Genomic DNA, 407,019 nt, shown 5'->3' on the forward strand with positions numbered 1-407,019 from the left:
TGGCGGAGCTTGCGGTCGCCATGATCGAGCAGCCACTACACGCCGACAAGGATGCCGACCTGCAAGGCGAGGAACGCCCTGTCGCCCTTTGTGCCGACGAATCCTGCCATGATCGCAGTTCCCTGCCAGGGCTGGTCGGTCGCTACGACATGGTCAACATCAAGCTGGACAAGACCGGGGGCCTGACCGAGGCCCTGGCGCTCAAGGCCGAGGCGGAGCGGCTCGGGTTCCAGGTCATGGTCGGCTGCATGCTGGGCACGTCACTCGCCATGGCGCCCGCCATCCTTCCGGCCCAGGGTGCGGAGATCGTCGATCTGGACGGTCCGCTGCTGCTGGCTGAAGACCGTGATACGCCACTGCGCTTCGAAGGCAGCCTGCTCCACCCGCCCCCGGCTGCCCTATGGGGTTGAGGGCAATTGGGGGGCCGCAAGGCTACTGCATCTGACGGCGGTTGTACTCGACTTCCGCCTCGTCCAGCACCAAGCCCACGAAAATGGTGAAGTCATCGCCCCTTTGGTCGGAGCGGGTTGGAATGCGAAGGGTAAGTTCGTCGTTCAGGAGAATGGACGTCTGATTGCCCTGGAACTCAGCGGTGGCCTGGTAGCCCTCACGCAGCAGGACCTCCGGCGGCCCCTGCTCCTGCTGTTCTCCCACGGCGATAAAATAGGCGACATTGGCGCGGTTGTCCTGATTGGCCGGACCGCGTGCGGCGGAAATCTGCACCAGAAGTTCAGTCAGGATCGTTCCCTCATCCTCCTCGTAGATGCAGCCGTAGCGCACATCCTCGATGCGGGCGGTGAAGTCCACGTCGGTCAGATCACGCCCGTCACCCAGGAAATGGGTCTGCTCCATGGCATCATCGAGGCCCACCAGTCCCGGGCAAGAACGCACAACGTCGGGTCCGTCATTGCTGCTGCAGGCCGCAAGCAGGAAGGGCAGCGCCAAAAGGGCAAGACGGGTCGGGGCCTTGGAGATCGCATGCATGGGTCAGCTTCTTTCCGCTCGCAGCTTGGTATGGGTTCCATCGCAAAAAGGTCGATCGGCCGTGGACTTGCAGCCGCAGAGCCAGACCTCCCCTTCCCTATCGCACTTCCAGGCGAGCGGCTCCAGCCCCGTATCCCGGTGCGAGCCATCGCAAAGGGGTTGCTTCCTGGAGCGTCCACAGACGCACCAGTAGTAGGTGCGCCCCGCCTTGGCAGCGAGGCGATAGGGACCAAATTGTGCTGGAACGGGCTTGCCCATCCGCTCCTTCCTTTCCGCTGCGGCCTGTATTAGGGTCGCACGCGACCCGATGGGCACTCTAGGCAAGCCCGTTGTGCGGCGCAATGCGCCTCCATGCGCGACCGCTCGCATGGATGGTCGTTGCGGATAGTCGGAGAATAATTCTGCATGGTTGTCACGCCACTCACCCTGGTTCTCGCCAACCCGCGCGGCTTTTGCGCCGGGGTGGAACGGGCGATCGAGATCGTCGAGCGCGCCCTCGACAAGTACGGGTCGCCGGTATACGTGCGACATGAGATTGTGCACAACCGGTTCGTTGTCGACCGCCTGCGGGCCAAGGGCGCCGTGTTCGTCGACGAGCTGGAGGCAGTGCCTGACGATCGCCCGGTGATCTTCTCGGCGCATGGCGTTCCGAAACAGGTGCCGGCCGAGGCCCAGCGCCGCGATCTCTTCTTTCTCGACGCCACTTGCCCCCTTGTGAGCAAGGTGCACCGCGAGGCCGAGCGCCACCACCGGGAAGGACGGGAAATCCTGCTGATCGGCCACCGCGGCCATCCGGAGGTGATCGGGACCATGGGACAGCTGCCCCAGGGCGCCATTCGCCTGGTGGAAACGACGAGTGATGCTGAAGCGCTCGCGGTCGCCGACCCCGATCGCCTTGCCTATGTGACGCAGACAACCCTCTCCGTCGATGATACGGCTTCGATCGTCGCAACCCTGCAGCGGCGCTTTCCCGCCATTGTCGGGCCGGCAAAGCAGGACATCTGCTACGCCACCACCAATCGCCAGGATGCGGTCAAACGCATCGCCGCGCGCTGCCAGGTGGTGCTTGTCGTGGGTGCACCGAATTCCTCCAACTCCAAGCGCCTGGTCGAGGTGGCTGAGCGGGCCGGCTGCCGTTTCGCGGCCCTGGTTGAACGCGCTGCCGACATCCCGTGGGACGCAATCCGCGCCGACGACACGGTGGGGCTGACAGCCGGTGCCTCCGCACCGGAGGCCCTGGTCGAGGAGGTCATCGACGCCTTCCGCGCGCGCTACGACGTCTCTCTCGTTGACGGCGTGGGCCCGCGCGAGGATATCCACTTCAAGCTCCCGCGTGCGCTCACCGATTCGGACGCCGCCTGAACACGCCTCTCGGATCAGTCAGACCCCCTTCATGGCCGTATACACGGAAGTCCCCCCCGAGGAGCTGGAAGAGTTCCTCACCTGCTACGGCCTCGGCCCGGCACTAACCTTCAAGGGCATCGCGGAGGGGGTCGAGAACTCCAATTTCCTCCTGGAGACGCCGCAAGGCCGCTACATTCTCACGCTTTACGAGAAGCGCGTGGCACGGGACGACCTGCCGTTCTTCCTCGGCTTGATGGAGCATCTGGCCTCGCGCGGCATCGCCTGCCCCACCCCGCTTCACGCCAAGGATGGCGCGATTCTGCACCAACTGGCAGGGCGGCCGGCCGCGATGGTGACCTTCCTCGAGGGTCTCTGGCCCCGGCGCATTCATCCCTTTCATTGCCAGGAGCTCGGGACTCACGTCGCCCGGCTCCATCTGGCCGGTCGCGATTTTGCGCTGTCGCGCCCCAACAACCTGTCGGTGGCCGGCTGGCGCCCACTTTACGACGCCTGCCGCGAGCGTGCGGACGAGGTGGCGCCCGGCCTCGCCAAGGAACTGGGCGATGAACTGGCGTTCCTGGAAGCGCACTGGCCACGCGACCTGCCAGCCGGTGTCATTCACGCCGACCTCTTCCCGGACAATGTCTTCTTTCGCGAAGAGAAGCTGACGGGCCTGATCGACTTCTATTTCGCCTGCAACGATTTCTACGCCTACGATCTGGCGATCTGCCTGAATGCCTGGTGCTTCGAGCCTGATGGCGCGTTCAACGTAACCAAGGCGCGCCTGCTGCTGGCCGCCTACCGGGCTGTACGCCCCTACTCCACTGCAGAACTGGACGCGCTGCCGTTGCTGGCCCGCGGGGCCTCGCTGCGCTTTCACCTGACCCGCCTCTACGACTGGCTGAACCACCCGGAAGGCGCCTTCGTGCAGCCCAAGGATCCGCGCGAATACCTGGATAAGCTGCGCTTTCATCAGCAGGTGCGCGGCCCCGGCGCCTACGGTCTGGATTGATGGCCGAGACGGACCTGATCGAAGCCTTCACCGATGGCGCCTGCAGCGGCAACCCCGGTCCCGGCGGCTGGGGGGCCGTGCTGCGCTGGCGCGGGAATGAGAAAGAACTCTCTGGTGGCGAGGCCGATACGACCAACAATCGCATGGAGATGATGGCCGCGATTGCCGCACTGGAAGCCCTGAAGCGGCCCAGCCGGATCGCCATCACCACCGACAGCGTCTACCTGCGCGACGGCATCATGAAATGGGTTGCGGGTTGGCAGCGCAATGGCTGGAAAACGGCCGCAAAGAAGCCGGTCAAGAATCGCGATCTCTGGGAGCGGCTTGTCACTGCCGCTGAACCCCACCAAGTGGAATGGCATTGGGTCAAAGGCCATGCCGGCCACCCCGAAAACGAAAGGGCCGACGCACTGGCCCGCTCAGCCATGCCCGAGAGGGAATAGGTCGCCAGTCTTGTTTCGTTGGTCGGTCGGTGCCTGCCTTACCATCAGGAGGGAATCGCGTGCGCAACAGCGTAATGGAAGCGAAACCAGAGTCCGGTGCCGACGAGACACCGCTCTTCGTCGATCTTGCACTCTTTGACGGCATAGTGCTGAGGCGGGTGATCGCCTACGCCATCGACGTCCTGCTGCTCGCCGTGCTGGGCGGCGTCGCAGCCCTGCTCCTGGGATTCCTCGGACTCCTTACCTTCGGGCTGATCTCGCCTCTCAGCGTCTTTCTTCTGGCGCTCCTGCCGGTGCTTTATCACGCAGGGCTGATGACGGCCTATGGCGGCACGCCGGGCATGTCGATCTGCGACCTGACAGTGCGCAGCGTACTCGACGGTCGGCCACCGGAAGCCTTGCAGGCCACGATAATGACGGTACTCTTTTTCCTCAGCGTCGCGGCCACCGGGTGGCTCATCCTGATCGTGGCGCTCTTCAATCAACGGCGGCGGACCATGCACGACTACTTCTCCGGCACCATTGTCCTGCGCCGAAGCCGGCTCGACACGGAAGCGGGCCTTTAGGGCTTAGCGAGGGGTTCATGCCGCACGATCCCTCCACTCCCCCCAGCCATCCGCCTTCTGGGTCGGGGCTCGTCCCTCCAGGGCAGAGCATCGACCGGCCGCAGTTCTTTCTGCTGACCACGGAAGGGCCTTGCCCCTATCTCCCGGACCGGACCGAGCGCAAGCTGATCACCGAACTGCACGGTCCGAAAGCCGGCAGTCAGCACGGTCGACTGTCACGTGCCGGATTCCGGCGCAGTCATCGTTTCGCCTACCGCCCGGCCTGCCGCGGCTGCGATGCCTGCGTTGCGGTGCGCATCGCAGCGGACCGTTTCACACCCTCGAGGTCGCAACAGCGCATACTCCGCCGCAACCGGGATCTCTCGGTGCATATCGCACCGGCCCAGGCCACGCCGGAGCAGTACCGCCTTTTCGAGCTGTACCTGCTGTCCCGCCACTCCGACGGCGAGATGGCCGGCATGTCAGCCGAAGATTATCGGGCAATGGTCGAGGACAGTGCTGTGGCCAGCAGCCTCGTCAGCTTCCGCGATTCCCAGGGAGTCCTGGTGGCGGTCTGTCTCGTGGACTGGCTGGATGACGGCGCCTCTGCGGTCTACAGCTTCTTCGAACCCGCACAGCATCGCCGCAGCCTGGGGAGTCACTGCATCCTCTGGCTGGTGGAGGCGTGCCGGGAGCGCAATCTGCCCTACCTCTATCTCGGCTATTGGATCGCCGGCGCGCCCAAGATGGATTACAAGGCCCGCTTCGACGCCCTGGAAGGCCTCACCCCACGCGGCTGGGAGCGATTCGACACGCCTGGTTGAAGGCAAATTCGCTTTCGTCGCAAAGTCGCATTCGCTATCAATACCTTCGTCTTCGCCAAGACCCTGATCATCGAAGGGTCGGAATCGGCCTGATCTTGCCGATGGCAGTTCGCAGCAACAGGCTCGACCCCGGCACCGGGTCGAGGGGGAAGGGCGAGTGCATCTATTACGGCTTCTGGTGAGCGGCATCGACTGGATCAACGAGTGGGTTGGCCGGGGCACTGCCTGGTTGATGCTGGCCCTGGTTCTCGTGGCCTTTGTTGTCGTGGTGCTTCGCTATGTCTTCGCCCTTGGCTGGGTCTGGATGCAGGAATCCTTCGTCTGGCTGCATGGCGCGGTCTTCATGCTGGGCGCCGGCTACACCCTGCTCCACAATGGGCATGTTCGGGTCGACATCTTCTATCGCACGGCATCCCAGCGCTTCAAAGCCTGGGTGGACATTTTCGGTGCGCTCTTCCTGCTCGCGCCCATGATGCTTGTGGTGCTCTACTACAGTGAAGGTTTCGTCATGCGCTCCTGGGGTCGGCTCGAAGGCTCCAGCGAAGCCGGTGGCCTGCCCGGTCTCTTCCTGCTCAAAACCATCATTCCGATTTTCTGCATCCTGATGCTTCTGCAAGGTCTCTCCCTGCTCGGTCGCTCCATTCTCGTGCTCTGCGGCGACCAGCGCTACGCCCCGCCAGAAGAAAACAGCGAGGCTCTCTGACCCATGGATCCTGCCCTGCTCGGTGAGGTCCTGAGCCTCCTGATGTTTGCGACCGCCTGCGTTCTGCTGCTTCTGGGTTTCCCGGTTGCCTTCACGCTCGGCGGGACCGCCCTGCTCTTCTTCGGCATTGGCTACGGGGTCGATCTCGTCCGTCTCGCCGATCTGGGAGCCCTGCCGAACCGCTACTTCGGCGTGATGACCAACTACGTCCTGGTCGCCGTGCCTCTGTTCGTCTTCATGGGGGTGATGCTGGAGCGCTCGCGTATCGCTGAAGCGCTGCTAGAAACCATGGGCATGCTCTTCGGTCGTTTGCGCGGGGGCCTTGGTGTTTCAGTGGTCCTGGTGGGCATGCTGCTCGCCGCCTCCACCGGCATTGTCGGTGCGACGGTCATCACCATGGGGCTGCTCAGCCTGCCGGTGATGATCAACAACGGCTATGACAAGCGTCTCGCCACGGGCGCAATCTGCGCCTCCGGCACGCTGGGCCAGATCATCCCGCCCTCTATCGTACTCGTGTTGCTCGGCGACATCCTGCAGGGTGCGGCGCAGCAGGCGCGCAACACCCTGATGGCCCAGGGCGTCTATGACGTCGTCGTCCCACCGGTGAATGTCCTGGACCTCTTTGCCGGCGCGCTGCTGCCCGGCCTGATGCTGGTCGGCCTCTACATCACCTGGATCCTGATCAAGGCGGCGATCCACCCGCAAAGTGCGCCGCCCATCGAGATAGACGTGGATCGGCGCGAACTGCGCCGGCGTCTGCTGCGTGTCTTGATGCCACCTGCAGTGCTGATCCTGGCCGTTCTCGGCTCCATCCTGGTCGGCGCTGCGCCGCCGACCGAAGCCGCTGCCGTCGGCGCCATCGGCGCCACGCTCCTGGCCGGGCTTGCCATTGCGGAAAAGGAAGGCCGCTCGCCCAAGCCGATCTATTGGACCGGCATCGCCATCATCGTCATCGTGTTGGCCCGCATCTTCCTCAATCTGAACTTCCAGCGCAGCGAAGTGTCAATCACCACCTACATCAGCGTCGCCGTGGTCACGGTCGCGGTGGCGGTTCTGGCGTACGGCGTCGGCTTCGCGCTGCTTCGCACCTGGCGCAACGGCATTCTGCGCGAAGTCATGCGCTCGTCGATGCAGATTTCCGTGATGGTCTTCGTCATTCTGCTCGGCGCGTCGATCTTCAGCCTGGTGTTCCGTTCGCTCGGCGGCGAAAAGATCGTCCACGATGTGCTTTCGTCCCTGCCCGGCGGTGCATTCGGCGCCATGCTGGCCGTGATGGCGCTGATGTTCTTCCTGGGCTTCTTCCTCGACTACATCGAGATCATCTTCGTCGTGGTCCCCATCGTGGGGCCAATCCTGTTGATCATGGGCATCGACCCCATCTGGCTCGGCGTCATGATGTCGATCAATCTGCAGATGAGCTTTCTTACCCCGCCCTTTGGCTTCGCGCTGTTCTATCTGCGAGGCGTGGCGCCGCCCAGCGTCAGTACGATGGACATCTACCGGGGCATCATCCCCTTCGTCTTCATCCAGCTTCTGGGCCTTACCCTGCTCTGGCAGTTTCCGGAAATCGCCACCTGGCTGCCCTCGGTGGTGCGATAAAGCAGCACCAACGCACGCCCGTAGGCGAATGCAAGCGATCCAGGTCCGATAACCACCAAGAAGAAACCCCTCTCCCAGCAAGGGAGAGGGGCTTTTCCTGTTGAACAGCTGCAACAAGCAGCTGCATCGGTGGTGCTGAGGTTCAGCCTTCGGACGGCTGCGAGAACTGGTAGTCCAGGGCGCGGGCCTGCATGAAGGCGCTCTCGGCGACATTGGCCCAGGGCATGGCCTTGGCGCGGAAGGTCAGCATGGAGTCATAGACCCGGCGGGACAGCGGATCGGCGTCGGCCAACCCGTCCAGCACGTCGCGGCTCAACTCCGCCAGACCGATGAGCGTCTCGTCGCTGAAGCGACGCAATTGCACGTCGTGCTCATTGACCATCTCGGCCAGGGCGTCGTTGTTGTTCGCCTGGAACTCCGAATAGACGTAGAGGTTGGCGTGGCCGTTCGCCGCCTCGAAGATTGCCTTCTCGGTATCCGTGAAGCTGTTCCAGACATCCAGGTTGATGAAGTTGTCGAGGATCGGCCCCGGCTCCTGCCAGCCCGGATAGTAGTAGAGCCAGCCGCTGCGGTGCATACCGAGCGCAAGGTCATTGTAGGGCGACACCCAGTCGGCAGCGTCCAGTGAACCGGAGGCCATGGCTGGCCCGATTTCGCCGCCCGGCAAGTTCACCACAGCCGCACCGGCCGCGGCCGCGACCTCGCCACCCAGGCCCGGCAGGCGGAAACGCAGACCCCGATAGTCCTCGAGGCTGTTCATCTCCTTGCTGTACCAGCCCGCCATCTGGGTACCGGTGCTGCCGGAGAGGAAGAACTTGCAGTTCATCTGGGAATAGGCCTCGTCGGCGAGTGCCTGTCCGCCGCCGAACTTCATCCAGGCCGTCATCTCCACTGCAGTGAGACCGAAAGGCACACCGGCAATGAACTCGGTGGAAGGCACCTTGCCCTTCCAGTAGTAGGGCGCGCCATGCCCCATATCGATGGTGCCGGACTCGACCGCATCGATGGTCTCGAACGGCGGCACGATCTCACCGCCACCGAAGACCTCGATCTCGATCGCACCGTCGGAGAGCTTGTTCACCGTCTCCGCGAGGAAGTTGGCGCCGGTGCCCAGACCCGGAAAGTTCTTCGGCCAGGTGGTCTGCATGCGAAGCCGCTTCACGCCCTGCGCGATCGCCGGCTTCGGCAGGCTGGACGCGGCGACAAGACCCGTGGCAGCGCCGCCCAGAGCCGCCCCGGTCAGAAACTTACGTCGGTTCATTTGCACTCCCTTTCATTGCTTATGCTCCTCGCGGGCTGCGCGCGATTCGCTGACCGCACGCGGTCCGTTCGACCCTACTATACGCAAAAGTAGCATGCTGCAATTTTCCCAGCGCCGCGGGCTCAGGCCGCTGCCTCCTCACCGTAGCTTGGCGCGTCGGCTCGGCCTAAGGCCGCCTCAATCGCCAGCGACATCGCCAGCAACTTCATCTCGTCACCGGCGGGGCACATGAGTTGGAAGCCGATCGGCAGTTGGTCCGCGCGCCGCGGCAGCGGGATTGTCGTGGCGCAGAGCTGCAGGTAGTTCCCGGGCTGCGTGTTGCGTGTCATGCTGAGCGCGAAAGCCAGCCCGGTGGCCGGATCTGCGAGGTCCGCAACCGGCAAGGCCGCCGAAGCCGTTGTGGGGCTGACCCAGCCATCAAGCCCATTGAATCGTGTGGCGGCCCTTCTGATGCTCTGCGCGCGCCGGTTCTCCAGCGCAAGAAGATCCACCGCATTCGCTTCCATAGCGCTTTCGATACGCAGCGCGATCACCGGATCGATAAGATGCCTGTTGGCCTGAAAACGCTCACGCCCAAGGCTGGCAAGCAGGCTGACCGGCAGGGAAACAGGAAAATACTGTTCCCGCTCCGGCGCCTCCGGGATCTCCACGCCTTCAAAGACCGCACCGCGTTCGCCGAGCTTGCTCAGAGCCGTCTCCGTGGCCTCGGCAACCTCAGGGGCCAGTTCGTCAAAGAAGTAGTTCGCCGGCCGTCCAAGCTTCAGTGCTCCCAGACGTGCCGGCTCGGGAAGCCGACAAAGCGACTCCGGCAGAGCGAGGGCACAGTTGATGGCGGCAAAGGCTACCGCCGCATCCTGTGCCGAGCGGGTGAGTAAACCCAGGGTGTCCAGATGCGGCGCCAGCGCCAGGCACCCTTCGTTCGGCCAGGTGCCGAATGTCGTTTTCAGTCCGAAGACCCCGTTGAGAGCCGCCGGCACCCTCACTGAACCGCCGGTGTCGGACCCGATCGCAAAGGCACAGAGACCGGCAGCAGCTGCGACGCCCGAGCCCGAACTGGATCCGCCCGGCAGGCGGTGAGTCTCCCTGTCCCAGGCGTTCCAAGGCGTGCCCCGGCCGTCGGAAACCCCGGTGATGCCCAAGGCGAACTCGACCATCACGGTCTTGCCCAGAATGACACAGCCGGCCCGCTTCAGTGCGCGCACGAAAGGACCTTCCTTCTGGCCGGTCAGGTCCTGCAGTTCCATCCGCGAGCCGCCCGTGGTCGGCATCCCATCCACCACCATCAGATCCTTGACGGCGATTGGCACGCCCATGAGCGGCCCTAGGTCCACACCCGCTTCCCGCAAGTGATCCATGGCCCGCGCCGTCTTCAACGCCTGGTTTTCAGCCACATACTCATAGGCGCCCAGTTTTCGATCGAGGACAGCGATACGCCCGAGGTAAGCGCGCGTCACCTCCTCCGAGGTAATCTCGCCGCGGCGAAAGGTCTCGGCAAAGCCCGTAAGTCCAAGTGGCAGAATGGGATCCGTTGGCAGCCCCTTCATAGAACACCCTTTCAAATGACTTTAGTTGCAGTAGCTTGACAGACTGTGACGGCTCTGTTTGTCTTTTTTTCACTCCTAATCTTCTGAAGAACAAGGATAGACTGACCCTAGGAAAAACTGGTTGCAACATCAGCACTCGAATGGTCACGCAGGGAGGTAATCCGGTGAAAAAAATGATATTTGCAGCGCTTGCTGCTCCTCTGGCGGGTCTTGCCCTACCGGCAGCCGCGCAGGTCGAGATCGGTGTAGTGAATAGCCTTTCCGGAAACTTCTCCACTTTTGGAGAGCGTTATCGCACCGGCATGGAGGTGGCGCTCGAGGAGATCAATGCCAACGGCGGCATCAACGGCGAGGAATTGCAGCTAATCGTGCAGGATGACCGCTCCGAGGCGCAGAGCGCGTTGGCCGCGGTCGAGGGCCTCGAGAACCGGGATGTTCCACTGATAATCGGGTCCTACGCCTCCTCGATCACCGGTCCGATGGCTCAACTGATGAGTCGCCAAGAAATCCCCCTGATCGTACTGGGCAGCGCCGATAACTCGATCACCAAGCCCGGCTCGCCTTGGGTTTTCCGCGCCAAGCACAACTCCACCATCGTGGCCCAAACCTATTTTGATTACTTCGACTATCTACGTGACCAGCATGGCGAGGACGAGCTACAGACTGTCGCCATGCTCTACGGCAATGCTGCCTGGCCGGTTTCGCTCGCCGAAACCGGGGTTGAGTTGGCGGAAGAGCGCGGATACGAGGTGCTGGACGAGCAATCCTACGACCAGGGTACCAGCGATTTCCGTCCGATCCTGAACAATTTCCGTTCCATGGAGCCGGATATCCTCTACGTGGTCGCCTACGCTGAGGACGGCGTGGCCATTACACGGCAGATGCGTGAAGTCGGACTCAACGCCAAGGTGATCGCGATAGACACCGCCGCGGCGCTGCCCAACTTTGTCGAACAAGTGGACGATTCCGCAGACTACGTGGCCACGGTAGTGAGCTGGAGCAAGGACGTTCAGTATCCGGGTGTGGAGGACCTAACCGACCGACTGCGCGAGGCTGCTGGTTCGGAACCTTCCTTCTATGAGGCTGAGGGTTATCTCGCTCTAATGGTCGCGGCCGATGCGCTGCGCCGCGCCGAGTCCCTGGATCGTGAAGCAGTCCGCGAGGCTCTGAAGGCCACCGATTTCGAGACGGCGGTAACAACGGTCACCTTCGATGATTTTGACGGTTTCCAGAACCAGAACCCCATCCGCAGTCTGATACTGCAGATTCAGGAAGGCGAACACGTTACCGTCTTCCCCGAAGACCTAGCCGCCGAAAGCCCGCTCTACCCGGCCCCGTCCTGGGACGAACGGTAAGGGTGACGTTTTTCCCCCCTTAGGCGAGGCTCTTGCCGCGCCAGGGGGGGAAACGTGTCTAGAAAAGCGGAGCGATGGCTGATCTGGTATCACTTCTGCAGAACCTATCGAACGGCGTCCTGATCGGCGGCGTCTACGCCATGATCGGCGTTGGCCTGACGCTGATCTTCGGCGTCATGCGGACCATCAACTTCGCCCACGGCGATTTCGTGGTCCTGGGCATGTACATCGCCTTCGCCTTCAACATGATGTTGGGCTGGGACCCCTACCTGTCGCTGCTGGTGGCAATGCCTGCCGGCTTCCTGTTCGGGCTGCTGATCGAAAGAGTGATCCTGGCGCCGATCGTGGACCAGCCCCACGAAACTTCTCTCCTGGCAACACTGGGCATCTCACTGATCATCGGCAACACGCTGCTACTCACATTCGGCGGCGAGTCCAAGTCGGTGCATGTCAGCTACGCTTCGATGACTCTCCCCCTCGGCAGCGTCCGCCTCTCGCTCATTCTGCTGCTGGCCGGCGTGGTGACGGGGATCGTAATCGGCACGCTCTATTATCTACTGCACCGAACGGAGTTCGGGCGCGCCATTCGCGCAACTGCTGAGAATCGCTTGGGGGCGGAACTGGTCGGTATCAACACGCGCCGGATCCAGGGAGCTGTCTTTGGGCTGGGGACAATGCTGGCCGTAACGGCGGGCGTCGCCCTCATTCCGCTGTTGTTTGCGACGCCTACCGCGACCGGTCCCATCCTCACGCTCAAGGCTTTCGTGGTCATCGTTCTGGGCGGTCTCGGGCGGGTTGGCGCCGCGGTCGCCGGAGGGCTGCTGCTGGGCGTGGTTGAGGTAATGGGTGCCGCCTACATCTCCTCCTCCTACCGTGATGCTTACGGCCTGCTCGTGTTCCTGATCATTCTGCTGTTCAAGCCAGAAGGGCTGTTTGGACGCTCGGTGAAACGCGTATGATTCGACACCTGATCGGACTGCTGGTGCTATTGGGAGCCGGCCTGGTTTATCCCTCGGTCCTGCCCGGCGCGCTGACCGTGGGGATCACCATCCTGCTCTTCGCCGGCTGGGCCACGGCTTGGGACCTCCTGGGTGGATGGGCCGGGCAAGTAAGCCTTGGGCACGCTGCCTTCGTCGGGATCGGCGCATACTTCGTCGCCATCGGTGCCACCGACTACGCGCTTGCGCCCTGGTGGTCAGTCCTGCTCGCAATCGGCGCAGCCATGGCGTTGGCCTTCATCTGGGGCGGCCTGACCTTTCGCCTGCACGGCCCCTACTTCACCCTGTCTACCATTGCGATTGCCGAGGTTCTGCGACTGATCGCGATCAATGAGAAGTGGCTGACGGGCGGTGCGACCGGCGTCTTCATCGCCACCCTGCCCTCACCCTTCGGCATCGACCTCTTCGCGCGCGAAACGCAGTACTACCTTGCGCTCGCCTTTGCGTTGGGTGTGCTGGCAACGGTCATCGGGATCTCCCGCAGCCGCTTCGGTTACCAGCTCCGAGCCGTGCGTGAGGACGAAAGCGCCGCCATGGCGGCGGGGATCGACCCGACGCGGACAAAACTGAAGGCGTTCATTCTCTCCAGCGGTCTGACGGCGATCGGCGGTGGCATCTACGGCATGATGCTGTCCTTCCTGGAGCCGCACATCCTTTTCTTCCTGCTGCTGTCCGTGCAGATCGCCCTCACCGCCATCATCGGCGGTCGCGGCACGATCTGGGGGCCGCTCGTGGGCGCCGTTCTGATCGTCAGTGCCGGCGAGATCTTCCGCACGACCTTTGCCGAAGCCAACCTCTTGATTTACGGCGTGCTCATCCTCCTGGTGATCCTCTTCCTGCCCAGCGGCATCATCGGTGAGGTCAACCGCCGCCTCGTACGGAGTCGCTATGCCAGACGCGCTCAAGGCTGAGGGAATAACGGTCCGCTTCGGTGGCGTGGTGGCGGTCGACGACGTCTCCCTGTCCCTCAAGCCGAAGGAAATCCTGGGCCTGATCGGCCCGAACGGGGCGGGCAAGACAACGCTGTTCAATGCCGTTACCGGCTTTGTACCCATGGAAGCCGGTCGCATCACCTTCTTCGGCGAGGATGTCACCGCCGATCCCCCCTTCCGTCGTGCGGCGCGCGGCATGGGACGCACTTTTCAGACGGAACGGCCTTTCGAAGAGCTGACGGTGCTGGAGAACGTGCTGGTTGCGGCCTTCCTGAAGCAGCCGCGCCGGCGCGAGGCCGAGGCGCACGCCATGGCCATGCTGGAGCGCGTCGGCCTGGCCGACCGCAGCGAGCAGCCTGCCCTGGACCTGAACCTTGCGCGGCGCCGCCGCCTCGAACTGGCGAAGGCGCTGGCACTGCAGCCGCGGGTCCTGTTTCTCGACGAGGTGATGGCGGGGCTCAACCCGCCTGCCCTGCGGGAAATGATCGGACTGGTCCGGACCTTGAGCGACGAGGGCTTGGCGATCTTGATGGTGGAGCACATCATGGAGGCGATCATCGAGCTGTCCCACCACGTCATCGTACTGGCGAACGGCCGGAAGATCTCCGAGGGTACGCCCCAGGAGGTCACCAGCGACCCGCAGGTCATCGAAGCCTATCTGGGGACCGATTGATGCCGCAGCCGATCCTGAGCGTCGAGAAGGTCGACTTGGGCTATGGCAACCTCACGGTCGTCTTCGACTTGTCCCTGCATGTCGATCAAGGGGAGCTGGTGGGGCTGGTCGGCGGCAATGGCAGCGGCAAATCGACCGTGCTACGTGCCATCTCCGGCATGATCCGGCCCAGGAGCGGACGCATTCTCTTCGATGGGGAAGAGGTCTCGGGGGCCAAGCCGCACCAGATGGCGGAGCGCGGCCTCGCTCACGTTCCCATGGGCCGCCAACTCTTTCCCAACATGAGCGTGCTCGAGAACCTGATGCTGGGCGCCTACCTGCCCAAAGCCAGGGCCAAGCGCGATGCCCAACTGGAGCATGTCTACAGCCTCTTCCCGGACTTGGCTGCGCATGCGAAGGCGCCGGCGGGCGCACTGTCCGGCGGTCAGCAGCAGATGGTGGCCATCGGCCGGGCCCTGATGCTAGGCCCCAAGATGCTGATCATGGACGAGCCCAGTCTCGGGCTGTCGCCGATCCTCGTGAAGGAGGTCATGGGATCCATCCGACGCGTGGCGCAGACCGGCCTGCCGATCCTGCTCGTGGAACAGAACGTAAAGCAGGTCCTGGCGGTCAGCGACCGAGCCTACGTGCTGGAGAATGGCCGACAGGTGCTCGACGGCCCCGCCGCGGAGCTGCAGGGCCACCCGATGATCAAGAAGGCTTACCTGGGGCTGTAGCGGAAGGCGGAGGCAGGGTTGCGCCCTGCTGCGGAGATGGGCGTTTTCTTTATGCGCTCGATGGTGACGCACTCGACTGCGATCTTTCTGATCACGCCGCAGACCCAGGTGGCTGCCCTCTCCGAAGGACCGTGGCGCGACCAAGCACGCGGCGGCCTTCTCGGTCTGCGTCATGGCCACCCTGATCGGCGCGCTGGTGCTGGTGCCGCTGGGGATACGGCCGGCGGGCCGAGGGATGAGGCTGCTGCGGTAGAGGGGACTGCATGCTAAGCGCAGCGGCTGATTTGCGCCCCAAGTCGGTCGTTCCGAATCAAACTTCAGCGCACTAAAAGCCGCCATTGTTTGTTTTTAATGCTGGTGATGTGCACTATTCAAAGCAGACCGTATCGACCAGTGTTGGGATTGCCCGTGAACACTGTCAGAGCCACCTGCTCTTTGATGCGCTCGGGCGGATGCTGGTTCTCAATGATGATGACTTGGCTCTCCTGACCGTGGTGCTCGATGAGGTAGTCGTAAAAGCGCTCTTTCAGGTCAGTACCTCTTAGAGCGATTTCTTCGTCACCTTCAGGTTTGAAGTAGGCGAGCAATGGGGAGTCGAGAACAACGAAACCAGGATGGGATAGCCCGTTCAACTGGCAGTATTCCAGTAAAGCGATACTAACTGCAGCATGAGTAATCGCTCGAAGGCCTTTACCGCGGCTCGATCTTGGTTTTCCATCGATAACGAAATCGGACGATTCCTTGTCGTAATGCACATGGCATTGGCCGGGGAAATGCCACTCCTTCAATATCCCGGAGACCTTTGAGGAGAACGCGTGTGCAACGGACTCTGGTATACCGGTCGTCACTTCCGAACTTGGGGACCCAAGATCGTCGTCTTCTTCCAGAACGCCAGTCCTTCTGGCGACGAGCTTGTCGTATCTCGCAAACAGATCAGCAGCCTTCTGGCTACTTGAGCGCTCCTCTATGAGCGCCGAGAAGGAAGCCCGAGCTTCGGTAACGTCAGGCCCAACGGAGTACTGGATTTCTTCATTCAGCGCATCGTACTCGGCTTCAACGCTCTTCAAAAACTCCCCGAGTTCTTCGGATTCGGCCTTCAAATCCGAGACAGTCGAGCCAAGTTCCGCCTGAAGGCGCTCAATCTTTTCGATTTCGGCTTTTGACGCCGCGACGACGGCCTCGGCATCACCGTCGCATGTCTCGTCGAGGTGCTGCGCGTCAGGGTCTGCGCCGCAAAGAGGACAAGCCACCTGCTCGACGTGGGCAAACATCGAGCCGCTCTCTTGAATGGCCGTCAGTCTCTTGAGATCGACATCATAGTGGTCGGCAAGCAACCTGAAGCGGGCGAGAAGATCGCTGATTTCATCCAGCCTGTCCAAAGTTTCCTGATTTTTCTCGAATAGTTCTCGGCGTTTACCTACAAGCTCGTCGAGGGCTTTCTGTGAAGCAGAAAGCTCTTTGCGTCGGGATTCAATTGAGCGTTCCAGCCTTTCGAGTTGCTCTTCCAGCTCTTCCCTATCTTCGCCGAGGTCTTCGATCTCTGTCTGTAGGTCAGAGAGAAGGTCCTCAATAAGTGCGATTTGGCGGGTATTGTCGCGAGACTGACCGGGGTCAGGCACAACTGAAGAGTCGTCGATACCAGTCAAAAGCAGTTTGATCGTGGCGATCTCGGAGGTCTTGGTCGTGTACTGACCGCTCCAGAAGGGCGAGCCGGTCTGCTGGATTTCGCCTTCTTGGACGATGACGAGCCGCGCAAGGTTCCTGAAGCTCAGGCTCTGGGTTGTACCTTTGGCCTTGCTCTTGAGGATACGCTTTCCGAGGAGCCCAATCTTGTCGAGGAGATACCCTGACAGGTTGTCTTTTTTATCGTGCGCGTGGTTCTGTTTGAGCGTTGTGGGCTTGGCCTCATCGCCTTCGCTCAGATCAAACAGCTGAAAACTACCGCCTGACGTCGAGCGCTGCAATTTGAACTCTTCGTCTCCGATTACCGCCAGGCAAAGTCTGAGTTGATCATACTTTGCTCGTTCCGGAATCTCCTCCAGAAAAGAACCGCCCAACATGAAGTCGATCGAGTCGGCCAGAAACGATTTTCCTGTATCGGAAGCACCGCAAATCACATTGACGCCCGACTCGAAATCCAGCTTCGCCGCGGCCGTCGGACCGCGGAAGCGGATGCTTCGAAGTTGGAGATAGCTATCGCTCATGCGCCATCTCCAAGCTGCTGGACGGACTGGAACTGGCTAGCCCAGCGCGCGAAGAACTGATGTGTGAATCGGCGCACCTCATCCGTCGGCATGTCGGCGAAGCAATGCACGGCCCATACAGCGCGCTCTTTCAGGTTTACAGAATATTCGTCGCTCAAGGAGGCGATGAAGGGAGCGGCGGTCTCACCGGCTATGTAGGTGAACCCTTCTTGTGCAGGTAATCTTCGAACGAGGGCACGGCTCATCATCAAAATCAGGCCCTTTTCAATCAGGCCACGGCGAACAAGCAGCTCCCCGGCACGAAGGGGCAATGGGGCATGTAGGCTTTCCGGGCCTCCAGCGTCACCTGAGTGCACCACCAGATAGTCCATCTCAACCAAACGCTGAAGATCGAACGCCGCGGGAAAGGCGGCATGCAAGATCGCCAGCGACCGGACGCCGGTCTCCAGCGGGCTGTTGAATGGTGTAGGTCTGTGATCGCTATCCATCGTCCGGCACCCACGTCAATCGATCTTCGTTGGCTAACTGATGACAGATTCCCTGGCAGTCCTGCTTCTTGGTCACAGACGAGAGTGGGTTTGCCATGAGTGAGAGCGCTGCTGCCTGCGTAAGCGTTGCGCGCATCCTTTCCAGCCCGTCCTGATGATGTGACTCGCAGATATCGATGACCCCATGGCAAACCTCATCTTGTAGCGCCGCGAATGTTCCCTCTGGCACGGTGTCACGCGCGAAATTGCGCAGCGACTCGGCATGGTAGAAGCGCTCTCGTTGTCTAAGGAAGTCGCGCTTTATCGGAAAATGGGCGTCGAGTGCAACCGGGTCGTTCATGGGTATCCCCAACTGATCACCATAGGCGTCAAGGAGCTGTCTAATGTAACGGCTTTCTGTTTCCGCAGGGGTCGCTGGCGGCTTGTCTGGGTCCGGACGTGGCGGCAATCCTCCACCGAACCGGATGGCGTGATAGCCAGTCGTGCTATGGCCCTCGATGAGTTCGACATGAGACTTTGAGGTAAAGGTGCTGAAGTCAAAAGCCTCGAAGTAAGTTTCGAGAGCGCCAGTAAGGGGAATCTCTTGGGTCGAAGTGATCCCCTTCTCGCAGTGCTTTGCCCAGTGTTCACGCGCCTTGGCCTTCAGCGTATCTGGTTTGTTGAGAAGTTGTTCGAGGGACGTACCGATACCCTGCGAGGCCACGAAAAAGTGCTGCCTTGACGGGCGATACTCCCTTTTGAACGAGTAGTAGACGACCTTCCCTATCTCCGCCCAGACGTCGCTAGGACGCAGGGGATGATCATAGCGCTTGCATTGGTAGTTGTCCCAAACGCCCTGAAAACCACCCTCGGACGTAAACCCCGCAATATCGACACCAAGATCGCCCGATGCACCGAAACGCCTGACTTTGGCGTATGCACCCGACAGGCTCGTCGACCACTCTTCGATGAAGTCTTCCCAGTCGTCGGGACTGAAGGTGCGGATGCGCATGACCTTGGGGATCGGCACACCGCTGCTCACATGCTCCGGCGATGCCGAGCATGTTGCAGGTTTGGGCTTAATCTCCTTGAGTTCGTCGTCCCTAATCAAGCGCTTTGCTCTTTGATTTTAGATGGACCACTGTCTTCGGCCCCGCGAGTAGATTGAACATCAATTTCTTTGGCCATAATCTTCTCGAATACCGCGTTCTTGGTGGCGGAAAGGAGTCTTAGTCCTTCTGTCGCGGCGGGCAGAAGCAACCTCTTTGCATTTCCCAGAGGTCTCTACCACAAGTGCAGCCTGTAGACCGCCCCAGCCTGCTGGCACTTTTTTTCAAACAACAATTGAGGCCAGAGACGAAATCGCGATAGTATGAGCGAAGGTCAGCTTCTCGCCTTCCGCCTCGGAAAGCTGCCATTCCCCTTCCAGCCCCCGTGCCACCTAACGCTGGTGCTGTGCCGATCCTGGCCTCGACTAGGCGAAACCACTGGCGCCCGCGCCCGCCGTCGAGCAGAATCAGCCCGTCCGGGCGGCAGCCGTCCTCGGCGCCACCGTTCCGGCAGAAGACGACCTCGGTGTAGCAGTCGAGAGCGGCGCGGCTGCCGATCCGCTGGCCGAGCTGGCCCAGCATCAGCTTCGCGAATGGCGGCACGGCGAGCAGCGTCGCCAGCAGGATCGAGGCGGCACGCGCCTCACGGTTGCTGTCGGCCGCGACCGGGATCAGCCGTGCCTGCTCGCCCCCTTCCAAGAACGACGGCCTGTCCATGTTCCTTCCTCCCCTTGCGGCCAGTCTCGCGGCGCGGGTGGAGGATCGCAACCATAAAAGGATATAACTCGCGGTGACGGTCCGTTCAGCGGGTTGGCCTTGCCTCCTTGCCTGCAAAGCACCTTAACCGCCAGCACGACTGCCCGTCCGTTTGGAGGCCGGCAGCCTGCGCTGCCAGGCACAGGCTGCCAGGAAGTCGCTCTACCCCCCGAAGCGGTTCCCGGCCGGAAAGCCGCGGGGCGCCATGCGGCCGGCGCTGGCCCGTCGGCCCAGCCATTCGCTGAGATCGCTTTCCGTGCGAGTCCGTCCGCCCGCTGCGGCCCATGACAAGCCGTCCGCCAGGCGCAGGCCTCGTGCATCGGACAGGCCACCGTCCTTGTAGCGCTGCAGCATCACGCCGCGTCCGCGCGCCATTTCCGGCAGCTCGGTCATGGGGAACACCAGCAGCTTGCGGTTCTCACCCACCACGGCCACGTGATCGTCCTCGGGCGTCAGGCGGCGGCAGACGGCCGCCTCGCCGCCCTTGCCGGGATTGAGCACCTGCTTGCCGTTCTTGGTCTGGGCCAGCACATCGTCCTCGGCGACCACGAAGCCCCGGCCATCGCTGGAGGCCAGCAGCAGCCGGGCGCCAGGGCTGTGCACCAGCAGCGCGACCACATCCTGATCGTTGGGCAGATCGACCATCAAGCGCACGGGCTCGCCGAAACCGCGCCCGCCGGGCAGCTTGTCGGCCGGCAGCGTGTAGAAGCGCCCGTTGGTGGCAAAGAGCAGGATCTTGTCGGTGGTCTGGGCCTTCAGAGCGAAGCGGCCGCGGTCCCCGTCCTTGTGCTTGGCGTCGGAAACGTCGTCGTGGTGGCCCTTCAGCGCCCGAATCCAGCCCTTCTCGGACAGCAACACCGTGATGGGTTCGCGCTCGATCACGGCCTCCAGGGGCACGACGACCTCGGCCGGCGGCTCTGAGAGCTGCGTGCGGCGACGGCCCAAGGCGGTCTCGGGGCCGAACTCCTCGCGCAGCGTTTCCATCTCCTGGCGCAACACCCGAAGGCGGCGCGGCTCATCGGCCAGCAGGGCTTTCAGATCCTCCTGCTCCTCGCTGAGACGGGTGTGCTCCCGGCGCAGCTCCATCTCCTCCAGCTTGCGCAACGAGCGCAGACGCATGTTGAGGATAGCCTCGGCCTGCGCATCGTTGAGCTCGAAGGCCTGCATCAACTCGGCCTTGGGCTCGTCCTCCTCCCGGATGATGCGAATGACCTCGTCGAGATTGAGAAAGGCGACGATGTAGCCTTCGAGCACTTCCAGCCGGCGACCAATCTGCTCCAGGCGATTGCGGGTGCGCCGCAGCAAGACCTCGTGACGGTGATCGAGATAGGCACGCAGGACCGTCGGCAGGCTCATGACGCGGGGGGTGTTGTCCGCGTCCAGCACGTTCATGTTGAGCGGAATCCGCACTTCCAGATCGCTCTGCCGGAAGAGGGACTCCATCAGCACGGCGGGATCGACATTGCGGCTGCGCGGCTCCAGCACCAGGCGCACCTCATCGGTCGACTCGTCACGCACGTCGCCCAGAAGCACGAGCTTGCGGGCAAGCAGCAGATCAGCAATCCGTTCCACCAGGCGCGACTTTGCCACCTGATAGGGAACCTCGGTGACGATGATCTGGTACTGCCCACCCTTCAGCTGTTCGACCTCCCAGCGCGCGCGCAGCCGGAACGAACCGCGGCCGGTGCTGTAGGCCTCCAGCATCGAGGCCCGGGGTTCGACCAGTTCCCCGCCGGTGGGGAAATCGGGGCCCGGCATGTGCTGCAGCAGGGTGGCCGTTTCGCTCTCCGGGTGGTCAATCAGATGGATCAGCGCGTTGCTAATCTCCGCGACATTGTGCGGGGGAATGGCCGTGGCCATGCCCACGGCAATACCTTGCGAGCCGTTGGCCAGCAGATTCGGGAAGGCGGCCGGCAACACAACCGGTTCTTCCGCCTCGCCGTCATAGGTCGACCGGAAGTCGATGGTGTCCTCGTCGATGCCTTGCAGCAACCGGGACGCAACGGCGGTCAGGCGCGCCTCCGTGTAACGCATGGCAGCCGCGTTATCGCCATCGATGTTGCCGAAGTTGCCCTGGCCGTCGATCAGGGGGTAGCGAAGCGAAAAGTCCTGCGCCAGGCGCACCAGCGCATCGTAGATCGACTGGTCCCCGTGCGGATGGAACTTACCGATTACGTCACCGACGACGCGGGCGGCCTTCTTGTACGGACCGCCCGGATCGAGTCGGAGTTGGCGCATCGCAAAGAGCAGCCGCCGATGAACCGGCTTCAAGCCGTCCCGTACATCCGGCAGGGAACGGGACATGATGGTGGAAAGGGCATAGGCGAGATAACGATCCGAGAGCGCCTCGACGAGACGCACTTCCCGCACACTTCCGGTTTCCGAGGGCGCTTGCGAACTCATGGATTCCCCTTCGCTGTTCGCGAGATACAGTAGGAGTCGGGCCCGGCCTTCACAAGCCGTTGTGCTCGGAACCCTCGGGTGGTTGCTGCTCGAAACGCCTTGCCAGGCGCTCTCTGGCCGCGGGCAAGGGCCGATCCTGAGGATGAAAGACGTGCTTCTCCAGGAAATGCGCCGTGAGGTGCAGGCCCTGGGCCACCTCCAGCGGCCCACCGCCTCCACGCCCGATGAGGAATCCGGGCAGCGGCAACAGCCGCTCCTTGTAAGGCTCCCCGGCGGCCAGGGAGACTGCCCTGCCCGTGCGCGGTGAAACGTAGGCCAATTGGTTATTGTCGCCGCCCGCGGCACACTGCGCGAGGTCAAGACCGAAACCCAGCGCCCGCAGCATCAGCACTTCCCACTGCACATAGCTCTCGGCCCAAGCACTGTCGCGCAAGGCCGCGAGCAGCGCGGCAAAGCCGTCAAAGGCGCCCGGCTGGGCTTCGCGTTCCGGCAAGGCCGCTTCCGCTATGGCTGCAGCGGAGGAGAGCGCATCCAGGCGCGACGCGTCGGCGAGAAAGTGCGCAGCATGCGCCTCGGTGAGTTCCAGCGTCAGCGTGCCAAGGTGATCGGCGAGGCGCGCCCGCCAGGAAGCTGCCACGCCATTACCCGGCTGCAGTACGGGGCGTTGGCGCCTGCCCTGCCCTCCCGGCAACAGCCCAGCGTGGCGCCCGTGCTCACGGGTGAGAAGCTGTACCACGGCGGCCGTTTCGCCATGCGGCCGGGCAGCCAGCACAAAGGCTTCATCGCGCCATTCAATCACGTTGATCGCCCATCACACATCCGGTCTAGGAGCGATAGTCGAGGCCCCAGTCGCGGTAGCGTTCCGGATCCTCCACCCAGCGCTCGCGCACCTTCACGAACAGGAAGAGGTGCACCCGGGTTTCCAGCATCTCCTCCAGCTCCTTCTGAGCCAGTTCGCGGATCTTCCGGATAGTGGCGCCTTTCGCACCGATGGCCATGCGCTTGTGCGCTTCGCGCTGCACGTAGATCGTCTGGGTGATCTTCACCGAGCCATCGCGGAAACTCTCCCAGGCTTCGGTCTCCACCGTGAGCGAATAGGGCAGTTCGTCGTGAAGATGGAGGAAGAGCTTTTCCCGGGTGATCTCGGCAGCAAGCAGGCGCTGCGGCAGATCGGAGATCTCGTCTTCCGGATAGAGCCAGGGACCTTCCGGCGCCTGGGCGGCCAGCCAGTTTAGAAGGTCATCAACCCCGTCGCCGGTGAGTGCCGAGATCATGAACACACGCTCAAAGGGATAGGCTGCGTTCAGGTTCTGTGCGAGAGCGAGCAGCGACTCCCGGCGCACATCATCGACCTTGTTGATCGCCAGCACCACGCGCTTGCATTTGCGCTTGGCCAGTCCCTCCAGAATCAACGAAACCTGTTCGTCGTCGGCGGGCTTGCGCGCATCGTGCAGCACCACCACGAGGTCGGCATCCTCCGTGGCATCCCAGGCAGCCGCCACCATCGCCCGCTCCAGGCGCCGCTTCGGCGAGACGAAGATGCCGGGCGTATCGACAAAGACGAGTTGCGTGTCCCCTTGCAGCGCAATGCCGCGGACCCGCGTGCGCGTCGTCTGAACTTTGTGCGTGACGATGGAAACCTTCGCGCCCACGGCCTGGTTTATCAGCGTGGACTTCCCGGCGTTGGGCGGCCCGGCCAGGGCCACCACGGCGCAGCGCGTGGTCATGCTTCCGGCTCCTCCGACCCGCGCAAGCCCTCGAGCATTTCACCCGCTGCAGCCTGCTCGGCGGCCCGCTTGGAACGGCCGCTGCCTTCGGCCGTCTCCTGCCCGTCAATAGAAACTCGCACGGAAAAGACGGGCTCATGGGCCGATCCGCTCCGTCCCACCTCACGATAGTTCGGCAAGGGCAGGCCGCGGCCCTGGGCCCATTCCTGCAGCGCCGTCTTGTTGTCCTGAGGGGGCTTGAGATCAGCCTCCAGCAATGGCTGCCAGAACCGCTCCACAAGTGGGCGTACGGGGGCCAGTCCACCGTCCAGATAAAGCGCACCCAGCAAGGCTTCACAGCTGTCGGCCAGGATCGCTGGATTGTCGCGACCACCGCTGTCAGCGACGCTGGATGAAAGTCGCAAATGGGACCCCAGGTTCAGCGAATGAGCCACTTGCGCCAACGTATCCTCGCGAACCAGCGCAGCATAGCGCTTGGCAAGCGCCCCCTCGGGTTCAGCAACAAAGCGGCGATAGAGCATGTCAGCCACCAGCAATCCCAGCACCCGGTCCCCCAGGAACTCAAGGCGCTCGTAGGAGCGATCACCGTCAGTACTGGCGTGAGTCAAGGCCTCCACCAGCAAGTCCGGCTCCCGAAAGTGGTGACCAAGCCCCTGGGAGAAGGTCAGCAGATCCTCGGGCAGCGGCTCGGCCGCGCGCTTGCGTCTGCTTCCGGCGGGGCGTGGCTTATTCAATGCGATCGAAGATCCGACTGAAACGAATGGAGGTCGGCCAGTTCCAGACTTCCCAGAACCGTGCACTGCCGTCATGGGAGAAGAAGACCACTTCGGCCCGACCGATCAAGTTCTCGAAGGGAACGAAGCCCACCTGCGAGGAACGACTGTCCTGACTGCTGTCGCGATTGTCGCCCATGGCGAAGTAGTGACCGGACGGCACCTCGAACACGCGCGTGTTGTCAAAGGGCATCGAATCACCACGTTCCCAGATACGGTGGCTGACGCCGTTGGGCAGCGTTTCGATGTACTCCGTCACACGCACGGGAAAGCCCCCCGTGGCGGAAATGACCGTTTCCCCGACACGCTGACGGTCCACCGCGGAGCCGTTAATGTGCAGGAGGCCGTCCACCACCTGGATGCGGTCGCCGGGCAGCCCGACGATACGCTTGATATAGTCCGTGGAGTTGTCAGTCGGCAGCTTGAAGACCGCGACATCGCCACGCTCCGGTGCATCGCCCAGGAAACGGCCATTTATGATCGGCAAGTTCCAGGGCAGAGAGTAGCGGCTGTAGCCGTAGGAATACTTGGAGACGAAGAGATAATCGCCCACGAGCAGGGTGGGCAGCATGGATCCAGAGGGGATGGAGAAGGGCTCATAGGCAAAGGTGCGCAGCACAATGGCAATGAGGACCGCATAGACCACCGTGCGGATGGTCTCGCCAATCCCGCCGCCTTCACTCTTCTTTTCCGACATAGTGGAATCCATGATGTCCTCATTCGGCCGCGCGCCTTCAGGGCCACGGCGGGTATAGCCCCTGCAAGGGGAATTTGAAACCGCAGAGTGTCGAACTCACGTGCAGCAGTCTAAGTTCGCGGTTCGCCCCGTCGCCGGAAGCGCGAGACCTTCGCGCGCCGCTTGCTGCGCAACAGGCGCAACCGACGCGCGCGCTGATAGCCGCTGACAAGTCTTTGCACGGCAAAGAACACACCGAACCACACCACAATGGCCGTCGGCAACGAACCGACGAGCATGGGAAAGAAGACCTCGTTCGGATTGTCGAAGATGTAGCGCATCGAAAGATGCTGCGGCAGGGTCTCGATCTCCCGGGCATGACCGACCAGCCAGCGCCCGAAGGCAAAGGTCCAGGCCCAGATGAAAGGGAAGGTCCAGGGATTGCCGATCGCGGTTCCCAAGGCCGAGGCCAGGACGTTGCCCCGGACCAGCATCGCCAAAAGCGCACCGCCGAAGAAATGCATGCCGATGAGCGGCGTGAAGGAGATGGCCGCGCCGCAGGCAAACCCGGCCGCGATGCGATAGGGCGTGGCCGGCAGACGGCTGAGACGATGCGCGGCGTAGCGCGCGCTGCGCCGCCAGCCCGGCCTCGGCCAGACGGCGGCCTTCAGTCGGTGCAGGAGCGGCTGCTTGTTCCGACGCTTGAATAGCATGACATTCGCAGGTGCAGGGACAAGGGGACCAGGATCGTACAGACGGTGACGCTACAGCACTGACCTGAATGAACTGACACGCCGGTGCTCAACCTCTTGCCCGCTCGACCGATGAGATCACCGGCATGGCCCGAAGCGCGGCCATCACGTTGGTGAGGTGACGCACGTCGGCAATCTCGAGATCGATGAGCATCTCGAAGAAGTCGAGCGAGCGGTGCGTGATCTTCAAGTTGGTGATATTGCCTGAGTTCTTGCCGATCACCGTCGACAGAGCACCAAGACTGCCTGGTTCGTTGGAAACCACGAGGTGCAGGCGGCCGGTGAAGGGTTCGTCGCTGTGGCTGCGTTCCCAGCCGAGATCGACCCAGCGCTCCGGCGTGTCCTGGAAGGACTGCAGGGTTTCGCAGTCGATGGTGTGGACTGTCACGCCTTTGCCCGTGGTCACGATCCCGACGATCCGGTCGCCCGGCAGGGGATGGCAGCAGTGCGCGAAGTGCACGGCCATGCCCGGGATCAGGCCCTTGATCGGCACAGCGTGATTGCCGCCCTTGGCCCGGCGCGCCTTGGCGATCGGGACAATCTTGTTGGAGGCCTTGTCCTGATCCTTGACCCCAGGGAACACCGAGACCAGCACTTCGCGGGCCGTGACGTTGCCCTGCCCCACCCCGACGTAGACGTCAGCGACACTGTCGGCCTTCAACTTCTTCAGGACGCCGGCGACGCCCTTGTCGGTCAGGTCATAGCCTTCCTGGCGAAATGCGCGGTCCACGAGCTGGCGACCGAGATCGTGAAACTGTTCGCGCTGTTCCTGTCGGATAAACCGCCGGATCGCCGCCTTCGCCTTTCCGGTGACGACGAAGTTTTCCCAATCCGGCGACGGGCGCTGTGCCTTGGAACTTACGACCTCCACCTGATCACCGTTCTGCAGCATCGTGCGCACAGGCACCATGCGGCCGTTGACCCGGCAGCCCACGCAGGCGTTGCCGACCTCAGAGTGAACGGCATAGGCGAAGTCGATGGGCGTGGCCCCACGGGGCAGCGCGATCAGGTCACCCTTCGGCGTGAAGCAGAAGACCTGATCCTGATACATCTCAAGCTTGGTGTGCTCGAGGAACTCATCGGGATTGGAGGCATGCTCAAGAATATCCAGGAGGGCCCGGATCCAGCGGAACTGCCGACCCTCCATCGGCTGCTCATGGTCTGCGGGACCCTGCTTGTAACGCCAATGGGCCGCCACGCCGAACTCGGCGATCTCGTGCATCGCCTGGGTACGGATCTGCACCTCAATGCGCTGCTTCAGGGGGCCGATAAGCCCGGTGTGGAGTGATTGGTATGCGTTCAGCTTGGGGGTGGAGAGATAGTCCTTGAAGCGGCCGGGCACCACGGGATAGCGCGAGTGCAGCACGCCCAGCGCCTGGTAGCAGTTCGTCAGATCGCGCACGACGATGCGAAAGGCCATGATATCCGCCAACTGCTCGAAGCCGACGTTGCGGTGCTGCATCTTGCGCCAGATCGAGTAGGGCGACTTGATGCGGCCGGACACCCAACCCTCGATCCCCTCCTCGGCCAGGGCGCGGGTTAGTTCGTCGATAACCTTCTGGGTGACGTCGCCGCCACGATTGCTGAGAAAATCCAGGCGCGCGACGATGGAGTTTCGGGCATCCGGGTTGAGCTCGGCGAACGCGAGGTCCTCGAGTTCATTCTTGAAGCGCTCCAGGCCGATGCGCGCGGCCAAGGGCGCATAGATCTCCATGGTCTCGCGGGCGATGCGCTTGCGTTTGTCCTCGGACTTGACGAAGTGCAGCGTGCGCATGTTGTGCAGCCGGTCGGCAAGCTTGACCAGCAGAACACGGATGTCTTCCGACATCGCCAGGACGAGCTTGCGGAAGTTCTCCGCCTGCTTGCTGCGCTCCGATTGCAGCTCCAGACGGCCCAACTTGGTGACGCCATCCACAAGGCGCGCAATCTCGCCGCCGAACAGTCTCTCGATGTCTTCCAGGGTGCCATCGGTGTCTTCAACGACATCATGCAACAGCGCAGTGATGATCGATTCACCATCGAGCTTCAGCTCGGTGAGAATGCCAGCCACTTCGATGGGGTGGGAAAAGTAGGGGTCGCCCGATGCGCGCTTCTGGCTGCCGTGCATCTTCATCGCGTAGACATACGCGCGGTTCAGCCCGTCTTCGTCCGCTCCGGGATCGTATGACTTGACGCGCTCAACCAGTTCGAATTGCCGCAGCATTCACCACTTAGTCCCGGATCAACCATTCACCTTTACGGGTCAGCAAGGACACCGACCGATACGGCCGCAATTGAGGATTTAAGCATGCGCCCACTGTCTGCCAAGCGGCAAGCCAGCAAGACACCATGCTCGGAAAGAAAAAACGGCGCCGGGAGGCGCCGTTTTGAATTACTCTTCTGTTTCGCCGGCCTGAACGGCACGCTCGTACTCGGCTTCGATGCTTTTGCCTGTCGCACCACCAAGCACGCCCTCCTCGGCGAGGCCCGCGCTGAGCAGAGCCGTTTCCGAGAGATCGTCCTCTTCCGGCTCGTCGACCTCAACGTGGCGCTGCAGGCCGGAAATGAGGGACTGTTCGAGCGCCTCGCGATCGATCGTCTCTTCAGCGATCTCGCGCAGGGCCACGACGGGGTTCTTGTCGTTGTCCCGATCCAGCGTCAGAGGAGCACCTGAGGAGATCTCACGCGCACGCTGGGCTGCGAGCATGACGAGGTCAAAACGATTGGGAACCTGAAGAATGCAGTCTTCGACCGTGACGCGCGCCATGGTGTCTACTCCGGTACCGGGCTGAAAATTTGGGGCGATCGCTTGCGCTAGTTATAGGCGCGCTGCGCGGCCCATTCAAGGGCAGCAGCAAGCACCTCTGCGGCCGTCCACTGTCGTCTACCCGGGCTGCGCTGCGCGGCGTACCACGATCTTGCCCAGGATCATACGCCGGCTGGTGACGGCATCCCTGTCCATGTAACCCTGCCGCATATGGCGGTGCCCGCTTCCGGGCCGATAAGCCGAGCGGCCATGCAGCAGGCGATAGTTGTCCATCACCAGCATGTCCCCCGGCTGCAGCTTGAAGCGCAGCTGGAAGGCCGCGTCGTTGACGATGTCGGTAAAAGCGCGCCGCGCCCGGTAATAATGTTCCAGCACCTCCGGCGCCAAGGCGTCGATACAGTCCGTGCGATTGGACAGGCGCACCTGCTTGAGCCGCCCTGCAGCATCCAGTTCGATCAGGGGGCCTTCGCTTTCCAGCACGGTGTCTTCGTCGACATAGCGGAACTTCGGGCGGGTGCGGGTCAGGGTGTCAAAACCCTCCGGATCACGCTCGCGCAAGGCCAAGGCAGCGGCGAAGCCGTCCGTGATGGTGGAGTCACCTCCCTCGGCGTTGTTTACCAGACAGTGAAGCAAGACGTAGCCTGGCACCGGCTCGCGATAGGGATTGTCTGCATGGGCCTCGAGCGCGCGCGGCGTCATGGTGAGATCAAAGGCCTGCGGCAGTGCTTTGACATCGGCAAGTCGCCCCCAGTTGGTCTCGCGCAAAGGGCCGATGAGCCTGGCAAAGCCTTCGATCCCCTCCATCTCGACCGGAAGGCCGCGCACCAATAGAAAGCCGAAACGATGCAGGGACTGCAACGCTTCGAGCAGTGCCGCCGGATTCTGCTCGAGCACCGCAAGCTCGGCTTCCGAGCGGGGGTCATCGGCGACGCGCCAGTCCTGTTGCCCCGGCGCAAGCAAGGCGCCCTCGGCGTTGTCCCCCAGAAGCGCTGCGCGTAGGTCTGCCGCCGCGTAGCGAGTTCGATGCCCATCGCTGAAGGTGAGATCCAAGGCATCCCCCTGGTCCACATGCACCGATGAGACAGTCAGGTCGAGTGGCAGAGTCCAGGCATCAAGCAGCCGTTGGCCGGTGATCGGATCGCGCGTGTCAGCGTCCGGAGCCTGTTCCCGCAGCCACATCGGATGGAGCCGCTGCTCCGCGCCATCGCTCCACGTCAGTGCAACCACGCCGTTGCTGTTCTCCGCACGCGCGATCCGGGTTTGCTGCGCAAGACTCATGCTTGGTGTCCTCCAGCTTGATGACGCGCGGACGCTATCCCAAGTCCGCGCGCCCTCTTAGCGAAAACAGACTGAATCCGGCTGTATCGGTCAAGACATCGCGGCGGTTCGGCAGAGGATGGGCCGCAATCCAACACACGCTCGGCCCAGCACAGGCTCGCAAAGGAGATCCTGCCATGAACCGCGATGTCATTGTGACCTGCGCCGTCACCGGCGCAGGCGATACCGTCGACAAGCATCCCTCCATTCCCGTCACTCCCAAGCAGATCGCCGAGGCCTGCCTGGAAGCCGCGGAAGCCGGCGCCGCCATCACTCACATCCATGTTCGAGACCCGCAGACCGGCAAGGGCAGTCGCGACACGGCCCTTTACGCCGAAGTGGTGGAGCGGGTGCGCGAACGCAACAGCGACGTCATCCTCAACCTGACTGCCGGCATGGGCGGCGATCTGGTGGTGGACGACGACAATCCTGCCGTCCCCGGTGAAGGCAGTGATCTCGTTAACGCCAAGACCCGCCTGCTGCACATCGAGGCACTCAAGCCCGAAATCTGCACGCTGGACTGCGGCTCCATGAACTTCGGCGACGGCAATGCCGTGGTGCTCCAGACACCCAACGTGCTGCGCCACATGGCGCGGCGCGTGCAGGAATTGGGGGTCAAGCCGGAGATGGAGGTCTTCGACACCGGTCACCTCTGGTTCGCGAAGCAGTTGGTTGCCGAAGGCCAGATCGACGCGCCGCCGATGTTCCAGCTCTGCCTCGGCATTCCCTGGGGTGCGCCGGCGGATACTGCCAGCATGGCGCACATGGCGCAGCAGCTTCCTTCCGGCGCCGTCTGGGCCGGCTTCGGCATCAGCCGCATGCAGATGCCCATGGTGGCGCAGGCCGTCCTGCTCGGCGGTCATGTGCGCGTCGGACTCGAGGACAACCTCTACCTTGAGAGGGGCATGCATGCGAGCAATGGCACCTTGGTCGAGAAAGCCGTGCGCATCATCGGTGACCTGGGTGCGAAGGTCTGCACCCCGGCCGAGGCGCGGTCCAAACTCGGCCTGGCCGCCAAGTGACAGGGACCATCATGCAAGACCCGAAAAACATCTCCCGCGTCGCCTGTGTTGGCACCGGTGTCATCGGCGGCGGCTGGACTGCCCATTTTCTGGCCCGGGGCTACGACGTGCTGGCCTGGGACCCCGGGGCCCAGGCGGAAGCTGCGCTGAAGCGCCTGATCGAGACCGCTTGGCCCGCACTGGAAAGTCTTGGTCTGGCCGAGGGCGCATCGCCGGACCGGCTGCGCTTCACATCCAGCTTGCAGGAAGCCGTCAGCGATGTCGCCTTCGTCCAGGAAAGCGGCCCGGAACGCCTGGACCTGAAGCGCAAGCTCCTCGCCGACCTGGCAGCGGCCACGGGCGAGGAAACGGTCATTGCCTCCTCCACCTCCGGCTACTCCATGACCGACATGGCGGCGGAGGCCGAGGACGCTTCACGCCTTGTCGTCGGCCACCCCTTCAACCCGCCCTATCTCATTCCCCTGGTGGAAGTTGTGGGCGGCAAACGCACGGCCGGCTGGACCGTGGACCAGGCTTGCGCCTTCTATGAAGTGGCCAGCAAGTCGGTCATCCGCATGGAGCGCGAGCTTCCGGGCTTCATTGGCAACCGCCTGCAGGACGCCATCTGGCGTGAGGCGTTGCACATGGTGGCCGAGGGCGAAGCAACCGTGGAGCAGATCGACCAGGCGATCGTCGATGGCCCAGGATTGCGCTGGGCGCTCATGGGGCCCTGCCTCACCTTTCACCTCGCGGGCGGTGAAGGCGGCATGGCGCACATGCTCGACCACTTCGGACCCGCCCTCAAGGAACCCTGGACCCGCCTGGAGGCCCCGGACCTCACCAGGGAGCTGCGCGATGCCATGGTCGAGGGCTGCGAGCGCGAAGCCGGCGAGCGCAACATCGCCGATCTGGTCCGCGAACGTGATCGGGGCCTGATCGCCATCCTCAAGGCACTTCGCGAGAGCAACACCGGGGGCGCCAGGCGATGAGCGTACTGCGTCTGCATAGCGACGTCGTCCGGCCGCAGATGATCGACTACAACGGCCACCTGAACGAGGGGTGGTACGTCATCCTTTTCTGTGCGGCCACAGATGCGCTCTATGACCACGCCGGGGCTGACGCAACCTGGCGCGCCGAAAGCGGCTGTTCGCTCTACACCCTGGAAGCCCACGTTCGCTATCTGCGGGAGGTGCCGGTCGATACCGAGATCACCATCGCTACCCACGTCCTCGGTCTCGATCACAAGCGCATTCACTTTGCCCATGAGATGGAGCGCGACGGCGAGATCGTGGCCACGGAAGAGATCCTGGCCATGTGCGTCGATACGCATGTGGGGCGCAGCACGGTGATGAGCGACAGACTGCAGGCACGCTTCCGCGCGCTTTGCACGGCAGAGGCGCCAGACTATGTTGGCCGCCGAATCGCCCTGCCGGGAGCACGCGCACGCTGACGCCGCCACCCGCCAGGGGATCAGACCGGATCGCTTCGCGAAGCCGATCTGAGACGTGAATCGGCTCGAGGGTCGGGAGGACGACGGTGCTGACGGAACGCAACCGCGAAACGCCGCAGCGTGTCGGCTTCCTGCTTGTCCCTGGCTTTTCCATGCTTTGCCTCGTTTCGGCCATCGAGCCCCTACGGGTGGCCAATCAGCGTGGGGGCGGTCACCTCTATTCCTGGCACTTCTTCTCGGCAGATGGAGAGCCGGTCCAGGCCAGCAACGGCATGGCTATCGTGGCCGAAGCGCCAATTGCCGAAGTCGGTCCGCTGCCTGTGGTCATCACCGTGGCGGGATTCGATGTCGACGGCCATGCCGATCCGCGGATAGCCGCATGGCTGCGCCATGAATCAGTCCGCGGCGCGGACCTGGGCGCCCTGGACACCGGTCCCTTTCTCCTCGCACGCGCCGGACTGCTCGGCGGTTATCGGGTGACCCTGCATTGGGAGGCCCTGCCGGCCTTTCGCGAGGCCTTTCCCGACATCGACGCTCGCGAAACCCTGTTCGAGATCGATCGCAATCGTTTCACCTGTTCTGGTGGCACCGCGGCGCTCGACCTGATGCTCCATCTCATCTCGCTCGGCCACGGCGCGGAACTCGCACACCGAGTTAGCGAGCAGTTCATCCACGACCAGATCCGCGCGCCGGAGGAGCAGCAGCGCATGCCGGCCGACCGGCGGGTCGGGGCCCGCAGCGAGCGACTGGCAGACGTCCTGGAAACCATGGAAGACAACATGGAGGAGCCGCTGTCGCTGGACGACCTGGCCTCCCAGGCGGGCCTGTCCAAGCGCCAGCTCTCGCGCCTCTTTCGCAATCATGTCGGCGCCCCACCGCTGCGGCATTATCTCAACTTGAGGCTGGATCGCGCGCAGCAGCTCTTGCAGCAGACCCGCATGCCGGTCTTCGAGGTCGGCCTGGCCTGTGGCTTCAGCTCCGCACCTTATTTCAGCCGCGCCTACCATGCCCGCTTCGGGCACCCACCGGTGCAGGAGCGCCGCGACGACCGACCGCGCCAGACACCCTTCGGCCCGGCCTGAAGGCCAAAAACGCCGGTGGCGCGGAGCTGTGGCGCAGAGCTGAAGCCGCGAGGTGACGTGAGAGTCTGCTATCTGCTATTCTGAACGCATGGAAGACTTCAGCGACGCCCAGATCGACCGCTATGCACGCCACCTCGTGCTGCCGGAAATCGGCGAAGCCGGGCAGCGCCGCCTGATACAGGCCCGGGTGCTGGTGGTCGGCGCCGGCGGCCTAGGCTCGCCGCTGTTGCTCTATCTGGCCGCCGCAGGCGTGGGGTATCTGGGGATCATAGATCACGACACCGTCGATCTCTCCAACCTGCAACGACAGGTCCTGCACAGCACCGACGACGTGGGGCGCCTCAAGGTGGAAAGCGCACGCGCACATCTCCGCGCCCTCAACCCCGAGGTCGAGGTGGTGGTGCATCCGGAGCGCCTTACGCCGGACAATGCCTTGGACTTGATTGCTGACTACGACATCGTGGCCGACGGCAGCGACAACTTCGCCACCCGCTTTCTCGTTGCCGATGCCTGCCACCTGGCCCGCCGCACTCTGGTCTCTGCTGCCATGATGCGCTTTGAAGGCCAGCTTTCAGTCTACCGCTCTCATCTCGGCCACGGCGTCGACGGTACCGAGAATCCCTGCTGGCGCTGCGTCTATCCCGAGCAGCCAGACAGCAACTTCAAGGCCTCCTGCGCCGACGTGGGCGTCCTTGCCAGCCTGCCGGGCGTACTGGGCACCCTCCAGGCGACGGAGGTGGTGAAGGAGATCGTGGGGTTCGGTCGTTCCCTTGCCGGCCGCCTTCTGCTCTATGAGGGATTGGAGGGCCGCTTTTCCGAACTGCGGATCAAGGCAGACACCCATTGCCCGCTCTGCAGCGAGGAAGCACGAATCACTTCCATCCACGCCGATACCTACCGCGACACTGCGGCCTCTTACGCTGCGGAGTGACATGCCGGTCACAGGACGAGCAGCGCAGGTGTCCCGGGCGTCCCGATTGCGCAGGCGAAACGTCTCGACGCCCAATTGCCGGACCCGGCGGATCATGATCGCATGACCGCGTGGCTGCTCGCATCCGCCCTCGGCCTCGCTACGCTGTCCTTGGCGGCAGTGCTGCTGCGGACCAGGCGTCACGAACGCCAGGCCAATGCGCAGCGGGAGAGCCTGCAACGCGAGCTGAGCAGCCTGCGAGAAACTCTCGCGGTCGAGCGGGAAGCACAACAGCGCGCCAGCAAAGTCGGCGACCGGCTTGCGGCGCTGGTTGACCACGTGCCCCGCCCAGTCTGGACCCGGGATACCCAGGGCCGACTTACCTACTGCAACGCCGCCTACGCCGCCGCGCTCGAAGCGGAGCGTGAGCGCGTGATCGCCGACAACGTGCCTCTGGTGGAAACGCCCGATCGTGCAAGCGTTCAGGCCCTGATCGAGCAGGCGCTATCAGGCGAAGCTGCCCAGAGTGAACGCTTCCACATCGTCACCGACGGCCAACGTCGCTATTGGGAACTGACGGAGGTGCCGCTCGCGACCGGCGAGCTCATTGGCTATGTCCGAGACCTGACCGAGTGGGAGGAGACCGACAAGAACCTGCGCCGCCACCTGGAAGCGCAGCAGAGCATCCTGGAGAGCATCGGCATTGGCATCGCCATTCTCGACTCCGATATGCACCTGAGCTTCTTCAACCGCGCCTATGCCGCCATCTGGCAGTTCGATGAGGAGTTCCTGTCGGAGGGGCCACACGTCAACCAGATGCTCGAATGGCTGCGCGAACACCAGCGCCTGCCGGAACAGGTCAATTTCTCAGCCTGGCGACAGCAGCGCGTGCGCAAGCTGGAAATGCTGGTCGAGCCCGAAGAAGAGGCCCATCATTTGCCGAGTGGTCGCACGCTGCGCGCCACCTTGCACCCCCACCCCTTTGGCGGCGTGGTGCAGGTCTACGAGGATGTCACCGACCGACTGGAACTGGAGCGGACCTACAACACGCTCCTGGCTGTCCAGCGCGCGACACTGGACAGCCTCCACGAGGGCGTTGCCGTCTACGGTCCCGACGGGCGCCTGCGCTTGAGCAACCCCGCATTCGCCCGGATCTGGAACCTTCCCCTGCCCTGGCTGGACGAGCAGCCTCACGTTCGCGAGATGGTGGCTCGCTGCAGAGGCTTCTTCGATGTGTCGGACGAGGCCTGGCTGGATCTCATGGAGAAGATCGTCACTGTTACGACAGAGGCCCAAACCCGGGCCGGCCGGATGGAGCGAAGCGACGGCTCGGTCATCGAGTGGCGCCAGACTCCCTTGCCCGACGGCAATTGCGTACTGGGCTACGTGGACGTGACCGACAGTGTCCACGCCAAGCAGGCGCTGGTCGAACGCAACGAGGCCCTGGAGACGGCCGACAGGCTGAAGAGCGAGTTCATCGCCAACATCTCCTATGAGCTGCGCACACCGCTCAATGCCATCGTCGGCTTTGCCGAAATGCTGCAGCAGAACTACTTCGGCGAGCTGAACGAACGGCAACAGGAGTACGCCGGCGCCATCATCAACTCCTCGCAACAGCTGATGGCGCTGATTAACGACGTACTCGACCTTGCCTCCATCGAGGCCGGCTACATGGAAATCGAGACCAGCGAGGTGGATTTGTGCCAACTGGTCACCAGCGTGGAGAAGCTGTGGCGCGACAGGGCCCGGACCCGCAATCTGGCGCTGACGGTGTCCTGTCCCGACGAGATCGGCACGCTGCAAGGCGATGAGCGCCGTATCAGCCAAGTGCTGTTCAACCTGCTGTCCAATGCCTTCCGGTTCACGCCGGATCGCGGGGCCATCGAGGTCGCTGTTGAGCGCAAGCCCGACGAAGTGATCCTCACCGTCAAGGACAACGGAATTGGCATTCCCGAAGATGAGCGCGCGGGCATTCTGGGTCGGGAGGACTATGGGCGCTTTTCCCGCACGCAACGGCGTCGGACAGGTGCCGGCATGGGGCTGGTGCTGGCACGCTCTCTCATCGAACTGCATGGCGGCCACCTGGAGCTGGAGTCGGCGCCCAAGAAGGGAACGACAGCACGCTGTCACCTGCCTTCGACGCTGCCCGCAACCCACAGGTGACGCCCGGCAGGGCAGTCTTCCTGTCTCATCCTGGGCATTTTCAGGCCCAAAGCATGGAAATCACTGGAAAAAGGGCCCGTTCTCGGCCCGGCCAAGGTTGCAGTTCCCTGACAGGCCCATTACCTTCAAATCGCTAGCTGCATGGATTCGTTGAGAAACAAGGGCAACTTCCGATGCAACGCTATTGGGTGATCGGCGGTGAGTACAAGGACACCTCTTTCCAGGCCGTCGCCGCCGGTCGCGAGGAGTGGTTTGGTCCCTTCGACAGCTTCGAGCAGGCCAAGAAGGAATGGGCACGCCTTGCCTGGTCCACAGTCGACCACGCAACGACACGCTACCGCATCGAGGCGATGGATCCTGACGAATCGCCCCCCTGCACCGACTGATGCACTTCCCATGCTGAGTGTCAGCGTCACTCAATGAGTTGGCCACTGCCTGCCGAGCCGGCCGATCGCTTGGCTCTGGCATTCGGTTATCCCTACGCCGTTCCCGAGGAGAGCTACCTACTGCGCAACGGCCGCGCGGTTGCGCTCCCGGCCAACACCAATTTCGCCGGGCGCATAGCAGTGCTGGCGCACGGCTCCAACCGCTCTCCCGAACAACTGGCGCGAAAGTTCCCGAACGGCGAAATCCCCGTAACCCATGGCACGCTGCGCGATCATACGGTGGTCTATGCGGCCTGCCTGACACGCTACGGCGCCTGCCCGTCGCTGCTGCACCACCTGCCGGGCGCGAGCGCGCGGCTGTCGATCACCTGGCTGACCCCACAGCAACTGCAGTTCATGCATCGCACCGAGGGCGCCTATGGCTTTGGCCGCTTGCACGCGGATTTCGAGGTGGAGGCCGGTGTTCAACCGCAGGAACTTCACCTCTATCACGGGCGGCCAGGATGCCTGACCATCGGCGCCGACGCCGTGGCGCTGCACGCCATCACCCAGGATGCTGGCCACTTGCCAACGCTGTCGCAGCGCGACGCCTTGACACACATCCACGGGATCTGGGGTAGCGGTGACAGCCTGGAAAGTTTCGTGCTCGCGATGATAGATGCTACAGACGAACGCCATCGTTTGCGCGCCCGACTTGAGGGCAGCGCCGTAAGCAATCCGCTGCCAGGCTTTCAAGGGCTCGTGCCGGAAGCGCTGGATTGAGCATTACCATTGCCGGCTGCCTTTGGAGCCGGTTCAGACTGGGAGTCGTTTCATGCCCTTGAAGGTCGCGCGCCGGGGACAGGTCCCACCATTCATCGTCATGGATGTGCTGCGCGCCGCGAACGAGAAGGCCGCAGCCGGCGAACGCGTTCTCCACCTTGAGGTCGGCCAGCCCGGAACGCCGGCGCCCGCGGGTGTGCGTGCTGCGGCCGTGCGCGCTCTGGAGGGGCAGAACCTCGGCTACACCGACGCCTTTGGCATTACGCCCCTGCGCGAAGCCATCGCCCGCCACTGCGAAAGCAGCTATGGCGTCCAGGTCTCGCCCGCGCGCGTTGCCACGACCGTCGGCTCCTCCGGCGGCTTCCTGCTCTCGTTCCTCGCCGCCTTCGAAGCCGGGGACCGGGTGGCTCTGGCGGCGCCAGGCTACCCCGCCTATCGCAACATCCTCGAAGCCCTGGGTATCGAGGCTGTGCTCCTGGAAACCGAACTGGAGCACCGCTTCCAGCCGACACCCGAATTGCTCGATTCAGCCGGCCCACTGGATGGCCTGATCATTGCCAGCCCCTCGAACCCCACCGGCACCATGCTCGGCCGGGAGGAAATGGCGGCGCTGGTGCAGTGGTGCGAGACGCATGAGGTGCGCTTGATATCCGATGAGATCTACCACGGCATCACCTTCGGAGAGCGGGCGGTCTCGGCCCTGGAGTTCACCGACCAGGCCGTGGTGGTGAACTCCTTCTCCAAGTACTTCTCCATGACAGGCTGGCGGCTCGGCTGGCTGATTCTGCCCGAGGATCTGCTCCGCTCGGTTGAATGCCTGGCGCAGAACCTCTTCATTTCGCCCCCCAGCCTGTCGCAGGCTGCGGCGGTAGCCGCCTTCGAGTGCCACGCAGAGCTGCAGGAGCACCTAGCCGGCTATGCGCGCAAACGCGCACTCTTGCTGGAAGAACTGCCGAAAGCCGGCTTCGGCAAACTCGCGCCGGCCGATGGGGCCTTCTATCTCTACGCGGACGTTGGGCACCTGACCGGAGACTCGGAAGCCCTGTGCCGGCAACTGCTGGACGACACCGGCGTCGCGCTGACGCCCGGCACCGACTTCGATCCGATTCGCGGCAAGCACTACCTCCGCTTCTCCTTTGCGGCCGCTGAGGAGGACATCGCCGAGGCAGCGCGGCGATTGATTGCCTGGCACGAGCAGCGGCAGGGGTAGTCCTCTGGCGCCCGGACCTCAGGCCGGCCCGAACTCCAGCATCCGCGGTGGATGATTCACCGATTCCAGGAAACGCAGCAGGTCGCCCGGCGAGAGCGCGACCGTCATGTCGTTGGTCAGGGGATGCACGTTTACCGGATCGTGCGCCAGCAACGCCGAGTCTATGGCCAGTTCCACCTGCCCCGAAGTGTCGTTTATCACCGCCAGCGGCGTCACTGCACCCGGCAGCACACCGAGATAGCGCATCAGGCGTTCGGGCTTGCCGAAGGAGAGCCGGCCGGCACCCAGCTGCTCGCCCAGTGCCTTCAGATCGACTTCGCGATCCTCCAGGCAGGTGACCAGCCACATGGCGCCCTTCTTGTTGCGCAGGAAGAGGTTCTTGGTATGGCCGCCCGGCATCTCGCCACGGAGTTCCTTGGACTGCTCCACGGTGAAAAGCGGCGGATGCGTTACCGCGCGGTGGGCGATGCCCAGGCCGTCGAAACGGGCCAGGAGCGCTTGCGGGGAGCAGGGCGAAGAGCCGTCCTCCAGCCGCTGATTCATATCGGGAATGTCGTGCATGGTGCGCGAACGATAGCCAAGCGAGGAAATGCGATAAAGGGCCTTGCATCCTGCGGAAGGAAAAGCTATTCACCCTCCGCCCGCAGGGATGTGGGCCATACCCGACGCGGGCGTAGCTCAGGGGTAGAGCACAACCTTGCCAAGGTTGGGGTCGTGAGTTCGAATCTCATCGCCCGCTCCAATTTTAACAAGGGCTTGGCGTTACGGCGTCAGGCCCTTGTTGCTTTTTGGGGACATCCCCTCGGCGCCTGCCCGGACCTTTCCAGCGGACTTCTGTCGCGAGCACTGGAGTGCTACAAGGCAGCCACAGCGCCCTCCCCTTTCGCCTCGCGCTGACAGACAAGGACCTCCCCCGTGAACCGCCCCTGCGTTGCCATTCGCTCCCCCGGCATCTGGAAGCTGCGACGGGACGTGGAAACGCTGACCGGTTTGGAAGCGCGCCGTTACCGCTTGAACCCGCCGGCCGAGGCTGAATGCCTGGTCGGCTGGGGGCACCGGCCGAGCGCGGCTCCGGTGCGCCGTCATGCTAAGGCCAAGGGCCTGCCCTATCTGCGCCTGGAAGACGGTTTCCTGCGCTCGATCAGACCGGGCGCCGGCGTCGATCCCGCCCTTGGATTCGTTCTCGATCGCCAGGGAATCTATTATGACGCCCGCCAGCCAAGCGATCTGGAAGCGCTGCTGCAGGACGGTGGCTGGGAAGGTCCCGAGCTCCTCCGCCGAGCGCGCGACGGTATGGCGCTGCTGCGGCGCCTGCGGCTGTCGAAGTACAACGACGGCATCGAACGCAGCGCGGAGGAACTCGACCTCACCGACAAGCGCCGACGTGTGCTGGTGATCGATCAAACGGCCGGGGACATATCCATTCCCGGCGCCCTCGCCGAAGCCTCCGACTTCACCGCCATGCTGGAGGCTGCGCTGGCCGAGAATCCGGACGCCGAGGTGGTGGTAAAGGGGCACCCCGAGGTCGCGCGCGGCCTCAAGCGCGGCTATCTGCCGGACGCAGGCAGCCAATCCGGCGTGCGGCTCCTCAGCGAATCGATCAATCCCTGGTCCCTGCTCGACCGAGTGGATCGCGTCTACACCGTCAGCAGCGGGCTCGGCTTCGAGGCGCTTTGCGCCGGCCTGCCGGTCACCTGTTTCGGCATACCCTTCTATGCCGGCTGGGGGGCGACCGACGATCGCAAGCACTGTGCCCGGCGCACACGTCCCCGCAGCACCGAAGAGATCTTCGCTGCGGCCTACCTGCTGTATAGTCGCTATCTCGACCCCTGGGACCGCAAGCCGGTGCCCTTCGAGGAGGCAGCGGAAGCGCTGGCCTTCCTGCGCGACATCTACTGGGAGAACAAACGTCCTGCGGTGCTGGTCGGCTTCACCCGCTGGAAGCGCAAGACCGTGGCCGCCTTTCTGCGCGGTGACACAGCGCCCCGCTTCGAAAAGCAGCCTGCCACTGCGGTGCGAATGGCGCAGGAAAGGGACGCACGCCTTCTGGTCTGGAACACCCGCTGTCCGCCGGACCTGCGTGAGACAGCCGCACACGCGGGGGTCCCATTGATTAACGTGGAGGACGGCTTCCTGCGCTCCGTGGGGCTAGGCGCAGCCCTCAACCCCGCGGCCTCGCTCGTGTTCGATGATCAGGGCATCTACTACGATCCCACGCAACCGAGCCGTCTCGAGCAGCTCGCGGAAACGACGGACTTTTGCCCGGAATTGCGCGCCCGGGCCGAAGCCCTGCGCCAAACCATCGTGGAGCGCGCAGTCAGCAAGTACAACGTCGGCCGGCGCAGCGCCGAGCCGCTGTTTCCGCCGGATCGCAAGGCCGTTTTCGTTCCGGGTCAGGTCGAGGACGACCAGTCCGTCCAACTCGGCGCACCGGAGTGTGGTGGCAATCTCGGGCTCCTGCGTCGTGCGCGGGGACGCAACCCCGACGCCTTCATCCTCTACAAGCCGCATCCCGATGTGGAAGCCGGTTATCGTCAGGGCGCGCTGGAAGACCGCGAGGTTTGCGAGCACGCCGACAGCATCGTGCGCGACGTGGCCTTGCCGGAGGTGCTGGCGCAGTGCGATGCCGTGGAGACCATGACCTCGCTCGTGGGCTTCGAGGCTTTGCTGCGCGACAAGCAGGTGACGGTGCACGGCCGGCCCTTCTATGCTGGTTGGGGGCTCACGGAGGACCTGCTGGTCACGCCCCGGCGCCGCAGGCGGCTGACGCTCGACGAGCTCGTGGCGGTGGCCTTGATTCTCTACCCGCGCTACCTTGACCCGGTGTCCTCGCTGCCCTGCCCGCCCGAACTGGTCGTGACCCGTCTTGCGGAAGGCCGCGGCGGCAAGCCGCCCCGACGCATCATCTGGCCGATCAGGGAAGCCGTCTGGCACCTGATGGCCAGCGGCCGCCGGCTGTGGAACCGGCGCCTGCAGAGGGAAGGCTGATGGCCACCGCGCTCGTCGCGCTGCTCGTGCTCTACGCAGTGGGCCTCTACCTGGAGCGTGGCGTGGCCCCGCGCCCGGCCCGCTGGCGGCGTCCGCCGATCGCCTACCTCACCTTCCTCACCGTGGGCTTGGCTTGGTATGCCTTGCTGCTGGGAGCGACAGGGCGACCGCTGCTGGCGCTGCTGATCTCACTGGCCGGTGCTTACGCCTTGCAGGTCGTCAGCAACGCCAAGTATGCGCTGCTGCGCGAACCGCTTGTCTTTTCCGACTTCGCACTGATACCCCAGATCCTGCGCCACCCCCGACTCTACTATGTTGAGCTGCTGCAGCGATTGCGCACCTGGTTGCTGATCGCACCAGTGATTGCTCTCCTGCTGCTCTGGCTGTGGCTCGAGCCGGTTATACTGCCGGCCTGGGAGCGCCTTGGCCTGATCGCGGCGGCTCCTGCGCTTCTGGCGCTGCCGCCCTACCTGCCGGGGCTGGGGCCGGCATTGCGACGCGCCGCCGCCCGCCATCTGCCAATCCCGGAGCCCGAAGCGGCTGCGGAGCGTCTGGGCCTGGCCGCCTTCCTGCTGCTCTCGTTCCTGCGCTGGCTGGACACGCGTCCGCCGCAGGTCGCCGAACCCTTGCCGCTTCCGGCCATTGCCGGGCGGAACCCAGCGCCGCTGGTGGTGGCTGTGCAGAGCGAATCCTTTCTCGACCTGCGCCGCCTACGCGATGATGCACCCGCCTTGCCCAACCTCGCCCGGGCACAGCAGAGGGCCTTGGCATGGGGGCCCCTCGGTGTGCCGGCGATTGGCGCCTATACCATGCGCACCGAATACGCATTCCTCAGCGCGACGGCGAATCGGGCCATGGGTTTCGACGGTCTCGATCCCTATCTGCGCGCGGATCGCTACCCGCTGCCCTGCCTGCCCCGGCTGCTCTCACAGGCAGGTTGGGAGACGCTGTTCCTCCATCCCCACGCCGCGCACTTCTTTCGCCGCCACAAGGTCATGCCGGCCCTCGGGTTCCGCCGCATGGTGACCGAGGAGGCCTTCCCCGATGTGGAGCGCATCGGCCCCTATGTCTCCGATGCCGCGCTGACCACGGAGCTCTTGCGCCAGATGGAGGAAGCGACGGACCCGGCCTTCATCTTCACGGTCACCATGGAGAACCATGGTCCCTGGCGGCCCGGGCGACTGCCTGGGCTCGAACAGGAGGCAGAGATCTACGGGCAGCACCTGGTTCACGCCGACGCCATGCTGGGCCGTGTGCTCGATGCCCTGGATGGACTGGACCGCCCCTGGGCGCTCTGTTTCTTCGGCGACCATCCGCCGATCCTGCGCTCCATCGGCGACCCTGCGCCGGACCACCGCAGCGACTATGTGCTGCTGACCTCGGCGAATCCCCCGGCAGACGGCCCGCGAGAACTGGATGCCGCCGAGTTGGGCACCCTGCTGCGCCAGCGCATCGCCGCGATGACTTGAACCGCCTGCCGGGCGGTGCGGTGGATCAGCCACCGTGGAAGAAGTCGTGGATCTTCTTGGCCACGGTGCCCGAGATTCCCTCCACCGCTTCGAGATCGGCGCGACCGGCCCGCTCCACCGCCCTGGCGGAGCCGAAGTGCAGCAGCAAAGCCTTCTTGCGCGCCGGGCCGATGCCAGGAATCTCATCCAGACTGCTCTTGAGCCGCGCCTTGCTGCGACCGGCGCGATGGGTGCCGATGGCGAAGCGGTGGGCCTCGTCGCGCAGGCGCTGAATATAGTGCAGCAGGGGATCGGAGGGCTGTAGCAGGATCGGCGGCTGCTCCGGCAGAAATATCCGCTCGCGCCCCGCATCGCGTTCCGGCCCCTTGGCGACACCGGCCACCGCCAGATCCTCTATCCCGAGCTCGGCAAAGACCTCCAGCGCCGCATTGAGCTGCCCGCGCCCGCCGTCCACCAGCACCAAGTCCGGCCAGCCGCCTTCGCTGCGTTCCGGGTCCTCCTTCTGCGCCCGGGTAAAGCGCCGGCTCAGCACTTCGCGCATCATCGCGTAGTCATCGTTGCTCCCCGCTGGGGCCTGGTCGCTCGATGCCACATCGCTCGGGGTGTGACCGCGGATGGCAAAGCGGCGATAGGCATTCTTACGAAAGCCCTCCGGGCCGGCGACGATCATGGCACCATAGGGATTGCTGCCCTGGATGTGGCTGTTGTCGTAGACTTCGATCCGGCTCGGTGCTTGTTCCAGCCCCAGCAGATCGGCCAGTTCCTGGAGGCGCTTGGCCTGGGCGCTGGTCTCGGCAAGGCGACGCGCCAGCGCTTCCTCGGCATTGCGCTCGGCCACCTCGACCAGCTTGCGCTTGGCGCCGCGCTTGGGCACCGCCAGGTCCACGCGATGCTCGGCCGCCAGGGCCAACGCCTCGGCCACCAGCGCCTGCTCCTCGATCTCCCCGTTCAGCAGCACCAGCCGGGGCACGGGCTTGTTGTCGTAGAACTGCGCGACGAAAGCGGCGAGGACCTCCTCCTGGGTCATGGCCTTGTCGTGGCTGGGAAAGTACGCGCGATTGCCGTAGTTGCGGCCAGCACGGAAGAAGAAGACCTGCACGCAGGTTTGCCCGCCCATCTGCCGGGCGGCAATCACGTCGGCATCCTCGACACCCTCGATGTTGATGTCCTGGTGGGCCTGGACGTGGGTCAGGGCCCGGATACGGTCGCGGTAGCGCGCTGCCTGCTCGAAATCGAGCTGCTCGGCCGCCTCTTGCATGGCGGCCGCCAGTTCGCCCTGTATGCCCTGGCTACGGCCGGTCAGGAACGCCCGAGCCTCGACCACGAGCTTGTTGTAGTCGGCCTCCGAGATGCGCCCGACGCAGGGCGCCGAGCAGCGCTTGATCTGGTAGAGCAGGCACGGCCGGGTGCGGTTATTGAAGACGCTGTCGGAGCAGGAGCGCAGCAGGAAGGCCTTCTCCAGGGCGGTCAGGGTGCGGTTGACCGCGCCTGCGGACGCAAAGGGCCCGTAGTAGCTCCCGGGCTCGTTCTGACTGCCCCGGTGCTTGCGGATGCGCGGGAAGTCATGGTCGCTGCCGATCAGGATGTAGGGGAAGGACTTGTCGTCGCGCAGCAGCACATTGTAGCGCGGCATGAAGCGCTTGATGAGGTTGCTTTCCAGCAACAGCGCTTCCACCTCGCTGTTGGTGGCCACGACCTCCAGCGCGGTGGTTTCGGCCACCATACGCTGCAGGCGACGCGGCAGCTTGTTCACCTGGGTGTAGGAGGTGACGCGCTTCTTCAGGCTCTTGGCCTTGCCGACGTAGAGCACCTCGCCGCGACGGTCGAGCATGCGATAGACGCCGGGCCCGCCCGGCAGAGTCCGCACCGCCCGAGTCAGTACGGCCACCCCCTGAGCAAGGCCTTTGGCATCCCCCTCATCTGGAGATTCGGCTTCAAAGCGGGCCGGCTCCTCGCCCAGGGCGTGGAGTCGCATTTCGCCCGGAGTCTGAAAGGCCGCCAGCTCCTTGAGCGACTCCGGTGCGCGCTTGCCGCCCGCTGTCGGATCGGCTGCTTTATCGGATCGACGCTTGGTGGTCACACCCCGCCCCTATTGCACGCCCAGAATGGATAAAATGTGACGCATCCGTCGTAACCCCCCGTGATTCCGAAGAGATAACCCCCTTTCCACGATTCCTGTGGATAAGGTTGTGCATAGCGTGTTGCCTCCACGCTTTCCCCCTAGAGGAATCAAGCCTTTCGAAGGATTGCCTAAAAAACGGGCACATCTGTAACATACTGAAATCGTGCATGTTTTTATTCGTCAACTCTCTCTTTGCTCCCGCTCCCCAGAATCAGAGCGCCGGCGAGATTCGCTGAAGCGCGACTCTCGGCCATGTGCACAACTTTCGTCGACTCTCGCGCTGTCAAGGACTGTTCTGCCCGGCCAAAGGGGATTGCGCCCATCCGAGATGCTGGCCGCCGTCAAGCGCAATCATCTGTCCTGTAACCGAGGGTGCGACCAGGAAGTATCGCAGGGTCGCGCGCATCTCATCCAGCGACGGCGCCCTGCGCAGGGGCAGGGTTGCGACCTGCCTGGCAAACTGCTCCTCGCTCTGGTTCGGCGCCGGGAGAGTGAAGCCCGGACCGATCCCGTTCACCCGGATTCGCGGTGCCAGTGCCAGCGCCAATGTCCGGGTGAGGGTCCACAGTCCCGACTTGGCCAAGGTGTAGCTCATGAAATGCGGCGTAAGGCTCCACACTCGCTCATCGAGCAGGTTCACGATCAGACCCTGTCGCTCGGCGGGCAGCTGTCCTGCCAGGGCTTGAGCCAGCACGAAGGGCGCTCTCATGCCGATCTCCAGGTGGAGGTCCCAATTCTCCCGCGTCACACTGTTCCACTCGTCGCGCTCGAAGGCCGAGGCATTGTTGACCAGCACGCCGAGCGGCCCGACTTTGCGTCTCGCGGCTTCGGCCAAGCCAACCACCTCTTCCTCACGGGTCAGATCAGCCTGGAGCAGTGCGCCGCTGCCTCCGGCTTCCTCGATGAGCGCCAAGGTCTCCTCCGCGTCAGCACGCGAGTGGCCGTAGTGCACGCCGACGCGAAAGCCGGCGGCCGCAAGTTCCAGCGCCAAAGCCCGACCAATCCGCCGCCCAGCTCCCGTAACCAGCGCGCCGCCGGCATAGCCGCCTGCGACAGTATCAGTCATTGTCCGGCTCGAAGGACAGCGCCGCCGAGTTGATGCAGAAGCGCAGTCCCGTCGGCTGCGGGCCATCTTCGAAGACATGCCCCTGGTGCGCTCCGCATTCCGCGCAGTGCACCTCGGTGCGCACCATGCCGATGCTCTGGTCGGTCTTGCTCGCCACGGCATTCTCATCCAGGGGCTGCCAGAAGGACGGCCAGCCGCTGCCGCTGTCATACTTGTGTTCGCTGGAGTAGGCGGGCGCGCCGCAAACCACGCAATGGAAAGTGCCTTTGCGCTTTTCATCCACGAGGGCGCCGGTGAAGGGGCGCTCGGTCGCCTCCTGTTGCGTCACCCGGTACTGTTCGCGCGTCAGGTGGTCGGTGCCGTGAAAGCGACGGCCTTCGTTCTGGCTCATGATGCAGGTCTCCGTTTAAGGTTCAGGGTATCAATATCGGAACCCGGGGCGGCCACGTACACCCCCGGGGGGACCGAAGTGCCTCGAGGGCCACTCATACCGGGAGGGATCCAATGCGCCTGCTAGCCATACTCGCCACCCTATCGCTCACCAGCGTCGCCCAGGCGGCAGATCCGGAAGCCGGGCAGCAGTTGGCGCGCGATGCCTGTGCCTTCTGCCATGTGGTGGAGGATGGAGGCCGCGGCAGCGACGCAGTCCCGAGCTTTGCCGCCATCGCCCGCGAGGCCGGGGACGACATCGAGGCTCTACGCAGTTTCTCAGTGGCACCCCATCCACAGATGCCTCAGTTCGCCGACCTCAGCGAAGTGCAGGTGGACAACCTCATCGCCTACATGCGCAGTCTCGCCCAGTAGGGACAAGGACGCGGCCTGACGGATGTGCCGTCATGGGAACCCAGCCCTGTCACCATCCCGGCGCTTGGTGCAGAATGGCGCCATGACGAGCCTTCACACCAGCGGCAAATCCGCGCTGACAAGCCTGCCCAACCTACTCACCCTCGGACGCATAGCAGCGATTCCCCTGGTGGTGGCGCTGCTGTTTCTCGACGGCGCCTTTGCGCGATGGGCTGCCCTGGCGCTCTACGCGGTGGCCGGACTGACGGACTGGTTCGACGGCAAGCTGGCCCGCGATCGCGGCGAGGTCTCTCCCTTGGGCCGCTTTCTCGACCCGATCGCCGACAAGCTGCTGGTGGCTGCCATCATCATCATGCTCGTGGCCACGGGCGAGATCGCGGGACTGCATGTCATTGCCGTCCTGCTCATCTTGAGCCGCGAACTCCTTGTGTCCGGGCTGCGGGAGTTTCTCGCCGAACTGCAGGTCCCGCTCCCGGTCAGTCGGCTCGCGAAATGGAAGACCGGGATCCAGATGGTCGCTCTGGCGCTGCTGCTGATCGCACCGGCAGTGCCCGCGGCCATCGGCCTGCTGGGGCTTGCCCTGCTGTGGCTGGCAACGCTGCTGACTTTGATCACGGGCTGGGACTATCTCAGCCGGGGCCTGCAGCACATGCTGCCTCGCTGAGGTCGGAACAGGCTCGGTTGCGACGGGAAGTCAGTAAAGCCGTTCGACGGTGAAATCGACCGCCTGCAGCAAGGCATCACGTATCTTGTCGTCGGGAAAGAGGCTGAGCGCGCTGTGCGCTTCCGTGGCAAAGCGGCGGGCCCGCTCCTTGGATTGCTCCAGCGCCCCATGCCGGTGCAGCAGTGCGAGCGCCTGTTCCAGGTCGCCCTCGCCCTGCTCTCCCTCTTCCAGGCAGCAGCGCCAGAAGGCCTTCTCCGCCGCGTCGCCGGCCTCGAACGCCAGGATCACCGGAAGGGTCAGCTTGCCTTCGCGGAAGTCGTCGCCCAGTGCCTTGCCGCGCCCAGCCGCTTCCTGACTGTAGTCCAGCACGTCATCCACCACCTGAAAGGCCATGCCCAGTGCCTCGCCGTAGCGGCGCAAGGCTTCCACCTCATGCTCAGGCCGCTCGGCAATCAGGGCGCCCACCTGCGCGGAGGCGGCAAAGAGCACCGCAGTCTTGGCGCGGATCACGTCGAGGTAGGCCGCTTCGTCGGTCTCGGTGTCGTGCGCGGTCATCAACTGATGCACCTCGCCTTCCGCCAGCGTCGCGGAGGTGTCGGCCAGCAGCTTGAGGACCGGGAGCGAACCGTCGGCCACCATCAACTGGAAGGCCCGGCTGAACAGGAAATCGCCCACCAGGACGCTGGCCTGATTGCCGAACAGCGCCTTGGCCGTTTCCCGGCCGCGCCGCAGGTCACTTTCGTCCACGACATCATCGTGCAGCAGTGTTGCCGTGTGGATGAACTCGACAGCCGCTGCCAGGCCGAGGGGGCGATCATTCTCGACACCGACAAGGCGAGCGCTGGCCAGCACCAACAGCGGGCGCAATCGCTTGCCGCCGGCCGCGATGATGTGTTCCGCCACCTGGGGAATCAGCGGAACCGAGGACTGCATGTGTTCGAGGATCAGGGCGTTGACGCGCTTGAGATCCGCACCCGCCAAATCCTGCAGCGGCTGCAGACTGGCGGCCTGCCGCTTCCCGGAATCGAGCGTTCGTGCTGCGTCGACCATCCGCCACCTTCGTTGGTTGCCTTGCGGTGCAACATCCCGCAGATTGCCTTGCGCTGCGCACAATAGGTCGGAGGGACCATCGGTCAAGCGCAAGCCGCCGGAGCAAGACGTGAAAGAACTGTTGCGGACCAATGATCTCGTAAAGCTCTCCTGGCTGGAAGCGCTGCTGAATGATGCCGACATTCCCTGTCTCGTTCTCGACCAGCACGCATCGGTACTGGAAGGCTCCGCCGTCGCCATTTCTCGCCGCATGATGGTCGATGATGATGACTTCGAACGTGCCCGCCGGCTGATCGAAGAAGCGGAGTCCAGCCTGGGGCGCGAGGGCTGATGGCTGACTGTGCAACAGAGGCCGCCCGGGAAAGCCGTCTCCTCGGCGGGCGCTTGCGGCTGCTGCAGCCAGACGCCGGCTACCGTGTCGCCATCGACCCTGTGTTGCTCGCCGCTGCCGTACCGGCGCAGCCCGGTCAAAGCCTGCTCGAACTCGGCTGCGGCAGCGGCGCGGCCTCGCTTTGCCTGCTGGCGCGCGTGGGCGGGGCGCAAGTCACAGGCCTCGAGCTCAACAGTGAAATGGCGACCCTGGCGCGTCGCAGTGCCGAGATGAACGCGCTGCCGCTCTCAGTGGTGGAGGGCGATCTGCTGCGGCTGCCAGACCAGGTTGCCGGACGCTACGATCAGGTTTTCATGAATCCGCCCTACCTTGCCGCCGGTGCGGCTTCACCATCGAGCCAACCAACCCGTGCGGCTGCAAATCTTGAGGGCGCAGCCCGCCTCAGTCATTGGATTGATGCAGCACTGTCGCGCCTGCCCCGAGGCGGGCGCCTGACCCTCATTCACCGCGCCGACCGGATCGACGAGATTCTTGCGCTGCTCCATGGCCGCGCCGGTGACCTCGCCGTCCTGCCACTGCGGGCTTACGCCGATCGCCCGGCCAAGCGGGTGATCGTCACGGGACGCAAGGACAAGGGCAAGCCACTGACACTGCTGCCTGATTTCATCCTTCATGACGACGGCGGCTGCTACAGTCCCGCTGCACAGAAGGTACTTCGCCAGGGCGAAGCCATCGACCTCCTCACCCCGGCGCAACGATCAAGCCTCTGAAAAAGGCTTTGCCTGCGGCAAGACGACTTCCGATACTGCTGGCGAACGAGAGCAGAGAAATCAACCGAGTGGAGCCTTCATGGAGTCTGTCTCGGAGGCGGCAATCGAGGCCCGTCGCCTCACCAAGATTTTCGACGGCCCCGGCGGCGAAGTCCGTGCCCTGGACAACGTCGATCTCATCATCCGCAAGAACGAGTTCTTCACGCTGCTTGGCCCCTCTGGCTGCGGCAAAACCACCCTGTTGCGCCTGGTGGCCGGCTTCGAGCAGCCCAGTGGCGGAGAACTCCTCATGGACGGCGAAGCGATCGCGGAACGGCCACCGCACCGCCGGCCGGTGAACACCGTCTTCCAGTCCTACGCACTCTTCCCGCACATGACCGTGGCGGAGAATGTGGGGTTCGGGTTGGAGATGATGGGACGGCCGCGCGAGGAAATCGGCCAGCGCGTTGAGCGCATGCTGGCGCTGGTCAAGCTCGAAGGCATGGGCCTGCGCCGCCCGAATCAGCTTTCCGGCGGCCAGCAACAGCGTGTCGCCCTGGCCCGCGCCCTGGCCAATCAGCCGAAGGTGCTCCTGCTCGACGAGCCGCTGTCGGCGCTGGACTTCAAGCTGCGCAAGGAGATGCAGATCGAGCTCAAGCGCCTCCAGAGCGAAACCGGCATCACCTTCGTCTTCGTGACCCACGATCAGGAAGAAGCGCTCACCATGTCCGACCGGATCGCGGTGATGAGCGACGGCAATGTGCTCCAGATCGGCAGTCCAACGGAGATCTACGAGCACCCCACCAGCCGCTTCGTGGCCGATTTCATCGGCGAGACCAACCTGCTCACTGGCCGCTTGAGCGAACGCATGGCTTCGTCGCTGCGCTTCGAACTGGATTCCGGCGGCCTGCTCGAAGGGCAGGAGGACGGCGGCAATGAGACCGGCGCGCGGGTCACCCTGGCCGTTCGTCCCGAGCGAGCCGAGATCAGCCGCGAGGGTTCCGGCCTGCCGGCGCGCATCGAACAGATCGTCTACTTCGGCACCGACACGCACTACCACCTGCGCCTCGATGACCAGACCCCCTTCGTGGTCCGGCACCAGAACCGAGCCGGGGCGACGAGCCGCTACAGCCGGGGTGAGGAGGTACGGGTGACCATCTCCCCGGATGCCGTCAGGGTGCTGCAGGACTGATGCTGGAAGGATTGGGTCGAAACCGCTTTCTGCGCCGAGGCGTGCTGCTGGGCCCGGCGCTCTTCGTCATCGGCTTCTTCATGATCCTGCCGCTGTTCCTGATGGCATACGTGTCGATCCTGGAACGCGGTCTGGCCGGCGGGGTGCAATGGGGCCAGCACACCGTGGAAGCCTACGTGCGCTTCCTCTTCGAACGCGACCTGATGGACAACCTGGTGGTCAACATCGACTACCTGCGAATCTTCGGTCGTTCCTTCGCTCTGGCCTTTGGCACGATGATCGTGGCGCTGGCGATCGGCCTGCCCACTGCCTTCTACATGGCGCTGCAGCCGGCACGCTGGCGCAACCTCTTGATCTTTTTGGTCACGATCCCCTTCTGGACCAACCTGCTGGTGCGCAACTACGCCTGGATCCTGCTGCTTCGCGACAGCGGTCTGGTGAACAGCGGTCTCCTCTGGCTGGGGTTGACGGACGAGCCGGTGCGGCTGCTCTACACGCCCTTCGCCGTGGGCGTCGGCCTGACCTACTCCTTCCTGCCCTTCATGATCCTGCCGATCTACGCCAGCCTGGAGAAGCTGGACCTGCGCCTGGTCGAAGCCGCCTACGATCTCGGGGCCAACAAGTGGAAGGCTTTGACGCGCATCGTCCTGCCGCTTGCTCTGCCGGGCATTGCAGCGGGCAGCATCCTGGTCTTCATCCCTGCCCTGGGGGCCTATGTCACACCGGAACTTCTCGGCGGTTCGCGGCAGTTGATGATCGGCAACTTGATTCAAGGGCAGTTCGGCGCGGCGCGCAACTGGCCCTTCGGTGCGGCGCTGGCCTTCGTGCTCCTCGCCATCGTGCTCTGTTCGATGATGCTCTACCTGATGCGCTTCCGCCGCGCGCCGGGTCAGGGCTGAGGAGGGGGCATGCTCAAACGTGGTTCCAATCCGCTCTGGCGCTTCCCCGGCGTCGCGCCCACGGCGCTGATCGTCTTCGCGTACCTCTATCTGCCGATCTTCATTCTCATCGCCTACTCCTTCAACGAGAACCGACTGGCGACGATCTGGACCGGCTTCACCTTCGATTGGTACGGGGTGGTCCTGAACAATCCGGACATCATGCGCGCCGCGCGCAATTCCCTGATCGTCGCCAGCAGCGCCACCTTCATGGCGACACTGTCGGCTATCATTGCCGGGCTGTGCATGACCCGCGACAGTTTCCGCGGGCAGCAGGGTGTGACAGCCGTCATGGCACTCCCACTGATCGTGCCGGAGATCGTGACCGCCGTTGCCACGCTGCTGTTCTTCGTGATCATCGGCATGAAGCTGGGCCTGATGACTGTGATCATCGCCCATACGGTCTTCTGCATCCCCTTTGCCTACCTTCCGATCCGCGCAAGGCTACAGGGGATGGACCCACGCCTGGAGGAAGCAGCTGCTGACCTTTACGCTGACCCCTGGCGGACCTTCCGGCGGGTGACCCTGCCGCTGCTCTGGCCCGGTATCCTGTCGGGCGCGATGCTCGCCTTCATCATTTCGCTGGATACCTTCGTCATCACTTACTTCGTCGCCGGGGCCGGGGCGACGACGCTGCCGGTCTACATATTCGGCATGATCCGCATCGGCATCACGCCCGAGGTCAACGCGGTCTCCGCCTTGATGCTTCTGGTCTCGATTACCTTCGTGACGCTCTCGTTCCTGATCGGCCGCATCCAGCGTTGACGGCCGCCGAGGCTCGGGAAAAGATCGTCCCAAGCCCAACCACAAACACCCGCAACAGGGAGAAGGATGAAACACATGAACCGCAAAGCGATTCTTTCCGCCGGCATCGCCGCCGGCCTCTTCGCCGGCCTCGGCCAGTCTGCCGCGGCGGACGAGCTCTTCCTCTACAACTGGTCGAACTACTTCCCGCCGGAACTGCTGGAGAAGTTCGAAAGCGACACCGGCATCTCGGTCACTCTCGATGTCTATGACTCGAACGAGACCATGCTGGCTCGCCTGCAGGCCGGCGCCGCCGGCTACGATATCGTGGTGCCTTCGGACTACATGATGGAAATCATGATCGAGGAAGGCCTGGCCGAGCGCATCGACGCGGGCGAGATGGAAAACTTCGCCAATGTCATGGAACCGCACAACAGCCCGCGCCAGGATCCCGAGCGCGCCTACTCTGCGCCCTATCTCTGGGGCACCACCGGCTTCACCTATGACTCCGAGCGTGTCGGCGAGCTTGAGGAAAGCTGGAAGGAGTTCTTCGAGCCCCGCGAGGAGCTGAGCGGTCAGATCGCTGTCCTCAATGACGAGGTCGAGGCCTACAACGCCGCCGCCTACTACGCCGGCGTCTCCAAGTGCACGGAGGACCCGGCCGAGGCGCAGCAGATCCTCGACGTCCTCCAGGCCCAGGCCCCGCACGTGGCCATGTATCAATCCGACGGAACCATCGATCGCATGGCCTCGGGCGAGATGATCATGCACATGCAGTGGAACGGCGCGGCCCATCGTTCCAAGCAGGAACGCGACAGCCTGGTCTATGTCTACCCGGAGGAAGGTCTCTCCTTCTGGAACGACAACTTCATGGTCCCGGCCGGGGCGCCGAACCTCGATAACGCCAAGACTTTCATCAACTGGATGATGGCGCCGGAGAACATCGCCGTCGCATCCAACTACACCGGCTACATGAACGCCGTTCGTGGCTCGTCGGAGTACATGGACGAAGCGCTGGTGGCAGACCCGGCGGTGAACATGCCGGAAGAGTACGCCGACCGTCTCCGTCCCACCGAGGACTGCTCGGTGGACGCTCGGGAACTGCGCAACCGGGTGTGGACCCGCCTGCGCAGCTAAACCGGGATTGCGCGCTGAAGGCCGGGCGCCCCTTGCGCCCGGCCTTCTTATTGCCACCCTATTGTGGTGTGAGAGCGAACCCATGACTGGCCAGAGTGTGTGGGGCCAGCAAGCAAGGATCAGCCATGGTCGACGAACGCCCGGATAGATTTCGCATCGCCCTTTGGGCGACCAACATCGGCCGGCCGGTCAACGGAATCGACGGCTGGGCCGCTGGCGTGGAGGCGCGACTGGCCGAGGCAGCAGCGGCTGGCGCCGACATCCTGGTCATGCCGGAGTACGCCGCAGAGCAATGGCTCTCCTTCGCGCCGCCTGGCCTCGCTCCGTCACAGGAAATCCCCTGGATGGCCGAGCAGTCGGCCCAGGCGCTCAAGGCAATCAGGGACCTTCCGGCTCGATACGGAATGGCACTGCTGGCCGGCACGATGCCCGTTCCGGCCGAAGCCGCAGGAACGAACCCGCCCTGGCTCAACCGGGCCTGGCTGCTGTTGCCGGACGGTCGCTGCATCGCCCAGGACAAGCTCTGCCTCACCCCGGCCGAGAAGGATCCCGAGAGCTGGAACCTTTCCACCGGCACCCGCTTGCGTCTGGTGTCCTGGAAGGGCGTACGCATTGCCGTGGTCATTTGTCTCGACGTGGAACTGCCGGCCCTGGCGGCGCAGCTGGCGCCTTCCCGCCCCGACATCATTCTGGTGCCCTCTCAGACGGGACGCCTGGCGGGCTACCATCGGGTCTTCAGCTGTGCCAAGGCCCGGGCCGTCGAGTTACAGGCGGCCGTCGCGGTCTGTGGCACCATCGGCGCCGCCGCCTATGGCGAGGACCGCAGCGGCACCGTGTCGGGCTGCAGCCTTTTCCTGCCCTGCGAAGAGCGACTGGGCAGCCACGGACGCGCCGCCGAGATAGCGCCCATCGCCGATCATGACGGCCCCGGCCCGCTGCTGCTCGCCGACGTACCGCTCGCGGCGCTCGATGCGCTGCGCGGTGGCGACGCCGAGGTCTGGCCGGGTGCCTGGGACGCGTCCGGGATCACCATCGAGGAGGACGCCGCCTGATGCTCACCGTTTACAGCGACGATCACCGCTTGCAAGACGGCAAGGCCGAGTTAGTGGATGGCAAGCTTCAACCCTGTTTCGAGATGCCGCGACGCGCCGACATGGTGCTGGACCGGGTGAAGACCGTCGGCCTGGGCGAAGTGGTCGAGCCCAAAAATTTCGGCAAGGATCCGATCCTGCGCGTGCATGCCGAGAACTTCGTCACCTTCCTGGAAACCGCCTGGGATGATTGGGCGGCGCTGGGACGTTCCCATGACGCGCTGCCGCTCAACTGGTCGGTGCGCGGTATGCAGAATCGCGAACCGGAAGTGATCGACGGCAAGCTCTCCTACTTCTCCTTCGACGCCGGCACCCCTGTCACCGCCGGCACCTGGCGTGCGGCAACCGCCTCGGTCAATGTCGCGCTCACCGGACTGGAAGCGGTGCTGGGCGGTGCTAGAAGCGCCTTCTCACTGTGCCGGCCACCGGGCCACCATGCGGCTGCCGACTACTACGGCGGCTATTGCTTCCTGAACAACGCCGCCATCGCCGCCCAGGCCTGGCGCGACCGCGGCGCCGAGCGGGTCGCCATCCTTGATGTGGATTACCATCACGGGAACGGCACCCAGTCGATCTTCTACGAGCGTGACGACGTGTTCTTCACTTCGATCCACGGCGATCCCCGCCAGGAGTTTCCCTATTTTCTGGGCTATGCCGACGAAACTGGCAGTGGACCCGGCGAAGGCGCCAATGCCAACTTTCCCCTGCGATGGGGCAGCGGTTTCGATATCTGGTCCGAGGCGCTGGACCAGGCCTGCAAGGCCATCACCGCGCAGGGTGCCGACGCCCTGGTCATCTCGCTTGGCGTCGATACCTTCAAGGAGGATCCCATTTCCCAGTTCCGGCTCGAAAGCGAAGACTACCTCCGCATCGGCGAGCGCATCGCGAAGCTCGGCCTGCCGACCCTATTTGTCATGGAAGGCGGCTATGCCGTTGAAGCCATCGGAATTAATGCCGTCAATGTGCTGACCGCCTTCGAGCAGGTGGCCTGAGCCCATGAGTCTTGGCCTCCGTAAGACACTGGGGATGGTTCTGCCCATCCCTGCCCTGCGCAACCCGCCGCCGGTTGTCTCGCTGGTCCGCTTGAGCGGTGTGATCGGCCATGCCGGCCCGCTGCGCACCGGACTGACCCTGGAAAGCCTGCGCGAGCCGCTGGATCGGGCCTTTGCTCCCAAGCGCCTGGATGCCGTGGCGCTGGCGATCAATTCCCCGGGCGGTTCGCCGGTGCAATCCGCGCTGATCGCCGAGCGCATCCGGGAACTGGCCGACGAGAAGAAGGTGCGGGTGCTGGCCTATATCGAGGATGTCGGCGCCTCCGGCGGATACTGGCTGGCCAGCGCCGCCGACGAGATTCTCGTCGACAGCAGCTCCGTGGTCGGATCCATCGGCGTCGTGTCGGCCGGTTTCGGTTTTCCGGCTCTGCTCGAGCGCCTGGGGGTCGAGCGGCGGGTGGAGACCGCTGGCGAGCGGAAAGCCATGCTGGACCCGTTCCAGCCGCGCGATGAAGCCGAGGTGGAACGCTTGCGCGGCCTCCTGGCCGAGTTGCACGAAAACTTCAAGGAGCAGGTTCGCAACCGCCGCAAGGGCCGGCTGAAGGCGGACGAGCAGGAACTGTTCAGCGGCGAGTTCTGGACCGGCCGCAAGGCGGTTGAACTCGGCCTCGCCGATGGTTTGGCGCATCTGCACAGCGACCTGCGCCAGCGCTATGGTAAGAAGATCGTGCTGCGACGGACCCAACGGCCCCGCCGCTGGTTCTCCTGGCGAACAGCTGCCACGGGCATACCAAATGACTGGGCCGATGCGCTCCTGTCGGCGGCGGAAGAACGGGCGCTGTGGGCCCGTTACGGACTTTGATTCACGCCACTGAAACTTGCGGGAGGTTAGCATGAAAGCGGTACGCTATATCGAGACCGGTCGGCCGCCGGAGATCGTGGACCTGCCGCAACCGACCCCGGGACCGGGTGAAGTTCTGCTGCGGGTCGCCGGCGCCGGCGTTTGCCACTCGGATCTGCACGTCCTCGACCACGGGATCGGCATTCCCGCCCCCTTCACGCTCGGGCACGAGAACACCGGGTGGGTTGTGGGACTGGGAGCCGGAGCCGCGAGCGTCAAGGAGGGTGATGCGGTCGCCGTCTACGGGCCCTGGGGCTGCGGCACCTGCCGTACCTGCCAGACCTCGGCAGAAAACTACTGCGAGCATCACGCCAGCATCCCGTACTACGGCGGCGGTCTCGGCAAGGATGGCGGCATGGCGGAGTACATGATCGTCCCCTCGCCCCGCCTTCTGGTTCCTCTCGCGGGACTCGATCCCATCAAGGCCGCGCCGCTGAGCGACGCTGCACTGACGCCCTATCACGCCATCAAGTCCAGCCTGCCGCTGCTCTCACCCGACGCAACGGTTCTGGTACTTGGCATCGGCGGGCTGGGGCACATGGCCGTTCAGATCCTGCAGGCGCTCAGCCCTGCACGCCTCATTGCCGGCGATATCGACGAGGCCAAGCTCGAGCACGCGCGCAAACTGGGTGTCGAGCACTGCATCAACACGGGTGACTTCGATGCGGCCAAGGAAGAGATCCGGGCAATCGCCGGTCCACGCGGTGTCGCAGTGGCCTTCGATGTGGTCGGCGCCCAGGGCACAATGGACCTCTGCTCCGCCGTGGTGGGGCGGGCCAGCCGTATCTGCATTATCGGTCTTGCCGGGGGAACCTTTGCCTACGCGGCCAACCGTCCACCCTACGGCTGCGAGGTCACTGTCCCCTATTGGGGGTCGCGCACCGAACTGATGGAAGTGATCGCCCTGGCAAACGCGGGGCACATCCATGCCGAGGTGGAGGCCTTCCCACTGGAAGAAGCGCCCAGCGTCTACGAGCGGCTGCGCGAAGGTCGCATCCGCGGTCGCGCGGTGCTGCAGCCCTGACAGCAATGCAAGAAACCGGAGAGCGGTCCCTGCTCTCCGGTTTTCTCTGGTTTGCGTCTTGCCTGGAAGGCGATCAGCTGCCGGTGGGACGTACCACCATGCAGTCCATGCCGTGCTGGCTCAGGCTCTGACAGGCCGTGCGCGCCTGGGTCTCCAACAGCCCGGTCAGCCGAGCGCGATAGAGCTTCTGGTTGCTCACCAGCACTTCGGTGACAGCAACCCGGGCCTCGGCGAACTCTTGGGCCAGTCGGGATGCCGCTGTCGACGCCAGGGATTGAGCCTGATCGGCGACCTTGAAGGCTCCGACCTGAACGCCCCATCCCTCCTCCTGCACCGCGCCAGCCGTGCTGGCCGCCTGAGCCGAGCTGACCAGCATGCCGCCCACATCGCGCGGCTCGTCACTCTCGGCGTGGGCAAGCGCATCGGAAACCGTGACCTGACCCGGCCGCGGGTTGGGAACGGGTGGAACCGGTCGTGCCTTGGCCAGCGCGAGTTGGTTGGCGCGATTGAAACCGCGGTCGAGCAAATCGGCCATGTGCGAATCGCGCGTTTGAGCCGAACGCCCGCCCATGACCACCGCCACGATCCGCCGACCATCACGCAGGGCCGAAGTCGCGACGTTGAAGCCGGAGGCGCGGATATAGCCGGTCTTCAGGCCGTCGGCCCCATTGTAATTGCGCAGCAGGCGGTTGTGTCCGGTATGCGTCTGTCCGCGGAAGGTGAACTTCTGACCCGAGAAATAATGGTAATGCTGCGGAAAATCGCGCATCAGCCGTACAGCCAGCTTCACCATGTCGCGCGCGGTGGTCACTTGACCGCTGTCCGGCAATCCCGAGGCATTCTTGAAGTTCGTGGACGTCAGGCCAAGTTCGCGGGCCCGCTGGGTCATCTTCTGACCGAACGCGCTCTCGCTTCCGGCCAGTGCTTCCCCCACCACGGCTGCGACATCGTTCGCAGAGCGCACCACTAAGGGGAGGATAGCCTCTTTCACGGCAATCGTGTCGCCTGCCCGAAGCCCCAGTTTGGACGGCGGCTTGCCGGCCGCAAAAGCGGACACGTTCAGGCGTTGATCCATGGTGATCTCACCGCGCTCCAATGCCTCGAAAAGCATGTAGAGCGTCATCATCTTGGTCAGTGATGCTGGATAACGCCGCGCATCCGCATTGGACGCGTGCAGGACTTCCCCCGTCGCATAGTCTATGACGATGGAGGCGTAGCGAGGATTGGCTTGCGCCGTCGTCGGTGCCGCGACCGCCAGCAGTACAGGCAGCAGGAACAGCAACGCGAAGAGTCTGCCAATTCGGCCATTTAAAGCGGGAAACATGAGCTACCCCCCGAATTTCCCGGTCTAACTAGAAGCAATATCAGAAAGAATCTAGCCAATGAATGAGTCGCTGTCCAGCCTTCGCGCTACGGTTGGCGCATGTTATTGCACAGGGCCATGAGCGGAATCTTCGAAAAAGACGCCCCCCGCCCTCTCGCCGACCGACTGCGCCCCCGCACTTTGGATGAGGTGGTGGGGCAGGCGCATCTGCTCGGACCCAGCGGTCCGATCGGTCGCATGGTGGCACAGCGGCGACTGGCCTCCATGATTCTCTGGGGACCGCCGGGCTGCGGCAAGACCACGATCGCCCGCCTGTTGGCCGAGGCCACGGATCTTGCGTTCGAACCGCTTTCTGCGGTCTTTTCGGGCGTGGCAGACCTGCGCAAGGTGTTCGATCGGGCCCGCCAGCGCAGGCAGGACGGTCAGGGTACGCTGCTCTTCGTCGATGAGGTGCACCGTTTCAACAAGGCTCAGCAGGACGGCTTTCTGCCCTACGTCGAGGACGGCACGGTCGTCCTGATCGGGGCGACCACGGAAAACCCCTCCTTCGAGCTCAACGCCGCACTGCTCTCGCGCTGCCAGGTGATGGTGCTGCATCGCCTCGACGAAGCAGCCCTGAAAGAACTGCTCGAGCGAGCGGAACAGGAGAGCGGCCGGACCCTGCCCCTGAACGAGGATGCGCGCAGCGCCCTGCTGGCCATGGCCGACGGCGACGGACGCTACCTCCTCAATCTCGCAGAGGAACTCTTCCAGGTTCCGGACTCCGCGGAACCACTGGATCCGCGCGGATTGACCGATGTGGTTCACCGCCGGGCTCCCGTCTACGACAAGAGCGGCGAGGAGCACTACAATCTCATCTCAGCCCTGCACAAATCCTTGCGCGGCTCCGACAGCGACGCGGCGCTCTACTGGCTGGCGCGGATGCTGATTGGCGGCGAAGACCCGCACTACATCGCCCGGCGCTTGCTGCGATTCGCCATCGAGGACGTCGGCCTGGCAGAACCGCAGGCAGTGACGCAGGCCCTGGCAGCCTGGCAGACCTATGAGCGTCTCGGATCGCCTGAAGGCGATCTCGCCCTGGCGCAGCTCGTCGTCTTCCTCGGCACAGCCCCGAAATCCAATGCCGCGTACCTGGCGCACAAGCGCAGCCTGCGCGCCGCCAAGGCAACCGGCTCGTTGATGCCGCCCAAGCACATCCTCAACGCACCCACCCGCATGATGCAGGAGTTGGGCTACGGCAAGGATTACGCCTATGACCATGATGCGCCGGACGCCTTCTCCGGTCAGGACTACTTTCCCGAGGACATGGCGCGGGAGACTTTCTATCGCCCGGTGGCACGCGGGTTCGAGCGAGAAATCGCCAAGCGGCTGGAATACTGGGACAAACTGCGACGTCAACGGAGCGAGCAGAAAGGCTGATATCAGCCTTGCGCTCCCCGCGAAGCCGTTATGCGAAGCTGCAGCTTGCACCTTCCGGTTCGCGGCTTAGGCTCCCGCGTTATGGAGTGAGAGCCCTGCCTGCCGGCGCGGCTCCTACAACGGTCCAGGGAACTGCCGCCACAGATGGCCGAACACAACATACCCGACCGCCACGCCGTGGCTCTGCTCACCGTCGACCTGCAGCGCGATTTCGCCTGCCAGGGTTCGCCAGTCCAGGCTTCAGGCGTGTCCGGAACCCTTCCCCAGATCCTGAACATCGTGAATGCTTTTCGCAGCCACGATCTGCCAATCTTCCACGCGGTGCGCCTCTATCGGCCGGATGGCTCGAACGTGGATCTTTGCCGTCGTTCGGCTGTGGAGGAGGGTCTGCGCGTCCTGATGCCCGGCACCTCCGGCGCGGAACTGATCGAGGCCGCCAAACCGGACCCCGAGGTCAGGCTGGAGGCGGATGCGCTGCTTGACGGCGAGTTCCAGAAGCTGCGCCACAACGAGTTCGTGTTCTACAAGTCCCGTTGGAGCGCATTCTTCCGCACCGAGCTGGAGAAGCGCCTGACAGATCTCGGGATCACCACGCTCGTCGTCTGTGGCTTCAATTTTCCCACCGGCGGACGCGCGACGATCTATGATGCCGGCGCCCGGGATTTTCGCGTGATCGTTGGTGCCGACGCGCTCTGCGACGCCAGTGAAGAGGGCCTGCGCGAACTGGGGCGCCTCGGCGTCTATCAAATGAGCGGCGAATCGGTGCTCGAGTGGTTGAGTGGCAACCGGCGGCCCAGCGCAGCCTGATCCGCTTGCCGCCCGGCACCCTGCCTGCAGCCGAAGGGCGCACATGATCGAGACTCGAGTCATCACGCCCGAAGAAGCCGATCAGCGCCTGGATCGCTGGTTCCGCAAGGCCTATCCGCAGATCACTCACGGCCGCCTGGAGAAGCTGCTGCGCACCGGCCAAGTGCGCGTCGACGGCAAGCGCGCGAAGGGCAACCTTCGCCTGTCGGCCGGCCAGGAAATCCGCATTCCGCCCTTGGGCGAAAGTGCCGCGGCACCCGCCCCCTCGACCGCCCGCCCCCAGCCGTCCGAACAGGAAGCCGAGGCGCTGCGCGCGCGTGTGCTCTACCGCGACGACTGGGTGATCGCGATCGACAAGCCCGCCGGCCTGGCCGTTCAGGGCGGGAGCAACACCCGGCACCATCTCGACGGTCTGTTGGACGCCCTTATCTTCGATGGCAGGGAGCGCCCCCGCCTCGTCCACCGCCTGGATCGCGACACGGCGGGCGTCCTGCTCCTGGCGCGCACGACGGAAGCCGCCCGGCGGCTTGGCGCCACCTTCAAGAGCGACGCTCCCTGCAAGATCTATTGGGCTCTGGTCGCGGGCCTTCCCGAAAAGCCGCGGGGCATGCTCAACCTGCCGCTGGGCAAGCTGCCGGGCCCGAAGGGCGAGAAGATGTCCAGCGAAGCGCCGGATGCCAAACCCGCCACCACACGCTGGTCCACCGTGGCCAAGCGAGGCCAGGCCGCTTGGCTTGCCTTGCGCCCGCTGACCGGGCGCACCCACCAACTGCGTGCGCATTGCGAAGCCATGGGCCACCCGATCCTGGGAGACGGCAAGTACGGCGGCCGCAAGGCCTTCCCGGCTCAGCTCGAACTGCCGAAGCAACTCTTCCTCTTCGCACGCGAGATCGCGCTGCCGCACCCGGAGGATGGCATGACCCTGCGCGTGCAGGCGCCGCTGCCGCCCCACTTCCAGACCGCCTTCACAGCCCTCGGCTTCAATCCGGATGACGCAGCAGCAGAGCAGGCCGCTGACTGGCTGACGGAAAAGCAGTAAAGGCTACGGCGTGGCCCCCGCCGGCCCCTACTCTTCCACGAAGGTCAGGAGCACACCGTTCGCCTCGGCCGCAGGCAGCCGTACCTCGCCATCCACTTCATCAAAGTCCACGCCACGGGACTGAAGAAGTTCGCGGCACCGTGCGAGATCGGCCACCGCCACGGTGAACCCGAGCGGTCCGCCCTCGAACCCGGCGGGCAGGCGCGCGCCAAAGCGGCCCGCCGCCGCAGCGGGTGTCACGAGTTCCAGGGTCAGTTCGCCCGCCCGCATCGTCAGGCTGTCTCCAGCGCGCTGGACCTGCTCGTCGCCAAACCAGGCCACGCCGGCCCGCTCGGCGGCCTCGAGATCCTCGGCCACTGCCAGGAAGCCGGTGATCGCCCGGGCACCGTTGGCATGCTCCATCCAGGGTGCCTGCCACACCATCTCCGGCGTCAGGTGCTGGGACGCGAAGGCCAGAAAGCCGGGCCGCGAGGCGGGGTCGAAATGCATCAGGCGAAAGCGCGGCCGCAGCTCGCCGTCGGGATGCTCGATGATCCGCGCCAGGTCCTTGGGCCCATCCACGGTGAGGCCCCGGCGGCGGAGTTCGGCCACGTCGCCGTCGATATCGCTGCTACGATAGGCGCCGGCCAACAGGCCCTCACTCCGCTCCTCCAGGAAGCGGTCGAGATTGTTGGTGAACTGCGAGGGATCGACGATGCCCAGCAGCTCGACATAGTCATTCTGGAACATCAGGCAGTAGTTGGCAGTGCCCCAGCCAATATGGCGCCCGCGCGGGCAGGCGGTGAAGCCCAGTCTTTCCCAGTTGATCCGCCCCGCTTCCAAGTCGCCCACACCCACCAGGACGTGATCGAAGGCCGTGATTACCGGCTTCATGCTTTCGAATCCTTCAATACGCGCCCGGCAACCGCATCCAGGCGTTCAACGTAGTCCGCATCCCGCGCTTCGGGATCGGTGATCAAGGCCGTGTCGAGCACCCTGTCGCAGCCCTGCTCGCAGGGCGTCCCGCGCTCTGCCAGCAAAGGCACCAGGGCCTTGATCAGGCCCCGCGCCTTCTCGGCATTGTTCATGAGCACCTGAACCACCTGCTCCACCGTCACATGGTCATGGTCGGGGTGCCAGCAGTCGTAGTCCGTGACCATCGAAACGGAGGCGTAGCAGATTTCGGCCTCACGGGCGAGCTTGGCCTCGGGCATGTTGGTCATGCCGATCACATCGCAGCCCCAGGAGCGATAAAGCTCGGACTCCGCCATCGTTGAGAATTGCGGCCCCTCCATGGCCAGGTAGGTGCCGCCGCGCTGGTGGTCGATATTCTGCTGCCCGGCCGCCTCTGCCAGACGATCCAGCAGCCGGCCGCAGACCGGGTGTGCCATGGAGACGTGCCCGACCACACCGGCGCCGAAGAAGGTCTTCTCCCGCGCAAAGGTGCGGTCGATGAACTGGTCCACGAGCACGAACTTGCCGGGCGGCAGGTTCTCTTTCAGCGATCCCACCGCACTGACGGAAAGGATGTCCGTCACCTCGGCCCGCTTCAGAGCGTCGATGTTGGCGCGATAGTTGACATGCGTGGGGGAGAGGCGATGGCCCCGGCCGTGCCGCGGCAGGAACACGAGGGGCTGCCCGTCCAGTTCACCGAACAGCAAAGCATCGGAAGGCTCGCCAAAGGGAGACTTGACCGTCTCCCACCGCTTGCCGCTCAAGCCGTCGATGTCGTACAGCCCGCTGCCGCCGATGATGCCGATCACCGGCTGAACCGCCTGTGCCATGTCTCGCCCCCGGATACTCAGTAAAGGAGCGGCATCATAGTGCAGTTATACGGCGGTCTGAATGCCCGTTTTATTGAAAAGGCGGGTGTTTAGGCCGGGGCGCCCGAAGGTGCCTCGGGCCCGGGATCGGCAGATGCCTCGGCGCCCGCGCCTGCATCTTCCGCAGAGCCACGGCGACGGCGGCGCGGCAGGCGCGAAATCAGGTCTTCCGCCCGGCGCAGATTGCGGTCCAGGGCTGCCATGGTCTTCGCCATGTCCTCGCTGTCATCCTTAAGCCACACCCGCAGCGTGGCCAGCCAGATGGCCGAGACGCCCTTGATGCGCAAAATGCCACGCCAGCCCTCGGGAGAGATCCCGGCGGCGGTCAGCATCCAGGCCATGGACCGCCCCAACTGCGGCAGTGCCGAGAGGCTGTCCGTCGGCTGGCAGCTGTAGCAGGCCAGGATGGAACTCAGCGCGGCACGATGGGGCTGCATGGCTTCGAAGCGGCGCATCAGCACCTCGAAGAGTTGATCGCGCGGCGATTCCTCGGCGATCTCGGCGCTCATGTCGTCCTCACCCAGCACCTCCGCATCGATGCGACGGGAAAAGGCGGCAAGGATCTCACTGCGGCTGCCGAATTCCTCATAGATCTGGCGCAGCGGCAGCTCCGAGGCTGCCGCGATGTCGGGCAGCCGCACCTCGGACCAGGGCCGTTCGGCCGCCAGTTGCAGCGTCGCGTCGATGATCCGGTCTCGATTGCTCTTCTGCGGGCGTCTCGCGGCCATGCTCAGCCTCCTCGCTCGTATCCCAAGTGTTACCCCGAGGAAGTGGGGTCGCCAGCGCCCGAATCCAACGCCCTATCGGTCGAAGTCACGCGCGACGCAGCTCGACGAAGGGCGCCCCGGTAATCGCCGCCAACTCGTCCGGGGTCAGACGGAACACCGTGTTGGGCGTTCCCGCCGCGGCCCAGATTTCCTCGAAGGCTTGCAGATCAGAATCAAGAAAGGTCACCGGGGGTTCCACATGGGCGACCGGCGGCACGCCGCCGATGGCAAAGCCGGTGCGTTCGCGCACGAAGGCAGCATCGGCGCGGCCGATTTCCTCTCCCAGCAAAGCGGCAATTCGGCTCTCGTCCGCCTGATTGGCACCGCTGACCACCGCGAGTACCGGGCGGTCGCTGGTGCGGGCACGGAAGATCAGCGACTTGGCGATCTGTGCCACCTCGCAGCCGATCGCGGCGGCAGCATCCTGGGCCGTGCGCGTGCCGGCGGGGAAGGCGCGAACCTCCAGGGAAAGTCCTTTGGCGGCCAGCGCCTCCTGCACCCGGCCGGCCGCCGGCTTCAGGTCCGCTGCCGGCTCAATCCCCGCCTCGCTCACGATGCCAGCTCACGACTGCGTCGGGCCGCAGCCGCGATGGCCCTCGTCATCAAGGGCTGCAGGCCGTCCTCGGCCATCAGGACGTTCAAGGCTTCCAACGTCGTCCCCGCGGGACTGGTCACGTTCTGGCGCAGGGTTTCGGGCTCGTCGCTCGAGCGATGCACCAGCTCGCCGGCGCCGGCGACGGTCACGCGGGCAAGCCGGCGCGCAAGCTCACGCGGCAAGCCTGCATCCTCACCAGCCTTGGCGAGGCACTCAATCAAGAGAAACACATAAGCCGGCCCGCCGCCGGACAGGGCCGTGACCGCATCGAGCTGGCCTTCCTCTTCCGCCCAGGCAACTTCGCCCACCGCGGAAAGCAGATCGGCCGCGGCCTGTGACTGCCGCTCATCCACGCCCTCTCCTGCCACCAGAACCGTCATGCCGCGGCCGACGGCCGCTGGCGTGTTGGGCATGGCGCGCACGATGCGGGCTTCCTGGCCCAGCTTGATGCGGAACCAGTCGATGGTCTTGCCGGCGGCAACCGAGACATAAAGGGTTCGCGGAGCAGCGAGGGCGACCACTGCCGGCAGCGCCTCCTCCATCATCTGCGGCTTCACAGCCAGGAGAACCACCGCCGGCCGCAGGTCGGCGGGCAGGCTGCTGGCATCCTTGTGGTGCGTCACTCCGCGGGCGACGAAATCGGCGACCGCGTCCGCGCTCGGTTCGATCACGTGCACCTGCGTCGGCGACACACCCTGCTCGAGCCAGCCCGCGAGCAGCGCCCCGCCCATCTTGCCGCAGCCGAGCAGCAACAGCTCTCCATCGAGGGAAATCATACCTTCAAGCCTCTCCCACCGTTTCCATCAGCGCGGCGCTCAGCGCGTCACGCACACTCTGGCCGCCCCATATCACCATCTGCAATGCCGGATAAAGCCGCTCGCATTCCTCGAGCGCGGTATCCACCAGATCCTCGATCTGCTCCACGCTGGCACCCGGCGTCCCGCGCAAGGGAATGGTGTGGCGGAACATCACCAGTTCCTCCTCCACGCCGTAGTCGAAGTGCCCCAGCCAGAGCCGCTCGTTCATTAAGCCAAGCAGTTCGTAGACGGCGGCGCGGCGCGCCGCAGGTACCTTGCTGTCGATCTGGCAGGAGAGGTACATGGCACCCAGCTCAGCCTGCCAGACCGCGCAGATGGGATAGTCGCCCCACCTGCCGGTCAGCTGCACCACCAGTTCGCAGTCGCTGGAACGATCATGGATCAGGTCATTGGCGGCAGCCAACTCCTCAAAGAGGTCCAAGGGATTGTTGGAAAGGGGGGCATCCCCAGCGAGAAGACTCATGTCAGCCTCCCGAAGTGCCGCGTGATGCGGCGAATGTTGGCACGTGCAGTCCTCGGACGCTCCGCTCGGACGCGAAATATCGAGGTACGGCTCTGTACGCGCTACCAGATGTAGCGTGCCAAATTGGATTCCTGAGCGCAACGCTTCTGTTGGGCCACCCTGTGCAAACGAAAACCGATTGGCTGTGCTGTCGAAAGACCTACGCCTCGCTAGGCGAGGATTTGTCCTTTGATCCGGAGCGAGCCTTGGGCTTCGAAACGGCTTCGCCTTCCAGCGCTTCCAGGCGGGCCTCCAGCGCGGCCAGCCGGTCGGCCATGACTTCCTGCTCTTCGCGCGCTTTCGCCGCCATGGCCTGCACCGCCTCGAACTCCTCGCGCGGAACCAGATCCATGTCGGCCAGAATCCGTTCCAGCTGCGCGCGCACCCGAGCCTCGACCTCGCCGCGCACGCCGCTGGCGGCTCCGACGGCACCGGAAAAGACTCGGGCGAAATCGTCGAAAATGGGATTGCGCGTTTGCATGATAGACCTCTCAGACCTGGGGCACGACCGGCGTCGTTGGCGCAAACTAGGCCGGCACGGCCTTTAACCGCAAGCAGGGAGGTTCTATAACGCGCCGGCACACTGGCGGAGCCTGTAATGATCGATCTCCCGACCCTGGCCGCGCTGGCCTTCCCCCAGTTCGATCCCGTCGCCATTGAGCTGGGACCGCTGGCAATCCGCTGGTACGCCCTGGCCTATGTGGTCGGACTGGTGGCAGCCTGGCTGTACTGCCGCAAGCTGACCGACAGCACGCCGGCGAAGATTTCCCGCCAGGACTTCGACGACTTCCTGCTCTGGGCGACCCTCGGTGTGGTCCTCGGCGGGCGGCTGGGCTATGTGCTCTTCTACAATTTCGATTACTACGCAGCTCACCCGATCGAGGCGCTCTACGTCTGGCAAGGCGGCATGGCCTTCCACGGTGGCCTCCTGGGTGTGGTGGTTGCGATGGTGCTCTTTGCGCGATCGCGTGGCATTCCTCTGCTGGCGTTGAGCGATATCGTGTCCTGCGCCGCACCAATCGGCCTGTTCCTGGGACGCATCGCGAACTTCATCAATGGCGAACTCTACGGGCGAGTGACCGACGTCCCCTGGGGCGTGATCTTTCCCTACGCCGGCCCGGAGCCCCGCCACCCCAGCCAGCTCTACCAGGCCGGGCTGGAGGGACTGCTGCTCTTCCTGCTGCTCCTGGCCGCCGTGCTGCTTGGCGCACAGCGCCGCTTCGGCATGCTCTCGGGGCTGTTCCTGATCGGCTACGGCACGGCCCGGATCATCGGCGAGCTCTTCCGCGAGCCCGACGCTCACATCGGTTTCCTGCTTGCCGGCACCACCATGGGCCAGTGGCTGTCGGTGCCGATGGTGCTGGCCGGCGTGGCGCTGCTGATCTTTGCGCGTCGCCGCGCCCAGGCTTGAGGCAAACGTGAGCGGGTCGGCAGCCTTCGAAACGATTGCGCGTCACATCCGCGCCGAAGGGCCCATGAGCCTGGCCGACTACATGACGCTCGCCCTCACCCACCCGCAGGTGGGCTACTACGCCACCCGCGATCCCTTCGGCGCCGCCGGCGATTTCACCACCGCTCCGGAGATCAGCCAGGTCTTCGGTGAGCTGCTGGGCCTCTGGTGCGCCGAGCGTTGGCAGGCGATGGGCGAACCCTCGCGTATCATGCTGGTGGAACTGGGACCCGGTCGCGGGACATTGATGGCCGACGCCCTGCGCGCCGCCGCCCTCCTGCCCGCCTTTCGCGCAGCCATCGACGTACACCTGATCGAGAACAGCCTGACGCTGCGGGAGGCGCAAGCGCGCAGCCTCGCCCCCACGCAGGTGACTTGGCACGACACGCTCTCCGAATTGCCGGAAGGACCGCTGCTGCTGATCGCCAACGAGTTCTTCGACGCCTTGCCCATCCGGCAATTCCAGCGGACTGCCGCAGGCTGGGCGGAACGACGCATCGGCCTCAACCCCGAAGGCGATGCGCTGTGCTGGGGACTGGGCGCGCCCCTGCCCGCCATGTCCGAGCTTCCACGGGAAGCGCCCGAAGGCACCATCCTGGAGCTCTGTCCGGTTGCCCGGACGATCGCGTCGGACCTCGCCCGCCGGGTGGGCGAGCATGGCGGGGCGGTCCTGATCATCGACTACGGCTACACAGGCGGCTCCGCAGGCGACAGTCTGCAGGCGCTGCGTCGCCATCGCCCGGTCGACCCGCTCGCCTGCCCCGGAGACGCCGACATCACCGCGCATGTGGACTTCCAGGCGATCACTCAGGCCGCAGCAGTTTCCGGGGCGGAGGTCCACGGCCCTGTCGAGCAGGGCACCTTCCTGCGCGCCCTGGGCATCCGTGAGCGCAGCGAAGTTCTCGCCGCCCAAGCCAACGCAGCGCAGCGGCGCAATCTGCTGGCGGCGCTGGAGCGCCTGACCTCCTCGGCGCACATGGGTTCGCTCTTCAATGCCTTGGCGTTCACGCCGAGAGCGGCGCCCGTCCCGGCCGGGTTTCCCCAGGCACAGGAGATGCAGGCATGAGACGCACCCAAGGCGACACTATGCCGCAAGGCGCAAGCGCGCTAGGTTTTCTGCCATGCTGACCATCGGACCCTTCAATGCCGTCGCCGGCCTGCGCCACGCCTTCTTCACACGGGAAGGTGGGGTGAGCCAGGGGATTTACGACTCCCTCAACTGCGGGCCGGGCAGCAAGGACAACCCCGATCATGTGGCGGAGAACCGCCGGCGCGCCGCTGCAGCGCTCGGCCTGGAACCCGACCGTCTGCTCACCTGCTACCAGGTCCATTCGCCGAACGTGGTCACGGTGGAGGAACCCTGGAACGCGGCGGAGCGGCCGGAAGCGGACGGCCTGGTGACCGCCACGCCGGGACTGGCGCTCGGCATCCTCACCGCCGACTGCGCGCCGGTGCTCCTCGCCGATGCCCAGGCCGGTGTCATCGGCGCCGCCCACGCTGGTTGGAAAGGCGCGGTGGGCGGCGTTCTCGAAGCCACGGTTGACGCAATGGAAGCCCTCGGCGCCCGGCGCGACGCCATCATCGCCGGCATCGGCCCCTGCATTGCGCAGCGCTCCTACGAGGTCGGCCCCGATTTCCCGGCACCCTTCCTGGCTCAGGGGGAGGAAAACCGGGACCTTTTTCGTCCCGGGGCCGGCGACCGGCTGCATTTCGATCTCAAGGACTATGTTGCCCGCCGTCTCCACCGTGCCGGCTTGCGCCAGGTTCAGCCCCTGCCTTGCGATACCTGCAGCGAGGAAGAGCGCTTCTTCAGCTATCGCCGCGCCTGCCTGCGTGGCGAGCCGGATTACGGCCGCCAGTTATCGGCCATCGCCCTGACCACCTGACCCGATCACCCAGCCAGAATCGAGGATCCTGCAGCATGCCCCTGCACTTCAGCTCCGAAGAGTTTGCCGAGCGTCGACGTCGCTGCTGCGCGGCCATGGCTGACGAAGGGCTGGATGGCCTGCTGATCTTTCGCCAGGAGTCGATGTACTGGCTCACCGGCTACGACACCTTCGGCTACGTCTGGTTCCAGTGCCTGTTCCTGCGTGCCGATGGCGAACTGGTGCTGCTGACCCGCGCCCCCGACCTGCGCCAGGCGCAGCAGACCTCCTGCATTCCGGACATTCGCATCTGGGTCGACCTGCCCGATGCGGAGCCGGCAGGCGACCTGTGCGCGATTCTCGACGAGAAGGGAATGCAGGGAAAGCGCCTTGGCGTGGAGTACGAGAGCTATGGGCTCAACGGCCGCAACGCGAAGCGGCTCGATGCCGTCCTGTCCGACTTCGCCAGCCTGGACGACGCCTCCTTCCTCATCAGCCGCCTGCGCGTCGTGAAGAGCCCGGCCGAGATCAAGTACGCGCAAAAGGCCGGCGCCCTCACCGATGCAGCCTACGAGGCCGCCCTGGCCGAGGCCGGTCCCGGCGCCTTCGAAGGCGACATCCTGGCCGCCATGCACAGCGCCATCTTTCGCCGCGGCGGCGATGACCCTTCCAACGAGTTCGTCATCGGCTCGGGCCAGCAGGCCTTGCTGTGCCGCTATCACAGCGGACGCCGCCACCTGGACGCCAACGATCAGCTCACCCTGGAATGGGCCGGCACCTACCGCCATTATCACGCAGCGGCCATGAACACCTTCGTTATCGGCGAGGTGCCGCCGCGGCAGGAGGAGATGCACGCCGTGGCGCGGGACGCCCTGCTGGCGGTCGAAGCCGAGCTGCGTCCAGGTCGCACGGCCGGCGAGGCTTTCGACGCACACAGCCGCGTGCTCGATGCCGCCAGCTACAGGCAGCACCGCATGAACGCCTGCGGCTACAGCCAGGGCACCACCTTCGCGCCGAACTGGATGGACTGGCCGATGCTCTATCACGCCAACCCGGTGGAGTTGCAGCCCGGCATGACCTTCTTCGTGCACATCATCATCTTCGACAGCGAGCGCGGCCTCGCCATGACTCTGGGCCGCAGCAGCCTGATCGGAGACACCGGTGCGGAACCGCTATCGCACATGCCCTTGGATCTTGTGCGCCTTTGAGCGATCAAGGCTTGGTCATGCTGCACCGCAAAACCTGGGAGGCCATGTCGCGTGCCCTACATGATCATTTTTCTCTTCGCGCTCTTGCTGGGGGTGCTGGCCACCTGCGTCATGGCGTGAAAAGCCACCTGCTGGCCAGTCTGGTGCTGATTGCCGTGACGCTGACCGCCTGCGGCCCTGTGCCTCGTCCCTTTCACCAGGAAGACAAGGTCTCGATCGACCTGCGCGCGCCTTCGACCCGCACACCCGTGAGAGTGAGCGCCCCCGAGGGCGATCCACCCGGCGATCCCCGGCGCTTCGCCTTGCACTTCGCCGAGCAACTCCTCGATCGGGGAATCGCGGCAGAGCCCGACTGGTTCAGCCTGAGCGGCGCACCGCCCCTGGAGATTCGGCGCATGACAGGCACCGCCAGCGTGGGCGCCGCCAATGACGGCAACGAGCGCGTGGAACTGGCCTGGCGACTCTTGTCGCCGGATGGCCAAGAGACTCCGCTTGCTCCGACCCAGTTGCTGCTGCCGGCCGGTGCCTGGGAAAGCGGCGACGAGGACGGCCTTGCCGATGCCGCAGAGATCAGCGCTGCCTCCGTTGCGCGTGCCCTTGGCGCGATGCCCGGTCTCGAACGCTTGCCGGACGCAGCGCAAAGCCAGCGCCTGGTGTTGCTGCCGATCGAGGGCGCTCCCGGCGACGGCGCGGAGAGCCTGGAACGCGCCATCCTGCGCGCGCTGGGCGAACGCGACGTGCCCCTGGCCGCTCTGCCGGAGGAGCAGGATCTGCTGCTCTGGTGCGAGGTGGTTGTCGGAGAGCCGCGCGGCCCCTGGCAGTTCGTGGAGATCCGCTGGCGACTGGAGCGCGCGGCGGACTTCAGCGAGATCGGGACCGTGACCCAGGAGAATCGTGTGCCAGTGAACAGCCTGGTCGGCCCCTGGCGCGACGCGGCCGTCCACATCGCCGAGGCAGCCGCCGACGGCATCACCGATCTGCTACTCCAGGCCGGCCTGAGTGCGCCGGATCAACCCTGAGCGAAGGTCCCAGGCAGCGGAAACGACTTGGCAGGACTCCTGCTTTGTGATTCACCTGTGCGCAGCGACGTGGGGAGACAATGAGTAACAGCAACCTGGCCCTGATCCTGCGCCATCCGGCGCTCAAGGAATTGTACCGCAAGTGGATGGCGCTGTGCGGGGACGGCGAATTCCCGCTGGCCACCGACCTTGACCCCGCCAGCCTGCGTCCCTGGCTGGACCACTTGGTCTTGATCCGTATCGAAAACGGGGACTTCGTCTACGGCTACTACAGCCCGAGCTACGCCGAGACCTTCGACGGCGACCGGGTCGGCCAATCCATCGACGCGCTTCCGGACCCGCAGCGCGCCCTGCTGCGCAAGGAGTACGAGCAGGTGCGTGAAGACCGCCTGCCGGTCAGCCGCACCTATACGGCATCCTTCGGTGCGGAGGAGCAGACCTGGGAACGCCTTGTCTTACCGTTCTTCGCGCCGGACGGCGAGGTCATCAAACTTCTGGTTGCAGCGTATAGGTTGGAAGCATGAGCGACAGCCGGCCCGTTTCCCTCTTCGGCACCGCCCGCGACGACTCCTCGACCGCAGGCGCGAGCGCCGAGGAGTTCAATCTCTGGTGCGCCATGAACGACCGCCCCTTGCGACTGCGCCTGCATCGCTGGGGACCGGAAGATGCGGAATGGTGCCTTGAGTCCGAACCGGGCACATCCGCCGCAGCCGCCATCTACGGCACCGGCAGTGACCAGGAAGCGGTGGCGGTCGCCGTGGCCTATGGCTTCATCGCCGGCATCGAGTGGTCCGAAGTGCAGCTTGCCGAACGGGACGCCGATGCCGTTGGCGATCCGGACGTCTCCACGACGAGCAGTGACTCGAGCGTGCCCGAAGCCGAAGCGACGCAGTCAGAGGACGGCAAGGCAGAAGATTCGGAAACGGTGCACGAGGCGCAGGCCTCTGCCCAATCGGTCGATCCTTCGGCTGACGCGACACCGGGTGTAACCGCCGGTGAGACTGGCGATGACGAGGCGCAAGTCTTCGAACTGCCGGAGGCAAAACTGCTTGGCAGTCCCGGCGATGACGAGGCGCTTGAAACCGACGAGAACGACCTGGCTGAAAAGACGCGCAAGCTGGAAACGGTGCTGAAGAACTTCCGGGTGCGCGGCGAGATCATGGAGGTGCGCCCGGGCCCCTGCGTGACGCTCTTCGAGCTGGAGCCGGTGCCGGGCACCAAGTCCTCCACGGTGATCAACCTGGCCGACGACATCGCACGCTCCATGGCTGCCATAACGGCACGCATTGCCCTGGTGCCGGGCCGCAGCGTCATCGGCATCGAACTGCCCAACGATCAGCGGGAAACGGTCTATCTCAGCGAAATCTTCGAGAGCGAGGCCTACCGCGATTCCAAGGCCCGGCTGCCGCTGGCCCTGGGCAAGAACATCGGCGGCGAGCCTGTGGTGGTGGATCTGGCGCGCATGCCGCACCTGCTGATCGCCGGCACCACCGGGTCCGGCAAGTCGGTCGGCATCAATGCGATGATCCTCTCCCTGCTCTACCGGCTGACGCCCGAGCAGGTGCGCCTGATCCTGGTCGACCCGAAGATGCTAGAGCTCTCGGTCTACGACCACATTCCCCATCTCCTGACGCCAGTGGTGACCGACCCGCACAAGGCGGTGGCGGCGCTGAAGTGGACGGTGCGGGAGATGGAGAACCGCTATCGCGCCATGTCGCTGCTCGGTGTGCGCAACATCGAGGGCTACAACGCCAAGGTCGCCGAGCTGGCCGAGCGGCAGGAGAAGGTGACCCGCCGCGTCCAGGTGGGCTACGACCGCGAGAAGCAGGAGCCGGTCTTCGAGGACCGCATCGTCGAGCTGCAGAATCTGCCTTTCATCGTCGTCGTGGTCGACGAGATGGCCGATCTCATGCTGGTGGCCGGCAAGGAGATCGAGACTCTCATCCAGCGTCTGGCCCAGATGGCGCGCGCCGCCGGCATTCACCTGATCATGGCGACGCAGCGGCCATCGGTCGACGTGATCACCGGCACCATCAAGGCCAACTTCCCGACCCGCATCTCCTTCATGGTGACCAGCAAGATCGACAGCCGAACGATCCTCGGCGAATCCGGTGCCGAACAGCTGCTGGGCCAGGGCGACATGCTCTTCATGGCCGCCGGCGGACGCATCAGCCGCGTGCACGGCCCCTTCGTCTCCGACCAGGAGGTGGAAGACGTGGTGGCCCACCTGCGCGCCCAGGGCGAGCCGGATTACGTCTACGCGGTCACCGAAGAGGAGGAGGAAGAGGAGGCGGTTCCCGCCCCCGGCGCCTCGGGCGAGGAGACCGGCAGCGACGAGGGGGAGGAAGGCGATCTCTACACCCAGGCTCTGGCTCTCATTCTGCGCGAGAACAAGGTGTCGGTGAGCTTCGTACAGCGCCACCTCCAGATCGGCTACAACCGGGCCGCCCGCTTGGTGGAACGCATGGAGCAGGAGGGCGTGGTGAGCCCCCCGAACCACGTGGGCAAGCGAGAGATCCTGGTTTCAGCACGAACCGTCTTTGCCAACCGCCAGGGCTGAAACAAGGCGCAGTCTCTATTCTTACAGAGCTGACAAATCTATCCTTGAAACGCGCTGTAAAATAAGCCATTTCCGGCGCTCACCCGAAAGCAAGCGGCTGGCTGGGTTCATCTACTGGTCCGGAGGGGGATGCGATGAAGCATTCGATGACCCTTTCCGAATTGGGGATGGGCTTGGACCTGCATACGGCAGGCACCCTAACCAAAGAGGAAAACACCATCACCGACGTTGGCAATGGTCCGACGCCGGTGAATACCAGGGGTGCGGCTTACGGCGGCACCACTGTACCGAACGACGATCGGCTCGATCATTTCGTCGAAAAGGACGGCCTGCGGTTCGCCGGCACGCACCTGATCGTCGATCTTTGGGATGCCACGAGACTCGACGACCTGAAGCACGTCGAGGACACCCTGAAACGGGCAACAGAGGTGGCGGGTGCCACGCTGCTGAACGTAGATTTGCATCATTTCACACCGAATGGCGGCGTTTCCGGCGTTGCGGTGCTGGCCGAGAGTCACATCTCGATCCACACCTGGCCGGAATGCGGCTACGCGGCCATCGACCTCTTCATGTGCGGCGCAGCCGAGCCGCACAAGGCCATCGCGGTGTTCCGGGAGGCCTTTGGTCCGGCACGCGTCAATGTCGGCGAACACAAGCGCGGTATCGTCGAATGATGCAGTATCTGGAAACTCTGCACGGTCCCTATGGTCAATACTTCGCGGTAGAGCGTGAGCTCTACCGCGACAAGACCGAGTATCAGGATCTGGTGATCTTCGAGAACCGGATCTTCGGCAAGGTCCTCGCCCTGGACGGCGCCGTGCAGACGACGACGGCCGATAATCACGCCTATCACGAGATGCTCCTGCACCCGCCCCTGCTCGCCCACGGGCAGGCCAAGCGGGTGCTGATCATCGGCGGTGGCGACGGCGGCAGCCTGCGGGAAGCGGTAAAGCACCCGATCGAGCGGGCGGTGATGGTGGAGATCGATCCGGCAGTGATCGAGCTCTCCCAGCGCTACCTGCCCGAGCTTTCGGCTGGTGCCTTCAACAACCGGAAGTCCGAAGTGGTGATTGCCGACGGGTGCCGCTATGTGGCGGAGACCGAGGAGCGCTTCGATGTCATCGTGGTGGACTCCACCGATCCCATCGGCCCCGGGGCGGTGCTGTTCACCAGCGACTTCTATCGCGACTGCAAGCGCTGCCTGACGCCCGGCGGTGTGCTGGTCACACAGCATGGCGTGCCGCGCCTGCAGCCCGATGAGGTGACCGATGGCTATCGCAAGCTGTCCGCGCTCTTTACCGACGCAACCTTTTATCTGACCGTGGTGCCGACCTATACCGGCGGTGCCATGACCCTGGGCTGGGCCAGCGACGATCCGGCCCTGCGCCAGTTGCCTCTGGCCACGCTGGAAGAACGCTTTTCGGCATTGGACGGCGAAACCCGCTACTACAATCCGGCGGTCCACCAGGCGGCCTTCGCCCTGCCGCCCGAGGTCCAACGCCTGCTTCGACGCAGCTGACAGGCCAGCCACCAGGCGTCAATGTCAATCGGGCCTCTCACCTTCACCGGTGAGAGGCCCGAAGTCTTTTCTGCCCCTACCCGCGCATGCGGCGGCCGTCTGGGTCGTAGGGCGACGGTACAATCACCTTTGCCGGGCGCTCTTCGCCCACAATGTGGGTGCTCAAGGTCGTTCCGGGCTTGCTTACACCCCGCTCGACCAAGGCCATCGCCAGGCTCTTGTCCAGGCTGTGCCCATAGCCGCCGGAGGTGATGAAGCCCACCCGCCGGCCTTCGTGCCAGACCGGCTCATAGCCCGAGGCATCGGCCGTGCTGGCATCGACTTCGAGCGTGACCAGGCAGGTTTCGGCCCCGCGCTCCTTCTCGGCCAAGGCAGCCTCGCGACCAACGAAGTCTCCCTTGTCGAAGGCGACCCAGCGATCCATTCCGGTCATGCCCGCGGTGTAGCCCTGGGTGAACTCCCGCGACCAGATGCCGAAGCTCTTCTCCAGCCGGAGAGCGTTCATGGCTTGGAATCCGAACTCGACAAGGCCGTGGCCTTCTCCGGCCGCCTTCAGCGTTTCGCGCAGGGAGATGTGCTCGACCGCCGGACAGTGCAGTTCGTAGCCGAGTTCACCGGTCACGGACAGGCGTGCCGCCTGCACACGGGTGAGACCCACATCCAGCGTCCGGCAGGCCATGAAGCCGATGGCCTCGTGGCTCACATCCTGGTGGGTAACCTTCTGCAGCACATTGCGGGCATCCGGCCCCGTCAGTGCAAACCCCACCACGGCATCGGAGATGTCCTGCACATCCACACCCTCGCTCAGATGCTGCTCGAACCAGCGCATATGCCATTCGCGCAGGTAATAGGATCCCAGTATCCACCAGCGGCCGTCGCCCCAGTTGAAGACCGTAAGATCGCCCTTCAGTCGGCCGTCATGGCCCAGCATCGGCGCCAGGCGCGCCCGCCCAGGTGCCGGAAGGCGACAGGCCAGAATGTGATCGAGCCAGACCTCGGCCTGGGGGCCGCTCACCTCGTAGCGGGAGAAGGCAGAGATATCGAGCAGGCCGACGCCGCTGCGCACCGCCTCGCATTCCCGTTGCACCAGATCGAAGGCGTTGGAGCGCCGCAGGGTCGGCTTCTCCTCGAAGCCTTCGGGCGCGAAGTAGATCGGCACCTCGAGGCCCCAGGTGCAGCCCCAACGGGCCCCATCCTGGTTCATGGCATCATAGGCGGGCGCCTTGCGCAGCGGCCGGCCCGCCGGCAGCTGCTCGTTGGGGTAGGTCATCACGAAGCGCCGGGAGTAGAACTGCCCCGTGGTCTGGCGGATATACTCCTTGTTGGACGCGAAATCGCCGTAGCGGGCGATGTCCATGCCGAAAATGTCGCCTTCCGGCTCGCCCTCTACCATCCACTCGGCGAGCGCCTTGCCGACGCCGCCGCCTTGCAGGAAGCCGGCCATCACGCCGCAGGCCAGCCAATAGTTGGGCACCCGGCGCACCGGCCCCACCAGGGGGTTGCCGTCCGGGGAGAAGGTGAAGGCGCCGTTCACCCAGCGCTTGATCCCGACATTCTCCAGGCAGGGATAGCGGCGGAAACCGGTGGCCAGCTCGTCTTCGATCCGATCGATGTTCTCCTGGATCAGCTCGATGCCGTAATCCCAGGGTGCCCCGTCCATGTTCCAGTGTTGGTAGTTGCGCTCGTAGATGCCCAGAAGCATGCCCTTCTGCTCCTGGCGCATGTAGGTGAAGCCCTCGAGATCCACGATCATGGGCAGCTTGCGGTCGAGCGCCTCCACCTCCGGGATGTTCTCGGTGACGAGGTAGTGATGCTCCAACGGACTGACCGGCAGTTCGAGGCCGACCATCCGGCCCACCTGCTTGGCCCAGAGGCCGCCGGCATTCACCACATGCTCGGCCTGGATCGTCCCCTGCTCGGTCACCACGTCCCAGCTCAGATCCGGGCGCTGGTTGAGTTCCAGAACCCGGTTGTGCTCGATGACTGTTGCCCCGCGCTTGCGGGCCGCCCGGGCATAGGCATGCACCACGCCTGACGGATCGATGTAGCCTTCGCGTTCGGCGTAGAGGCCACCCAGAATCCCGTCCGTCGAGATCAGTGGGCAGGCCTCCTTGACCTCCTCAGGACCGACGAGCCGGACATCCTCGATGCCCATGGTCTGGAAGGTGCGATAGGCCGACTGCAGCCATTCCCAGCGCGCCGGATCGGCCGCAATCGAGATGCCGCCGGTCATGTGCATGCCGGTGTCGACCTCCGATTCGGCGCCGATCTCCTGGAGCAGGTCGATGGTGTAGGACTGCAGGGCCGCGATGTTCGGATCGGCATTCAGGGCATGGAATCCACCGGCCGCATGCCAGCTCGAGCCGGCCGTCAGGACCGAGCGCTCGACGAGCGCCACGTCTTTCCATCCCAGCTTTGTCAGATGATAAAGGACCGAGGCACCGACCACTCCGCCCCCGATCACCACCACCCTGTATTGTGACTGCATGGCCGCTACTCCCATTGGATCGACTGTTGCGAACAGCCTAATCGGCTTGACGCGAAGGCGTCTAGACAGAAGTGTACAGACGTTGCGAAAACTCCAACACGGAAACCCCAGGAACGGTCAAAGCCGAAACCATGCCCAACCATCCCGATAGCGGCCCCGGCCGCTCCACCAGAGAAGAATGGCTGCGCGCGGCGGTGGACCTGATCGTGGCGGGTGGCGTCGATCGGGTGAAGGTGCAGGTAATCGCGCGGCAACTGGGCGTGTCCCGCTCCAGCTTTTACTGGTTCTTCAAGAGCCGGCAGGACCTGCTCGACCAGCTCCTGGCCCATTGGCAGGCGACCAACACCGCCGCCATCCTCGAGCGTGCAGGACGCGAGGCCGATACACCCTGCCGCAGCGTGCTCAATGTCTTCGAATGCTGGGTGAAGGAAACGCTTTTCGACCCCCGCCTGGACATCGCAGTGCGCGACTGGGCCCGCAAGTCGGAGAAGGCACGCCAGGCCGTGGATGCCGGTGACGAGGAGCGCATGCGGGCACTCACCGCGATGTTCCGTCGTCACGGCTATGCGGAAGACGAGGCCTTCATTCGTGCGCGCGTGCTCTACTACATGCAGATCGGCTACTACTCGCTGGACATCCAGGAGCCCATGGAAACGCGCATGGCCTACATCGCCAACTACCTGCGCGTATTCACGGGGCTCGAGCCGACGGACGCCGAAATCGCCGACTTCCAGGCTTTCCTTCGGGACGGAAGCCGCTCAGGCGCTCAATAGAATCCCAGCCAGCGCGGAAAGGACAGCGACAGCGCCGGCCAGAAGGTGGTGACCAGCATCACCGGCATGGCAACGATCCCCAGCAGTAGCAGGACGGGCCCCACCGTCTTATGGATCGGCACCTTGCTGATCCGACAGGCCATGTAGAGGATCGGGGCCACCGGCGGCGAGTTCGCCCCAATGACCACGGAGCAGCCCACGATGGCCGCATAGTGCAGCGGCTCCACGCCAACTGCAGTGACCACCGGCATGAACAGCGGCGCGATGACGACCGTGACCGAGACGTCGTCCATCAGGGCGCCTGTGACGATTAACACCGCATTGACCAGCAGCAGCGTCCCGATGGGGCCCAGCGAGAGCGAGAGCATGGTCTCGGTCAGCTCCTGCGGCACCCGCTCGAAAGCGAGAATGCGGCTGATCATGAAGGAGAACAGCAGGATCAGGATGATCGTGCCCGTGGTCTCCGCGGCCGCGATGATGCTCTTGCCGAAGCGCCCCCAGGTCAGGTCCCGATAGATGAAGGCGCCGATGAAGAGCGAGGCAGCCACGGCAACCGCAGCGGCTTCCGTCGGCGTGAAGACGCCGCCGTAGATGCCGCCCAGGATGATGAAGGGCAGCACAAGGGCGGGAAGCGCCGACAGAACTGCTTTGCCGCGCTGTCCCTTCGCCACCGCCTCGCCCGGAATCTCCTCGAACAGGCGCCCGGCGCAAAAGCGGTTGAAGAGGATGAGGCCGATCATCAGCAGAAGCGCAGGGCCGATGGTCGCGGCGAAAGCCGCGGCGACCGATTGCCGGGTCACCACGGCAAAAAGGATCATGGTGATGGAGGGCGGAATGAGGATGCCCAGCAGAGAGGACACGCCCAGCAGCGCGGAGGTATAGCCGCGCGGGTAGCCCCGCTTCTCCAACGGATCGACCATGATGGTCCCGATGGAGGCAACGGCGGCTGTGGCGGTTCCCGCAATCGCCCCGAAGATACCGGAGCTCAGCACGAGCGAGGCGCCCATGCCGCCCCGTCGCCCACCAACCAGGACGTCGATGAAGCGGATGATGCGTGTCGCGAGTCCGCCCGACTGCATCAGGTAACCCGTTAGCACGAAGAGCGGCAGCGCCAGGAGAACGATGGAGTTCAGCGACCGGAAACCCTGCAGCAGCAGGGTGCTGAGGTTGCTGTCATAGATGTAGACCAGATAGGCCAGGGTACCGGCGAAGGCCCAGGCCACGGGCACGCCGATGCCCATGAGCAGGATCAGGAGACCGATTGCGAGCAGGCCTTCCATCAGGCTTCTGGCCCTCCCAGCCGACGCAGGTCTCCGATTCCCAGCACGAGATCGCGCAGCGCATAGGCAAAGCAGCCCAGGGCCGCTGCGACGATGGCCAGTTGCGGGATCCAGAGGGGAATGTGCAGGGTGACCGTGGTTTGCGGCCGCTGCAGCCCCCAGGAGACCATCTCGTAACTCCAGTAAATGAAGAAGCCGCACACCACCGTGGTGATCGATGCCACCACAATGCGCTGGATGATGCGGCTGCGTTCGCTGCGCAGGCGGGTCGACAGATAGGTTACGGTCAGATGCTCGCTGCGCCGCGAGGCAATGAGGGCGCCGCTCATGTAGAGGAAGATCGACGCCATCAGGCTGAGGTCATGCGCTGCTGCGAAGTTCCATCCGAAAACGTAGCGAGCCAGAACCAGCAACAGCAGGAAGCCGGCCAGCGAAATGCTGCAAAGAATCGCCACGGCGCTTAGCACCGTGGCGATAGCTCTATCGATCTTGCTTAACACGTCACCTCAGTCGGTCAGGATCGCAGAGGTCAGAGCGGGCTGGCGTTGGCCCGCACCACGTCCATGATCTCTGCACCCACCTGGTCTTCCATCAGCGGCCAGACCTTCTCGCGCACCACCTCGGCCAGGGCCTTGATGGTCTCCTCGTCGGGCTCAATGTACTCCATGCCGGATTCTTCGGCGAGCGAGGCGTAGTGTGCGTCGATCTCGCGGCCGTTGACGAAGTGATCTTCCATCACCTTGACCGCGGCCTCTTGAACGACCTGCTTGTGCTCGTCGCTCAGGTTCTCGAAGGAGTCCAGGTTCATGGAGATCATGCCGGTGACGAAGGACTGCTTGGTGCGCACGTAGTAGTCCAGCGTGTCGCGGAAATACTCGTAGTCCCAGTAGATGACGTTGGCCGCATCGCCGTCGACCACGCCGGTCTCGATGGAGGTGAAGACCTCGCTCCAGTCGATGGAGGCCGTCTGGTAGCCCATGGCTTCGAGCGTCTCGGCCTGCGGGAACATCGGCGGCACGCGGACCTTGAGATCACCCGCATCCTCGACCGAGAGGGCATACTTGCCCCGGGTCGCCACGCCGTTGAAGCCTTCCGGCCAGGCACCGAAGAATTTGAGGCCGACGTCCTGATAGATGCCGTCCAGCATGCCGTTGATCCAGCCACCGGGCTTGTAGGCTTCGAGCGCCTCTTCCCAGGTGAAGACCATGTAAGGCGTGTAGATGACACCGATGCGCCGGTCGTAGGCGGTGATCGGCCAGTTGATCATCAGGTCGACGTCGCCGGCCACGTGCAGGTCGAAGACCTCCTGCTGGCTGCCGAGCTCGTTCTGATAGAAAATATCAACCTCGATCTCGCCGTCAGTGCCCTCCTCGATCAGTTCGGCCCACTGCTCCATGGAGGCTGCGGTCGGCGAACCGGGTGCACCGGAATCGGTGGCAAGCTTGAAGGTGATAGCGGATGCCGAGCCCGTCCCGAGCGCTAGGACCGCCGCGGCAGTGAACGCCAGCGTGGATAGTGATTTGATCATTTTCTGCTGCTCCCCTCTGTCATCGTGCAAGGCTGTGACTTGATTTGCCTGTTTCATGGACATTAGTGTCCAGTGATCGGCGATGTCAACGAGTTGCAACGAACGGGGCTGAGCCTTGGCGAAGGACTATTCGACACTGCGTCTGCTCCGAGAGGGGCTGCGTGGGCACACTGGCTGGCAGCCTGCCTGGCGGGATGCCGAGCCCAAGGGTGACTACGACGCGCTGGTCATCGGTGGCGGCGGACACGGGCTGGCCACGGCCTACTACCTGGCCAAAAACCATGGCCTGAAGCGCATCGCGCTGGTGGAGAAGGGCTGGCTCGGCGGTGGCAACACCGGTCGCAATACGACGGCCATTCGCTCCAATTACTTCTACCCGGAAAGCGTGGCGCTCTATGATTTTGCGCTGAAGCTCTACGAGGGCCTGTCGCGCGACCTCAACTACAACATCATGTTCTCGCAGCGCGGTCTGGCCGTGGTGGCCCACTCCGAAGCCGAGATGGAGATGGCCGCCCGGATCGTGAACGCCATGCAGATCAACGGCACCGACGCCGAACTGCTGACGCGGGAGCAGGTGCTGGAGAAGGCGCCGCTGCTCAATCAGAGCGATCGGGCCCGTTTTCCCATCTACGGCGGCATCTGGCAGGGCCGCGCGGGCACGGCACGCCATGACGCGGTCGCCTGGGGCTACGCGCGCGGCGCCAGCACCCTTGGCGTCGACATCATCCAGAACTGCGAAGTGTCCGGCTTTCTCGTGGAAAATGGCCGCTGCGTCGGAGTCGAGACCAGCCGCGGCACCATCCGCGCCGGGGTCACCGGCATGGCCGTTGCCGGGCACTCCGGCGTGCTGGCCGGCCTCGCTGGCTTCCGCTTGCCGATCCGTTCCTTTGCGCTGCAAGCCATGGTCTCGGAACCTGTTAAGCCCTGCCTGGACACCGTATTGCTCTACATGGGAACCGGCACCTATCTCAGCCAGTCCGACAAGGGCGAGCTTGTGATCGGCGGCGGACTCGACCGCGTGGTCTCCTACGGCCAGCGCGGCAATCCGCCGCTGCAGGAGCAGGTGATTTCCGGCATGCTGGAGATGTTCCCGTCCTTCGGTCAGCTCAAGCTGCTGCGGCAATGGGCCGGCATCGTGGACGTCGTGCCCGACTCCTCACCGATCATCGGTCCCACCCCCCTGCCCGGCCTCTTCATCAATGGCGGCTGGGGCACCGGCGGCTTCAAGGCCATACCGGCGGGCGGCTGGCTGCTGGCCCACTTGATGGCCACCGGCGAGCATCATGAGATCAGCCGCCCCTTCGACCTCTCCCGTTTCACCACCGGGCGCCTGATCGACGAGGCGGCCGGTTCGGCCATCGCCCACTGATCGGCTCCCAGGAGGCTTTCCATGCAGCGCTTTCCCTGCCCCTTCTGCGGGCTTCGGGACGAAACCGAGTTCCACTACGGGGGCGAAGCCGGCAACGACAGGCCCGAACCGGCCGCAGAAGTGAGCGACGCCGGTTGGGCCGAGTACCTTCACTTCGAGACCAACCCGAAGGGACGCTCGCGCGAGATCTGGGTGCATCTCAGCTGCGGCGAGTTCTTCCTAATGGAGCGCGACACGGTCACGCATGAGGTCTTCGCCAGTGAGAGCCTGCGGAGGGCTGCGCCATGACCGCCCCCAGCCCCAGCAAGCAGGGCGCAACTGCTTCGGATGCATTGACCTTCACCTTCGACGGGCGCCCGCTTGTCGGCCGGCATGGCGACACGGTTGCCTCGGCCCTGCTCGCCAATGGCATCTTTACCATCGGGCGCAGCTTCAAGTACCACCGCCCCCGCGGCTTCTGGAGCGCCGGTGCTGACGAACCCAACGGCCTTTTCGACATCTGCCACCAGGGACGGCACCATCCCAACGCCCGGGCCACTCTCGTGCCGCTCGAGGCGGGGATGGAGCTACGTTCGGTCAACACCCGCCCCAATGCGGAAAGCGATCGCCTCGGCCTGCTGGACCGGCTGGGTGGGTTCCTTCCGGCCGGCTTCTACTACAAGACTTTCCTCTGGCCCGACTGGCACGTCTACGAGCCTCGGATCCGCGCCATGGCAGGCCTGGGCCGTCTCGACCCCGCCTTCGAGCCACCGGCGGACTGCCCCCAGCGCTCGCGCCATTGCGATCTGCTGATCATCGGCGCCGGTCCGGCAGGACTGGCAGCAGCCCGCGCCGCCGCAACCGCCGGCCGGCGTGTGCTTCTCGTCGAGCAGCAGCGCCAGGTCGGCGGCAGCCTCCTGCATCGCCCGGGCCGGATCGAGGGCCTCGAAGGACCCGACTGGGTCGCCGCCACGCTGGAGCAGGTGACGGACCAGGGCGGAGAGCTCCTGACTGGCACGACCGCCTACGGTCTCTATGACCACAACCTGGTTTGTCTCTGGGAACAGCGGCAAGGGCGCCCGGATCGTCTCTGGCGCGTTCGCCCGAGGGAGATCATCCTGGCCACCGGCGCCAGCGAACGTCCGCTGGTTTTCGAGAACAACGACCGCCCGGGCATTCTCTCGGCTGACGCAGCGCTGCACTACCTGCGCCGCCATGGGGTGCGCCTGGGCGAGCGGGTGGTGATCGCAACCAACAACGACAGCGTCTGGCCGGTCGCCACGGCGCTTCGCGAGGCGGGCGCCAAGGTCACCATCGCCGATAGTCGCGCATGCTCCTCGCTTCCGGCACCGGAGGGCGTGGACCTGCAGAACGACGCGCCCGTCACCTCAGTCCAGGGGCGCAAGCGCGCCGAGGCCGTCGTCGTGAAGGGCCGTAGCCTCGACGCCGATGCCGTACTGGTCTCCGGCGGCTTCACGCCCAACGTGCATCTCTTCTGCCAGGCCAAGGGGCGGCTGCAGTATGACGAAGCACGGCTCGCCTTCCGACCGGGCCAGGCTGTCGCGGGCCTGCAGGTGGTCGGCGCAGCCAACGGCGCCTTCCTGCTGGGCGATGCGCTCCAGGAAGGACATCAGAGCAGTGGCGGCAAGGAAGATGCGCCGCGAGTCGAGGGCGCCATGGAGCAGTTCAGCATCGAAGCCGCTTGGCCCGATCCCAAGTTGGCCGGGCGGCAGTGGATCGACTTCCAGAATGACGTGACGCTGAAGGATGTGGCACTGGCCGCGCAGGAGAACTTCCGCTCGGTCGAGCATCTCAAGCGCTACACCACGCTCGGCATGGCGACCGACCAGGGCAAGACTTCGAACATGAACGGCCTGGCTGCCATGGCAGTCGTCACCGGCAGGTCGATCCCCGAGGTCGGCACCACCACCTACCGCCCGCCCTATGTGCCGGTGCCCTTCACGGTGATCGCCGGGCGACGCCGCGGCGAGCTCTTCTCGCCGGTACGCCGCCTCGTCCTGGAGAACGCCCACCGGCAGGCCGGTGCCGCTTTCCGCGAATACGGTTCCTGGCTGCGCCCGGCCTTCTATGGTGTCGGCACGCCGGAAGAGGCGATCCATCGCGAGGCGCACCAGGCCCGCAAGACGGTGGGGCTCTTCGACGGCTCACCGCTCGGCAAGATCGAGGTCATGGGCCCCCAGGCTGCGGCCCTGCTGGACTTCAATTCCTACAATCGCCTATCGACCCTGAAGCCCGGCCGCATCCGCTATGGCTTTATGCTGACCGAAAGCGGCGTGGTCTACGACGACGGCGTGGTGCTGCGAGTGAGCGATGATCACTTCGTCGTCTCCTGCTCCTCCGGTCACGTACCGGGCGTGATGATGCGGCTGGAGGAGTGGCGGCAGGACCGCTTCGACCCGAGCCAGGTCGTGGTGCACAACTCGACGGCCCAGTGGTCGACGCTGACCGCCACCGGCCCGCAGGCCCGGGCACTGGTCGAGGCTCTCCAACTTGGCGTCGATCTCAGCGACAGCGCCCTGCCGCACATGGCCTTCGCTCAGGGGCGCTTCGGGCAATGGCCAGTGCGTGTGGCGCGGGTCAGCTTCACCGGCGATCGCTCCTACGAGCTCTCCCTGCCCGCAGCCGGTGCCCTGACGCTCTGGCAGCGCATGCTGGTGGAGGGACAAAAGCGCGATGCGACACTGCTCGGCTCCGAAGCGTTGATGATCCTGCGGGCCGAGAAAGGCTACATCGTCGCCGGCAAGGACACAGACGGCTACACCATGCCCATGGACCTTGGCCTCAGCGGCCCGCGCGACAAGCGTCAGGACGAGTACTTGGGCAAACGCGCCCTCTTCACCCCTGAGGCCACCAAGCCGAATCGGCCCGCACTCGTCGGGCTTCAAGTGGAGGGGCCGGAGCCGCTGCCCACCGGCGCCCACGCCGTCGAGGGGAGCGGCAACGCACGGCGCTCCTTGGGCTTCGTGACCTCCAGCTACTGGAGCCCCACCCTCGGTCGCCCCATTGCGCTGGCACTCATCGAGGCAGGCCGCGCGCGCCTGCAGCAGGAGATCGAGATCTATCACCTCGGCCAGCAGCGCCGGGCGCAGGTGGTGGAGCCTTGCGCTTTCGATCCCGAAGGAGCGCGCCTCAATGCGTGATTTCGCTCAGAAGTGGACCGTCTTTCCAGAGTGGAACGAGGCGCAGTTGGTGCGCCCCGGCTGGAGCGCGCGGGTCGTGCCTGGCCTTTCCCAAACCTTGGTCAGCGGCGCATTGGACAAGGCCTGGGCGCAGCTCAGCCCGCAAAGCGCAGAAGTCGGGCTTTGGGAGGTTGCACCCGATGACGGTCCCTACCGTGCGCGTATCGCCCGCGATCGCGCCCTGCTCGTCACCCCTCAGGCAATCGCGTTTGAGCCCGGCTGGCACGCTGAAGGTTGGGCGGCCACGGTGGCGGACAATGCCTACGCCGTTCTGGAGCTTGAAGGGAACGATGCGGAAGCCTTGGTGAGTGAAGCGACCAGCGCCGACCTGCACAACGGGAGTCCCTCGGCCGCAACGCTTTTCGCCGGGCTGCAGGGCGTTCTGCTCTATCGCACGGCGGAGGCCAGGGTGCGACTGCACGTGGAATCTGGCTATCTTCCCTATCTGTGGCGCTGGCTGGAGACGCGCCCGGAATAAAGCAGTCCAAGCACAACGTGAGGAGGATGGGCATGCGCCTGGGAATCATCGGTGCCACCGGCTGGCTCGGCAGTGCCCTGGGCAGGGGCGTGCTCAACAGCGGTCTTGTGAAGCCGCAGAATCTCGTGCTGCTGAACCGCAGCGGGCGGCGCCCTGACTACCTGGGCTTCAGCCAGCCGCACTGGGCCAGCGATTCGGCGGACCTCGTGGCTCGCACAGACGTGATCGTGCTCTCCGTCCGGCCCGAGGACTATGCCGGGCTCGGGCTCCGCGCCGAAGGCCGGTTGGTGCTTTCCTTCCTGGCCGGTACACCGCTCGAGGTGCTCGCGGCCAGCGGAGCCCGCGTGGTGCGCTCGGCCCCGAACGGCGCTGCGGATCGCGGGCAGTCCTACACCCCCTGGATCCCCGGACCGGATGTGACGCAAGAGCACCGGGCCATCGTTCGCGAACTCCTGGCCACCGTGGGCCGCGAGGACGAGGTGGAAGATGAAGCGCAGATCGACTACCTCACCGCGCTCTCCGGCTCCGGGGCCGCCTACCCGGCCTTGATGGCTGCTGCCATGCTCGTGGACGCGCGCAAAGCCGGTCTGTCTGAGGGAGTCGCGCAGCGCGCGGTGGAAGCCGCGGTCTGCGACGGCGGCGAAACCCTGCGCGGCCACATCGCGGAGGCGGAAGAGATCGTCGCCCTCTACCGCAGTTACCGAGGCACCACGGCCGCCGGACTGGACGCCGCTGAAGGCGCCGGTTTCTCCAAGGCCCTTGCCGAAGCCCTGGGTGCCGCGACCGACAAGGCGCGCGCCATCAGCGAAGCGGCAAAGAAGGGATAGCTTCCAAAGCGCGTGCTCATTGCCTCATTGGGTGGCCACAGAAGCGAAACGAAAGGACAGATAGCGTCCCGCGCTGTGATGCGCTAAAAGGCCCAACTCGTGACGATAGCGAACACTCGACCGGTTACGAGCAGCGGTCTCAAACGTGAGCGGCGATGTTTCAGAAGAACCTTCCGGGCACGGCGGCAGCCGAAGGTCGATCGACGCAGGCTTCCGGACCTCAAGAAGCCGGCACACGCATCTCTATCGCCTGGACGGCCCAAGCCGATGGCCGAATCAACTATATCAGTCCGAACTTTCGCGAGATAACCGGCCAAACCGCGCCAGGACATAACGCAGAATCCTGGCTCGAGACCCTGCACCCCGAAGACCGGGAACGTGCCGAGCGGGGTTGGCAGGAGGCCGTGGCCAGCCGCCAGATCTACGCGGATGAATTCCGCCTGCAGGTCGGAGCCCTCGGCCGCCACCGCCGCTTTCTCTTCACAGCCCACCCGGTAAGGGATGTCGAGGGCAAGCTGACCCATTGGCACGGCAGCGCCATCGACATCCAGCAGGACGAGCATCGGCAATCATCCGCGCCAATGCGGCCGGGAGGTTCCGATAAGGTTCCGAACACCGGAGATCGCAGCGAGCAGCTCGATGCCTTTCTGGACGCCATTCCGGCACCGATCTGGGCCGCGGACGCCGACGGTCGCGTCTACTATGCCAATGGCATCCTCTTCGAATGGCTGGGCTACCCGCGCGAGGAGTTCGACCCGCGCCACTGGCTCTCCCTGGTTCACGCAGATGACCACCCGAACGTCGAGCGCGACACGCGAGATGCCGTGCAAGCAGGCGAGAACTTTGCCGTGGAGATGCGCCTGCGTCATGGCGACGGCAGCTATCGCTGGTACGTCGACACAGGTGCCCCGCTCAAGGACGAGAGGGGCCGGGTCCTCAAGTACTACGGCACCCTCACCGACATCGACCGTCTGAAGGCCGCCAGCGAAGCGCTGCGCGACAGCGAGGCGCGACAGCGTGCGATCATAGACAACGAACCGGAATGCGTGAAACTCGTCGCCGCCGACGGCACGCTGCTCGATATGAACCCGGCAGGCTTGCGGCTTATCGAGGCGAACAGCCGCGAAGACGTTATCGGAACCCTCGACCGGTGTCTCATCCACCCGCAGGATCGTGAGCGCTACAAGGCACTGCATCGCAAGGCCATGAACGGCCACACCGGTCAGGCATCCTTCCGGATGATCGGCCTGAAGGGCACGACACGCTGGATGTCCTCCCATGCCACGCCAATGTATGACGCCAACGGGCATATCTATGCAGTCCTGAGCGTTGCCCGCGACGTAACCGAGCAGCGCCATTTTGCCGAGCTCCGGGAGCTGGAAGCCACTGTTCTAGATGCCGTCAGCGCGGGATTGCCCCTGTCGGCGATCCTCGAGACCCTGACCGAAACCGTTGACCGGCTGCAGCCCGGGGTTCGTTCCTCGGTGCAACTGGTCGACGGCGGCCACCTTCACCACGGGGCCGGGCCTCATCTGCCTGAAGCCTTCAATCGCGCGGTCGACGGACTCCCTGTCCGCGAAGGCGCCGGATCCTGCGGGACCGCCGCGGCACGCCGTCGTCAGGTCGTGGTCGGGGACACCCAGGCCAGCCCTCTGTGGCGGGACTATCGAGAGATCGCCAAAGCGCACAATCTCGCGGCCTGCTGGTCGACACCGGTGCTGGATTCCGACGGCGAGGTGCTTGCGACCTTCGCCATGTACTACGACCACAACACGCGGCCGACCCCGTCGGAACAGGGCTTCATCGCGCGCATCGGCCAGTTTCTCCGGGTGGCCATCGAGCGCACGCGCCAGCATCAACAGCTCCGGGAGAGCGAGGCGAACTTGCGCTCGGTCTACGATCTGGTTCCCGTTTCGATCTGGGAAGAGGATTGGAGTGGCCCGATCGCCATCATCAAGCGCTTGCGCGCCCAAGGGATCAGCGACGTGGGCGCGGCCCTGCTCAACGACGAGGCCCTGATGGAGGAGGCTCTGTCGGGCACGAAAATTCTCAATGTAAACGCAACAGCCGTATCCATGTTCGGTGCCTATGATCGCATGCACCTCATGGAATCATTTGGCAAAGTGTTCGCCGGCGAGGTGACGCGCAAAGCCGCAATCAAGGCCTTCGACGCTCTTGCCCGCGGCGCCCGGCATTTTGAGGCCGAGAACAGGCTGCACGATATCTCGGGCCGCCCCTTCGATGTCCTGGCCCGCTTCTCCCTACCCGACATCGAGAGGGGCGACACCCGCGCGCTGGTCACCGAAATGGACATCACGGAGCGCAAGTACGCCGACGATCGCTTTCGCGTCATTGCCCAGGCCACGAGCGACGTGGTCTGGGATCGGGAATTGCCCAGCGGGAAAGTCTGGTACAGCGACGGACTGCGCAGCGTCTTCGGCTATCCGCCCGAGGCCCTCGGCGAGAGCCCCGAGCTTTGGACAGAACTGATTCATCCCGAGGATCGGGGACGGGTTCTGGCTGCGGCGCACGAGGCCTTCGCCGGAGGCAAACCTTATCGGGAGTCCTACCGCGTGGCGCGGGCCGACGGCAGTTGGGCCCATGTTCGGGACCAGGGATTCCTTTTGCACGACGCATCCGGAAAGCCGGTGCGCATGATCGGCAGCGTCGTCGATATCTCGGAACAGCATAAGCTCGAGGAGCAACTACGCGAGGCCCAGCGCCTCGATGCCATCGGTCACCTCACCGGCGGGATTGCCCATGATTTCAACAACCTGTTGACCGTCATTCTAGGCAATGCCGAGCTGCTCAGCGAAAGCCTCGCCGACAATCCGGACCTGGCCCGCCTGGCGGACATGACCGGTTCCGCCGCCCTGAAAGGCGCGGAATTGACGGCGCGCCTGCTCGCCTTCGCCCGCAAGCAGCCGCTCAATCCCAAGGCCGTCGACGTCAATGCCCTGGTTCAGGGGCTGGAGGAGATGTTGCGCCGCACGCTCGGCGAGACGATCGAGTTCCAGGTGCTGCCGGCCGAGGATGACCCGGCGGCCCTGGTCGACGCACCGCAACTGGAGAGCGCGCTGCTCAACCTTTGCATCAATGCGCGCGACGCCATGCCGAACGGCGGCAAACTGACCATCGCAACGCAGCGCCGGAGCGTCGAAACGGAGGACCGTCAGCAGCAGGGCCCCAAGCTGGGGACCTACGTGCTGCTGACGATCTCCGACACGGGAACGGGCATGGACGAGCCCACCCGGCTGCGCGCCTTCGAGCCCTTTTTCACCACAAAGGATGTGGGCGAAGGCAGCGGCCTGGGGCTTTCGATGGTCTATGGCTTCGCCAAGCAGTCCAGGGGACATGTCGCACTCGAGTCCAGGCTCGGCCGCGGCACGCGCGTGCGCCTCTATCTGCCGGCCGCCGAGGCCATGGAAACGGAGGAGGCCGAAAGCGCAGACTCCAGTGTCGAAAGCAGCGCGAAAGGGAAGCGCATTCTGCTGGTCGAGGACGACACCCTGGTCCGGCGCCACGTGGAGCGCCAGCTCACCGGCCTGGGCTACCTCGTGACCGGCGCCGCCAATGGACCGGCGGCGCTTGACATCATCCGCAGCGGGGCATCCTTCGATCTGCTGTTTACCGACATGGTGATGCCGGGCGGGATGAGCGGAGACGATCTGGTACGGGCAGCGCGTGAACACCTGCCCCAGCTTCCCGTGCTCTTGACCACCGGCTACTCCGAGGAGGCCATGTCGCGGGCCGAAGACTGCGATCTGGCCATGCTGCCCAAACCCTATCGCCTGCAGGAGTTGGTGGCCAAACTGAACGAAGTGCTTTCAGGCGCCTAGGCCGGATCGGTCCAAAACCAGCGAGATAGTATAGATTCACGCGTTCCACTTGGATCGCCAAGCGATCCCAATTGAACGCGATCTGCACCAAGCCCGGGATCACTCTGCCCGCGCCTGGGCGACCTCCCCGGTCCAGCCGCCGCCCATGGCCTTGAAGAGGGTGGTGGTGGCATTCAGCCGGTCACGCTGCGCTTCCGTCACCGCCAGTTCCGCTTCCAGCAGCGCGCGCTGCGCATCCAGCACCTCGATGAAACCGACAAAGCCTTCCCGATAGCGCAGCTCGGCCAGCCGTAAGGTTTCCTGCAGCGCCTCCACCTGCCGCTGCAGCATTTCCATGCGCTCGCCCGTGGTATCGTAGGTGATCAGGGCGTCGCGCACTTCACGGAAAGCGGTGCGCAGGGTGATGCGGTACTGCGTTTCCGCCTGCTCACGCCGGGCTTCTGCAGATTCGACACGCGCCTGCCCCCGACCGAAATCGAATATCGGGCCCAACAGACCGGCGCCCACACCGCGTGTCGCGGACGCAGCAGTGAAGAGGTCGCCGACGCTGATGGCGGCCGTGCCCAGGAAAGCCGAAAGATTGAGTTGCGGAAAGCGCTCGGCCTCGGCAACCCCGATGAGGGCATTGTTGGCCACAAGGCCGGCCTCCGCCGCCCGAATATCCGGCCGTCGGCGCAGGAGCTCGGACGGCACGACTGCCGGCACGCCTTCCGGCCGCGCAATGCCATTCAGGCTACCCTCGCCAAAGTTCAGATTGTCGAACAGCTCCGCCGGCGTCATGCCCACCAGCGTGGCCAGCGCGCTTTCCAGAAGCAGCACCTGCTCTCGCTGCGCCGGCAAGCGGGCGCGCGTTGCCTGCAGTTCCGACTCCGCCTGGCGCAAGGTCAGCGAGTCGGTCTCGCCGTCGCGGTAGCGCATGTCCTCGAGCGCGTAGGTGCGCTCGCGCGCCTCCAACGCCCGCTCGACAATGCGCAACTGCTGCTGCGCCGCTCGAAGGTTGAAGTAGGTGGCGACCACGTCGGCCACGACGTTGAGCCGTACCGCATCCCGGCTGAAGATCGACTCATCGAGCAGCGCCGCAGCCGCTTCCTCCTCACGAGCGAGCCGACCCCAGAAGTCGATCTCATACCCGAGCGACGCGGACAGGGAGTAGAAGTTCTCCGGACCGCCGTCGATCGGGGTCCGGGAGGTCGCTTCCGACTGACGCTCGCGCGCGGCCCGTGTCTGCCCCTCGAGCGTCGGTAAACGCTCGGCCCGGGCCAGTCCCAGTTGGGCCCGCGCCTCCTGCAGGCGCTGGACCTGCAAGCGGATATCCAGGTTGTCATCGAGCGCGCGCGCCACCAGAGCATCGAGCTGCGGCTCCTCGAAGCGCGTCCACCACTGGGTCCAGTCCTGCCGCTCCTCACTGGTGAGCAGCAGATGCGCAGGCCAGGCGTCCGGCACCTCGACCGCTGGCGGCTCATAGTCGGGGCCCATCGCGCAGGCCCCGAGGGCGAACAGCACAAGCGCCAGGGCTGCACCGCGGCCAAGGCAACGATCAACCATGGTCAGCCGCCTTGCTGCTCTCGCTCGAATCCACCCGCTTGCTCCCCCTGCGCAACCCATCGAGCAGCTTATAGAATAGCGGCACGAAAAGCAGGGCCAAGGAACTCGCGGCGAGCATGCCGCCGACGGAAACGGTGCCGATTTCCTGACGGCTGGCGGCCCCGGCACCCGTGGCCAGCATCAGCGGCAGCGTGCCGATGATGAAGGTCAGCGCCGTCATCATGATCGCACGGAAGCGTTGTCGCGCTGCGGTGCTGGCGGCTTCGGTTGCGCTGAGCCCCTGGCGTCGGTTCTGCGCAGCGAACTCGACGATCAGGATGGCGTTCTTCGCCGCCAGTCCGATCAGCACCAGCAGCCCGACCTGGAAGTAGACGTCGTTGGGGAACCCCCGCAGCATCAAGGCTATGACCGCGCCGAACACGGCAAAGGGAACGGCCGTCACCACGGCCAGCGGCAAGGTCCAGCGTTCGTACTGGGCGGCGAGGATCAGGAAGACCATCAGCAGACCGAGGCCGAAGGCAGCCCCGCCCGCACCGGCTGCAGCATCGAGCTGGAAGGCTTCGCCGATCCAGCCGATCAGGCTGTTGCTGTCCAGGACCTGGGCGGCAACCTCCTCCATCACCACCTTGGCCTCGCCGCTGGTATGACCAGGCGCCGGATCGGCCAGCAGCTTGGCGGCCGGGAAGACGTTGAAGCGGTTGTTTATGTCGGCGCCGGCAGTGCGTTCCAGGGTCACCAGGGAGCTGAGCGGCAGCATGTCGCCGTAGGAGGAGCGCACGAAGACGCGCCGCAGGTCTTCCGGCTTGCTGCGAAACTCACCCTCGGACTGCAGATTGACCTGCCAGTTCCGTCCGGACAGCGTGAAATCGTTGACGTAGAGCGAGCCGAAGGTGCTCTGCATGGCATCAAAGATCTCGTTGATCGGCACGCCGAGCGCCTTGGCTTTCTCCCGATCAACCTCCGCGGCAAAGCGGGGGATGCCGGTGTTGAGCGTGGTCCGGACATTGATCAGTTCCGGCCGCTCGTTGGCTGCGGCGACCAGGCGCTGGGCGATGGCCTCGATCTCGGCGGTTGTCGCGCCGCCGCGCACCTGCAGATAGCCTTCCACGCCGCCGGTGAGCGAAAGGCCCATGATCGGCGGTGGAATGAAGGAGATGACATTGGCCTCCTGGATGTCCGCGCCCAGGCCCATGATGCGCCCGGCCATGGAGGCCGCATCCTGGCCTGGCCCCTCGCGCTCACTCCAGTCAGACAGATTGGCAAAGCCCACCCCGGCATTGGTCCGCAGCGATCCAGCGATAATGTCCCAGCCAGCGAAGGCCGTGAAATCCTGGATCTCGTCCATTTCCAAGAGGCGACCGGCGACCTCGTCTCGCACGACCTCAGTGCGGGACAGGGCGGATACCGGCGGCAATTCCACCATCACCAGGGCCACGCCCTGGTCTTCCTGTGGCACCAGTCCGTAAGGCAGACGCTCGAGCATCCACAGAGTCGAGCCGACAACGGCAGCAAAGAGCAGGCAGCCAATGATCGCATGACGCAGCAAACGGTCGACCACCCAGCCGAAACCGGCCGTCAGACGGTGGAACCCCGCATTGAACCAGCGAAACGGCAAGGCCGGTCGCTTGGGCTGCCGATTCAGCAGCAGGGCGCACATGGCCGGCGTCAAAGTAACGGCGACAATCCCGGATACGACCACGGAGACAGCAATGGTCACCGCGAACTGACGATAGAGCTCACCCGTGAGACCACCCAGGAAGGCCACCGGCGCGAAGACCGCGACGAGCACCAGGGTGGAGGAGACAACTGCGCCCGCCACCTGGTCCATGGTGACCACGGCCGCATCGCGCGCATTGATGCCCCGCTCGCGCATCAAGCGATCGACGTTCTCCAGCACGATAATGGCGTTATCCACCACGATGCCGATTGCCAGCACCAGGCCGAAGAGTGTCAGCAGGTTGACCGAGAAACCCAGCACGAGCATGCCGGCAAAGGTGCCGATCAAAGAGACCGGGATGGCCGCCACGGGAATCAAGGTTGCCCGGAAATTCTGCAGGAAGAGGTAGGTGACCAACACCACCAGCGCCACGGCGAGCAGCAGCGTCACGAAGACTTCCCGGATCGAGATTTCCACGAACTCGGTGGTATCGTAGGGCACTGCATAGCTTATGCCCTCTGGAAAACGCCCGGCCATCTCCTCCAGGGCGTCATGCACCGCACCCGCCGTATCCAGGGCGTTGGCGCCCGGCTGCAGGAAGATGCCCAGTGGCACCGCCGACTGACCGTTGTAGGTGGCGGAGAAGGCGTAATCCTGCGCCCCCAGTTCGGCACGGGCCACATCGCCCAGGCGCAGGGTGCTGCCATCCTGGTCGGAGCGCAGAATGATGTTCTCGAACTCCTTTGCGTCGGCCAGCTGACCGCTGGTGGTCACCGCGAAGGTGAAGGCTTGGCCTTCCGGCGAAGGCTCGGCCCCCAGTCGCCCGGCCGCAAACTGCGCGTTCTGTTCCCGGATCGCGGCCGCGACCTCGCTGGGCGTCAAGTCGTACTGCGCCAGCTTGTCCGGCCGCAGCCAGACACGCATGGAGTAGTCCTGCGCGCCAAAGAGTGAGGCATCGCCCACGCCGGGAATGCGCACCAGCTCATCCAGAATGTTCAGCAGGGCATAGTTGCTGATGAACAGCGGGTCGTAGGTCCCGTCCGGTGAATAGAGTACCGGCACCATGAGAATGTTGGTGGAGCGTGCCTCGACCCGTACGCCCTGATCTCGCACCTGCTGCGGCAGGCGCGACATGGCAGCCTGCACGCGGTTGTTCACGTTGATCGCTGCTTGATCGGGATCGGTGCCGATGTCGAAGGAAACGGTCACCTGGATGCTTCCGGCGTCGGTGCTGCTGGACTCCAGGTAGATCATGTTGTCGACGCCGTTGATCTCCTGCTCCAGCGGCGCCGCAACAGTCTCTGACAGGGTATCGGCACTGGCACCGGGATAGCTGGCCTGGACCACCACCTGGGGCGGCACCACGTCGGGATACTGCTCCACCGGCAGATTGCGCAGCGCAGCGACACCGGCCAGGACGATGATGATCGAGATGACCGCCGAAAAGATGGGACGGTCGATGAAGAAGCGGAACATCAGCCGGCCTCCCCGGCATTCGCATCGCTGTCTGCTTCATCGGCAGCGCCCGGGTCGCTTGCCTCTTCGGGGGTCACCGGCGCACCGTCCTGCAAGGCCACCTGGCCGTTGATCACCACGCGGTCGCCTGCGTCCAAGCCGAACAGGACCACCCGGCCGTCAGCCACCAGGGGACCAAGCTCGACGGTGCGCGAACGCGCGGTATCCTCCTCGTCGACCACAAAGACCTGAGGCCCTTGCAGTCCTTGGCCGACCGCCGCTTCCGGCACCACGATCACGTCATCGAGCGTGTGCAGCAGCATGCGAACGCGCACGAACTGACCCGGAGCAACCTCGCCCTCGGAATTGTCGAACACGGCACGGGCCAGAACGGTGCCGGTGTTGGGATCCACCGTGCTGGCGGTGAAGTCGATCTCGCCCATCCGGTGGTATTCGCTGCCGTCGGGCAAGAGCAATCGAGCCTCACGCCGATACTGCTCCCCGTTGCCGTTGGACATGGCCTGCAGGGCCGTATGCTGCAGGTCCGCATCGCTTTCAGGCAGGGCAAAGCGAACATGCACCGGGTTCCGCTGCACAATCTCGGTCAGCAGGGTGCCCCGGCTTACCAGTGTCCCCTCGGACTGCGCCTCCAGGCTGGTCACGCCGGCGATGGGCGCTTCCACCTGGGTGTAGCCCAGTTCCAGTTCAGCCCGTTGCAAGCCGGCATCGGCAGCAGCCAGGGCTGCCTTGGCGACCTCCAGGCGGGCGCGTGACATGTCGCGTTCGCGCTCGCTGATGGCATTGCGATCGAAGAGCCGTGCTATGCGCTGCCAGTCGCTTTCCGCCTGACGCAGATCGGCCTGAGCGGTTTCGCGCTCCGCTTGCGCTGCGAGCACCGCAACTTCGAAGGGCTTGGGATCGATCCGGAAGAGCGCCTTGCCCTGCGCCACCACCGAACCTTCATCGTAGAGGCGCTCTTCCAGAATGCCGTCTACCCGTGCACGCACCTCCACCTGGCGCGAGGCACGCACCCGGCCGGCATAGTCGGAGTACACGTCGGCCGAGGTCGGCTCGACCGAGAGGACGGTCACGCTCGGCGGCGGCCCTTGGGGCGGACCTCCGGCTCCCGAGTCTTCACCCGGCCCACCCGCATCACAGGCTGCAAGCCCCAGCACCAGGCCAATTGCGGCAAGCGGCAGGAGCCTGCCCCGGCGACCGAGCCGCGGCGAAAAGGGAAGATGAGCCGGCATGTTTCAACTCTCCGAGCGATGGCCGTGCCACGGCGGGCCGGCAAGACACTATGACTTGATGGGCGGAAGCGCGAAGCCTGCGGTCGGGCCCAAGGACAGCACTCGCAGAATCCGTCTGCCTGTGCGCAACCCAGTAACCCATAGCAAACCTGCCCCTGCTTGCGAGGCGCCCCTTGCAGGGTTATATACATTCATGAACGTTTGTAAACAAGAAGGGCTGGTCGTGCTTTGTCATTCCGGACCCGGCCGCACCCAGCTGCCCCAGGCACGTGGGATCTCTGAGCCGTGAGACGAACCAAAGCCGAAGCACAGGCAACGCGCGAGGCGATCTGCGCGGCCGCACTGGACGCTTTTTATGAGCGCGGTGTCGCCTGCACAACCCTGGAGCAGATCGCCCTGGCCGCCGGCGTCACCCGCGGCGCAATCTATCACCATTTCCGCAACAAGGCGGAGCTCTTCGAAGCGATCCACCAGCAGGCCGTCCTGCCCATGCAGGACGTGGCCAACGCCATCTTCGCCGATGATGGGCCGAATGCCCTGCAGCGTTTGGAACGCTTCTGCGTGAAATCGCTGCTGCGTCTGCATGAGGACGCAGAGGTTCGCCGACGCTTTGCGGTCGTTCTATTGAAGTGCGAAGCCACACCCGATACCGAAGCCCTGCTCGCCCGCATGCAGGCCGCAAAGGAAGAAAGCACCCAGCGCCTGGCCGCCTTCTTTACCCGCAAACTGCAGCGAGGCGTCCTGCCGCCCGAGTCCGATCCACGCCTGCTGGCCCTTGGCCTGCACGATTACATGACCGGCCTTTTTACTGGCTATCTGCGTTCACCCGGCAGCTATCGCATGCCGGAAGATGCGCACAACCTGGTTCGGCACTACTTCGCTCCGCTTCGGGCATAGCGCCGAAGGCTGCTTCACTACAGAGTGAGACCCAAGAGGACGGCATTGCCTTCGCTGAAGTGCAGGCTCGGGTGCGGGACGATGGGGCGACGGTCCAGTTCGCGATAGTTGCGCCGCCGATAGAACGCCATGGCCCGCTCATTGCCCTCGAAACAGATGAGGGACATGCGGCCCAGCCGGCGAGCCGTCTCCGAGTCCTCGGCTGCGTCCATCAAGGCCGCCCCTACGCCCTGGCTCCGGTATGGCTCGTAAATCGCCAAGCCTGAGACGTACAGCGACCCGGGATCCTCCAACTCTGAATAGGGTTGCAGTACCGGGTCCTCCTCGACCTCACCCGGTTCACGTGGCGGCATCTCGAAAGCGTGAAGCATGCCCAGCACCTCCCCGCCGCGTTCAGCGATCAGGCAGTTCTCATAGGAGAAGGGCACACCGCTGCGGGCGTAACGTGCCCTGCCCACCTCTTCCAGCGCCTGACCGGGCTGTGCCATCGCGCTCCAGATGTAGCCGGCGATGCCATCGGACGAGATCAGGAACAGCTCGGCAATGGCACCAGCATCTTCCTGAACTGCCGGACGAATCTCGCATGCACTGTACTGAACGGCACCATGCTCAACCATAACTGAAACTCCATTGCCTATGCCGTAACGAGACAGGCACGTCCGATCGCCTCGATGTGGCGGTGATCGGTGCCGCAGCAGCCGCCGAGCACTGTGAGCTGCGGGAAGCGTCGGCAGAGCCCGGCATAGTCCTGCCCCAACTCGAGCGGATCGCCGGCATCCAGATCTTCCGCCTGGTCCAGTTCCGCGTGGCTGCGCTTGGAGGCGTTGCAGCGCAGGCCTCGGACCCGCTCCATCCAGAGCGCGTCTTCCAATGCGCCCGCGAAGTGGCTGGGATGAGCACAGTTGACCATGTAGTAGACCGGCCCCGCTTGCGTTGCTGCATCCACTGCCGCAATGGCTTCGCCCAGGCTCTCTCCGGTGGGCAGACGGCCATCGGTTTCCGTGGTGAAGGAAATTGCGACTGGCATGCCCTCCGCTTGGGCGGCCCGGACCAGCCCGATCGCTTCGGGCGTGTTGGTCATGGTGATCGCCGTGGCCATGTCGGCCCCGCTGTCGGCAAAGACCCGCATCTGGTGAGCGTGGTAGGCTTGGGCCTCTTCAGGCGTCATAACCTGACCGGGATCGTAGCCATCGCCGCGCGGCCCCAAACACCCGCTTACCACCATGGGCGAGGTGTCGTTCTCCAGTTCATTGCGCAGATCGAGCAGCATTTCGATTGCCTGTCGATTGGCTTCGTCCAAGTCTTCCGGCGAATAGCCCAACTTCTCGGCCCAGTCGGGGCTGGCCCGCCAGGTGGCGCTTTCCAGAATGAAGCCGGCTTTCTTGTCCAAGGCGATTTCCGCGTGCTGTCGGAAATAGCGGCGCAGCGTCTCACGCCCGGCCTCGTCGCGCAGCAGAGTGAAGGCTGCGAAGTACGCCAAGTCCAATCCGTCGTGAAAGATCAGTGTGGTCTCGAGGCCCGCGTCCGTCAGAAAGGGTACGCTCTGCATTTGCGGCAGCTCTGCTCGGTACTTTGCCATAGTCGCTCTCCCTGCATTCGCAAAAGGGGTGAGCGAACGAGCTTGCGAGACTCGCACCTTTCGTCCGCTGACGCCCTGTTCGTGGGTGTGAAGGCGGCGGACTATAGGCAGAGTTCATACGATGTTGCGGATCATAAAAGGGGGTTAACAAGAGCGCGAATGTGGTAGCGGCTATGCCTGTTCTCCCAGCGACTTCGGCATGGACAAGCAAGAAAAGCTCGGAATAGCTGTTGGGAAACTGTTCACGCGAAAGGCGCCGGCAAGTCCATGTTGAGTGATCCCCTCCTCCAGCCCTACCGCTTGAAGCATCTGACGCTGCGCAACCGCCTCATGGCGACGGCCCACGAACCGGCCTATTCCGAGGATGGCCTGCCGAAGGATCGCTATCGCCTCTATCATCTGGAGCGGGCCAAGGGCGGCATCGCGCTCACCATGACCGCCGGTTCCGCCGTGGTCTCGCCCGACTCTCCCGAGGCTTTCGGCAATCTGCTCGCCTACAAGGACGAGATCGTTCCCTGGTTGCGCCGCCTGGCGGACGACTGCCACGAGGCCGGCGCCGCGGTGATGATCCAGATCACGCACCTGGGCCGCCGCACCGCCTGGAACCAGGGGCACTGGCTGCCAATCCTGGCCCCCTCGCCCATCCGCGAGCCGGCACACCGCTCCTTTCCCAAGGAGGCAGAGGACTGGGACATCGAGCGCATCCTTCGCGACTATGCCGCCGCCGCACAGCGCATGCAGGAAGCCGGCCTCGACGGTATCGAGATCGAGGCATACGGGCACTTCATGGACGGTTTCTGGTCGCCGGCAACCAATCGACGCCAGGATGACTATGGTGGCAGCCTCGACAATCGACTACGCTTCACCCATCAGGTGCTTGAAGCCGTGCGTGCTGCCGTGGGACCGGAGTTCATCGTTGGGCTGCGCCTTGTCGCCGATGAGGACTGGCGCAAGGGTCTGAGCCGACAAGAGGGCGTTGAGATCGCCCAGCGCCTGGTGGCCGGCGGCCGCATCGACTTCCTCAACGTCATCCGCGGGCGCATCGACACCGAGGCGGGCTTGGCGCGTGTCATTCCCATCCACGGCACACCCGCCGCACCACACCTGGACTTTGCCGGCGAGGTCAGGGCAGCGACCCGCTTCCCGGTCTTCCACGCCGCGCGCATCAACGACGTGGCCACGGCCCGCCATGCCATCGCCGAAGGCAAACTGGACATGGTGGGCATGACCCGCGCCCACATCGCCGATCCGCACATCGCCCGCAAAGTCGCAGAGGGGCGAGAGCAGGAGATCCGCCCCTGCGTCGGCGCGACCTACTGCCTGGATCGCATTTACGAAGGGCGCGAGGCCCTGTGCATCCACAATGCTGCCACCGGCCGCGAGGCCAGCATGCCCCATGTCATCCGCCCCAGCGACGGCGCGAAGCGCAAGGTGGTGGTGGTCGGTGCCGGGCCGGCCGGTTTGGAGGCGGCCCGTGTCGCCGGAGAGCGCGGTCACGCAGTCGTGGTGATGGAGGCTGCGGACCAGGCAGGCGGACAGGTGCGCCTGGCCGCCCGCAACCGGCGCCGCAGCGAGTTGATCGGCATCATCGACTGGCGCCTTGAACGCTGCGCGGCTGCCGGGGTGGAAATGCGCTACAACCTGCTGGCCGAGGCCACCGACGTGCTGGCAGAGGACCCGGATGTTGTCATCGTGGCCACCGGCGGCCTGCCCAACAGCGAGATTTTCGAGGCCGGCAATGATCTGGTGGTGTCGAGCTGGGATATCCTCTCCGGGGACGTCAAACCGGGCGCAGATGTACTGCTGTTCGACGACAATGGTGCCCATCCGGGCCTACAGACTGCCGAGGCGATTATCGACGCCGGTGCGCGCCTGGAACTCGTCACGCCCGAACGCTACTTCGCGCCGGAAATCGGCGGCGTGAACCACGCCCACTATGCCGCGGTCTTCCAGCGCCGGGGCGTGCGCATCACCATCGCCCGGCGCCTGCTATCGGTCACCCGCGAGGGCAACCGACTCTCAGCCCGCCTCGGCAGTGACTACGGGGAGGATATCGAGGACACCCGGCAGGTCGATCAGGTGGTGGTCGAGCATGGCACCCTGCCCCTGGATGAGCTCTACTTCGTACTCAAGCCAGCCTCCAGCAATCTTGGAGCCGTCGACTACCAGGCCCTGATCGCCGGGCGGCCACAGGAGGAGGTCCGCAACCCTGACGGCCGTTTCAAGCTCTACCGCATCGGGGATGCCGTGGCGTCCCGCAACATCCACGCCGCGATCTACGACGCGTTGCGTCTGGCCAAGGATTTCTGAGACCGTTCAGCCCTTCGGCGCGTACTTGGCCAGAATGCGCTGCAAGGTACGGCGATGCATGCGAAGCTGCCGCGCGGTCTCCGACACATTGCGATCGCACTGCTCGTAAACGCGCTGAATGTGCTCCCAGCGCACGCGATCCACTGTCATGGGCTGCTCCGGGGGCGGCGGCAGGGAGCCTTCCTCGGCCAGCAGAGCTGCCTCGATCTGGTCGGCATCGGCGGGCTTTGGCAGATAGTCGGTTGCCCCCACCTTCACCGCAGCAACCGCCGTGGCGATGTTGCCGTAGCCGGTCAGCACGATGATGCGCGCGTCGCTCTTCAGGTCGCGCAGCGCCTGCACCACATCGAGGCCGCTGCCATCGCCCAATCGGAGATCGACGACGGCGTATTCCGGCGGGCTTCGGCGGGCGCTATCCACGCCCTGCTCTACCGAAAGCGCCACGTCGACGGCGAAGCCACGTCGTTCCATGGCGCGGGCGAGGCGCTGGGCGAAACGCTCGTCATCATCGACGATCAGCAGTCGGCGGCCTTCCGGGGGGCGCTGGTCGGCATTCAGGCTCATGTGTCTTCACTCCTGACTTTAAGATGTGACAGCGGCAGATGGATGACAACCTCCGCCCCACCGGCCGAGCAATTGGCAAAGGACACGTTGGCGCCGGCATGAGCCAGGAGATTGCGTGCTATGAAGATGCCGAGGCCCATGTGCGCATCGGTCTGTGTGTCCCGACCGCGGTCCCGGCGCGGTGACTGTTCGACATTGGCCGAACTGGTTGCAATCCCAGCGCTGCGGCGGCCGCGGCTGCCGGTGGACACATAGGGCTCGCCCAACTCGCCGAGCACGGCCTCGTCGAAGCCCGGCCCATCGTCGCGAATCGTGATGTGCGCCTGCACGTCGTTCCAGGCGATCTCGACCGTCACCTCGCTGCGCGCAAACTGCAGTGCATTCTGCAACAGCGTGCCCAGTCCATGGAGCAGTTCCGGCAGACGTGGCACGTTTGGCTGGGCTTCCTGCGGGCCCTCGAACTGCAGCCGCAGTGCTATTCCGGGATGGGCATGCGGCTGAGCCGCCGCTTCCACCAGGGCCGACAGCGGGAGGCGATGGTAGGGCGTGTCCTCGTCTTCGTCCGGACGGTTGGCCAGTTCGGCCAGGATGCGCCGGCACCGCTCGGCCTCACTGCGCAACAAGGCCGTGTCCTCGCGCAAAGGATGCTCCGGGGGCAAATTCTCCGGCAGTTCGTGTTCCAACTCACGCGCCACCACGGCGATGGTTGCCAGCGGACTGCCAAGTTCATGGGCCGCCGCCGCGGCCAGGCCGCCCAAGGCCGACAGGCGCTGCTCACGTGCCAGAGCCAGTTGCGTGGCTCCCAAGGCATCGGCCATGCGGCGGGCTTCCAGGGCCAGCGAGGAGACATAGGCGGCAATGAAGACCACCGCCAGAATAAGGGAGACCAGAATCCCGGCCACATAGAGCTGCGGCACCTCCAGCCCGGCCCCGCCCCAGGGCAGCGGCAGGCGCAGGACCGCAAGCGCGGCAATGCCCGCCACCGCAAGCACGGACAGCAGGATCGTGCTGCGCCGCGACAGCGTCGCCGCGGAAACCACCACCGGCGCCAGGATCAGAACGGAAAAGGGATTCTGCAGACCACCGGTCAGGCCCAACAGCACCAGAAGCTGCAGAAGATCGCAGGCGAGATAGACTCGCGCCGCGCTGTCCCGCAGCCAGATCGCGCCGCGGTGCCGCAAAGCGGTCACGAGATTGAGCAAGGCCAGGGTCCCGATGGTCGCTGCCACCGGCACCAGCGGCACATCGAAATCCAGCCCGGCCTGTACCGCCACCACGGCCACCAACTGGCCCAACACCGCGATCCAGCGAATGAAGATCAGAGTGCGCAGGCGCAACCGGCTGCCCGGGTAGATCAGCGGCAGGGGCGCCGGAGCGGTGGAAGCGGTGACCCGGGGTTCCATGACGTCACTATCTCGCCCGGACTCCCGGTCCTGGCAAGCCTTCGCTTTCTCTCCGCCTTCAGCCGTAGCGCAGCAGGCGCGGGCCTTCGCGGCGCAGCCAGGTCCGCGCCTCACGAACGTGCGGCGACAGGACGCCGTTGAGACGCCAGAACGCAGGGGAATGATCCATGTGCACCAAATGGGCCACTTCGTGGGCCACCACATACTCCAGGACCGACCGTGGCGCGAAGATCAGCCGCCAGGAGAAACTGAGATTGCCGGTCGAAGAACAGCTCCCCCAGCGGCTGACTGTATCGCGCACCGACACACGGCGCAGGGGTCGGGCACCCTCCGGCAAAGCCTCGGCCAGTTCGCGGGCGTGTGCAGTCATGTGACTCCGCGCTTCACGGCGCAGGTGATCGTGCAAGCGTCGCGACAGATGCTCCGCCTGGCCGCTCACATAGAAGGTTCCCTCTTCCCGCCAGACGCCGCCCCTGGCCCGAGGCACATGCCGGATCTCATGAAGGTCACCCAGGAAAGGAACTTGGGACCCGCTCCCGAAGGGAACGCGCGGCGGCAGGTGGGACAGCCGCGCGCGTACCCACTGCTCCTGACGCCGGGCAAAGCCCAGTGCCTCCTCAGGCTTCACGCCAGGCGGCAAGGTCAGCACCAGGGTGCCCTCCGCCGGCGCCAAGCGCAGCGTGATGCGTCGGGCGCGAGCGGAGCGGCGAAGGCGCAATGGCACCTCAGTGTCCCCCAGTGTGAGGATAGTGCTTTCGCTTTCTTCCAAGACTCTCACCCCGGATCGCGCGGACCGCCGTTGTCCGGGTCCTCATCCTTCTGGTCCCGATGTCCCTTCTCGGCGGCCCGGTCCATCTCGAAACCAAGGTGATCCAGAGCCTGAACGAGGCGCAGAACCACACGCGCGAGGCGCCCGATCTCGTCACGCCGATCGATCAGGGGCGTGATGCTCGCCGTGTTGAAGCGTCCGCTTTCCAGCCGGTCGGCGACGGCCGCCAGCCGTCCGATCGGGCGAGCGACCTGACCGGTGAGAACAGCCGCCGCAATCAACCCCAGCACCACGGAGAGCGCCAAAGCGAGGCTGGCGAAGAGCAACTCGTAGCGGTTGCCGATCGACAAGACTTCCTTCGGGAGACCAACGCCCAACACAAAGCGCGAGTCCCCGCTGCTGTCCACCAAGGGTGCGAAAACATAGAAGGCCTCGGGCAGCGTGATCACATGCAACACAGGTTGCCGTACAACCCTCTCGAAGGGTGCGGCTCCCAGAACGGCAAAAGCGCCCTCCTCTTCCAGGCCCGGCGGGGTCACCTCGGTCAGCGGCTCCGAGTGCTGATTCGTAACGGTAACGGAAAGCAGGCGTCCCGTGTCCATGATCTCCTGCGCGCGCTGTCTCAGCAGTTCGATGCCTTCCGGCCCCTCGCCGGCCTCAAAGGGGGCGAAGGCAATGGCATGGGTGATAAGCCGCGCGATGCTGGTTGCCTCGTGATGCGCCTCGGCTTCCGCCTGCCGCTCACTCACCAGCATGTAGGCGCCGATGGCGCTGGCAGCAGCCGCCAGGGCAATGCTGGTCCCCATAATCCAGAGACGTAGAAAAAGATTCAAAGCCGTGGGTCTCGCGACGTCGCAGCAAAAATTCGACTAATCATTGATCGGTCACGCCGCTCGACGGTTGAACATAGGCATGGGCCGGCTTGCGGGTTAATCTTGGAGACAAGAGTCGTTGACCGCAAGCAAAAGGGGCTAGGGCCATCGCCACTGTCAGTCCGGTTCGCCGCCCGAGAACCCTGATCTATGCGCGCCGCGACGTTCCACCGGCTGCCACGCTGGCGGTGCTCGCCCTTCAGCATGCCGCCCTCGTGGCGATCTTCCTGATCGTCGCCGTGACGGTTGCACGCATCGCGGGTCTTGATGCGGAATCGGGGCGGAACTTCCTCGCACTGACCATGGTCGCCGGAGGAGTGGGCGCGATCCTGCAGGCGCTGGCTTGGCGCGGCATGGGTTCCGGTTATCTCGTGCCTCCGACCACCACGACCATCTTTCTGCCGGCAGCAGGCAGCGCCCTGGCGGCGGGTGGGCTCCCGCTGCTGTTTGGCATGATGGTCTACAGTGGCCTGGTGACCGCGGCCCTGTCGCGCGTCATCCATCGCCTGCGCCCCATCTTTCCTGCCGAAATCGCCGGCTTCGTGGTGCTGATGGTGGGGCTCAGCGTGGTGGTCCTGGCCATGCGTAACTTTCTGGGGGTCGGCCTGCCCCACGGGGATGCAAGCAGCAGCGTCCTTGTCGCCGGCTTCGCCCTCACCTGCATGGTCGCGCTGAATATCTGGGGATCGGCGCAGTTGCGGCTTTACAGCTCTCTGCTGGGGGTGGCCATAGGCTGCATTGTCGCTTTGGCCTGGGGCAGTTTCGGGCATCGCGAACTGGCCGCGGTCGGCGAGGCACCCTGGGTGGCCCTGCCGCGCCCCTTTACCATGGGCCTGGACTTTGATGCCGCCCTGCTTGTGCCTTTTACCATTGCTGCGCTGGCCATCGCACTCAATGCGCTGGGTGCGATAACCGCGGCCCAGAAAGTGGAGGATGCCGACTGGAAGCGTCCTGAGATGGGCTCACTTGGCCGCGGCATCATGGCCGATGGCACCACCAACGTGGTTGCGGGCCTGCTCGGCGGCTTCGGACAGGCTTCGACTTCGGGCGCTGTCGGACTTTCGGAAGCAACCGGCGCCAACAGCCGCGTGATTGCCTTCGTGCTCGGCGGCCTGCTGATCCTCGTTGCCTTCCTGCCGAAGATCGGCGCCTTTCTCTTGGCCATGCCCGCGCCGGTGGTCGGCGCCGCGCTGACCTTCTCCGGCTGCTTCCTCATCACCTCGGCGATACAGATGATTGCCTCGCGCATGCTGGATGCGCGCAAGACCTTTGTGCTGGGAATCGCGTTTTCGCTGGGTGTGGCGGCCTTCGTTTTCCCGGAGCACTTCGAGGGCGCGCCCGACTGGCTGCAGCCCTGGGTGGGTTCACCGCTATCGATCTCGGTGGCAACAGCCGTACTACTGAACCTCATTTTCCGGTTCGGCGTCTTTCAGCGCAATGCCATCACCCTGGACAGCCACAGCATCGATCAACGGCAACTTGCCGAGTTCATTGCCGGCCAGGGAGCACTCTGGGGTGCGCCCCAGGATCTCGTCTATCGGACCGAGTTCATGACCATCGAGGCCATCGACGCCCTGGTGGACCATGGGCTGGTGCAGGATGCGGTGAGGGTCAGCCCGCAACAACCGCCGGTCTCGATCCCCGGCGGGCTGATCGGCCTGTCGACCCGCTTCGACGAGTTCAGCCTGCAGGTCACCATCACCTATCGCGGCATCCTGTTGGAACCGAGCGACAAGCGCCCCAGTTCCGAAGAGGTGCTCGAAGAGGATGGTCAGCTTCGGCTCGCCCGCTACATGGTCGGCCGCGCCGCTGACCGCGCCAAGGCCGAACGCCAGGGTGACCTCTGCGTCCTGACGCTCACGCTCAACAACTGATGCGTTACCTTTCCGGTTGCCGTGAGCACGCGGCTCTGAAACCATAATCTGGAAAGAGTGGCCGCCCGGATGCGCGACCGGGCCACTGCCGCCCCAGCGCGCCTCCCGGCCTGCGGCTCGGCAACGAGTCCCGTGACGTAGAGGCACGAGCACAAAGGGGAGGAAAACATGGCCGATCAGGTTCCCACCACACGTTGCGCCGTCCTTGCAGGTCCCTACACCTCCGGCAAGACCAGTCTGCTGGAAGCGATTCTGTTCGCCGCCGGGGCCGTGCCTCGGAAGAGCAAGGTCGGTGAAGGCGCGAGCTTCGGAGATACGTCCCCGGAAGCACGCGCACGCCAGATGAGCACCGAGCCAAACCTGGCGCACTTCGACTATCTTGGCGAACCCTGGGCCGTGGTCGACTGCCCCGGCTCGGTGGAGCTGGCGCAGGACGCCATGAATGCGCTGATGATCGCCGACATTGCCGTGGTCGTGGCCGAAGCCGAACCGGACAAGGCGGTTACGCTGTCGCCCCTGCTGAAGTTTCTCGACGACCGTCAGATTCCGCATCTCATCTTCGTCAACAAGATGGACCGGGCCTCTGCACGCATTCGGGACCTGCTGGCGGCGCTGCAAGCCGTCTCCAGCCGGCCGCTGCTGCTCCGCCAGGTGCCGATCCGCGAAGGTGATTCCGTCGTAGGCTTCGTGGACCTGGTGAGCGAGCGCGCCTGGCGCTATCAGCCCAACCAGCCCTCGGCGTTGATCGAGATGCCGGAAGCCGTGCGCGAACGCGAAAGCGAAGCCCGCCGGGAGATGATGGAGAGTCTGGCGGATTTCGACGATGCGCTGCTGGAGCAGCTGCTCGAAGACAAGGAACCGCCGCCGGACGCCCTCTATCAGGAAATCGCCAAGGATCTACAAAACGATCTCATCGTGCCGGTGCTGCTCGGCGCCGCGGAAAGCGACCATGGCGTGCGACGCCTGCTCAAGGCCCTGCGGCACGAGGCCCCGAGTCATGAGCGCGCCGCCGAGCGGCTCGGTGTTCCCGCCGCAAGCAATGGCGGTTTCGTGGCCAGCGTTTTCAAGACCTTCCACCTCCCCCATACCGGAAAGGTAAGTGCGGCCCGGCTCTGGCATGGCTCGATCAAGGAGAACGTCAGCATAGGCGGCGAGCGCCTCTCCGGCCTTGTGCGTCTTAAGGGTGGCAGCCAGGAAAAGCTTTCCGAAGCCGCGCCCGGCGACCTGCTGGGTCTGGCGCGCATGGACAAGCTGAGCACCGGCGATCTGGTGACGGAGAAGGGCCTGTTTGCGGCAGAACTGCACTGGCCCGAGCCCCTGACGCCAGTCTACAGCCTCGCACTGCAGCCGGAAAACCGTCAGGACGAAGTCAAACTGACCGCATCGCTCACGCGTCTTTGCGAAGAAGACCCATCACTCAGCTTTCGCCATGACCCGGACACGCACGAACTGCTCCTGTCCGGTCAGGGTGAAATTCACCTGCAAATCGCCGTCGAGCGCCTGCGCAACCGCTTCAATGTCGCGGTCGTAACCCAGCCGCCGACTCCGGCCTACAAGGAGACGATCCGAAAGGGCACCGACCAGCATGCGCGCTTCAAGCGCCAGACCGGTGGTCACGGGCAGTTCGCCGACATCAAAGTGAGGATCGACCCCCTGCCCCGCGGGGAAGGTTTCCGCTTTCATGACAAGGTCGTGGGCGGCGCCGTGCCGCGCAATTACATCCCCGCCGTGGAAGCCGGCATCAAGGAATACCTCAGCCGAGGGCCGCTGGGCTTTCCGGTGGTCGACCTGGAGGTCACATTGCTGGATGGGCAGCACCACGCCGTCGACAGTTCAGACATGGCTTTCAAAACCGCTGGCCGCCAAGCCATGAGCGAAGCATTGCCGGCCTGCGACCCGGTGCTGCTGGAGCCGATCTGCAAGGTCTCGATCTTCGTGCCGCAGGAGCAGACCAATCGCGTCCATGGCCTGATTTCGGGGCGGCGGGGACAGATCCTCGGCTTCGACGCGCGGCCCGGCTGGCAGGGCTGGGACGAGGTGCAAGCCCACATGCCGCAAGCGGAACTGCGCGATCTGATCATCGAACTGCGATCGCTGACCCTCGGCGTCGGCTCATACAGCGCCGAATTCCACCATCTGCAGGAACTGCACGGGCGCGAAGCCGACAAGGTGGTCGAAGCCGGCCGTCAATCGACCGCTTGACGCCAGAGCGCCGATCACCGGCTTGAGCAACGCGTCCTCAGGCGGACAGCCAACAATGGTGGCTGTCCGCCTGGGGTACGCAACGCAATCTCAGGACTGCGGCTCTTCGTCGGCGGACTCGTCTCTAGCGGTCTCGTCGGGGCCTTTGGCAGCACCCGGCGCCGGACCGCCCTTTGCGACGGCGACACGCGCCGGCCGCAGCAGGCGTTCGTGCAGCACGTAGCCGATCTCGAACACCTGGGCGACGGTGCCCGAGGGCTTGCTGGGATCCTGCACCTCCATCATGGCCTCGTGGCGGTGGGGGTCCAGCTTCTCACCCAGAGGATCGACCCGCGCGACGCCATGCTTGGCCAGCGTGTCCAGCAACGCCTTTTCGGTCATCTCCACGCCCACGAGCAGCCCCTTGAGGCGCTCGTCAGACTCGGCGGCCTCTGCCGGCACCGACTCAACGGCGCGATGCAGGTTGTCGGCGACGGGGAGCAGATCCTTGGCCAGGGGGGCCGCCGCATAGCGCAGCGTCTCCTCGCGTTCGCGCTTGGCCCGGTTGCGCACGTTCTCGGTCTCAGCCAGAGCGCGCAGCAACTGGTCCTTCAACTCGGCAACCTCCTGGCGCAGACCATCGGCTTCAGCCTTCAGGACGGTGAACGGATCGTCGCTGTCCAGACCCTCTCCTTCCGAAGGCGCGGCAGCGTCCGATTCAGGAAAATCGAGCACCTCGGCGCTGGCATCCGCGGCCTCGTCCTTCGTGTCGTCTCGCGGGGCATCCTTGCCGCCCGGTGGCGTGCTTTGCGTGACCATGGATCCTTTCCACTACTCTACTGTTGGGAGATGCCGCTCATCCAAGCAGGCGGCCGATCACCTTGGCGGTGTAATCGACCATAGGGATGATGCGGGCATAGTCGATGCGAGTCGGGCCAATGACGCCAATCGCACCGACAATCTGCTGTTGCTGATTGTAGTAGGGCGCAATCACCGTTGAACAACCGGTCAATCCGAAGAGCTCGTTCTCCGTGCCGATGAAGATCTGTACTCCCTCGGCGCGCTCGGTCAGGGAGAGCATGCGCAGCAGGGCTTCCTTCTGCTCCAGCGCCGCAAAGAGATGCCGGATGCGCTCCAGGTCTTCAATGGCCTGCACATCGGACAGCAGCTGAGCCTGCCCCCGCACGATGAGCGCCGCCCCGCGCTCCCCTCCGGCCCAGGTGGCCAGGCCGGCCTGAACCACGCGGCCGGTCAACTCATCGAGCTGGGCGCGATGACTGCGGATCTCATCGGCAATGTCCTTCTGGGTATCGCCTAAAGAACAACCCTTCAGCCTGTGCGACAGGAAATTTCCGGCCTCGACCAGGGACGAGGGCGGCAAACCCATGGGCACATCGACGATGCGGTTTTCGACATTGCCCGATTCCGTGACCAGCACGACAAGCGCCCGACCCGGCCCGAGCGCCACGAACTCGATGTGCTTGAGCGGCTCGTCCTGCTTGGGGGCCATCACCAAGCCGGCGCAACGCGAGAGGTCGGACAGCAGGCGTGTGGCCTCTTCCAGGACCTCCGGCACGGAGCGCCCGAAGGCTGCGCACTGTCCTTCGATCAACTCCTGTTCGTCCCGGCCGAGATTGCCGCGTTCCAGAAGTCCGTCCACGTACAGCCGCAATCCCTGATCGGTCGGCAGACGGCCAGCCGAGGTGTGCGGCGCCATCAGCAGCCCCAGATCCTCCAGGTCGGCCATTACGTTGCGGATGGTGGCCGGCGACAGGTCCAGGCCCATTTTGCGCGCAAGTGTGCGCGAGCCGACCGGCGCGCCGGTTTCCACATAGGCGTCGACGATCGTCCGCAGAATGTCGCGCGAACGTGCGTTGAGCACGCTGCTCAGGGAGGGGTGAAGCGGTTCGCTCATGCGTAGGCCAAGCCGAGTAGGGACCTCATTCAGGAAATTCTAGTACGGAAAGGCATTTAGTCCACAGTGACGGTGCTTTCAACGGGCCGAGCCGAGAAGCCGGCCTTGCCGTGCTGGACGCGACGCCAAGCCCGCATTAGGGTCCGGCCCTCCAAACATGTCCAGGAGTGGTCCCATGCCTGCGAGCGGGCGTCCCAGCGGCCGTGCGGCCGATGCCTTGCGCACCATCGATTTTCAGATCGACGTCAACAAGTATGCCGAGGGCTCCTGCCTCATCTCCTTCGGCGACACCCGCGTGCTTTGCACCGCGAGCATCGAGCAGTCGGTGCCGGGCTGGCTGCGCAACAGCGGCCGCGGCTGGGTCACGGCCGAGTACGGCATGCTGCCGCGGGCGACCGACACCCGCACCGACCGCGAGGCCGCACGCGGCAAGCAGAGCGGGCGCACTCAGGAAATTCAGCGTCTCGTCGGCCGCTCGCTTCGGGCAGTGACCGATCTGAAGGGCTTCGGGGAACGCCAGATTCGCATCGACTGCGATGTGCTGCAGGCCGATGGCGGCACGCGCACCGCGGCGATCACGGGCAGCTACGTCGCGCTTCACATGGCGTTTGAGCATATGCGCCGCCTGGGTGCCGTCACACGCATTCCGCTGCTGGAGCCGGTGGCAGCCATTTCCTGCGGCCTGTACCAAGGCACGCCGGTGCTCGACTTGGACTATGCGGAAGACTCCCAGGCCGAAGCCGACGCCAACTTCGTCATTACGGGTTCGGGGCAGTTGGTGGAGGTGCAGGCCACCGCGGAGAAGACTGCTTTCCGGCGCCAGGAGCTCGACGCCTTGCTGGATCTGGCCGAGAAGGGCGTGAGCGAACTTGTCACGCTGCAGCGCGAGGTGCTGGGCCTCTCCGATTAGACTTGAAGCCAGGGCCCGAACAGGCGACATGCTCAGCCATGAAACGTGACATTCCCGGGCGCAAGCTGGTGATCGCCAGCCATAACCCCGGCAAGGTGCGGGAGATTGCCGATCTCCTTGCGCCCTTCGATCTGGAAGTGACATCCGCCGCCGACTTCGGGCTGCCTGAACCGGAGGAAACCGGCACGACCTTTGCGGCCAATGCCGAGCTCAAGGCCCGTGCTTCGGCCAAAGGCACGGGATTGACCGCACTGGCCGATGACAGCGGTCTGGCCGTCCGGGCGCTGGGCGGGGCGCCGGGCATCTACTCTGCGCGCTGGGCCGGCCCGGACAAGGATTTCACGGTCGCCATGGAGCGGGTGGAGCGCGAGCTCGGCGACAATCCCGATCGCGGCGCCGCCTTCGTCTGCGCCCTGGCGCTGGCCTGGCCCGACGGTGCAACCGAGGTCTTCGAGGGACGGATCGAAGGAACGCTGACCTGGCCGCCGCGCGGCACCCGCGGTTTTGGCTACGATCCCATCTTCCTGCCCGAAGGTGACGAGCGCACCTTCGCGGAATTGGAGCCGGCGGAAAAGCACGCGATCAGCCATCGCGCCCGCGCCTTCGCCCAACTCGTCGACCGCCTGCGCGCAGGCTGACCCATGGCGCAGGCTGCCCCCGATCCCGGGTTCGCGCTCTATGTCCACTGGCCCTTCTGCCTGGCCAAGTGCCCCTACTGCGACTTCAACAGCCATGTCCGGGCCAAGGTGGATCAGCAGCGCTGGCGCCGCGCACTGCTGGCGGAACTGGACCACTTCGGACGGCGTACCGCGGGACGCAAGCTGACCTCTGTCTTCTTCGGCGGCGGCACACCCTCGCTCATGGCGCCCGAGACAGTGGCGGCAATCCTCGAGCGGCTGCAGAGCTATTGGCTGCTGGAACCGGCTCTGGAAGTCACTTTGGAAGCGAACCCAACGTCCGCGGAAGCTGAGCGCTTTGCCGGCTTTGCCGCGGCCGGCGTCAACCGGCTGTCCATCGGAGTGCAAGCCTTGGACAACGCCGCCCTCGCCTTCCTCGGCCGCCAGCACTCCTTCGAAGAAGCCCTGCAGGCCGTTGCCCTGGCGCGACAGAGCGTGCCGCGCTTTTCCTTCGACCTGATTTACGGTCTGGCCGGGCAGACACAGCAGGCCTGGCGCGAAGCACTGGCGCGCGCGCTGGACGAAGGGCCGGAGCATCTCTCGCTCTATCAGCTCACCATCGAGCCGGGCACCCAGTTCCACGCGGCGGCCCGCCGGGGTGAACTGCCGCTCCTGGACGAGGACCGACAGGCGACGCTTTTCGAGCAGACAGCCGAGATTCTCGGTGAAGCGGGGCTGCCCGCCTACGAGATCTCCAACCACGCCCGTCCGGGCGCCGAAAGCCGGCACAATCTGACCTACTGGCGCTACGGCGACTACGTGGGGATCGGACCGGGCGCCCACGGCCGCCTCACCTCGGCGCAGGGCAAGTACGCACTGCGCCAGCACCGGGCACCCGAAGCCTGGCTGCAGCGGGTCGAAGCCCTGGGCCACGCCACGCGGCAAGAAGCCCGCCTGAGCACGGACGAGCGGCTGGCGGAACTGGTCATGATGGGGCTGCGCCTCACCGAAGGCATCCCACGGGAGGCCTTCATGCGGGAGTTCGCTGCAGAGCCTGAAACGCTCTTCGCGCCCGACCGCCTGGCTGCGGCACGGGACGCCGGCTATTTGGAGGTCGATGCGAGGAGCATGCGTTGCAGCGCGGAAGGCAGATTGCGCCTCAATGCGCTCCTACCCTGGCTGCTGGACGGCACCGCCTGACGCTCCCCACCCCCGGGTTTTCCCTAAGGGAAATACCTCATACCGTCTTTCGCGGCATCTGCGCTAAGCAAGGCTGAGTGACGGTCGTCGGCCGCCTGCCTCGGATGACGCTTTGCGATGCCCATTGATATTCCAGATCGCTGGACCCTTTACGTGCTCGAGAGCGACGAAGCCGTTCGGGAGTCGATCTGTGCCCTGGCGGCGAGTAATGGGTGGCAGTATCGGGCCTTCGAGACGGCTCGGGCCTTCAGCGAAGCCAAGCCCGGCATTACCGCTGCCTGCCTGTTGATGGACTGGGATCTGCCGGACACCCAGCCGGCTGTCTTCTTTCGCGTTCTGCGCGAAAGTGAGCCCAAACTCCCGGTTGTGGTCATGACCGCACGGGACGACGGGCCGACCCTGGCACGCATCCGGCGCGCCGGTTCCGACGCCGTCCTGCCTCGCCCTTTCAGCTTTTCCGAACTGTCCGGCGCGGTGGCCAAGGCCTTCGCCACCGACAAGGCCACCTTGCGCTGACATAGGGCTACGAACCGCCGGTCACTTCCGGCGCAGCAGCATCGGCGCATAGAGCGCCACGAAGAGCCCGAATCCCCCGATCCAGGCCAGCGCCGACGCGGCCAGCAGCGTGATCTCCAGCCCTGACAACGCCGGGGCAATCACCCGCATCGCCGCAGCGATGGTCACCAGCAGATAGCAAAGGCTGGTGCCTGCATCCGCTTTCAGCTCCCGGCCGCTGTGGCCGAGACTGGCCCGGGTCATGACGGCAAGGATCATCGTGCCCGCCGCCCCCGCTGCCAGCGCGTGCATTCCGCCGCGCAAGGCGGGTATGCCGGTCAGGATTTCGGCCCCCAACAGCAGCAGGCCCAGCGCTAACCAGAAGTAGCCAAGGTGCAGGACAGTCACCAGTGGCTCGGCCAAGGTCGCCAGTCCGCACCAGCGCGCCAGCCGCAAGAAATGCACCACCCCTGCCAGGGCCAGGAGGACGCCCACATAGGGCGCCTGAGGCAGCACCGTCCAGTTCAGCAACGCTACCAGCAACACAAGCAGCGCAGCACGATCCCATGGCCCAAACGGTGTGGGCAGCGTCGCCGCCTTGCGCTTGGCGAGCCAGTTGCGGGTGAAGCTGGGGATGATCCGACCGCCGATGAGCGCGATCAGCATCAACAACACTGCCAGCCCCAGTCGCCCGCCGAAGCCATAAGGCAGCCAGGTGACATGGTCCTGGAGATGCACGGCGGCGTTGCCGAACGCCAGGACCAGGACCGCCAAGGCCGGCGGCAGATTGCGCCAATTCTTTCCCGCGACAACTTCGCGCAGGATCATGACGAACAGGACGCTCAGGAAGGCCATGTCGACGACCATGGCAAGCAGCCATCCGCTCCAGCCCGACAGCAGGCAGAACACCCGGCCCGCCGCCCAAAGTCCCACCAGGCCGGCGAGGGGCGCGCCGGCGATGGGCAGGCGCCCGGTCCAGTTCGGCACGGCCGTCAGAAGAAACCCGGCCACGGCAGCCGCCCCGAAACCATAGATCGCCTCGTGCAGGTGCCAGGTCATGGGATCGAAGGCAGTCGGCAGCGTCATGTGGCCGAGATAGGCCGGAATCCACAGCCCGACGGCAACCGCCGCCCAGATCCCGGCCAGCAGGAAAAAGGGGCGAAAGCCCGCCTGCAGCAGCGGCAGGGAACGGGCGGCCCGAGCCCGGGCCTCGACGGCGGGTTGCGCCTTGGCACCTACGGCCATGACAAAGCTCCTTGCAGGGGATCGACCCCAAAAACGAAAGGATGGAGGAAAAGCACCAGGAGATAGGCCGTCACTGCCGCCAGGGGCCAGCGCCAGCCGATCTCGGACCGGGGCCAATGCTGGCGGCCGGCGAGGATCGCCAGCCCCGGCAACAGGCTGGTGTCGGAGAGAAACTGCGCGGCTTCCGGCGTTGCCGCCCGGCGCAGCACACCTTCGTTCTTGATCATGGCCCAGAGCGCAATGGCCGCCATGGCACCGAAGAGGATCACGCGCGCCGAATCGCCGGTGGAGAGGATGTGCAGCGTGGCCCAGAGCAGAAGCCCCAGGGAGCCGGGGAAACGACAGAGGCGGTAAATCCCCCGCGGCGGGGGCGGCTGGCGCAGGTCACCGAAGGGCGTTGCCAGCCGCCCCGCGATCAGCAGGAAGGCCAGCGGCATCAGCAACACTGCCAGAAAACGCAGCTCCGGCGGTGGCCAGAACAGCATGACGATGCTGTCCACCCGCCAGTAGGTCCAGGCGATGAAGCCCAGCGTGGCCAGGCTCACCAGGGAATGCAGCACCATGAAGCCCGGCCGCCCCAGGCGGACAATCAGGCTTTCCCGCAACCCCGGCGCCGAGGGGATGGCATGGCCGAGCACCAGTAGCACCGCCGCCAGCAGATGAAGAGATGCACTCATGTTCGAAGCAATGGCTCCTACTGCACCAGCGGGCTGTCTGCAGCCTCCAGGGCGAAACCCTCGATCCGCGCCTGTCCGGCGAGGATCTGGATGTACTGCCGTACCGCACGTTGCCAGGACTGCTGGCGCAGGTAGTCGGCAATGCGCTCACGCACCGACTCGTAGGGAAGCGTCTCGCCCAGGGCACGCTGATCCAGCCGCAGCAGATGATAGCCGTAGCGACTGGGCACCGGCTCTGGGGCAATTTGTCCCGGCTCCAAGGCGTAGAAGAATGTTTCCAGTTCGCTGCAGGTCTGGCCGCGCGCTACCTGACCCAGGCTGCCCCCCTGGTCGCGCGAGGAGCAGTCGGACAACTCCTTGGCCAGACCGGAGAAGCGCTCAGGATGCCCCTTGAGCAGTTCCAGCGCCGCCGCGGCCCGCGTGCGCGCCTCGTGGCGATTCTCCTCGTCCTCCGGCGCGGCTGCGAAGAGAATGTGCGCTGCCTCGAAGAGGTCTGGGCTGCGAAAGCGCCGCTTGTTGGCCACGTAGTAGCGTCGGCAGTTCTCTTCGCTCAGCTCCGGCAGCGCGATCTCCTGCTCCAGCAATGCCCGGATCAGCGCCTCCTCCTTGGCTTCCCCGGGAATGCTGTCGGACGGCTCCACTTTCAGGCGCCAGGCTTCCTGAAGCAGAAGCTCACGGACCACCAGCGCCCGTGCCGCCTCGCTGCGGGCGGTCTCGAGCGTCGGAGCCGGATGATGCTGAACCTCCGCGGCCAGAGCGGATTCGGGAATGCTGCGATCATTCACCTGTATCATGGAGTCCTCCCTCATTCCGCGGCCTGGGGCCGCTTGCTGCGCACAATCTGGTAACCACGGCGCCCGAGGTACCAGATGGGTGCGCTCCAGATGTGGACCAGACGGGTGAAGGGGAAGACGAGGAAGAGCGTCAGCCCCAGGAAGAGATGCGCCTTGAAGATGGGATGCGCGTCCAGCACGAGGTCGGCCACGCTCGGCCGGAAGGTCACGATGCCCTGCGCCCAGGCCATGAAGCGCAGCATCTCCGAGCCATCCAGGTGGCCCAGCGAGAGGGGAATGGTCAGCATCCCGAGTGTCAGCTGCGCGTAGAGCAACAGCAGGATACCGATGTCCGCAGTGCTGCTGGTGGAGCGGATGCGCGGGTCCGCCAGACGCCGGTGGATCAGCATGGTGAGGCCGACAAAGCAGGCAATCCCGGCAACGCCGCCCAGGATGATCGCGAGCAACTGCTTGGCAGTGTAGCCGATGCCGAAGAAGGCGTAGATCGTCGAGGGCACCAGCAGGCCGAAGAGGTGGCCGACGAAGATGACCAGAATGCCGACATGGAAGAGGTTACTGCCCCAGCGCAGCTGGCGCCGCCGCAGGAGCTGGCTCGATCCTGCTTTCCAGGAATACTGTTCCCGGTCGAAGCGGATCAGGCTCCCGAGCAGGAAGATGGTGAGGGCAATGTAGGGGTAGTAGCCGAAGAAGAAGGAGTTGATGTAGGCGTACATTGGTCCTCTCCTGTCAGGAGCGCGCCGGCGGCGGCGCCATCCGGGCGAGCAGGTCGCGGGTCTGCGGGCAGCCGGCATTGGGGTCGGGGCCGAAGGTCACGGCCGTTTCCTCCCAGGCCCGGTCCAGCGCCTCGCGGTCTTCCGGGTCCGTATCGGGTTCCTGCAACAGCGCCGTGAGGGCCTCATCGTCGGGCTTTCCCGCGGCGAGACCCAGCAGCGTGCCGAAGACACCGGCGTAGCAGCTCTCTCGCTTCAGCAGCCGCCGATGCAGGGCGTCCACCACATGCGCCGGCTCGGCCAGCAACTCGGCCGCCTCGCGGGGCGGCAGCAGGGAGAGAAACTCGAGGAAGAGCGGCAGGTAGTCGGGCAGTTCACGGTCGCTCACCTCCAGGCCGTGTTCGGCATAGAGTTCGCCCAGGTTCACCATGGCCTGCCCGCGGTCGCGGGACTCGCCATGGACATGCTCGAAGAGGTGCAGCGAGAGGCTGCGGCTGCGGTCGAACAGCAAGACGTATCGTTCCTGCAGATCGAGCAGTTCCTTGCTTTCGAGATCCGTCAGCAGCGGCTCCAGCGCTTGCCGGTCGCGGGAGGAGACCAGCCCCTCCCCTGCCAGAACGGCCCGCATCTCCCCCACGCCGGCCACCATCTCCGCGTTCGGATAGGACAGCAGCCGCGACAGCACGCGATAGGTCAGCATGGTTCAGGCCTCCAGGGGTGTCTTGTGGGGTTTGTCGCGCGGCGTGCCGAAAAGGTTCGTCTTGCTCGACCCGCTGGAGCAGCCATTGCCGAAGCTGAAGCCGCAGGAACCACGCAGATCGTAGGCATCCTCCGTCACCTCCCGATGGCTCGTGGGGATGACGAAGCGGTCCTCGTAGTTCGCGATCGCCATGATGTGATACATCTCCTCGATCTGCGCGACCGAGAGGCCGACCTTTTCGGCAAAGCTGGCGTCCTCCACCCCCTCGACGGTCTTGGCCCGCATGGTGGCGCGCATGGCCAGCATGCGTTCCAGCGCCAGGGCCACCGGGGCCTCCTTGCCGGCCGTCAGCATGTTGGCGAGGTACTTGAGCGGGATGCGCAGGCTGCGCACGTCCGGCATGCCGCCATCCAGACCCATGGCGCCCGCCTCGGCCGCCGACTGGATCGGCGAGAGCGGCGGGACGTACCAGACCATGGGCAGGGTGCGGTATTCCGGATGCAGCGGGAAGGCGACCTTCCAGTCCATCGCCATCTTCCACACCGGCGACTTCTTCGCCGCCTCCAGCCAGGCGTCCGGCACGCCGTCCGCCCGAGCCTTGGCCTGGATTTCCGGGTCGTGCGGGTCGAGGAAGATCGAGAGCTGCGCCTCGTAGAGGTCCTGCTCGTCCGGCGCGTTGGCCGCCTCCTCGATGCGGTCGGCATCGTAAAGCAGCACGCCGAGATAGCGGATGCGCCCGACACAGGTCTCGGAACAGACCGTGGGCTGCCCCACCTCGATGCGCGGGTAGCAGAAGGTGCACTTCTCGGACTTACCCGAAGACCAGTTGTAGTAGATCTTCTTGTAGGGGCAGCCCGAGACGCACATGCGCCAGCCGCGGCACTTGTCCTGGTCGATCAGGACGATGCCGTCCTCCTCGCGCTTGTAGATCGCGCCCGAGGGACAAGCCGCCACGCAGGTCGGGTTGAGGCAGTGTTCGCAGAGCCGGGGCAGGTACATCATGAAGGTGTTCTCGAACTGCCCGTAGATGTCCTTCTGCACCCCTTCGAAGTTCACGTCCTTGGAGCGCTTGGAGAACTCGCCGCCCAGGATCTCCTCCCAGTTCGGACCCCACTCTATCTTGTCCATCCGCTCGCCGCTGATCAGCGAGCGGGGCCGCGCCGTCGGCGGGGCTTCCATCTCCGGCGCGTTGTGGAGATGCTCATAGTCGAAGGTGAAGGGCTCGTAGTAGTCGTCGATCTCCGGCAGGTCCGGGTTGGCGAAGATTTTCGAGAGCAGGCGCCACTTGCCGCCCATGCGGGGCTGCAGCTTTCCGGAGCGGGTGCGGATCCAGCCGCCGTTCCACTTCTTCTGGTTCTCCCACTCCTTGGGGTAGCCGATGCCGGGCTTGGTCTCGACGTTGTTGAACCAGGCGTATTCAACGCCTTCCCGCGAGGTCCAGACGTTCTTGCAGGTCACCGAACAGGTGTGACAGCCGATGCACTTGTCGAGGTTCAGGACCATGCCGATTTGCGCGCGAATCTTCATTACTCGGCCGCCTCCTTTGCGGATCCGGTGGCAGTCTGGGACGAGGTCTCCTCGGAGGTGGCTGCAGGCCGGTCGAGCCAGTCCACCTTGTTCATCTTGCGCACGATGACAAACTCATCACGGTTGGCGCCCACGGTGCCGTAGTAGTTGAAGCCGTAGGAAAGCTGGGCGTAGCCGCCGATCATGTGCGTGGGCTTGGTCACGGTGCGGGTCACGGAGTTGTGAATGCCGCCACGCGTCCCGGTGATTTCCGAGCCCGGCACATTCACGATCTTCTCCTGGGCGTGGTACATCAGCACCAGGCCCGGCTTGACCCGCTGGGACACCACGGCCCGGGCCACCAGCGCCCCGTTGGCGTTGTAGGCCTCGATCCAGTCGTTGTCCTCGATGCCCGCCGTCCTGGCGTCGTCCTCGCTGATCCAGATGATCGGGCCACCGCGCGAGAGCGTCAGCATGAGCAGGTTGTCGGTGTAGGTGCTGTGGATGCCCCACTTCTGGTGCGGCGTGATGAAGTTCAGCACCACCTGGGGATTGCCGTTGCCCTTCTGGTCGATCACCGGCGCGACGGTGCGGGTATCGATCGGCGGCTTGTAGACGCAGAGCGCCTCCCCGAAGGCCCGCATCCAGAGGTGATCCTGGTAGAGCTGCTGCCGACCGGTGAGCGTGCGCCAGGGGATCAGCTCGTGGACGTTGGTGTAGCCGGCGTTGTAGCTGACCTTTTCGCTTTCCAGGCCCGACCAGATCGGCGAGGAGATGATCTTGCGCGGCTGCGCCTGGACGTCGCGGAAGCGGATCTTCTCGTCTTCCTTGTGGACTGCCAGATGCTGGTGGTTGCGGCCAGTGAACTTGCCCAGGGACTCCCAGGCCTTGACGGCAACCTCACCATTGGTTTCCGGCGCCAGGGTCAGGATCACTTCGGCAGCATCGATGTCGGTTTCGATGCGCGGCATGCCCTTGGTCGGGCCCTCTTCGGTCACGGCGCCGTTCAGGCGGGCCAAAAAGTCGACTTCCTGGCCGGTCTTCCAGGCCATGCCCTTGCCGCCGTTGCCGATCTCGCCCATGAGCGGGCCCAGGGCGGTGAAGCGCTTGTAGACGTTGGGATAATCCCGCTCAATCACGGCCATGCCCGGCATGGTCTTGCCGGGCACGGCGTCGATCTCGCCCTTCTTCCAGTCCTTCACGTCCAGCGGCTGCGCCAACTCGCCGGGGCTGTCGTGCTGGATCGGCGTGAGAACCAGGTCCTTCTCCTTGCCCAGCACCTCCGGCGCCACGGCGGAGAAGGCCCGCGCGATGCCCTTGTAGATTTCCCAGTCGTTGCGGCTTTCCCAGACCGGATCCACCGCGCCCGAGAGCGGATGGATGAAGGGGTGCATGTCCGAGGTGTTGAGGTCGTTCTTCTCGTACCAGGTGGCCGTGGGCAGCACGATGTCCGAGTAGAGGCAGGTCGTCGACATGCGGAAGTCCAGCGTGACCAGCAGGTCGAGCTTTCCTTCCGGCGCCTCTTCGTGCCAGACGACCTCCTTGGGCTTCTGGCCGCCGGTTTCGCCCAGGTCCTTGCCCTGCACGCCGTGGGTCGTGCCCAGCAGGTGCTTGAGGAAGTACTCGTGCCCCTTGCCACTGGAGCCCAACAGGTTGGAGCGCCAGACGAAGAGATTGCGCGGCCAGTTCTCCGGCGCGTCCGGATCCTGGCAGGAGAATTCCAGCCGGCCCGCCTTCATCTCCTCGACGGCATAGTCCCTGGGGTCCTTGCCGGCCTGCTCTGCCGCCTTGACCACCTCCAGCGGATTGGTGCGCATCTGCGGCGCCGAGGGCAGCCAGCCCATGCGCTCCGAGCGCGCATTGAAGTCGATCAGGCTGCCATCCCAGTCCCCCTTCGGCGCGGTGGGCGACAGGATCGAGGCCACCGGCAGCGTCTCGTAACGCCACTGGTCGCTGTGTGCGTACCAGTAGGAGGTTGAGTTCATCTGCCGCGGCGGCCGGGCCCAGTCGAGGGCAAAGGCCAGGGGCAGCCAGCCGGTCTGCGGGCGCAGCTTCTCCTGCCCCACGTAGTGCGCCCAGCCACCGCCCGACTGGCCGACGCAGCCGCACATCACCAAGAGATTGATGATGGAGCGGTAGATCATATCCATGTGGTACCAGTGGTTCAGGCCCGCACCGAGGATGACCATGGAGCGCCCTTCGGTCTTGTCGGCGTTCTGTGCGAACTCCCGGGCGGTCGCGATCACCTGGGCCCGCGGCACGCCGGTGATCTTCTCCTGCCAGGCCGGGGTGTATGGCACATCCTCATCGAAGGATTTCGCGACGTGGGCACCACCCAGGCCGCGGTCGAGGCCATAGTTGGCGCAGAACAGATCGAAGACCGTGGCCACCTTCACCGGGCCTTCCGGCAAATCCAGTTCACGGATGGGTACATTGCGCTCGAGGACGTCCGGATGCTCGCTGTGCTGGAAGTGCTCATGCGGCGTGCCGCCGAAGTAGGGGAAGGCCACCGGCAGCACGTCATCGCGGGCATCCAGCAGCGACAGCCGCAGGCGCACCTCATCGCGCCCACTGGCCCGCTCCTCGAGGTTCCAGCGCCCCTGCTCGCCCCAGCGGAAGCCGATGGAGCCATTGGGCACCACGATCTCGCCGCTGCGCTCATCGACGGCCAGGGTCTTCCATTCCGGATTGTTCGTTTCGCCCAGACCGTCCGCAAAATCGCTGGCGCGCAGCTGGCGCTCAGGCACCCAGCGCCCGTCCTGCTTCACGAGTCGCACAAGGAAGGGCATATCGGAATAACGGCGGCAGTAGTCCTGGAAGTAGTCCGAATGCTTGTCGAGATGAAACTCCCGCAGGATCACGTGGCCCATGGCCAGGCCCAGGGCGGCATCGGTGCCCTGTTTCGGCGAGATCCACAGGTCGGCGAACTTGGAGGCTTCCGAGTAGTCGGGTGTGATGACCACCGACTTGGCGCCCTTGTAGCGCGCCTCGGTGTAGAAGTGGGCGTCCGGCGTGCGCGTCTGCGGCACGTTCGAGCCCCAGATCAGCAGAAAGCCGGCGTTGTACCAGTCGGCACTCTCGGGCACGTCAGTCTGCTCACCCCAGGTCTGCGGGCTGGAGGGCGGCAGGTCGCAGTACCAGTCGTAGAAGCTCAGGCAGGTGCCGCCGAGCAGCGAGAGGTAACGCGTGCCCGCGGCGTAGGAGATCATCGACATGGCCGGGATCGGCGAGAAGCCCGCGACGCGGTCGGGGCCGTAGCGGCGGATCGTGTAGGCATTCGCAGCAGCGACAATCTCTTCCACTTCGGCCCAATCAACGCGAACAAAACCGCCCTGCCCGCGCACCCGGGTGTAGCGTTCGCGTTTTTCGGGATCCTCGACGATCGCTGCCCAGGCAGCCACCGGCGTGTTCACCTCGCGCGCCTCGCGCCAGAGCTGAATCAGGCGCTTGCGCACCATGGGATACTTCAGGCGGTTGCCTGAATAGAGGTACCAGGAGTAGCTGGCACCACGCGAGCAACCGCGCGGCTCATGGTTCGGCATGTCGGGGCGGGTGCGCGGATAGTCGGTCTGCTGCGTCTCCCAGGTGACGATCCCGCCCTTCACGTAGATCTTCCAGGAGCAGGAGCCGGTGCAGTTCACGCCGTGGGTCGAGCGTACCGTCTTGTCGTGCTGCCAGCGGCGACGATAGGACTCCTCCCAGCCCCGATCCTCGTTGGTCACGATGCCGTGCCCTTCGGAGAAGTCGCCGACGGTCTTACGGAAGAAGTTGAGGCGGTCGAGAAAGTGACTCATCGGGGTACTCCACTCCTCAGCAGGGGGCTTCCGCGCCCTTGCGGGCGTAGAACCACCAGTTGATGACAAGGCAGGCGGTGTAGAAAATCGCGGCCCAGTAGAAGAAGGCATTGGGCGTGCCGAAGAAGCTGACCGAGAGCCCCAGCATCATGCCGGCGGCAAAGGGCCCGTAGGCGGCCACGGCGCTGGTCCAGCCGATCACGCCGGCCGCTTGGCGCGGCGTGAAGAGCATCGGCATCTGCTTGAAGGTCGAGGCATTGCCGATGCCGGAGAAGAAGAAGACCCCCAGCATGAAGGCCACGAACCAGGGGAACTGGTCCAACGAGGTGGGGCTGGTGAAGAAGGTGACAGCCAGGACACAGATGATTAGCCCGATCGCCGAAACCTGCGTGACCTTGGCACCGCCCAAGCGGTCCGAGATCGGGCCGGCCACGACCCGCATGACCGAACCCACCAGGGGGCCGAGGAAGGCCCAGGCCAGGGGGTCCGGTGCATTCTCAAAGTCGCCGTAGAGCTGGCGGATCAGCAGCGGGAAGGTGGCGGAGAACCCCGAGAAGGTGCCGAAGGTCATGATATAGAGGATGGTCATCAGCAAGCCGTGCTTGAGCTTGAAGATGTCCAGCTGCTCCCGGAAGTTCGCCCGCACCGGGACCGAGCGCAGCAGGAACCAGGAGGCAAGACCGAAGGCCAGGATGAAGGGGACATAGACCAGGGCGGCGTTCTGCAGCCAGAGTTCGCGCTCGGCGCCCGTTGCCACCTGCGGACCGCCGGCCAGGGTTCCGACCAGCGCGAAACCGATGATCCACGGCGTGACGAACTGCACGATGGACACGCCGAAGTTCCCGATACCGGCCTGGACAGCCAAGGCCGTGCCCTGCAGCCGCTTCGGGAAGAAGAGGCTGGTCGAGGGCATGAAGGAGGAGAAGTTGCCGCCGCCCAACCCGGCCAGGAAGGCCAGGCCCAGCAACACCCAGTAGGGCGTCTCGGGGTTCTGCACCGCAAAGAACCAGCCGATGACCGGCAGCAGCAGCAGGAATGTTGAGACGGTGACCACATGGCGGGTGCCGTAGATCGGCACCAGGAAGGTGTGGAGGATGCGCAGCGTGCCACCGGCCAGCCCCGGCATGGCGGTCAGCCAGAAGAGCTGGCTGCCCGTCAGATCAAAGCCGATGTTGGGCAGGCGCACGACCAGGGCGCTGACCATGAACCAGACCACGAAGGCCATGGTCAGGTTGGCGGTGGTGATGGAGAGCGTGCGCCAGGCCAGCGTCCTGCCCTGACTGTCCCAGAATGCCGGATCTTCAGGCTCCCACCGTTTCAGCCAGGTGGAGCCTTGGCGGTCGGGCTGCAGGCTTTCGCTCGACATGCTTTCGGGTTCCTTCCCAGACAGGACCGTCAAGCCGCGCCCTTCCGGGGCGCAGCAGGGGGTTGATGTTCGGGGGGTTGATGTTCTGGGCGATGGATTTCCAGCATCTCGGGGAGCTGGGGCAGCTCCTTACGACCGGGCGCGGCGGCGCGCTCCATGCGCAGGATGGCGAGGTGCATCCAGATGAAGGCCACGGCGACCAGCAGGAAGAGCAGCATGAAGCAGCTCGTCCAGACGCCGATCATGTCATTCAGGGCACCGAAGGTGATGGGAAGAATGAAGCCACCCAGGCCACCGATCATGCCGACGACCCCACCAACGGAGCCCACGTGCTCCGGGTAGTAGACCGGGATGTGCTTGTAGACAGCCGCTTTGCCCAGCGACATGAAGAAGCCGAGGATGAAGACCAGGATGGTGAAGGGAAGAACCCCCATCTCGATGGTGAAGGCGATCGGCCCATCGATCCCGTGCACCACATAGTCGGTGGAGGGATAGGAGAGCAGGAAGGTCGCGACGGCCGACACGCCGAAGGTCCAGTACATCACCGCCCGGGCACCGATGCGGTCCGACAGCCAACCGCCGAACGCCCGAAACACACTGGCCGGGATCGAATAGGCAGCACCCAGCATGCCGGCTGCGGTTATCGGCAAGCCGTAGGCGCCCACGAAATAGCGCGGCAGCCAGAGCGCCAGGGCCACGAAGGCACCAAAGACGAAAAAGTAGTAGAGCGCGAAGCGCCAGACCTGCAGCTTCTTGAGCGGTGCGAGCTGCTGGCCGATGGACTGTGGCTTGGCGCCGCTGCGCCGCCGCTCCTCCAGGGCAGGATCGTCCTCGGTGGTGAACCAGAACACGATGGCCATCACCAGCAGCGCGGCCGCCCAGACCACTGCAACCGCCTGCCAGCCGTAGGCCACCATCACGAAGGGAGCCAGAAACTTGGTGACGGCGGAACCGACGTTGCCCATACCGAAGATGCCGAGGGCCGTGCCCTGCTTTTCCTTCGGGTACCACTTGGAGACATAGGCGACACCGACCGAGAAGGAGCCGCCGGCGAGCCCGACACCCAGCGCGGCGATCAGGAAGGTTTGGTATGTGGTGGCCCAGGACAGGAGAAAGGTGGCGATCGCCGCGGCAATCATGACGATGGTGTAAACCAGCCGACCACCGTACTGATCCGCCCAGATCCCGAGAATCAGCCGCACCAGCGAACCGGTGAGAATGGGCGTGCCCACCAGCAGGCCGAACTCCGTTTCGGAGAGTCCGAGCTCCTCCTTGATCTGCACACCAATGATTGAAAAGATCGTCCAGACGGCAAAACAGACCGTGAATGCCACGGTGCTCAGCGACAGGATTCGCGATGGCGTCGCTGTACCGCTGCTCGACATCGTTGGCATCTCGCCCTCTCCGGCAATGCTCGACACTTGTTGTGACGTTGGAAAAGGACGCTATTCGGAATGCCGCTCGCCTTGATTGATCCAGCGCAAAGTAGTGATCTGAAACCCGCACTTTTTGGATAGAGGTATTAAAGATACCCTATTCATTCCTCCCAGTTTTATCTGATCGCAAAGAAGGACATGATGAATATCATTCTGTATTGTGATATATCTCACAATTACCCGATCCTGCCGGCGAGCGAACAGGAGTAAGCGCCGTGCCGCTACGCGAGAGCGACATCGAGAGTCTGCAGCAGATTCCGCTCTTCTCCGGGCTGGAAATCCCGGATCTCAAGTCCCTGACGGCAGGAGCGCTGCTCCAACGCTTCCCGGTCCGCACCCGTCTGTTCGATTCGGGCACGCAGCCGGACTTCCTGCACATCCTGCTCGACGGCAGCGTGCAGCTCTCCGCCACCGAGTCGGAGAGCGACCGAGAGGTGGTCATTGAGATCGTGACCCCGCCGGACTGCTTCATTCTCGCCGCCGCCCTGACCGATACGCCCTACCTGATGAGCGCAACGGTACAGGAGCCGGCGCGCCTGCTGCTGCTGCCCGCCTCTGAACTCCGCCGCGACATCGCCGCTCATCCCGAACTGGCATTGACGCTGCTCGCCTCCCTGGCCGGACAGTTCCGCCGCATGGTTCGGCAGGTGAAGAACCTGAAGCTGCGCACCACGGTGCAGCGCGTCGGCTGCTTCCTGCTCAGCCTGGCCGAGACCGGGGATGCTGGCGAACTGGGTGCTGCGGAAATGACCGTCCAACTGCCTTACGACAAGCAGGTCATTGCCTCGCAACTGGGCATGACGCGCGAAAGCCTGTCCCGGGCGCTGGCAACACTGCGCGACCTGGGCGTGGAAACGCAGAACGACCGGATCCTGCTGAAGGATCCGGTCGCCCTGGCCGCCTATTGCCACCCCGACCGCCTGATCGACGGGGTGGAGAAGGAGTTGCGGGTGCCCCGCTGAGCGCTACCAGCGCTGCTGCCCCTACACGCGCTCCAGCAAGAGCGCGATGCCCTGGCCGACGCCGATGCACATGGTGCAGAGCGCCAGGCGCGCGTCGTGGCTCGACAGCTCTTCCGTCGCCGTCAGAGCGAGGCGCGCCCCCGACATGCCCAGAGGATGCCCCAGCGCAATGGCGCCGCCGTTGGGGTTCACCTGTGGCGCGTCGTCGGGCAGTCCGAGCTGACGCAGCACTGCCAGCGCCTGGGCGGCGAAGGCCTCGTTCAGTTCGATGACATCCATGTCCGCGATGGCATGGCCGCTGCGGGCCAGCAGCTTTTGTGTCGCCGGCACCGGCCCGATTCCCATGATGCGCGGCGCAACGCCGGCGCTGGTGCAGGCAACCACGCGGGCGCGCGGGGTGAGGCCATAGCGCTCCACGGCCGCTTCCGAGGCCACAATCAGCGCCGCCGCCCCGTCGTTCACGCCCGAAGCATTGCCGGCGGTCACCGTCCCCTCCTGGCGGAAGGGCGTGGAGAGCGACGCCAGCTTCTCCAACGTGGTCGCCCGCGGGTGCTCGTCCTGCTCGACAACGAGCGGATCGCCGCGCCGTTGCGGGATGGTGACCGGCAGGATCTCGCGAGCGAGCCGGCCGGACTGTTGTGCCGCGGCCGCCCGCTCCTGGGAGCGCAGGGCGAAGGCGTCCTGATCCGCGCGCGCAATATCAAACTCGGCCGCCACGTTCTCCGCCGTCTCGGGCATGGAGTCCGTGCCATAGAGCTTGTGCATCTGCTTGTTGATGAAGCGCCAGCCGATGGTGGTGTCGAAGACCTCGGCCTTGCGCGAAAAGGCGCTGTCGGCTTTGCCCATCACGAAGGGCGCCCGGCTCATGGACTCCACGCCACCGGCCAGGACCAGATCGGCTTCGCCGGTGCGGATGGCCCGGGCAGCCTGCCCCAGCGCTTCAAGACCGGAGCCGCACAGCCGGTTCACCGTCGCCCCCGGCACCGCCTCCGGCAGCCCGGCCAACAGCGCGGCCATGCGCGCCACGTTGCGGTTATCCTCACCGGCCTGGTTGGCACAGCCCATGATCACGTCATCGACCTGGCTCCAATCGACGCCCTCGTTGCGCCCCATAAGGCCACGCAGGACACCGGCCAAGAGATCGTCCGGTCGCACGGAGGCGAGCGCTCCGCCGTAGCGACCGATGGGGGTGCGCAGTGCGTCGCAGACAAAAGCTTCCTTGCTCACGTCACTCGTTCCTTTCTCTTTTTTCCGTCGACAGCGGTTCAGACGCTGGGCCTGTAACCGGTGGGCAGATGGAGTGCCGCCCGGCGCCGCAGCCACAGCGAGGGGCGATAGCGGTCGTCGCCGGTCAGGGCCTGCATGCGCTCGAGAATGGTGAAGACCCGACGGCACCCGAGGTGCTCCACGATCTCCAGCGGCCCCTTGGGATAGTTGAGACCCAGCTTCATGGCGGTGTCGATGTCCTCCGGCGGTGCCAGGCCGATCTGAGCCATTTCGCAGCCGAGATTGCCGACCATGGAAAGAATCCGCTGGGCCACGAAGCCCAGGGAATCGGCGATGGCCGTCACCTTACGCGTCTGGCCGAGTAGGTCGATCACCGCTTGGCGCACCTCGGGATCGACGTTCGGTGCGCCCATCAGAGTGATCCGGGTGGATACATCGGGCAGCAGGTCGATGGCGATCAGCCGCGTCGGGTCGATGCCGCTGCGTCGGGCCAACTCCGTACAGTCCTCGCCCACCGGGGCAGCCAGGATCGGGCTGCTGCCGTCGTCCTCCTCCAGGAGGTCGACCCCCAGTTCCCCGGCGAAGGCGCGCAGATGCTCATCAGCCTCGAAAAGGACCAGCTTGCGCGCCGGCTTGTCCCCGACGGCAGCATCGGCACTGGGCACCTCCGGCTTGCCGTCACGGTAGACGTAGTGCCCGTGATTCGTCTTGCGCCCCAGGCGTCCCGACTCAAAGAGCGAACGATGCAGCGTAGTAGAACGCAGTCGCGGGTCGTGGAAGAAGGACTCGTGCACCAGACGGGTGACCGGGAAGTTCACGTCCATGCCGGTCAGGTCCATCAACTCGAAGGGCCCCATGCGAAAGCCGAAGCCGTCTCGCATGATGGCATCGACCTGGGCCGGCGTGGCCACGCCCTCCTGCACCACGGCCAGGCCCTCGGTGGTATAGGCGCGCCCGCCGAGGTTCACGAGGAAGCCCGGCGAATCCGGCACCTCCACCGGCGTGCGTCCCAGCCGGGATCCCAGGCCGCGCAGAGCTTCCACCACCGCTGTGGCGCTGTCGGGACCGCGAATGACCTCGACCAGTCGCATCACCGGAACGGGGTTGAAGAAGTGCAGGCCGGCAACGCGTTCGCGCCGCTCACACACCCGGGCAATGGCCCCGATGGGGAGCGACGAAGTGTTGGAAGCGAGCACACAGTCCGCGGCGACGATGCCTTCCAGTTCCCGGAACAGGCCGCGCTTGATCTCCAGATCCTCGATGATCGCCTCGATCACCACCTGCCGATCCGCAAAATCCTGCAGGCTGTCGCCCAAGCGCAGGCAGGCCTTGGCTGCAGCCACCTCTTCGGCACTCGCCTTGCCGTTGGTCACACGCTTGTCGAGGCGGGCAAAAACCGCGTCGCGGGTCTTGGCGGCAGCCTCGGCGTTCTGATCACAGAGAATGACCTCCACACCGGCGGAGATGGCGACCTGGGCGATGCCGCCTCCCATCGCGCCGGCCCCGACGATGCCCAAACGAAGATCGGCGGCTGCTGGATCGAACATGGCTTCCTTTCCGTGAACCTGACTAGAGGATGTTCTGAGGGGCGCAGAGAACCCGCAAGCAGGCCTTCGGTCAAACAAAAGCAGCCACCTGCCCGCCCCATCACGAAACTGCGGTTCAGCCCCGTGGATAATGCAATCCTGCTCCCGCCTTCCGCCAGTTGTGCCCCAGGGAGCAGCGGGGTAACGCTGCTGCCAGTATCAAGAAGTCTGTCGTCGAGTGGGAGGGGTATGGCGTGAGCGCAAAGGTCGTCGGGGACCACTTGGAGCCCAACGAGGGGATGGACAGCCCCTATGCCTGGTGGCGACTGTTGGTATCGCTGCTCATCGCAATGGTCGGAGGCATTGGCCTCTGGTCCACGGTCGTCGTGCTGCCCACCATCGAGACCGAGTTCAACATCGACCGCGGCGACGCCTCCCTGCCCTACACGGCCACCATGATCGGTTTCGCCATCGGTGGCCTCTTTTTCGGTCGCATGGCCGATCGCCACGGCATCGTCCGGCCGCTGCTGTTTGGTGCCGTCATGCTGAGCGGCGGCTACATCGCCATCTCACAGGTCACGGCCTACTGGCAGTTCGTGGCGATCCAGGCCGTCATGGTCGGCATGCTCGGCAGCGCCGCCTCCTTCGGTCCGCTGATCGCCGATGTGACCCACTGGTTTCTCAAACGCCGGGGAATCGCCACAGCGGTCGTCGCCAGCGGCAGTTACCTTTCCGGCACCATCTGGCCGCCAATTCTGAGCTACATCACCGAGGCCTATGGCTGGCGCGAAGCGCATCTGGTCATTGGGGTGGTCAGCCTCGTCATCATGCTGCCGCTTATCATGCTGATGCGTCGGCCCACGCCGATCCACGCGGGGCCGAAAGCCGTCAGCACCCGTCCGCCGGTCCGCGCGCCCCTTCCTGCGCCCGTCCTGCAGGCTCTGCTGGTCTTCGCCGGCATCGCCTGCTGCGTGGCCATGGCCATGCCTCAGGTCCACATCGTGGCCTACTGCGGTGACCTGGGCCATGGGGCGGTGCGCGGGGCAGAAATGCTGTCCCTGATGCTCGCCATGGGCATCGTCAGTCGGCTGATCTCCGGGGTGATCGCCGACCGCATCGGCGGTCTGGGAACGCTCATTCTGGGATCCACCCTGCAGTGCCTGGCGCTGATCCTCTACATCCCCTTCGACGGCCTGACCTCGCTCTATATCGTCTCGGCGCTCTTCGGCCTGGCGCAGGGCGGCATCGTGCCGAGCTATGCGCTGATCGTGCGGGAATACTTCCCGGCCAAGGAAGCCGGAGCTCGGGTGAGCCTCGTACTCATGGCCACCATTATCGGCATGGCGCTGGGCGGCTGGCTCTCCGGTGCCATCTACGACTGGACCGGCTCCTATCAGGTCGCCTTCCTGAACGGCATCGCCTGGAACATGGTCAACTTCGGCATCGCCTTCTTCCTTCTCCTCCACCGCTTGAAGGCCGACATTCCCATAAGCGCCCGCGGGTAAGAGCCGCGGGCGCGATCCGGTCAGTTCGTGGCGCTGCGGTCCTGGATATCGTCCAGGGGATAAATCGGGCGACGAACCTTGGTGAAGTTGAGCTGGCTGTAGTCGGAGGTGCAAACGCCCACGCCCGCGCATTCGATTATGTCCCGGGCGATATGCTTCAACCCCGCGCGCCAATGAATGCGGCTCTTCAGCATGATGTAGCGTTTTTGCATCGGATCGATGCCGAGGCTGAGCAGCACGTTGATGTCATGAGGCTCCACGTGGCGGGAGATGATGACGATCTCCACGCGGCCGGTATCCAGAACCACAGCGGTGCCCATGTCCATGGCGACGCCCGCGTACATCGGCCCCTTGTTACGATAGCGACCCTCCGAGATGGTCTTGACCCGGCCCGTCACTTCGAGGGGCTTGCTGTCAACAGGAATGCTCGGCATTGGCAACTTGCCGCCAATGCACAGCGTCACGCACTCGCCAATGCCCGCAGCCACGGCCTGCTGCACCGCTTCCGGATCAAAGATCGCGAAGGCTGCCACATCCTCCAACTCCTGCCGAAGGATTTCTGCCAGAACGGCAGTGGTATCCATGGTACCGCCCGAAGCTGCATTGTCGTAGTGATCAAGCAGGATGACGGGACCCTGCGTCACATCCTTCGGCAAGTCCTTGGCGCGCCCGACAGACGCAGCCAGGGGCTCCGGGTGGTAGACGAAGGCCGCCCGTTCTTGCCAGGCACTGTCCAGCAGTTCATCGCGCAACCGCTCGGCCAAGGCGCGATCATTATCCGTCACCACCACCACGGAAAGGCCGGCGTCACGAATGTCAGCATGAGGAAAGCCCACGAAAAGGCTGACGGCCAGCACGCCGGGAAGGCTTTCCATCTCTTGCGCGCGAGCCTGCAGCATCCCGTTGGGATGGTCGTCGGTGCCCTGACGCATCACGTGGGGCAGCATGGGGTTGTTGCCCCACGCCTGAAGCGGCTGTACTTCGCCGCGAATCTTCGCCACCAGTGCTCTCGCCGCCCGCTGCCCAGTTTCGAACATGTCGATGTGCGGATAGGTCTGGTACCCGGCGACGACGTCGCTGTTGGCCACGATGGCATCATAGATGTTGGAGTGCATGTCGAGGCCGACAGCGATGGGGGTCGTGGGGGCAAGCGCTCGCACACGCGCGAGCAGGCCGCCCTCCCCGTCCTCCAGGCTTTCCGTCACCATGGCGCCGTGCAGATCGAGGAGAATGCCGTCCCAGCCGCCTCGTTCGACCGCATCGCAGATTGCGTCGGTCATGATGCGGTAGGCCTCGTCATCCACCGGCCCGCTGGGCCAGGCCTCGGCGGCAATGGCAACATCGATCTCCGCGCTACACTCTTCGGCCTCCGCCATGAAGCCGCCCATAACCGTACCGGTGCCGCGATAGGCGTCGATCGCCTCCTGGCCGCGCAGGGGCTGATCCCCCCGCCGGGCGAAACGCTCAATTTTGGTCTCCACCGGCGAAAAGGTGTTGGTCTCGTGCTTCATCATGGCCAGGAGCAGGCGCATGGCGGGCTATCTCCCTTGGTTTCTGGAGGTGTGGAGCGGTGCTCAGGCTGCTTGCAGGCGGCGCTCAACGATCCGCGCCATGATGGAAGCGCCAATCGGCAGAATGCCGTCATCCACGAAGAAGCCTGGGTTGTGCAGCGGCACGTTCCCGCCATGACCGACACGGCAATAGGCGCCGGGCACCACCTTCAGCATGTCGGCAAAATCCTCACTGCCGGTCGCATACTGGTCGGTTTCCAGCGCATTCTCGGCACCCACGACATCGGCCGCGGCTTCCAGATAGGCTTGGCCGAGGTCCGGGTCGTTCATGAGCACATCGAAGATGTTACGCAGGTCCACCTCGATCTTGACTCCATAGGCCGTCTCCATGCCCCCACAAAGCTCATGGATGCGCTGGTGGGTCATCTCACAAGCTTCGTCCGAAAAGTAGCGGATCGTGCCAGAAATCGTCGCCGTGTTGGGCACCACATTATAAGCTGAGCCTGAGTGGATCTGCGTCACCGACAGGACCAACGGCACGGCGGGCGCGCGATTGCGGCTGACGATGGTCTGAAGCTGTTGCACCATCGCCGTCGCCACGATGATAGGGTCCTGGCCCTGGTGCGGCATGGCGGCATGGGCACCGGTCCCCTTGACGGTGAGGTCGAAGAATGTTGCCCCTGCCATGGCGGCCCCGGGCTTCAGCCGAACCTGACCCACCGGACTCGTTGGATCGTTGTGCATTCCGTAAATCTCGTCGCAGGGAAAGCGCTCGAAAAGTCCCTCTGCCAGCATCCGCCGAGCACCACCGAGGCCTTCCTCCGCGGGCTGAAAAATAAGATGCACCTTGCCGGCAAAATCGCGCGTTTCGGAAAGGTAGCGCGCCGCGCCCAGCAGGATCGCCGTATGGCTGTCATGCCCGCAGGCGTGCATCTTGCCCTCATGCTTGGAGGCATAAGGAAGGTCCGTTGCCTCCTGAATGGGCAGGGCATCCATGTCGGCGCGCAGGCCTATCGCCCGATTGCCGGGATGCTTTCCCTGGATGACACCGACGACCCCAGTGCCCCCGATCCCCCTGTGCACCTCGTCGACGCCCCAGGCTTCCAGCTTGTCCGCCACCAGGTTGGCTGTCCGCGTTTCCTCAAAGCCCAGCTCGGGGTGGGCGTGAATGTCATGGCGAACGGCACTCAGCTCGTCAGCGAATTCCTGTATTCTGGGCAAAACAGGCATCTCGTTTTCCTCTCTTCATGGCGCCGCCGCATCAGCCGGCCGCTTCTAACAGTCTTCTGCTCCCCGGGGTGGGCGAAGGCGTCCCGGTGAAGGGCCGCACGGCATACGCCGTCGGCCGCGGGCGTCAGCGCCTTTCTGGCCCTTCTCAACTCAAGCCGATTGGAGTTCACGAAAGTTGGCAAAATCCCAGCCCCGTCCCGGCGCCGCGTCGGTCAGGGCGCGGGTGTAGGAGTGACGCGGGTTGGCGAGGACGTCGCCGGCGGGGCCATACTCGACAATCTTGCCATTCTGCATCACCAGGATGTCGTCGCAAATCTGCGCCGCCACCCGCAGGTCATGAGTGATGAAGAGAATCGCGACTCCGAGCTTCTCTTGGATGTCCGCCAGGAGTTCGAGCACCTGCGCCTGAATGGAAACATCCAGCGCCGAGACCGCTTCGTCGGCCACCAGAACGTCGGGCTTCATCGCAACCGCGCGCGCGATGGCGATACGCTGGCGCTGCCCCCCAGAAAACTGGTGCGGATAGCGGCCGAGCGCTTCGCGGGGCAGGCCGACCAGTTCCATCAGGTCACCCGCCTGCTTCATGGCCTCTTGCCGCGACGCGCCATAATTCACCGGACCTTCGACAAGGCTGCGCCCGACCTTCCAGCGTGGATTGAGTGAGCGGAAGGGGTCCTGGAAAACAATCTGGATATGGCGACGATGCGGCCGCAGTGCCTGGCGGGATAGCTGCGCGATCTCGCTGCCGGCGACAACGATCTGCCCGTCCGTCGGCTCGATAAGACGCATCACACAGCGCGCCACCGTGGATTTTCCGGAACCGCTTTCACCAACGATGCCCAAGGTTCGGCCCCGGGTAATGGCGAAGCTGACATCCTCCGCTGCGAGCGTCCCTTCGCCCCGCCGGAAAAAGCCGCGCCCACCATAGACCTTTCGCAGCTTCTGCACCTGTAGGACCTTTTCACCCTGGGTCTCTGGCTCACTTTGGGTCTCTGGGCGCTCTTGCCGCGGTATCAGGCTGGGGACCGCCTTCAGCAGTTTACGGGTGTAGTCCTCGCGCGGCTGCCGCAGGAGCTGTTCGACCGGCGCCTGCTCCACCACCTGACCGTCCTTCATCACGTGCACCGAGTCTGCTATCTCGGCAACCACTCCCATGTCGTGGGTGATGAAGAGCACCGCCGTGTCCTGCTTTTCTTGCAACTCGGCAATCAGCTTCAGGATCTGCCCCTGGGTTGTGACGTCGAGCGCGGTCGTTGGCTCATCGGCGATCAACAGTTCGGGCTCCAAGATCAAGGCCATCGCGATCATGATGCGCTGGCGTTGTCCTCCGGAAAGCTGGTGGGGATAGGAGGCATAGACACGCCGCACATCCGGCAGGTGCACCTGCTCCATGATGGCCAGAACGCGCTCCTGGCGCGCTTTCTGCGGCAGGTCGCCATGGACTTTCAGCACTTCCTCGATTTGGTCGCCAACCCGCATCACCGGATTCAGCGCCGTCATCGGCTCCTGAAAAATCATGGCCATGTTGCGGGCGCGCGCCGCACGCATCTCCTTCTGCGTTAGCTCCAGAAGATTGCGGCCGCTCAGCGTGATGCCGCCGCCCGTCACACGCAGCGCATCCTTTGGCAGAAGGCCCATCACTGCCAGCGAAGTCACCGATTTTCCGGAGCCGCTCTCCCCCACCAGACAGGCAGTTTCCCTGGCGCGAATTTGGAGGCTGACCTGGTTCAGGATAGGCGCCACCTGAGGTTGGTTGGGCAAGCGGACTGAGAGGTCGCGCACATCCAGAACGACCTTGTTATTCGAGAAGTCGCGAGACTTGAACCGCATGGATCAGGCCTCCCGCTTCTTCAGGCGCGGATCCAGCAGATCGCGGGCCGTATCGCCGATCAGGTTGATCGAAAGGATACACAGCGAAAGCATAAGGCCAGGCCAAAAGATCAGGCCGGGGTTGAGCTGAAAGTAGGTTCGTCCCTCAGCCATGATGTTGCCCCAGGTGGGGATCTCGGTACTCACGCCGGCGCCCAGGAAGGACAGGATGGCTTCGATCAGGATCGCCGATGCACAGATGTAGGTCCCCTGAACGATCAGCGGCGCCATGGTGTTGGGCATGAGATGCTGGATCAGAATCTTGGGCATGCTCGAACCCAGCGCTGTTGCGGCCTCCACATAAGGTTCCTCGCGTGCGCTGAGGACCACGGAACGCACGAGGCGTACCACCCGCGGAATCTCTGGGATTGTGATGGCAATGATGACGGAGCCGATGCTGGCGCCGCTGAGCGCGACCAGCGCAATCGCCAGCAGAATGGCCGGGATCGCCATGAGGCTGTCCATGACACGCATGATGATGGCGTCCGCTGTGCGGAAGAAGCCAGCGATCAGACCTATGATGAGTCCGAGCGCGACGCTCACGAGCGCCGCCCCCACGCCGATCAGCAGCGAAACCCGACCACCGTAGAAAACCCGGCTGAACATGTCCCGTCCATAAGGGTCGGTCCCCAGCAGATACTCCGACGAGGGCGGCTGCAGGCGTTTGGTTGCCTCCATCGCCAGCGGATCGTGGGTCACGAAGAGCGGCGCCAGCAGCGTAGCCAGCACAATGGCAAGCAGGAGCAGTCCAGCAATAATCGGGGCAGCGCCCAGGCGCCAACGGCGCGGCAGAGACAGAGCGCCCAGCAGCCAGTGCGACGAAGAAGCAGGTTGTACCGCCTTGTCCATCAGTAGCGGATCCTCGGGTCGATAAGACTGTAGGACAGGTCGATCAGAAGATTGACGAGCACGTAGATTCCGGCGGTCAGAAGAATCATCGCCTGAATGACCGGATAGTCGCGCGCCAAGATGGCATCGACCGTCAGCCTCCCGATTCCGGGTATGTTGAAGACGCTTTCAGTGACCACCACCCCGCCGATGAGCAAGGCAAAGCCGATGCCGATAATGGTCATGATTGGCACGGCGGCGTTGCGCAGCGCGTGGCGAAAGAGAACGTCACGCTCCGACACGCCCTTGGCCCGGGCAGTGCGGATATAGTCCTCGTTCAAGACCTCCAGCATGCTCGCGCGTGTCATGCGGGCGATCAACGCGATGTAGATTGTCGCCAAGGTCAGGGCCGGCAGGATTGCTCGCTGAAAAAAGCCCAGGAGATCTTCACTCGGAGCCGTATAGCCCTGCACTGGAAGCCATCGCAGTTGCAGGGAGAAGATGCTGATAAAGATATAGCCGATGACGAAGACGGGGATCGAAAACCCCAGCACGGAAAAAGTCATGACCAGGTAGTCGGCCCAGGTCCGGTGCTTCCAGGCGGCGATCACCCCCATCGGGACCGCCAGCATGACCGAGATGAAGATGGTCAAAAGAGCGATGTTGATGGTCGGATCGATGCGCCGCTCGATCATCGCCCAGACGTCGGTGCGCGAAATCAACGACGTGCCCAGGTCGCCCTGGAGCAGTTGTCCCATCCAGGTGATGAACTGGACATGGAGAGGGTCGTTGAGACCCAGTTCCGTGCGGATGCGATCGATCTGAGCCGGGGTGGCCGCATCTCCCGCAAGGATGGCCGCTGGATCGCCAGGGGAGAGACGCAGCATCAAGAAAACGATGACCGCGACGATCAGCAATACGGGTAGGATCGCCAGAATGCGCCGGATGATATAGCCAAGCATCAGGAAAGAATTTCCTCAAGAACGTCAAGCTTGAGCGGCAAGAGGCGGCCGGCATTGCTGCCGGCCGCCCGTGCACATGCCTCAGTCTTCTTTCTTGACGTTCCAGAAGACCGGGACTGGAGCGGGAATGATCCCGCTGATGTTGGTGCCAGTGGCCTGCGGGAAGAAGTACTGGCCAAGCGGCACATAGAGCACCTCATCCAGGGCATGCGCCTGGATCTTGCTCGCCACTTCCGCCTGCTCCTCCGGGCTGGCGGCCGCGACGTAGTCCGCCCGCAGCGCCTCGACCGCCTCGTCCTCTGGCCAGCCAAACCAGCCGTCATCACCACGACCGTTCAACATCACGTTGATCAGCGGGTCCGCGACTTCAGGCAGCATCCAGTTGGTGAAGAAGATGTTCCAGCCGCCCTCGGACGGCGGGTCCATGCTGGCGCGGCGCGTGACCACGCTCTGCCAGTCCATCGGTTGCAAATCGACCACGAAGCCGGCGTTCCGCAGGGCCTGCGCCGCAACCACAGGCTGATCGTTCAGCGTGACCACGTCCGTTGGCGCCATCAGCACGACCGGCGTTCCGTCATAGCCCGCCTCCTCCAAAAGCTGGGCTGCCGCTTCCGGGTCGCCGCCGCTGGTCAAAGTCTCGGAGCCTGTCTCGTCGGCCAGCGGGGTGCCGCAACCGAAGATGGCGCCACAGAGTTCATAGTACTCGGGGTTGCCGACCATGGTGGCCAGCACGTCTTCCTGGCTTAGAGCCAGCAGTGCCGCCTGGCGCATCTGCTTATCGTCGAAGGGCGGGTGCTTGAAGTTCATGCGCCCCATGGTCTGATAGCCAAGAGGGTCACGCCGCTCGACAACCACATCCGGGTTGCTCTCGACCATCGGCAGTAGATCCACCTGGACCTGCTCGATATAGTCAATCTCACCGGCGCCAAGCGCGTTGATGGCGGTCTGCTGGTCCGCCATGTTCACCCAGACTACGCGATCGACATAGACGTGCTTGCCGCCTGCCATCCAACTGGGCTCTTCATCGCGCGGCACATAGTCATCGAAGCGCTCATAAACCACACGCTGCCCGGGATCGAACTCATCTTCAACGAAGACGAAGGGACCGGAGCCGATATGCTCCTCGATCGGGGTATCCGCCGACGTCTCTGCCACGCGCTTGGGCATGATAAAGGGAGGCAGCGCCGACTGCTTGGAGATAACGGAAATCAGCGGCTCGAAGGGCTCGGAGAGAGTCCAGGTCAGGGTCTTCTCATCAGTCGCCTCAAGGCTCTCAGTCACATCGAAGATAAGCTGGCCACCGGAATCCCGCTTGCCCCACCGCTTGAGCGAAGCCACGGCGTCTTCGGCGGTCACCGCTTCACCATCGTGGAACACCAAGCCATCGCGCAGGGTGAAAGTATAAGAGAGGCCATCATCGGAGACCTCCCAATCGGCCATCTGTGGCTGCGGCTCGAAGTTCTCGTCTTGCGCCAAGAGAACGTCGTAGATCATGTATGCATGATTGCGGGTGATATGCGCCGTGGTGATGACAGGATCGAGAACCCGCAGCCCGGAGTGCATGACGCCGGTGATGGTCTGCGCCCCCGAAACAGCCGGTGTGAGCAGCGTTGCAGCCAACAAGGCACCGGCAGCGATACTACCGCGCCGCAACAACCTGCTCTTCAGGTTCAAGGCTTCAGTCATCCATATACCTCCTTCGGTTCATGTATTTTAGGCTGCTTTCCCGCAGCTTTCAGGCGGCAGCACACCGTCTAAGCCGACCGTGGAAGGAGCCTGCCATGCCACTTCCCGCAAAGCAAATAACTCTGGAAGCAGGGCGGTATGAGGAAGGATGGCTGCCAAGTACGCAGCGCGATCCACGGTGCACACCGGAGGCTTACTTTCTGGAAAATGCAAATCCCCCTCAGGCGTAAGCGCCCTGCGGGTAGGCTCTACGATCAAGCGATCATCGCACGCAGCCGCTCCAGTGGGTCCGCCTCGCCGGCTGGCTTGTCCCAGCGGATGCGGGCGATGCGGGGGAAGCGCAGGGCGATGCCTGACTTGTGTCGGCTGGAGGGCTGGACCGCATCGAAGGCCACTTCCAGAACCAGACCCGGCTCGACAGCGCGCACGGGACCGAAGCGGTCCACCGTGTGGTCACGCACCCACTTGTCGAGGCGCGCGAGCTCCGCATCGGTGAAGCCGCTGTAGGCTTTGCCGATGGGCACCAGCGTTCCCGCCTCGGTCCAGGCGCCGAAGGTGTAGTCCGAGAAAAGGGAACTGCGCCGCCCGTGACCGCGCTGCGCGTACATGAGCACCGCATCTACCGTCAGCGCATCGCGCTTGAACTTGTACCAGTGGCCCTTCGGCCGGCCGGCCAGATATGGGCTGGCCGCCCGTTTCAGCATCAGACCCTCGACGCCGCTCGCACGAGCCTCCCGGCGCAGGCGCCTGAGCTCCGCGTAGTCCTCCACGACCACCAGCTCCGAGAGGTCCATACGTCCCGGCTGATGTCGGGCATACCAGGCTTCCAGCCGTGCCCGCCGTTCGGAAAAGGTCAGGGGCCGCAGGTCTTCCCCGGCATCGATCAGCAGGTCGTAGAGCCGAAGATGCGCCGGATGCGACCGCTGCAGCTTGGCCGTCGGGGCCTTACGCCCCAGGCGTGTCTGCAGCTCGTTGAAGGGCGCCGGCGCGCCCTCGCGCGCCACCAGGAGTTCCCCGTCGAGCACGGCATCGAAGCCAATATCCTGCAGCAAGTCAGGGAAAGCGGGCCCGATATCCTCGCCGGTGCGACTGAAGAGGCGGCACTCGCCCTTGTGCGCCACCAACTGCGCGCGGATGCCGTCCCACTTCCACTCGGCCTGGAACTCTTCCAGAGGAAGCCCGTCGAGCTCTGCTTCCTCCAGCGGATGGGCCAGCATCAAGGGCCGAAACAGCGCCGCCTCGGCCACCTCCGGCTGGGGTGCGCGGCCTTCGAGCCAGGCGAAGAGGTCGCGATAGGGCGGGCGCAGGCCGTGCCAGAGTTCCTCGATCGCACCCGCATCCTGCCCGCCGAAGTTCGCCAAGGCCGTCTTCGCGAGCCGCTCGGACACGCCAACGCGCAAGCCGCCAGTGATGAGTTTGAGCAGCGCCCAGCGTCCGGTGGGATCGAGCGCATCCAGCCAGCCGGCAAGCAGCGCCGGCACGTCCGTGCGTCCAGCCTCCTGCAGCGTCTCCACCACTTCCGCCAGACCCGGCTCGCGGTTTGCACCCCGGCGTTCGGGCCAGAGCAGGGCTGCGGATTCCGCCAGATCGCCCACAAAGTCGTAGGACCAGCGGAAGAGAACGGGATCGCAGCGCTCCTCGATCAAGGCCCGGATCATGGCCGGCTTGGCGCCCCGGAAGGTCAGCCCGCCGGTCAGTGCCGCCAGGGCCCAGCCCCGATCCGGGTCGGGCACCCGGGCGAAGTAATCGCCGATGAGGCGCAGCTTGATGCTGCGACGCGGCGTGAAGACCAGCCGGTCCAACAGCTCGGCGAAGTCCCTCATGGCAGAGCGTCCTGCTCCTCCTCGCCGCGACCGATCAGGGAGAGTGCCCGCGCCCGCATCCCCTCGCCCCGGGCCCAGTGGATCAAGGCCTCCTCGCTGCCATGCGTCACCCAGACCTCCGGTGCGCTAACCTCGCGCAGGGTCTGCGTCAGCTCATCCCAGTCTGCATGGTCCGAGATCACCAGCGGCAGCTCCGCGCCACGCTGGCGCGCCCTCTGCCGCACGCGCATCCAACCGGATGCCATGGCGGTGAGGGGATCAGCGAAGCGCCGCAGCCAGCGGTCCGAGAGTGCCGAGGGCGGCGCCACGACGATCTCGCCCGCCAAGTCTCCGTCCGTTCGGGTGGCAGAGCACAGGGGCCCGAGGGCCACACCCTGTTCCTCGTACAGTTGGCAGAGCGGCTCCAGCGCGCCGTGCAGATAGACCGGGCGCTCCCAGCCCGCGCGGCGCAGCAGAGCCAGGAGCCGTTGAGCCTTGCCCAGGGAATAGGCACCGACCAGATGCGTGCGCTCGGGAAACAATGCTACCGAATGCAGCAGGCGGCGTATCTCCTCGTCGGCCGGAGGATGTCGGAACACCGGCAGCGCGAAGGTGGCTTCGGTCACAAAGACGTCGCAGGGCACCACCTCGAAGGCGGCGCAGGTGGGATCGGGCTGGCGCTTATAGTCGCCCGAAACCACCACACGCCAGCCACCCCACTCGATCACGACCTGAGCGGACCCAAGCACATGGCCCGCGGGCACGAGCCTGACAGTGACCGGCCCGATCCGCAGAGGCTCATGATAGGCCAGCGATTGAAGGGATGCTCCGGCGCGTTCCCCGTAGCGGGCCCGCATGATGGCGAGGGTCTGCGGGGTGGCAATCACCGCGGCGTGACCAGGGCGAGCGTGGTCGGCGTGGCCATGGGTCACCACGGCACGCGGCACTGCACGGTGTGGGTCGATGTAGAAATCCCCGGGCCGGCAGTAGAGCCCACCTGGGGTGACCTGGAGCCAGTTTTCCGGATGAGCTTCGCGGCGCATGAGCCATCAGATAGGCAGTGACGACCTTTGTCACCATAGCCTGAGAAGCTTCGGCTTGCCTTCCGCCCAGGGAAGCGGCCAAGCTGCGCGTCCCGACGCCGTCATGCACAGGAGGCTCCATGGGCACCCCCTTCGAACTGCACCCCGATCTGGCCCGGGACGGCGTGGAGGTGGGGCACTTGCGCCTGTCGCGGCTGCTGCTGATGAAGGAATCGCGCTGGCCCTGGCTGGTCCTGGTACCCGAACGGGCCGAGATGCGCGATCTGCACGACCTGGAGCCGCTCGACCAGTACCGGGTCTGCGACGAAATCACCGCCTGTTCAGAGGTGCTCAAGCGGCTCTACGCCGCGCAGAAGATCAACGTGGCGGCGCTCGGCAACATGACGCCACAGTTGCACATCCATGTCATCGCACGCTTTTCCGAGGATCCGGCCTGGCCCAAGCCCATCTGGGGCGCGCTGCCGATGCAGCCCTATCCCTCGGCTGCACTGGAGGCCCGCGTGCATGAACTGCGCCAGGCCCTGAACCTATGAGCCGGCTGCTGCGCATCGGCGAGGAGGTCCAGGCGGCGCTTGCCGAAGGGCGCCCCGTGGTGGCCCTGGAATCCACGGTCATCGCCCATGGCCTGCCCTGGCCGGACAGCCTCGAGGCCACGCAGGAGATGCTCGAGGCCGTGCGCAGCGCCGGCGCCGTCCCGGCGGTGGTGGGCGTGACCGCCGGCCGCCTCGTGGTGGGACTGGACGAAGCGGTTATCGAGCGCTTCGCCAAACACGGCCGGCAGGTGATCAAGGTCAGCCGCCGCGATCTGGCGCGCGCCCTCACCGAGGGCTGTGACGGGGCAACCACCGTGGCCAGCACCATGATCGCAGCCGAGATGGCCGGCATCCGGATCTTCGGCACCGGCGGGATCGGCGGGGTGCATCGCAGTGCTGAGGGCCAGGGCGACAGCTTCGATGTCTCGGCCGATCTCTACGAACTCGGACGCACGCCGGTCTGCGTGGTCTCCTCCGGCGCCAAGTCGATCCTCGACCTGCCGCGCACACTGGAAGTGCTGGAAAGCCTCGGCACGCCCGTTATCGGCTATGGCACCGACAGCTTTCCGACCTTCTACTCCCGCGACGCCACCCTGCCCATCACCACGCGGGTCGATTCGGCCGAGCAGTCCGCCGCCCTGCTCCACGCCCATTGGGAACTGGGCCTGGGCGGGGTGCTTCTGGCCAACCCGGTGCCGGAAAGCGCAGCACTGCCCACGCAGACGGTGGAAGCCTGGTTGGAGGAGGCGCTTGCGGCGGCCCAGGCAGAAGGCGTGGCCGGGCCGCAGGTGACACCCTTCCTGCTGGCACACCTGCATCGACGCAGTGAGGGTCAGACTCTCAAAGCCAATCGTGCTTTGTTGATCGACAATGCCCGGGTGGCAGCGCAGGTGGCTGCCAGCTACAGCCAACTCTCCTAGAGCCGGTCTGAGGCGCCCGCTCAGCGCATGGAGATGGCAGGTGACCTGTCCGACGGCAGAGGCACGCAGGTCGCGCCTGACGGAGCGTCTGCCTGGCAATTCTGCCAGGCAAGCAACAGGCTCTCCACGTCGGGGGAGAGGTCAGCTATGGGCGGGCCGGCCATCTCACGCACCAATTTGAGGCGCATGGCGCGGCCGAAGTCCTCATAGTTCACTGCACTCAGCACGAAGGCACCCGGTCCGCCGACGACATTGTCACGGTAATAGAGGTCGAGTCCCGGTTCCTCGTTGAGGATTGCCAGACCATTGACCGTCACCCCGGCGGCCATGGCCTCCTCGCGGCCGGATCGCGAGGCGATGCCCTGGTTGGTGCGGCCGTCACCGGACACATCGATCACCTGGCGCATGCCCTGATAGGGCGCGCTGGCCAGCAGTCGCGTGGCGAAGCGCAAGACGTTGCCGATGGCTGTGCTGCCGCCATCCACATAGCGCGGCGCCGCCTCGACCGCGGCCGCAAAGGCACTGGCCGAAGCCGAGTCGTAGATCAATGTCCAGTCGACGGCCACGACCTGTTCGCCCTGGCTGCCCCACTGCACCAGCACGACCGCCATCCCGCGATCGCCCACGCCACTGATCGCACCCTGCACTTCGGGATCGCTAAAGGCGTCGGCTATGCCGTTCATCTGCAGATTGAATTCATAGGCATTGACCGAGGAAGAGGCATCCACCGCCAGGACGAGCGCCAGATCCACGGGGGCCTGCGCGCGCAGCGAGCCTGGGAGGCTCACGCTGAGCAGGAGAAGCAGGAGAAGGGCGCGCAACGCGGTCATGGGCCCAGTATAGCCGCAAGCCGCGTTTGCAGCAGTCGATTTCGGATAAGGGGAATTGGCATCCCGGAAAGCAACCTGGAGATCACCGAGCCAGCGCGGCGTCATCCACGATGAGCTGCACCGCCTCCGCTCCGGTCCAGGCATCGGCGCGCAGCTTCCCGGCCAGATGCACCAGCCGGCCCTCGGCACCCCGGCGCAGGGCTTCACCGAGCGGGCTCTCGAAGGCACGGAACGCAATGGCCTTCATTCGGCCGCCGTCCTCGCCCTGGGCTATCATCCGCAGATGGTTGCCTTCGGCCCCGACCGGATCGGCCTTGACTAGGCGCAGGTTCGGCAGGGCCCAGCGCGGCTCGGGGTTGGCGGTTCCGAAGGGCGCCAGGCGTTCGAGCGCCTGCAGCAGCCCATGGTGCGCGCCGCGTGGCGCCAGCGCGCCGTCGAACCCCAGGGCCGGGCGGTAGGCGATGCGGATCAGTTCCTCGCCCAGGCGTTCCTCCAGAAAGGCACGCAGGGCGGGAATAGCGTCGTTCGCCACCGTCAGGCCCGCCGCCATGGCATGGCCGCCGCCATTGACCAGCAGCCCCGCCTGGCGCGCCGCGATGACCGCCGCACCGAGATCAAGCCCCGGCACCGAGCGACCGGAGCCCTTCGCCAGGCCGTCGTCCTGCATGGCCAGCACCAGGGCGGGCAGGCTGTAGCGTTCCTTTAGCCGGCTGGCGACAATGCCGATCACGCCCGGGTGCCAGCCCACGCCTGCTGCGAACACCACCCCTTGCGGCGGAGGCGCGGATTCCACCTGTTCGACCGCTTGCGCCAGAACTTCCGTTTCGATCTGGCGACGATCACGATTCCAGCCGTCCAGCTTCGCAGCGATGGCCTCCGCCTCCCCCCGATCTTCAGTGGCGAGCAGCCTGGCGCCCAGCGCAGCCTCCCCCACCCGGCCGCCAGCATTCACCCGCGGCCCCAACAAGAATCCCAGGTGATAGGCGCCGGGGCGTTCATCCAAGCCCGCCACGTCGCCAAGCGCGCGCAGGCCGGGATTGCGCCGGCTGGCCATGATCTTGAGACCCTGGGAAACCAGGGCACGATTGAGACCGGTCAGCGGCACCACATCGCAGACCGTGCCCAGTGCGACGATATCCAGCCACTGCAGGAGGTTCGGTTCCGTCCGTCCGTTGCCGTACCAGCCGGCCTGTCGCAACGCCCGGTTCACTGCCACCACCAGCAGGAAAGCCACGCCCACGGCAGCGAGATGGCCCAGGCCACTGTCGTCGTCGAGACGGTTCGGATTGACCACGGCCACAGCCGGCGGCAGCGTCGGCTCGGCGGCATGGTGGTCGACCACGATCACCTCCAGCCCGGCGTCCCTGGCAGCGGCAAGGGGATCATGGGCGGAGATGCCGCAGTCCACCGTTATGACGAGGTCGACGCCCTCTTCCTTAAGCTGCAGCAGCGCCGCGCTGTTGGGCCCATAGCCCTCGCGCAGGCGGTCGGGCACGTAGATGCGCGGCTCGACCCCGGCCGAACGGAAGAAGCGATGCAGCACAGCGGCCGAGGTGGCACCGTCCACGTCGTAGTCACCGAAGACCGCAATGCGCTCACCATTGCGGATCGCAGAAGCCAGCCGATCAGCCGCCACCTCCATGCCCTTGAGACAGGAAGGATCCGGCAGCTGATAACGCAGGCTCGGCTCCAGAAAGAGCTCCGTCGCCTCTTCCGTCACGCCGCGTGCCACCAGAGCACGCGCAACCGGCTCCGGCAGGCGCAGCCGCTGGGCCAGGCCCAGGGCCGCGCGCTCATCCCGGGAGCGCAACTCCCAGCGTTTGCCCGTCAGCGAGCGTTCGACATCCAGAAAGCAGGGACGCCGTTCACCAGCCGACGGGTCGAGCGTCAGACTCACAGATTGCCTATCTGATCGTACCAGGTCTTGCGCGTGAAGTTGTGCTCCGTCTCCACCATCCGCACCGTGCCGGAACGCGAGCGCATGACCAGGGAGTGGGTCAGCGCACCACCCGCGAAGCGGCGCACACCGCGCAGCATCGAGCCATCGGTCACGCCGGTGCAGGCGAACATCACGTCTTCGCCGCTGGCCAGGTCGTCCAGAAGGTACTTGCGGTCGAAGTCGGTGATGCCGGCCGCGCGTGCCCGGCCCCGCTCATCATCATTGCGGAAGGTCAGGCGACCCTGGAACTGCCCGCCGATGGCACAGAGCGCAGCGGCCGCCAGCACACCTTCCGGTGCGCCGCCGCTGCCCATGTAGAGGTCGACGCCGCTATTCTCCCGGCTGGTGGCAATGACTGCAGACACGTCACCATCGCCGATCAGCATGATGCGCGCACCCGCCGCCCGCACCTTGGCGATCAGGTCCTCATGGCGCGGCCGGTCGAGGATGCAGACCACCAGGTCCTCCACATCCATCTTCTTCGCCTTGGCCAGTTCCTTGAGGTTCTCCTCCGGGGTGGCATCGAGATCGACCACACCTTCCGGCATCCCCCCGCCCACGGCGATCTTGTCCATGTAGACGTCCGGCGCATGAAGGAAGCCTCCCTCCCCCGCCAGCGCGATGACCGCGAGGGCGTTCGGGCCGCCCTTCGCCGTGATTGTGGTCCCCTCAAGCGGGTCCAATGCAATGTCCACCTTGGGACCGCCGCTGCCGACGCGCTCGCCGATGTAGAGCATCGGCGCCTCGTCACGCTCGCCCTCACCGATGACCACCGTGCCGTCGATGGTCAGGCTGTTCAGACCGGCGCGCATGGCTGTGACCGCTGCCTGGTCGGCCGCCTTCTCGTCGCCACGCCCCATCAGGCGCGCTGAAGCCAAGGCCGCCAGTTCCGTTGCGCGCACGACTTCCAGGGCAAGGTTGCGATCCAGGGTACTCACTGTTCTTTCCTCCAACTCTCGTTCTTGATCTCGGGCGTAATCTTTGGCGTCACGGTTGTTCGATGCGAATCATGCGCGGGGTTTCCAGGCAGCTCTTGAGCGCCTCGATCCGGGCCAGGGCTTTGGCCATCTGCGCCTCTCCGGTCTCGTGCGTGACGATGACAACGGGCACCGCCTCGCCCGGCGCCCGGCCGCGCTGCAGCATGGCCTCCACCGAAATATCCTCATCGCGCAGGGCCGCCGCTACATCGGCGATGACACCCGGACGGTCGACCACAAGCAGGCGCAGATAGTAGGCGCCACGATGGTCTGCCATCGGCAAGGTGGGCAAGCTCTCCAGCGCCGTTGCCGCAATTCCGAAGGTCGGCAACTGGGCCCCGCGGGCGATGTCCAGCAGGTCCGCCGCAACGGCCGAGGCGGTGGGACGTTCCCCGGCACCAGCGCCTTCAATCATGATCCGCCCGACGAAATCGCCCTCGGCATGGACGGCGTTGAAGACGCCTTCGACGCTGGCGATGGGGGCGCTCTTCGGCACCATGCAGGGATGGACGCGCTGTTCGATCGCGCCATTGCGACGCTGGGCGATGCCCAGCAGCTTGATGCGAAAGCCCAACTCCTCGGCGTAGGCGATGTCGATGGCACTGACGCGGCGGATGCCTTCTACCTGGATCGCATCGAAATCGACCTCGCAGCCGAATGCCAGGGCAGTGATGATCGCCAGCTTGTGCGCCGCGTCCACACCATCCACGTCGAAGCTGGGATCGGCCTCGGCGTAGCCCAGCTTCTGCGCCTCATCCAGCACCTCGCCGAACTCGCGGCCACTCTCGCGCATGGTGGTGAGGATGTAGTTGCAGGTGCCGTTGAGGATGCCTTGCACCCGGGTGATCCGGTTGCCCGCCAGCCCCTCACGCAAGGTCTTGATCGCAGGGATGCCGCCGGCGACCGCGCCCTCGTAGGCCAGGGTGACGCCCTTCTCCTCGGCGATCCGCGCAAGGGCTGTGCCATGATGGGCGATCAGGGCCTTGTTGGCGGTGACCACGTGTTTGCCGGCCTTCAGTGCCGTTGCCACCACCTCGTGCGCCACGCCTTCCGAACCGCCGATCAGTTCCACCACCACATCGAGTTCGGAATCCTTGGCGAGCGATACCGGATCCTCGTACCAGCGCGCGCCTTCCAGGCTGAGCCCTCTGTCCTTGCGGCGATCGCGCGCCGAAACGGCTGACACCAGCAGCGAGCGGCCGCAGCGCTGCGCCAGCAGGCTTCCATTGGCTTCGATGAGGCGACACAAGCCACCCCCGACCGTTCCCAATCCTGCCACGCCGATCTTCATCGCACCTGTCACCACAGCATCCTCATCTGCAAGCACTTCACGTCCCGGCAGGGATAGCGCGTCTCGCGGTCCGGCGAAAGCAATAGCGGCACGATGAAGGAAGCTTGGGACGCGCCCTCAATACTCACATGCCGCCCGCCATGGTGGGGTCGACGTGACATCATTCTGCAGCGGAGGCCGTCGTCCCGGCTCAAGGCTCAGAAGAGGTAGATTTCCACCCGCTGATTGGCGATCTCGCCGCTGGGCATGGATTCCTGGTAGAGCTGCGCGTCGGCGCCCATCGCCTGGGCAAAAAGCGCGCCCGGCGCCACACCGGCATCGCGCAGGGCTCGCGCAACAGCATCGGCACGACGCTGGGATATGTCGTAGTGCAACTCCAACTGCCGCTCCCTCGCCATCTGGGCCGTACGGGCCGAGGCATGCCCCACCACGAGCAGGTTCGCACCCCGCTCCCGCTGCAGGCGGGCCACATCGTCCAGTATGGAGCGATCGCGGGAATCGAGCGCGTCGGAGTCGCGGGCGAACTGGATGACGGCCGCCAGTTCTGCTCCCTCGCGCTGGACGCCGCTTGGACGCTCTGCCTGCTGGCTTGCCTGGCCGCTACCGCTGCCGGTCAGGTCGGTCCCACCGTTCGCTGCTATCTGGCGGCCCTGGGCGCGCGCGCGATCCTCGCGCAGTTCCTGCAGGAGCCTTTCACGCTCTTCCGGAGGCGTCACCGCCGGCGCCTGGGTGGGCACGGAGGTCAGGGGTGGCGCGGTTTCCTCAGCCACCGCCGACTCGTCCACGGCGATGCGCTGCGGGCGGGCCTCCTCCGCCCCGAAGAGTCCACCGGAACAGCCGGTGAGGAGCAGCGCGCCCAGAAGGATGCCGCAAGCCCTTTGCATCATGCCACTTCTGAGCACGCTCCCAAGCGGTCCGGCCTCTGCCACGGGCGGCGTGACACTGCGGAACTTCCCTAAGGCCATCTTCATCTCCGTGTTGCCCTGCCAACTTCTTACGGCATGGCCGGGGGTGAGGGAAGGCAACGAACCGGCGTTCTCAAGCCCCTGCACGCAGGCGAGGGTGTCAAATGCCGGCTGCCAAAATGCTAACGCCCCTGCGAACGGACGGTTGCAGCCGCGATTTCACTGCTCATATCGAGTGGACTGGTGTTGAATGGCTACTCGCCATCGGAGCATAAGGAAGGGCCAATGGCCGAGCAACAGGGCACGAACGAGGGACAAGGCCACCTGCCGGACCCGGTCGCCACCGCAAAAACCATGGCCGAAATTGCCGAGCGCAGCCAAAAGATCGTGAGCGCGTTCCTGCAGCGGCAGGCGACGCAGCCGAACGAACCTCCCGCAGCCGACCCTCTGAACATCGGCAACGCCTTCATGGAGATGACGGCGCGCATGATGGCCGACCCGGTGCGGCTCATGCAGGCCCAGGCCAGCCTGTGGCAGGACTACATGCGGCTGTGGCAGTCCACGACCTTGCGGATGATGGGTCAGGAAACGGACCCCGTGGCGGCGCCGGAGCGTGGCGACCGTCGGTTCAAAGATCCGGCCTGGGAGGACAATCAGCTCTTCGACTTCATCAAGCAGTCCTATCTGCTCACGGCCCGCTGGATGCAGGCCCAGGTGCAGGAGGTCGAAGGTCTCGATGCCAAATCCGCCCAGAAGGTGGACTTCTATACCCGGCAGTTCGTAGACGCCCTGGCACCCAGCAATTTCCTGATGACCAACCCCGAAGTGCTGCGGGCCACGGTGGAGTCCCACGGTGAGAACCTGCTGGAAGGCTTGCAGAACCTGCTGGACGACCTGGAGCGCGGCAAGGGCGAGCTGGCGATCTCCATGACCGATCACGAGGCCTTCACTGTCGGCGAAAACATAGCGGTAAGCCCCGGCAAGGTCGTCTTCCAGAATGACCTCTTCCAATTGATCCAGTACACACCCTCGACGGAAAAGGTCTACAAGCGGCCGCTGCTGATCGCGCCGCCCTGGATCAACAAGTTCTATATCCTCGACCTTCGCGAGAAGAATTCCTTCGTGAAGTGGGCCGTGGAGCAGGGCCACACCACCTTCGTCATCTCCTGGGTGAACCCCGATGAGCGTCTCGCCGAGAAGTCTTTCGAGGACTATATGGTCGAGGGTCTCTTCGCCGCCATCGACGCCGTCGAGCAGGCAACGGGGGAGCCGGAGATCAATCTCATCGGCTATTGCCTGGGCGGCACCTTGATGGCCGCCGCGCTGGCCTATCTCCACGCCAAGCCCGCGGACAAGCCCGGTCCGGACATCAAGCGGATCAAGAGCGCGACCTTCTTCACCGCGCTGACCGACTTCACCGATTCCGGCGAATTGGGAGTCTTCATCGACGAAGAGCAGTTGCAGGCGCTGGAAAAGCGCATGGAGGAGAAGGGTTATCTCGAAGGCTCGGCCATGGCGAAGACCTTCAACATGCTGCGGGCCAACGACCTGATCTGGTCCTTCGTGGTGAACAACTATCTGTTGGGCAAGGACCCCTTCCCCTTCGACCTGCTGTACTGGAACAGCGATTCCACCCGCATGCCCGCGGCCATGCATTCATTCTATCTGCGCAGGATGTACCAGGAGAACCTGCTGGCGCAGCCTGACGGTCTCTCATTGCTCGGCGTGCCCATCGACCTGCGCCGCATCAAGACGCCGATTTTCATGCTCTCCACCCGCGAGGATCACATCGCCCCCTGGAAATCGACCTATGCGTTGACGCAGATGGTCTCGGGGCCGAAGCGCTTCGTGCTCGCGGCCTCGGGTCATATTGCCGGCGTGGTCAATCCGCCAGCCGCGGAAAAGTACAGCCACTGGATCAACAACCGCTGCCCCAAGACGCCTGAGGATTGGCTCGCCCAGGCAAAGGAAGAGCCCGGCTCCTGGTGGCCGCTCTGGGGCACCTGGGTCGGGAGCAAGGGCGGCGCCAAGGTGCCAGCGCGGCAGCCCGGCGACGGCAAGCTCACGCCGATCGAGGATGCGCCCGGTTCCTATGTGAAAGTACGTGCGAACTGACGGAACCTCCTGCCATGCGGCCCACCCAACCCCGTCGCCTGCCTCGATTGGCGCTTCTGCTGCCCCTTCTGCTCGTACATGCGGGGGGCACGGCAGCCGCTCAGGACACCCCCGCCCCTCCGGAGCCTGAGGTGTTTCATCAGTTCGTCGCCATCGGCAGCCTGCTCTGCACCGAGGCGCCGGCGCGGGATTGCCTGGATCACGGCTGGCAATTTGCCGACGTGAACGGCGACGGCAAGCTTGACCTCGCGGAGCTTCAGGCCGTGCGCAGCGGTTTCCTCGACTGGTCCGCTGGCATGGATGACAGCCTCTCCGGACGACAGAAAACCGTCCTGCATCTCTCGCGCGGCCTGGCCCGCACCGCGCCGCTCTCCAGCGTCTTTGCACTCTATGACAGCGACGGCGACGGCCGTCTCAGCCGAGAAGAACTCACGGCCGATGTACAACTGGACGAGCGCCCCATGGCACAGGTACTGATGGACCGCGAGGCGACGGACTGGGACGCCATTCGTGCCCGCCTTGGCCGCGCAGCAATGCTGCTGCAGTTGCTCGGGGCCCCCGAGTAAAGCGGTCTCACCATCAGCGATGCTCCGACCGGCGGCGCCTCCCTTTCGCCATGGAGCCATTGGACCTTGAGCTCCATGTCACTTCAGGACAGCGATATTTCCCGGCTGATTGCCGGCGATAGGAGCGCTTGGGACGCCTTCGTGCGCGATGCCGCCCCGGTGGTGCTGGCTGCTGCGCGCCGCACCCTCGAGCGGGCCGGTCGCACGAACGAAGCAGACGATGTGGTGCAACAGGTGTTCGAGAAGTTGGTGCGCGACGACTTCCGGCTGCTGCGCACCTACGACCCCGGCCGCGCGCAGCTCTCAACCTGGCTCTCGGTGGTGACCAATTCCGCCGCCCTGGACCACCTTCGCCGTCTGAAACGCGCACCGGAGCCCAGGGAAATTCTGCCGGAAGACGGCGAGACCACCCCTCCCGCGGCGGACCCCCTGCCCATTCCCCGCAACCTGCTCACGCCGCGGCAGGCTGCGATCATGGCGTTACTCTACGAACGTGAAATGGATGTTTCCGAGATCGCGCGCCTTCTCGCCATTACCGAGCAGACCGTGCGCTCGGCCCATCACAAGGCCCTGACCCGGCTGCGGACCTATTTTTCCGAAGAGTTTCCGGAACTGGGCGGGGATGCCAAGGCCCGACAGGCGCGTATCACCGGCATGTGAGCAGGAGTAGAACGGGTATGTCGACCGGAGCAGGATTGCCACCGCCCAAGGATGCCGGTGCCGCCTGGAGCGCCGTGGCGCAGGCCTTGCGCCATAGCAGGCCCATCAGCGAGCCCGATGCCAACCTCCTGGCGGCCTGGCTGGAAGGCCGGCTGGAGGAAAGCGAGGTCGCACCGGTGGAGAGCTGGATTGCCGCCAATCCGCTCGAAGCCAGTACGCGCCTTGCCGAGCTGCGCGAGAGTCTGGCCGAAGCACCGCCGAACGTGCCGCAGAAGCTGCTGTTGCGTCTGCGCGCGCTGCGACCGCAGCGGAAGCAAACACAGCAGCCGATGCAGTCGTTCTGGCGCCGCATGCCGCAGGTGGCGGCGGTGGCGGCAACGCTCGCACTCGGGCTCTTCGGCGCCTACGGCAGCTATGAGATGGGGCTTCGCGGCAGCCTGCCGGCCCTGGAGCAGGAACGGCAGTTTGCACAAGCAAGCCTGCCTGAGTTCCTGCCGCCGGAAGACGAGTTTTTCTTCGATTGAGTTGAGTGCGATCCCGCTCCCTCACCTGCCCTGAGCCAAAGGCCCCTTTTTCCGATGAACCGCAAACTTCCCTGGCTGCTCCTGGTCCTCTCCCTGCTCGTGAATGCCGGCTTCCTCTTCGGCGTGCTGCAAGCCCAACAGCAGGCGGAGCAAATGTCCCATACGGCCACGAACGAGACCGTGCAGGCGGCCGAACAGCTCGACCTAAATGCCGAACAGGAAGCTGCGCTGGACGCGGTGCGCGATGCCTTGCGCGCGCGCATCGAGCGGGACCGCAACGACGAACGTCGCGATGCCCGTCAAAGCGAGGTGCTGGAAGCCCTGGTGCGCGACAGCTACGACCGCAGCGGCATGCGCGCCATCCTGCGGGAGGACAGCGATGCCCGCCTGGAGCGCTGGCTCGACATGGGCGAGGAGGTTCACGGCTTCCTGCAGATACTCACCCCGGAGCAGCGGCAGCGCTTCCAGCAACTGGCCGAATCTGAGCGCGGCTTCCTGCGCGCCCTGCTCTTCGCTCGCAATGGCAGCGAAAACAGCAACGACAACGGCAACAGCCGCGATTGACCTTCGCTTTGCCGCGTGCATAACGTCGCCCTCCCCCGTAATCCCGACGCTGGAGTGTGCGCGATCATGACGAGCGATAGAGAGCTGGCATTGGCGGCCAAGGCCTGGCCGTTCGAGGAAGCGCGCAAGCTCCTGGCTCGCTTGGGGGACAAAGCGCCAAGGAAGGGCTATGTGCTCTTCGAGACCGGCTATGGCCCGTCCGGCCTGCCCCACATCGGCACCTTCGGCGAAGTGGTCCGCACCACCATGGTGCGCCGCGCCTTCGAGACACTGTCGGACATCCCCACCCGGCTGTTCTGCTTCTCCGACGACATGGACGGCCTGCGCAAGGTGCCGGACAATGTGCCGAACCAGGAGATGCTGCGTTCCCACTTAGGCAAGCCGCTGACGAAGATCCCCGACCCCTTCGGCGAGCACGAGTCCTTCGGGCATCACAACAACGCCCGCCTGCGTCACTTCCTGGACTCCTTCGGCTTCGAGTACGAGTTCCAGTCCTCCACCGACTGGTACTTTTCCGGCCGTTTCGACGAGACCCTGCTCAAGGTCCTGGAGAACTACGACGCCATCATGGAGGTCATGCTGCCGACCCTCGGCTCCGAGCGGCAGCAGAGCTACAGCCCATTCCTGCCGATCTCTCCCCAGACTGGTGAGGTGCTCCAGGTGCCGATCCTGGAGCGCAATGCCCAAGCAGGGACGATTGTCTTCGAGGATGTGGACGGCACGCGCACCGAGCTGCCGATAACCGGCGGGAACTGCAAGCTGCAGTGGAAGCCCGATTGGGGCATGCGTTGGGCGGCGCTGGGCGTCGACTACGAAATGAGCGGCAAGGACCTCATCCCCTCGGTGCAGCTTGCCTCGCGCATCTGCCGCATCCTGGGCGCGCCGCCCCCCGAGGGCTTCAACTACGAGCTCTTCCTCGACGACCAGGGCCAGAAGATCTCCAAGTCCAAGGGCAACGGCCTGTCGGTCGACGAGTGGCTCGCCTATGCGCCACCGGAAAGCCTTTCGCTCTTCATGTTCCAGAAGCCGCGCACCGCAAAGCGGCTCTACTTCGATGTGATCCCGCGCACGGTCGACGACTATCTCACCTTCCTGGGCAAGTACCCGCAGGAAGAGGCGGCCAAGCAGCTTGAGAACCCGGTCTGGCACATTCACGAAGGCCAGCCGCCTGCCCAGGTGCCGCCACTCACCTTCTCGCTGCTGCTGAACCTCGTGGGCACGGTCAACGCCGACGAGCCCGCGGTGATCTGGGGCTACATCAGCCGCTACGCACCCGGCGCCAGTGCAGAAAGCGAGCCGCTGCTGGACCGGCTCGTAGGCTACGCCATCGCCTACTACCGCGACTTCGTGAAGCCCACCAAGCGCTACCGCGCGCCGGACGAGATGGAACGGGTCGCGCTCTCCGACCTGCTCCAGAGCCTTGAGGACTTGCCGGCCGATGCCGATGCGGAAACCATCCAGAATCAGGTCTACGAGGTGGGCAAGCGCCACCCCTTCCCCGGCCTGCGCGACTGGTTCAAGTCCTGTTACGAGATCCTGCTGGGCCAGGAACAGGGCCCGCGCCTGGGCTCCTTCTTCGCCCTCTATGGCTTGGAAAACGCGATAGACCTGATCCGGGGCAGCCTGGTAGAGGAACAGGAAACCCCGTCACAGTAACCCGCTTCATCACCCCCATCTCGTAGATGCGGTCAGCGGAAATAGAAATCCTCCGCAATGACCCTTTCGCTGGGCGAGCAACGGGCCCACTGGCTGTGTCCTGCGCCATCCACCCCTCCCGCCTACACTTCACGATGCCATGGCGGAGCCGCCAAACATCGTCGCGCGCCGCAAATCACCTCATAGAGCACACTTTTCCGGACAAATAGCGGTATGGTTGGCCGCAGGCGCTGCTACAGGCCCCGTGCCCGCCTCAGCGCCGCGCGGTCGGCCTCGAAATCGGCGAAGCGGGCTTCGAGGCGCCATTGCAGGCGCGCCTTGTGATTGCCCTCTAGGAAAGCGCCACAGGCCGCGTCCGTTGCGGCACCGCCCAGGGGCACGGCGGCGCAAGCCTCGACCGGGGTGAAGGCGACGGGATCGGCCCAGAGGCTCTCGCCCTCGACAAAGGCGTGGAGCACGGCGTTGCGCGAGAGCGCGACCAGGTCGGCGTAGCTTAAGTCGTAGGTCTCCACGGCGCGGCGGTACTCGTGGGTCAGGTCGCCGCGGCTGAGCCCCTCGTCGTCGGTGGAAAGGGTCAGGGGGACGCCGTACGCGCGATAGGTTTCGAAGGGATGCTCCGCGCCCTCCACTTCCAGGATCTGGGCGTTGCTGGTGAGGTTGATCTCCACCGCGATACGATCCTCCGCCATCTGCATCAGGAGCCGTTCGGCGTCGCGCTCATGGGCGATGGAGACGCCGTGGCCGATGCGCGTCGCGCCGGCAACCTCGATGGCCTGGCGCATGTGGCTGCGCAGGTGGCGCGGATGCACCAAGCCCAGCTTCAGCTCGCCAGCGTGCAGAGCCACGGGTGCCTGGCCGCGGAGCGCCGCCAGCTGGCCCAGCTGGCGCATCTGCGTCTCGTAGGTGGTCAGCGTGACGTGGTCGTCCTCCGGCGCGACCAGGTTCAGCCCGACGATCCGCGGATCGGCCTCGATCAGCAGGTAGGCGAGGAGGGACTGGGCGTAGACCTGCTCGGGCGGGAACGTCCGGATCACCTGCGCCAGGTAGCGGACCTCAACCTCACAGGCCGGTGCAGCGGACTGCGGGCAGCCGAAGCGATCCGCCAGAGTGGCCTCCATGCGGTCCAGCCGGGCCGAGCCGCGCGGCACCAGCTCCTCGATGCCGGCAGCCAAAAGCGCCTCATAGAGGGCATCGAAGTCGGGCTGCGGCCCGATCTGGCGGGCCAGAGCGCGCGCGGAGCCCATTTCCGGCGAGAGCATCAATTCAAGGTAGCCGACCTCTTGCTCGGCGGCGTGCCAGACCGCCTCCGCCAGCATGTCGCCGTCGCGACCCGCCTCGTCGAAGCGGAAGAAGCTGCGGAAGAACTGCTCGTGGCCCGAGGCGGCAGTGTGTCCGGGAACGAAGTTGCGCATCGACCAGGCGTCGATCAGCGCATCGCGCGAGATCAACCCGTCCGACAGGGCCGCCGCCAGCGTGGGACGCCCGGAGCGCGCATCGCAGGGCGGGCCTACGGCAGAGAGGCTTTCCAGATCGAAGCAGACGCCGTCGGCCAGGCCCCAGTCGATGAAGTCTTCGGCGTAGATGGCACCGGAGAGGTGATTGTGCAGGTCGCCGCCCTTGGGGAAGGCCTGCAGGAACATGCGCAGTTCCACCGGCGAGCCCTTGACCCGCTCGAACTCCGTCGCCGCGACGGAAGCGCTCTGCGGTCCGAGGGCGGACGACGACGCTCCCGTCCCCGCACAGCCCGCCAATACGCCCAGCCCGGCGGCCAGCAGCGCCGCCCCAAGCAAGCCTCGCATCGACCGTCCCTCCCCCGCCAAGCGACCCCAGTCAGTATCGCCGGGAGGTGCGGCCTTCGCAAGAGCAGTGCCCGCCCGCGAGCCGGCTCAGACCTGCTTCACCTTCGGCTCGCGCTCCCAATGGCGCAGCTTGCGGCAGGCCATGATAAAGGCCGAAGTGTCCCCCGTGGTGTTGAGCGGCAGGCACCCGTCGTCCAGTTCCTGCGCGACACCAGCCTTCTCCAGCAGCGGCATGGCGTCGGCGCCATAGCCGATGAACTTGCAGTGGGCGAAGGCATCGCTCACGAAATCGCGCGCCGTGGCCTCGGAAGCCAGCAGCTTTGCGCCGGCGGCCGAGGGCAGGACGACCACCGCATCGAAGACCACCGAAGGCCCGCCGTCGATTTTCTCGTCCGCTTCGATCCAGGTGCCGTTGCTCGCTTCCACCCCACCGATGCGCGGGGCGACGAACTTCAGCATCGCGCCTTCCTGCTCGCAGGCGTCCTTGAGCGCAGCCACCAGATCGGCATCGACCCCATCGGTCACCAGGGCGCCGACCTTGCGTCCGTGAAAACTGCCCGGCCCATTGAGCAGGATGCTGAGTGCGGGAGAGGCAGGCAGGTTCTGAAGCGGCGGGCTGGCGGGATCGGCAGCGGGAGGCATCTCCTGTAGCCGCAGCCCGTCGGCCACCGCCTTTGCCAGATCCTCATGCACATTGCGCAGGTGTGACACCATACGCGCCCGGATCTTCGGTGTTTCCACCTTGCTCAGTTCAAAGACATAGGCCTGGACGATGTGGCGTTGCTCCACTTCCGTCTGGCTGATGTAGAACTGCCGCGCCTGGCTGTAGTGATCGGCGAACCGCTCCGGACGCACCCGCCGCTTGGGGCCGGCTTCCTCGGAAGGCCAGGTGTGGAAGCCGACATCCGGCGCCTCACGCGGCCCGGGACCGCCGTCCTCCTGGCCCCAGGAATTGGGCTCGTAGTTCACGCGCCCCGTCGGATTGACGAAGGTCATGTGCCCGTCCTGCTGCAGCGTGTGGAAGGGGCACTTGGGCGCATTGACGGGCAGATGGGTGAAGTTCGGACTGCCCAGGCGCTTCAGCTGGGTATCGAGATAGGAGAAGTTGCGGCCCTGCAGCAGCGGATCGTTGCTGAAATCGATGCCGGGGACGATGTTCTGGGTGCAGAAGGCCACCTGCTCGGTCTCGGCAAAGAAGTTGTCGACGCAGCGGTCCAGCACCAGCCGCCCCACCCGCCGCACCGGCACCTCCTCCTCGGGGATGATCTTGGTGGCATCGAGAATGTCGAAGTCGAATCGCTCCGCGAAGTCATCGTCGAAGAGCTGCAGCCCCAGTTCCCACTCGGGATAGTCGCCGGCCTTGATGGCGTCCCAAAGGTCCCGGCGATGGAAATCGGGATCGGCGCCGTTGATCTTCAAGGCTTCGTTCCAGACCACCGACTGCATGCCAAACTTTGGCTTCCAATGGAACTTCACGAAGGTGGACTCGCCGGCCGCGTTGACGAAGCGGAAGCTGTGAACACCGAAGCCTTCCATGAAGCGGAAGGAACGGGGAATGGCCCGGTCCGACATGATCCAAAGGGTCATGGCGGTGCTTTCGGGCGAGAGCGAGACGAAGTCCCAGAAGTTGTCGTGCGCCGACTGCGCCTGCGGAAAGCCGCGATCCGGCTCCTGTTTTACGGCGTGAATGATATCCGGGAACTTGATCGCATCCTGAATGAAGAAGATCGGGATGTTGTTGCCGACCAGATCCCAGTTGCCCTCCTTGGTGTAGAGCTTGACCGCGAAGCCGCGCACGTCCCGGGCAAGGTCGAATGAGCCCTTGTTCCCCGCCACGGTGGAGAAGCGCACGAAGGCCGGGGTCCGCTCGCCGGGGCGCTGGAAAAGGTCGGCCTTGGTGATGTCCGCAAGCGATTCATAGGGCTCGAAGAAGCCGTGCGCACCGAAGCCGCGGGCGTGGACCACCCGCTCAGGGATGCGCTCATGGTCGAAGTGGAAGATCTTCTCCCGGAAATGAAAGTCCTCCAGGGCGACCGGTCCCCTTGTGCCGACTTTCAGCGAGTTCTGGTCATCGCCAACCGGAATCCCCTGCTGGGTGGTGAGCACCGGTGCCTCGCCGCCGGCCACCTGGTGCGTTTCGCCACCTTCGCCGCGATTGACCGTCTGTTCGTGATAGCGCGCGCTGTCGTGCTTACCGCTATAGGGCTCGCCGCTCATGTCCTTGCTCCTTCCGCCAGGCAGGGTGCGGCGCCAGACCAGAGCCGCATCACGACTGACGAAACGAGGAGGGCCGGCAAGGGTTCCGGCAAGCGCCTCAGGGGTGTACCGATCGGTCAGCTATCGCGTCATTCGACGTCGGCTGGCAGCCCCACGCTGTCCAAGGCCGCGCTCTGACGGGCGGCGAGTTTGTTGACATCGAAATCGGCAATAAGATCATGAAATAAGCGGTACCAGTTGATCTCGGCATTCAAGTGCATGAAGACCGATCCCAGTCCCACCGCAGCACGGTCCATGAGTACGAACTCCCGCGGCGGCTTCACACCGCCCAGACGGCGCAGCTCCTTATGCACGCGGCTTGCGGTCTGCGCGCCTTGAGCGCCGCCTGAGCCTTCCATGATGGGCTGGCTGCGATCCTGCAACAGCGGCCCGTAGATGAATCGCGCCCAGATGTTGAGGGCGTCCACCAGTTCCGCGTTGTCCCCGGCCTGCTCGAACCCCCAGGTGCGATAGGCATGGATCGCCAGCTCGCGATCATCGTCCCTGATGGCCTTGTAGAGGTCGATCACGCCTTCGACGAAGCTCGGCTTGAAGATGCGAATACAGCCAAAATCCAACAGGTTAACTGAGGCATCCTCATTCACGGTGTAATTGCCCAGATGTGGATCACCGTGGATGACGCCATAGTAGTAGAAAGGCGTGTACCAGGCGCGGAACATGTTGTAGGCGACCTGATTGCGCAGCTCCTGGTCGGGATGCGCTGCGATGTAATCCAGCAGCCGCTGGCCCTCGAGCCAGGTCATGGTGAGCAGCCGCGGCGTGGTGAGCTCCATGACCGGCTCGGGCACATGGACTTTCGGCTCTTCCGCCAGCAAGTGACGGTAGAGCAGCATGGAGCGCGCCTCGCGCTCATAGTCGAGTTCCTCCTTCAGGCGCGCCGTCAGCTCCTTGTAGATGTCGGAGGTATCGATCGCGGAATCGTACTGACGATAGGCGGCAAAGGCCCAGCGCAGTTGCTGCACGTCGGCTGCCACGGCCGAAGCCATGTCCGGGTACTGAAGTTTGCAGGCCAACTTGCGGCCGCCCTGCTCCGCGCGGTGAACCTGCCCAAGTGAGGCCGCTGCAGCCGCCTCGCGCTCGAAGCTGTCGAAGCGCTTCTCCCACCCCGGCCCCAGTTCCGTACGCATGCGTCGGCGCACGAAGGGCCAGCCCATCGGCGGTGCGTTGGACTGCAGCTGCCGCAGTTCCTCGGCGTACTCCCGCGGCAGGGCGTCGGGAATTGTGGCGAGGATCTGCGCTGCCTTCATCAGCGGACCCTTGAGACCGCCGAGCGCCGCTTTCAACTCCGAGGAATGACGGCCGCGGTCGATCTTCCGGCCGAAGACGCGCGCGCCGGCCAACTGCGCCGCCAAAACCCCGACTTCGCTTCCCACTTTCGCATAGCGGCGCAAGCGTCCGCTGAAGCGGGCACTTTCGTCATCAAAACCCTTTTCGTTGTCGAGATCGCTCATGGAGGTCCTTTAAGGGAAGGTTGCAGGTGCCATGGCGGGCAACAGCGCCCACGTCGACGGGCCCGGGCGGCCGGTCAGCGCTCCATGGCTTCCAGTTCGTCGATCATGCTCTCCACCACGCCCAGGCCCTTGCGCCAGAAGGCCGGGTCGGAGGCGTCGAGGCCGAAGGGTGCGAGGAGTTCCTTGTGCCGCTTGCTTCCGCCCGCGGCGAGAAGCTCGAGGTAGCGCTGGGCGAAGCCCTCATGCGCCTGCTCGTAAACAGCATAGAGGGAGTTCACCAGACAGTCGCCAAAGGCGTAGGCGTAAACGTAGAAGGGCACATGCACGAAGTGCGGCACGTAAGCCCAGTAGATGGCGTAGCTCTCATCCAGGGTGAAGGCCGGGCCGAGTGCCTCCGTCTGGGTTTCCATCCAGTGCCGACCCAGGTCTTCCGGCAGCAACTCGCCCTGGCGCCGGGCGTCATGCACCCGCTCCTCGAAGCGGTGGAAGGCGATCTGCCGCACGACGGTGTTCAGCATGTCCTCCACCTTGCCGGCCAGCATGGCCTTGCGCCTGGCCGGATCCTCGGTCTTGGCCAGCAGCGCCCGGAAGGTCAGCATCTCCCCGAACACGCTGGCCGTTTCCGCCAAGGTCAGCGGCGTGTTGGACAGGAGATGCCCCTGGCGTTCGCCGGCAAGCACCTGGTGCACGCCATGGCCCAGTTCATGCGCCAGGGTCATGACGTCGCGCACCCGCCCCTGATAATTCAGCAGGAGATAGGGATGGGCCGAGGGGACGGTAGGATGCGCGAAGGCTCCTGGCGCCTTACCGGAGCGCGGCGGCGCGTCGATCCAGTCGTTGTCGAAGAAGCGCTGCCCCACGGCCGCCAGGTCCGGTGAGAAGGCGGCATAGGCATCCAGCACCGTCTGGCGCGCCTCGTCCCATGGAATACGTCGGTCGTCGCTTTCGGGCAGCGGCGCGTTGCGGTCCCAGAAGGACAACTTGTCGAGGCCGAGCCAGCGCGCCTTCAGAGTATAGTAGCGATGGGACAGGCGCGGGTAGGACTCCGCCACCGCCGTGACCAGCGCATCGACCACCTCGTCCTCGACGAGATTTGCCAGATTGCGCGAGGACACCGGCCGCGGGAAGTCGCGCCAGCCGTCCTCGATTGCCTTGTCCTTGGCCAGGGTGTTGGTGATCAGAGAGAACAGGCGCTCCTGCCCCTTCAGCCCGGCGCCGAAGGCCAGGCCCGCGCGTTGGCGCAGATCACGGTCGCGCGACGTGAGCTTGTCGAGGATTTCCGTTTCCGAGAGCTGCGCTCCGTCCAGATCAAAACGCATTGCACTCATCGTTTCGTCAAACAGACGGGTCCAGGCGGCGCGCCCCGTTACATGCTTCTCATGCAGCACCCGCTCCACCGCATCCTCCAACTGGTGCGGACGCCAGGCGCGCTGATCGCGCAGCCAGGGAGCCCAGCGCGCCAGCGCCGGATCGGCAAGCTTGTCCTGCAGTGCCTTCTCATCAATGCGGTTCAGCTCCAGCGCAAAGAACAGCAGGTGCGTGGAAATACCCGTCACACGCTCCTGAATCGCCTGATAGAAGCGCCCATTCTCCGCCCGGCTCATATCGCCGGCATAGGTCAGATGCGCATAGGATGCGATGCGCCCCAGCTGCTCCTGGATGCGCTCATACTCTAAGATGGCCGTCGCCAGGGCGGCACCGTCACTGTCGCTCAGCCGCCCCTGCCATTGCGCCTCGAACGTCCGGGCCGCGCCCTCTGCCTCTGTGAGGTCGCGCTCCAGTTCCGGAGAGTCCGTCGCCGGGTAGAGATCGTTCAGATCCCACTCGGGCAAGGGTCCAAGTTCTGCTTCGGGCGTGCTCTCTGACTGTGCGACGTCGCTCATGGTGCTCCGCTTATCGTGGCTTGGTGGCAGGGACTTTGGCATATAGTCGCAGGGCCAAAGCGAACCAAGGGTGGATGCCCTGCGGCGCACCCTGCGCCAACAAGGCGCGGGGAGAAAGGGAGGACATGGACTACAAGAACGCAGCCAACCTGCCCGCTGTCTTTTTTGAACAGGCAGAACGCCTCGATAGCCGCCCCTTTCTCTGGGCGAAACGCGAAGGCCGATATCAGCCTCGGACCTGGGCAGAGGTCGCTGCGGAGGTGCGCCGGGTGGCGGCCGGCCTCTCGACGGTTGGCGTCAAGGCCGGCGACCGGGTGCTGCTTGTCTCGGAGAACCGGCCGGAATGGTTCATCGCAGACTTCGCCATCATGGCGCTGGGCGCCATCACGGTGCCCGCCTACACCACCAATCGTGCGAGCGACCACCGGCATATCCTGGCGGATTCCGGCGCCTGCTGTGCCATCGTTTCCACTGCGCAACTGGCCGTCCCGCTATGCGAAGCCCTCCCGGATGCGCCGGACTGCCGGCATCTGGTCACCATCGAGGAAGCGGCAGCACTGGACGGCCCCTGGAGCAATCATGCCTGGGGCGAGCTGGCCGGACCTGAGGAGGCCACGGCGGAAATCGTAAAAGCCGCATCCAATATCGCCCGGCATGAGCTGGCCTGCATCATCTACACCTCGGGCACGGGCGGTGCGCCCAAAGGGGTGATGCTCAGCCATGGCAACATCCTGGCCAACTGCCTTTCGGCCTACGACCTGCTCGACGAGTACGGCATCGGCGAGGAAATATTCCTGTCCTTCCTCCCGCTGTCCCACTCCTACGAGCACACCGCGGGCCACATCTTCCCGGTCACAATCGGCGCCCAGATCTACTATGCCGAAGGTGTGGAAACGCTGCTGACCAACCTGGCCGAAGCGCGGCCCACGATCATGACCGCGGTGCCCCGGCTCTATGAGGCCATGTACCAGCGCATTCACCGCGGTCTACGCAAGGAACCCGCTTTCAAGCAGCGTCTCTTCGCCGCCGCCGAGCGCATTGGGCGCAAGCGCTATACGGACCCGAACAGCCTCACGCTCTGGGAAAGAGTTTTCGACCTCGCCCTGGAGCGTCTGGTGCGCGACAAGGTGCGGCAGCGTTTCGGTGGCCGCTTGAAAGCAATGATCTCCGGCGGCGCTCCCCTCAACCCGGAGATCGGCCTGTTCTTTCATGCCCTTGGCCTGCGCATCCTTCAAGGCTACGGCCAGACCGAAGCTTCCCCAGTGGTCAGCGCCAACCGCCCCTTCAAGATCAAGATGCACAGCGTTGGCCCACCGCTGAAGGGGGTCGAGGTCGCATTGGGCGAGGATGGGGAAATCCTGGTGCGCGGAGAACTGGTCATGCAGGGCTACTGGCACGACCAGGCCGCCACGCAGGCCACACTGCGCGACGGTTGGCTGCACACCGGGGATATCGGCAGCATCGACGCCGACGGCTACATATCCATCACCGATCGAAAGAAGGACATCATCGTCCTGTCAGGCGGTGACAATATCTCTCCGGCCCGCGTCGAGGGGAAGCTGTCGCTGCAGCCCGAGATCGGACAAGTCATGGTGATGGGCGATCGGCGGCCCCATCTCGTCGCCCTCATCATCCCCGACGAAACCTGGCTCCAGGAATGGGCGCGCAGCAATGGCAAGCGGGGCGACCTGGAGGCGTTGTTCGATGACCCGTCGCTGCGTAAATCCATTTCCGAAGCTGTGGAGCGGGTCAACGGCGAGGTGTCGAACATGGAGAAGGTGCGCCGCTTCCTGATCGCCCCGGAACCGCTCTCGGTCGAGAACGGCATGATCACGCCCACACTCAAGGTGCGGCGCCACGTCGTGCGCGCTGCCTTCAGCGAAAAACTCGAGGCTTTGTACGAGCGAAAATAGTGCTGCTTCACTGTCTCCTTCAGATGACTTGCGAACTTGGTTGAACCACATTGGCAAACTCACGTTCGCGCCAGGCGAGAGTCGGTGACCCACTTGTCACAGCGCTTTCATATCTTGGTAAACTTGCTCTATCATTCTTCCCCAGGGGCCGGGCTTTGGGGGATCGGACGATACGCTCGACTACTCAGCCGGGTTCTGAGCGTTTATCGCCTTAACAAAACGGGGAGACATTCATGTCCAGTCATCGCAGGGGCGGGCTTTTCCGCTCGCTGATCGCCGGAACGGCCATTGCCGCCGTCGCCGGAATCGCAGCGGCACAGGCCGACTCCATCACCGTCTACACCTCCTATGAAGAAGACGAGCTGGCCGCCTTCCTCAACCGTATGGAAGAAGATCTGCCCGATCTGGAAGTCAACGTTCTGCGCCTGTCCACCGGTGATCTGCATGCCCGCATCCTGGCCGAGGCCGGCAATCCCCAGCACGATGTGATCTGGGGCTGGGCTGTCACCTCCATGGTCGATCCGCGCATCCAGGACATGCTGGAGCCCTACGAGCCCGCGAACATCGACCGCGTGCCCGAGCGCTTCCGCGATCCCGACGGGCGCTGGTTCGCCGTGACCGGCTACATGGGCGCTTTCTGCGTCAACAACATGGTCCTGGAAGACAAGGGCCTGCCCATGCCCAGCTCCTGGGAAGACCTGCTGGATCCGGTCTACGAGGGCGAGATCGTCATGCCGAACCCGGCCAGCTCGGGCACCGGCTACCTGCAGATCGCGTCCCTGCTGCAGATGAAGGGCGAGGAAGAAGGCTGGGAGTTCCTGCGCGCCCTCGACAAGAACATGGCGCAGTACATCAAGAGCGGCTCGCGCCCCTGTAACGTCGCCAGCCAGGGCGAGTACGCCATCGGCGCCTCCTTCGCCCTGCGTGCCATCAAGAACATCAACGAGGGCTATCCCATCACCATGGTGCTCCCCTCCGAGGGCGCGGGCAACGAACTGGAAGCCCACGGCCTGATGGCGAGTTCCGATAACAAGGACGCCGCCAAGCGCTTCCTCGACTGGACACTGAGCGACGCGGCCGTGGACGAATACTACGACTGGAAGGAGATCGTGACGGTCTCGGGCGGCAGCATCCCGCAGAACTTCCTGGACGCCGGCTTGCCGGAAGACATCGGCGCGGTGATGTACGACATGGATTTCGCCTGGTCGGCGGAAAACCGTGATCGCATCCTGGAGCAGTGGCAGGCCGAGTTCGAGTCCGAGTAAGGCTCGATACCACCGTTCGTTCCGCAGCCCGGGTGGAGGCCACAGCGCCTCCACCCGCTGCTTGCTTGAACCGTGAGCAAGCCGGCCGAGCGGCCACTCGATCCTCCCAGCAGCAGAGCGTCCCTACCTTCTTCCTGGAGCCCCCTTATGTCCCTGCGCATTCGCGAGGTCGTGAAGCGATTCGGCAATCTGACCGCGCTCGACGGCGTTTCTCTCGACATCGATGCCGGTGAGTTCGTCTGTTTCCTGGGCCCCTCGGGCTGCGGCAAGACCACGCTGCTGCGTGTCGTTGCCGGATTGGAGCAGGCCGATGGCGGCGAGGTGTTGCTGGACGACCGCGATCTCATCGCGGTGCCGGCCCGTCTGCGCAACTTCGGGGTGGTTTTCCAGTCCTACTCCCTCTTTCCCAACATGACGGCGGCCCGCAACGTGGCCTACGGCCTCGAATGCCGGCGCTGGCCGAGAAACCGCATTGCCGAACGGGTGGACGAGATGCTGCGCGTGGTTGAGCTTGCCGACCAGGCGCAGAAGTATCCGCCGCAGATGTCCGGCGGTCAGCAGCAGCGCATCGCCCTGGCCCGTGCCCTGGCGCCCGATCCGTCGCTGCTCCTCCTCGACGAGCCGCTCTCGGCGCTGGATGCGAAGGTGCGCGAGGATCTGCGCCTGGAGATCCGGGCGCTGCAGCAGCGCCTTGGCATCACCACCATCATGGTCACCCATGACCAGGAAGAGGCGCTGACCATGGCCGACCGCGTCGTCGTCATGCGCTCCGGGCGCATCGAGCAGGTCGGCTCTGCCCATGAACTCTACCAGAAGCCCGAGACGCGTTTCGTCGCCGAGTTCATCGGCCGCATGAATGTCCTGCCCGTGGACGGCCCCGTGGACGGCAGTGCGGACGCCCTGCGCTTCGCCGGACACCCGCTGCAACTGGAAAGCCCCACATCCGGCCGCACTCCGGCCGTGCTCGGACTGCGCCCCGAAGAGATCCGACTGTCCAGCGCCACCGGCACCGGGACTCCCAACAGCCTTCCGGTGTGCGTGCGACAGATGATCTTTCTCGGCAACATCACCCACCTCGTTCTGGAAGTGAACGCCGACACCCCGCCGCTGGTTGCCGAAGTCCACGCCGGCAATGGCCCGCCCTTGACCGAGGGGACAGTGCTGCAGGCCGAACTCCCGGCCGCCGCATTGCGGGTGCTGGAATGGCGGTGAGTGCAGCCACGGCCAGCGCGGGCGCTGCCAGGAAACCCAATCACGACCGCAAACCGATGATCGTGGCCAGCCTCCTCGTCGGCGTGCCATTGCTGCTGTTCATCGTCTATCCCCTGGCCTTCATTCTCGGCCGCAGCTTCTCGACGCCGGAGGGATTCGGGCTCGACAACTACCTGTCGATGCTCACGACCTCCCGTTTCCAGGGCATTCTCTACAACTCCTTCGAGGTCACGCTGGTCTCCACGGCCTTTGCCGTGATCATGGCCTATGCCTTCGCCTACGCCGTGCAGCGCACCCTCATGCCGGGCAAGAACCTGCTGCGCATCGTCGCGCTCGTTCCCCTCTTCGCCCCCTCCCTGGTGCAGGCTCAGGGCCTTGTTCTGCTCTTCGGCCGCAACGGCCTGATCAACCGCACCTTCGGCACGGAAATCGAAATCTACGGCTATTGGGGGATCGTCATTTCGATGGTCCTCTATGTCTTTCCCTACGCCTTCCTGATCCTCTCAACCGCGTTGGCCGTGACCGATTCGCGACTCTACGAGTCCGCCAAGATGCTGGGTGCGGGCCCCTGGCGCACCTTCCGGACCGTGACCCTGCCGTCCACCAAGTACGGCCTGGCCGCATCGGTCTTCGTTTGCTTCACCCTGGTCATCACCGATTTCGGCAACCCCATGGTGATTGGCGCGAACTACAACGTGCTCGCAACCGAGGTCTACAACCAGGTGATCGGTCAGGCGAACTTCGAACGTGGCACGGTGATCGGCATGGTGCTGCTGGTTCCCGCCGCCGTGGCAGCCATCCTGGAAAAGTACATCAGCCGGCGGCAGTACTCCCTGGTCTCCGACCAGTCCCGCCCCTTGGTCATCGTGCCGGACCGGATGCGCGATCTCACCTTTGCCGGCATCTCGGCCGTTATCGCCCTGATGATCCTCTCGATCGTTGCCGTGGTGATCTTCGCCAGCTTCGTGCACCTCTGGCCCTACAACATGAGCATGTCGCTGCGGCACTATGCCTTCGACGTGCAGAACGGCATCGAACCGCTGTGGAACTCGATCTACATCTCGCTCATGGCGGCCGGCGTTGGCGTCGTGGTGGTGACGGCCTCGGCCTACGTGATCGAGAAGTTCAAGTCGCCGGTCACGCGGCCGCTCTACTTCCTCTCGATCCTGCCGGCGGCGGTGCCAGGTATGGTCTTGGGCCTGGGCTACATCCTGGCCTTCAACAACCCGTCGAACCCCGTCTATCTGATCTACGGCACGCTCATCATCATCGCGATTGCCAACGTCTATTACTACCACGCACAAGGCTTTCTGATCGCTTCCACCTCGATGAAGCAGATCAGCAGCACCTTCGACGAAGCCTCGGCCACCTTGGGCGGCACGCGCATCCAGACACTGCGCAAGGTCACCTTGCCGCTCATCGCGCCGACCCTGATCGGTGTGGCCGTGTTCTTCTTCATGCGCTCCATGGTCACGCTGTCGGCCGTGATCTTCCTGATCACGCCACAGACCCAGGTCGCCGCCGTTTCGGTGCTGCTGCTGGAGGATCGCGGGGCCACGAACCAGGCCGCGGCTTTTTCGGTCTGCATCATGGCAACCGTCGTCGGCGCCCTGTTGCTGGTGCGCCTGCTGCTGCGCCTTGTCGGCATGAAGGACGTGAGCCTGATCCGCTAAACTCTTGCTTCGGGAGGCCTCTTCGCCCTGCACCTCTCGGAAAGCGCTTGTCGCCCGGACGGCGGCTCCACTACCCTTGCGGCTGAATTTGCCCGGGATTCCGGGGAACGCGGTCGCACCCCTGCGGGTTGATGCAGGGATCGGGGCAAGAGCGATAGGGAGATGAGCATGCATCGGCCTGCCGGATGGGAACGACGCGCCAAGGGAATGGCACTGCCATTTCTGGCGCTTTCCGGCATGCTGGTGTTGAGCGCCTGTGAAACGCTCCAGAGCGCGCCGAACGATCAAGCCGACAGCGCGCAACCGATGGGCCAAGGCTTGCCGCCGGCGCTGCAGGCGGCACGGCTTCTGCCCCCTCCAAGCGACGCACCTCGCTCCCGCCTTTTGATCGAACCCGGGAGCAGCAGCGGTCAGCAGAGGCCCGAAGCACGCGCCACCGGCGAGCGGCAGCCGCCGACACCCGCCGCCCCACCGCCGCGCAGGGAGGAGCCCAGCGCCACCGCTTCGGCACCTGCGCCCCGCAGCGCCGCGGCTGCTGGCGCCGCACCCCCTGAGCAGGACGCCGCCCTGCCCCCGGTGCCTCCCACACGACCACGAGGCTTGCTGCCGGAAGCGGCAGAGACACAAACCGCCACGGAAGTACCAGACTCATCGCAAACGCCGAGCGAGCCCGCAGCGCCAAGCGAACCGACCGCCGAACCGGCGCGTGATGTGGGTAAGCCCGAGGAGCAGCCTTCCGAACCCACAGAGGCCCCGGCTCAGCCCACGCCCGAACCGCGGGCGCGGCCGGAGCAGGACGCACCAACGCAGGATCAGCAGGAAGAGCCACCCGCCGAGCAGGCTGACACCGAAGGTACCGCTGCGCCGGCGGTCAGTGCGCAACCCAGCGAGCCAGAGGAACAGGAGATCGATCTCGAGGTCTTCGAGGAAGAGGAACGCCCTGTTCAGCAGGCCGCACTGCCCTCGCCTGCTCTCGCCGAAGGGGTGCGGCTGGAGTTCGACAGCGGCTCTTCCGATCTCACCCAGCCGATGGAGGATCGCCTGCTGTCGCTCGCGCAACAACTGCGCGAAGAGGAAAGCCAGCGCATGCGCCTGGAGGCATATGCAGCAGACTACGACCAAGACATGAGCGGCGCACGGCGCCTGTCACTTTCCAGGGCACTGGCCGTGCGCGCCTTCCTGCTCGACCAGGGCATCCGCTCCACCCGGATGGACGTGCGCGCCATCGGGCGCAGCGCAAGCGGTCAGCCGGCCGACCGCGTCGACATTCTGCCTGCAGAGCGTTGAAAAACGGAAGAATCTGCGTGCAACGGATGGATCGGCAATTTCCTCAAGGGGACAACTGCACTAGGCTGCGCTTGCGCCGATCGATTAACAGAACAGTCTAAGCAATGACGCGTCCCCAAATTTACCTCATCCGCATGGGCATCTTTCTCGCCCTTGTGCTGGCCGCCGGCGCTGCGCTCTACCCGCAGTTGGCGGATGCCTTCTTCGCCAATGCGGTCCTGAACGGGATGATCCTCGGGGTCCTCGTTCTGGGAATAATCTACTCCTTTCGGCAGGTGTTCCTGCTGCGGCGAGAGATTGCGTTCCTTGAACAGTTGAAGCGCGAAAGCAGCGGTGGGCTGATCTTTCCCGGTCAGATGACCCAGCTCGACGCGCCGCGCCTGCTCGGCCCAATGGCGCGCATGCTGCGCGAGCGCAAGGGACGCATCACCCTTTCGGCCATGGCGATGCGCACGCTGCAGGACGGCATCCGCCTGCGGATCGACGAAAGCCACGACATCTCCCGCTATCTGATCGGTCTGCTGATCTTCCTTGGCCTTCTGGGCACCTTCTGGGGCTTGGTGGAGACGGTGGATGCCGTGGGCGAGACGATCGGTGCGCTGTCTCTCGGCGATGGCGACGCTGCTGCCCTGTTCGGGGACCTGCAGCGCGGTCTGCAGCGCCCCCTGGGCGGCATGGGCACGGCATTTTCCTCGTCGCTTTTCGGTCTCGCCGGCTCACTTGTCCTGGGCTTCCTCGAACTGCAGTCGGGCCAGGCCCACAACCGCTTCATGAACGAGATGGAGGAATGGCTCTCGGGCATGACCCGGATCGGCGGCAGCAGCTTCGGCGGCGGCGAAGGCGAGGCCTCGGTGCCGGCCTACCTGCAGGCGCTGTTGGAGCAGACGGCCGACAGTCTTGAGAACCTCCAGAATACCATTCAGCGCGGCGAGGAGGACAAGCAGACCGCAAATCGCAACCTCGCCACCCTGACCGAGCGCCTGACGCTGCTCACCGATCAAATGCGCACGGAACAGGAGGTCTTGCGCAAGCTGGCGGAAACCCATGCCGCGATCAGACCCCTGCTCGCACAGCTTTCCGAGGCGCAGATGTCGAACGGCGGGATGGACGATGCCACCCGCGACCACATCCGCAACATCGACATGCACCTGAGCCGCATGGCAAGCGAGATGCGCGGCGGCCGAGAACAGACTGTGGAACAGATCCGCGGCGAGATACGTCTACTGGCGCGCACCATCGCCGCGTTGGCGGAAGAAGGCTGAGGCCGGACCCAGCACCCCATGTATTCGCTCAACCGCACCGGTCGTACACGCTCCACCAACATCTGGCCCGGCTTCGTCGACGGGCTGGCGACGCTGTTGCTGGTGGTGATTTTCGTGCTGATGGTCTTCGTGATCGCGCAGTACTACCTTTCCGTTGCGCTGAGCGGGCGTGACGAGCGCCTGGCCCGGCTCGACCAGCAGATCGCTGAGCTTAGCGAACTCCTGGCCCTGGAGCGCGAAACCACCAGCGAACTGCGCAGCACGCTCGACAGCCTCACCAGCGAACTGCAGGATTCCATGGCCCTGCGCGAAACGCTGGTGCAGGAACTGGCGCGGGTTGAGGATCAGCGTGACTCCCTGGCATCCCAGCTTACCGCCCTGTCGGAGGAACACGAGTCCGTGGAGGAAGAGCTGCTCGCGGTCACGGAAAGTCGCGAGCAACTGCGCCAGGACCTGATGCTTGCCGAAAATCGGGGCGACAGCCTCGACCAGGCGCTGCTCGAGGCCGAGGACACCATCGAAGCCGATCGCGAAACCATTCAGGTTCAGCTGGCCGAACTGGCGCTGCTGCGTGATCTGCGCAACGAGCTCAAGCAGCAGGTGGCTGATCGGGAGAACGACCTGCGGGCCACCGAGGCCCTGCTGGCCGAAAGCCGTGCCGCGCTCGAGGACTTGGAGCAGCAGGTGGCCGAACGCGAAGCGCTTCTGGCCAGCACCCGCGAAGAGCTGGAGCGCAGCGAAACCGACCTGTCGGAGACCCGCGCAGCGCTAGCGGAAAGCGAGGACCTCGCGGCCCGGCAATCCGAGGAAATTGCGGCCCAGGCGGAGGCTCTGGAAGCCCGTGCAGATGAGATCCAGCTGACCCGCACCACTCTGGAGCGGCTGGAGGAGATGCTGGCTGCGCGAGAGGTCATGCTGGCCGAGCGGGAAGAAAGCCTCGAGGCCCGCACACAAGAGCTGGCCTTGAGCGAGGAAACACTCTCCCGGGTGCGCGAACAGATCGCCGAGCGCGACCGGCGGATCGACGAGTTGGAAGCGCAACTGGCGCAGATGGACGAAAGCGAACGCGAGCGACTGGACGAGCTTCGAACATTGCGCGCGGCCCGCGACGCCCTGATGCAACGCCTGCAGGACCGCGGAAGCCAACTCCAGGCGGAGTCCGAACTGGCGAGCGAGGCTCAGCAGCGCGTCGAACTGCTCAACAGCCAGATCGCCGCCTTGCGCCGGCAGCTTGCCGCCCTGCAAAGCGCTCTGGAGGCCACCGAAGAACGCGAGCGCGAGCAGCAGGTGCAGATCGCGGATCTCGGGCGCCGGCTCAACATGGCCCTGGCCAGCCGTGTGCAGGAACTGGCGCGCTATCGCTCAGAGTTCTTCGGGCGACTGCGGGAAATTTTGGGTGACGACAATCCGAACGTCCGCATCGTCGGCGATCGCTTCGTCTTCCAGGCCGAAGTGCTCTTCCCCAGCGGCTCGGACTCCCTGCAGGCCGAGGGACGCGCGCAGATCCGGCAACTGGCGAGCCTGCTGCGTGACATCGCCGAACAGATTCCCGACGACATTGATTGGGTTCTGCGCGTCGATGGCCACACCGACCGTCGCCCGATCTCGACTCCGCTCTTCCCCTCAAACTGGGAGCTGTCGAGCGCCCGAGCCATCTCGGTCGTGCGGCTCTTGATTCAGGAGGAGATCCCGCCCAACCGGCTGGTGGCCGCCGGTTTCGGCGAGTACCAGCCGCTCGACCCGAGCGACAGCGACACAGCCTTTCAACGCAATCGGCGCATCGAGCTCAAGCTGACCGAGCGCTGACCAGAAGCCAGGGGGGTGCCATCCATGATCCTGATCCGCCGCTGCAAGGCGACTCTCGTGGCCGGCATCGCGCTCTTCTTCACCCTGGTCGCCTTCGGCAACATCACCGACTACGGCAGCAACTTCGCCTTCGTGCAGCATGTGCTCTCGATGGACACGATCTTCCCGGATTCCGCCCTCTCCTGGCGGGCGCTCACCAGTCCGGCGATCCATCATGCGGCCTATGGCTTCATCATCGCCTGGCAGGCCGTGACCGCCCTGCTCTGCTGGTATGGCGCGTACCGCCTTTGGGAGGCCAGCGATGATCGCGTTGCCTTCGCCCAGGCTCGGCCCGCAGCGGTTCTCGGCCTCACCGCGGGATTCCTGCTCTATGCCGTAGGCTTCATGACCATCGGCGGGGAATGGTTCGCTATGTGGCAGTCCGAAACCTGGAACGGCCAGAGCGCCGCCGCGCGCTTCCTGCTGATGATCGGGGTCGTGCTCATCGCCCTGATTACCCGCGAAGAGGCCTGATCGCATGATCAGCCTGGGCTGCGGCGTACCACCACCAACGCAACACCCAGGACGGCAACGGCCATGCCAGCCAGGGCCAGCGGGCCCATCCGGTCGCCGAAGAGCAGCCAGGCGGAGGTCGCCGTTGCCGGGGGCACGAGATAGAAGAGGCTGGCGGTGCGCGCCGCCTCGCCCAGTCGGATCAGCAGCATCAGCAGGCTGACCGCCCCCAGTGACAGCACCAAGGTCAGCCAACCCAGCGCGAAGAGGAAGTCGCCTGTCCACTGGATCTCATTGCTCTCAAAGGCAAAGGCGACCGCGCCAGTGACCAGGCCCGCTGCCGCGTACTGGACCAGGGCACCGCTCCAGAGGTGGACCTGGCCGCAAAAGCGCTTCTGATAGACCACGCCCAGCGTCATACCCAGCAGGGCGCCCAGCGAAAAAACGATGGCCCAGAGGTCGAAGCCCTCAAAAACGCTGCCGCTGTCCGCCGGCGCCAACTTCTCCGCCAGCACCAGCGTCACCCCCATCAGGCCGAGCAGTAGGCCAAGCACCTGACGCAGGGTCACCCTTTCGCCCAGCAGAGGCCCGACAAGCACGGCGGTCAGGAGCGGTTGCAGGCTGACGATCAGCGCCGAGTAGGCGGCCGGCAAGCCCCGCGCCATGCCGCCGAAGGCACCGCCGAGATAGACCGCGTGGACCAGGAGGCCGACCACAGCGATGTGTAGGATCTGGGTTTTGGATTCGAATTGAAGTGCCCGAAAGACCAACAGCAGCGGCAAGAGCAGCGCCACGGTGAGCGCGAAACGCAGGGTCAGAAAGGTGAAGGGCTCGGCATAAGGCAGTCCCCAGATCGCGCCGATGAAGCCCGTCGACCACAGCAGCACGAAGACCGCCGGCATGCAGAAGAGAAGAGCGCGCTGAAGGGCTGCAGGCACGGGCACCTGACCTGTAGCAGGAGAAGAAAGGCCGCGCTCGACGAGGCCGGGTAAACCGGCCCGTTAGCCGCCGAGCTTTCGCTTGAGGATCTGGTTCACGCTGGCGGGATTGGCCTTGCCCTGGCTCGCCTTCATCACCTGGCCGACAAACCAGCCGATGACCTTGGGATTGGCGCCGCTGCTATATTGCTCCACCTGGCCGGGATTGTCGGCGATCACCTTGTCCACGATGGCCTCGATCGCGCCCTCGTCGGTGATCTGCTTCAGCCCCTTCTCGTCGACGATGGTGGTGGCATCCTTGCCGCTCTCCCACATCGCTTCGAAGACCTCCTTGGCCAGGCGGGAGGACACCGTGCCATCGGCGATCAGATCGAGCAGGCCGCCCAGCTTCGCCGCATCCACCGGTGCGTCATCCAGGTCCCTGCCCGAGGCGTTCAGGGCACCGAAGTAGTTCACCGTCACCCAGTTGGCCGCGAGCTTGGGGTCACGCTTGCCGCCGGCCAGCACGGACTCATAGAAGGCCGCATTGGCCTGCTCCGCGACGAGCACGCCGGCGTCATAAATCGACAGCCCGTAGTTCTCCATGAAGCGGCGCTTCTTCTCGTCGGGCAGCTCCGGCAGCTCGGCGGCCAGGCCGTCGACGAAGTCCTGCTCCAGTACCAGCGGCAGAAGGTCGGGGTCCGGGAAGTAGCGATAGTCATGCGCCTCCTCCTTGCTGCGCATGGAGCGGCTCTCACCCTTGCGCGCATCGAAGAGACGGGTTTCCTGCTCGATCGTCCCGCCGGCTTCCAGCACCTCGACCTGACGGCGAGCTTCATACTCGATGGCCTGCTGCACGTAACGGATGGAGTTCACGTTCTTGGTCTCGGTGCGCGTGCCCAGCGGCTCGCCGGGGCGGCGCATGGAGAGATTGACGTCGCAGCGCAGGCTGCCTTCCTCCATGTTGCCGTCGCAGGTGCCGAGGTAGCGCAGGATGGAGCGCAACTTGCGGATGTAGGCGCCGGCCTCTTCGGCAGAGCCGATTTCAGGCTTGGAAACGATCTCCATCAGCGCAACGCCCGAGCGGTTGAGATCGACGAAGGTGCGGCGCGGGTCCTGGTCGTGCATCGACTTGCCGGCGTCCTGCTCCAGATGCAGGCGCTCAATGCCGATTTCCTTGGTGCTGCCGTCCGGCAGATCGATGGTCAGCACGCCTTCACCGACGATCGGCTGCTGATACTGGCTGATCTGATAGCCCTGAGGCAGGTCGGGATAGAAGTAGTTCTTGCGCTCGAAAACCGAGGTCAGGTTGATCTGCGCCTTCAGGCCCAGCCCGGTCCGCACCGCCTGCGCCACGCACTCGCGGTTCAGCACCGGCAGCATGCCCGGCATGGCGGCGTCAACCAGCGACACCTGGGAGTTCGGCGTCGCACCGAAAGCCGTGGATGCGCCGGAAAAGAGCTTTGCATTGGAAATGACCTGGGCATGGACCTCCAGCCCGATGACCATTTCCCACTTACCCGTCTCGCCTTCGATCAGAGCCATGCCCGTCGCCCGTCCACTTGCTTCATTCCGTGACACATCCTCATCGTCGGTTCAGGCACCGGCGATGAAGGCCGGCTCTGCCGTGAAAGCAGCCGCTTCTTCCAGCACACCGGCAGCCCGCACCAGGGTCTCCTCGTCGAACGCCCGCCCGATGAGCTGCAGACCCAGCGGCAGGCCATCCGTCGACAGCCCCGCCGGCACGGAGATGCCGGGCAGGCCCGCCAGGCTGGCCGGCACCGTGAAGACGTCGTTGAGGTACATGGCGATGGGGTCATCCATGTTGGCGCCCATGGCGAAAGCCGCCGAAGGCGCCGTCGGGGTCAGGATCACGTCCACCGTCTCGTAGGCGGCCTTGAAATCCCGCGCGATCAGGGTGCGCACCTGCCGGGCCTTGTTGTAATAGGCGTCGTAGTAGCCGGCCGAGAGCACATAGGTGCCGATCAGGATGCGGCGCTTGACCTCGTCGCCGAAGCCCGCCCCTCGGGTGGCTTCGTACATCTCATCCAGGCTCTCGCCTTCGACCCGCAGGCCGTAGCGCACGCCGTCATAGCGCGCCAGGTTGGACGAGGCCTCCGCCGGCGCGACGATGTAGTAGGTCGGCAGCGCGTACTTGGTGTGAGGCAGGGAAATCTCCACCGGTTCCGCACCGGCCGCCTTCAGCCAATCGATGCCCTGCTGCCAAAGGCCTTCGATTTCCGCCGGCATGCCGTCGACACGATACTCTTTGGGAATACCCACCTTCAGGCCGCGAATGTCGCCGGTCAGCGCCTGCTCGAAATCCGGCACCGCCATGTCCACCGAGGTGGAGTCCTTGGGGTCGTAACCGACCATGGAGCGCAGCAGGATCGCGCAGTCCCGCACCGAGCGCGCCATGGGCCCGGCCTGATCCAACGAGGACGCAAAGGCGATGATGCCCCAGCGCGAACAGCGCCCATAGGTGGGCTTCAGGCCGACAATGCCGGTGAAGGAGGCCGGTTGGCGGATCGAGCCGCCGGTATCTGTGCCCGTTGCCCCCAGGGCGCAGCGCGCGGCAACGGCCGCTGCCGACCCTCCGGAGGAGCCACCCGGCACCAGCTTCTCGTCGCTGCCGCTGCGTTGCCAGGGATTGACCACGCCGCCATAGGTGCTGGTCATATTGGAAGAGCCCATGGCGAACTCGTCCATGTTGACCTTGCCCAGCATCACTGCCCCATCGCGCCAGAGATTGGCGGTTACGGTGGACTCGTAGGCGGGCTTGAAGTCCTTGAGGATGTGGCTGCCAGCGGTGGACGCCACGCCTTCGGTGCAGAAGAGGTCCTTGATCGCGAGCGGGATGCCTTCAAGTGGACCTGCCTCGCCCTTGGCGAGCCGCGCATCCGAGGCATCGGCCATGGACAGGGCCTTCTCCGGCGTCTCGACCGTGTAGGCGTTGAGCGGCCGCGCTGCCTCGACCGCAGCCAGATGGGCTTCGGTCAGCTCGCGGGCCGAAATCTCCTTGGAGGCAAGGGCATCGCGCGCCTGCGCGAGGGTCATGCGGGTGGGAGCACTCATTATTCCACCACCTTCGGGACGACAAAGAAGCCATGGGCGGAATCGGGCGCATTGCACAGCACCGGCTCGGGATCGCCCCCCTCGGTCACCTGATCCTCACGCAGGGGCTGGCCGCGCTCCACGACCGAGGTCATGGGCGGCACATCCTTGGTGTCGAGCTCGCCCAGTTGCTCCACCCAGCCGAGGATGTTGTTCAGTTCGCCCACCAGTGCCTCGGCCTGTGCCGGCTCGACCCGAACCCGCGCAAGCTTGGCGATGTGCCGGACCGTTTCCAGGTTGACCGACATGCTGCCCTATCCTCGTTGTTACGTCGTGCTGATCCGAAACTCGGAATGGCGCGGAACCTAGCACCGGCCCCGGTGACCGGCAAGGCGGGCGCGCGCGCAATCAACTCCCGGGAATCGAATGCGTGCCGCCTTCAATACCGAGGCCCCGACCAGCCGAAAACAACGAAAGCGATACGCGTTGCGAGTATGCCGCCCATCGTCGTCATCAAAGCCCAAAAGATGACGTGCGGCTCCGCCGAGAGACCGAAATACTGCAGATAAAGCGACAGCCCCAGCGACCAGAGGATCACGGTCTCGGCATAGAAGGCATGATGCAGGATAGCGTTACCGCTGTCATTGCGGATCATGTCGCGGATGATTGCACCGCCCGCAGCCGTCAAAGCGGCGAGTACAGGGCCCCAGAGCCAGAGAGGGTGGCGGCCAAACTCCACCGCGATGGTCACGGCCAGCACCGTTAGTGCGGCGATACCTGCCGTGTCGAATAATTCCAACAGTATCTGTGGCTTTGCGCGCTGTCGTATGATCAGGAGCAAATTAACGAGATCGAAGAGCAGAAGCGAGCGCCCGCGCAACCGATCAAGAACACGGTTGATCAAAAACCCCGCGGCGAGAGTGGCGAGTACGATATACACGTACACTGGTTCGTCAAAGATGTAAGGCTCGCGCAGGATGAGCAGATCTCGCACCACCCCTCCACCCAACGCCGGCAACGAGGCCAACACCACCGCACCGAAAATGCCGTAGTCACCCGCCCGGGCGATCACCACAGCGGAGATGGAAAAAGACACCATGCCAATGATCAGAATGATCTCGAACCAAGCGCCGTAGAGCGCAATGTCCAACAAGACGGGCAGGACGAAACGTCTTTCGATGACCTGGCGTTCGCCGCTCTCGTAAACCCGTTCCAGCCCCCAGTTGAAACGTTCGACAAGACCGGGAGCGACCGAGGCGCGCGAGAAGAGCGCAACGACATCTTCCTCAAGAATCGGCAAAGGGTGTGATTCCAGGCCCCACAGATGTCGTTCGGAAAGTTCGTGATAACCGGCCAGGCGATCCATGACGAAGCCGTCCACTTCTCCCGTCTCAAGCAGGTGGAGACTCTGTGCCAGGTCGACCGTCTGGACGATTACATCGGCATGCGCCGGGTCGTCACGGAACCTGTTGAAAGTGGCGCCAAGATCATAGTCCTCGACCACGGCAATACGCAGTTGCTCGCTTATCAGTCCGTCCAAGAGTTCCGGCAGGGTATTGGCTGTCGGCATTCGGTTAGCCGGAAGGAAGATATTCTCGGTCGCAAAGCGGATCGGATCTGAGAAGTGGGCGTAGGTGGCACGTTCTGGTGTCGGGTACGCGGCCAGGACGGCGTCAATGCTGCCCTCTTCAACACCCTTGAGAGCCTGCTCCCAGGGAACCTGGTCCAACACCACGCTCAACCCAGCATGTTCCGCCGCCGCTCTGAAGGTGGTCACGTCGATTCCAGTGACGTGCGCTATCTCGCTGTCCGAGCGCAGGAACTGATAGGGTGCTTGCAGTGACCAGGCCACGCGCAGGACGCGGTCGTGACCCTGGGCACGGGACTCACCGGCAAATACCGCGACCGCCAGCAAGCAACAGATTGTGGAGAGAAGGGCACGGAGCGGGGACAAGGTAACGACTCTGGGCAGGGGTGGTGTTTACACGCTTTAGACGTACAGTTTGCCCAACCAGTTACCGCCAAGAAAGCCGATTCGGCCAGGATGGTAACGAAACGGCGACTGCACTTTACGATCTACACCTCGGCAATGGACAACTTGAATCGCTACCGACAGGCGGGCTCAAGGCCGATCCGGTCGCGCAGGACGGGCCGTCTCCGCCATCAATAGCGAGGGCCCGACCAGCCGCAGGCCACGAATGCGATGCGCGTCGCGAAGATCCCGCCCATGGTGGTCATCAGCGCCCAGAAGATGACCTGCGGTTCAGCTGAAAGCCCAAAGTACTGTAGGTAGAGTGAGAGCGGCAGCGACCAGATAATCACCGTCTCCCCGTAGAAGGAATGGTGGAGGATCTCGTTGCCGCTGTCCTTGCGGATCATGTCCCGGATGATCGCCCCGCCGGTAGCCGTCAGTGCCGCGAGCACAGGCCCCCAGAGCCAGAGTGGGTCGCGCCCGAACTCCACCGCAATGGTGACCGCCACGACGGTGAAGGCAGCGATGCCGGCGGCGTCGAAAACCTCCATTAGCAACTTTGGCTGGATCCGCTGGCGCATCAGAAGCACCAGATTGACGAAATCGAAGAAGAGCAGGGAGCGGCCGCGCAAGCGCGCGAGCACACGATTGATGAGGAAGCCTACCGCCAGAGTGCCGAGCACGATGTGGACGTACACGGGAAAGGCGAATATGTACGGCTCGCGAAGGATGAAGACATCGCGCACCACGCCGCCGCCTAACGCCGGGAGCGACGCCAGCACAACGGCCCCGAACAGGCCGTAGTCGCCGGTACGGGCAATCACCACGGCCGAGATGGAAAACGCCACCATTCCCACAATCAGGATGATCTCGAACCAGGCACCGTAGAGCGCCATGTCGAGCATGACCGGTAAGACGAAACGTCGCTCGATGACGAGTTGCTGGCCGTCCTCATAGACCTGCTGCAGCCCCCAGTTGAAATGCTCGACCAGACCGGGATCCACGGAGGCACGCGAAAAAAGCGCGACGATATCTTCCTCATAAATCGGAACGGGGTGCGACTGAAGACTCCACATGTGTCGCTTGGACAACTCGTGATAACCCGCCAGGCGGTCCATGACGAAGCCGTCAACTTCTCCCCGTTCAAGCAGATGAAGGCTTTGCGCCAGATCAGATGTGGGCACAATCAGGTCGGCGCTTTCCGGATCGTGGCGGAAGCGGTCGAAGCCCTCGCCGAGTTCGAAATCCTCGATCGCCGCAATCCGAAGCTTGTCGCGCTCCAGTGCGTCCAGCAGCTCTTCCAGGGAGCGTGCATGGGGCATACGATCGCGGGGCAGGAAGAGCTTTTCCGTCGCAAAGCGGATGGGGTCGGAGAAGTAGGCATATTCTGCGCGCGTCGGTGTCGGGAAGGCACCCAGAAGGACGTCGATGCTGCCCTCTTCCACCCGCTCCAAGGCTTCGTCCCAGGGCAACTGACTGAAGATCGCGCTCAGGCCGGCCTGTGCCGCCGCAGCCCGAAACATCGCCACATCAATGCCGGTGACATGCTCGACCTCGCTGCCCGAGCGCAAAAACTGATAGGGTGCCTGCAGGGACCAGGCCACGCGAAGTACGCGATCATGCCCCTGGGATCGGCTTTCGTCTGCGAAAAGCGCGACGGCCAGAAAGCAACACAGGGTGGAAAGAAGTGTACGAAGAGTTAACAATGGCAAACCCTTGGAGGGACTGGTGTTCAGGCCCTTTATGGGTACACTCTGCCCAACCAGTTGCTGCCGGAAAAGACGATTCGGCCAGGGCTGCGACAATCGGCAGGCAAGGTGATCAGCCGTGAATCGCGGCAAGCCGCTCGTAATCGGGGCCTTTCTCCCATGACCGTCATCGATCTGCGAGACCTGCCTTCGTGCATGCCTGCGCGCAGCCGGCCCCTTGGGCTTGACCTCGGCGAGAAGACGATTGGCCTTGCGCTAGGAACAAGTGACTTCACCCTTGCGTCTCCACTGGAGACGATCAAGCGCAGCCGTTTTCGCGAGGACGCAGCCAAGCTGGCCGCACTGTGCGAAGCCCACAACGTCGGCGCACTCATCATCGGTTTGCCGCTCAACATGGACGGAACGGAAGGCAAGCGCGCGCGCTCGACCCGGCAGTTTGCGCGCAATCTCTCCGAGATCGCCGGCCTCGACCTTCCTGTGGCCTTCTGGGACGAACGCCTCTCGACGGCTGTGGTGGAACGCTTTCTGATCGGCGAGGCGGATATGAGCCGGCGCCGGCGTGTCGAGGTGGTCGACAAGATGGCGGCTGCTTACATCCTGCAAGGCGCCTTGGACTTCCTCCGGCACACCACGCCGCCCGCAAAAACGCCGGATTGAACAGATCTCGGGTGTCTCTCAGCACCCCTTGCTCGTGGAATCTCGGGAACAAACACGTAGCAACAGCGACTGACAGCACAGGAAATGGGCCGAAGCGCGTCATATTTACGCTGAATCCCGGATTCTCTGGAGCCTTTGCCCCTTTCAGGCTAGAAAAAATCGTTGGTCTCGGTAAGGAAGGCCCCTTCGCGTGAGCAGCCCATCGCGAGGACCGGCTTGGGCTAAGTGCAGTTGCAGACATACCACATGGCGGCAGTCCGGATTGACCCACTTACTCTATCGTCTGCTTAGAGCAGGGCACCTCCGTTGGATCGGGGCAGCGTTCGCGATTCTGCTCCCCATCTCCGCCGCCGCACAGGACGATGAGCCGACGCAGGACAGCGACGACAGCACACCGCCGGGCCTCGCCTACACCACCGAGATTGAGGGTGATCTGTCCGACAGACTTCGCGGTCTGATTGATGAAAGCGCCGCCCTACTGACACAGACGGACCGGCTGCCCGCCAGCGAGGCGGCACTGCGTCGTCGGCTTCGTGACGATTTGGATCGCATTGCCCGCATTCTGCGTTCCGAAGGTTATTACCGGAACGAGATCCAGTCCGTGGTCGACGACAGTGCCGACCCGATCCACATTCGCATCGAGGTCGACCCCGGACCGCGCTTTCGGCTCGAAAACTACGAGATCAGCTATCAAGAGCCGGTGCCCGACAGCGCGCCACGCACCGCCGGGGATGTGGGCCTCGAACTGGGGCAGCCGGCACGAGCGGCAGCGTTGCAGGCGGCGGCACGCGAGATTCCTGTTTGGCTCAAGGAGAATGGCTATCCCTTCGGCCGCGTGGCCAATACCCGCTATCTGGCGGACATGGACGACGCCACGGTCCGCGCCGAAATCATCGTCGCGGCAGGTGAACCCGCCGCGTTCGGACCGCTGTCCATCGTCGGGGTCGAGTCCGTGCGCAAGGACTACCTCTACCGCATTCTCGGCTGGGAAGAGGGGATACCCTACGACGAGCGGGAGACGGAACGTGTGCGCCGCGAACTGTCCCGCACCGGCCTGTTCGATACGGTCATCGTCGACACTCCCGATGAGATCGAAAGCGATGGCGAATTGCCAGTCACGGCAGAAGTGGCCGAGCGCCCCCACCGCACCATCGGCGCCGGCGTGTCCTACTCCACCGATGAAGACGGACCCGGGATCGAGGTGTTCTGGGAACACCGCAATCTCTTCTCGGAGGCCGAGCGCCTGCGCCTCGAAGCCAGTGCCACCCGGCCGCGCCAAAGTCTCGGGGCCAACTTCCGCAAGCCGAACTACCTTCGCCTTGAACAGGCGCTGCTGTTCGAGAATGAGCTGCGGCACGAAAGCAGTGAGGCTTTCGACGAACTAACCAGCAGCCATTTTCTGGGCCTGGAACGGCGTCTCAGCGACAATTGGACCGCGCGCGCTGGCCCCTCGCTCCTCTTCACCCGTGTGACCGAGGACGATGAAACGGAAGTCTTCGGGCTCGTCGGGCTGACCGGCGGCGTCAGCTACGACGGCAGCGACGATCTGCTCAACCCCACCAGGGGCGCAAGACTGGACGCAAGCGTCACGCCCTACATCAGCGCCGTGGGTGAGTCCGCGCGCTTCGTGCGCGCCGAGACCAGCGGTTCCTTCTATCTCTCGCCCTTCGACAGCGACCGCTTGGTCCTTGCGGCCCGCGGGCGCTTCGGCACTCTCGCCGGCAGTTCTCACGGCGACATACCGGCGAACCTGCGCTTCTATGCCGGCGGTGGCGGCTCGGTGCGCGGTTTCGCTTTTCGCAGCGTCGGGCCATTGGACGACGATGACGACCCAATCGGCGGCCGGGCCGTTGCCGAGATTGGCCTGGAAGCACGCATCAAGATCACCGACACCATCGGTATCGTGCCCTTCGTGGACGCGGGCCAGGTCTACGAGACATCCTGGCCTACCGGTGAAGGGCTGCGCATCGGTGCTGGATTGGGCCTGCGCTACTACACCAGTTTCGGCCCGCTGCGCCTCGACGTCGCCACGCCGGTGAACCCGCGCAAGGGCGTCGACCGCGCCTATCAGTTCTACATCTCCATTGGACAGTCCTTCTAAGCCCGTGAGCGCACAAACCGACTCTCAACCGGCCCCGCGCCGGCGACGCTGGCTATCCCGCATTGTCTGGGGGCTTTTCGCCCTCCTGGTGGGCCTGCCGCTTTTGCTCCTGGGCGGACTCTATCTCGCGCTGCAAACCGAAAGCGGGCGCGCCACTCTCGTCTCCTTGATCGAGGATGTCGTGAGTTCGCCAGATGGGCTGCAACTGGAGATCGGCCGGCTGGAAGGCCCCCTGCCCCAGCAGATCGTGCTGCGCGATCTGGTGTTGCGAGACCCCGAGGGCGTGCTCATCGACCTCGACCGGGCGGAACTCGCCTGGCGCCCCTGGTCCCTGCTGCAAAGGCGGGTAGAGGTCGAACATCTTCGGGCGAACCGGCTGGAGCTTCTGCGCCTGCCGGCCGGGAGCGACACCGAGGCAGAGCAGGCGCCAAGCGACTCACCGCTGGACATTGCCTTGCCGGAGCTGCCGGTCAGCTTGCGACTTGAGCAACTCGAGGTACAGGAGCTCTATCTCGGGCAGGAGATTGCCGGCACACCGGCCCTGCTCGGCCTTTCCGGCCGGGCCAGGATCGACCGCGAGGGGGCGCTGGACACCCAGCTGTCGGTGGAACGCAAGGACGAGCAACCCGGCCGGCTGGACCTGGAACTGGCGTTGACCGCCGGGGGCGAACGGCTGACGGCGCGGATCGACGGCGCCGAGCCCGCCGGTGGGCTGATCGCCGAGCTGCTCGACCTGCCGGAGCGTCCTGCCGTAAGCATCCGGCTTGACGGCGACGGCCCACTCGAGGGCTGGCGCGCACAGCTGGTTGCGGAGGCTGACGCAACAGCCCGGCTCGAAGCCGATCTGCTGCTACACAGTCTGGAGCCGCTCGATCTCTCGCTTGAAGCGAAAGGCCAGACCACGGCCCTGGTGCCGGAAGCCTTTCGTTCGCTCGTGGGGGATGAACCCAGTCTCGCGTTGCGCCTGCAGCGCTCCGAGGAAGGGGCCTTGCGGGTGCAGGACCTTCAGGCTCGTGTCGCGGCGCTGCAGGCGACCGGCCACCTCGCATTGCAGGCAGATGGCCAGACGCTGGACGGTGCCCTCGACCTGGAACTGCTGGACCCCGAAGCCCTCTCCGAGCTCACCCAGCCGGCACGCTTTGAGGGCGCCGATCTCAGCCTGACGGTGAGCGGCAGCCTGAACCAGCCGATGCTGCAGGCCCACGCCAACATTTCGGCGCTTTCATTGCCCGAAGCGACGGCCGAAAGTCTGCACCTCACCCTTGATGCCAAGACCGAAGCTCCGCTGGACGGGCCGGACGCTGCGGTGTTGTTCGACATCTCCTTCGCCGCAGAGGCTCTCGAGGCCAGCGAAGCGGCCCTCCAGCAGCTGGCCGATGGCGACCTGACCCTCCAGGGCCAGGGGCGCTATCGTCTTGCCGAGCAAAGGCTGACGGTGATCGCACTCGATACCGGGCTGAATGAGCTGGCGCTGTCGCTGTGGGGAGAAGCGACGCTGGCCGACGCCGGTCCCACGGCCGACCTGGGTATGAGACTGGATCATCCGCGCCTCGAGCGCTTCGCCGGCCTCTCGGGTCTCGACCTTTCGGGCGCACTGGGGGTCGACCTGCAGGCCAATCTGGCAAGTGACGGCAGCCTGGATGCCCGGCTCAATGCTCTTACCGATCGTCTGCAACTGGGTATCCCGATCGCCGATGCGGTGCTCGGCGAGCGCCCCGGCCTCTCGATGCAGCTGCGCCGCGATGCCAGCGGGCGCATCCTGCTGGACGAAGTGCGCCTGGATGCAGCGACGGCTGCGCTATCCGCCTGGGGCACCCTGGACGCCGCCTTCTCTGAAGTTGACGCTGGCTATCGCTTCGATGTCTCGGCACTGGAGCCCTTGGGCGACACCCTGGGACAGCCTCTGGGCGGCTCGCTCTCGCTCGAGGGTATCGCGCAGGGTGCCTTGGCGACGCCCCGGGTGGAGGCCCGGCTGACGGGTGAAGAGCTGTCGCTGCCGGGCGAAGCGGTCAGAACGCTAAGCGCGGCGCTCAACGTGGACTTGGACGCTCCAGGTCCGCGCGGACGCCTTGAAGTGAACGGCTCCGAGGGACAGTACGGCCCCCTCTCCTCCGACGTGGACTTTCAGATCGCCGAACAGGAGCTGACACTCGACAATCTGAACCTGCGTCTTGGAGATGCCGCCAGCGTGAGCGGCAATCTGGTCTGGCCGCTGGACGGGCGACCCGGCCGCGGCGTGGTCGAAGGCAACGTGCCGCAGTTGGCGGCGCTCGCAAGTATCGCCGGCATCGAGGCGGGCGGCAGCCTGACCCTGAATGCGGAGCTCCTGCCCCAAGAGGCGCAGCAGGCCCTGCGCGGGACCCTCGCGCTGCGCAGCGTCAGGATGGGACCGACGAGCGAGCCAAGCGTGACAGGCGAGCGGGTCGACCTCCAGTTCACCCTGAACGACCTGCTGGGTGCGCCACGCGTTCAAGCCGGCCTGACCGCAGCGGGATTGTCCGCGGGCGGGGCAGAGGTGGAGACTGCGGAGATCAACGCCGCCGGAGACCTTGCGGCACTGCGGGTCGATCTGGACGCCGATGGACAAGTGGCCGAAGAAACATTGCGCCTGCAGGCACAGGCCGAAGTTGGTATGGAAGACACCCGCACCCAGATCCGGATACCCCTGCTCACGGCCGACTGGGGCGAGGAAACCGTCGCACTCGCCAGTCCCGCCACTTTGACCATCGCCCCGAACGACCTGGCACTGCAGTCCCTCGACCTCACCCTGCTGGGAGGCACTCTGGTTGGCGACGCCCGGCAGCAGGGCGACAGCATCCAGGCCGATCTGCGGCTTGCGGACATCCCCCTTGATCGTCTAGCCGATCTGGCCGGCGACAGCGACGTCATTGGCGAACTTTCCGGCGAGCTCTCCCTCGCGGGCTCGATGAGCGCACCGCGTGGCCAGCTCAATCTCTTTGCCGATGATTTCGCTTTCGGCTCGGAAGCCGAACTCAGTGACCGCCCGCCACTCGACATCCGGGCCGATGCCACGCTGGAACCCGGACGCCTGCAATTGACCACTGTGATGGAAGGCTTTGCCGAACGCCCCCTCAGCCTGGATGCCGATCTGCCGCTGCGCCTTTCACTCGCGCCCTTTGCCGTCGACACCATCGCCGAGCGGCAACTGAGCGCCCGCCTGCAGTGGAGTGGCGACATGGCGCCCGTCATGTCGCTGATGCCTGTGGACACGCTGCGGCTTACCGGACAGGCGGACATAGACCTGCGAGCCTACGGCACCCTCAACGCGCCCCAACTCGGCGGCCAACTGGCGCTCACCGGCGCCCGCTATGAGAACTACACCAGCGGCACGGTGCTCGATCCACTGGAGCTGGTTCTGGTGGGCGCCGGCAACACCCTCACCGTCGAGCGCTTCAACGCCGGTGACGGCAATGATGGCACTATGGATGGTCGGGGCACGGTGACCTGGCTGGGCGAGGAGGGCTTGGAGGCTGACCTCCGAGTGACCCTCAGCAACATGCACCTTGTGCAGCGCGACGACGTCACCGCCCGCATCAGCGGCGAGATCGATGTCATCGGCAATCCCTTTGAGCGCGCCGAGGTCATTGGCCGACTGACCAACGACTTCATCGAGGTCCGGCTTGTCGACGCGCTGCCGCCCAGTGTCGCCGAGATCGAAGTTGTCGAGGTCCGTGCCGGCCAAACGGTGGAGCCTGTGGAGGAACCCGATGCCGGGCCCCCGGCCCCCTCCCCCATCCTGCTCGATGTCGACATCGATCTGCCGCGCCGCGTTTTCGTGCGTGGCCGTGGTCTCGAATCCGAGTGGGGCGGCAACTTCCGGGTCGAAGGCCATGCCAATGACCCGCAGATCAGCGGCCGGCTCGAACCACTGCGTGGCAGTTTCACCGTCATCGGCAAGACCTTCATGCTGCAGGAAGGCGCCATCACGCTGCCCGTGGGCGCGAGCAGCCTGGACCCTGAGCTGGATCTTCACGCCGTCTACACCGGCAGTGGCTTCACGGCGATCGTTGGCGTCGAGGGCACGGCCTCCGACCCACAGATCGCGCTCTCTTCCCAGCCCGACATGCCGCAGGACGAGATCCTCTCGCGCGTGCTCTTCAACAAGACCTCGGCCAACCTGTCTGCCCTGGAAGCCGTGGAACTCGCCGATGCCGCCGCTAGCCTCGCCACTGGGGGGCCCGGGGTGACCGCACTGATGCGCCGGGCCGTTGGCGTGGACGTCCTCGGCTTCAAACCGGGTGCGACCGAGGATGATCCAGGTTCGGTCGCCATCGGTACCTATCTGGACGACGGCATCTACGTCGGCGTCGAACAGGGGCTGGGCTCCAGCGGTACCGGGGTCAGTGTGGAGATCGACATCACCGACCAGATCAAGGCGCACAGCGATGTGGGCGCCGATGGCCGGAGTCGAGCGGGAATCCGCTGGCAGATGGATTACTGATCGGGTCGTGAGGAGCCCTGCGGCCTGTGGTAGAAACAGCGCTCCGAAGCAAGCGCCCCCGGACTGTGCAGCGCAATCGATGCGCCACCTGCCCTTTCCGGCCGGCACGCAGCCATGACGACAGCCACTTGAGGAACGAGACATGATCCCCCGCTACAGCCGGCCGGAGATGGCCGAAATTTGGTCGCCCGAAAGCCGCTTTCGCATCTGGTTCGAGATCGAGGCCCATGCCTGCGATGCCATGGCCGAACTGGGCGTGATCCCCAAGGAAGCCGCAGCGGCCATCTGGGAGCGCGGTGCCTTCGAGGTGGGGCGGATCGACGAGATCGAGCGGGAGACCAAGCACGACGTCATCGCCTTCCTCACCAACGTCGCAGAGCATGTCGGCCCCGAGGCACGTTTCCTGCACCAGGGCATGACCTCTTCCGACGTGCTGGACACCTGCCTGGCAGTCCAGCTCATGCGCGCTGCCGACCTGCTTCTGGCGGACACGGATCGGCTGCTGGCCGCCTTGAAGGCCCGCGCGTTCGAGTTCAAGGACACGCTCTGCGTCGGCCGCAGCCATGGCATCCATGCCGAGCCCACCACCTTCGGCCTCAAGCTCGCCGGCCACTACGCCGCCTTCGCCCGCAACCGCGCCCGCCTTGAGGCGGCACGGGCTGAGATCGCCACCTGCGCCATCTCCGGCGCGGTTGGCACCTTCGCCAACATCGATCCCTTCGTGGAAAGCTACGTGGCGGAGAAGCTGGGGCTGACGCCCGAGCCGGTCTCGACCCAGGTCATCCCACGCGACCGCCACGCCGCCTTCTTCGCGACGCTGGGTGTCATCGCCTCCTCGATCGAGAACCTGGCCACGGAGATCCGCCATCTGCAGCGCACCGAGGTGCGCGAGGCGGAGGAGTATTTCTCGCCGGGGCAGAAGGGCTCCTCGGCCATGCCGCACAAGCGCAATCCTATCCTCACCGAGAATCTGACCGGCCTCGCCCGCATGGTGCGCTCCGCCGTCGTCCCGGCGATGGAGAACGTGGCGCTCTGGCATGAGCGGGACATCTCCCACTCCTCTGTCGAGCGCATGATCGGGCCGGACGCGACCGTGACCCTCGATTTCGCGCTCAACCGTCTCGCCGGCGTGATGGAGAAGCTGCTGGTCTATCCCGACCAGATGCAGCGCAACCTCGACCGGCTCGGCGGACTGGTGAATTCACAGCGCGTGCTGCTGGCCCTCACCCAGGCCGGTGTCAGCCGGGAAGACGCCTATCGTTTGGTGCAGCGCAACGCTATGAAGGTGTGGCTGGAAGGCCGGGATTTCCGCGCGGAACTGGAAGCCGATCCAGAGGTGGTGCTCGACGCCGCCGATCTCGATGCCTGCTTCGACCCGTCCTACCACACCAAGCGGGTGGACCAGATTTTCGAGCGGGTGTTCAACGCCGACTGAGATGTGGGCGGCTTCCGACAGCGTCATGCCGGTCGAAAGCCGCCAATTCTCCGATCAGTCGTCGCGCTGAGTGCGTTCCATGCGCTCGTGACGTTCCTGCGCCTCGAGCGATAGTGTTGCGATGGGCCGTGCTTCCAGGCGCCCGATGGAGATCGGTTCCATCGTCTCCTCGCAGTAGCCGTAGCTTCCGTCCTCGATCCGCTTCAAGGCGGCATCGATCTTGGAGATCAGCTTGCGCTCCCGGTCGCGGGTGCGCAGTTCCAAAGAGCGATCCGATTCCAGGGACGCGCGATCTGCGATGTCCGGCTCCGCCAGGCTCTCACTCTGCAAGTGCTCCAGCGTCGTGCCGGACTCCCGCAGCAGCTCGGCTTTCCATTTCAGAAGCTTTTGCCGGAAATGTTCCCGCATACGCGGGTTCATGAAAGGTTCGCTTTCGGTCGGTCGGTAGTCAGGATCCAGCGTAAGCGTCATTTTACCCTAACCGCAGCCTGCCAAGTTGCGGCGCGAGTATAGTTTTTTTGACTCCCCGAACAAGCCCCGACGCGGAAAAGCCGGGAAGGCCCATTCCGGAACCTTTTGGCTCCCCGAAAGTGGCCTTCCCGGCTGCCTTCCAACGACGCGCGCCCCTACAGAGCGGCAATCAGACGTCGCGCTCGGTCTGTTCCAATGCCGCCTGGGCTGCCGCCAGGCGGGCGATGGGCACGCGATAGGGCGAGCAGCTGACGTAATCTAGGCCGACGTGATGGCAGAAGCGCACCGACTCGGGATCGCCGCCGTGTTCGCCGCAGATGCCGAGCTTGATGTCGGGTCGGCTGGCGCGCCCTCGCTCCACACCGATCTTCACCAGTTCCCCGACTCCATCCTGGTCCAGAGTGACGAAGGGGTCGCGACTCATGATGCCTTGACGCTCATAGACCGGCAGGAAACTGCCCGCGTCGTCACGAGAGAGCCCGAAAGTGGTCTGGGTGAGATCATTGGTCCCGAAGGAGAAGAACTCTGCAGTTTCCGCAATCTCCGACGCACGCAGGGCCGCTCGTGGCAACTCGATCATGGTGCCGACGAGATAGGGGATCTGGCAGTCGGCCGCTTCCATGGTCTCCTTCGCCACGCGGTCGACGACCTCCTTCAGGATCTCGAACTCGCGGCGCAGCGAGACCAGCGGAATCATCACCTCCGGTTCCACCGTGTCGCCGGTTTCCTTGTGCACCTGCACCGCCGCCTCGAAGATGGCGCGGGCCTGCATCTCGTAGATCTCGGGATAGGTGATGCCCAGGCGGCAGCCACGGTGACCTAGCATGGGGTTGCTTTCCTGCAGCTTCAGCATGCGCAGGCGCAGCTGCTCCGCCGAGACGCCGGTCGCCTGGGCCACCTCGCGGATCTCCTGCTCGCCATGGGGCAGGAACTCGTGCAGCGGCGGGTCGAGCAGGCGGATGGTGACCGGCAGCCCCTTCATGATCTTGAAGATCTCGACGAAGTCCTGGGTCTGCATCGGCTGCAGCTTGGCCAGCGCTTTGCGCCGGCCCTCCTCGCTGTCGGCCAGGATCATCTCGCGCACCGCGACGATGCGCCCGGCCTCGAAGAACATGTGCTCGGTGCGGCACAAACCGATGCCTTCACAGCCGAATTTCACCGCAGTGCGGCAATCCAGTGCCGTTTCGGCATTGGTGCGCACCTTGAGGCGCCGGATACCGTCGGCCCAGACCATCAGCTTGGCGAACTCGCCGGTGAGTTCCGGCTGCACCGTGGGCACCTCGCCCAGCATCACCTCGCCGCTGCTGCCATCCAGGGTGATGACCTCGCCTTCCTTCAGCTCACGATCACCGGCGCGCAGCACACCGGCCTTGTAGTCGATGCGAAGCTCGCCGGCGCCGGCGACGCAAGCGCGGCCCATGCCGCGGGCGACCACGGCCGCGTGGCTGGTCATGCCGCCGCGGGTGGTGAGGATGCCCTGGGCGGCGTGCATGCCATGGATGTCTTCCGGGCTGGTTTCGATCCGGCACAGGATGACCTTACGCCCCTCCAGTGCCGCAGCCTCGGCCTTGTCGGCGGAGAAGCTGATCTCGCCCGACGCGGCTCCCGGCGACGCCGGCAAACCGCGCCCGATCACGTTGCGCTCGGCCTTGGGGTCGAGGGTCGGATGCAGCAGCTGGTCCAGCGAGAGGGGATCGACGCGGCGCACGGCCTCCTGCTGGTCGATCAGGCCCTCTTCGACCATGTCCACCGCAATTCTGAGCGCGGCCTTGGCGGTCCGCTTGCCGGTGCGCGTCTGCAGCATGTAGAGCGTGCCCGACTGTACGGTGAACTCGATGTCCTGCATCTCGCGATAATGGGATTCCAGCAGTTCGCGCACCTTGCAGAGTTGATGGAACACCTCCGGCATCACTTCTTCCATGGCCGGCAGGTCCGAACCCTGCTCCTCCCGGCCGTGGATTGAGATCGATTGCGGGGTGCGAATGCCGGCCACCACGTCCTCGCCCTGGGCATTGACCAGGTACTCGCCATAGAAACGGTTTTCGCCGGTTGAGGGGTCGCGGGTAAAAGCCACACCGGTGGCGCAGTCGTTGCCCATGTTGCCGAAGACCATGGCCTGGACATTGACCGCCGTGCCCCATTCTTCCGGAATGTGGTGCAGCCGGCGATAGGTCACCGCCCGCTGGTTGGTCCAGGACTGAAAGACAGCGGCGACGGCGCCCCGGAGCTGGTCCTGCGGGTCCTGTGGGAAGGGAGCGCCAGTCTCTTCCTCGACGATTGCCTTGTAGCGCTCGATCACCTGCTGCCAGTTCTCGGCGTCGAGATCGGTGTCCAGGCTGACGCCCTTGTCCTCCTTGGCCAACTCCAGCACCTCCTCGAAGAGGTGATGCTCCACGTCGAGAACGACGTTGGCGTACATTTGGATGAAGCGGCGATAGCTGTCATAGGCGAAACGCGGGTCCTGGCTGCGTGCGGCCAGCCCTGCCACGGTGGTGTCGTTCAGGCCCAGGTTCAGCACGGTGTCCATCATGCCGGGCATGGAGACCCGGGCGCCCGAGCGAACAGAAACCAGCAGCGGGTTTTGCACGTTCCCGAAGCTGGCGCCTGTCACCTTCTCGACTTTCTCCAGCGCGGCCTTGATCTGGGCATCCAGTTCGTCCGGATAGTTGCCGGTCTTGGTGAAATGCGTGCAGACCTCGGTCGTGATGGTGAAGCCCGGCGGGACCGGCAACCCGATGGAGGCCATTTCGGCCAGATTGGCTCCCTTGCCGCCCAACAGGTTGCGCAGATCCGCTCTGCCCTCGCTATCGCCACCGCCAAAGCCATAGACCCACTTGCTCATAGCCGCCTGTCGCCTCCTCGATTCGCAAACCGGCCTGCTCACCAGGTCGATTACAGTGGGAAACTTTCGTTCAACAACCCTTGGTTAACATGCTCTGTTCCGCCGCCCGTCTGAGCGCCGAACCACTGCGTCGCACCACAGCTCCGCGTCAGCCTTCGATGGCTGAGAAATCCGCAACCTGGCCCAAAGTGCCACCAATCTGCGCCAGCAGCGCCAGGCGATTGACGCGCAAGCCCGGATCTTCGGCATTGACCGTCACCCTGTCGAAGAAGCCGTCGACCGGGGCACGCAGCCGCGCCAGCTCCGCCATGACCGCGGTGAAGTCCTCTCGGGCCAGCGCATCGCGGGCCTGAGCCTCGGCGGTCTGCAGCGCTGCGTGCAGGGCCTTCTCCTCGGTCTCGACCAACGCGGAGGCATCGGCCGGTCCACAGTAGTCGCGACCTTCCTTCTTCGCCTCGATCCGCACGATATTGGCCGCGCGGCGGTAGGCGATCAGGAGATTGGCTCCCTCCTCGCTCTCCAGGAAGCCGGCCAAGGCATCGACCCGGGCCAGCAATCGCACGAGATCGTCTTCCCCGCCGAGATTGAACACGGCCGAAACGAGATCGTGGCGCACGCCCTTCTCGCGCAGAACCACCTTCATGCGATCGGCAAAGAAGGCGAGTAATGCGTTGACCACAAAGACAATGCGTCCTTCGTCGACTTCGGCAATATCCAGGTTCTTCAGAAGGTTGGTTTCCAGCTCGACCAGGCGCTGCCCACTTCTGCCTTCGTGTACCAGCCGGTCCAGGGCTTCGATGGATGCCAGCTGTTCGCGCAGCTTCATCTCGTTGAGGATGGGCGCCACCGCTTCCGCCAGCACCCGGCCGAGCGGCAAACGCAGCCCGTTCTCGACGATCAGGCGGATCACCCCAAGGGCGGCCCGGCGCAGGGCATAGGGGTCTTTGGAACCGGTCGGCGTTTCGCCGATGGCCCAGAAACCGGCCAGGGTATCCAGCTTGTCCGCAAGCGCCACCGCCACGGAAACCGGGGCCGAGGGACAGGCGTCATTGGGGCCGAGCGGGGCGTAGTGCTCGGCGATGGCGGCGGCGACTTCCTCCGCTTCCCCGTCGTTCGCAGCGTAGTAGCGCCCCATCACGCCCTGGAGTTCGGGGAACTCTCCCACCATGCCGGTGGTCAGATCGGCCTTAGCCAGCATGGCCGCGCGATCTGCAAGTGCCGTGTCAGTGTCCAGGTGTGCAGCCAGGCCGCGCGCCAGAACCGCGACTCGCAGCACCTTCTCCTCCAGGCTGCCGAGCTTGGCGTGGAAGACCATCGGGCGCAGCGCGGGAATGCGGGTGTCCAGGCGCTGCACGCGGTCCTGGTCCCAGAAGAAGGCCGCATCCGCGAGACGCGCGCGCAGCACCCGTTCGTTGCCGGTCACAATGGTGGCCGCCAGTTCAGACTCGGCTGGTGCCTCCAGGTTGGCAACCACGAGGAAACGATCCGCCAGGCCACCGTCGTGTCTCATCAAGGAGAAATAGCGCTGATGACTGCGCATGGAGGTGATGAGCACTTCCGGCGGCAGGGTCATGAGCTCCGGCGCGATCCGCCCGATCAGAACGCAGGGCCATTCGACCAGCCCCGTGACCTCGTCGATCAGCCCGCTGTCCGGACGCACTGCCAGTCCAGCCGCATGAGCCAGGGCCGAACACTGCTCGACGATCGACTTCCGGCGTTCGTCAAAGTCGGGAACGACATAGGCCTGCTTCAGGCTATCGAGATAACCCTCGTAGTCGCGCACCAGGAAGGAGTCCGGCGCAAGGAAACGATGGCCGACCGTACTGTCGGTGAAAGCAAGGCGGCGCTCTCCCCCCAGATCCAGCCCGCCCTGCAGCGCTTCGCCATCGAAGACCGCGAGGAGATTCTGGATGGGCCGCACCCAGCGGAACTCCCCTTCCGCCCAGCGCATGGACTTCGGCCAGCCGAGCGTGCGGATCACGTCTACCAGCACCTCCGACAGCACGCTGCGGGTGGCGCGCCCCTGAACGTGACGGACAGCGAAATAGAACCGCCCCTTGGGCGTGTCGCGCAGCTCCGCCTCATCGAGAGAGGAAAGCCCGGCACCCTTCACGAAGCCCTGCAGAGCTTTCTCCGGCGCGCCCTCCTTGGGACCCTTGCGCTCCTCAGTCACGTCCGGCTGCCGCTCGGGCAGGCCGGCCACGTGCAGGGTCAGCCGGCGCGGCGTCACGAGGCTGCCGAGACCTTCATAGTGCAATCCGGCGGCCTGCAGCTTCTCGCCTGCGATGCGCTCCAAGTCGGCCGCCGCGCGTTGCTGCATGCGGGCCGGGATTTCCTCACTCAGGATTTCGAACAGCAACTCAGGCACCGACCGGCTCCCTCTGCTCCGCACTGACCGCCACCCAGGTTTCGCAGCACCCCTTGGCCAGCGCCCGGACCCGGCCGATGTAGGCCTGTCGCTCGGTGACGGAGATCACGCCGCGCGCGTCGAGCAGGTTGAAGAGATGGCTGGCTTTCAGACAGTTGTCATAGGCTGGCAGCGGCAAGCGCTGCTCCAGCAGCAGGGCGCATTCCCGTTCCGCATCCTCGAAGTGCCGGAACAGCCGCTGTGTGTCGGCGAACTCGAAATTGAAGGCGGAGAACTCGCGCTCGGCCTGCAGGAAGATGTCGCCGTAGCACTTGCCCCCCTTCTCGGTCGGCACTCCGTCCCAGTCCAGATCGTAGACGCGGTCCACGCCCTGGACGTACATCACCAGCCGCTCGATCCCGTAAGTCAGTTCCACCGGAACGGGATTGCAGTCGATCCCGCCGACCTGCTGGAAATAGGTAAACTGGGTCACCTCCATACCGTCGCACCAAACCTCCCAGCCCAGGCCCCAGGCGCCCAGAGTCGGGCTTTCCCAGTCGTCCTCGACGAAGCGGATATCGTGCGCCAGGGGGTCGATCCCAATCGCCCTGAGTGAGCCGAGATAGAGTTCCTGAATGTCGGAGGGCGACGGCTTCATCAGCACCTGGAACTGGTAGTAGTGCTGCAGCCGGTTGGGATTCTCGCCATAGCGCCCATCGGTGGGGCGGCGCGACGGCTGGACATACGCGCAGTTCCAATGATGGTCCGGTCCCAGCGCCCGGAGCGTCGTCGCCGGATGGAAGGTTCCGGCTCCCACTTCCATGTCATAGGGCTGCAGGATGGCGCAGCCTTTGTCGGCCCAATAGCTCTGCAACTTCAGTATGATGGACTGGAAGCAGCTATCCTTGTCTGCGTGTCGCTTGGGCATAAGGCCGTGATTCTTGTTGCAGTGCGGGAAAAGACGTCGCCGACCCTAAAACCCGCGCTGAGGATAATCAAGCGGCGCTGACCCGTGGAAAGGACAGCAGGACAAGCGCTTTGCGCTCAGTAGGGGCAATCGGGCCGGCCGCAGTTGCTGGGATTGGTTGCGGGCACATAAGCGCGACAGGCCGGGCAGGCGACCATTTCCTCGGCATCCGGAACCGCCGCGTGTGGCGCCCGCCCTTTATCAGCCTTCCGGCTGCGGCCCTGCTGCTTTGCCTGCACCTTGCGGGCGGCATCGAGCTTGCCGACGAATCTGAAGCCATACCAGACTGCCAGAATGATTCCGGCGAGCACCAGCAGCTTCGTGAGGGAGGGAAGGCCGAACATGGCATTCTTCTAGGCGGCGGAGCCGCCGCCGGTCAAGCAAAGCCGCAGCGCGCTCACGCCATGGCCACCAGAACGCGGCGGGCGCCGGTGAAGGGCTTGCGTCCATGCATGGTCAGCAGGTTGTCGAGCAGCATGATGTCCCCTGCCTGCCAGGGAAAGCGCACTTCGCAGCCGCGGGAGACCTCACGCACCACCTCGAGGTCGGCCGGATCGATCTCGCCCCCGTCCGCGTAGGTCGCATGATTGCCCAGAGTCTCCTCGCCCGCAGTGCGCGGATCGAAGCGTGGGTCGTCTTGGCGACCGATGGCCACCTTGACGCTGTCGAAGGCGCGATGCCACTGGTCCGCCTGATTGTACCAGCACTTCTCGCCGGTCACGGGATGCACGCGCACCGCAGCGTGGCGTGCGCGGGTCCGCAGCCCAAATGTCGTCCACTCGAAATCCATGCCGGCATCACGCAGGTAGCGCTCGGCTGCCGCTCGGTCGCGGGTCTCGAAGGTCTCCTGCCAGCTCTTGCCCACTCCGGACTCGCCCTCGGCATCCCAGAGGTGCTGGTGATAGATCACCCCCCGCTCCTCGAAGGCTTCCCGAGTCGCGGGCGGCAGGGAGCGATAGATCGCCCTGCCATCGGCAATCTGTGTCTCGCCGCCGCTTGCGGCCGGCGTCAGGCAGCAGAAGAAAACACGCTCCGGCGACCAGCCGGCATAGGACAGCTCGTTGTGCAGCAGCACTTCCAGATGGCTGGGATACTCCGTGGAGGTGTAGACCTGTTCTCCTACGACGCTGCGCGGAGAATCACCGCCAGCGTAGCCTTTGAGATCCGGACGGATTGCATGGCACAGCGCGCGAAACGCCGCGGGCGTGTCGATCTCGAAACCCCGGATCAGCAGCGCGCCCGATCGGCTTACCAGCGCATCCAGTGCCGCGGCGTTCTGCCCTGCCCAGGCGACGGCGCCCTCCACCGAACGCGGTGTTTCGGAGGCTACGACCGGGACCAGTGGAAGCGGTGAGCCAGGGGCGAGGGGCTGAGCGTCCATCTTCATCCTTCCCGCAAATGCGGCCTCAGTTCAGGGAACTGGAGCCTATAGACGGCTCCGGCGTGCGTGCAAGCTGTGCAGGTGCAGCCGCAGCGCTCCCCTCCTCGGGCGACACAGCACCCGGGTCGGGGGGCACGACCAGGCCGCCCGAGATCACCATCTTCAAGCCTTCCTCGATGCTCATGGCCAGGGGGATCGTCTCACTTCGCGGCACGAACATCAGGAAGCCGGAGGTCGGGTTCGGCGTGGTCGGCAGAAAGACGTTCACGACCTCCCTCTCGGTCAGTTCCTGCACCTGCCCCTCGGTCTTGCCGGTCACCAGCCCAATGGCCCAGCAGTCCTTGCGTGGATACTGGAAGAGCACGCAGGCTCGGAAAGCATCCGACCGGCTGGCCAGAATCGTCTCCACGATCTGCTTAAGGGCGCTGTAGACCGAGCCCAGGATCGGCAAGCGCCCGAACAGCCAGCTTGAGGTGCGCAAGAGCCAGCGCCCCAGGATGCCGGCAGCCAGCATGCCGATCAGGGTCAAAGCGACCACTGCCACCACCACCCCGACACCCGGAACGCCCAGACCGGGCAGCGTGAAAGGCAGATAGGTCTCCGGCCGCCAGGCATCCGGCAGCAAGGGCTTCACACGCGAATCGACGAAGGTGATGAACTGCGCAATCAGCCAGAAGGTGATCGCCACTGGCGCAGTGACGAGGATGCCAGCGAGCAGATAGTTGCGCAGGCGGCGCATAAGACTCGGCCGCGCAGGCGGTTTCGGTGCCGCCGGCTCCTCCACCGACGTTTCCGGCGCGCGGGCAGCCAGTTGCTCCGGCGTGACGATGCCGCCGGAGACCACGAGTTTCAGACCCTGCTCCACTGTCAGGTCCAGCGGCCGCACGGTCTCCCGCGGGACGAACAGCAGGAATCCGGTGGTCGGATTGGGCACCGCCGGCATGAACAGAGACACGGTCTCGCCAGGCAGCAATCGCTGCACCTCACCGCGGGTTTGGGAGGTGACAAAGGCCACGGCCCAGACACCGCGATAGGGGTATTCGACCAGCACCACTTCGCGGAACGCCCGTGAGCGGTCGGCCAGTATGGTCTCGAAGACCTGCTTCAAGGCGCCGTAGACGGAGCGCACCACCGGCACACGGGCCAACAGCCGTTCACCGACGTGCATGATCCAGCGGCCGAGAAGGCCCGCGGCAAACATGCCGATCGCGATCAGGCTCGCCAGCACCAACAACAGGCCCAGGCCCGGTATGGAAAAGGGCAGGTAGTTCTCCGGATCCCAGGGTTCCGGGATGAGCGGGCGCACCCGGTTGTCGACGAAGTCGATGACCCCCCAGGCAATCCAGATCGTGATGCCGACCGGCGCAGTTACGAGCACGCCGCCGAAGAACCAGTTCCGCAGCCGCCCAAAGAGCCCGGGCCGCAGTTCCAGTTTCGACAGGGGGTCATCATGCCTGCCCCGAGGATCGGGCGGCGAAGGAGACGGACGCTTGGCTCTCACGTTATGGCATCCAGGTTGCGGAGACCTTCTAACATGGGTGTGCTGCGCGAGGTACACCAGTCTCCGCAAACCCAAGACGCCTGCAGTGCCCTCAAAGCAAAAAACCCCTCGCGAGAGGGGTTTGGTGCGGCTGAGTGGACTCGAACCACCACGGTGTCTCCACCACAGGTACCTGAAACCTGCGCGTCTACCAATTCCGCCACAGCCGCAGCGTCTTTGCTGGGGACCCGGTAAAACCGGGCGGTAGTCCCCTGTTCTTCGCCGCCTCGCCGGTGTCTGTCAAACCCTTTTCGCAGCCCTTATCGTGCCTGCGAATGGTGCGGCTGAGAGGACTTGAACCTCCACGGGGTCTCCCCCACAGCGCCCTCAACGCTGCGCGTCTACCAATTCCGCCACAGCCGCATAGGTTTACAACAACGGGCCGCAAGCGGCCCGTCACACCGTCCGGGCGACCCGAACGAGCGACTATCTAGCGACCTTGATAGCACAGCACAAGACCTCTTTCTTTGGCCGGACTGGTTTTGCTCTGGGGGCGCTGATAGCCTTCGGATCATGCGCACATTCCTCATCATCGCATTCCTGGGCGCCTTCCTGTTGGGTGCGCTTTTCATCGGCGTGAAGGCCTGGAGTGGACTGGCTGGCGTCGACATGCCCTGGCAGGGATGGTTGGCGCTGATCGGCGGGTCGGTGCTGACGCTGGCGCTCGGCATCGGGCTGATGGCGCTGATGTTCTACTCCGCACGCCACGGGCACGACGACAGTCACCACGAACAGGGCGTCTATCGCCCGCCGGATCCGAATGATCCGGGCGCGCCTGATGACAAAGGCAACAGCGAGTCCCGCGGCTCAGACCGCTGAGCTTCCCCTGACATGGTCCACTTGTTGCTGGTCGCACTGCGCGCTTGGGCCGCCTAAGCTGTTCGCCTGGGGCGCCCATGCGAGGAACACAGCCATGTTCAACGAGTTCAAAGCCTTCATTTCCCGTGGCAACGTAGTCGACTTGGCCGTGGGTATCATCCTCGGCTCGGCCTTCCTGGCCATCGTGAACTCCCTGGTTACCGACATCATCATGCCGCCCATCGGTCTGATGCTAGGCGGAGTCGACTTCTCCGACCTCTTCATCACCCTGTCCGGGGGCGAATACGACTCCCTGGCTCAGGCGACCGAGGCCGGTGCCGCCACGCTCAACATCGGTGTGTTCATCAACACAGTGATCAACTTCGTGATCGTAGCGTTTGCCGTGTTCATCCTGGTGAAGCAGGTCAACCGGCTCTATCGCCGCGAAGCCGAGCAGCCTTCGGCGCCGCCAGCGCCGCCGCGTGAGGAAGTGCTGCTGGAAGAAATCCGCGATCTCTTGGCGCAACAGCGGCGGGGATGACGAGTCCCCTACGGGCAGAGGATCCTGTAAGGCCGCGAGACGCCTTACCGGGGTCCTTGCGCGTGCTTGCGCACGAAGGCGCCGATTGCCGGCTTGATCTCTTCGCGCCAGCGGCGACCGTTGAAGATGCCGTAGTGACCGACCGAAGGCTGGAGGTGATTGGCTCGCATGCTTTTCGGAAGACTTGCGCAGAGATCCTGTGCCGCCAGGGTCTGTCCTGGAGCCGAGATGTCGTCCATCTCCCCTTCGACGGTCATGAGCGCCGTCCGGCGGATCGCCTCAGGGCGCACCGTCAATCCGCGCCAGGTCATCTGCCCACGCGCCAAGAGCTGGCGCTGGAAGACTTGGTCCACCGTCTGCAGGTAATAGTCCGCCGGAACATCCATCACCGCCAAGTACTCGTCATAGAAGCGCTGATGCGCCTCCACGGAATCCCCGTCCCCTTTCACGAGATGGCGGAACATCTTGACATGCGACTCGAAGTGCCGGGCCGGATTCATGGAGATGAAGCCGCCGAGCTGCAGGAAGCCGGGATAGACCTCGCGCCCCGCGCCGGGATAGTAGGCTGGCACCTGGGCGATCAGCGACTGCTGGAACCAGGACAGCGGGCGCGACTCGGCAAAGCGCGTCACCTGGGTCGGCGCCGCGCGTGTATCCACCGGGCCGCCCATCAGGATCATCGAGCGTGGCTGCGCCGCGTCGCCGGCCTGGGCCAACAACGCCACACTGGCCAAGACCAAAGGCGCCGGCTGGCACACCGCCATCACATGCACGTCGGGGCCCAGATGGCGGATGTAGCGCAGCACCTCGTCGACGTAGTTCTCGACACCGAAGGGCCCCGCGTCCGCGGGAACCTCGCGCGCATCCTTCCAGTCGGTAATCCAGACCTCGTGATCGGGCAGCAGCGCCTGCACGGTGCCGCGCAGCAGAGTCGCGTAGTGGCCGGATAGCGGTGCGACCAGCAGAATGCGCGGATCCTTGCGTTCCGCACAGCCCTGGCGATTGAACTTCAGCAGCGTGCAGTAGGGACGATCCAGTTCCGTTTCCAGGCTGACCGCCACCTGGCGACCGTCGACCTCGGTCTGCTCGATGCCCCAGGCCGGGCGTTGGCGTTGCCGAGTGGCGTGATCGAAGACTTCGAGCCCCGCCTTGAGGCTGCGTCCCGCATGGGTATGCGTGGCGGGAAAGAGGGGATTGCTCAACAGACCCTGGGTCATATTGCCCAGCATGCGCCAGGGCATCAGGGCTGTGTGCTGAAACTCATAGATCTGATAAAGCATCCACTCATCCGAACTGTTGATCCTTTAAGTCGGCAGCAGAGCGCCGCCGACTCTCGTGCGCTTGAGTCGCAGGACGTAAAGAGTGAACCGGACGTCAGGGAAAGCAAGCGGTCACTTGGTAAGAATTGTTGTTCTTGGCCCCAGGGCGTATTGCATGTTGGATCAATCGGGCCCGGCAGGCGAGAGAAAATTCCACTCGGTGCCGGCATAGGCGAGTGCGAGGAGAGCGAGAGAGTGAGTTCAGCAGCACCGGAAAAGCGTGAGGCCTACCGGCACTTCCGGTCCATCCCAACCCGCTGGATGGACAACGACGTTTACGGACACGTCAACAACGTCACCTACTACAGTTACTTCGATACCCTGATCAGCGGCTATCTCATCGAGGTCGGCGGACTGGATATCCAGAAGGACCTGGTCATCGGCATCACGCCCGAGACCTTCTGCCAATTCCGCAAATCCCTGAACTTCCCTGATGTCATAGACGCCGGTTTGGCCGTCGAGCGCCTGGGGCGAAGTTCGGTGAAGTACCTCGTCGGTCTGTTCCGCGAGGGAGACGACAGCCCGGCCGCGCTCGGCCATTTCGTGCATGTTTTCGTCGAACGCGAGTCCATGCGCCCGGCCGGCATTCCCGACAAAATTCGCCAAGCCCTGGAGCCCCTGGTCATCGAGCGCCAGGAAACCTGAAGACGCTGGGACCGGATCGCGTTCGCTTCCTTCGCAACGCCGATCCGGCAACCCCAGTCCGGTCTACAGGCGGTCAGCTTCCTTGCGGAGCAGCCGCGCTGCCTCCCGGCGAATCTCAGGCGAAACCCCGAAGGCGAAGCCTGCAATCACCGCCACGGTCAGCGGTGACCAGGTGCCTCCAGCCATCAAACCTCGGGCCAGTTGGCTGGGGTCTCCTGCGCCAGGGCGCGCCGCTTTGGAAGCTGTGGAAGCTGAGCGCGCTTTCGGCGCGGGCTTGGCCGGGCTGCGCAAGAGCGCAATCGCCACAAGGCCCATCACCCCGGCACCCACCAGCAGGATGCCTGCCGTGATCGCCGCAGCGCCTTCCGGGGAAAAGCTGCCCTCGAGCAGGCGGTACAGCGCGGCGATGCCAAAACCCATCGCAGCGAAGGCCAGCAGCAGCGCCAGCAGCAGAAAGAAGGATGCGATCGCCGCACGCCGCAGACTGGCGCGCAAGCGATCGACGATCCCGCTCATCATCGGTTAGTTCCGATCCAGCAGCTTGCCAAGAAGCAGCCCCACACCGAATGCGGCGGCGAGGCTGGCCAGGGGATGACGCTCCACCTGCCGCTCCATGCTTTCGATCGAGGCTTGGCCACCGGAGACCGCGCGGCCGTAGAGTTCGTCGAGTTCGGCCCGCAGGCGGCTCAGCTCAGCCTGCGCCTCTTCCGAGGCCGCGGATGCGCCGCTCTTCGCCGTACGGCTCAACTGCTCGGTCAGCTTCTTCACGTCCTCGCGTAAGGTATCAAGATCGCCGCGGAGTGTCTGAAGCTCCTTGTCTACAGCGTCGTTGGCCATGTGAATTCTCCTCCTGGGTTTAGCGGTCAAATTAGATGGCTGCGAGTGGCGCAGCAACAGCGACGAAGTCGCTCACCAGCGCAATCAAAAACAGCACCAGGAACACAAAGAACAACACTTTCGCGATCCCGGCCGCTGCCGAAGCGATACCCCCGAAGCCGAAGACCGCAGCGATCAAAGCGACGACAAGGAATACAAGCGCATAGTAGAGCATCGGTTCCCCCTTGCTGGGTGATCGGAACTCCGACCCCGCGCCGGCTGCCGCGCGACATGGCCGAAGGATCGTCGCCTAGAAGTGGGAAAGACCCCGCCGCAAAACAACCGCCCCAGCTGTGCCAAGCTTGTGGCGAAATACGGGCAGAGGGCGTTATCTTTTTGTTTTGACTTAATTATAACGGGTGGTCTGGCAGCCTGTAGGGCACCCCCCGGCTCGGCGCCCAGAAAGCAGCAACGGCCGCAAAGGCGCGCGCTGCATGCTCTCCCGTAATTGTCAGGCGCCCGCCCTCGTCCCCATCACCGAAGGGGTCCATAGGACTGAAATATTCAGGGTGGCGGTCGCGCAGGCTGCGGCGCGCGGCGAGCGTGGCATCGTCGATGGTTTCCGCCACCGTCGACAGCTCCTCCAAACCGTCCCACACAGAGTCCGGGAGGTCAGCGTCCAGTTCCTCCAGGAGCACACGCCGCACAAGGGAGACCAGTTCGGCCCCGCGCACTCCGCGACGCTGTGCGCTCCAGAGTTCCGGATCACGCCCCAGCCGTGTCAGCTGATCACGCAGCAGGTCCTCGCAGTGCCCGACCCACTCGCGGTACTCCACCACGATCGCCCGGCGCAGCATCCCGTCGAGCAGCACGGCCACATACCAGTCGGTCTCGGCCTCCAAGCGTAGATCCGCCTCGGCAACGGCTTCCTCGACGCGCGCCACAGCGGCCTGCAGCAGCGCCTCGCGGCGCCGCACCTCTGCATGGCGTGTTCGCGGCTGTTCGTCGTCCGTATCGAAAGAAATCAGGCTCATACCACGTGCGAGGCTAGCGCAACTCCGCGCGTTCGCCTAGCTCGGATCAAACGTCACGCGAGCAGGCGGCTCAAGGCTGCCCGATACCCCTCCGCCACGGCGTCGCGCTGGGGGTGGCGGCCTTCGCGCACGACCCAGCGGCCACCGACCGCAACATCGCGCACCGGCAGGGGGAAGCCGCCAAAGACCGCCGCGTCGAGCAGAGCATCGCCCTCGCGATTCCAGAGCGCGGGGGCAGCGCTGTCCAGAACCAGGAAATCGGCGCGCCGGCCCGGCGCCAGCACGCCGATCGGGCGACCGCAGGCCTGGCTTCCGCCGGCCAAGGCCTGGCGATAGAGGCTACCACCCAAAGCGCCGCCCTCTGCCGGGCGCAGTAGGTTGCGCCGCTGATGTGCCAAGCGCTGGCCGTACTCCAGCAGCCGCAGTTCTTCCCACGGGTTGACGGAAATGTGACTGTCGGAGCCGATGCCCCACGTGCCCCCGGATCGCTGATAATCCAGTGCCGGAAAGAGTCCATCGCCCAGATTGGCCTCGGTCGTGGGGCAGAGGCCGGCGACGGCGCCGCTTGCGGCCAGATCGCGGCATTCCCCGGCGTCGATGTGGGTGGCATGCACCAGGCACCAGCGCCGATCCACCTCGAAGCGATCCAAGAGCCAGCGCACCGGCCGCCGGCCCGACCAGAGCAGGCAGTCACGCACTTCCTGAAGCTGTTCCGCCACATGAATGTGGATCGGCGCCGCCGTGTCGAGGCGGTTCAGCGCCTCCACCGCCTCGCGCAGCTGTCCTTCGGTCACTGCCCGCAGGGAGTGGGGCGCAATCCCGGTGGCCCGATTGGGGTCCCCCGCCCCATCCTCATACAGCACTTCGACAATCTTCTGAAAGTTGTCGATATCATTAATGAAACGCCGCTGCGCATCGCCCGGCACCTGACCACCAAAGCCACCCTGGGCATAGAGCACCGGCAGCAGGGTGAGGCCCATCCCCTCCTCGACGGCCGCAGCCGCCACACGCCGCCCAATCTCCGCCGGATCGGCGTAAGGGCGTCCGTCGAGCGCGTGATGAAGATAGTGGAACTCGGCCGCCGCGGTGTAACCCGCCTCCAGCATCTCGACATAGAGCTGCGCTGCGATGGCCTGGGCTTCCTCCGGCCCCAAGCGGTCGACGAAGCGGTACATGACCTCGCGCCAGGTCCAGAAGGAGTCCTCCGGCGCACTGGCATGCTCCGCCAGTCCGGCCATGGCGCGCTGGAAGGCATGGCCGTGCAGATTGGGTATCCCGGGCAGCAGGGGACCGGCAGCCCGCTCCGCATCGCCCGGCCCGACACCGGCCTCGATACGCTGGATCCAACCGGCCTCGTCGATCTCGACCAGCACATCGTTCGCCCAACCCTCCGCCAGCATGGCCGACGGCGCGTAAAGACGAGTTATGGCGGGAAAAACGGCGCTCATGAGGCTATCTCTTGCAATGCACGGGCGGGCCCGAAAGCATAGCCTGCCGATGAAGGAGGAGACCAGAGCGACATGCCTGCGTGGGATCTGCTGATCACGAACGCCCGCCTCGCCACCATGGAGAAGGGCACTGCCCCCTATGGCGCGATCGAACCCGGTGCCTTGGCCATCGCAGAGGGTCGGATCGCCTGGCTGGGCCCTCAGGCCGAACTGCCGCGCGGCGAGGCTGCCGAGCTGTTCGACGCCGAGGGACGCTGGGTGACTCCGGGGCTCGTCGACTGCCACACCCATCTGGTCTATGGCGGCGATCGGGCAGCGGAGTTCGAGTTGCGCCTGCAAGGTGCGAGCTATGAGGAGATCGCGCGCGCGGGCGGCGGCATCCTCTCGACCGTCACCGCCACCCGCGCCGCCACGGAAGACGAGCTGCTGGCCGGGGCCCTGCCCCGGGCCCGGGCGCTGCTGCGCGAGGGCGTGACAACCATCGAAATCAAATCGGGTTACGGTCTCGAGCTCAACCAGGAACTCAAGCAGTTGCGCGTGGCCCGGCGGCTACAAGAACAGCTGCCGCTGGGCGTGCGCACCACCTTCCTGGGCGCCCATGCCGTTCCGCCCGAGTACAAGAACCGCAGCGAAGACTATCTCCAGAGCGTGCTGGCCATGCTCCCGGAAGTCGCCGCTTCCGGCCTCGCCGACGCGGTGGATGCCTTCTGCGAGACCATCGCCTTCACCCCGAAGCAGACCGAGCGCCTCTTCACGGCCGCGCGCGACGCCGGACTGCCGGTCAAGCTGCACGCGGATCAGCTCTCCGACTCGCAAGGCGCGGCGCTGGCCGCGCGCTTCGGCGGGCTCTCGGCCGATCATCTGGAGCACACCAATGAGGAGGGCGCCGCAGCCATGGCAGCCGCCGGCACCGTGGCGGTGCTCCTGCCCGGTGCCTTCTATTTCTTGCGCGAGACCAAGCTGCCGCCCATGGAGGCCTTTCGCCGGCAGGGCGTGGGGCTCGCGCTGGCCAGCGACTGCAATCCCGGCAGTTCGCCGGTGACATCGCTGCTGTTGATGCTGTCCATGGGCTGCACCTATTTCCGCATGACGCCGGAAGAGGCGCTGGCCGGGGTTACGCGCGAAGGCGCCCGGGCCCTGGGCCTGGCGCACAGCCACGGCACCCTGTCCGTGGGCAAGATGGCGGATCTGGCAGTCTGGGACATCGAGCGGCCAGCCGAACTCGCCTACCGCATCGGCTTCAATCCGCTCAATCGTTGCTTCAAGGAAGGGCGCGCCGTCGAACTAACCTGAGGCCAAAGGCCTCAGGAAGCAGCCGCGTCAACCGGCTGCTTCAAGGGCGCCGAGTCCGGCCTCGACCATGCGACGCAGGACCGGTCGGATGCCTGCAGCCAAGTCATCGCGGAAGGCGAAGGGCGGCGCCTCGTCCATGTAGGTGGCCCAGGAAAGCTCGAGCTGAACCGCATGAACGCCCTGCTCGGGGTTTCCGTAGTGCCGGGTGATATAACCACCCTTGAAGCGGCCATCGAGAACGTGGTTGTACTCTGGGTCCTGGGCCGCCTCGGCCACGGCGTCGATCACCGACGGCGCGACCGTCACCCCGCCGCCACTGCCGATGTTGAGATCGGGAAGCTGGCCCTCGAAGAAGCGCGGCACGCGGCTGCAGATTGAGTGCGCATCCCAGAGCAGAACACGGCCGTGTTCAGCCTGCAGCGCGGCAAGACAGGCGGCCAGTCTGTCATGATAAGGCTGCCAGTAGAGCTGCCGCCGCTCGGCCACCTCGCTCTCATCCGGCGCCTGCCCCGGGCGGTAGAGTGGCGCATTGGCGAAGCTGCTGGTCGGACAGAGCTCGGTGTTGCTGGCGCCGGGATAGAGCGGCCGGCCTTCCGGATGACGGTTCAGATCGATCACGTAGCGCGAGTGGGTGGCGGTCAGGACGCTGGCGCCGAGTTCGTCCAGGAAGTCGTAGAGCCGGTCCACATGCCAATCGGTGTCGGACAGCGTAAGGGCGTCCGCGGTCAAGCGCGCGGCAATCTCGTCGGGCACATGGGTTCCCACGTGCGGCATCGACACCAGCAGCGGCGCCGGACCGGCTTTGAAGCGAAAGGCTTCCATCACAACTCCCCGAGACTCAGATTCGCGGCCCGCCTGACAACCCGTGCCACCCGAAAGGCAGCAGACTGGCGCGCTGTCGACAACTTGTCTATACAAGCCGCTGGAGGTTGCCATTGACTGAAACGCTGCGCAACAAAGATGGCGTGGATGAGCCCCGCTACCGGCAGGTGGCGGAGCACGTGCGCGCCCGCATCGCCGAAGGCACATGGGGGCCCGGCGCCAGGGTGCCTTCGGAGAATGAGCTGACGCGCAGTCTCGGCGTCTCCCGCATGACAGCGAACCGAGCCTTGCGCGAACTGGCGGCAGAGGGGGTTCTGGAACGGGTGCAGGGCCTGGGAACCTTCGTCGCCGCGCCAAAGCCGCAATCCGAGCTGCTGCGCATCCGCAACATCCGCGAAGAGATCGAGGAGCGCGGCCACGCGCACAGCTGCCAGGTGCTGCTGCTCGAAGACTGCAAGGTCGAAGGGGAACTGGCTGCATCCCTTGGACTTTCGCCGGAAGCGCACGCCTTCCATTCGCGGCTGCTGCACCTGGAGAGCGACCTACCCGCGGCCCTCGAGGAGCGCTGGGTCAATCCGGCCTTTGCCCCGGACTACCACCGCCAAGACTTCACGCGCATCACCCCCAACGAGTATCTGACCGGCCTGGGTCAGATCGAGGCGGCAGAGCACGTCATCGAGGCAGTGCGCCCGCGCGCCGAGGTCCGCCGTCGGCTGGCGCTCAAGGCCGACGATCCCTGCCTGCTGCTCACGCGGCGCACCTGGTCGGCCGGCATGATCGCCAGCCGTGCCCGTTTCTTCTATCCCGGCCCGCGCTACCGCCTTGCGGGCCGGCAGCTATTCACCGCTTCTGCAAACGCCGGAGGTTCGTCATGACCAGCCATCCCCGCCTCGACAACGCCCGCAAGATCAAGTCGCCGCGGGGCACTGAGATCAGCGCCAAATCCTGGCTGACCGAAGCGCCCCTGCGCATGTTGATGAACAACCTGGATCAGGAGGTGGCCGAACGACCGGAAGAACTGGTCGTCTACGGCGGCATTGGCCGGGCGGCGCGGGACTGGAAGTCCTTCGATCGCATCGTCGCCTGCTTGCGTGACCTGGAGGCGGACGAGACGCTCCTGGTCCAGTCGGGTAAGCCAGTGGGCGTCTTCCGAACCCACAAGGACGCGCCGCGGGTGCTGATTGCCAACTCCAACCTGGTGCCGCATTGGGCCACATGGGAGCACTTCAACAGCCTCGATAAGGTCGGGCTGATGATGTACGGCCAGATGACTGCCGGTTCCTGGATCTACATCGGCAGCCAGGGCATCGTTCAGGGCACCTATGAGACCTTCGTCGAGGTAGGCCGACGCCACTACGGCGGCGACCTCAAGAGCAAGTGGATCCTCACCGGCGGCCTGGGCGGCATGGGCGGCGCGCAGCCACTGGCAGCCACCATGGCCGGGGCCTCGATGCTCGCCGTTGAATGCCAGCCGAGCCGGATCGAAAAGCGGTTGGAAACCGGATACCTGGACCGCTCTTCTCAGGATCTGGACGAGGCACTGGCCATCATTCAAGACGCCTGTACCAAGGGTGAGGCCGTTTCCGTCGGCCTGCTCGGAAACGCGGCGGAGGTCTTTCCGGAGCTGGTGAAGCGCGGCGTGCGGCCCGATGCCGTCACCGACCAGACCAGCGCGCACGATCCGCTGAACGGCTACCTGCCCGCCGGCTGGACCCTGGATGAGTGGGAGCGGCGCCGCAACAGCGATCCCGATGGCACGGTGCAGGCCGCAAAGGAGTCCATGAAGGTGCAGGTCCAGGCCATGCTGGCCTTCCACCGCAGCGGGGTGCCCACCCTCGACTACGGCAACAACATCCGCCAGATGGCCAAGGAGATGGGCGAGGCCGACGCCTTCGCCTTCCCGGGCTTCGTGCCGGCCTACATCCGCCCGCTCTTCTGCCGCGGAATCGGCCCCTTCCGCTGGGCAGCGCTCTCCGGCGATCCCGAAGACATCTATCGCACCGACCAGAAGGTGAAGGAGCTGATCCCCGACGATCCGCCCCTGCACAACTGGCTCGACATGGCGCGCGAACGCATTCACTTCCAGGGCCTGCCGGCGCGCATCTGCTGGGTCGGCCTGGGCCAGCGCCATCGCCTGGGCCTCGCCTTCAACGAGATGGTGGCCAAGGGGGAGTTGAAGGCGCCCATCGTCATCGGGCGTGACCATCTCGACAGCGGCTCCGTCGCCAGCCCGAATCGCGAAACCGAAGCCATGCGTGACGGCTCTGACGCTGTCTCTGACTGGCCCTTGCTGAACGCCCTGCTCAACACCGCCAGCGGCGCCACCTGGGTGTCCCTCCATCACGGCGGCGGCGTCGGCATGGGCTTCAGCCAGCACGCCGGCATGGTCGTGGTCTGTGACGGAACGGAGGATGCGGCCCGGCGCCTTGAGCGCGTGCTCTGGAACGACCCGGCAACCGGCGTGATGCGTCACGCCGATGCGGGCTATGAGGAGGCCATCGACTACGCCCGCGAGCAGGGTTTGAACCTGCCGATGCTGGACGACTAACCCGAACCGCACCAAACAGGCAACAAAGCAATGTCGGAGGAGCAGAAGCGCTGGCAGCGCTATTATCGTGCAGTGGAGGGACGCCCGCCGCGCCCCACCCTGCTGCGCGCGCTGGAGGCTTTTGCGCGGGAGGGCATGGTGCCGGGGCAAGCCATTGATCTCGGTGCGGGCACCGGTCGCGACAGCCTGGAACTGCTCTGCCGCGGCTGGCAGGTCCTGGCCATAGACGGGCAGGCGGACGCGCTTGCCGAGCTCCGGAGCAAGGCGCCGGCCGGAACCCGCCTGGAAACACGCGCCTGTCACTTCCAGGACCTCGACGACCTTCCGCCGTGCCTCCTGATCAACGCCAGCTTCTCCCTGCCCTTCTGTCCTCCCGCCGCCTTCCCGCAACTCTGGCGACTCATCAGGGACAGTCTGGAGCCGGGCGGGCGCTTTGCCGGCCAGCTGCTGGGCCCGCGCGACGACTGGGCCGCCTCCAGTGGTGTGACCAGCCTGGATCGGCAGGCCCTCGACCGGCTGCTCTCAGACTGGACGGTGGAGTTACGCGAAGAGGAGGAAAGCGACAGCCCTACCGCCAAAGGGGCAAGCAAGCATTGGCACCTCTATCACCTCGTACTGCGAAAGCCGTAAAGTGCATTCACGTTGCGCGCCAAGAGTCCGCGCTCTACTCCAGAAGCCTGCTGCCAATCGAAACTTTCCTGCTATGATCCCGGCCTTGCACGGGGGCGTCGCCCGGACCGCAGCAAAGAGGTCTTCATGCCAGATTTATCTCGACGAGGTTTGCTCACTGCCGCGGCGGCATTGGGGTTGGCGAGCCTGGCGCAGCCCGTGACCGCATTGCGCGCACAAGGTCTCGAGTTTGGACCGCCTGAACCCTTCGATTTCGAACTGGTGCGATCGCTCGCGCGCTCCCTGGCGGCGCTGCCGCATGTGGAGCCGCCGCTCACCCACGAAGACTTCGTGCGCAGCATCAATCCTCACCGTCATGGGCGCATTCGCTTCAAGCCCGAGCACCAGATCTGGCAGGAGTCGCTCTTTCCGCTACGCCCGCATCACCGCGGCCATTGGTTCCCCTACCCGGTCGGGCTCAATATCGTTGAAGACGGTCAGACGCGAAAATTGATCTTCAATCCGGACGCCTTCGATTACAGCGAACTGGGGATCGAGGAGCCGATCCCCGACGATTTGGGATTCGCAGGCTTTCGCCTGATGAACGGTCCGGAAAGCACCCGCGACTGGCTGTCATTCCTGGGTGCGTCCTATTTCCGCGCATCGGGAGAGCAAGACCAGTATGGAGCCTCAGCCCGCGCGGTCGCGATCGACACCGCCCTGCCCGAGCGCGAGGAAGAGTTCCCCTATTTCTCGCGCTTCTGGGTGGAGCGGGCGCCGCAAGACAGCCGCCGGGTGCTGGTCTATGCGCTGCTCGAAGGCGCAAGCCTGACCGGCGCCTATCGCTTCGACATCCGCTATGAACGCGGCGTTGTCATGGAGGTGGAGTCTGAACTTTCAATCCGGAAAAGCATCGAGCGGCTCGGTTTCAGTCCCCTCACCTCCATGTACTGGTTCGGCCAGCACGACCGCGAGCTGGCCGCCGACTGGCGCCCCCGCATACATGACAGCGACGGACTGGCCATGTGGACCGGTGCCGGCGAACGCATCTGGCGGCCGCTCAACAACCCCGGCGGCCTGCGCAGTAACAGCTTCCTGGACACCTCCCCGCGCGGCTTCGGCCTGATGCAGCGTGAACGCCGCTTTGATGCCTATCAGGACGACTCCCACTTCTATGAGCGTCGTCCCAGCGTCTGGGTGGAACCGCTGGGCGATTGGGGAAGCGGCTCGGTGCAGTTGATCGAGATCCCCACCGACCACGAGGACATGGACAACATCGTCGCCTTCTGGGTGCCGCAGACACCGCCCGAACCGGGCTCGCGCCTTTCGCTCTCCTACCGCCTCCACTGGCTTGCCGAGGAGCCCTATCCGCCGCGCGCCGTCGCACGCGTGGTGGCCACGCGAAGCGGCCCGGCCGGCGTCCCGGGCAATCGCACGGAAAACGGCCGCAAGTTCGTGATCGACTTTGAGGGCGGCCCGCTGGAGGAGCTGGTGCGCAGCGAGCCGGTGGAACCCGTCATCTCCGCACCCAGCGGCGAGATTCAGGGCCCCTATGCGATCCAGATCGTCGGCACCAATCGCTGGCGCGCGGTCTTCGATCTGGTGGGCGCCGAGGGCGACGCGCTGGACTTGCGGCTCTACCTGCGCCTGGGCGAGAAAACGCTGAGCGAAACCTGGCTCTATCAGTACCTGCCCCAGCGGGCCTGAGCGCGCGCTACCAGATATCAGGCCGATTCAATGCCGGCACACAGTGCGAGGGGCCGTGAAGCGCCCCCATTTCAGTGCCCTTTTTTGTCTGGCCCAACCAGCCGTGAGGATACGTCAGAGGCAGTGGAGGCGAAGCGAGCGCTTCGGCAATCGAGGTGAAACCCACGCGTCCGTAGAAGGCAGGGTCACCATAGGTCATGACCACATCCACCCCCTCCCGGAACAGTGCTGACAACGACTGAGACACCAGTGTCTGCCCGACCCCCTTGCGCTGCTGGTCGGGCATAACCGCCAGCGGTGAGAGCAGAAAGACGCAGCGGCTGTCTTCCGGATAGCGCAGACGTGAGAAGATGACGGCGCCGATCAGTTCACCCACTTCCTCTGCCGCAAAGACGCGGATGTCCGCTGCCTTGGTCTCGGTCAGCAGGTCACGCGCCAGATCACCGATCAGCATTCCCTCTTCAGCGCCTTCGGAAGCTGTAAAGCTTGCCTTGAAGAGGTCGATGATCTCCTGCTCGCGCCCCTCGACGCTGGTCTGCACCTTCATGAATTCCTCTTCCCCCATGCTGGCGACCGCAACACTGCCACTGGAAGCGCGACCCTGAGACTCTGGTGCTGGGTGTCTGTTTCCAGCAAAGGCTATTCTTCGGCCAGAGCTTCGGCGCGGGACCGCTCGGAGGCCGCCATGCCCTCGCCAACGGCCGTGACTGCCGCCTCAGCCCCGGCAACACCGGCAGCACGGGCGCGCAGCAGCCAGGCAAGCGCCATCACCTCGTCTTTCGCGGGCCGTTTCAGTTCCAGCAGGCCGCGATTCAACGCCGCCCCTGCAACACCGCCGACATAGGCCTGTTCATAAAGGGCAGCGGCCGACTCCAGGTCGAGGTCCACACCCTGGGCATTCTCCAGCATGACAGCGAGATTGAAGGCAGCCGGGGCATGCCCCCGCTCGGCCGCGCTGCGGTACCAGTGTGCGGCAGCTTTGGGATCCTCGGTCTTGAGCTGCTGTGCCAAGCGCCACTGTGCCTGCAGATGGCCCTGCCGGGCGGCGGCGGCATACCAGCGCTCAGCCAGTTCAGGGTCGGACCCAACGCCGATGCCGTCCTCGTAGAGCTGGCCCAGGCGGTATTGTGCTTCCGCGTCGCCGCGCTCAGCGAGCCTTTCGTACCAACCCGGGCCCACACGCTCGTGCCAGGGGAGGTCGAGCCACAGGCTCTCCTCGGCCAGGGCCTGCCCGGCCGCAGCAACACCCATCCCCAGTGCGAACAGACCTCCGCGCAGGAAGTCTCGCATTCACCCCTCCCGAATCCCGCCCCGGCGCCGATAGATCATCGGCGCGACTGTTCCGATCGAAGGCTGTATAGCCCGGATGCCCCGTGATCGAAACCACAAGGGCTGGGATGCGACAGTAGACTCCTGCCTGTATTCAAGTCGCTAGGAGGCGCTAGCGCCACCTGGCAAGGAGAGTGCGGCGCACGACGATCTCGGCCACGCGGATGGCGTCGGCAAGATCCTGTGCTTCCGGCGCTTCGTCGGCCTGGACGCGTTCCGCGATCCGGCGATCCAGAGCCAGCGCCAGGTCGGCGGCACATTCGCCGATGTCGTCGAGATCGTCTTCCGACTCCAGCCGTTCCAGGCAGGCCGCGACGATCTCGCCGGGCGCCGCGGCAGCGGCCCGCAGCGCGTCTTGAGTGCCGGCAGCCACGGCGGCCCAGGCACTGGCGCGTCGTTCCACCAGATGCGGGTCGGCCCGGTGCAGGGCAAGGTCGAGGGGATCGAGACAGGAGCGCGCCAGGGCCTCGCGACCGCGTTCGGTCAGGTGAAAGCCGCTGCCGGAATCCGCGACCAGCCCGTCGCGCTGCAGCAGATCGAGCGCCTCTTCCACTCTGACGCGCTCACGCCCGGGCAGTGGCCGCTCGAAGGCGCTATCGACCAGGCCGGGCTGCCGCTGCCCGCCAACCAGCAGCTGGCGGGCCAGAGGCCCTTCCCGGTCGAGCGTGGCCAGCAAGGCCAGCTTCAGATCCCGATAGGTCAAACGCGCGGCATACCGGCTCATAGCCCCTCCGTCGCCCTGCGAGTGCACCCCTCAGTCTAACGGTACACCGCCTAACGATTCACCGCCTAACGATACACTGCGCCGAACCGCAAACGCGGCGCTGCCTCAGCGCAGTGGCTCAAGGATCGACACGTAGTTGGCGACCGCAGCACCACCCATGTTGAAGATGCCTGCCAGCTTCGGGTCGCGCAGCTGCATCTCCCCGGCGGTGTTGGTCAACTGCATCGATGCCATAACGTGCATGGACACGCCGGTGGCCCCGATGGGATGGCCCTTGGACTTGAGCCCACCGGAGGGATTGACCGGCAGCTTGCCGTCCTTGCGCGTCCAGCCTTCCATTGCGGCACGGGCGCCCTGGCCGCGCTCGGTCAGACCCATGGCCTCGTACTCGATCAACTCGGCAATGGTGAAGCAGTCATGGGTCTCGACGAAGGACAGATCCTCCAGCGAGACGCGGGCCTTGTCGAAGGCCTGTTTCCAGGCAACCTCACAGCCCTCGAACAGCAGGATGTCGCGCTTGGAGAGCGGCAGATAGTCGTTCACGTGCACCGCGGAACGGAAGGCGATGGCCTTGTGCATGCCCAGCGCGGTGTCCACGTCGGTCAGCACCAGCGCCGCCGCACCGTCCGACACGAGCGAGCAGTCCGTGCGCTTGAGCGGCCCGGCCACGTAGGGATTCTTGTCGGAAGGGTTGCGGCAGAAGTCGAAGCCCAGATCCTTGCGCATCTGCGCCAGGGGGTTCACCGCGCCGTTGTGATGGTTCTTTGCCGCGATCTGTGCCAGGGCATCGGACTGATCGCCATGGCGCTGGAAGTACTGCGCTGCGATCTGACCGAACACGCCGGCAAAACCGCCCTCGATGTTGCCTTCCTCCTTGATGTAGGAGGCCTTCAGCAGGTTCGCTCCGATCTCCGGCCCCGGCAGACCGGTCATCTTCTCCACGCCGACCACAAGGACGAAGCGCGCCTGCTTGGCGGCAAGCGTCTTCAGGCCCTGATGAATGGCTGCGGACCCGGTCGCACAGGCGTTCTCGACCCGGGTGGCCGGCTTGAAACGGAAGGCGTCCGAGGCCTGAAGCACCAGCGAGGCCGGAAAGCCTTGCGGCGAGAAGCCCTCGCCGAAAGACCCCAGCACGATCTCGTCGATGTCCGAGGGATCGAGGCCGGCATCGGCCACCGCCTGGGTGGCGACCTGAGCGATCAGGGACTCGGAATCGTCATTCTCGTGCTTGCCGAAGGGCGTGTGCGCCCAGCCGACGATACAGGCGGTCATGGTTCCTCCTTCCGCTGCAGCGGCCACGCGCCACCTGCAGCCCTTTTGAAACGTCGCTCCCTCATATAGCGCCCCGGCCGGTCCCTCGCCAGACACCCGCGGGATTTCGCGGCAATCTCCGTGCTTGAAGCGACGGCGACGTGGATCTATCGTCCATCGTCGAATAACGATTAAGCACTGCCAATGACCCAGTCTGCCTCAACCATATCCCACTCAGAGCCACCAGAGTCCGACCAGGCTTTGGCCGGGCTGGCCAAGGCACTGGCCCATCCCGCAAGAATACGCATCGTGCGCAAGCTGCTGGCGACGCCCTCATGCATCGGCTGCGATTTCGTAAACGACATCGGACTGGCCCAGTCCACCGTTTCCGAGCATCTGAGGATCCTCAAGGCCGCCGGCGTGGTGGTCGGCGAGATCGAGCGCCCTCGGGTCTGCTACTCGCTCAACCCCGCCAGCGTAGCGCCCCTGGTAGCTCTGCTTTCCGAGATCAACAACTGCGCTTGCGCTCCCGCTCCCATAGACCAAGGGCCCAGCCAAACATGAGTTCCTTCGAACGCTACCTCTCGCTCTGGGTCGGCCTGTGCATTCTGGCGGGGCTCTTGCTCGGCAGCTTCATTCCCGAACTCTTCGAGCTTCTGGCCGGCTGGGAGTATGCCTCGGTCAATCTGCTCATCGCGGTGCTGATCTGGATGATGGTCTACCCCATGATGGTCAACGTGGACTTCTCCAGTCTGCGTCACATCGGGGAGCGCCCGAAGGGCCTGATCATCACCCTGGTGGTCAACTGGCTGATCAAGCCCTTCACGATGGCGGCCCTCGGCGTGCTCTTTTTCGAGCACCTCTTTGCCGGCTGGATCGATCCGGCAAACGCCTCTCAGTATATCGCCGGGCTGATCCTTCTGGGCGCGGCGCCCTGCACCGCCATGGTTTTCGTCTGGTCCCAGCTCACCCGGGGCGATGCGACCTACACGCTGGTCCAGGTCTCGGTGAACGACATCATCATGGTCTTCGCCTTTGCGCCGATCGTCGCATTGCTGCTCGGCGTGACCGATCTTTCCGTTCCCTGGGAAACGCTGCTGCTGTCGGTCGGCCTCTATGTGGTCATTCCGCTCGTGGCCGGGGCACTTACCCGTCGCCAGCTGACGCGAAATGCACAGAACAGTTCGAACGGCGAAGCCAGCGTCGCCCGCTTCACCGCGCGGGTGAAACCGCTCTCCGTGCTAGGACTTCTGGCCACGGTCGTGCTGCTGTTCGGCTTTCAGGGTGAGGTAATCCTGGAACAGCCGCTGCTTATCCTCCTGATCGCGGTGCCGCTGCTCATCCAGTCCTACGGCATCTTCGCGCTCGCGTTCGGCGCCGCCTGGCTCTGGCGGGTGCCCTACAACGTGGCCGCTCCCTGCGCGCTCATCGGCACCTCGAACTTCTTCGAGCTTGCCGTGGCGGTGGCGATCGGCCTCTTCGGACTGAACTCTGGCGCCGCCCTCGTTACCGTGGTGGGTGTCCTGGTGGAGGTCCCGGTCATGCTCTCCCTCGTCGCCCTGGCCAACCGCACCCGGGACCGCTTCGACCTGCGCGCCGCCCAGCCCCTCACGAGAGACCGCAAGGATCCCCTGCCATGAAGCGCATCCTCTTTCTCTGCGTTGCCAACTCGGCGCGCAGTCAGATGTCCGAAGGGCTGGCGCGGGAGCAATTCCGCGACCGGGCAGAGGTCATGAGTGCCGGCTCTCAACCCGCCACAGTCAATCCCTTCGCCATCGAGGCCATGGCGGAGCTCGGCATCGATATCGCCGACCATCGCTCCAAGTCCGTGGACGGCATAGACGTGTCGACGATCGATCTGGTGATCACCCTGTGCGCCGAGGAGGTCTGTCCGATCCTTCCCGGTTCGGTCCGCCGCCTGCATTGGCCGATTCCCGACCCGGCGGACAAGGACGGTACCCTGCCTGCAGCGAAGTTGCGTGAACGCTTTCGCTCGGCGCGTGACGAAATCCGTGGCAAACTGGCCAGCCTGGAGCCGCATCTGGACTGACCAAGCCGAAGGGAGGAAGGCCATGCTCAAAGGCCTCCATCACGCCGCCTACCGCTGTCGCGATTCGGAGAAGACCCGCGCTTTCTATGAGGACTTTCTCGGTCTGCCCCTGGTGCACGCCTTCGAGATCGCCCAGACGAAAAGCGGGCGGGAAACCCGGGTGCTGCACAGCTTCTACCGCATGGACGACGGCTCACACATTGCCTTCTTCGAGGCACCGGACATGCCCTTCGACTTCAAGGCGCAGCACGACTTCGATCTGCACATCGCGCTGCAGGTGGAGCCGCCGGTTCTGGAGCGCATGCTGGAGAAGGGCCGCACCGCCGGCATCGAGACACGCGGACCGTCCGATCACGGCTTCATCCACTCGATCTACTTTCGCGACCCCAATGGTTATGTCGTGGAGTTGACGGCGCTCACAGGCGAAGCGGCTCCGCCGGAAGATGCCCACGCGGTGCTCTCATCCTGGCAGAAGAGCAAGTCGCATGCCGGGGCAGAAGCTCAATGAGCCCAAGCGACGCCCGCCACGCCCCGGCAACGGCTCGCAACCAGGAGCCCATTCGCAAGGTTCTCGAAGAAGTCCTGCCCGCCGCGGGCCTGGTGCTGGAGATTGCCGCGGGCACCGGCGAACATGCTATCGCCTTTGCGGCCGCCTTCCCCCAACTGCACTGGCAGCCGAGCGACCCCGATCCGGCGGCGCGACGCTCCATCGCTGCTCATGCGGCGCAGGCAAATCTGCCCAACCTGCGCCCTCCCCTAAAGATCGACGTGAGCCTGCCGGACTGGCATCGAGCCCTCGCGGAAAAGCCAGCGGCCATCCTGACGGTGAACATGGTCCACATCTCCCCCTGGGAGGCCACGCTCGGCCTGCTCCACGGCGCCGGCGAAACTTTGCCGCCCGACGGGCCCTTGATCCTCTACGGTCCCTACCGCCGAAAGGGCCATGCGACCGCACCCAGCAACGAGGCCTTCGACGAAAGCCTGCGCTCCCGCGACCCGCGGTGGGGATTGCGTCTGCTGGAAGAGGTCACGCAACAGGCCGAAGCCGAGGGCCTTGCGCTGGAGCGTGTGGTGGAGATGCCCGCGAATAACCTCACGGTCGTCTATCGGCGGCGTTGAGGTTCGCGATCCGGCCAGACCCGATCGTCTCTGCTTGTTCGATGTAGACCGGATTCACGCATTTGATCTGAACCCGGGATGGTTCAGATCAAATGCGATCCGGCCTAAGTGAGCGGCATCTCAAGCAGGAGCGTGGCCATACCGAAGTAGAGTGCCACGCCAACGGCATCACACAGCGACGTTACCAGGGGGGCCGAGGCGGTGGCCGGATCGACGCTCAAGCGATTGAGCAGGAAGGGCAGCGACAGGCCGATCAGGCTGCCGATCAGCACGATCAGGACCATGGTTGCCGACACCACCAGCGCAAGTTCCGGTCCGCCACGCAGCAGGCCGATGCCCGACACGGCCAACGCCATGGTCAAGCCAAGCAGCCCCGCCACCAAGAGTTCACGCCCCAGCATTCTGGACCAATCGCGCAGCACCACTTCCCGGGTTGCCAGGCCCCGTACCACGAGCGTTGCTGCCTGGGATCCGGCATTGCCACCGCTTCCCACCAAGAGCGGCAGAAAGAAGACGAGCCCGATATGGGCGGCGATGGTTGCCTCGAAGAAGGCAATGCCCGCGCCCGAAAGCAGATTGCCGAAGATCAGCACCACAAGCCAGACGATCCGGCGGCGGTAGAGCAGTCCGATTCCGGCCTCGCGCACGGAGGTGGTGATGCGCCCCAGGGAGCCCACCTTGTGCATGTCCTCGGTCGCCTCCTGGTGGACTACGTCCACCGCGTCATCGTGGGTGACGATGCCCACCAGGCGTCCTGCGTCATCCACCACGGGCAAGGCGATGAGATCGTAGCGCGCGATCTGCCGCGCCACCTCTTCCTGGTCGTCGTTTACATGCGCGCGTTTGGGATTGCGCTCCATGAGGTCGGCAATCGTGGACTGAGGCGCCGCCAGAATCAGGGTCTGTAGGCGCAAGGAGCCGATCAACCGCCGCTGCTCGTCGACGACGTAGGTGCGATAGATCGTCTCCTTGTCCGGCGCTTCGTGGCGTAGTCGCTCCAGGGCTTGGCGCGCCGTCAGGTGCGGGGCGAGCACCGCGTACTCCGAGGTCATCAACGCGCCCGCGGTTTCCTCGGCATAGCCCGCCAGGCGGCGGATGTCCTCGCGTTTGGCTTGCGCCAGCGCAGGAAGCAAGGTTTCGCGCAGCTTCTCCGGCAAGTGCTTGAAGAAGTCAGCGCGCCGATCAGCCTTGAGGTCGGAGATGAGGCCGACCAGAACCGGTCGCGGCAGTTCCTGGGACAGGAGGCGCTGACGCCGTCCACTGAGCTGCGAGAAGGTCTCGGCCCGCTTCGCCGGATCCAGGCGCAGCAGCAGATCGGCTGCCTCGCTTGGCTCCAGGCGCTTGATCAGGAGAGCGATATCCGCCGGATGCTCTTCTTGCAGGAATCCTTCCAGCAGCGCCGTCTCCCCCTGGCGCAGAGCCTCCTTCACAGCCTGCACGACACGAACGATGTGGCGATGTCCGCCCTTGCGCGCGGAGGCCAGAATCTCCGGGTCGGTCAGGACCTCAACGCCCATCGTCATCTTCCTCCCTGAACGGAGCCAACGACGCTGCGCAGGGCAAGCTGTGGTGCTAGTCGTTGGCGTAGGGGTTGCGCGACTTCTTCAGATGCAGCCGGATCGGCGTACCGGGCATATCGAAATCCTCGCGCAGGGCATTCTCCAGATATCGCAGATAGGCGCCGGGCAGATCTTCAGGGTGGGAGCAGGAGAGCGCAAAGGTCGGCGGCCTGCTGCGCGCCTGGGTGATGTACTTCAGGCGAATGCGCCGCCCGCCCGGCGCCGGCGGCGGGTGCGCCGCAACCACCTGCTGCAGCCAACGGTTCAGCATTCCGGTCGAGAGACGCTTGTTCCAGATGGCATAGATATCGAAGACCGCCTTGAGCAGCCGGTCGGTACCCCGGCCCTGCAGGGCGGAGATCGTCACCACGGGGATGCCGCGGGTCTGGGGGAAGGAGCGCAGCAGGCGATCCTCCACCGCACGCAAGGCCATGGCCCGGTCGTCCACCGCATCCCACTTGTTCAGCGCAATGACCAGAGCGCGCCCCTCCTCCACCACCTGGCGGGCGATGGTGAGGTCCTGCTTCTCCATGCCCTGTGCCGCATCGAGCAGCAGCACCACGACCTGCGCGAAATCGATGGCGTGCTTGGTCTCCGCAGCCGAAAGGCGCTCGACCCGGTCATCGACGCGCGCGCGGCGACGCAGCCCTGCGGTGTCGATCAGGCGCAGCTGTTTCTCACCGTAGCGCCAGTCGATTTCGATGGCATCGCGGGTGATTCCCGCTTCCGGGCCGGTGAGCAGTCGCTCCTCGCCGATCAGGCTGTTGACCAGTGTCGATTTGCCCACATTGGGGCGTCCCACGACCGCCAGCTGCAGGGGACCTCTGTCCTCCTCGGCCTCCGGCAGAATGTCGTCTTCGGCGGAAAGCTCTTCGCCATCCCCGAGCTCATCCGCGTCCTGGTCCTCAGCCTCGGCCTCATCTTCAGGAACGGCCGGTGCGATAAGCGGTGCAAGGAATTCATAGAGCTCGTCGAGGCCCAGCCCATGCTCTGCCGAGAGCGCTATGGGCTCGCCGAGACCCAGGGCATAGGCCTCGAGCCGTCCAGTCTCACCGGACTTGCCTTCGCTCTTGTTTGCGGCCAGCAGCACAGGCTTGTGCGCCCGGCGCAGTTGATCAGCGAAGTGCGAGTCCAGAGGGGTCACCCCAGCCCGGGCGTCAATCATCATCAGGATGGCATCAGCCTGCTCGACGGCCTTTTCCGTCTGGCGCCGCATACGGGCTTCCAGGCTGTCGTCGGTCACGTCCTCCAGGCCCGCGGTGTCGACCACGGTGAAATGGAGATCGAACAGGCGCCCTTGCCCCTCGCGTCGGTCACGGGTCACGCCCGGGCGGTCATCCACGAGCGCCGCACGGCGGCCTACCAGGCGATTGAAGAGCGTGGACTTACCCACGTTGGGCCGACCCACCAGGGCCAGGGTAAAGGCGGCGGGCGCCTCTTCCCTCGATCGTGTCGATGCCTTGCGTCCCCGGGTCACCGGAGGGCCAGAAGCTGACCGGCGTCGGTGAGCAACAGCAGTGTGCCGTCCGCAACAACCGGCTGGATGGTGACCGGGCCGGGAAGCGACTGGCTGGCCAGAACCGTCCCGTCCTCAGGCGAGGCAAAGACCAGATGACCCCGGTTGTTGGTCAGCACAAGGCGCCCGCCGGCCAGAACGGGGCCGCTCCAGACGATGGGGTCGGTTCGGTCCTCGGGGTCGGCATAGCGCTCAAACTGCTGCACCCAGCGCACGCTGCCGTCGTTGCGGCGCAAGGCGACCAGTTGGGCATCGTTGGTAACCAGGAAGACCGTGTTGCCCGAAACCCATGGGGTCTGCGTGCTGCCGATGGAGGCCTCCCAGACCGGCATCCCGCTGCGCTGATCCACCGCCAGCATGAGGTCGGAGTTGGACACGGCCACCACTAGGCCCTCGTCCATCACGGGATGACCACGCACCTGAGCGATATTGGCACTCTGCTCGAGCCGCCGCACGCCCGCCAGGGAATCCTCCCAGAGCACCCGGCCATTGTCAGTCAAGAGCGCCACGATCTCACCGGATGAGAAGGCCGCCACGACGGTGTCCCCGGCCACGGCAGGACTGGCACCGCCAAGCAGGCTGGCAATCTCTTCCAGTCCGGTATGGTTCCAGAGTCGTTCTCCCGTTTCGGCATCCACGGCGTGCAGCACGTTCTCCGTGGTGCTGGCATAGACTCGGCCGTCAGAAAAAGTCGGGCCTGCGCGCAACGGAGCGCCCAGCGACGCTTCCCACAGGATCTCACCGCTGCCGGCGTTCAACGCAAAGAGGCTGCCAAAGCCGGTGGTGACGTAAACGCGCCCTTCCCCACTGCTGACACCGCCGCCGAAGTACTCTTCGCGGCTGCTCCGCTCGCTGCCCAGGTTCTGGCGCCAGGCCCGACGACCGCTGCTGAGATCATATGCGCTAACCTGCCGCCGGGCATCGAGCGTGAAGACGCGGCCATCGCGAACCACGGGCTGCGCCAGGAGCCTGCGATTGCTGCTGCTGCCCTCCCCCACACTGGCGCGCCAGGCAATTCGCGGGCTGGAGGAAAGCTCCAGGTGCCGGAATGCGTGGGCGGAATCGCCACCGGGCTGCGGCCAGTTCGTGTTGCGGAAGGCCACAGGCAGACTCACCCGTTCGGCCGCTGCGCCGGCATCGGCTTGAAGACCGCGCTCTCCCATGAGCACAGCAACGCGCTCGCCAGGAAGTGGCGGATCGTCCGCCGCTCCGAACCAACCGCCAACCGTGTCGCAGCCGGATAAAACCGTCATGCCGGCCAAGGCCAAACCTGCAAGCAGCAAACGCATGCGCATAAGTGTTACTCGGCTAATGTTGCAGCAAGTTCGCCAGCGCGCTGACGCACGCCCGGCGGTGTCTCGACGTCCGCCAGCAGCACGTCCAACCGCTGGCGCGCGGTTTCCCGCTCGCCTTGAGCCAGAGCGGCTGCGGCAGACAGCTCCACCGCAAGCGAGCGATAGGGCCGGCCGGGCTCGCTCAGCGGCTCCAGCATGATCTCGGCTTCGCTCGCCTCACCCGCATCGAGGCGATAGCGCGCCGCCGCCAGAACCGCCGCATCGCGGAAGGTCTGCTCGGCGCTGCTTTCGGCGATGCGGCCCCAGTACTCAAGCGCCAGGTCGCCGTTGCCGGCTTCGGCCGCCAGCCGCGCCACCTCGAAGGAGGCGAGCAGTGCGTATCCTCCAGCGTCGGGGTCGGCGAGTTCGACAAAGGCTTCCGCGGCTTCCTGCTGCTCGCCCGCGGCAAGTTGCGCTTCGGCCGCGCCATATGCTTCGGCAGCCTGTGTGCGCTGATGCTGCACATAGGCCGTCCAGCCCTGGTAACCGGCGACGCCCAGCACCACCGCCAGAACGACGACGATGATCAGAACGCGGTACTTCTTCCACAGTGCGAGCAGTTGGTCGCGGCGGACCTCTTCCTCGACTTCCTTGAAAATATCGCTCACGAAATGCCTCTAGGCTGCTGCGCCGCCCCACTTTGGCCGCTTGGCTTTGGCGGGTAGCATAGCCCGAACCGCCGCTCAAGGTAAGGCATGGTGCCCTGGACCTGCCAAGTGATTTGGGCAAGACTGTTTTTCGACGGAATCACACGACCGAATGAACGGCTGAGGAGGCTGACGGATGGTGGGGGTGGTCCAGCTCGAGGAGTACCGCGCGGGGCATCGCAAAGGCCAAGGCGTCGTCTACTTCCACAGACAGGAGCTCGATCAACTCCTCGCAGTCTACAGCCGTCGGGTGGCCAAGGGCGAATGGCGCGACTATGCGCTCGATCATCAAGTGGGCTGCGCCATTTTCTCAGTGTTCCGCCACTCCTTCGACCGCCCGCTTTTCTCGGTGGTCAAGCGTGTCAGGCCGGGCAACAGGGGCACGGAGTACCTGCTGCTCTCGGGACCGCGCCAACTGGACAGCAACAAAAACCTGCCGAGCCTGCTGAAAGGGATCGAGAAGAAGCTGCGGGTGGTCTCGTAACAGCGAGTCCCCAAGACCAACGTCGGCAGCCCTTCCCCTATTCAAAGGCTGAGTAGATCACGCGGTCCCCCTTGGCGATGCCAAGCCGCTCGACAGTGCCGCCCGGAACCTCCAGCACGGCGCGCGCCGGGCGTCCCGAGGTGATGGCGCGTTCGGACAGCGGCGTGGTGCGCTCCGCAATGCGCACGATGCGTCCACGCCGATCTATGAACAGCATGTCCAGCGGAATGAGAGTGTTGCGCATCCACATGCTGAGCACCTGATCACGCCGGTGCAGAAAGAGCATCCCCCAGTCCTCGGCCAGGGACTCGCGGTGCATCAGTCCCTGGGCCCGTTGCTCGGGCGTGACGGCCAACTCGATGTTGAAGACATGGCGGTTGCCGTCACTGGTCTCGATCTCCAGGCGATCCACCTCCCACTCCACCGCGCTCGCCGAGAAAGGCAGGGCGAAGCATAGCAGTAGCAGAACGGTGCCCAGGCGCAGCATCACGCCTGCTCCGCGCGATAGGCTGCCCCCAGTTCGACGTAGCTCTGGCCGATGTGGGCAAAGACCTCCATGTCCTCAGGCTTGAGTTCCCGCAACCGCTTGGCGGGATTGCCACCCCAGAGTTCACCCTTCGCCACCCGCTTGCGCGGCGTGACCAGCGCGCCCGCAGCGACCATGGCGCCACCTTCCACCACGGCCAGGTCCATCACGACAGAGCGCATGCCGATGAAAGCGCCGCTTTCAATGGTGCAGGCATGCAGCAAAGCAAGGTGCCCCACCGTCACATCGTCGCCAATGAAACAGGGCATGCCGCCCCCGGTCTCGCGATAATCGCCCTTGGGGTCGTGGTTGACGTGAACGATGGTGCCGTCCTGGATGTTGGTGTTCTTGCCGATGCGAATCCAGTTGCCGTCTCCGCGCAGCACGCAGCCGTACCAGACGGAGCTGCCGGCTCCGATCTCAACGTCGCCGATGATCACTGCATTCTCGGCGATGAACGCATCGGGATGAATCTTCGGGGTGACGCCACGATGGGCCCGGATGATAGCCATGGATCTGAATCTTTCCTTGCTCAGGCAGCGGCCGGGCGAGGCCCAGCGGGTTGCCGCGAGGTTTACCACAGCATCCCGGCAAGGCACAGGTTGCTACTTCAGATCAGTGCCGGGGAGTCGGGCTTTGCAGCGCAGTACCCGGAATCAGAGGGCCCGGAATCAAAACGACCCCCGGTTGGGGGGGTCGTAGAGCCATTCGGCCCGTTGTTTGTCTCCAGGGCGCGAGCCTTCCCACAGACTTGGGATAACCCAGCGATCGCTTTTTTGCCACAGCTCGATGCGGAACGCAAGATTTAATACGTAAGGCGCGCCGATAGTGATAAAAAATTGCCCCCGGCGCCGGGCGTCGGGGGCAGGTACGGGAAAGCGGGACTCGACCGGATCGCATTATGCGATCTGGGTCGGTGAAGCTTGCTTCACTCCTTGGACCGACCGGCAAAGGCCAGAGCCAGGGCAAAGGCCGCAAAGGCGCCGATAACGGTAGCCAGATAGATTGATTCTGCAGAAGTCATCGAAACCTCCTTGGCTCAGCAACAGCTTCAGTAAGCCAGGAGCGCCGGACGGCGCCTTGATGTAAATCAAGCCCATCACGCTGTTACAATCTTTGAAGCACGACCCCACTCTTTCCCGCGGCCGTTACGCTTTTGCTTCGCCCGCAGAGCCATCTGAGTTATAATTGCCGCGTCATCCATCAGAGGGGTGACGCAACAATGAGGTCATCCGGGAGGAAAGCGATGACGGTGCACAACACACCCTCGAACCCGGTTCCCCGTACCTCGGCTCGTGGTTCGGCGCTGCAGCGGCGCCTTGTCATGAACATTGGCCTTTTGACCGGCGTGGCCTTGATTGGCTCCCTGGCGGCCGCCCTCTGGGTGCGCATGGTGCTGTTCTAGCAGCACTTCCCTTTCCGCCTCAGGCCGGCGGCTGACTGCCGTCGCCTTCTGACGCCTCAGGTCGGGGCGCACGCTTCAGTTTTGCGCCCAACAGCGCTGAAAGCACGCCGTGCAGCGTGCGCACTTCCTGTTCCGTTGGCGTGGCGCGATCGATCAGCGTGCGCAGATTTCGGCGCATGCCCGGCGCCTTTTCCGGCGGATGAAAGAAGCCCACCTGCTCCAGCGTGGCTTCCAAGCGCTCGAAGAAGCCGATCAGCTCCTGCTTCTCCGCCGGACGCCCACCGCCCAGGTGCAGGCTGCGCGCCGGCGTTTCATCGTCCGCCTGATACCACTCGTAGGCCAGCAGCAGCACCGCCTGTGCCAGGTTGAGCGAGGAGAAGCCCGGGTTGAGCGGGACGTTCACGATGACATCGCCCAGGGCCACATCGTCGTTGGACAGGCCGGTGCGTTCGGGGCCGAAGAGCAGTCCGACGCGCTCTCCTGCCGTCTCCAGGGTGCGAATCTCGCGAGCCGCCTGCCGCGGCGTGACGATGGCTTTGACCTGTTCGCGGTTGCGGGCCGTGGTGATATAGAGCCGGTGTAGATCGGCCACGGCGGCTTGCGTGGTCTCATAGACCCTTACACCTTCGAGCACGCTGAGCGCACCCGCTGCGGCCCGCTCCGCCGTCTGATTGGGCCAACCATCGCGAGGCTGGACCAGGCGCAGGTCGCTGAGACCGCAGTTCAGCATCGCGCGCGCCACCATCCCGATGTTCTCGCCCAGCTGCGGGGCAACCAGGATGACCGCCGGCCCCGGGATCGCAGCCGGCCTCACGACCGTTCGATTCGTGCCCGCCATGATTCAGCCCTTCGGTGGCTCAACGCCGGCGTTATGCAGCTTCCAGCTCAGCGCATCGTAGAGGGCGTTGAAGGAGGCATCGATGATGTTGGGCGACACGCCGACCGTGGTCCAGCGTTCCCGATCGACGCCGCTTTCGATCATCACCCGCGTGACCGCCTCGGTGCCATCCTGGGGCGTCAGAATGCGCACCTTGTAGTCCAGCAGGCGCACCCGTTCGAGCACCGGGTAGCGTGGGATCAAGGCCTTGCGCACCGCCTTGTCCAGCGCATCCACCGGCCCGTTGCCATTGGCCACGGTCATCAGCTGTTCCGAGCCAATCGTCAGCGTCACCGTGGCTTCCGATTCGGTGATCAACTCGCCGCGCGCATTGCGGCGCCGGTCGTCCATCACCCGGAAGCGGTTGAGCGAGAAGTAGTCCGGCACCTGATCCAGCAGCCGCCGCGCCATCAACTCGAAGGACGCCTCGGCCCCATCGTAGGCATAGCCCTCGTACTCGCGGCGCTTCACCTCCTCGATCAGGCGCCCGACCTTGGGATCCTTGGGGTCGACTTCCACCCCCACCTCCTGCAGCCGGGCCAGGACGTTGGCGCGCCCTGCCTGGTCCGACACCACAACATGCCGGCGATTGCCCACCGTTTCCGGTGGCACATGCTCATAGGTGCGCGGGTCCTTGGCGACGGCCGAGACATGCAACCCACCTTTGTGAGCGAAGGCGCTTTCGCCGACATAGGGCGCGCCGCGCGTCGGTGTGCGATTCAAACGCTCATCCAACAGGCGCGAAGTAGGCGTCAACAGTCGCAGCCGCTCGGCATCGATTCCGCAGTCCCAGGTGGTCTTCAGGGCCAGCGAACCGACCAGGGAAATCAGATTGGCGTTGCCGCAACGCTCGCCCAGGCCATTCAGGGTGCCCTGGATCTGGCGTGCGCCGGCAGCGACCGCGGCAAGCGAATTGGCAACGGCGTTGCCCGTGTCATCATGCGCATGAATGCCCAGGCGTGCCTCGGGCAGGGCCTCGCGCACTTCGGCCACGATGGCGCGAACCTCATCCGGGAGGGTGCCGCCGTTGGTGTCGCAGAGGACCAGCCAGGCGGCACCGGCATCCGCCGCCGCTTGCAAGCAAGCCAGGGCGAAGGGCTTGTTGGCCTTGAAGCCGTCGAAGAAGTGCTCGGCATCGAACATCACCTCGCGCTTGCTGCGCCCGAGCTGGGCGATGGAGTCACCGATCATGGCGAGATTCTCCTCGTGGGAGATCTCCAGCGCCAGGTCGACATGAAAGTCCCAGGTCTTGCCGACGATACAGGCCACCGGCGCCTTGGCATTGACCAGCCCGGACAGGCCGGGATCGTTCTCCGCCGAACGCCCCGGCCGACGGGTCATGCCAAAGGCCACGAGACTGGCCTCCTTCAAATCGGGAGGCTCGGCAAAGAAGGCGTCGTCCGTGGGATTGGCGCCGGGCCAGCCACCTTCAATGTAGCTCACCCCCAAGCGATCCAAGGCCTCGGCAATGGCCGTCTTGTCGGAGACAGTAAAGTCGACCCCTTGAGTTTGGGCGCCATCGCGCAGGGTTGAATCGAAGAGGTGAATGCGGCGGTCATCGCTCATCGGGGCAGAGGCTTTCAGGCGTATTGTTGCAGAAAACCCATAGGGCATAGGCTCAGGGCAGCGTCAACCGCCAGCCAGCGCAGCCATCCGCACAACTTGCATGCCCTTGAGCCCGGCCATAAGCTTTGCCGGCAATTGGTTATTGCTCGAGCCTCCCCTGCTGGGTCACGTGTGACACGGCCTTCATCCTTCCGCTTCTCCACCCCTCCCCTGAGGCCGATCCGTGACCCGTCCAAGTGAGACTCGTCCGCACCGCCCCCTGTCGATACAGGGTCCACTGTTTCTCGCTGCGGCGGTCCTGCTTTGGGGCACGGCGGGGGTTGCTTCAAAAGCGGTCAACGGCATCGAGCCAGTAAGCCCGGTATCGATTGTCTTCTATCGCCTGCTGTTCTGCCTGCCCCTGCTGCTCGTCTATGGCTGGACGCGCTATGGTGCGCGCCTCTTGGCTGTCCGCCGTGAGCATTGGCTGGCTGTCTTCGTCCTGGCTTTGACCACCGCATGCTATCAGGTCTTCTATTTTGCCGCGGTGCAGGAGGCCGGGGTCACTCTGGCCACCTTCGTCTCGCTGGGCGGCGCCCCTTTTCTCGTCGCTCTGCTGGCCGCGCTTGTGCTCAAGGAACGCCCGAGCCGGGGCGTGTTGATCGCGCTCCTCCTGGCTGTACCAGGAGCCTTGTTGCTCGTGGGCCTGCCCGGCCAGGAACTGGCCGATGGCGATCCGCTCCTGGGGACCCTGCTCGCCAGCTGTGCTGCCTTCAGCTATGCCGCTTTCGCGCTGCAGAGCCGGGTGGTGGCCAACTCCTATGACCCCGTCCAGCTTGTTCTGCTGGCCTTTGGCGGCGCGCTCATTCTGGTGCTGCCGCTCGCCTTGCATCAGGGGTTGGCCGTGCCATCGAGTCCGGCTGCCTGGGGCCTGCTGATCTATATCGGCTTGCTGCCCACTGCCGCTGCCTACCTGCTCTTCTTTGCGGGACTTCGGGAAGCCAGCGCCACGCTTGCCGGATTGCTGACGGTGCTGGAGCCTCTGGCTGCCGCAGTGCTGGCTTGGTTGCTGTTCAGCGAACGCCTGGGCCCGGGCGGTCTGGTGGGCGCCGGGCTCATCCTGCTTGCCCTGGTGATCTCATCGCTGGGTGGACGGCGGTCCCGGACTGCATAAGCGCTTTCAGCGCCCTGGTCGCGGTGCTAACCAATGCCGCCATGAGGCTCTCCGACTTCGATTTCCATCTCCCGCGCGGAGCGATCGCGCAGCGGCCGGTGACACCGCGCGATGCGGCCCGGATGCTTCATCTGCCCGTGCAAGGCGCACCACAGGATCTGGGCGTGCGCGACCTGCCCCGGCTGCTGCGTCCGGGCGATGTCGCCGTCTTCAATGATACCCGGGTGATCCCGGCGCGCCTGCGCGGCAAGCGCGGCACGGCGTCGGTCGAGGTGACGTTGCACAAGCGTGAGACGGCCGAGCGCTGGCGTGCCTTTGCCCGGCCGGCCCGCAAGCTGCAACACGGCAACCGCATCGACTTTGCTGAAGATTTCTCGGCAGAGGTTGTCGAGCGCGGAGAGGGTGGCGACGTGCTCCTGCAGTTCGATCGGGGCGGCGCTGCCTTGATGGAAGCGCTGGATCGGCATGGGGAGCTGCCACTTCCCCCCTACATTCAACGTGCCGGCGGCGCCGATACCCTGGACCAGGAAACCTATCAAACCGTCTATGCCCGCATCGCCGGCGCGGTGGCGGCGCCGACCGCCGGGCTGCACTTCACACCGGAACTGCTGGAGGCGCTCGACGAGCGCGGCGTCCAGCGCGTCAACGCAACCCTTCATGTGGGCGCCGGCACCTTCCTGCCGGTCAAGGACGAGGATGTGAGCCAGCATCGCATGCATGCCGAATGGGGCAGCCTCTCGGCTGAGGCAGCTGCGAAGATCGAAGCTGCCAAAACCGCTGGCGGACGCGTTGTGGCCATCGGCACCACGGCGCTGCGCCTGCTGGAAACCGCCGCCGACGACAGCGGGCACATTGGTGCCTTTGAAGGGGAGACCGACATCTTCATTCTGCCGGGATACCGCTTCAAGCTGGTGGACCTGCTGATGACGAACTTCCACCTGCCGAAATCGACGCTCTTCATGCTGGTCTGCGCCTTCGCCGGTCAGGAGCGCATGCGCGCCGCTTACGAGCACGCGGTGTCCCAGGGATATCGCTTCTTCTCCTTCGGCGATGCCTCACTGCTGGAGCGGCACGCGTGAGCCTGGATTTCGAGCTTCTGGGCCAGGACGGCACGGCGCGGCGCGGTCGGCTGCACACGGCCCACGGCACCGTCGACACCCCCGCCTTCATGCCCGTCGGGACCGTGGGGACGGTGAAGGGCCTGATGCCCGAGCAGGTCGCAGCGAGCGGTGCGCAGATCCTGCTGGGCAACACCTACCACCTGATGCTGCGCCCGGGCGCAGAGCGGGTGGCGCGGCTGGGCGGCCTGCATCGCTTCATGGGCTGGGATCGGCCCATCCTGACCGACAGTGGCGGCTTTCAGGTCATGAGCCTGGCCAAGCTGCGCAGCATCGACGAGCGCGGTGTGGTCTTCAAATCCCACCTGGACGGCAGCACGCACGAACTGACGCCCGAGCGGTCGGTCGAGATCCAGGACCTGCTGGACTCCAACATCACGATGCAACTCGACGAGTGTATCGGCTACCCCGCAGCCGAAGGCGAGGCCGAGCGGGCCATGCAGTTGTCGCTGCGCTGGGCTGAGCGCTGCCGTCAGGCCTTCCGCGACCGCGCCGGCTATGGCCTCTTCGGCATCGTGCAGGGCAGCGTCGATGAAACGTTGCGGCAGCAATCGGCCGAGGGCCTGACCGGGATCGGCTTCGACGGTTACGCCATCGGCGGTCTTGCCGTCGGCGAGCCGCAGGCGACCATGCTGAAGGTGCTGAACTTCACCCTGCCCGCCCTGCCGTCCGACAAGCCACGTTATCTCATGGGTGTGGGCACGCCGGACGATCTGGTGAAAGCGGTGCTCGAGGGCGTCGACATGTTCGACTGCGTCATGCCCACACGCAGCGGCCGGACGGCTCGCGGCTACACCCGCCGGGGCGTGATCAACCTCCGCAACGCCCGCCACCGAGACGATCCGCGCCCTATTGATCCGGGCTGCCCCTGCCCGGCCTGCGGAAGCTGGTCGCGCGCCTACATTCACCATCTCTTCCGCGCCGAGGAAATGCTGGGCCCGATCCTGCTGACGCTGCATAATCTCTATTACTATCAAGAAGTGATGGCCGGCTTGCGCCAGGCCATCGAGATGGGTGGGGTGCAGGAATTCGCGGCCCGCTTCTTCGAGGAACAGGCGCAGGGCGACATCCCGCCTCACGAAAGCTGAAGCGCCATGACCGATGCCAAGGCAGAGATCCGCGACAAGGCTCTGGACCTGGGCTTCGATGCGGTCGGCTTCGCAGCAGCAAATTTGAGTGACCAGGCGCGAGACCGGCTCGCCGACTGGCTGGCGCAGGGCCGTCACGGCGACATGGGCTGGATGGCCGACACCTTCGAGCGCCGGGCACACCCTCAAACGCTCTGGCCCGAAGCACGCAGCGTCGTGGTCCTGGGTCTCGACTACAGTCCTGCCTCGAACCCGATGGCCCTGCTGAACCACACCGAGCGCGGCAACATCTCCATCTACGCCCGCAATCGCGACTATCACGACACGGTGAAGAAGCGTCTCAAGGCCCTGGCCCGCTGGATGCATGAGCACTACAGCGAGGAGGTCAAGGTCTTCGTCGACACCGCGCCGGTAATGGAAAAGCCGCTGGCCCAAGCCGCCGGCCTGGGCTGGCAGGGCAAGCACAGCAACCTGCTCTCCCGCCACCACGGCAACTGGTTCTTCCTCGGCGAAGTCTTCACGACCCTCCCGCTGGAACCCGACGCACCCGAAAAAGAGCATTGCGGGTCCTGCACCGCCTGCCTTGACGTCTGCCCCACAGACGCCTTCCCCGCGCCCTATCAGGTCGATGCCCGGCGCTGCATCTCCTACCTCACGATCGAGCACAAGGGGCCGATCCCGCGCGAACTCCGGCCGCTGATGGGCAATCGCATCTATGGCTGCGACGACTGCTTGGCAGTCTGCCCCTGGAACAAGTTCGCGAAGGTGGCACGCGAAGCCGATTTCCTTCCCCGCGTCGAACTGACGGCACCGCGGCTGGCGGACCTGGCTGAGTTGGACGACGCCGCCTTCCGCGCGCTGTTTTCCGGCAGTCCGGTCAAGCGGATCGGTGTGGCCCGCTTCCTGCGGAACGTGCTGATCGCGATTGGCAACAGTGGCACGCCCGGTCTGCTGCCGGCGGTTCAGGCACGCCTGGACCACGAGTCCCCGCTGGTGCGCGGTGCTGCGGTCTGGGCTCTCCGACGCTTGGCGCCAGAAGACACCCTGGCGCAGGAGCGCGCCCGCTGTCTGCCGGAGGAAGCGGACCCTCAGGTGATCGAGGAATGGACAGCGTGAGCTGGGACGAGGAGCGCATTGCCAGCCACGTCTGGATCATGGCCGGCATCCGCAGCAGCAACCGGCAGGGCACCCCCGCCATGCTGCGCCACCGGGGCGAAGCCATGAGCGGCCTGCTGCTGCTCAAGGTTGCGCTCCTCGACGGCACCGCCCGCGCCTATACGCAACAGCGCGACCTGGACGGCCGCCTGGGCTGGATGGGCGTGCCGCGGGACGAGGCCCTGCCGGAGCCGGAGCTCGAGGCCTATCTCGAACGCACCCTTGCGCGCGACCCCGATCTTTGGCTGGTGGAGGTGGAAGACCCGCAGGGCCGCAATCCCTTCGCCGAAGCTGAGTAAAGCTGCATTACTCTGAGCGCAGTCCCTCTGCCAGTCTGGCAATGTGCTCAGGTCCGATGCCGCAGCAGCCGCCCACCATCGACGCACCCGCCGCCACCCAGCGCCGCGCCCAGTCCAGGTAGGCTGGCGGATCGACCTCCTTGCGGAAGGGTGACAGGCCCTCGTTGGCGATCGCATCCTCGTCCTGGGGCGGGAAGGCATTGGCGTAGACCCCCACCTCGAGCCCAGGCCGCGTCGCCTTGGCTACCCGCACGGCGCTTTCCATCACTTCGGGCTGACTGCAGTTGAACAGCAGAACCTCCGCCCCCAGCGCCTCGGCCTTGGCCGCGGCATCCGCGACCCTTTCGCCTGAACGCAGCACGGCCTCCCCCTCGACCAGGCGGTCCTTCAGGGTGAAAGAAATCCAGAAGGGTCGCGCATCGTCTCCCACGGCAGCACGCGCACCCTCGGCTTCCTGCAGGGCACTCTGGGTCTCGGCCAGCCAGACATCCACGTGGGGCGCCAGACCCGCAACCAGTTCAGCCCAGACCTTGGCCGCGGCCTCCGGCTGGAACAGGTCCGGGCGGTAGGAGCCGCAAGGCGGCGGCAGCGAACCCGCCACCAGCACCGCCTTGCCGCTGTCATGAACGGCTTCCCGCGCCAACCGGCCGGCCAGGTCCGCCAGCTCACGACCCTGGCGGCGAAAGCGCTCCTCGCCAAGGTGATAGGGCACGAGCGCGTAGGAGTTGGTGGTGATCACCTCCGCACCGGCAGCGATGAAGGCCGCATGGGTCTCGCGCACCGTTTCGGGCGCCTCCATCAATGCCAGCGCAGACCACTCCGGTTGCCGGAAGGGCGCCCCACGCCGCTGCAACTCGCCACCCATGCCGCCATCGAGTATCCGCGTCGCTTGCCTCATGACCTTCACTCCTTTCGGCTGGCGTCTCTGGTGCCAACATTCGGCCCCTTCGCAGCTCTCAAGGCAAGAGATCCTGCAGCCGGAACCAGAGCATGGCGAGGACCAAACTTGGGGTGCGCAGCAGCGGACCGCCGGGGAAGGAACTGTGTGGGAGGCAGGCGAAGAGGTCGTAACGTTCCGCCTGCCCGGCGATCGCTTCCGCCAGGACCCGGCCAGCGATGCCGGTAAGCGCAACACCCTGGCCGGAGAAGCCCTGAGCGTAGTAGAGGCTCGGCGTGAGGCGGCCGAGGTCCGGGGTGCGCTCGCGGGTGATGCCGACGAAACCGCCCCAGGCGCTGTCGATCTGCACCTCTGAGAGCTGCGGAAAGACCTTGAGCATCGCCCGGCGCATGGAGCTGCGAAGGTTGGCGGGCTCCAGCTTGGAATAGCTGACCCGGCCGCCGAAGAGCAGACGGTGGTCATCGGAGCGGCGGAAGTAGTCCAGGACGAACTTGAGGTCGGCGACGGCGTGGTTTTGCGGCAGCAGTGCCCGAGCCCGCTCCTCGCCAAGCGGAGTGGTGGCACCTATGTAAGTGCCGACGGGCATGATCGTGCTGCGCAGTTCCGGCAGGAGATCGTCCAGGTAGGCGTTACCCGCCGACACGGCAAAACTGGCGCGCACCTGGCCAGCTGCAGTACGCACCACGATCGGCTCGCCGCGCTCCACTGCCACGGCCGCACTGTCCTCGAAGATTCGTACACCCAGGCTCTCGGCACCACGAGCCAGGCCGGCGCAGTAGTTCAGCGGATGCAGGTGCCCGGCGCCGTGGTCGATCAGGCCGCTGGTGTAGCGCGGCGAGTTCACCAGTCGCCGCAGGGCCGCGGTATCGCGAACCACCTCCAGTTTCTCGTAGCCATAGTCGCGTGCAGCACTCTCGGCCCACTCCTCGCATTCGCGCAACTCGCGCGGCCGGTTCGCGGCCAGCAGATAGCCCCAGTTGATTGAGCAATCGATCCCGAAGCGCTCGATCCGCTCCCGCAGGATGTCCTTCGATTCCTCGGCGAGATCAAAGAGCCGCTTGGCGTCGGCCTGGCCCAGCCATCCGGCGATCTTGTCCATGCCGGAGGCATATGCCGTGCAAACCTGTCCGCCGTTGCGCCCCGAGGCACCCCAGCCGACCCGCTGCGCTTCCAACACCACGACGGAATAGCCGCGATCGGCCAGCTCGATGGCGGTGTGCAGCCCGGTGTAGCCAGCACCGATAACACAGACATCGGCCTCGATCGCCTCGTCCAGGCGTGGACGATGGGATGGATCGTTGAGGGTCTGAGCATACCAGGATGCGATGTGAGCCGGAGCGGACATGGGGCCTCGTGTGAGGAGTTGGGTTGAAGAATGGGCGGGAGGCGCCTCGCTTGTCAGTCAAGCAGGGCGGTGCTAGCTCTGCCGACGCGGCCGCATCGGGCCGAGTGACCAGAGCAAGAAAAATGTCCGTGATCGAAGAATTTCTCAAGGAGCACCGGATCGAAGAGGTGGAATGCCTGGTTCCGGACATGGCGGGAATTGCCCGGGGCAAGATCCTGCCGGCTCAGAAATTCGTACAGGGCATGCGCAACAGCGGCCTTCGGATCCCGGAGGCCATTTTTGTTCAGACCGTCACTGGCAGCTACCCACCGAGCGATGCCGGGGTCATCAACGCCGCCACCTCCGACGTCTACCTGGTGCCGGATGCCGAAACGATCCGCCTGGTCCCCTGGTATCCCGAACCCACGGCGCAGGTCATCTGCGATCCCTACTACTTTGATGGCACCCCCGTCCCCTTCGCTGCGAGGCATGTGCTCAAGCGGGTGGCGGAGCTGTTCCGGGCCAGGAAGTGGACACCACTGGTCGCGGTAGAACTGGAGTTCTACCTCGTCGAGCGCAACGACGATCCCGACTATCCCCTGCGTCCGCCCATCGGCCGCTCCGGCCGGCGCGAGACCAGCCGTCAGGCTTACGGGGTCGATGCCGTCAACGAGTTCGATCCCATGTTCGAGGAGATCTACGACTTCTGCGAGGCCTCGCGCATCGACATCGACACCCTGACCCACGAGGCCGGCGCCGCGCAGATGGAGATGAACTTCAATCACGGCGACGCTCTGGAGCAGGCGGATGAGGCTTTCCTATTCAAACGCACGGTGCGCGAGGCGGGTCTGCGCCACAAGCTCTACGCCACCTTCATGTCCAAGCCCATGCAGGGCGAGCCGGGCAGTTCCATGCACATCCACCAGTCCGTGGTGGACGAGACCGGGCGCAACATCTTCTCCAACCGCAACGGCCGAGACAGCCGCGCCTTCCAGGCCTATATCGCCGGGTTGCAGAAGCACCTCCCGGCGGTGATGCCGCTCTTCGCGCCGAACGTGAACTCCTACCGCCGGCTGATGCCCGACACAGACGCGCCGATCAACACCCACTGGGGTTACGACAACCGCACCGTGGGCCTACGGGTGCCCCACTCGGATCGCGCCTCGCGACGTGTGGAAAACCGCGTGCCGGGCGCCGATGCCAACCCCTATCTGGCCATCGCCGGCTCGCTTGCCTGCGGCTACATCGGCATGACCCAGAACATGAAGCCGCGCCCGCCGATCGAGGGCAGCGCCTATCGCCTGGCGCACACGCTGCCGCGCACGCTCTACGACGCCCTGAACCGCTTCTCCTCCTCCCGGCCCTTGAAGAACGCGCTGGGCGAGAGCTTCATCGACGCGGTCTGGGCGGTGAAACAGTCCGAGCTCGACGCCTATCAGCAGGTGATCTCCTCCTGGGAGCGCGAGCATCTCTTGTTGAACGTATAACCGCCACACCCGACCAGGAGCGTGAAATGGAGTACCGTCCACTAGGCCGCAGCGGCGTGCAGGTCAGCGCGCTCTGCCTCGGCACCATGATGTTCGGCGGCCAGACCGACGCGAGCGAGTCCGAGCGCATCATTCTCGATGCAGCCGACAAGGGCGTGAACTTCATCGACACCGCCGACGTCTACTGCGACGGCGAGTCCGAGCGCATCGTCGGCCACACCATCGCCGGGCGCCGGGATGACTGGGTGCTGGCAACCAAGGTCGGCAATCCCATGGGCGCGGGCCCGAACCGTCAGGGCCTGAGCCGCCGCTGGATGCTCCAAGCGCTCGAGGGCTCCCTGCAACGCCTGGGCTGCGACCACGTCGACCTCTGGTACCTGCACCGCGAAGACCTGGACACTCCGCTCGACGAGACCGTGGCCGCGCTGGCCAGCGCTTACGCCACCGGCAAGTTCCGCTACTGGGGTTTCTCGAACTTCTGGGGCTGGCAGATCGCGAACCTGATGCGCCTGGCGGATTCAGCCGGCCTGCCCCGCCCGGTGGCGGCCCAGCCGCTCTACAACGCCACCAACCGCCTTGTGGAAGCCGACTACATACCCGCCTGCGCGCACTTCGGCGTCGGCGTCATCCCCTATTCGCCGCTGGCGCGCGGGGTGCTGACCGGGAAGTATGCCTCGGCCGACAAGCCGGATCCCGACAGCCGTGCCGGGCGCGGTGACCGCCGCATCATGGAAACGGAATGGCGCCCGGAATCGATCGAACTGGCGAAGAAGCTGAAAGCGCATGCCGAGGCCCGCGGCACCACCTCGGGCGCGCTGGCCCTGCGCTGGTGCCTGAACAACGGTGCGGTTTCCTCGCTCGTCGCCGGGCCGCGGACCTTCGAGCAGTGGTCCGCCTATCTTGATGTGCTGAAGGTCGAGTTCACCGCCGAGGACGAGGCGTTCTTCGACGCCCTGGTGCCTCCCGGAAAGGCCTCGACGCCGGACTACCAGGATCCGAAGTATCCCTACCGCGGTCGAATGGCGATCACGGGCGCCGGGACGAAAGCTTAGCGCAGCCCCACGGTCTCAACGGGCGGTCTCAACGGGCGCTGGCGGCGTTTCGGCCGGTGCGGTGCCCGGAGCCTCCGCACATCAATCCTTGGCGCGCTCCATGTAGCTGCCGTCGGCAGTATTCACCACAATGCGCTGCCCGACGGAGATGTGCGGCGGCACGCCCGTGCGCATCCCATTGGACAGCATGGCCGGCTTGTAGGAAGAGGTGGCGGTCTGGTTCTTGATCACCGGCTCTGTCTCCGTGACCTCAAGAATGACCCGCTGCGGCAGGCTCACGCTCACCGGCACGCCCTCGTGCAGGGAGATCTGCACCACCATGCCTTCCTGCAAGTAGACGCCCTGCTCGCCCATCACGTCCTTGGGTACTGAAACCTGCTCGAAGGTTTCCGTCTGCATGAAAGCAAAGGCTTCGCCCTCGTCATAGAGAAACTGGAAGTCGCTCTCCTCAATGAAGGCGCGTTCCACCTGCTCGGTGGTGCGGAAGCGCTCCGAGGTTTTCACACCGTCAGAGATGCGCCGCATTTCCAATTGCGTAACGGGCGTGCCCTTGCCCGGCTGGATGTTGTCCGCCTTGAGGATGACATAGAGCTTGCCGTCCATCTCGACGACGTTGCCGTTGCGCAGGGCGCTAGCATTAACCTTCACGTGTTTGAAACCCGAGCTTGCTTGAAGATGGCAGGGAAACTAACAGCTTGACCCTCCCGGCTCAACGTCGCTGCGCAAAGGAGGCTCCATGCAATCGTCATCGCCGGCCGCCACGCGTCCCGCCTGGCATCCGGAGGTCTATGCCCGGCGCCGCCCCTATCTGTTGAAGCGCAGCACGGTGCTCGCCGCCTTGCGCAGCTTTTTCGCGGCGCGAGACTTCGTCGAGGTGGAAACCCCGGCGTTGCAGGTATCCCCCGGCATGGAGCCACACCTGCAGGCCTTTGCCACCGAACTGCGCACTCCAGACGGCAGCCGGCAGCAGCTCTACCTCCATACCTCCCCCGAATTCGCCTGCAAGAAACTGCTCGTGGCCGGCGAGCCACGGCTCTATGCGCTTGCCCGGGTGTTCCGCAACGGGGAGCGCGCCGCCTGGCACCATCCGGAGTTCACCATGCTGGAGTGGTACCGTGCGGGGGATGGCTATGAGACCCTGATGCAGGACTGCGGCGATCTCTTGCGCCACTGCGCCGAGGCAGCCGCTTGCCGCCGGATCGAGGTGGAGGGACGGCACTGCGACCCCACCGCGCCGCCGGAACGCATCTCCGTCGCCGAGGCATTCGCCCGCTGGGCCGACATTGACCTCCTCGCCACCACGCCGGATCCCTGGTCCCCCGACCGTGACCGCCTCGCCCGACAGGCACAAGCGGCCGGCATCCGCGTTGCCGAGGACGATGACTGGCTGGCCGTCTTTACCAAGGTGATGCTGGCGCGCATTGAGCCCCGGCTCGGCAGCCCCGTCCCGACGATCCTCTATGACTATCCCGTCTCACAGGCCGCGCTGTCCCGGCCCAAACCTTCGGACCCACGCGTCGCCGAGCGCTTCGAGTTCTATGTGGCCGGCGTGGAGCTGGCCAATGCCTTCGGCGAGTTGACCGATGCGGTGGAACAGCGCCGCCGCTTCGAGGCGGACCAGGCGCTCAAGCAGCGCCTCTATGGCGAACGCTATCCCATCGACGAGGATTTCCTGGATGCCCTGGCCTATGGCATGCCCGAAGCGGCCGGCATAGCACTTGGAGTCGACCGTCTGGTGATGCTGCTCAGCGGCGCGCCCCATATCGAGGAAGTGCTCTGGCTCCCGGTGGCAAGCCCTTGAACCAACAGTGCAATCGGATACCGCCTTCGTTTTGTCCAAATTGCCTCTCGCGAACCAGGCGAGGCATGCTATAAGCGCATAGGGGCTCGTTGAGCTATTCAGAGAGGGAAGCATTCTATGGGGGGGAAGGCTGCGCGCCCGCCCTTTTTAATCCTCTGCATGCTGATACTGGCATCAGGCTTGTTGTTTGGCGCGCGGGCAGAGCCTGCGAAGGCCATGATGATTGGTCCGAGCGTCCTGGATGGCGTCAGCGCCTTCCACAGCAACGGCAGCCAGGTTCGGGTCGACATGTTCGTTCCCCGAGACCAGGAGCACCCTCTTCCCGCCGTGGTCCTGTTGCACGGCGCCAGCGGCGTGGGCGATGGCTATCTGATCTATGCTATGGCGGAGCGTCTGGCCGAGACGGGACTGGCGGTCTTCGCGGTCCACTACTTCGACGCCATCAAGCAAGGCAATCGCGCCGGTATCGGGCGCTATTATCTGCGCGATGATGTCATCGCCGACGCCATCGACTACGTGTCTTCCCTGCACTTTATCGACCGCAATCGCGTCGGGCTGATGGGCTATTCCCTCGGCGCCTTCCAGGCGATGGAGCGGGCCACCCGGGATGGCCGCGTGCGCGCCGTCGTGGCGCTTGCCGGCGGAATGGACGGGCGACGGGTGAGCGAAGGGCTGGATTCCATGCCCCCCACTTTGATCCTGCACGGCAATCGCGACGGCATCGTGCCGGTCAACCGCGCCATGCAGGCGGCCCAACTGCTGGAAGCGGCCGGGGCACCCTACGAGATCGAGATTAGCAATGGCGTGAGCCATGTGCCGCGCGGTGAGGTATTCGACCAGTGGATGCAGCGTGCCGCCGGCTTCTTCCATGAGAATCTGGCTGTGCGCGGCGTGGTCAGCGAGACCGTCCTGTTGAGGACTCCCGGTCGGCGCTGACCTCTCATTCCGTTCTGAAGAGAAGGCGGCTTTCGTCGCGTCAGCGGCCTTTGCTGCTTCCCTTTCCCTTCTCTGACAAGCCGGTCATGCGCTGAAGCTGGACCCGCCAGGCACTGAGTATTTCTGGCGGGAACTCCGGCGTTTCGGCCTCGATCAGGGCATCCATGCTGCGCAGCCGCTCCCAGCCTTGATTGGTTAGTTCCACCCGCTTGCGCCGCTCGTCCTTGGGATCACCCGCTGTCACCAGGTAGCCCTGCGTCACCAGCTCGGCCACCTGCTTCTGCGCGCGCTGTCGGCTGACGCCCAGTTGCTTCGCAAGCTCCGCCATCTGGTTCGAGGGCGCGCCGGAAAGCCGCTTCAGCAGCAGCCAGTCCCCCAGTCGAAACGTGGGGTCGCGGCGGGAGAGCTTGCGCCCCAGACGCCGGCTGAAGGCATTGATGGTGCTCACCAATGCGGCAAGTTCGTCACTCACCTCGGCACGCCGGGTTGAGGTGCTGTCCTTTTGGGACATGCGAAAGCTCCGTCTAGACTAGCGACTCCGCGTTCCGCGTCGCCAGGCGACACGCCGGAGTCCGCAAGCGGCAGGAATGCGGAGACCTTAAAGCGTCACGCGGTTTTCATCAACTTGGTTGACAAGATTTGCTGTCGATCCTGTCCGGATCAGTCCACCGCCAGGCAGTCGGTCAGGCTGTCTGCCAATGCACGCAGCAACTGCTCATAGGCATGGGGACCGGGCGCCAGGGTCGCGCCCAGCGGGTCCAGTTCGCCCAGGCGCGCGTCCGTCCCCTCCACGACCACTCGGGCAAGCCGCGGTTCGAACTGGGGCTCGCTGAACAGGCAGACTGCCTCCTCCTGGGCGATCCAGGCGCGGATCTCCTTCAGCCGCTGGGCGCCAGGCTGGCGTTCCGGCCCGAGAGAGAGCGCGCCGGCGGACGGAAGGTCGAATGCCGCCTCGAAGTACTGGTAGCCGTCGTGAAACACCAGAAAGGTTGCGCCTTTCAGTGGTTCGAGCTGTGCGCGCAGGTCGGCTTCCAGCTCTGTCAGTCGAGCCTGAAGCTGCGCGGCATTGGCGCGGTACTGCTCGGTGTGTCCGGGATCGACCTCCGCCAAGGTCTCGGCAATCGCCGCCGCGATCACCCGGGCGTTTGCAGGGTCGAGCCAGAGATGGGGGTCGTAGCTCCCATGAGCGTGGTCATGGCCGTGACCAGCGTCGTGATCATGATCGTGGTCGTGATCATTATCGTGGTCGTGCTCTGCCGTGCTATGCAATCCGGCTTCCCGAACGGGCAGGAGCGTTATGCCTTCGAGCTCGCTGACTGTCAGGACGGTCGCGTTGGCCGCCACCGTCTCAAGCGGTCGTCGCAAGAAGAGTTCGAGATCCTCGCCGATCCAGATCACGACCTCGGCATCAGCCAGGTCACGGGCATCGGAGGGACGCAGGGAGAAGCTGTGCGGCGATGCCCCGCCCTCGAGCAGCAGCGCCGGCTCCCCTACCCCCTCGGACACGGCACCCGCCAGGGCATGCAGCGGCAGGATCGACGCCGCCACATGGGGGCTGTCCTCCGCGGACAGTGGTTCCACTGCAAACAGACCGGCACACATGAAGATTGCCGGCATCACACTACCCAGTCGTCGCGCGCCGCCGCCCATTCGCCGCTCCTTCACACTCTACCATACAGGCTTGCCAAACGCGCTGCGCATGGCATGATCGGACAGCATTGATGATACGTTATAGTATAACAGTCAATCGGAAACTTTCGCATGACCACGCCGGGCTTCCACGATCCCGTTCACGACCACGAGCGCTGCCTCGCCGAAGCACTTCAGGAAGCGGAACAGCTCTGCCGCGACCGGGGCGCACAGCTGACTCCGGTGCGTCGACGGGTACTCGAACTGGTCTGGTCCGAGCATCGGCCCCAAGGCGCCTATGAACTGCTCGAGCAGCTGCAGGCCGAGCGCGGCCGCGTCGCGCCGCCCACGGTCTATCGCGCCCTGGACTTCCTGCTGGCCCAGGGACTGATCCACCGCATCGAAAGCCTCAACGCCTTCGTCGGCTGCCCGCGCCCCAGCCATGTGCACAACGGTCAGTTCTTCATCTGCGAAGCCTGCGGCGCCACGGCCGAGCTGACGGACTCAGGGCTGGCAGAGCGCATCGACCGCTCTGCTGCCGCTCTGGGCTTCGCTGTCAACCAACGCATCGTGGAGGTGCGCGGCCACTGCCCGGACTGCACCGCCGACGAAAGCCAGAGTCCATGAGCGCCCTGATCTCTGCCGAAGGCATCTGCTTCAAGCGCGGCGGCCGACAGATCCTGGACAACATCACCCTGAGTGTGGAGCCGGGAGAGGTGGTCACGCTGATCGGCCCCAACGGCTCAGGCAAGACGAGCCTGCTGCGCATTCTGCTCGGACTGGAGCAGGCCGATGCAGGCCGGGTAGAGCGCCGTCCGGGGCTGACCGTGGGATATGTGCCGCAGCGCCTGACGGTCGAGCCAACCCTGCCCATAACCGTGCTGCGCTTTCTCAGCCTGCCGCACCGCGTCTCTCGCACGGCCGCCCGCGAAGCGCTTGAGGAAACCGGCGTCGCCCATCTCGAGCGCAACCAGGTTCATGCGCTTTCGGGTGGCGAGTTCCAGCGCGTACTGCTGGCCCGCGCCCTGCTGCGCCGCCCGGACATCCTGGTGCTCGACGAACCGGCACAGGGTATCGATTTCAGCGGCCAGCTCGACCTCTATCAGCTCATCGACAGGATACGGCGGCGGCGCGGCTGCAGCGTGCTCCTGGTTTCCCACGACCTGCACCTGGTCATGGCCGCCACCGATCGGGTCATCTGCCTCAACCGCCATGTATGCTGCTCGGGCGAGCCGGAAGCCGTCAGTCGGCATCCGGAGTACCTGGCCCTCTTCGGCCCACGGGCAGCGCAGGCGCTCGCCATCTATCACCATCACCACGACCATCACCACGACATCGCCGGCGAGCCGGTTCCGCTGACAGGAAAGGCGGGCCGTAGGACCCCACAGGCCGGCGACGCATCTCGCGAAGACGGGCAAGTCTGATGCTGGACGATTTCCTGTTTCGCGCCTTCCTGGCCGGCGCCGGCCTGGCGCTCGTGGCCGGGCCACTGGGCTGCTTCGTGATCTGGCGACGCATGGCCTACTTCGGCGACAGCCTCGCGCACTCGGCGCTGCTCGGCGTGACGCTCGGCTTTCTGCTGAACATCGACCTGCAGCTCGGCGTCGTGGCCACCTGCGTGGCCGTGGCCCTGACGGTGGCCGCCCTCCACCAGCAGCAGCGCCTGCCGACCGACACGCTGCTCGGCATCCTGGCACACTCGGGCCTGGCGCTGGGTCTCGTTGCCCTTTCCTTCATGTCGGACCTGCGCGTCGACCTGCTCGGCTATCTTTTCGGCGATGTGCTCGCGGTCGGGACCGGGGACATCCTGTGGATCTGGCTGGGTGGACTGGCCGTGCTGGGGGTGATCGTCCTGGCCTGGCGGCCGCTGCTGCTGGCCACGCTGCACGAGGAACTGGCCCGGGCCGAAGGCGTGCCGGTGCTGGCCATGCGCCTGACGCTCATGCTGACCCTGGCGGTCACCATCGCCGTGGCGATGAAGATCGTCGGCATCCTGCTGGTGACCTCGATGCTGATTCTGCCGGCCGCCGCTGCGCGGCGCTTTGCCCGTACGCCTGAGGAAATGGCGGTGCTGGCCGCACTGTTCGGCGTCCTGGCCGTGGGCGGTGGCCTCTGGGGCTCCTTGAGCTACAACACGCCCTCCGGCCCCAGCATCGTCGTCGCTGCCCTCGCCTGCTTCGTCGCAGCCCTGGTGCTGGGCGGACTGGTGCAGCGCCGCTAACCAGTGCAGATCGCGTTCAATCTGAAACCTTGTGGTTCAGATTGAACGCGATCCGGTCTAGGCGCTGCACCAGGATTCTCCATCAGAACCGCAAGCGGATACCGGCACGGGCCGTGTGCTCCTTCTGAGTGGACGACAGGTAGGCGTCGTAGCCGGCAAAGGCTTCGACGTTGTTGTCGAGGCCGATATCGAGCCCCACGCCAACCACCGCGGCATCCTTGCTACGCTTCGGTCCCGACACGCTGAAGCTGGAGCCGCCGGAGGAGAAGGCCATGCGGGCATCCCCGCTGGAGCCCACCAGCCGCCGCTCCCAGGCCACGCTGGCATGTGGGCGCAGGCGCAGGCCGCTGTCGAAGGAGAAGGTCTCGCTGAGCATCACGCCAATGCTCGAATGGAGCGTCGAGGCCCGGTCGCTGTCGACGTCCAGGTTGGCCGCACCGGCGCCGCTTTCGGAATAGCTGTCGGTGCGGGTGTGCTGGAACGCCAGCCCAGCGAAGGGCTCGACCTCGGCGGTTCCCAGCGGCAGGCGATAGCCCACCTCACCGAAGCTCTGGGCCGACCAGCCCTTGTAGTCGGCCTTCGCGGTTTCATTGCCGGTCGGCAAGCTGACCGTGCGGCGTGATTCGAAGTCGTGCCAGCCGAAGCCGGCACCGCCACGCAGCCGCCAGGCGCCGCTCCGCCAGAGACCATAGGTAGAGATCGAATAGGTATCGATCTCGGTGCGACTGTCCCGCGCTGCCGTCTCCAGTCGGTCGTCCTGGGAGCCGAAAGCCAAACCTATGCCGAAATTCTCCGAGAAGAGCATCTCGGCTCCCAGCATCGTGCCCCAACTTTGGGTATCAGTCTCCGCGGCATTGCTATCGGAATCGAGGGAGCCGCTGGAGCCGTGGGCCTGCACCCAGGCCGCGGGCCCGAGCGCCGGCTGTCCAGGCTCGGCGGAGGAGCGCTCCGCTTCGCCCGCGTCGCTCACGGCAAGAGATGCCAGGCTGTTGGCCTGCAGGGCATTCTGCTCACCGCCTGAGCCGCTGGAGAATCCTGCGCCGAAGCCGGACAGGCGGCCCAAAAGCTGGCTGCGCGTGCGCCGAGCAATGTCGACTGGAGCAGCCTGGGCCGTGGCATGGGTCTCACCGGAAAGCGTGTCGTAGATCTCCCGGGCCTCTTCCTCGTCGGCCCAGACCAGCATGGCATAGAGCGGGTTGTCGCTGTCTCTCCCGAAGCTTTCCAGGGCTCCGGCGACCGCACGCTGATTCTTCGTGCGGGCGACGGTGACGAAATCCGTGCCGCTGCGCCCCACATCCAGGGCCACGGCATTGGCGCCGTGATCGAGGCGGAATTCGAGGAACGGCCGATCCTGCACGACGCCGGCAAAGGTGCCTTCCACGTCTTCCGAGGCGTTCAGGATTTCGTAGCGAGTGCCATAGGGATAGGCGCCTTCCGCCTTCTCGACGACCACATCCACTCCATCCGCGATCGACGCTGCCCCTTCGACGATGAGGCGGTCGGAGCGGTTCTCGGGTGCAATGTCGAGCAGGTAGCGGCTGCCATCCGCGAAGCGAAGGTCACCCTCCACCTTGGTATGCTCGATCCCGCCTGAGCCACCCGGGGAGAGGTCACCGGCGTTGCGCAGCTCGCCACCACCCAATGCGATCAGGCTGCCCGGCTCGAAGAGCGCCCCGGCACGATTGTCCAAACGATTGCGACCCGTGCCGAGATCGACGCTGCCGTAGATCCAGCCGTGGTTCACCACCGTCTCGTTGCCGACACCGCCGCGGATCGCCAGGTCGCCGTCGGACGCGATGGACCCGTGATTGGTCAACAGGTTGTCCGCGCCGCCCTCGATATCGATCGCAAAGCCGCTTTCTGACAGTACGGCTCCGTCTTCGCCGACGGTGATCTCGATATCGCCGGGGTGGCCGGTATCCTGAGGCGTGCTGGTGTGAGATGCCGCGCGAATGCCCGTTCCGCGGGCCAGAACGAGGCCATCGTTCTCGATCAGAATGCGTCGATGCGGCGGCATTCCAAGACCCTGCATCTGGCTGGAGACAACGTTGATGCTGGACACGGCAACGATGCCGTCCCCGCCGGCGACGATCGCCCCGCTATTGCTCACCTCGATTCCCGCGATGTCCTCCTCGAGATGGACAGCCAGGGACTGATCACCACTCTGCGACTGGCCCACCTCGTAAGTCTGCACGATGCCGGCAGAGGTCTCCTGGCTGGAACTCCACTCGGCGCTGTCCTCCGCCTCGCCAAAGACCTGCCCGATCGACAGATCGGCACGGGCGCGCGCCGTTACGCCGTCGCCTTCGGCCAGCACGAGGCCGTCGTTCTCCACCCGCACGAAAGCCGCTTCCTCGCCCAGCGAAGCAAGCGTGCTTTGCACAGCGGTCTGGCTCTGCGACAGGTCGGTGGTCTGGCCACCGTTCAGGCTCTCGGAGGCAAGCTGTTCGCCGCCGAGCGATTGGCTGATGCTCTTGGGAGCCGAAAGGCCCAGCGACAGGTGAGACTCGGCACGGATGCCATCGCCCTCGGCATCCACGATGCCGCTGTTCAGGACGGTGACGGCGCCGGCGCGATGACCGAGATCCACATCGACCTCCTGAGTCGCCGTCGCGTCCTGCAACGCCGCCTGGGACTGCTCCACCTCCTCGGCGCTCATGCGCTGCAACTGGTAGCCACGCTGCTCGATCGACTGCTCCATCGACAGGTCAAGGTCGAGCCGAGATGCGGCCACAAGACCGTCACCAGCGGCAAGCAGCAAACCGCTGTTCTCGACCAGAACTGATGCAGTGCCGTCGCCCAATCGAAAGCGTGCGGACTGCGCGCCGCTCTTCGACTGCTGCCCGTCCTGGTCCTGCTCGAGATCCACTGCAGTCGCACTCTGACCGGTTTGAATGAAATCGCCGTTCTGCCGCTGATGCTGTGTCAGATGAAAGCCGAGGGACGCCTGCGTATCGGCACGCAGGCCGTCACCCTCGGCCATCACCTCGCCGCTGTTGCGAACGCGGATGGCACCCAGATCGTCGCCGACCGAGATGTCCAAGTCCTGCTGCGACAAGAGGTGATGCTCGAACGCCTGTCCCTGCAGCGCTGGAGCATCCATATCCTCCGGCCTGCCTCTGTTGGCGACCTGAACCAGTCCATCGATCTGACCCACGGACTGCGATGCCTCCCAATGGCTTTCGACGCGGGTCGAGGCCGACATCCCGTCGCCCAAGGCCATCACCGACCCATCATTGCGAAGATCAAGTGCGGCGATCTCCTCTCCAAAACTGGAACTCAGGCCTTGGTCGTTCTCGCTCGATTGCTCGCCGACGAGAAGCTGGTCCGCGCCGTTGTCACTGTGACGCAGCTGAACAAGGTCGGTGTTCTGCCAGGTTTCCTGGTGGTGGCTCGAATCCATTCGCCAGGCAGATCCAGCGACCAGCCCGTCTCCTTCGGCCATCACCAGCCCGCTGTTCTCAATCCGGACCGCGCCCAGCCGATCGCCGACCGACCGCTCTGCGCGCTGTTGATTATCGAGACTCTGGAAGAGGGCCTTCGCCTGAATGCGATCGCCGTTCCGGCCAAAAGCCGCCTGCATGCCGGAGAGAGTCTGGTCCGCAGCCTGGATCGCGAAACTGCCAAGCTCACCGTGCGTCGCCGCCGCGATGCCGTCGCCCGCTGCCTCGATTAGACCGCTGTTCTCGACATAGATCGCGCCCTGCTCCTCGCCCAACGCGCTTTCGGCGTTTTGATCGGAAACATTCAACATCTCAACGTTCATGAGACTAGCGGAGTCTGCGGCTGCATCTTCACTCAGGGATGCCCAGTCATTCGCACTCGCCCGGCTGCCCTGTTCGCTGATCTGATGCGTACCACCGCTATGATTGTGCTGATTGACGGCCAGAATGCCGTCACCACCGGCGAGAATCTCCCCGCTGTTCACGATGGCCATGGCGCCGACACGATCGCCGGACGTTGCCCTGCTGTCCTGGACGGCGGCATTGATCTGGACGGCCCGGCTTTCGCCCTCACCATCGCTGACCGCCACGCCATCGCCGGCGGTGTATACAGATGTTTCGCTATAGGCCCCCCGGTCGTTCCCCTGGCGGACGAGTTGAAGGGCCGCATCCTCATGTCCAACACGCGAGCGCGCAGCGACGCCATGCCCCATGGCTATGACCTCGCCAGTATTGAGGAGTTCGATCAGACCCGCTTCGTCCAGCTTGCCGCCCACATTACGTTGCAGCGCCTGGTTCACCTGAACCCTGTCACCGAAATCGGCAGCCTCGGTAAGCGTAACTCCCTCCTCGCTCTCCTGCTCGACCCAGACGGCCCCTTCGGCCAGGTTGTCCTGCTCGATTGCCTGGTAGCGCCTACCGGCAAGCAGGAGTTCGGATTCCACCAGCAAGCCGTCACCCATTGCGGCAACAAGTCCGCTGTTCTCAAAGCTCACACCGCCGAAGCCCGACAAATCGGCTCCCCGATCCATCTGCAGCGCTTCGTTGCGGGATGCCTCCTCGTGAGCTGACGCCAGGTCATCGAGGGCGTGACTTCCCGATCCCCAGGCACCGCTCCAAGGTGAGGCTTCGTGAAACGCGACAGTTCCCTGGTCGAGTTCCTGCTGCCCGTGGCGCTCATACCCGTTGGACGACCGCAAGCGCACACCATCGCCTTCTGCCGCAACGGTCCCCTCGTTGATCGCGAAAATCGCCCCGGCCTCCGCCAGACCGTTGACTTCACTGCGTTGCACCAGGTCATTTTCGCGGCCGCTTTGCGTGGCGCTGCGGGCCTCTCCGATAGAGAGTCCCTCCTGGGCGCCGTTATCCCGCCACAAGACCCGCCAACTGAAGTCGCCCTGGAGCCCCTCCTGTTCGCTCTCGATGCGATGGCGTTGCGCCGCTTCCACGGCAACGCCATGCCCCTCTGCGAGGACCAAACCTTCATTGACCAGAGTTATGCTTCCGGCTGCCGCCGCGCCCCCATCCGACATGACCTGGAGAGCGCTATTGCGCTGGTCCGTTTGCTGCGAGCCAAGATGCAGCGATACGCCGGTAGCGTCCTCGCCATCCGCGCCGGAAACACTGACACCCATCCCGTCGATTTCGTTTCCTTGCCGGGAGTCCTGGGACAACTCGACATTTCGTGCCAGGGAACGCTCGACCGACATGCCCTCTTTCCCGGAGAACAGGTCGCCTTGATTGACGAGGACCACCCGTCCGGCCTCGGCGGCGCTTCCCAATTGCGCCTGCTGCTCAGTCCCGTTGTACTGCCGCCCCTCGCTGGCGTAGGGCAGCAGTGATGCAGCCTCGCCCTGATCGGCGTGGAGGCGGCTCGCCGTCAGAACACTGGTGTCGTTACCCTGAATGTTCACCTGATCGGCAGAAGCAGCGAGTTCCAGGTCGCTGCTTACGGCCAGGCCGCGTCCTTCGGCCACGACCAGACCGTCGTTGACTGCCACCACGCTGCCACCGCCAGCCGGTCCGCCACGCTCGACAATCTGGACCGCCTCATTGTCGTGCTCCCCTGTCTGCCCGGAGACGCTGGCCGCGAGTGCGGCGGCGTCGCCAACCGCAGCGCTGTCCACAAGATTGGACTGCGATATGTCGTTGCCCTGCAGCACAATCTGCTCGGAAGCCTCCGTCGTGCGCAGCAACGCGCCGGCGGCGATGCCATCGCCATCAGTGAGAACAGTGCCTTGGTTGACCAAGGTGATTGCACCCCCATCGACGAGAGATCCCGCTTCGCGAAACTGGAACCCCTCGTTGCGCTGGGCGAACTCGCTCAGGAGCAGCGCGCCGGCCAGCGCCTCCCCTTCCTCTGCGGTCGCCGCGACGGTTGGCACCTGCTCTGAAGACTCATGCTCTGCAGGCTTTTGCTCGACCGCATTGCCCTGATCGATCCCTTGCCGGGCCAGGTCGTCGAGCATGACGAAGGTTCCGGCGGCCAAGCCGTCCCCATCGGCGACCACCAGGCCTTCGTTGACCAGCGTGGCGCCTGCTGCACCGCTGGCCCCGGGACCCTGCTGCCATTGACCGGCGCTGTTCATCTGGGTATCGCGCTGCGCCAACACGCCGATGGCCAGGCTTTCCCCTTCTTCGGCCTCCGCCAACTGCCGGCTGAACTGCCCGGACTCGTTGCTCTGCTCGGACGCCTGCTCGCTCAGGCTGGACAGACTCATGGTGGCGCCGACTTCGATGCCCGGTCCGGCGGCTGCCACGATGCCTTCATTGACGACGGTCGCCCGGCCCGCCCCCTCCAGGCTGTACTGCTCCAGGCTCTGCTCAGCCTCATTGAGCTGCGCGGCTTCGCGCAAACCGGCGCCTGCAGCCAAAACGCCCGAGGCACTGCCGCTCAGTGCCCGCTGCCTCACGTCCTGCTCGGACTCGTTGTCCTGAAAGACGTCCTGGCGGCTTTCATCATCGAGCGCAGTGGCCGCTCCCACGACGATGCCGGCTCCCTCCGCCACAATGGTACCGCTGTTGATCACCACCGAATTGGCGGAACCGGCATAGCCGCCATTCAGCACATGCTGCGCCGCTTCGTTGAGCTGTTCGCTGCGCTGGAGCGCGATGTCCAGAGCGAAGGCGCTGCCGCCGTCTGCTGCATCCGCCTCGCTGCCCGACTGCTGCTCACTCCGGTTGGCCTGCTCAGCCTCTTGGACCGAGATGTGATCTGCCGCGAGTTCCGTCCCAGCGAGAATGCCCTCTTCCCCGGCCACCACCAGGCCCTCGTTCTGAACGATCACCCGTCCCGATCCGGTCACGCCAGGGTCCTGGATGCGCTGCGCGGCGATGTTTTCTTGCTTTGCCTGCTGGAGCGACAAAGCTTCAGCAAGCGCCTCCCCGGTTTCCTCGGCCCAGGCGAAGGATGACGGGGGAAGTTGCGACACACCGTACCCCTGCTCCGCATCGTTCTCCTGATATGCATCCTGTGCCTGAACGCCTGATGTTTCGAGTTGAGACCCCGCGCGGATGCCACTGCCGCCCGCCTCTATCTCACCTGAATTCAGCACAAGTGCGTTTCCAACTCCCTGGACATCTCCCGTCATCAAAGTCTGGTCGAGTACATTCTCATGACTGGCTTCCTGCAGGGCCTCGGCGGCAGCAGATGCCAGTGCATCACTCCCCTCGGCTTCCGCATGGGCGCCTATGAGAAGTTCAGCTCCGTTCTCCTGAGAACCGCCTTGGCCACTGAAGTGATCAACGCTCACTCCAGTGCTCGCCACGATCCCGTGCTCGCCTGCTCTGATTGAACCAGCGTTGTCGACTGAAACAGTCGCCGCTGCACCAAGCGGCGGCACGAACATCTCTTGCACCGAGTGGTTCAGGAACAAATCCTCCTGCTGCGTGACAGCCAAAGCGTTGGCAATCGTTCCTGGAGTCAGTGCAAGGGCCTCTGCCGCCGCGCTGGCTTCGCTGCTGTTAGACTGACCGGAGAACTGTCTTCGGTCAGCTAACTCATCACCATAGGCGTGAGCGACGATGCCGCTTCCGCCGGCGTCGATATCACCGCGGTTCATGATCTCGACATTGTGATCGCCGCTGGTGAGTCTGGCCGCCTCGGCCTGCGCCAGAATGCCGATCCCGTCACCGCTGGTCACAATGCTGTAGGGGCCGATATCCGCGATGATGCGGATATTCGTTGCTGATTCGAACTCTATGCCATGCACACCCTCGACCGGCGCAATGTTGCGGTCGAGGTTCTGCACCAGCAGCGTCTCGATGACACTGGGATCGAAATCGCCGCCAACGGTCCCGCTGATGCCCGAAGACTGATCGCCGTTGCACACCGCGGTGTCACCGAATAGATCGCAGGCGTCAGGCGCGGCGCGAGCCGAGGAGGCCGCACCCAAGGCAAAGATGGCTGCCGTTGCCGAGCAAAGAAGGCGTTTCCGGCGGGTGACCCGATCTAATAAACCTTCGTGAATAGCCACGCCCCGAACCATGGTCGCCCCCTGTCTACCCCGGAATTTCCCACCGAAATGCCACGAGAGTGCGACAGGGGTCAAGCAAAGGCAAAGAACCTCAACTCCAGGGCAAAATAGCGGCCGCCGAATCCCAACCCAAAACGTCCTGGGACCGAATCTCGTTACAAAATTGCATTTCCGCTTGCATGGCGCGCGCCTGGATTACGCACCACCTGTCCCCTCGGATAGACCAGATAAGGTCATCCTCCCGGTTCCGACCCCGGGCTTTCCTTCAGCATGCCGAACAGCTATATGCAGCGGACTGTCTAGGGGTGTGAGAATCTGAGGCCGAGAAGCCGCTCCTGGCCATTGTTCCACTTGTTCGAGCCGAGAGAATGCAAACAAGGCAGAGACTGACGCACCTGCAGCGCCTGGAAGCTGAAAGCATACACATCATGCGCGAGGTTGCGGCGCAGTTCCGCAATCCGGTGATGCTCTATTCCATCGGCAAGGACAGTTCGGTGCTGCTCCATCTGGCGATGAAGGCCTTCTACCCCTCCAAGCCGCCCTTCCCGCTGATGCACGTGGACACGACCTGGAAGTTCCGGGAGATGATCGAGTTCCGCGATCGCCGTGCGGAAGAACTCGGCATGGATCTGATCGTCCATATCAATGAGGACGGGGTGCGCGAAGGCATCGGGCCCTTCACCCACGGCTCGGCCGTCCACACGGACGTAATGAAAACGCAGTCCCTGAAGCAGGCTCTGGACAAGTACAAGTTCGACGCCGCGTTCGGCGGCGCCCGTCGCGACGAAGAGAAGTCCCGCGCCAAGGAGCGGATTTTCTCCTTCCGCACCTCGACGCATCGCTGGGACCCGAAGAACCAGCGCCCCGAACTCTGGAACGTCTACAACGGGCGCATCCACAAGGGCGAGTCGATCCGGGTCTTCCCGCTTTCCAATTGGACCGAGCTCGACATCTGGCAGTACATCCTGCTCGAGCAGATCCCTGTCGTGCCGCTCTATCTCGCCAAGCCGCGGCCGGTGGTGGAGCGCGACGGCACGCTGATCATGGTCGATGACGAGCGCATGCCGCTGGAGCCGGGTGAAACAGTGCAGGAGCGCTGGGTGCGATTCCGCACCCTGGGATGCTACCCCCTGACCGGCGCCATTGAGAGCCGCGCCGAAAGCCTGGTGGACATTATCCACGAAATGCTGATCGCCCGCAGTTCCGAGCGGCAGGGGCGCGTCATCGACCGCGACCAAGCGGCCAGCATGGAGCAAAAGAAGCAGGAGGGTTATTTCTGATGCTGGACGCAACCTCGCTGCGCCCCGAAGACACCGAAGCCTACCTGCTGCAGCAGAGCGACAAGGAACTCCTGCGTTTCATCACCTGCGGCAGCGTCGACGACGGTAAGTCGACGCTGATCGGCCGCCTGCTCTTCGACAGCAAGCAGCTTTTCGAGGATCAACTCGCCGCCCTGGGGCAGGACAGCCGCCGCTGGGGCACCACCGGCGAGGAGATGGACCTGGCACTCCTCGTCGACGGCCTGGCGGCCGAGCGCGAACAGGGCATCACCATCGACGTGGCCTATCGCTTCTTCGCCAGCGAAAAGCGCAAGTTCATCGTGGCCGACACCCCGGGCCACGAGCAGTACACCCGCAACATGGTCACCGGCGCCTCCACCGCGGAACTGGCGGTCATTCTTGTGGATGCGCGCAAGGGCGTGCTGACCCAGACCCGCCGCCACGCTTTCCTGGTCTCGCTGCTGGGCATCCGGCAGGTCGTGCTCGCCGTGAACAAAATGGACCTGGTCGACTTCGACCGCAGCCGCTTCGAGGAAATCCTTGCGGATTTCCATCAGTTTGCGGAGGGCCTTGGGTTCGAGACCATCATCGGCATCCCGCTCTCGGCGCTGACCGGCGACAATGTCATCAGCGCCAGTGAACGCACTGGCTGGTACGACGGCCCTTCCCTGCTGGAAGCCTTGGACACGGCACGGATCGGGCGGGAACAAGAAGAGCTCCCCTTCCGCCTGCCCGTGCAGTGGGTCAACCGCCCGAACCTCGATTTCCGGGGCTATAGCGGCACCATCATCGGTGGATGCGTACGACCGGGGGACGAGATCGTGGTTCTCCCCTCCGCCCGCACGAGCAAGGTCGAACGGATCGTCGCCTATGAGGGCGAACTGGACGAAGCCGTCGCCGGCCAGGCCGTGACCCTCTGCCTTGCGGATGAAGTGGATGTCAGCCGCGGCGATGTCATCGCTGCCGCCGACGCCCGCCCGGAAGTGACCGATCAGTTCGCGGCCCATCTGGTGTGGATGAGCGACCAGCCGCTGCTGCCGGGACGCAAGCTTCTGCTGCAACTGGGGCCGAAGCAGGTCTCCGCCCAGGTCACCGAGATCAAGTATGCGGTCAACGTCAACACCATGGAGCACACGGCAGCCAAGCAACTCGAACTGAACGAGATTGCGGTTTGCAACGTCTCCACCGACCAGCCCGTTCCCTTCGGGCCCTATAAGGAGGAGCGCGAAGGCGGTGGCTTCATTCTGATCGACCGGATAAGCAACATCACGGTCGGTTGCGGCATGATCGACTTCCCGCTGCGCCGGGCATCCAATGTCCACTGGCAGGAAATAGCGATCAACAAACAGGCCCGCGCCGCCTTGAAAAGCCAGCAGCCGGCCATCCTCTGGTTCACCGGTCTGTCGGGCTCGGGCAAATCCACCGTCGCAAACGCCCTGGAGAAGAAGCTGCATCTGCTCGGCCACCACAGCTACCTGCTTGACGGCGACAACGTGCGGCACGGGCTGAACCGCGACCTCGGGTTCACCGACGTTGACCGGGTGGAGAACATTCGCCGCGTGGCCGAGACGGCCAAGCTCTTCGTCGATGCCGGATTGATAACACTGGTCTCCTTCATCTCCCCCTTCCGCTCGGAACGCCGGATGGCTCGGGACATGGTGGAGGACGGTGAGTTTATTGAGGTCTTCGTCGATACGCCGCTGGAGATCTGTGAGGCCCGTGATCCCAAGGGGCTCTACCGCAAGGCGCGTGCCGGGCAGCTCGCGAATTTCACCGGCATCGATTCCCCTTACGAAGCACCGGAGGCGCCGGAAATGCGCTTATCCGGCGCCCAAGACGAACCGGATGCGCTGGCCGACCGCATCATCGATGAATTGCGCCGCCGCGGAGTCATTTGATGCCGTTTCTGGAGGCAGCCCGACTGTAGGTGCCCCGGCTGGAGGGTAAGTTCCAAACGCTCCCTTCAGCCGGGACTCCAGAGGAGCTTTGAGGTAGTGCCAGAGCAATATCGTCAACAGAGTTGACAGAAACTGGGTGTGCCCCCTAATCTCACACTCGCATGAGCCTGTGGCGTGCTGTAACTCTCGCCCCCTTGCGCTGTCGCCTGCGGGAGATTTCCGCAGGAAGACCCCGGGCTTTGGGCCAGGATTTGACGCTTGTGGTATAAACCGAGTTGCTTCACAGCCACCAAGCCAATTGAGGAGCGGGCAAGAACGTGCATCTTACGATGAAACTGCTGAGCGGTCTGTCGCTCTGCCTTCTCGTGGCGGCTTGCAGCACAGTTAACAGCGCGACACCGGAAGGTGCGCCGACAGTGGGCGGCATACCGGTTGCCGTCGAGCAGCCGACCACGACACCAGCCGACGCAGCATTGCTTAAATTTGCGTCCACGGCGCCTCCGGGCAGCCAGGAGTTGATTCCGCTTGAAGGTGGCGTTGAGGCCCAGGTGCTGATTAACGAGGAGTATGTCTCGGCTCGCGGCCGCCTGTGTCGACGCCTGACACTCTGGAACACGCAGACGGCCCGCCCCAGCGATCGCGTCGTTTGCCAGGGACAGCAGGGTTGGCACTTGATCAGGCCACTGCGCGAGCTGGCGGCCCGCTGACATCAGCGGCAGAGAAGGTAAGCCTAGATGAATCCTACCCGGAGCTTCGGCGATCTGGGCCGCAGCTTGACGGTCCAAAGCAGAGTCATCTACGCCCTGATTCTGCGGGAAATGCAATCCCGCTTTGGCCGGTCAAACATCGGCTATCTCTGGGCCCTGGTAGAGCCACTGCTGCTGGTGGGCGTGTTCACCCTCGGGTACGTTGCGATCGGCCGACGGTCACCGCCGCAGGGCATGGAATTCCTGCCGTTTCTGGCAACCGGGATCATCGCCTACCTCTCAATGCGCAACATCGCCTCCCGCATGTCCAGTGCCATTGAGAGCAATCGCAGCCTTCTCCTCTTTCCACAGGTCACACCCTTCGATCTGATGCTCGGACGCCTGCTGCTGGAAACAGCCACCTTCATCGCGGTCTTTGTCGTGATTATCGGTGGTGGCGTTCTGCTCGGTTTTGCCTCGCCGCCGGATCGGCCGTTCCTGCTGCTGGTCACCGTTATGTATACGGCCCTGCTTGGCGCCGGCATCGGCATGCTGCTGGGCGCCATCACGATGAACTTTCCCTGGGTCGACCACTTCATGCGCCCGACTTGGCGGCTTATGCTGTGGATCTCTGGGATTTTCTTCACACTGAAGCAGTTGCCCATGTCGGTGCAGGACATACTCGTCTGGAACCCGATCCTGCACGTGATCGAATTGATGCGCGCTGCCTACTTTGCGCAGGTTGAGCCCTACCGGGTGAGCTATGGCTACGTGAGCTGGTGGATTCTGATCACCATGTTCCTTGGCCTGCTGTGTGAGCGGATGTTTCGCGACCGGAGGAAGGAAAAGTGATCCAACTCCAGGGCGTCACCAAGTACTATCGAACCAACGAAGGTCGACACTATGTGTTTCGTGACCTGACCGAAGATATCCCCACTGACTGCAACGTTGGGATCCTCGGTCGCAATGGCGCCGGCAAATCGACTCTCCTGCGAATTCTGGCCAAGGCCGAAGCACCGAACCGGGGCATGGTCCGTTCCAACGTTCGCTTATCCTGGCCCATGGGTTTCAGTGGTGGATTCCAAGGCTCGATGAGCGGAGCTGATAACATCCGCTTCATAGCCCGAATCTACGGCGTCAACTGGCGAGACGCGGTGGACTTCGTGCAGGACTTCGCCGAGCTCGGCGACTACATGCACATGCCTATCAAGACGTACTCCTCGGGCATGCGTGCCCGCCTTGCCGTGGGCATGTCCTTTTTCGTCAAGTTCGACTGCTATCTCATCGACGAGATTCCGGGCGTCGGCGATTCCCGTTTCCGCCGGCGCTTCACCCAATCCTTCGGGGAATTGAAGAAACGCTCCACGATGATCCTGATTTCGCACAGCGAGGCAACCATCCGAAAGATCTGCGACGTGGTCTTTCTTCTCAATGACGGTACGCTTGAGCGCTATGACGATGTCGACGAAGCGCTACGGCTTTACCGCGAGATGTAGGCGACTTACATGGCCCACTTAGACGATCTTTCCAAATACCGCCGCCCTGATGAAGCAGCCGACAGCGCCGCGCCTCAGAAGGCTGGAAGTGACGCGCCCGCGAATGGCGACAAGGCGAAAGCCGAAGCCGAGTCAACAGCGCAAAAGGCAGGGCCAGCGAAGTCTGATGACGATGCTGCTCGGCGCGAAGCGCAGGTTGCCAAGCGCAAAGCGCGTCAGAAGGCCAAGCTGAAGGCAGTACCTCCTCCCGAGCGTCCGCCAGCAGAGGAAGCCGACGACGATCTCTTTGATGACGATATGTTGGCAGAAAAGAGCAGTGCTCCAGCCGCTGCGCCTGCGAGGAAGAAAGCTGCCAAAGCCTCTTCGGCGCGGGCCAAGTCCGGCGCAGTGGCTCGTGCTCCCAGGCGCGAGGACAACGAAGACAATAGCGACGACCCTACCGCAAAACCTGCGACGCAACCCGAGCCTCGAGATGCCGGTTCGAGCCTTCACAAGGGCAAGACACGCCCCAGTTTCTTCGCACGGCTGAAGCGCTGGCTGCCGGCGCTGCTGATCGTCGGCCTGCCGACCTTGGGGGGTGTGCTCTACTACGGTTTCATCGCCTCGGATCTCTACTATACGGAAACGCGCATTTCCGTGCGCTCACAGAGCGCCACCGGCGCGCCCTCGCTCATGAGTTCGGCCATCGGCGGCATTCAGCTGGGCAGCGCCTCTATCGAGGCCGACAGCATCGCGGAGTTCGCTACCTCGCATGACGCTGTCCAGCAGTTGACGACACAGGTGGACCTACGGGAAATATTCTCTCGCGACGAAGGGGATTTCCTGTCGCGCCTGTCCGCGGATGCCCCGCTGGAAGACCTGGTCGATCACTTCCAGAACCGCGTCGAGGTCACCTATAACCAAACCACCGGCATCATTACCATCGGCGCGAAATCCTACCGACCGGAGGATTCCCGTGGGATTCTGGTCGCTCTGAACGAGATAAGCGAACGTTTGGTCAATGAGTTCAATCAACGGGCCGAAGCAGACTCGCTGCGTCTGGCACGCAGCGAGGTGGATCGGGCCGAGCAACGCATGGCCGAAGTGCGTCGCGAGCTGCTGCAGTTCCGCCTGTCGAACCAGGAGCTCGACCCGGAACAGCGCTCGGGCAGCATCCTCGGCATCATTTCGGGCCTGGAGTCCGAGTATGCTCAAGTGGCCTCTCAGTTGGGTGAGATGAGCAGCTACATGGACGGCGACAGCATGCAAATGACGTCGCTACGCAACCGTCTCAACGCCATCGAAGAGCAGATCCGGGTCGAGGAGCAGCGTCTGACCGGAGACGACGGGGAACGACGCTATGCAAATGTGCTGAATGACTATGAAATGTTGACCCTGGAGCGCGAGCTGGCGCACCAGGATTATACCTCCGCTATCGCGTCCCTGGAGAATGCCCGCGTCGAGGCCCAGCGCCAGCAGGTTTATCTCGTCCCCATCGTCTCGCCGCACCAGGCAGAAGCCGCCAAGTTTCCGCGACGGGAAGAGAACATGGCTTTGATCTTTGCGGCTTCATTGTTGATCTTTCTCATCGGACGCCTGATCGTGACAGGCATCAATGACCACCTCATGAACTGAGGCTGGAGTAAGAGGTGGCGTGAGAAACATGCATTCGGGAGGCTCGTCGGGGCCGGCACTCGGGGGAAGGCCAAACAACCCGACTTGCATCTTCCCACGCATCCATTTGGGCAGGGGACAGCCAATCGTGCGCTTACTGTTGATACTTTTCGGCTTCGCGCTGCTCCTGGGAACATCCGGGGATGCCCTGGCTCAGGCAGGGCAGGCAGTGACTTCGACCCAGGCAGACTCCGAGCAGCGGGTGGAGCCGCCGCCGCCTCGGGCTCGCCCCGACGACGGGTCGGTTCAAACACAGCAACCAGGTCGCTGGCCCCAGGTGGTCGTGCCCGACACACCGGAAGATCCCTTCGCCGCACAGCTCCCGCCCTTTGGCGCCAGTCTGTTCGAGGCACCGGGAATGGCCGGCGGCCAAGGACCCAATCCCAACTATCAGGTGGATGTCGGCGACCAGATCCTGGTCAGCACCTGGGGACAGGTTGAACAGGAGATCACGACGGCCGTCGACCCCCAGGGCAACATCTTCCTGCCCGGCATCGGCCCCGTCCATGTCCGCGGCGTTTCAAGTGGCAGGCTCTCGCAGCACGTCGAACAGGAGGTGCGTTCGGTCTACCGTGAGAACGTGGGCGTTTACGCGACACTTGCGAGCACCCGCGCCATCGGTGTCTTCGTCACCGGTTTTGTGGAACGCCAGGGCCGCTTCCCCGGAGCTCCTTCGGAATCGGTGATCGACTTTCTCGCCAAGGCTGGCGGTGTCGATCCCAACCGTGGCAGCTACCGCGATATCACCATCCTGCGTAATGACCGCGTCATCGCTCGCGCGGATCTCTATGACTTTCTCCTGAGCGGCCAGTTGCCCCGCATCAATTTCCAGGAGGGAGACACCATCCTCGTGGGCGAGCAGCGCAGCACGGTGACTGCGGAAGGCGACATTCGGAACAACTACCGCTTCGAGTTTCCGGTGGGTGGGCCGCTGACGGGTGCGGAATTGATCCGGATGAGCAGGCCGCTGCCCAAGGCGACCCACGCACGCGTGATTGGCAGCCGCAGCGGCATGCCGGAGTCCGATTACATTCCCCTCGACGTCTTCGAGCGCGAGGAACTGCAAGACCAGGATCGGGTCACCTTCGGTGCCGACCAGGCCGGCGAAACCATCATGGTGGAGGTGAGCGGAGCGCACATCGGCCCCTCCACCTATGTCACCAGCCGCAATGCCTCGCTGCTCCAGCTTCTCGACTACATCAAGGTCGATCCCGAACTGGCAGCCGTGCACGCCGTCCATCTCCGCCGCGAGAGCGTTGCGCGGCAACAGGAGGCCTCGCTAGAAGCCGCGCTGGACCGGCTGGAGCGCTCGCTCGTCAGTTCCACCATTGATCTTCAGGGCGAGGCGACAATTCGCCGTGCTGAAGCCGAGATGGTGATGGGCTACATCGAGCGCGCCCGGCGGGTCGAACCCGATGGCACCGTGGTGGTGGTGAATTCACGCGGCCAGTTCGTCGACCTGCGCCTCGAAGACGGTGACGAGATCATCATCCCGCCGCAGCGGGGCGTGGTCATGGTCTCCGGCGAAGTCATGGCACCGCAGGCTCTGGCCTTCGAGGAAGGGCAGACCGCGCGCTTCTACATCGGGCGCTCGGGTGGCCTGACCGATCGGGGCGACAGCGGAAAGGTCATACTGCGCCGCCTCAATGGCCAGGTCGAAGTGGTGTCGCCCACAACGGTCGTCCGCGCGGGGGACGAGGTCATCGCGCCGCCGCGCGTCGACTTCAAGGGCTGGGTCTTCGCCCAGGAGCTGGCGCAGATGATCTACCAGCTAGCCGTTATCACCCGGACGGTTATGCTCTTCTGATCGCTGCAGTAAGAAGCGCGCCATGGTGTCCTGATCTCTCAGGGCGCCGTGGCGGTTCTTGGACGCATCAGCTGCCCCGGCGCACGGTCTGAAGATAGCCGCCCCTGCCCGTCAACGATCCGCACGCCATTCACCCAGACACCCTGCAGGCCGATTGCGTCGGTCGTCAGGCGGGCTCCGCCTCCAGGCAGGTCGTGCACCCGGCGATTGGGACCGCGATCAACAGTCTCAGGGTCGAAAAGCAACAGGTCCGCGGCGTAGCCCGGCGCCAGGCGGCCGCGGTTGGGCAGGCGGAAAATCTCGGCGGGCTTGGCCGTCAGTTCCCGCACCGCCTCCTCGAGGCTCAGGACACCCCGCCGGCGGGCCCAGTGCCCCATCAGGTGCAGGCCGAAGCCGGCGTCACAGAAGAAGGTGAGGTGCGCCCCGGCATCCGACAGCGCCACCGAGGCATCGGGATGGCGAATCATCCGCCCCACGGCCTCCTCATCGGCGTTCAGCAGTATCGCGGTGAAGAGGCTTTCCAGATTCTCCGACAAGCCGAAGTCCAACAGCCAGTCCAGCGGATGCTGGTCGGCTTCTGCCGCAAGCTCTGCGATGCTGCGATGCTCCAGGTGCCGATTCTCCTCACGCGCCGCCTCGGTGAGCGCCAGCTTGTCCCATTCGCCATTGAACAGCCGCACGCCGGCCGGCTGTTCCAGTTCCTCCTTCACGGACTGCCGGAAAGCCGCATCGGCCAGTAATCTGTGCAATTCTTCGCCGGTGGCAGCCATGGCCGGCTGCCAGGCCGTAAGGCTTTCCAGCGGATAGGCGGATGCCAGGGAAAAATCCATCGTCAGGGGACAGCAGCTCACCTGGCCCCAGAGTTCGCGTCCGCGCGAGCGCGCCTCGGAAATCTGGGCCAGTTCCTTGAAGGTGCCCTGCGGGTTGGTGGGATTGTGCAGCAAGGCCGCGATCATCACAGGGCAATGGGCCGCGCCTGCCAGGGCTTCGAGCCAGGGTACGTCCGTGTGATTGCCCTTGGTCAGCATGAAAAGGCCGCGACCTGATCCGGCCATTTCCCGCACCAGGGCGTAGTGCTCCCGGTCGTCTGCGAGCCGCGAGGGCATGGGAACGCCGCCCCAGCCGTTGTGCTGAGGCGCTGTCGAGGTTGCGAAGCCGATGGCACCGGCTGCCATGGCCGCCCCGACGTGGCGGCGCATCTCCGCCACTTCTTCATCCGTGGCGGCGCGTTCCACCGCCGCATCGCCCATGACGTAGCTGCGCAGGGCGCTGTGGCCGAGGAAGGCCGCCACATTGGCCTGGGTCCCGCGCCGTTCCAGCGATGCGAGGTACTCGGGAAAGGTCTCGAAATCCCAGACGATGCCCTGGCGCAGGACGTCAAGAGACATGCCCTCCACCTGGGTGAGGTTGCGCATCACCAGTTCGCGGTCCTCTTCCCTGCAGGGGGCGATCGTGAATCCGCAGTTGCCGATCACGACGCTCGTCACCCCGTGGGCCGGCGACGGGGATAGGCCGGGATCCCAGGTCGCTTGCGCGTCATAATGGGTGTGGGTGTCGATGATCCCCGGCATGAGGGCGAGGCCGTCGGCATCAATGACCTCCGCGCCCTTCGGAACTGCAAGGTCCGGTCCCACAGCGTCGATGCGACCGGCGCGCACGGCCAGATCGCAGTTCTCCCGCCGCGACTGACCCGACCCGTCGAAGAGAGTTGCGCCCTTGATGATGAAGTCCATTGGCCCCTGCCTCCCACTGCTTTTTCTTAACTGTCAGTGCCAATCCTAGCACGACACCGCAAAAGATTCCTTGCACGTGAGACCAAAAGCAGGCATATCTTGTGCACTGCACAACGCAGTGTTCGGCGCAGCGGCCGCGTGAACGGGATCCCAAAAGATCATCGTCTCGCCGCGCGCCCGTCCTTTCACAGCGATCGCCCAGTCACGCGGGGCATCTCCACACCATCCCCGCGTTCAGCGCACCAGGGTTGCCGCCTTTCGGCGCATCCCGTGCGTGCCACGCGATTGTTGATACACGAAAGCGAGTTTCCATTTTGACACAGTTTACTGACCTCGGCCTGGCCGAGCCGCTCATGCGCGCTCTGACCGACGAGGGTTACACCACGCCCACTCCGATCCAGGCGCAGGCCATTCCCGGCGTTGCCGCCGGTCGCGATCTTTTGGGCGTCGCACAAACCGGCACCGGCAAGACAGCGGCTTTCGCCCTTCCCCTGCTGCATCGTCTGCATGAGATGGGCGGCCGCCCGAAGCGCAAGAGCTGCCGTGTCCTCGTCCTCAGCCCCACGCGTGAGCTGGCCAGCCAGATTCGCGACTCCTTCCGCGCCTATGGGCGGCACCTGTCACTGACGACCGCCGTGGTCTTCGGCGGCGTGCCGATCAATCGGCAGATCCGCACCCTGCAGAATGGCGTCGATGTGCTGGTAGCCACTCCCGGTCGCCTGCTTGACCTCACCGGTCAGCGCGCCTTGGACCTCACCGGCGTGGAGATGTTCGTCCTCGACGAGGCCGACCAGATGCTGGACATGGGCTTCATCCAGCCGATCCGGCAGGTGGTGGCACAGCTGCCCAAGCGTCGCCAGAACCTCTTCTTCTCCGCCACCATGCCGGGAGACATCGCCAAGCTGGCCGGAGAACTGCTCACCGATCCTATGCGCGTCGCAGTGACACCGGTGGCCTCGACCGCCGAGCGGGTGTCCCAGCGCGTGATCCTGGTTGACGGGGTCGACAAGCGCGGCCTGCTTACCGAGGTGCTCAACGACGTCGGTTTCGACCGGGCCCTGATTTTTTCCCGCACCAAACACGGCGCGGACAAGATCGCCCGCAACCTGACCAGCGACGGCGTGGCGGCCGAAGCCATTCACGGCAACAAGTCCCAGGGCCAGCGTGAGCGCACCCTTGGCGCATTCCGGCAGGGCCGGGTGCGCGTGCTCGTCGCCACGGATATTGCCGCGCGCGGCATCGACGTGGACGGCATCAGCCATGTGGTGAACTACGATCTACCGAACGTGCCGGAAAGCTATGTCCATCGTATCGGCCGCACGGCGCGCGCTGGTGCCGACGGCGAAGCCATCTCTTTCTGCAATGCCGAAGAGCGGGCCTACCTGAAGGACATTGAAAAGCTGATCCGTCAGGAAATCCCTGCCGAAGACCGCCGTCGCGGCAACGAACCCGAGTTCATGCCCAGGCCCAAGCAGGGCCGTGGGAACGGCAAGCCGCAGCGCTCGTCGCGTCCTGCCAACAACGACGCCGGTTGGAACAAGGGGCCGCGCGCCGGCAAGCCGCGGTCTCGCCCGGCGCAGGCCAACGCTCGCGGCAACGGCCGAAGCGCCGGCAAGCCCAGTGGCGATGGCGGTCGCCCCGACATGGGTGGCGTCGGCTTCATGCGTGAGCGCCGCCGCGCCGGCTGAGCACTGCTGCTAACTCCTGCGACCGTGCCTCCTGCTTGGAGGCACGGTCGTGGCAGGCTGCAACAGCCGGGACAAGTGGGCTACTCAGTCTGAGCCAGGCGCAAGCCTGGAGCTTCAGGATCGTATCCTCCGCCCAGCGCTCGATAGAGACCGATGGCAGCTTCCAGTCGCGCCTGACGTGCTAGGATCGCCTGAGTCTCGGCGTCGATCAGGCTGCGTTGGGCTTCCAGAAGATTAAGAAAATCCACGGCGCCGGTGCGAAACTGCGCTTCGGCGATAGCCAGCGCTTGGCGCGCCGCGTCCAGCGCTTCCAAACGGGCGCTTTCAATCCGGGCCTGCGCTTGCGCATCCGACAAGGCCGTCACGACTTCCTGCAGCGCGCTCAGCACAGATCCGCGATAGCCTTCCAACAGGGCAACCTGTTGCGCCTCTCTGCTCTCAATGCCGGCACGTCTTGCGCCACCATCAAAGACACTTTGGGCCAAGCCGGCACTCACGGTGAGCACCAGACCGGCTGGATCCAGCAGGGAGCGCAGCGCATCGCTGGCGGAACTGCCGGCGGCGGTCAGTGACAGGCTCGGAAAGAGCGCGGCCCTGGCCACCGCCACGTCGGCCGCAGCGCCAGCCAGTTCCGCTTCGGCCGCACGCAGATCCGGACGCCGCCGCAGAAGCTCTGCCGGCAGGCCCGGGGATGGCAGTGGCACGGCCAGATCCAGCATGGCTTCCCCGTTGCCAAACTGAGCGCCGGGCGCATCGCCCAGGAGGACAGCCAGGGCCGCTCGGCGAGCTCTGACCTGCCGTTCGAGGTCGGTTGCCCGGGCTTCCAGACCAGCGATCACGCTGCGCTGCTGGGCCGATTCCAGGCCGGAACTGGCCCCGGCCCGTTCGCGCACTGCGGTCAGGGTTTCCACCTCGCGCGCCAGTTCCAGGCTGCGCCGGGTGGCATCGATCTGCCGCTCGAGCCCCAGCAACGCGATATAGCCCAGAGCCACTTCCGAGACCAACGAGAGCGCCACGGCCTCCTGATCGTAGCGGCTCGCCAAGGCCCGCGCCGCCGCCGCCTCCACCGATGCGCTGTCTGCGCCCCAGAGATCCAGTTCATAGCTGGCCCGCAGGCCGAGACTGTAGCTGGATCCACCGCCGTCCTGAGGGGGATCGACGAAGGGCCGGCTGTTGCGGCTGGCGCCGCCATCGGCGTTGACCTGAGGCAGCAAGCCGGCGCGATTGCGCCGCAGCTCCGCATCGGCCCGGGCGATACGCGCGGCCGCAGCCGACAGATCGGGATTGTTGTCGATCGCGCGCGTGACGAGATCGTCGAGAACGGGGCTGTCGAAACGCTGCCACCAGTCCGCTTCCGGGAAGGCCACGTCCGCCGGTGCCAGTTCTGCAAGTTGATAGCTTTCGGGAACCGCTATCTCCCGGCTTTCGGGCGGCGGCCGTGTCGCGCAGGCGCCGAGTATCAACACGGCTGTGGTCAGCCCAAGAACGGCTCGCCCGCGCCCGAACCTTCGCAGGTTGTTCCGTAGCATCATCAATCCGCTCCCAGAGCACGCACGGGGTCGAGCTGCGCGGCGCGGCGCGCCGGCATCAACCCGAAAACGAGCCCGATCAGCATGGCACAGGCCGCCGCTCCGACGATGGGCGGCAGGGTTATGAGGACGGGCGTTCCCAGGGCGCCAACGCCCCAGGTCACGGCCAAGCCCAAAAGGACACCGATCCCGGCCCCAAGTCCGCATACGACCAGGGCTTCGACGAGGAACTGCGCCATGACATCACGTGGCCGAGCTCCCACAGCCATGCGCACGCCGATCTCGCGCGTACGCTCGGTCACGGAAACCAGCATGATGTTCATCACACCGATCCCCCCAACCAGCAGCGAAACCGCGGCAATCGAGCCGAGAAGCAGCGTCAGGGTTTGCTGCGTTTCCTCCACCGAGGCAATCAAGGCTGCCCGGTTGCGGATCGAGAAGTCACGCAGTCCATGACGCTCCAGCAGCAGCCGATCAATCGCCGCCTCGACGTCATGAACATCGGCGCCGCGCTCTACCTGGGCGGTGATGGAGCGCAGGTGCTGCTGGCCCAGCAGGCGAAGCTGCCCAGTGGTCAGGGGCGCAATGGCCACGTCGTCCTGATCGGAGCCCCAACTGGTCGCACCCTTGGGCGTCAGCACGCCAATGACCTGCAACGGCACGTTCTGCGCCAACACCCATTGGCCAATCGGATCGCTTCCGGCGGGAAAGAGCGCCTCGGCCACGGTCTGTCCGAGCACCACGACGGGGGCATAGCTGTCGAGATCGCTGTCCTGCAGGAACATCCCGGCCGCAACCGGCCAGTTCTGCAGGGCGGCATAATCGGCGGACGTTGCCAACAGGCTCGTGCGGATGTCCTGCAAGCCGGCGCGCAATGTCATCGAACCGCTGATTTCAGGGGCAGCAGCGCGCACGTTCGGCAGGCCAGCCACCGCCTCGGCATCGGCCGCGGTCAGCGTGGCGTCGCCGCCGCGCTGACCGGGTGCGCCGGGGCGCACCACGAGCAGGTCGCTGCCCATGCCCTGAATACGCGTCACCACCTCGTCCCGGGCGCCATCTCCGATGGCCAGCATCACGATGACGGCGCCCACGCCAATGACGATACCAAGCAGGGTCAGCAGGGTGCGGAAGCGATTGGCTGCCAACGAACGCCAGGCAATGCCGGCCGCTTCACTGAGCGGCAGGCCTCCGCTGCGTTTGGCCGAACTTTGCAGAGGCGCCACAGCCCCTGCCCCAGCGGGATCGTCGATCGTGCCTGTGTCGGAGACGATGCTGCCATCCACGATCTCGATCCGCCGATCGGCAGCGGCTGCCACGGCGGGATCGTGGGTGATGAGAATGACGGTCCGGCCTTCGGCGTGCAGCTCGCGCAGCAGGCGGAGCACCTCCTGACCGCTGGCGCTGTCGAGTGCCCCGGTGGGCTCGTCGGCCAGAATGACATCGGCACCGTTCATCAGGGCGCGCGCGATCGATACACGCTGTTGCTGGCCACCGGACAGCGCCGAGGGACGGTGGGTCACGCGCTCACCCAGGCCGAGCCGTTCCAGCAGGCCACGCGCCCGCTCGCGCCTTTGGCTCCGCCCGAGCCCGGCATAGAGCGCCGGCACCTCCACATTGCCGAGGGCATCGGCGTTGCCGACCAGATTGTACTGCTGAAACACGAAGCCGAAGCAATCACGACGCAGCCGCGCCAGGCTCTCCGGGTCGAGATCCCCGACCTCCCGGCCCTGGAAGCGATAGTGCCCGCCGCTTGGCTGATCCAGGCAGCCGAGCAGGTTCATCAGGGTCGACTTGCCGGAACCGGAACTGCCGACAATGGCGACGAACTCGCCGCGTTCGATGGCCAGGTCGATCCCGCACAGCGCCTCGAAGCGGGTGGCGCCCTCACCATAGGCCTTGCGCAGCCCAACCAGCTCGATCAGCGGCGCACTCACAGGCGTGGCACCCGCTGTCGGCTGGCACCCACTTGAGCGACACCAGATGCGGGGAGTTGCAGCGCGATCTGCTCGCCCTCGCGCAGACCGTCACGCACCTCGACGGCGACGCGGTTACGCAGGCCGAGCACGACCTGCCGGGGCTCGAGCTTGCCGTCCCTCTGGACCAGCACCCGACCTTCCTCTTCGCCCTGGGCATTCGGGCCGAGGCTTTCCACCGCGCTCAGCGGGACCTGCAAGGCGTCCTCGGCAGCATCCCGGACAAAGAAGACCTGGGCGGTCATCTGCGTCAGCAAGCGCCCGTCCTCGTTCGGAACCTCGAAGAGCGCCTGATAAAGCACGACGTCGTTCACCACCTCCGGGGTCGGCAGGATCTGCCGCAAACTGCCTTCCCAGCGCCGGTTGCGGTCGCCCAGCGTTGTGAAGTAGGCGCGCATACCCGGTTCCAGGCGCATCACGTCGGCTTCGGATACCTGGGCGCGCACGGTCATGGTCGCGAGATCGGCGATGCGCAGAATGATCGGGGTAGACTGGTTCGCATTCAGGGTCTGGCCCACCTTGGCATCAAGGGAGACCACGGTCCCACTCATCGGCGCGTAGAGCCGGGTGTAGCCCAGGTTTGCCTCGTTGGCGCGCAACGCCGATTCACTCTGGGAGATCTGTGCGCGCAGCCCCATGATCTGCGCCTCGGCAACCTTCACGGCCGCCTCGGCCGATTCGTAGGCTTCCCGGCTGGTGGCGCGTTGCGCCAGGAGCTGCTCGGCACGCTCGAACTGACGACGGGCCAACTCCAGTTGCGCCTCACGCTCGGCCAGCGAGGCTTCGAGCCGCCGCAGCTCTGCCGCGTCGGAGTCGACCCGGGCCTGAAACACATCGGCATCCAGTTCCGCCAAGAGATCACCTTCAACAACCTCCTGGCCCAGTTCCACGTGCAAGGCCTGGATCTGCCCGGACACCTGCACGCCCACGTCCACGAAATCCTGTGGTTCCAGCGTTCCCAGGGCACTGATCTCGTCGCGCAGCGTCCCCTTGGTGACAGGCGTGGTCATCACCGCGTCGTTGCTGGCGGGCGTAAGGGCCGACCAGGCCATGCTTCCGCCCAGGCCGGCCAGAAGCAGCAGGACTACCGCGCTTGCAATGTATGGAGCTTTCCGCACTCTCTCCCCCGGGCCGCGCAGTGCGGCCTCATTCCACTCGCATCTCTGATTGCCTTTACGCAGTGGAACGCATCGGGCATCCCCCCGACGAGCTGCTCGCGAGGAGAGAATCGGCGCGAACAGGGCGGCCATGCGGCACGCGGCCGGCAAGAGGACTCGACGTCACCACGGGCTTTCGCGCAGACTGCGGCGCGCGCCAGATAATCAGGAGAGCATGCAATGTCCGCCGAGGTCGAAAACCTGACCCCCTTACGATCAACGCCGGAGATCGGCGATGCCGAATGGCAGGTCCGTCGCAACCTCGCCGCCTGTTACCGCTTGATTGCGCACCACCGCATGACCGATCACATTTACACGCACATTTCCGCCCGGGTGCCGGGTGAACGCGGACATTTCCTGATCAACCCCTATGGCATGACCTTCGACGAGGTCACAGCCTCCTCCCTGGTCAAGATCGACCACGATGGCAACAAGGTGGTCGACAACGGCTTCGACGTGAATCCGGCCGGCTTCACAATTCACTCGGCCATTCACGGCGCGCGTGCGGATGCCGCCTGCGTGCTCCACACCCACACCCGCGCCGGCGTCGCCGTGTCCTGCCTGAAGGAAGGCCTGCTGCCGCTCAACCAGATCGCATTGCAGTTTTACGGCCATCGGCTCGCCTATCACGACTACGAGGGCATCGCCCTGGACCTCGATGAGCGCGAGCGTTTGGCCCGGGATCTCGGCCAGGCCCAGTCGCTGATCCTTCGCAACCATGGTCTGCTGACCGTGGGCCGCTCGGTGGCGGAGGCCTTTTCTCTGATGTTCTACCTGAACCGCGCCTGCGAGATTCAGGTGGACGTCTGCGCGATGAACCAGGCGTACGTGCTTCCCTCGGCGGAGACCTGCGAGTACACGGCGCAGCAGTATGACCGCGGGCTGGGCAGTGGGACCCACGAGTTGGACATGGAGTGGAACGCTCACTTGCGCGTTCTCTCCCGCGCCAATCCAGGTTGGGATGCCTGATCCCGTCCTTCCGAACAGAACCCTTCTTCCTTCCCCTCGAGTGGAGCGATCCATGCCTCGACAGCTGTTGCAGTGGTCCGGTTTTTGCCTTCGCAGCCTTCTTCCGGCGTTCATGCTGCTCGTTCTCGCTACCACCGCGCAGGCTGCGGACAGCAACGATGCAGCCGCCCACGTGGACAGCACCGACCGTCCTGTAGACTTGGCGACCTACTGCCGCTACTTCCGCACCTCGCCCTACTGCGCGCCAAAGCTCTCAGGCGACGATGGTGGTCCGCGGCTTTACGTGATCTATTTCGATCCCGAAACGGCGGAAATCCGGCCCGGCGAGGAAGCCATGCTGCGCAGCGCTCTCGCGGCCGCCAAGTTGGAAACCCGGGCGCCGATCGCCGTCACTGGCCATACTGATCGGCTGGGTGACGAAGAGGAAGCGATCGACCTCTCGGTGCGGCGGGCGGCGGCCGTGAGCGACTGGCTGATCGAGGAGGGGATCGAGCCCGAGCGCATCTCCCTGTCGGGCGCCGGCTACTCTCGCCCGATGCTGCCCGCACGCGACGGCGGGGAAGAGAACCTCAATCGCCGCGCCGAGATCATCCTGGACATCTTCTGAGCGGAGCGCGCCCGGCGGGCCCGCCTCAATCCAGGGCAAGGAACAGGGCCTTGAGATACTGGGTTTCCGGCAGGCGCGGGTCGACCGGGTGGTCAGGAGCCGCGCCGGCGCTGCGCAGCAGGCGCGCCGGCCGTCCTGATTCCGCCAGGCCCCGGCCGATCTGGTCCACGAAGGATGCCAGATCGACGTGGTGGGAGCAGGAGCAGATCACCAGATAGCCCTCCGGCGCCACCACCTCCGCGGCGAGACGGGCCAGCTTGCGATAGGCCCGCAAACCCTGCGGCAGGTCCTTGCGGCCTTTCACGAAGGCCGGCGGATCGGCGATCACCAGATCGAAGCTGTCCCGCTTCTTGGCAAGGTGCTCTAGCGCTGCGAAGGCATCGCTCTTGCGGAAGGTGCAGCGCTCGGCCACGCCATTGAGCGCCGCTGCCTCTCCCGCCAGTTCCAGCGCCCGGGCCGAGCGATCGAGACCCATAACCGCCTGCGCACCGGCCAGGGCCGCCTGAATCGAGAAGCCGCCCGCAAAGCAGTAGGCATCGAGGACCCGGGCGCCCTCCGCTGCGGTGCGGATCAGATCCGCGGCCCAGCGGCGGTTGTCGCGCTGATCATAGAACCAGCCGGTCTTCTGTCCCTCGCTCAGGTCGGCGAGGAAACGGGCACCATGCTCCCTTACCTCCACCGGCTGCTCCACCGAGCCGCGCAGAAGGCGCACGTAGCTGTCGAGCCGCTCCAGTTCTCGCACCGGCGAATCGTTGCGCAGCAGCACCGTCTCAGGGGCGATCACCTCATCGATCGCCTCGAGCAGCGCCGGGGTGAGCGCTTCCATCCCGGCGGTGTTGACCTGCAGCACCAGTGAGTCACCGAAGCGGTCGATGATCGTCCCCGGCAGTCCATCGGCTTCCGCATGCGCAAGCCGATAGAAGGGGACGCCGACGAGCCGTTCGCGGATCGAGAGCGCGCGCTGCAGACGGCGGCGGAAGAAACCGGCATCGATGACCTCGGCCGGATCGCGCGACAGGAGACGGGCCGCGATCAAGGGATGGCGGTTGAACAGGAAGGTGCCGAGCTCCTCGCCGCCGCTGGAAAGCAGCCGCACGAGGCTGCCCGGCGGCAGAGCCTTCACCTCCGCCGACATCTCGATTTCGTTGGAATAGACCCAGGGGTGGCCCAGCCGCAGGCGCTTCTGCGCCTTCGGCTTCAGCCGAATGATCGGCCGGTCAGGATTTCTTGTGGACATGCCGCGGAAGATAGCGCCTCACGACGCACTGTCCAGCGCCGCCGAGCCCAACAGGAAACGCTGGCTCGCCAGGGCCACCAAGGCAGAGAGGAACATGACTGCCATCATGACCTTGGGCGTGCCGTCCTGGAACTGGCCGACGAACACGCCCAGAACGGCCGCACTGCCCATCTGTACAAACCCCAGCATCGCCGAGGCCGAGCCGGCCAGCCGGGGAAAGGGCCGCAGGCAACCGGCCTGGCCGTTGGGCATCACCAGACCAGTGCCGAGAAAATAGCAGGAGGCAGGCAGGACGATGCTTGCGACCGAAGCCACGCCCAGGAGAGCAAAGCCCAGTCCGCTTACCGTCGCGACCAAGAGAGCAATAATACCGAAGCCGATCAGTCGGTCGATGGAGAACTGCGCCTGCAATCGGGCGCTGGCAAAACTGCCGATTACATAGCCGCAGATCACGCCGGCGAAGCTGAGGCCGTAGGCCAGGGGAGTGAGCCCCAGTCCGCCGATCAAGGCAAAGGAGGAACCGGAGATGAACGCGAACATGCCGCCATAGCCCGCGCTCACCGTCATCACATAGCCAAGGTACTCGCGATTGCGCAGCAGGCCGGCGTAGTTGGCAATCAGTTTTCCGGCCTGGGTCGCAGTGGGGTCGCGATAGCGGTTGGTCTCCGACAACACCAACAGCACACCGGCGAGTGCGATCACACCGAATAGGAGCAGCAACAGGAAGGTGGCCCACCAATCGAACCACTGCGTCACCAGTCCGCCCAGGATCGGTCCCAGGGCCGGGGCCAGGGCCATGGCCATCGCAACGTAGGAAAGGGCGCGGGCCGCCTGGTTGGGGCCATAGAGATCGCGCACCACGGCGCGCCCGAGCACCGGTCCTGCGGCGGCGCCGAGCGCCTGCAGCAGCCGCCCCGCGATCAGCCATTCAATCGAGGGCGCCAGCAGGCAGACCAGGCTGGCAAGCAGGAACAACAGAATGCCCCCGACAAGCACCGGTCGCCGGCCAAAGCGGTCGCTCAGCGGCCCGTAGATCAGCATGCCACTGGCAAAGCCGACCAGGAACACCGAGAGGGTCAGCTGAACCGTGCCTGCGGACGCGCCGAAGACCTCGCCCAGGCGTGGCAGGGAGGGCAGATAAAGGTCCGTCGAGATCGGGCCGAAGGCGACCAGGACGATGACCAGTGGCAGCAGCAGCGGATGGCGCCGGGGGGAATCCATGGAAGACAGTCTCGGCAATGGCGGTAACAACGGCTGCGCGCAATTTAACCCGGTACAGCCATGCCGCCAGCCCTCGGCAGAGTCTGGGAGACCTGCGGCTCGCACATGAGAAACAATGACCGCTCGTAAGGGCAGGATGGCTACCCCAACTAGAGAGCTTCACACTTTCAAAGCCAGAGGTCCCAATGGCACGCAAACACCAAAAAGCACAGCAAAGCCTGGTCTCGGGATCGCTCACGCTCCCCTTCCTCTGGTCTGCTCTGTTCTCCGCTTCCCTCGAGACAGTTGCCCGGCGCAGCCTGCTGCTCGCCACCGGCAACTTCACGCTTGGAGAATACCAGCGGATGATGTGCGAGAAAGCTACCGCGCTGCAGGGAACCGCCGTGGCCGCCGTTTCGCCTGCACCCACACCGGAGGCACTTCTGGCCCCCTGGCACCGCATCGCCAAGGCCAACGCCAAGCGTCTACGCCGCACCCAGAGTTAACCCTCACTCTTCCTGCCAGCGGCTGTCCACGATCTCTACGATCCGCGCCAGAATGCCGGTGATGTCGTAATCCTTCGGCGTGAAGACCGCCGCAACGCCGGCCTTCCGTAGGGCGTCGGCATCTTCCGGGGGGATGATGCCACCCACCACGAGCGGCACATCCTCCATACCCTCGCGTTGCAAGCGCGCCAGCGTATCCTCCACCAGCGCCCGGTGACTGCCGGAGAGGATCGACAGGCCGATCACATGCACGCCCTCCTCCAGGGCGGCGCCGACGATCTGCCCCGGCGTGAGGCGGATGCCCTCATAGACCACCTCGAACCCGGCATCGCGGGCGCGCACAGCGATCTGCTCGGCCCCGTTTGAGTGGCCGTCGAGGCCCGGCTTGCCCACCAGCATCTTGATGCGCCGGCCGAGGCGTTCCGACACAGCCTCCACACGCTGGCGCAGCACGGTCAGTTGATCACGGCCGCTGCCGCGCAAAGGCGCCGCCTTCCCCACCCCGGTCGGGGCGCGGTATTCGCCCCAGACACGGCGCAACGTCTCGCCCCATTCACCAGTGGTCACACCGGCATGGGCGCACGCGATGGAGGGCTCCATCACGTTGCGTTCCTCACGTGCGGCAGCTTCCAGTTCCCGAAGGGCCGACTCCACCGCGCCACCGTCGCGCTGGGCGCGCCAGGCCTGGAGGTTCGCGATCTGCTGGGCCTCGGCTTCGGGGTCGGGCAGGAGAAACCCGCCATCGCGGCTTTCGGTCAGGGGCGAAGGTTCGCTTTCCGTGAAGCGGTTGACGCCCACGACGACCTGCTCGCCGGCCTCGATGGCCCGGAAGCGTGCGACAGCACTCTCCACCAGCCGCTCCTTCATGTAGCCGTTCTCGATGGCCGCCACAGCGCCGCCCATGGCCTCCACCTTGGCCATCTCCGCCTTGGCCTCGGCGCTCAGCGCGGCAACCTTGGCCTCGACCACCGGATTGCCGTCGAAAAGATCTTCGTACTCCAGCAAGTCGGTCTCATAGGCCAGGATCTGCTGCAAACGCAGGGACCACTGCTGGTCCCAGGGCCGCGGCAGGCCGAGCGCCTCGTTCCAGGCGGGAAGCTGCACCGCGCGGGCCCGCGCCCGCTTCGACAGCACGACGGCCAGGGTCTCGAGAAGAATGCGATAGACGTTGTTCTCCGGCTGCTGCTCGGTCAGGCCCAGGGAGTTGACCTGCACGCCGTAGCGGAAGCGCCGGTACTTTTCCTCAGTGATGCCGTAACGCTCGCGGCAGATCTCGTCCCACAGCTCGGTGAAGGCGCGCATCTTGCAGAGCTCGCCGACGAAGCGCAGCCCGGCGTTTACGAAGAAGGACATGCGCCCGACCACCTTGGGGAACTGCTCGTCCGGCACCCGGCCGCCATCGCGCAGCGAATCCAGCACGGCAATCGCCGAGGACAGGGCATAGGCCAGTTCCTGGGCCGGAGTCGCCCCGGCCTCCTGCAGGTGATAGCTGCAGACATTGGTCGGGTTCCATTTCGGCACCTCGGCCACGGTGAAGGCGATGACATCGCCCACCATGCGCAGCGACGGCCGCGGCGGGAAGATGTAGGTGCCGCGGGAGAGGTACTCCTTGAAGACGTCGTTCTGCGTCGTTCCCTGCAAGGCGGTGCGCGCCACGCCCTGCCGCTCCGCACTGGCGATGTAGAGCGCCAACAGCCAGGGCGCCGTGGCATTGATCGTCATGGAGGTGTTCATCCGCTCCAGCGGAATGCCCTCGAACAGGCGCTCCATGTCGCCCAGGTGGGAAATCGGCACGCCGACCTTGCCCACCTCGCCACGCGCGAGCGCGTGATCGGCGTCATAGCCGGTCTGGGTGGGCAGATCGAAGGCCACGGACAAGCCCGTTTGCCCCTTCGCCAGATTGCCGCGGTAGAGCGCGTTGGAAGCGGCGGCCGTGGAATGGCCCGCATAGGTCCGGATCAGCCAGGGCGGATCGGGTTCCCGCTTCTGCTGCAATGCACTCTCCGCGCGCTGTGCAACGGCCATAATTCGTCCCCTGAAACAGCTTTCTTCAAACTCCGTCGACCATAACAATATAAAAATTGCTTGCAATGGATATCAGTCGCAAGATTTAATCGTTTTGCATCGCAGCGAATGATGCGAACTCAGGGTCGCCGAGTGCCAAACCGGCTTGTCAAAGGAGAGTGCCGAGATGAACAGCGCAGCCGCCCCCTCCCCCGCCGCAACGAAGCAAGCCGCCGAGGTCGTGGCCCTGCGTCCGGCGCGCACGGCCAAGGATCTCTACGAGGTGGGCGAAATTCCGCCGCTCGGCCACGTGCCGAAGCAGATGTACGCCTGGGTGATTCGCCGCGAGCGGCACGGTGAGCCGGAAAGTTCAATGCAGCAGGAAGTCGTCGAGGTGCCGGAGCTCGACAGCCACGACGTGCTGGTTATGGTGATGGCGGCCGGCGTCAACTACAACGGCGTCTGGGCCGGCCTCGGCAAGCCGATCTCCCCCTTCGACGTCCACAAGGCCGAGTATCACGTCGCCGGTTCCGACGCCGCGGGCGTGATTTGGGCGGTGGGCTCCAAGGTCAAGCGCTGGAAGGTCGGCGACGAGGTCGTGGTCCACTGCAACCAGGACGACGGCGACGACGAGGAGTGCAACGGCGGCGACCCAATGTTCTCCCCCTCCCAGCGCATCTGGGGCTACGAGACACCGGACGGCTCCTTCGCGCAGTTCTGCCGCGTGCAGGACCGCCAGCTCATGCCGCGGCCGCGCCACCTGACCTGGGAGGAGAGCGGGTGCTACACGCTCACCCTCGCCACGGCCTACCGCATGCTCTTCGGTCACCGGCCGCACATCCTGCGCCCGGGGCACAACGTGCTGGTCTGGGGCGCTTCCGGCGGCCTCGGCTCCATGGCGATCCAGTTGATTGCGGCAGCCGGGGCAAACGCCATCGGTGTCATCAGCGACGAATCCAAGCGCGACTTCGTGCTGTCGCTGGGCGCGCGCGGCGTCATCAACCGCAAGGACTTCAACTGCTGGGGCCGTCTGCCGGATGTGAACGGAGAGGCCTTCTCCGACTACATGAAGGAATGCCGCAAGTTCGGGAAGGCAATCTGGGAGATCACCGGCAAGGGTAAGGACGTCGACTTCGTCTTCGAACATCCCGGCGAACAGACCTTCCCCGTTTCCTGCTTCGTGGTGAAGCGCGGCGGCATGGTGGTCTTCTGCGCGGGCACCACCGGCTACAACCTGACCATGGATGCCCGCTTCGTGTGGATGCGGCAGAAGCGCATCCAGGGCAGCCACTTCGCCAACCTGAAGCAGGCGGCGCAGGCGAACACCCTGGTCGTCGAGCGGCGGGTCGATCCCTGCATGAGCGAGGTCTTCGCCTGGGACGACATCCCGCGCGCCCACACCAAGATGATGAACAACCAGCACAAGCCCGGAAACATGGCGGTGCTGGTGCAGGCGAAGCATCCCGGTCTGCGCACCCTCGAGGACGCAGCTGAAGGCTAAAGGCCCGGAACGTTGGCCTGGCAGGGAGGGAACCGTTAGCATCCCTCCCTGCCGTCCGTGCCCAGCCAGTGCTCCACCGGCCATTGAGCCGGTGCGGCAAGGGCGTGATCCGAGACCCGAAGCGGGAAAACCGTAGCAATGATCTTCTCCTCCGCCGCCCAGACCGGCACGAGCTCGCCCATGCTGCCCGACCTTCTCGATCTCTGCCGCGCGGCACTCCCGGGCGTGGAGCGCTTCGAGGCCGAGGCGCGCCAGGCGCTGTCCGCGCTGGTGGCACCTGGCGGCAAGCCGACCCCCGAACTGCTGGAGCGCGAGCAGTTTGCCGCGCACGGCTATGCCTGGCTGGCCACCTATGTCGCCGCCCTGCGCGAGAGCCTGCATTGGGCGGAGCGGCTCGAAACCGACGCCCAGCTGGGCGAACTGGAAGCGCTTATGCTCCAGGCGCTCTGGGGCGAGTACCTGGGGCAGCTTTCCGGCGGCATCGCGCTCAGCCAGGTCGAGGTTTTCCGACCGCAGGATCTCGGGCTCGACGGCGATAGCCTGCGCAGCCCGCCTGTCCGCCAGTTGATCCAAGGCGGAAACACGACTGCCGTCCGCCGGCGCCTCGCTGACCTCAGCGTCGAAGCCCACTTCGGCCAGCGCGGGCTCGACGAGACCGAGGCCATGATCGCCGAGCAGTTCCGCCGCTTTGCCGATGAGCACGCGGAACGCGCTCACCAATGGCACCTCGCCGACGACCTGATCCCGATCGATGTCATCCAGCAGCTGGCGGAACTCGGTGTCTTCGGCCTCACGGTGCCTGAGGAGCATGGCGGGCTAGGGCTGGGCAAGACGGCCATGTGCGTGGTCACCGAGGAGCTGTCGCGCGGCTACATCGGCCTCGGATCGCTCGGCACCCGCTCGGAAATTGCTGCCGAACTGATCCGCCTGGGCGGCACGCCGGCCCAGAAGGACCGCTGGCTGCCGCGCATCGCCAGCGGCGAGATCCTGCCCACCGCCGTCTTCACCGAACCCAACACCGGCTCGGACCTGGGGGCGCTGCGGACGCGGGCGGTGCGCGAGGGGGCGGTGCGCGAGGGGGCGGTCTATCGCGTGACCGGCAATAAGACCTGGATCACCCACGCTGCCCGCAGCGACCTGATGACCCTGCTGGTGCGCACCGACCCCGACAGCCGGGACTACCGCGGCCTCTCCATGCTGCTGGGCGAGAAGCCGCGCGGCAGCGATACGGATCCCTTTCCGGCAGCAGGCATGAGCGGAAGCGAGATCCCCGTGCTCGGTTATCGCGGCATGAAGGAGTACGAACTCGCCTTCGACGGCTTCGAGGTGCCGGCGGAGAACCTGCTGGGCGGCATCGAGGGCCAGGGCTTCAAGCAGCTCATGGCCACCTTCGAGTCGGCCCGCATCCAAACCGCCGCCCGCGCCGTGGGCGTGGCGCAGAATGCGTTGGAGCTGGGGCTGGCCTATGCGCGTGAGCGCAAACAGTTCGGCAAGGCCATCCACGCCTTCCCGCGCGTCAATGGAAAGCTGGCCTGGATGCTGGTGGAGTCCATGGCCGCGCGCCAGCTCACGCTTTACGCCGCGCGGGAGAAGGACCAGGATCGCCGCTGCGACATCGAGGCGGGCATGGCGAAACTGCTCGCCGCCCGCGTCGCCTGGGCCAATGCCGACGCGGCGTTGCAAATCCACGGCGGCAACGGCTATGCGCAGGAGTATCCCATCTCCCGCGTGCTCTGCGACGCCCGCATTCTCAACATCTTCGAGGGCGCAGCGGAAATCCAGGCCCAGGTGATCACCCGCGGGCTGTTGGCCCCCGGACGCAACTGAGTAGCCCTATCCCAGTACAGGAGCCCGCATGATTCCGATGGTCGACATCGCCAACCTTTTCGCAAGCGACAGCCAGACCCGACGGGAAACGGACAGGGCAATCATGGCGGCGGCGCAAGACAGCGGTTTCATGGTGGTCACCGGGCTGGGAGCCGAGGGCGCCGCCGCCCCGGAATGTCGTAGCGAACTGCTGCGCTTCTTCACCTTGCCGCAGCAGACGAAAGCGCCACTGTCCCGCCGCAAGTTCGCGCCGGACAATCCCAACGTCTATCGCGGGTACTTTCCCGTGCAGGAAGGGCAGGCGACCTGCAAGGAAGGGATCGACATCGGACCCGACCTTCTCGACCCAAGCCGCCAGGAGCCGGGCGACCCGCTGCGTGAGGCGACACCACTGCCCAACGAGCACGATCTGCCCGGCTGGCGTGCGGCAGCTGCACACTACTTCAAGGCAATGGAGGCGACCGGGGCAGCCCTGATGGCATCGATCGCCCGCGGACTCGATCTCCCGGAAAGCACCTTCGCTCCCTATTTCGAACAGGGCATCTCCACCCTGCGCTTGCTGCGCTACCCGCCCAGGTCTATGGGCTCAGCTGACCAACAAGACCCTGAGCTCACCGTGGAGCATCAGGGCGAGCGTCGACTGCTTGCCGGCAAGGCACATGTGGACTCGGGCTTCGTGACGCTGCTGCAGCAGCACGGGGTGAGCGGCTTGCAGGCTCAGTTGCCTGACGGACGTTGGCATGACGTGCCGCCGCAGGAAGGCGGACTCGTGGTCAATTTCGGCAAGCTGCTGGAACGCTGGACCGGCGGACGCATTCGCGCGACGCCGCATCGGATACTCGCCAACGAGGCGGAGCGCTTCTCCATCCCCTTCTTCTACGAGCCGGCGGCCGAGGCCCGGATCGCCCCGCTGCCGCTCGAACATGGGGGAGACTTTGAGCCCTTCGTCTACGGCGACCATCTCTGGAGCGCCATGACCCGCTTCATCGAGTTTCAGGGACTGGAGACCCTGCGGCCGGCGCGCGCCGCCTGAGCCGTCAAGAAGCTGCGACGCCAGTGGGCAGCGGACAGCTCACTCCCGTCCCGGCCAGGCCGCAGTAGCCGGCCGGATTCTTCGAGAGATACTGCTGGTGAGGGTCCTCGGCGAAGTAGAAGGGCGGCGCCGGGCGGATGGTCGTCGTGACCGGACCATGACCGGCACTGCGCAGCGCTGCGGCAAAGCGCGCCGCCGAGGCTTCGGCTTGCGTAAGCTGGGCATCGCTATGCGTGAAGATGACGCTGCGGTACTGGGTGCCGTGGTCGTTGCCCTGGCGCATGCCTTGCGTCGGGTCGTGGCTCTCCCAGAAGACCGTGAGCAGGGCATCGAGAGAGACGACCGCGGGGTCGTAGACCACGCGCACCACCTCGGCGTGGCCGGTCATGCCGCTGCAGACCTCTTCGTAGGTTGGGTTAGGCGTGTGACCACCCTGATAGCCCACCGCCGTCACCCAGACACCGGACAGGCGCCAGAAGAGGCGTTCCGCACCCCAGAAACAGCCCATCCCGAGGTCCACGATTTCCATGCCCTCTTGATAGGGCGGAAGGAGCGTGTGGCCGTTCACATGGTGGGCCGCCGGCGCGGGAAGAGGGGTGTCGCGCCCCGGAAGGGCCTCGCTTGCCATGGGCAGGCGCTGGACGGTCTGACGAAAGAACATGGTGGCCTCCGCTATAACTGCTGCTCTGAAGATGGAGTGGCCTGTGTCCCGCCGCAACGGCGTCGGCACCACAAGCGCCCGAGATGGTGGCCAACCCACACCGAAAGCATCCAGAGCAGCACGGACAGGGTAATCAGGCCGGCACCTGCCAGCAATTGGCCGTCCTGCAGAAAGTGCAGGCTTTCGAGGCTGAAGAGAGAAAAGGTGGTGAAGCCACCGCAGACACCGGTCATCACGAAATGCCGCTGCCAGGCTCCAACGACAAGACAACCCTGCGGACCGATGAGGCTGGCATAGAAGCCGATCAGGGCGGACCCGAGAATGTTCACGGCCAGCGTACCAATGGGCAGCCCCTCGCTTATCTCCGCCAGCGGTGCAAGCGAAAGGCCCCAGCGCGCGAGCCCACCCAGGGCGCTGCCCAGGGCGACGGCCAGGTAAGCGCTCCGCCAAGGCTTGCGGGCGCCTATCTCTGCGCTGCTCACGACCAGGCCCCCATCAGCGCGGCTCCCGCCGTCACCGCCGCGAGGCAAAGCCCCAGCGACAAGAGAAGATTGCCCGCGGTATGCGCAAAGCGCCGGGCATGCAACAACTCCAGGGTCTGCAGGCTGAAGGAGGAGACGGTGGTGTAGCTGCCGAGGAAGCCCACACCGGCCAGGAGCCAGACGTGCGGTTGCGCGGCAAACCACTGCGCCTGCGCGCCCCAGGCCGCGAGAATGCCGATCAGGAAGCTCCCACTGACATTGACCGCGAGCGTGCCCCAGGGAAAACCAGCCGCCAGTCGTCCGACCAGGCTGGAGACGGCGTGTCGTGCCATGCCGCCACAGGCGCTGCCGGCAGCCACCAGCAGGGCTGCGCCCCAGAGGCTCACGCCTGCGCGGCGCCCAGGCCGAGCACGTCGAGCATGCCGTAGAGACCGGCCGGGCGCCCCTTGACCCAGCGCGCGGCCTTCACGGCGCCCAAAGCGAAGACATCCCGGTTGCTCGCACGGTGGCCGAGCTCGATGCGCTCGCCATCACCGGCGAGAATCACGCTGTGTTCGCCGGGCACATCGCCGCCACGCAGGCTGGCGAAACCGATCTCGCCCGCCGGTCGCGATCCGGTGATGCCGCTGCGCCCCTGCCGCGCCACCTCCTCGAGCGCCACCGAGCGGCCCGATGCGGCCGCCTCGCCCAGAAGCAGGGCCGTGCCGGAGGGGGCGTCGACCTTGTGGCGGTGGTGCATTTCCACGATCTCGATGTCGTAGCTGGCGTCCAGGGCCCGGGCAGCCTGCTCCACAAGCAGCGCAAGGAGATTGACGCCGAGGCTCATGTTGCGGCCGTAGACCACGGGAATGCGCTCGGCCGCCTGCTGCAGGGCTGCAAGATCGCGCTCGCCCAATCCGGTGGTTCCGACCACCAGGGCCGTGCCAGTCTCGGCCGCAAGCGCGGCGTGCCGGGCCGTGGCCTCCGGCGTGGTGAAGTCGATCGCCACCTCGCAGTCGGCCAGAACCTGTCGGGTGTCGGCACTGCTCTCGGCGCCGATGTCACCATGCCCGGCCAGCCGCCCCAGGTCCTGCCCCAGCAGAGGGCTTTCGGCGCGCAAGGAACCGCCGACGAGCCGGCAGCCATCGCTTTGCAGCGTGACCGCCAGGAGGCGCCGACCCATCCGACCGCCGCAGCCCAGAACCGCAATTCTTGTCTCTTGCATGACGCCCTCCTTGCCGGCCAAGACTGTGCCATCATAGTGCGGATCGCGTTTGATCTGTGACGCGCAGCGTTCAGAACAAACGCGTGAATCCGCTCTGAATCAATGGTGTAGAGCAGATTCACGACTCAAACCAGGTCGCTTCGCGAACCCGATGTGAGTCGATCTGCTCTACTGAATAACTTCGGAGATGGCTCGCAACCGCCGCTGCTCCGCTATAGGGGGCACGCTCCGCCATGTCGAGGCTATGACTGAGCCGCCACGTCTGACCATCTTCTATGACGGCACCTGCGCGCTCTGCCGCCGACAGAAGGCCTTCTGGGAAAGGCGTACGGCCGCAGGACGCGTGGCCTGGCAAGACATCGGCCGCGATGCCCGGCCGCTGTTGGGCAGCGGCATCAGTCATCGCCGGGCGCTGCATCGCCTGCATGCGCGCACGCCCGATCGGGAGACGCTTACCGGCGGGCGCGTTGTGGTGGCTCTGCTGAGAGAAGTGCCCGGCTTTCGGCGGCCGGCTTCACTTCTGGCACATCCCCCGTTGCTCTGGCTGGTGGAGGGGCTCTACCGCCTCTTGCTGCCCTTGCGCCGCCTGGTCACGGGGCGGCGCTGCCCCGGCTGCGCCAGAGAGGACTGAGCCGGTCCCGGCCTTTCAGGCCCGGGGCACATGTGGTAGCGTCCAGCCACTTCTCACCACAGCGGTTGATGACCCATGTCCAATCGGACGATCGCGTTGGCGGCGGATCACGCTGGCTATGCGCTGAAAGAAGTTCTGGCCGAGAGCCTCCGTAACCAGGGCTATGAAGTCCTCGATCTCGGCACCCACAGCCTCGACTCGGTGGACTACCCCGATTACGGCAAGGCCATGGCCCAGGCCATCGCCGACGGCCGGAGCGCGCGTGGCGTCATTGTCTGCGGCAGCGGAATCGGTATCTCCATCGCTGCGAACCGACACCCGGCGGTACGCGCTGCCGTGTGTCACGACGTGACCTCGGCCCGCCTCTGCCGACTGCACAACGACGCCAACGTCCTGGCTCTCGGCGCCCGGCTGGTCGGCGAGCAGGTCGCAAAGGATTGCCTTGAGGTCTTTCTCGAGACGGAGTTCGAAGGCGGCCGCCATCAACGTCGCGTCGCCAAGCTCGGCGAGACTCCCTGACCCCGCTTGCGCCTGATCCTACGGCTGCACCACCTCGACAAGGAACCAGAATTAGATGACTGCTGATATCCCTCACGCCGGTTTTTTCACCGCTGGTCTCCGTGACGCAGACCCTGCGCTGGCCGATGCCGTCGCCGCCGAGCTGCGCCGCCAGCAGCAGCAGATCGAGCTGATCGCCAGCGAGAACATCGTCTCGCGCGCCGTGCTGGAGGCGCAGGGCTCGGTGCTGACCAACAAGTATGCCGAGGGATACCCCGGCCGGCGCTATTATGGCGGCTGCGAAGCCGTCGACATCGCCGAGGAACTGGCCATCGAGCGCGCCAAGGAGCTCTTCGGCTGCAGCTACGTGAACGTCCAGCCGCACTCGGGCGCGCAGGCGAACCAGAGCGTCATGCTGGCGCTGCTGAAGCCCGGCGACACCTTCATGGGCCTGGCGCTCTCGGCCGGCGGACATCTGACCCACGGCGCCGCCCCCAACCTCTCGGGCAAGTGGTTCAATGCCGTGCAGTACGGCGTGAGCCCCGAGACCGGGCAGATCGACTTCGAGGAGGTCGAGCGCCTGGCCCGCGAGCACAAGCCGAAAATGATCATCGCCGGCGGCTCGGCCTATCCGCGCATCATCGATTTCGCCCGCTTCCGCGCCATCGCCGATGAAGTGGGTGCGCTCTTCATGGTGGACATGGCCCACTTCGCCGGCCTCGTGGCCGGTGGTGCCCATCCCAGTCCCCTGCCCCACGCCCATATCGTGACCACCACCACCCACAAGACGCTGCGCGGCGCGCGCGGCGGCATGGTGCTGAGCAACGACGCCGACATCGGCAAGAAGATCAACAGCGCCACCTTCCCCGGCCTGCAGGGCGGGCCGCTGATGCACGCCATCGCCGGCAAGGCGGTCGCGCTGGGAGAAGCGCTGCGGCCCGACTTCAAGGACTATGCCCGCCATGTGGTGGACAACGCCAAGGCCCTGGCAGAAACCCTGAAGGAAGGCGGCGTCGACATCGTCACCGGCGGCACCGACACCCACGTCGTTCTGGTGGACCTGCGTCCCAAGGGGCTGACCGGCAACGTCACCGAGAAGAGCCTCGATCGCGCCGGCATCACCTGCAACAAGAATGGCGTGCCCTTCGATCCCGAGAAGCCGACCGTGACCTCGGGCGTCCGTCTCGGCACGCCGGCCGGCACCACCCGTGGCTTCGGCGTGGAAGAGTTCCGCGAGATCGGCCGGATGATCACCGAGGTCCTGGACGGGCTTGCGAGCGCCGGCGAGGACAATGCGCTGGCCGAAAATCGCGTCCGCGGAAGAGTGCAGCAGCTGTGCCAGCGCTTCCCGATCTACCCGGACCTGACGGTCTGAGGGCGAGCGTCGCGTTCGAGGGCTGAGCAGGGGGAAAAGAAATGCGCTGTCCGTTCTGCGGTCACGAAGACACCCAGGTGAAGGACTCCCGGCCGACCGAGGACGCCTCCGCCATCCGTCGGCGGCGCCACTGCCCCGACTGTGGGGCCCGCTTCACCACCTTCGAGCGCGTGCAGCTGCGCGAGCTCACGGTGATCAAGTCCGACGGCAAGCGCCAACCCTTCGAGCGCGACAAGCTCATGCGTTCCATGCAGATCGCCCTGCAGAAGCGGGCCGTGGATCAGGAACGGCTGGAGCGCATCGTCAACGGCATCGTTCGCCGCCTGGAAAGCACCGGCGAGGCCGAGATTCAGAGCAAGGTGATCGGGGAGATGGTCATGGACGCCCTTTCGACCCTCGACCCCGTCGCCTATATCCGCTTTGCGTCGGTCTATCGCAATTTCCGCGAAGCCAGCGACTTCGGCGAGTTCGTGGGGCAGCTCGGCGGCGAGCCCGAGGAAGGCTGAGGACACCCCGCAGTCCTCCGCCATTGCCGGCAAGCGGGCCACCGGATACCGGCCGCCATGATCGGGCAGAGATGAGCAGCAGCGACCAGCTTCACATGCGCGCCGCCCTGGCGCTGGCACGCCGGGGCCTGGGGACCACGGCCCCCAATCCGGCCGTGGGCTGCGTGCTCGTGCGTGAGGGGCGCGTGGTCGGCCGTGGCTGGACCCAGCCCGGCGGCCGCCCGCACGCAGAGACCGAAGCACTGCGCCGTGCCGGTGCTGCAGCCGCCGGGGCAACGGCCTATGTCACCCTGGAGCCCTGTGCCCACCATGGCGCCACACCGCCGTGCAGCGACGCCTTGATCGCTGCCGGCATCCGCCGCTGCGTTGTCGCCTGCATCGACCCCGACCGCCGGGTGCAAGGCAGCGGCCTGCGCCGCCTGCGCGATGCCGGGATCAGCGTAGAGGCAGGCCTGCTGCAGCGCGAGGCGGAGGGGATCAATCAAGGCTTCTTCTTGAACCGGACTGCTGCCCGCCCGCTGGTGACGCTCAAGCTCGCAACCAGTCTTGACGGCCGGATCGCCCTGGCCTCGGGAGAAAGCCGCTGGATCACCGGGCCGGCCGCGCGCCAGCGCGCGCACCTGCTGCGCGCCGCGCACGACGCGGTGCTGGTGGGCTCCGGTACCGCGCTCGCCGACAACCCGCGCCTGGACGTGCGCCTGCCCGGACTGGCCGCGCGCAAGCCGCTGCGCGTGGTGCTGGACGCCGGCCTGCGCCTGCCGGGGAGCCACGACCTCATCGCCCGTGGCTGGGAGCACAACACGCTGATCCTGACCCGTCCCGGCCATACGGAGGCGCGCCGGAGCAGCTACCATGCCCGCGGCGTGGAGGTGGCGGCCCTGGCAGATTGCGGACCCGACGGGCGCCCGACGCCACAGGCCGTGCTTGCAGAGCTGGTGCGCCGGGAAGTCACCCGGCTCATGGTCGAGGGCGGTGCCGGTGCTGCGGCCGCCTTCCTCAAGGCAGGGCTGGTGGATCGCCTGGTCTGGTTTCGCGCCGGCAAGGTCATCGGCGGCGACGGTCGCGAAGCGGTCGAAGCACTCGATCTGGCTGCCTTGGCCAAGGCGCCGCAGTTCGAGTTGGAGGGCGTCGAACGCCTGGACGGGGACCTGCTGGAAAGCTGGGTCCGGAAGGAGTAAGGAAGCCCCATGTTCACTGGAATCATCACCGATCTGGGCGAGGTCCTCGTCGCCGACGCCAAGGCCGGCAGCGACCTGCGCCTGTTGCTGCAGACTGCCTGGGACACAGCCGAGGTGCCGTTGGGCGCCTCGGTGGCCTGCAACGGCGTGTGCCTCACCGTGGTCGAGCGCGGGCCGCAGCGCCTTGCCTTTGATGTCTCGGCCGAAACCCTGTCGAAGACGACACTTGATACCTGGCAAGCTGGCCAGCGCATCAACCTGGAGCGCTCCCTGCGCCTCGGCGACGAACTGGGCGGTCATCTGGTCTACGGCCATGTGGACGGTCTGGCCGAGGTGCTGGACATCCGCCGCGAGGGTGAATCCCACCGCTACCGCTTCCGCGCCGACCCCGCACTCCTGCGCTTCCTGGCGCCCAAGGGCTCCATCGCGCTGGACGGCGTGTCGCTCACGGTGAACGAGGTCGAAGCCGACGCTTTCGGCGTGAACATCATTCCGCACACGGCCGAGGTCACGACATTCGGCGCCTACCGGCCCGATGACCGGGTCAACCTGGAAATCGACATGCTGGCGCGCTACGTTGCGCGCCTGCTCCCCAAGCCCGAGTAAAGCCCCTATCATGCCCCAAACGGACGAAGCCTGGCGCCTGTCTTTCAGCGAATTGGTCTCCCCCATCGAGGAGGTGATCGAGGAGGCGCGCAATGGTCGCATGTTCATCCTGGTCGACGACGAGGACCGGGAGAACGAGGGCGATCTGGTCATCCCCGCCCAGATGGCCGGCCCCGAGGCGATCAACTTCATGGCCAAGTACGGCCGCGGCCTGATCTGCCTGGCCATGACCCGCCAGCGGATCGAACAGCTTGGCCTGCCCATGATGTCGCGCAAGAACGAGACGCGCCACGAAACGGCCTTCACGGTCTCGATCGAGGCCCGCGAGGGCGTGACCACCGGCATATCCGCCTCAGATCGTGCCCGCACCGTGGCCGTGGCCATCGATCCGGACAGGGGATCGGAGGACATCGTGACCCCGGGCCACGTCTTCCCGTTGATGGCCCGCGACGGCGGCGTGCTGGAACGCATCGGGCACACGGAAGCCGCCGTGGACCTGGCGCGCCTGGCCGGCCTCTATCCGGCGGGCGTGATCTGCGAGATCATGAACGACGACGGCTCCATGGCCCGGCGCGACGACCTCATCGGCTTCGCTCAGCGCCACGGCCTAAAGATCGCCACCATCGCCGACCTCATCGCCTATCGCCGTCGCTACGACAAGATTGTCGAGCGCACGCTGCAGCAGCCTTTTGACAGCCGCCACGGCGGCCGTTTCGAACTGGCGGTCTACCGCAACATGGCCAGCGGAGCCGAGCATGTGGCGCTGTGGAAGGGCACGATCGATGCCGACAAGCCGGTGCTCGTACGCGTGCATGCCCTTTCAGTGCTCGACGACGTGCTGGCGGACGATGCGCTGGGTCGTGGCGGCGAGTTGCAAGCGGCCATGGACGAGATCGCCAGCGAGGGACAGGGCGTGGTCGTGCTGATCCGCGACCCCTCACCCGCCTCGATTTCTGACCACCTTGCGGCGCGGGCTGCGGGCCGCGATGCCCCGGAAGTGGCCCTGCGCGACTATGGCGAGGGCGCACAGATCCTGCTCGATCTCGGCGTGCGCCAGATGATTCTGCTGCACAACACCCGCCACACCATCGTCGGCCTGGAGGGTTACGGCCTGACCGTCGTCGGCCAGCGCCCCTTGCGATCCAACGATTGAGGAACAGCCCATGAGCACCCCATCCAAGCCGCGCATCCTGGTGGTGGAAGCGCGCTTCTACGACGAGATTGCCGACGAACTCTTTGCCGGTGCCGAAGCGGCCCTGCAGGAAGCCGGGGCAAGCGTCGAACGCCTCCAGGTGCCCGGCGCCTTCGAGATTCCGGCGGCCATTTCCATGGCCATCGCCGCCGCCGACGTTGGCCAGCGCCCGCCCTTCGACGGGTTCGTCGCCCTGGGCTGCGTCATTCGCGGCGAGACCAGCCATTACGACTATGTCTGCGGCGAAAGCGCCCGCGGGCTGCAGGAACTGGCCACGGGCGATCTGGCAGCCATCGGCTATGGCATCCTGACGGTGGAGAATGCCGATCAGGCCTGGGCCCGTGCCGATCGCAAGCGCAAGAACAAGGGCCGCGATGCCGCTCAGGCCTGTCTGCGCATGATCGAACTGCGTCGTCATTTCGGTCTGCACGAGGAGGCGTGAGCGCCTTGACCACTTCACCCCCCGGCCCGAGCCGCCAGGACAAGGTCATGCGCCGCCGGCGCGCCGCACGGCTTGCGGCGGTGCAGGCGCTCTATCAGGCCGATATCGGTCAGGTGGCCCCCGACACCGTGGCGCTGGAATTCCTGCAGCATCGGCTGAGCGAGGATTTCGACGGCTTCACCCTGGGCGACATCGACCAGCAGCTCTTCATCGAGGTCTTCCGGGGCGCGCATGCGGTGCGCGAGGACCTCGACGACATGCTCATGGCGGTGATCGCCGAGGGCTGGTCGGTCGAGCGCCTCGACAGCATGCTGCGCCACATCCTGCGCGCCGCGGCCTGGGAACTGGCCTACCGCCCCCAGGTCCACGCCAAGGTCGTCGTCTCGGAGTACGTCGGCCTGGCGCACGATTTCTTCGATGAGCGCGAGGCGGGCATGGCCAATGGCATGCTGAACCGACTGGCCCGCGAGCTCCGCCCCGACGATTTCCAGGCGGACTAGGCCGCTTCCGTGGTGCGCGGCGAGTTCGACCAGATCGCCCGGTACTTCGCGCCGCTCGCCGCCGGTGCTCCCGGCGCTTTCGGCCTGGGCAACGACGCCGCGGTCCTCAGCCCGCCGCCGGGCGAGGAACTGGTGGTCACCCTCGACACCCTGGTCGAGGGCGTGCATTTCCTGCCCGAGGATCCCCCGGATCTGCTGGCCCGCAAGGCCTTGCGGGTCAATCTCTCGGACCTGGCCGCCATGGGCGCGCGTCCGCTGGGCTACCTGCTCTCCACCGCCTGGTCCTCGCGCATCGACGATGCCTGGATCGAGCGCTTCACCCAGGGGCTGGCGGCGGATCAGGAGACATTCGGCCTGCATCTGCTGGGCGGGGACACGGTCAAGACCCCGGGCCCGCTTACGCTCTCGATCACGGCCTTCGGCAGCCTGCCCCGCGGCGGCGCCCTCACCCGCTCCGGCGCCAAGGCCGGCGATGGGCTCTATGTCTCCGGGCGCATCGGCGACGGCGCGCTGGGGTTGCTGGCGCTGCGTGGCGGGCTGCGTCACCTCTCCCTGAGCGAGCAGAAACTGCTCGAACAGGCCTATCGCCTGCCGGAGCCGCGCTGCACGCTGGGTCCGGCGCTGATCGGCCTGGCCAATGCCTGCCTCGACGTGTCCGACGGCCTGCTGGCTGATGCCGGGCATCTGGCCGAGGAGTCCGGGCTGCAGGTCATCATCGAAGCGCCCGCGGTGCCCCTCTCCGACGCCGCCCAGTCTGCCCTGGCAGAGGATCCGGAGCTTTTCACCCAGGTGCTCACCGGCGGCGACGACTACGAACTCGCCTTCGCTGTCCCGCCGGATCAGCAAGCCCGGCTTGACGAAATCAGCGAGCAATTGGGGCTGCCGCTGACCAGGATTGGCCGCTTCATTACCGGCACGGGAGTGACGGTTCACGACCGCAGAGGCCAGCCTTTGACCCTCGAAGGTCGTGGCTGGGTGCACTTTTAACACCCTTCGGCTCACACCGAAGCTTGCCGCCAGCGCAAAAGTGACGTGAAATGGGTAAAACCGCCAGGAAGCGAGTACCGCCCATGCCCTTCCCGTCCCTGTTTCATCCCGTTTCTGCCGCTGCACTGCTCCTGATTGCCCCAGCCGTCGCTTTTGCCGACGTGCCAGATGGCGACCTGCCGCCGCCGCAGACCACGGCAGTGCCCGTGCCCGCCGGCCAGATCGAAGCTGCCATTGAGCAGCTCGACGAACGGGCGGAGGCGCTGATGGAACGTTCCGGCATTCCCGGCATAGCGGTGGCAGTCGTGCATGAAGGCCAAACCGTCTATGCCGCCGGCTTCGGCCTTCGCAAGGTGGGCGAAGAAGCGACGGTGGATCCCGACACGGTGTTTCAGCTCGCCTCCCTGTCGAAATCCATCTCCGCCACGGTCGTCGCCCAGCAGGTCGCCGAAGGTGTGGTGGGCTGGGACACGCCGATTATCGAGTTCCTGCCGGACTTCAAGCTGGCCGACCCCTGGGTTACCGAACATGTGACCGTCGGCGACCTCTTCTCGCATCGCTCCGGGCTGCCCGATCATGCCGGAGACGACCTGGAGGATCTCGGCTATACGCGTGAAGAGGTGCTTTCGCGCCTGCATCTGCTGCCGCTCAGCCCCTTTCGCGACACCTACGCCTACACCAACTTTGGCCTGACCGCGGCAGCGGAGGCCGTGGCAGCCGCTGCCGACCTGGACTGGGAGAGCCTGGCCGAGGACGCGCTCTACGAGCCCCTGGGCATGAGCTCCACCAGCTCCCGCTTTGCCGACTATGCAGCGCGGGAAAATCGTGCCCATGGGCACGTGCGCGTCGGTGATGACTTCGAAGCCCTCTACGTGCGGCAGCCGGATGCGCAGTCTCCCGCCGGCGGGGTGAGCGCCAGTGTGAACGACATGGCGCGCTGGATGGCGCTTCTGCTGCAGGACGGGCGCTTCGAGGAGCAGCAGATCCTCCCGCCTGGTGCTCTTCTGGAACCCATGACGGCGAAAATGATCTCGTCGCCTTCCTTCGCTCCCGACGCCCGTCCGGGCTTCTACGGCTACGGCATTGGCGTGGGCATCGAGGCTTCAGGCCGCGTGTCGCTCAGTCACTCCGGCGCCTTCGCCCTGGGCGCAGGCACCAACTACACCCTCCTGCCCTCCCTGGATCTCGGCATCGTGATCCTGACCAATGCCGACCCGACCGGCGTGGGCGAGGCATTGGCCATGGAGTTCTCAGAGCTGGTGCAGTACGGCGGCATCAGCCGCGACTGGTACGCCGCCTATCAGCCGCTGATCGGGCCGATCACCGCCCCGATAGGCGAGCTTGTCGGGAAGGAACGTCCGAGCGCGGCGGCTGAGCCGGCGCCGCTGGCGCACTACGCCGGTATCTACGACAACCCCTATTTCGGCACGGCGGTGATCAGCAACGGCTCCGAGGGGCTGCGGCTGACCATCGGCCCAGCCCACCTCAATTATCGCCTGAGCCACTGGGACGGGGACAGCTTCACCTATCGCCCCTTCGGGGAGAACGCTCCGGCCGGCTCGATCTCGGAAGTCACCTTCGAACGTGACGGCGAGAAGGCCGCTGCCATGACCATCGAGTTCCTGAACGAGCAGGGTCTCGGCCGCTTTCAGCGTCAGGACTAAAGCAGGTCGCGTTCTATTCGAATCGCTTTGCGATGCGAAAGAATGGGTGAATCTGCTTTAACTCTGTGAGAATAGACCGGATTCACGCGTTCAACCTGAACCCCTACGGTTCTGATTGAACGCGATCCGGTCTAAGTCAGGAAAGGCGCGCGCCCAGACCGCGCATCAGCTCGGGGAAACCGGGGAAGGAGGTTGCGATCGGCGCGGCATCGTCGATCGTCACCGGCTGCTCGCTGGCCAGGCCCAGCACCAGGAAGGACATGGCGATGCGGTGATCCAGTTCCGCCGCGATGGTGGCACCGCCGCGCGGGCGGCCGCCACAGCCTTCCACGATCAGGCTGTCCTCGCCCTCCTCCACCACTACGCCGCAGGCGGCCAGGCCGCGGGCCACACCGGAGAGGCGGTCGCTCTCCTTCACCCGTAGCTCTGCCAGGCCGCGCATGACGGTGCGTCCCTGGGCACAGGCCGCTGCCATGGCCAGGATGGGATACTCGTCGATCATCGAGGGCGCGCGTTCGGCCGGCACCTCGATGCCCCGCAGCCTGCTGCTTTTGATGCGCAGATCGGCGACCGGCTCGCCGGCTTCGACGCGGCGGTTCTCCTCGGTGATGTCGGCACCCATTTCCAGCAGCGTGCGGAACACGCCATCGCGCAAGGGATTGAGGCAGACACCCTCCAGGCGCAGCTCCGAACTGGGCAGCAGCAAGGCCGCGACCGCCGGAAAGGCGGCGGACGAGGGATCGGCCGGCACCATCACCGGCGCTGCCTGCAGTTCCGGCTGCCCGGTCAGCACCACGCGCCGCCCGTCTTCGAGGTCGGTGACCGCGACGCTGGCGCCGAAATGCTGCAGCAGGCGTTCACTGTGGTCGCGCGTGGGCTCGGGCTCGATCACCACCGTTTCGCCCGGGGCCGAGAGCCCCGCCAGCAACACCGCGGACTTCACCTGGGCCGAGGGCACCGGCAGGCGGTACTCGATGGGCAAGAGGGTCTCCGGCCCCGTTACCGCCAGAGGCAGACGCCCGCCCTCACGCGAGACGAAACGCACCCCCATGCGCTCCAGCGGCGCCATCACCCGTCCCATGGGACGCCGGCGCAGCGAGGCATCGCCGGTCAGGAAGGCGGTGATTGGTTGACCGGCCAGCACACCCAGGGCCAGCCGCGCGCCGGTTCCCGCGTTGCCGAAGTCCAGTACGTCGTCCGGCTCGCCAAAGCCGCCGATGCCGCGCCCGAACACCCGCCAGCGTCCCGGCCCCTCGTGGATCACCTCGGCGCCGAGCGCGCGCATGGCTGCGGCAGTGCGCAGGACATCCTCGCCCTCCAGCAATCCTTCGATCTTCGTCTCTCCCACCGCCAAAGCGCCGAACATCAGGGCGCGGTGGGAGATCGACTTGTCGCCCGGGACCTTCAGGCTGCCCGTCAGCCCATCGCTGGGCAGCGCGGTCAGCGCTGGACCGGCGAGGGAGTGCTCCGAAGGAGAAGGGGCATCGGCAGCCGTCACGACAGAACTCCTGGATTGAGGACGAGGGATCGAGGCGGCCAGCGACCGCGAGAGCGGTGATAGCATGCGCCCGCCGACCTCCCAAGAGAGCGCATCGGGCAGGTTTCCGGCGCCGCCTGGGGAAGGTGTTTGACAGTATCGCGAACCCGTGGCAAATGCGCGCCTCGTCATTCGACGGTCAGGATCCGAGGAGGTTGCAGTGGCCAAGCCTGAATGGGGCACCAAGCGGATGTGCCAGAGTTGTGGCGCAAAGTTCTATGACTTCTCCCGCTCGCCAATCCTCTGCCCGAGCTGCGGAGCCACCTTCGACCCGGAGACGCTGCTGCGGTCGCGTCGCAGCAAGCCAAGCCCCGCCAAGGCGAAGGCCAAAGTTGAGCCCGTGGCGGCCGAGGAGCCCGAAGTCGAGGAGGCAGCTGACGAGCTTGCCGACATCGAAAGCGAAAGCGTCATCGAGGACACCGACGACCTCGAAGGCGAAGAAGATCTGGGCAAGGTCAGCGTCGACGACACCGACAAGGAAAGTTGATCGTCCACGGGCGCCGGGCTGCGCACAGGATCCTCCCGGCAGGGCGCATTTTTCGCTTGCAACCACCGCCCGCTCTTCATAGTTTCCGCTCCGCCGCCGGGCACGCTCTTCCGCCCGGCAGCGGGTTTCAGATGGGGCCGTAGCTCAGCTGGGAGAGCGCTACAATGGCATTGTAGAGGTCAGCGGTTCGATCCCGCTCGGCTCCACCACTTTCCAAGGCTCGCTGGCACGCAACTGGCACGCACTTGGGTGAAAATCAGACCAGAGAGGGTCGCCGCCTAGCTTGCCTCTCAGGTCGACGAAGTACGCTTCTAGGGCCCGGACACACTCTGCCAGGTGGTCCGGGCCTATTTTTGCGTATCGCTCGGTCGTCTTATACCCGGAAGAGTGACCGAGAAACCCTGCTACCTCCCAGACCGGAACGCCGCGCTTGCGCAGCTCGGTCGCGACGGTATGGCGCAGGGTGTAGGGCGTGATCTCCAACAGCGCATCGGCGGCCGCTCGGGCCTGCTGCAGCGCCTTCCACGCGGCCTCCCGCTGCCCGCTCCGCCAGAGTGCCCGCACGCGTGGCGCGGCCTCCTGGCGCGCCTGGAGCTGGGCGCGCGCGACCAGGCGCCGGAAGGGGCTGCGGATAGACTTCATGGGCCGCGGGTCACTGTCCGGCCGTGCGTTGTGCGGGCGGTAGGCTACCAGCAGGCCCGGCTCGGCATCGCGGATCAGCGGCACCAGAAAGCCGGCCATGGGCAGAGTCGGCCGCCGCTTTTTGTTCTGCCGCCGCCCCGGCGGGTTGAGCTTGATCACCCGCGCCTCGAGGTCGCACTGGAAGGTGGCCAGCTGCAGGATCGCCTCAGGGCGCGCGGCGGTGCCGATCGCCAGGAGGAGATAGCGCCGCAGGTGCTCGGACTCAGCCGCGCGTAGCAGGCGCGCCACTTCCTCGACCGATGCCACCCGCTCGCGCGCCTCGGCCTCCGCCGGCAGGGCAATATGCGGAGCGGTCTGCAGCTCCCCTTCGCGCAGGGCGCGGTTCATCGCGCCTTGCAGGACGGCCAGGGTGCGCCGGGTGTAGCTGTCGCTGCAGCCTTCCGCACGCATGTCTTCCACGAAGGCCCGCACGCGCGCCGGCGTCACCTCGGCCACCAAGAGCTCGCCGAAGACGGGGTCGAGGCGCTGCGTGATGGCGTAGTAGGCGGCCTCGGCGCTCCGGAGCTGCTTGCCGTGCTGCTCGTACCAGCGCCGCAGGACGGTGCGCACGCTTACCTCCTGCGCCGGGGCGTCGCGCAGCTCCCCATAGGCCGAGACCCAGGTGGCGAGGGCGAGCTTGGCGGCCTCGAAATCGTCTGTGCCAAGGGTGGCTCGGCGGGTCTGGCGGGTCTGCGGATCGAACCAGGTGCGGTACCAGGCGGCGGAGCCGGCGCGGCGGGACAGCCAGTAGGCGCCGATCTGAAAGCGGTTTCCCCCTCGCCCTGCCACTGCAAAGCCCTCCTGTCGATAAAGTCTTCGATCCACTCCGCCCGGTACTTCCAGCGCCGGCCGATGAAGCTGGCGCGGATTTCGCCGCGCTGGCGCGCCCGGCGCACGGTGTCGATGCTCACGCCCAGGGCCTCGGCCGCCTGGCGTTCGCTCAGCAGGGTCGGCAGCGCATGCACGTTGCTCATGCGCTGCCCCCGCAATGAATGCGCAGGCATGGGCCTACGCTTCGCCCTCGCCCTCGAGGGGCAGCGCCCCGAAGGGGTCGCGGCCGGCGCAGAGGTACCAGCCAGCCACACTCTCCGGCGTGTGCGCTCCCGCCTCGGCGTGAAGGAAGCGCAGCAGGGAGTAGACACAGAGCTCCTGCCGGCGCATGGCCTCGGCCCGGTCCGGGTCGGCGTCGGCGTCGAAGACCTCCGCGAAGCGGTCGAGGCACCCGGCGATCACAAGCGCCTGATAGACCGCACCCTCGGCCGACTGCGCCGGGCTCTCGGCCACCTGGCGTTCCAGGGTTTCGACACGGCTCCAAAGCAGGCGCTCGGTTGCCCCATGGGCCGGGTCGCGCGCCTCGTCGAAGCGGGTCAGTCGGGTCAGGGTGTGCGCCAGCTCGCGCCCGGCGATGGCCGCCGGGCAGCTCGGAAGATTGCTGCGAAAAGTCATGGTGTCGTGCTCCAAGGTTCGGCTTTTCAGACCGTACCAGCGGGCGGCGCTGGCGCCGGGAGCTGAAAACGCGACCTTGGACGCGCCCGTCTTCTTTCCCCGAAGGGTGTTCTATCCGACGGACTCCCGGCATGAAGCCGCGCCCGGTGAAATCCGGGCATAGGAAAACCGCCAGCTTTCGGGGGCGGCCTCCGCCAAGGTTACAGGGCGTTTTCAGCGCCGTCATCAGACTCCCCTCCCAATCTGTGGGGGTCAACAGGAAAATGCGGTCGGCCCTTCCGCCGATCTCTCGAGCGCCCGCCGAGAGGGCGGTGCGGGCGCCCTCGGGGGCGCGGCGGAGGGGCTTGAACGACGGACCGCGCGCCGCGAGTGGGTGCGCCCCCGATCCCGTGAATTGAACTGCGGCCGGCCTCCGGGGTGGGGAGACAACCCGGCGGTGCATGGCGACACGCGCCGGAGCCGGGGGGCACCCCGGAGACTTGTGGCAGGGCCGCGCCACCATTGCTGCATCCCCCCGGTCAGAAGCTGCCGTTGAGGCGCACGCGCACCAGGCTCGAAGGATTGCCCGCGGCCTCGATCGCCACGCCCACGGCCATGTTCGCGCCCTCGGCATCGTCGGTGGTCACTTCGCCCTCGGCGTCATCCCAATAGAGCTTCGCGCCAAGGGAGATATCGTCGGTGGTCGCCTTGGGCAGCTCGTAGACGCCCACCGTGGCGCCCTCGACCTCGGCGCCGTTCTCGGCATCGGCCGCAGCCACCGCGAAGAGGTCGCCCACCTTGAAGCCGTCGCCGCTGGTCAGGGCCTTCGGGGCGGTCAGGGTGATGACCTTCCCCGGCTGAATGTAATTCTTCATTGTTCGAACCCCTTGCTGGAGTGAATGCGCACCTGGCGCACGGGGCCGGTCCCCTGGAGGCGCTGCATTTGCGCCTCCAGGGCGGCCAGCGCCCGCTGCAGGTCCGCGATGGAGCGGTAGGTGATCCGCCGGCCGGAGGCGTCCTGCAGCGACAGGGTGCCGCTGTAGAGCGCCTGGCGCAGCTTCTCGCGCTGCGCCTCGAGGTCGGCCAGGGTGGCGGCCACGGCCTTATTCCTGGCTGCCGGTGTGGTGGTACCAGCCGCGCCAGTCGACGAAGCCGGACCCGAAGTCCAGGCGGACGCGGATCTGCACGCCGTCGACCTCGAAGCCGCTGCGGCTTTCGATCTGCGGCCCCTCGGCGCCCTCGAGATAGGCATACTCCAGGCCGTCGACGTTCTCCGCCTGGAGGTAGAAGCCGGATGCATTGGACAGGCGCGGCTCCACCACCAGGTTCAGGCCGGCGAAGGGATTGACGTCGGCGGTCCGGGCCGCCTGGACGGCGGTCAGGAGCTTTTCAGCCTCGGTCTCCAGGTCCGCCGGCACCAGGAAGTTTCGCGGCACCACGGAAATGCGCTTGCCGGAAAGCCCGGTCTGCTTGCGCATCGCCAGGCGCGCCGCGGAAAGGTAGGCCGCGTCGGGCCAGGTGCTGGCGCCGTTCGTGCCGTCGTCGTGCAGGTTCCCGTGATCGGCGTGGAAGAGGCTCTTGCCGTCCTCCATGGTCGGCCCCAGGCCGGCATTGACCTCCAGGAGATCGACCAGGAACTGCGCTTCGAACTCGGCCGCCGCGATGCCCAGGCGCCGCGCCAGGTCGGAGAAGGCGCCCAGGTCGTCATTCACCAGGGCCTGGCGGGTGATGCCGAAGACCCGCCCGAAGGTGTCGATGCGGTAGGATTCCGCCGCCTCGGCCATGCTGCCGGACTTGAACTCCCCGTGCTCGTTCACCTTCTCCAGGCTCGGCGCCTCGCCCAGCTGGATGCGGTGCTTGGCGCGGAAGTCGCGGGCGCTGGTGCGCCGGCCCATCTGGCGCACACCCGCCGGCGCCGCCTCATAGGCCGCCCGCAAGGTGCGGTTCACGCTGTCGCCCACGATCAAGGCGAAGTCGGAGTTTCCGTGCATGCCGGCACCGTCCAGGGCGCGGCTGATCAGCGCCGCCTGCGACAGACCCGTGGTCGAAAGCCCCCGCAGCCGCAGGGTCTCCCGCGCCATCTCCGGCGCCGGCATAGCGGCATAGCGGCGCGCCGGCTCGGAGAGCTGGTGTCCCGGATCGTTGCGGGCGTAAAGCGCCTCGCCCATCCAGGCCGCCCGGGTCTCCGGGTCATCGAAGCTGCGGCCGATCTCGACGCGCGGCTGCGTGCTGTCGACGCGGGTCTGCGCCGCACGCTCGGCCAGGGCCTCGAAGGCCGCCGCCCGGGCTTCCTCGAGGCTCGCCCCGCGGTCAATCAGGCCGTCGGCAAAGTCCGCCTCCAGGCCGGCCACGCGGGCGATGGAACGGATTTCGGTGTTGACCGCCACCCGGGTGTTCTCCGGCTGCGGCGGAACGGCCGCCGGGGGCGCCTGCGGCGCCGCCGGGGCGGTGGTGGTAACGTCTTCAGGCATAGCGCCCTCCATGGTTCGAACGGTTGCGCCGGCGTCCGCCGGCATGGCGACGAAGGAGAGTTCGATCGGTGCCCAGCGGGTCGCCGTCCGCGTCCGGGTGCCGGTGGCCGGGTCTTCCGCATCGTCCCAGCGCTCCACGGCGTAGCCGATGGACACGCCGCGGACGATTCCCGCCTCGATATCGCGCATCAGGGCTTCGGCCGCCGGGCGCTCGGAAAAGCGCACGGTGGCCTGGCCGCGTCGGCCGTCAACGTGCGCCAGGTCGACCACGCCCAGGACGCGGTCCAGGCTGTCCTGGCGGTGGCTGTCCAGCACCGGGCCACCCACGAAGCGGCTCAGGTCGACGGCTTCCGGCGCCAGCGACAGGCGCTCCTGGAACGGCCCCTGAAAGTCCCGGCGGGTCACGGCCGCGCCGGTGGAGAAAGTCACCTCCACGGTGCGCCGCTGCCGGTCCAGGCTTTCCGGCGCCAGGGGCGCCCGGCGGTGGTGGATCTCAAGCGTCTCGGGCATTGCCCTCGCTCCTCTCAGTGCTGCCGCCCTCGAAGTTCAGCCCCAGGGCCTCGGCCCGCGCCCGGTCGGCGGCAATCTCGGCGTCCAGGGCCTCGACGTTCAGGCCGCGGCCGGCCACGGCCTCGCGGCGGCTCTTGAGGCCGGCGCCGATCGCCTGCACCTCGGCCTGGATATCCTTTAAGGGATCGATCCAGTCGACGCCCGGCGTCACCCAGCCGGCGCGGTAGCGCTCCGGGAAGTCCTCGAAGTCCGGCGCCTGGAGCTCCCCGGCCAGGATCGCCAGGCGCAGCCAGCGGTCCCAGACCGGCTGGCAGAGCTGCGGGATGATCACGGACCATTGCAGCTGCTCCACCTGCCGGCGGAACTCGACCAGGCCGGCGCGAATGGAACTGTAGTTGACGCCCTCGAGGTCGCCGGTCAGCTGCTCATAGGTCGTGCCCAGGCCGGCCGCGATGGCGCGCAGCTGCCCCTTCACGAAGGAAGCGTAGGCGCCGCTGTCGCCGCCGGGATTGGAAAAGCTCACGTCGGCGCCGGGCGGCAGGCTGTAGAGGGTGCCCGGCTGCAGGCCGGCCTCGACGATGGATTTCAACGCCCCCTGCCCGTCTGCGAAACCCGCTGCGCTGCCGTCTGTGTCGCGGATGAAGCCCGCGAAGAGCGCCTGGACCTTGTGGCGCATCGCCTCGGCGTCCTCATAGGCGTCGAGCTCGTGCAGCCGCAGCAGCACCGGCGCCAGGCGCGACACGCCCCGCACCTGCCCGGGCGTCACCGGCTCGAAAAGGTGGATCACGTCGGCTGCGGGAATGCGGCGGGTCGCGGTGCTGCCCAGGCCTTCGCCGGGGCGCTGCTCATAGACGTGATAGGCGCGCCGACGGCCGGCGGAGTCGAACTCGATACCGCCGCGAATGCGACCACCCCCGGCCAGGTCCTGGTGCAAATCTGTCGGCACCTGGTCCGGGTGGATCAGCTGCAGGCGCAGTCCGCCTGGCTGCGGGCGCATCAGAATGAAGGCTTCGCCCTCTTCCAGCATGCAGCGCACCGCCTGCGCCTGGAGGCCGTAGAAGTCCGTTCGCTCGGCCAGGTCGGCCGCGTCGGTCCAGAGCGCAAAGCGCTCGTTCAGGCGCCGGCGCTGCCCTTCGTCGGGGTGCGCCGCCTGCGGCACGATGCCGGCGCCGACGATGTTCGCGACCAGGCTGCGCAGCGCCGATGCCGCGTAGGGGTTGTTCGCCGCCTGGTGGCTGGCGCGGGCGGCCACCCGCCGGGCGCCGGCCAGGATGGCGTTGCCCTGATTCCAGGTCGCGCCCGCCCCTTCCCAGCGCCGCCCGCCGGCCGCGGCCTCGAAGCTGCGGCGGGAAATGGCGCGGGCCAGGCGGTGGCGGAAGCGGTCAAGCATCGGGATCCCCCTTGTCCGGCCGCAGGCCCTCGGCCAGGGCCTCGGCCACCACGTCATAGGTTGCCGGAGCCTTCAGGGCTTCCAGGGCCTGCGGATCCCCGGCCAGCATGCGGCCGATGTTCCCGATGGCCATTGCCGGAAGGGCGGTGCGGCGAACCATAAGCGCCTGCTCAGCATGGTCTTCGTAGAAGTACTGCACGCCGCTACCGTCGTCGCGAAGGGCAGCCTGCGGAATCCATTCGTGGCCGCGAATGTCGAGTTCGATGCCGCAGCGGTAGACCCCGCGCTCCACCCAAAATTCGGTGTCGCCAAAGATCTCTTCGAACTCGAATTTCAGTAGGACGGCCGCCCGAATGAACCAGTCCAGCGCATCCACAAAGCTGTGATGTCGCTTCAGAATGCGCACGTCATCCGGCACGCCCTTCTCGCGCAAAGCATCGATGGTGGGCGCGGTAAGCTTCGTGCGGCGCATGGTCTCGACCGCCGCCGCTGCGCTCGAAGCCGGACCATCCGCCATTAGAGCCGCAACCAGGTTCGCGCAGTGCCGCGCGTTCGCTCGCGGCGACTTCGGCCCCTTGACCTCTCGCACGAAGAGACCCTGCTCCCGCAGGCGGCGCTGTGTCAGGCGCACCTGGTCCAGGTCTGTGCCAAACCAGGTGGCGAAGTGAGCTGCAATATCCGAAGCACGCGGCATTGATGAATCCTTTTACATCTATCGTGATGCCATAGCCTTGCGACGTTGGCAAGAGTTCCTGCATTCCCTTTCATAGATTATTTTCGGAGCCATCGCGAGGGCACCACGGCCGGGGCGGTCGAGGCCGGCCGTGCGGGCGCCGTTTCAGGTGCGGCCGGCTTTTGCGGCGCGGCGGCCGGCTTCACGCCCACGGCCGCCTCGGCCGCCGCCCAGTCGGCCTCGGACCAGCGGTCGAGGCCGGCCGCCAGAGCCGCCGCCATGGCGTAGACCATCGTGTCCAGTGCCTCATTGCGCTCGCGCGACAGCTCCCATTCCAGGGAGGTGAAGCCGTTACGCTTCTGGCGCCGCACCAGGCGCTCGGCGGTCATCTGCTTGAAAAATTCTTCGCTGTAGGCCTTGGGGTGATGGCACCAGCCCTCCGGCATCGCCGCCGCGGCCTGGTCGAACAGGGTGGGCTCCGCGGCCTCGGGCATCTCCTGCCCCAACCAGCCATAGAGCTGCGATTTCAGGATGCTCGCGCCCACCGGCCAGAGCCGGGCGCCGCGCTTGATGCGCCGGCCACGGGCGTTCAGCTCGACATATGTCGGCACGCCCAGGGCCACGGAAGCCTTGTCGACGCCCTTCACGGCCATCGCCCGGTCGGCAGGATGGCGCGCCGCCCAGCTATAGACCTCGGCCGTGTGGTGGCCGCCGCTGTCGATGGCGAGCCGGCCGATGCCCAGCAGGCCGCCGCCCGCGTGCTCGTACTTGCGCTGCAGCAGCTCGTCGAGCTGCTGCCAGACCTTCGCCTGGTGCGGGTCGCCGTAGAGGAACTGATAGTCGATCGACCAGTTCTCCCGCCCGCGGCCCCAGGCGATCACCTGGACCTCGATGCGGTCTTTCTGCACGTCGGCGCCGGCGGTGAGATAGAGGCCGCCGGCGGGCACCTTACCCAGGGGGTAGTCTTCCCGCCGGTCGAAAAGGCGGCGCCAGTCCGGGGCCTCGGAGGCCTCGGCAAAGGTCTCGCCCAGGACGGTATTCGTCCAGACCTTGAGCTTGTGCGGGTTGCGGCCGGCGGCCTCGAACTCCCGCGCCGCCTCGCCCCAGGTAAACCAGGGGCTGTAGAGGGCGGAGAGGTGAAAGCCGGCGGTCTTGCCGTCGCCCTCCGCCGTGGCGCGCCACTCACCGCGCGGCAGCAGCCAGGCCTTGCGCGCCTCCGGCCAGAGACTGCCGCAGGCCTCGCAGGCGTAGTGCGCCTGGTCGGCCGGCAGCTCGATTTCCTTCCACTTGATGTTCGCCCAGCGCAGCACCTGGAAGGCGCCGCAGTCCGGGCAGGGCACGTGGTAGCGCCGCTGGTCGCTTTCGTCCCAGGCGCCTTCGATGCGCGACAGGCCGGCCGTGGTGGGGGTCGAGACCATCAGGATCTTGCGCCGCGCGAAGGTCGAGGTGCGCTTGATGGCGAGATTGACGGGATCCCCTTCCCCGTCCGCGTCGGGCGGATAGGCGTCCACTTCGTCGAGGAAGAGGTAGCGCGCCGGCATGGAGCGCAGGCCCACGGCCGAGTTCGCGCCGGTCATCACCAGCACCCCGCCCGGGAAATCCTTGCTCAGCAGCGTGTTGCCCGAGTCCCTTGCCCTGGCCGGCTGAACCAGCGCCCGCAGCGCCGGGCTTTCCTCGATCAGGGGTTCGATGCGCTGCCGGCTCGCGCGCTTGGCCATCTCCACGGTGGGCGCCACGGCCATGGTCGGCCCCGGCGCCTGGTGAATGATGTAGCCCAGCCAGTTGTTGCCGGCTTCCGTGCCCCCCAGCTGCGCGCCCTTCATGAAGACCACCCTTTCCAGCGGCGAGGCGGCCGACAGGGCATCCATGATCTCGCGCAGATAGGGCGTGCGTTCGGTCGACCAGCGGCCCGGCTCCGCCGACGCGCGCTGCGACAGCATGCGGTGCCGGTCCGCCCAGGCCGACACGGCCATGGCAGCGTCGGGCCGCAGGGCGCGGCGCCAGATGGCATCAGCCCAGCTCGTGGCGTCCGTGTGCATCCTGCAGGACCTCCAGGGGGGTTTCGGAAAGCTGCTCGAGGTGCTCCCGCAGCTGCGCGTCGAGGAGCGCCAGGAGCCGGGCCTGGTCGACGCCCAGCTCGGCCGCGATCAGCGGCGCCGCGCGCACCACCCATGCCAGGTGGGCGTCCCGCTCGAGGCGCGCCCGCGCGAAGACCGCCGCCTCCACCGCCTGGCGGTCGACCAGGTTCCCGGCGCGGCGCTCGTTCTCCATGCGCAGGCCGCGCAGCCGCTCGGCCTCGGCCTCTTCGCGGATCGTGCGCAGCTTCGACGGCGGGGCACCGGCGGCCTCGGCCTGTGGGCGGCGCCGGCCGCTCGGCTTCACGTTCTCATCGCACCAGGCTTGCGCCTCCGCCACCGCAACCTTCCCGTGTTCAGTCACCGGCATGCCGGCCGAAACCAGCTGCGACACGCGCGCCTTGCTCACGCCCAACAGGTCCGCGAACTCCGACTTGCTCACCACGGCCGGTCCGTCATGGTCCGCACAGTCCGTCACTGCGCCCGCGTCGACCATCAGCTCTTCCTGCACCACGATAGAACCTCCATAAACAGGACCGGGTTAAGTCCTTGATTTTCTGGAACTAAAAAACCTCTGCGCTGCCCCCACCCGTATACCTTTGGGCCGGGAAGGACCCGCCCCCGGGGGGTGGTGGGGGCGCTGTAGAGAGTGGCGGAGTGGCGCAGGTGGCGGACTTTTCCTATAGACCCCCGAAACCTGCCGGTCGGTTGTATAGATGCCAGGGCAATACACCCAACTCGCAACTTTTCAGCTTTCGTAAGAAAGTCCGCCACCTGCGCCACTCCGCCACTCAACACGCTGCCCGCCAGGGTCGAATACCTGCGGTGCCCTTGGGCATCTGCCGCCATCCCAATGTGAGCAGAATTGCGCGCACCCGGTTCTGGCCGCGGCGGTCGAGGCGCGGGGTCTCGATCTCCAGGGCCTCTTGCATGACCTCCCCGACCGTGACCTGGTCGCGGGTGCGCAGATAGCGGGCCACCGCCTCGTGCCAGGGGTCGCTCTCGTAGCGCTCGGCCTGCTCCTCCGCCGCCATGCGCAGCGTCTCCGGGTCGATCATGTGCCAGGCGTGACCGGCCTGGTAGAGCGCATCGGCCTCGGCCAGGAGCTGGTCGCGATCATCCTCGAGGGCCAGCAGGTCTATCTCGCCCACCCGCACCGGCAGGAAGCGACGGCCGCCGGTGGCATCCTTGAGATATGCCCCCTCATTCGTGGTTCCCAGGAAGATGGTCTGCCGTGGCTGCTCCACTTCCCGCCGCTCATAGGCCGGCCGGAAGCGCCCCACCTGCCGGGTCAGGAAGCTCTTGAGAACGGCCGCATCGGCCTTGCCCAGGGCCTCGAGCTCGGTCAGTTCGACCAGCCATTTGCCCGCCAGGTGCCCTTCGGCATCCTTGCTGCGAATATCCGGCAGGGCATCGGAAAACCAGGCGCCGCCGATGATCCGGCAGGCCGTCGACTTGCCCGCACCCTGCCGGCCTTCCAGGATCGGCACGGTGTCGACCTTGCACCCCGGCTTGCGGACGCGGGCGATCATGGACAGCAGCAGCACCTTGCCCACTGCCCGGGTGTAGCGGTTCTCCTCAACCCCCAAATAGCGGCTCAACCAGCTCTCGACGGTATCGCCGCCCGGCGTGCTGCCGCCTTCGATGCGCGGCACCCCGTCATGGCGCAGACCGTCGAGGTAGCGCAGCACCGGGTGGTAGGCATTCTCCCGCGCCACGGCGCCGACCGCGTTCGACACGATCTCCATGGAGACCCGGCGGAAGTCGGTCATCTCCAGCCACTCGCGGGCCAGAAGATCGTCGGCATGGGTCCAGAGCCGGGGGTAATCGTCCCCCTCCGGCGCCCGCATCAGCTCGGCACACGGCAGCGGCTTGAGCGCCATCACGGCGTTGCGCATTCGGTCGAAGCCGATCACGCCCGCCCAGGCCGGGTCGTAGCGCAGGGGCAGGATCACATTCGCATAGACCGACAGGACCTGGTCTTTGGATCCCCTGATCAGCGGCTTGCGCCAGTCCACGACCTCGGCCACGTCCAGGCCAATCACCCCGTCGAGATAGTCATGCGGCATGGCGCACCTCCCGAACGGCAGCAGGTGCCAGGGCGGGCTTCGCGGCCTCCGCCATCAAGCTGCGCGCCATTGCCTCGAGCTGCCGCCGACGCAGGGCATGCAGCGCCAAGCCGTAGTGCCGGACATCGTCGCTCACGACGCAGCCGGCCAGGTCGCGAAAGTAGCGCCGCGCCTCGAGGTCGCAGGTCTGCGCGAAGCCGCGCAGCGACACGCCCTGCTGCAGCGCTTCGACCAGGTCGACGTGACGTTCGTCCTCAAGCCACCCGGCATCGAACCAGCCGCGCAGATCCTCAATGCGCGCCGGCTTCACGATCAAGGCCGCGACCAAGGCCGCTTCGACCTCGGCGCGTAGCGGTGCCAGCTCGGCCGCCGCGCTCATCGCTGCACCTCCAGCTCGCGAGCGAGCTTGACCAGGCGCGCAGCGATCTCACTCTTTGCCACTGCGATGGTTTCCGGGTCGGAGCGATAGCCACACCCGATGCGCCGAACTTCCCCCGCGAGCTGCCGCAATTCTTCGACATGGGAGGTGCAATCGGCGGGTGTTTGTGGTAGCACGCAACTGGCACGCAGCATGTGCGAAACCCCTTGTTTTCCGTGCGTGCTGCTGCTGTTGCGGGCTAGTCTAAGCCATTGGAAACATTGCGCTTATGGCGCAATGGCATTGTAGAGGTCAGCGGTTCGATCCCGCTCGGCTCCACCAGACAAAGGCTGTATCAGCCGCACTTCCGAAAAAGGCCGCTCTCGCAGCGGCCTTTTTTTTCCTGCCGCCTCACATGACAAAGGCTATGACGGGGGCATTGACCGCCTTAGCGCATCCGCCCAACTCGGGAGTCCAGCAGCGGAACCCTTCGTAAGCAGAGGCGTTGATGGATGAAACGGGGAACGGGGGGTCATGACTCGCTTCTGGAGTTTGTCCACGGCAGGCTTTGCGGCGACCGCCATCGGCTTCGGACCGGCCCGCATGGGGTTCGGTCTCTTCGTGCCCGAGTTCCGGACGGAATTCTCCATTTCCACCTCGGCAATTGGCCTCGTCTCCAGCCTCGGCTTCCTTGGCTTCTTCATCGGCCTCCTGATCGCCCAGGCAGAACTCAACCGCAGCGGTCCTCGATTGCCGGTCCTCTCCGGCCTGGCCGCCGCCACGATGGGAATGGGCATTGTCGCTCTTGCGCCCAGCCTCTTCGTGCTGGCAGCCGGAGTGTTCCTCGCGGCGTCGAGTGCGGGCCTTGCCTGGACGCCATTCAACGACGCCATTCATCGCTACGTCAGAGACGAGAACCGGCCGGTCGCGCTGTCGGTGGTGAGCAGTGGCACCGGCCTCGGAATTGCCCTGGCCGGCGCCGCAGCGCTTGCCATGGTGCTCGCGGGTCTGCCCTGGCGCTACGCCTGGACCCTGTTTGCGGCCGCAAGCGCCGTCGCGCTCCTGGCCAACTGGATGGCGCTGCGAGGCATCGAGAAGGACCGAAGCCCGAGGCCGGCCTACGGCTGGCGGAATCTGGCCCAGGCCGCGGCGCTTCCTCTCTTCGCCATCGGTTTTGTCTACGGCGCCACCTCGGCGATCTATATCGCCTTCGCCGCGGACCACGTGGTCACCGCGGGCGGCGTCCCGGGCATCCCCGCGGCTTCGGCGCCGGCGCTCATCTACATCTCCTACGGCCTCTTCGGCCTCGCCGGGCTACTGACCGCAAGCATCAAGGCGACGATCGGCCTGCCGATGCTGCTGCGGTTGCTCATGTTGACCGGCGCCCTGTCGGTGGCTCTCGTGGCGCTCTCACCGAACAGCTGGGCGGGCGTGGTCCTTTCCGCCGGCCTCCAGGGCATACTCGTGCTCATGACCAGCGCGGTCCTGGCCTTCTGGTCGGAGCGCCTCTTCCCCTCCCTGCCGTCATTCAGCTTCACCGCCGCCCTGTTGGCGGCGGCAGTGGGCAACGTCCTGGGGCCGGCGGTGGCAGGAATGGTTTCTGACGCATTCGGAGCCGACGCGATGTTCTTCGGCACGGCCGCATTGCCGGCACTGACAGCGCTGCTGCTGCGCGAGCGCCACGCCCGGGAGCGTCCCGCGGAACCGGCGGAACCGGGCCACACAGCTGCTGCTCCCTGACACCGCGCTTGCATGGGCGCGTTGTTGCCATGCGCGGAGAGCGTCCCCAGACGAGGTCCCTCTACCGGTGCCTGTTTTCCCTGGAACACGCATGGAGCCGGGTCGGTTTCGGAGCAACAGCATGAGCAGGAAGAAACTGATGTCCTACATCCGCTTCGGGTTGATGATCCTGACCTCCACGGTCGTGATGTTCGTCCTGATGTATCTGAACACCTACGCGTGGGAGCATGTCTTTTACTCGGAGACGCGCACCTACATGGCGATCATGATGGGCGCGACGATGGCGGTCATCATGCTTGCCTACATGCTGGGGATGTATTCCAACAAACGGCTGAACATCGCGATCTTTGCCGGTGCCGTGATCGTTTTTGCGCTGTCCCTCTGGCTGGTCCGCAGCCAGATCACCGTGAGCGGACCCAGCTACATGCGCGCTATGATCCCGCATCACTCGATCGCGATCATGACGTCTGAGCGCGCACAAATTCGCGATCCCCGCGTTCAGAAGCTCGCGGATGAGATCGTAGAGGCGCAACGACGAGAGATTGCCGAAATGCGCTATCTCATTGCCGAGGTCTCTTCCGGCAGCGTGGTCGAGAGCATCTATCACGATCCACCAGCCGAACCGGGAAGCATCGAAGATGCCCTCGGAAACACGCTTCTCAGCGAGTTGGATCTCGCACCGCTGCCCCGAGCAGAGGCCGACCAGATACTCGAGGCGCGCGAGCACTGCGTCTTCAATCGGAGCCCTGAAACCGACCCGGTTTTCTGGATGGCGCGAGAGGGCGATGCCGCGGCCATGAAGCTGAACGGTGTCCTCGTGGCGCTCGAGGGGACGGCTGACCTGTCCAGCGGCGCTGCCGCATTCTCGACCCCCGGTGCGCGGGTTACCTTTCGGCAGTTGGACGATGAGGCGGATTGGCGCCAGAACGCCGAACTCGTTTTTGAACTCGATGACGCCCTCCAGGTAGGCTATCGCGGCTTCTACAGCTGCCGGGCCGACTGGTCATCAAGGCAGGCGAAGCTCCTCTCGCCTCACCCACAGCGGCTGTAGCTGCACGCCGTGCAGAGGTCGCAGCCTTCCTGGCGCAGCAGGGCCAGGGAGCCGCACTTGGGGCACTGGCGCAGGGCCGGCGCGATGGCGTCACCGTTGGATGCCACGCCCTCTCCCGCCGCCAACTTGCCTTCGGCGTCGGCAGGCAGGAAGCCGGTGTCGATCATGTGCCGCTCGATGACACCGCCGATGGCTGCCAGCAGGGAGGGCACATAGCGCCCGTCCATCCAGGCCCCACCGCGCGGGTCGAAGACCGCCTTGAGTTCCTCCACCACGAAGCCGACCGCGCCGCCGCGACGGAACACCGCGGATATCATCCGGGTGAGCGCCACCGTCCAGGCGTAGTGCTCCATGTTCTTCGAGTTGATGAATATCTCGAAGGGGCGGCGTCGGCCTTCGCGCACGACGTCGTTGATGGTGACGTAGAGCGCGTGATCGCTTTCCGGCCAGGTGAGCTTGTAGGTGCGCCCCGGCAGAGTCTCGGGTCGGGCCAGCGGCTCGGCCGCCGGCGGCTCGGCATCGCGCGCTGGCGTCGTTTGGTCCGCCCCCGTTTCCAGCACCGCACCGCGCAGGGGGCTGGGGCGATAGGTGGTGCAGCCCTTGCAGCCCAGATCCCAGGCCTGGTCATAGACCCGGCGAAAGGCCTCGAAGCCGATTTCGGCCGGCAGGTTGATGGTCTTGGAGACCCCGGCGTCCACGTACTTCTGCACCGCCGCCTGCATCACCAGGTGATCCTCCGGCGAGAGGTCCTTGGCCTCGACAAAGGCCGGCGACAGGGGCGCCTTGGCACCGAAGCGCTGGCGGTAGGCCCGCCAGGCGGGATCGCTGACCTGCTCGCTGCGACGGCTGCCGTCGGGCTCGCGCACCTGCCGGCGATAGGAGAATGCGAAAACAGGCTCGAGCCCCGAGGAGAGATTGTCGGCCAGCAGCGAAATCGTACCGGTTGGCGCGACCGAGGTGAGCAGGCCGTTGCGCAGGCCCTTTTCGGCAATGGCGGCGCGAATCTCGGTCTCAAGGCTCTGAGTCGCCTCGCCGGCGAGGAAGGCCTCGCGGTCGAACAGTGGAAAGGCGCCCTTTTCCGCAGCAAGGTCCGCTGATGCCAGATAGGCAGCGCGGCGCAAGGCGGCCATCCAGCCTTCCACGCAATCAACCGCCTCCCGGCTGCCGTAGCGCAGGCCGCAATAGATCAGGGCATCGGCCAGGCCGGTGATGCCGAGACCAATCCGCCGCTTGGCCTGGGCTTCCCGGCGCTGGGCCTCCAGCGGAAAGCGCGAGGCTTCGATGGCGTTGTCGAGCATGCGCACCGCCACCGTCACAAGTTCCTCCAGCGCCGCCTCATCCAGGCGCGCCTTGGCCGTGAAGGCGTCACGCACCAGGGCGGCCAGATTGATCGACCCCAACAGACAGGCGCCATAGGGCGGCAGGGGCTGCTCGCCGCAAGGGTTGGTCGCCTGGATGGTCTCGCAGTAGGCCAGGTTGTTCAGGCGGTTCACCCGGTCGATGAAGATGACACCGGGTTCAGCGGTTTCGTAGGTGGCGCGCAGGATGCGCTCCCAGAGCCGGCGCGCCCTCACGCTGCGGAAGACCTGGCCTTCGAAATGCAGCGACCAGTCCTCGTCCGCCCGAACGGCGCGCATGAAGGCGTCTGTGACCAGGACCGAGAGGTTGAAGTTGGTCAGTCGCCCCGGCACCCGCTTGGCATCGACGAACTCCTCCACGTCCGGATGGTCACAGCGCAGCGTCGCCATCATTGCGCCCCGCCGGGCGCCGGCCGACATGATGGTCTCGCACATGGCGTCCCAGACCTGCATGAAGGAGACCGGCCCGGACGAGGGCGCGCCCAAAGACTTCACCAGCGCGCCTTTCGGGCGCAGCGTAGAGAAGTCATAGCCGATGCCGCCGCCCTGCTGCAGCGTCAGTGCGGCCTCGCGCAGATGGGTGAAGATCCCGCCGAGGTCGTCGGGGATGGCACCCATGACGAAGCAGTTGAACAGCGTGACCGCCCGGTCGGTGCCGGCGCCAGAGAGAATCCGGCCCGCCGGCATGAAGCGGAAGTCCTGCAGGGCGTCGCGGAAACGCGGGCGCCAGTGCTCCGGCTCGGATTCGACCGCAGCCAGGGCCTGTGCCACCCGGTCCCAGGTGGCATCGATCTCCGCCTCCGGGGGACTGTCCAGCGGACCGGCATAGCGGTACTTCGCTTCCCAGATCTGGCGGGAGAAGGCAGAAAGCTCGGTCATGCGCCACCTCCGTCGGCAGGAGTCTAGCCCGAATCGCGGCCGATCTGAACCGTAACACTCGAAATCACCGCTCCGGCAGAGTTCTTGCCCACGCGAGAAGGAATCGGCATAGACTATCGCCATGAGACAGTTCAGCGCCCTCCCCCTTCTCGCCATCCTGCTTGCCGCCTGCGCCGGGCAGGAACCGGAGCCTTCTGCCGACGCCTTTCAGGAACCGGCGGCGCCCAGCGTGGCCGTCGCGGTCGATGCCGACCGCGGGCTGGAAGTGGCCGAACGCTGGTGCGCCTCGTGCCATCAGGTGGCACCGGACGGCGCGCCGCGCCGTCCAGCACCCAGCTTCATGGAAATCGGCCAGGACCCGCGCAAGGGTCATGCCTGGCTGGAAGACTTCATGGCCGAAGAGCATCTGCCCATGCCCACCTTCCGGCTCTACCCGGACGAGCAGGCGCATGTGATCGCCTATATCGATAGGCTGGGTACACGAAACTGAACCGGGTCAGCGCTCCGGCGGTATGGAGTAGGTGAGTGTTGAGTGGGCCACCGGCTCGCCGTCGCTCACCGCCGCGCTGGTGATCAGCACCTCCCCATAGGCCAGGCGCTTGCCCAGCTTGAGCAGGCGGCAATCGCCGATCAGGTCTCCCGGAGGCGGCGGGCGCAGGAAGTTGATCGAGAGGTTGGTGGTGAGCGCCATCTCGACCCGGCCGATCGCGCCCAGCACCGCCACATACATGGCGAAATCCGCCAGGGTCATCATTGTGGGGCCGCTGATGGTGCCGCCGGGACGCAGCACCTCCTCCGAAGCCGGCAGGCGCAGGCGAGACGAGCCCTCCCCCACCTCCTCCACCGTGATGCCCAGAAGTGTCACCCACTTCAGTTCCTTCGCGATTTCGGAAATTTCCTCGACGGTGATTCTCGCCATGAGCTGCTGCTCCCGCTGTGCTTGCGCAGATTTGAGAGGCTGTCGGCGCTACCTCTTTGATCTGGATCGGATTCACGCATTCAATCTGAACCCGGGACGGTTCAGATTGAATGCGATCCGATCCAGTGTTTATGACTTGCCCCGACGCGAATGAAAGGTCCAGATTGAACTTGACGACTCCAGAGGAGTATCGCTGAGAGCGAGGGGACTCGAGAGAGCATGACTGCAACAGGCGCAAATGAACCGCTGCTCCTGCAAGAAACGCGCGAGGGCGTGGCCTGGCTCACCCTCAATCGACCACGGCAGTACAACGCCCTGTCAGAGGAACTGCTCGCGGAACTGACCCGGACGTTCCGGAGCCTGGCAGACGACCCGAAACTGCAAGCCGTGGTCCTGGGCGCTGCTGGCAAGGCCTTTTGCGCTGGACACGATCTCAAGCAGATGCGCGCCCAGCCGGACCAGGATTATTACCGGCGGCTCTTTGCTGCCTGCAGCGAAATGATGCTTTCAATCCGGCGCCTGCCGGTGCCGGTGATCGCGCGCGTCCACGGCATTGCCACCGCCGCCGGCTGTCAGCTCGTGGGCACCTGCGATCTGGCGGTGGCGAGCAGCGAGGCGCGCTTCGCCACCTCGGGCATCAACACCGGGCTATTCTGCTCCACGCCTGCGGTGGCGCTTTCGCGCAATGTCGGCACCAAGCCCGCCTTCGAGATGCTGGTGACAGGGGATTTCATCAGTGCCGAGGAGGCTCGCCGGCTCGGGCTGATCAACCGCGTCGTGGCGCCGGAGGCACTGGATGACGAGGTGAAGGCTCTGCTCGGCCGCATCGTGGACAAGTCATCGGTGGCGGTGCGCACCGGCAAGCAGATGTTCTACAGCCAGCAGGAAAAGCAGCTGGAGGAGGCCTACGCCTACGCGGCCGAGGTGATGGCCTGCAACATGATGGCCGCAGACGTGGGGGAAGGCATCGATGCCTTTATGGAGAAGCGCAAACCGGTCTGGCAGGGGCAGTAAAGCCGCAACGACACTCGTTGGTCTTGCCCTGCTGCTCTCCGCCTGTGGGGGCGGCAGCAGCGTGCGCGAGGTGCCGCGCGACCCAAGTGCGAACCTCTATGGCGTGACGCTGGCGAGCCTGCAGCAGAACCCGCAACTCTGCACCTTTGCCCTCGGGGCCAGCGGTCATCGTCTGTCGTCTGTGCCCGACAAACCGATCCAGCAGGGCTGCGGCATCACCAACGCCATCGAGGTGAGCGGCACGTCGGTCAACTTCAACAGGGAGTTCACCGCCACCTGCCCGCTTGCCGCGGCTTACGCCATCTTCGAGGCCGACGTGCTGCAGCCAGCGGCACAGCGGCACTTCGGCGAAGCCGTGGTCGACGTGGAGCACTGGGGAACCTACGCCTGCCGCAACCGGAACAACCGGATGGCGGGGCCACGCAGCGAGCATGCCACCGGCAATGCCATCGACATCGCCGGAGTCACGCTGGCGAGTGGACGGAAGATCAAGGTGGAGTCCGGCTGGCGTGGGCGCAGCGACGAGCGCGCCTTTCTGCGCGAGATTCACCTCGGCGCCTGCAGCATCTTCCAGGGGGTGATCGGCCCCGATCACGACCGCGCCCACCATGACCACTTCCACCTCGACATGGGAAAGTGGCGCTTCTGCCGTTGAGGCCAGGTTCCAGCGGCGCGGCCGGCCGAAATCAGTCGTCGCGGGTGCGCAGGATCAGCACCGAGCAGTCCGCGTGGCGCGCAATGCGCGCTGCGTTGGAGCCGAGCAGGTAAGTCTGCATCCCCGGGTGGTGCGAGCCCATGACAATGAGGTCTGCCCCCCAGGACTCCGCCTCTTCCAGGACTTCGTGGTAGACCTTGCCGGAGCGCACAACCGCATCTGCGGAATGACCCTCGGCTTGGACGGACTTGGCAAACTTTTCGGCCTCACGTTCGGCAGTCCCGACCAATTCGGCACGCATCTCATCCGGCATGTAGCGGGTCTGGTAATTGGCCGCGGGTGCAGGAGGCAGGTCGATGACGGTGACCACCCTCACGTCGGCGCCGTGAACCAGCGCCAGTTTTTGCGCCTCCACCACAGCCGCTTGAGCATGCCTTTCATCGGACAGGTCGACCGGCAACAGGATCTTGCGGAACATCTCCATCCTCCCACTGTTTTCTATGCGCGCTGCGCAACGTGCGTTGAGCACTGGTTCGCATGGTGTCATTCCCATAGACGGATCAGCAAGCCCCGTATATGATACAAATCAAGCAAATGCCGTTGCTGGCACGGTCGGATCAAAGAAACTGGCCGGGATCAAAGGCGGAGGTTCCCTCTCTTCTCTTCAGGAGGCAACCTCATGAGCCAAGTCATCAGTCTGTCCCCAGCCCATCGCAGCGGGCCGGACCCAGCATTTTGCGTCGAAGAGCAGGTGGCACACCTGCTGCGGCGGGCCCATCAACGGGCCTGTGCGCTGTTCCTCTCGAGCATCGGCGCCGACAATCTTACCCCAACCCAGTTTTTTGCCCTGGCCCGACTGCACGAGCAGGGCCCCGTGTCGCAAAACCATCTCGGACGGCTTGCCGCCATGGACCCGGCCACAGTGCAAGGGGTCGTCCGGCGCCTCAGCGAGCGTGGCCTGGTCACGCGGGCACCGCATCCGCAGGACCGGCGACGCACCCTGCTCACACTCACGAAAGACGGTGAGGCCCTGATTGCCGGCCTGGTGGACAGCGCACAGGAAGCCGACGCCAGGCTCCTTGGTCGGCTGTCCTCCGAGGAACGGGTAACGTTTCTCGCTTTACTGCGCCGGATTACCTGACGCCGAGGCCGCGCATGCGGCGGCGCAGTGGAGAGCGGCTGCGTCGCTGCATCAATCGGTCGGGCAGATCGAGCACGCGCCCCATGGTTTTGCCGAAGCGGCCGCCGACCTTGAGCACCTCGTCGATCCGACGCTCGAGAAAGGCATGGGTATCGGCAAAGTCCTCCGACCGGTCTTCCAGCCAGTAGAGCGTGGTGGTGGAGAGCACGCCGGAGAGCAGGATACGCTTGCTGTAGTGGTTGTAGTCTGTCGCCCGGTCACCGGCGGCATACCAGAGTCGATCCGCGCTGCGCCAAAGCAGGCGCGGGCCGAGCGTGGCGTTCTGTGGCAGTGCCAGGAAGGACAGGCTGCGTCGGACGGCTTCGCGATGGGGCGCCAGGATCTCGAGGCGCAGCCGCACACCGGCTGAGATGCGATCGCGCACGCGCATCTCCTCGAGCGGGAGGTCCGCCAGCCGCACCAACATTTCGCGGTCGGCCCAGGTGGAAAAGGCCTCGACCAGGTCCTGCGGGCCGCTGGGGAAGGCCGTCATGGCCGCCTCGGCGCCCAGTCCGAGGTCGCGGCAGGCGGCACGCAGCGTCACTTCGCTCCAGCCATCGAAGACCACATGCGGCAGGGCTGCCTGCAGCAATGCCTCGCGCTGTTCTTCCAAGTCCATCGCGGTTCTCCCTACCACGGGCCGGCGCTCTTCTACCTCAAACGTCGAGGTTCGATACCTGCAGGGCGTTCGTCTGGATGAACTCGCGCCGTGGCTCCACATCGTCGCCCATCAGGGTCTCGAATATCTGGCCCGCCTCCTCGGCATGTGCAACCCGCACCCGCAGCAGAGAACGGGCCTCGGGATCCAGCGTGGTTTCCCAGAGCTGACCGGGGTTCATCTCGCCCAGCCCCTTGTAGCGGGAAACCGCCACGCCCTTACGGCCCCAGGCCAGGACCGTATCCGACAGGGAGACCGGACCATAGACCGCCTTCTCCATGTCCTTGCCGGTGAGCAGGCAGGGCTCCTCGTAGAGCTCCCACAGCGAATCGCGCAGTGACGTCAGGCTGCGCGCCTCGCTGGACGCAATCACCGAGGCTTCCAGGCGACGGGTTTCGGGCACGCCGCGCAGGGTCCGGGTGAAAACCAGCCCCCCGTTTCCATCCGCACTGCCGGACCAGCCGCGTTCGAATTCCGGCGCCAGCGTGTCGAGGCGTTCGGCCACGAGCGTGGCCAGCCGGTCGGCCTCGGACTCGTCGGCCATCAGGTGCGGTGCCAGGGCGCCGGCAATGGCTGCCTGCTCCACCACATCCCAGGAGCCGACCTTCCACACCAGGGACTCGATCAGCTTGCGGGCATGCAGCGCCTGGCGCACCAGACCGGCGAGATCCTCGCCGGAGCGCTGCTGGCCATCGCTGGTGAGCACCGTCGACTTCATCGCATTGGCGATCAGGTACTCCTCCATTTCCCGGTCGCCCTTCAGGTAGGTCATGGATTCGCCGCGCTTGGCGCGATAGAGCGGCGGCTGGGCGATGTAGAGATGCCCGCCTTCGACCAGATCGCGCATCTGCCGGAAGAAGAAGGTCAGCAGCAGGGTGCGAATGTGGGAACCGTCCACGTCCGCGTCGGTCATGATGATGATCTTGTGGTAGCGCAGCTTCTCGATGTTGAACTCGTCCGGCCCGATCGAGGTGCCCAGCGCAGTGATCAGCGTGCCGATTTCGTTGCTCGAAAGCATCTTGTCGAAACGCGCCCGCTCGACGTTCAGGATCTTGCCGCGCAGGGGCAGGATCGCCTGGAACTTCCGGTCACGCCCCTGCTTGGCAGAGCCGCCGGCGCTGTCGCCCTCGACGATGAAGAGTTCGGACTTGGCAGGATCGCGCTCCTGGCAGTCGGCCAGCTTGCCCGGCAGAGACGCCACATCCAGCACACCCTTGCGACGGGTGAGTTCGCGGGCCTTGCGCGCCGCCTCGCGGGCAGCGGCCGCCTCCACCACCTTGCCGACAACCTTCTTGGCCTCAGCCGGGTGCTCCTCGAAGTACTGCGACAGGCGGTCGTTCACCACCGATTCCACCACCGGACGCACTTCGGAAGAAACCAGCTTGTCCTTGGTCTGGCTGGAGAACTTGGGGTCGGGAACCTTGACCGACAGCACGCACGACAGACCTTCGCGCGCATCATCGCCGGTCAGGCTCACCTTCTCCTTCTTCAGGAGGCCGCTGGACTGGGCGTAGGAATTGACCTGGCGGGTCAGCGCGGCGCGGAAGCCGGCGAGATGAGTGCCGCCGTCGCGCTGCGGGATGTTGTTGGTGAAGCAGAGCATCGTCTCGTGGTAGCTGTCGGTCCACTGCATCGCCACTTCCACGGTGATGCCATCGCGTTCCACACTCATGTGGACGGGCTTGTCGATCACCGGATGCCGACTGCGGTCCAGCCACTGCACAAAGGCCTGAATGCCACCCTCGTAGTGCAGATCGCTGTGCACCGGCTCCGGATGGCGCGCATCGGTCAGGCGGATCCGCACCCCGGAGTTCAGGAACGCCAGTTCGCGCAGGCGGTGCTCAAGCGTCGCGAAATCGTACTCGGTCTGGGTAAACACCGCCTTGGACGGAAGAAAGGTGATCTGCGTGCCGCGCTTGCCGTCGGCCGGGCCGACCACGGAGAGTGGCTGCACCGTCTCGCCATCCTCGAAACGAACCAGATGCTCCTTGTCGTCGCGCCAGATGCGCAGTTCGAGCCAGAGGGACAGCGCGTTCACCACGGAGACACCGACGCCGTGCAGTCCGCCGGAAACCTTGTAGGAGTTCTGGTCGAACTTTCCGCCGGCATGGAGCTGGGTCATGATGACCTCCGCCGCCGACACGCCCTCTTCATCATGCAGGTCGACGGGGATGCCGCGGCCATTGTCCGTGACCGTCACCGAGCCATCGCCGTTCAGGGTGACCGTGACCGTGTCACACCAGCCTGCCAGCGCCTCATCGATGGCGTTGTCCACCACCTCATAGACCATGTGGTGCAGGCCCGAGCCATCGTCGGTATCGCCGATGTACATGCCCGGGCGCTTGCGCACGGCTTCCAGGCCACGCAAGACCTTGATCGATCCGGCGCCATAGACTTCCGGATCCAGACCGTCTTCGCGCTCCGGAGTGGGGTTCACGTTTGCGCTGACCATGAGTTTTCCGTCTTTCATTGCATCAACAAAGCAGCCGGGCGGGCGCCCAACCGTCACTCGATAAACATGCCGTCCTGCACGCGAAAGCGCTGTGCCGCGCCGTTCAGGGCCGCGAAAGGTGCCGCATCCGTTCCCGTCAACCAGGCCTGCAGCCCCATGGCGAGAATCTCCTCGTAGAGCGCCTCGCGCCGCCGGGTATCCAGATGAGCTGCGACCTCATCCAGGAGCAGGAGCGGCGTGCCACCCCGCTCCAGGCCGGTCAGCCGTGCATGCGCCAGCACGATTGCCAGCAGCAGCGCCTTCTGCTCCCCAGTGGAGCAGAGGCCGGCCGGGCGACCGTGCAGGCCGTGATGGACCAGCAGGTCGCAGCGGTGCGCCCCCACCGCAGCACCACCGGTCTCGCCATCACGCCCCCGGCTTTCCAGCAGGCGCGTCTGCAGACGTTCCTCGACCGCAAGGGCCGGCATCTCGTCCAGCCAGGTCTCCGCATCTCCGGCCAAGCCAAGTTCGGCGCGCGGGAAGGGACCACTGGTCTCGGCGCAGGCGCCGGCGAGCCGCCCCACCATATCCCGGCGGGCCGCGGCGATCGCCACCGCCTTCTCCGCCATGGTCCGCTCCAGTGCGCCCAGCCATTCGGGTTCGCCGCGCCCCTCGCGCAACAGGCGCGCCCGCTCGCGCAAGGCGCGCTCGTAGGCGCTCAGCCGCCCGGCGTGAGCCGGATCGAAGGCATAGACCAGTCGGTCGAGAAATCGCCGACGCTCGCTGGCGCCCTCCCGGAACAGGCCATCCATTTCCGGCGTCACCCAGACCGCAGCCAGAACCGCGCCCAGAGCCGCCTGACTCGAGGCAAACTCGCCGTCGACCTTGATCACGCGACGCTCCTGACCCGGCGCGGTGGTAATGTCGCGCCCTGTGCCGAGGTCATGCGCGCCCCAAGGCGTTTCCACCCGTGCCGCTACGGCCCAGCCGCCCTGCCCCGCTCCCTCGTTGCCGGGCAGACGACTTTCCAGGTCGCCGAGGCGCGCGCGACGCAGGCCGCGGCCAGGCGTCAAGAAGGACAGGGCCTCCAGAAGGTTCGTCTTGCCGGCGCCGTTCTCGCCCAACAGCACCACCGGCCCGGCACCGGCTGTCAGTTCGGCCTGGCGCAAGTTGCGGAAGCGCTGGATCGACAGCCGCGCCACCCACACCCGCCCCTGGTCAGCCCCGGATACCGGGTTCGTTCCACTCGGCAGGGCCGGGCTATGCTGTATCGCTGATTGCTCCATTCCGTCTGGCTGGGCGTGGCACCCGGACAGGGCGCGTCGCCTCACACCCGCATCGGCATCAGCACGTAGAGCGCGCTGGGGTCGGCGGCATCACGCACAATTGTCGGCGAGGCACCGTCGGCCATGGTGAACTCCGCCCCCTCGCCCTCGATCTGGTGGGCGATGTCCAGGAGGTAGCGGGAATTGAAGCCGATCTCCAAGGGGGGACCTTCGTAGTGGACCGGCACCTCCTCTTCGGCGCTGCCGGCATCGGGCGCGGTCGCAGAGAGCACCAGCGCCGAATCCCGCAGCGCCAGCTTCACCGCCCGGCTCTTCTCCGTCGAGATCGTGGAAACACGGTCGACGGCGGACGCGAAGGACCGGCAATCGACGCTCATGACCTTGTCGTTGCCGCTGGGAATGACGCGCTCGTAGTCCGGGAAGGTGCCGTCGATCAGCTTCGACGCCAGTTCGACGCTGCCAAAGGTGAAGCGCACCCGGGTCTCCGAGAGTGCCACCTCGACCCCGCCGTCGACCTCGTCGATGAGCTTGCGCAGCTCATTGACGGTCTTGCGCGGCACGATCACCCCGGGCATCTCCCCCGCCCCTTCCGGCAAGGCCATCTCGAAGCGCGCAAGACGGTGGCCGTCGGTGGCCACGGCGCGCAGGACGTCGACGCCATTGCTGGTACCGGCATGGAGGTAGATGCCGTTCAGATAGTAGCGCGTTTCCTCGGTGGAGATGGCAAAGCGCGTCCGGTCGATCAGGTTGATCGCCTCACCGGCCTGCAGCGTGAAGCGGCAAGGCAGTTCGACGCTGGCCGTCGAGGGGAAGTCCTCGCGCGGCAGGGTCGAGAGCGAGAAGTTCGAACGCCCCGCGCGCAGGCGAACCTGCCCCTTCTCTCCGTCCAGGGCCAGTTCCACCTCGCTGCCGTCCGGCAACTTGCGGATGATGTCATAGAAGGTGTGGGCCGGCACCGTCGTCGCCCCGGCCTCCTGGACCACCGCCGGCGTGACTTCGTGAATGGTCAGATCCATGTCCGTCGCCGTGAGGCCAAGCTGCCCCTCGGAGGCCTCCAACAGCACGTTGGACAGCACCGGAATGGTGTTGCGTCGCTCGACGACGCTCTGGACATGGGCCAGCGACCGCAGAAGAGCCGCTCTCTCGATGGTCAGCTTCATATCGTCTCTAGAAACGTCCGGATTGCGATTACGATTTACGAACGCACACCCGAGCGCGCCCGACGAGCCCGCCGAACGGCCAAATGTGGCATGTTTCCGCGCCTCTGTCCGGCCATTCTCAAGGCCGCCGGAGACGCGGAGAGGCACTATACCACAACACAGCAAAAAGATAAGGTTTTTCGCGGATTTGGGCGTCGCAGCGCCACCCTGCGGCGAGGCGCCGAGTCGCAGGCTTTATGCCTCCTCCGCCGCTCGCGACTGCGGCCGCTGGAGCTAGCCCTCGAGCATGCGCCGCAGCAGGTCCACATCCTCCGCAAAGGCGTGGTCGGTGGCCTTGAGCTCCTCGATCTTGCGCACGGCGTGCATCACCGTCGTGTGATCGCGCCCGCCGAACTTACGGCCGATTTCGGGCAGGGAACGCGAGGTGAGCTGCTTGGCGAGATACATGGCCACCTGGCGCGGCCGGGCCACGGACCGCGCCCGCCGTGCCGAGTACATGTCCGAAAGGCGGACATTAAAGTGCTCGGCCACCTTCTTCTGGATTTCCTCGATGGTGACCCGACGGTCGCTGGCACGCAGCAGGTCCTGGAGCAGGTCATGGGTCGTCTCGAGGGTCACGGAGCGGCCCACGAGGGTGGCATGGGCGACCAGGCGGTTCAGTGCCCCCTCCAACACACGCACGTTCGAGGTAATCTTGTGCGCCAGGAACTCCAGCACCTTCTCGGGAATCGGAACAGCGAGCTGCTCCGCCTTGGATTGGAGGATCCCCAGGCGCAGCTCGTAGGTGGTGGGATGGATGTCCGCCACCAAGCCCCAGCCCAGACGCGAGCGCATGCGCTCTTCCACGCCTTCCAGGTCCGAGGGGCTCTTGTCGGCGGAGATGACGATCTGGCGATTGTCGTCCACCAGGGAGTTGAAGGTGTGGAACAACTCTTCCTGGGTCGCGTCGCGGCCGGAGATGAACTGCACGTCATCGATCATCAAGACATCGACGGAGCGGAACTGCTCCTTGAAGGCCATGGTGTCCTTGGTGCGCAAAGCGCGCACGAACTGATACATGAACTTCTCGGCCGAGAGATAGATCACCCGCTTGTCGGGGTGATGGCGCCGGATCTGCCAGGCGATGGCGTGCATGAGGTGGGTCTTGCCCAGCCCCACGCCGCTGTAGAGGAACAGCGGATTGAAGGGCGCCGTTTCCGCCTCCGCCACCCGACGGGCCGCGGCGTAGGCGAACTCGTTGGGCTTGCCCACGACGAAGTTTTCGAAGGTGAAGCGCGGGTCCAGCGAAGCGGATATGGCCCGACAGCGCTCGGCCTCGCCATCAACCTCGAGCAGGGGCGGCTGCTCGGGCACGGGCGAGGAAATGCGCTCGGGAGCGCCGGCCGGCACTTCCGCCACGCGGGCCTCGCCGGGTGCGGTCTCGTTTAACGGCGCATTTGGAGGGGCGGACGCTGCCGACGCAGCCGGGCGGGCGGGCGGACGTACGACGATCTCGACGCCGGCCAGCGCCGGCTGTTCCTCACTCCAGAGCATCCGGATCCGGTCGACGTAATTGCTGTTGAGCCAATCGCGCATAAAGCGCGAGGGCACCGCCATCCGAAGCTGTCCGTTGTGCAGGCCGATCAGCGTCAGAGGCTTCAGCCAACTGCGGAAGGCGGCATCACCAACCTCGGTGCGCAGCCGGGCCCGGACCCTGGCCCAGATTTCCACGAGATCGCCGGTTTCCTCTCCGGCAGCCCCAGCTTCCTCCAGCTCTCTCGCTTGCAGCCCCGCAGCCATGCCTACTCTTGCCCCTTCATGCCGCCCATCGCCCCCGAGCGCGCCACCACTATCGGTAACGGCCACAGCCACCACCGAACAGCCACTTACCCAAAGTCACAAACAAAGCGCGGCCACTATTTCCCGCCGACCTCACAGCTTTTACCACCCGCCGGAGGTCCTTCTTATACTATCTGCAAAGTACTAATTAGCCCTAACAGCCCTTTTACAAAAAGGTGCGTGCCGGGAACACGGCAACCATTAGTGCGAGTGGGTCAATGTACAGGGACTGCGGGTGGGAGGCAATGAGACCGTTTGCAGAACGCCCACGCTCTGCTGAGTCCGCGCCTCAGCTTCCGGGCCCTAGAGTCGTCGGATTCAACGAGAATCCGGGGCTGTCACAAATGCGAAAAAAATCGCATTCGCTCCCAATGGCCCAAGCGCGGGCACCGGGTCCATGACCACCCGCCAGGAGCGATATGCCCGGCAGGCACCCATGCAAATGGGCACCGGAAAGCCCGGTGCTCACTTTACAGACTGTGCAGATTGACGCCCCGGAAGGAGGGGCTGTCAGCCTCGGGTCAGGCCATCGACTTAATGCGGCCACTGAGGCGGGAAAGCTTCCGCGCCACGGTGTTGCGATGGAGCACGCCCTTGGTAACGCCGCGGTGCAGTTCCGGCTGAGCTGCCTGCAGCGCCGTCTTGGCGGCGTCCTGGTTGCCGCTGGCGATCGCCAGCTCAACCTTCTTCACGAAGGTGCGGATGCGCCCCATGCGCGCACCATTGATCTCGCTACGATTTGCGTTGCGGCGGATCCGCTTTTGGGCGGACTTGTGGTTGGCCATAATTGATCCCGTTGGAAAAGCGTGTTTCAGGGCGCGATATACTGCTCGATCCCCGCTGCGTCAAGGACTGCCGGACGCACAACCCGGGCCGAACGTCGGCCCAGGCGGCGACCAAGGCAGGCCCTGCGGGTCAGCGGTGCTTCCAGCTCGGCTTGCGCTTCTCGGCAAAGGCACTCATGCCCTCGGTCCGGTCGTCCAACGCAAAGGTCGAGTGGAACAGCCGCCGCTCGAAGCGGATGCCTTCGGCGAGCGTGGTCTCGAAGGCGCGATTGACCGACTCCTTGCAGGTGCGCACCACCGGCTGCGACAGCCCCGCGATGGTCTTCGCGGCCTTCATGGCCTCCTCCTGCAGGCTGTCGGCCGGCACCACCTTGGCCACCAGGCCCGCGCGCAGGGCCGTTTCCGCATCGATCATGTCGCCGGTCAGGCAGAGATACATGGCAAGCGACTTGCCGACAGCGCGGGTCAGGCGCTGCGTACCGCCGGCACCCGGGATGGTCCCGAGCTTGATCTCCGGCTGGCCGAACTTGGCGCTGTCGGCGGCAATGATGAAGTCGCACATCATGGCGAACTCGCAGCCCCCGCCCAGGGCGTAACCGGAAACGGCCGCGATCACCGGCTTGCGGATGGTGGTGATCACCTCCCAATCGTCGGTGATGAAGTCCTCGTCCGCGACGTCCTGATAGCTCTTGTCCTTCATCTCCTTGATGTCGGCCCCGGCGGCGAAGGCCTTCTCGGAGCCGGTAAGGATGATGCATCCCACCTCCGGGTCCGCATCGAAGCTCCGCATTGCCTGACCGACCTCGTCCACCAGCGCGGCGCAGAGCGCGTTCAGGGCCTGCGGCCGATACAGGGTGACGATGCCGACGCCATCCTTCTTCTCCACCTGGATATTCTCGTAGGCCATGAGGGTCTCCTTAAAGGGTTTGGGCTTGGCAGGCCGCGGCGCAAGCGCCAGCGACTCACCGCTGCCGATGCGGGCAATAGAACGTGGAGCGACCGGACTGCACAAGGCGCGATATGCCGCCGGCCGCTGGGCCACCGCAGTCGCAGGCCGGACATGCCAAGCCTTCACGCCCGTAGACCGCCCAGGAATGCTGAAAATAGCCCAGTTCACCGGAGGTCTGCACATAGTCACGCAGACTGCTGCCGCCCGCTGCAATGGCCTCGGTCAACACCCGGCGGATGGCCTGGGCAAGCGCGTCGGCTTCATGCTCCTGAACCGTCAGCGCCAGGCGACCGGGCGCGATGCCCGCGTGGTAGAGCGCTTCGCAGACATAGATGTTCCCCAGGCCGGCCACCACCCGCTGATCCAGGAGGGCAGCCTTGATCGGTGTGCGCTTGTTCGCCAGCGCCGCCGCCAGAACCGGTCCGTTGAAGTCGTTGCCGAGCGGCTCCGGCCCAAGCCCCACCAGGTGCCGATGCCCCACAAGCTCCGCTGCGGGGATGATGTCCATGTAGCCGAAGCGCCGCGCATCGTTGAAACGCACCTCCCGGCCCTCTTCGGTGCGCAGCACGATATGGTCGTGCGGCAGCAGATCAACGGAGTCGGGATCGTCGATCAGCAGCATGCGCCCGGACATGCCGAGGTGCACCAGCAGCACCTCCGCGCTGTCCAGATGCAGCAGGAGATACTTGGCGCGCCGGTCGATGCGCTCCACCCGCTGCCCCTCAAGGCGGGCCACGAAATCCAGCGGCAACGGAAAGCGCAGATCCGGCCGGCGCTGTAGCACAGAGACGAGCCGCCGCCCCTCCAGCAGAGGCTGCAGGCCGCGCCGGACCGTTTCCACTTCAGGCAGTTCTGGCATGGGTGCTGTCGATTTGATTGCTGAGGTCGCGGCAGAGTAGCCGAAGCGGCCCGGGATGGCTATCTTGCGCGCCATGTCCAGGAAGCAGTCTCCCAACCCGCCGCACCGCACCACGCACTTCGGATTCCGCGAGGTCGAGGAAGCGGAAAAGGCCCCGCTGGTCCGCAACGTCTTCACCAATGTTGCGGCCCGCTACGACCTGATGAACGATCTCATGTCCGGTGGCATCCATCGCCTCTGGAAGGACGAGATGGTGTCGTGGCTGCGGCCCCGCCCCGGCTGGCAGGTGATCGACGTTGCCGGCGGCACCGGCGACATCGCCTTTCGCATCCGCGAGCGCATGGAAGGTCAGGGACAGGTCATGGTCTGCGACCTGACGGAGGATATGGTTCGGGTGGGGCGCGACCGGGCCATCGACAGCGGGCGACTGGACGGCCTGCAGTGGATTTGCGGCGACGCTCACTGCCTGCCCTTCCCCGATCGCAGCTTTGATGCCTACACCATTGCGTTCGGCCTGCGGAACGTCACGCGCATCGACGATGCCCTGAGCGAGGCGCGCCGCGTGTTGAAGCCGGGTGGGCGTTTCCTCTGCCTGGAGTTCAGCCAGGTCGTGCTGCCTGTCCTGGACCGATTTTACGACCTCTATTCCTTCCAGCTGCTGCCGAGGCTGGGACAGGTGGTGGCGCGGGATCGCGACTCCTATCGCTATCTGGTGGAGTCGATTCGCCGCTTCCCGCCCCAGGCCGACCTGGCGGCCCGCATGGCCGATGCCGGGCTCGAGCAGCCGCGCTGGCGTAATCTGAGCGGCGGGATCGCGGCCATCCACTCCGCCTGGCGCCTCTAGCATCATGCGTCAAACCCTGCAGCTGCCGTTCCGTCTGCTGACCATCGCCCGCGTCCTGCGGCGCCACGATGCGCTTTCCGCGGTGGAAGCGCTCGGCATCTACCCCACACTCATCGCCCTGCTGCGACGCGTCGGCGGACGCACGGGCAGCGGTCGGCCGGGCCAGAAGCTGGCGCGGGCGCTGACAGAGTTGGGGCCCAGCTTCATCAAATTCGGGCAGTTCCTCGCCACCCGTGCCGATCTGACTGGCGAGCAGATGGCGGCCGACCTTGCGGAGCTACAGGATCGCCTGCCCGCCTTCTCCTTCGAGGAGGCGCGCGAGATCCTGGAAAGCGAGCTGGGCCGGCCGCTGGACGAACTTTTCGAGCACTTCGAGCAGAAACCGATCTCCGCCGCCTCCATCGCCCAGGTCCACCTTGCCATTACCCGCGAGGAAGACCCGGACATCGAGAATCGGGAGGTTGCGGTCAAGATCCTGCGTCCGCGCATCGAAAGCGCGTTCGAGCGGGATCTGCAGCTCTTCTACTACCTCGCCTATCTGGTCGAGCGCACACAGCCGCGCCTGCGCCGCTTCAAGCCGGTGGAGGTGGTCGGCCTCTTCGAGGAAACCGTGCGCACCGAAATGGACCTGCGCATGGAGGCCGCAGCGGCATCGGAACTGGGCGAGAACTTCGAGGGCGATCCCGACTATCAGGTCCCCGCCGTGGATTGGGAACGCACCGCACGGCGCGTCATGACCCAGAGCCGGCTGTCCGGTATCCGCCTGGACGACCGCCAGGCCCTCTTGGCGGCCGGCCATGAACTGACCGAGGTGCTGCGCAAGGCCTCGGCCATCTTCTTCAATCAGGTCTTCCGGGACGGCTTCTTCCACGGCGACCAGCATCCCGGCAACATGTTCGTCACCACCGACGGTGGCATTGGTGCAGTCGATTTCGGCATCATGGGGCGCCTCGATCACCGCACCCGCACCTTTCTGGCCGACATGCTGCTGGCCACCCTGGCGCGCGACTATCGCCGCCTGGCCCAGGTGCAGGTGGATGCAGGCTACCTGCCGCCCGGCCAGTCCATGGATCTCTATGCCCAGGCCCTGCGCGCAGTGTGCGAGCCGATCTTCGGCCGGCCGCTGGCGCGCATTTCCTTTGCACGCCTGCTCGGCCAGCTCTTCCGTCTGACCGAATCCTTCAACCTCAGCGTCCAGCCGCAGCTCGTGCTTTTGCAAAAGAACATGCTCATGGCCGAAGGGGTGAGCCGCCATCTCGACCCCAGCCTGAACATCTGGGTGCTGGCCGAACCACTCATCACCGACTGGATGCGCGCACACCGCGGCCCCCAGGCCAGGGTGCGCGATGCCGGGCAGTCCATGATCGAAGGCCTGGAACGCCTGCCTTCCACCCTGGCGCAAATGGAAAGCATCGTGCAGCAGGCAGCCGAAGGCGGTCTGCGCCTGCATCCCGAGACGGTGGCCGCCTTCACCGAGGCCAAGCGGCAGGCCGCCGGCATTCGCCGGGCCATGCTTCTGGCCGCCCTGGCCCTTCTGCTGGCCGCCGGCGCCCTGATGCTGTAGAGGAGATCGCCCCAGAACGGGTTCGCGAAGCGACGCGAATTGAGGCGATCCGCTCTGGCGACCCGACCTATCCTTCGTAACGCGGCAGGATGGCCACAGCGCCTTTCGAGGCCGCCTGCCTGAGCGGAAGAATCTCCTGGTATTCGGGAGAGTTGTAGAAGCGTTCGGCCGCGGCCATGTCCGGAAACTCCAGCACCACCATGCGATCGATCGGCCAGTCGCCTTCCATGATCTTGGGCTGAGCCCCACGAATCAGGTACGTCCCGCCATAGCTGGCGATGGCCTCCGGTGCGCGGGCGGCATAGGTCTTGTAGGCCTCCGCATCCGTCACCTCCACCAGTGCTATCAGATAGGCGCTCACCTCAACTTCCTTTCAAAGCTTGCAACATACCATAGCTTCTCAAAGAGCTCCGCGGTCGGACAAGACTCGAATGGTGCTGCCAGCCGGGTCGCTGCGCTTGCACTCTGCTGCGGACCGCTTTACGTAGTGCCATGCCGCATCGCAGCATCATGAATGCCTGACCGGCGCCCTCTGCGCTGCCGCCCGGCATCCAAACCCCGACTCTATCGGATCCCCTTCACGCGCTTTGCGTTGTCGCGCCCTGTGCATGTCTTTTCGCACTGCACTATGCGCGGCACTGCTGCAGCGCATGCGTCGAGACTCTGTGCCCATGACCTTTGCTTTTCGCCGGTCGGAATGGCTTGGGAACCCCAAGGCCGAACTGCTCGCCGGCCTTGTCGTCGCCCTGGCCCTGATACCGGAGGCCATCGCCTTTTCCATCATTGCCGGCGTCGATCCAAAAGTGGGCCTTTACGCCTCCTTCTCCATCGCCGTGATCACTGCCATCGCCGGCGGCCGCCCGGGCATGATCTCGGCGGCCACTGCCGCAATGGCTGTCCTGATGGTGGACCTGGTCCGCGATTACGGCCTGGAGTATCTGCTTGCCGCAACGGTGCTTACCGGCATCCTGCAGATCCTCGCCGGCGTCTTCCGATTGAGCCGGGTCATGCGCTTCGTCTCCCGCTCGGTTATGACGGGCTTCGTCAATGCCTTGGCCATTCTGATCTTCCTCGCGCAGGTTCCCGAACTCACCGGGGTGGGGTGGGAGACCTATGTCATGGTGGCCGGTGGGCTCGCGATCATCTACCTGCTGCCGCGCCTGACCCGCGCCGTGCCCTCCCCGCTGGTCTGTATCGTCGTGCTGACGGCAATCACGCTTTTCCTGGGCCTCGATCTGCGCACGGTCGGGGACATGGGTGAACTGCCCTCCACTCTGCCGGTTTTCCTGCTGCCCTCCGTGCCCTTGAACCTGGAAACGCTGCTCATCATCCTGCCCTACTCCGCCACGCTGGCGATGGTCGGACTGCTGGAATCCCTGATGACGGCCTCCATCGTCGACGGCCTGACGGACACCAGCAGCAACAAGGACCGGGAAAGCCACGGTCAGGGCCTGGCCAACATCGTCGCCGGATTCACCGGCGGCATGGCTGGCTGCGCCATGATCGGCCAGTCTGTGATCAACGTGAAGTCCGGCGGCCGCGCCCGGCTCTCCGGCATCGCGGCCGGCGTGTTCCTGATCTTCCTGATCGTCGTTCTCGGCGACTGGGTCAGCCGCATTCCCATGGCGGCGCTCGTGGCCGTCATGATCATGGTTTCGATCGGCACCTTCAGCTGGTCATCGCTGTCGGACCTCAGGCATCACCCCAAGAGTTCCAGTGTGGTCATGCTGTCGACCGTCGCCGTCGTGGTGATCACCCACGATCTGGCACAGGGCGTACTCGTAGGCGTGCTGCTCTCGGGCATCTTCTTTGCGTGGAAGGTCGCCCAGATCTTCCGGATCGAGTCCCAAACCGAAGACGAGGGCCGCACCCGCCGTTATGTGGTGAGCGGACAGATCTTTTTTGCCTCGGCTGACGAGTTCAAACGCGCATTCGATTTCAAGGAAGTCCTCGAACGTGTCACCATTGACGTCGGCAGGGCACACATCTGGGACATCTCGGGCGTTGCCGCCCTGGATGAGGTCGTCCTGAAGTTCCGGCGCGAAGGCGCTGAGGTCGAGATCGAAGGCCTTAATGAAGCAAGCGCCACCATCGTCGACAAGCTGGCGATGCACGACAAGCCCGGCGCCCTGGAGCGCCTGATGGGCCACTAGGAGGAATAGCCGACCTTGAGCAAGATCATCGCCTGCATCGACGGCTCGGTCTACACGGCCAGCGTCTGCGACTATGCCGCCTGGGTGGCCCCGGCGTTGGAAACGGAAGTGGAGTTGCTCCACGTCCTCGGACGCCGGCAGGTCACGTCCGTTCCGGCCAACCTGAGCGGCAACCTCTCGGTCAATGACCAGGACTCTCTCCTGCACGAACTGGCCGAGCACGACGAACGCCACGCCAAGCTGGCACAACAGCGCGGGCGCCTGATCCTGGACGAGGCCAAGGCCCGCCTGGCGAAGGCCGGGATCGAGCGCGTCACGCCACGGCTGCGCCACGGCGACCTGCTCGATTCGCTGCGCGAGATCGAGGCTGATGCCGCCGTCGTCATCATCGGCAAGCGTGGCGAAGCTGCTGACTTCGCGAAACTGCACTTAGGCTCCAACCTGGAGCGCGTGGCACGGGCCAGCACCAGGCCGCTGCTGGTGGCTGCGCGCGCGTTCCGGCAGCCGACACGCCTGCTCATCGCCTATGATGATGGGCCGAGCGCGAGAAAGGCCGTCGCGCATGTGGCCAAGTCCCGGCTGCTGAAGGACCTGTCCTGTCGGCTGCTGATGGTCGGAGCCGACCAATCCAACATGCGCGAGCGTCTCGAGGACGCTGCCGGGCAGCTGCGCGGCGCCGGCTATGCCGTCGATGCTGACATCCTGCCCGGCGCTCCGGATGAGGTCATCGCGCGGGAGGTCGAGCGTGATGGCATCGACTTGCTGGTCATAGGCGCTTACGGCCACTCCCGCATTCGCCGCCTGATGATCGGCAGCACGACGAGCGCCATGGTGCGGTCCTGCAAGGTGCCGGTGCTCATGTTCCGATAAGGCCCCTGCGGCAGCAGGCAGCGGCGGCAAGCAAGAAAAAAGCCCGGTGGAACACGCTCCACCGGGCTTTCTCTTGATCAGCCCCCGAAACTGGGCAGCACGCTGCTATTCGCGCATGATCCCCAGAATGCTGAGGATGTAGATGAACAGCGTGATGAAGGAGCCGTAGAGCATGAAGGCGCCGAAGATGGACTTCTTGGTCGCCACGTCGGCACCATCGGTCTCGTAGTACATGTTCTTGATCATCTGGGTCTCGTAGGCGGTGAGAGCCGAGAAGACCAGAACCACGACCACCGACAGTAGCAGCTGGAAGGCACCATCCTGGATGAAGAAGGCGTTGACCAGCAGCGCAATCAGCAGACCGATGGTCGCCATCGCCAGGAAGGCTCCCATGGGTGCCAGGTTCTTCTTCGTCGTGTAGCCCAGGAGGCTCATGCCAGCGAAGGTGCCAGCGGTGATGAAGAAGGCGCGGGCAATGAGCATGGGATCAATGGCCGCGTAGGCCGCCATCATTGGCCCCAGAAGCGCACCCCAAAGTGCCGCATAGACCCAGAAGCAGGCCTGGGCTGCGCCCACGGACTTCGAGGTCATGATGCGCGGTGCCATGAACCCGAGCCCCAGAATACCGATGAAGAAAAGCCAGAACATCGACGCCACGGCCTGAACCAGGGCCGGGTTCATCGCGACGATCATGGCAACGGCGCCGGTAAAGGCGACGCCGAGGCTCATATAGTTGTAGACGCGCAGCATGTAGCTGCGCAGGCCCTCGTCTAGTTGCGCAGTCTGGGCCTGACTGCGGGACATGTACTTGGTGCGATCCTGACCGAACGCCATGGCGCTCCTCACTCCTGAAACACAGAAAAATGTCGTACCCAGATATGGGCGATCCCTGAAATGGGGTCAACAGAAACCGGTCGCGCTGCCTCCGAAAAGCGACATGAAGGCACAAATCAAACTGCTTCGTGCCATTAATCGTTGCGCAGGATCGGGGCTGCCTTCTGCGCCAAGGCCCGCCATGTTCCGCCAAATCCGAAGATGAGGGTTACGGCAACTGCCACAAGGGCGGTCAGTGCCACAGGCACCACCAGGAAGGTGAAGTTTTCGACACGCATCACCGTCGTCAGAACAGCCCAGGCAGCCAGCGTTCCCATGACGATCGCCAGCAGCGATGCGATGAGGCCCATCAGGCCGAACTCCAGCAGGAATGCCCGCAGCACGTCGCGGCGCCGGGCGCCGAGTACCTTCAACACGACCGCGTCATAGACCCGTCGGCGCTGCCCCGCGGCCACCGCCCCGGCCAGCACCAGCAGGCCTGCCGCAACCGTCACGGACGCGGTCAAGGTGACCGCCGTGGCGATGGCGCGCAGCATCTGCGCGAGACTTTCCAAGGCCTCCTTGACCCGCACGGCCGATACATTGGGGAAAGCATCCGCAACCGCAGCCTCCAGCGCCTCTTCCTGCTCCGGGTCCAGAGATACGGTGGCGATGTGGGTCTGGGGCGCCTGCTGAACGAGACCGGGGGAAAAGACCATCACGAAGTTGATGGAGAGCTCTGACCAGTCGACGGGTCGGAGGTTGGCGATCTCCGCCTCGATGTCGCGTCCCAGGAGATTGACGGTCAGGCTGTCGCCAGGGCCGATGCCGATCTGCTCGGCAATGCGCGCCTCCAGGCTGATGAGCGGCGGCCCCTCGTAGTCTTCGGGCCACCAGTCGCCGGCAGTGATGCGGCTGCCCTCCGGCGGCCCCGCCGACCAGGTGACGCCGCGGTCGCCGCGGAACACCCAGGAGACGTCCGAATCCACCTCCATCTCTTCCGGCCGCAGCCCGTTTATCCGGGTGATGCGCCCGCGCAGCATCGGGACCCGTTCCATGGACTCGAAACCGGTGTGGCCCTGAACCAGCGCATCGAAGCGCTCCACCTGATCGGGCTGAATGTCGATGAAATAGAAGCCCGGGGCCTCCTCGGGCATTTGCTCCACCACCTGGTGACGCAGGTTGCCTTCGATCAAGGCGATGGCCACCAGCACCGTCAGACCGAGCCCCAGGGAGGTGACCACGCTGCCGGTGCTGGCTCCCGGCCGGTAGAGGTTGGTCAGCGCCAGTCGCAATCCGGGGCGCCGCGGCCGGGGCAGCTGGCGCGCGGCCCAGGCGATGCCTGCCGCAGCGAGACGGAAGAGCAGCAGCGCGCCGACGGCACCCACGACGAATCCCAACGACACCCGACCGCCATCGGTGCCGAGAACCGCCACCGCCGCCAGGGCCAGGCCCGAGAGCCCCAGCGCCACCAGTGCCCAAAGCGGCGGCCGGCTTGCCGCACGGTCCACGACATCACGGAACAGGCTGCCGGCCGGAATCGACTGCGCCCTGGCCAGGGGCCAAAGCGTGAAGACCAGGGTTGTGAGCAACCCGAAAACCGCCGCCAGCGCCAGTGCCGGCCAATGCACGCCGCCCTGGAGCTGAAAGTTCAGCCGATCGGCCAGAAGCGGGCCGGCGATCAAGGGTGCGAGCGCACCCAGCGCCAGGCCGGCGCCGATGCCAAGCAGGGCGAGCGCCATGACCTGCGCCAAATAGGTGGTGAAGATCAAACGCCCCGGCGCGCCCAGGCATTTCAGGGTGGCAATGGTGCTGCGCTTGCTGTCGAGAAAGGCATGCACCGCATTGGCGATGCCCACACCGCCCACCAGCAGGGCCGTCAGCCCGACAAGGGTCATGAACAGCGTCACCTGGAAGATGAAGCGGTCCACCCCCGGTGCGGCGCGCGAGATGTCGCGCACGCGCCAGCCGGCATCGGGATAGGCCGCATCGAGGCGGCTGCGCCAGGAGTCGGCCGTCTCTCCTTCGGGCAGGTCCGCGCGATAGTGGTAGTAAATGAGCGAACCCGGCTGCTCGAGGCCGGAAGCGGCGAGGCTGTCGATATGGACCAGAACCCTCGGGCCGAGTGTGAAAGCGCGCGCCGCGCGGTCGGGTTCCCGGCTGACGGTACCCCGCACCTCATAGGCCAGGTCACCAATCCGCAGGGTATCGCCCAGGGCAAGATCCAGGCGGGACAGGAGGGCCGGATCCACCAGAGCCCCCCACTGCTCACCCTGCTGCGCCAGCGGCAGAGGGCCCTCCACCGACGGCTCGACGGTCACCGCGCCGTGCAGGGGATACGCGCCATCGACAGCTTTCAGTTCCACCAGCCGCCGGCCGCCGTCGGGGCTGTCCGCGCGCGCCATGGCCCGCAGGTCGGCGACCCGGGACAGGCGCGCGCTGTTGTCTTCCATCCAGCCAAGCTGCTCGGCCGTCAGCGGCTGATGAATGGTGCGCAGCTCGACGTCACCACCCAGAAGCGCACGACCATTGTCGGAGAGGCCGCCGAGCATTGCCTGCGAGAGCGAGCCCACGGCCGCGATCGCGGCCACGCCCAGGAGCAGACAGAGCAAGAAGACGCGGAAGCCCTTCAGCCCTCCGCGCAGTTCCCGTCGCGCCAGCCGCCAGGCCAAGCTGACAGTGGACGGGGGCCGCTGCGTCTCGCTGCGAGGCCGGCCGACGAGCACACCCTCGCTCACGCCACCGGCTCCGCTTCCAGCCCTGTGAATTCCTGTCCGTTGCCGTGCAGCCTGCGGTCTTCAACCAGCGCACCGTCGCCGATTCGCACCACGCGGTTGCAGCGTTCCGCCAGGCGGGTGTCATGGGTGATCAACAGCAGGGTCGTTGCGTGGGCGCGTTGTAGGGCGAAGAGCTGCTCCACCACGCGCGCGCCGGTTTCGCCATCGAGGTTGCCGGTCGGTTCGTCCGCCAGCAGCAGTTTCGGGCCGGGGGCGAAGGCTCGGGCCAAGGCCACCCGCTGCTGCTCCCCGCCGGAAAGCTGGCCGGGATAGTGATCCAGTCGGTGGCCCAGCCCCACCTGCTCCAGCACCTGCGCGGCGCGCTCGAAGGCATCGTCGCGGCCGGCAAACTCCAGCGGTACCGCCACATTCTCCAGCGCCGTCATGGTGGAAATCAGGTGAAAGTCCTGGAATACGATGCCGACATAATCGCGGCGGAAGGCCGCCAGGTCATCCTCGTCCAGGGCGTTGAGATCGGCGCCCGCCACAGTCACCCGCCCACTGGTGGCCCGCTCGAGACCGGAGATCACCATGAGCAGGGAAGTCTTGCCGGAGCCCGAGGGCCCGACGAGGGAAACCGTTTCCGAGGGCGGGATCGTAAGGTCGATACCGCGCAGCACCTCCACCGGCCCGGCGCCGGAGCGATAGGTGAGGCGCAGGTCCTGCAGCGCAATCATTTCTTCCTGATCCCGGTGAGCAGCCCGCTGCATTGCGCCGTCCTTCTGTGCCGTTTGCTTCGCAGATGATGGGGAAGACATGGGGCAGATATGGGGCAGAGAGCGGAACGATCAACGAGAAGCGCGCCGGAGGCGGGACAGGCGACAGAGCAAGCCATTGCTTGACCGGCGCGTGTCGACGCCTACCTGAACCCCAGTGCAATCGACGAACGCGCCCTGCCGAAGAGGAAGACTTCATGCCCATCGCCCGCCGCCTGGCCACCAGCCTCTCCTCGCTCGCCCTTGTGGTCGGGCTCACTGCAGGGATCGCCCAGGCATCGGAACCGGTCCGCCTGATGGCGTTCGGCGATTCCCTGGTGCATGGCTACGGACTCGACCCCGACGACGTCTTCCCGCAGCAGCTCGAGGCCGCGCTACGGGACCAGGGGCATGAGGTGGAGGTGATCAACGCTGGCAATTCCGGCGATACCACGGCAGCCGGGCTGGCGCGGATCGACTGGGCCCTGGCCGACGAGCCGGATGCCATTCTGGTGGTGCTGGGCGCCAACGACGGACTGCGGGGATTGGACCCCAGTGAAACCCGGCGCAACCTCTCCGGGCTGCTGGAACGGCTGGAAGAGGAAGAGCTTCCGACCCTCTTCACCGGCATGCTGGCGCCGCGCAACCTGGGTTCGGACTATGCAGCGGAGTTCGACGCGCTCTTCCCCCGGCTGGCAAAAGCGCATGACGTGGTCTTCTACCCCTTCTTCCTGGACGGAGTGGTGGCCGAACCGGCGCTCAATCAGGGCGACGGCATCCACCCCAACGCCGAGGGTGTGGCGGAGATCGTGGCGCGCATCCTGCCCAGCGTCGAAGAACTGCTGTCCGAGGTGAACGACCAGGCTGAAGCAGAAAGCTAAGGCCGCTTGACGCGAACTATGCGCGTCCGCCGCAGTCGGCGATTTCCATAGCCGGTCGCTACGGCTATACCAGGGGCACCTCATCCCTTTTAGCCGGTGTCGCTGCTCCGAACGAGCCGCACCTGCCCACACTGCATGGAGCCACGCCTCATGGAGCTTCGCCGTCTCGGACGCACCGATCTCGACGTCAGTCTCATCTGCCTCGGCACAATGACCTGGGGTCGCCAAAACAGCCTCGAAGACGGGCTGGCCCAGATGGACTACGCCCTGGACCGCGGTGTCTTCTTCTGGGACACGGCGGAGATGTACCCCATCGCGCCCCAGGCCGAGACCTACGGGCGCACCGAGGAGATCATCGGCGAGTGGTTCGCCCGGCGCGGCCAGCGCAATAAGGTGATCCTGGCCACCAAGGCTGTGGGGCCGGGCGCGCGTTTCCGGCACGTGCGTGACGGCTATCCCAAGTTCTCCCGGGAGCAGTTGACCCAGGCAGTGGACGACAGCCTGCGCCGGCTCCAGACCGACTACATCGACCTCTATCAGCTCCATTGGCCGGAGCGCAGCGTCAACACCTTCGGCAAGCTGGGCTACAAGCCCAACCCGGACGAAGGCGACTGGACCCCCTTGGAAGACGTCCTGGGGACGCTCAACGATCTCGTTAATAGCGGCAAGATCCGCCACATCGGCCTGTCGAATGAGACCCCCTGGGGTGTCATGAAGTTCCTGCAGCTCGCCGAGCAGGGCATCGGTCCTCGCGTGGCTACCGTGCAGAACCCCTACAGCCTGCTCAATCGCAGCTTCGAGGTGGGGCTGGCCGAAATCGCCCATCGGGAGCAGGTGGGCCTCTTCGCCTATGCGCCGAATGCAGCCGGCGTGCTCTCCGGAAAGTACCTCAATGGCGACCGCCCGCCCGGCGCGCGCATGACCGTCTTCCCGGACAACACCCGCTACTTCACCCCACGGGCGGAGGAAGCCACGCGCCGCTATGTCACGCTGGCAAGAGATCACGGTCTCGACCCCTCGCAGATGGCCCACGCCTTCGTGCTTTCGCGGCCCTTCCTGACCTCCTCCATCGTGGGCGCCACGACCCTCGAGCAGCTCAAGACCGCCATCGATTCGACCGCGGTCACCCTGACGCCGGAGATCCTGGCGGAGATCGAGAAGATTCATCACGAGTTCACCTTCCCCTGCCCCTGAGCAGGACAAGCCATCGTCGGACCGGGAATCGCGGGCGGCTTTTGAAAGGCCGCCCGCTTCCTGTTAACAGAGAGGCTTGTCCCCTGTTTTGCGGGAGCGTCGTGCTATGCGCCTCTTCATCGCTCTCGGCCTGCCCGAAGACGTCCGCGAGCGGCTCCAATTCCTGGCCGGTGGACTGCCGGGTGCGCGCTGGGTGCCGCCTGAGAACCTCCACCTCACCCTTCGCTTCCTCGGCGACGTGGACAATGGGCTCGCACGCGACATCGACGATGCCCTGCACGGCATGGACTTTCCGCGCTTCGAACTGACATTATCGGGAATCGGCGTCTTCACCGAAGGTAAACGTATCAACACCTTGTGGGTGGGTGTTGAGAACAATCCTAAGCTTGAACGACTACAGGCCAAGGTGGACCAGGCGAGCGTGCGTGCCGGCGTGAAACCGGATCGGCGCAAGTTCAAGCCACACGTCACCCTGGCGCGCGGCCGCATCGAGCATGGCCCCAAGCTGGAGCGCTTCCTGATGGAGCATTCCCTCTTCCGTCTGCACCCCTTCACGGTCGATGCCTTCACCCTCTTCTCCAGCCATCTGCAGTCAGGGGGTCCGCTCTACGTCCCGGAGGTAACCTATCCACTTGAATGCGATAGGCTTCCTGAAACAGACGATGCCGCCGCCTCCGAGCGATGACGTCGGCCAGCCAGTCCGTTGGGCTTATTCCCTATTGACTTAGTAGAGAAACAACCCTACCCGGCATCCATCTGAAACAGTCGGGAGCAGGGCCGCATGGACGCCTGCCGATCCACTCAGAACCGGCAGCAGGAGAACCCGGCTGCCTTCCCCACCGCAGTGGCCACGCGCCGACGCTGGCGCGAGCTCGCCGCCCGCGGCCTGATCGCCTCCCTCTTCCTGGGAGCAGCAGCGCTCTGGATCGTCATGGTGACCTGAGCCGCGACTTGGCGGCTTGACGCTGCCCGCGCCTTCCCCGCATCCTCGGCGCACTGCTGGACGGAGGATGAGGCCATGATCCTGGTGATTTTTGAGGTGGAGCCGAAAGGCGAGGCCACCGACGACTACTTCACGCTCGCTGCGGGCTTGCGTGAGGAGCTGCAGAAGATCGACGGCTTCATCTCCATCGAGCGTTTCCAGTCCGTGACCAATCCGGAGAAGTTTCTCTCGCTTTCCGCCTGGCGCGACGAAGCTGCGATCGAAGACTGGTATCGTCACAGCGGCCATGCGGCGGCGCAGGAGGCCGGGCGTGCGCGCATCTTCAACGACTACCGGATCCGCGTTGCGCGAGTTTTCCGTGACTATGACATGGCCAAGGGGCGAGCAGGCGCCATGGCGGAAGCCACGGCTTCCGCTGAATAATCGAGGCCCGCGATGAGCGGGCTGGCTTACATCGGCAGTGTTTCCAGAACCAGATAGCCAACGGCACCGGTGGCCAGGAAGGCCAGGGTCGCCAGCAGTCCGTCGTGCGCAACCAGCGCCAGGGCAAAGAGGCTCACTGCCGCCGCCATCGCCGAATTGCTCATGGGAACGAGCTCCATGGGCGGCATGAAGCAGGCGATCGACAGGCAGATCACGCCGATCAAGCGGGCAAACGCCCCCTCGGTCAGGAAGCTGAAACGCCTGTTTATCAACCGGTCCACCACGCGAATGGCGGGTGTGAGGAAGCGCAGCGCGCCCGTCAGACGCGCCCGCGGCACCGCCCGCGACAGCAGGAAGCTGGGCAGCCAGATTCGCCTGCGCCCCAAAATCAGATGCAGACTAACGATCCCGATAATCAGGCCCCCGATGGTGCCTGAGCCGGGAATGCCGCTCAAAGGTGATACAAGCAGCAGGCCTGGCACGAGCAGCAGCGGCCCGAAGCTGCGCTGACCGACGGACTGCATGATCTCGGCAACAGAAACGCGCTCACCGGCTCCGGCCGCGCCGATACGCCGAACAACCTCTTCCAGAGTCTGCGCTTCTTCCGCTTCGTGCATGCAGGCAACCCTCGGTCGTTGGACGGGACGGCAGCGCCGCTTCGGCCATCGATTTGGGAACCTGTTCCCGTGAAACAAGCACTTACCTGCGTAATCGCACTACAACCTGTGAGAAAACTGCGGCCTTTCGTACCATAATTGCACCTTGCGCAACGTTTCCCGCTGCCCAAGTGTCAGAACACGTAGTCGTCGCCTAAAAGACGAATGGGAGAGCGGGAATGAACATGAGTGCAGTGACTGCCCCTCAATTTTCCCCCACCAGCTCTATAAACAGGAGAAGGCCAAACGGTTCTTTCAAGCAAACCGTCACTACGCCCCGAAACTCGGCCACGAGCGGCCTTCCAGAGCGCGAACTGATCATCACATTGATTCCATCGTTGCGCGCCTTTGCCCGCTCTCTGACCCGCAATGCTAGCGAAGCTGACGATCTGGTGCAGGAGACGCTGCTCCGAGCGCTGTCCAGCCTGCATCAGTTCCGTCCGGGAACGAACATGAAGGCCTGGTTGTTCCGGATCGAACGCAATGTCTTCTACACCAACTACCGCAAACGCCACCGTGAAGGGACTGTGCTCTCGAGAGAGGTTGAGGACATGCCCTGGGTGGAGGCACCACAGGAGTGGCTGATCAAGGCCCGCGCGATGGACAACGCCTTGGCGCAGTTGCCCAACGATCAGAAGGAGGCGCTGCTGTTGGTGAGCGGTACGGGCTTGAGCTACGAGGAAGCCGCCGAGCAGTGCGGTTGCGCCCTGGGCACCATTAAGAGCCGAGTAAGCCGCGCACGCAGCCGCCTGCTCTTGCTGCTCCAGGTCTATCACCATGAGGAGTTTATGGAGATTGAGCGCCACAGCTTGTAGAGCCGGTCGCATTCGATCTGACCCGGCTTCCCCCTGACGTAAACTCGCTTATATCTATGATAGGCATGCCCCGAACCCTGCCGCTGCGGATGGATCGGTGGGTGGGGGTTCAGGGGCGCCTTGACCGCACAAAGGAGTTACCAGCATGAACGACAGCCTTCACGACCGGATCCGTGAACTGCAGAAGCAGGTAAACGAGGCCGCCCATAGTCTCGAGGAACTCGGCGACGAGAATGGCCAAGTGCGGCGTCGCCTGCGCCGCGCCGGACGGCGCACGGGCGAACTGGGCCGCGAGGCCGGGGATCTGGTGCAACGCCATCCTGCCGTGACCGGATTGCTGGTCCTGGGAGTGGCAGCCATCGCCACCGCCTGGTTCATGCATGGTCGGCAGGACTGAGCAACGCACGATCGCGCAGCGTCAGGCGTTGGGCCGAAATTCCCAGATGAAATGCGGCACAACGCCACTCCAACCGAAGCCCAGCCGTTTCACCGCCAATCCCAGTTGGCGGTGAGCGATCGGCGGGCGCGGAAGGTTGCCGTACTGCACCAGCCGCGGTTCGGACATCAAACTGAAGACCTGCTCCACGAAGCGCCTTTGCTTTTCCACGCCATAGTGGACGATCGGCAAACCCGACACACAGGTCGTGATCTGCCCGGCCCATTCGGGCGGCAGCAGCGCCGCCGGATTGAGCGCATCACCCTCGAGCACCAAGGCCTCGGGGAATGCGCTGCGTAGATGTTCGCACAGGTTCGCGTCCAGTTCGACCATGACCAACTGCGATTCCGGCAACCCCGCCAGCACCATCGCCGCCCCCACAGCACCCGTGCCAGCGCCCAGATAGAGCACTCTCTCGTGAGATGTGCGCAGCGCCTTGGCCGCGATGTGGGCGGAAAGCTTGGGGGAACTGGGATAAAGCGAAGCCACCTGGGTGGGTTTGGCGAGCCAACGAGAAAGGAACAGCCGGGTTTCCGGGCGCACAACGATCTCCCATGTGGTGAAAAGCAGAAAAGTGCCGCAGACGTAGGGCATGAGCTAAAACGCACAGCGCCCAGATCAAGGAAAAATCGTGCAGCACAGCGTGCCAACCCGTCGGTCTTTGTGAGCGCGCCATGTCAATCTGTCGGTTTGGCTTGCACCCGACGGAAGCTTTGCCCGACAATGCTGCATGGGAGAGGGCGTCACCCGGAGGCCTTCAGGATTTTTTTCGGATTCGGGAGACGCTGCATCCTTGGTTCAACCAGGGAGTGTTATCATGGCTTCATCCGCTCTTCCCCTCCCGCGCTATGCGGGAATCGCCGCTCAGATCCCGGACCTCCTGGACTACGCCCTGGCGCACTGCCTCGATGTAGGCACCGCGGAGGACCTGGTGGAGGAGTGCGTCATCCGTGCGCTGACCCGTGTGCGGCAGCACCGCTCCGACCGGGAAATGCGCGCCTGGGTTTTCACAATTCTGCACAATCTCTGCCTGGCACAGCCGGTTCGCAGTCCGAAGTGCCTTCCCCCTGCTTCCGAAATAGAAATCGCCGAAGCGGCCGAACGCCTGCTCCTGCGTGCGCTGGGCAAGGCCTCGATGACCCTGCCGTTTCCGCAACGCCAGGAAGCCACAGTGTTCTCGGCCTTGCTGGCCGATACAGGCAGCGCAGCGCGCCATGAAGGCTGGACCTTTCCGATGAGCCCCACGTTGCACTAAGGCGCAAGCCATGCTGACGCGCGAAGCGATTCACCGTGTCCTCGGCCCCGTCGACGACGAGTTTGCAGCGGAAGTCGTGGCCACCGGCGCACAAGAAGGCGAACTCCAGGAGGCCTGGGCCTGGGTCAGCAGCGACGAGGCTCTGCTCAAGGAACAGCACCCTTTCCCGGCGGGCAATGTTGCGACTCTCGTGGAAATCCTGCAGTCGTGGCAGGAAACCGACGAAGAGCCCTGACCCCGGCTGGGCGGCGGCGCTGAGCCAGCTTCTGCTTTTCTTCCGGTGCCGGCGGTGCCATTGAAGGCGGGCCTCGCCACTGCAGGAGCCCGCTGCCATGCCCTATCGCAGCCTGCGCGACTTCATTGAACGCCTGGAACAGAACGGCCGGCTGGTGCGGGTGAAGCATCCCGTATCACCGGTGCTGGAGATGACCGAGATCCAGACACGGCTGCTCGCCGAAGGGGGCCCGGCCGTGCTGTTCGAGAAGGTGGTGAAGCCCGAGGGCGGCGACTATGCCATGCCGGTGCTGGTCAACCTCTTCGGCACGGTGGAGCGGGTGGCCTGGGGCATGGACCGGGAGCCGCATCAACTGCGCGAGGTGGGCGAGACCCTGGCTTTCCTGCGCCAGCCTGAGCCGCCCGGCGGCTTCCGCGAAGCGGTAGACATGCTGCCGCTGCTGAAAACCGTGATGGCCATGAAGCCCCGTACGGTCTCCCGTGCCCCGTCACAAGAAGTGGTGCTGGAGGGCGAGGACATCGACCTCGATGATCTGCCGATCCAGACCTGCTGGCCCGGCGAACCGGCGCCGCTGATCACCTGGCCGCTGGTGGTGACCAAGGGACCGGGCAAGCGCCGCGAGGACGACTTCAACCTCGGCATCTACCGCATGCAGAAGCTGGGGAAGAACAAGACCCTGATGCGCTGGCTGAAGCATCGCGGCGGTGCGCAGCATCACCAGCGCTGGAAGGCGGAGAAGCGCGAGCCCTTGCCGGCCGCGGTCGTGCTAGGCGCCGACCCTGGCACCATCCTCGCCGCCGTGACGCCGGTGCCCGATACGCTTTCGGAGTACCAGTTCGCCGGCCTCCTGCGGGGGCGCAAGGTGGACCTGGTGGACTGCAAGACCGTGCCGCTCAAGGTCCCGGCCGAGGCCGAGATCGTACTGGAGGGCCACGTCAGCCTGGAGGACTATGGCGACGAAGGGCCCTACGGCGACCACACCGGCTACTACAACTCGGTGGAGCCATTCCCCGTCTTCACCGTCACCGCCATCACCCGCCGGCGCGATCCCATCTACCTCTCCACCTTCACCGGCCGCCCGCCCGACGAGCCCTCGGTTCTGGGTGAGGCCTTGAACGAGGTCTTCATTCCGCTGCTGCAGCAGCAGTTCCCGGAGATCGTGGACTTCTGGCTGCCGCCGGAAGGTTGCAGCTATCGGATTGCGGTGATCTCCATGAAGAAGGCCTATCCCGGCCACGCCAAGCGGGTGATGCTGGGCGCCTGGTCCTATCTCCGCCAGTTCATGTACACCAAGTGGGTGATCGTGGTGGACGAGGATGTGGACGCCCGGGACTGGAAGGATGTCTGGTGGGCGGTCTCGACCAAGATGGACCCGGCGCGGGACATCACGGTCTTGGAGAACACCCCGATCGACTATCTCGACTTCGCCAGCCCTGAGTCGGGCCTCGGTTCGAAGATCGGCCTGGATGCAACGGACAAGTGGCCGCCGGAGACCAAACGCGAGTGGGGTCAGGTGCTGCGCATGGACCAGGAGGTGGTCGACCGCGTCTCCGGCATCTGGAACGACCTCGGCCTGCCCGGCTCCGGCAAGCCGATCTGGAAGTAGGCCGAAGCTCCAGCCTTCAGACGACCTCCATGGTTTCCAGATCGAAGGCCGCTTTCATGAGCGCCCGGGTGTAGGTCTCGCGCGGCGCGTCGAAGATCCGGTCCGCCGGCCCCTGCTCGACCACGCGGCCGTTGCGCATGACCAACACTTCATCGGCCAACGCCCGCACCACCTTCAGGTCGTGACTGATGAAGAGGTAAGCCAGGCGGTGCCGGGTCTGAAGACTTCGGAGCAGATCGACGATCTGCGCCTGCACGGACATGTCGAGTGCCGAGGTTGGCTCGTCGAGCACCACGAAGCGCGGCTTCAACACCATGGCGCGCGCGATGGCGATGCGCTGCCGCTGGCCGCCAGAGAACTCGTGCGGGTAGCGGTGGCGGCTGTCCGGGTCCAGTCCCACCTCCTCGAGCGCCTCGACGATACGGGCATCACGCTCCGCCGCACTGCCGCCGCCATGCACCTTGAGCCCTTCGCCGACGATCTCGGCGATGGACAGCCGCGGCGAGAGCGAGCCATAGGGATCCTGAAACACCACCTGCATTTCGCGGCGTAACGGCCTGATCTGTTTGGCTTTCCATCCTTGAATATCGCGGCCGAGATAGACCACCGAGCCCTGGCTGGCGGTGAGGCGCAGCAGGGCCATGCCCAAGGTGGTCTTGCCCGAACCCGATTCTCCGACCACGCCGACGGTATGGCCTTCGCGCACGGCGAGATCGATGCCATCGACCGCCTTTACGTAGTCCACGGCGCGCTTGAGCAGACCCTTGCGGATGGGAAAATGGACTTTGACGTCGCGCCCCTCCATGATCACTGGGGCTGAAGCATCGCGCGCCGGCGGGCGCCCCTTGGGCTCCGCAGCCAGAAGCCGCTGGGTGTAGGGATGCTGCGGGCGCTGGAAGATCTCCTCCACGGCCCCCTGTTCGACGATCTCGCCTTGGGTCATCACGCAGACATGCCGCGCCATCTTGCGCACGATGCCCAGATCGTGGGTGATCAGCAGCATTGACATGCCCAGGCGCTCCTGCAGCTCCTTGAGGAGCTTGAGAATCTGCGCCTGGATCGTCACGTCCAGGGCCGTCGTCGGTTCATCGGCGATCAGCAGGTCCGGCTCGTTGGCCAGGGCCATCGCGATCATCACCCGTTGGCGCTGGCCGCCCGACAGTTCGTGCGGATAGGCGCTGAGTCGCCGCTCGGCATCACCAATCCCCACGAGATCGAGAAGCTCGAGAATCCGTCGCCGCGCCTGCACCCGGTCCATGCCCTTGTGCAGCAGCAGAACCTCGCCGATCTGCTTTTGCACCGTGTGCAGCGGATTGAGCGAGGTCATGGGCTCCTGGAAGATCATGGAGATCGCGTTGCCGCGCACGCTGCGCATCCGCCTGTCGCCAATGCCGATCAGCTCCTGCCCCTGAAAGCGGATCGAGCTCCCGGGGCTGTGCTCGGCCAGGGGATAGGGCAGCAGCTGCAAGACCGAGAGCGCCGTCACCGACTTGCCGGAGCCGCTCTCGCCCACCAGCCCCAGTGTCTCGCCTCGCTCCAGATCGAAGGACACAGCCTTGACCGCCTCGCTGACCGCGCCCCCGGTCCGGAAGCGAACCCCGAGATTGCTGACCTGGAGCAGCGGCGTCTTGCCGGTTTCCGCCATCACTCGGCTCCCTTCGCTGCCGCCGCGGGGCGGGAACTGTCAGTCACGGCGCTTTCCGGTGGGGGTGCAGCTCCCGCAAAGAGCTTGCGCGGGTCGAAGGCATCGCGCACGGCCTCGCCGATGAAGACCAGCAGGCTGAGCATGACCGCCAGCACGAAGAAGCCCGTCAGCCCGAGCCAGGGCGCCTGGAGGTTGGCCTTGCCCTGGGCCAGTAGGTCACCCAGGGAGGCCGAACCGGGCGGCAGGCCGAAGCCGAGGAAGTCCAGGGCCGTCAGGGTGGTGATCGAGCCGGTGAGCACGAAGGGCATGAAGGTCAGGGTTGCCACCATGGCGTTGGGCAGCACGTGCCGGAAGATGATGGTGCCATTTCCCACACCCAATGCCCGGGCCGCGCGCACATAGTCGAAATTGCGAACCTTGAGGAATTCCGCGCGAACCACGCCCACCAGGCCCATCCAGGAAAAAGCCAGCATGATGCCCAGCAACCACCAGAAATCCGGTTCGACCACGCTGGCCAGGATGATCAGCAGGTAGAGCACAGGCAGCCCGGACCAGATCTCGATGAAGCGCTGAAACAGCAAGTCGGTCCAGCCGCCGAAGTAGCCCTGCACGGCGCCGGCGGCAACGCCGACGATGGAGCTGAAAAGCGTCAGCGCCAGGCCGAAGAGGACCGAGATGCGAAAGCCGTAGATCAGGCGCGCAACCACGTCGCGGGCCTGATCGTCAGTGCCCAGCCAGTGCACCGAATCCGGCGGCGTCGGTGCCGGCTCAGCCAGATCCCAGGCCACCGTGCGGTGGTTGTAGGCCACCAGCGGCCAGATCATCCAACCCTTCTCGGCGATCAGTTCACGCACATAGGGGTCGCGATAGTCCGTTTCCGTCGGGAACTCTCCGCCGAAGTGAGTTTCCGGCAGGGCCTCGAAGATCGGCATGTAGAAGGCGTCGTCGTAGCGCACCAGGATCGGCTTGTCGTTGGCCAGGAACTCGGCAAAGAGGCTGAGTACGAAAAGGACCAGAAAGATCCACAGCGACCAGAAGCCGCGGCGATTAACGCGGAAGTTGCGCAGACGCCGCGCGGTGATGGGTGAGATCGAGAACCCGAGAAAGCGATGCCGCGGCGGCGCGGCGGCCGGTGAGCGCGCCATCAGCCCTCCCGCGTTTCAAAGTCGATGCGCGGGTCGATCACCGTGTACAGCAGGTCGCCCACGAGGTTCAGGAACAGCCCCAGCAACGTGAAGAAGTAAAGAGTCGCCAGGACGATGGGATAGTCGCGGTTCACCACCGCCTCGAAGCCCAGGAGCCCCAGGCCGTCGAGCGAGAAGATCACCTCGATCAGAAGGACGCCGGTGAAGAGCACGCCGATGAAGGCCGAGGGAAAGCCGGCGATGACGATCAGCATGGCGTTGCGGAAGACATGGCCGTAGAGCACCCGGTTCTCGGTCAGCCCCTTCGCGCGCGCTGTCAGCACGTACTGTTGATGTATCTGATCGAGAAAGGAATTTTTGGTCAGCATGGTCAGTCCGGCAAAGCCGGAGATCACCATGGCCAGCACCGGCAGGGTGATGTGCCACAGGTAGTCGGCGATCTTCATGGGCAGGGAGAAGTCATCCCAGCCATCCGAGGTCAGGCCGCGCAACGGAAACCAGTCGAGATAGCCGCCCCCGGCGAAGAGCACCACCAGCAGTATGGCGAAGAGGAAGTTCGGGATCGCAAAGCCCACGATGACAAGGCCGCTGGTCCAGATGTCGAAGGAACTGCCATCGCGCACGGCTTTGCGAATGCCCAGCGGGATCGAGACCAGATAGGTGATCAGCGTGGTCCAGAGGCCCAGCGAGATCGACACCGGCAGTTTCTCGACCACCAGCTCGGCTACGCTGCGGCTGCGGAAGAAGGACTCCCCGAAATCGAAGACCAGATAGTTGCCGAGCATCAGGAAGAAGCGTTCGTGTGCCGGCTTGTCGAAGCCGAACTGCTGCTCCAACTCGGCGATGAACTCGGGGTCGAGCCCCTGCGCCCCGCGATAGCTGCCGGTCTGGCCTTCGCGCCGGGGTGCGGCGGCGCTGACATCCGCGTCGCCGGCGCGGGTCACCCGCTCCATGGCGGAGCCGGCTTCGCCGGTGAGCTGGGCCAGCACCTGCTCCACCGGTCCTCCGGGCACGAACTGCAGCACCATGAAATTCAGCAGCATGATGCCGAAGAGTGTCGGCACCATGAGGAAGAGGCGACGAACGATGTAGGCGCTCATCTAGGCGACAACCCTGTCCGGCTTGTCGGCGTTAGCCTTGCTTCGGCCATCACCCCTCCCCCTCGACAAGCTGCTCGCGCGCCTCAAGGCGCCGGGCCCGCTCTTCGTCGTACCACCAGGTATCAAGTTCAAAACCCGAGTCGGGAATCACGTCAGGGTGGGCGAACTTATCCCAGTAGAGCAGCCGATCCACCCGCGAGTGGTACTGCGGAATGACATAATGCCCCCAGAGCAGCACCCGGTCGAGCGCGCGGGTGCGTGCGACCAACTCCTCGCGGGAGGGCGCAGCGATGAGCAGCTCGATCAGCTCGTCGACGACGGGATCCTGGACTCCGGCCAGATTGCGGCTGCCCGACATCTCCGCCGCCGCGGACGACCAGAACTCCCGCTGCTCATTGCCGGGGGAGTTCGATTGCCCCCAAACATTGATGATCATGTCAAAGTCGAAGGCGCGGTAGCGATTGATGTACTGCGAGCTGTCGACGAGGCGCACCGAAACCTCGATCCCCAGGCGCCGCAGGTTGCGCTGGAACGGCAGCACGATGCGCTCCATCGCCGGGCTGACCAGCAGCACCTCGAAGCGCATGGGCTCTCCGGTTTCCCGGTTGGTGAGGAGCAGCGTGTCCGGGTCGACCTCCCAGCCTGCCTCCGCCAACAAGCGGAAAGCAGCGCGCAAATTCTCGCGCGGCCAGCCGCTGCCATCGGTGGAGGGGGGATCGAAGTTCTCGGTGAAGACCTCTTCGGGAACCTGACCGCGGTATTGCTCCAGGATCTCCAGTTCCCGGCCGTCCGGCAGGCCACTCGATGCCAGCTCTGAGTTGGAGAAATAGCTATCGGTGCGCGCGTAGAGGCTGAAGAAGAGGTTTCGATTGGACCACTCGAAGTCAAAGGCATAGGCCAGAGCCTCTCGCACCCGTGGATCGCTGAATATCTCGCGGCGCGTGTTGAAGACGAAGCCCTGCATGCCGGTGGGCCGCTCGTGCTCCAGCGCCTCCATGATCAACCAGCCGTCGCGCACCGCTGGTACGTTGTAGTCGAGCGCCCAGGCCTTGGCCTGGTTCTCTTGCCTCAAATCGACCCGACCCGCCTTGAGGGCTTCCCGGATCACCGTGTCGTCCAGGTAGTAGTCGTATCGGATGCGGTCGAAGTTGTACTGGCCGCGATTGACCGGCAGATCCGCGCCCCAATAGTCCTCGACCCGCTCCAGAGTTACATGCCGCCCAGGCTCGAAATCGGCAACGCGATAGGGACCACTGCCCAGGGGCGGATCGAGGCTCGAACGTTCGAAGTCCCGCGTCTCCCACCAGTGCTGGGGCACGATCGGCATCTGCCCGGCGATCAGCGGCAATTCCAGGTTCTCGCCCTCACTGAACAGCATGCGCAGGCGCCCTTTGCCGAGTTTCTCGATCTCCTCGATGTTGCTGTAGTAGTAGCGATAGGCCGGGTGCCCCTCGGTGGTGAGGATCTCGTGCGAAAAGATCACGTCCTCCACGGTCACCGGCTGTCCATCGTGCCAGCGTGCCTCTGGGTTCAGGCTGAAGATCGCCCAGGAGCGATCATCCGGAACCTCGATCGATTCCGCCAGCAGGCCGTACATGGTGAAAGGCTCGTCGGCACTGGAGACCATCAGGGTCTCATAGATGTAGCCCATGCCGGAGGCGGCGGTGCCACGCACGATGTATGGGTTGAAGGAATCGAAGGTGCCCTGCGCCGCGAGGCGGATTCGCCCGCCCTTGGGGGCATCGGGATTGGTGTAGTCGAAGTGCGTGAAGTCCGGCGGGTACTTCGGGTCGCCGTGCATGGCAAGCCCGTGCAGCGGCTGCACCGCCAGCTCGGGCGGCGGGGACAAAGGGGGGGACTCTTCGTCCTGAGCCAGGCTGGATGGCACGCAGGCCACGCTCACAGCCAGCGCCCAGGCAGCAGCGCGCAAGTACACCTCGAAACCTCCCCGGAGTCCCCGGTTGCCAGTTGCGGCCTTAACCTAAGGCATAAGGCAGACGCCGCAACAGTCGAAGCCTTAACGCATCATTATATTTTTGAAAGGTTTGCGCCTGTCGGGCTTCACGCAACTTGCTGCAAGCAGGTCAAGGCCGCATCGCGGAGCCTTGCGCTGCCGGCGCAAACCACCCGCCCGTCGGACTCCAGGGTCAAAGGCTGGCCCTGCCAGTCACAGACGACGCCGCCTGCGCCTTCCACGACGGGCAAGAGCGCCATGAAGTCATAGGGCTGAAGATCGCCCTCGACCACGAGATCGACCCAGCCACTGGCAAGCTGCGCGTAGCAGAAGCAATCACCGCCGAACAGCGCGAGGCGGGTTTTGGCCGCCAGACGCGCGAAGGCGGCGCCGTCCCGGGCTGACGCCGCAAACATCTGTGGAGAGGTACAGCGGAGGATCGCCTGCTCGAGATCGTCGCACGCACGCACCTGGACCGTCGATGTCGCACCCTGCGGGTCTCGATGACGCGTGGGATGGCCGAGCGCGCCGACCCAGCGCTCACCCAGCGCCGGCATGGAGATCACCCCGGCCAGGGGGCGGCCACGATGGGTCAGTGCAACCAGCGTGCCGAAGATCGGATTGCCGGTGATGAAGGCCTTGGTGCCGTCGATGGGGTCCAGGATCCACACATAGTCGGAGTCCGCGCCCTGGACACCATGTTCTTCCCCGACGATGCCGTGGTCCGGCACCTCCTCGGCGAGAATCGCCCGCATGGCCGCCTCTGCCTCGCGATCGGCGCGGGTGACAGGACTTTCGTCCGCTTTGGTGTCCACGTCCAGCGGGCTGCGGAAATAGCGCAGGGCGATTTCGCCCCCCACATCCGCCAACCTCTCTGCAAGAGAAACGAGGCCTGCGGGGCAGGCCTCGTTGCTGTCATCGGCGATGACCGTCATGGCGTTGTCTACTACTCGAGTGGCGCGGGATCGTCGCTCTTGCTGCGCAAGAAGGCGATCATGGCTGCCCGGTCGGCCGCATCGCGCAGGCCTGGGAAGACCATTCGGGTTCCCGGCATCCAATCGCGCGGGGCTTCCAGGAAGGCATCCAGGTTCTCATAGGTCCAGGTGACACCCTCCGCACCCATCTCCCGGGCGGCGTCCGAGTAGTTGAAACCGTCGAGGTGGGCCACCGAGGCGCCGACGATCTCCCAGAGATTGGGACCGACGCGGTTCGGACCACCCTCGTCCGCCGTGTGGCAGGCCGCACAACGACGGAACAGGCTCTCGCCGTCGGCCGGGTCGGCATCGCCGATCGCCGCCAGCAGCTCGCCGTCACCCTCGACTGCCGTTTCCTCGGCGCCGGCGGCAGCCTCTTCGCCCTCGGCCTCCTCGGGCGCGGCCTCTTCAGTGGCGGCTTCGGTGCCTTCTTCCTCGCTTGAGGCCTGCTCCTCGCCTTCAGCCTCGGCCTGGCCTTCGCCTTCGGCCTCAGCAGGCTCGGCTTCCTCTTCGCCGACCACTTCCTGGATCTCTTCCTCAGTGGGCAGCGCCGCCGGATCGTCGGACAGGCTGCGCAGATAAGCGATCAGGTTGGCGCGATCCTCAACATCGCGCATGCCACCATAACTCATGCGCGTGCCCGGAATGGTCTCTCGGGGGTTCTCGATGAAGGCGTTCAGCGCCTCGTAGGTCCAGGGCTCATCGCTCAAGGACGCCATGGCGTCTGAATAGTTGAAGCCCTCCGCATGCGCATGCGAGGCGCCCACGATGTCCCAGAGGTTCGGGCCAACGCGATGCGCCCCGCCCTCGTCGACTGTGTGGCAGGCGGCGCAGGCCCGGAAGGCCGCTTCGCCGGCTTCGACGTCAGCATCCGCAAGCAGCGGCAGCACGGGCTCGAGACCCGGCTCCTCCGCTTCCGCGGGCGCCGCTCCTCCGGCGTCGCTGACTTCGATAGGATAGGCATTCTCTTCAAGCGAAGCCGGGTGAACCAGCAGCTTGGCAATGAAGCCGGTGGACATTGCAACCACGCCGGCAGTGAGAACCGCCGCGGCCATCTTGTTCAGCTCGAGGGACATCGCGCTCCGCTACCCTTTCGATGCGACCTGCGTCTGGGCGTGCCTGACCCGCGCATGAAGGAAAGCAAGGCTGCATCGACCCCTGCCGAAATGCCATACCCCCACAGGCGCTTGCCGACGGCACCGGCCGATGCTTTAACCGCTCAAGCCCCGACCCGCAAGTGGAAGCCACAGCTTTGTCCGATCCCATCGTACTGATTCCCGCCCGTTTGGCCTCGACGCGGCTGCCGAACAAGCCGCTGGCCGACATTCACGGCAAACCCATGATCGTCCATGTCCTCGACCGGGCACGCGAAGCAGCGGTCGGCCCGGTGGTGGTCGCGGCTGCAGAAGCCGAGGTGGTGGAGGCTGTGGAGGCTGCAGGCGGCCGGGCGGTCCTGACCGACCCCGACCTGCCGTCGGGTTCGGACCGCATCCACCAGGCGCTGCTGCGGATCGATCCGCAGGCGCGACATGATCTGATCGTCAATCTCCAGGGCGACCTGCCCACGCTGGACCCGGAGTTGATCCGCGCCGTACTCAGCCCGCTGGCCGATCCGGCCGTCGATATCGGCACCCTGGCCGTGGAGATCGAGGACGCGCAGGAAAGGGACAATCCCAACGTGGTGAAGCCGGTCTGCGCCTTCGCTGAGAAGGCATCGATTGCCCGAGCGCTCTACTTCACCCGCTGCAGCGCACCCTGGGATGGGGGCGATCGGCAGAAGCCGCTCTATCACCACATCGGCATCTATGCCTATCGACGCGCCGCCTTGGACCGTTTCGTAGCCCTGCCGCCCAGCCCCTTGGAACTGCGGGAGAAACTGGAGCAGCTGCGCGCTCTAGAAGCCGGCATGCGCGTGGATGTGGCGCGCGTTGACACCCTTCCGCTGGGTGTCGATACTCCCGCTGACCTTGAGAGGGCCCGCTCGCTTCTCGCGCCTCGCTGAGTCGCTCCCGCTGTTCCGAGAACCGGTGAATTCCATGGCCGAAACCTCTACCGCCATTGCCTTTCAGGGCACGCACGGCGCCTATTCAGACATGGCCTGCCGGGCGGTCTTTCCCGAGCGAACCACCCTGCCCTGCGCCACCTTCGAGGAAGCCTTCGCCGCCGTGCGCGAAGGCGCGGCGGAACTGGCGATGATTCCCATCGAGAATTCCAGCGCCGGGCGGGTCGCCGACATCCATCACCTGCTGCCCGACTCGGGCCTGCACTTCATCGGCGAACATTTCCAGAAGGTGGAGCACCAGTTGCTGGCGCCCCCGGGGGCGACTCTGGAAGGGCTGGCGGAAGTTCACAGCCATGAGCAAGCCCTGTCCCAGTGCCGCAAGTTTCTGCGCGAGCACGGCCTGCGGCCGGTGGTGCATGCCGATACGGCCGGCGCAGCCAAGGAGGTGTCGGAGCGCGGGGATCCGCGCATCGGTGCAGTTGCGTCCGCCCTGGCCGGGCGCGAATACGGTCTGCAAACCCTGCTGCCCGACGTGCAGGACCAGCGGCACAACACGACCCGCTTCATCGTAATGGCACGGGAGCCGCTGGATATCGGCCCCGAGAACGGGCCGGTGATCACCTCACTGGTGTTCCGCGTGCGCTCCGTGCCGGCCGCGCTCTACAAGGCCATGGGCGGCTTCGCCACCAACGGCGTCAACATCACGAAGCTGGAAAGCTACATGATCGACGACCGCTTCACGGTGGCGCAGTTTTATGCGGACGTCGAAGGACATCCCGAACAGCGCCTGGTGCGCCTGGCCCTGGAAGAACTGGGATTCTTCAGCCGCGAGGTCCGCATCCTCGGCGTCTACCCCGCCGCCCCCTTCCGCCGCGGTGGCCATTCCATCTGACAAGGGCAGGTCCCTGCCTGTCGGCTAGATCACCCAGTCGCCGACACTTACCAGCCCAACGACCACCGCAACGAAGATCGCAACGGCCACTGTGCCGATTGCCAAGCCGACGAATACGACCAGGCCATCGTGCTGCAGCAGGCCCAGCGCAATCAGCAGCAGGGCCCAGCCTGGCACCCAGCCGGTGAAGGGCAGCGGCGCCACCGAGACCAGCGCAATGGCAATGCAGGCCAGCCCGAGCAGCCGGCCACCATCCCTGGCCCAGATGTTTGCGTAGCGCGGACGGATCAGGCGCTCCACCCGGCGCAGCGGCGGCACCACCTTCTCGCAGATCTGTTCCAAGCGCTCGCGCCCTACGGGCTTGTCCAGCAGCCAGTTCGGGAGCCAGAGACTCTGCTGTCCCAGCATGATCTGGACGGCGACTGCCAGGATGGGCAGTGCCAGGAGATTGGATATGAGTAGGGGTATGGGCAGTACCTGGGGAACCGTGAGCAGCAGCAAGGCCGAAGCCATGCTCCGGTCCCCCAGGGCATCGAGCAATTGGCGCAAGTGAATGGCCCCCGTCGGCAGGGTCCGTGGCAGGCCCTCCAGCAGGTCGGCTATGGAGCGGTTGTTTCGGCGCGGTGCGGGGACAGTCACGAAGAAGGCAAGCCCAGACAATGGTTTCCCTGCTGCGCAGAGACTGCGCAGCCGCCATGCGCGCCTGGCCCGGGGCGGCCATGGACAGCGCTCGCTTTGCTTCCTATAACCGCCGAATGCGCTCAACCCTAGCAGAACCTTCCAGCGATCCGACGGACAGTGCCCTGGAGGTCGTCACCTTTGGCTGTCGGCTCAATGCCTATGAGTCCGAGGTGATGCGCCGGCATGCCCAGGCGGCCGGACTGGAACGCGCGGTGATTCTCAATTCCTGCGCCGTGACAGCCGAGGCCGAGCGGCAGTTCCGCCAGGCCGTGCGCAAGGCCAGGCGCGCGCATCCCGATGCCATGATCATCGTCACCGGCTGTGCCGTGCAGATCGATCCCGATCGTTACGCCGCCATGCCGGAAGTCGACCGCGTTCTGGGCAATCTCGAAAAGCTCGAGGCAGGCTCCTTCGACCCTCATGGCGTTCCGCGCGTCGTCGTGGCCGACATCATGGAAGCCCGGGAGACGGCGGGACACCTGATCGAGGGCTTCGCGGAGAAGACCCGCGCCTTCATCGAGGTGCAACAGGGCTGCGATCATCGCTGCACCTTCTGCATCATCCCCTACGGACGCGGCCCCAGCCGCTCGGTCCCCATGGGTGAGATCGTCGAACAGGTGCGGCGCCTCGTTGCCGCCGGCGTGCGCGAGGTGGTGGTGACCGGTGTGGACGTCACCTCCTACGGCGGCGACCTGCCGGGGCAACCGAGCCTGGGGCAGATGCTGCGCCGCCTGCTGGCTTCCGTGCCGGAGTTGCCGCGCCTGCGCCTCTCCTCGCTCGATCCGGTGGAGATCGACGAGGACCTCTATCGCCTGTTGGCCGAGGAGCCGCGGCTCATGCCGCACCTGCACCTTTCGGCCCAGGCCGGCGATGACCTCATTCTCAAACGCATGAAGCGCCGGCATCTGCGCCGCGATCTTCTGGCCGTCACCGAGAAGGTACGCCGCCTGCGCCCCGACGTGGTCTTCGGCGCCGATCTCATCGCCGGCTTCCCGACCGAGGACGAAAGCATGTTCCGCAACAGCCTGAACCTGGTGGAGGATGCGGGCCTGACATGGCTGCATGTCTTCCCCTATTCCGAACGCCCGGGCACCCCGGCCGCGCGCATGCCCGCCGTGCCGAAGCCCGAACGCAAGGAGCGCGCCGCCCGTCTGCGCGCCGCCGGAGACGCGGCCGTCGACCGCTTTCTGGAAAGCCGGGTGGGGAGTCACGCAGAGGTCCTGATCGAACAGCCCGGCCTGGGCCGCTGCAGCCATTTCGCGCCCGTCTCCCTGGAAGGGCCGGTGGGCGAAATCGTAACGGCGCGAATCACCTCGCGCACAGGCAGCCAGTTGCAGGCACAGGCATTGGAGTCGGCAGCATGAGCGGTTGGTTTTCGCGCCTCAAGGAAGGCCTTTCCCGCTCCTCCTCCCGACTCGGCGAAGGCATCACCGGCATCTTCACCAAGCGCAAGCTCGACGACGCGGCGCTGGAGGAACTGGAAGAACTGCTGATCGCCGCCGACCTCGGTGTGGCGCCGGCGGCCAAGCTGACGAGCCAACTCGCCCGCACCCGCTTCGGCAAGGATGTAAGCCCGGAAGAGATCCGCGGCGCCCTGGCCGAGGAAGCGGCCAAGATGCTGGAGCCGGTGGCACACCCGCTGGAGCCCGATCCGGCCCGCAAGCCGCATGTGGTCCTGGTGGTGGGCGTCAACGGCACCGGCAAGACGACCACCATCGGCAAGCTCGCCAAGTTCTACCGCGAGCAGGGCTTGAGCGTGGTGTTGGCCGCCGGGGACACCTTCCGCGCCGCGGCCATCGAGCAGCTGCAGATCTGGGGCGAGCGGACCGGTTGCCCGGTTGTCTCCGGCAAGCAGGGCGCCGACGCCGCGGGCTTGGCCTACGATGCACTGCAGAGGGCGCAGAGCGAGCGGGCGGACCTGCTGCTGATCGATACAGCCGGCCGCCTGCACAACAAGGAAAACCTGATGGCCGAGCTGCAGAAGATCATTCGCGTGATCCGCAAGCTCGACCCCGAAGCGCCGCACGATGTGCTCCTGACCCTGGACGCCACCACCGGCCAGAACGCGCTCCAGCAGGTGTCCACCTTCAAGGACCTGGTGCATGTCAGCGGTCTGGTGGTGACCAAGCTCGACGGCTCCGCCCGTGGAGGCGTACTTGTCGCCCTCGCCGAGAAGTTCGGCCTGCCGGTGCATGCCGTGGGCGTGGGCGAAGGCGCCGACGACCTGCGACCTTTCGAAGCCAAGGCCTTTGCCCGCGGCTTGATGGGCCTGGACAGCTAGGCCATGCCGGATCTGGGGGCGATGAGCCCTACGTGGGTTCTGCCCCTGGTGTTGCTGGCTGCGGCGCTGCACGCGACCTGGAACGCGCTGGTCAAGGCCGGCGGCGACCGCCTGGCGGTGCAGGCATTGGTGATGCTGGCACCTGGTCTCGTGGCGGCGCCCTTCCTGCTGTTCCTGCCTCTTCCGGCCGCAGCCGCCCTGCCCTTTCTCGTCGCGTCCGTCATCATCCACATCGCCTACAACGGCCTGCTGGCTGCGGCCTACCAACAGGGAGACCTCTCTCAGGTTTATCCCATCGCCCGCGGCTCCGCGCCGCTGCTGGTGGCGTTGGGCGGCTGGCTGCTGGCGGGCGAAACCAAGACCCCGGCGGAGATGGCCGCCATCGCAATCGTCAGCCTTGGCATTCTCGGGCTCTCATTGCGGCGCGGACCGCGCCGAGCCGGTGAGTTGCGCTCCGTCGTCCTGGCGCTGCTCGTCGGCCTGTCGATCGCCAGCTATTCCCTGGCCGACGGCCTGGGCGCGCGCAACGCAGGCTCGACGCTTAGCTACATCGCCTGGCTCTTCTTCCTCGAAGGCACGATCTTCATGGCCATCGTGGGCTACCTGCGGCGCGGGCGTCTCGTAAACAGCTTTCGCCCGATTCTGCTGCCCGGAATCGGCGGCGGCCTGATGGCGGGCACCGCCTATGCAATCGTCATCTGGGCCATGACCGTGGCACCCATGGCTCACGTGGTGGCCTTGCGGGAGACTAGCGTGCTGATGGCCGCGGCAATTGGCGCCTTCATCCTCAAGGAAGGCTTCGGCGCCCACCGCATCACTGCTTCGGCCCTGGTGGTGACCGGCGCTGTCCTGCTGCAGATCGTGCACTGACTCTCCAGATCGGGTCGTGCCGAAGTCAGGCGACCTCTTCCCCGGCCTCGCCGGCTGGATTCTCCCGCGTCGGCATGCGGCGGATGTGCGGCACCACGTCCTGGGCAAAGACCTGCAGCAGGCGCTGCAACTCCTCGATTGGCCGGGCGTGTTCGTCGACCCGAATGTCCCAGAGCGGATAGTCCTCGCTGTCGACCACATAGAGCGTCGCCGAGCGTTCCCCCTTGCGATCTCCGCCGCCGGCGTCGGCGCTGGCCAATGCCTGCACCAGGCGCTCGGGCAGCGGCTGCCCTTCCAGCGCCAGGTAGCGTTCGCGCGCACGCTCCAGCACCTCCGCCCCGGCAAGGCGATTGCCCTGCAGGCTGTAACCTTCTCCGGTGATATGACCCGACCAGACCGGGCAGCCTTCGCCGGTGAAGGCCGCCACCCGCCCCTGCGCGTCGACCACGGCCACTTGGCGCAGGTCCATGCGTGGATCGCGCGGCTTCAGGGCCTCAATGACGTCGAGAGCGGGCATGCCTCGCGCAAGCAGCGCCAGGCCGTCGATGCCGAGATAGGGATTGATCTGCGCCTGCGTCGCCACGGCGCCAACACCGGCCTGGGCATGGGTCAGCAATTTGCCCACGGCCGGCATGGCGGTCGCGGCGGCAATGCCGAACTGCCCGCTGCGCGGACAGCGGGCCACGATGGAGAAGGTCAAGTGGCCGCTCCCGTGCCTGCCAGACCGAGGCCGGTCTCGCGCTGAAAGGTGATGAGATCAAGCCCCGGCGCATCGCCCGCCATCTGCGTAAGCAGGCAGTGAGCCTGGCCGCGGTGGTGGGTCTGATGATTGAAGAAGTGGGTCAGGGCCGGCGCCAGCGGCTGCTCGATGTCCTCTGGTTTGGAGATCGTGCGGTAGCGAAAACTGCCGGCGAGCGCCGCGTCGTCCAGGCCGCCAACATAGTCTTCAATACGCCGGTCCTCCGCTTCACGGGCCGCAGTGAGTTCAGGCAGGGACTCGAAAAGGATCGCATCCAGCTGTGTCGGCGCTTCGCCCGTGCCGGTAAATCGCTGCATCCAGATCCGGTCGGCCACCAGCAGATGATTGAGCGTGCCATGCAGCGATCCGAAAAAGGCCCCGGCGTTGCGGCGATAGGCTTCCTCCGGCACCGCGGCAGCGGCTGCGTAAACGCGCCGATTGGCCCAGCTGTTGTAGCCAGCCAGTATGACAAACTGCTCCATCATCTCGCTCCTCTCCGTGTATGCGATCCGGCCTAGCCTTGACCCAGGTCAAGGCCGCCGATTCCCGCTATGCAATACTCTCCATATTCCCAAGACAGGAGTCGCGTCATGGGCCATAAGCAGGTCCTGTTTCGCTCCGCCGCCCGCGAGAAAGTGCTCCGCGGCGCGACGCAGCTTGCCGACGCCGTGCGGGTCACGCTGGGTCCGAAATCGAAGTCGGTTCTGATCCAGAAGCCCTGGGGCGCGCCGATCGTCTGCAACGACGGGGTCACCATCGCCAAGGAGATGAGCCTGAAAGACCCGGAAGAGGATCTGGGTGTTCAGATGCTCCGGCAGGCCGCTGAGAAGACCGGTGACGTGGTGGGCGACGGCACCAGCACCGCCACCGTCCTGGCCCATGCGCTGCTGGCCGATGGCATTCGCAATGTCGTTGCCGGCGCCAGTGCGATCGACCTGCGGCGCGGCTTCGATCGCGGTGCCAGGACGGCCATCGAGGCCCTGCGCAGCCTCTCACGGCCGGTCGAGACCAGCCGGGAGAAGGCGCAGGTCGCGACCATCTCCGCCCACAATGATGCAAGCATCGGCGCCCTGGTGGCCGAAGCCATGGACAAGGTGGGCGACGAAGGCGTGATCACGGTGGAGGAGGCCAAGACCACCGAAACGACTCTGGAGGTGGTCGAGGGTATGCGCTTCGACCGCGGCTTTCTCTCGCCCTACTTCATCACCGATCCGCAGAAAATGGAGGCTGTGCTCGACGAGCCCCTGATCCTGCTGCTCGATCGGAAGCTGGGCGCGCTCAAGGATCTCGTTCCCCTGCTCGAACAGGTGGCCAAGGCCTCCCGGCCGATTCTCGTCATCGCGGAGGACGTTGAAGGCGAGGCGCTGGCAACGCTGGTGGTCAACCACCTGCGCGGCACCTTGAAGAGCTGCGCCGCCAAAGCGCCCGGCTTCGGGGACCGCCGCAAGGCCATGCTCGGAGACATTGCAGCGCTGACCGGCGGCACGGTGGTGTCGGAGGAGCTCGGGATGACCTTGGAGACGATCATCCTGGAGCAGCTCGGCGGCGCAGAACGGGTGGTCGCCGACAAGGAAGGCACAACCATCATCGGCGGACGCGGCCGCAAGGAAGAGATCAACGGCCGCGTGGAGCAGATTCGCCACGAGATCGAGCAGACCACAAGCGACTATGACCGGGAGAAACTGCAGGAGCGTCTCGCCAAGTTGTCAGGCGGAGTTGCCGTCATCCGCGTGGGCGCACCCTCCGAGGCGGAGATGAAATCCAAGAAGGAGGCGCTCGACGACGCCATCAACGCCACCAAGGCGGCGGTGGCTGAAGGTATTGTGCCCGGAGGCGGTTTGGCGTTGCTGCGGTGCATCCCCGCCCTCGCCGAAATGGAGGGTTCGTGCGAGGGCGATGAACGCACCGGGGTGCAGATTCTTAAGCGCGCCCTGGAAGCGCCCACCCGACAAATCGCGGAGAATTCAGCGGTCGACGGTGGCGTGGTCGTGGCCGAGATGCTCAAGGGCACCGGCGGTCGCGGCTTCGACGCAGCCCGCAAGGAGTATGTGGATCTCGTGAAGGCCGGCATCGTTGACCCGACCAAGGTCGTGCGCATCGCTCTGGAGAACGCCGTCTCGGTCGCCGGCGTGCTGCTGCTGACCGAAGTGACCATGACGGAACTGCCGGAAAAGGAGAAGGAGCATGCGGGCCAGCCGGAAATGATGCTGTAATCGCCATGCCGCCGAGCCCTTCCCATGAGCCTCGCCCTGTTTCGGCAGTGGGCCACGGCAATGCGCTCTTCACCGATCTTTATGAACTGACCATGCTGCAGGCCTATCTGGCCGAGGGAATGCAGGAACCGGCGGTCTTCACGCTGACGGTCAGGCGGCTGCCGCCCCGCCGCAACTTCCTCCTGGCCTGCGGCCTGGAACAGGTGCTCGATTATCTCGAAGCTCTGCGATTCACGTCGGACGACCTCGCCTATCTGCGCTCTCTCGGTCACTTCTGCGATGCCTTTCTGGTGTGGCTTGCCGCCTTTCGTTTCACCGGTGAGGTGCGGGCGGTGCCGGAAGGCACGCCGGTCTTCGGCGGCGAACCCATCCTGGAAGTGCGCGCACCGCTGCCGCAGGCGCAGCTCATCGAGACCTTCGTGCTCAACCAGATCCACCTGCAAACCCTGCTGGCCTCCAAGGCGGCGCGCGTGGTGTCGGCAGCCCAGGGCCGGCCGGTCATCGACTTTGGCGCCAGGCGCATGCACGGCCTCGATGCCGCAACCATGGCCGCCCGGGCCTTCCACATTGCCGGCCTTGCCGCAACCTCGAACGTTGCGGCGGGCCAACGCTTCGGTCTGCCGTTGGCCGGCACCATGGCGCACAGCTACATCCAGGCCCATGACCGGGAAGCATCGGCCTTCGAGGCCTTCGCTCAGGTCTATCCCGACAGCGTGCTGCTGGTGGACACCTACGATACGCTGGAGGGTGTGCAGCGGGTGATCGCCCTGGCCCGGGAGCAGGGCAAGACTTTTCGTGTTCGGGCCATCCGGCTTGATTCGGGCGATCTTGGCGCTCTCGCCCGCGACGCCCGCGCGCTTCTCGACGCAGCCGGCCTGCAGCGCGTGGAAATCATTGCCAGCGGCGGTCTCGACGAGACGAAGATTGCTGCCCTGCTGGCGGAAGGGGCACCCATCGACGGCTTCGGCGTCGGCACGGCCATGGGCGTGTCGGACGACGCGCCCAGCCTTGATATCGCCTATAAGCTTTGCGCTTATGCCGGCCGGGGTCGGTTGAAGCTGTCTCCGGGCAAGCTGGTGCTGCCCGGGCCCAAGCAGGTCTTTCGCAGGGACGCGGAGGGGAGTGCAGAGGGCGATACCATCGCACTTCAGGACGAGCGCCTGCCCGGTCGCCCGCTCCTGGTGCCGGTGATGCACGATGGCCGACGCCTGGCGGCCGGCGGGGAAACGCTTTCGCGGATCCGCGCCCGGGCCCGCGACGAGATTGCGGCGCTACCCACTCACCTGCACAGCCTCAAACCGGCCGACCCGCCCTACCCCGTTGCCGTCAGCGAAGTCCTGCAAGGCTTTGCAGACCAAACCGCCGCCTGGGTGGCCGGCACGCTGTAGCCGCCACAGCCACCTCACCCTGGATTGGCTGCCCCTCAAGGGGAATCCCACCCCCCTTCGCGCCTGCCATACAGCCGCAAGATCAGCGCGGAACCAACGCTTCCCGGTCTAAGCATAGCAGGCGAAAAACGAAGGCTGCGGGAGGGCGGATCAAAATGCTGCGCGATGCCACGTCGTGGGTGGGCTGGCGGATGGCCGGGCTGGGGATCGGGCTGTCCCGGCGCGCTCTGCACTCCATCAAGTCGAACAAGACCCTCTATGACCTAGCTTACAGCCTGCGCAACAGTCACGAGTTCAGCGATCTCTACGAGCACGAGAAGATGCTGGCCGACAGCGTTCGCGTCGACTGCTACGCCGAAGCCATCCGGCGCCTGATCAAGCCCGGCGACGTGGTGGTCGACCTGGGCACCGGCAGCGGCGTGCTCGCCATGCTCGCCGCGCGCCAGGGGGCGAAAGTCTATGCCATCGACCATTCGGACTTCATCACCCTGGCCGAGGCCAATGCACGGCGCAACGGCATCGACACCATCACCTTCGTCCACGCCAACAGCCGGCAGTTCCGCCCGCCGGAGCAGGTCGATGTGTTGCTGCACGAGCAGATCGGCGACAATCTCTTCAACGAGAACATGGTGGACAATCTGCTGGACCTGAAGCGCCGGCTGCTCAAGCCCGGCGGGCGCATCCTGCCCGGCCGCTTCGAGCTCTACCTGGAGCCGGTCTGCCTCCACCCGGACTATCGCGTGCCCTTCCTGGAGGAAATCCGCGTCCAGGGGCTGGAGTTCAGCCACCTGGCGGAGATCGCCCGCTCCTATCGCTCCCCGCACTACGGTCGCCGTTCCATGATGGATCACGACGATGTCGAAGACTTTCTGGGTGCTCCCAGCCCTGCCTTGACGGTGGACCTCAACGAGATCAACGACACTTCGGGCCTGCCCCAGCGCATTGCGCTATCGCGAGAGGTGCAGCGCCCCGGACAGCTCGATGGCATCTATCAGTATTTCGCCGTCGTCTTCGATGAGAGCCTGCGCTTCGACACCTCACCCTTCAGCCGCCGAACACACTGGCGGAATCGCATGTTCCGCGTGCCCCAGCGCAGCGTGGCGGTCGGTGAGCGCATCGACTACGAGCTCACCCTGACCGAACTGCGCCTGCACGACAGCTGGGCCGTTACACTGGCCCAGCCTGCGGAAGAGTCTCGGCCCTACGCCGCGCCACAGCCCATCCCGAGCGCGGTCTAAGGCCGAGAGCCGAACCCGTCAGTCCTGCTTCACCGGGACGGTGTAGTTGAGCGCCATGCGCCCGCCGTCGGGATAGATGGTCTGGCCGGTGATGTAGCTGGAGTCTTCGCTGGCCAGGAAGACGGCGACGGAGGCGATCTCGGAGGTCTCGCCGACCCGGCCCATGGGGGTGCGCGAGAGGATGCCCTTCATCTTCTCCGGATCGTTGGCCACGGCGGCGAAAACCTCGGTGCGGATCGAACCTGGGCCGATGCCATTCACGCGGATGCCCTTGTCGACCAGCGACAGCGCCATGGACTTGGTGAGCTGGTTCACACCGCCCTTCGCGACCACGTAGGGCGTGATCGCGGGTATGGCGAGCACGGCGTTGACCGAGGACATGTTGATGATCGTGCCGCCCCGGCCCTGCTTTGCCATCTGGCGCGCCGCCGCCTGACCGGTCAGGAAGACGCCCTTCAGGTTCACGCGCAGCACGCGGTCGAAATCCTCCTCGGCGAGTTCGAGGAAATCGCAGGCATGGACGATACCGGCGTTTGCCACGGCGATGTCCACACCGCCATAGGCGGCAACCGTGGCTTCGATCAGTTTGTCGACCTGGGCCTTGTCGCCGACGTCGCAGGCCACAAAGCGCGCCTCGCCGCCCTGCTTGCGGACCTGCTGCGCTGCGGCTTCACCTCTTTCGCTGTTGATGTCGGAGAGCACGACCTTGGCGCCCTCGCGCGCAAAGGCCTCGGCGCAGGCGAGACCGATCCCGGCCGCCGCACCCGTTACCACCGCCACCTTGTCCTTGAGCCGCATGTTTCACGTCCTCCTGAGTTCGAGCCGGCGGCAAGCTGCCACGCGCCCACCAGAGGCTCAAGCCTGACCGCGTGATAGTCGGCGCCTAACGATCAAGGCCGGCCCGGACCGCGGGCAGGCAATCGGGCAGATCCTCCGAGATCAGGCCCGGCCCGAAATGCTGGGCCGCCGCACCGAGCAGCCAGGCGCCGGCAGCCGCGGCCTCGAAAGCCGGCAGGCCCTGGGCCAGCAGGCCGACGATCAGGCCGCTGAGCACGTCACCCGTCCCGGCCGTCGCCAGGAAGGGCGGCGCATTCTCCACCAGGGCCGCACGGCCGTCGGGCGCGGCGATCACGGCGTCCGCTCCCTTCAGGAGCACAACAGCGCCGCTCTCGCGCGCGGCGGCACTGGCCCGCTGCAGGCGGTCGCCCTTCAGTGAGGGGAAGAGCCGCGCGAACTCGCCGTCATGCGGCGTCAGCACCGCCGGGCCCTTAATGGCGCCGAAGAGGCGTGACGGCGCGCCGGCAAAGGAACTCAGGGCATCGGCATCGAGCACGCAGGCGCGACCGCTGGCCAGCAGCGCTTCCGCCGCCGCGCAGGTCTCCTCCCCAACCCCGAGGCCAGGTCCGATCAGCAGGGCATTGTAGCGCGGATCCTCCAGGCGGCGCTTCAGCACCTGCGGATCGCTGCCCGGCAGCACGATCAGGCTGGGGGAGCTGAGCTGGTAGACCGCAAGCGCTTCGGACGGTGCGGCAAGGCTCACCAGCCCGGCACCCACCCGGAGCGCCGCCCGGGCCGCCAGGCGGGCCGCGCCAGTCATCTCTGCTCCGCCCACGAGCAACGCGTGGCCGAAGTGGTACTTGTGGCTCTCCACCGTGCGCCGTGGCCAGTGCTGCAGCCACAGCGGCGGCTGATTGCGGTGGAGCTGCGGCGCAATAGTCTCGAGCACGGTCTCGGGAATGCCGATGTCGGCCACCACTAGCCGGCCGCAAAGGCGACGCCCAGGCAAGAGCAGGTGCCCGGGCTTGGGCCGGAAGAAGGTCACGGTCAGGTCCGCCGGCGCCACCACTGCGCCCAGCACCGCGCCACTGTCGCCCTGCAGCCCGCTGGGCACGTCGACGGCCAGGACCGGCAGCCCGCGCTCCCGAGCCGTAGTCAGAGTCTGCGCTGCGAGGCCCTCGATCGGGCGTGCCAGGCCGGCGCCGAACAGCGCATCGACCACGAGGCCGGCTCCTTCCAGCAGCGCCGGCGAGAGCCCGGCGATGGGGCCATTCCAGAGGGCGGCATGGTGGGCCGCATCGCCCTTCAGGGCTTCGCGCGCCCCCAGCAGCCCGAGCCGCACCGGCCAGCCGGCCTCCGCCAGCAGACGCGCGACGACGAAGCCATCGCCGCCGTTGTTCCCGGGTCCGCAGAGCACGACCACGTCGCCGCGCAGGCGGCCCAGCGGCCAGGCTTCCCGCAAGGCATCGAAAACCGCGCGGCCCGCATTCTCCATCAAGCGCACCCCGGGCACGCCAGCCGCAGCGGCCGCTTCATCGGCACGGTAGCAGGCTTCCACCGGCAGCACGGCCAGGTCGTCCAATCCAATGCCTGTCTGAAACTGCGTCATCGGCGGCCTTTCCCTAGCGTTCTTCCGGCACTGGATAGCAACCGCCCCCAAGCACCTGTCAGCAACACGCGGGGTCGGATTCAGTTGGATGGGCCGTGATGCATCTCGGAGGCTCGGTGCTCCCCATAGTGGTCGCCATGGCTGTAGCCACGCAGCATGTCATACTGCTCCACCTGGTCTCGGCTGAGAATCCTATCAGTCTCCAGATGGTACCTGAGGTGCGTGGCGCGGAGTTCTCCGGTTATTCTCCCGATTTCGGAAGTGAGCTCATCCAGCCGTGCGGCGCCAATCGATCTGCTCGCGAATTCCCGATCCAGCGTGCTCTCAAGCTCGACGAGATATCTCCCCAATTCTATCGCTATCCCTTTCATTTCATCGTACAGGCCCTCTATCTGCCGCCGCTGCTCCGGGGCCAACTCCAGCTCCTCAGAGAGTTCCAGCACGTGCAACGGGCCGGGGTAGCCGTTCAGCTCCGCCGTGAGGGCAAAGCCAGCGCCCTGACCGTTCAGGAGGGCTTCCACCTGTTCTTCGGGCAGCGCCTTGATTGGCCTTTCTAGAAGCCCCGCGTAGGGCTGCTGCATCTCGGCAACTGAAACGCTGGTGCCAAGAACCAGCATTGCCGCGATCATGGCGCATCGGATCGTGAGCCGCATGTCGATCCTTTCTTTCAATGTGGCAGCAGCGTTCCGAGGTCGCCCGAAGCCTCGCTCAACTCGTCAAGCGTGAACTGGAAGCGCTCTTCGCGCTGTGGAGGCATTACCCAGACTTTCATTTTGTTGCTACTTCAGCAGCACAGGTTTGGTATGCCACAGTGCTCTCGCTGCGGTCTATACGCGGTGCATGCCAGTATCGAGAAGTGAAGCCTGTGGCCACTCCACAGCGATACAAAGCGGCGCTAGACTGATGCGCGCCCAGAACGAACCACATGAGGAGCAAAGCGGTGGCCGCAGCGCGACGCCAGCGCATCGAGGCCTATCTCGACCGGCTCTATGGCTACGCGCTCTCTCTGGCGCATGACCGGGAGGCGGCGCGTGATCTCGTCCAGGACTGCGTGGTGCGAGCGCTCGGTGCGCGACGTGTGCCCGAGGACGAAAGCGCCTATCGGGCCTGGCTGTTCCGCATCCTGCGCAATCGCTTCCTGGACACCCAGCGCCGCAAGGGCAGGCAGGTTCTCGAGCAGACAGAAGACCACGCAAATGGGGGGTCCACGCCGCCTACCATGGGCGAGCGCCCCTTGATCGACAGCCTCACGGTTCGCCGTGGTCTGAGCCGCCTCTCGCCAGCCCACCGGGAAATCCTCGCCTTGATCGACATAGCCGGGTTCAGCTATGCGGAAACGGCAAGCCTGCTGCAGGTGCCGAACGGCACCGTGATGAGTCGCCTGTCCCGTGCCCGCGCGGCGCTTCTGACAGCCATCGAGGATGACAACGTGATACCGCTGCGCCCCCGCAACGGACGATCAGTGCGATGAGCAATTCTCAGACCTCTGACCACGCCCCAAGCTGGGCGGAACTGAACGCCTATGTGGATGGCGAACTCGACAGCGAGGACGCCGCCCGCGTCGCTGCGGCCGCGGCGGCCGACCACCGTCTGGCCCGAGAGATCGCACAGCTGGCAGAGTTGAAGTCCTCGCTTCAAGTCAACGCGGAAGCCCTGCCGCCTGAACTGCTGCAAGTCCCGCTACGCCGTCACCGTTCGCGCCGCTTCGCACAGGCGCTGGCTGCCTGCATTTTCTTGGCCGCAATGGCGGGCGGACTCTGGCTGACCTATCCCCGCCTGCAACCGCCTACGGGTCTCGAGGCGACGCTGCAGACGGCAGAGACCTTGCACGATACATGGTTGCAGGGCGCTGGCGAATCTGCGGAACCCTCGGCGGGTGTCCTGCTCGCCACTCTCCAGGACTTCGGCCTGCCGCTACAAATCCCGGACCTCAGCGACACGCGCCTGAGCATCGCGCATATCGCACTGACAGGCCCGCAGCGCGACGTGCTGCACGTGGGCTATCTTGGCACCCGGGGCTGCCAGGTGAGCCTGCTGGCGTTCCGAAGCCAGGAGAAGACAGCCGCTGGATTCCCCCAGCAACTGACGCATCGCACCGCAGACGGCGAGGAAGCCTATCTCTGGAAGGCCGGATCGGTCGCCTATGTCCTTCTGGCCGATGGTATGGAGTCCGGGCGCATGGCGCTCATCGCGCGGGCCGTGGAGGAGGCCACCCGCCGGCTGGCCCCTATGTCTCCGACAACCCGCTCCGCATTGGCCGACAATCGAGAGAAAAGCGCCCCCTGCCTGGCCTGACGCGCAACCTTTCTTCCCTTCGCTGAGTTATTTTTTCGCCGCTCGGGAATGATTCGGGCTCCTGCGGCGTTTTGTCTCTATAGCAGAGGGCTGCTCAGCGCCTTCGCCGCGCGCATGCCCAGAAGCGACGACAGGGAAGGAAAGATTATGCCCGAGGTTATCAATCTGCAGCGCCGCTACCTGCTGGCCGGAACCGCCGCCACAGCGGTCGCGGCAGGGACATTTGCACCAGGTGCGAGCCTGCGTGCCAGCGAAGGCAGCGACCTGCCGGACTATGTGAACTGGAAAGAACCGGATGCGCTGATCATCCACTCGGACAACACGATTGAGACCAAGCGCAGCGCTTTCGGCACCGCCAGCATCACACCCGAAGACCGGCTTTATATCCGCAACAACGTCTCTCCGCCCCCGATGTCCATCGTCGAGGACCGCGATTCCTGGGAGGTATCGATCGAGGGCGTGGGCGAGCCGCGCACACTGACCCTGGGCGAACTGAAGACCATGGGCATCGAGACCTTGACCATGGTGCTGCAATGCTCCGGCAACGGACGCGCCTTCTTCGACCATGATCCCAGCGGCACCCAGTGGCAGCTCGGTGCCGCCGGCAACGTGATGTGGACCGGCGTGCCCCTGCGCACTGTTGTGGAGGCCTTGGGCGGTGTTGCCGAGGGCGCAGTCTATGTCACCGGGACGGGCGGCGAAGAACTTCCGGAGGGAATCGATCCCCTGTCGATCATGGTCGAACGATCCATCCCCCTTGAGGCGATGGAAGACATCCTGCTTGCCTGGGACATCAATGGCGAGCCGATTTCCCTCGCACACGGTGGTCCCTTGCGCATGGTGGTGCCGGGCTACACCGGCGTGAACAACGTAAAGTACATCAAGAAGATTGCTTTCACCGAGGAGGAATCTCCGGCCCGGATCCAGCAAACCCGCTATCGCCTCATGCCGGTGGGCGAGGAAGGCGGACCGCAGTGGCCGTCGGTCTGGAAGATGGACGTGAAGTCCTGGATCACCGGGCCGCTCGACAATCGCGGCGCCGGCCCCGTGCTGGTCACCGGCGTGGCCTTCGGCGGCACCAATCCGGTCGATACTGTCGAGGTCTCGGTCGATGGCGGAGAGACCTGGCATCAGGCCGATTTTATCGGTCCCGATCTCGGACGCTTTGCCTGGCGCCCCTTCGTTCTGGCCGTCGACCTGGAGCCCGGCAACCACCTGCTGGTGAGCCGCGCCACCGACAGCGAGGGCAACAGCCAGCCGGAGGAATCCGAACCAAACCAGTCGGGCTACAGCCACAATGGTTGGCGCGCGCCCGGCGCTGAAATCACTGTTTCCTGATCCCGTAGCCCCTCGTCCCCCGTCCGCAATGCGGGCGAGGGACCCCTTTTTTCAACGGAACCCTTGGATGAACCGGACACTGCTTGGGCTGCCGGCGCTCGCTGCGACGGCCCTGTTGCTCCTCGCCCCTCTCGACGGCGCCCGCGCCGAAAACGACAGCAACCTCGAACAGGGCCGCAGCCTTTTCACCGAACAGGCCGAGCCGCCCTGCGCCCTCTGCCACACATTGAAGGACGCCGGGGCCGGCGGCACCATCGGGCCGAGCCTCGACGTCATGCAGCCTGAATCCGAGGTCGTGCTGCGCGCCATCACCCAGGGCATCGGCCCCATGATGCCCTACGACGATCTAAGCGAAGAGGAAAAGCAGACCTTGGCCGATTACGTCGCCCAGGTGGCCGGCCAGTAACGCGACGGAAACGCCCTGGCAGGCCGCAGGTCAGCCGGGGCGTTCCTCAGTTCTACCCTCAGCCCCAGGCTTTGCGCTGGGCCTCCAGCGAGGCACGGGCGGAATCGCGCAGCAGCGCCACATCGGCGTCCTGCAGGATCATGCGATAGCCACCGCTTGCCTTGAGCTGCGCCAGGGAGCGGTTGGGGCTGACGATTGCCCCTAGACCACGACCCGCTGCGCGACAGGCCTCCTCAACCCGTGTGACCATGGCATCGACCTCCGGCGCGTCCAGCCGGTTGAACAGCCCCGCATCGGCGGCAAGGTCGTTGGGTCCGATGAACAGCAGATCGACGCCGTCAACGGCCGCGATGCTCTCGATGTTCTCCACCGCCTCGCAAGTTTCGATCTGGCAGATCACGAGGAGTTCCTCCGCCTCGAAGCGGCTCAGGTAGTCGTCGAGGTCCAGCCCGAAGCGCGAGGCCCGCACGATGGAGGCGGCATAGCCGCGCTTGCCCCGGGGCGGATAGCGACAGGCAGCGACGGCGGCCTCGGCCTCCTCGGCGGTATTGACCGAGGGCACCATGACGCCGCGCACGCCCGCATCGAGGACCCGCTTGATCGCCACCGGATCGTTCTGCGGAATGCGCGTCAGCGGCAGGCAGCCAGTACCCTTCATCGCCTGCATCATGCCAATGGTGTCGCCGATGGAGTGGGGGCCATGTTCCATATCCATCATGGCGCAGTCGTAGCCGCATTCGGCCAGCACCTCGGCGACCATGGGCGAGCCCAGTTCAAGCCACACACCGAAGAGCGTTTCCCCTGCCGCCATGCGGGCTTTGGGACCGGGCCGAGATGCTGACATCATTTATTCCTTGCGCAGGGGCTGACAGAAGGCGTCGTCGTTGGAAGTCCGCAGGCGCTCACAGAATGCGCCGGCATCCTCTCGGCTGCTGAAACCGCCGGCCAGGACGCGTCGATAGGCGCCGCGGTCGGTCTCTACAGTCTGATAGTGAACGGATCGATCACCCAGCAGATCCGGGTGGGTGGCGCGGGCCTCCTGCCAAAGCCTGCCCGCGCCTTCCTGGCTTTGCATGGAGCCGAGCCAGACCGCGAAGCCGCTTCCGGCCGCGGTGGACTCGGTGGAACTGTTGCCGCCCGCCGCCTCCCCTAGCTCATCGGCATCTAAGGCTTGCGCGTCGGGCGCCGCTCGCGGGACTTCAGGAACCGTTTCAGGCTCGGGCATGGACTCGAGTGCCGCTCCCGGTTCCGGTGCGGCTTCAGACTCCTCGACCTCGCCCTGCTTCGGGTCGGCGCTCTCTGCCGTCGACTCGGCAGCATCGCTGGCCGCATCATTCGGGGCGACCGCCTCGCTCATCTCTGGCGCCAAGGCCTCCACTTCCGACAGGGGCAACTCGGTTGCCTCCGTCTCGCTGTCGTCCATTGACTCATTGCCCATATCCGCCCCTGCCTGGAAGTCGCTCTCGTCGCCTTCCAGGATGGCGGAGATCGTAGCCGACAGTGCGGTTTCTCGGCTGGCGAAGCTGGCCCCTGGTGGGGAAGCGTTGCGCGCTGGCGGCGCTGGATCGGCCTCTTCCGGTGGATCGGGTACCGCCGGGATGTCCGGAGATTCATCCACCTCCAGCGCCCCGTCATCGTAGTACGGCTCCGCCTCCGCCGAAGTCAGTTGCGGCCTGTCGGGTGCCGGCTCAGGCGTGGCCGTGGCTTGGCGCTCTTCCCGCGCCGGCGGCTCGTCAGCGGCAAGCGGTTCACCTGCGTCGGCAGGAGCGCCGGCACCAGCGTCCCGCCCGTAGCCGTTGGTGCGCGCGCGTTCTTCCCAGGCTGCCGCCTGGCCCGCGTCGCGCGGGACGCCGACACCCAGCCGATAGAACTCCGACAGGCCGAACTGCGCTGCTGGCAGACCGTTCTCCGCGGCGAGTTCCATCCACTCCGCAGCCCGTCGCAAGCGCGGCGCCACGCCCACGCCGTTATAGTAGGCGAGCGCCATGTTGTACTGCGCCTCTGCCTGACCGGCCTCGGCGGCGTTCTGCCAGAGATCGATGGCGCGTCGGGTGTCGCGCACCAGGCCCCGGCCTTCGAGCAGCATGAGCGCAAAATTGGTTTCGGCTGCAAGGGAGCCGCGCTGCATGGCGCGGCGATACCAAGTGCCGGCGCGCTCGGCATCGGCGCCGATGTCTGCCCCCCCCTCCTCGTAGAGTTTGCCCAGCGCAAACTCGGCCTCGGGATTGCCATTGGCCGCAGCCATCAGCCAGTTCACCTCGGCCCGTGCCGCATTGCCGTGGCCATAGGCTGCCAGGCCCGCATCGTAATCCTGGCTCCAGGCTTTACCGGGCAAACCGCTCGCCAGAACGAGCGCAAGATACAAGGGAAGGGTCAGGCGCCCCATGAAGAGTCACACTCGGCTGCTGCAACGCCGTCACGCTACCCGCCGCCGCCAAAGGGGGCAAGCGCCAGACATCCGGGACAGGCGACCCGTCTGAAGGGGAGCGGCGTACCCAAGGCGGCGAAGCCCGCCCCACCCCAATGGCTCAGACCACGCCCAGAGCCCGCATGGACTCGGCCACGCGCACGAAACCGGCAATGTTCGCGCCCAGAACATAGTTGCCCGGCGCGCCATATTCCTCCGCAGTTTCCGCGCAGGAATCATGGATACGGCGCATGATCTCCGCCAGGCGCGCCTCGGTCTGGCCGAAGGTCCAGCTGTCCCGGGAGGCGTTCTGCTGCATTTCCAGCGCCGAGGTGGCCACGCCGCCGGCGTTGGCCGCCTTGCCGGGAGCAAAAAGCACGTTCGCTTCCTGGAAGGTGCGAATGGCTTCGGGCGTGCACGGCATGTTGGCGCCCTCACCGACGACGATCACACCGTTCTTCACCAGAGTGCGGGCATCCTTGCCGGTCAGTTCGTTCTGCGTGGCCGAGGGCAGGGCCACGGTGCAGGGAACGTCCCAGACCGTGCCGCTCTCGACATACTGGGCGTCGCCGCCCTTGCGCCGGGCATACTCGGAAATGCGCTGCCGGCGCACCTCCTTGATCTCCTTGACCAGATCCAGGTCGATGCCGGCTTCGTCCACCACATAGCCATTGCTGTCCGAGCAGGCGATGACTCTGCCGCCGAAGGCGCGGATCTTCTCCATGGCGTAGATGGCCACATTGCCGGAGCCCGACACCACGCAGCGCTTGCCTTCCAGGGAATCTGTGCGGCTTTCCAACATCGACTGCACAAAATAGGTGGTGCCATAGCCCGTGGCCTCTCTGCGCGCGCGCGAGCCACCGTAAACCAGGCCCTTGCCCGTCAGCACCCCCGCCTCGAAGCGATTGGTCAGGCGCTTGTACTGGCCGAACAGGTAGCCGATCTCCCGGTCGCCCACACCGATGTCCCCTGCCGGCACGTCCGTGTACTCGCCCACATGGCGCCAGAGCTCGGTCATGAACGACTGGCAGAAGCGCATGATTTCGCCATCGGATCGACCGCGCGGATCAAAGTCCGACCCACCCTTGCCGCCGCCGATAGGCATGCCGGTCAGGGCGTTCTTGAAGGTCTGCTCGAAGCCCAGGAACTTGATGATGCCGACATTGACCGAGGGGTGGAAACGCAGGCCGCCCTTGTAAGGGCCCAGCGCCGAATTGAACTGCACCCGGAAGCCACGATTGATGCGCACCAGGCCACGGTCGTCGACCCAGGGCACGCGAAAGATGATCTGGCGCTCCGGTTCGCAGATACGCTCGATCAGGGCTTGGTCGGCATAGTGGGGATGCTTCGCGATCACCCGGCCCAGGCTTTCGAGAACCTCGCGAACGGCCTGGTGGAACTCTTCCTCACCGGCATTGCGGTGGACCACATCTGCCAGGATGGCTTCCAGCTTCTCGTCGATCGGCGGCAAGGCTTGCTACTCCCCTGAGTGTGTCTCTCCTCTGCACCCAGCCCGGAACAGGAGCAGGTCGCGTCTTGTTGTAATCGCTTTGCGGTCCAATAAGACTGAATCTGCTCTGTCTCTTTGGCACCAGACCGGATTCACGGACGAGCGCCCCGATGGCAGCGGGCGTGCCTGAATAAACGTACACAAACGGAATCAAAAGCAGGATTCTTGCGTCACAGCGTCGCGTTCACAGCAGGGCTGGCCGCAACTGGCCGCCTAGCAAGGGGTGGTTGGAGCCATCGGCCGACGCAACAGCGCCACGTCCTTGACCGGAACTTCGATGCTCCAATCCCGGGAGGCTGCCAGGTATCGAAGGGTTTCTTCCCGGTAGAAGACCACGTGGGTCGGGTCCCGGCGATAGTGCCAGTTGGCGAAGCGCGTATCCTCCGTCTGGAAGCAGGTCATGATCCCCAGCCAGCCGCCTGGACGCACCAGTGCCATGAGACGCGCGAACTCTTCTGCCGGACGGTGGAAATGCTCTGCCGTTTCCGTGCAGGTCACGAAGTCATAGGTGGCCCGCAGGACCGAGGTCTCAGGATGGAAGAAGGGGTCGTAGAGCGCCACGCTGTGGCCGGACTCGCGCAGCATGGTCGCCAGCGCCGGGGCCGGGCCGCAGCCGTAGTCCAGACCCAGTGATGCCGCCGGAAGGCGCGCCAGCAGCGCCGTCGCGAATTTCTCTAGGAAGTGGCGGTAACCGGGATCATCCGGGTGGTTCTCGTGGCTCAGATAGCAGTTATACTCCTCGTCCGCAGCAGGCTGCTGCGTCGGATCGAGAAAGCGCGCCGCGCAGACTCCACAGCGCCAGTAGCGCTTGCCCTCGACCATCATGAGGGGCTCGGGGGCCGGTTCATGACACACCGGGCAGAATTCGGGCCGAGCAACGTCAGAGAACTGCGAATTCATCGACGGTCCTGCGCTCACGCCGACGTGCCATGAGGTGAAGACCGAGCATCGTTGGAAAAGGAAGCCAGCTCGGCCAAACGGTCCGCTCGCTCAGGGCAAATCTGCTTGAGAGCGCCACGCAAGAATCGACACCAATATCTTGAAAAGATTGGCGGGCCCGTAGGGATTCGAACCCCAGACCTCTTCCTCCGGAGGGAAGCGCTCTATCCAGCTGAGCTACGGGCCCGCGTGCGAGCGGACATTAGCCGAGGGGCCGGCATCGGACAAGCCCGCAGGAGGGTCATTTACCCTTCCCGCTGCTCCACCTCCTGGGCATGTTCCTCAGGCAGCCGCTCGACAGTAGAGGGCAGGGTTCCGGTGGGGTTGTCGATCCAGGCGACAATGTCGTCGATCACCCTCGGTCCCTGCAGATCGCGGGTCAGCAGGTGCCAGCCTTCGGGATAGCGCAGGAAGCGGTGGCCCGCCGCTTGCGGCATCTCCTGCCAGAGACGCTCCACCGGCTCGGCGGGAATGATTTCGTCGCGCTCGCCATAGAGCAGCAGGGTCGGGGTGCGCACGACCGGGCCAGCCGCCAGAGCCCGGTCCATCAGGTCCACAAGCCCGGCAATGGTGTCGATGCGGGCACTGCCGAGCACCAGGGGATCGCGCCCCAGGGCGCGCAGCATCTCGATGTTGTCGGAGGCCTGGCGACGCACGCTGCTGGCCGAGGGGCGGTACCAGGGGACGGTGCGCAGAGCCACCCAGAGCCCCACGCGCTGATACCAGGGCTGTGTTTCCCGCGCCCATACGGCCGGCGCGGAGAGAATCAGGCCATCCGCATCCAGACCTTCCGGCTCGGCTTCAGCAGCCAGCAGGACCGCGCCACCCATGGATTCGCCAAAGAGGTAGAGCGGAACGCCTGGAAAGGCGCCGCGCAGGCGGGCGGCGACGGTGCGAACATCGGCGGTCATCACCTTGCCGCCGGCCCAAAGTCCGGTGTTGGGACTCTCGCCAAAGCCACGCTGGTCGTAGGCCAAAACAGCAATGCCCTGCTGAGCCAAGGCCTCACCAAGCGGCGCAAAAGCATGGGCGTAGTCGTTGAAACCATGCAGGGCGAGGATCACCGCCCGGGGTTCCTCTTCGAGCGGCAGCCAGGCGCGTACCGCCAGTTCGAGTCCGTCAGAGCTGCGAAAATGCCCGCTGTGCGCGCGATAGCCGCGCTCCTCTGCCGCGCTCGCCTTTTCGGCCAAGCTAAAGCCCGGGCTGTGGTTTTCCGAACCGCCAGGCGCCTGCACAGGTGTGCAGGCCGTCACAGCCAGGACCAGGGCACACAACGCCCCGATGCAGAGCGCGACACGGCGGGCAAGCCAGCCCTCAGCCTTGCACAGCCCCGACATCGTCTCTCCCGGCCGAATCGTCCGTCGCATGAGCCCCGCTCGTCAGCTGCAAGAAAATGTCTTCCAGATCGGCTTCCTCCGTTCGCAGGTCGGCTACGGTCAAGCCGGCGCGCGAGAGGGCTTCGAGAATGTGCGCCACCGGGCTCTCGCTTGCCTTGTAGCGGAAAATCAGGCGGTTCGCGGCGGCGAGCTCTGGAGCAAAGGCTTGCAGCTCGGGCGGCGTTACGCGCAGCTCCCCTTCCACCGTCACCTGCAACTCCTTGTTATCGAGCCGCTGCAGAAGCTGCTCCTTCGGCTCGCAGGCGATCACCCGACCGTGGTTGATGATGGCGATGGTATCGCAGAGCTCCTCGGCCTCTTCGAGATAGTGCGTGGTCAGCAGCACGGTCGTGCCGGCGGCGTTGAGGGCACGCACCTGAGACCAGAGCTGCTGACGCAGTTCGATATCCACCCCGGCGGTCGGCTCATCGAGCACCAGAATGGGCGGGGCGTGCACCATGGCCTTGGCCACCATGAGACGCCGGCGCATACCACCGGAAAGGGTTCGGGTGTAAGCGTCTGCCTTGTCCAGCAGCCCCAGGCTTTCGAGGATCTCATTGGTGCGCCGTTCGCGCTTCGGCACGCCGTAGAGGCCGGCCTGCAGTTCCAGAAGTTCGTGGGGCGTGAAGAAGGGGTCGATGTTGAGTTCCTGCGGCACCACGCCGATGGCGGCCCGAGACATGCGCGTGTCCCGGTCGATGTCGTAGCCCCAGATCGCTGCCTGACCGCTGGTCTTGCGCACCAGACCCGCGAGAATGTTGATCAGTGTCGACTTTCCCGCACCATTAGGGCCGAGCAGTGCAAAGAGCGAGCCGCGCGGCACCGTGAGATCGATGTCGTGCAGCGCGACCTTTTCCGGGCTGCGACCGCTGCCCTTGTAGACCTTCCTCAGGCCCGAAACGGACACGGCATCCCGAGGAAGCTGGGCAGTGGCGGCGATTTTCTGGTCTTGCAGTTGCATGGCTTGATGACTTAAGTCACCCGCCGCCGGGGTGCAAGGCAGCGATCGCTGCCGTTGCCAGCGGAGCGAGGCCCACTATGATCGGTGCGGAACTGCAAGTCGTTGGAGGGGTTGGATGATGTCGGAAGAACGCATCGAGGTGGAGTCGGAAGTGGTCGCCTGTGACGGTGGGACCGGTGCGCTCGGCCATCCCCGGGTCTGGCTGAACATGGAAGGGCGCGGCGAGATCGTCTGCCCTTACTGCAGCCGGCATTTCGTTCTCAAGGAAGGCGCTGAAGCCGGCGCGCACTGATGGTGCTGATCAAGGCGGCGCAAGCGGCTCGACAGGGCGCGGGCGCCGCGGCATGCTCGCGGCCATGAGCGACGCCAAGCCCCCTTATGACCACCTCTTCGTCATTGACGGATCCGGCTACATCTTCCGCGCCTATTTCGCGCTGAAGACGCCGATGACCACAAGCCAAGGCGTGCCGGTTTCGGCAGTCTTCGGCTTCACGAACATGCTGCTGAAGTTCCTGCGCGACAACGAGGCCGGCGGGCTGGTCGTCGTGTTTGATGCAGGCAAGCGCACCTTCCGCAATGACATCTATGCCGACTACAAGGCCAACCGGCCCGATCCGCCCGAGGACCTGATTCCACAGTTTGCCATCGTGCGCGAGGCGGCCGAGGCTTGCGGTCTGCCGATCATCGAGCTGGAAAACTACGAGGCCGACGACATCATCGCCACGCTCGCGCGCCAGGCGCGTGCAGCCGGCGTGCAGGTCACCATCGTCTCCTCGGACAAGGACCTGATGCAGCTCGTAGGCGATGGGATCGACATGCTCGACCCCATCCGCAACACGCCGATCCAGACCGAGCAGGTGGAGGAGAAGTTCGGCGTCCCGCCCGAGAAGGTGGTGGACGTTCAGGCCCTGGCCGGTGACTCGGTGGACAATGTGCCGGGCGTGCCCGGCATCGGTGTGAAGACCGCAGCGGAGCTGATTCGCACCTACGGTGACCTGGACACGCTTCTGGCGCGGGCCAGCGAGATCAAGCAGCCCAAGCGCCGCGAAAGACTGCAGGAATTCGCCGATCAAGCCCGCATCTCGCGCCAGCTCGTCGCCCTTGACGCGCAGGTGCCGCTGCCGAACGGGCTCGATTCCTGGATCAAGCCCGACCCGGACCCGGACAAGCTGCGTCGCTTTCTCGAAGCATACGAGTTCCGCTCGACCTTGGCCCGATTGGGCGATCAGCTTGGCATCAAAGCCGGAGCGGAGTCGAAGGCTTCGCCCCCGGAGCCGGGCAGCGGGGCCGACTACGAGCTCATCCAGGACTGGCCGGCACTGGATACCTGGATCGCCGCCGCCAACGAAGCCGGTGTGGTCGCCATCGACACGGAAACCACCTCCTTGGACCCGCAGCAGGCCGAACTGGTCGGCATCAGCCTTTCGGTCACGGAGGGTCAGGGCTGCTACATCCCGGTGGGGCATCGCTCCCCCGTGGGTGGCGACGGCAATCTGGATTTCGACGGCTCGGATGCGCCAAAGCAGCTCCCGCGCGATGCGGTCCTGGAAAAGCTGGCGCCGTTGCTGAGTGACGATGCCGTGCTCAAGGTCGGGCAGAACCTCAAGTACGACATGCGCGTGCTCGCCCGCTATGGCGTCGCCGTCACGCCCATCGACGACACCATGCTGCTCTCCTACGTGCTCGAGGGCGGCGTACACGGCCACGGCATGGACGAGCTTTCCAAGCTGCATCTCGGCCACACGCCGATTCCCTACAAGGAGGTGGCCGGAAGCGGCCGCAATCAGGTCACCTTCGACCGCGTGCCGCTGGACAAGGCCCTCGACTACGCGGCGGAGGACGCCGACGTCACCCTGCGGCTCTGGCGCGCGCTGAAGCCGCGCCTGACCCAGGCCCGGGTCACCACGGTCTACGAAACGCTGGAACGCCCCCTGGTGCCCGTACTTCTGGAGATGGAGCGCACCGGCATCAAGGTGGACCGCGAGCACCTGCGCCGCCTCTCCAACGATTTCGCCCAGCGCATCGATGCGCTGGAAAAGGAAATCCACCAACTGGCCGGGCGCAACTTCACCATCGGCAGCCCCAAGCAGCTTGGCGAGGTGCTGTTCGACGAGATGGGCCTCGACGGCGGCGGCCGGAAGGGCAAGTCTGGCGCCTACTCCACCGGGGCCGACATCCTGGAAATGTTGGCTGCGCAGGGGCACGACTTGCCACGGCGGGTGCTGGACTGGCGCCAGTTGACCAAGCTGAAGTCAACCTACACCGACGCCCTGCAGCAGCAGATCAACGCCGAGACCGGGCGGGTCCACACCACCTTCAGCCAGGCCGTGGCCTCCACCGGCCGCCTGTCCTCCAACGATCCCAACCTCCAGAACATTCCCATCCGCACTGAGGAAGGGCGCAAGATCCGTGAGGCCTTCGTGGCGGAGCCGGGCTGCCAGCTTCTATCGGTCGACTACAGCCAGATCGAACTGCGCCTGACCGCGCATATCGCCGATGTGGCCGCACTGCGCGAAGCCTTCGAGCAGGGCCAGGACATTCACGCCATAACCGCCAGCCAGGTCTTCGGCGTGCCGCTGGCCGAAATGGACCCGGCAACCCGCCGGCGGGCCAAGGCGATTAACTTCGGCATCATCTACGGCATCTCTCCTTTTGGCCTGGCGCAGAACCTGGGCATCACCCAGGGCGAGGCACGCAGCTACATCCAGGCCTACTTCGAGCAGTTCCCCGGCATCCGCGACTACATGGACAGCATGAAGGCGCTCGGCCGGGAGCAGGGGTGGGTGGAAACGCTCTTCGGGCGCAAGGTGCATGTGCCGGCCTTGAAGGAAAAGAACCCGGCCCGGCGCGCCTTCGGTGAGCGTGCGGCCATCAACGCGCCGATCCAGGGCACGGCCGCCGACATCATCAAGCGCGCAATGATCCATGTGCCCCCTGCCCTCACCCGCGCCGGCCTCTCGGCGAAGCTGCTGCTGCAGGTGCACGACGAACTGCTCTTCGAGGTGAAGGAAGCCGAGCTGGAGGAGACCAAGGCGCTGGTGAAGGCGGTGATGGAAAACGCCTGCGCCCCCGTGGTCACCCTCTCGGTCCCGCTGGTGGCCGACGCCGGCGTCGGCGAGAGCTGGGCCACCGCGCACTGAGGCAACGCGAACCGGAACCCGAGGTGCAAGCCGGACGTTGTGGAAACCAGCAACGTCACTCTTGATCCTGGGCCGGGAGGTATCGATGGCATCCTTGGGAAACGCCGTCTGGACGGGGCAGATTCGGCTGTCCCTAGTATCGCTGCCGGTGAAGCTCTACGCCGCCACCCAGTCCCGCGCGAAGCTGGCGTTCCATCAGGTCCACGAGCCCTCGCGCAAGCGTATCCGCTACGAAAAGGTGGTTCCGGGCATCGGGCCGGTGGACAAGGACGAAATCCTGCGCGGCTACGAGTACGAGAAGGGCCGCTACGTCCTGCTCTCGGACGAGGAGGTCGACGACATCAAACTGGATGCCAAGAAGACCCTCGAGCTCGTTCAGTTCGTCGACCGCTGCGAGATCGATGCGATCTACTTCGACCGGCCCTACTTCGTTGTCCCGGACGGCGAGTTGGCGGAGGACGCTTTCCGCGTGGTGCGCGACGCCCTGCGCCGCAGCCGCAAGGTGGGTCTGGGGCAGATCGTCGTGCGCGGGCGGGAGTACATCGCCGCACTGGAACCCTGCAGCAAGGGTATGCTGCTGGAGACCCTGCGCTTCGACGAGGAGCTGCGGCACAGCGACACCTACTTCGAATCCATTGCCGACACCAAGAGCGACAAGAATCTGGTCGCCCTGGCCGAGGAACTGATTGAGCGCCAGGCCGGCCCCTTCGAGCCAAAGAGCTTCACCGACCGCTACAGCAGTGCGCTGGAAAAACTGGTGAAGGCGAAGATAAAGGGCCGCGAAGCGGTATCGCTCGAGAGCGAGGAGACCACGTCTGACCAGGGCGGCGAGGTGGTCGACCTGATGCAGGCCCTGAAGAAGAGCCTTGGAGACAAGAAGGGCGGCACGGCCAAGCGCAGCAGCAAGAGCAGTGCGTCTGGGCGATCCAAGAGCAGCAGCAGCCGCAAGCGGTCTGGCAAGGCGGCTTAATGGCACAGGCGCGGCTGGAACGCTACCGCACGCTGCGCGACTTCGCGCGTACAGCAGAACCCTCGGGCAAACCCTCTGGAGGCCGCAGGCGCAAGGCGGCGGGTTCTTTCGTCGTGCAGAAGCACGCGGCGCGGCGCCTGCACTACGACTTCCGGCTCGCGCACGCGGGCGTGCTTTTGAGCTGGGCCGTGCCCCGCGGCCCCAGCCTCGATCCCTCGGAAAAGCGGCTGGCCGTGCGCACGGAAGACCACCCGCTCGACTATGCCGAGTTCGAGGGCACGATCCCCCGAGGCGAATACGGCGGCGGCACCGTGATGCTCTGGGATCACGGCTCCTACGAGCCACTCGCGGATTTCGAGGAGGGCTTGAAGCGCGGCAAGCTTGAGTTCGAACTGGCGGGCGAGCGACTGCGTGGCCGCTTTGCCCTGGTGCGCCTGCGCGGCCGCAAAGCCGAAAAGCGAGAGAACTGGCTGCTGATCAAGCAGAAGGACGAGGCGGTCGATGCCGACTGGAAAGCCGAAGCCTTTGGCACCAGCGTCACCAGTAGCCGCGACATGGACGCCATCGCACAGGCCGCTCCCACCGCCGGCGACCGGGCTGTAAAACGCCGGAGCCGGCCAAAGAGCTCCCGTGCGGCCGAACCGCCCGCCTTTATCGCTCCTCAACTCGCGACGCTGGTCGATGCGGCGCCGGAGGGGGAGGACTGGATGCACGAGATCAAGTACGACGGCTACCGTCTGCTCGCCGCAGTCTCAGGAGACAAGGTGCGGCTCTATACCCGTTCGGGCCGGGACTGGACCGACCGCTTTGGATCGATCGCCGAGGCGCTGAAGGCGCGTGATTGGCCGCCCGTGCTGCTCGACGGCGAGGTGGTGGTGGCAGGTACCGGCGGTCGCTCAGACTTCGGCGCCCTGCAACGGGCTCTGCAGCAAGGAACCGGCGATCTCGTCTACTACCTCTTCGACCTGCTGCACCAAGACACCGTGGACCTGCGTTCGCGACCGCTGCTGGAACGCAAGGAGGCGCTGCGGACGCTGCTCGGCCGACGGCGCGATGCCCTGCGCTACAGCGACCACGAGCGCGGCCGCGGCGACCGTGTGGCCAGGCAGGCCTGCCGCCTCGGCCTGGAAGGCATCATCTCGAAGCGGGCGCAGTCCTCCTACCGCTCGGCGCGCAACCGAGACTGGCGCAAGGTGAAGTGTGTCCGCCGTCAGGAACTGGTGATCGGAGGCTGGTCGCCCTCGGCCCGCAAGCGGCCCTTTGCCTCCCTGCTGCTGGGCGCCTGGGAGGGCCAGCGGCTATGCTACGCCGGCAGGGTCGGCACCGGGTTCGATGAGCAGACACTGGAGCGCCTCGGCGCTGTGCTGCGCAAGCGCGAACGAAAAACCTCGCCTTTCGAGGCAGTCCCGGGGGCGATTGCGCGCTCGGCCCACTGGTGTCGGCCCAACCTCGTAGCAGAGGTCGCCTATAGCGAGATGACCCACGACGGAAACCTTCGCCACGGCGTTTTCCTCGGACTGCGCGAAGACAAACCGGCAAGGAGTGTCGTCATGGAAGGTCGCAAAACCGCGCAAGGCAAAAGCAAGAGCGACAAGCCGGCAGGGGTGACGCTGACAAACCCGGAGCGGGTGCTCTTCCCCACAATGGGCACGACGAAACGCGATCTGGCCGACTATCTGGTCGCGGTCGCCCCGCGCCTGCTGCCGCAATTGGCCGGCCGACCGGTGAGCCTGGTGCGTTGCCCCCAGGGCCGGGCCAAGAGCTGCTTCTTCCAGAAGCACGCCGGCGAGGGCTTTCCCGAGGCCTTCGGAAGCATCTCCATCGCCGAGAAGAACGGCGCCGAGCGCCCCTATGTCCTGGTGGAGAGCGAGGCAGCACTGGCGTCCTGTGCCCAGATCGGCGTGCTGGAACTGCATGTCTGGGGCAGCCGCAAGGACGCCATCGAGAAGCCGGACCGCATCGTCTTCGATCTCGACCCCGACGAGGCCGTGCCCTTCACGGCGGTTCGCCGGGCCGCGCGCGATCTGGCGGACATCCTGGAAGAAGCCGGCCTTGTATCCTTTCCGCTGATCACCGGGGGCAAGGGGGTTCATCTGGTCGTCCCCGTGGTGCGACGCCACACCTGGGCCACAACGTCGGCCTTCGCCAAGGCCTTTGCCGAGAAGATGGCGGAACTCGACCCGAAGCGCTTCGTGGCAACCATGTCTAAGGCCAAGCGCAAGGACCGGATCTTCATCGACCACTTTCGCAACCGTCGCGGTGCCACGGCCATTGCCCCCTACTCGCCGCGTGCCCGCGAAGGAGCGCCTGTCGCCCTGCCCGTCACCTGGAGCGAGCTGTCAGAACTGCCCCGGGCCAACGGTTTCGGCTTTTCCGAGGCTGTCGAACGAGTGAAATCCTCCGATCCCTGGAAAAGCTATGCGGACCTGCGCCAGTCACTGACCGCGCAAAAGCTGCAGCGGATTGGTCTCGAATTATAATAGCTAGCAGCAATCCTTCCGGCCTGTGACCCAGGGAACCCCAGGGCTGCGACAGCGATTTCGCGACAGTGGGCTACCACCAAGTGAGGAGACCGCCATGTCGCACATTGAGACCCCTCCGCCACAGGAGCAGGAGAGCCAGCCCGGAGAGGAACGGGAAATGGTCCCGGCGCCCGACTTCCACCCCCGCTATCCCGGGGCGGCGAAGCTGGATGGGCGGGTCGCCTTGATCTCGGGCGGGGACAGCGGCATCGGCCGCGCTGTTGCCCTGGCCATGGCCCGGGAAGGCGCCAGAATCGCCTTCGTCTATCTCGAGGAAGACGATGATGCGCAGGATACCCTGGACCTGCTGCGCGAAGAAGGCACCGAGGGACTGGCGATAAAGCGGGACATCGGCTCAGAACTCTCATGCCAGGAGGTGGTGGAGGAAACCCTGGCCCATTTCGGCCGGCTCGACATCCTGGTCAACAACGCCGCAGAGCAGCACGTCCGCCGCCGTTTCGAGGAGATCACCGCCGAAGAGTTGGAGCGGGTCTTCGGCACGAATGTCTTCGGCTACTTCTACCTGACCAAGGCAGCCTTGCCGCATCTGGGGCGCGGGGCCTGCATCATTAACACCACCTCCATCACGGCCTACAAGGGGCATCCCCTGCTCATCGACTATGCCGTCACGCGCGGTGCCATCGTCTCCCTCACCAGGTCGCTCTCACAGGCGCTGATCGAACGAGGCATCCGGGTGAACGCAGTGGCGCCGGGACCGATCTGGACACCCTTGATCCCGGCAAGTTTCGACGAAGAGAAGGTCTCGGAACATGGGGAAAGCGCGCCGATGGGTCGGGTCGGGCAGCCGAACGAGGTCGCGCCCTGCTACGTCTTCCTGGCCAGTGAGGACGCATCCTACATGACCGGCCAGGTGCTGCACCCGAACGGCGGCACCGTGGTGAACGGCTGAGCCCTATTCCAGCGGCCCCTATTCCAGCGGTTGGGTCTGCTGCTCCTCGGGAAGGCGGGCGGCGATATCGGCAATCGCTTCGCCGCTGACCGGATGCCGCCAATTGGGCGATACATCCTGCAGGGGCAACACCACGAAGGCGCGTTCCTGCAATCTCGGATGCGGCAGGCGCAGATCCGAATCGGGCGGCGAGACCATCCCCCGGTAGTCGATCAGGTCGAGATCGAGAATGCGCGCCTCATTACGCAACCGCCGCTCGCGCCCGAACTCCGCCTCGACTTGATGGAGCACGGCCAGCAGATCTGCAGGCGCAAGGGCCGGCTCCGGCTCGACTGCCGCCACGCCGTTGACGAACCAGGGCTGGTCGGAGCGCGGGACCGGCGCGCTGCCAAACCAGCGCGAACGGCGCAGCAAGGGCACGCCCAGTTCCGCCAGCCGAAGCAAGGCGGCCTCGCAGACCGCGCGTGGTTGGCCATGCTCGGGATGCGGTAGGTTGGAGCCTATAGCTATCAGGATCACCGATCCCAAACCTTCATTATGGTCCATAAACCAAAGTATCGCTCAACTGATGTATAACCACGGCATTGCACGCACAGCACGGCCATGCCAATTTGCGGGCACTCGGCCGCTGCGTCCTCTTTTTAACCGCGATGGCCCGCGCATTTCATTCCTGATGCGACACTTCAACAGCATTCTGCCGACAAGGATCCCTATCTCATGAATTTCTACCCTGAAGAGCGCGTCGCTCTCTTCATCGACGGCGCCAATCTCCATTCGACTGCAAAAAGCCTCAATTTCGACATCGATTATAAGAGGCTTTATGACCTTTTTGCTAGTCAGGCCCGTCTTCTGCGCGCCTTTTACTACACAGCCATGCTGGACGAACAGGAGTACTCACCGCTCCGACCGTTGATCGACTGGCTGGACTACAATGGCTATTCACTGGTCACCAAGCCAGTCAAGGAGTTCACCGACGGCACCGGCCGCCGCCGCATCAAGGGCAATATGGATATCGAGCTGGCCATCGACATGATGGAACTGGCCAACCGCGTCGACCATGTGGTCCTCTTCTCCGGCGACGGTGACTTCCGCCGCCTCATCGAAGCGGTACAGCGTCGCGGCGTGCGCGTCACGGTCATCTCCTCGATCAAGGCCCAGCCGCCCATGGTCTCCGACGATCTGCGCCGCCAGGCCGACAACTTCGTCGACCTCGTCCAGCTCCGTGAGCACATCCAGCGCCAGAATGGCGAGGGTCGCCGTTCGCAGCGCCCACTCGTGGAAGAGGATGACGGCCCGGAGCTCGATGAAGAGCGCCAGGACTAAGCCTGTCTCGACCGGTGCATGAGCAGGCATAGTTGACCATGACGTTCACCGCGCCCCCGCACGACTGTCCACGCTGCCCGCGCCTTGCGGGCTTTCGCGCGGACAACAGGGTGCGCTTTCCGAGCTACCACAATGCACCGGTGACCTCCTTCGGCCCCGAGGATGCGCGTCTGCTCGTCCTCGGGCTGGCTCCGGGTCTGCACGGCGCCAATCAGACCGGCCGTCCCTTCACCGGGGACTACGCCGGCGACCTGCTCTACCCGACGCTGGTGTCTGAAGGCTTCGCCAGCGGTGACTACGCGCGCCGTCCCGATGACGGCCTGCAGCTCAAGGATTGCCGCATCAGCAACGCCGTGCGCTGCGTGCCGCCCGAGAACAAGCCGACCACCGCAGAGATCAAGGCCTGCCGCCCCTTCTTCGAAGCGGAACTGGCCTGCCTGAAGCAGCTTCGCATCGTGCTGGCGCTTGGCCGCATCGCCCATGACCAGCTGCTGGCGACCCTTGGCCTGCGGCGCAATGCCTATGCCTTCGCCCATGGCGCGCTCCATCGACTGCCGAACGGCCTGCTGTTGGCCGACAGCTACCACTGCTCACGCTATAACGTGAACACGCGCCGCCTGACGCCGGAGATGTTTCAAACGGTGGTGGCGCGCTTGCGCGCAGAACTGGACGCCGTACCGGGTGACCGCTGAGGCTGACCCGAGGCCAGCAAGACTGGATTCAAATTTTAGCCGCGGTCGCGCAGCAGGCGGGCCTTCTGGCGCTGCCAATCGCGCTTCTTGATGTCTTCGCGACGATCCGCCTTGCGCTTGCCCTTGGCCAGACCGAGTTCCAGTTTCGCCATGCCGCGATCATTGAAGTAGATCGCAAGCGGCACCAGCGTGTAGCCGTCCCGGCGCACCAGCCCCAGCAGGCGTTCGCGCTCGCGGCGATGCACCAACAGCTTGCGCGCCCGCTTGGGTTCATGCCCGAAGCGATTGGCCGGCGCGTACTCGGAGATGTGCGCGTTGAGCAGATAGAGCTCGCCCTTCTGCTCCGCCGCATAGGATTCGCCCAGAGAGGCCTTGCCCGCTCGCAGGGATTTCACCTCCGAGCCCATCAGGGCAAGGCCGGCCTCCAGCCGCTCCTCGATGAAGTAGTCGTGCGTCGCCCGGCGATTCTGGGCGACGACCTTTCGCCCCTCCGCCACGGCTCCGGTCCTCTTCAGTCTTGTGTTGCTGTCCCGGGCGGCTAGTTGAGCAGCCCGGCGTGAATCATCGCGTCGCGCACCCGCTTCTGGGTCTCCGGCGTCACCTGCACCAGCGGCAGCCGCAGTTCGTTGCGGCAGTGCCCCAGCAGGGACAGCGCATACTTGACCGGCTGCGGGCTGGGCTCGATGAACAGCGTGGTGTGCAGCGGCATCAAACGATCGTTGATCTCCTGGGCTGCCGCGATGTCGCCGCGCTTCCAGGCCGTGTGGAACTGCGCACAGAGCCGCGGAGCCACGTTGGCGGTCACGGAAATGCAGCCATGCCCGCCCTGCGCCATGTAGGGCAGAATGGTTGCGTCCTCGCCGGAGAGCTGGCAGAAGTCCTTGCCGATGGCCGCCCGGGTGAGCGCGGGGCGCACCAGATCGGCGGTCGCATCCTTCACACCGACAATGTGCGGTAGTTCGGCCAGCCGGGCCATGGTTTCCACGCTCATGTCGACGATGGAGCGGCCGGGAATGTTGTAGATCAGGATCGGCAGGCTGCTGGCATCGTGGATCGCCTTGAAGTGCTGGTAGAGCCCTTCCTGGTTCGGCTTGTTGTAGTAGGGCGTCACCACCAGCCCGGCGTCCGCGCCGGCCTTCTCCGCATGCTGCATGAAGTCGATGGCTTCGGCGGTGGAGTTCGAGCCGGCGCCCGCGATTACCGGTGCCCGCCCTGCGGCGGCCTCGATGCAGAGCTCGACCACGCGCTTGTGTTCATCATGGGTGAGAGTCGGCGACTCACCCGTCGTACCGACCGGAACCAGGGCATCGGTGCCTTCGTCGATCTGCCATTTGACGAAATCGCGAAAACCCTGCTCGTCCACGCGATTATCGACGAAGGGAGTGATCAAGGCGGTCAGGGAGCCCGTAAAAAGCGGCCCAGTCATGGAATCCTAGCCTCGCATTGCTGCAGAACATTTTTCTTTCCGGAAAGCGGCTGCTCTCCGGGCGAAGTGGCGCAAGATAGCGTTCGCCCTCCGTGGGAACAAGCAGCCCGAAACGCATCACAGATCGCATTCGCTTGGGGCTGCCGCACGGGCGTGGTAATCAATGGAAAGCTGGGGGCTATATCCGGTTCAAGCAGGAGTTGGCAGCGTGTTACGAATGGCCGTTACCACCGCGGTTTTCTTCTTGGCCCTCTTCGCCGGGCCGGCGCAGATGGGCGGCGCCTCCGCCCACGCGCAGGACGGGGCGGAACTGCAGCGCCTCGACCGGTTGATGGACCTGATCGACGAGGACCGCTACGACGAAGCCGTGGCGCTGTCCCAGGACCTGAGCGACCCGGCCCTGCGCGACCTCGTGCAATGGCGTCGCCTGATGCGCGAAGGAACGCGTGTCGGCTTCGGCGAACTGGCCGACTTCCTGGAAACGCACGGTCATTGGCCTAGCGCCAACACCCTTGCCCGCTACGCCGAGGCTGCCCTGCCCGACTGGCTTGGCGCGCAAGAAACCGTCGACTGGTTCCGCCAGTACCCGCCCAAGACCGGCGATGCGGCCCTGCGTTTCGCCCGAGCCCTTGCGGGGCTTGGCCTGCGCGATGAAGCCCAGGACGTCGCCCGAAACGCCTGGCACAACCTCTCGCTCTCTCCTTCGACCGAAAGCGCGCTTCTGGCCGAGTTTCCTGCAGCATTCACGGAAGTGGATATTGCGGCGCGCGTCGAGCGCCTGCTGCAGAACAACGACCGCTCGGCCGTGGCACTGGCGCAGCGGCTTGGATCTGAACAGGCCCAGTTGGCCGAAGCCCGACTGCGCCTGGCCACCATGCAAGGTGGTGTCGACGCCGCCATAGAGGCCCTGCCCGATGGCCTGCGCAACGATCCGGGCCTGACGTACGAGCGGGCGCGCTGGCGCCTGCGCAGCAACGCCTCCGACGGTGCCCTGGATCTGCTCGACCCCGCGCCATCAGTGTCCGAGATCACCGCCGACCACTGGTGGCGGGTCAAGCATTGGGCGGCGCGGCGCGCCCTGCGTCAGGGTCAGGCTGCCACAGCCTACCGCATAGCCAGCAGCCATGGCGCCGAATCCGGCCTCACCATGGCAGAAGGCGAGTTCCTGGCTGGCTGGATCGCGCTGCGCTTCCTCAACGACCCCGAACAGGCCTACCGCCACTTCGACCGCCTCTATCACAATGTTTCGATGCCCATCTCACTGGGCCGCGGCGCCTACTGGGCCGGCGAAGCAGCCAAGGCCATGGGGCGCGAGGATTGGGCCACGCAGTGGTACCGGGTGGCGGCCCAGTACGACACGGTCTTCTATGGCCAGATGGCCAGCCTACACCTGGGCGCCCTGCCCGTTGGCAGCCTGGATGCTGTGGTCCAGATCATCGAAAACGAGCGCCAGGCTTTCGAACAGGCGGATCTGACCCGCGTCACCCGCGCTCTTGCGGCGCTCAACCGACAGGACCTCCTGCCCTTCTTCTTCCTGGCCCTGCGCTCCAATGCGACCTCACCAGAGGACTATTACCTGGCCGGCCGCCTGGCGCTCGACCTGGGCTATCCCGAGCAGGCAGTCCGCACTGGGCGCATGGCCTTGACGGACGGGCACCAGCTTTCCGGTCTGCTCTATCCGCCGCCACCGGTCGATCTCAGCGGTGATCCCGATGGGCCGCTGCTGCTCGGCCTGATGCGCCAGGAAAGCGCCTTCGACCGCCGCGCGGTAAGCCCGGCCGGCGCCCGGGGGTTGATGCAACTCATGCCCGGTACGGCCGAACAGGTGGCCCGGCGCATCGGCGTCAACTACAGCTTCGATCGCCTGACCACCGACCCGCAGTACAACATCCGCCTGGGGCGCGACTATTTGGAGCGCATGTTGGACCGCTACGCTGGCTTCCTGCCGCTGGCCCTGGCCGCCTACAACGCCGGCCCTGGCCGCGCCGATCAGTGGATCGTGGAGTTCGGCGATCCGCGCCACCCAGGCGTCGATCCCATCGACTGGATGGAACAGATCCCCTTCTCCGAGACACGCAATTACGTTCAGCGCGTGCTGGAATCCTACACGGTGTACCAGCGCCGTCTGCGACCCGACGACAACCCTTTCGTCGCCCTGCCCCGGCCTACGCCGGTGGCATTGCACAAGATCGAACCCGAACCGGCTGAAAGCAGCCTCGAGAACTGACCGTCATGACCCCGCTCACTGGCATCCGTGCATGCGTTTTCGATGCCTACGGCACGCTGCTTGATGTCCATGCCGCGGCGAAGCGGGAGTCCGAGGCACAAGGGATGGACCTGGGCCGCCTCTCTGCTGTCTGGCGCCAGAAGCAGCTCGAGTACACCTGGCTGCGCAGCCTCATGGGCCGCTACGTCGACTTCGAGCAGATCACGGCCGATGCCCTGGACTACGCTCTCGACAGCGAAGGTCTCGCCGACCCGCAACGGCGCGCGCGGCTGCTGGCGCTCTACGCCGGCTCGATGCCTACGGCGATGCCACGGAATGCCTTCGTGCCCTGCGGGACCGAGGGGTAACGACCGCCATCCTGTCCAACGGCAGCCCTGCGATGCTGGACGCTGCCGTGGAAGCCGCCGGACTGACGCCGCTGCTCGATCAGGTGCTCTCGGTCGACGCGCTGGGAGTCTACAAGCCCGATCCGCGGGTCTATCGCCTGGCCGTGGAACGGTTGGAGACACCGGCGGAGGCCATCCTGTTCGTCTCCGCCAATGGCTGGGACGCCGCCGGGGCATCGGCTTTTGGCTTCCGGGTGGCCTGGCTGAACCGGGCTGCGGCGCCGCCGGAGCGGCTGGATGCCAGGCCTGACCGTATCATTGCCACGCTTGACGAAATCCGCGCGCTGCTGGGAAGCCCCTGAGCGCAGTCGCGACAGGCACAACGAATTCAGGAGCATTGGTGGATGACGGGAGAAGAGTTGCCTCGGTTCGAGGACGTGGAGGCGGCAGCAGAAAGACTTCGTGGCCAGGCGGTTCTCACCCCCCTGCTCGAGTGCGATGAACTGAACCGCCGCACCGGGGGGCGCATTCTCATCAAGCCCGAGGTGCTGCAGCGCACCGGCTCCTTCAAGTTCCGTGGTGCCTTCAACCGGATCAGCCGCATACCCGCGGGCGAGCGCTCCAAGGGTGTCGTGGCCTACTCCTCCGGCAATCACGCCCAGGGCGTGGCATCGGCCGCCGCACGGTTGGGCCTGCCGGCCACCATCGTGATGCCGGCCGATGCGCCGGCGATAAAGCTGGCGAACACGCGCGCCCTGGGTGCCACGGTGCTGACCTACGATCGCTATCGCGACGTGCGCGAAGAGGTCGCAGCCGAGGTCCAGGCCACCACCGGCGCCACGCTGGTGCGCCCCTACGACGACCGCTATGTGATCGCCGGGCAGGGCACGGTCGGCCTGGAGATCGTGCAGCAGGCCCGCGAACTTTCGCTCACGCCTGACGCCATCCTCGCCTGTTGCGGCGGCGGCGGCCTGACCGCCGGGATCGCGCTCGCGGCCAAAGCCCTTTCTCCCGAGACCGCGGTCTACACCGTCGAGCCGGAGGGCTTCGACGACACCGCGCGCTCCCTGGCTGCCGGTGCGCGTCAGGAAAACAGGGCCGGGGCCCACTCGATCTGCGACGCCCTGCTGGCACCCACCCCCGGCGAACTCACCTTCGCCATCAATCAGACGTGCGCCGCGGGTGGCGTGGCCGTGAGCGACACAGCCGTCCGCCAGGCCATGGCCTTTGCCGCCCGGCGGCTCAAGCTGGTGGTAGAGCCGGGCGGCGCTGTCTGTCTCGCCGCCCTGCTCTCCGGGCGCTTCGATGCCAAGGGCAAGGTGGTGGCCATTACCCTGTCCGGCGGCAATGTCGACGATGCCCTGCTGGCCGAGGTTCTGAGCGAAAGCGAAGACTGAAGCCAGCGCCGCCGTGGGCCGCACCCCGCCTGGCGTTGTCAGTGGGCGGCGCGCTTGCTATTGCTCCCCACCTTTCCCGACTTTGGACTGTCCATGCGCTCGGTCATCGAAACCATCATTCGCGAAGCGTCCCTGCTCTGCTGCTTCTTTCTCCCTCCGGAGCGGCGCATCGCGCTGGAGCGGCGCATTCGCGGCCGCTTCGAGTGGCAGAAGCTGCGCGGTTGCGATGTTGTGGTCGTGTCCTTCGGCAAGAGCGGGCGCACCTGGCTTCGGGTGATGATGTCGCGGCTCTATCAATTGCGCCACGGCCTGCCCGACCAGATGCTGCTGCAGTACGACAACATGCACCGGCGCAACGCGGCAGTGCCCAAGGTTCACTACAGCCACGACAACTACCTGAAGGACTACACCGGCCACGACGCCGACAAATCCGACTATCGCGACACGCCCGTGGTGCTCCTGGCGCGCCACCCGGCCGACACCGCCGTGTCGCAGTACTTCCAGTGGAAGTACCGGATGCGCAGCCGAAAAAAGAAGATCAACGACTATCCGGACGAGAACGCCGACATCTCGATTTACGATTTTGTCATGCAGAATGATGCCGGCCTGCCGAAGATCGTCGACTTCATGAACCTTTGGGCCCACGAAGCCCCCAAGCTGCAAGCGCTGCTTCTGGTGCGCTATGAGGACATGCGCGCCGATCCGGGCGAGGCGCTGGGCCGTGTCATGGAGTTCATCGGCACGCCGGCAACAGCGGAGGAAATCCAGGAAGCGGTGGACTTCGCCTCAGTCGAGAACATGCGCAAGATGGAAAGCCAGCGCACCTTCTGGCTCTCCGGCAGCCGCATGACCACCAAGGACACCAGCAACCCGAACGCCTACAAGGTGCGCCGGGCCAAGGTCGGCGGCTGGCGCGACTACTTCGAGCCGGAAGAGATCGAGGCTGTGGAGCGCTACCTCACGGAGAATCTCGACCCCTTCTTCGGTTACGCCGGAGTTTCCGCCGGGCCTTCGATGGCGGAGACCGGGACCACAACCGAAGCGAAACCCTGACGTTATCGTGGCCTTCCAACGCACCTATGCAGCAAAGTCCCTGTCTTTGACCGTCCGGGTGCTTGGTGTAGACTGCCGCGCCCTTTGACAGTTTGTGCCGCGTTGCCGGCCGCCTTCGAGCGAGTAACCTGATGAGTGAATCTTCCCTGCTGATGTCCGGCAAACGTGGCTTGATCATGGGGGTGGCGAACGACCGTTCGATCGCCTGGGGCATCGCCAAGTCCCTGCATGAGCAAGGAGCGCAACTGGCCTTCACCTATCAGGGGGAAGCGCTGGCCAAGCGCGTGCGTCCGCTGGCCGAGTCGGTCGACAGCGACCTCGTCCTCCCCTGCGACGTGACCGACGAAGACTCCATCGATGCGGTCTTCGAATCGCTGGGCAAATCCTGGGACGGCCTCGATTTCGTGGTCCATGCCATCGCCTATGCCGACAAGGACCAGTTAAAGGGGCGCTACCTCGCCACCACGCGGGACAACTTCGTGCGTTGCCTGGACATCTCCTGCTACTCCTTCACGGCGGTGGCGCAGCGCGCCGTGCCGATGATGCGCGAAGGCGGCAGCCTGCTCACCCTCACCTACTACGGGGCAGAGCGCGTGATGCCGCACTACAACGTCATGGGCGTGGCCAAGGCCGCCCTGGAGGCGAGCGTGCGCTATCTGGCTGCCGATCTCGGCGCCGAGGGCATCCGGGTCAACGCATTGTCCGCCGGTCCGATCAAGACGCTGGCGGCTTCGGGAATCGGCGACTTCCGCTACATTCTCAAGTGGAACGAATACAACTCTCCGCTGCGGCGCAACGTGACGCTGGACCAGGTGGGCGGCTCGGCGCTCTATCTGCTCTCGGACCTCTCCTCCGGCGTCACCGGAGAAGTACACCATGTGGACTCCGGCTATCACACCGTCGGGATGATGGAGGTCGATGCCGTGCCGCAGATCCGTGATCTGCTCGAAGGCTTCAAGTCTCAAGGCTGATAGCATGCCCGGCAATTCCTTCGGCGAGGCCTTTCGCTTCACCACCTGGGGCGAAAGCCACGGCCCGGCCATCGGCTGTGCCATCGACGGTGTGCCACCGCTCATCCCCTTGGGCGAGAGCGACATCCAGCCCTGGCTCGACAAGCGCCGCCCCGGACAGTCACGCTACACCACCCAGCGGCGCGAACCGGACCGGGTGGAGATTCTCTCCGGAGTCTTCGAGGGCCGCACCACTGGCACACCCATCGCGCTGGTGATCCGCAACGAGGATCAGCGCTCCAAGGACTACGGCGAGATCGCGTCCAAGTTCCGCCCCGGGCACGCCGACTTCACCTACTTCCGCAAGTACGGCATCCGCGACTACCGCGGCGGTGGTCGCTCCAGCGCTCGCGAAACCGCCATGCGCGTGGCCGCCGGGGGCGTTGCGCGCAAGGTGCTCGAGCAGCTGCTTGGCGCAGGCAAGGTGTCCGTTCGTGGCGCGCTCGTAGAGATGGGCGGCCGTGCCGTGGAGCGGGCTCGCTGGGATTGGGACGAGGTGAACCGCAACCTCTTCTTCGCGCCCGATGCCGAAGCCGCAGCGCACTGGGCCGAAGACCTGGACAAGGCGCGCAAGTCCGGCACTTCCCTGGGGGCAATCGTCGAGGTCGTGGCCGAAGGCGTACCGGCCGGGCTGGGCGAACCGGTCTATGACAAGCTGGACGCCGATCTGGCCAAGGCGATGATGTCGATCAACGCCGTCAAGGGCGTGGAGATCGGCGCCGGCTTCGAGGCCGCCCGCCTCGATGGGGAAGCCAATGCCGACGAGATGCGCATGGCCGGCAACCAGGTTTCCTTCCTGTCCAACAACGCCGGCGGGGTGCTGGGCGGCCTTTCCAGCGGACAGGACATTGTCGTGCGCTTCGCCGTCAAGCCGACCTCCTCCATCCTGACGCCGCGGCGCACCGTCGATCGCTTCAACCGCGAGACCGAGATCGTCACGCGCGGCCGCCATGATCCCTGCGTCGGCATCCGGGCCGTGCCGGTGGGCGAAGCCATGATGGCGCTGGTCCTGGCCGACCACCTGCTGCGCCACCGTGGCCAGGTGGGGCATCTTCCGGAATGAAGCCGGGGGCCAAGGCACCCCACCGCTTCCGGCCGGCTCGGGCGGGCGATGTGCCTCTGCTGGCGACGCTGCTCACCGAAACCTTCGCCTTTTACGGCGAAGAGCCGCCCTGCCCGCGTGAGGAACTGGAAAGCCGCCTGGCCCGCCACCTGGGCGCAGACCCGGGTTTCGAGGCGATTCTGGTCGAAACCGCAGACGACGAGCCTCTGGGCTATGCGCTCTTCGCCCCGGTGTTCTGGACCAGCGATTGCGCCATGGGCCTGTTCCTGAAGGAAATCTACCTGCGACCGCACGCCCGCGGGACCGGCCTCGGCCGCGCCCTCATGGCCGAGCTCGCCCGGACGGCCGAGGCTCGGGGCTGGACCAAGCTGGTCTGGACGGTCGACCGGCCGAACCGCAGCGCGCGCCGCTTCTACGACAGTCTTCCCGGCGCGCGGCAGTTGGACAAGCTCGTCTACCTCCAGGCCGGCGAGGCACTCAAGCGCCTCTCGGCAAAGAGCACCTAAGCCCGCGGCCTCAGTCCGCACCGCCTGGCTGCACCGAGACAACCGTCAACTGCCGCTCGCTGCCGTCACGGGTTTCCCAATCAATGCACTGCCCTTCGGACAAGCCGATCAGCGCCGTGCCGATGGGCGTGAGCACGGAAATGCGCCGGCGACTGATGTCGGCGTCCCCCGGCAAGACCAGCTGCACCGTCTGGGTGCGGCCGCTGGTTTCGTCGCGATAGGTGACCTCGGAGCCGAGGGTGATAACGCCCGGGGGGATGGAATCCGCTGGCCGCACTTCGGCGCGCGCGAGTTCATCCAACAGACGCTGCGCAACGTCTTCGCTGTGATCCAAAGCCCCGACGGCGAGGCTTTCGAGGCGCTCGTACAGTCCGGCATCGATTATGAGTTTTGGCGCGCTGGTTTCAGGCGCCGCTTCGACAGGTAACTGGCTCATTGGGCCGCTCCTTCTAGTGTATGGTTGAGACTGGCCTCCGGCTGCCACGCCACCTGTTCAAGAATGACGGGCCAGTAGGAGGTGTCGCGCATGCAGACCTGCGCCCGGTCGCCGGCGGTCATGCCCAGCAACGTGATGCCCAGGGGCGTGTAGAGCCCCAGGGTCAGTCCCGGCACGCCGTGGCGCGGATCGAAGGCAAGAACGCGGGACTCGGGTGCCCGCCCCTCAAGCCGAAAGACGACTCGGCTGTTGAGCGTCGCAACGCTTGCCGGCACATCCTGCGGCAGGATCACCCGCGCCGATGCCAGCTTCTGCCGCAGCAGGAAGCTCACGAGCGGATCGGCATGCCTGGCGGTTTCTGCCAACTCCTGCAGCACAGCGTAGTCACCGGCCGTGAGCAGGCAACGGCCCGCAGCCGCTTTCACCTGTTCGAGGTGTTCCGCTGTCGGAACGAAGCTTTCGGTCCTGGACTCAGGGACCGATGTGGGAACGTGAGACGCCTGGGGGGCGCCACAGGTGACGCAATGGGATGATGATGCAGCCATAAGGCACTCCACCCGGAGGATTTCGCGCTATCCCCGGTTCGCGTGATTGAACGGATTCTGGAGGCCCCGGGCGGGGAAGCTTTACGTAAGCATAATCCTCGCCCGGGGCAAATTGCCCGAGCGCAGCGTTCCTGCGTGATGCAAGAAGCGGGGGTATGTCGCAAAGCGTCTCATGCCAGCATGATGCGCCGGACTCGCGAGACTGTCAAATAGCCTTCGGCGTGCGCTATCCCGGCAGACCCGTGATCCGGGAACCTATCGACACCACCTGCGTTGTTCTCCTGCTAAGGGGCAGATGCGTGCCATGAGCAACGCTCCGCCCATAACCGAAAGGAGAGTGTATCTTGTCCATGCCGCTCAATCATCGCCTTGCCACCGCAACGCTTTTCGCAGTTCTGCTCTTCGGCGCCAGCGCCTGCAACACCATGCAGGGCATGGGCGAAGACATCGAATCAGGCGGCGAAAGCCTGCAGCACGGGGCTGAGGACACCCAGGACGAGTTGTGATCATAGCGTCCGGGTGACCAAGGCCAGCCTCCGGCCCCGGCCGTCCCGCGAGTTTCTCCTTCATTGGAAGCCGGGGCGGATCGGTGCAACTTTGCCTTCACAGGGGCCGGAAGCTGTGTTAGTTAACTGCCACTTGCCCGCCTCTTAAGGTGGGTTTCCTGCATGCATTCAAGAGCTGGAGGTCTAGGCCACCGTGCAAGTCCACGTTCGCGACAACAATGTCGATCAAGCGCTGCGCGCGCTTAAAAAGAAGCTGCAGCGGGAGGGTGTCTTCCGCGAGATGAAGCTGCGCCGCCACTTCGAGAAGCCGTCTGAGCGCAAGAAGCGCGAGCAGGCCGAGGCTGTGCGCCGCTACCGCAAGCTTCTGCGCAAGCGTATGGAACGCGAGGGCTTCTGAGTGTCCGATCGGCGATCCATCTGGATCGCCCGGCATCCGACCCCGGCTTGATTCCAGGGTAAGACGCGGCCACCACGGCCGCGTTTTCTCTTTGGAGCGTCCTTCGGGATGTTGACGCCAGCGACGACGCCGGCAGGCGTAGACGCGCTCAAACAGACCGCCAAGCGCCCTTAAGGCGGCCCGGAGCTCACGCCCCGGGCCGAACCCATAGAAATGCTACCTCATTCGAGGACTACTGGGCCGTCCAGGCGCCATCCACCGGCAGACTCGCACCGCTTATCTGATCGGCGTGCGGGCCGCAGAGGAATAGGGTGAGACCCGCCAGTTGCTCCGGCGTGACGAATTGGCTGGTCGGCATCTTCTCGCTCACGAGTCGGGTCTTGGCGGTTTCCTGGTCCAGCCCCTCCCGCTCGGCCAGGGCATCCACCTGCTTCTGCACCAGCGCAGTGAGGACCCAGCCCGGGCAGATCGCATTGCAGGTCACGCCGCTGCCGGCGGCATCCAGCGCCGTCGCCTTGGTCAGGCCAACGATGCCATGTTTGGCCGCCACATAGGCCGACTTGTGCTGCGAGGCTACCAGGCCGTGGACCGAGGCGACGTTGATGATCCGTCCCCAGCCAGCCTCACGCATTGCCGGCAGCGCCAGACGGGTGGTGTGAAAGGCGGAGGAGAGGTTGATCGCGATGATCGCGTCCCAGCGCTCCGGCGGAAAATCAGCGATATCGGCCACGTGCTGAATGCCGGCGTTGTTGATCAGGATGTCGATGCGGCCGTGGGTTTCCACTGCTGCCGCCATCATGGCCTCGATCTCGGCGGGCTTTGACATGTCGGCGGCGTGATAGCTGGCCGCGACCTGGTACTGCGTTTCCAGTGCGGCCCGCTGCGCCTCGATCTCTACGGAGTCGCCGAAGCCGTTGAGCGCCACGTTCGCGCCCGCGGCTGCCAGGGTCTCCGCCATGGCCTTGCCGATGCCGCTGGTCGAGCCGGTGATCAGGGCCGTCTTGCCTGCCAGTATCATGGTTTCTTTTCCTCCGTAGACTCTGCTTCGTCAGGTTCACCCACGCCCGGCGCCACGCGTTCCAGGACGGCGACGAAAAAGCCATCGGTGCCATGCTGCGCCGGAGTCAGCCGCAACATCTGGCCCTCGCATGGCGGCGCACCTTCCATGGATTCTTCCCAGAGCTCGGCCAGGGGCCGCAGGCGAAAATCCTCGCGGGTGGCAATAAAGCGCTCCACTTGCTGCTCGTTCTCTTCACACAGAAGGGAGCAGGTGGCGTAGGCCAGACGACCGCCAGGACGCACCAGGCGCGCGGCGCTCTCCAGGATCGAGGCCTGCAGGGCCAGCAGCTCATCGAGCCCCGTTTCATCGAGCCGCCAACGGGCCTCGGGATTGCGCCGCCAGGTGCCGCTGCCGCTGCAGGGGGCATCCACCAGCACACGGTCGAAGCTGCCCTTGTGGCGCTTCACCCAGGGGTCACGCTCGCTGCTCAGCGGCCTGCGGGTCGCGTTGTGCACACTGGCCCGACGCAGGCGCAGGGCAGAACGCTCCAGGCGCTTCTCCAGTACGTCGCATGCGACCAGTTGGCCCCGATTGTCCATTTCACCGGCCAGCGCCAGGGTTTTGCCCCCGGCTCCCGCGCAGAAATCGCACACCCGCATGCCCGGCCGCGCCGCGGTCAAGAGAGCGACGAGTTGCGATCCCTCGTCCTGCACCTCCACAAGGCCGTCACGAAAGGCTTGCGTGGCCGCCACCGGTCGACGCCCGTCCGCCCGCAGAGCCAGGGGCGACCACTGCCCCGGCCGGGTCGGAATGCCCTCCTCAGCCAGCGCATTCCGCGCCGCCGCGCGCGTGCCCTTGAGGCGATTGACCCGCAGGTCGACCTCGGCTGGCGCGCGCATGGCACGCAACTCCGCCTCAGCCTGCGGCCCCAGCGCCGCCTCGAAGCGCGGCAGCAGCCACTCGGGCACCTCCAGCGCCACGGCTGGCGGCTGCTCGGAATGCTCGAGCGGCTGTCCGTCGAGACGAGAAATCCACTCCGCCTCCACCGCATCGGAGCGTGGCGGCCCATAGCGGTCGTCGCTGTCCAGCAGGTTCAGCAGGTCCTGCGCCGTCATGCCCTGCTCCATCAGGGCGAAGGCCAGAACACGCGCCCGCGCGCTGTCCGGCACGTAGAGGCGCTCAAGCCACCAGCCCAACCGCGCCTGCGCACGCAGGCAGCCCCAGACCAGCTCGGAGACCGCCCGCCGGTCCTTGGATCCAATGTAGCGACGCTGCTTGAACCAGGCCGAGGCAACCCGGTCGGCCGGCTTAGGCGCCGCCTCGCCAACGGTCTCCAGCAGCGTGATCGCAGCCTGCAGGCGCGCAGCCGGCGTCATCCCTTGTGCTGATAGTTCGGCGCTTCGCGCGTCACCAGAACGTCGTGGACATGGCTTTCGCGCAGGCCCGCGTTGGTGATCTTCACGAAGCGGCAGTTGCGCTGCATGTCGGGGATCGTGGCGTTGCCGGTATAGCCCATGGCGGCGCGCAAGCCGCCCACGAGCTGATGCACCACGCCGCCCACCGGCCCCTTGTAGGGCACCTGGCCTTCCACGCCCTCGGGCACGAGTTTGAGCTGATCGGCCACCTCCTGCTGGAAGTAGCGGTCGGCCGAACCCCGGGCCATGGCGCCGAGCGAGCCCATGCCGCGATAGGCCTTGTAGGAGCGGCCCTGGTAGAGAAAGACCTCCCCCGGGCTTTCGTCCGTGCCGGCAAGCAGCGAGCCCACCATGGCGCAGTCGGCCCCCGCGGCAATCGCCTTGGCCAGATCGCCGGAGAACTTGATGCCGCCGTCTGCAATGACCGGGGTGTCCAGTTCGCGGCAGGCAGCCACCGTGTCCAGCAAGGCGGTGAGCTGCGGCACCCCGACGCCCGCCACCACACGGGTGGTACAGATGGAGCCGGGCCCAATGCCCACCTTCACCGCATCGACGCCGGCGTCGATCAGGGCCTTTGCGCCCTCGGCAGTGGCCACGTTGCCGGCCACCACCTGCACCTCCTGGGACATCCGCTTGACCCGCTCTACCGCCTGCATCACGCCCTGCGAATGACCGTGGGCGGTGTCCACCACCAGCACGTCGACCTCGGCGGCCAGCAGGGCCTCGGCGCGGCGCAGCCCGTCGTCGCCCACACCGACGGCCGCAGCCACGCGCAGCCGGCCATGGGGGTCCTTGCAGGCGTTGGGATAGGCTTGGGCCTTCTCGATGTCCTTCACCGTCACCAGACCGGTGCAGCGATAGTCGCTGTCCACCACCAGGAGCTTCTCGATGCGATGCTGATGCAGCAGGCGCTTGGCCTCCTCCCGGCTGACGCCGTCGGCGACGGTCACCAGCTTCTCGTGGGTCATCAGCTCCTGCACCGGCTGATTGGGGTCCGTGGCGAAGCGGACGTCGCGGTTGGTCAGGATGCCGACCAACTTGCCGCTGTTGCGCTGCACCACCGGAATGCCGGAGATGCGGTTCATCTCCATCAGGGCCAGGGCGTTGGACAAGGGCTCGTCGGGGTAGATGGTGACCGGATTGACCACCATGCCGCTTTCGAACTTCTTGACCTTGCGGACCTCGTCCGCCTGCTCATCGGGCTTCAGGTTCTTGTGCACCACGCCCATACCGCCGGCCTGGGCCATGGCAATCGCCAGGCGCCCCTCGGTCACGGTATCCATGGCGGAGGACAGCAGCGGGATGCCGAGCTGGATGCTGCGGGTGAGTCGTGTACGGGTATCGGCGGCGGCTGGCAGCACGGCGGAAGCGGCCGGCTGCAACAGCACGTCGTCGAAAGTCAAAGCTTCACGGATTTCCATGCCAAAAGCCCTCGGACGGCGGGGAGTTGGCGGCGCATCCTACACCAGGAGGAAGACCGCTCAAGGACACTCTGCGCGGCGGACCGCATGCCGGTCATGCATCGGCCTCGTCCCGGCTTCCGTCCGCACTCTCAATCCGGCTGCCCTGCCCCGACGGGGGCCGATAGCCGGTGGCAACCACAAAAAGCTCCGGCGACTCTGCCCGACTCGACGGCGGCTTGATGTGGCGGACCTTGGCGAAGCGTCGCTTCAGGCGATCCAGCAACTCCTTTTCGCTGCCGCCCTGCCAGACCTTGGCCACGAAGGCGCCGCCGGGAGCCAATACCTCCTCGGCAAAATCCAGCGCTGCCTCAGCCAGACCCATGATGCGCAGATGGTCGGTCGACGAATGCCCAGACGTCGGCGGCGCCATGTCGGAGAGCACCAGATCCGCCGGGCCGCCCAGCCGCGCGCGCAGCTGTTCGGGCGCTGTCTCATCGAGGAAGTCGAGCTGCATCAAGTCGACGCCGGGGAGAGGGTCGACGGGCAGCAGATCGATTCCCACCACCTTGCCCTTGGCACCGACCTTGTGGGCGGCGACCTGGCTCCAGCCGCCGGGCGCCGCGCCCAGATCCACCACGCGCTGGCCCGGCTTGAGCAGCTTCACCTTCTCGTCGATCTGCAGCAGCTTGAAGGCAGCGCGGGAACGGTAGCCCTGTGCCTTGGCTTCGGCCACCCAGGGATCGTTGAGATGGCGCTCGAGCCAGCGCACCGAGGAGGCGCGCCGCCCCTTGGCAGTTTGCACACGCTGGCGCAGCTGCCGCTGGCCGCGCCCGGATTTTCCGGCTGATCTGCCGCTCATGCCGCCCCTGCCCTGCTGAGGTCCTCGTGAATCATGCGCGTGAGCATGCCCTCGCGCAGCCCCCGGTCCGCCACACGCAGGCGCGTGAGCGGCCAGAGCTCCAGAACGGCCTCGACAATGGCGCAACCGGCCACCACGAGATCCGCCCGTTGAATGCCGATGCAGGGATGCGCCGCGCGGGCCGGGAAGTCCAGCTCGCGCACAAGCCGGCTGGTCTGCAAGACCGTCTCGCGGCTCAGATGCAGCCCGTCCACCCGGTCGCGCTGATAGCGGGGCAGGTCAAGGTGCACCCCGGCCAGGGTGGTCACCGTGCCGGAAGTGCCCACGAGTTGCAGCGCACCGGCCTGCGCCAGGGCGAGCAGTTCGCCCTTGGGGTCGAAGCTATGCAGCGCTTCGGTGACCTGAGCCATCATCCGGCGGTACACCATCTCCGAGACATCGCGCCCACCGTGCCGCTCGGCCAGGGTAACCACGCCGAACGGCAGCGAGAGCGAGCGGCGCAAGCGCCCGATGGCCTCCCCCTTGTCGCGTTCAAGCCAGCAAACCTCGGTGGAGCCGCCGCCGATATCGAGCACCAGGACATGGGGGCGTTCCGGCTCGAACAGCGGCGCACAGCCGTGATAGGCCAGCTCCGCCTCCTCGGCGGTGGTGATCACCTCCAGGTCCAGTCCGGTCTCCTGGCGCACGCGATCGAGAAAGACCGTGCCGTTCTCTGCCCTGCGGCAGGCTTCGGTGGCAATGGCGCGCAGCCGCTCGACCCGGCGATAGCGCAGCTTGCGCATGCAGACCGCCAGCGCCGCCACGGTGCGATCCATCGCCGCCTCACTCAGCCGTCCGCTGTTCTCCAGCCCTTCACCCAGCCGCACGATGCGCGAGAAGGCATCGACGACACGAAAGGCGTCTCCGGCGCGCCGCGCCACCAGCAAGCGGCAGTTGTTGGTGCCAAGGTCGAGCGCGGCGTAGACCGAGGGGAGGCCCGCCGCCACGGAAACCGGGCCGTAATCGCCCAACGCGGCGCTCTGCCCAGCCGCGCCAGCGCCCTCCCGCCTCTCGCCTCCGTGCGCAACGGCTGTCTCTGCAAGCTCGGAATCATCCATAACACCATTCTACGGATCACAGCCCGCCGTGACCAGATGCCCATCTGCCCCACGCATTCCTGATGCGGTCTCATTGACATCGCGCTGTGCGCGGAAGGGGGTTGAAACGCCCCGGTCACCTGGACTAGATACTGCCTAGCAACGGCGGCAGCGCCCCGCGGCCCTGTTGGGGGATAGTTTAATGGTAGAACGGCGGACTCTGACTCCGCTAGTCCTGGTTCGAGTCCAGGTCCCCCAGCCAAACAAAATCAACGAGTCAGGCCCCGTCAGGGGCCTTTTTCACGCCGGGGCAGACCGATTTCGTGGCGCCGCAGCACCCCGGCAGCCGCGCGAACAGGCGCCGGCCTGCACTGCGATGACACAGCCCGCTCGACGTCCCATTCTCGCCAAGACCTTATATTGCGAGCGAGAGGTCTCCCTCGCCGGAAGCGAGTTTCTGCGCGGCCGCCCTATTCCCTGATTGCGACTGCGGCGACTTCCTGCCTATCGTCACGAGACAAGCGCGTGGAGACGACGCGCATGTGGCAGATCGCGCCTGATTGGTAGCACTGACACCCGCCGTCACGCGATCCGCCAACCAGGGAGGGGATGGAATGAGACAAATCTATAAGTTGGGGCTGAGCGCCCTGCCGCTGCTGATACTGACCAGCGGCTGCATCGGCGCGGCCACGGAAGGGGCCAACATAGCCAAGGACAAGGCGGTTCTGGCTTCGAACATCGATGACGCCCGGGCCGGCGATGCCGAGGCGCAGTACAAGGTCGGCGATGCGCTCTGCTGCTCGGTGAACGAAGGCCACGGCTTCTACGATACGCCGGAGTCGGTTGCCTGGCTTTGCAAGGCAGCGACGCAGGACAATGCCCCGGCGGCCCACATGCTGGGCGAAATCTATGCGGGCGACGTGGTCTCCGGCGTGCGGGTGCTGCGCCGCGTGGCGCAACGCCTGGCCGGCAGCAGCACCAATCTGCCGGTGTCCTACGCCTGGCTGCGCCGCGCCGCAGCCGGCGGAGAAACCGAGGCCGGCGAGACGGCCGACGAACTCTGGGCCAAACTCTCGCGCAGCCAGCGCACCGAGGCTGAATCCATGGCCGAAGGCCGCCAGACCCTCCCCTGCACCTGGGACGAGGTCATCACCAGCGGGTGACGGATGCGGTGCACAAAACCGCTCCCTCACCCTACAATGCGCCGCACATAGCAACGCGATATGGCTAGGTATGCCTTCCCTTGGCAGTCAGGCTTCCTAGTGTCCTGGTTCAGAAGTTCTAATCATTGATTGGCTTGCTCTGGGCAGTTTCGCAGGCAGAAGCGCTCGATGGAAGCGAGGATGTCGTCGGCGGACTTGGTCCAACGGAAGGGTTTGGGATCGGCGTTGTGCTGCTCGATGAAGGTGGTGATGTCGGCGGTCAACTCGGGGACGCTGCGATGGACGCCGCGTCGGATCTTTTTGTCGGTGAGCAGGGCGAAGAAGCGCTCCACCTGATTGAGCCATGAGGCGCTGGTGGGCGTGAGATGGACATGCCAGCGGGGCCGTTTGGCGAGCCAGTCGCGGACCAGCTTGGTCTTGTGGGTGCCGTAGTTGTCCATCACCAGGTGAACCTCGAGGTCCGGCGGCAGGTTGGCCTCGATCTGGTCGAGGAACTTGCGGAACTCCACGGCGCGGTGGCGAGGCAAGCATCGGCCGATGACCTTGCCGGTCGCGATGTCCAAGGCCGC

General features: G+C 65.3%; 369 protein-coding genes, 6 tRNA genes and 1 pseudogene (1 of these 376 cut by a window edge). 191 read left to right on the forward strand and 185 right to left on the reverse strand.

What is annotated here, in order from left to right:
• On the forward strand, window positions 1-410 hold the 3' portion of the coding sequence (gene dgcA / locus ABZ720_RS00795) for an N-acetyl-D-Glu racemase DgcA (RefSeq protein ID WP_366552796.1). It extends 574 nt beyond the left edge of the window; the window shows 410 of its 984 coding nt (coding positions 575-984); its start codon lies beyond the left edge, outside the window; it ends in the stop codon at window positions 408-410.
• 22 nt (window positions 411-432) lie between these two features.
• On the opposite strand, the gene ABZ720_RS00800 is transcribed toward dgcA, so the two are convergent.
• Complete coding sequence (locus ABZ720_RS00800) at window positions 433-984, reverse strand: hypothetical protein (protein ID WP_366552798.1); 552 nt, start codon at window positions 982-984, stop codon at window positions 433-435.
• A gap of 3 nt (window positions 985-987) precedes the next feature.
• Window positions 988-1,353, reverse strand: a complete 366-nt coding sequence (locus ABZ720_RS00805) for a CDGSH iron-sulfur domain-containing protein (protein ID WP_366552800.1) — start codon at window positions 1,351-1,353, stop codon at window positions 988-990.
• Between the two features lie 36 nt (window positions 1,354-1,389).
• Here ABZ720_RS00805 and ispH point away from each other — a divergent pair, with 36 nt between their 5' ends.
• The 7 genes from ispH (at window position 1,390) to ABZ720_RS00840 (ending at window position 7,454) form a co-directional block, all read left to right on the forward strand.
• Window positions 1,390-2,346: a 4-hydroxy-3-methylbut-2-enyl diphosphate reductase gene (ispH, locus tag ABZ720_RS00810; RefSeq protein WP_366552802.1), complete on the forward strand. Its 957-nt coding sequence runs from the start codon at window positions 1,390-1,392 to the stop codon at window positions 2,344-2,346.
• Window positions 2,347-2,377: 31 nt separating this feature from the next.
• Entirely contained in the window at window positions 2,378-3,340 is a 963-nt protein-coding gene (locus ABZ720_RS00815) for a homoserine kinase (protein WP_366552804.1), read from the forward strand.
• Complete coding sequence (rnhA, locus tag ABZ720_RS00820; protein ID WP_366552806.1) at window positions 3,340-3,783, forward strand: ribonuclease HI; 444 nt, start codon at window positions 3,340-3,342, stop codon at window positions 3,781-3,783. The genes ABZ720_RS00815 and rnhA overlap by 1 nt, the downstream gene beginning before the upstream one ends.
• Before the next feature lie 59 nt (window positions 3,784-3,842).
• A complete protein-coding gene (locus ABZ720_RS00825; protein WP_366552808.1) occupies window positions 3,843-4,349 on the forward strand; it encodes an RDD family protein in 507 nt (168 codons plus the stop codon).
• Between the two features lie 17 nt (window positions 4,350-4,366).
• The gene (locus ABZ720_RS00830; protein WP_366552810.1) at window positions 4,367-5,152 is read left to right on the forward strand and encodes an arginyltransferase; all 786 of its coding nucleotides are present in this window, start codon (window positions 4,367-4,369) and stop codon (window positions 5,150-5,152) included.
• Between the two features lie 157 nt (window positions 5,153-5,309).
• Window positions 5,310-5,855, forward strand: a complete 546-nt coding sequence (locus ABZ720_RS00835) for a TRAP transporter small permease subunit (RefSeq protein ID WP_366552812.1) — start codon at window positions 5,310-5,312, stop codon at window positions 5,853-5,855.
• Between the two features lie 3 nt (window positions 5,856-5,858).
• A complete protein-coding gene (locus tag ABZ720_RS00840) occupies window positions 5,859-7,454 on the forward strand; it encodes a TRAP transporter large permease (protein WP_366552814.1) in 1,596 nt (531 codons plus the stop codon).
• 142 nt (window positions 7,455-7,596) lie between these two features.
• On the opposite strand, the gene ABZ720_RS00845 is transcribed toward ABZ720_RS00840, so the two are convergent.
• Together ABZ720_RS00845 and ABZ720_RS00850 are read right to left on the reverse strand one after the other, a co-directional pair.
• A complete protein-coding gene (locus tag ABZ720_RS00845) occupies window positions 7,597-8,715 on the reverse strand; it encodes a TRAP transporter substrate-binding protein (RefSeq protein WP_366552816.1) in 1,119 nt (372 codons plus the stop codon).
• A gap of 122 nt (window positions 8,716-8,837) precedes the next feature.
• A complete protein-coding gene (locus ABZ720_RS00850) occupies window positions 8,838-10,259 on the reverse strand; it encodes an amidase (RefSeq protein ID WP_366552818.1) in 1,422 nt (473 codons plus the stop codon).
• 140 nt (window positions 10,260-10,399) lie between these two features.
• Here ABZ720_RS00850 and ABZ720_RS00855 point away from each other — a divergent pair, with 140 nt between their 5' ends.
• From ABZ720_RS00855 to ABZ720_RS00875, 5 genes are all read left to right on the forward strand, one after another.
• Window positions 10,400-11,614, forward strand: coding sequence for an ABC transporter substrate-binding protein (locus ABZ720_RS00855; RefSeq protein WP_366552820.1), 1,215 nt, complete (start codon window positions 10,400-10,402; stop codon window positions 11,612-11,614).
• 74 nt (window positions 11,615-11,688) lie between these two features.
• Window positions 11,689-12,573: a branched-chain amino acid ABC transporter permease gene (locus ABZ720_RS00860; protein ID WP_366552822.1), complete on the forward strand. Its 885-nt coding sequence runs from the start codon at window positions 11,689-11,691 to the stop codon at window positions 12,571-12,573.
• A complete protein-coding gene (locus ABZ720_RS00865) occupies window positions 12,570-13,523 on the forward strand; it encodes a branched-chain amino acid ABC transporter permease (protein WP_366552824.1) in 954 nt (317 codons plus the stop codon). Before ABZ720_RS00860 ends, ABZ720_RS00865 begins: the two co-directional genes overlap by 4 nt.
• Window positions 13,501-14,217 carry an ABC transporter ATP-binding protein gene (locus ABZ720_RS00870; protein WP_366552826.1) on the forward strand — a complete coding sequence of 239 codons (717 nt, stop codon included), beginning with the start codon at window positions 13,501-13,503 and terminating at the stop codon, window positions 14,215-14,217. The genes ABZ720_RS00865 and ABZ720_RS00870 overlap by 23 nt, the downstream gene beginning before the upstream one ends.
• Window positions 14,217-14,933, forward strand: a complete 717-nt coding sequence (locus tag ABZ720_RS00875) for an ABC transporter ATP-binding protein (protein ID WP_366552828.1) — start codon at window positions 14,217-14,219, stop codon at window positions 14,931-14,933. The genes ABZ720_RS00870 and ABZ720_RS00875 overlap by 1 nt, the downstream gene beginning before the upstream one ends.
• A gap of 371 nt (window positions 14,934-15,304) precedes the next feature.
• On the opposite strand, the gene ABZ720_RS00880 is transcribed toward ABZ720_RS00875, so the two are convergent.
• The 13 genes from ABZ720_RS00880 to ABZ720_RS00940 all read right to left on the reverse strand — a co-directional run bounded on the left by ABZ720_RS00880 (window position 15,305) and on the right by ABZ720_RS00940 (window position 29,764).
• Entirely contained in the window at window positions 15,305-17,137 is a 1,833-nt protein-coding gene (locus ABZ720_RS00880; RefSeq protein ID WP_366552830.1) for a hypothetical protein, read from the reverse strand.
• Entirely contained in the window at window positions 17,134-17,625 is a 492-nt protein-coding gene (locus ABZ720_RS00885; RefSeq protein WP_366552832.1) for an ABC-three component system middle component 2, read from the reverse strand. The genes ABZ720_RS00880 and ABZ720_RS00885 overlap by 4 nt, the downstream gene beginning before the upstream one ends.
• Window positions 17,618-18,715 (reverse strand): ABC-three component system protein, encoded by a 1,098-nt coding sequence (locus ABZ720_RS00890; RefSeq protein WP_366552834.1) that lies wholly within the window; start codon window positions 18,713-18,715, stop codon window positions 17,618-17,620. The genes ABZ720_RS00885 and ABZ720_RS00890 overlap by 8 nt, the downstream gene beginning before the upstream one ends.
• A 118-nt stretch (window positions 18,716-18,833) precedes the next feature.
• Window positions 18,834-19,370 (reverse strand): hypothetical protein, encoded by a 537-nt coding sequence (locus ABZ720_RS00895; protein ID WP_366552836.1) that lies wholly within the window; start codon window positions 19,368-19,370, stop codon window positions 18,834-18,836.
• A gap of 201 nt (window positions 19,371-19,571) precedes the next feature.
• Window positions 19,572-21,812 (reverse strand): DNA topoisomerase IV subunit A, encoded by a 2,241-nt coding sequence (parC, locus tag ABZ720_RS00900; protein ID WP_366552838.1) that lies wholly within the window; start codon window positions 21,810-21,812, stop codon window positions 19,572-19,574.
• A gap of 49 nt (window positions 21,813-21,861) precedes the next feature.
• Complete coding sequence (recO, locus tag ABZ720_RS00905; RefSeq protein WP_366552840.1) at window positions 21,862-22,611, reverse strand: DNA repair protein RecO; 750 nt, start codon at window positions 22,609-22,611, stop codon at window positions 21,862-21,864.
• 25 nt (window positions 22,612-22,636) lie between these two features.
• A complete protein-coding gene (era, locus tag ABZ720_RS00910; RefSeq protein ID WP_366552842.1) occupies window positions 22,637-23,539 on the reverse strand; it encodes a GTPase Era in 903 nt (300 codons plus the stop codon).
• Window positions 23,536-24,273 carry a ribonuclease III gene (rnc, locus tag ABZ720_RS00915; RefSeq protein ID WP_366552844.1) on the reverse strand — a complete coding sequence of 246 codons (738 nt, stop codon included), beginning with the start codon at window positions 24,271-24,273 and terminating at the stop codon, window positions 23,536-23,538. The genes era and rnc overlap by 4 nt, the downstream gene beginning before the upstream one ends.
• Window positions 24,266-25,009 carry a signal peptidase I gene (lepB, locus tag ABZ720_RS00920; protein ID WP_366552846.1) on the reverse strand — a complete coding sequence of 248 codons (744 nt, stop codon included), beginning with the start codon at window positions 25,007-25,009 and terminating at the stop codon, window positions 24,266-24,268. The genes rnc and lepB overlap by 8 nt, the downstream gene beginning before the upstream one ends.
• A 110-nt stretch (window positions 25,010-25,119) precedes the next feature.
• The gene (locus ABZ720_RS00925) at window positions 25,120-25,701 is read right to left on the reverse strand and encodes a DUF2062 domain-containing protein (RefSeq protein ID WP_366552848.1); all 582 of its coding nucleotides are present in this window, start codon (window positions 25,699-25,701) and stop codon (window positions 25,120-25,122) included.
• Between the two features lie 88 nt (window positions 25,702-25,789).
• Window positions 25,790-27,943 (reverse strand): RelA/SpoT family protein, encoded by a 2,154-nt coding sequence (locus ABZ720_RS00930; protein ID WP_366552850.1) that lies wholly within the window; start codon window positions 27,941-27,943, stop codon window positions 25,790-25,792.
• Between the two features lie 168 nt (window positions 27,944-28,111).
• Entirely contained in the window at window positions 28,112-28,486 is a 375-nt protein-coding gene (gene rpoZ, locus ABZ720_RS00935; protein ID WP_366552852.1) for a DNA-directed RNA polymerase subunit omega, read from the reverse strand.
• Between the two features lie 117 nt (window positions 28,487-28,603).
• Window positions 28,604-29,764, reverse strand: coding sequence for a TauD/TfdA family dioxygenase (locus ABZ720_RS00940; RefSeq protein WP_366552855.1), 1,161 nt, complete (start codon window positions 29,762-29,764; stop codon window positions 28,604-28,606).
• Between the two features lie 176 nt (window positions 29,765-29,940).
• Here ABZ720_RS00940 and ABZ720_RS00945 point away from each other — a divergent pair, with 176 nt between their 5' ends.
• The 9 genes from ABZ720_RS00945 to ABZ720_RS00985 all read left to right on the forward strand — a co-directional run bounded on the left by ABZ720_RS00945 (window position 29,941) and on the right by ABZ720_RS00985 (window position 38,767).
• The gene (locus tag ABZ720_RS00945; RefSeq protein ID WP_366552857.1) at window positions 29,941-30,825 is read left to right on the forward strand and encodes a beta-keto acid cleavage family enzyme; all 885 of its coding nucleotides are present in this window, start codon (window positions 29,941-29,943) and stop codon (window positions 30,823-30,825) included.
• An 11-nt stretch (window positions 30,826-30,836) separates the two neighbouring features.
• Window positions 30,837-31,793 (forward strand): 3-hydroxyacyl-CoA dehydrogenase NAD-binding domain-containing protein, encoded by a 957-nt coding sequence (locus ABZ720_RS00950; protein ID WP_366552859.1) that lies wholly within the window; start codon window positions 30,837-30,839, stop codon window positions 31,791-31,793.
• The gene (locus tag ABZ720_RS00955; RefSeq protein ID WP_366552861.1) at window positions 31,790-32,254 is read left to right on the forward strand and encodes a thioesterase family protein; all 465 of its coding nucleotides are present in this window, start codon (window positions 31,790-31,792) and stop codon (window positions 32,252-32,254) included. Before ABZ720_RS00950 ends, ABZ720_RS00955 begins: the two co-directional genes overlap by 4 nt.
• Window positions 32,255-32,340: 86 nt before the next feature.
• A complete protein-coding gene (locus ABZ720_RS00960) occupies window positions 32,341-33,336 on the forward strand; it encodes a GlxA family transcriptional regulator (RefSeq protein WP_366552863.1) in 996 nt (331 codons plus the stop codon).
• 88 nt (window positions 33,337-33,424) lie between these two features.
• Window positions 33,425-34,267, forward strand: a complete 843-nt coding sequence (locus tag ABZ720_RS00965) for a HesA/MoeB/ThiF family protein (RefSeq protein WP_366552865.1) — start codon at window positions 33,425-33,427, stop codon at window positions 34,265-34,267.
• 102 nt (window positions 34,268-34,369) lie between these two features.
• The gene (locus ABZ720_RS00970; RefSeq protein WP_366552867.1) at window positions 34,370-36,409 is read left to right on the forward strand and encodes a sensor histidine kinase; all 2,040 of its coding nucleotides are present in this window, start codon (window positions 34,370-34,372) and stop codon (window positions 36,407-36,409) included.
• 173 nt (window positions 36,410-36,582) lie between these two features.
• A complete protein-coding gene (locus ABZ720_RS00975) occupies window positions 36,583-36,795 on the forward strand; it encodes a DUF4170 domain-containing protein (RefSeq protein WP_275820007.1) in 213 nt (70 codons plus the stop codon).
• A gap of 33 nt (window positions 36,796-36,828) precedes the next feature.
• Window positions 36,829-37,557, forward strand: coding sequence for a hypothetical protein (locus ABZ720_RS00980; RefSeq protein ID WP_366552870.1), 729 nt, complete (start codon window positions 36,829-36,831; stop codon window positions 37,555-37,557).
• A gap of 52 nt (window positions 37,558-37,609) precedes the next feature.
• A complete protein-coding gene (locus tag ABZ720_RS00985) occupies window positions 37,610-38,767 on the forward strand; it encodes a pyridoxal phosphate-dependent aminotransferase (protein ID WP_366552872.1) in 1,158 nt (385 codons plus the stop codon).
• An 18-nt stretch (window positions 38,768-38,785) separates the two neighbouring features.
• Here ABZ720_RS00985 and ABZ720_RS00990 read toward each other — a convergent pair whose 3' ends face one another.
• Window positions 38,786-39,310: a prolyl-tRNA synthetase associated domain-containing protein gene (locus tag ABZ720_RS00990; RefSeq protein ID WP_366552874.1), complete on the reverse strand. Its 525-nt coding sequence runs from the start codon at window positions 39,308-39,310 to the stop codon at window positions 38,786-38,788.
• A 124-nt stretch (window positions 39,311-39,434) separates the two neighbouring features.
• On the opposite strand from ABZ720_RS00990, the gene ABZ720_RS00995 reads away from it, so the two are divergent.
• The 3 genes from ABZ720_RS00995 (at window position 39,435) to ABZ720_RS01005 (ending at window position 43,224) form a co-directional block, all read left to right on the forward strand.
• A tRNA-Gly gene (locus ABZ720_RS00995) sits at window positions 39,435-39,509 on the forward strand.
• A 173-nt stretch (window positions 39,510-39,682) separates the two neighbouring features.
• Complete coding sequence (locus tag ABZ720_RS01000) at window positions 39,683-41,755, forward strand: capsule polysaccharide biogenesis protein (protein WP_366552876.1); 2,073 nt, start codon at window positions 39,683-39,685, stop codon at window positions 41,753-41,755.
• A complete protein-coding gene (locus tag ABZ720_RS01005; protein ID WP_366552878.1) occupies window positions 41,755-43,224 on the forward strand; it encodes an LTA synthase family protein in 1,470 nt (489 codons plus the stop codon). The genes ABZ720_RS01000 and ABZ720_RS01005 overlap by 1 nt, the downstream gene beginning before the upstream one ends.
• 25 nt (window positions 43,225-43,249) lie before the next feature.
• Here ABZ720_RS01005 and uvrC read toward each other — a convergent pair whose 3' ends face one another.
• The 3 genes from uvrC to msrB form a co-directional block, all read right to left on the reverse strand.
• The gene (gene uvrC / locus ABZ720_RS01010; RefSeq protein ID WP_366553529.1) at window positions 43,250-45,199 is read right to left on the reverse strand and encodes an excinuclease ABC subunit UvrC; all 1,950 of its coding nucleotides are present in this window, start codon (window positions 45,197-45,199) and stop codon (window positions 43,250-43,252) included.
• A gap of 430 nt (window positions 45,200-45,629) precedes the next feature.
• Window positions 45,630-46,412, reverse strand: a complete 783-nt coding sequence (locus ABZ720_RS01015) for an SDR family oxidoreductase (RefSeq protein WP_366552880.1) — start codon at window positions 46,410-46,412, stop codon at window positions 45,630-45,632.
• Window positions 46,405-46,803, reverse strand: coding sequence for a peptide-methionine (R)-S-oxide reductase MsrB (gene msrB / locus ABZ720_RS01020; protein ID WP_366552882.1), 399 nt, complete (start codon window positions 46,801-46,803; stop codon window positions 46,405-46,407). Before msrB ends, ABZ720_RS01015 begins: the two co-directional genes overlap by 8 nt.
• A 113-nt stretch (window positions 46,804-46,916) precedes the next feature.
• Between msrB and ABZ720_RS01025 the strand changes: the two genes are divergently transcribed.
• Window positions 46,917-47,216 (forward strand): c-type cytochrome, encoded by a 300-nt coding sequence (locus tag ABZ720_RS01025; RefSeq protein WP_366552884.1) that lies wholly within the window; start codon window positions 46,917-46,919, stop codon window positions 47,214-47,216.
• Window positions 47,217-47,298: 82 nt separating this feature from the next.
• Complete coding sequence (gene pgsA / locus ABZ720_RS01030; protein WP_366552886.1) at window positions 47,299-47,880, forward strand: CDP-diacylglycerol--glycerol-3-phosphate 3-phosphatidyltransferase; 582 nt, start codon at window positions 47,299-47,301, stop codon at window positions 47,878-47,880.
• Window positions 47,881-47,910: 30 nt separating this feature from the next.
• Here pgsA and ABZ720_RS01035 read toward each other — a convergent pair whose 3' ends face one another.
• On the reverse strand, window positions 47,911-48,930 hold the full coding sequence (locus tag ABZ720_RS01035; protein WP_366552888.1) for a polyprenyl synthetase family protein: 1,020 nt from the start codon (window positions 48,928-48,930) through the stop codon (window positions 47,911-47,913).
• 109 nt (window positions 48,931-49,039) lie between these two features.
• Here ABZ720_RS01035 and ABZ720_RS01040 point away from each other — a divergent pair, with 109 nt between their 5' ends.
• The 10 genes from ABZ720_RS01040 to ABZ720_RS01085 all read left to right on the forward strand — a co-directional run bounded on the left by ABZ720_RS01040 (window position 49,040) and on the right by ABZ720_RS01085 (window position 58,029).
• Window positions 49,040-49,261, forward strand: a complete 222-nt coding sequence (locus ABZ720_RS01040; protein ID WP_366552890.1) for a putative signal transducing protein — start codon at window positions 49,040-49,042, stop codon at window positions 49,259-49,261.
• Complete coding sequence (locus ABZ720_RS01045; RefSeq protein WP_366552892.1) at window positions 49,261-50,031, forward strand: tRNA1(Val) (adenine(37)-N6)-methyltransferase; 771 nt, start codon at window positions 49,261-49,263, stop codon at window positions 50,029-50,031. The genes ABZ720_RS01040 and ABZ720_RS01045 overlap by 1 nt, the downstream gene beginning before the upstream one ends.
• A gap of 79 nt (window positions 50,032-50,110) precedes the next feature.
• A complete protein-coding gene (locus ABZ720_RS01050; protein WP_366552894.1) occupies window positions 50,111-51,202 on the forward strand; it encodes an ABC transporter ATP-binding protein in 1,092 nt (363 codons plus the stop codon).
• Window positions 51,202-52,101: an ABC transporter permease gene (locus ABZ720_RS01055; protein ID WP_366552896.1), complete on the forward strand. Its 900-nt coding sequence runs from the start codon at window positions 51,202-51,204 to the stop codon at window positions 52,099-52,101. Before ABZ720_RS01050 ends, ABZ720_RS01055 begins: the two co-directional genes overlap by 1 nt.
• 9 nt (window positions 52,102-52,110) lie before the next feature.
• Window positions 52,111-52,905 (forward strand): ABC transporter permease, encoded by a 795-nt coding sequence (locus ABZ720_RS01060; protein WP_366552898.1) that lies wholly within the window; start codon window positions 52,111-52,113, stop codon window positions 52,903-52,905.
• 75 nt (window positions 52,906-52,980) lie between these two features.
• Window positions 52,981-54,021, forward strand: coding sequence for an extracellular solute-binding protein (locus ABZ720_RS01065; protein ID WP_366552900.1), 1,041 nt, complete (start codon window positions 52,981-52,983; stop codon window positions 54,019-54,021).
• Window positions 54,022-54,146: 125 nt separating this feature from the next.
• Window positions 54,147-55,073 (forward strand): nitrilase-related carbon-nitrogen hydrolase, encoded by a 927-nt coding sequence (locus ABZ720_RS01070; RefSeq protein ID WP_366552902.1) that lies wholly within the window; start codon window positions 54,147-54,149, stop codon window positions 55,071-55,073.
• Entirely contained in the window at window positions 55,073-56,104 is a 1,032-nt protein-coding gene (locus ABZ720_RS01075; RefSeq protein ID WP_366552904.1) for a histone deacetylase family protein, read from the forward strand. Before ABZ720_RS01070 ends, ABZ720_RS01075 begins: the two co-directional genes overlap by 1 nt.
• A gap of 4 nt (window positions 56,105-56,108) precedes the next feature.
• A complete protein-coding gene (locus tag ABZ720_RS01080) occupies window positions 56,109-56,966 on the forward strand; it encodes a S49 family peptidase (RefSeq protein WP_366552906.1) in 858 nt (285 codons plus the stop codon).
• A 31-nt stretch (window positions 56,967-56,997) separates the two neighbouring features.
• On the forward strand, window positions 56,998-58,029 hold the full coding sequence (locus ABZ720_RS01085) for an NAD(P)-dependent alcohol dehydrogenase (protein ID WP_366552908.1): 1,032 nt from the start codon (window positions 56,998-57,000) through the stop codon (window positions 58,027-58,029).
• Between the two features lie 73 nt (window positions 58,030-58,102).
• Here the strand turns inward: ABZ720_RS01085 and ABZ720_RS01090 are convergent, their stop codons facing one another.
• Window positions 58,103-59,353, reverse strand: a complete 1,251-nt coding sequence (locus ABZ720_RS01090; RefSeq protein ID WP_366552910.1) for a serine hydrolase — start codon at window positions 59,351-59,353, stop codon at window positions 58,103-58,105.
• Between the two features lie 117 nt (window positions 59,354-59,470).
• Between ABZ720_RS01090 and ABZ720_RS01095 the strand changes: the two genes are divergently transcribed.
• The 3 genes from ABZ720_RS01095 (at window position 59,471) to ABZ720_RS01105 (ending at window position 62,618) form a co-directional block, all read left to right on the forward strand.
• Window positions 59,471-60,772 carry a replication-associated recombination protein A gene (locus ABZ720_RS01095; protein ID WP_366552912.1) on the forward strand — a complete coding sequence of 434 codons (1,302 nt, stop codon included), beginning with the start codon at window positions 59,471-59,473 and terminating at the stop codon, window positions 60,770-60,772.
• Between the two features lie 144 nt (window positions 60,773-60,916).
• Window positions 60,917-61,579: a cysteine hydrolase family protein gene (locus tag ABZ720_RS01100; RefSeq protein WP_366552914.1), complete on the forward strand. Its 663-nt coding sequence runs from the start codon at window positions 60,917-60,919 to the stop codon at window positions 61,577-61,579.
• Window positions 61,580-61,622: 43 nt separating this feature from the next.
• Window positions 61,623-62,618: an RluA family pseudouridine synthase gene (locus ABZ720_RS01105; RefSeq protein WP_366552916.1), complete on the forward strand. Its 996-nt coding sequence runs from the start codon at window positions 61,623-61,625 to the stop codon at window positions 62,616-62,618.
• A 27-nt stretch (window positions 62,619-62,645) separates the two neighbouring features.
• On the opposite strand, the gene ABZ720_RS01110 is transcribed toward ABZ720_RS01105, so the two are convergent.
• The 7 genes from ABZ720_RS01110 to ABZ720_RS01140 form a co-directional block, all read right to left on the reverse strand.
• Entirely contained in the window at window positions 62,646-63,491 is an 846-nt protein-coding gene (locus ABZ720_RS01110; RefSeq protein ID WP_366552918.1) for a VOC family protein, read from the reverse strand.
• Entirely contained in the window at window positions 63,488-64,381 is an 894-nt protein-coding gene (locus ABZ720_RS01115) for an S-methyl-5'-thioadenosine phosphorylase (protein WP_366552920.1), read from the reverse strand. Before ABZ720_RS01115 ends, ABZ720_RS01110 begins: the two co-directional genes overlap by 4 nt.
• Before the next feature lie 89 nt (window positions 64,382-64,470).
• Window positions 64,471-65,148 carry a TetR family transcriptional regulator gene (locus ABZ720_RS01120; RefSeq protein ID WP_366552922.1) on the reverse strand — a complete coding sequence of 226 codons (678 nt, stop codon included), beginning with the start codon at window positions 65,146-65,148 and terminating at the stop codon, window positions 64,471-64,473.
• A gap of 85 nt (window positions 65,149-65,233) precedes the next feature.
• Window positions 65,234-65,740, reverse strand: coding sequence for a YbaK/EbsC family protein (locus ABZ720_RS01125; RefSeq protein WP_366552924.1), 507 nt, complete (start codon window positions 65,738-65,740; stop codon window positions 65,234-65,236).
• Window positions 65,737-66,558, reverse strand: coding sequence for a pyrroline-5-carboxylate reductase (gene proC / locus ABZ720_RS01130; protein ID WP_366552926.1), 822 nt, complete (start codon window positions 66,556-66,558; stop codon window positions 65,737-65,739). The genes ABZ720_RS01125 and proC overlap by 4 nt, the downstream gene beginning before the upstream one ends.
• A gap of 4 nt (window positions 66,559-66,562) precedes the next feature.
• Window positions 66,563-67,063 (reverse strand): type III secretion system chaperone family protein, encoded by a 501-nt coding sequence (locus tag ABZ720_RS01135; protein ID WP_366552929.1) that lies wholly within the window; start codon window positions 67,061-67,063, stop codon window positions 66,563-66,565.
• A 199-nt stretch (window positions 67,064-67,262) separates the two neighbouring features.
• The gene (locus ABZ720_RS01140; protein WP_366552931.1) at window positions 67,263-67,583 is read right to left on the reverse strand and encodes an accessory factor UbiK family protein; all 321 of its coding nucleotides are present in this window, start codon (window positions 67,581-67,583) and stop codon (window positions 67,263-67,265) included.
• A gap of 117 nt (window positions 67,584-67,700) precedes the next feature.
• Between ABZ720_RS01140 and lgt the strand changes: the two genes are divergently transcribed.
• The 9 genes from lgt (at window position 67,701) to speE (ending at window position 76,723) form a co-directional block, all read left to right on the forward strand.
• Window positions 67,701-68,513 (forward strand): prolipoprotein diacylglyceryl transferase, encoded by an 813-nt coding sequence (gene lgt / locus ABZ720_RS01145; protein ID WP_366552933.1) that lies wholly within the window; start codon window positions 67,701-67,703, stop codon window positions 68,511-68,513.
• 7 nt (window positions 68,514-68,520) lie between these two features.
• Window positions 68,521-69,618: a class I SAM-dependent methyltransferase gene (locus tag ABZ720_RS01150; protein ID WP_366552935.1), complete on the forward strand. Its 1,098-nt coding sequence runs from the start codon at window positions 68,521-68,523 to the stop codon at window positions 69,616-69,618.
• A gap of 55 nt (window positions 69,619-69,673) precedes the next feature.
• Window positions 69,674-70,438: a peptidoglycan editing factor PgeF gene (gene pgeF / locus ABZ720_RS01155; RefSeq protein ID WP_366552937.1), complete on the forward strand. Its 765-nt coding sequence runs from the start codon at window positions 69,674-69,676 to the stop codon at window positions 70,436-70,438.
• Window positions 70,439-70,473: 35 nt separating this feature from the next.
• Window positions 70,474-71,625, forward strand: coding sequence for a M24 family metallopeptidase (locus tag ABZ720_RS01160; RefSeq protein ID WP_366552939.1), 1,152 nt, complete (start codon window positions 70,474-70,476; stop codon window positions 71,623-71,625).
• A gap of 116 nt (window positions 71,626-71,741) precedes the next feature.
• The gene (locus tag ABZ720_RS01165) at window positions 71,742-72,644 is read left to right on the forward strand and encodes a hypothetical protein (RefSeq protein ID WP_366552941.1); all 903 of its coding nucleotides are present in this window, start codon (window positions 71,742-71,744) and stop codon (window positions 72,642-72,644) included.
• An 80-nt stretch (window positions 72,645-72,724) separates the two neighbouring features.
• The gene (locus ABZ720_RS01170) at window positions 72,725-73,168 is read left to right on the forward strand and encodes a PAS domain-containing protein (protein WP_366552943.1); all 444 of its coding nucleotides are present in this window, start codon (window positions 72,725-72,727) and stop codon (window positions 73,166-73,168) included.
• Window positions 73,165-75,204 (forward strand): DNA translocase FtsK, encoded by a 2,040-nt coding sequence (locus ABZ720_RS01175; protein ID WP_366552945.1) that lies wholly within the window; start codon window positions 73,165-73,167, stop codon window positions 75,202-75,204. The genes ABZ720_RS01170 and ABZ720_RS01175 overlap by 4 nt, the downstream gene beginning before the upstream one ends.
• 146 nt (window positions 75,205-75,350) lie before the next feature.
• Window positions 75,351-75,878, forward strand: a complete 528-nt coding sequence (gene speD, locus ABZ720_RS01180; protein ID WP_366552947.1) for an adenosylmethionine decarboxylase — start codon at window positions 75,351-75,353, stop codon at window positions 75,876-75,878.
• Entirely contained in the window at window positions 75,875-76,723 is an 849-nt protein-coding gene (gene speE, locus ABZ720_RS01185; protein WP_366552949.1) for a polyamine aminopropyltransferase, read from the forward strand. Before speD ends, speE begins: the two co-directional genes overlap by 4 nt.
• A gap of 76 nt (window positions 76,724-76,799) precedes the next feature.
• Here the strand turns inward: speE and ABZ720_RS01190 are convergent, their stop codons facing one another.
• Window positions 76,800-79,211: a GcvT family protein gene (locus ABZ720_RS01190; RefSeq protein WP_366552951.1), complete on the reverse strand. Its 2,412-nt coding sequence runs from the start codon at window positions 79,209-79,211 to the stop codon at window positions 76,800-76,802.
• Window positions 79,212-79,282: 71 nt separating this feature from the next.
• Here ABZ720_RS01190 and ABZ720_RS01195 point away from each other — a divergent pair, with 71 nt between their 5' ends.
• A complete protein-coding gene (locus tag ABZ720_RS01195; RefSeq protein WP_366552953.1) occupies window positions 79,283-79,984 on the forward strand; it encodes a TetR/AcrR family transcriptional regulator in 702 nt (233 codons plus the stop codon).
• On the opposite strand, the gene ABZ720_RS01200 is transcribed toward ABZ720_RS01195, so the two are convergent.
• From ABZ720_RS01200 to dctP, 3 genes are read right to left on the reverse strand one after another with little or no spacing between them, the layout of a single operon-like run.
• Entirely contained in the window at window positions 79,978-81,264 is a 1,287-nt protein-coding gene (locus ABZ720_RS01200; RefSeq protein ID WP_366552955.1) for a TRAP transporter large permease, read from the reverse strand. The two genes, ABZ720_RS01195 and ABZ720_RS01200, sit on opposite strands and share 7 nt — an antisense overlap.
• A complete protein-coding gene (locus ABZ720_RS01205; protein ID WP_366552957.1) occupies window positions 81,264-81,764 on the reverse strand; it encodes a TRAP transporter small permease in 501 nt (166 codons plus the stop codon). Before ABZ720_RS01205 ends, ABZ720_RS01200 begins: the two co-directional genes overlap by 1 nt.
• 29 nt (window positions 81,765-81,793) lie before the next feature.
• Window positions 81,794-82,792 (reverse strand): TRAP transporter substrate-binding protein DctP, encoded by a 999-nt coding sequence (gene dctP, locus ABZ720_RS01210; RefSeq protein WP_366552960.1) that lies wholly within the window; start codon window positions 82,790-82,792, stop codon window positions 81,794-81,796.
• A gap of 115 nt (window positions 82,793-82,907) precedes the next feature.
• Here dctP and ABZ720_RS01215 point away from each other — a divergent pair, with 115 nt between their 5' ends.
• The 6 genes from ABZ720_RS01215 (at window position 82,908) to ABZ720_RS01240 (ending at window position 92,484) form a co-directional block, all read left to right on the forward strand.
• The gene (locus ABZ720_RS01215) at window positions 82,908-84,161 is read left to right on the forward strand and encodes a sarcosine oxidase subunit beta family protein (RefSeq protein WP_366552962.1); all 1,254 of its coding nucleotides are present in this window, start codon (window positions 82,908-82,910) and stop codon (window positions 84,159-84,161) included.
• Window positions 84,162-84,182: 21 nt separating this feature from the next.
• Window positions 84,183-84,449, forward strand: a complete 267-nt coding sequence (locus tag ABZ720_RS01220) for a sarcosine oxidase subunit delta (RefSeq protein ID WP_366552964.1) — start codon at window positions 84,183-84,185, stop codon at window positions 84,447-84,449.
• Window positions 84,446-87,301 carry a 2Fe-2S iron-sulfur cluster-binding protein gene (locus ABZ720_RS01225; RefSeq protein ID WP_366552966.1) on the forward strand — a complete coding sequence of 952 codons (2,856 nt, stop codon included), beginning with the start codon at window positions 84,446-84,448 and terminating at the stop codon, window positions 87,299-87,301. Before ABZ720_RS01220 ends, ABZ720_RS01225 begins: the two co-directional genes overlap by 4 nt.
• Window positions 87,294-87,818, forward strand: a complete 525-nt coding sequence (locus tag ABZ720_RS01230) for a hypothetical protein (RefSeq protein ID WP_366552968.1) — start codon at window positions 87,294-87,296, stop codon at window positions 87,816-87,818. The genes ABZ720_RS01225 and ABZ720_RS01230 overlap by 8 nt, the downstream gene beginning before the upstream one ends.
• Window positions 87,819-87,850: 32 nt before the next feature.
• Window positions 87,851-88,645, forward strand: a complete 795-nt coding sequence (locus ABZ720_RS01235) for a pyrroline-5-carboxylate reductase family protein (protein WP_366552970.1) — start codon at window positions 87,851-87,853, stop codon at window positions 88,643-88,645.
• A gap of 155 nt (window positions 88,646-88,800) precedes the next feature.
• The gene (locus ABZ720_RS01240; protein WP_366552972.1) at window positions 88,801-92,484 is read left to right on the forward strand and encodes a PAS domain-containing protein; all 3,684 of its coding nucleotides are present in this window, start codon (window positions 88,801-88,803) and stop codon (window positions 92,482-92,484) included.
• Window positions 92,485-92,583: 99 nt separating this feature from the next.
• On the opposite strand, the gene ABZ720_RS01245 is transcribed toward ABZ720_RS01240, so the two are convergent.
• Genes ABZ720_RS01245 through ABZ720_RS01255 form a run of 3 tightly spaced genes read right to left on the reverse strand, consistent with a single transcriptional unit; the run spans window position 92,584 to window position 98,391 of the window.
• Window positions 92,584-94,029, reverse strand: coding sequence for an efflux transporter outer membrane subunit (locus ABZ720_RS01245; RefSeq protein ID WP_366552974.1), 1,446 nt, complete (start codon window positions 94,027-94,029; stop codon window positions 92,584-92,586).
• Window positions 94,022-97,162: an efflux RND transporter permease subunit gene (locus tag ABZ720_RS01250; RefSeq protein WP_366552976.1), complete on the reverse strand. Its 3,141-nt coding sequence runs from the start codon at window positions 97,160-97,162 to the stop codon at window positions 94,022-94,024. Before ABZ720_RS01250 ends, ABZ720_RS01245 begins: the two co-directional genes overlap by 8 nt.
• Entirely contained in the window at window positions 97,162-98,391 is a 1,230-nt protein-coding gene (locus ABZ720_RS01255; RefSeq protein WP_366552978.1) for an efflux RND transporter periplasmic adaptor subunit, read from the reverse strand. Before ABZ720_RS01255 ends, ABZ720_RS01250 begins: the two co-directional genes overlap by 1 nt.
• A 285-nt stretch (window positions 98,392-98,676) precedes the next feature.
• Here ABZ720_RS01255 and ABZ720_RS01260 point away from each other — a divergent pair, with 285 nt between their 5' ends.
• A complete protein-coding gene (locus ABZ720_RS01260; protein ID WP_366552980.1) occupies window positions 98,677-99,288 on the forward strand; it encodes a TetR family transcriptional regulator in 612 nt (203 codons plus the stop codon).
• Between the two features lie 17 nt (window positions 99,289-99,305).
• Here ABZ720_RS01260 and ABZ720_RS01265 read toward each other — a convergent pair whose 3' ends face one another.
• Both ABZ720_RS01265 and ABZ720_RS01270 read right to left on the reverse strand, forming a co-directional pair.
• Entirely contained in the window at window positions 99,306-99,905 is a 600-nt protein-coding gene (locus ABZ720_RS01265) for a GNAT family N-acetyltransferase (protein WP_366552982.1), read from the reverse strand.
• 17 nt (window positions 99,906-99,922) lie between these two features.
• On the reverse strand, window positions 99,923-100,867 hold the full coding sequence (locus ABZ720_RS01270) for a homocysteine S-methyltransferase family protein (RefSeq protein WP_366552984.1): 945 nt from the start codon (window positions 100,865-100,867) through the stop codon (window positions 99,923-99,925).
• Window positions 100,868-101,134: 267 nt separating this feature from the next.
• Between ABZ720_RS01270 and ABZ720_RS01275 the strand changes: the two genes are divergently transcribed.
• The gene (locus ABZ720_RS01275; RefSeq protein ID WP_366552986.1) at window positions 101,135-103,177 is read left to right on the forward strand and encodes an oxidoreductase; all 2,043 of its coding nucleotides are present in this window, start codon (window positions 101,135-101,137) and stop codon (window positions 103,175-103,177) included.
• A 6-nt stretch (window positions 103,178-103,183) separates the two neighbouring features.
• On the opposite strand, the gene ABZ720_RS01280 is transcribed toward ABZ720_RS01275, so the two are convergent.
• The 4 genes from ABZ720_RS01280 to ABZ720_RS01295 are packed head-to-tail and all read right to left on the reverse strand — an operon-like array spanning window position 103,184 to window position 106,719.
• Window positions 103,184-103,741: an ActR/PrrA/RegA family redox response regulator transcription factor gene (locus ABZ720_RS01280; protein WP_366552988.1), complete on the reverse strand. Its 558-nt coding sequence runs from the start codon at window positions 103,739-103,741 to the stop codon at window positions 103,184-103,186.
• The gene (locus ABZ720_RS01285) at window positions 103,738-105,144 is read right to left on the reverse strand and encodes an ActS/PrrB/RegB family redox-sensitive histidine kinase (protein ID WP_366552990.1); all 1,407 of its coding nucleotides are present in this window, start codon (window positions 105,142-105,144) and stop codon (window positions 103,738-103,740) included. The genes ABZ720_RS01280 and ABZ720_RS01285 overlap by 4 nt, the downstream gene beginning before the upstream one ends.
• Window positions 105,145-105,202: 58 nt before the next feature.
• Window positions 105,203-105,868: a M48 family metallopeptidase gene (locus ABZ720_RS01290; protein WP_366552992.1), complete on the reverse strand. Its 666-nt coding sequence runs from the start codon at window positions 105,866-105,868 to the stop codon at window positions 105,203-105,205.
• A 50-nt stretch (window positions 105,869-105,918) separates the two neighbouring features.
• Entirely contained in the window at window positions 105,919-106,719 is an 801-nt protein-coding gene (locus tag ABZ720_RS01295; RefSeq protein ID WP_366552994.1) for a HAMP domain-containing protein, read from the reverse strand.
• 254 nt (window positions 106,720-106,973) lie between these two features.
• On the opposite strand from ABZ720_RS01295, the gene ABZ720_RS01300 reads away from it, so the two are divergent.
• Both ABZ720_RS01300 and ABZ720_RS01305 read left to right on the forward strand, forming a co-directional pair.
• Window positions 106,974-108,659 (forward strand): uracil-xanthine permease family protein, encoded by a 1,686-nt coding sequence (locus ABZ720_RS01300; protein WP_366552996.1) that lies wholly within the window; start codon window positions 106,974-106,976, stop codon window positions 108,657-108,659.
• 168 nt (window positions 108,660-108,827) lie between these two features.
• Window positions 108,828-110,861, forward strand: coding sequence for an elongation factor G (locus ABZ720_RS01305; RefSeq protein ID WP_366552998.1), 2,034 nt, complete (start codon window positions 108,828-108,830; stop codon window positions 110,859-110,861).
• A gap of 90 nt (window positions 110,862-110,951) precedes the next feature.
• Here the strand turns inward: ABZ720_RS01305 and ABZ720_RS01310 are convergent, their stop codons facing one another.
• Together ABZ720_RS01310 and hrcA are read right to left on the reverse strand one after the other, a co-directional pair.
• Complete coding sequence (locus tag ABZ720_RS01310; RefSeq protein ID WP_366553000.1) at window positions 110,952-111,659, reverse strand: nucleotide exchange factor GrpE; 708 nt, start codon at window positions 111,657-111,659, stop codon at window positions 110,952-110,954.
• A 37-nt stretch (window positions 111,660-111,696) separates the two neighbouring features.
• Complete coding sequence (gene hrcA / locus ABZ720_RS01315) at window positions 111,697-112,755, reverse strand: heat-inducible transcriptional repressor HrcA (RefSeq protein ID WP_366553002.1); 1,059 nt, start codon at window positions 112,753-112,755, stop codon at window positions 111,697-111,699.
• Window positions 112,756-112,930: 175 nt separating this feature from the next.
• Between hrcA and rph the strand changes: the two genes are divergently transcribed.
• The 4 genes from rph to ABZ720_RS01335 all read left to right on the forward strand — a co-directional run bounded on the left by rph (window position 112,931) and on the right by ABZ720_RS01335 (window position 115,998).
• Entirely contained in the window at window positions 112,931-113,665 is a 735-nt protein-coding gene (rph, locus tag ABZ720_RS01320; RefSeq protein ID WP_366553004.1) for a ribonuclease PH, read from the forward strand.
• Window positions 113,666-113,703: 38 nt separating this feature from the next.
• Complete coding sequence (rdgB, locus tag ABZ720_RS01325) at window positions 113,704-114,303, forward strand: RdgB/HAM1 family non-canonical purine NTP pyrophosphatase (RefSeq protein ID WP_366553007.1); 600 nt, start codon at window positions 113,704-113,706, stop codon at window positions 114,301-114,303.
• A 3-nt stretch (window positions 114,304-114,306) separates the two neighbouring features.
• Window positions 114,307-115,482 (forward strand): radical SAM family heme chaperone HemW, encoded by a 1,176-nt coding sequence (gene hemW / locus ABZ720_RS01330; protein WP_366553009.1) that lies wholly within the window; start codon window positions 114,307-114,309, stop codon window positions 115,480-115,482.
• A gap of 117 nt (window positions 115,483-115,599) precedes the next feature.
• Window positions 115,600-115,998: a response regulator gene (locus ABZ720_RS01335; RefSeq protein ID WP_366553011.1), complete on the forward strand. Its 399-nt coding sequence runs from the start codon at window positions 115,600-115,602 to the stop codon at window positions 115,996-115,998.
• A gap of 21 nt (window positions 115,999-116,019) precedes the next feature.
• On the opposite strand, the gene ABZ720_RS01340 is transcribed toward ABZ720_RS01335, so the two are convergent.
• The 9 genes from ABZ720_RS01340 to ABZ720_RS01380 are packed head-to-tail and all read right to left on the reverse strand — an operon-like array spanning window position 116,020 to window position 128,163.
• A complete protein-coding gene (locus tag ABZ720_RS01340) occupies window positions 116,020-117,222 on the reverse strand; it encodes an NnrS family protein (RefSeq protein WP_366553013.1) in 1,203 nt (400 codons plus the stop codon).
• On the reverse strand, window positions 117,213-117,899 hold the full coding sequence (locus ABZ720_RS01345) for an NnrU family protein (protein WP_366553015.1): 687 nt from the start codon (window positions 117,897-117,899) through the stop codon (window positions 117,213-117,215). Before ABZ720_RS01345 ends, ABZ720_RS01340 begins: the two co-directional genes overlap by 10 nt.
• A 17-nt stretch (window positions 117,900-117,916) precedes the next feature.
• A complete protein-coding gene (locus ABZ720_RS01350; protein WP_366553017.1) occupies window positions 117,917-118,693 on the reverse strand; it encodes a peptidylprolyl isomerase in 777 nt (258 codons plus the stop codon).
• A gap of 11 nt (window positions 118,694-118,704) precedes the next feature.
• Complete coding sequence (gene narI, locus ABZ720_RS01355; RefSeq protein WP_366553019.1) at window positions 118,705-119,406, reverse strand: respiratory nitrate reductase subunit gamma; 702 nt, start codon at window positions 119,404-119,406, stop codon at window positions 118,705-118,707.
• Window positions 119,407-119,419: 13 nt separating this feature from the next.
• Window positions 119,420-120,103, reverse strand: coding sequence for a nitrate reductase molybdenum cofactor assembly chaperone (gene narJ, locus ABZ720_RS01360; RefSeq protein ID WP_366553021.1), 684 nt, complete (start codon window positions 120,101-120,103; stop codon window positions 119,420-119,422).
• Between the two features lie 3 nt (window positions 120,104-120,106).
• Window positions 120,107-121,630 (reverse strand): nitrate reductase subunit beta, encoded by a 1,524-nt coding sequence (gene narH, locus ABZ720_RS01365; RefSeq protein WP_366553023.1) that lies wholly within the window; start codon window positions 121,628-121,630, stop codon window positions 120,107-120,109.
• Window positions 121,630-125,403 carry a nitrate reductase subunit alpha gene (locus tag ABZ720_RS01370; RefSeq protein ID WP_366553025.1) on the reverse strand — a complete coding sequence of 1,258 codons (3,774 nt, stop codon included), beginning with the start codon at window positions 125,401-125,403 and terminating at the stop codon, window positions 121,630-121,632. The genes narH and ABZ720_RS01370 overlap by 1 nt, the downstream gene beginning before the upstream one ends.
• Before the next feature lie 16 nt (window positions 125,404-125,419).
• Window positions 125,420-126,769 carry an MFS transporter gene (locus tag ABZ720_RS01375; protein WP_366553027.1) on the reverse strand — a complete coding sequence of 450 codons (1,350 nt, stop codon included), beginning with the start codon at window positions 126,767-126,769 and terminating at the stop codon, window positions 125,420-125,422.
• A gap of 29 nt (window positions 126,770-126,798) precedes the next feature.
• Window positions 126,799-128,163: an MFS transporter gene (locus tag ABZ720_RS01380; RefSeq protein ID WP_366553029.1), complete on the reverse strand. Its 1,365-nt coding sequence runs from the start codon at window positions 128,161-128,163 to the stop codon at window positions 126,799-126,801.
• A 257-nt stretch (window positions 128,164-128,420) separates the two neighbouring features.
• On the opposite strand from ABZ720_RS01380, the gene ABZ720_RS01385 reads away from it, so the two are divergent.
• On the forward strand, window positions 128,421-129,167 hold the full coding sequence (locus ABZ720_RS01385) for a helix-turn-helix domain-containing protein (protein ID WP_366553031.1): 747 nt from the start codon (window positions 128,421-128,423) through the stop codon (window positions 129,165-129,167).
• 21 nt (window positions 129,168-129,188) lie between these two features.
• On the opposite strand, the gene pcaF is transcribed toward ABZ720_RS01385, so the two are convergent.
• Both pcaF and ABZ720_RS01395 read right to left on the reverse strand, forming a co-directional pair.
• Window positions 129,189-130,394 carry a 3-oxoadipyl-CoA thiolase gene (gene pcaF, locus ABZ720_RS01390; RefSeq protein ID WP_366553033.1) on the reverse strand — a complete coding sequence of 402 codons (1,206 nt, stop codon included), beginning with the start codon at window positions 130,392-130,394 and terminating at the stop codon, window positions 129,189-129,191.
• A gap of 38 nt (window positions 130,395-130,432) precedes the next feature.
• The gene (locus tag ABZ720_RS01395; RefSeq protein WP_366553035.1) at window positions 130,433-131,941 is read right to left on the reverse strand and encodes a 3-hydroxyacyl-CoA dehydrogenase; all 1,509 of its coding nucleotides are present in this window, start codon (window positions 131,939-131,941) and stop codon (window positions 130,433-130,435) included.
• A 233-nt stretch (window positions 131,942-132,174) separates the two neighbouring features.
• On the opposite strand from ABZ720_RS01395, the gene ABZ720_RS01400 reads away from it, so the two are divergent.
• Complete coding sequence (locus tag ABZ720_RS01400; protein WP_366553037.1) at window positions 132,175-133,425, forward strand: MFS transporter; 1,251 nt, start codon at window positions 132,175-132,177, stop codon at window positions 133,423-133,425.
• A gap of 20 nt (window positions 133,426-133,445) precedes the next feature.
• Here ABZ720_RS01400 and ABZ720_RS01405 read toward each other — a convergent pair whose 3' ends face one another.
• From ABZ720_RS01405 to ABZ720_RS01440, 8 genes are all read right to left on the reverse strand, one after another.
• Window positions 133,446-134,957, reverse strand: coding sequence for a M81 family metallopeptidase (locus tag ABZ720_RS01405; protein ID WP_366553039.1), 1,512 nt, complete (start codon window positions 134,955-134,957; stop codon window positions 133,446-133,448).
• A gap of 42 nt (window positions 134,958-134,999) precedes the next feature.
• A complete protein-coding gene (locus ABZ720_RS01410; RefSeq protein ID WP_366553041.1) occupies window positions 135,000-136,166 on the reverse strand; it encodes a M20 aminoacylase family protein in 1,167 nt (388 codons plus the stop codon).
• 150 nt (window positions 136,167-136,316) lie between these two features.
• Window positions 136,317-137,996, reverse strand: coding sequence for an ABC transporter ATP-binding protein (locus ABZ720_RS01415; protein ID WP_366553043.1), 1,680 nt, complete (start codon window positions 137,994-137,996; stop codon window positions 136,317-136,319).
• 3 nt (window positions 137,997-137,999) lie between these two features.
• Window positions 138,000-138,884 (reverse strand): ABC transporter permease, encoded by an 885-nt coding sequence (locus ABZ720_RS01420; RefSeq protein ID WP_366553045.1) that lies wholly within the window; start codon window positions 138,882-138,884, stop codon window positions 138,000-138,002.
• Window positions 138,884-139,825 carry an ABC transporter permease gene (locus ABZ720_RS01425; protein WP_366553048.1) on the reverse strand — a complete coding sequence of 314 codons (942 nt, stop codon included), beginning with the start codon at window positions 139,823-139,825 and terminating at the stop codon, window positions 138,884-138,886. Before ABZ720_RS01425 ends, ABZ720_RS01420 begins: the two co-directional genes overlap by 1 nt.
• Before the next feature lie 81 nt (window positions 139,826-139,906).
• Window positions 139,907-141,511: an ABC transporter substrate-binding protein gene (locus ABZ720_RS01430; protein ID WP_366553050.1), complete on the reverse strand. Its 1,605-nt coding sequence runs from the start codon at window positions 141,509-141,511 to the stop codon at window positions 139,907-139,909.
• Window positions 141,512-141,765: 254 nt separating this feature from the next.
• Window positions 141,766-143,334 carry a cisplatin damage response ATP-dependent DNA ligase gene (locus ABZ720_RS01435; protein WP_366553052.1) on the reverse strand — a complete coding sequence of 523 codons (1,569 nt, stop codon included), beginning with the start codon at window positions 143,332-143,334 and terminating at the stop codon, window positions 141,766-141,768.
• A complete protein-coding gene (locus ABZ720_RS01440; RefSeq protein ID WP_366553054.1) occupies window positions 143,331-144,356 on the reverse strand; it encodes a ligase-associated DNA damage response exonuclease in 1,026 nt (341 codons plus the stop codon). Before ABZ720_RS01440 ends, ABZ720_RS01435 begins: the two co-directional genes overlap by 4 nt.
• 119 nt (window positions 144,357-144,475) lie before the next feature.
• Here ABZ720_RS01440 and ABZ720_RS01445 point away from each other — a divergent pair, with 119 nt between their 5' ends.
• Together ABZ720_RS01445 and ABZ720_RS01450 are read left to right on the forward strand one after the other, a co-directional pair.
• Window positions 144,476-144,889 (forward strand): HIT domain-containing protein, encoded by a 414-nt coding sequence (locus tag ABZ720_RS01445; RefSeq protein ID WP_366553056.1) that lies wholly within the window; start codon window positions 144,476-144,478, stop codon window positions 144,887-144,889.
• Window positions 144,886-145,809: a pseudouridine-5'-phosphate glycosidase gene (locus tag ABZ720_RS01450; protein ID WP_366553058.1), complete on the forward strand. Its 924-nt coding sequence runs from the start codon at window positions 144,886-144,888 to the stop codon at window positions 145,807-145,809. Before ABZ720_RS01445 ends, ABZ720_RS01450 begins: the two co-directional genes overlap by 4 nt.
• Window positions 145,810-145,829: 20 nt before the next feature.
• On the opposite strand, the gene ABZ720_RS01455 is transcribed toward ABZ720_RS01450, so the two are convergent.
• From ABZ720_RS01455 to ABZ720_RS01475, 5 genes are all read right to left on the reverse strand, one after another.
• Window positions 145,830-146,639, reverse strand: a complete 810-nt coding sequence (locus tag ABZ720_RS01455; protein WP_366553060.1) for a DUF1194 domain-containing protein — start codon at window positions 146,637-146,639, stop codon at window positions 145,830-145,832.
• An 82-nt stretch (window positions 146,640-146,721) separates the two neighbouring features.
• A complete protein-coding gene (gene recJ / locus ABZ720_RS01460; protein ID WP_366553062.1) occupies window positions 146,722-148,536 on the reverse strand; it encodes a single-stranded-DNA-specific exonuclease RecJ in 1,815 nt (604 codons plus the stop codon).
• Window positions 148,533-149,507, reverse strand: coding sequence for a class II fructose-bisphosphatase (glpX, locus tag ABZ720_RS01465; RefSeq protein ID WP_366553531.1), 975 nt, complete (start codon window positions 149,505-149,507; stop codon window positions 148,533-148,535). Before glpX ends, recJ begins: the two co-directional genes overlap by 4 nt.
• 58 nt (window positions 149,508-149,565) lie before the next feature.
• Window positions 149,566-150,858, reverse strand: a complete 1,293-nt coding sequence (locus ABZ720_RS01470) for a homoserine dehydrogenase (RefSeq protein WP_366553064.1) — start codon at window positions 150,856-150,858, stop codon at window positions 149,566-149,568.
• Between the two features lie 185 nt (window positions 150,859-151,043).
• Window positions 151,044-151,811 carry an OmpA family protein gene (locus tag ABZ720_RS01475; RefSeq protein WP_366553066.1) on the reverse strand — a complete coding sequence of 256 codons (768 nt, stop codon included), beginning with the start codon at window positions 151,809-151,811 and terminating at the stop codon, window positions 151,044-151,046.
• Window positions 151,812-152,036: 225 nt separating this feature from the next.
• Between ABZ720_RS01475 and ABZ720_RS01480 the strand changes: the two genes are divergently transcribed.
• The 6 genes from ABZ720_RS01480 (at window position 152,037) to ABZ720_RS01505 (ending at window position 157,836) form a co-directional block, all read left to right on the forward strand.
• Window positions 152,037-153,866: a PHA/PHB synthase family protein gene (locus tag ABZ720_RS01480; protein WP_366553068.1), complete on the forward strand. Its 1,830-nt coding sequence runs from the start codon at window positions 152,037-152,039 to the stop codon at window positions 153,864-153,866.
• Window positions 153,867-153,997: 131 nt separating this feature from the next.
• Window positions 153,998-154,432, forward strand: coding sequence for an EF-hand domain-containing protein (locus ABZ720_RS01485; protein ID WP_366553070.1), 435 nt, complete (start codon window positions 153,998-154,000; stop codon window positions 154,430-154,432).
• Between the two features lie 75 nt (window positions 154,433-154,507).
• Window positions 154,508-155,092 carry an RNA polymerase sigma factor gene (locus ABZ720_RS01490; RefSeq protein ID WP_366553072.1) on the forward strand — a complete coding sequence of 195 codons (585 nt, stop codon included), beginning with the start codon at window positions 154,508-154,510 and terminating at the stop codon, window positions 155,090-155,092.
• A gap of 17 nt (window positions 155,093-155,109) precedes the next feature.
• The gene (locus ABZ720_RS01495) at window positions 155,110-155,616 is read left to right on the forward strand and encodes a hypothetical protein (RefSeq protein ID WP_366553074.1); all 507 of its coding nucleotides are present in this window, start codon (window positions 155,110-155,112) and stop codon (window positions 155,614-155,616) included.
• A 54-nt stretch (window positions 155,617-155,670) separates the two neighbouring features.
• Entirely contained in the window at window positions 155,671-156,180 is a 510-nt protein-coding gene (locus ABZ720_RS01500; protein WP_366553076.1) for a Spy/CpxP family protein refolding chaperone, read from the forward strand.
• 66 nt (window positions 156,181-156,246) lie between these two features.
• Window positions 156,247-157,836, forward strand: a complete 1,590-nt coding sequence (locus ABZ720_RS01505) for a lysine--tRNA ligase (RefSeq protein ID WP_366553078.1) — start codon at window positions 156,247-156,249, stop codon at window positions 157,834-157,836.
• A gap of 233 nt (window positions 157,837-158,069) precedes the next feature.
• Here the strand turns inward: ABZ720_RS01505 and ABZ720_RS01510 are convergent, their stop codons facing one another.
• The 4 genes from ABZ720_RS01510 to ABZ720_RS01525 form a co-directional block, all read right to left on the reverse strand.
• Window positions 158,070-159,635, reverse strand: a complete 1,566-nt coding sequence (locus tag ABZ720_RS01510) for an adenosine deaminase family protein (RefSeq protein WP_366553080.1) — start codon at window positions 159,633-159,635, stop codon at window positions 158,070-158,072.
• A gap of 87 nt (window positions 159,636-159,722) precedes the next feature.
• Entirely contained in the window at window positions 159,723-161,852 is a 2,130-nt protein-coding gene (locus tag ABZ720_RS01515; protein ID WP_366553082.1) for a catalase, read from the reverse strand.
• Window positions 161,853-161,980: 128 nt separating this feature from the next.
• On the reverse strand, window positions 161,981-163,363 hold the full coding sequence (locus ABZ720_RS01520) for an ABC1 kinase family protein (RefSeq protein ID WP_366553084.1): 1,383 nt from the start codon (window positions 163,361-163,363) through the stop codon (window positions 161,981-161,983).
• Between the two features lie 74 nt (window positions 163,364-163,437).
• Complete coding sequence (locus ABZ720_RS01525; protein WP_366553086.1) at window positions 163,438-165,246, reverse strand: M3 family oligoendopeptidase; 1,809 nt, start codon at window positions 165,244-165,246, stop codon at window positions 163,438-163,440.
• A gap of 125 nt (window positions 165,247-165,371) precedes the next feature.
• On the opposite strand from ABZ720_RS01525, the gene ABZ720_RS01530 reads away from it, so the two are divergent.
• The 8 genes from ABZ720_RS01530 (at window position 165,372) to ABZ720_RS01565 (ending at window position 176,177) form a co-directional block, all read left to right on the forward strand.
• Window positions 165,372-167,159 (forward strand): AMP-dependent synthetase/ligase, encoded by a 1,788-nt coding sequence (locus ABZ720_RS01530; protein WP_366553088.1) that lies wholly within the window; start codon window positions 165,372-165,374, stop codon window positions 167,157-167,159.
• 233 nt (window positions 167,160-167,392) lie between these two features.
• The gene (locus ABZ720_RS01535; RefSeq protein ID WP_366553090.1) at window positions 167,393-168,424 is read left to right on the forward strand and encodes an ABC transporter substrate-binding protein; all 1,032 of its coding nucleotides are present in this window, start codon (window positions 167,393-167,395) and stop codon (window positions 168,422-168,424) included.
• Between the two features lie 147 nt (window positions 168,425-168,571).
• A complete protein-coding gene (locus ABZ720_RS01540) occupies window positions 168,572-169,636 on the forward strand; it encodes an ABC transporter ATP-binding protein (protein WP_366553092.1) in 1,065 nt (354 codons plus the stop codon).
• A complete protein-coding gene (locus tag ABZ720_RS01545; protein ID WP_366553094.1) occupies window positions 169,627-171,309 on the forward strand; it encodes an ABC transporter permease subunit in 1,683 nt (560 codons plus the stop codon). Before ABZ720_RS01540 ends, ABZ720_RS01545 begins: the two co-directional genes overlap by 10 nt.
• A gap of 207 nt (window positions 171,310-171,516) precedes the next feature.
• Entirely contained in the window at window positions 171,517-172,596 is a 1,080-nt protein-coding gene (locus tag ABZ720_RS01550) for an OmpA family protein (protein ID WP_366553096.1), read from the forward strand.
• A 104-nt stretch (window positions 172,597-172,700) separates the two neighbouring features.
• Window positions 172,701-173,858: a flagellar motor protein MotA gene (locus tag ABZ720_RS01555; RefSeq protein ID WP_366553098.1), complete on the forward strand. Its 1,158-nt coding sequence runs from the start codon at window positions 172,701-172,703 to the stop codon at window positions 173,856-173,858.
• 18 nt (window positions 173,859-173,876) lie between these two features.
• Entirely contained in the window at window positions 173,877-175,664 is a 1,788-nt protein-coding gene (locus tag ABZ720_RS01560; RefSeq protein WP_366553100.1) for a peptidoglycan -binding protein, read from the forward strand.
• Window positions 175,665-175,688: 24 nt separating this feature from the next.
• A complete protein-coding gene (locus tag ABZ720_RS01565; protein WP_366553102.1) occupies window positions 175,689-176,177 on the forward strand; it encodes a DUF2165 family protein in 489 nt (162 codons plus the stop codon).
• Window positions 176,178-176,185: 8 nt separating this feature from the next.
• Here ABZ720_RS01565 and ABZ720_RS01570 read toward each other — a convergent pair whose 3' ends face one another.
• The 6 genes from ABZ720_RS01570 to ABZ720_RS01595 form a co-directional block, all read right to left on the reverse strand.
• The gene (locus ABZ720_RS01570; RefSeq protein WP_366553105.1) at window positions 176,186-177,094 is read right to left on the reverse strand and encodes a DMT family transporter; all 909 of its coding nucleotides are present in this window, start codon (window positions 177,092-177,094) and stop codon (window positions 176,186-176,188) included.
• Between the two features lie 63 nt (window positions 177,095-177,157).
• Window positions 177,158-178,618: an Asp-tRNA(Asn)/Glu-tRNA(Gln) amidotransferase subunit GatB gene (gene gatB, locus ABZ720_RS01575; RefSeq protein ID WP_366553107.1), complete on the reverse strand. Its 1,461-nt coding sequence runs from the start codon at window positions 178,616-178,618 to the stop codon at window positions 177,158-177,160.
• Window positions 178,619-178,669: 51 nt separating this feature from the next.
• Entirely contained in the window at window positions 178,670-180,148 is a 1,479-nt protein-coding gene (gene gatA, locus ABZ720_RS01580; protein WP_366553109.1) for an Asp-tRNA(Asn)/Glu-tRNA(Gln) amidotransferase subunit GatA, read from the reverse strand.
• On the reverse strand, window positions 180,148-180,435 hold the full coding sequence (gene gatC / locus ABZ720_RS01585) for an Asp-tRNA(Asn)/Glu-tRNA(Gln) amidotransferase subunit GatC (protein ID WP_366553111.1): 288 nt from the start codon (window positions 180,433-180,435) through the stop codon (window positions 180,148-180,150). Before gatC ends, gatA begins: the two co-directional genes overlap by 1 nt.
• Window positions 180,436-180,566: 131 nt before the next feature.
• Window positions 180,567-182,042, reverse strand: coding sequence for a TRIC cation channel family protein (locus tag ABZ720_RS01590; RefSeq protein ID WP_366553113.1), 1,476 nt, complete (start codon window positions 182,040-182,042; stop codon window positions 180,567-180,569).
• Window positions 182,043-182,290: 248 nt separating this feature from the next.
• Window positions 182,291-183,703, reverse strand: a complete 1,413-nt coding sequence (locus ABZ720_RS01595) for a TRIC cation channel family protein (RefSeq protein WP_366553115.1) — start codon at window positions 183,701-183,703, stop codon at window positions 182,291-182,293.
• A 264-nt stretch (window positions 183,704-183,967) separates the two neighbouring features.
• Between ABZ720_RS01595 and ruvX the strand changes: the two genes are divergently transcribed.
• The 4 genes from ruvX to purB all read left to right on the forward strand — a co-directional run bounded on the left by ruvX (window position 183,968) and on the right by purB (window position 192,463).
• Window positions 183,968-184,465 carry a Holliday junction resolvase RuvX gene (gene ruvX, locus ABZ720_RS01600; RefSeq protein ID WP_366553117.1) on the forward strand — a complete coding sequence of 166 codons (498 nt, stop codon included), beginning with the start codon at window positions 183,968-183,970 and terminating at the stop codon, window positions 184,463-184,465.
• A gap of 262 nt (window positions 184,466-184,727) precedes the next feature.
• Window positions 184,728-186,566 carry an autotransporter assembly complex protein TamA gene (locus ABZ720_RS01605; protein WP_366553119.1) on the forward strand — a complete coding sequence of 613 codons (1,839 nt, stop codon included), beginning with the start codon at window positions 184,728-184,730 and terminating at the stop codon, window positions 186,564-186,566.
• Window positions 186,567-186,570: 4 nt separating this feature from the next.
• On the forward strand, window positions 186,571-191,028 hold the full coding sequence (locus tag ABZ720_RS01610) for a translocation/assembly module TamB domain-containing protein (RefSeq protein WP_366553121.1): 4,458 nt from the start codon (window positions 186,571-186,573) through the stop codon (window positions 191,026-191,028).
• Between the two features lie 142 nt (window positions 191,029-191,170).
• Window positions 191,171-192,463: an adenylosuccinate lyase gene (purB, locus tag ABZ720_RS01615; RefSeq protein ID WP_366553123.1), complete on the forward strand. Its 1,293-nt coding sequence runs from the start codon at window positions 191,171-191,173 to the stop codon at window positions 192,461-192,463.
• 54 nt (window positions 192,464-192,517) lie between these two features.
• Here the strand turns inward: purB and dksA are convergent, their stop codons facing one another.
• The 9 genes from dksA to ABZ720_RS01660 form a co-directional block, all read right to left on the reverse strand.
• Window positions 192,518-192,934, reverse strand: a complete 417-nt coding sequence (gene dksA, locus ABZ720_RS01620) for an RNA polymerase-binding protein DksA (protein ID WP_366553125.1) — start codon at window positions 192,932-192,934, stop codon at window positions 192,518-192,520.
• Between the two features lie 169 nt (window positions 192,935-193,103).
• Complete coding sequence (ppdK, locus tag ABZ720_RS01625; RefSeq protein ID WP_366553127.1) at window positions 193,104-195,776, reverse strand: pyruvate, phosphate dikinase; 2,673 nt, start codon at window positions 195,774-195,776, stop codon at window positions 193,104-193,106.
• A 148-nt stretch (window positions 195,777-195,924) separates the two neighbouring features.
• A complete protein-coding gene (glyS, locus tag ABZ720_RS01630; RefSeq protein WP_366553129.1) occupies window positions 195,925-198,144 on the reverse strand; it encodes a glycine--tRNA ligase subunit beta in 2,220 nt (739 codons plus the stop codon).
• Window positions 198,137-199,051, reverse strand: coding sequence for a glycine--tRNA ligase subunit alpha (locus ABZ720_RS01635; protein ID WP_366553131.1), 915 nt, complete (start codon window positions 199,049-199,051; stop codon window positions 198,137-198,139). The genes glyS and ABZ720_RS01635 overlap by 8 nt, the downstream gene beginning before the upstream one ends.
• Window positions 199,052-199,167: 116 nt before the next feature.
• Window positions 199,168-199,434: a hypothetical protein gene (locus ABZ720_RS01640; protein WP_366553133.1), complete on the reverse strand. Its 267-nt coding sequence runs from the start codon at window positions 199,432-199,434 to the stop codon at window positions 199,168-199,170.
• 53 nt (window positions 199,435-199,487) lie between these two features.
• Window positions 199,488-200,471, reverse strand: a complete 984-nt coding sequence (locus ABZ720_RS01645; protein WP_366553135.1) for a TauD/TfdA family dioxygenase — start codon at window positions 200,469-200,471, stop codon at window positions 199,488-199,490.
• A gap of 25 nt (window positions 200,472-200,496) precedes the next feature.
• Window positions 200,497-201,972 (reverse strand): DUF502 domain-containing protein, encoded by a 1,476-nt coding sequence (locus tag ABZ720_RS01650; protein WP_366553137.1) that lies wholly within the window; start codon window positions 201,970-201,972, stop codon window positions 200,497-200,499.
• Between the two features lie 122 nt (window positions 201,973-202,094).
• Window positions 202,095-202,181: transfer RNA gene (locus tag ABZ720_RS01655), tRNA-Leu, on the reverse strand.
• Window positions 202,182-202,287: 106 nt separating this feature from the next.
• Window positions 202,288-202,374 (reverse strand) — tRNA-Leu (locus ABZ720_RS01660).
• Window positions 202,375-202,524: 150 nt separating this feature from the next.
• Between ABZ720_RS01660 and ABZ720_RS01665 the strand changes: the two genes are divergently transcribed.
• Window positions 202,525-202,830 (forward strand): hypothetical protein, encoded by a 306-nt coding sequence (locus tag ABZ720_RS01665; RefSeq protein ID WP_366553139.1) that lies wholly within the window; start codon window positions 202,525-202,527, stop codon window positions 202,828-202,830.
• Window positions 202,831-202,924: 94 nt separating this feature from the next.
• The gene (gene mscL / locus ABZ720_RS01670) at window positions 202,925-203,350 is read left to right on the forward strand and encodes a large conductance mechanosensitive channel protein MscL (RefSeq protein WP_366553141.1); all 426 of its coding nucleotides are present in this window, start codon (window positions 202,925-202,927) and stop codon (window positions 203,348-203,350) included.
• Window positions 203,351-203,394: 44 nt separating this feature from the next.
• On the opposite strand, the gene ABZ720_RS01675 is transcribed toward mscL, so the two are convergent.
• On the reverse strand, window positions 203,395-204,630 hold the full coding sequence (locus ABZ720_RS01675) for a polyhydroxyalkanoate depolymerase (RefSeq protein ID WP_366553143.1): 1,236 nt from the start codon (window positions 204,628-204,630) through the stop codon (window positions 203,395-203,397).
• Between the two features lie 234 nt (window positions 204,631-204,864).
• Between ABZ720_RS01675 and ABZ720_RS01680 the strand changes: the two genes are divergently transcribed.
• Window positions 204,865-205,314, forward strand: a complete 450-nt coding sequence (locus ABZ720_RS01680; protein ID WP_366553145.1) for an acyl-CoA thioesterase — start codon at window positions 204,865-204,867, stop codon at window positions 205,312-205,314.
• A 63-nt stretch (window positions 205,315-205,377) separates the two neighbouring features.
• On the opposite strand, the gene ABZ720_RS01685 is transcribed toward ABZ720_RS01680, so the two are convergent.
• The 5 genes from ABZ720_RS01685 to ABZ720_RS01705 form a co-directional block, all read right to left on the reverse strand.
• Window positions 205,378-205,833, reverse strand: a complete 456-nt coding sequence (locus ABZ720_RS01685) for a hypothetical protein (protein WP_366553147.1) — start codon at window positions 205,831-205,833, stop codon at window positions 205,378-205,380.
• Window positions 205,834-205,836: 3 nt separating this feature from the next.
• On the reverse strand, window positions 205,837-206,151 hold the full coding sequence (locus ABZ720_RS01690; protein WP_366553149.1) for a hypothetical protein: 315 nt from the start codon (window positions 206,149-206,151) through the stop codon (window positions 205,837-205,839).
• A gap of 31 nt (window positions 206,152-206,182) precedes the next feature.
• The gene (locus tag ABZ720_RS01695; RefSeq protein WP_275820277.1) at window positions 206,183-206,365 is read right to left on the reverse strand and encodes a DUF1328 family protein; all 183 of its coding nucleotides are present in this window, start codon (window positions 206,363-206,365) and stop codon (window positions 206,183-206,185) included.
• Between the two features lie 175 nt (window positions 206,366-206,540).
• The gene (locus ABZ720_RS01700; RefSeq protein WP_366553152.1) at window positions 206,541-207,164 is read right to left on the reverse strand and encodes a hypothetical protein; all 624 of its coding nucleotides are present in this window, start codon (window positions 207,162-207,164) and stop codon (window positions 206,541-206,543) included.
• A gap of 53 nt (window positions 207,165-207,217) precedes the next feature.
• Window positions 207,218-208,612: a formimidoylglutamate deiminase gene (locus tag ABZ720_RS01705; RefSeq protein WP_366553153.1), complete on the reverse strand. Its 1,395-nt coding sequence runs from the start codon at window positions 208,610-208,612 to the stop codon at window positions 207,218-207,220.
• A 72-nt stretch (window positions 208,613-208,684) separates the two neighbouring features.
• Here ABZ720_RS01705 and hutI point away from each other — a divergent pair, with 72 nt between their 5' ends.
• Window positions 208,685-209,905, forward strand: a complete 1,221-nt coding sequence (hutI, locus tag ABZ720_RS01710; protein WP_366553155.1) for an imidazolonepropionase — start codon at window positions 208,685-208,687, stop codon at window positions 209,903-209,905.
• A 27-nt stretch (window positions 209,906-209,932) separates the two neighbouring features.
• Here hutI and hutG read toward each other — a convergent pair whose 3' ends face one another.
• Window positions 209,933-210,727 carry an N-formylglutamate deformylase gene (hutG, locus tag ABZ720_RS01715; RefSeq protein ID WP_366553157.1) on the reverse strand — a complete coding sequence of 265 codons (795 nt, stop codon included), beginning with the start codon at window positions 210,725-210,727 and terminating at the stop codon, window positions 209,933-209,935.
• Window positions 210,728-210,840: 113 nt separating this feature from the next.
• On the opposite strand from hutG, the gene hutC reads away from it, so the two are divergent.
• From hutC to ABZ720_RS01735, 4 genes are all read left to right on the forward strand, one after another.
• The gene (hutC, locus tag ABZ720_RS01720) at window positions 210,841-211,602 is read left to right on the forward strand and encodes a histidine utilization transcriptional repressor HutC (RefSeq protein ID WP_366553159.1); all 762 of its coding nucleotides are present in this window, start codon (window positions 210,841-210,843) and stop codon (window positions 211,600-211,602) included.
• Entirely contained in the window at window positions 211,599-213,275 is a 1,677-nt protein-coding gene (gene hutU / locus ABZ720_RS01725) for a urocanate hydratase (protein ID WP_366553161.1), read from the forward strand. Before hutC ends, hutU begins: the two co-directional genes overlap by 4 nt.
• 30 nt (window positions 213,276-213,305) lie before the next feature.
• Window positions 213,306-213,905 (forward strand): class I SAM-dependent methyltransferase, encoded by a 600-nt coding sequence (locus ABZ720_RS01730; protein WP_366553163.1) that lies wholly within the window; start codon window positions 213,306-213,308, stop codon window positions 213,903-213,905.
• A 126-nt stretch (window positions 213,906-214,031) separates the two neighbouring features.
• Window positions 214,032-215,591 carry an OpgD/OpgG family glucan biosynthesis protein gene (locus ABZ720_RS01735; RefSeq protein ID WP_366553165.1) on the forward strand — a complete coding sequence of 520 codons (1,560 nt, stop codon included), beginning with the start codon at window positions 214,032-214,034 and terminating at the stop codon, window positions 215,589-215,591.
• A gap of 7 nt (window positions 215,592-215,598) precedes the next feature.
• Here ABZ720_RS01735 and ABZ720_RS01740 read toward each other — a convergent pair whose 3' ends face one another.
• The 4 genes from ABZ720_RS01740 to ABZ720_RS01755 all read right to left on the reverse strand — a co-directional run bounded on the left by ABZ720_RS01740 (window position 215,599) and on the right by ABZ720_RS01755 (window position 218,916).
• Window positions 215,599-216,138 carry a GNAT family N-acetyltransferase gene (locus ABZ720_RS01740; RefSeq protein ID WP_366553167.1) on the reverse strand — a complete coding sequence of 180 codons (540 nt, stop codon included), beginning with the start codon at window positions 216,136-216,138 and terminating at the stop codon, window positions 215,599-215,601.
• 92 nt (window positions 216,139-216,230) lie between these two features.
• Window positions 216,231-216,881, reverse strand: a complete 651-nt coding sequence (locus ABZ720_RS01745; RefSeq protein WP_366553169.1) for a tetratricopeptide repeat protein — start codon at window positions 216,879-216,881, stop codon at window positions 216,231-216,233.
• 151 nt (window positions 216,882-217,032) lie between these two features.
• Window positions 217,033-217,644: a hypothetical protein gene (locus tag ABZ720_RS01750; RefSeq protein WP_366553171.1), complete on the reverse strand. Its 612-nt coding sequence runs from the start codon at window positions 217,642-217,644 to the stop codon at window positions 217,033-217,035.
• A gap of 105 nt (window positions 217,645-217,749) precedes the next feature.
• Entirely contained in the window at window positions 217,750-218,916 is a 1,167-nt protein-coding gene (locus tag ABZ720_RS01755; protein WP_366553173.1) for an acetyl-CoA acetyltransferase, read from the reverse strand.
• Window positions 218,917-219,099: 183 nt separating this feature from the next.
• Here ABZ720_RS01755 and ABZ720_RS01760 point away from each other — a divergent pair, with 183 nt between their 5' ends.
• The 5 genes from ABZ720_RS01760 to ABZ720_RS01780 are packed head-to-tail and all read left to right on the forward strand — an operon-like array spanning window position 219,100 to window position 222,064.
• Window positions 219,100-219,459, forward strand: a complete 360-nt coding sequence (locus ABZ720_RS01760; RefSeq protein WP_366553175.1) for an ArsR/SmtB family transcription factor — start codon at window positions 219,100-219,102, stop codon at window positions 219,457-219,459.
• On the forward strand, window positions 219,456-220,535 hold the full coding sequence (arsB, locus tag ABZ720_RS01765) for an ACR3 family arsenite efflux transporter (protein WP_366553177.1): 1,080 nt from the start codon (window positions 219,456-219,458) through the stop codon (window positions 220,533-220,535). The genes ABZ720_RS01760 and arsB overlap by 4 nt, the downstream gene beginning before the upstream one ends.
• A complete protein-coding gene (locus ABZ720_RS01770) occupies window positions 220,532-220,945 on the forward strand; it encodes an arsenate reductase ArsC (RefSeq protein WP_366553179.1) in 414 nt (137 codons plus the stop codon). The genes arsB and ABZ720_RS01770 overlap by 4 nt, the downstream gene beginning before the upstream one ends.
• Before the next feature lie 22 nt (window positions 220,946-220,967).
• Window positions 220,968-221,453 carry a VOC family protein gene (locus ABZ720_RS01775; protein WP_366553181.1) on the forward strand — a complete coding sequence of 162 codons (486 nt, stop codon included), beginning with the start codon at window positions 220,968-220,970 and terminating at the stop codon, window positions 221,451-221,453.
• The gene (locus tag ABZ720_RS01780; protein WP_366553183.1) at window positions 221,450-222,064 is read left to right on the forward strand and encodes a DUF938 domain-containing protein; all 615 of its coding nucleotides are present in this window, start codon (window positions 221,450-221,452) and stop codon (window positions 222,062-222,064) included. The genes ABZ720_RS01775 and ABZ720_RS01780 overlap by 4 nt, the downstream gene beginning before the upstream one ends.
• Before the next feature lie 104 nt (window positions 222,065-222,168).
• Here the strand turns inward: ABZ720_RS01780 and mgtE are convergent, their stop codons facing one another.
• From mgtE to ABZ720_RS01800, 4 genes are read right to left on the reverse strand one after another with little or no spacing between them, the layout of a single operon-like run.
• Entirely contained in the window at window positions 222,169-223,581 is a 1,413-nt protein-coding gene (gene mgtE / locus ABZ720_RS01785; protein ID WP_366553185.1) for a magnesium transporter, read from the reverse strand.
• A 55-nt stretch (window positions 223,582-223,636) separates the two neighbouring features.
• Window positions 223,637-225,100, reverse strand: a complete 1,464-nt coding sequence (gene der, locus ABZ720_RS01790; RefSeq protein WP_366553187.1) for a ribosome biogenesis GTPase Der — start codon at window positions 225,098-225,100, stop codon at window positions 223,637-223,639.
• Entirely contained in the window at window positions 225,097-226,392 is a 1,296-nt protein-coding gene (locus ABZ720_RS01795) for an outer membrane protein assembly factor BamB family protein (protein ID WP_366553189.1), read from the reverse strand. The genes der and ABZ720_RS01795 overlap by 4 nt, the downstream gene beginning before the upstream one ends.
• Window positions 226,393-226,439: 47 nt before the next feature.
• Window positions 226,440-227,081 carry a tetratricopeptide repeat protein gene (locus ABZ720_RS01800; RefSeq protein ID WP_366553191.1) on the reverse strand — a complete coding sequence of 214 codons (642 nt, stop codon included), beginning with the start codon at window positions 227,079-227,081 and terminating at the stop codon, window positions 226,440-226,442.
• Between the two features lie 175 nt (window positions 227,082-227,256).
• Between ABZ720_RS01800 and ABZ720_RS01805 the strand changes: the two genes are divergently transcribed.
• On the forward strand, window positions 227,257-227,604 hold the full coding sequence (locus ABZ720_RS01805) for a DUF2794 domain-containing protein (RefSeq protein ID WP_366553193.1): 348 nt from the start codon (window positions 227,257-227,259) through the stop codon (window positions 227,602-227,604).
• A gap of 37 nt (window positions 227,605-227,641) precedes the next feature.
• On the opposite strand, the gene ABZ720_RS01810 is transcribed toward ABZ720_RS01805, so the two are convergent.
• Entirely contained in the window at window positions 227,642-228,091 is a 450-nt protein-coding gene (locus ABZ720_RS01810; protein ID WP_366553533.1) for a DUF192 domain-containing protein, read from the reverse strand.
• The gene (locus ABZ720_RS01815) at window positions 228,091-228,642 is read right to left on the reverse strand and encodes a gamma carbonic anhydrase family protein (protein WP_366553195.1); all 552 of its coding nucleotides are present in this window, start codon (window positions 228,640-228,642) and stop codon (window positions 228,091-228,093) included. The genes ABZ720_RS01810 and ABZ720_RS01815 overlap by 1 nt, the downstream gene beginning before the upstream one ends.
• 734 nt (window positions 228,643-229,376) lie before the next feature.
• On the opposite strand from ABZ720_RS01815, the gene ABZ720_RS01820 reads away from it, so the two are divergent.
• Window positions 229,377-229,535 carry a hypothetical protein gene (locus tag ABZ720_RS01820; RefSeq protein ID WP_366553197.1) on the forward strand — a complete coding sequence of 53 codons (159 nt, stop codon included), beginning with the start codon at window positions 229,377-229,379 and terminating at the stop codon, window positions 229,533-229,535.
• A 19-nt stretch (window positions 229,536-229,554) separates the two neighbouring features.
• Here ABZ720_RS01820 and ABZ720_RS01825 read toward each other — a convergent pair whose 3' ends face one another.
• Window positions 229,555-230,373, reverse strand: a complete 819-nt coding sequence (locus ABZ720_RS01825) for an RNA methyltransferase (RefSeq protein WP_366553199.1) — start codon at window positions 230,371-230,373, stop codon at window positions 229,555-229,557.
• Window positions 230,374-230,376: 3 nt separating this feature from the next.
• Entirely contained in the window at window positions 230,377-231,978 is a 1,602-nt protein-coding gene (gene cimA / locus ABZ720_RS01830; protein WP_366553201.1) for a citramalate synthase, read from the reverse strand.
• A 223-nt stretch (window positions 231,979-232,201) separates the two neighbouring features.
• Between cimA and ABZ720_RS01835 the strand changes: the two genes are divergently transcribed.
• From ABZ720_RS01835 to ABZ720_RS01855, 5 genes are read left to right on the forward strand one after another with little or no spacing between them, the layout of a single operon-like run.
• Window positions 232,202-233,131 (forward strand): DMT family transporter, encoded by a 930-nt coding sequence (locus ABZ720_RS01835; protein WP_366553203.1) that lies wholly within the window; start codon window positions 232,202-232,204, stop codon window positions 233,129-233,131.
• 41 nt (window positions 233,132-233,172) lie between these two features.
• On the forward strand, window positions 233,173-234,210 hold the full coding sequence (gene queA / locus ABZ720_RS01840; protein WP_366553205.1) for a tRNA preQ1(34) S-adenosylmethionine ribosyltransferase-isomerase QueA: 1,038 nt from the start codon (window positions 233,173-233,175) through the stop codon (window positions 234,208-234,210).
• Complete coding sequence (tgt, locus tag ABZ720_RS01845; RefSeq protein ID WP_366553207.1) at window positions 234,207-235,337, forward strand: tRNA guanosine(34) transglycosylase Tgt; 1,131 nt, start codon at window positions 234,207-234,209, stop codon at window positions 235,335-235,337. The genes queA and tgt overlap by 4 nt, the downstream gene beginning before the upstream one ends.
• A gap of 6 nt (window positions 235,338-235,343) precedes the next feature.
• Window positions 235,344-236,453, forward strand: a complete 1,110-nt coding sequence (queG, locus tag ABZ720_RS01850) for a tRNA epoxyqueuosine(34) reductase QueG (RefSeq protein ID WP_366553209.1) — start codon at window positions 235,344-235,346, stop codon at window positions 236,451-236,453.
• Window positions 236,441-236,791: a DUF1491 family protein gene (locus ABZ720_RS01855; protein WP_366553211.1), complete on the forward strand. Its 351-nt coding sequence runs from the start codon at window positions 236,441-236,443 to the stop codon at window positions 236,789-236,791. The genes queG and ABZ720_RS01855 overlap by 13 nt, the downstream gene beginning before the upstream one ends.
• Before the next feature lie 7 nt (window positions 236,792-236,798).
• On the opposite strand, the gene ABZ720_RS01860 is transcribed toward ABZ720_RS01855, so the two are convergent.
• Window positions 236,799-237,689: a homocysteine S-methyltransferase family protein gene (locus ABZ720_RS01860; RefSeq protein ID WP_366553213.1), complete on the reverse strand. Its 891-nt coding sequence runs from the start codon at window positions 237,687-237,689 to the stop codon at window positions 236,799-236,801.
• A gap of 58 nt (window positions 237,690-237,747) precedes the next feature.
• Window positions 237,748-239,034, reverse strand: a complete 1,287-nt coding sequence (locus ABZ720_RS01865) for an NAD(P)/FAD-dependent oxidoreductase (protein ID WP_366553215.1) — start codon at window positions 239,032-239,034, stop codon at window positions 237,748-237,750.
• A gap of 122 nt (window positions 239,035-239,156) precedes the next feature.
• Between ABZ720_RS01865 and ABZ720_RS01870 the strand changes: the two genes are divergently transcribed.
• Both ABZ720_RS01870 and ABZ720_RS01875 read left to right on the forward strand, forming a co-directional pair.
• Entirely contained in the window at window positions 239,157-240,500 is a 1,344-nt protein-coding gene (locus ABZ720_RS01870) for a glutamine synthetase family protein (protein ID WP_366553217.1), read from the forward strand.
• 26 nt (window positions 240,501-240,526) lie between these two features.
• Complete coding sequence (locus ABZ720_RS01875) at window positions 240,527-241,552, forward strand: aldo/keto reductase (RefSeq protein ID WP_366553219.1); 1,026 nt, start codon at window positions 240,527-240,529, stop codon at window positions 241,550-241,552.
• An 81-nt stretch (window positions 241,553-241,633) separates the two neighbouring features.
• Here ABZ720_RS01875 and efp read toward each other — a convergent pair whose 3' ends face one another.
• Window positions 241,634-242,200: an elongation factor P gene (efp, locus tag ABZ720_RS01880; RefSeq protein WP_366553221.1), complete on the reverse strand. Its 567-nt coding sequence runs from the start codon at window positions 242,198-242,200 to the stop codon at window positions 241,634-241,636.
• 88 nt (window positions 242,201-242,288) lie between these two features.
• On the opposite strand from efp, the gene epmA reads away from it, so the two are divergent.
• Together epmA and ABZ720_RS01890 are read left to right on the forward strand one after the other, a co-directional pair.
• Window positions 242,289-243,353: an EF-P lysine aminoacylase EpmA gene (gene epmA, locus ABZ720_RS01885; protein ID WP_366553223.1), complete on the forward strand. Its 1,065-nt coding sequence runs from the start codon at window positions 242,289-242,291 to the stop codon at window positions 243,351-243,353.
• A 216-nt stretch (window positions 243,354-243,569) separates the two neighbouring features.
• A complete protein-coding gene (locus ABZ720_RS01890; RefSeq protein ID WP_366553225.1) occupies window positions 243,570-244,289 on the forward strand; it encodes a dienelactone hydrolase family protein in 720 nt (239 codons plus the stop codon).
• A gap of 40 nt (window positions 244,290-244,329) precedes the next feature.
• Here ABZ720_RS01890 and ABZ720_RS01895 read toward each other — a convergent pair whose 3' ends face one another.
• Together ABZ720_RS01895 and znuA are read right to left on the reverse strand one after the other, a co-directional pair.
• The gene (locus ABZ720_RS01895; protein ID WP_366553227.1) at window positions 244,330-244,800 is read right to left on the reverse strand and encodes a MarR family winged helix-turn-helix transcriptional regulator; all 471 of its coding nucleotides are present in this window, start codon (window positions 244,798-244,800) and stop codon (window positions 244,330-244,332) included.
• Between the two features lie 149 nt (window positions 244,801-244,949).
• The gene (gene znuA, locus ABZ720_RS01900) at window positions 244,950-245,939 is read right to left on the reverse strand and encodes a zinc ABC transporter substrate-binding protein ZnuA (protein WP_366553229.1); all 990 of its coding nucleotides are present in this window, start codon (window positions 245,937-245,939) and stop codon (window positions 244,950-244,952) included.
• Between the two features lie 111 nt (window positions 245,940-246,050).
• Between znuA and ABZ720_RS01905 the strand changes: the two genes are divergently transcribed.
• From ABZ720_RS01905 to ABZ720_RS01915, 3 genes are read left to right on the forward strand one after another with little or no spacing between them, the layout of a single operon-like run.
• Window positions 246,051-246,545 carry a Fur family transcriptional regulator gene (locus ABZ720_RS01905; protein WP_366553231.1) on the forward strand — a complete coding sequence of 165 codons (495 nt, stop codon included), beginning with the start codon at window positions 246,051-246,053 and terminating at the stop codon, window positions 246,543-246,545.
• Window positions 246,542-247,342, forward strand: coding sequence for a zinc ABC transporter ATP-binding protein ZnuC (gene znuC, locus ABZ720_RS01910; RefSeq protein WP_366553233.1), 801 nt, complete (start codon window positions 246,542-246,544; stop codon window positions 247,340-247,342). The genes ABZ720_RS01905 and znuC overlap by 4 nt, the downstream gene beginning before the upstream one ends.
• Window positions 247,342-248,139: a metal ABC transporter permease gene (locus ABZ720_RS01915; RefSeq protein ID WP_366553235.1), complete on the forward strand. Its 798-nt coding sequence runs from the start codon at window positions 247,342-247,344 to the stop codon at window positions 248,137-248,139. Before znuC ends, ABZ720_RS01915 begins: the two co-directional genes overlap by 1 nt.
• Before the next feature lie 82 nt (window positions 248,140-248,221).
• Here ABZ720_RS01915 and ABZ720_RS01920 read toward each other — a convergent pair whose 3' ends face one another.
• Complete coding sequence (locus ABZ720_RS01920; RefSeq protein WP_366553237.1) at window positions 248,222-256,069, reverse strand: autotransporter outer membrane beta-barrel domain-containing protein; 7,848 nt, start codon at window positions 256,067-256,069, stop codon at window positions 248,222-248,224.
• A gap of 356 nt (window positions 256,070-256,425) precedes the next feature.
• Between ABZ720_RS01920 and cysD the strand changes: the two genes are divergently transcribed.
• From cysD to ABZ720_RS01955, 7 genes are all read left to right on the forward strand, one after another.
• On the forward strand, window positions 256,426-257,337 hold the full coding sequence (gene cysD, locus ABZ720_RS01925) for a sulfate adenylyltransferase subunit CysD (RefSeq protein WP_366553239.1): 912 nt from the start codon (window positions 256,426-256,428) through the stop codon (window positions 257,335-257,337).
• Complete coding sequence (cysN, locus tag ABZ720_RS01930; protein ID WP_366553241.1) at window positions 257,337-259,235, forward strand: sulfate adenylyltransferase subunit CysN; 1,899 nt, start codon at window positions 257,337-257,339, stop codon at window positions 259,233-259,235. Before cysD ends, cysN begins: the two co-directional genes overlap by 1 nt.
• Window positions 259,236-259,564: 329 nt before the next feature.
• The gene (locus ABZ720_RS01935) at window positions 259,565-259,942 is read left to right on the forward strand and encodes an RT0821/Lpp0805 family surface protein (RefSeq protein WP_366553243.1); all 378 of its coding nucleotides are present in this window, start codon (window positions 259,565-259,567) and stop codon (window positions 259,940-259,942) included.
• 27 nt (window positions 259,943-259,969) lie between these two features.
• Window positions 259,970-260,773, forward strand: a complete 804-nt coding sequence (locus ABZ720_RS01940) for an ABC transporter permease (RefSeq protein ID WP_366553245.1) — start codon at window positions 259,970-259,972, stop codon at window positions 260,771-260,773.
• The gene (locus ABZ720_RS01945) at window positions 260,770-261,417 is read left to right on the forward strand and encodes an ABC transporter ATP-binding protein (RefSeq protein WP_366553247.1); all 648 of its coding nucleotides are present in this window, start codon (window positions 260,770-260,772) and stop codon (window positions 261,415-261,417) included. Before ABZ720_RS01940 ends, ABZ720_RS01945 begins: the two co-directional genes overlap by 4 nt.
• Window positions 261,418-261,426: 9 nt before the next feature.
• Complete coding sequence (locus ABZ720_RS01950) at window positions 261,427-263,031, forward strand: KpsE/RkpR family capsule polysaccharide export protein (protein WP_366553249.1); 1,605 nt, start codon at window positions 261,427-261,429, stop codon at window positions 263,029-263,031.
• A 127-nt stretch (window positions 263,032-263,158) separates the two neighbouring features.
• Complete coding sequence (locus tag ABZ720_RS01955; RefSeq protein ID WP_366553251.1) at window positions 263,159-264,877, forward strand: polysaccharide biosynthesis/export family protein; 1,719 nt, start codon at window positions 263,159-263,161, stop codon at window positions 264,875-264,877.
• A 38-nt stretch (window positions 264,878-264,915) separates the two neighbouring features.
• Here ABZ720_RS01955 and ABZ720_RS01960 read toward each other — a convergent pair whose 3' ends face one another.
• On the reverse strand, window positions 264,916-266,610 hold the full coding sequence (locus ABZ720_RS01960) for an N-acyl-D-amino-acid deacylase family protein (RefSeq protein WP_366553253.1): 1,695 nt from the start codon (window positions 266,608-266,610) through the stop codon (window positions 264,916-264,918).
• A 314-nt stretch (window positions 266,611-266,924) separates the two neighbouring features.
• Between ABZ720_RS01960 and ABZ720_RS01965 the strand changes: the two genes are divergently transcribed.
• Window positions 266,925-268,298 (forward strand): DEAD/DEAH box helicase, encoded by a 1,374-nt coding sequence (locus ABZ720_RS01965; RefSeq protein WP_366553255.1) that lies wholly within the window; start codon window positions 266,925-266,927, stop codon window positions 268,296-268,298.
• An 80-nt stretch (window positions 268,299-268,378) separates the two neighbouring features.
• On the opposite strand, the gene ABZ720_RS01970 is transcribed toward ABZ720_RS01965, so the two are convergent.
• The 3 genes from ABZ720_RS01970 to ABZ720_RS01980 are packed head-to-tail and all read right to left on the reverse strand — an operon-like array spanning window position 268,379 to window position 272,918.
• A complete protein-coding gene (locus ABZ720_RS01970; RefSeq protein ID WP_366553257.1) occupies window positions 268,379-269,830 on the reverse strand; it encodes an efflux transporter outer membrane subunit in 1,452 nt (483 codons plus the stop codon).
• Window positions 269,830-271,761 carry a MacB family efflux pump subunit gene (locus ABZ720_RS01975; protein WP_366553259.1) on the reverse strand — a complete coding sequence of 644 codons (1,932 nt, stop codon included), beginning with the start codon at window positions 271,759-271,761 and terminating at the stop codon, window positions 269,830-269,832. The genes ABZ720_RS01970 and ABZ720_RS01975 overlap by 1 nt, the downstream gene beginning before the upstream one ends.
• Window positions 271,758-272,918, reverse strand: coding sequence for an efflux RND transporter periplasmic adaptor subunit (locus ABZ720_RS01980; protein ID WP_366553261.1), 1,161 nt, complete (start codon window positions 272,916-272,918; stop codon window positions 271,758-271,760). Before ABZ720_RS01980 ends, ABZ720_RS01975 begins: the two co-directional genes overlap by 4 nt.
• Before the next feature lie 219 nt (window positions 272,919-273,137).
• Here ABZ720_RS01980 and ABZ720_RS01985 point away from each other — a divergent pair, with 219 nt between their 5' ends.
• Together ABZ720_RS01985 and ABZ720_RS01990 are read left to right on the forward strand one after the other, a co-directional pair.
• Complete coding sequence (locus ABZ720_RS01985; protein ID WP_366553263.1) at window positions 273,138-273,926, forward strand: class II aldolase/adducin family protein; 789 nt, start codon at window positions 273,138-273,140, stop codon at window positions 273,924-273,926.
• Window positions 273,927-273,978: 52 nt separating this feature from the next.
• Window positions 273,979-274,533: an OmpA family protein gene (locus ABZ720_RS01990; protein WP_366553265.1), complete on the forward strand. Its 555-nt coding sequence runs from the start codon at window positions 273,979-273,981 to the stop codon at window positions 274,531-274,533.
• Window positions 274,534-274,558: 25 nt separating this feature from the next.
• Here ABZ720_RS01990 and ABZ720_RS01995 read toward each other — a convergent pair whose 3' ends face one another.
• Together ABZ720_RS01995 and ABZ720_RS02000 are read right to left on the reverse strand one after the other, a co-directional pair.
• Window positions 274,559-275,770, reverse strand: coding sequence for a class I SAM-dependent rRNA methyltransferase (locus ABZ720_RS01995; RefSeq protein ID WP_366553267.1), 1,212 nt, complete (start codon window positions 275,768-275,770; stop codon window positions 274,559-274,561).
• Between the two features lie 18 nt (window positions 275,771-275,788).
• Window positions 275,789-276,991, reverse strand: a complete 1,203-nt coding sequence (locus ABZ720_RS02000; RefSeq protein WP_366553269.1) for a multidrug effflux MFS transporter — start codon at window positions 276,989-276,991, stop codon at window positions 275,789-275,791.
• A gap of 185 nt (window positions 276,992-277,176) precedes the next feature.
• Between ABZ720_RS02000 and ABZ720_RS02005 the strand changes: the two genes are divergently transcribed.
• Window positions 277,177-277,476 carry a hypothetical protein gene (locus tag ABZ720_RS02005; protein WP_366553270.1) on the forward strand — a complete coding sequence of 100 codons (300 nt, stop codon included), beginning with the start codon at window positions 277,177-277,179 and terminating at the stop codon, window positions 277,474-277,476.
• Between the two features lie 3 nt (window positions 277,477-277,479).
• Here ABZ720_RS02005 and ABZ720_RS02010 read toward each other — a convergent pair whose 3' ends face one another.
• Window positions 277,480-279,501 (reverse strand): methylmalonyl-CoA mutase family protein, encoded by a 2,022-nt coding sequence (locus ABZ720_RS02010; protein ID WP_366553272.1) that lies wholly within the window; start codon window positions 279,499-279,501, stop codon window positions 277,480-277,482.
• A 166-nt stretch (window positions 279,502-279,667) separates the two neighbouring features.
• Here ABZ720_RS02010 and ccrA point away from each other — a divergent pair, with 166 nt between their 5' ends.
• The 3 genes from ccrA to ABZ720_RS02025 all read left to right on the forward strand — a co-directional run bounded on the left by ccrA (window position 279,668) and on the right by ABZ720_RS02025 (window position 283,841).
• Window positions 279,668-280,981, forward strand: a complete 1,314-nt coding sequence (gene ccrA / locus ABZ720_RS02015; RefSeq protein ID WP_366553274.1) for a crotonyl-CoA carboxylase/reductase — start codon at window positions 279,668-279,670, stop codon at window positions 280,979-280,981.
• 138 nt (window positions 280,982-281,119) lie between these two features.
• Complete coding sequence (locus ABZ720_RS02020; RefSeq protein WP_366553276.1) at window positions 281,120-282,808, forward strand: acyl-CoA dehydrogenase family protein; 1,689 nt, start codon at window positions 281,120-281,122, stop codon at window positions 282,806-282,808.
• A 28-nt stretch (window positions 282,809-282,836) separates the two neighbouring features.
• Entirely contained in the window at window positions 282,837-283,841 is a 1,005-nt protein-coding gene (locus ABZ720_RS02025; RefSeq protein WP_366553278.1) for an isopenicillin N synthase family dioxygenase, read from the forward strand.
• Between the two features lie 4 nt (window positions 283,842-283,845).
• Here ABZ720_RS02025 and msrA read toward each other — a convergent pair whose 3' ends face one another.
• From msrA to dapB, 4 genes are read right to left on the reverse strand one after another with little or no spacing between them, the layout of a single operon-like run.
• Window positions 283,846-284,502: a peptide-methionine (S)-S-oxide reductase MsrA gene (gene msrA, locus ABZ720_RS02030; protein ID WP_366553280.1), complete on the reverse strand. Its 657-nt coding sequence runs from the start codon at window positions 284,500-284,502 to the stop codon at window positions 283,846-283,848.
• Window positions 284,503-284,513: 11 nt separating this feature from the next.
• Window positions 284,514-284,984: a CrcB family protein gene (locus ABZ720_RS02035; protein WP_366553282.1), complete on the reverse strand. Its 471-nt coding sequence runs from the start codon at window positions 284,982-284,984 to the stop codon at window positions 284,514-284,516.
• Complete coding sequence (gene crcB / locus ABZ720_RS02040) at window positions 284,981-285,370, reverse strand: fluoride efflux transporter CrcB (RefSeq protein WP_366553284.1); 390 nt, start codon at window positions 285,368-285,370, stop codon at window positions 284,981-284,983. The genes ABZ720_RS02035 and crcB overlap by 4 nt, the downstream gene beginning before the upstream one ends.
• On the reverse strand, window positions 285,367-286,188 hold the full coding sequence (gene dapB, locus ABZ720_RS02045) for a 4-hydroxy-tetrahydrodipicolinate reductase (RefSeq protein WP_366553286.1): 822 nt from the start codon (window positions 286,186-286,188) through the stop codon (window positions 285,367-285,369). The genes crcB and dapB overlap by 4 nt, the downstream gene beginning before the upstream one ends.
• A 244-nt stretch (window positions 286,189-286,432) precedes the next feature.
• Between dapB and ABZ720_RS02050 the strand changes: the two genes are divergently transcribed.
• From ABZ720_RS02050 to ABZ720_RS02100, 11 genes are all read left to right on the forward strand, one after another.
• Window positions 286,433-286,819 (forward strand): thiol-disulfide oxidoreductase DCC family protein, encoded by a 387-nt coding sequence (locus tag ABZ720_RS02050; RefSeq protein WP_366553288.1) that lies wholly within the window; start codon window positions 286,433-286,435, stop codon window positions 286,817-286,819.
• Between the two features lie 75 nt (window positions 286,820-286,894).
• Entirely contained in the window at window positions 286,895-287,338 is a 444-nt protein-coding gene (gene rpiB, locus ABZ720_RS02055; protein WP_366553290.1) for a ribose 5-phosphate isomerase B, read from the forward strand.
• Between the two features lie 55 nt (window positions 287,339-287,393).
• Window positions 287,394-288,692 (forward strand): serine hydroxymethyltransferase, encoded by a 1,299-nt coding sequence (gene glyA, locus ABZ720_RS02060; protein WP_366553292.1) that lies wholly within the window; start codon window positions 287,394-287,396, stop codon window positions 288,690-288,692.
• A gap of 41 nt (window positions 288,693-288,733) precedes the next feature.
• Entirely contained in the window at window positions 288,734-289,198 is a 465-nt protein-coding gene (gene nrdR, locus ABZ720_RS02065; RefSeq protein ID WP_275820422.1) for a transcriptional regulator NrdR, read from the forward strand.
• Window positions 289,199-289,269: 71 nt separating this feature from the next.
• A complete protein-coding gene (ribD, locus tag ABZ720_RS02070; protein ID WP_366553295.1) occupies window positions 289,270-290,376 on the forward strand; it encodes a bifunctional diaminohydroxyphosphoribosylaminopyrimidine deaminase/5-amino-6-(5-phosphoribosylamino)uracil reductase RibD in 1,107 nt (368 codons plus the stop codon).
• Between the two features lie 9 nt (window positions 290,377-290,385).
• Window positions 290,386-290,982: a riboflavin synthase gene (locus ABZ720_RS02075; protein WP_366553297.1), complete on the forward strand. Its 597-nt coding sequence runs from the start codon at window positions 290,386-290,388 to the stop codon at window positions 290,980-290,982.
• 10 nt (window positions 290,983-290,992) lie between these two features.
• Window positions 290,993-292,135, forward strand: a complete 1,143-nt coding sequence (gene ribB / locus ABZ720_RS02080) for a 3,4-dihydroxy-2-butanone-4-phosphate synthase (protein ID WP_366553299.1) — start codon at window positions 290,993-290,995, stop codon at window positions 292,133-292,135.
• A gap of 10 nt (window positions 292,136-292,145) precedes the next feature.
• On the forward strand, window positions 292,146-292,616 hold the full coding sequence (locus ABZ720_RS02085) for a 6,7-dimethyl-8-ribityllumazine synthase (protein ID WP_366553301.1): 471 nt from the start codon (window positions 292,146-292,148) through the stop codon (window positions 292,614-292,616).
• A gap of 5 nt (window positions 292,617-292,621) precedes the next feature.
• Window positions 292,622-293,116, forward strand: coding sequence for a transcription antitermination factor NusB (gene nusB / locus ABZ720_RS02090; protein ID WP_366553303.1), 495 nt, complete (start codon window positions 292,622-292,624; stop codon window positions 293,114-293,116).
• Between the two features lie 9 nt (window positions 293,117-293,125).
• Entirely contained in the window at window positions 293,126-294,103 is a 978-nt protein-coding gene (thiL, locus tag ABZ720_RS02095; protein ID WP_366553305.1) for a thiamine-phosphate kinase, read from the forward strand.
• An 83-nt stretch (window positions 294,104-294,186) separates the two neighbouring features.
• Window positions 294,187-295,767, forward strand: coding sequence for a serine hydrolase (locus tag ABZ720_RS02100; RefSeq protein ID WP_366553306.1), 1,581 nt, complete (start codon window positions 294,187-294,189; stop codon window positions 295,765-295,767).
• A 136-nt stretch (window positions 295,768-295,903) separates the two neighbouring features.
• Here the strand turns inward: ABZ720_RS02100 and aroA are convergent, their stop codons facing one another.
• Window positions 295,904-297,265 carry a 3-phosphoshikimate 1-carboxyvinyltransferase gene (aroA, locus tag ABZ720_RS02105; RefSeq protein ID WP_438264065.1) on the reverse strand — a complete coding sequence of 454 codons (1,362 nt, stop codon included), beginning with the start codon at window positions 297,263-297,265 and terminating at the stop codon, window positions 295,904-295,906.
• A gap of 199 nt (window positions 297,266-297,464) precedes the next feature.
• Here aroA and ABZ720_RS02110 point away from each other — a divergent pair, with 199 nt between their 5' ends.
• Together ABZ720_RS02110 and ABZ720_RS02115 are read left to right on the forward strand one after the other, a co-directional pair.
• Window positions 297,465-297,791: a TIGR02300 family protein gene (locus ABZ720_RS02110; protein ID WP_366553308.1), complete on the forward strand. Its 327-nt coding sequence runs from the start codon at window positions 297,465-297,467 to the stop codon at window positions 297,789-297,791.
• A 133-nt stretch (window positions 297,792-297,924) separates the two neighbouring features.
• Window positions 297,925-298,000: transfer RNA gene (locus tag ABZ720_RS02115), tRNA-Ala, on the forward strand.
• Here the strand turns inward: ABZ720_RS02115 and ABZ720_RS02120 are convergent.
• The 13 genes from ABZ720_RS02120 to ABZ720_RS02180 form a co-directional block, all read right to left on the reverse strand.
• The gene (locus ABZ720_RS02120) at window positions 297,951-298,883 is read right to left on the reverse strand and encodes a tyrosine-type recombinase/integrase (RefSeq protein ID WP_366553537.1); all 933 of its coding nucleotides are present in this window, start codon (window positions 298,881-298,883) and stop codon (window positions 297,951-297,953) included. The genes ABZ720_RS02115 and ABZ720_RS02120 overlap by 50 nt on opposite strands.
• Before the next feature lie 161 nt (window positions 298,884-299,044).
• Window positions 299,045-299,476 (reverse strand): helix-turn-helix domain-containing protein, encoded by a 432-nt coding sequence (locus ABZ720_RS02125; protein ID WP_366553310.1) that lies wholly within the window; start codon window positions 299,474-299,476, stop codon window positions 299,045-299,047.
• Window positions 299,477-299,480: 4 nt separating this feature from the next.
• Complete coding sequence (locus ABZ720_RS02130; RefSeq protein ID WP_366553312.1) at window positions 299,481-299,918, reverse strand: hypothetical protein; 438 nt, start codon at window positions 299,916-299,918, stop codon at window positions 299,481-299,483.
• A 518-nt stretch (window positions 299,919-300,436) separates the two neighbouring features.
• Complete coding sequence (locus ABZ720_RS02135; RefSeq protein WP_366553314.1) at window positions 300,437-300,772, reverse strand: DUF2190 family protein; 336 nt, start codon at window positions 300,770-300,772, stop codon at window positions 300,437-300,439.
• Entirely contained in the window at window positions 300,769-300,996 is a 228-nt protein-coding gene (locus ABZ720_RS02140) for a phage head-tail joining protein (protein ID WP_366553316.1), read from the reverse strand. The genes ABZ720_RS02135 and ABZ720_RS02140 overlap by 4 nt, the downstream gene beginning before the upstream one ends.
• A 4-nt stretch (window positions 300,997-301,000) precedes the next feature.
• Complete coding sequence (locus tag ABZ720_RS02145) at window positions 301,001-302,878, reverse strand: prohead protease/major capsid protein fusion protein (protein ID WP_366553318.1); 1,878 nt, start codon at window positions 302,876-302,878, stop codon at window positions 301,001-301,003.
• Window positions 302,862-304,268 (reverse strand): phage portal protein, encoded by a 1,407-nt coding sequence (locus tag ABZ720_RS02150; RefSeq protein ID WP_366553320.1) that lies wholly within the window; start codon window positions 304,266-304,268, stop codon window positions 302,862-302,864. Before ABZ720_RS02150 ends, ABZ720_RS02145 begins: the two co-directional genes overlap by 17 nt.
• Window positions 304,261-304,962 (reverse strand): hypothetical protein, encoded by a 702-nt coding sequence (locus ABZ720_RS02155; protein ID WP_366553322.1) that lies wholly within the window; start codon window positions 304,960-304,962, stop codon window positions 304,261-304,263. Before ABZ720_RS02155 ends, ABZ720_RS02150 begins: the two co-directional genes overlap by 8 nt.
• Before the next feature lie 77 nt (window positions 304,963-305,039).
• Entirely contained in the window at window positions 305,040-306,980 is a 1,941-nt protein-coding gene (locus tag ABZ720_RS02160) for a phage terminase large subunit family protein (protein WP_366553324.1), read from the reverse strand.
• A complete protein-coding gene (locus ABZ720_RS02165; protein ID WP_366553326.1) occupies window positions 306,952-307,530 on the reverse strand; it encodes a hypothetical protein in 579 nt (192 codons plus the stop codon). Before ABZ720_RS02165 ends, ABZ720_RS02160 begins: the two co-directional genes overlap by 29 nt.
• A gap of 277 nt (window positions 307,531-307,807) precedes the next feature.
• The gene (locus tag ABZ720_RS02170) at window positions 307,808-309,085 is read right to left on the reverse strand and encodes a virulence-associated E family protein (RefSeq protein ID WP_366553328.1); all 1,278 of its coding nucleotides are present in this window, start codon (window positions 309,083-309,085) and stop codon (window positions 307,808-307,810) included.
• On the reverse strand, window positions 309,075-309,464 hold the full coding sequence (locus ABZ720_RS02175) for a hypothetical protein (RefSeq protein WP_366553330.1): 390 nt from the start codon (window positions 309,462-309,464) through the stop codon (window positions 309,075-309,077). Before ABZ720_RS02175 ends, ABZ720_RS02170 begins: the two co-directional genes overlap by 11 nt.
• Window positions 309,461-309,658 carry a hypothetical protein gene (locus ABZ720_RS02180; protein ID WP_366553332.1) on the reverse strand — a complete coding sequence of 66 codons (198 nt, stop codon included), beginning with the start codon at window positions 309,656-309,658 and terminating at the stop codon, window positions 309,461-309,463. The genes ABZ720_RS02175 and ABZ720_RS02180 overlap by 4 nt, the downstream gene beginning before the upstream one ends.
• 319 nt (window positions 309,659-309,977) lie before the next feature.
• On the opposite strand from ABZ720_RS02180, the gene ABZ720_RS02185 reads away from it, so the two are divergent.
• Both ABZ720_RS02185 and ABZ720_RS02190 read left to right on the forward strand, forming a co-directional pair.
• Window positions 309,978-311,183, forward strand: a complete 1,206-nt coding sequence (locus tag ABZ720_RS02185) for an MFS transporter (RefSeq protein WP_366553334.1) — start codon at window positions 309,978-309,980, stop codon at window positions 311,181-311,183.
• 139 nt (window positions 311,184-311,322) lie between these two features.
• Window positions 311,323-312,234, forward strand: a complete 912-nt coding sequence (locus tag ABZ720_RS02190) for a DUF6692 family protein (protein WP_366553336.1) — start codon at window positions 311,323-311,325, stop codon at window positions 312,232-312,234.
• Here the strand turns inward: ABZ720_RS02190 and ABZ720_RS02195 are convergent.
• Entirely contained in the window at window positions 312,216-314,471 is a 2,256-nt protein-coding gene (locus tag ABZ720_RS02195) for an adenosylcobalamin-dependent ribonucleoside-diphosphate reductase (protein WP_366553338.1), read from the reverse strand. The two genes, ABZ720_RS02190 and ABZ720_RS02195, sit on opposite strands and share 19 nt — an antisense overlap.
• A 121-nt stretch (window positions 314,472-314,592) precedes the next feature.
• Between ABZ720_RS02195 and ABZ720_RS02200 the strand changes: the two genes are divergently transcribed.
• Entirely contained in the window at window positions 314,593-314,961 is a 369-nt protein-coding gene (locus ABZ720_RS02200; protein ID WP_366553340.1) for a c-type cytochrome, read from the forward strand.
• A gap of 6 nt (window positions 314,962-314,967) precedes the next feature.
• Here the strand turns inward: ABZ720_RS02200 and ABZ720_RS02205 are convergent, their stop codons facing one another.
• Window positions 314,968-315,390: a PaaI family thioesterase gene (locus ABZ720_RS02205; RefSeq protein ID WP_366553342.1), complete on the reverse strand. Its 423-nt coding sequence runs from the start codon at window positions 315,388-315,390 to the stop codon at window positions 314,968-314,970.
• Window positions 315,391-315,609: 219 nt separating this feature from the next.
• On the opposite strand from ABZ720_RS02205, the gene ABZ720_RS02210 reads away from it, so the two are divergent.
• Window positions 315,610-316,404, forward strand: coding sequence for an enoyl-CoA hydratase (locus ABZ720_RS02210; protein ID WP_366553344.1), 795 nt, complete (start codon window positions 315,610-315,612; stop codon window positions 316,402-316,404).
• Window positions 316,405-316,465: 61 nt separating this feature from the next.
• Window positions 316,466-317,059 (forward strand): extensin-like domain-containing protein, encoded by a 594-nt coding sequence (locus ABZ720_RS02215; RefSeq protein ID WP_366553346.1) that lies wholly within the window; start codon window positions 316,466-316,468, stop codon window positions 317,057-317,059.
• Window positions 317,060-317,090: 31 nt separating this feature from the next.
• Here ABZ720_RS02215 and ABZ720_RS02220 read toward each other — a convergent pair whose 3' ends face one another.
• Window positions 317,091-317,537 (reverse strand): universal stress protein, encoded by a 447-nt coding sequence (locus ABZ720_RS02220; protein ID WP_366553348.1) that lies wholly within the window; start codon window positions 317,535-317,537, stop codon window positions 317,091-317,093.
• 201 nt (window positions 317,538-317,738) lie between these two features.
• On the opposite strand from ABZ720_RS02220, the gene ABZ720_RS02225 reads away from it, so the two are divergent.
• Entirely contained in the window at window positions 317,739-318,200 is a 462-nt protein-coding gene (locus tag ABZ720_RS02225; protein WP_366553350.1) for a MarR family winged helix-turn-helix transcriptional regulator, read from the forward strand.
• Here the strand turns inward: ABZ720_RS02225 and ABZ720_RS02230 are convergent.
• The 8 genes from ABZ720_RS02230 to mutM form a co-directional block, all read right to left on the reverse strand.
• The gene (locus tag ABZ720_RS02230; protein ID WP_366553352.1) at window positions 318,193-318,858 is read right to left on the reverse strand and encodes a COQ9 family protein; all 666 of its coding nucleotides are present in this window, start codon (window positions 318,856-318,858) and stop codon (window positions 318,193-318,195) included. The two genes, ABZ720_RS02225 and ABZ720_RS02230, sit on opposite strands and share 8 nt — an antisense overlap.
• A gap of 37 nt (window positions 318,859-318,895) precedes the next feature.
• Entirely contained in the window at window positions 318,896-321,349 is a 2,454-nt protein-coding gene (gyrB, locus tag ABZ720_RS02235; RefSeq protein ID WP_366553354.1) for a DNA topoisomerase (ATP-hydrolyzing) subunit B, read from the reverse strand.
• 53 nt (window positions 321,350-321,402) lie between these two features.
• A complete protein-coding gene (gene recF, locus ABZ720_RS02240) occupies window positions 321,403-322,530 on the reverse strand; it encodes a DNA replication/repair protein RecF (protein WP_366553356.1) in 1,128 nt (375 codons plus the stop codon).
• Between the two features lie 125 nt (window positions 322,531-322,655).
• Complete coding sequence (gene dnaN / locus ABZ720_RS02245; RefSeq protein ID WP_366553358.1) at window positions 322,656-323,774, reverse strand: DNA polymerase III subunit beta; 1,119 nt, start codon at window positions 323,772-323,774, stop codon at window positions 322,656-322,658.
• A gap of 273 nt (window positions 323,775-324,047) precedes the next feature.
• Window positions 324,048-325,553 (reverse strand): chromosomal replication initiator protein DnaA, encoded by a 1,506-nt coding sequence (gene dnaA, locus ABZ720_RS02250; protein WP_366553360.1) that lies wholly within the window; start codon window positions 325,551-325,553, stop codon window positions 324,048-324,050.
• 560 nt (window positions 325,554-326,113) lie between these two features.
• The gene (gene rpsT, locus ABZ720_RS02255) at window positions 326,114-326,377 is read right to left on the reverse strand and encodes a 30S ribosomal protein S20 (RefSeq protein WP_366553362.1); all 264 of its coding nucleotides are present in this window, start codon (window positions 326,375-326,377) and stop codon (window positions 326,114-326,116) included.
• A 130-nt stretch (window positions 326,378-326,507) separates the two neighbouring features.
• A complete protein-coding gene (locus tag ABZ720_RS02260) occupies window positions 326,508-327,284 on the reverse strand; it encodes an enoyl-CoA hydratase (RefSeq protein ID WP_366553364.1) in 777 nt (258 codons plus the stop codon).
• A gap of 55 nt (window positions 327,285-327,339) precedes the next feature.
• Entirely contained in the window at window positions 327,340-328,185 is an 846-nt protein-coding gene (gene mutM, locus ABZ720_RS02265) for a bifunctional DNA-formamidopyrimidine glycosylase/DNA-(apurinic or apyrimidinic site) lyase (RefSeq protein WP_366553539.1), read from the reverse strand.
• Between the two features lie 73 nt (window positions 328,186-328,258).
• On the opposite strand from mutM, the gene ubiE reads away from it, so the two are divergent.
• Together ubiE and ubiB are read left to right on the forward strand one after the other, a co-directional pair.
• Window positions 328,259-329,029, forward strand: a complete 771-nt coding sequence (gene ubiE / locus ABZ720_RS02270) for a bifunctional demethylmenaquinone methyltransferase/2-methoxy-6-polyprenyl-1,4-benzoquinol methylase UbiE (RefSeq protein ID WP_366553366.1) — start codon at window positions 328,259-328,261, stop codon at window positions 329,027-329,029.
• Between the two features lie 4 nt (window positions 329,030-329,033).
• On the forward strand, window positions 329,034-330,593 hold the full coding sequence (ubiB, locus tag ABZ720_RS02275; RefSeq protein WP_366553368.1) for a 2-polyprenylphenol 6-hydroxylase: 1,560 nt from the start codon (window positions 329,034-329,036) through the stop codon (window positions 330,591-330,593).
• A gap of 67 nt (window positions 330,594-330,660) precedes the next feature.
• Here ubiB and ABZ720_RS02280 read toward each other — a convergent pair whose 3' ends face one another.
• Window positions 330,661-330,954 carry a DUF1330 domain-containing protein gene (locus ABZ720_RS02280; RefSeq protein ID WP_366553370.1) on the reverse strand — a complete coding sequence of 98 codons (294 nt, stop codon included), beginning with the start codon at window positions 330,952-330,954 and terminating at the stop codon, window positions 330,661-330,663.
• A 310-nt stretch (window positions 330,955-331,264) separates the two neighbouring features.
• Here ABZ720_RS02280 and ABZ720_RS02285 point away from each other — a divergent pair, with 310 nt between their 5' ends.
• Both ABZ720_RS02285 and ABZ720_RS02290 read left to right on the forward strand, forming a co-directional pair.
• On the forward strand, window positions 331,265-332,746 hold the full coding sequence (locus ABZ720_RS02285) for a SulP family inorganic anion transporter (RefSeq protein ID WP_366553372.1): 1,482 nt from the start codon (window positions 331,265-331,267) through the stop codon (window positions 332,744-332,746).
• A gap of 15 nt (window positions 332,747-332,761) precedes the next feature.
• Entirely contained in the window at window positions 332,762-333,616 is an 855-nt protein-coding gene (locus ABZ720_RS02290; RefSeq protein WP_366553374.1) for a universal stress protein, read from the forward strand.
• 105 nt (window positions 333,617-333,721) lie between these two features.
• Here the strand turns inward: ABZ720_RS02290 and ABZ720_RS02295 are convergent, their stop codons facing one another.
• The 3 genes from ABZ720_RS02295 to ABZ720_RS02305 all read right to left on the reverse strand — a co-directional run bounded on the left by ABZ720_RS02295 (window position 333,722) and on the right by ABZ720_RS02305 (window position 337,916).
• The gene (locus ABZ720_RS02295; RefSeq protein ID WP_366553376.1) at window positions 333,722-334,450 is read right to left on the reverse strand and encodes a Bax inhibitor-1/YccA family protein; all 729 of its coding nucleotides are present in this window, start codon (window positions 334,448-334,450) and stop codon (window positions 333,722-333,724) included.
• A gap of 134 nt (window positions 334,451-334,584) precedes the next feature.
• On the reverse strand, window positions 334,585-337,167 hold the full coding sequence (locus ABZ720_RS02300; RefSeq protein WP_366553378.1) for an ABC transporter permease: 2,583 nt from the start codon (window positions 337,165-337,167) through the stop codon (window positions 334,585-334,587).
• Window positions 337,164-337,916: an ABC transporter ATP-binding protein gene (locus tag ABZ720_RS02305; protein WP_366553380.1), complete on the reverse strand. Its 753-nt coding sequence runs from the start codon at window positions 337,914-337,916 to the stop codon at window positions 337,164-337,166. The genes ABZ720_RS02300 and ABZ720_RS02305 overlap by 4 nt, the downstream gene beginning before the upstream one ends.
• 203 nt (window positions 337,917-338,119) lie before the next feature.
• On the opposite strand from ABZ720_RS02305, the gene ABZ720_RS02310 reads away from it, so the two are divergent.
• The 5 genes from ABZ720_RS02310 to ABZ720_RS02330 all read left to right on the forward strand — a co-directional run bounded on the left by ABZ720_RS02310 (window position 338,120) and on the right by ABZ720_RS02330 (window position 341,342).
• The gene (locus ABZ720_RS02310) at window positions 338,120-338,782 is read left to right on the forward strand and encodes an arylesterase (protein ID WP_366553382.1); all 663 of its coding nucleotides are present in this window, start codon (window positions 338,120-338,122) and stop codon (window positions 338,780-338,782) included.
• Window positions 338,783-338,932: 150 nt separating this feature from the next.
• Window positions 338,933-339,976: an NADP(H)-dependent aldo-keto reductase gene (locus ABZ720_RS02315; RefSeq protein WP_366553384.1), complete on the forward strand. Its 1,044-nt coding sequence runs from the start codon at window positions 338,933-338,935 to the stop codon at window positions 339,974-339,976.
• A 106-nt stretch (window positions 339,977-340,082) separates the two neighbouring features.
• Entirely contained in the window at window positions 340,083-340,661 is a 579-nt protein-coding gene (thpR, locus tag ABZ720_RS02320) for an RNA 2',3'-cyclic phosphodiesterase (RefSeq protein WP_366553386.1), read from the forward strand.
• 96 nt (window positions 340,662-340,757) lie between these two features.
• On the forward strand, window positions 340,758-340,919 hold the full coding sequence (locus tag ABZ720_RS02325) for a hypothetical protein (protein ID WP_366553388.1): 162 nt from the start codon (window positions 340,758-340,760) through the stop codon (window positions 340,917-340,919).
• A gap of 75 nt (window positions 340,920-340,994) precedes the next feature.
• Window positions 340,995-341,342, forward strand: a complete 348-nt coding sequence (locus ABZ720_RS02330; protein WP_366553390.1) for an antibiotic biosynthesis monooxygenase family protein — start codon at window positions 340,995-340,997, stop codon at window positions 341,340-341,342.
• A 26-nt stretch (window positions 341,343-341,368) separates the two neighbouring features.
• Here the strand turns inward: ABZ720_RS02330 and ABZ720_RS02335 are convergent, their stop codons facing one another.
• Window positions 341,369-341,959: an exopolysaccharide biosynthesis protein gene (locus ABZ720_RS02335; RefSeq protein ID WP_366553392.1), complete on the reverse strand. Its 591-nt coding sequence runs from the start codon at window positions 341,957-341,959 to the stop codon at window positions 341,369-341,371.
• Window positions 341,960-342,324: 365 nt separating this feature from the next.
• Here ABZ720_RS02335 and ABZ720_RS02340 point away from each other — a divergent pair, with 365 nt between their 5' ends.
• Together ABZ720_RS02340 and ABZ720_RS02345 are read left to right on the forward strand one after the other, a co-directional pair.
• Window positions 342,325-342,813: a sigma-70 family RNA polymerase sigma factor gene (locus ABZ720_RS02340; RefSeq protein ID WP_438264066.1), complete on the forward strand. Its 489-nt coding sequence runs from the start codon at window positions 342,325-342,327 to the stop codon at window positions 342,811-342,813.
• A gap of 145 nt (window positions 342,814-342,958) precedes the next feature.
• Complete coding sequence (locus ABZ720_RS02345; RefSeq protein ID WP_366553394.1) at window positions 342,959-343,210, forward strand: hypothetical protein; 252 nt, start codon at window positions 342,959-342,961, stop codon at window positions 343,208-343,210.
• 21 nt (window positions 343,211-343,231) lie between these two features.
• Here ABZ720_RS02345 and ABZ720_RS02350 read toward each other — a convergent pair whose 3' ends face one another.
• Window positions 343,232-343,843, reverse strand: coding sequence for a hypothetical protein (locus ABZ720_RS02350; protein WP_366553396.1), 612 nt, complete (start codon window positions 343,841-343,843; stop codon window positions 343,232-343,234).
• Window positions 343,844-344,066: 223 nt separating this feature from the next.
• On the opposite strand from ABZ720_RS02350, the gene ABZ720_RS02355 reads away from it, so the two are divergent.
• The 3 genes from ABZ720_RS02355 to ABZ720_RS02365 all read left to right on the forward strand — a co-directional run bounded on the left by ABZ720_RS02355 (window position 344,067) and on the right by ABZ720_RS02365 (window position 346,345).
• Window positions 344,067-344,504: a sigma factor gene (locus ABZ720_RS02355; protein WP_366553398.1), complete on the forward strand. Its 438-nt coding sequence runs from the start codon at window positions 344,067-344,069 to the stop codon at window positions 344,502-344,504.
• 10 nt (window positions 344,505-344,514) lie between these two features.
• On the forward strand, window positions 344,515-344,739 hold the full coding sequence (locus ABZ720_RS02360) for a hypothetical protein (protein WP_366553400.1): 225 nt from the start codon (window positions 344,515-344,517) through the stop codon (window positions 344,737-344,739).
• A 97-nt stretch (window positions 344,740-344,836) separates the two neighbouring features.
• Window positions 344,837-346,345: a UbiD family decarboxylase gene (locus ABZ720_RS02365; RefSeq protein WP_366553402.1), complete on the forward strand. Its 1,509-nt coding sequence runs from the start codon at window positions 344,837-344,839 to the stop codon at window positions 346,343-346,345.
• A 16-nt stretch (window positions 346,346-346,361) separates the two neighbouring features.
• Here the strand turns inward: ABZ720_RS02365 and ABZ720_RS02370 are convergent, their stop codons facing one another.
• The 6 genes from ABZ720_RS02370 to ABZ720_RS02395 all read right to left on the reverse strand — a co-directional run bounded on the left by ABZ720_RS02370 (window position 346,362) and on the right by ABZ720_RS02395 (window position 354,239).
• The gene (locus ABZ720_RS02370) at window positions 346,362-347,990 is read right to left on the reverse strand and encodes an ABC transporter ATP-binding protein (protein WP_366553404.1); all 1,629 of its coding nucleotides are present in this window, start codon (window positions 347,988-347,990) and stop codon (window positions 346,362-346,364) included.
• The gene (locus tag ABZ720_RS02375; protein ID WP_366553406.1) at window positions 347,990-349,135 is read right to left on the reverse strand and encodes an ABC transporter permease; all 1,146 of its coding nucleotides are present in this window, start codon (window positions 349,133-349,135) and stop codon (window positions 347,990-347,992) included. The genes ABZ720_RS02370 and ABZ720_RS02375 overlap by 1 nt, the downstream gene beginning before the upstream one ends.
• On the reverse strand, window positions 349,135-350,235 hold the full coding sequence (locus ABZ720_RS02380; RefSeq protein WP_366553408.1) for a microcin C ABC transporter permease YejB: 1,101 nt from the start codon (window positions 350,233-350,235) through the stop codon (window positions 349,135-349,137). Before ABZ720_RS02380 ends, ABZ720_RS02375 begins: the two co-directional genes overlap by 1 nt.
• Before the next feature lie 49 nt (window positions 350,236-350,284).
• A complete protein-coding gene (locus ABZ720_RS02385) occupies window positions 350,285-352,171 on the reverse strand; it encodes an extracellular solute-binding protein (RefSeq protein ID WP_366553410.1) in 1,887 nt (628 codons plus the stop codon).
• 125 nt (window positions 352,172-352,296) lie between these two features.
• A complete protein-coding gene (hisN, locus tag ABZ720_RS02390; RefSeq protein ID WP_366553412.1) occupies window positions 352,297-353,124 on the reverse strand; it encodes a histidinol-phosphatase in 828 nt (275 codons plus the stop codon).
• A gap of 11 nt (window positions 353,125-353,135) precedes the next feature.
• On the reverse strand, window positions 353,136-354,239 hold the full coding sequence (locus tag ABZ720_RS02395) for a c-type cytochrome (protein WP_366553414.1): 1,104 nt from the start codon (window positions 354,237-354,239) through the stop codon (window positions 353,136-353,138).
• Window positions 354,240-354,415: 176 nt separating this feature from the next.
• Here ABZ720_RS02395 and ABZ720_RS02400 point away from each other — a divergent pair, with 176 nt between their 5' ends.
• Window positions 354,416-355,165 (forward strand): 3-deoxy-manno-octulosonate cytidylyltransferase, encoded by a 750-nt coding sequence (locus tag ABZ720_RS02400; protein ID WP_366553416.1) that lies wholly within the window; start codon window positions 354,416-354,418, stop codon window positions 355,163-355,165.
• 34 nt (window positions 355,166-355,199) lie between these two features.
• On the forward strand, window positions 355,200-356,057 hold the full coding sequence (locus tag ABZ720_RS02405; RefSeq protein ID WP_366553418.1) for a prephenate dehydratase: 858 nt from the start codon (window positions 355,200-355,202) through the stop codon (window positions 356,055-356,057).
• A gap of 24 nt (window positions 356,058-356,081) precedes the next feature.
• Here the strand turns inward: ABZ720_RS02405 and ABZ720_RS02410 are convergent, their stop codons facing one another.
• The gene (locus ABZ720_RS02410) at window positions 356,082-356,717 is read right to left on the reverse strand and encodes an exopolysaccharide biosynthesis protein (protein ID WP_366553420.1); all 636 of its coding nucleotides are present in this window, start codon (window positions 356,715-356,717) and stop codon (window positions 356,082-356,084) included.
• Window positions 356,718-356,812: 95 nt separating this feature from the next.
• Between ABZ720_RS02410 and mtaB the strand changes: the two genes are divergently transcribed.
• From mtaB to ABZ720_RS02425, 3 genes are read left to right on the forward strand one after another with little or no spacing between them, the layout of a single operon-like run.
• Window positions 356,813-358,102 (forward strand): tRNA (N(6)-L-threonylcarbamoyladenosine(37)-C(2))-methylthiotransferase MtaB, encoded by a 1,290-nt coding sequence (mtaB, locus tag ABZ720_RS02415; protein ID WP_366553543.1) that lies wholly within the window; start codon window positions 356,813-356,815, stop codon window positions 358,100-358,102.
• A complete protein-coding gene (gene ftsY / locus ABZ720_RS02420; protein ID WP_366553422.1) occupies window positions 358,099-359,019 on the forward strand; it encodes a signal recognition particle-docking protein FtsY in 921 nt (306 codons plus the stop codon). The genes mtaB and ftsY overlap by 4 nt, the downstream gene beginning before the upstream one ends.
• 21 nt (window positions 359,020-359,040) lie before the next feature.
• Complete coding sequence (locus ABZ720_RS02425) at window positions 359,041-359,889, forward strand: DMT family transporter (protein ID WP_366553424.1); 849 nt, start codon at window positions 359,041-359,043, stop codon at window positions 359,887-359,889.
• A 25-nt stretch (window positions 359,890-359,914) separates the two neighbouring features.
• Here ABZ720_RS02425 and ABZ720_RS02430 read toward each other — a convergent pair whose 3' ends face one another.
• Window positions 359,915-360,589: a DUF1028 domain-containing protein gene (locus ABZ720_RS02430; RefSeq protein WP_366553426.1), complete on the reverse strand. Its 675-nt coding sequence runs from the start codon at window positions 360,587-360,589 to the stop codon at window positions 359,915-359,917.
• Complete coding sequence (locus ABZ720_RS02435; protein ID WP_366553428.1) at window positions 360,586-361,113, reverse strand: DinB family protein; 528 nt, start codon at window positions 361,111-361,113, stop codon at window positions 360,586-360,588. Before ABZ720_RS02435 ends, ABZ720_RS02430 begins: the two co-directional genes overlap by 4 nt.
• Window positions 361,114-361,218: 105 nt before the next feature.
• Between ABZ720_RS02435 and groL the strand changes: the two genes are divergently transcribed.
• The 3 genes from groL (at window position 361,219) to ABZ720_RS02450 (ending at window position 365,467) form a co-directional block, all read left to right on the forward strand.
• Complete coding sequence (groL, locus tag ABZ720_RS02440) at window positions 361,219-362,841, forward strand: chaperonin GroEL (RefSeq protein ID WP_366553430.1); 1,623 nt, start codon at window positions 361,219-361,221, stop codon at window positions 362,839-362,841.
• A 5-nt stretch (window positions 362,842-362,846) separates the two neighbouring features.
• Complete coding sequence (locus ABZ720_RS02445) at window positions 362,847-364,229, forward strand: nicotinate phosphoribosyltransferase (RefSeq protein ID WP_366553432.1); 1,383 nt, start codon at window positions 362,847-362,849, stop codon at window positions 364,227-364,229.
• Between the two features lie 155 nt (window positions 364,230-364,384).
• Complete coding sequence (locus tag ABZ720_RS02450; protein ID WP_366553434.1) at window positions 364,385-365,467, forward strand: 50S ribosomal protein L11 methyltransferase; 1,083 nt, start codon at window positions 364,385-364,387, stop codon at window positions 365,465-365,467.
• Between the two features lie 18 nt (window positions 365,468-365,485).
• Here the strand turns inward: ABZ720_RS02450 and ABZ720_RS02455 are convergent, their stop codons facing one another.
• The 3 genes from ABZ720_RS02455 to ABZ720_RS02465 form a co-directional block, all read right to left on the reverse strand.
• Entirely contained in the window at window positions 365,486-366,265 is a 780-nt protein-coding gene (locus ABZ720_RS02455; RefSeq protein ID WP_366553436.1) for an SDR family NAD(P)-dependent oxidoreductase, read from the reverse strand.
• Between the two features lie 85 nt (window positions 366,266-366,350).
• Entirely contained in the window at window positions 366,351-367,853 is a 1,503-nt protein-coding gene (locus tag ABZ720_RS02460) for an NAD(P)H-hydrate dehydratase (protein WP_366553438.1), read from the reverse strand.
• Between the two features lie 80 nt (window positions 367,854-367,933).
• Window positions 367,934-368,506, reverse strand: a complete 573-nt coding sequence (locus tag ABZ720_RS02465) for a hypothetical protein (RefSeq protein ID WP_366553440.1) — start codon at window positions 368,504-368,506, stop codon at window positions 367,934-367,936.
• Between the two features lie 287 nt (window positions 368,507-368,793).
• Here ABZ720_RS02465 and ABZ720_RS02470 point away from each other — a divergent pair, with 287 nt between their 5' ends.
• The 4 genes from ABZ720_RS02470 (at window position 368,794) to sorU (ending at window position 371,892) form a co-directional block, all read left to right on the forward strand.
• Window positions 368,794-369,324 (forward strand): RNA polymerase sigma factor, encoded by a 531-nt coding sequence (locus tag ABZ720_RS02470; RefSeq protein ID WP_366553442.1) that lies wholly within the window; start codon window positions 368,794-368,796, stop codon window positions 369,322-369,324.
• Window positions 369,321-370,148: a hypothetical protein gene (locus ABZ720_RS02475; protein ID WP_366553444.1), complete on the forward strand. Its 828-nt coding sequence runs from the start codon at window positions 369,321-369,323 to the stop codon at window positions 370,146-370,148. The genes ABZ720_RS02470 and ABZ720_RS02475 overlap by 4 nt, the downstream gene beginning before the upstream one ends.
• A 147-nt stretch (window positions 370,149-370,295) precedes the next feature.
• The gene (gene sorT, locus ABZ720_RS02480; RefSeq protein WP_366553446.1) at window positions 370,296-371,486 is read left to right on the forward strand and encodes a SorT family sulfite dehydrogenase catalytic subunit; all 1,191 of its coding nucleotides are present in this window, start codon (window positions 370,296-370,298) and stop codon (window positions 371,484-371,486) included.
• A gap of 67 nt (window positions 371,487-371,553) precedes the next feature.
• Entirely contained in the window at window positions 371,554-371,892 is a 339-nt protein-coding gene (gene sorU, locus ABZ720_RS02485) for a SorU family sulfite dehydrogenase c-type cytochrome subunit (RefSeq protein ID WP_366553448.1), read from the forward strand.
• 58 nt (window positions 371,893-371,950) lie between these two features.
• Here the strand turns inward: sorU and ABZ720_RS02490 are convergent, their stop codons facing one another.
• The 7 genes from ABZ720_RS02490 to ABZ720_RS02520 all read right to left on the reverse strand — a co-directional run bounded on the left by ABZ720_RS02490 (window position 371,951) and on the right by ABZ720_RS02520 (window position 379,085).
• Window positions 371,951-372,739 carry an HpcH/HpaI aldolase family protein gene (locus tag ABZ720_RS02490; RefSeq protein ID WP_366553450.1) on the reverse strand — a complete coding sequence of 263 codons (789 nt, stop codon included), beginning with the start codon at window positions 372,737-372,739 and terminating at the stop codon, window positions 371,951-371,953.
• A complete protein-coding gene (locus tag ABZ720_RS02495; protein ID WP_366553452.1) occupies window positions 372,740-374,278 on the reverse strand; it encodes an SPOR domain-containing protein in 1,539 nt (512 codons plus the stop codon).
• A 142-nt stretch (window positions 374,279-374,420) separates the two neighbouring features.
• Window positions 374,421-375,770: an NADP-specific glutamate dehydrogenase gene (gene gdhA, locus ABZ720_RS02500; protein ID WP_366553454.1), complete on the reverse strand. Its 1,350-nt coding sequence runs from the start codon at window positions 375,768-375,770 to the stop codon at window positions 374,421-374,423.
• A gap of 252 nt (window positions 375,771-376,022) precedes the next feature.
• Window positions 376,023-376,709 (reverse strand): class I SAM-dependent methyltransferase, encoded by a 687-nt coding sequence (locus tag ABZ720_RS02505; protein WP_366553456.1) that lies wholly within the window; start codon window positions 376,707-376,709, stop codon window positions 376,023-376,025.
• A 149-nt stretch (window positions 376,710-376,858) separates the two neighbouring features.
• Window positions 376,859-376,935: transfer RNA gene (locus ABZ720_RS02510), tRNA-Arg, on the reverse strand.
• A 58-nt stretch (window positions 376,936-376,993) separates the two neighbouring features.
• Window positions 376,994-378,115, reverse strand: coding sequence for an alpha/beta fold hydrolase (locus tag ABZ720_RS02515; RefSeq protein ID WP_366553458.1), 1,122 nt, complete (start codon window positions 378,113-378,115; stop codon window positions 376,994-376,996).
• On the reverse strand, window positions 378,063-379,085 hold the full coding sequence (locus tag ABZ720_RS02520; protein ID WP_366553460.1) for an ABC transporter ATP-binding protein: 1,023 nt from the start codon (window positions 379,083-379,085) through the stop codon (window positions 378,063-378,065). The genes ABZ720_RS02515 and ABZ720_RS02520 overlap by 53 nt, the downstream gene beginning before the upstream one ends.
• 115 nt (window positions 379,086-379,200) lie before the next feature.
• Between ABZ720_RS02520 and ABZ720_RS02525 the strand changes: the two genes are divergently transcribed.
• The 5 genes from ABZ720_RS02525 to ABZ720_RS02545 all read left to right on the forward strand — a co-directional run bounded on the left by ABZ720_RS02525 (window position 379,201) and on the right by ABZ720_RS02545 (window position 386,627).
• Window positions 379,201-379,377 carry a zinc-finger domain-containing protein gene (locus ABZ720_RS02525; protein ID WP_366553462.1) on the forward strand — a complete coding sequence of 59 codons (177 nt, stop codon included), beginning with the start codon at window positions 379,201-379,203 and terminating at the stop codon, window positions 379,375-379,377.
• Window positions 379,378-379,441: 64 nt separating this feature from the next.
• Complete coding sequence (gene polA, locus ABZ720_RS02530) at window positions 379,442-382,225, forward strand: DNA polymerase I (RefSeq protein ID WP_366553464.1); 2,784 nt, start codon at window positions 379,442-379,444, stop codon at window positions 382,223-382,225.
• A gap of 85 nt (window positions 382,226-382,310) precedes the next feature.
• The gene (gene ku, locus ABZ720_RS02535; protein ID WP_366553466.1) at window positions 382,311-383,195 is read left to right on the forward strand and encodes a non-homologous end joining protein Ku; all 885 of its coding nucleotides are present in this window, start codon (window positions 382,311-382,313) and stop codon (window positions 383,193-383,195) included.
• On the forward strand, window positions 383,195-385,675 hold the full coding sequence (ligD, locus tag ABZ720_RS02540) for a DNA ligase D (RefSeq protein WP_366553468.1): 2,481 nt from the start codon (window positions 383,195-383,197) through the stop codon (window positions 385,673-385,675). The genes ku and ligD overlap by 1 nt, the downstream gene beginning before the upstream one ends.
• A 97-nt stretch (window positions 385,676-385,772) precedes the next feature.
• Complete coding sequence (locus tag ABZ720_RS02545) at window positions 385,773-386,627, forward strand: SDR family oxidoreductase (protein WP_366553470.1); 855 nt, start codon at window positions 385,773-385,775, stop codon at window positions 386,625-386,627.
• An 18-nt stretch (window positions 386,628-386,645) separates the two neighbouring features.
• Here the strand turns inward: ABZ720_RS02545 and folK are convergent, their stop codons facing one another.
• Window positions 386,646-387,146: a 2-amino-4-hydroxy-6-hydroxymethyldihydropteridine diphosphokinase gene (folK, locus tag ABZ720_RS02550; RefSeq protein WP_366553472.1), complete on the reverse strand. Its 501-nt coding sequence runs from the start codon at window positions 387,144-387,146 to the stop codon at window positions 386,646-386,648.
• A 198-nt stretch (window positions 387,147-387,344) separates the two neighbouring features.
• Between folK and ABZ720_RS02555 the strand changes: the two genes are divergently transcribed.
• Window positions 387,345-387,950, forward strand: a complete 606-nt coding sequence (locus tag ABZ720_RS02555) for a LabA-like NYN domain-containing protein (protein WP_366553474.1) — start codon at window positions 387,345-387,347, stop codon at window positions 387,948-387,950.
• A gap of 38 nt (window positions 387,951-387,988) precedes the next feature.
• Window positions 387,989-388,642: a uracil-DNA glycosylase gene (locus ABZ720_RS02560; RefSeq protein ID WP_366553476.1), complete on the forward strand. Its 654-nt coding sequence runs from the start codon at window positions 387,989-387,991 to the stop codon at window positions 388,640-388,642.
• Between the two features lie 35 nt (window positions 388,643-388,677).
• On the opposite strand, the gene smpB is transcribed toward ABZ720_RS02560, so the two are convergent.
• Both smpB and dapA read right to left on the reverse strand, forming a co-directional pair.
• The gene (gene smpB / locus ABZ720_RS02565) at window positions 388,678-389,139 is read right to left on the reverse strand and encodes an SsrA-binding protein SmpB (protein WP_366553478.1); all 462 of its coding nucleotides are present in this window, start codon (window positions 389,137-389,139) and stop codon (window positions 388,678-388,680) included.
• Window positions 389,140-389,180: 41 nt separating this feature from the next.
• A complete protein-coding gene (gene dapA, locus ABZ720_RS02570; protein WP_366553480.1) occupies window positions 389,181-390,068 on the reverse strand; it encodes a 4-hydroxy-tetrahydrodipicolinate synthase in 888 nt (295 codons plus the stop codon).
• 217 nt (window positions 390,069-390,285) lie between these two features.
• Between dapA and ABZ720_RS02575 the strand changes: the two genes are divergently transcribed.
• From ABZ720_RS02575 to ABZ720_RS02610, 8 genes and pseudogenes are all read left to right on the forward strand, one after another.
• Window positions 390,286-392,295 carry a lytic transglycosylase domain-containing protein gene (locus tag ABZ720_RS02575; RefSeq protein ID WP_366553482.1) on the forward strand — a complete coding sequence of 670 codons (2,010 nt, stop codon included), beginning with the start codon at window positions 390,286-390,288 and terminating at the stop codon, window positions 392,293-392,295.
• A 5-nt stretch (window positions 392,296-392,300) separates the two neighbouring features.
• Window positions 392,301-392,453: pseudogene (locus ABZ720_RS02580) on the forward strand (haloacid dehalogenase type II); the annotation flags it as partial.
• Complete coding sequence (locus tag ABZ720_RS02585; protein WP_366553545.1) at window positions 392,453-392,983, forward strand: haloacid dehalogenase type II; 531 nt, start codon at window positions 392,453-392,455, stop codon at window positions 392,981-392,983. The pseudogene ABZ720_RS02580 and the gene ABZ720_RS02585, both read left to right, overlap by 1 nt.
• Window positions 392,984-393,025: 42 nt before the next feature.
• The gene (locus tag ABZ720_RS02590) at window positions 393,026-394,018 is read left to right on the forward strand and encodes a threonine ammonia-lyase (RefSeq protein ID WP_366553484.1); all 993 of its coding nucleotides are present in this window, start codon (window positions 393,026-393,028) and stop codon (window positions 394,016-394,018) included.
• A 54-nt stretch (window positions 394,019-394,072) separates the two neighbouring features.
• Complete coding sequence (locus ABZ720_RS02595) at window positions 394,073-395,071, forward strand: sulfotransferase domain-containing protein (protein ID WP_366553486.1); 999 nt, start codon at window positions 394,073-394,075, stop codon at window positions 395,069-395,071.
• 131 nt (window positions 395,072-395,202) lie between these two features.
• Entirely contained in the window at window positions 395,203-396,042 is an 840-nt protein-coding gene (gene fabI / locus ABZ720_RS02600; protein WP_366553488.1) for an enoyl-ACP reductase FabI, read from the forward strand.
• A gap of 4 nt (window positions 396,043-396,046) precedes the next feature.
• Window positions 396,047-397,144, forward strand: a complete 1,098-nt coding sequence (gene aroC / locus ABZ720_RS02605; RefSeq protein WP_366553490.1) for a chorismate synthase — start codon at window positions 396,047-396,049, stop codon at window positions 397,142-397,144.
• Complete coding sequence (locus ABZ720_RS02610) at window positions 397,141-397,650, forward strand: GNAT family N-acetyltransferase (RefSeq protein WP_366553492.1); 510 nt, start codon at window positions 397,141-397,143, stop codon at window positions 397,648-397,650. The genes aroC and ABZ720_RS02610 overlap by 4 nt, the downstream gene beginning before the upstream one ends.
• 10 nt (window positions 397,651-397,660) lie before the next feature.
• Here ABZ720_RS02610 and rnk read toward each other — a convergent pair whose 3' ends face one another.
• Both rnk and ABZ720_RS02620 read right to left on the reverse strand, forming a co-directional pair.
• Window positions 397,661-398,086: a nucleoside diphosphate kinase regulator gene (gene rnk / locus ABZ720_RS02615; RefSeq protein WP_366553495.1), complete on the reverse strand. Its 426-nt coding sequence runs from the start codon at window positions 398,084-398,086 to the stop codon at window positions 397,661-397,663.
• The gene (locus ABZ720_RS02620; protein ID WP_366553497.1) at window positions 398,083-398,511 is read right to left on the reverse strand and encodes a GreA/GreB family elongation factor; all 429 of its coding nucleotides are present in this window, start codon (window positions 398,509-398,511) and stop codon (window positions 398,083-398,085) included. The genes rnk and ABZ720_RS02620 overlap by 4 nt, the downstream gene beginning before the upstream one ends.
• Window positions 398,512-398,981: 470 nt before the next feature.
• On the opposite strand from ABZ720_RS02620, the gene ABZ720_RS02625 reads away from it, so the two are divergent.
• Complete coding sequence (locus tag ABZ720_RS02625; protein ID WP_366553547.1) at window positions 398,982-399,137, forward strand: entericidin A/B family lipoprotein; 156 nt, start codon at window positions 398,982-398,984, stop codon at window positions 399,135-399,137.
• 193 nt (window positions 399,138-399,330) lie between these two features.
• A complete protein-coding gene (rpsU, locus tag ABZ720_RS02630; RefSeq protein WP_275820589.1) occupies window positions 399,331-399,534 on the forward strand; it encodes a 30S ribosomal protein S21 in 204 nt (67 codons plus the stop codon).
• Window positions 399,535-399,766: 232 nt separating this feature from the next.
• On the opposite strand, the gene ABZ720_RS02635 is transcribed toward rpsU, so the two are convergent.
• The 5 genes from ABZ720_RS02635 to ABZ720_RS02655 all read right to left on the reverse strand — a co-directional run bounded on the left by ABZ720_RS02635 (window position 399,767) and on the right by ABZ720_RS02655 (window position 405,308).
• Window positions 399,767-400,552 (reverse strand): 3-hydroxybutyrate dehydrogenase, encoded by a 786-nt coding sequence (locus ABZ720_RS02635; RefSeq protein WP_366553499.1) that lies wholly within the window; start codon window positions 400,550-400,552, stop codon window positions 399,767-399,769.
• Window positions 400,549-401,910 carry an RsmB/NOP family class I SAM-dependent RNA methyltransferase gene (locus tag ABZ720_RS02640; RefSeq protein WP_366553501.1) on the reverse strand — a complete coding sequence of 454 codons (1,362 nt, stop codon included), beginning with the start codon at window positions 401,908-401,910 and terminating at the stop codon, window positions 400,549-400,551. The genes ABZ720_RS02635 and ABZ720_RS02640 overlap by 4 nt, the downstream gene beginning before the upstream one ends.
• Window positions 401,907-403,370, reverse strand: coding sequence for an IMP dehydrogenase (gene guaB, locus ABZ720_RS02645; protein ID WP_366553503.1), 1,464 nt, complete (start codon window positions 403,368-403,370; stop codon window positions 401,907-401,909). Before guaB ends, ABZ720_RS02640 begins: the two co-directional genes overlap by 4 nt.
• 94 nt (window positions 403,371-403,464) lie before the next feature.
• The gene (locus ABZ720_RS02650) at window positions 403,465-404,211 is read right to left on the reverse strand and encodes an RlmE family RNA methyltransferase (protein WP_366553505.1); all 747 of its coding nucleotides are present in this window, start codon (window positions 404,209-404,211) and stop codon (window positions 403,465-403,467) included.
• Window positions 404,208-405,308, reverse strand: a complete 1,101-nt coding sequence (locus tag ABZ720_RS02655) for a Ppx/GppA phosphatase family protein (protein ID WP_366553507.1) — start codon at window positions 405,306-405,308, stop codon at window positions 404,208-404,210. Before ABZ720_RS02655 ends, ABZ720_RS02650 begins: the two co-directional genes overlap by 4 nt.
• Before the next feature lie 167 nt (window positions 405,309-405,475).
• On the opposite strand from ABZ720_RS02655, the gene ABZ720_RS02660 reads away from it, so the two are divergent.
• Together ABZ720_RS02660 and ABZ720_RS02665 are read left to right on the forward strand one after the other, a co-directional pair.
• Window positions 405,476-405,549 (forward strand) — tRNA-Gln (locus ABZ720_RS02660).
• A gap of 352 nt (window positions 405,550-405,901) precedes the next feature.
• A complete protein-coding gene (locus tag ABZ720_RS02665) occupies window positions 405,902-406,450 on the forward strand; it encodes an SEL1-like repeat protein (protein WP_366553509.1) in 549 nt (182 codons plus the stop codon).
• 122 nt (window positions 406,451-406,572) lie between these two features.
• Here the strand turns inward: ABZ720_RS02665 and ABZ720_RS02670 are convergent.
• The coding region (locus ABZ720_RS02670) for an IS630 family transposase (protein WP_366553511.1) at window positions 406,573-407,019 on the reverse strand (447 nt) is incomplete at its 5' end.

Source organism: Aquibaculum sediminis, from assembly GCF_040712085.1.
Taxonomy (GTDB): Bacteria; Pseudomonadota; Alphaproteobacteria; order Kiloniellales; family DSM-21159; genus Aquibaculum; species Aquibaculum sediminis.

Excerpts from the sequence above, each read along its gene's own strand:
- ABZ720_RS00800 (WP_366552798.1), bottom strand. The coding sequence starts at position 984 with ATGCATGCGATCTCCAAGGCCCCGACCCGTCTTGCCCTTTTGGCGCTG.
- ABZ720_RS00805 (WP_366552800.1), bottom strand. The coding sequence starts at position 1,353 with ATGCGAGCGGTCGCGCATGGAGGCGCATTGCGCCGCACAACGGGCTTG.
- ispH (WP_366552802.1), top strand. The coding sequence starts at position 1,390 with ATGGTTGTCACGCCACTCACCCTGGTTCTCGCCAACCCGCGCGGCTTT.
- ABZ720_RS00815 (WP_366552804.1), top strand. The coding sequence starts at position 2,378 with ATGGCCGTATACACGGAAGTCCCCCCCGAGGAGCTGGAAGAGTTCCTC.
- rnhA (WP_366552806.1), top strand. The coding sequence starts at position 3,340 with ATGGCCGAGACGGACCTGATCGAAGCCTTCACCGATGGCGCCTGCAGC.
- ABZ720_RS00830 (WP_366552810.1), top strand. The coding sequence starts at position 4,367 with ATGCCGCACGATCCCTCCACTCCCCCCAGCCATCCGCCTTCTGGGTCG.
- ABZ720_RS00840 (WP_366552814.1), top strand. The coding sequence starts at position 5,859 with ATGGATCCTGCCCTGCTCGGTGAGGTCCTGAGCCTCCTGATGTTTGCG.
- ABZ720_RS00845 (WP_366552816.1), bottom strand. The coding sequence starts at position 8,715 with ATGAACCGACGTAAGTTTCTGACCGGGGCGGCTCTGGGCGGCGCTGCC.
- ABZ720_RS00850 (WP_366552818.1), bottom strand. The coding sequence starts at position 10,259 with ATGAAGGGGCTGCCAACGGATCCCATTCTGCCACTTGGACTTACGGGC.
- ABZ720_RS00855 (WP_366552820.1), top strand. The coding sequence starts at position 10,400 with ATGGTCACGCAGGGAGGTAATCCGGTGAAAAAAATGATATTTGCAGCG.
- ABZ720_RS00860 (WP_366552822.1), top strand. The coding sequence starts at position 11,689 with ATGGCTGATCTGGTATCACTTCTGCAGAACCTATCGAACGGCGTCCTG.
- ABZ720_RS00865 (WP_366552824.1), top strand. The coding sequence starts at position 12,570 with ATGATTCGACACCTGATCGGACTGCTGGTGCTATTGGGAGCCGGCCTG.
- ABZ720_RS00870 (WP_366552826.1), top strand. The coding sequence starts at position 13,501 with ATGCCAGACGCGCTCAAGGCTGAGGGAATAACGGTCCGCTTCGGTGGC.
- ABZ720_RS00875 (WP_366552828.1), top strand. The coding sequence starts at position 14,217 with ATGCCGCAGCCGATCCTGAGCGTCGAGAAGGTCGACTTGGGCTATGGC.
- ABZ720_RS00880 (WP_366552830.1), bottom strand. The coding sequence starts at position 17,137 with ATGAGCGATAGCTATCTCCAACTTCGAAGCATCCGCTTCCGCGGTCCG.
- ABZ720_RS00885 (WP_366552832.1), bottom strand. The coding sequence starts at position 17,625 with ATGGATAGCGATCACAGACCTACACCATTCAACAGCCCGCTGGAGACC.
- ABZ720_RS00895 (WP_366552836.1), bottom strand. The coding sequence starts at position 19,370 with ATGGACAGGCCGTCGTTCTTGGAAGGGGGCGAGCAGGCACGGCTGATC.
- parC (WP_366552838.1), bottom strand. The coding sequence starts at position 21,812 with ATGAGTTCGCAAGCGCCCTCGGAAACCGGAAGTGTGCGGGAAGTGCGT.
- era (WP_366552842.1), bottom strand. The coding sequence starts at position 23,539 with ATGACCACGCGCTGCGCCGTGGTGGCCCTGGCCGGGCCGCCCAACGCC.
- lepB (WP_366552846.1), bottom strand. The coding sequence starts at position 25,009 with ATGTCGGAAAAGAAGAGTGAAGGCGGCGGGATTGGCGAGACCATCCGC.
- ABZ720_RS00925 (WP_366552848.1), bottom strand. The coding sequence starts at position 25,701 with ATGCTATTCAAGCGTCGGAACAAGCAGCCGCTCCTGCACCGACTGAAG.
- ABZ720_RS00930 (WP_366552850.1), bottom strand. The coding sequence starts at position 27,943 with ATGCTGCGGCAATTCGAACTGGTTGAGCGCGTCAAGTCATACGATCCC.
- rpoZ (WP_366552852.1), bottom strand. The coding sequence starts at position 28,486 with ATGGCGCGCGTCACGGTCGAAGACTGCATTCTTCAGGTTCCCAATCGT.
- ABZ720_RS00940 (WP_366552855.1), bottom strand. The coding sequence starts at position 29,764 with ATGAGTCTTGCGCAGCAAACCCGGATCGCGCGTGCGGAGAACAGCAAC.
- ABZ720_RS00945 (WP_366552857.1), top strand. The coding sequence starts at position 29,941 with ATGAACCGCGATGTCATTGTGACCTGCGCCGTCACCGGCGCAGGCGAT.
- ABZ720_RS00950 (WP_366552859.1), top strand. The coding sequence starts at position 30,837 with ATGCAAGACCCGAAAAACATCTCCCGCGTCGCCTGTGTTGGCACCGGT.
- ABZ720_RS00955 (WP_366552861.1), top strand. The coding sequence starts at position 31,790 with ATGAGCGTACTGCGTCTGCATAGCGACGTCGTCCGGCCGCAGATGATC.
- ABZ720_RS00965 (WP_366552865.1), top strand. The coding sequence starts at position 33,425 with ATGGAAGACTTCAGCGACGCCCAGATCGACCGCTATGCACGCCACCTC.
- ABZ720_RS00970 (WP_366552867.1), top strand. The coding sequence starts at position 34,370 with ATGACCGCGTGGCTGCTCGCATCCGCCCTCGGCCTCGCTACGCTGTCC.
- ABZ720_RS00975 (WP_275820007.1), top strand. The coding sequence starts at position 36,583 with ATGCAACGCTATTGGGTGATCGGCGGTGAGTACAAGGACACCTCTTTC.
- ABZ720_RS00980 (WP_366552870.1), top strand. The coding sequence starts at position 36,829 with ATGAGTTGGCCACTGCCTGCCGAGCCGGCCGATCGCTTGGCTCTGGCA.
- ABZ720_RS00985 (WP_366552872.1), top strand. The coding sequence starts at position 37,610 with ATGCCCTTGAAGGTCGCGCGCCGGGGACAGGTCCCACCATTCATCGTC.
- ABZ720_RS00990 (WP_366552874.1), bottom strand. The coding sequence starts at position 39,310 with ATGAATCAGCGGCTGGAGGACGGCTCTTCGCCCTGCTCCCCGCAAGCG.
- ABZ720_RS01005 (WP_366552878.1), top strand. The coding sequence starts at position 41,755 with ATGGCCACCGCGCTCGTCGCGCTGCTCGTGCTCTACGCAGTGGGCCTC.
- uvrC (WP_366553529.1), bottom strand. The coding sequence starts at position 45,199 with ATGCGACTCCACGCCCTGGGCGAGGAGCCGGCCCGCTTTGAAGCCGAA.
- ABZ720_RS01015 (WP_366552880.1), bottom strand. The coding sequence starts at position 46,412 with ATGACTGATACTGTCGCAGGCGGCTATGCCGGCGGCGCGCTGGTTACG.
- msrB (WP_366552882.1), bottom strand. The coding sequence starts at position 46,803 with ATGAGCCAGAACGAAGGCCGTCGCTTTCACGGCACCGACCACCTGACG.
- ABZ720_RS01025 (WP_366552884.1), top strand. The coding sequence starts at position 46,917 with ATGCGCCTGCTAGCCATACTCGCCACCCTATCGCTCACCAGCGTCGCC.
- pgsA (WP_366552886.1), top strand. The coding sequence starts at position 47,299 with ATGACGAGCCTTCACACCAGCGGCAAATCCGCGCTGACAAGCCTGCCC.
- ABZ720_RS01035 (WP_366552888.1), bottom strand. The coding sequence starts at position 48,930 with ATGGTCGACGCAGCACGAACGCTCGATTCCGGGAAGCGGCAGGCCGCC.
- ABZ720_RS01045 (WP_366552892.1), top strand. The coding sequence starts at position 49,261 with ATGGCTGACTGTGCAACAGAGGCCGCCCGGGAAAGCCGTCTCCTCGGC.
- ABZ720_RS01050 (WP_366552894.1), top strand. The coding sequence starts at position 50,111 with ATGGAGTCTGTCTCGGAGGCGGCAATCGAGGCCCGTCGCCTCACCAAG.
- ABZ720_RS01055 (WP_366552896.1), top strand. The coding sequence starts at position 51,202 with ATGCTGGAAGGATTGGGTCGAAACCGCTTTCTGCGCCGAGGCGTGCTG.
- ABZ720_RS01060 (WP_366552898.1), top strand. The coding sequence starts at position 52,111 with ATGCTCAAACGTGGTTCCAATCCGCTCTGGCGCTTCCCCGGCGTCGCG.
- ABZ720_RS01065 (WP_366552900.1), top strand. The coding sequence starts at position 52,981 with ATGAACCGCAAAGCGATTCTTTCCGCCGGCATCGCCGCCGGCCTCTTC.
- ABZ720_RS01070 (WP_366552902.1), top strand. The coding sequence starts at position 54,147 with ATGGTCGACGAACGCCCGGATAGATTTCGCATCGCCCTTTGGGCGACC.
- ABZ720_RS01075 (WP_366552904.1), top strand. The coding sequence starts at position 55,073 with ATGCTCACCGTTTACAGCGACGATCACCGCTTGCAAGACGGCAAGGCC.
- ABZ720_RS01080 (WP_366552906.1), top strand. The coding sequence starts at position 56,109 with ATGAGTCTTGGCCTCCGTAAGACACTGGGGATGGTTCTGCCCATCCCT.
- ABZ720_RS01085 (WP_366552908.1), top strand. The coding sequence starts at position 56,998 with ATGAAAGCGGTACGCTATATCGAGACCGGTCGGCCGCCGGAGATCGTG.
- ABZ720_RS01090 (WP_366552910.1), bottom strand. The coding sequence starts at position 59,353 with ATGTTTCCCGCTTTAAATGGCCGAATTGGCAGACTCTTCGCGTTGCTG.
- ABZ720_RS01095 (WP_366552912.1), top strand. The coding sequence starts at position 59,471 with ATGAGCGGAATCTTCGAAAAAGACGCCCCCCGCCCTCTCGCCGACCGA.
- ABZ720_RS01100 (WP_366552914.1), top strand. The coding sequence starts at position 60,917 with ATGGCCGAACACAACATACCCGACCGCCACGCCGTGGCTCTGCTCACC.
- ABZ720_RS01105 (WP_366552916.1), top strand. The coding sequence starts at position 61,623 with ATGATCGAGACTCGAGTCATCACGCCCGAAGAAGCCGATCAGCGCCTG.
- ABZ720_RS01110 (WP_366552918.1), bottom strand. The coding sequence starts at position 63,491 with ATGAAGCCGGTAATCACGGCCTTCGATCACGTCCTGGTGGGTGTGGGC.
- ABZ720_RS01115 (WP_366552920.1), bottom strand. The coding sequence starts at position 64,381 with ATGGCACAGGCGGTTCAGCCGGTGATCGGCATCATCGGCGGCAGCGGG.
- ABZ720_RS01120 (WP_366552922.1), bottom strand. The coding sequence starts at position 65,148 with ATGGCCGCGAGACGCCCGCAGAAGAGCAATCGAGACCGGATCATCGAC.
- proC (WP_366552926.1), bottom strand. The coding sequence starts at position 66,558 with ATGATTTCCCTCGATGGAGAGCTGTTGCTGCTCGGCTGCGGCAAGATG.
- ABZ720_RS01135 (WP_366552929.1), bottom strand. The coding sequence starts at position 67,063 with ATGAGTCTTCTCGCTGGGGATGCCCCCCTTTCCAACAATCCCTTGGAC.
- ABZ720_RS01140 (WP_366552931.1), bottom strand. The coding sequence starts at position 67,583 with ATGCAAACGCGCAATCCCATTTTCGACGATTTCGCCCGAGTCTTTTCC.
- lgt (WP_366552933.1), top strand. The coding sequence starts at position 67,701 with ATGATCGATCTCCCGACCCTGGCCGCGCTGGCCTTCCCCCAGTTCGAT.
- pgeF (WP_366552937.1), top strand. The coding sequence starts at position 69,674 with ATGCTGACCATCGGACCCTTCAATGCCGTCGCCGGCCTGCGCCACGCC.
- ABZ720_RS01160 (WP_366552939.1), top strand. The coding sequence starts at position 70,474 with ATGCCCCTGCACTTCAGCTCCGAAGAGTTTGCCGAGCGTCGACGTCGC.
- ABZ720_RS01170 (WP_366552943.1), top strand. The coding sequence starts at position 72,725 with ATGAGTAACAGCAACCTGGCCCTGATCCTGCGCCATCCGGCGCTCAAG.
- ABZ720_RS01175 (WP_366552945.1), top strand. The coding sequence starts at position 73,165 with ATGAGCGACAGCCGGCCCGTTTCCCTCTTCGGCACCGCCCGCGACGAC.
- speD (WP_366552947.1), top strand. The coding sequence starts at position 75,351 with ATGACCCTTTCCGAATTGGGGATGGGCTTGGACCTGCATACGGCAGGC.
- speE (WP_366552949.1), top strand. The coding sequence starts at position 75,875 with ATGATGCAGTATCTGGAAACTCTGCACGGTCCCTATGGTCAATACTTC.
- ABZ720_RS01190 (WP_366552951.1), bottom strand. The coding sequence starts at position 79,211 with ATGCAGTCACAATACAGGGTGGTGGTGATCGGGGGCGGAGTGGTCGGT.
- ABZ720_RS01200 (WP_366552955.1), bottom strand. The coding sequence starts at position 81,264 with ATGGAAGGCCTGCTCGCAATCGGTCTCCTGATCCTGCTCATGGGCATC.
- dctP (WP_366552960.1), bottom strand. The coding sequence starts at position 82,792 with ATGATCAAATCACTATCCACGCTGGCGTTCACTGCCGCGGCGGTCCTA.
- ABZ720_RS01220 (WP_366552964.1), top strand. The coding sequence starts at position 84,183 with ATGCAGCGCTTTCCCTGCCCCTTCTGCGGGCTTCGGGACGAAACCGAG.
- ABZ720_RS01225 (WP_366552966.1), top strand. The coding sequence starts at position 84,446 with ATGACCGCCCCCAGCCCCAGCAAGCAGGGCGCAACTGCTTCGGATGCA.
- ABZ720_RS01230 (WP_366552968.1), top strand. The coding sequence starts at position 87,294 with ATGCGTGATTTCGCTCAGAAGTGGACCGTCTTTCCAGAGTGGAACGAG.
- ABZ720_RS01235 (WP_366552970.1), top strand. The coding sequence starts at position 87,851 with ATGCGCCTGGGAATCATCGGTGCCACCGGCTGGCTCGGCAGTGCCCTG.
- ABZ720_RS01240 (WP_366552972.1), top strand. The coding sequence starts at position 88,801 with ATGTTTCAGAAGAACCTTCCGGGCACGGCGGCAGCCGAAGGTCGATCG.
- ABZ720_RS01245 (WP_366552974.1), bottom strand. The coding sequence starts at position 94,029 with ATGGTTGATCGTTGCCTTGGCCGCGGTGCAGCCCTGGCGCTTGTGCTG.
- ABZ720_RS01250 (WP_366552976.1), bottom strand. The coding sequence starts at position 97,162 with ATGTTCCGCTTCTTCATCGACCGTCCCATCTTTTCGGCGGTCATCTCG.
- ABZ720_RS01255 (WP_366552978.1), bottom strand. The coding sequence starts at position 98,391 with ATGCCGGCTCATCTTCCCTTTTCGCCGCGGCTCGGTCGCCGGGGCAGG.
- ABZ720_RS01265 (WP_366552982.1), bottom strand. The coding sequence starts at position 99,905 with ATGGTTGAGCATGGTGCCGTTCAGTACAGTGCATGCGAGATTCGTCCG.
- ABZ720_RS01270 (WP_366552984.1), bottom strand. The coding sequence starts at position 100,867 with ATGGCAAAGTACCGAGCAGAGCTGCCGCAAATGCAGAGCGTACCCTTT.
- ABZ720_RS01275 (WP_366552986.1), top strand. The coding sequence starts at position 101,135 with ATGTTGAGTGATCCCCTCCTCCAGCCCTACCGCTTGAAGCATCTGACG.
- ABZ720_RS01280 (WP_366552988.1), bottom strand. The coding sequence starts at position 103,741 with ATGAGCCTGAATGCCGACCAGCGCCCCCCGGAAGGCCGCCGACTGCTG.
- ABZ720_RS01285 (WP_366552990.1), bottom strand. The coding sequence starts at position 105,144 with ATGGAACCCCGGGTCACCGCTTCCACCGCTCCGGCGCCCCTGCCGCTG.
- ABZ720_RS01295 (WP_366552994.1), bottom strand. The coding sequence starts at position 106,719 with ATGGGGACCAGCATTGCCCTGGCGGCTGCTGCCAGCGCCATCGGCGCC.
- ABZ720_RS01305 (WP_366552998.1), top strand. The coding sequence starts at position 108,828 with ATGGCCGATCAGGTTCCCACCACACGTTGCGCCGTCCTTGCAGGTCCC.
- ABZ720_RS01310 (WP_366553000.1), bottom strand. The coding sequence starts at position 111,659 with ATGGTCACGCAAAGCACGCCACCGGGCGGCAAGGATGCCCCGCGAGAC.
- hrcA (WP_366553002.1), bottom strand. The coding sequence starts at position 112,755 with ATGAGCGAACCGCTTCACCCCTCCCTGAGCAGCGTGCTCAACGCACGT.
- rph (WP_366553004.1), top strand. The coding sequence starts at position 112,931 with ATGCCTGCGAGCGGGCGTCCCAGCGGCCGTGCGGCCGATGCCTTGCGC.
- rdgB (WP_366553007.1), top strand. The coding sequence starts at position 113,704 with ATGAAACGTGACATTCCCGGGCGCAAGCTGGTGATCGCCAGCCATAAC.
- hemW (WP_366553009.1), top strand. The coding sequence starts at position 114,307 with ATGGCGCAGGCTGCCCCCGATCCCGGGTTCGCGCTCTATGTCCACTGG.
- ABZ720_RS01335 (WP_366553011.1), top strand. The coding sequence starts at position 115,600 with ATGCCCATTGATATTCCAGATCGCTGGACCCTTTACGTGCTCGAGAGC.
- ABZ720_RS01340 (WP_366553013.1), bottom strand. The coding sequence starts at position 117,222 with ATGGCCGTAGGTGCCAAGGCGCAACCCGCCGTCGAGGCCCGGGCTCGG.
- ABZ720_RS01345 (WP_366553015.1), bottom strand. The coding sequence starts at position 117,899 with ATGAGTGCATCTCTTCATCTGCTGGCGGCGGTGCTACTGGTGCTCGGC.
- ABZ720_RS01350 (WP_366553017.1), bottom strand. The coding sequence starts at position 118,693 with ATGATACAGGTGAATGATCGCAGCATTCCCGAATCCGCTCTGGCCGCG.
- narI (WP_366553019.1), bottom strand. The coding sequence starts at position 119,406 with ATGTACGCCTACATCAACTCCTTCTTCTTCGGCTACTACCCCTACATT.
- narJ (WP_366553021.1), bottom strand. The coding sequence starts at position 120,103 with ATGCTGACCTATCGCGTGCTGTCGCGGCTGCTGTCCTATCCGAACGCG.
- narH (WP_366553023.1), bottom strand. The coding sequence starts at position 121,630 with ATGAAGATTCGCGCGCAAATCGGCATGGTCCTGAACCTCGACAAGTGC.
- ABZ720_RS01370 (WP_366553025.1), bottom strand. The coding sequence starts at position 125,403 with ATGAGTCACTTTCTCGACCGCCTCAACTTCTTCCGTAAGACCGTCGGC.
- ABZ720_RS01375 (WP_366553027.1), bottom strand. The coding sequence starts at position 126,769 with ATGTCGAGCGAAAGCCTGCAGCCCGACCGCCAAGGCTCCACCTGGCTG.
- ABZ720_RS01380 (WP_366553029.1), bottom strand. The coding sequence starts at position 128,163 with ATGCCAACGATGTCGAGCAGCGGTACAGCGACGCCATCGCGAATCCTG.
- ABZ720_RS01395 (WP_366553035.1), bottom strand. The coding sequence starts at position 131,941 with ATGTTCGATCCAGCAGCCGCCGATCTTCGTTTGGGCATCGTCGGGGCC.
- ABZ720_RS01405 (WP_366553039.1), bottom strand. The coding sequence starts at position 134,957 with ATGCGCCTGCTCCTGGCCATGATGAAGCACGAGACCAACACCTTTTCG.
- ABZ720_RS01410 (WP_366553041.1), bottom strand. The coding sequence starts at position 136,166 with ATGCCTGTTTTGCCCAGAATACAGGAATTCGCTGACGAGCTGAGTGCC.
- ABZ720_RS01415 (WP_366553043.1), bottom strand. The coding sequence starts at position 137,996 with ATGCGGTTCAAGTCTCGCGACTTCTCGAATAACAAGGTCGTTCTGGAT.
- ABZ720_RS01420 (WP_366553045.1), bottom strand. The coding sequence starts at position 138,884 with ATGGACAAGGCGGTACAACCTGCTTCTTCGTCGCACTGGCTGCTGGGC.
- ABZ720_RS01425 (WP_366553048.1), bottom strand. The coding sequence starts at position 139,825 with ATGCTTGGCTATATCATCCGGCGCATTCTGGCGATCCTACCCGTATTG.
- ABZ720_RS01430 (WP_366553050.1), bottom strand. The coding sequence starts at position 141,511 with ATGACTGAAGCCTTGAACCTGAAGAGCAGGTTGTTGCGGCGCGGTAGT.
- ABZ720_RS01435 (WP_366553052.1), bottom strand. The coding sequence starts at position 143,334 with ATGAGGGACTTCGCCGAGCTGTTGGACCGGCTGGTCTTCACGCCGCGT.
- ABZ720_RS01440 (WP_366553054.1), bottom strand. The coding sequence starts at position 144,356 with ATGCGCCGCGAAGCTCATCCGGAAAACTGGCTCCAGGTCACCCCAGGT.
- ABZ720_RS01445 (WP_366553056.1), top strand. The coding sequence starts at position 144,476 with ATGGGCACCCCCTTCGAACTGCACCCCGATCTGGCCCGGGACGGCGTG.
- ABZ720_RS01450 (WP_366553058.1), top strand. The coding sequence starts at position 144,886 with ATGAGCCGGCTGCTGCGCATCGGCGAGGAGGTCCAGGCGGCGCTTGCC.
- ABZ720_RS01455 (WP_366553060.1), bottom strand. The coding sequence starts at position 146,639 with ATGACCGCGTTGCGCGCCCTTCTCCTGCTTCTCCTGCTCAGCGTGAGC.
- ABZ720_RS01475 (WP_366553066.1), bottom strand. The coding sequence starts at position 151,811 with ATGGCCTTAGGGAAGTTCCGCAGTGTCACGCCGCCCGTGGCAGAGGCC.
- ABZ720_RS01480 (WP_366553068.1), top strand. The coding sequence starts at position 152,037 with ATGGCCGAGCAACAGGGCACGAACGAGGGACAAGGCCACCTGCCGGAC.
- ABZ720_RS01490 (WP_366553072.1), top strand. The coding sequence starts at position 154,508 with ATGTCACTTCAGGACAGCGATATTTCCCGGCTGATTGCCGGCGATAGG.
- ABZ720_RS01495 (WP_366553074.1), top strand. The coding sequence starts at position 155,110 with ATGTCGACCGGAGCAGGATTGCCACCGCCCAAGGATGCCGGTGCCGCC.
- ABZ720_RS01500 (WP_366553076.1), top strand. The coding sequence starts at position 155,671 with ATGAACCGCAAACTTCCCTGGCTGCTCCTGGTCCTCTCCCTGCTCGTG.
- ABZ720_RS01505 (WP_366553078.1), top strand. The coding sequence starts at position 156,247 with ATGACGAGCGATAGAGAGCTGGCATTGGCGGCCAAGGCCTGGCCGTTC.
- ABZ720_RS01510 (WP_366553080.1), bottom strand. The coding sequence starts at position 159,635 with ATGCGAGGCTTGCTTGGGGCGGCGCTGCTGGCCGCCGGGCTGGGCGTA.
- ABZ720_RS01515 (WP_366553082.1), bottom strand. The coding sequence starts at position 161,852 with ATGAGCGGCGAGCCCTATAGCGGTAAGCACGACAGCGCGCGCTATCAC.
- ABZ720_RS01520 (WP_366553084.1), bottom strand. The coding sequence starts at position 163,363 with ATGAGCGATCTCGACAACGAAAAGGGTTTTGATGACGAAAGTGCCCGC.
- ABZ720_RS01525 (WP_366553086.1), bottom strand. The coding sequence starts at position 165,246 with ATGAGCGACGTCGCACAGTCAGAGAGCACGCCCGAAGCAGAACTTGGA.
- ABZ720_RS01530 (WP_366553088.1), top strand. The coding sequence starts at position 165,372 with ATGGACTACAAGAACGCAGCCAACCTGCCCGCTGTCTTTTTTGAACAG.
- ABZ720_RS01535 (WP_366553090.1), top strand. The coding sequence starts at position 167,393 with ATGTCCAGTCATCGCAGGGGCGGGCTTTTCCGCTCGCTGATCGCCGGA.
- ABZ720_RS01540 (WP_366553092.1), top strand. The coding sequence starts at position 168,572 with ATGTCCCTGCGCATTCGCGAGGTCGTGAAGCGATTCGGCAATCTGACC.
- ABZ720_RS01545 (WP_366553094.1), top strand. The coding sequence starts at position 169,627 with ATGGCGGTGAGTGCAGCCACGGCCAGCGCGGGCGCTGCCAGGAAACCC.
- ABZ720_RS01550 (WP_366553096.1), top strand. The coding sequence starts at position 171,517 with ATGGCACTGCCATTTCTGGCGCTTTCCGGCATGCTGGTGTTGAGCGCC.
- ABZ720_RS01555 (WP_366553098.1), top strand. The coding sequence starts at position 172,701 with ATGACGCGTCCCCAAATTTACCTCATCCGCATGGGCATCTTTCTCGCC.
- ABZ720_RS01560 (WP_366553100.1), top strand. The coding sequence starts at position 173,877 with ATGTATTCGCTCAACCGCACCGGTCGTACACGCTCCACCAACATCTGG.
- ABZ720_RS01565 (WP_366553102.1), top strand. The coding sequence starts at position 175,689 with ATGATCCTGATCCGCCGCTGCAAGGCGACTCTCGTGGCCGGCATCGCG.
- gatB (WP_366553107.1), bottom strand. The coding sequence starts at position 178,618 with ATGGCTCTGATCGAAGGCGAGACGGGTAAGTGGGAAATGGTCATCGGG.
- gatA (WP_366553109.1), bottom strand. The coding sequence starts at position 180,148 with ATGAGTGCTCCCACCCGCATGACCCTCGCGCAGGCGCGCGATGCCCTT.
- gatC (WP_366553111.1), bottom strand. The coding sequence starts at position 180,435 with ATGTCGGTCAACCTGGAAACGGTCCGGCACATCGCCAAGCTTGCGCGG.
- ruvX (WP_366553117.1), top strand. The coding sequence starts at position 183,968 with ATGACCGTCATCGATCTGCGAGACCTGCCTTCGTGCATGCCTGCGCGC.
- purB (WP_366553123.1), top strand. The coding sequence starts at position 191,171 with ATGATCCCCCGCTACAGCCGGCCGGAGATGGCCGAAATTTGGTCGCCC.
- dksA (WP_366553125.1), bottom strand. The coding sequence starts at position 192,934 with ATGACGCTTACGCTGGATCCTGACTACCGACCGACCGAAAGCGAACCT.
- ppdK (WP_366553127.1), bottom strand. The coding sequence starts at position 195,776 with ATGAGCAAGTGGGTCTATGGCTTTGGCGGTGGCGATAGCGAGGGCAGA.
- ABZ720_RS01635 (WP_366553131.1), bottom strand. The coding sequence starts at position 199,051 with ATGCCCAAGCGACACGCAGACAAGGATAGCTGCTTCCAGTCCATCATA.
- ABZ720_RS01640 (WP_366553133.1), bottom strand. The coding sequence starts at position 199,434 with ATGTTCGGCCTTCCCTCCCTCACGAAGCTGCTGGTGCTCGCCGGAATC.
- ABZ720_RS01645 (WP_366553135.1), bottom strand. The coding sequence starts at position 200,471 with ATGGACGCTCAGCCCCTCGCCCCTGGCTCACCGCTTCCACTGGTCCCG.
- ABZ720_RS01665 (WP_366553139.1), top strand. The coding sequence starts at position 202,525 with ATGCGCACATTCCTCATCATCGCATTCCTGGGCGCCTTCCTGTTGGGT.
- mscL (WP_366553141.1), top strand. The coding sequence starts at position 202,925 with ATGTTCAACGAGTTCAAAGCCTTCATTTCCCGTGGCAACGTAGTCGAC.
- ABZ720_RS01675 (WP_366553143.1), bottom strand. The coding sequence starts at position 204,630 with ATGCTTTATCAGATCTATGAGTTTCAGCACACAGCCCTGATGCCCTGG.
- ABZ720_RS01685 (WP_366553147.1), bottom strand. The coding sequence starts at position 205,833 with ATGATGAGCGGGATCGTCGATCGCTTGCGCGCCAGTCTGCGGCGTGCG.
- ABZ720_RS01690 (WP_366553149.1), bottom strand. The coding sequence starts at position 206,151 with ATGGCCAACGACGCTGTAGACAAGGAGCTTCAGACACTCCGCGGCGAT.
- ABZ720_RS01695 (WP_275820277.1), bottom strand. The coding sequence starts at position 206,365 with ATGCTCTACTATGCGCTTGTATTCCTTGTCGTCGCTTTGATCGCTGCG.
- ABZ720_RS01700 (WP_366553152.1), bottom strand. The coding sequence starts at position 207,164 with ATGAGCCTGATTTCTTTCGATACGGACGACGAACAGCCGCGAACACGC.
- ABZ720_RS01705 (WP_366553153.1), bottom strand. The coding sequence starts at position 208,612 with ATGAGCGCCGTTTTTCCCGCCATAACTCGTCTTTACGCGCCGTCGGCC.
- hutI (WP_366553155.1), top strand. The coding sequence starts at position 208,685 with ATGCCTGCGTGGGATCTGCTGATCACGAACGCCCGCCTCGCCACCATG.
- hutG (WP_366553157.1), bottom strand. The coding sequence starts at position 210,727 with ATGGAAGCCTTTCGCTTCAAAGCCGGTCCGGCGCCGCTGCTGGTGTCG.
- hutU (WP_366553161.1), top strand. The coding sequence starts at position 211,599 with ATGACCAGCCATCCCCGCCTCGACAACGCCCGCAAGATCAAGTCGCCG.
- ABZ720_RS01730 (WP_366553163.1), top strand. The coding sequence starts at position 213,306 with ATGTCGGAGGAGCAGAAGCGCTGGCAGCGCTATTATCGTGCAGTGGAG.
- ABZ720_RS01735 (WP_366553165.1), top strand. The coding sequence starts at position 214,032 with ATGCCAGATTTATCTCGACGAGGTTTGCTCACTGCCGCGGCGGCATTG.
- ABZ720_RS01740 (WP_366553167.1), bottom strand. The coding sequence starts at position 216,138 with ATGAAGGTGCAGACCAGCGTCGAGGGGCGCGAGCAGGAGATCATCGAC.
- ABZ720_RS01745 (WP_366553169.1), bottom strand. The coding sequence starts at position 216,881 with ATGCGAGACTTCCTGCGCGGAGGTCTGTTCGCACTGGGGATGGGTGTT.
- ABZ720_RS01750 (WP_366553171.1), bottom strand. The coding sequence starts at position 217,644 with ATGAGCCGGTATGCCGCGCGTTTGACCTATCGGGATCTGAAGCTGGCC.
- ABZ720_RS01755 (WP_366553173.1), bottom strand. The coding sequence starts at position 218,916 with ATGACCGCCTGTATCGTCGGCTGGGCGCACACGCCCTTCGGCAAGCAC.
- ABZ720_RS01760 (WP_366553175.1), top strand. The coding sequence starts at position 219,100 with ATGACCCAGTCTGCCTCAACCATATCCCACTCAGAGCCACCAGAGTCC.
- arsB (WP_366553177.1), top strand. The coding sequence starts at position 219,456 with ATGAGTTCCTTCGAACGCTACCTCTCGCTCTGGGTCGGCCTGTGCATT.
- ABZ720_RS01770 (WP_366553179.1), top strand. The coding sequence starts at position 220,532 with ATGAAGCGCATCCTCTTTCTCTGCGTTGCCAACTCGGCGCGCAGTCAG.
- ABZ720_RS01775 (WP_366553181.1), top strand. The coding sequence starts at position 220,968 with ATGCTCAAAGGCCTCCATCACGCCGCCTACCGCTGTCGCGATTCGGAG.
- ABZ720_RS01780 (WP_366553183.1), top strand. The coding sequence starts at position 221,450 with ATGAGCCCAAGCGACGCCCGCCACGCCCCGGCAACGGCTCGCAACCAG.
- mgtE (WP_366553185.1), bottom strand. The coding sequence starts at position 223,581 with ATGGGCGTTGAGGTCCTGACCGACCCGGAGATTCTGGCCTCCGCGCGC.
- ABZ720_RS01795 (WP_366553189.1), bottom strand. The coding sequence starts at position 226,392 with ATGACGGTTTTATCCGGCTGCGACACGGTTGGCGGTTGGTTCGGAGCG.
- ABZ720_RS01805 (WP_366553193.1), top strand. The coding sequence starts at position 227,257 with ATGGTGGGGGTGGTCCAGCTCGAGGAGTACCGCGCGGGGCATCGCAAA.
- ABZ720_RS01810 (WP_366553533.1), bottom strand. The coding sequence starts at position 228,091 with ATGCTGCGCCTGGGCACCGTTCTGCTACTGCTATGCTTCGCCCTGCCT.
- ABZ720_RS01815 (WP_366553195.1), bottom strand. The coding sequence starts at position 228,642 with ATGGCTATCATCCGGGCCCATCGTGGCGTCACCCCGAAGATTCATCCC.
- ABZ720_RS01820 (WP_366553197.1), top strand. The coding sequence starts at position 229,377 with ATGACGGTGCACAACACACCCTCGAACCCGGTTCCCCGTACCTCGGCT.
- ABZ720_RS01825 (WP_366553199.1), bottom strand. The coding sequence starts at position 230,373 with ATGGCGGGCACGAATCGAACGGTCGTGAGGCCGGCTGCGATCCCGGGG.
- cimA (WP_366553201.1), bottom strand. The coding sequence starts at position 231,978 with ATGAGCGATGACCGCCGCATTCACCTCTTCGATTCAACCCTGCGCGAT.
- queA (WP_366553205.1), top strand. The coding sequence starts at position 233,173 with ATGAGGCTCTCCGACTTCGATTTCCATCTCCCGCGCGGAGCGATCGCG.
- queG (WP_366553209.1), top strand. The coding sequence starts at position 235,344 with ATGACCGATGCCAAGGCAGAGATCCGCGACAAGGCTCTGGACCTGGGC.
- ABZ720_RS01855 (WP_366553211.1), top strand. The coding sequence starts at position 236,441 with ATGGACAGCGTGAGCTGGGACGAGGAGCGCATTGCCAGCCACGTCTGG.
- ABZ720_RS01860 (WP_366553213.1), bottom strand. The coding sequence starts at position 237,689 with ATGAGGCAAGCGACGCGGATACTCGATGGCGGCATGGGTGGCGAGTTG.
- ABZ720_RS01865 (WP_366553215.1), bottom strand. The coding sequence starts at position 239,034 with ATGTCCGCTCCGGCTCACATCGCATCCTGGTATGCTCAGACCCTCAAC.
- ABZ720_RS01870 (WP_366553217.1), top strand. The coding sequence starts at position 239,157 with ATGTCCGTGATCGAAGAATTTCTCAAGGAGCACCGGATCGAAGAGGTG.
- ABZ720_RS01875 (WP_366553219.1), top strand. The coding sequence starts at position 240,527 with ATGGAGTACCGTCCACTAGGCCGCAGCGGCGTGCAGGTCAGCGCGCTC.
- epmA (WP_366553223.1), top strand. The coding sequence starts at position 242,289 with ATGCAATCGTCATCGCCGGCCGCCACGCGTCCCGCCTGGCATCCGGAG.
- ABZ720_RS01890 (WP_366553225.1), top strand. The coding sequence starts at position 243,570 with ATGATGATTGGTCCGAGCGTCCTGGATGGCGTCAGCGCCTTCCACAGC.
- ABZ720_RS01895 (WP_366553227.1), bottom strand. The coding sequence starts at position 244,800 with ATGTCCCAAAAGGACAGCACCTCAACCCGGCGTGCCGAGGTGAGTGAC.
- znuA (WP_366553229.1), bottom strand. The coding sequence starts at position 245,939 with ATGGGCGGCGGCGCGCGACGACTGGGTAGTGTGATGCCGGCAATCTTC.
- ABZ720_RS01905 (WP_366553231.1), top strand. The coding sequence starts at position 246,051 with ATGACCACGCCGGGCTTCCACGATCCCGTTCACGACCACGAGCGCTGC.
- znuC (WP_366553233.1), top strand. The coding sequence starts at position 246,542 with ATGAGCGCCCTGATCTCTGCCGAAGGCATCTGCTTCAAGCGCGGCGGC.
- ABZ720_RS01915 (WP_366553235.1), top strand. The coding sequence starts at position 247,342 with ATGCTGGACGATTTCCTGTTTCGCGCCTTCCTGGCCGGCGCCGGCCTG.
- ABZ720_RS01920 (WP_366553237.1), bottom strand. The coding sequence starts at position 256,069 with ATGGTTCGGGGCGTGGCTATTCACGAAGGTTTATTAGATCGGGTCACC.
- cysD (WP_366553239.1), top strand. The coding sequence starts at position 256,426 with ATGCAAACAAGGCAGAGACTGACGCACCTGCAGCGCCTGGAAGCTGAA.
- cysN (WP_366553241.1), top strand. The coding sequence starts at position 257,337 with ATGCTGGACGCAACCTCGCTGCGCCCCGAAGACACCGAAGCCTACCTG.
- ABZ720_RS01935 (WP_366553243.1), top strand. The coding sequence starts at position 259,565 with ATGAAACTGCTGAGCGGTCTGTCGCTCTGCCTTCTCGTGGCGGCTTGC.
- ABZ720_RS01940 (WP_366553245.1), top strand. The coding sequence starts at position 259,970 with ATGAATCCTACCCGGAGCTTCGGCGATCTGGGCCGCAGCTTGACGGTC.
- ABZ720_RS01950 (WP_366553249.1), top strand. The coding sequence starts at position 261,427 with ATGGCCCACTTAGACGATCTTTCCAAATACCGCCGCCCTGATGAAGCA.
- ABZ720_RS01960 (WP_366553253.1), bottom strand. The coding sequence starts at position 266,610 with ATGGACTTCATCATCAAGGGCGCAACTCTCTTCGACGGGTCGGGTCAG.
- ABZ720_RS01970 (WP_366553257.1), bottom strand. The coding sequence starts at position 269,830 with ATGATGCTACGGAACAACCTGCGAAGGTTCGGGCGCGGGCGAGCCGTT.
- ABZ720_RS01985 (WP_366553263.1), top strand. The coding sequence starts at position 273,138 with ATGTCCGCCGAGGTCGAAAACCTGACCCCCTTACGATCAACGCCGGAG.
- ABZ720_RS01990 (WP_366553265.1), top strand. The coding sequence starts at position 273,979 with ATGCCTCGACAGCTGTTGCAGTGGTCCGGTTTTTGCCTTCGCAGCCTT.
- ABZ720_RS01995 (WP_366553267.1), bottom strand. The coding sequence starts at position 275,770 with ATGTCCACAAGAAATCCTGACCGGCCGATCATTCGGCTGAAGCCGAAG.
- ABZ720_RS02000 (WP_366553269.1), bottom strand. The coding sequence starts at position 276,991 with ATGGATTCCCCCCGGCGCCATCCGCTGCTGCTGCCACTGGTCATCGTC.
- ABZ720_RS02005 (WP_366553270.1), top strand. The coding sequence starts at position 277,177 with ATGGCACGCAAACACCAAAAAGCACAGCAAAGCCTGGTCTCGGGATCG.
- ABZ720_RS02010 (WP_366553272.1), bottom strand. The coding sequence starts at position 279,501 with ATGGCCGTTGCACAGCGCGCGGAGAGTGCATTGCAGCAGAAGCGGGAA.
- ccrA (WP_366553274.1), top strand. The coding sequence starts at position 279,668 with ATGAACAGCGCAGCCGCCCCCTCCCCCGCCGCAACGAAGCAAGCCGCC.
- ABZ720_RS02020 (WP_366553276.1), top strand. The coding sequence starts at position 281,120 with ATGATCTTCTCCTCCGCCGCCCAGACCGGCACGAGCTCGCCCATGCTG.
- ABZ720_RS02025 (WP_366553278.1), top strand. The coding sequence starts at position 282,837 with ATGATTCCGATGGTCGACATCGCCAACCTTTTCGCAAGCGACAGCCAG.
- msrA (WP_366553280.1), bottom strand. The coding sequence starts at position 284,502 with ATGTTCTTTCGTCAGACCGTCCAGCGCCTGCCCATGGCAAGCGAGGCC.
- dapB (WP_366553286.1), bottom strand. The coding sequence starts at position 286,188 with ATGCAAGAGACAAGAATTGCGGTTCTGGGCTGCGGCGGTCGGATGGGT.
- ABZ720_RS02050 (WP_366553288.1), top strand. The coding sequence starts at position 286,433 with ATGACTGAGCCGCCACGTCTGACCATCTTCTATGACGGCACCTGCGCG.
- rpiB (WP_366553290.1), top strand. The coding sequence starts at position 286,895 with ATGTCCAATCGGACGATCGCGTTGGCGGCGGATCACGCTGGCTATGCG.
- glyA (WP_366553292.1), top strand. The coding sequence starts at position 287,394 with ATGACTGCTGATATCCCTCACGCCGGTTTTTTCACCGCTGGTCTCCGT.
- nrdR (WP_275820422.1), top strand. The coding sequence starts at position 288,734 with ATGCGCTGTCCGTTCTGCGGTCACGAAGACACCCAGGTGAAGGACTCC.
- ribD (WP_366553295.1), top strand. The coding sequence starts at position 289,270 with ATGAGCAGCAGCGACCAGCTTCACATGCGCGCCGCCCTGGCGCTGGCA.
- ABZ720_RS02075 (WP_366553297.1), top strand. The coding sequence starts at position 290,386 with ATGTTCACTGGAATCATCACCGATCTGGGCGAGGTCCTCGTCGCCGAC.
- ribB (WP_366553299.1), top strand. The coding sequence starts at position 290,993 with ATGCCCCAAACGGACGAAGCCTGGCGCCTGTCTTTCAGCGAATTGGTC.
- ABZ720_RS02085 (WP_366553301.1), top strand. The coding sequence starts at position 292,146 with ATGAGCACCCCATCCAAGCCGCGCATCCTGGTGGTGGAAGCGCGCTTC.
- ABZ720_RS02100 (WP_366553306.1), top strand. The coding sequence starts at position 294,187 with ATGCCCTTCCCGTCCCTGTTTCATCCCGTTTCTGCCGCTGCACTGCTC.
- ABZ720_RS02120 (WP_366553537.1), bottom strand. The coding sequence starts at position 298,883 with ATGCGTGCGGAAGGCTGCAGCGACAGCTACACCCGGCGCACCCTGGCC.
- ABZ720_RS02125 (WP_366553310.1), bottom strand. The coding sequence starts at position 299,476 with ATGCCTGCGCATTCATTGCGGGGGCAGCGCATGAGCAACGTGCATGCG.
- ABZ720_RS02130 (WP_366553312.1), bottom strand. The coding sequence starts at position 299,918 with ATGACTTTTCGCAGCAATCTTCCGAGCTGCCCGGCGGCCATCGCCGGG.
- ABZ720_RS02135 (WP_366553314.1), bottom strand. The coding sequence starts at position 300,772 with ATGAAGAATTACATTCAGCCGGGGAAGGTCATCACCCTGACCGCCCCG.
- ABZ720_RS02145 (WP_366553318.1), bottom strand. The coding sequence starts at position 302,878 with ATGCCCGAGACGCTTGAGATCCACCACCGCCGGGCGCCCCTGGCGCCG.
- ABZ720_RS02150 (WP_366553320.1), bottom strand. The coding sequence starts at position 304,268 with ATGCTTGACCGCTTCCGCCACCGCCTGGCCCGCGCCATTTCCCGCCGC.
- ABZ720_RS02155 (WP_366553322.1), bottom strand. The coding sequence starts at position 304,962 with ATGCCGCGTGCTTCGGATATTGCAGCTCACTTCGCCACCTGGTTTGGC.
- ABZ720_RS02160 (WP_366553324.1), bottom strand. The coding sequence starts at position 306,980 with ATGCACACGGACGCCACGAGCTGGGCTGATGCCATCTGGCGCCGCGCC.
- ABZ720_RS02170 (WP_366553328.1), bottom strand. The coding sequence starts at position 309,085 with ATGCCGCATGACTATCTCGACGGGGTGATTGGCCTGGACGTGGCCGAG.
- ABZ720_RS02175 (WP_366553330.1), bottom strand. The coding sequence starts at position 309,464 with ATGAGCGCGGCGGCCGAGCTGGCACCGCTACGCGCCGAGGTCGAAGCG.
- ABZ720_RS02180 (WP_366553332.1), bottom strand. The coding sequence starts at position 309,658 with ATGCTGCGTGCCAGTTGCGTGCTACCACAAACACCCGCCGATTGCACC.
- ABZ720_RS02185 (WP_366553334.1), top strand. The coding sequence starts at position 309,978 with ATGACTCGCTTCTGGAGTTTGTCCACGGCAGGCTTTGCGGCGACCGCC.
- ABZ720_RS02190 (WP_366553336.1), top strand. The coding sequence starts at position 311,323 with ATGTCCTACATCCGCTTCGGGTTGATGATCCTGACCTCCACGGTCGTG.
- ABZ720_RS02195 (WP_366553338.1), bottom strand. The coding sequence starts at position 314,471 with ATGACCGAGCTTTCTGCCTTCTCCCGCCAGATCTGGGAAGCGAAGTAC.
- ABZ720_RS02200 (WP_366553340.1), top strand. The coding sequence starts at position 314,593 with ATGAGACAGTTCAGCGCCCTCCCCCTTCTCGCCATCCTGCTTGCCGCC.
- ABZ720_RS02205 (WP_366553342.1), bottom strand. The coding sequence starts at position 315,390 with ATGGCGAGAATCACCGTCGAGGAAATTTCCGAAATCGCGAAGGAACTG.
- ABZ720_RS02210 (WP_366553344.1), top strand. The coding sequence starts at position 315,610 with ATGACTGCAACAGGCGCAAATGAACCGCTGCTCCTGCAAGAAACGCGC.
- ABZ720_RS02220 (WP_366553348.1), bottom strand. The coding sequence starts at position 317,537 with ATGTTCCGCAAGATCCTGTTGCCGGTCGACCTGTCCGATGAAAGGCAT.
- ABZ720_RS02225 (WP_366553350.1), top strand. The coding sequence starts at position 317,739 with ATGAGCCAAGTCATCAGTCTGTCCCCAGCCCATCGCAGCGGGCCGGAC.
- ABZ720_RS02230 (WP_366553352.1), bottom strand. The coding sequence starts at position 318,858 with ATGGACTTGGAAGAACAGCGCGAGGCATTGCTGCAGGCAGCCCTGCCG.
- gyrB (WP_366553354.1), bottom strand. The coding sequence starts at position 321,349 with ATGGTCAGCGCAAACGTGAACCCCACTCCGGAGCGCGAAGACGGTCTG.
- dnaN (WP_366553358.1), bottom strand. The coding sequence starts at position 323,774 with ATGAAGCTGACCATCGAGAGAGCGGCTCTTCTGCGGTCGCTGGCCCAT.
- dnaA (WP_366553360.1), bottom strand. The coding sequence starts at position 325,553 with ATGGCTGCGGGGCTGCAAGCGAGAGAGCTGGAGGAAGCTGGGGCTGCC.
- rpsT (WP_366553362.1), bottom strand. The coding sequence starts at position 326,377 with ATGGCCAACCACAAGTCCGCCCAAAAGCGGATCCGCCGCAACGCAAAT.
- ABZ720_RS02260 (WP_366553364.1), bottom strand. The coding sequence starts at position 327,284 with ATGGCCTACGAGAATATCCAGGTGGAGAAGAAGGATGGCGTCGGCATC.
- mutM (WP_366553539.1), bottom strand. The coding sequence starts at position 328,185 with ATGCCAGAACTGCCTGAAGTGGAAACGGTCCGGCGCGGCCTGCAGCCT.
- ubiE (WP_366553366.1), top strand. The coding sequence starts at position 328,259 with ATGTCCAGGAAGCAGTCTCCCAACCCGCCGCACCGCACCACGCACTTC.
- ubiB (WP_366553368.1), top strand. The coding sequence starts at position 329,034 with ATGCGTCAAACCCTGCAGCTGCCGTTCCGTCTGCTGACCATCGCCCGC.
- ABZ720_RS02285 (WP_366553372.1), top strand. The coding sequence starts at position 331,265 with ATGACCTTTGCTTTTCGCCGGTCGGAATGGCTTGGGAACCCCAAGGCC.
- ABZ720_RS02295 (WP_366553376.1), bottom strand. The coding sequence starts at position 334,450 with ATGGCGTTCGGTCAGGATCGCACCAAGTACATGTCCCGCAGTCAGGCC.
- ABZ720_RS02305 (WP_366553380.1), bottom strand. The coding sequence starts at position 337,916 with ATGCAGCGGGCTGCTCACCGGGATCAGGAAGAAATGATTGCGCTGCAG.
- ABZ720_RS02310 (WP_366553382.1), top strand. The coding sequence starts at position 338,120 with ATGCCCATCGCCCGCCGCCTGGCCACCAGCCTCTCCTCGCTCGCCCTT.
- ABZ720_RS02315 (WP_366553384.1), top strand. The coding sequence starts at position 338,933 with ATGGAGCTTCGCCGTCTCGGACGCACCGATCTCGACGTCAGTCTCATC.
- thpR (WP_366553386.1), top strand. The coding sequence starts at position 340,083 with ATGCGCCTCTTCATCGCTCTCGGCCTGCCCGAAGACGTCCGCGAGCGG.
- ABZ720_RS02325 (WP_366553388.1), top strand. The coding sequence starts at position 340,758 with ATGGACGCCTGCCGATCCACTCAGAACCGGCAGCAGGAGAACCCGGCT.
- ABZ720_RS02330 (WP_366553390.1), top strand. The coding sequence starts at position 340,995 with ATGATCCTGGTGATTTTTGAGGTGGAGCCGAAAGGCGAGGCCACCGAC.
- ABZ720_RS02335 (WP_366553392.1), bottom strand. The coding sequence starts at position 341,959 with ATGCACGAAGCGGAAGAAGCGCAGACTCTGGAAGAGGTTGTTCGGCGT.
- ABZ720_RS02345 (WP_366553394.1), top strand. The coding sequence starts at position 342,959 with ATGAACGACAGCCTTCACGACCGGATCCGTGAACTGCAGAAGCAGGTA.
- ABZ720_RS02350 (WP_366553396.1), bottom strand. The coding sequence starts at position 343,843 with ATGCCCTACGTCTGCGGCACTTTTCTGCTTTTCACCACATGGGAGATC.
- ABZ720_RS02355 (WP_366553398.1), top strand. The coding sequence starts at position 344,067 with ATGGCTTCATCCGCTCTTCCCCTCCCGCGCTATGCGGGAATCGCCGCT.
- ABZ720_RS02360 (WP_366553400.1), top strand. The coding sequence starts at position 344,515 with ATGCTGACGCGCGAAGCGATTCACCGTGTCCTCGGCCCCGTCGACGAC.
- ABZ720_RS02365 (WP_366553402.1), top strand. The coding sequence starts at position 344,837 with ATGCCCTATCGCAGCCTGCGCGACTTCATTGAACGCCTGGAACAGAAC.
- ABZ720_RS02370 (WP_366553404.1), bottom strand. The coding sequence starts at position 347,990 with ATGGCGGAAACCGGCAAGACGCCGCTGCTCCAGGTCAGCAATCTCGGG.
- ABZ720_RS02375 (WP_366553406.1), bottom strand. The coding sequence starts at position 349,135 with ATGGCGCGCTCACCGGCCGCCGCGCCGCCGCGGCATCGCTTTCTCGGG.
- ABZ720_RS02380 (WP_366553408.1), bottom strand. The coding sequence starts at position 350,235 with ATGAGCGCCTACATCGTTCGTCGCCTCTTCCTCATGGTGCCGACACTC.
- hisN (WP_366553412.1), bottom strand. The coding sequence starts at position 353,124 with ATGACGGTCATCGCCGATGACAGCAACGAGGCCTGCCCCGCAGGCCTC.
- ABZ720_RS02395 (WP_366553414.1), bottom strand. The coding sequence starts at position 354,239 with ATGTCCCTCGAGCTGAACAAGATGGCCGCGGCGGTTCTCACTGCCGGC.
- ABZ720_RS02405 (WP_366553418.1), top strand. The coding sequence starts at position 355,200 with ATGGCCGAAACCTCTACCGCCATTGCCTTTCAGGGCACGCACGGCGCC.
- mtaB (WP_366553543.1), top strand. The coding sequence starts at position 356,813 with ATGCGCTCAACCCTAGCAGAACCTTCCAGCGATCCGACGGACAGTGCC.
- ftsY (WP_366553422.1), top strand. The coding sequence starts at position 358,099 with ATGAGCGGTTGGTTTTCGCGCCTCAAGGAAGGCCTTTCCCGCTCCTCC.
- ABZ720_RS02425 (WP_366553424.1), top strand. The coding sequence starts at position 359,041 with ATGAGCCCTACGTGGGTTCTGCCCCTGGTGTTGCTGGCTGCGGCGCTG.
- ABZ720_RS02435 (WP_366553428.1), bottom strand. The coding sequence starts at position 361,113 with ATGATGGAGCAGTTTGTCATACTGGCTGGCTACAACAGCTGGGCCAAT.
- groL (WP_366553430.1), top strand. The coding sequence starts at position 361,219 with ATGGGCCATAAGCAGGTCCTGTTTCGCTCCGCCGCCCGCGAGAAAGTG.
- ABZ720_RS02445 (WP_366553432.1), top strand. The coding sequence starts at position 362,847 with ATGCCGCCGAGCCCTTCCCATGAGCCTCGCCCTGTTTCGGCAGTGGGC.
- ABZ720_RS02450 (WP_366553434.1), top strand. The coding sequence starts at position 364,385 with ATGCTGCGCGATGCCACGTCGTGGGTGGGCTGGCGGATGGCCGGGCTG.
- ABZ720_RS02455 (WP_366553436.1), bottom strand. The coding sequence starts at position 366,265 with ATGCGGCTCAAGGACAAGGTGGCGGTGGTAACGGGTGCGGCGGCCGGG.
- ABZ720_RS02460 (WP_366553438.1), bottom strand. The coding sequence starts at position 367,853 with ATGACGCAGTTTCAGACAGGCATTGGATTGGACGACCTGGCCGTGCTG.
- ABZ720_RS02465 (WP_366553440.1), bottom strand. The coding sequence starts at position 368,506 with ATGCGGCTCACGATCCGATGCGCCATGATCGCGGCAATGCTGGTTCTT.
- ABZ720_RS02475 (WP_366553444.1), top strand. The coding sequence starts at position 369,321 with ATGAGCAATTCTCAGACCTCTGACCACGCCCCAAGCTGGGCGGAACTG.
- sorT (WP_366553446.1), top strand. The coding sequence starts at position 370,296 with ATGCCCGAGGTTATCAATCTGCAGCGCCGCTACCTGCTGGCCGGAACC.
- sorU (WP_366553448.1), top strand. The coding sequence starts at position 371,554 with ATGAACCGGACACTGCTTGGGCTGCCGGCGCTCGCTGCGACGGCCCTG.
- ABZ720_RS02490 (WP_366553450.1), bottom strand. The coding sequence starts at position 372,739 with ATGATGTCAGCATCTCGGCCCGGTCCCAAAGCCCGCATGGCGGCAGGG.
- ABZ720_RS02495 (WP_366553452.1), bottom strand. The coding sequence starts at position 374,278 with ATGGGGCGCCTGACCCTTCCCTTGTATCTTGCGCTCGTTCTGGCGAGC.
- ABZ720_RS02505 (WP_366553456.1), bottom strand. The coding sequence starts at position 376,709 with ATGAATTCGCAGTTCTCTGACGTTGCTCGGCCCGAATTCTGCCCGGTG.
- ABZ720_RS02515 (WP_366553458.1), bottom strand. The coding sequence starts at position 378,115 with ATGCGACGGACGATTCGGCCGGGAGAGACGATGTCGGGGCTGTGCAAG.
- ABZ720_RS02520 (WP_366553460.1), bottom strand. The coding sequence starts at position 379,085 with ATGCAACTGCAAGACCAGAAAATCGCCGCCACTGCCCAGCTTCCTCGG.
- ABZ720_RS02525 (WP_366553462.1), top strand. The coding sequence starts at position 379,201 with ATGATGTCGGAAGAACGCATCGAGGTGGAGTCGGAAGTGGTCGCCTGT.
- polA (WP_366553464.1), top strand. The coding sequence starts at position 379,442 with ATGAGCGACGCCAAGCCCCCTTATGACCACCTCTTCGTCATTGACGGA.
- ku (WP_366553466.1), top strand. The coding sequence starts at position 382,311 with ATGGCATCCTTGGGAAACGCCGTCTGGACGGGGCAGATTCGGCTGTCC.
- ligD (WP_366553468.1), top strand. The coding sequence starts at position 383,195 with ATGGCACAGGCGCGGCTGGAACGCTACCGCACGCTGCGCGACTTCGCG.
- ABZ720_RS02545 (WP_366553470.1), top strand. The coding sequence starts at position 385,773 with ATGTCGCACATTGAGACCCCTCCGCCACAGGAGCAGGAGAGCCAGCCC.
- ABZ720_RS02555 (WP_366553474.1), top strand. The coding sequence starts at position 387,345 with ATGAATTTCTACCCTGAAGAGCGCGTCGCTCTCTTCATCGACGGCGCC.
- ABZ720_RS02560 (WP_366553476.1), top strand. The coding sequence starts at position 387,989 with ATGACGTTCACCGCGCCCCCGCACGACTGTCCACGCTGCCCGCGCCTT.
- dapA (WP_366553480.1), bottom strand. The coding sequence starts at position 390,068 with ATGACTGGGCCGCTTTTTACGGGCTCCCTGACCGCCTTGATCACTCCC.
- ABZ720_RS02575 (WP_366553482.1), top strand. The coding sequence starts at position 390,286 with ATGGCCGTTACCACCGCGGTTTTCTTCTTGGCCCTCTTCGCCGGGCCG.
- ABZ720_RS02590 (WP_366553484.1), top strand. The coding sequence starts at position 393,026 with ATGACGGGAGAAGAGTTGCCTCGGTTCGAGGACGTGGAGGCGGCAGCA.
- fabI (WP_366553488.1), top strand. The coding sequence starts at position 395,203 with ATGAGTGAATCTTCCCTGCTGATGTCCGGCAAACGTGGCTTGATCATG.
- aroC (WP_366553490.1), top strand. The coding sequence starts at position 396,047 with ATGCCCGGCAATTCCTTCGGCGAGGCCTTTCGCTTCACCACCTGGGGC.
- ABZ720_RS02610 (WP_366553492.1), top strand. The coding sequence starts at position 397,141 with ATGAAGCCGGGGGCCAAGGCACCCCACCGCTTCCGGCCGGCTCGGGCG.
- rnk (WP_366553495.1), bottom strand. The coding sequence starts at position 398,086 with ATGAGCCAGTTACCTGTCGAAGCGGCGCCTGAAACCAGCGCGCCAAAA.
- ABZ720_RS02625 (WP_366553547.1), top strand. The coding sequence starts at position 398,982 with ATGCCGCTCAATCATCGCCTTGCCACCGCAACGCTTTTCGCAGTTCTG.
- ABZ720_RS02635 (WP_366553499.1), bottom strand. The coding sequence starts at position 400,552 with ATGATACTGGCAGGCAAGACGGCCCTGATCACCGGCTCGACCAGCGGC.
- ABZ720_RS02640 (WP_366553501.1), bottom strand. The coding sequence starts at position 401,910 with ATGACGCCGGCTGCGCGCCTGCAGGCTGCGATCACGCTGCTGGAGACC.
- guaB (WP_366553503.1), bottom strand. The coding sequence starts at position 403,370 with ATGGAAATCCGTGAAGCTTTGACTTTCGACGACGTGCTGTTGCAGCCG.
- ABZ720_RS02650 (WP_366553505.1), bottom strand. The coding sequence starts at position 404,211 with ATGAGCGGCAGATCAGCCGGAAAATCCGGGCGCGGCCAGCGGCAGCTG.
- ABZ720_RS02655 (WP_366553507.1), bottom strand. The coding sequence starts at position 405,308 with ATGGATGATTCCGAGCTTGCAGAGACAGCCGTTGCGCACGGAGGCGAG.
- ABZ720_RS02665 (WP_366553509.1), top strand. The coding sequence starts at position 405,902 with ATGAGACAAATCTATAAGTTGGGGCTGAGCGCCCTGCCGCTGCTGATA.